Below are 391,245 nucleotides of genomic sequence, written 5' to 3'. Positions count from 1 at the left end.
CGTACAAGCAGAAACCGACGTGGATCAGAAACATGAAGACAACGGTCACCCAGTAGTAAAACTCGGTGAATATCGTCGTCAGGGCGTCAAGGTTGTTGCCCATTGCATACCCCTCCCAATTTGGAATCCCCAATATTACAGCGCTCCGCGGGCGGTGCTCTCCCAAACACATCGCCCTTTCCGCCGTACGGCCGCAGCCGTCCGGAAAGGTCCGCAGAGGCTTTCGTTAACGCCGGCATTATAGCCAAAGAGAAACCAATGACTAACAATTATTGTCCAAAACTATACCAATTATGGACCAAAATAGGTGAAAAGCGGGGGAATATTGTGAATTTTGCGCAACGGATTGAAAGGTTCGGTGAGGCCCGCCCTGCAGGTGGAACCGGATTCCACCGGGGAACGGGACAATGCACCGGCGCAGGTGTGCCCACCACGGCGTTGGCCGGTGGTCCGGCAGATCGCGCGCCGCCGGCCCGGCGGATTAGCCGTAATTGCCCTTCACCCGCTCCTTGGTCGGATCGAAATGCGGGAACGCGCAGACGGTCGCCTTCAGGCGTTTCTGCTGGCCGTCTAGCTGTCCGACCTCGACGGCGGTGCCCGGTTCCGCATGAACGGCATCGATTCGCGCCAGGGCGATGACCTTGCCGAGGATCGGCGATTTGACGGCTGAGGTGACCTCGCCGACCTGTGCCTTGCCGACCCGGATACAGTCTCCGGTCGCAGGCACGACGCCGCCTTCGATGTCGAGCCCGACGAGTTTACGCTGCGGATGCGCCTTGCGTTCCTCGATCGCCGCCCGGCCGATGAAATCGTCTTCCTGGGTTTTCAGCGGAACGGTGAAGCCGATGCCCGCCTCAAACGGATTGGTCTGATCGCAGAACTCCGTTCCGGCAAACACCAGACCGGCCTCGATCCGCAGCATGTTCAACGCGGTGAGACCGAGCGGCACCATGCCCAGCGGCTCTCCGGCTTCCCACAACGCGTCGAAAACGGTCATGGCATCCTTCGGATGGCAGAAAACCTCGTAGCCGAGTTCACCGGAATATCCCGTCCGGCTGATGACGACGGCCGCACCGTGGAAATCGCCCACCCGCGCCACGGCAAAGCGGAACCATTGCAGTTCCTGCACCGTCGGTTGCGTCGGCGCGGTCCAGAACACCTTTTCCATGATGTCGCGCGACAGCGGCCCCTGCACGGCGACATTGTGGAGCTGGTCGGTCGACGACCGCACCCAGGCATTCAGGCCGCGCTCCTGTGCCTGCCGGCGCAGCCACAGGCCGCTGTCGTCATTGCCGCCGATCCAGCGGAAATTATTCTCGCCCAACCGGAAGACGGTGCCGTCGTCGATCATGCCGCCGTGCTCGTAGCACATGGCCGTGTAGACCACCTGGCCGACAGCGAGTTTTTTCATGTTGCGGGTGACGCAGAGCTGCATCAGCTCTTCGGCATCGGGACCCGTCACCTCGTATTTGCGCAGCGGCGAAAGGTCCATGATGGCGGCCTTTTCGCGGCAGGCCCAGTATTCGGCGACAGCGCCGTGACTGGTCATCTGGTTGGCGAGCCAGTAGCCGTTATATTCCGCAAAGTCGCGCGTGTGCCTGGCGAAGCCTTCGTGAAAAGCGGTCTCTTTCGTGTCTTCCAAATCCGCCTCCGCAGTTTTGCGCCAGCCAATCGAGCGCTGGAAGTCCTCTTTCTCGCCGTAGACGCGCACCTGGATGTCCGTCGGGTTCCAGCCGTTGGCCGGGTCGACATCGCAAGGGCACGCACTGGAGACACAGACGAGGTCCGTCAGCGCGCGAAGCAGCACGAAGTCACCCGGCCGCGACCACGGATCATCCATGCCGATGGCATTCGTATCGTCCAGCAGCGTGTTAAAAAAGAAATTGATCGCCGGCCATCCGCCGCGCGGTCGGATATCGAAGCGCGACAGTTCCACGTTCATGTTGTCCGAACAGTTTATATGGCCGGGGTAGCCGAGGTCCTCGTAGTACCGCGCCGTGCAGGCCAGGCCGAACGTGTCGTGGCGGCCGCAGGTGTCCTGGACGATCTCGACCAGAGGCTCGTGATCGACACTGAAATATTTTGAGTAGATGCCCGGCGCCGGATAGAGCGATCCGCCGAGCGAGCGGGTCGTGGTCGGGTCGATGTCGCGCTCGAGCCCCTGGTCGAGCGCGCGGGCGGAAAAGGCCTGGAAATCGGAACACTCGCGTCCCTGGATATCGACGATCTGGATGAACTGGCCCTTGCGGACCTCGTAGGCCGTGGCGTTTCCGGGCTGGATATTGCTGTCGAGCAGGGCATCGGCCAGCGGGTCGGGCGGTTTGCGGCCGCCCTTACCCTCCGCCGGCCTGGACCGGCGTATGTAGAGCACCAGTTCGGTGGCGGTGTTCTGATCCTCCGGCTGCATCGGCTGCGCCGGGGCGCAGACGATCAGCAGTCCGTCGCACGAGGCATTGAGCGTGTGCATGTCACCGGCGCGCGAGCCGTCCTCAAACAGGCGCACGGCATCCGCTTTCCCGAGATCGAAACCTGCTGCGTCGAGCGCGGCTGCCACCTTCGTTCCCGAAGGATCGGAAAGCAGGGCCGCCTTGATCCCGGTCGCGTCTCCGACGCCGCGTGCACCGATCATGCCGGCGTCCGAAGTCCCGTCGGGCGCAAAAAACACCAGCTCAGCCGGTTGCAGGCCTTCCCGGTCAAGAACGGAAAACTCATCCCCCTTGTCGAGGCGCACCGCCCGCGAGCCGCCGGGCGGAATGGGATGCCGTTCAACGCCGTGCGGCAGCACGGGAAGTCCCGGCGCAATGACGCCTGATCGCTCATAGGGGGTTTCAAGCAGTGGTTTGACGCCCATTAGTCCAATCCCAATGCGGCCTTGCGACCGGCGACCCAACGCATGATCACATGGTCGAATGCCAGTGCCATGACCGACACGCAGATGCCGAGGACAAAATTCTTGCCCAGCTCGTTGCCGGCCAGTGTCCTTTGCAGTTCCTGACCGAGATCCTGTGTTCCGATGAACGCGGCGATAATCACCATGAAGAAGGCGAACATGATCGCCTGGTTGAAACCGACAGCCATGGTGGGCAGCGCCAGCGGCAGCTGCACATGCCAGAGTTTTTGTTTTCGCGTCGATCCGGCCATATCGGCCGCCTCGGTCAGTTCGACCGGCACCCCCCGAAGTCCCTCGATCGTGTAGCGGGTCAGCGGGACCATGGCGAATATCAAAATGGAGAAGATGACTGCGACGTCGTTGACGCCGAACAGCATGATCGCCGGAATGAGATAGATGAAACTCGGGAAGGTCTGCGCGGTATCGCAGGCAAGCAATATCCTGCCCGACCACTTCTCGCTCCGGCTGGCGAAAATGGCGAGGGGAATGCCGAGAAGCGTTGCCAGGACGACGGCGGAAATGACCGTATAGAGCGTGATCATGGAGCGGTCCCACCAGCCGCTCAGCGCCACGATGCCGAAAAAGGCGGCAATCACCAGCGCCGACCGCAGGCCGCCGACATAGTAGGCGACGGCGGCGAACAGGACGATCACCGATGGGGTCGGCAGCCAGAGCATCGAGTCGCGGAACGGAATCAGGACCTTGGTGTTGAGAAACCAGCGAAGCCATTCCGTTGTGGCCTGGATCCAGTCGACATCGAGCACCCACTTGATCACGTCGTCGATTTCCCGGCCCATCGACAGGTCCTGCCTGCGGCCGACCTCGTGGAAATAGGGCACGATCCAGGCAAGCAGGGCAAGCAGCAAGAAGACGGCGATGCCGGCCAGCAGGAAAAAGTGCCTCTGCCACCAAGGCGTGCCTTTTTCGAAATGCACCGGCTGCTTGACGATCCACGCCTTCGACAACCGGTCGAGCATCACGGCGATCAGCACGATGGTGACGCCTATTTCGAAAGACCGGCCCAGCTTGAACGATCCCATCATCGCCAGGAGCTTGGCGCCGAGCCCCGGCATGCCGATAAAGGCCGTCAGCACCACCATTGCCAGGCACAGCATGATCACCTGGTTGACCCCGACCAGGATTTCGGTTCTTGCGGCCGGCAAATAGACATGGCGCAGCATCTGCCAGCGGGTCGAGCCGCTCATCTGACCGGCTTCCACGACGTCGGGCGGAACCTTCTTCAGCCCGAGCGTTGTCATAAGGATCATCGGCGGGATGGCGAAGATGATTGTCGCAACGGCGGCGGCCGTCGGCCCGACCTTGAAGAAAATCACCGCCGGAAGAAGGTAGGTGAAAAAGGGCAGGGTCTGCAGCACGGCAAGAACCGGCCGCAGCGCCTTTTCGATCGTCCTGTTCCGCCATGCAAGGATGCCAAGCCCGACACCGATGGCCACCGCGATGGGCGCAGCCACGACGATGACGGACATGGTTTGCATGGCCAGGTCCCACTGTCCGATCACGGCCGTCCAGACCCAGGTGCCGCCGGCGAGCAGCGCCAGCCGCCGTCCGCCCAGCCAGTAGCCGAGTATAGCCGAAACGCCGGCGACGCAGGCCCAGGAAATCGGACCGAGATAGGGCCAGCGGTGTTTGCCGTACATGATATTGGCCGTCGCATCGAGAACGAACTCCAGGCCGGCCGTAATGGTGCGCGTGACGTAGATCAGCCCGAGATCCTCGCGCACGAAATCGAACAGCGCCTGCAGCCACTGCGCCCAGGGCAGGATCATCCAGTCGGGCAGGCGGACCAGCCATTCGGGCAGGACAGGCTTCAAAAACGCAAGGGCAATCGCGACGCAGAAAAGCACGGTCGCCGTTCGCACATTCGACAGGCCGTCGATGCGCGCGGGCAATTGTGTCGCGATCGCTGTCATCGGTTATCTCAGCAGGATGTCGAGCGCCTGGACTCGGTCCAGATTGCCGACAACCTTCCCGTTGTCCGATGTCACCGGAATGAGGTCCCGGTCGTCATCGACCAGGAGACGCGCCAGTTCCTGGATCGTCTTTTTCGAAGATATGGGTTCACCCGACACGGCCGTGCCGTTGACCGGCTTTGCGATGGCGCCGGCATGGACAACGCGTGCCTTGTCGATGTCCTCGGTGAACTTGGCGACGTAATCGGTCGCGGGGTTCAGAACGATCTGGTCCGGCGTGGCGCACTGTTCCACCGCCCCGTCCTTCATGATCGCAATGCGGTCGGCAAGCCTGAGCGCTTCGTCGAAATCATGCGTAATGAACACGATGGTCTTGCCGAGCATTTCCTGCAGGCGCAGAAACTCGTCCTGCATTTCGCGGCGGATCAGCGGATCGAGAGCCGAAAACGGCTCGTCGAGGAACCAGATATCCGGTTCGATGGCGAGCGAACGGGCGATGCCGACCCGCTGCTGCTGGCCGCCGGACAGCTCGCGCGGAAAATAGTCTTCCCTGCCGGACAGGCCGACAAGTTCGATCACCTCCAGCGCACGCTTTCGCCGCTCGTGCTTGTCCTGGCCGCGCATTTCCAGCGGAAAGGCGACGTTCTCCAGGACAGTGCGGTGCGGAAGCAGGCCGAAACTCTGGAACACCATCCCCATCTTGCTGCGCCGAAGTTCAATCAGTTCCCGTTCGCTGAGCGAACCCAGGTCCTGGCCGTCGACCGTGATGGTTCCGGCGGTGATGTCGTGCAGCCGCGAAAGACAGCGGACGAGCGTGGATTTTCCGGATCCGGACAGACCCATGATGACAAGCATCTCGCCCTTCGCCACATCGACGGAAACGTCACGTACGCCGGCGATGTATCCCTTCTGCCGCATGTCCTCGAAGGACATATCCGCGGTTATGTTCTTGTAAAATAGCTCCGGGTCATCGCCGAATATCTTCCAGGCATTGCGGCAGGAAATCACCGGTTGGTTATCTGTCATGTGCGGTTCCCGCTTTTGGGCACCCCGAACCGGTCGGGATGCCCGTCCTCAACAAAACAGAGTATGCCGCCAATCTGTCAGCAAAGACAAATCAGCTTGCGCAGGCCTCCACCCAGGGCTTCCAGACAGCTTCGTTGTCGGCAAGCCAGTTTTCCGCGGCCTCATCCGGCTCCTGCTCGTCGACATCGACCAGCTTGGCCATTTCGGCGATCTGCGGGTTGGTGAAGCTGATCTTGGTCAGCACGCAGTATGCCTGCGGCCACTTGTCCTCCATGCCGTCCCAAGCGGCCTTCTTCAGGTAGCCCTTTGCGGGGTTTCCGCAGTCGTAGAGCGCATCCTTGTTGGGGCCTTTCGCGGGGTCCTTGTCGCAACCGTCCTCCCATTCGGGAAACTCGACGAATTCACCCGGCCAGACGGCTTCGGCGAAATTCGGTGTCCAGTTGAAGACCAGGACGGGTTTCTTGTCCTTTTCCGCAGCACCGATCTCAGCCCACAGTGCCGCGGCCGAACCGGCATTGATCACGGTGAAGTTCAGTCCCAGTGCCTCAGCGCGCTCCTTGCCGTGCTTGAGCCAGTCCACCGGCCCGTCGAGATAGCGGCCCTTGTCGCCGGTTTCCGGCGTTGCGAACAGTTCGGCGCAATCGTTGAGCGCTTCCCAGGACGGCAGGCCCGGGCAGGATTCCTTCGTCCACATGGGATACCACCAGTCCTCGCGGGTCACGGCATCATGGTCGCCCGCATCGTGCAGGCCGCCCTTTTCAAGCGCCTCGCGGAAGGACTTACCGAAGGCGCCCTCCCACACTTCGAGCTCCAGGTGGACGTCTCCGAGGCGCACCGATTCGTAGACGGCCTGGCTGTCGGTCGTCACGTATTCAACATTCCGTCCGAGCGATTCGAAAATCTGCCCCACGGCGTTGCTCATGACGATCTGGCTCGACCAGTTGTGGATCGGAATGATGATCGGATCACCGCTGTCTTCGGCTTGTGCCGATCCCACGGTCGTCATGCCGATCACGGCTGTCACCGCGGCTGCCGTTGCAAATCTGGTAAGCGTGGTCTTCATTGTTTTCCTCCCTTTGAATACCAATGGGCCACTTATTGATTGCCGGTGTGTAATCAGCCTCCGGCTGGCTGTGGATCTGCCGAACACCTGTCCCACTGGGGTGCGAATGCCAGGATCGTGGTGTCCGGGTTCAGATTCGGATTGAACAAAAGGTTGTGCCAGTAGGTCGCCTGATAGAGCGGCTCGCCGCGCCCGAGTTCACGGGTCCGGCAGTCCAGCGTGAACCGCTGGCCGAAGGCGTCGAAGACGAGATCGCATCGCGATGCTGCGACCAGTTGCCGGGCGCCTGGCGAAGCAGGCATAAACGTCGCGGTCAGAATGTCCGAGAATTCGCGGTGCTTTTGAAAATAGGTTTCGGAAAAAAATTGCAGGGCCTTGTCCCGGCGCTGCGCGGGATCGTGCGTTTTGAGGAACATGTGCTTGAATTCCGGTGTCCGGGAATAGGCCGGAATCCGGTTGAAAACGGTGATGATATCGCCGAGGGGGCGGTCGGCTCCGTCGGGCGTTGCCTGGGCGATGATGCCGGCGTCGGGACGCCCCTGCATTTCACGCATGGAGATTTGACGAACCCGGCATTGCCATCTCAGGAACATGTCCCTCAGGGGATTGTCGTCCTGCCGCAGGCCCAGGACCTCCTCGATCCGGTTCATGCGATGTCCCTCCGTCGACCGGGCACGGCGACACTGTAGTCGCGGCCGTTGTACAGGCTCGGTATGCGCTGTCTCGTCTGGGATATCTCGTCGAGGTCGATCGTCGCGTGGACGATGCCGCGGAGCGTGCCGCCATCGGCGCGAACGTCGCCCCAGGGGCCGACAATCAGCGAATGGCCGTAACTTTCGCCACCGCCGTGGATCGTGCCGATGGCACAGGGCGCCACCACGAACGATCCGTTTTCGATCGCCCGTGCGCGGTTGAGGACATGCCAGTGTGCTTCCCCGGTCTTCTTGGTGAAGGCGGCAGGCACCAGAAGGATTTCGGCGCCGTTCAACGCAAGGTCGCGATAAAGGTGCGGGAACCGCAGATCGTAGCAGATGGTGTGCCCCAGCACGCCGAACGGCGTTTCGACCAGCACCGCCTGCGACCCGGGCGTGATCGTGTCGCTCTCCCGGTAGGACACCGTCTCGGAAAGGTCGATGTCGAACATGTGGATCTTGTCGTACCGGCTGACGATCTCGCCGGCATCGTTCAAAACGAAGCCCCGGTTGAACACATTGCCGTCGCTGTCCCGGACCGCCAGGGATCCGACCAGCATCCATACCCTGTGCTTGCGGGCGAAGGCGACGAGGCCGTCGAGCACCTTGTGCCCGTCCTCGGGTGCCGATGGCGGCCGGAGCATCGGACCCTCGCTGGTCAGTCCGCCACAATATTCCGGCAGCATCACGAAGTCCGCCCCGACCTGCACCGCGCGCTCGCCGAGCTCGACCGCCTCATCCAGCGCGGAATCGAAATCCGGCTTCGGGCAGGTTTGCAGGCAGGCGATGTTTACCGGGCGGGCCATGCTTTCCTCAGAACTTCATGTAGGCTTTTCTCAACGCCACCAGTGGATGCCGGTCGGACATCTGGAACTTGATAAGCAACTCCCGGGCGATCATGTCGCGGTCCTGCTGGTTGTCGGGCAATTCGATCGTGTCGGGAATGCGCACCCAGCCGTTGATATTCCGGTCGAAGACCGCCGGGTTGCCTTCCTCGTAGCCCATGTGGATGTCTTCGAGCCAGTTGAGGTCGTCCCAACCCATTGTTTCCATGTATTTTTTAAGGAAGGGCGTCAGCCGTTCGTAGTCCGGAACCAGGTTGACGTCGTAACGGTAGCCGATGTGCTGCCCGATTTCCTTTTCACGTTCGCTATCCAGTCCCTCCGCATCGTTGAGGAACTGATCGACATCCTTGATCTCGGAGCCTCTGTATTGCGTTCCGGCCATGTCATTCTCCTCAAAAATGGTGGTAGTCTTCGACACCGACCGTGTGGTTGGTCCCTGCAAGCGGCACACCGGCCATTGCGGAAGCTTCCATGGTCAGTGCGGCCAGGTCTTCGGGCTCCAGGCTGTGCAGGTGGGTCTTGCCGCAGGCGCGGGCAAAAAGCTGTGCCTCGATCGTCAGGGTGTGGAGGAAGTTGTAGACCCGTTCCGCGGCCTCGTCGGGATTGAGCCGCTCGCGCAGGGCCGGATCCTGCGTCGCCACGCCGACCGGACAGCGGCCCGTGTGACAATGATAGCAATAACCGGGCTCGACACCCATTTCCTCTTCGTAGTTGGCTTCCGGGATGTCCTTGTTGCAATTGAGCGCCATCATCACCGAGTGGCCGAGGGCAATGGCGTCGGCCCCGAGCGCGATCGCCTTGGCGACGTCCGCTCCATTGCGGATGCCGCCGGCGTAGACGAGGCTGATTTCGCCGCGCTTGCCGAGGTCGTCGATGGCCTTGCGCGCCTGGCGGATAGCCGCCATGCCCGGAACCCCGGTGTCCTCGGTGGCCAGGTGCGGCCCTGCGCCGGTGCCGCCCTCCATGCCGTCGATATAGATGGAATCCGGATCGCACTTGACCGCCATGCGCACGTCGTCATAGACGCGTGCGGCGCCGAGCTTGAGCTGGATCGGGATCTGCCAGTCCGTCGCTTCACGGATTTCCTGTATCTTCAGGGCCAGGTCGTCCGGTCCGAGCCAGTCCGGATGCCGCGCCGGAGACCGCTGGTCGATTCCGGCCGGCAGCGACCGCATTTCGGCGACCTGGTCGGTCACTTTCTGGCCCATCAGGTGGCCGCCCAGGCCGACCTTGCAGCCCTGGCCGATGAAGAACTCGCAGCCGTCCGCGAGAACCAGGTGGTGCGGGTTGAAACCGTAGCGCGACTGGATGCACTGGTAGAACCATTTGGAAGAATAGCGCCGCTCGTCCGGGATCATGCCGCCTTCGCCGGAGCAGGTCGCCGTGCCGGCCATGGTGGCGCCGCGGGCGAGGGCGGTCTTTGCCTCGTAGGACAATGCGCCGAAGCTCATGCCCGTCACATAGACCGGGATGTCCATTTCCAGCGGCCGTTTGGCGCGCGGACCTATCACGGTCTTGGTCTCGCACTTCTCGCGGTACCCTTCGATAACGAAGCGCGTCAGAGTTCCCGGCAGGAATGTCAGGTCGTCCCAGTGGGGGATTTTCTTGAACAGCGAGAAGCCGCGCATGCGGTAGCGGCCGAGCTCCGACTTGATGTGGATGTCATCGATCACATGCGGCGGAAAAACGAAGGAATTTCCGAGCCGGTTGACGTCGCGGTCAAGTGGTTTTTTGCGCATCTGGTCCATTGTTTTTTCCCTTTCGCCGCGTCACAGGATGAGCTTCTTCTCATTCGGCTCGAGATTGTCGTAATTCCACAGCTGCTTGCCGGCGACGATCTTGGTGAAATGATCGACGCCTCTGCCGGGCATGAGGTCGTACTGGGTCAGTTTTCGCGTCAGCCACGCCCGGTCCAGGTCCGTCAGCTCGGCTTCCACCGCATCCACGCCCAGGGACTGGATGTCGCCGCCGACGAAAATGGTGCCGTCATACATTGAATCGCCGAGGTTCTTTCCGGCGTTGCCGCACACGACGATGCGCCCGCGCTGCATCATGAAGCCGGAAAGGGCGCCGGTATCGCCGCCGACGATGATCGTGCCGCCCTTCTGGTCGATTCCGGTGCGCGAGCCGACCGATCCCCGGCACACGAGATCGCCGCCGCGCAGCGCAGCGCCGAATGTCGAGCCGGCGTTCTTTTCGATCATGATCGTGCCCGACATCATGTTTTCGCCGCACGACCAGCCGACGCGTCCGTTGATGCGCACATTGGGCCCGTCCAGAAGTCCGACGGCGAAGTAGCCGCACGATCCTTCGATGATCAGGTTCAGCTTGCTGAGGATACCGACGCCGATGGAGTGCTTTCCGCGCGGGTTCTTCAGCACGATGGTGCCGAATCCCTCGGCCATCAGTTCGCTTATGCGGGTATTGACCTGCGTGGTCGACATTTCGTCGGTGTCGATTTCCGTGCGCTTGTTGAAATCGACATCGGGCGCCCACGGATAGATGAACCGCTCTTCGGCGTCCGGATCGAATTCAATGTAGAGCGACTTTCCGGTCAGTTGCTCGGTGGTCATGCCGAGCGCCTTGACGCGCTCTTCCTGACTCATTTCCTTAAGCTGAGCGTCCGTTACGCCTGCCATACCCGGATCTCCTCGTCATAGGGGTCGTAGGTGTCGATTTCCTGCGGTAGAATCGCGCGAATGGCGACTTCTTCCGACGCCATGGCGATGAGGTCATCGCTTTCGTAGAGAACCAGCGGCTTTGCCGCCATCGTATCCTTGGCCATGCCGAGCTGGTCTTTCGTTGCGACCAGGTAGGTGAACACGCCGTCGATTTCCTCGATGGACCGGCGCAGGCTTTCCTCCAGCGTCATCCCGTTGGCCAGGTTGTGAGCCGTATAGACCGCCAGCAACTCGGAATCGCAATTGGACATGAATCGGTGTCCCTTGCGCTCCATTTCGCGGCGCATCAGCCAGTAGTTGGTGATCTGTCCGTTGTGTACGACGGACACGTCATTATAGGGGAAGGCCCAGTAGGGATGCGCCGACTTGATATCGACATCCGATTCCGTCGCCATCCGTGTGTGACCGATGCCGTGCGTGCCGCTGAAATCGTTGAGGCTGTAGAGACCTGCAACGTCGGAGGCATCGCCGAGATCCTTGATCAGTTCCAGGCCGTTGCCGAGCGACAGAATCTCGACCCCGTCGATCTCCTCGATATGCTCGGCCATCTTGCCGGTGTCGCCGTCGTGGGAAAGCACATACCTCAGCGCGTAGTCGGTCACCCGGTCCTTGAGTTTCACGTCGGCGCCGTGTTCCGCGAGGATTGCGTCAACCGCCGCGATACGCTCATCGAGGATCTGGTAGATGCCGCGTCCGCGATGCATGTCCTCGGCTTCGGCCGCCTTGAGGCGCATGACGTAGTTGCCGTCGCTGCCTTCGCCATAGACCGCATAACCGGTGCTGTCCGGTCCGCGATGCTTGAGGGCCTGCAGCATGGCGGTCATCTCCGCGCCGACATTTGCGCTCTTTCCCTTGTAGATTAGTCCCGCAATTCCACACATTGCGATCTGCTCCCTAAACTGGGTGGTCCAACGGACGGCGGCCCGGAGCGCCGCCGCGATTCACGGAAAGTCCTACGGCAGACACTCCATGTAGGTTTCCTTGTCCCAATCGGTGACGCTCGACATGAACCGCGCCCATTCGTCCGATTTGTATTCGTGATAAAGGCGGTACATTTCGCCGGGCAGGCCGCGCCGCACGACTTCGCTGTTTTCAAGGTGCGCCAGCGCTTCTCCGAGAGACATCGGCAGCTTCCTGACTTCCTTGCCGGCTTCCATCGCCTCGTAGATATTGCGCTCTTCCGGCTGGCCCGGATCGAGATCGTTGTCGAGCCCGTCATCCATGGCGGCCAGCAGGCACGATCCCATCAGGTACGGATTGACCATGGAATCCACCGAGCGGTATTCGAAACGCCCCGGCGCGGAAACGCGCAGGCCGGTCGTGCGGTTCTGGAAGCCCCAGTCGGCGAAGACGGGCGCCCAGAAGCCGGTGTCCCACAGGCGGCGATAGGAGTTCACCGTCGATGCGCCGATCGCGGTCAGCGCCTGCAGGTGATGCACCACGCCGCCGATGGCCTTCAGGCCGGTCGTACCGGGCATCTGCGGATCGGACGTGTCCGGCATGAAGGTGTTGTCGCCGCCGGTCACGTAAAGGTAGTTGTCCTGCATGCCCGGCAGATTCTCCCGGTCATTGCCGGTCGGCTTGAATACATCCTCGCCGGCGGTCCACAGTGACATGTTGTGGTGGCAGCCGGAGGCCGAAACGCCCATGAACGGTTTTGTCATGAAGCAGGCGAAGATGCCGTTTTCGCGGGCCACCTGTGCGCATATCTGCCGGTAGGTCGTCAGCCGGTCGGCATTGCGCAGGACATCGTCGAACGTCCAGTTGAGCTCGAGCTGGCCCGGCGCGTCCTCGTGGTCGCCCTGGATCATGTCGAGGCCCATCTTCCGGGCATAGCGGATGACCTGCATCGACACCGGCCTGAGGCTTTCGAATTGGTCGATATGATAGCAATAGGGCTTGGAGTAGCCGTCCCTCGGCTTGCCGTCCTCGTCGAATTTCAGCCACATCATCTCGGGCTCGGTGCCGATGCGAAGCTGCAGATTGTGCTTCTTCTGGAAGTCCTCATGCATGCGGCGCAGATTGCCGCGGCAATCCGAGGTCAGGTAGGCGCCGGGGTCGACCTTTTCCTCGCGGTTGCGGAACAGCGTGCAGTAAAGACGACCGATTTCGGGCGCCCAGGGAAGCTGCATGAAGGTCTCCGGCTCCGGAATTCCGACCAGTTCGGCGGCCTCGGGACCGTAACCCAGATACTCGCCCGCGCGGTTGAGAAACAGGTTGACCGTCGCGCCGTAGACGAGCTGGAAACCCTTTTTTGCAACGTTCTCCCAGTGATCGGCAGGAATGCCCTTGCCCATGATCTTGCCGGTGACGGAAACGAATTGCAGATAGAGATATTCAATGCCGAGTTCGTCGATCTTTTCGCGCACCGCCTTGATCTTTTCATCGCGGCCTGCCGCGTCGACGAATTTCTCAATATCCATCTCAGGCACAGCATTCTCCCTTCGCTATCATTTATTCGGCACGTGCCGTCCGATTGCTAATTTCCCGCATCAACTCCAGGGGTACGGGCTGTTCGATACCGGATGCAGCTCGCCCTTTTCGAAGCGGTCAAAACGGAACGGCTCAAGCAGTTCCTGACGTTCGCCAAGCACTTCGTCGGCAATCAGGTGACCGACACCGATCATTTTCCAACCGTGATTGGAATCGGCAATTACAGTTGCATTTTCATGGAAGCTGTCGAACACCGGAAAGCTGTCCGCGGTGAAGCAGCCGATGCCTCCCGACGCCTCCTTATGGTATTTCGGCATGAGTCCCTCGTAGCGCTTCTGGCAGTGCGCCAGCGCCGATACCCACATGTGGGCAAATTCGTGCGAGGAAACGAATTCCGGACTGGACGGTCCGTAAGGATCGATCGCGACATCGTCGACCGGCGTATTGACCTTGTAGGGCGATGCGCCGCCCTGAATGCCGCCGAAGTGCCAGTCGGGCTTGTAATAGATGCCCCACATCTCGTCCGTGATCAGCGAGCCGTCCACCGTGGAGTGCAAGGGTGCGTCCGTGTCGACGTGGATGACCGGTGGCATCTTGCCGTCATTGGCAAGGCCCAGTTCCGGATCGACCACGAGCACCCCTTCTTCCAGTTGCCAGTAGCGCCACATGTCGACGTTCTCATGGACGTTTCCGTCCAGGTCCTTGACCGTGATCTGCTTCGGCAGGTCCAGCATCTGCCAGAAATCGCGCACCCAGGGACCGGCGCCGATAACCACGTGCTCGCAGCCGATGTCGCCTCTGCTCGTCTCGACCGAGGCGATGGCGCCGGAGCCGTTTTCGGTTTTGAAGCCCTTGACCTCGACACCGCTGATAATGCGCACACCCAGCGCTTCGACCTTGTCGGCCAGCGCATACATGGTCTTGGTCTGGTTGGAGTATCCGCCGCGCTTTTCATGCAGCACCGATGTGATGCCCTTTGCCTGCCAGTCGTCGAAGATGCCGCGCATGTAGTGGGTGCACTGCTGCTCACCCTCGACGAACACGCTCTCATATCCGATGGACTGCTGCTGTTCGTAAATGGAGCGGACATCCTCGTGCATGCTCTCCGACGAGATCTGCATATAGCCGACCGGGTGATAGGAAAGCCCTTCCGGATCGGATTCCCACACATCGACCGAGTGGGCCATCAGCCGGCGCATGGCCGGCTGGAAATAGTTGTTGCGGACCACGCCACAGGCGATGCCCGAAGCGCCGGACGCAATCCCCGTCTTTTCAAGTACGACAATTTGTCCATCGACATCCTGGCCGGACGCGGCTAGGCGTTCCGCAAGGCGCCAGGCGGTCGAAAGGCCGTGGATACCGGCGCCAATAACAATGAACCGGGCGTGTTCCGGAAACGCCATCAATGTCCTCCCAGAAGGCTTGCCGGTTTCCTTCCGGCTTGGTTTTAATTATGCTTGTCCAATTCACACCAAAAGGCAACCTTTTTTGATCCAAAATAATTAAAAACTAGCAATTTTGGTCTTATTGGTACAATATTGGTGCGAAATTGTGGGGTAAATCGACCAAAAATGAAAAAGCTCAGCGCAAACGACATCGCAGGCGAGCTCAGGCGCGAAATATCCAGCGGCGTTCTGGCCGTGCAGGACCGGCTGCGGCCGGAACGCGAGCTGGCTGAAAGATTCAATGCCGGCCGGGGTACCATTCGCCGGGCAATCAGGCAGTTGGAAGAAAGCGGATATGTCCAGACCCGGGCGGGCAGCGGCACCTATGTGATCGCCGGCCAGGACGACAAGGTGAATGACGTCATCGCCAACGCCAGTCCGCTGGAGCTCATAGATGCGCGATTTGCCATCGAGCCGCATATGTGCCGCCTGGCTGTTCTGAATGCCCGCCAGCAGGATTTCGAGGAACTGGAAAGACTGCTTTTGCAGATGGAACGGAGCGTCGGCGATCCCACGCGCTTTGCCGAACTCGATACGCGGTTTCACGCCTTTATCGCCGAGACAACCGGCAACAAGCTCCTGATCTGGGTGCTGTCGCAGATCAACTCGGTCAGGAATCAGGAGCAATGGTCGCTGATGCGCCACCTGACGCTGAATGAATCGATGATCAACCAGTACAACTCCCAGCACCGGCAGATCGTCAACGCCATTCACAGCCGCGAACCCGAACGCGCGGCTATGCTCATGAAGGATCACCTGGAAGCTGCGCGGCTTTCACTGACGCGGTCAGCGGCGACCTGAGGGAAGGGGGTTCCGGTCAGATGTTGGCCGTTGCCTGCAGCCAGTTGATGTAGAGGCGCTCGGCAATGGATTCGAATTGTCCGAGATGGGCCTGGCATTCCCTTTCCATGTCCCGGGCGCCGTCTTTGCCGAGATTGCGGACAAGGGCATCTTCATATTGAGGAATGGCCTTCCAGTTCTGAAAGGTGTCTTGCTCGACCTCCACATGGAACTGCAACGAATAGGCGCGCGTTTGCCACACCATCGCCTGCACGGCGCAGTCCTTTGACGTTGCCAGGCAGCGGGCGCCTTCAGGCATCTGCAGCACTTCGGCCGAATGCCATTGCAAGGTCGGAAACCGTTCAGCCAGCCCGTCAAACAGCACGCCGGTGGCGCCGGTCTCCGTCAGGTCCACGGGCAGGACACCGATTTCCGGGGTCTTCGCAGGGCCCACCTTGCCGCCTAGCGCGTCCGCCAGCAACTGATGGCCCAGGCAAAGTCCGAGGAACGGCATCCCGCGGTCCTCCACGGCTTCTCTTATGAAAGCCTTCTCGGCCGCCAGCCAGGGATATTCGTCCTCCTGCCACACATCCATGGGGCCGCCCATGACCCAAAGCGCGTCGAAGCCGTCGGCGGCCGGAAGGTCTTCGCCCTGATCGAGGTGGACAGGCGTCCACGAGTGCCCGTCGTCAGCCAGCATCTGACGCAGCGATCCGGGATGCTCGACATCCGCATGTTGCAGCACAAGAATTCGCATTTCGCATCTCCTCAGCAAATGACGGTACGCACCGGCCGTGCAGCAAAACCGGAAAAGTCACGCCGACACAAGCGCAGAATGCAAAAGCCTGTGTGGTACCAATTTGGTCTAACCATCGCTATTTGCTGGCAAACCAATGGTTTCATGCGTTTGAACCGCGAAATTCAACGCGCGGATTTTTTGTCTCGCCGTGTACAACGGGACATCGCGTCCGCCGTTCGTCATGCACGATGATGGATCCGGCGCGGGTTATTTTGCCGCCGGCCGCGGTTTCTTTTTGGGTTGCTCGGTCGCGCCGTTCTTGCACCGTTGCTGAAGCCGCAGGCTGGACACGCGGGCCCAGTCGCTGGCGCGTTCCGCCTCCCGCAGCGTGCGCGCAACCGATTCGATATGCTGTTCCGCGCGTTTCTTCGCCGTGTCCGCATCGCCGGCAAGGATGGCTTCGAAAATCGCGATATGTTGTTCCAGCAGCTTGTCCCCGGTGCCGGAGAACTGGAAGATGAGAGCGCGGTTGAAGAAGACGCCGTCGCTGAGCAGCCGGTAACAGGACCGCAGCGTGTGCAGCAGGATGATGTTGTGCGCCGCCTCGCCGACCGCGTTGTGGAATTCGACATCGAGCGCGGCCTCACGCTCGAAATCCGCATCCGCGTGGGCGACGCGCATCTGCTCGACGATTTCCGTGAGCAGGTCCGTATCCGCCGCCGTCGCGCGCTGCGCCGCGAAGGCGGCGGTAAAGCCTTCGACCTCGCGGCGGTACTCCAGGTAGTCATAGGTCGCCCGCCGGTGCCGGCCGATCAGGTCCATCACCGGCTGACTGAAGATCTCGCCGATCACGTCGGCTATGAACGTGCCGCCGCCGTGGCGGCTGATAAGCAGTCCCCTTTGTTCGAGCGTCTTGATCGCCTCGCGCAGGATCGGCCGCGACACGTCGAGCCGGCGCGACAGGTCGCGCTCGCCCGGCAGCCGGTCGCCGACCCGCAGGACCCCGTCGAGGATGAGGGATTCCACCTGCTGCACGACCTCGTCGGAGGTGCGGCCGTGATCGATGCGTGAGAATATGTCGTCGGCCATGGCGTTTGGAACCGTTCCTTCCGGTTTGTGTCGGCGGGCACGGCGGCCCGCCCCAACTTTTCGGATGCTAGCAAGGCCGTACGAAATTGGTCAATAAATATGTCCAGTTAGGCGGCAGCTGCCGACAACCGGCACCGCGGCGCCCCGGCAAACGAGGAAATTCGCCGGCCGTGTCGCCATTTCTGCGCATTAAACATCCTGCCGGTGTTGCCGTCGGTCACGATGCGGCATAAAAAGCCGGGGATTTTCTTGAGGGACGGACATGGCCAGCGGCAGTTTTGGATTTCCGGTCGCCAGGGACCGGCCCCTGGCGCTGGGCGAGGTGCACGCCAGGCCCTATCCGTTGATCGAATCCCCGCGGGTCGTCCTGCAGCTTGCCTTCATGACCGATGGCGGTGCGTCCGTCGACAATGCCGTGCTTGCCGAACTGGCGCGGGCGCGCGGGGTCGCCGCGCCGCAGGCCGACGCCCGGCACTATGTCATGCGCTGGGGCAACGGCTCGCTGCGCTGGGAGCGGCACACGGAATTCTCGACCTATTTCTACGAGGGACCGGTTCCGGCGCAGTTCGGCGGCGAGATCGTCGACCATCCGTTCGGGGACGGTTTCAGCCCGCCCGGCAGCCTCATATCGGGCGTGCGCCTGGAGGTGCGGGCGTGGACGGACGAAGCCGAGAAGATGGTCTCCACCTTCGACCCGGCGAGCCTGTGTTTTTCCGAACTGGAGAACGGCGCGGCCGCGGCCGTGAGCGATTTTCGCCAGGACAAGGACGGCCTGACACGGATCCTGCTGCTCGACAACGGACTGACGCCGGCCCGCGTCGGCGTGCTCGCCCAGCGTCTGATCGAGATCGAGACCTACCGGACGCTCGCCATGCTCGGCCTGCCGCTTGCCAATTCGCTGTCGCCGCAGATCAGGCGTATCGAGGACGGGCTGACCCTGGTGACCCAGCGCATGCGGCAGGAAGCCAAATCGGACAACGACACGATGCTGGGCGAGATCACCGCACTGGCCGCCGAACTCGAGGCCGGCGCCGCCGCCAGCCTCTACCGCTTCGGCGCGAGCCGTGCCTATGACGGGATTGTCCAGGAGCGCATCGCGTCCCTTAACGAAAAGGCCGTCGCCGGCTACGGCACCTGGGGCGGGTTCCTGCAGCGCCGCCTGGCGCCGGCCATGCGCACCTGCCGGTCGATCGAGGAGCGGCAGGCCAACCTGTCGCGCAAGCTCGCCCGCGCGACGGCGCTGCTGAGGAGCTGGGTGGATTTACAGCTGGAGCAGCAGAACAGCGAACTGCTCCAGTCGATGGACCGCCGCGCCAAGCTGCAGCTTCGCCTGCAGCAGACCGTCGAGGGCCTGTCCGTCGCGGCCGTCTCCTACTATGTCGTCGGCCTCGTCGGCTATGTTGCCAAGGCCGCCAAGGATTCGGGGCTTCCGGTCAATCCCAGCCTCGCGACCGGCGCCTCCGTGCCGATGGTGGTGCTTGTCATCTGGCTGCTCGTGCGCCGCATCCGCAGGCATCACAAGGACACGGAGACGGGTTGAAACCGCATCAACCGGGCGACCGCCCGAGTCGATGCGAAGTGCCTCAGCTCGTTGCCTCCCGCCCGATCACCGATTGTGGATTCTTCGCGAGATACCACGACAGCAGCGCCAGCAGGGCAAAGCCGGAGTGGATTGCAATGCCGGCTGGGCGGGTGTCCTGCGGGATTCCCATGCCGAAGGCGGCGATCAGGATGGCTTCAGGCACGTGCCAGACAAGCAGCAGCAGCGTCAGCACCCGGCGAATTTGCACCGGGAAGGTCAGCGACGTGAAGATGACGGCGGCGTGAAACAGATAACCAAGTGCGCCCATCATCCCCAGGGTGCTCGTAAGCTGCGTCGTGTCGGCCAGCGCGATCGATGCCGCCCAGCCGCCGAAGAGCAGGGACAGCAGGCCGAGGAACACCAGAATCAGTTTCGAGATCATGTCGGATGCCTTTCATTTCCCGTGAATTTGTTGGCGGTTGTCCGATGGTGCTTGGTTCGGGAACGGAAGTTCGCTGCCGATCTCATAGACCTTCGCTTCCATGGAAGCCGTCGGAAACTGGCTCAGGGCACGTTGAAAATCGGCCATCTGGGGGGTCTCGAAATGCGGCTTCAACGATTCCATTGAATTCCACATCTCGTAGATCCGCACGATTTTGGGATCGTTGACGTCAACCGACGAGACATATTTCAGGCAGCCGGGTTCCTTTGCCGTCTCCTCGTCCATGATCCTGAACGCCTCCCTGGCGCCCTCTATGATGTCTTCGGCGAACACCACTTCGACCGTCACGATGAGCATTGAATGGGCCTTTCCTGTCTGCGCCTTCGACGGCATTCGCACCGGAAACCGCCGATCAGATCCTGTTGAGTTATTTGGTTCAAGGCGACAAATATTGTCCCTTTGTCCCCATCATTGACATGGAGACGTCAAATGTCAATATGACGCCATGAAAATTCGCGATGAAAATATCTGCAAGGCAGCGATCAAGGTGTTCATGCGCTATGGCATTCGGCGTACGACGATGAACGATATCGCCGCGGAGGCAGGCCTGGTGCGGCAAACGCTTTACAAGATCTATCCAAACAAGGACGCGGTGCTGTGCGCGGCGATCCGGTTTTATTCGGATCAATCGCTGGATGCGGTCAAAGAGGGCTGGAAGCGAGCGCACAGTCTCGCCGACAAGCTGGATGTCTATTTCGAACACGCGATCTGCGCATCATTCGCCATTGTCAGGGCTTCGCCCGAAGCAGCCGATATGATTGGCGGCTACACTCCTGCGGGAAAGGCTGAAATCCGAAGAGTTCAGGCGCAAAAGGCGGAGGCGATTGCCGAGATCCTTGCTCCATACGGGGACAGGATCAGGCTGGCCGGCCTTGGCGTCGACGACTATGCCGATTTTATCCAGCATGCGTCGATCGGCCTGCGCGACACCGCGAACGATGAAGCGCACCTGCGCGTGCTGCTTGCGTCCCTGAAGGCGAATATTCTGTCGCTCACCGGTTGCGGAAGATTGGACTGACCATTTTTTGGGGTTTTGGCGGTTAACGAAAAACCGAAATCGGCGCAAACATGCCACGGTTTGCAGGAACGGAGACCGCGGAAATGAGCCAGCGCATCAATGAACACGGACAGCCGATCGGCGAAGACGTGCCGGACTGGACGCCGCGGGCGCTTCCGGGTCGCGAGACGATGGAGGGCCGGTTCTGCCGCGTCGAGGCGCTGGACGCGGACCGGCACGCCGAAACGCTCTTCAAGGCCTATCGGCATGACGCCGAGGGCGTGCTTTGGACTTATGTTCCCATGGGGCCGTTTGACGATTTCGCGCGCTTCCGCGGCTGGATCGAAGAAGCGGCCCGGGACGAGAACCAGCCTTATTTCGCCATTGTCGACCGCACGACCGGCGAGGCGCGGGGAATCGCCTGTTATCTGCGCCTGCAGCCCGCGCACGGGGTCATCGAGGTCGGCGGTATCGTCTATTCGCCGCTGCTGCAGCGCACGCCCGCGGCGACCGAGGCGATGTTCCTGATGATGCGGCACGTGATGGGCGACCTCGGCTATCGCCGCTACGAATGGAAATGCGACGCACTGAACGCACCGTCGCGGCGCGCCGCGGCGCGGCTTGGTTTCCGCTATGACGGGCTCTTTCCGCAGGCGATCGTCTACAAGGGCCGCAACCGCGACACGGCCTGGTTCTCGATCCTCGACCGCGACTGGCCGGCGCTTGAAAAGGCTTACACGGCCTGGCTTGAGCCTGGGAACTTCGATGGGGAAGGTCGGCAGCGCCGCAGCCTCGGTGCGTTGATCGAAGCGCACCGCACACCATAAGAACGAAATCAGTGCGCTCTTATGAATGCGATGGCGGCAGCGATTGGCTGCTGGTCTTTCCTGAAGAACCCGTGCGCTCCGACGGCGCCACAGGGCGGAGCCCGACTGCTGCCGGTGCTTTTGATCCAGACGATCTTCTCAACCCTGCCATTGGACCATTGCCTGAAGGGCTCCACATTCGCCGGCGTTGTTCCGGGGCACTTGTCGTTCCGGTGGTGCACCAGCAGGGTCGGTGGAAGGTTCGCAGGTGATTTGAGCAGGGAACGCGCCCGCTGGTAGTTGCCGGAGAAGAAGACGGCTCCGTCGGCCGGAGCGCCGTTTCCCAGTGCGGCAGACGACTTGATCACCCCTATGCTCATTCCGACGAAGAACACCTTCTGCCCGCTATTGCTGGCGGATCTGGCCGCTTTCGCGGCTGCCTTCGCGGTGCTGCTGACCAAGGTATTGAAGCCTGCGCGGTCGAATGCGCCCTTGTTCCGCATCAGAAATCCAGCCTTTTGCGGCGCGCCTTTCCCGCCCGGCACAAGAATGACAAGCGGTGCGTCTGCCGCCCGGGTGGGCATCGACCATAGGAGAGCGGCGGACAACAAGAACAGCAACGGATATCGCATGTTGGATGCTCCCGTTTAGTTAACCCCGAGGCTGCATTATGCCAGATCGGCGAAGGTTCCTCCAACAAGCGCATATCAGCCTGTTTGGAATTTCGCCGCGCAGGTTGTGTGCATCCGTTGCAGACTGCACCTGTCAAAACGACTATAGTAGACGGTTGAAGTGGTTCCCGGGAACGGATTGCATAAAGCCGCGCCCGCGGAAAATGCGTGCAAGGAGCACCCGACCGGTGCCGGGCTGTGAACGCGACAAGCATCCACGTCTGGACAATCGTCGTGGCAACCAACAGGTGGCACCTGTGAACAACCGGAAACTGACGACCATACTTGCCGCTGACGTGGTCGGATACAGCCGCCTCATGGCGTCCGATGAGGAGCGGACCCTCCGAAATCTGCGCACCTACCGGGGCGTGTTCGAAGAGATGATCTCCAAGCATGGTGGACGGATATTCAACACTGCTGGCGATGCCGTGCTCGCGGAATTCACCAGCGCTGTGGAGGCGGTTCGATGCGCGATCTCGGTCCAGGAAGACCTGGCGGTTCGCAACGCCGAGCAGGAGGAAAACGACCAGATGTGGTTCCGCATAGGGATCAATGTCGGGGATGTCATGATCGAGGGCGAGGATCTGTTCGGGGACGGCGTCAATATTGCCGCTCGCCTCGAAGGTCTCGCCGATCGCGGCGGAATTTGCATATCCGGCAGCACGTTCGAACAGGTCAAGAACAAACTGTCCGTTGAATTTTCCGACCTTGGACCCCAATCGGTCAAGAACATTCCCGAGCCGGTGTCCGCGTACCGTATCGGCCGCGGACAGGTCACCGTCAAAAGCGGCGCGGACCGGGAAAGCGCCAAGGCTCGGCCCGTCGGCAATTTGCGGACGTTCGCCGGCCTTGCGGTTGCTGCTCTCTTGGCTTTAGCCGCGCTCTGGATCTGGTGGCCGTGGGCGGAGACCGCATCGCAGGCCGGCGGATTTGACGGGCGCTGGGACGTATCCGTGCACTCCAGAACCGGCTGCCGCACGAATGAGGACATCAGCTATTCGGTAAATGTCGCCAACGGCGTGATAGACGAGCCGGCACATCGTCGGCCAAAAAGGGGAACGGTTGATGCTGACGGGGCCTTTTCAATTGAAGTATTTACCAAGGAAGGCCAGTCGCTGAACACCCAATCAGGTGTTTTGTCGGGAAGCGCAGGGAACGGGCGCTTCGTCGGAACGAAACCGGACTGCACCGGCCAGGTGGAACTGACGAAGCGCGTGAATTGATTCCGCCCGACCATCGCAACCGGGCCGCTGGTTGCAACGGAGACCTGCCCTACTTTTCCCAGTAGGGCCGGGGTCCGAACAGCTCCGACATGTAGTCGACGAACACCCGCACCTTGGTCGGCAGGAAGCGCCGGCTCGCATAGACCGCATAGACCGCGACGTTGCGCGAGCCGCGATAGGCGGGCAGCACCCGCACCAGCCGGCCGTCCTTCAACTCCTTCGCGATGTCCCAGGTCGAGCGCAGCGCGATGCCGAGGCCGGCGATGGTGCATTCGCGGATCACCTCGCTGGAATTGGTCAGCAGCGGGCCGCTCGGGCGGTAGATCAACGATCCGTCCGGTCCCTCGAGTTTCCACGGCTCGTTGTTGTGGGGCGCGAGGCAGATGTGCCGGTCGAGGTCCTCGATGCTTTCCGGCATGCCGTGGGCGGCGACGTATCCGGGCGTCGCGCACAGGATGCGCCGAACCGGCGCCAGCCGCCGCGCTACCAGGCTTGAATCGGACAGTTCGGCGATGCGGATCGCGACATCGAAACCGTCGGCGACAATATCGACGAACCGGTCGGTCAGCGCCAGGTTGACCGAAAGGTCCGGATTGGCGCGCATGAAGGCCTTGAGATGCGGTGCGATATGCATGCGCCCGAAGGAGGTCGGCGCCGAGACCTTGAGTATGCCGCGGGCCTGCTGCGAGCGGCGGGAAACGAAGGCCTCCGCCTCCTCGATGCCGGCAAGCACCGCGACAATGCGCTCGTAGTAGCCCTGGCCGGCCTCGGTCAGCGAGATCTGCCGTGTGGTGCGCTGGATCAGCCGTGTGCCGATCCGTTCTTCAAGACGCCGCAGGCGTTTCGATACCACTGCCGGTGACAGGCCGAGTTCGCGTCCGGCGGCCGACAGGCTGCCGGCGGATACGACTTGCGCGAAGATTTCCAGATCGTCGAATTTGGTCATGGCCTCGGGTATCATTTTGTTGTTTCGGCGCCGATTTATGGACCCGATGCGCGATTTGCCGCAACGGAAATCGGCAATAAAACTTGACTGGTAAAAAAAATTGACCATTAGTAGGCGAAATCCCGGGAGGACGTCATGACATCCCCGAAAATGCCCGATCCGGACGGCAAGGTTCTGAAGCGTCGAGCCGCGATCGTCGCCGATCTGCGCGACATTGTCGCCGGCGAAGGCGTCGTGGATACGACAAATGAAATGCGCGCCTTCGAGACGGACGGGCTGACGGCCTATCGCCAACTCCCGCTGGTGGTGGTGCTGCCGCAGACCGTCAGGGAAGTTTCGCGTGTCCTACGATATTGTCACAAGAACGGCATCCGCGTCGTGCCGCGCGGCTCCGGAACGTCGCTGTCCGGCGGCGCGCTGCCGTTGGAAGACGCCGTGCTCCTCGTCATGTCCCGCTTCAACAGGGTGCTTGACATCGACTACGAAAATCGCGTCGCCGTCGTGCAGCCGGGCGTGACCAATCTCGGCATCACCGATGCGGTGTCCGGGCGCGGTTTCTACTACGCCCCCGATCCGTCTTCGCAGATCGCCTGTTCGATCGGCGGCAATGTCGCCGAGAATGCCGGCGGCGTGCATTGCCTGAAATACGGGCTGACGACCAACAACGTGCTCGGCATCGAGATGGTCCTCATCGACGGCGAGATCATCCGACTAGGCGGGCGTCACCTGGACAGTCCGGGCTATGACATCCTCGGCCTGATGACCGGATCGGAGGGCCTGCTCGGCGTCGTCACCGAAGTGACCGTGCGCATCCTGCAGAAACCCGAGACCGCCCGTGCCATGCTGGTCGGCTTCCCGACCAGCGAGGCGGCCGGCCAGTGCGTCGCCGACATCATCGGCGCCGGCATCATCCCCGGCGGCATCGAGATGATGGACCGGCTGTCGATAAAGGCGGCCGAGGATTTCGTCCATGCCGGTTATCCGCTCGACGTCGAGGCGCTGCTGATCGTCGAACTGGACGGCCCGGAGGCCGAGGTCGATCACCTGATCAGGGAGGTCCAGCGCATCGCCGGCGACAACGGCGCCACCATGTCGCGTGTCTCGAACAGCGAGGAGGAGCGGCAGACCTTCTGGGCCGGGCGCAAGGCGGCCTTTCCGGCGGTCGGGCGCATTTCGCCGGACTACTACTGCATGGACGGCACGATCCCGCGCAAGAAGCTGCCCGAGGTGCTCGCCGGCATGCGGACCCTGTCCGAGAAGCACGGGCTCGCGGTGGCCAATGTCTTCCACGCCGGCGACGGCAACCTGCATCCGCTCATCCTCTACGACGCCAACCGGCCGGGCGAGCTCGAGCGCGCCGAGGAATTCGGCAACGACATTCTGCGCCTTTGCGTCGAGGTCGGCGGCGTGCTGACCGGCGAACACGGCGTCGGGGTGGAGAAGCGCGACCTGATGCCGGCCATGTTCAACAAGCAGGACCTCGACCAGCAGATCCGCGTCAAATGCGCCTTCGACAGCCAGCACCTGCTCAATCCCGGCAAGATGTTCCCCGAGCTGCACCGCTGCGCCGAAATGGGGCGCATGCATATCTCGCGCGGGCAGATGCCCTTTCCCGATATTCCGCGGTTTTGACGGCGATGACCGACACCAGCCAGACATTCCGGCCGGAAAACGAGGACCAACTGCGCGATGCGGTGGCATGGGCGGTATCCGAAGAGGCGCCGGTGGAAATCCTTGGCCACGGATCCAAGCGGACGATCGGCAATCCGTGCAAAGCGGCCCACCGGATAGACATGTCAGCCCTCTCCGGCGTCACGCTCTACGAGCCGGAGGAACTCGTTCTGACGGCACGGGCCGGCACCGCCCTCGACGAAATCGAGGCCTTGCTGGCCGAGAACGGCCAGGAACTGCAGTTCGAGCCCCTGGATTACCGCGCGCTGCTCGGCAGCAACGAGCGCGAGCGCGGCACGCTCGGTGCGGTGCTTTCCGCAAACCTGTCGGGCCCCCGCCGCCTGAAATCAGGCGCGGCGCGCGACCACGTGCTCGGCATCCGCGCCGTCACCGGCCGGGGCGATGTCATCAAGTCGGGCGGAAGGGTCGTCAAGAACGTCACCGGATATGACCTGTCGCGCGGCCTTTCCGGGTCGTGGGGCACGCTCGCCGTGTTCTCGGAGGTAACCTTCAAGGTGCTGCCGCGCGCCGGAACCGAGACGACGCTCGTCGTCAGCGGGCTCAACGATGCCGACGCCGCACATGTGATGGCCGAGGCGATGGGCTCGAACGCGGAGGCCTCCTCGGCGGCGCACTTGCCGGAAAGCGTGCGCGGCAGGTTTGTCGACGGCGCGCTTGCCGGCGGGCCAGCGACGGTACTGCGTCTCGAGGGCGTTCCGCAATCGGTGGAGTACCGGGCCGCCAACCTTACGCGCATGCTCGACGCTTACGGCGACATTGTCCCGCTCGATCAGGATATGTCGCGGGCGCTCTGGCGCGAGATCCGCGACGTCAAGCCGTTCTGCGACGGAACCGAACGGGCCGTGTGGCGCGTCTCCGTTGCGCCGGACGCCGGTCACCAGCTTGTCGCGGGCCTGCGCCTCAGGGCCGGCGTCGATGCCTATTACGACTGGCAGGGCGGACTGCTGTGGTTGCGCATGGAAGCCGATCCCGAGGCCGATCTGATCCGCAAAGGCATCAAGGCGCTCGGCGGCGGACACGCGACCCTGGTGCGCGCCGGCGATGCGGTGCGGGCCGAGGTCCCAGTCTTCGAACCCGCCGATCCGGCCCTCGCGGCGCTCAACCGCCGGCTCAAGGAACAGTTCGATCCACAGTTCATTCTCAACCCCGGTCGTCTGGCCGCGGACCTGTGATAGGGTGTTTTTGCAACGCACAACCGCAGGAGGTGTATCCATGAGCGACCAACAGCCGAACGACTTGCAGACCGAGGCGCAGAGCTGGATCGAGCCGGGCCAGAAGAACGTGCAGCTTGTCTATATCCTCTATCTCGTCAGCCTGATCACCGCCTTCCTGCCGCTGATCGTCGGCATGGTCATGGCCTATATGAACCGGGGCAATTCGGAAGACTGGATCGACAACCACTACACCTACGCGATCCGTACCTTCTGGATGGGATTGCTCTATTCGTTCATCTGCTTCGTGACCGCCTTCGTTTTCATCGGTTTCCTGCTGGCGATCGCGGTACTGGTCTGGTTCGTGATCCGCTGTCTCAAGGGGCTGCAGGCGGCCGGACGCAAGGAGCCGGTCCAGAACGTGGAAACCTGGCTCATCTGACCGAAGAGGGACGCATTGCATGCAGACGAATTTCTCGGCCGAACAGCTTGCCGACAGCAGCGTTGCCGAAGCCGAAAAGATCTTGCGCAAATGCGTCCATTGCGGCTTTTGCACCGCGACGTGCCCGACCTATGTGACGCTCGGCAACGAGCTCGACAGCCCGCGCGGGCGCATCTATCTCATCAAGGACATGCTGGAGAACGGCCGGCCGGCGGATGCCGAAATCGTCAAGCACATCGACCGCTGCCTGTCGTGCCTGGCCTGCATGACCACATGCCCCTCGGGCGTCCACTACATGCATCTTGTCGATCACGCCCGCGCCCATATCGAAAAGACCTATAAAAGGCCCTTTTTCAACCGGCTGAACCGGTTCGTTCTCGCCCTGGTTCTGCCTTTTCCCGGGCGCTTCCGGGCGGCCGTCTTCATGGCACGGATCGCAAGGCCGCTGGCGCCGCTCTTCAAGGCGCTGCCCGGTCTGAAGCCGGTCGGCGCCATGCTCGACCTTGCGCCCCGAAAACTGGCGCCGGCCTCCAGCCGGATCGCCTTCGGCAGCCACCCGCCGGAAGGAGAAAGGGCCGGGCGGGTCGCCATTCTCGGCGGCTGCGCGCAGCCGGTGCTGGAGCCCGAGACCAACCGGGCGGCGGTGCGCCTTCTAAACCGGCTCGGCATCGAGGTGGTGGTGCCGCGGGGCGAGGGCTGCTGCGGATCGCTCGTCCACCATATGGGCCGCGAGGAGGAGGCGCTCGATGCCGCCCGCCGCAACATCGACGTGTGGATGCGCGAGTTCGGCGACGGCGGGCTCGACGCTATCATCATCACCGCCTCCGGCTGCGGCACGACGATCAAGGACTACGGCTACATGCTGCGCGACGATCCCGCCTACGCACAAAAGGCGGCAACCGTGTCTGCGCTTGCCAAGGATGTTACGGAATATCTGGCGACGCTCGACTTGCCGGAACCGGTCCTCACACCCGGCCTCAAGGTCGCCTACCATTCGGCCTGCTCCATGCAGCACGGCCAGAAGATCACCTGCCAGCCGAAGGACCTTCTGCGTGCCGCCGGGTTCGAGGTGGCGGAGCCCGCCGAGGGACATCTTTGCTGTGGCTCGGCCGGCACCTACAACATCATGCAGTCCGACATCGCGGGGGAGTTGCGCAACCGCAAGGTCCGCAACATCGAGGCGACCGGCGCCGATCTTGTGGCCACCGGCAATGTCGGCTGCATCACCCAGATCGGCCAGGGCACCGGCCTGCCGGTGGTTCACACGGTGAAGCTGCTGGACTGGGCCCATGGCGGCCCGAAACCGGAAGAGCTGTCAGCCTAACGCGCCGCGCACACTGTCGACGATTCTTGCGAGCGCCGCTTCGTCTTCCGGGCTTCGGCCCCCGGATCTCGCCCGCACCAGGCAGGCTTCCGAATTCAGGATAACCCCGTCGGAGAGGACCTTCAGGTGGTTGGCCTTGAGGGTCGAACCGGTCGAGGTGATGTCGACGATGATGTCCGCCTGGCCGGATGCCGGCGCGCCCTCCGTCGCGCCGAGGCTTTCGACGATGCGGTAGACCTGGATGCCGTGCTGGGCGGAGAAGAACTGCTGGGTGAGGCGCCAGTACTTGGTGGCGATCCTGAGACGCCGGCCGTGGCGGGAGCGGAAATGCGAGGCGACATCGCCGAGATCGGCCATTGTGTCGACGTCGAGCCAGACTTCCGGCACGGCAACCACCACGTCGGCATTGCCGAAACCGAGGCGGGCGCAGATCTCGACCTGCTCCTCGGCGGCGCCGAGATCCTCGCGCACCAGGTCCTCGCCGGTGATGCCGAGATCGACACCGCCATTGCCGAGCTCGCGGGCGATCTCGGAGGCTGACAGATAGGCCACTTCGACGTCGGGCATGTCCTTGAGGACGCCGCGATAGGAGCGGTCATTGCCGATCGATGCGATCTTCAGCCCGGCGCGCTCGAAAACGGCGGTGGCGTCGTCCTTCATGCGGCCCTTGGAGGGAACGGCGATGGTCACGCTCATCGGCCCGCGCCCCCGTTCGCCTGTGCCCGCATGTTCGCGATCCGGTCGAGCCACAGCGAAAAGCCGACGGCGGGGATCGCGGTTCGCGCGCCAAGCAGCGTCAGCAGCCGGTCGAAGCGTCCGCCGCCGGCGAGCACCGAACCTTGCGCCGTTACCTCGAACACCAGCCCGGTATAATAATCGAGCGGCCGGCCGAAAGCGGCGCGGTAGCGGGCCGTCGAGGCATCGAAGCCGATGTCCTTAAGGGCCGCCACGCGTTCGTCGAAACCGGCGAGCGCCGCGCTGATGTCGATTCCGGCAATGCGGGCAAAGGCTGCGAGCGCCCCCGGCGCATCGGCAAGCGGCGCATTCAGCGCGAGAAAGGTCTTCAGGACGTCCAGCGCCTTGGCGTCGAGATGGGCGCTGGAAAGGCGCGCCTTCTCGATCAGTCGGCCGGCAATCTCCGCCGGCGTGCGGCTTGCATTGGAAAGGTATCCGGTGGCGGTCATGCGTGTGTCGATCAGCGCCGCCAGACCGGCTTCGTCTCCCGTGGCGAGCAGGGCGGCGGCTTCATCGTCCAGTCCCGGCACATCGATAGGCGGCTGAGACAGCCCGGCAAGCAGCGCGTCGAGCTGGTCCTGATCGCCGAAGGCGCGGATCAGGCGAGTCTGCCAGCCGTCCGGCAGACCGAGCGCCGCGACCACGGCCTCGAAGACCGTCTGGTCGCCGATCGTTGTCGCCAGTGCGGTGCCCGGCAGGAGCACCGACAGCGTGTCGCCGGCGTCCATGATTGCCGCGGCGTCGGCGGCGGCCGTGTCGGCGTTGCCGAGATCCTCGATTCCGGCCTGGAAGAACTCGTTGCCGCCGTCGCGGCGCTGGCGGAAAACCTGGCCGAGGTAGGCATAGCGCTGGGGCGTTCCGGATGCGAGCTCGATATGGCGCAGGCACACGGGGATGGTGAATTCCGGCCTCAGGCAAAGACTCTGGCCGGTCTCGCTCTCGGTGAGGAAAATCCGCCGCCTGAGATCCTCGCCCGCCATGTCCAGGAACGGATCGGCGGGCTGGATGACCGGAATGTCGACCGTCTGTGTGCTGCGCTGGGAAAACAACGACAGGATGTCATCGGCGAACTCCGGCTGCTTCAGCGTCATTGGCCCTGCTCGCGGTCCTGCGCCTGCGCGTCGAGGATTTTTTGCACTTCCGCGACGAGTTCGTCTTCCGGCACCTGGACCTGCGCCGGCCTTGCGGCGCGCCAGGCTGCATTGTCCTCGATCTCGCCCGAGAGCCGCTTGCCCTCGATCAGGTCCTTGATCTGCACCGTGCCTTCCGATCGCTCCTGCGAGCCCTGGATGATGGCGACGGGACTGCCGCGCCGGTCGGCATATTGCAGCTGCTTGCCGAAGTTCTTCGGATTGCCCTGGAACATCTCGGCGCGGATGCCGGCGTCCCGCAACCGGCTGACGAAGCGCTGGTAATGGCCCATGCTGTCGATATCGCGGTCCATGACGCACACGACAACGGGCGCCGGCGCTTCCTCGTCCCCGAGCTTGCCGAGGTTCTTGAGCGCCGTCATCAGCCGCGACACGCCGATCGAGAAGCCGGTGGCCGGCACGGGCTGACCCATGAAGCGGGAAACGAGCCCGTCATAGCGGCCGCCGCCGCCGACGGAGCCGAACTGGACGGTCTGCCCCTTCTCATTGGTGACGTCGAACAGGAGCTCCGCCTCGTAGACGGGGCCGGTGTAATATTCGAGGCCGCGCACGACGGACGGATCGATCTTGACCCTTCCGTCGTCATAGCCAGCGGCGGCGACAAGACTGGCGATCTGCCCGAGCTCGGCGATGCCCTCGCCGCCGCGGCCGCCGTCTTCGCCTACTACCCTCTGGAGATTTTCGATCGTCTGTGCGCCGTCGGCGCCTGCGGCTTCGACGAAGGCGATAACACGCTCGATTGCCGGTTCATCAAGTCCGGCGCCCTTGGTGAAATCGCCGCTTTCGTCCTTGCGGCCTTCGCCGAGCAAGAGCCGCACGCCGTCCGACCCGAACTTGTCCAGCTTGTCGATGGCGCGCAGCACCGTCAGGCGCGTTTCAGCGTGTGCGTCGCCGCCGATGCCGATCGCCTCCATCACGCCGTCGAGCACCTTGCGGTTGTTGACGCGGATTACATAGTCGCCGCGCGGTATCCCCAGCGCCTCCATGGTGTCGGCCATCATCATGCACATCTCGGCATCGGCCTGTACGCCGGCCGCGCCGACCGTATCGGCATCGAACTGCATGAACTGGCGGAACCGTCCCGGGCCCGGCTTCTCGTTGCGGAACACCCAGCCTGCGCGGTAACTGCGGAAGGGAAGCTGGATGTCGTTGAAATTCTCGGCGACGTGGCGCGCCAGCGGCGCGGTAAGATCGTAGCGCAGGCTCATCCACTGATCGTCGTCGTCGGTCAGCGAAAAGACGCCCTCGTTCGGCCGGTTGGCATCGGGAAGGAACTTGCCCAGCGCGTCGGTGTATTCGAACATCGGCGTCTCCACCGGGTCGAACCCGTAAAGTTCGAACACCCGGCGGATGCTGGCCATCATGGTCTCGCTCGCGCGGATATCGGCGGCCGAACGGTCGACGAAGCCGCGCGGCAGGCGCGCCTTCAGTTTTTGCGGTTTTTTCTTCTTTTCGCCCATGTCGAAGGGTCCGGCGGTAATGTGCTTTGAATTAGCGGTAAAGCGTTTGCAACGAGCGCGGCTTTCCTAGCCGATTGCATGCACCGCAGCAAGTTCGATTGTCACCGCGCACCCGCCTTCGGCTGAGGGCGCTGGAATGCCCGGCGCTCGGCTTCGACCTCATCGCGCACGAAACAGCCCCCGATGTGATCGTTGACGAGACCCATGGCCTGCATGAAGGCGTAGACGGTTGTCGGGCCGACGAAGCTCCAGCCGCGTTTCTTCAGGTCCTTCGAAATCGCCGTGGAAATCTCAGTCTTGCCGAGCGTCATCAGCGTGGCATGGTCGAGCCGGGCAGGGCGGTCCTCAGGGCCCGGCTCGTGGGACCAGAAATAGGCGGCGAGCGAGCCGAACTCGTCGCGCAGTTCCAGTGCCCGCTTCGCATTGTTGATGGTCGAGGTGATCTTGCCGCGGTGGCGGATGATGCCGGCATCGGTGACGAGCCTTTCCACGTCGGCATCGCCGAAGCCGGCGACTTTCTCGAAGTCGAAACCGGCGAAGGCGGCTCGGAAATTCTCCCGCTTGCGCAGGATCGTCAGCCATGAAAGCCCAGACTGGAAGCCCTCGAGGCAGATCTTCTCGAACAATCTCGTGTCGTCGTCGACGGGCCGGCCCCACTCCCTGTCGTGATAGTGCAGATAGTCGTCCTTGTTGCCATACCAGAAGCAGCGAAGCTGGCTGTCCTCGCCTTCGATCAGTCCGGAATTCGACATGATTATTCCTCAGGATTTCTGTCGTTAATGCCTCATCGACATCCGTTTAGTTCGTGTTAACCGGCTTTATCAACCCGCCGATAACCTTGCCGGGAGCTTTCCCGTGCGAATCGCATTTTATCGGTTTCGATTCACTTTTGAGTCTCCAAAAGCCGCCAGTGTCGTCGCCAGAACATTGAGCATGCCCGCGCGTTCCAAGGCTGGAACGCGTGCGGTGGAACTTTGTCTGACGAAAGGTAGAGGTATCGTCCGATGAACATCAAAACCATAATCTTTTCGGCGCTTTGTATCGCCGCCCTGACCCTCGGTGCGAGCGCGCAGGACCGGTACGGCCAGCGCCCGCCGGTGGTCCTGAGCCCGGATCTGACGGCGCCGTGGGTCACCCAGTTGCGGCAGAACGGAACGGCGCACGGCGCCGGGACCGTCGTTCGCCAGCGCCGCACGATCAGCCGGCAAACGGTGAACCGGCGACAGAACGCCCGCGTCGCCTCGGTGCGCACGTCGCGCACGCGGCAGGCGCCGAAGATGAACCCGGTCTACCTGCCGCAGATCGTCGATTATCCGACCGGCCAGAAACCGGGGACGATTGTCATCGATACGCCCAACCGCTTCCTCTACCTCGTCCTTGGCAACGGCAAGGCCCGCCGATACGGCGTCGGCGTCGGCAAGCCTGGTTTCGAATGGGCCGGCACGCACCGTGTCACCCGCAAGGCGGAATGGCCGGATTGGCGCCCGCCGGCGCAGATGATTGCGCGCGAGAAGAAGAAGGGCCGCATCCTTCCGACCTACATGCCGGGCGGACCGGCGAATCCGATGGGCGCCCGGGCGCTCTATCTCGGCTCGACGCTCTACCGCATCCACGGCACCAACCAGCCCTGGACCATCGGTGCTGCCGTCTCGTCGGGATGCATCCGCATGCGCAACGAGGACGTCGTCGATCTCTACGAGCGCGTCGGCAACGGCACGAAGGTCATCGTTATATAGTCTCGGGGACGGATCAAACGGGGGACCGGAAGTAAAATTCCGGTCCCCTAAATATTGAGTGGTAGATTTTCGCCACAGCGACTGCCCGATCGAAATCACTTTCGCTTTATTTTCGCTGTCAATTCTTGAAAGCCGGCGTACTGATGATACGCTGCCTCCGATAAAAGAGAGGGGAGAATGACAGTGAGGAATTTCGTAGCTCCGTTGCTCGTTGTCACGCTGGTTGCCGTGTCGGTGGCCGCGACGGGTGTCGCCAATGCCTTCATGCGCGACGACGTGCTGGCCCGCCAGCATGTCGGCACCGACGTCATCAAGGTCTCGACCAAGCGGCCCAAGCAGCAATATCTTCGCAAGAAAGTCCGCATCGAGACAAAAGAGCGTCCCGGCACGATCATCATCGATACCAGCCGGAAATTCCTCTATTTCATCGAGGGCAATGGCCGCGCCACGCGCTACGGCGTCGGGGTCGGCCGCGAAGGTTTCGGCTGGGCAGGGACCGTCAAGGTCGGCCGCAAGGCCGAATGGCCGGACTGGCGCCCACCCGCCCGGATGATCGCCCGCGAACGCAAGAAGGGCCGCATCATTCCAACCTACATGAAGGGCGGCATTAACAACCCGCTCGGCGCCCGTGCGCTTTATCTGCACCGGGGCGGGCGCGACACGATCTACCGGATCCACGGAACCAATCAGCCCTGGACGATCGGGCAGAATATGTCCTCGGGCTGCATCCGCATGATGAACAGCGACGTCAAGCACCTCTACAGGCGCACGCCGATCGGCGCGAAGGTGATTGTCATCGGCCCGAGCGGGCGCAACGCCTCGCGCTATTACCGCGAACGCGGCGTGGACGTACTGGCGACGATATTCCGCAACTGAATTGCCGGAAACGGAAAATCAAAGGCCGCGGACGATATTGTCGTCCGCGGCCTTTGTTGTTGCATGGTTAACTTCGAGTGCGGTCAGCCCGCGCGGCGCGCATCGACCGAGATGCTGCCCGGGCCGTTCGCCGCAAGCACCAGGAAGCCGCCGGCCATGGCCAGGTTCTTCATGAACATGATCATCTCCACCTGGTCGCCGAAATCGAAATGCGCCACCACCGCCGAGGCGATGCAGAACAGCGCCAGCAGATAGGCCGCAGGCGCCGTCATGAAGCCGATCAGAATGGCAATTCCGGCCAGCACTTCCAGTGCGATCACCAGCCATACCAGCAGGCTGGCCATCGGCAGGCCGACACTGGCGAAATAGGCCGCATTTCCGGTCGGATCGCCCAGTTTGCCCAGCCCCGCCATGATGAAGATGATGGACAACAGGATCCGCCCGATGAGAACGATTGCCGCTTGAGACATGATTCTCTCCCCTTTCTGTGGTCGCAAATATATGTCCGTCTGCCGACATTGATAGCTGAACAATCGGCAACAGATTGTTCAATAATTGATGACTATGCAGATGTGGGGAACCTGTCGTTAAACTCCGCATACGGAGCACCTTTTTGCAAAAGGTGACATCAACACACGGAATTCCGCTAATGACTGCACTGAAATCCTTCCCGATTGCCGGGCGCTGGAAGCCGAGCGACGACAGCAAGATCCAGCTCTATTCCTTTCCGACACCGAACGGCGTCAAGATATCCATCGCGCTCGAGGAACTGGGTTTGCCCTACGAGGCGCATCTCGCGCATATCGGCGAAGATGATCAGAAAACGCCGGAGTTCCTTTCGTTGAGCCCCAACGGCAAGATCCCGGCCATCATCGATCCCGACGGTCCGGGCGGTCTGCCGATCGGTATCTTCGAATCCGGTGCGATCCTGCTCTATCTCGCGGAAAAGACGGGCAAGCTCATCCCCGCCGATCCGGCGGCCCGCCTCGAGTGCATCCAGTGGCTGTTCTTCCAGATGGCGAGTGTCGGCCCGATGTTCGGTCAATACGGGCACTTCTACAAATTCGCCGCCGACAAGATCTCCGATCCCTATCCGACGGAGCGCTACCAGAACGAGACGAACCGCCTGCTCGGCGTGCTCGATCAGCGCCTCGAAGGCCGCACGTGGATCATGGGCGATGACTACACCATCGCCGATATCGCAACCTTTCCGTGGGTGCGCACCGTGCGCGATTTCTACGAGGCCGGCGATGCGGTCGGGCTTGACGGGTTCACCAACGTCACCGGCTGGCTCGAGCGGTGCCTTGAACGTCCGGCGACCGTGAAGGGGCTGACCATCCCCGAGCGTCCTTAGCCGACGGGAAAACCCTGCAATAAAAAAGGCGGCCCGGGGGCCGCCTTTTCGTGTCTGGATGAGCGGACCTTAGAAGTCCATGCCGCCCATGCCGCCCATGCCGCCGCCGGGCATGGCCGGTGCCGCAGCTTCTTTCTGCGGAACTTCGGCAACCATGGCTTCGGTGGTGACCAGCAGGCCGGCAACCGAGGCTGCGTCCTGAAGGGCGGTGCGAACAACCTTGACCGGATCGACGATACCCATGGAGATCATGTCGCCATATTCGCCGGTCTGGGCGTTGTAGCCGAAGTTGTCGCTCTTGTCCTCGAGGATCTTGCCGGCAACCACAGATGCTTCGTCGCCGGCATTGGCAACGATCTGGCGGGCAGGAGCCTGCAGGGCGCGGCGAACGATGTTGATGCCTGCTTCCTGGTCTTCGTTGGCACCCTTGGTGGTCAGGTGCCCGGAAGCCTTCAGCAGAGCAACGCCGCCACCTGCAACGATGCCTTCCTGAACGGCGGCACGGGTTGCGTTGAGGGCGTCATCGACGCGGTCTTTCTTTTCCTTCACCTCGACCTCGGTCGCACCGCCGACGCGGATCACGGCGACACCGCCGGCGAGCTTGGCAAGACGCTCCTGCAGCTTTTCGCGGTCGTAATCGGAAGTGGTTTCCTCGATCTGCATCTTGATCTGGCCGACGCGGCCTTCGATCTCGGCCTTCTGGCCGGCGCCATCAACAATGGTGGTGTTTTCCTTGGTGATGGAAACGCGCTTGGCGTTGCCGAGCATGTCGAGGGTAACATTCTCGAGCTTGATGCCGACGTCTTCGGAGATGACCTGGCCACCGGTCAGGATGGCGATGTCTTCGAGCATGGCCTTGCGGCGGTCGCCGAAGCCCGGTGCCTTGACGGCTGCGATTTTCAGGCCGCCGCGCAGCTTGTTGACGACGAGGGTTGCCAGGGCTTCGCCTTCGACATCCTCGGCGATGATCAGCAGCGGCTTGGACGACTGGACGATCGATTCCAGGACCGGCAGCATGGCCTGCAGGTTGGAGAGCTTCTTCTCGTGCAGCAGGATGTAGCAGTCTTCCAGCTCGGCGACCATCTTTTCCGGATTGGTCACGAAGTAGGGCGACAGGTAGCCGCGGTCGAACTGCATGCCTTCAACGACTTCCAGTTCCGATTCGGCGGTCTTGGCTTCTTCAACCGTGATGACGCCCTCGTTGCCGACCTTCTGCATGGCTTCTGCAATGTCGTCGCCGATGACGGTTTCGCCGTTGGCGGAAATCGTGCCGACCTGGGCGACTTCCTCGGAGGTCTTGATCGGCTTGGCGTTCTTCAGGAGCTCAGCGACGACGTCATTGACAGCAAGGTCGATACCGCGCTTCAGGTCCATCGGGTTCATGCCGGCCGCAACGGCCTTGGCGCCTTCGCGGACGATCGACTGGGCCAGGACGGTTGCCGTCGTGGTGCCGTCGCCGGCTTCGTCATTGGTCTTGGATGCGACCTCGCGCACCATCTGTGCGCCCATGTTCTCGAACTTGTCTTCCAGTTCGATTTCCTTGGCGACGGTCACGCCGTCCTTGGTGATGCGCGGTGCGCCGAACGACTTGTCGATGACGACGTTGCGGCCCTTGGGGCCGAGTGTCACCTTCACGGCGTCGGCCAGTACATCGACGCCACGGAGCATCTTCTCACGTGCGTCGCGGCTGAATTTTACTTCTTTAGCGGACATGTTTCCTCATTTCTGGGCGATAAGCCCGTACGCTTTAATGGGGATTCTGGATTGGAACGGTTCGGATTATCCGATGATGCCCATGATGTCGGATTCCTTCATGATAAGAAGGTCTTCGCCATTGAGCTTGACTTCGGTGCCGGACCATTTTCCAAACAGGATGCGGTCGCCGGCCTTGACGTCCATGGCAACTACGTTGCCGCTGTCGTCACGTGCGCCGGTGCCGACGGCGACGACTTCGCCCTCGGACGGCTTTTCCTTGGCGGTGTCGGGAATGATGATGCCGCCGGCCGTTTTTTCTTCAGAATCGACGCGGCGCACAACAACGCGGTCATGCAGTGGACGGAAATTGACATTTGCCATTGTCTATACCCTCGATCAAATGACAGGACCGGACGGGCGTCCGGTCAATTGACTACTAGCACTCACAGAGGGCGAGTGCTAATCGAGGCACGACTTAGTGATCAACGGTCATGGAGTCAAGAAATATTGCCGAAATTTAAGACAGCATGTCCGGCTTCGTTAACGGATGTGGGAACAGACCCGTCAGCCGGCACCTAATATGCGGCGGACGGGAAATCAAGATGTGCGGCCACCATCAATGGGGCTTGTAATCTTGCCGCCAATGGTCAATGTCTCGCTCAGAGCCACCCCGGAAACGTCCTGGACCACAATGCCCGACAGACTTGAGCGCCTTGCCGACCTGAACGCCGACTACGACGCGATATTTTGCGACGTGTGGGGGGTGTTGCACAACGGCGTGGAGGCGCGGCCCTTTGCCGGCGAGGCGTTGAGCACATTTCGGCGCGGAGGCGGCGCGGTCGTGCTGCTGACCAATTCGCCGCGCCGCAGGACGGGCGTCAAGGAGCAGCTCGACCATATCGGTGTCGACCCGCAGGCCTATGACCGCATTGTCACCTCCGGCGATGTCACGCGGGACCTGATCTCGGCGGGTTCCGACAACATCTATTTCATCGGCCCGGACCGCGACTTTCCGCTGCTTGATGGTCTGGATGTCAACGTGACCGGCCTGGACGATGCCGGCGCGGTTGTCTGCACCGGCCTTTACGACGACGAGAGCGAGACGCCGGACCAGTACGCATCGATCCTGCGCGACTTCAAGGCGCGGGACCTGCCGTTCATATGCGCCAACCCCGATCTCGTGGTTGAAAGGGGCGAGCGGCTGATTCCCTGCGCCGGCTCGCTGGCCGCACTCTACCGGGACATGGGCGGGCAGACGAAGATTTCCGGCAAGCCGCACGCGCCGATTTACGAAGCCGCGTTGGCGGCCGCGCGCGAATTGCGGCCGGGTGTCGACAAGTCCCGTATCCTCGCCATCGGCGACGGAATGCCGACCGACGTGAAGGGCGCGCAGGACTTCGGTCTCGATCTGCTTTACATTTCGGACGGCATCCACGCGCGCGACTATACGGACGGCGCGGTGGTTGACGAGCAAAAGCTCCTGGCGTTCCTTGAAGATCACGGTGCCCGGCCGATCCGCTGGATGCAGCGTTTGAGGTAGACCGATGTCCGCGAATACCGCACCGATCTTGCGCATCGAAGCGCTGGCCGAGATTCCGGCGAACCTGCGCGGCTGTGTTGTGGCGATCGGCAATTTCGACGGCGTGCACCGGGGTCACCAGGCGGTGCTCCAGGAGGCGCTCGACGAGGCGGCCAATCATTCGGTGCCGGCTGTCCTGCTGACCTTCGAGCCGCACCCGCGCACGGTGTTCAAGCCGGAGGCGCCCGTCTTCAGGCTGACGCCCGCGCCCCTCAAGGCGCGGCTTGCCGCCGCCATGGGCTTCTCCGCCGTCATCGAGCTGCCCTTCACCCGCGAATTTGCCCAGAAGACCGCCGAGACCTTTGTCGACGAGGTGCTCGTCGAGGGGCTGGCTATCCGCCACGTCGTCACCGGTTTCAATTTCCACTTCGGCCGCCAGAGACAGGGCAGCCCCGAATTCCTGAGCGCCGCTGGAGAACGGCGCGGTTTCGGCGTGACGGTCGTCGAACCCTATCGGGATGAGAACGCCGAACTGGTCTCCTCCAGCCGCATACGCGCCTGCCTGCGCGAGGGCGACGTGGTGCAGGCGGCGGGGCTGCTGGGCTACCACTACACGGTCGAGGCCACGGTGCTTAAGGGCAAGCAGCTTGGCCGCACGCTTGGATTTCCCACCGCCAACATGGCGCTGCCGGCGGAGGCCGGACTGCGCACCGGCATCTACGCCGTGCGGTTCGGCCGCGAACACGGATCGCATCGCGACGGGGTGGCGAGCTTCGGTTACCGGCCGACCGTCGACAATGAGGGTGGGCCGCTTCTCGAAACCTACATCTTCGATTTCGAGGGCGATCTTTACGACGAGCCCTGTTCGGTCGCGTTCATTTCGCACCTGCGCGACGAGGTCAAATTCGACGGTCTCGATCCGCTGGCCGAGCAGATGAAGCGCGATGCGGGCGAGGCACGGGCCGCCCTGCAGGCGATACGGCCGCTATCGACGCTCGATCAGGTCGTGGCATTCGGCTGATTTGCAATGAGTGGCCTGCCGACAGCACTGATCACCGGCGGAACGTCCGGCATCGGGCTGGCCCTGGCGCATCGTCTTGCCGGCACGCACGATCTTTTTCTGACCGGGCGCGGCGAGCGAACCGGTTTGCCCAAGGACGCCGGTTTCATCAAGGCAGACCTGTCGATGCCGGGCGAGGCGGCGGACAGGATTGAAGCGGCGCTGCGCCAGGCGGACGTCGGCGCGCTGTCGAAACTTGTCCTCAATGCCGGCACCGGGACCTATGCAGCGGTGGGCGCAGAAGACGCGGCGATGATCCGCCGCACCCTGGATGTCAATCTGGCCGCCTCGGTGCTGTTGGCGCACCGCCTGGCGCCTTTTCTGGAGGCCGGCGGCGGCAGGCTCGTATTGATCGGTTCCGTCGCATACAAAGGATCGGGCAACATGCCGGCCTACGCCGCCTCCAAGGCGGGTCTGGCGGGCCTTGCCCGGTCCCTGCGCGCGGAATGGAGCGGGCGGATCGGCGTGCAGATCATCCATCCGGGTCCGACACGCACGCCGATGCATGAAAAGGCGGGCTACGTCCCCGGCAGGCTGGAGCGGCTGTTTTTCCCCGCCGACGCCATGGCCGACGAGATCGCCCGGCTGATGGAAACGGACAGGCCGCGGGCCACGGTCATGATCGGCGCCCGACTGCGCCGGCTGCTGTCGGGGAAAGCATCATGAAGGCGCTGGTCACAGGGGCGGCCGCCGGCCTCGGATCGGCGCTGACAAATTCGCTTGTGTCCGACGGCGGTTCCGTCGTCGCGATCGACCGCGATGCGCTGTCGGGCGGCGAAAAGATCGCTCCGCTTGTCGCGGACCTCTCCGACCGTGCCAGTGTCGACGCGCTGTTGCCGCGGATAGTCGCGGCCGGTCCCTACGATTTCGTCGTTCACAACGCCGGTATCAGCGCGACGGGGCCGTTCGAACAGATCCCGGAGGAAGCCTACCGGCGGCTTTTGACGCTCAACGCCGAAACACCGATGGTGATGACCGCGGCGCTGCTACGCGCGGGTTCATTGGCGAGGGGCGCGCACCTCGTTTTCATTTCTTCCCTGTCCCACGCGACCGGATATCCCGGCGGCGCGGTCTATGCCGCCTCCAAGGATGCGCTGGCCGTCTACGCAAAGAGCATCCGGGCGGAGATGAGGCGACGCGGCATTCACGTCATGACCGTCTTTCCGGGGCCGCTGCGCACCGGCCACGCGGAGCGTCACGCGCCGCCCGGCGCGCGTGCCGAGCGCCGCATGGAGCCGCCGGAGCTTGCACGCAGGATCATCCGCGCGGCGCACCGCCGGCGGCGGGTGCTTTACCCCGGACCGCAGGCCCGTATCGGCCGCGTGGCGGGTTTTCTCGCCCCCGGCCTCACGACCCGGTTCATGCGCCGCAACATCTTCGAAAAGCTCGACCGGACGGTTTATTGAGAAAACCCTTTATTCCGGCCGCCGGCATTGATAGAAGCAAGCCGTTATGCTGGCCAGATACGGTTTCGGAACTGCAGTACGAATTATTGGCCCGGCTTCCTGACTAATGCCGTCGCCGGCACGTGGGAAGTCCGGGGCAGTATGCGGCCGCGCCGGTTGCGCGGAACTCCCAGTGGAATTTACGACACGCGAAAGCGCCCGATGGGCCCGGTGAACGGGGCGGGGCGCAAGCCGAAGACACGATTGAACAATGACCGAAACAACCGAGAAATTCGACTATTCGAAAACACTTAACCTGCCCAGCACGGAATTCCCGATGCGCGCCGGCCTGCCGAAGAAGGAGCCGGAGATCGTTGCCCGCTGGCAGAACATGAACCTCTACAAGCGGTTGCGCGAAGCGGCCAGCGGCCGCCCGAAATTCGTGCTGCACGACGGCCCGCCCTATGCCAACGGCAACATCCACATCGGCCACGCCCTCAACAAGATCCTCAAGGACGTCATCACGCGCTCGTTCCAGATGCGCGGCTATGACAGCAATTACGTTCCCGGCTGGGACTGCCACGGCCTTCCCATCGAGTGGAAGATCGAGGAGCAGTATCGCGCCAAGGGCAAGGACAAGGACGAGGTCCCTGTCAATGAGTTCCGCAGGGAATGCCGTGAATTCGCCGCCCACTGGATCGACGTTCAGACCGAGGAATTCAAGCGCCTCGGCGTCGAGGGCGACTTCGACCGGCCCTATACGACGATGAATTACCACGCGGAGGCGCGGATCGCCGGCGAACTGATGAAGATCGCCAGGCTCGGTCAGCTCTATCGCGGCTCGAAACCGGTCATGTGGTCGGTCGTCGAACGCACGGCGCTGGCCGAGGCCGAGGTTGAGTATCACGACTACGAAAGCGACACGATCTGGGTGAAGTTTCCGGTGCTTGCGGGCCCGGACGCGCTGATCGGCGCCTCCGTGGTGATCTGGACCACGACGCCCTGGACCATTCCCGGCAACCGCGCCATCTCCTTTTCCTCGCGCATCGCATACGGGCTCTACGAAGTCACGGCGGCCGAAAACGACTTTGGCCCGCAGGCCGGCGAGAAGGTGATCTTCGCCGACAGTCTCGCGCAGGAATCCGCCGACAAGGCCAAGGTGACCATGCAGCGCCTGGCCGATGTCTCCGCGGAGGACTTCCGCGATATGCACTGCGGCCATCCCCTGGTGGCGATCGGCTACGATTTCGATGTGCCGATGATCGACGGTGATCACGTCACCGACGACGCCGGCACGGGATTTGTGCACACCGCGCCCGGCCATGGCCGCGAGGACTTCGAGGCCTGGATGGACCACGCCCGCGCGCTGGAAGGCCGCGGCATCGACCCGTCGATCCCCTTCACGGTCGGCGATGACGGGTTCTTCACCGACCATGCGCCGGGTTTCGGCCCGTCGAGTTCGGAGGGCGCCGCCCGCGTCCTCGACGACAAGGGCAAGAAGGGCGATGCCAACAAGCGCGTGATCGCCGCCCTCATCGAGGCCGACCGCCTATTCGCCCGCGGCAGGCTGAAGCACACCTATCCGCACTCCTGGCGCTCGAAAAAGCCGATCATCTTCCGCAACACCCCGCAGTGGTTCGTCTATATGGACAAGCCCTTCGAGGACGGCACCACGCTGCGTTCGCGGGCGCTGGCCGCCATCGACGAGACCCGCTTCGTACCGTTTGCCGGGCAGAAGCGCCTGCGTTCGATGATCGAGACGCGGCCGGACTGGGTTCTGTCGCGCCAGCGTGCCTGGGGCGTGCCGATCAGCGTTTTCGTCGATGCCGACGGCGAGGTCCTGGTTGACGAAACGGTCAATGCGCGCATCGTCGAGGCCTTCGAAAAGGAAGGCGCCGATGCCTGGTTCGCCGAGGGAGCGAAGGAACGTTTCCTGGAGGGCCGCAACGATCTCGATCGCTGGAGCCAGGTGACCGACATCCTCGATGTCTGGTTCGATTCCGGCAGCACGCACACATTCACGCTGGAGGATCGCGACGACCTCAAATGGCCGGCGGATGTCTATCTCGAAGGCTCCGACCAGCACCGCGGCTGGTTCCACTCCTCGCTTCTGGAAAGCTGCGCGACGCGCGGCAGGGCACCCTATGACACGGTCATCACCCATGGCTTCACCATGGATGAAAAGGGCGAGAAGATGTCGAAGTCCAAGGGCAACACCGTCACGCCCCAGGAGGTGATGGCGCAGTCCGGTGCGGACATCCTGCGCCTGTGGGCAATGACGACGGACTACTGGGAGGACCAGCGACTCGGCCGCACCAACATCCAGACCAATATCGACGCCTACCGCAAGCTGCGCAACACCATCCGCTGGATGCTCGGAACGCTGTCCCACGACGAGGGCGAATCCGTCGACCATGCGGCGATGCCCGAGCTCGAGCGGCTGATGCTTCACCGGCTGGTCGAACTCGACGAGCTTGTGCGTAAAGGATACGACGATTTCGACTTTAAGCGGATCACCCGCGCGCTGATCGATTTTTCGAACGTCGAATTGTCGGCCTTCTATTTCGACATCCGCAAGGATGCGCTCTACTGCGACGCGCCGTCCAGCCAGCGGCGCAAGGCGGCCCTCGAGGTCGTGCGGACGATTTTCGATTGCCTGTCCTGCTGGCTGGCGCCGATGCTGCCCTTTACCATGGAGGAGGCCTGGCTGCAGCGCTACCCGCAGGCAACGTCCGTGCATCTTGAGCAGTTTCCGGAGATCCCGCAATCCCGGCGCAACGATGCCCTGAATGCGAAATGGAAAAAAATCCGCACCGTCAGGCGGGTGGTCACCGGCGCGCTGGAGATCGAGCGCCGCGAGAAGCGAATCGGCTCTTCGCTTGAGGCAGCGCCGATCGTCCACATCACCGACGAGGATCTGCTTGTTGCGCTCGATGGCCAGGATTTCGCCGAAATATGCATCACTTCGGGCATCGAGCTATCGGGCACCGACGGACCCGCGGACGCGTTCCGACTGGACGATGTTTCCGGTGTCGGTGTTGTGCCGGCGCTCGCGAAAGGCCGCAAATGCGCCCGTTCCTGGCGGATAACCGATGATATCGGCGCCGATCCGGCGTTTCCCGACGTCTCGGCCCGCGATGCCGAAGCGCTCCACGAATTGAAGCAGTTAGGCAGGTTGTGACACACCTTGAATTGCCGGAATTGAGCTTTTGCGCTAAAAGGGCTGTCAAGAAATGGCCGGATTTGTTCCGCATGGAAGATCCGGCTTCGAATGGGACATACCGAATGAACAGAGCAACCGGGATTCGCACTGGGTGCACCGTGGCGGGCGCCATCGCGGCATCGTTCCTGCTGTCGGGCTGCATCAGCAGCCCGACATATGGCACGGACAAGACGGCGAACGCGCAGTTGATCGACGATTTGTCGAACATCGTCTCGATCAAGCCGCCCAAACGGAACAGCGAGGTCGCCTATGCTCCGCGACCGGCAATCGTCAAACCGCCCGAAGAGGGCGGAACAGCGTTGCCGGCGCCGCAGACGAGCCTGGCATCAAAGGACAATCCGCAATGGCCGGAGTCGCCTGAAGAAACCCGCCAGCGCTTGCGTCAGGAAGCGGAAGATGCGCGCGGCAGCTACCGCTCGCCGCTGGCCACCGGCAGTGGCGCTGTAACGGCAGAGCAGCGCGAACAGTTCCGCCAGGCAAAGGCATTGCAGAAGGGAACTTATTCCGGCCGCCGGTTCCTCAGCGATCCGCCGGTCGAGTACCGCCAGCCCGCGGAGACTGCGCCTGTCGATGATCTCGGCGAGCCCGAATACAAGAAGGAGCGCGCGCGCAAGCGGGCCGCTCAAAAGGAAAAAGGCTGGAAAATCGGAAATCTCTGGCCGTTCTGACCGGACGGCTCTTCCGAACCGCTGAATCGCCCGGCTCCGCCGGGCGAAACCGTTTCTGACCTACAATCGTTTTTGCTGGAAGAATTGCACCAGCAATTTCGACGCCTCGCTTTCGCCAATGCCGGAGTAGACTTCGGGCGCATGATGGCAGGTCGGCTGATCAAAAAACCGCGGGCCGTTGACCACCGCGCCGCCCTTGATGTCCTCGGCGCCGAAATACAGCCTGCGAATGCGCGCGAAGGAGATCGCCGCCGCGCACATGGCGCACGGCTCGAGCGTCACGTAAAGATCGCATTCGGTCAGCCTTTCGCTTTCAAACGCGGTTGCCGCTTCCCGGATGACGACGATCTCCGCATGGGCGGTGACATCGTGAAGCGCACGGGTCCGGTTGCCGTTCCTGGCCAGGATCTTGCCGTCGCAGACGATGACGGCGCCCACCGGCACCTCGCCGCGCGCGCCGGCGGAGCTGGCCTCCTCGAGGGCGACATCCATGAAGCGTCGTTTCATTGGCCTGGCCGGCTCCTTTGCTATTAACCCGGCGAGCGCAAACTGGTAAGGCTGGCCGCAACTGATGCGCCGCAGGGCCAAGGGCTCCGCGGATTTGGAAAGGCAAACACCATATGAACACGCGTGGCAAGTCCCGGCGGGCGGACACAGGAAGCCGCGACCGCAGGCGCGCAGCCGACAATCGCGGAACAGGCGCCGCCGCCGGCGATGCGGGCGCGGTCGAGCCGGCGCCCGAGCGCATCGCCAAACTGATGGCGCGTGCCGGTGTGGCATCGCGGCGCGAAGCCGAGCGCATGATTGTCGAGGGGCGGGTGCGGCTGAACGGCAAGCCGCTCCAGTCTCCCGCCATCAACGTGACGATGTCGGACCGGATCGAGATCGACGGCGAACCGATGCGGGCCATCGAGCGCACCCGCCTGTGGCTCTACCACAAGCCGGCAGGCCTGGTGACCACTCACAAGGATCCGGAAGACCGGCCGACCGTCTTCGACAACCTGCCGATCGATCAGCCGCATGTGGTGTCGGTCGGCCGACTCGACATCAATACCGAAGGGTTGCTGCTCCTTACCAATGACGGCGGCCTGGCGCGTGAACTGGAGCTTCCGTCCACCGGCTGGCTGCGCCGCTACCGGGTGCGCGCCCACGGCAAGACCGACCAGGCCGCGCTCGACCGGCTGCAGGACGGCATCGCCGTGGATGGCGTTCTTTACGGCGCCATCGAGGCCACGCTCGACCGGACGCAGGGCTCGAATGTCTGGCTGACCATGGGATTCCGCGAGGGCAAGAACCGGGAAATCAAGAACGTGCTCGGGGCGCTCGGGCTCGAGGTCAACCGCCTGATCCGTATTTCCTATGGCCCGTTTCAGCTCGCCAGCCTGAAGGAAGGCGCGGTTCAGGAGGTCAGGAGCCGCACGCTGCGCGAACAGCTGGGGCCGCGGCTGATTGAAAAGGCCGGCGCCAATTTCGAGGCACCGCTTCTCAATGACGCGTCCGCGGACGACAAGAAGAAGGCCGCTGCAAAAAAGGCGGCAAAGGCGGGCAAGCCGGCGGCGTCCGGCAAGAAGCTCAGCCGCGAGGAGAAGCGCGACCGCGATCTCGGCCGGCTCGACACATCGAGGCCTCAGGCGGCGCCCGCCAAGAAGAAACCGGTGAACAGGAACCGGTCCTCGAATGTGTGGATGGCGCCTGGTGCACGTCCGGTCTCGTCGAAGAAATCGACTCAAAAACCTGCGGCACAGGGCGCGAAAGCCAGGGATGGCGCGAAACGCGCAGGCAAAGCCGGCACCGGCCGGTCCCGAAATGCGGATCGTCGGCGGTAGCTTCAAGGGGCGCTCGCTCGCCGGGCCGCGTTCGCAGTCGATCCGGCCGACGACCGACCGCACGCGCGAAGCGCTCTTCAATATCCTCGCACACGCCCACGCGAAGGCAATCGAGGACAAACGCGTTCTCGATCTCTTTGCCGGCACCGGCGCCCTGGGACTTGAAGCGCTCTCGCGTGGCGCCCGGTTCAGCCTGTTTGTCGAAAAATCCGCGGAAGGAAGGGGGCTCCTGCGCGCCAACATCGAAAAGCTCGGGGTTCAGGGCCGCTCGAAAGTGTATCGGCGCGATGCCGCGATGCTCGGCGAGATCGGAACGCTCGAGCCGTTTGACCTTGTCTTCGCCGATCCGCCCTACGGCAGGGGCCTCGGCGAACGGGCACTCGCCGCCGCTGCCGTCGGCGGCTGGCTGCGGCCGGGTGCGCTTGTGCTGCTCGAGGAACGCGCCGGCACCGAGCCGCGGCCGGGTGACGAATTCAATCTGCTCGAAACCCGTTCATTCGGCGACACCGCAGTCCGTTTCTTCCGCTACAATCCGGCCGTTAAGCACGATTGACCTTATGCCGCCCGACGGGCCTTGAAGTTCGCCGGAAGGCGCGTCACATTGGGCAAGTCGGCCGCCGGACTGGGCTTCCGCCGCAACGGTGGCAGTTAGGATCGTCATGCGTAACGATGTGCTGATAGGCAGCGAACATCACGGGCACAGCAATTCATCGGGTGATCCGACCGTCGCGGTCGCATTCGGCGGCGGCGGCGCGCGCGGCGTTGCGCATATCCACATCATCGAGGTGCTCGACGAACTGGGCATTCGCCCGGTCGCCATCACCGGCGCCTCGATCGGCGCGATCATGGGCACGGCGATGGCCGCCGGCATGAGCGGCCGCGAGGTTCGCGCGCACGCGCTGCACGCGCTGGGCAGGCGCAGCGAGGTGGTCAGCCGCATCTGGCGGGCGCGCCCCTACAGCATGGGCGAGGTCATGTCGGGCGGGTTTCGCCTCGGCCAGTTCAACATCGAACGCATCCTGGCCGCCTTCCTGCCGCGGAACTTCCCGACGACCTTCGATCAGCTGCAGATTCCGACGCAGATCGTGGTGACGGATTTCTATGCACAGCAGGAAGCGGTCCGCACCAGCGGCGACCTGATCAATGCGGTGGCTGCCTCGGCGGCGATCCCGGCGCTCTTCCGCCCCGTGCTTTGCGACGGCCGGTACATGATCGACGGCGGCATCTGCAATCCGGTGCCCTTCGATTATCTCACCGGCCTTGCGGACATCGTCATCGGCATCGATGTGGTGGGCGGTCCGAGCGGCGACGACGGCGAGCGGCCCTCGACGATGGACCTGATGTTCGGCGCCAGCCAGCTGATGATGCAGTCGATCATCAGCATGAAGCTGAAATCCGGCCGGCCCGACATCTTCCTGCGTCCCGACGTGAACCGGTTCCGGGTGCTCGATTTCTTCAAAGCCGACGAGATCCTGGCGGCCTCGGCCGGCGTGCGCGAGGAACTCAAGCACGCCATCGACGCCGTCTTCACCTACCACGTCAAGGGAGGCGGTTGAGCGCGCCGATGAGGGGATCGCCGTGACGGGCCGGGAACGGATCAATGATATCTGCGGGCGCTTCCCGGGGGCCGAGGTCTCCGATCCCTGGGGCGGCGGCCACGACGCCTGGAAGGTCGGCGGCAAGATGTTCGCCTGCATCGGCGCCGTCACGCCCGGCGTGTCGGTCAAGACCGACAGTATCGAGACCGCGCAGATGCTGATCGACGCGGGGGTCGGCGTGAAGGCGCCGTACTTCCACCGCTCCTGGGTCAATCTGCCGTGGGAGACCGACGAGGACGAGCTGCAATACCGGCTTGAAAATTCCTACAGGATTGTCCGCGGCAGCCTCACCAGGAAGGCGCAGTCCGAACTCGATCCCTTTGACTGACGGCGCCAGGCTGCGCGCCGGGCAATCGGGCACAAACCGAATCGGATCCGTTACGATTCCTCGTCGTCAGGGACCGTATCGGGTCTGAAACCGTCCCAGTCGCCGATCCGCTTTTTGGTCGCGTCCCAGTCCTGTTCGGCGACATGCGCGATCATGGCCTCGACCACGGCGACGGCGCCGCAGTAGGAGTCCCAGGCGGTTCCGCTCTCGATCGGCATGGGCAGGACCTCAGCTGCGAATTTCGAGATCGGCGAGAGCCATTTGTCCGTGACCAGCAGGATCTGCGATCCGCGCTGCCGTGTCGCCATCTCGGCAAGGCTGGTCATGCGCTGCTCGTAGCGGCGAAAGTCGACCATGAACAGCACGTCCTGGGAGCGCATGCGCAAGAGGTATTCGGGCCACACCTCCGGATCCGGCGGCACGTGATAGACGTCGCGCCGGATCTGCCTGAGGTGACGGGCCAGGAGCTGGGCGATCGGATCGGATATCCGGCCGCCGATGAGATAGACGGCACGCCGGTTGTCGGCCAGCAATGCGCAGATGCGGTTGAACTGCTCTTCCGTCACGATTTCGGCGACCTGCTCGATAATGTTCGAGGTGCGCTTGAGGAAACTGTCGAGGAAACCGCTGCCGATCGGTTCGGTCCTCCGGCGCAGTTCGATCGGAGACTGCTGTCCTTCCTTCAACTCGCCGATCAGCAGCCTTTGAAACTCCTGGTAACCGCCGTAGCCCAGTTTCTGCACGAACCGGGTGATCGTCGGCGCGGAAGTATAGGTCTTCTCGGCGAAGGACTGGATGGATTCGAGACCGGCGAACGGATAGTCGGCAAGAAGGGCGGCCGCCAGCTTGCGCTCATTGGCCGTGAATTCCTGGGATTTCGTTTCGATACGTGTGCGCAGGTCCATTGTCCCATCCAATACAGGGGCGGGCACGGTGTCACAATGAAAATTATCCGTCAATATCATAAAATTTATTGACTTTAAAAATTTTCTTTCATCTACTAGGGCGTCTTTGGGAGTGATGGGATGCCGCCGACTGCCGCCGGGCGATCGAACACATTGTTATGCGAGGCCGATGATGTGCCGGTGGAAGTCGTGAACGCGGACAGCCCGGCTCCGGTGGTGCTCGTGTGCGAGCATGCCGGCCGGTCCGTTCCCGCGGCGCTGGAGAATCTCGGTCTTCCGGGTTCCTCCATGGACCTGCATATCGCCTACGACATCGGCGCCGCGGATGTCGCGAGAAGGATGGCCGAGCGGCTCGATGCACCCTTGCTGCTTCAGCCCTACAGCCGTCTGGTCATCGACTGCAACCGCCCGGTGAGCGCGGATGACGCCGTCCCGGCCGTCAGCGATGGTGTCGAGGTGCCCGCCAACCGGAACCTTGGGCCGGCGGCGCGGCGGCAGAGGATCGACGAGATATTCACGCCGTTTCACGAGGCGGTGTCAGGCCTCATTGACCGGTTCGAGCGGCGCGCGTTTTTCGCCATCCACAGTTTCACGCGGGTTCTCGCCGGCCGCGACAGGGCGTGGGACATCGGCTTTGTCGCGCGCAGGGACCGTTCGACGCCGACCGCGCTTGCGGACCGGCTTCTGCGGCTCGGTCCCGGGCTCAATATCGGCATGAACGAGCCCTATGCGATCGACGACGAGTCCGATTGGACCATCCCGTTCCACGGTGAAAGACGGGGTCTGTCGCACAGCCTGATCGAGATCAGGAACGACCATCTGGGCAATGAACGCGATTGCGACCGCTGGGCCGGTTACCTGAGCCGGGCGATCGGCGAACTGGTTGCCGGAAATGCCGCGTGATCGGGCGAGCCGGCAGGCACTTTGCGCCGGAAACGAAAAGCGAGCGAATGGAGGAAACAGAATGAGCGATGCAGTCAACGCCGTCTGGGAGGCGATCGACCGCGATCCGGATTTCGTGGTCGAACTGACGCGGGACATGGTCCGCATTCCGTCCGTCAATCCGAAATTCCAGACCGATCCGGAGCTGAACCGGGAACCGGAGGTGCAGGATCTGGTTCAAAAGCAGCTTGAGAGCAGCGGGTTTGAAACCGAGCGCTGGGATGTTTTTCCGGATCGCCCGAATGTCATCGGCGAATGGCCGGGATCGGAAGAAAAAAGCCTGATCCTGTGCGGCCATATTGACGTGGTTCCGGTCGGGGATACGGCGACCTGGACACGCGAGCCCTTCGACGGCGAAATCGACGACGGCAAGGTATGGGGTCGCGGTGCCGTGGACATGAAGGGGGGCGTTGCCTCCTGCCTGGCGGCGGCGCGGGCGATCCGCGAGGCCGGTGTCGAACTGGACGGCCGCCTGTCGATCCACAGCGTGGTGGACGAGGAGGCCGGCGGATTCGGCGCCATCGACGCGGTCAAGCGCGGCAAGCTGGCGCGCCGCGCCATCATCGCCGAACCCACCTGGGGCAATGTGGTCGCCGCCGAGGGCGGATTGACCTGGGTGCGGGTGACGATCTTCGGCAAGCAGGCGCATGCCGGGTGGCGTTTCAATTCGCTGTGGCCGCAGCCCCATGTCGAAAACCGCATCGAGCCCGGCGTCAACGCTATCGAACTTGCCAACCGGTTCCTCAACGCACTGCGCGATTTCGAGGCCTCGCGGTGCCGCGACCACTGGCACCCGCTGGTACCGGCCGGTCTTGCCACCATCAATCCCGGGGTCATTCGCGGCGGCGCCGGCATGGGAGAGGACGGCAATCCCGCCATCATGACCAATGCCGCCATCATATCCGACGTCGTGACCATCGACCTCGACTACAAGTTCATGCCCGACGAGAAATTCGAGGACGTCAAGGCCGAGTTCGAGGCCTTCGTCTCCAACTTCGCGGCGATGGATCCGTGGATGCGGGAAAATCCGCCGAAGATCCTGTGGGATCTCTTCGACCTGAATTTTCCGCCGATGAACACGCCCATTGACCATCCGCTAACGGATTCGCTGCTCAGGCGTGCCGGCGAGGTGCAGAAGAAGCAGCCCGTCGCCAAGGGTTTCGAGGCGGTCACCGACGCCGCGCACTATGCCGGCGCGGGCGTCGATGCGGTCATTTACGGGGCGTCCGGAGACGGCTTCCACGGCGATGACGAGTGCGTCCATATCGACAGTCTGATCGAGTCGACAAAGGTCATAGCGGCGGCGGTCATCGATAATTGCGGCACCAAGTAAGCAAGCAAAACCAACAGTTTGACAGGAGGACGGAATGTTGAACAGACGAACACTTCTCGGCGCGGCTTCGGCCATGATCTTGGCCGTCACCGCTGGGTTTGCACAGGCCGACGTCATCAAGATCGGTGTCCTGGCGCCGGTCACCGGCAAGGCCGCCGCCGACGGCCAGGAAATGGTCAACGGGGCGCAACTGGCGGTCGACGAACTGAACGCCGCCGGCGGCGTTGCGGGCCACACCTTCGAACTCGTGGTCGGCGACGTCGGCGAGGCGAGCGCCGATGCGGTCGCAACGGCCGCCGAGCGGCTCCTCGGCGACCGCGACATGGGCGCCATCATGACCGGCTACGCGTCCGGCTCGAATTTCGAGATCGAGATGATGGCCGAACAGGACATGGTCTACCTGGTCTCGGCGAACTCCGCCCAGACGGAAGGGATCATCAGCCCCAGCCCGGACGATTTCGGCACGGTCTGGTCGATGACACCGTCCTATGCCGGCTACAACACGGAAATCGTGCCCGTCATCGAGGAACTGGCGGCGGCAGGAAAACTATCGCTGCCGAACAAGAAGGTCGCCATCATCGCTTCCGACAATCCCTATTCCAAGGGTATCGCGGAAGGCATGGTCGATTCCTTCGGCAAGGCCGGCTGGGAGGTGACGGAAAACGATCTGCTGCCCTTCGGCGAGATCAACGACTGGCGCGCGTTCCTGGCCAAGATCCGGCAAAACCCGCCGGCCGTGCTGATCAACACCGATTATGTCTCGGCCAACGCGGCCACCTTCATGACTCAGTTCATGGAGGATCCGACCAACAGCCTGGTCTTCATCCAGTATGCCCCGTCGGTGCCGGAATTCCTCGAGCTGACGAAGGAAAACTCGTCCGGCGTTGTCTACAACCTGTTGGGCGGCGTGCTCAACACGCCGACGAACCCGCGCGCCGCCGAGGTGCTCAGCAAATACAAGACGGTCTTCGGCAACGAGCCGGGCTCTTACGGTCCGGCGCTCTACGAGCAGGTCATGATCTACGCCGATGCGTTGGGCAAGGTCGGTGATCCGAAGAAGCGCGCGGAGATCGGCACCGAGATCGGCAAGACCAATAAGCAGACCGCCATGGGCAGGATCCAGTTCGATCCGGCGACCCATCTGTCGGTGCAGAGCAATGAGGGCGTGCCGATCCAGTTCTACCAGATCCGCGACGGTGAGCGTTATCTGTTCTATCCTGACGTCTACGCGACGGGCGAGTTCGAACAGCCGGCGTGGATGAAGTAGGAACGGGGGCGGGCCGCCATGCCGGCGGCCCGTCGCGCACACGATGAGCGATCCGATTATCGAGGTTTCCAACGCGACCAAGACCTTCGGCGGGCTGACGGCCGTCAACCGCGTTTCCTTTTCCGTCAGCCGCGGGGAAATCTTCGGTATCGCCGGTCCCAACGGTTCGGGAAAGAGCACGCTTTTCAACCTGATGACCGGCATTCCCTACGGGCCCACGGACGGCGAGGTGCGATTCAACGGTGAACGGATCGACGGCCGCCCGCCCCATGCGATTGCCCGGTCCGGCCTGTGCAGGACGTTCCAGAAGGACGCGGAATTCCCTGATCTTTCGGCTATCGAGACCCTGCAGATCAGCGCCGTCTACAATGGTGGCCGGCACGGCGGGCAGGCGCTTGAAAAGGCTCATCGGGTGATTGAACTCGTCCAGTTCGACCAGTCACGGGCCCGTATGCCGTCCAGCGAGCTCTCCGTTTACGAGAAGAAGCAGCTCATGATCGCTTCGGCACTGATATCCGAGCCCTCCGTCATCATGCTCGACGAACCGGCGTCGGGGCTGACGAAACCGGAGATCGAGCGGCTCGACGCGCTGCTCATTGACGTTAACAAATCCGGGATAACGATCCTTCTGATCGAGCATGTCCTCAGCCTGCTCCTGTCGGTATCCCAGCGCCTGCTTGTCCTCAATCAGGGCGAGATCCTGGCCGAGGGACTGCCGGCCGACGTCGTCCGCAACCCGGCTGTCGCCGAGGCCTATCTGGGAGGAAGGGACTGATGGGCCGCCTGCTCGACATTTCGCAGGTCACGGCCGGATACGGAAGCATCACAGTGCTGCGGAACATCAGCATCGGCGTCGATGCCGGCGAATGCATCGGCCTCTTCGGCCCCAACGGGCACGGCAAGACAACGCTTCTGCAGACCATATCGGGCCTGCTCAGGCCCGCCGGCGGCAGGATATCCTTCGAAGGCACGGATATCACCGGCGCAAGGCCGCGCGATATCGTCAATGCCGGGCTGATCCAGTCGCCGCAGGGCAACACCCTGTTCGGCGACATGCACGTCCTGGAAACGCTGGAACTCGCGTCGATTTCGAGGCGAGCAAGGCGTGGCAGGGACGAGAACCTGCGGCGTGTTTTCGACCTCTTTCCCCAACTCGGCGAGCGCCGGAGCCAGAAGGCCAAGACCCTTTCGGGCGGGGAAAGGCAGATGCTGTCGATCGGTTGCGCGCTCATGTGTTCGCCCCGCCTGCTGATGCTGGACGAGCCGACCCTCGGCCTGTCGCCGCGCCTGAAGAAGGAACTGGCCGGCGCCGTCGGCAACATCGCCAGGAGCGGCGTACCCCTGGTCATTGTGGAACAGGATGTCGAGTTCCTGCTGTCGCTGACCCAACGTCTCTACATGATCGAGCACGGCGAGGTCATACGCGAGATCGACCGGGCCAATGCGCCGGACCATGACAGCATCATGAAACTGTATTTTGGAGAGGCGGTGCATTGATCGACACGCTGATTGCCACCCTGGTTTCCGGCCTCGTGCTCGGCTCGCTCTACGCCATGATGGCGAGCGGCCTGAGCGTGATCTGGACGACGCTCGGCGTCTTCAATTTCGCCCACGGCGCACTGATGATGATCGGCGCCTTCGTGGCCTGGACGGTCAGCGAAGCGGCCGGCCTCGGCCTGCTGGTCGGCATCGCCAGCGGAACCCTGGCCGCCGCGCTGCTCGGCGTGCTGATCGAGCGGCTGCTCGTGCGCCCCTATTACGGCAACCGCAACATGCTGCTGATCACTGTGATGACCACGCTGGCGGCGATGATCATCCTGGAAAAGGGCGCCCAGATGATCTGGGGCGCACGGCTCAAGCAGCTGCCGCGCCTCGTCGACGGCGAGATATCGATCTTCGGCGCCACGATCTCTGCCCATGAGGCGATCCTCGTCGTCCTGGCGCCGCTCATTCTCTTGTCCATCTGGCGCTTTACCGTGCGCACCAATGTCGGACGCTCGCTGCGCGCCGTCGGCCAGAACCAGCGCTCGGCGGCGTTGATCGGCATTGATGTGCCGGTCGCCTTTGCCATTGCTTTCGGGCTTTCTGCGGCACTTGCCGGGCTCACCGGCGCCCTCCTGGGCTCCATCCGCTTCATAACGCCCTCGATGGGCGCCGAGCCGCTGGTCAAGGCCATGATCGTGGTGATCTTCGGCGGCCTCGGCAGCCTGGGGGCGACGGCGGGGGCCGCCTATATCATCGGCATCATAGAGGCGCTGCTGATCCTGTGGCTGGGGCTCTACTGGACTCCCTTCGTGCTGTTCCTGATGATGATCGTGGTGCTGGTCTTCCGGCCGACCGGGATTTTCGGGAGCAGCCAATGAGACCCGCGGCAACCAGCATCATCCTGCCGCTGGCGTCGCTCGTGCTGCTGCTGCTCGTCCCGCTCTTTGCCACCGACAGCTACACGCGGCATCTTTTCATCATCGCTTTCCTCTATGCCGTCATTGCGTCGAACTGGAATCTCAGCCTCGGCCATTGCGGGGTGTTCAATTTCGGTCATCTCACCTTCTTCGGCGTCGGGGTCTACACGGCGGCGATCCTTTCGAAGACGATTGGCATCAATCCCTGGATCGCCATCGTGGCCGGCGGCGCCACCGCGGCGCTGGCCGCCTTCGTGATCGCCGCGCCGGTTGCGCGGCTGAAGGGGATCTACGTTGTCCTCGTCACCTTCGCGTTCGGCCAGCTCGTCATGCAGCTGGTGCTCAGCCAGGCGCAGATCACCGGCGGCGCGGAGGGCATGGTGCGCATCCCCTATCTGCGGCTCGGCGACTATTCGTTCATCAAGGACTACAAGCTCGGCTACTACTATGCCGCCCTTTTCCTGCTCGTCGCGTCGACCCTTTTCCTGCTTGCCGTGGTGCGATCGCCTTTCGGCAAGTCCCTGAAGGCCGTCCGCGACGCCGAGGACTATGCGGCGGCCCGCGGCATTTCGATTTCCCGCCAGCGCATCACGGTCCTGGTGCTCAGCGCGATCTTTACCGGCATTGCCGGCGGTTTCTACGCGATTTATCTGCGCGTTGCCTCACCGGACGTTTTCGGCTTCGGAACGCTTTCGCTGGCCTTGTCCATGGTCCTGATCGGCGGCACCGGCACCGTCTACGGACCGATCGTGGCGGCGCTGGCGCTCACCTTCGCGACGGAGGCTCTGGCCGGTATCCGCGGTCTCGAAGAGGCGCGCTTCATCGTCATAGCGCTGGCGATGATCGTGGTGCTGCGCATCGCGCCCGGCGGATTGCTGGGGATCATCGAAAAGCTCAATATTGGCGAACGCAAGACCGCCGAACCGGCGGATGCGCGGAACTGACCGCGGAGCGCGGCGGGCGTTGCAAAACCCCGGAAGGAGGCGACCTTGACCCATCGGACAATCGAGACTTCACATGCTGGAATCGCCATTGCCCAGTCGCCCGGCGAGGGGCCTACCGTGCTGATGATCCACGGCAATTCCTCCTGCAAGGAGGTTTTCCGCAACCAGCTTGACGGCGACATCGGGGCGACCTACCGGTGCATTGCCATGGACCTGCCCGGTCACGGAAGGTCCGACGACGCGACCGATCCCGAGCGGACCTATTCCATGCCGGGCTACGCCGATGCGGCCATCGAATTGATGCGCGAACTCGGCCATGAGCGCTACGCCATGCTGGGCTGGTCCCTGGGCGGTCATATCGGGCTCGAGATGCTCACCCGGACCGACGCGATCAGAGGACTGATGATCACCGGGACGCCGCCGGTCGGGCGTGGCGAGGAGCAGCTCGCGGCCGGCTTTCTGCCGTCGGAACACATGGGACTGGCCGGCCAGCGGGACCTTTCAGAGGAGGAAATCGATGCCTATGCGCGTGCGACCTGCGGCATCAATGCGCCGTTCGAGCCGTTTCTGCGCGAGGCGGTGGCCCGCACGCATGGCCACGCCCGGGAACTGATGCTTGGAAGCTTCGCGCGGGGTGTCGGGGCGAACCAGCGTGAGGCCGCGGTGAACGCCCCGGTTCCGCTCGCCGTCGTCAACGGCGCCGAGGAGCCGTTCGTGAACAACGAATTCGTCGCGGCCTTGCCCTACCGCAATCTGTGGGAGGACCGGGTGCACCTGATGGACGGCATCGGCCACGCACCCTTCTGGGAGGCGCCCGAGGCGTTCGATGTCTACCTGGAGCGCTTCCTGGAAAGCATCTGAGCGGCGTGGCTAGGTCGCACCCTTGCCCGAGGTGAAGGGCGAGTTGGCTGCCGGCGAGACCTGGACTTCGGCCGGCGGCGGCGGCTCGCTCGGCGGTTTTTCGGCGATGCGCCGGATGATGCGCAGGCAGGTGATCGCCGCGGCAATGCCAAAAAAGACAGCGCCGAGACCGTAGCCGGCCAGCGCCCCGAGCGCCCCGTAGTAATGCGATCCGATCCACACGAACGGAATGACGCCGAGCGTCGAGCGGCCCCAGTTGAAAATTGTCGACATGAGCGGGTAGCCGAGATTGTTGAAAGCGGCGTTGGCGACAAAGAGCATGCCGGTGAACAGGAACGTCAGGCTGACGAATTCGCAGAAGAAGATGACCATGTCGCCCGCCTCGCCGTCCACGCCGAACAGTGCGGCGATATAGTCGGCTCCGACGAACAGCAGCAGCCAGACGGCCAGCGTGTAGATGATGATGACGACGAACGCGTTGCGCATCGTGCTGTAGAGCCGGTCGAAGCGCAGTGCGCCGTAATTCTGACCGAGGATGGGCCCGACGGCGCCCGAAAGGGCGAAAAGCGCGCCGAAGGCCACCGGGATGAGCCGCCCGACCACCGCCCAGCCCGCGACGGCAGCATCGCCGTATCCGGCAATTTCGATGGTCATATAGGCGTTGCCGACCGGGGTCGCGAGCTGCGTCATGATGGCCGGCAGGCCGATGTACAGATAAGGCCTGATCGTGCCGGTCAGTACCGGCAGCGACGGCAGGGCCAACATATTGTGAATTCTCTGCAAGCCGTAAAAGCCGACGAAAATCAGGACGAAGCGCGTAATAACGGTCGAGATGGCGGCACCGTGAATGCCGAGATCGAAGCCGAAGATCAGTATCGGGTCCAGTACGGCGGTTGCTGCGCCGGCGAACAGTGTCACGTACATCGCCCGTTTGGCATCGCCGGCCGCACGCAAGAGACCTGACATGCACATGCCTATGCCCAGCAACGGCATCGAGGGAAAGACGATCAGCAGAAACTCGACGGTCAGCCGCGCTGTCTCGTCCCGGGCCCCGAGAAAGTGGACGATGGCATCCAGGTAGGGCAGGCAGGCTACGGCGGCGAGTGCCATGATCGCCGCGGTATAGATGAGCGAGGTGGTGGCCAGTTCGCGTGCCCTTTCACGCTGGCCCGCGCCGATCGCCCGCGAGGTGATGGCCGTCGAAGCAATCGCCAGGCCAATGCTGATCGAGGTCGTGAAGAAGATCAGCGTACCGGCATAGCCGATGGCTGCCGCAAGCTCCTGCTGGCCGAGCAGCGAGATGTAGAAGAGGTTGAGCGCATCGACGAGGAACACGGCAACCAGTCCGACCGAGCCGGTCGCTGCCATGACGATGACATGCCGCATGGTCGAGCCGGTGACGAATTTCGCCGTCTCGCTCAAACCGGAATGCCCTGCGGTTCGGCGGGCAGTACGCCTTCTATGGATGGTGGCAAGTCGAAACGCTCCCCGAAAGTGAAACCGCCGGACAGTCCGAGGGCCGGGCGATTCATCGCAGGCGCGAGCCTATCCAATTGAAGCAGCGAAGCAAAGGCGGCACTGGCTATTCGGCGGCGGGGGGATTCTCCAGATCGAGGCGTTCAGCCTCCTTCTTGGGCTTGATCAGCGGTTCCGGCGTCACCGGCCGCGTGTGCAGCATGTCGCTGCCCGCCGAAAGCCCCTCGACCGCCTGGATTTGCAGACGCTCTTCGTCCCGCCGCCGCGTCTCGTCGATGATCGCATCGACCCGTTCCTGGTCGAGCCCCAGCGCCTCCAGGGTCTTGCGGCTGAAGATGAAGCTCGATTCGACCGTTTCCCTGAGCTCGTATTCGACCTCGCGCTCGCGCAGCGACAAAGTGTGTGCCCGGTCATAGGCGCGCGCGAAGATGCGCGAACCGGGAAATTCCGCCTGGATCAGGTCGACGATCTTGTCCGTGGTCGCCTTTCCGTGGGTGCACACGGCGACCAGCTTTGCGCCGCGGATACCCGCCGCCTCGAGGACATTCTTGCGCGTTCCGTCGCCGAAATAGATCTTGAAGCCGAATTTGGTGGCGCTGCGGATCCGCTCCGCCGAATGGTCGATGATGGTCACGTCCAGTCCGCCGGCGAGCAGCGTTTGCGAGACGATTTGCCCGAAACGCGAAAACCCGATCATCAAGATGTCCGATCCCGCGCCCTCGAAATTCTCTTCCAGTTCCTCGCCGCCGCCGTCGCGCAGGAGACGGTTCGCCAGCGCCGAGGCAAGCGGTGTCAGCACCATGGAAACGGTGACGATCGCGATGAGGATCGACGCGACCGAATGCGGGAAGATCCCGGCCGCCGCGGCCGCTGTGAAGATGACGAAGCCGAATTCGCCGCTCTGCGGCAACAGCCCGGCGATGCGGATGGCTTCGTTGTGGCCGGAGCCGAAAATACGGCACAGCCCGTAGATCAGCAGGCTTTTGACGAGCATGAGCACCGGCACCGCGACGATGATCAGAATATAGTTTTCGGTAACGACATCGATTTCCAGCGACAGGCCGACGGCCATGAAGAACAGGGCCAGCAGGATTCCGCGGAACGGCTCGATATCGGCTTCCAGCTCGTGGCGGTAGGAGGACTCGGCGAGCAGCACGCCGGCCAGGAACGAACCCATGGCCATCGACATGCCCGCCGCCTGCATGAGCATCGCGGAACCGATCACCACCAGCAGCGCCGCGGCGATCATGGCCTCGCGCGCGCCGGTGCTGGCAATGAGCTGCAGCATTGGATTCAAAAGGTATCGCCCGGCGACGACGATGAACGCGATGGCAGCAAGCGCGATCGCGAAATCCTGCAGCGGCGTGGATGTGGCCTCGGCGCCGTAGGGCGCCAGCAGCGGCACCAGCGCCAGTATGGGTACAATGGCCAGGTCCTGGAAGAGCAGTATCGAAAACGCCCTCTGCCCGTAGGCCGTGCTGCGCTCGCCGCGCTCCTCGAGGATCTGCAGCGCGAAGGCGGTGGACGACAGGGCCAGCCCGAAACCGATAATGGCCGCTGCCGAGAGGGCACTTTTCGACCAGGCGGTCGCCGCCACGATGCCCAGAAGCACGATACCCGTGATCACCACCTGGGCCAGACCCAGGCCGAAAATCTCGCGCCGCATCGACCACAGGCGCGACGGTTTGAGCTCAAGCCCGATCAGGAACAGTAGCAGCACCACGCCGAGTTCGGAAAATTCCAGTATGCGTTCGCCGCCGCCGACAAGACGCGCAACGGGCCCGATGATCACACCGGCCGCGAGATATCCAAGAACCGTGCCCAGGCCGATGCGCTTGGCCAGTGGTGCGGCGATGACCGCACCGCCGAGCAGTACAAGGGCGTGGCTGTAGAATGATATGCTTTCGGCAGCCATACATTGCATCCTTCTGGGGACCGAATTTCGCCAGCCCCCGGCACTATCCGATGCCGGAACATTGCTCTATTAGCCTTGATGACACTCCGGCGCCACAATAAATGGAGCGGAAAGGAAAGGCCAAATATATGTTTCAGGCGGAAAAATCGGAAGAACTCGCCGACAAGGCGGCGGAACTGGTCGCGCAGGCCATGCGCTCCGGCGCCGATCGCTGCGATGCCGTTGTGGCGCGCGGTCAGACGGCATCCGTCTCGGTCCGGCTCGGCAAGGTGGAAGGCACCGAAGCGTCGGAGAGCGACGGTTTTTCCCTGCGCGTATTCGTAGGCAAGCGCGTCGCCAGCGTGTCGGCGAATGCCGGCATCGATGCCGCCGATCTGGCCGACCGCGCCGTCGCGATGGCGCGCGTTTCGCCGGAAGATCCCTACGCGACGCTGGCGGATCCGGCCGACATCGCGAAGCGCTTCGACGACCTCGACCTTTTCGATCCGACACAGGTTGGCAGCGAGCAGCTCACTGATGCGGCACTGGCCATGGAGGCCGCCGCGCTGGACGTCAACGGCGTCACCAATTCGAGCGGAGCGGGCGCTTCGGCCGGCATGGGCGGCATGGTTCTGGTCACGTCGGACGGATTTTCCGGATCCTATGTGGGCAGCCGCTTCGGCCGCTCCGTCAGCGTCATCGCCGGCGAGGGCACCGGGATGGAACGTGATTACGAGTTCGATTCGCGCCTGTACTACGCCGATCTCGATGATGTCGAGGCAATCGGGCGCGCGGCCGGCACCCGCGCGGTCAGGCGGTTGAACCCGCGGAAGGCGGACACCGGCACCGATGTGACCGTCGTGTTCGATCCGCGCGTCGCGCGCGGTTTTGTCGGTCACCTGGCCGGAGCCATCAACGGAGCTGCCGTGGCGCGCAAGACCAGCTTCCTGCGCGACATGATGGGAAAGCCCGTCATGAAGCCGGGAATGCTGGTCACGGACGATCCCCAGATCGTCCGCGGTCCCGCGTCGCGGCCGTTCGACGGCGAGGGGGTTCGCGGCACGCGCCTTAATATGGTCGAAAACGGCGTGCTTCAGTCCTGGTTCCTGTCGACTAGCACCGCGCACGAACTGGGCCTCAAGACAAATGGACGCGGCGTGCGCAGCGGCTCGAATGTCACCCCTGGATCGACAAACCTGGCACTCGAACCCGGATCCCTTTCGGCCGAGGCGCTTATCGGCTCTGTTGCATCGGGGTTTTATGTAACGGAAGTTATCGGCCAGGGCGTCAACATGATCACCGGCGAGTACAGTCGCGGCGCCTCCGGCTTCTGGATTGAGAACGGTGAACTGACCTTCCCGGTATCCGAGGTGACCATTGCCTCCAACTTGAAGGACATGTTCATGAACACCACGCCCGCCAGCGACATCGATCGCAAATACGGCACGGCATCGCCGACCGTTGCAATAGAAGGCATGACCCTTGCAGGAAAATGACGATGTACTGGCGGATCTGGCCCTGATCCGCGAAGCCGCGCAAGAGGGCGGACGGATCGCAATGGGCTATTTCCGAAACCATCCGGATGTCTGGTACAAGGGCGGCCGCTCGCCGGTGACCGAGGCCGATATCGCGGTCGACCGCTTCCTCAGCAAGACCCTGAGTGCGGCACGGCCGGACTATGGCTGGCTGTCGGAAGAGACCGAGGACAACAAGTCGCGCCGTCACCACGACAGGATATTCGTCGTCGATCCTATCGACGGAACCCGCGCCTATGTCAACGGCGAGGATGTCTGGTGCGTGAGCATTGCGGTCGTTGAATCCGGCGTTCCTGTGGCCGGTGTTCTGGCCTGCCCGGCCCGCGACGAACTGTTCGAGGCGGCCCGCGGCGGCGAAGCGACGAAAAACGGCAGGCCGATCGCAGTCAGCAGCGTCGGAGCGGACCGCGTCATGTCGATGCCGCAAACCGTTTACAGGAATTTGCCGGAAGGGTTCGCCGACAGCATACAAAGGGCTCCGCATATTCCCTCGCTCGCCTATCGCATTGCGATGGTCGCCGACGGGCGGCTGGATGCGACGCTCGTCAAGCCGGGTTCCCACGACTGGGACCTCGCCGCAGCCGACCTGATTTTGGGCAATGCCGGCGGTGCGCTGCTCAACCGGAAGGGTGAGCCGGTCCGCTACAACAAAAAGTCGGTCAGCCACGGCCTGCTGATTGCCGGCCCGGAGCGGATGCTGCCCGAACTGAAGAACGTCGCCGGCGCCATTGACCTTTGAGTCAATTTACAGCAAACCGCTGCGGAAGGCGGGTTTCGATAGGGTGCTGGCGCGGTCCCTACCTTCCCGATTGCAAGCGGCCGTGCGGCCGGCGCCATGGAGTATTGGATGGAGACCGAAAACAAACAGCTTCTGCATTTGGTGTTCGGCGGCGAGCTAGATGCGCTCAGCGAAGTCCGGTTTCGCGATCTGGATGGACTCGATATCGTCGGCATTTACCCGGATTACAAATCCGCATACGCAGCCTGGAAGTCGAAGGCCCAGCAGACGGTCGACAACGCCCATATGCGCTATTTCATCGTCCATCTGCACCGGCTCCTCAATCCCGACGAGGAGGCCGGTGGCTGACAATGACCACCGTCGGCTGGGCGGCGAGACGATTGGGCATTTACACTGTTCCGGTACCGGTGCGCGTGCTGCGCATCGGGGCGGCGTCGGAACCGGGGAGAACTGATTTGGCGACGGCATTCAGGCGTTTTGGAAAGCGGTTGCTGGTTTCCGGCACCTTTCAGAACATTGCCGCCGCCGTGGTCCACCGCGCGCTCCGTTTCATCTACTGGAGCAATCGAAAATCGGCCGATTCCGATGATCTGGTGAAGGCGGTCGAAGGCAAACTGCCGGTCATCATCGCGCTTTGGCACGGACAGCAATTGCTCACGCAGTTCGTCTATCCCGACAACAATTCGGTTGCGGCGCTTGTCTCGAGGAGCCGCGACGCCGAAATCAACGCCCGCGTTCTCAAACTGTCGGGCGTCACGGTGATCAGGGGCTCTGGCGGGCGCGAGCGCGCGCAGACAGCGCGCAAGGGCGGGGTCGGCGCCCTGAAGGGTATGGCGGACGCGCTGGCGGACGGAAAGAACATCGTGATGATCGCCGATATATCGAAAGGGGCGCCGCGGCAGTCCGGCGAGGGGATCGTTGCGCTGGCCAAACTGTCGGGCCGGCCGATCATACCGATGGCGCTTGCGACCAGCCGCTATCACATTGTCGAGAAATCGTGGGACAAGACGACGATTAATTTACCGTTCGGCGAGGTGTGTCTTAAACTCGGGCCGCCCATCAGCGTGCCGCGCGACACATCGGACGCGGAACTGGAAGAGTATCGTCAAAGGGTGACAGACGAGTTGAACAGCGTGACCGAAAAAGCCTATCGGGCAGTCAGGAACGGCGCATGAGTCTGGTATGGGCGCGCCTGACACTGACCGCCTACCGCTGGCTGGGTGCGGCGATTTACCCTTTTTTGGGGTCCTATCTCGCCTTTAGGGCGACGAAGGGCAAGGAAGAGCATGCACGGCGCCGCGAACGGTACGGTTATGCCAGTTCGCATCGCCCGGAAGGGCCTGTCATCTGGGCGCATGCGGCCAGCGTCGGCGAAACCAATGCTGTCGTTCCGCTGATCGAGGAGGTGCTCAAGCGCGGCATTTCCGTCGTGCTGACAACGGGTACCGTGACATCGGCCACGCTGGCGGCGGAGCGCCTGGGCGACCGGGTGATCCACCAGTATGTCCCGCTCGACCTGAAACCAGCGGTCAGCCGTTTTCTCGACTACTGGAAGCCGGATCTGGCACTGATTGCAGAATCCGAGATCTGGCCGATGACGATCCTGGAACTCGGCGCGCGTCGCATGCCGCAGGTGCTGGTGAACGGGCGATTGTCGGACCGCTCCTTCAGCAACTGGCGCAAACGGCCGCACCTTGCCGAAGCGCTGTTCGAAAATCTGTCGCTCGTGGTCGCGCAGTCCGAGGAGGACGCCGAGCGGTTCAGTGCGTTGGGCGCGCGTCCGGTCGCCGTCTCAGGAAATCTCAAGGTCGACACCGAGCCGCCGCCCTGCGACGACCTGGAACTGCGCCGGCTGCAGAACCGGATCGGCGATCGCGGCGTGTGGGCCGCGGTCTCGACCCACGCTGGCGAGGAGGCGATCGCCGCCGATGTCCACCAGGCGCTGAAAACCAGGCACAGGGCGCTCACTGTGATCGTTCCGCGCCATCCGGAGCGTGCCGACGAGATCGAGGAAATGCTGATCGGCCGCGGTCTTGTCGTCGCAAGGCGCTCGCGCGGCCAGGCCATCACCTCGGAAACGCAGATTTACCTGGGCGACACGATCGGCGAGATGGGTCTATATCTCAGTCTTGCCTCGGTCGCCTTTGTCGGCGGCTCCTTGACCGTTAGCGGCGGTCACAATCCGCTGGAGCCGGCGATGCTGGATTGCGCCATCCTGTCGGGCCGCAACGTCCAGAACTTTCGCGACAGCTACCGCAGCTTGTTGAAGAATGGCGGAGCGCGGCTGGTCAATGACGGCGAGACGCTGGCGAAATCGGTCGAATTTCTTCTCAGCAACCGCCGGGCCAGCGACAAGATGCGGGCGGCCGCCAGGACGACCGTGGAGGAACTCAGCGGCGCGCTGCCGCGCACGGTCCGGGCGCTTGAACCCTATATCAAGCCTCTTACGGTCAAGGCGGAACTATACCAGGAGGGCAGCCGAATAGCGCGATGGTGAGTGAGGCGCCCCCCTTCTGGTGGTCGAAGGCCGACTGGCGGGCCTGGACGCTCTATCCGGCGTCCTGGATCTACGGGTCCGTGGCCCGTTCGCGCATGGAAAACGCGCCGCGCCGCGAGGTTACGGCGCCGGTGCTGTGTGTGGGGAATTTCACCGTTGGCGGCGCCGGAAAAACGCCGACTGCACTTGCGCTCTGCGCCGAAGCGGCAAAGGCGGGGTTCAATCCCGGGTTCCTGTCGCGCGGCTACGGCGGCAGCCTGCGCTCCGTTGCGATGGTCGACAGGAAGCGCCACTACGCCGCCGATGTCGGTGACGAGCCGCTGCTGCTCGCCGAGAAGGCTCCGACCGTCGTTTCGCCCGACAGATATGCCGGCGCCCAGAAGCTTCTGGCCGAAGGCATCGACTTCATCCTCATGGATGACGGGTTTCAGAGCGCAGCAATCCACTTCGATTTTTCCCTGCTGGTGGTCGACGCCATGCGTGGCATCGGCAACGGCCATATCATTCCGGGCGGCCCGGTCCGGGCTCCGATGCTCGACCAGATGCGCAATGCCTCGGCTCTTCTCGTGATCGGCGACGGAACGGCAGCCGATCCGGTGATCCGCATCGCCGGCCGCGCCGCAAAGCCGATCTATGCCGCAAGGCTTGCCGTCAGGAAACCGCGCAGCTTCCGCGGCAAGCGGGTGCTGGCTTACGCGGCCATCGGGAATCCGCAGAAGTTCTTCGGCAGCCTGCGGGGCACCGGTGCGCACGTCGTCGCCGAGCGGAGCTTCGGCGATCACCACAGGTTCGGCGAGGACGAGGCGGCCGACCTCATCGAATCCGCCGCCAAGCACAAGCTTGAGCTGATCACAACGAGCAAGGACATGGCGCGCCTGAGAGACGCGCGCGGCAAGGTTGCGGAGCTGGCCGAAAAATCGCGTGTGCTGGAGGTTCAGTTGCGGTTCGAGCAGACCGACCTGGCGCGGACTTTCATCGATCGCACGATCGAGTCCTTCAAGAAAAGGCAACTGGCCTCGGCGCAGAAACTCAACAGGATAAAGGGGGTTTGACCGCCTCGCGGTGGTCCGGATTTATTGCTGTGTCGGCAGGATGCCGGCGCGCTCGTCGGCGGTGACCGAGGCGTTAACGTCCACATAGGCCTCCTGCCGCGCGACGCTCCAGTATTTCAGCTCGTCCAGCGGGATGATCTCTCCGGTCACCGCGCAGCGCACGTGCGAGCCCGGCGATATCACCTGGAAATCGGCGTCGAGATAGCGGATCTTCGCTTCGCCGGAGCCATGGCCTTCAAATCTGTTCATATCGTTTCCCGTTGGTTCCGCGCTTGCCGGGAGGTCTCATCGTCTTCCGAACAGCTTCTCGATATCCGACAGTTTCAACTCAATATAGGTCGGCCGTCCGTGATTGCACTGTCCGGAGCCCGGGGTCGTCTCCATCTGCCTCAGCAGCCCGTTCATTTCCTCGGCTGACAGACGCCGTCCCGACCGGACCGAACCGTGACATGCCATAGTGGCCGCGACGTAGTCAATCCTGGCCTTCAGACCGCCCGCATCGTTCCATTCGGCGACCTCGTCGGCCAGTTGCCGGACAAGGCCCGCGGCGTCGATTTCTCCGAGGATGGCAGGTGTCTCGCGCACCGCCACCGCGCCGGGGCCGAACCGTTCGATGGCAAGGCCGAGCGTGCCCAGCGCTTCGGCATGGATCATCAGCCGGTCGCAATCCTCTTCCGGCAGGTCGACGATTTCCGGTATCAACAGGACCTGCGACGCGACCTCGCGTTGGTACAGCGATTTCTTGAGGCTTTCATAGACCAGTCGCTCATGGGCGGCATGCTGGTCGACAATCACCAACCCGTCGCCGGTCTGCGCGACAATATAATTCTCGTGCAGCTGAGCCCGCGCCGCGCCGAGCGGGTGAACTGCCTCTTCCTCCTGTCCTTCGGTGCGGGCGGAGGGCTCCGAAACGGCACCGAGCGCGGATTGCGCGCTCTCTGAAAATCCGGTGGGTGCCGCGTCCTGAAGCGGCCTGAAGGGCGACATTGCCGGTTCATAGCCGCTTTCGCCGCGTGCCGACCCGAACGAAGAACGGCCCGCGACGCCAGCCCGCGGCCGGAACGCGGCTGTCATGTCGCGCGCCGCGACGCTGGACGAGCGATCGCCCTGGCGGGTCAGCGCCTCGCGGATCGCGCCGACGATGAGGCCGCGCACCAGGCCCGGATCGCGGAAACGCACATCGGCCTTGGCCGGGTGCACATTGACATCGACGAACCGCGGATCGAGCGCGATGGACAGGACGGCGACGGGATAGCGTCCGCGCGGGATGGTGTCGGCATAGGCGCCCCGCAGCGCCGAGAAGACCAGCTTGTCCTGGACCGGGCGACCGTTGACGAAGGCATATTGCTGCAGCGAGTTGGCGCGGTTGTAGGTCGGAACGCAGGCGAATCCCGTCAGCCGGACATCTTCGCGCACCGCATCGATGGCGATCGCGTTGTCGGCGAATTCGTTGCCGAGGACCTGGCGAATACGCGCCAGCGCGTCGTTCCCGGTGGACGGATAGTCCAGCGTCGAGCGGTCGGTGCCGGACAGCGTCATGCGCACGTTCGGAAAAGCGATGGCAACGCGCTTGAAGACCTCGGTGATCGCGCCCGTCTCGGCGCGGTCGCTTTTGAGAAACTTCAGGCGCGCCGGCGTTGCGTAGAAAATGTCGCGCACCTCGACGATCGTGCCCGGATTGGCGGCGCTCGGCCGGACCGTATCGACATCGCCGCCCGACACGCGCACCTCGCAGGCGGTATCCGAATCGGCCGTGCGGCTCTGGATCCGCAGTTTGGACACCGAGCCGATCGAGGGCAGCGCTTCGCCGCGAAAGCCGAGCGTTGCGATGTTGCTGAGATCGTCGGTGATCTTGGAGGTGCAGTGCCTCTTGACCGCGAGCTGCAGGTCTTGCGGCGTCATCCCGCGTCCATTGTCGGTGACCCGCACGAGCGCCTTTCCGCCGCCCGCCGTGGCAACTTCAACGCGCGTTGCGCCTGCGTCAATGGAGTTTTCCAGCAGCTCCCTGACGACACTGGCCGGGCGTTCGATCACCTCGCCGGCCGCGATCTGGTTGATGAGCGTTTCTGGAAGGGGTCTGACGGTCATTGCGGGATAATCCCGGATTCGGCGCGTCAAGAAAAGCCGCGGCGCAGAAATTCGGGGAAGTTTTTCTTGCTATTGCGAATGATTTGCAATACAAGTTAGCCAACATCCGACACGGCGTGCCGACGCATGCCCAGAATACTTGGAGTTTTGCATGATATTGCGCCGTACATTGGCCCTTGCGGGAATCCTGGTTGCACTGACCGCATTTGCCCTTCCGGCAACCGCGGCGCGGGCCGCCGACAAGCTGAATATCGTTGCGACCGTATCGATGATCGGCGACGCGCTGACCGCGATTTCGGGCGACCGCGCCGAAGTAGTCACGCTCATGGGTGAGGGCGTCGACCCGCATCTTTACCGCCAGACACAGTCCGACATCGCCGCGATGGTCCGTGCCGACGCGGTGTTCTGGAACGGCCTTTATCTCGAGGCGCAACTCGAGGAATTCCTCGAGAAGCTCGGCGAGCGCAAGCCGGTCTACGCCATCGGCGAGGCGGTCCCCGTCGACCAGCGCCTGTCCAACGCAACCTATTCGGACCGTTACGACCCGCATATCTGGATGACGCCGGATCTATGGCGCCATGCGGTCGAAGCGGCCCGCGACGCGTTGATCGAGCTCGATCCGCAGGGCGCCGATGTCTATACGCAGAACACGGATGCCTATCTGGCGGACATGGACCGGCTTGCCGCATTCGCCCGCGAGAGCCTTGAAACGGTACCGCAGGAAAGCCGTGTACTGATCACCGCCCATGACGCGTTCGGCTATTTCGGCCGCAGTTACGATTTCGAGGTTGTCGGTATCCAGGGCCTTTCCACCGAGAGCGAGGCCGGCCTGCAGCGTGTCGATGAGATCGTGAACATGATCGTAGACCGCGATATCGAGGCGATATTCGTCGAGACATCGGTTTCCGAGCGCAATGTGCGGGCACTGATCGAGGGCGCCGCCGCGCGCGGCCACAAGGTGGTCGTCGGCGGACAGCTCTTCTCCGATGCCATGGGTTCGGCCGGCACGTACACGGGAACCTATATCGGCATGATCGATTCGAACGTCACCGTCATCACCAACGCGCTGGGCGGCAAGGCTCCGGCCGCCGGTCTCAACGGAAAACTGGTCGGCAGCTGACATGAACGTTCACGTTGCAGACGGCGGCGCCGCCTTCAAGGTTCGCGGATTGTCGGTCGCCTATGGCGACAAGCCGGCCCTATCCTCGGTGGACGCGGTCTTTCAGCAGGGGCGCATGAGCGCGATCGTCGGTCCGAACGGGGCCGGCAAGTCGACCATGCTCAAGGCGGCCATGGGAATCATACCGTCGATCAGCGGCGACGCGTTGTTCTTCGGCCGGCCGCTGGACGAGGTCCGCAGCCGCATTGCCTATGTTCCGCAGCGTGCGAGCGTCGACTGGGATTTCCCTGCGACCGTTATCGATGTCGTTCTGATGGGGCTTTACCGCAGCCTCGGCCCGTTCACGCTGATCGGCCGCCGGCAGCGGGAATTCGCGCTGGGCTGCCTTGAGGAAGTGGACATGGTATCCCTGGCCGATCGTCAGATCGGCCAGCTTTCCGGCGGCCAGCAGCAGCGCGTGTTCATCGCGCGTGCGCTCGCCCAGAAAGCCGATCTTCTGTTGCTCGACGAGCCTTTCGCCGGGGTCGACGCGGCCACCGAGAAGACCATCGTCACGTTGTTGAAGAAACTCGTCCGCGAGGGCGGCACCGCCGTCGCCGTCCACCACGATCTTTCCACCGTCACCGCCTATTTCGATGACGTGCTGATCCTGAATGTGCGCCGTATCGCCAACGGTCCGGTGAAAAAGGCGTTCACCGAGGCCCATCTGGCCGAAGCCTACGGCGGCCGCCTGGTACAGGCGGAGCCGGAGCTCATCTGAGCGGACCGGAAGCAATGATCGATATCGCCGCATTCATCAACGCGCTGACCTTCAGCGCCGGCTACAACACTGCCATTGTTGCCGTCGGCGCCATCCTTCTGGGCTGGGCGGGCGGCACTGTCGGCACCTATCTCCTGCTGCGCCAGCGCTCGCTTGTCTCCGATGCCCTCAGCCACGCGACGTTGCCGGGTGTCGGCATCGCCTTCCTGCTGATGGCCTGGTTCGGCGGATCGGGACGCTTCCTGCCCGGCCTTCTGCTCGGAGCCGCGATCAGTGCCATGATCGGACTTGCCGGCGTGGAGTGGCTGACGCGCCGCACGCGGCTGAATTCGGACGCCGCCATCGGCGCCGTGCTTTCGTCCTTCTTCGGCCTCGGGGTGGTCCTTTTGACAATCATCCAGTCGCTGGGCATCGGGCGACAGGCCGGCATCGGCAGTTTTCTGCTCGGATCGACATCCGGCATGCTGCGCAACGAGGCCTATACGCTCGCCGCCCTGGCGCTCTTCGTCGCGTTTCTCGTCTTTGTCTTCCGCCGGCCACTGACCCTTGTTTGTTTCGACGAGACCTTTGCACGTACCTCCGGGATCGATATCCGCCGCACCGATCTGCTGCTGATGTTTCTCGTCATGGCCGTCACGGTCACCGGCCTTCGGATCGTCGGCCTCATCCTGGTGGTGGCGCTGTTGATCATTCCGCCGGTCGCGGCCCGGTTCTGGACGGAAAAAACCAACACCATGATCGTCGTCAGCGGGCTTGTAGGGGCGGCTTCGGGGTTTATCGGCACGGCGCTGTCCGCCTCGGTCCCCAATTTCCCCGCCGGCCCGGTCATAGTCCTCGTTGCGGCGGTCCTGTTCGTGCTGTCGTTGCTCCTTGCGCCGGCGCGCGGCGTCTTTTACGGCCTCTACCGGGCGCGGGCCTTCTCGCGCAAGGTGCATCGGCGGCAGGGCCTTCTGGCGATACTGCGCGGCGAGGCGATCTACGATAAGGACACGATCAGGGTTCTGAAGTCCGAAAAGCTTATCCGTGGCGACGGAACGCCGACCCGCGCCGGCCTCGATGCGGCCGAAACCGCGGCCCGGGAGGAAGCCCTTTGGACGATCTACCTGCGCAACAACCCGGACGCGGCCTACCGCGCCGCCCGCATGCGGCTCGATCCAATAGCCGACCGGCTGACCGCCAGCGAGATCGCCGAGCTCGAAAGGCAGTTTGCCGGCCCCTCCGGCGTGCTGCCGGCACAGTAGGAGCTGATCATGGGCGATCTTTATATCGGTCTTGTGCTCGTCCCCATGACGATCGGGGCACTCGCGGCGGTTTCCTGCGCGCTCCTGGGCAATTTCCTCGTGCTGCGCAAGCAGAGCCTGATGGGCGATGCGGTCAGCCATGTCGTGCTTCCGGGCATCGTCGTCGCCTTCATCCTCACCGGCTCCATTTCCGTCGGGCCGATGCTGCTCGGCGCCGCCGCCGCGGCGCTGATCTCGGCGCTGCTGATCGAGCTCGTCCGCAACCTCGGAAAGGTCGAGCCCGGCGCGGCGATGGGCGTCGTCTTCACCGCGCTCTTTGCGCTGGGCGTCGTGCTGCTCGAACAGAGCAACACGAGAGAGGTGCATTTCGACGTCGAGCATGCGCTCTATGGAAATCTGGAGAGCCTGGTTTGGCTGTCCGGCATGGATGCCGGGTCCCTCTTCAACCGGGCGGCGCTCGCCGATCTTCCGCCGCAGCTCGGGCGTCTTGTGCTCGCCCTCGCGGCTGTCTTGATCTTTTTGGTCGTTTTCTGGCGGCCGTTGGTCGTCTCCACCTTCGATCCGGTCTTCGCGCAGGCGGCGGGCGTTCCCGTCCGGTTCATCGGCGCGGCGCTGATCTCGCTCGTCGCCATCGTCGCTGTGACCGCGTTCGAGGCGGTTGGCGCCATCATCACGATCGCCATGCTGATCTGCCCGGCCGCGGCCGCGCGCCTGATGACCAATCGCCTGATCCCGCAATTGCTTTGGAGCGTTCTCTTCGCACTGCTGTCCGCCGTGGTGGGCTTTTGGGCGGCCGGCAGCGGCATGGCACTGATCGGCAGCGGTTTCAGCGTCAGCGCCGCCGGTATGATCGCGGCGGTAAGCGGCGCTATTCTCGCCGTTTGCGCGTTCGCTGCGCCGCAAAGGCGCGGGGCCGTGAACTAGGGTAAGATTGCTTAGATATCCGGCTAAGAAAGACGGCGCGATAGCCCGCACTTTTGCTTGAGGCAAACAGGGATTATCTTCCGCAGGGTTCGATCTCAATAGAATTTCAATGGTTTGCGGTAGTTCATCCCGAGATTGTACGGCTCGCCGATAGGTGTTTCTTAACGAAACCGCGCGATCCTTGCGGATGAATATGGTGTTCCTCCACCATTTGGGCGCAAGGAAGATGTAATGTCAGTTGAACTGGCCACCGGTCGCAGAAGGACCACGGGCGGGGCAGAGACTGTATCCTACACCGACCCGCTGACCGGTTTAGGCAACCGGGCAAGGCTGCGGGACAAGATCACCAAGCTGGTGCGCGAGCGCTCGCTCGATCCGGCGCCGTTCACGGTCGGGCTGGTCAATCTCGACGGTTTCAGGCCGATCAACGACCTGTTCGGCCACACCGCCGGCGACGACATCCTGTGCCAGGTAGCGCACCGGTTGCGCGCCTGCATGCCACCCGGCGCGGTGGCGGTGCGCCTTGAGAACGACGCCTTCGCGTTCGTTCTGCCCCTGGTCTTTGATCAGCGGGGCGCGGAAAAGGTCAGCGACGTCTTCAAGGATGTGCTGTCGGCGCCGTACGATCTGGGCAAGCGCACGGTGCGCCTGTCCTCATCCTTCGGATTTGCCATCTATCCCTACGCCGGAGAGGACTACGGCACGCTCATGGAGAGCGTCGACACGGCGCTTTACCGGTCGAAGCGGCGCGGCCGCGGTCAGGTGACGGTCTATTCGGTCGATATCGCCGAGGAGATGAAGCGCGCGACACAGCTGGAGCAGGCGCTGCGGCGCGCCATCATCGCCGACGAGGTGGACGTGCACTTCCAGCCCATCGTCGACTTGCGCAACGGCATCCCGGTCGGTTTCGAGGCGCTGGCGCGCTGGCACGACACCGAACTCGGCTTCGTGTCTCCGGCCACGTTCATACCCCTGGCCGAGGAGCGCGGCATCATCGAACCGCTCACCGAGACGATGCTGCGGAAGGCCACGAGAACGGCGTTGAGCTGGCCGGCAGAGATGTTCCTGTCCTTCAACCTGTCCTCGGCCCAGCTTCTGGATCCTTCGACCCACGACAAGATCATGGCGATCCTCAACACGGTCGGTTTTGATCCGCTCCGGCTCGGCCTTGAGATCACCGAGACCGCAATGATGGCCGATCCGGAAATTGCCAACAGCATCATCGACAGCCTGCGAGCGGAAGGCGTTTCGATTTCCCTGGACGATTTCGGCACCGGCCAGTCGAGTCTCGGCCGGCTGCGCGAAATCGCGCTCGACAAGGTCAAGATCGACCGCGCCTTTGTTTCCGAGATCACCCGTGACCGCCCGTCCGAACACATCATCAAGGCGATCATCGCGCTGTGCGAGGGCCTCGATCTGGAGGTCGTCGCCGAGGGCATCGAAACGGCGGAACAGGCCGGCAAGCTGCTGGAACTGGGCTGCTCGATCGGCCAGGGCTATTTTTATGGGCGTCCGATGGCCGCCGACCAGGTCGAGCTGTTCATCAGCGCGGCGGCGCCCGAACAGGCCGCCCAATAGCCCTTCCGCCTGCTCTTGTCTGACGCCGGTGCCTGCAAAATTGCCGTTTTGGGTATGAAGCAGGCGCATCTTGCCGTATTTAATGCGCCCGAAACGCCAAATCGACCGGGCCGCACTGAACCATGCAGGACTTCGCCGCATCATTTTTCGAGGCCTTCCGGCTTGTCGCGGGACTTGATTCCGGGCTGATCGAGATCGTCTGGCTGTCACTGAAAGTCAGCATCACGGCTGTTTTCATTGCCACGGTCATCGGCTTGCCGCTGGGCGCGTTCCTGGCGGTCACGCGATTCCCGGGGCGCAGCATTGTCATTGTCACCGTGACCGCCCTGATGGGGCTGCCTCCGGTGGTCGTCGGCCTCGTCGTCTACCTCCTGCTGTCGAATGCCGGCGCGCTCGGTCCGTTGCAGTTGCTCTATACGCCGACCGCCATGATCATCGCTCAGACGATCCTGGTCGTGCCGATCATCGCCGCGCTCGCCCGGCAGACGCTGGAGGACCTCAACGGCGAATACCGCGATCAGCTCATGCTCTTCGGCCTCGGTTCGCTGGCGCGTCTTCGCACACTGCTGTGGGAGGGGCGCTACAGCCTGATGACCGCACTGCTGGCCGGTTTCGGGCGGGCGGTCGCCGAGGTCGGCGCGGTGATCATCGTCGGCGGCAATATCAACCACGTCACCCGCGTCATGACGACGGCGATTGCGCTGGAAACATCAAAGGGCAACCTGGCGCTGGCGCTCGGCCTCGGCCTGATCCTTTTGATCATAGCCTTTGCCGTCAACGCCCTCGTCTTCCTGCTGCGGGCCGCGGCCGAAAGGTCTGCCTATGCATGAGCCGGTCCGCTTCGGTCAGCAGACGGCGACGAAGCCGATCCTTCCCGTCACCGCGGAACGCCTTTTCGTGCGCCGCAAGGGCAGGGTGCTGCTCGATGTCGAGGCGCTGACGATCGGCGGCCGCGGCACGACGGTGCTCGTCGGTCCGAACGGCGCCGGAAAGTCGCTGCTGCTGAACGTGATGGCGGGTTTGCGGGCGCCGGATTCCGGGCGCGTCCTGTGGAACGCGGAGCCGCCGAACCGTCAGCGCTACGGTCGTTTCGGCATGGTCCTGCAGCGGCCGGTTCTGCTCCGGCGGTCGGTTCGCGCAAATGTCGAATACGCGCTGCGTGCGGTCGGTACCTCGGCCGGGCAGGCGCGTGCCGAAGCCGATCGGGCGCTGGAAGGCGCCGGCCTGCTGGCGCTTGCCAACGCATCGGCGCGGGTGTTGTCGGGCGGCGAAATGCAGCGCCTGGCGCTCACCCGGGCGCTCGCGACCGGGCCGGATCTGCTGTTTCTCGACGAACCGACCTCCAGCCTCGACCCGGCATCGATGCAGACCATCGAGGCCATGGTCAAAAGCGCCAGCGAGGATGGCATGCGCATCGTTCTGATCGCCCATGACCTCGCGCAGGCGCGGCGCCTCGGCGACGAGATCATATTCATGCACCGCGGAAAGATCGTCGAGCACGCCCCGACCGACCGGTTCTTCGGAGCGCCCGCTTCGCCGGAGGCGAAAGACTTCATCGCCGGAAAGATACTGATATAGGCATGTCGGGAGGTTCTATGCTTAAGACTGCGCGGAATTGGTTTTGTGTGCCATTGGCTTGCCTGTTCGCGGCCGGCACCGCCATGGCGGGCGACTTCATACTCCTGCAGTCGACGACATCGACCCAGAATTCCGGCCTCTATGAACATCTGCTGCCCGCGTTCGAGGAAAAGACCGGCATCCAGGTGCGGGTCGTGGCCGTCGGTACCGGCCAGGCGATCAAGAACGCCGGCAATTGCGATGGCGACCTGCTTCTGGTTCACGCAAGGGCTGCGGAGGAGGCCTTTGTGGCCGAAGGCGGCGGCAAGGAACGGCGCGACGTCATGTACAACGATTTCGTGCTTGTTGGACCATCCGCCGATCCGGCAGGGATTGGCGGTGGGGCGGATGCCGGAACGGCGCTCGAAAAGATCGCGGCCTCGCGAAGCGCCTTTGTATCGCGTGGCGATGATTCAGGAACCCATAAGAAGGAACTCTCGCTGTGGAGCGGGATCGGGATCGATCCGGTTCAGTACAGCGGCGGCTGGTACCGCGAAACGGGTTCCGGAATGGGCGCGACGCTGAATGCCGCTGTCGGCATGGACGCCTATGTGCTGACCGACCGGGCGACCTGGATCAGTTTCGGCAATCGTGCCGGCCATGAAATCCTGTTCGAGGGCGACCCCTCGCTGTTCAACCAGTACGGTGTCGTCACCATCGATCCGGACCATTGCCCGAATGTCAGGCAGGCCGAGGCGAAGCGCTTTGTCGACTGGCTCTTGGGACCCGAGGGCCAGGCGGCCATTGCCGGCTTCCGCCTGGGCGGTCAGCAGCTTTTTTATCCCAATGCCGGGGACGGTGACAGCTAGCGCATTCTATGCGGCTTCGATGAGCGCCGTTATTTCCTTGACCCTGGAGGCGACGAGACCGGCATCGCCGCGCGCTTCGACATTGAGCCGCAACAGGGGCTCCGTGTTCGATGCGCGCACATTGAAGCGCCAGTCGTCGAACGCCATGCTGAGTCCGTCGATGGTCTCGACGGCCGGATTGGCCCTGTCGAAGTGGTCGGCGATCTTCTTGAGCACCGCGTTCGCGTCGGACACGGTAAAATTGATCTCCCCGGAGCAGGGGAAGGCCTTGATCCGCGCCGCGACCATTTCGCTGAGCTTCGCGCCGTTCGACGACATTTCGGCGACCACCGCGAGCCAGGGCAGCATGCCGGTGTCGCAATAGCTGAAGTCGCGGAAATAGTGGTGGGCGCTCATCTCGCCGCCATAGACGGCGTCCTCGTCGCGCAGCATCTGCTTGAAAAACGCGTGGCCGGTGCGGCAGATCATGGCCACCCCGCCCGCTTTCTCGACCGTGTCGATGGTGTTCCAGGTAAGGCGCGGATCGTAGAGGATGGTGCCTCCCGGATGGGTGCGCAGCATGGTCTGCGCGATCAGCCCGACAAGATAGTAGCCTTCGACGAAATCGCCGTGCTCGTCGTAGAAGAAGCAGCGGTCGAAGTCTCCGTCCCAGGCCAGGCCGAGATCGGCGCCGTGTTCGATGACGGCGCGGCTGGCGCGTTCGCGTCTTTCCGGCAAAAGCGGGTTCGGGATGCCGTTGGGCAGCGACGGGTCGGGCGCGTGGTCGACCTTGATGAATTCGAACGGCAGGTGTTCCTCGAGCAGGTCGATGACCGGCCCGGCGCAGCCGTTGCCGGCGTGGCAGACGATCTTGAGCGGCTTCAGGTCCAGCCCCTCGACCTGTTTCAGGAGCCGCTCCACATAGGCGTCCTTGCCGAGCAGCGGCGCCAGCGTCCCGCGCTTGGCGTAGTCGCCGACGACCGGGAACTTGCGCTCGGAATAGACAAGGTCCTCGAGCGGTTTGAGCGCATTGTCGCGCGTGGCGGCGCGCGCGCCGTCCAGCACCATCTTGATGCCATTGTAGTCCCGTGGATTGTGGCTGGCCGTCACCATGAGCCCGGCATCGGCGCCGCTGTGGTCGGTGTGGAAATAGACCTCCTCCGTCCCGCATTGGCCGAGCGGCAGGACATCGACACCGCTGTCGAGCAGCCCCTGCGCGATGGCGGATGCGAGCGCCGGGCTGTCCTGCCGCATGTCGTGGCCGACAACCACGCTGCGGCGCGGCTGCTGGGCGGCGACGGCCTGCCCGAATCGGTAGGCGAACGGCACGTTGACCTGTCCAGGAATTTCGCCGCGGACATCGTAGGCTTTGAAGGCTGAGCTCATGGTCGGGAGTTTCCAGTGCAGTCGGTGATCGGCATGGCTTGCGATACCACCGCGCCGGGGCGGAAACAACAGCCGCGGTGCGGCGAATGGGATGCAATCAGTTGCGCACCGCAGATACGCCCGAGGGCGGAAGCGCGTTGCCGCCGATCACGACAGGCCCGGCGATGCCGAGTGCGCCGAGATCCGCGTCCGTTTCGCCATAGTTGAACACGAAGGTCAGGTCGCCGTGGCGTCGCAGCCGGACGCCTTCCGGCAGGTCCACGGTCGAAAGCCCCGCAGCGGAGGCCAGCCGTGCCACCACCGCATCGAGCAACGGATCGTCCGGCCAGCCGCCCAGATAATGGAGCGTTCCCTGCCGCACCAGAACGGGCCACCCGTCCTCGCTGAACATCTCGGTCTGGCACGATCCGCTTGTCACCAGGAACTCACGCCAGAACTTGATGGTTCCGTTTTCCCCGGCAATTTCGACCGGGCAGTCCGGCCGCAGGCTCTCGACGCGGCTGACCACGACATCCGCAAGGTCCTTGGGCAGATCCGGCGGCAGGGTGTCCGGAATGCAGAAATCGGCCGTTTTCGAACCGGTTCGCGGCCCGATCAGCGCAACGCCCTTGAAAGTGCGCAGCGCCGAGACGAGCGCGGCGTTCCAGGTAAACAGCCCCGGGATCATCACCAGCCCGTACGCGGACAGATCGCCGGTGTCCGCGGGAATGATATCGACGGACAGGCCCTTGCGCCGCAGCGCCCGGTAGTGATCGAAGACCAGCCGGAAGTATTCGAACTCCCGGCCTTGCGGCTGCACCTCCCAGGCCCAGGCCGAAGGGTAGTCGAAGACGATCGCGGCGTCTGCCGCCGCGACTTTTGCGCTGCCGATCTTCGACAGGTCCTCGACCGCGCTTTCAGCCTCGAAATATCCCTCTGCCTCCACACCGTCCGGGCGCAACAGTCCCGAATGCATCTGCTCCTGCGCAAAGGGTGCCTGCTTCCAGCGGAAATAGCTGACGACCTCCGCGCCATGGGCGACGGCCTCTAGGGTCCACAGCCGCACCATGCCGTCACGCGGGGCAGGGTTGTGGTCGGCCCAGTTCACCGGGCCTGGCTGCTGCTCCATCACCCACCAGCGTCCCGCCGACGTTGCTCGGTAAAGATCGTGATGAAAGGCCTGGAAGTCCGGGTCGCCGGCGCGGGCAAAGCGCCGCCGCCAGTCATCACCGGCATCCGAGCGGTCCTCGAGGAAGCCGAGCGGGTAGGAATCCCAGCTCGAGACATCCAGGTCCGCTCCGAGCGCGAAATGGTCGAATGTGAGTGTCCGTCCCATGAAATTGTGGATGATGTCACGGCCCGGTGAGAGTTGGCGCAGCAGGTCGGCCTGCAGGCGGTTGAATTCGACGACCTGGTCGGACGAGAAGCGGTAGAAATCCATCCGGTGCGCCGGATTGATTTCCGCCGGTGCCAGCCCCGGCAGGTCGATTGAGAAAAAGCCCGAATATTCCTTTGACCAGAAGACATTGCCCCACGCAGCGTTGAGCCGCTCGATGGAGCCGTATTTGTCCTTCAGCCACTGGCGGAAGGCCGTCAGGGACGCCTCGGACCAGGACCGCGCGGTGTCGTGGCAGCCATATTCGTTGTCCACCTGCCAGCCGGCGACGGCGGGATGCTCGCCGAAACGCTCGCCGAGCGCCTTGACGATGCGCAGGCATTCGTTCCGGTAGCCTGGATGGGAGAAGCAGTAATGGCGGCGGGAACCGAAGCCCAGTATCTTGCCCTCCCGGTCGACCGGCAGCAGGTCGGGCATTTCGTCGACAAGCCATTTCGGCGGTGTCGCCGACGGCGTTCCCAGGATCACCTTGAGACCGGCATCGTGTAGCACCTCGATGGCGCGTTCCAGCCACTCCAGGCGCAGGTCGCCGCGCTCGGGCTCAAGGCGCGACCAGGCAAATTCTCCGATGCGGACATAGGCGATGCCGAGGGCCGCCATGCGTCGCGCGTCTTCGCGCCAGTGCGTTTCCGGCCAGTGCTCCGGATAGTAACACACGCCGATTTCAGGTTTGTTTTTCATGGTGGTGTTAAACTGCGACTCTTGGCTCCAACCTGCCGTTTACGCGGCGGTCGAGCAAAAAACTCATACCCGCATGGGGTTGTTCGATAAGGCGTTTCTCGCTGATGCCCTCAGCGGCCGATGTTAGGATCATACGCGATGCGTCCTTGCCGACAAAGGCCGGGCATGTGATCTGGGTCGCCGGCAGGCCGATGGTCTCCACGACCGATCCGGATGCGTCATAGGCCTGAACGCATGACCCGTCCCACCGCGCGATCCACATTAGCCCGTCCGCGTCGATGACTGCGCCGTCGGCCCAGCCCGGGTGATCGGGGGTGCGGACGATGAATTCTTCCGGGGTCCCGGTTGGCAGGCCGTTTTGCGGATCGAGCGCCACCCGCATGACCTTTCCGGTGGGCGTGTCGGTAAAATATCCGACCGAACCGTCGGCCGAGAAGCACATGGCGTTCGTGACGGTGATGTCGGTATAGAGGCGTTTCAGCTCGCCGCGAAAATAGTGATAGATCGATCCGGCTTTCTCGGCGCCGGTCTTGCTCATCGTGCCGATCCAGAACGCGCCGCAGGGATGCACACGGCTGTCGTTCGAACGGGTTGTCGGATTGTCGGATTCGATACCGATGACCTCGGTCAGCGAACCGTCCGCAAGCGCCCGTTCGTAGAGCCCGTGTTCCGTGGCCACAAGCTGCCGCCCGGGTTCGATCACCGCGAGGGCGCTGCACAGGAACGGCAGGTCGTGGACCGTCGAGCGATCGTCGTCGAGCCGGCGCTCCAGGAGCTTCCTGCCGGTGATGTCGAACCACCACAGCGTGTCGGTCTCGGGGTCGTAGGTCGGCCCCTCGCCGAGCAGGCAATTCGTGCTGTCCAGTATGGTGCAGTCGAATCCGTTCAGATCCACTTCAGCCTCCGAAAACGGCGTCATAGGCCGCAACCGATATGCGGGCGCGTTCCGCGACTTCATCCACATTCATGCCCGGTTTGTAAAGGCTCGACCCGAGGCCGAACGTGCGCACGCCGACCTTCTTGTAGGCTTCGAAGGAGTCATGCGAAACGCCGCCGACGGCGCCGATCTCAATATCGTTCGGCAGCACGGCACGGATCGCCGATATGCCGGAGGGTCCAAGAACGTTTGCCGGAAAGAACTTCAGCCCCGAGGCGCCGGCGGCGACGGCGCTGAGTGCCTCGGTCGGCGTGAAAACGCCCGGCATGGTCACCATCTCGCAGTCGGCCGCGGCGGCGATGATCTCGGGATCGACATTGGGGCTGACCATGAGGCGCCCGCCGGCTTCGGCAAGGCGCTCGACATCGGCGAGCGTCAGCACCGTTCCGGCGCCGATCAGGCAATCCGGCGGCGCATTGTCGACCGCGACGCGAATCGACTCGAACGGGTCAGGCGAGTTCAGGGGGATTTCGATGGCCTCGAAACCGGCTTCGACCAGCGCGCCGATGGTGGCGGCTGTCTCGTGCGTTTGCAGGCCGCGCAGGATGGCGACCAGCGAGCGCCGCATCGATGGCCAGGGGATATGCTCTCTCATGCCTTTATCTGTCCGTAATCCGCTTGCGTGTTCATGGTCGGCCAAAAGTGCCGCGCACCGGTGTAGAGTCCTTTTAGCACGGCTTCGTCCGCGTCAATGTCTTCAATCTCCAGACCGAGCGACGCGAAAGCGGCTCCGTAGAGGCCGGCGAGCTTTCCCGACGCTATGAGATGGACCGGTCCGTCGGCATCGCCATTCGCGAGCGCGGCGCCGATCTCGGAACCGATAAGCAGCCCCGACAGTCGTTCATAGCTGCTTGTCACCTCGCGCCCGTGCAGCAACTGGCCGCCGCGAATGGAAAACAACAGGCGCGACAGGTCGGCGGGGTTGGCATGGGCATCGGCGACCGCTTCCAGGAAATCGCTGCTTCCCGGATCGCAGTGATCCGCGTCGCCGACGGCATGGCGCAAAATGGACCGGCGCGCCACAAGGCCGAAAAGTTCTCCGGTCATGTAGGTGGAAAAATCGGTCACCGACCGTTTGCCGACCGTTACCCATTTCGAGTGTGTTCCGGGCATGCAGGCAAGCCCCGACGTGCGTGTTCCGGAGAAGGCGCCCAGGAGCTGCGTCTCTTCCCCGCGCATGACGTCCGGCCGCTTTGTGTCGCGCCGTGCCAGTCCCGGCAGGATACGGATGTCGCGGCTTGGTCCGTCCACGTGGACGGCCCGGGCAACCACCTCCGACAGAAGCGCCGGGACAGTCAGGTAGCGGGCCTCCTGCCAGCCCTGGCGCGATCCGGCCATGCCGCAGATCACCACCGGCAGGGAAGCCGGCGCTTTCAGCACCTGCAGATGCGATTCCAGAACCGTTTCGAATCCGGTTTCCGCTGCCACCGTCATGCCCTCATGGCTGCGCCGTTCCGCCAGGACGCTGCCGCCTTCCGACAGTAGCCAGATGCGAAAACTCGTGGTGCCCCAATCAATGGCTGCGCAAAAAAGCTGCAATTTCCTATCCCGTGAATACGACGCCGCCGTCGACGACCAGAGCCTGGCTGGTGATCATTCTCGATGCCGATGAAGCGAGGAAAAGTGTCGGCTCGACGATGTCGAGCGGTGCAATCTCCTCTTTCAGGCACTGTCGGTCAATATGCGCCGCCAGGGTCTCGTCGGTTACCCACAGGTCCTTCTGGCGGTCCGTCAGAACCCAGCCGGGCATCACCGCATTGACGCGGATATTGTCCTTGCCGAGTTCGCGCGCTAGTCCCCGGGTCAGGCCGGTGATCGCCGATTTCGAGGCGACATAGGCCGGATAGCCCTCATTGCCCATCATGTATGATATCGACGAGAAATTGATGATCGAGCCGTGTCCGGCTGCGCGCATGTCCTTGGCGGTTTCCTGGGCGGTGAAGAAATGCGGCCGCAGGTTGATGTTGATCGCCCTGTCCCAGTCCTCGACCGAGAACTCGTGAAGGCTGTGGCGGTTGTCCGAGGCGGCATTGTTGACCAGCACCGTAATCGGGCCGTTGGCGGCGCGCGCCTCGCCGATCGTCGCCATCAGGGCTTCGATATCGGTGATGTCGCAGGCCATGAATTTCGGCCTGTTGCCGTATTCGGCGTCAAGCCGATCGCACAGTTCCGTCGCGTCGGATCGCTGCACGAATGCAACCTTCGCCCCCTGGGCGACGAAGCCCTCCGTCAGCCACGCGCCGATGCCCGATCCGCCGCCGGTAATGAACACGGACTGGTCCTTCAGATCGTTGAATTGCGCATTCAGTTTCATTTCCAACTTACTCCAATATGATTCCGGCGCCGGCCGAAACGATACGCACTCACCGCCGCAGCCCCTCGATGACCCACATCGTCTCGGGGAAGCTCCACGGCAGCGTCAATCCGTGGTTCATCAGGTAGGTGCCGCTCAGGTCTACGGATTCCGATTTCAGTGTCTGTGTTCCGCGCGACAGGCTGCCGGCGCTGTCGCGGTTGATCAGGGTGACGCGGTAGCGCGCCTGCGGGTCCAGCCGGGTCAGGCGCAGCGGTCTGGGCGCGATCTGGCTGCTGGTCGCGGCCTTGCCGGCAAACACCACGAACCGGGCGTGGTCCGCCGCCAGCTGCTGTTCTGCGACCACGGCCGGGTCGGGGCTTTCGAGCCGCAATATGTCGGCATCCATCATCCAGCCGCGGTTTTCCTTCCACCAGCCGATGACGGTTTCGAGCGTGCCCGCCTCATCATCGGTCAGCTCGCGCGGGTCCATCTCGATGCCCATGTGCCGCTGCGCGGCGACCCATGCGCGGAAGGACATGTCCAGGATGCGGCCCGACGTGTGGCACTTTCGCGGACCGACATGACTGCCGGTCACCGCGGCGGGCAGGAACAGCGCCGCATTGTGCTGCATCTTCAGCCGCTCGAGGGCATCGTTGCTGTCGCTGAGCCAGATCCGGTGGGTGCGCTTCAAAATGCCGAAATCGATGCGGCCGCCGCCCGAGGCGCAGCTTTCGATTTCCACATGCGGAAACTCGGCCCGCAACCGGTCCATCAGGGCGTAGGAACCGCGCGTCTGGTCTGCATCGGGCATCGGCAGGACACGGTTGTGATCCCATTTGATGTATTCGATGGCGTGGTCGCGCAGCACCGACGCTATGCGGTCGAACAGGAAATCCTGGACTTCGGCAAGCGCCATGTTGAGCGCCTTCTGATTGCGGCCGAGGATCTGGTCCTCGCCGCCGAGCGCCCAGTCGGGATGCGCCCGGTGTATGTCGGAATCCGGGTTGATCATTTCCGGCTCGAACCACAGGCCGAAAGTCATGCCGAGGCCGTGGACGTGGTCGATCAGCGGGTTCAGCCCGTCCGGGTATTTGCGCGGGTCCACCTCCCAGTCGGAGAGCGCCCGGGTGTCGTCGTCGCGTCGCCCGAACCATCCGTCGTCGAGCACGAAGCGTTCAGCGCCCAGTGCCGCGGCGCGGCTCGCGATCTCCTTGAGCGTCGGCAGGTTGTGGTCGAAATAGACCGCTTCCCAGCAATTGAAATGCACCGGCCGCGGCCGCGCGACATCCGGCATGTGCACGATTTCGTCGCGCAGGTGCCGCTGGAAGGCCACGGCGCAGCCGTTCAGCCCGTCATCGGAGAATGTGATGTAGAGCGGCGCCGTCTGGAACCGGGTCTGCGGGGCGACCTCCATGCGTTCGGCGTGACCGAACTGGATCTGCCGCCGGCCGTCCGGCAACTCCTCGGCGATCATCTTGTGCCCGCCCGACCAGCCGTAGTGGAAGGCATAGGCGTGGCCCTGGGTGTTCGTCGCACCCCGGCAGGGAATGATCAGTCCCGGAAAATGCTCGTGACCGGTTCGCCCCGTCCGGTTCTCGCGAAACCGCATGCCCGGCGACCAGGCGGTCCGGTTGAGCTGGAATTCGCCGCACCAGCGCCCGGCGAAGTCGATCATCTCGTCGGACAGTTGCGGCGCGGGGATCACCGGCGCCGACATCCAGTGCAGGTGGACGGGCTGGTCGGCCTCGAGTGACGCCTGCGCCTCGATCACATGGGTGCGCGTGTTGATCGCGAAACGGGCGGTATAGGTGAGGCCGTTGTTTTCATCGGTGTAGACGAGGCTGAGCTTCCCGCGTTCCTCGTTGGCTTTGACAAGGCAGAACTTCGTCAGGAGCTGGGTGCCATCGCGGGCGCGCACGATCAGTCCGGGCTGGCCCGGAAAAGTGCGCGTCGCTTCGGGAGATACGGAAAGCTCGGGGTTGAGATCGAGCATGCCACCGGTGACGTCGATGGCATGGACTGTAAAAAGGGTATTCAGATCTTCATCGTCCGGAAGTCTCGGCCCCCAGTAGATCACCTCGGCGAGGTGATCCCTGTGGGAGCCGAGAACCAGAGTCTGACGCCTGTCATCCAGCCGCCAGCATTGGATCATGGCCGCCTTCCTGTGCTCAGGCATGGCATCATTTGACTGCTCCGAGTGTAAGACCGGCGATAAAGTGTTTCTGCATCAGGAAGAACATCGCAACCGGCGGCAGCGCTGCCACGATGGCACCGGCGCTCATCAGGTGATAGGCGGCACGGAATTGCGCGTTGAAGGATGTGATGCCCGCCGTGACCGGCTGCGATTCAACGCCCTGCGTCAGAACGATCGCCCAGAAATAGTCGTTCCAGATGAAGGTGAAGATCAGCACGCTCAGCGCGGCGATCGCCGGCTTCATCAGGGGCAGCACGATATAGACGAAGATCCGCCATTCGGCGATTCCCTCGACCCGCGCCGCTTCGATGAGCGCATAGGGCAGTCCCTTGATGAAATTGCGCATGAACAGCGTGCAGAAGCCGGTCTGGAACGCGATGTGGAAGAGCACCAGGCCGGTCTTCGTGTTGTACAGCCCCATATCGACGGTCAGGTCGCGCACCGGAACCATCAGGATCTGGAAGGGCACGAAATTGCCGGCGACAAACAGGAAAAAGATCCACAGGTTCAGCTTGAACTTGTAGATGCCGAGCGCAAACCCGGCCATGCAGGCGAGCGCCACGGCCCCGATCGCCGTCGGCACCGTGATCAACAGCGAGTTGAGCAGGTAGCGCGGCATGTCAGACTGGAAGAACACCTTGCCGTAGTTCTCGAACCCACCGAAGGTCGAGGGCAGGGACCAGTACTGGCCCGCCGAAAAGTCGCCTTCCGGCTTGACCGAGAATATGCCGACAGCAATCAGCGGCAGCAGCCACATGATGAGCGCGAGCGGCAGGAAGGACTGGTAGGTGATCTGCCAGCGGCGCGGCGTCTTTTGAATGGGAGTCGGAAACATCTCAGCGCCCCCTTTCGTCTTTGTACATCGAGTAGAGGAAGTACGAGATGAAGAACAGCATGATGATGAACAGCACCACCGCGATGGCGGCGCCATAACCCATGCGGAACCCGTATTCGGAAAGGGCGACCTCGAACATGTAGAAGCTCAGGACCCGGCTTTCGCCGAACGGTCCGCCATTGGTCATCACCGAAATCAGGTCGAAGGACCGCAACGCGCCGATGATGGTCACGACGAACGCGATGAAGGTCGCCGGCTTGAGCTGCGGGACAACGACATACCAGAGCATCTTCCAGCCCTTGGCGCCGTCGAGCCGCGCCGCTTCGATCTGTTCGGGATCAACGGCATTGAGACCGGTCAGGTACAGGATCATGCAGTAGGCGGTCTGCGGCCACAGGCCCGCGGCAATGATGCCGTAGGTCACGTAGGTCGGATCGCCGAGAACGTTGATGGGTCCCAGTCCCACCCAGCCGATGATCGTGTTGAACAGGCCGAAGGTCGGGTCGTAGAACCAGGTGAACACCAGGCCGACGACGACCTGGCTGATGACGAACGGGAAGAAAAACAGCGACTTGTAGAGCCTGATGCCGAAAACGGTCTGGTTCAGGAACAGCGCGATGAACAACCCGGCCGGGATCGCCAGAAGGTAGAGGATCAGCCAGATCACATTGTTCTTCAGCGACGTGTAGAATGCCGGGTCGTCCCACAGTTCCACATAGTTCTCGGTGCCGATATATTCGCGCGGACCGAGCCCGTCCCAGCTGAACAGCGAGATCTCGAAGCTCTGGAAGATGGGAATGATGACGTAGACGAGAAAAAACAGGATGGCCGGGGCCATGAACAGCCACGGCGTGACGCTGATCTCGTTGCGTTTGTACCAGGATCTGTTTTCCGGTGCGTATTCGGATCTGGCTAGGCTGGCAGTCGACATCGCGAACCTCGTTTCTTAAATCCGCTCGCGGCTCTCTGGTGGCCGGCTGATGAAAAGGTCAGCTTGCGGGCGGTCGGACGGTCCGAAAGAAGGTCGGGGCGAGCCGTCAGGCCCGCCCCGAATTCACTCAGTTTTTGTAGATACGCTCGCGCGCTTTCTCCAGGCGCTGCAGGATCTGGTCCACATTGTCCGGACGGACCATGAATTCCTGGAAGCCCTCCATGCCGACCTTGGCCATTTCAGCCGGTGCGTCACGGTCGAAGAACTGGGCAAGGGCATGCGCCTTGTTCAGCATTTCGAAGCCGGCCTTTGCGAACTTGTCGTCCGTGTTGACGCTGGACTTGTTGTTGACCGGCAGCTGTCCGAGGCTCGCATTCATCGACGTCTGCACTTCCGGGGAAGCGACGAACTTCAGGAATGCACGGGCGGCTTCCTTGTTCGCTGCGCCCGACGGGATGTGCAGCGTATCGGTCGGCGCTTCTTCCGACATCGGAATGCCCTCGGTGATCAGCGGGAATTGGTAGAAGTCCAACTGGTCGTCGGTGAGACCCGCATCCTTGATCGGATCGACGGCGAAGTTGCCCATGAGGTAGGCCGTTGCCTGGCCGTCGACGAGGAACGGAATGGCTTCCTGCCAGCTGTAGGCCGTGTGGTCGTCGATGAAGGCGCCCATGTCGATCAGCTCGCGCCAGTTGGCCATGGTCTTTTTCACGCGGTCGTCGGTCCAGCTTTCCTGGCCGGCCGTCAGGGCAATGTGGAACTCATAGCCGTTGGTGCGCAAGTTCAGATAGTCGAACCAGCCGGCCGCGGTCCAAAGGAACTTGGTGCCGATCGTGTAGCACTTGCGTCCGGAATCGACGATCTTCTGGCAATTGGCCTTTTCTTCCTCCCAGTTGGTCGGAACGCTCAGGCCGAGCTCGTCGAAGATGTCTTTGCGGTAGTAAACGCCCCACTGATAGTAGGAGTAGGGGACGCCCCATTGCTTGCCGTCAATGGTCATCGCCGCCTTGGTCGATGCCAGTTCTTCGGCCAATTCGCCGGTCCACAGGTCCGAAACGTCGTCGAACAGGCCTGTCGATACGTATGGCAGCATACGGTTGCCGGCGTACCAGGTGGCCACATCCGGCGGATTGGCGGTGAGGAAGTTCCTGATCTGCGTCTTGTAGGCTTCACGGTCGATGATCGTCGTCTCGATCTTCAGGTTAGGATGCATTTCATCAAACTGGGCGATGACGCCTTCGAAGGTCGCGCGAGGTGCCGGGTTGGACGTATCGAGGAAAATTTTCATCTCCCCGCTGAGTTGGTGGCCATCGGCAAATGCCCCGGTTGCCAGCGCGGCACTGGTCACGAGCGCCATGGCCGACGCCTTCAAAATGGAACGCATGGTATCCTCCCTTTGAGTTCCGAATAATGAAACTATAATTTACATATTGAAATTGGAACACGATTGACCTACGCTTGTCAAGAATATCCTCGCCGGTAAATTGCGTCGGCGGAGGACGGGGAGGAACCAAATTGGACACCGTACGCAAGTCGAGCGGGACTGTGGGCAAGGCACTGAGCGTGCTTGACCTCGTAGCGTCTTTTGAGCGCCCGGTGCGGTTCAACGACGTGCTCGAAGTTTCCCCGTATCCCAAGGCGACGCTTTACCGAATCCTGCAGAACCTGGTGACGGAGGGCGTTCTGGCTTTCGACCGGGAATGGCAGACCTATGCGCTCGGCGTCCGCCTGGTTCGCCTGGCGCATTCGGCCTGGACGCAATCGTCCCTGGCGCCGGTCGCAAGGCCGCATCTGACGGCGCTGAGCCAGGCCACCGGCGAGACCATTCATCTTGCCCAGCTCGACGGGCCGCATGTCCTTTACCTCGACAAGCGGGACGCCAAACGCCGCGTCAACATGTTCTCCGAGGCCGGCAAGGTCGGCCCCGCCTATTGCACCGGTGTCGGAAAGGCGATGCTGGCGCACTTGTCGGCGGATGAACTGGACCGCATTCTGCCGCAGCAGTCCTATCATCGGTATACGCCGTCGACGATCTGCTCCCAGCAGGAACTGACCGTAGAGCTGCAGCAGATCAGGCAGGACGGGTTTGCCCTCGACCGCGAGGACCACGAGCCCGGCATCATTTGCGTGGCGGTTCCTGTCCTGTCCAGGTCCAGCCAGTTGATGGGCGCAATATCCATTACGAGCACGTCTGCAAGGACGTCTCTCAACAAGCTGAAAAAGTTCGTCCCGGATTTGCAGCACGCGGCTTCGCAGGTCGCCGCGGCTGCCGAATACTGGCGCTTCCCCGACAACCAGGGAACGCCCGAAAAGATGGAGATCTAAGGTAATGTCAGGTGTAGCACTTCAGGAAGTTGTCAAGCGGTACAGTGATGTTCAGGTGATCCACGGTGTGAACCTTCACATTGACGATGGCGAGTTCTGCGTCTTTGTCGGTCCGTCCGGCTGCGGAAAATCGACACTGCTGCGCATGGTGGCCGGGTTGGAGGAAACCACCGAAGGCAAGATCTCCATCGGCACCCGCGATGTCACCAGGATGGACCCGGCGCAGCGCGGTGTCGCGATGGTCTTTCAGACCTATGCGCTCTATCCGCACATGACGGTCAAGGAGAACATGGGTTTCGGGTTGAAGATGAACGGCCACCCGAAGGCCGAGATCGAGGAGAAGGTTGCCGAGGCGACCCGGATCCTCAAGCTGGACCAGTATCTCAACCGCAAGCCCTCGGCGCTCTCCGGCGGACAGCGCCAGCGTGTTTCCATCGGCCGCGCCATCGTTCGCGGGCCGGAGGTCTTCCTGTTTGACGAGCCGCTCTCGAACCTCGACGCAGAGCTGCGCGTTGAAATGCGCGTCGAGATCGCCCGCCTTCACAAGGAAATCGGCGCCACCATGATATACGTGACGCACGATCAGGTCGAGGCCATGACGCTGGCGGACAAGATCGTTGTCCTGCGCGGCGGCCACATCGAGCAGGTCGGCGCGCCGCTGGACCTTTATCGCGATCCGGACAACAAATTCGTGGCCGGGTTCATCGGCTCGCCCGCCATGAACTTCCTCGAAGGAACCAGTAAAGGCGATTCGATCGAGGTTCCGGCCCTGAAAAGCAACGTCACGCTGCCGGTGACCATGCCGGCGGCCGGCACGCCCGTCATTTTGGGCGTGAGGCCCGAACACATCGAGATCGACCGGGCGGGCGACACCCTGTCTGTCGACCTGACCGAAGCGCTTGGCGGCACGTCATACGACTATCTCATTGCGGACAGCGGCGAAAAGATCATCGTCGAGGAGCGTGGCGACGAGCGCTCGACGGAGGGCTCCCGGGTCTCGATCAAGTTCGAGCCCGGCCGGGCCATGCTGTTCGACAGGGAAACCGAAGCCCGCATTCGGTAGTCCGCCCCGCAGCAGCCACTGCGGCGCCGGTTGCTGCTTTACCCGCCGACACCCGGATTTCCGTCCGTGTTCGCACGCCGCCGTGATTTGCGGCGGCAGGAAATGCCTTCAAAAGGACAGTGTCGACAAGCTCTGTTCAAGAATAAACCTGTGACTCGGGAAATATTTCGGGGTACTGTATTTGTACTCCCGTCTTGACGTCTGACAAAACAGGTTTTGTTCTCATGGCCTTCAAGTTTAAATGGGATCCGGGACCGCATGCCGTCCATTACCAGCGCTTCGATCCCGGCAACGCGCGTGCTTCGCGCATCGTCCAGCACAGCGCCGCTCCGTTTGTTGTCGAAGTCGATGACATCCGAAGCCTGGATGAAAACGGGTTCCGGGAGATCGGCTACCAGTATCTGAAACGGCTCGAGGACTTTCTCGCCATTGGGCGCAGAAATCTGGGTCTGCCGCCCGGTTGGATGGAGGCACTCGATCCGAAAGCCGGCAACGGCAGGCCCCCGCCGTTGCGCTGGCTCGACATCTGGCCCCCGTTTGGGGCGCCGGCGGACGACGACCGCACGCCGCGCCTTGCCTCCTGGCACCTCGTTCGCCATGTCAGGCCGAAGGGAGGCGAAGAGGTCAAGGACATCACCATTGTTCTTGTCGCCGCCGAGATTCTGCCCGTCAATGGCGATGAACCGGTCGGGCTTGATTTCGGCCTGCGTATTCCGATGGCGATCAGGGGGCATCCGGACGGGCCGTACTCGGTGGCCATACGCTCGATGTCGGCCGAACTGCCCTACGGGCGCTATATCAGCTTCACCGAGCTGGCGTCGCGCGTCCGCGCGGCGGGCAACCAGCTTGACGATTACGACATCGGCAGCCTGATCGGCCAGATGGTCGGATTGGTGGACGACGGCATCATCTCGGCGGCCATTGCAGCCGGCCAGCAGCTCTCTCCCGACAGCCTGCAATACGACGATTTGCGCCTGCGCATGGACAGTGAAAAACCGGAGGCCGAAGTCGGGGCGCTCGAACTGCACGGCAAGGGGCTGAGCGCCTTCGAGAGAGGGCCGGAGAGGCTTCCCCATTCCTTTGTCATGGACCTGCTCCTGCAGGATGGGCAACTGGTTCCCGGCGGCTCCAGCAAGCACCTTCTCGTCACCCATATGACGGCGCAGGGCGAAGCCGAACTGTTTCGCCAGGACCCGCCTTCCTGGCGCGACCTCGCGGCGCTGGGCAACGCCCCGGGGGACTATCAATGGTCAATGCGCCGGCCGACGCGCAGCGAAGAAGAGTTCGAGCGCTTCCGCACGACCGTTGCAATCAGCCAGAACGATCCGGCGGTCCTGGAAACGCCGGATTTCAAGGTCCGCAACTGCCCGGCCTATGTGCCCGGCGATCCGGATACGCCGAATGCCAAGACGGTGCCGCTTCCGGCCGATGCGTTCCTGCCGGTCCGTTACAACGATTATTCGGCGCTGAGCGCCTACTACAACTGTTTCGAGTTCTATGCGTTGCTGGACGGGTTCGGCTTCGACCTGCCGAATTTTTCGGTCGCCACGAAGCGCGAGCTGCAGGTCCACTACCGTTCGGGCATCATTCCCGGCCCCGGAAAGGACGGACAGACCGTCAATGCCCGCGTCACCATCAAGCCGCCGCCGGAAGAAGACTGCCCGGGGGACGGCCTTGCGATATTCGCCAAAAAGACGCCGACCGTCGAGATGCATCTGGCGCTCGGCAACCTATCCCACCGCGGCCGCTGGGACGGCACGATCTACGATCCGGCCTGGGCGCAGCCGCTCGGAATTGCCACAAGCGGGCGCTGGATGCTGCACGAATTCGGCCATGTTGTCCTGGCGGCGCGTCTCGGCAAGCTGGAATTCGATTTCGCCCACAGCGCCGGCGATGCGATGGCCGCCATCTGGTCCGATCCCTATTCGCGCCTGGCCGACCCGCGCGGTGGTGTCGCCGAGAGTTTCCGCGGCATCACTTTCCCCTGGGTGTTTACCACCCGCCGTCACGACCGCAATGTCTGCCTCGGCTGGGCCTGGGGCGGTTCGCTGAACCGTTCGCTGATCAACGCCCCGGCGTCGCTGCGCGACAATTTGAAGGGCTATGTCTCCGAACAGATCCTGTCGACGACCCTGTTCCGGCTCTACCGGGTCATTGGCGGGGACACGGTGAGCGCCGACGGTGGGCCGGATTTCTCCATGCGCGAGCGGGCGTCCTATGTCACGCTCTATCTGCTGCTGGAGGCAATCCGGACCATGGCGCAGTCGCCCTCCACCGCCGATTCGCTGCAGTCGGACATGGAGGCGGCCGACGCGAACCTCGTCAATCCGCTCTACATCAATTCGATATTCGGCGTTCCGCAGACCGGCGCCGCTCTCGACCGCTGGCTCGGCGGTCAGGGCACCAAGGTCGCCCGCTGGGCTTTCGAGGCGCAGGGCATGTTCTCGCCCTCGATAGATATCAACCACAACGCGCCCGGACTGCCCCTGGATGTCGATATCTTCATCGGCGACAACAGGCCGCTTGAGGAAAAGGTCGAAGGCGGTCTGGTTTCCTACGCTCCGGGCGCCTATGTGCCGGTGTCGCTGGACTGGGACGGCGAGCGCCTCTGGCAGGCGGCGGCGGGATTCCTGGACGTCGATGAGGCCGCAGCGTCGGTGTCGTTGCGGATCGGCAATCGCGGCTCCGATCCGGCGACCGGTGTCGAGGTCAGGGGCTGGGTCGGCATTGCCAGCGGCAATCCGGCCGATGAAGGCTGGGACCTGGACGATTCGATCAACTGGGTATTCGCGATGCAGGCGGTCGTGGCGAACCAGATTGACGCCGACGGAACGGCAGAGGCGGTTTTGGAATACGACACGGATCAGGTGTCCCTGTGCGCCGGTGAGTTCCTCGTCGTCATGGTCGAGTCCTCGTGCCCGGACGATCCGGCGGTTTCGCACCCGTCCCCCGGCCTTGCCTGTGCGATCACCGGCATGCCGCCGCAGGCGCCGCGTTTCGTCGCCGACATCGTGGCGAACGACAACAACATCGCGCTTTGGATGAGCCGTCCGGTCTAGGCGACTGATCTGTCCGCAAGCCTGGCATCACCAGGGCGTCGGCCACTCCGTCTTCGCGTGATCGATGACGCGCATCAGTGTCGGCGCATCGATCGGCTGCGGCTGCGCACCGCCGCGGCCCGGAACATTCTGCAGGCCGCGGTTGATCAGCGCGTCCCAGATGCCGGCGGCGAGGTGCCGGCTGCCGGTCGAATCCGACGGATAATGCACACCGATGCGTTCGCGGTTGACGGCGATGCGATGCGCGATGTTCAGCAGCGGCGAGGGGATCGGATTGGTCCCGTTCAGGTCACGCCATTCGGGCTTTCGCAGGATACCCCCGTTGTCGGCCGGCTGGCCGTCCGGCAGCACGCCGAAGCGCTGGTAGATGCCGGGAATTTCCAGCAGCAGCAGAGCGATGAAATGCGCCAGGAACGAATGGCCGCTGGGGTAGGCCGGGTGCGCCGGCGGACCGAACGGAACCGTCAGCCCCGGCCGCAGCACCGAGGGGCGCACGCGTTTGTAGTGCTCCTTGTAGACCATGTAGGCGACGTTTCCGATCGACAGGCCGCAATTGATCAGTTCCAGGGTCCAGGGATGGCTGATGGAATCGGCACCGAGGAAATGGATCAGGTAATCCGGCAAGCCGTCCGCCTGCACGTCGCTCTCGAACAGGTAGCGGGCGCGGTCGTCCTCCATGTAGATCTTCAACTGTTCGAGCTCGGCCTTGATAAAGGCGAACCCGACGGGCTCCGCTCCGACTGCGGGCCTGCCTTCCATCCAGTCCAGATCGGTTTTTTCCAGCCACCGGAACGCTTCCGGGTCGATCAGGTCCGGATGCCACTTGTCCGGCTGGCCGCCGAATTCGAGCGCCGCGAGGGTGGCCGGCTCCGTCCGGTCGGCGGCGCGCAGCCATTCCGTCAGGTGCGGATCGTAGGGCAGCGACCAGAATCGCAGCGCCGGATCCCAGTCCTCCGTTGTCCATAAAAGCGGGTCGCCGGCGAGCTGGTAGGGGTTGATCAGGTAAGCGAGCGGAAACGGCGTGGCGCCGCTATTGTCGGGCGTGAAGTCCAGCGTCCAGGGAATCTGCCGCAATTCGTAAGGAGTCGCGTAATAGCTGCGGATGGTGCCGATACCGCCGCCGGCGCCGGCATCCTTTCCGGGATCGAAGGTGCTGCCGAGGCCCAGTCCCAGTCCGAGCCCCAATCCGGAACCGAGCCCCAGGCCGAGGCCGCTGCCGAGCCCCAGGCCGGTCCCAAGCCCGAGGCCGCCCGACGAATCGGCTTCGGTGCGGCGCGAATTGCCGAGGCCGAGACCAAGGCCCAGCCCGAGCCCCAATCCCCGTGAACTGTTACGGTCCGATCCACTGTCTTCGGGCGGGGCATTCATGGTGCAATCCTCCTGGAAAATTGAAGGGGCGCTTTATTGCATTTATGATTTCGCCGTTTGGAGCTTTGAATATTGGCTTTTTATTATGATCGGATTGCAACGCGGAACTATTCCGGCAGTTTTGCCCTGCGAAGACCTTCCGTCAACTTGTCCCGATCCTCCTGTTTCTGCAGCGGATACCATGCCATAAAGTCCGATATTTTGAAACCGGGCTCCGCAGCAAGTAATTCGGCAGCAATGCTTTGCGCTTCTTCGATGTCGCCCTTCAGGCCGAGCGTGGCGGCCAGCAGGCGCAGGGTCGCGACCAGTTGCGGCTTGACCCGGTAGGATTTCCGCAGCCACGCGATGGCGTCCTCGTAGCGACCGGCGACGAACTCGCCGATACCGGCGGCCGTCCAGAAGAAGAAATTGTGCGGGTCGTACGGCGCCAGCCGCCAGACGTTGCGCAACCGTTCGCGCGCCTCGTCGCCGTTGCCCAGATAGGCGTGGCAGGTGGCGCTCAGGCCCCATGCAAGCGGCGAATTCTCGTCGTGTTCCAGTGCTTGCTGGAAGAGTTCGAGGGCGCTTTCGGGCTTGCCCTCGATAAAAGCCATGACGTGGCCGCCGACCGAGAGGCAAACCGCATCGTCGGGATCCAGAGCCACGGCGCGCCGCGCGGCCGCGACGGCTTCCTTCCGGTCGTCCTCGATGTTGCGGGAATGGCCTTCACCGATCCAGAAATTCAGAAACCACGCGAGATAGGCGTGGGCGCGCGCATAGCTGGGGTCAAGCTTTACCGCCCGCTGCAGGAGCGTGCGGGATTCGCCGTAACTTTCGGAGGTGAACTGGTAAAGGTCCGACAGCGCCCGCAGGACGCAGTCATAGGCGTCCAGGCTGTCTGTCGGGCGGTTGCCGATCCGCGCGGTCTCGACCGCACGCACCTGCGGCTCAAGGGCAGCCACGATGTTCGAGACGATCCGGTCCTGAAATTCGAACAGGTCTTCGGCTTCGCCGTCATAGCGTTCGGCCCAGATGGTGCGTGATTGCCCGGTCTCGACGAGCTCCGCATTGATGCGCAGGCGCTTGTCCTGGCGCCGCACGCTGCCCGTCAGCAGGTATTTGACGCCGAGCGCGCTCGCGATCTCCTGCGGGTTCTTGGTCGCCTCGCCGAACTGCAGTGTCGAGCTGCGGGCGATGACGAAGAACGTGCGGCTCCGCGATACGCCGGCGATGATGTCTTCGGTTATGCCCTCGCCGAAATAGCGGTTTTCCTCCGATGCGTCCATGTTGCGGAACGGCAGGACGGCGAGCGTCGGCCGGGACGACCAGTTCAGATAGGGGCTTACGATCTGGCTTTTCTCGACGGCACCAGCCTGCGGCTCCACGGCGTAGATGTGGATCGGGCGATCGATGTTCTTGAGCGGCGGCGCGCCGACATAGCGATAGGAATTCGGAAGCCGGTTGCCGATCAGCTCGCGCACCGTTCCTGTCAGGACGATTTCGCCGGGTTCCGCGAGTTGATGGATGCGCGAGGCAATGTTCACGCCGTCGGAATAGAGCGAGCCGTTCTCGTCGATGACATCGTCCACATTGATGCCGATCCGCAGCTGCATCGCATCGCTGTCGAGGGATTTTCCCTGGTTTTCCAGTATCGATTGCTGAACGTCCACCGCCCAGCTCACCGCGCTGACCGCGCCCGGGAATTCGACCAGGACCGCATCGCCGGGACTTTCGACCATGCGTCCGTCATGGCGTTCCATGTGCGGATAGAGGATTTCTTTTCTTATCCTGTTCCACAGGGCAACAGTGCCGGCGCTGTCATTGGCCATCAGGCGTGAATAACCGGCGACATCGGCAAATGCCAATGCACTCAATCGCCAGTCTATATTCATACGCGGCAGTGACAGTTGTGCGCCCAAGTACTTTCACCTGCTCTTGAACAGTTGCCGTCACTCTAGCAGTAAATAAGGACCGTACAGTGAAATAAACTACATTCGCGAACTATTTGAATACGCAATATTCTTTCGTAAGTTGATTGCAATTCGGGCAGCGCCTGATGGTTGCAATCCCTTACGCCGGATCGGGGTGTTTGTGTTCCGTCAGGAAGCAAAAAAGGGCGCGCAGTCTGGATTGCGCGCCCAGAGCGCGTCCGGAGATGGGGACGCGCGGTTATCGACGGTCAGTTGGAGGGGAGTACGACAGTGTCGATAACGTGGATGACGCCGTTATCGGCGATAATGTCGGCGGAAACGACATTGGCGTTGTCCACCGTCACGCCGGCGGAGGATTTTTCGACCGAAAGCGTCTTGTCACCGGCAGTTTTCAGCGTCTTGACGTGAATGCGCCGGCCCGGAAGGTCGGTGGACATCAGCTTGCGCGGCAGCACATGGTAGCTGAGGATGGCAATCAGCTGGTCCTTGTTCTCCGGCTTCAACAGGTTCTCGACGGTGCCGGCCGGAAGCGCCGCGAAGGCCTCGTCCGTGGGTGCGAAGACGGTCAGGTTCTCGCCGGTTGCCAATGCGTCTGCAAGCCCCGCGGCCTGTGCCGCGGCAAGAAGCGTGTTGAAGGTGCCGGCGCCCTGCGCGGTTTCAACGATGTTCGCGGCATGCGCGGGTGCGGCTGCTGCGATTCCCATTGCGACGGATGCCGCGATAATCATTTTCTGCATGTTCAACTCCTGTGAAGGTGGACAGACAGTCGACCGCCGGATGGTCCGGGTTGCTAGCTGGCAAGGGTTACGCCGTCACGCCCTCAACGGATCACCGGTGATGGAGAAAATTGCCCTTCACGCAGAAAATGCTGATAAATTTTCAACGGCCGTGATCCGATGACGTGCGGCCGACGTAATGGTTCCGGTTAAAACAAAAGGCCGGACGATGCTGAAAGTCTTGCGGATGGAAGAACCGACCGAGGATCCGGGACAAAAAACGGATCAGGCGCAATTCGAGGCGCTGATATCGGCCGTCGCCGTCCAACGCGACAAATCGGCTTTCGAAACCCTGTTCGTCCGGTTCGGCCCAAGGATCAAGGGAATGATGCTCGGCTCAGGGGCGAGCCAAGACCTTGCGGAGGACCTGATGCAGGAAGTCATGTTGACGGTTTGGCGCAAGGCCGCGCTCTATGCGCCTGAGCGCGGCACAGTTTCGACCTGGATATTCACCATAGCGCGCAACGCGCGTATCGACCGGCTGCGGCGGCAGCCCGTCCAGCCCTATGTGGATGTCGAGACCGTTTCGATCGCCAGTGACGCGCCGAGCGCAGAAGCGGAAATGATAACCGGCCAGCGCGGCGAACTGGTCCGCGAGGCGCTGCAGCGTTTGCCGAAGGAACAGCGGGATGTGATCGAATTGGCGTTCAACCAGTATATGCCGCAGAGCGAGATTGCCAGGAAGCTGGACCTGCCCATCGGCACGGTGAAGTCCCGCACCCGGCTGGCCTACAAGAAACTGAAGGAAAACCTCGAGGATTTGAGATGAGCATTCATCACCATCTGGATGCTGCATCGCTGATGCGCTATGCGGCCGGCGATCTCGACCCCGCCTTCGCGGTGGTCGTCGCCTCGCATCTTGCGATGTGCGACGAGTGCCGGCAGGCGGTGCGCGTAGCCGAGGCCGTTGGCGGTGCGTGCCTTTCCGATATGCCGGAGGCGGCGCTGTCCGACGGCTCCTTTACCCGCCTGTCCCGGATGATCGATGCCGATACCGGATCGAACGACGAGCATCCGGCCGCGCCGCCGCCGCCGGCAAACGACCCCGCCGCCGATGTGCCGCTGCCATTGAGCAGCCTGGTCGGCAAGTCGCTCGACGAATTGCAGTGGCGCCTCGTGGTGCCGGGCGTCTACAGGCACCGCATCGAACTCGCCGATACCCGCTCGTCGCTGTTCATGCTGAAGATCGGTCCGGGCAGGAAAATGCCGGAACACGGCCATGGCGGCACCGAGATGACCCTGATCCTGCGCGGCTCCTACCGCGACGCGATCGGCCGCTTCGCCCGTGGCGACATCGCCGATCTCGATGAGCATGTGGAACACCAGCCCGTCGTCGATTCGGACGATCCCTGCATTTGCCTGGTCGCGACCGAGGAGCCGACCCGCTTCAAGGGCATCGTCAGCCGGCTGATGCAGCCGCTGGTCGGCATCTGAACCGGATCCGCACCCCGCAATGACCTATTCCAACAAGCCCGGACTGGGCAATGTCTGGATCGTCGGTGCGAGTTCGGGCATCGGAGCGAGCCTGGCCCGGCTGATCGAGGACCGGGCTGACAAGGTCGCGATAACGGCGCGCTCGGCGGAAAAACTCCAGGAGATGCGGCTCGGCAGCGAAAGGCTCTTTGATTTTCCTGCCGACATTTCCGATGAGGCGACGACCGCTGCGGTCGTCAAGGACATCGAAGCGCAGTTTTCCGGCATCGATCTTGCCGTTCTTTGCGCCGGTATCTGGCTGCCGATGGCCGCGGACGCGATGGACACATCGAGGATGCGCCAGGCGATGGACATCAACTATTTCGGTGTCGTCAACGCGGTCAACGCGCTGCTGCCCGGCATGAAGGCGCGCGGCGGCGGCCGCATTGTCGTCGTGGCCTCCGTTGCCGGCTACCGCGGCCTGCCGACATCCGTTGCCTACGGGCCCACAAAGGCGGCGCTGATCAACCTGGTCGAAACGCTGGCGCTCGAGTTGCACGAATGGGGCATCGAGGTAACCATCGTCAATCCGGGATTTGTCGACACGCCCATGGCGCGGGTCAACCGGTTCAGGATGCCGGGGCTCATCAGCGCCGACATGGCGGCGCAAAAGCTCCTCGACGGCATCGTCCGGCGCAAGTCGGCGATCTTCTTTCCGTTCGGTTTTACGACGATCATCCGGTTGACGAATTTCCTGCCGACGGCGCTTTATTATTGGCTGATCAGACGCCTGACCGGAGCCGGAAAGCAGAAAGACTAGGCCGCGATCCGCCGGTTCTTGTGCGCGACCGGAACGGTAACGGCAGCGGTCGGCGGCGCCGGTTTCTTAAAGAAACGAAGCCGCTTGCTCCAGAGCTTCAGGGCCTCGTAGTGGATCCCGAGCCAGACCTTCGCCGTCATGAAACCGTGGGTGACGGCGAGGCGTGCCAGCCAAGCATCGGAAAGCGGAACGCGCTCGCCGCTGAACTGCGCCGCGAGCAGCGGGCCGTCCTCATCCTTGAGCAGGATCGCGACATTCGCCCTTTGGCCCGGCAGGCGGGTCCTGAAGGCGTAGCGGCCGCGCACCGCGTTGAAGGGCGATACGTGCAGCACCTTTTCGCAACTCTGCCGGATGCATCCTTTGTCGGCGGGATCGACCGGGATCGCATAGCTGTGCCGCTCGCCGAAGGTGTTGGTTACCTCGTAGATCACGACGGTCGTGCGATCCTGCGCGTCGAGGCCGTAATAAACAGTCAGCGGGTTGAACACGTAACCGAGGACGCGCGGATAGCACTGCATCAGAAATCGCCGCGTGCGGTTTGCGCCGAGCGCCTGTGCCGCCATCCCTTCAAGATGGGGTTTCAGGGCGCCGCCGTTCCCGAGGTCGCTTTCATGCACCGCGTACAGGTTGAACCGGTTGTGGGAAAACAGGCGCAGCTTCCGGCCGAGGCCGGGAAGGTGGTCGACGTCGACCAGCAACGAGAACACGGAATAGCGAAAGCCGTGCGGCTTCGGCCGCAGGCGCCGGTGCATGACCGTGCCGACATAGATCGCGTCGCTGGGTTTTGTCATTCCGCCACCTGCAGGTACTCCTCGAAACCGCTGCGGCGCAGGTCGAACGCCGGATCGCTCGCCCACGGCCTCGCCAGGCCGCCGAGCTTTTCCGCGACCGCGAGGCCGCTGGCCAGGCCGTCCTCGTGGAAACCGTAGCCCAGATAGCTGCCGCAATACCAGGTGCGCCGGTATCCCTGCAGCGTCGGCATGTTCTCCTGGGCCCGGAAGGCCTCCGCGGTGAAGACCGGATGTTCGTAACGCATTTCCCGGATGATCGTCTCGGACGCGATCTCGCGGATCGGGTTGAGCGTGACGAAGATGTTGTCGCGCGTCGGCAGCGACTGCAGCCGGTTCATCCAGTAGCTGACGCACAGTTCGTCGGCCGATTTTCGGCCCGCCTTGATGTAGTTCCAGCTCGACCACAGCCTGTTGCGCTTCGGCATCCACCGTTCGTCGCAGTGCAGAAACGCGGTGTTTTCCTGGTAGGGAAAGGCGCTCAGGAGGGCCGCTTCGGCGGCATCCCGGTCGCCGAGCAGCGCCAGCGCCTGGTCGGCATGCGTCGCCATGACCACGTGGTCGAAGAGCTGGGTGACCCCGTCCCGCATTGTGATCAGCACCCGGTCCGGCCGGCGGGCGACGGTCTTGATGTCCGCGCCGAGCACGGTGTGGAACCGGCCATCGGCGACAAGCTTGTTCACATAGGTACGGCTGCCGCCCGCGACCGTGTTCCAGTCGGGCCGGTTCTTGAACTGCAGCATGCCGTGATTGGCGTAGAAGTCGACAAAGGCGCGCGCCGGAAACTCGAGCATCCGGTCCATGGATGTCGACCAGATGGCGGCGCCCATGGGGATGATGTGGTCGTCGATGAAGTCGCGCGAATAGTGTTCGCGCTCGAGAAATTCACCGAGTGTCGTGTCGGTGTGATAAAGGGCGATCCGGCGCCGCGCATTGCGGAAAAAACGGTTGATTTCCTTCAAAAGCATCCAGTGCTGGACATTGGCGATGTTGCGCCTTTGCCCGAAATATCCGGAGCCGTGACCGGCATATTCGTACCGGCCGAAATCGTGGGTGAGCGAAAAGCTCATCTCCGTCGTCGCGCATTCGACATCGAGGTGGCGAAACAGGGCGCACAGATTGGGGTAGTTCGCCTTGTTGAAGACGATGAATCCCGTGTCGACGGGCACCGTTCCGTCCGCGGTTTCGACATCCACCGTGTGGGCGTGGCCGCCGAGGCTGTTGCCGCGCTCGAAAAGCGTGACATTGTGCCCCTTGCTCAACAACCAGGCGGCCGAGAGCCCCGATACCCCGCCGCCGATGACCGCTATGTTCTGTTTACGCAACGGTGTCTCCCGTTTTTGCCGCTCTGTTCTACGGACTTCATACGGGCGCCCGGCACGCTCGGATCACTTGCGATGCGGAATTTCAGCGCTGCTCTCGGCCATGTGATCCGAACCCGCCGGCAACCCGTAAAAAAGGGAAATAAACGGTGAACTGGAACGCCATGCAGCTTTTCATCAAAGCCTATCTCGTGACGGCGCTTGTCTTTTTCGTGATCGACTATCTGTGGCTGGCCTATATTGCCGGCGGTTTTTACCGCAGCCAGCTCGGCGCCTACATGCTCGACCAGCCGCGGCTTGGTGTGGCCGCGGTCTTTTACGTTCTTTACGTGGCGGGCATCGTTGTCTTCGCGGTGTTGCCGGCGCTGAAGGAGCAGTCCTTGCTGACCGCGCTGATGCTCGGCGCACTGCTCGGCCTTGTTGCCTACGGCACCTACGACGTCACCAATTATGCGACGCTGCGCAACTGGCCGCTTACCGTGCTCGTGGTGGATATCGTCTGGGGCATGGCGCTCACCGCGGCAGCCTCCGCGAGCGGCTATGCATTGACCCGCACCTATTGGGCCGGCTGACCGGGTCGCGCGACCGACCGCCGGCCCGGCCGGCTCAGGCGTCGGGAAAGCGGTAGTCCTTGAACTGGTCGCGCAGCACCGTCTTCTGGATTTTGCCGGTCGCCGTGTGCGGTATCTCGTCGACAAACGCAACGTCGTCCGGCATCCACCACTTCGCGACATTGCCGCGCATGAAATCCAGGATGTCGTCCTTGCTCGGGTCGCGGCCGTCCTTGCGGACGATGACGAGCAGCGGTCTTTCATCCCATTTCGGGTGCGCGATTCCGATGACCGCGGCCTCCGCGACATCGTCGTGGCCGACCGCCAGGTTCTCAAGCTCGATGGACGAGATCCACTCGCCGCCGGATTTGATCACATCCTTTGCGCGGTCGGTGATCTCCATGTAGCCGTGCGGGTCGATGTGGGCGACATCGCCGGTGTCGAACCAGTTCTCGTCGTCGAACTGCTCGGCGCCGCGCCCCTTGTAGTAGGAGGCGGAGATTGCCGGTCCGCGCACCTTGAGCCTTCCGAACGTCTCGCCGTCCCACGGCAGGGCATTGTTGTCGTCGTCGGTGACCTTCATCTCGACGGTAAAGGGCGGGTGGCCCTGTTTGGCCTGCAGGTCCAGCTTGCCGTCGCCTTCGAGATGCGCGTATTCCGGCTTGATCGAACACAGCGTGCCCAGCGGGCTCATTTCCGTCATGCCCCAGGCATGGATGACGTTGACGCCGTATTTGTCCTGGAACGCCTGGGTGATCGCCCGCGGGCAGGCCGAGCCGCCGATGACGACATTTTCAAGGTCCGGCAGTGAACCGCCCACCGCCTCGAGGTGCTGCAGGAGCATCAGCCACACGGTCGGCACCGCCGCCGTCATCGTCACCCGTTCCTCGGTCAGGATCTGGTAGATCGATTCACCGTCCATGCCGGCGCCCGGAAGCACCATGCTCGAGCCGACCATCGGGCAAACGAATGCCGTGGACCAGCCGTTGGCATGGAACAGCGGCACGACCGGCATCATGCGGTCGCGGGAGGACAGGTTGAGCATGTCCGGCTGCGAGGCTGCCATGGCGTGAAGCACATTCGAGCGGTGCGAATAGACGACGCCTTTCGGATCGCCGGTCGTGCCAGAGGTGTAGCACATGCCGGCAGCCGTCGTTTCGTCGAATTCGCGCCAGGCGAAGTCATCGTCGGCCTCGGACACCCAGTCCTCATAGGCCACCGCATTCCTGATCTTCGTTTCGGGCATGTGGGCCGCGTCGGTCAGCACCACCACCTTCTCAAGGCTCGGCACCTTGTCGGCGACGGCCTCGACCACCGGAAGGAACGTCAGGTCGACGAACAGGAACCGGTCTTCGGCGTCGTTCATGATCCACGCGATCTGGTCCGGGAACAGTCGCGGATTGAGCGTGTGATAAACCGCGCCGAGACCCAGGATGCCGTACCAGACCTCCATATGCCGCCACGTGTTCCAGGCCATCGTCGCAACCCGGTCGCCGAATGCGATGCCGTCTTTCTCGAGGCGTTTGGCGACCTGGCGCGCCCGGTTGCCGATGGCGCGGTAGTTGGTGCGATGCATCGGTCCCTCGACCGATCGCGAAACGATCTCCCGTTCCCCGTGGTAGGTGGCTGCGTGGTCGATGATCTTGTGACACAACAGCGGCCAGTCCTGCATCAGTCCCTTCATGTTGATTTTCCTCCCGAATTCCGACGGCTGGTTTTTACCGGTCAGAGTATGGCGTTCTTCGCTCCGCAGTAAAGGGATCACCGGTCGTTTAATTGCCCTTCGCACCGGATGCGGTCCGGGACAAAGAACTTGCTTCGCCAGCGCCGCCTTGCTAAGGCGTCCGCGCGCAAACGGTTGAAAATCGGCAGGTGCCGGGCATTCCGGCGGTTTCCCTGCAAATATCTGTTTCGGCTCTCACTTCGGCTCGAATACGGAGCACCGCTCCAAGGCACGTCCATGATATCCATCGTCATTCCCTGCAAGAACGAAGCGCAGAATATTCCGCCGCTCTTGGACGAGATTGCCGAGCATCTCGGCGACCGCGAAATCGAGGTGATCGTCGTCAATGACGGCTCGACCGACAATACGCCCGAGGTGCTGGCCGCAGAGGCCGCCCGGCACAAATTTCCGGTCCGCCATCTTCGCCACACATCGTCCGTCGGCCAGAGCCTGTCGCTGCGCAGCGGCGTGCTGGCGGCTGCCGGCACGGTCATTGCGACGATTGACGGCGACGGCCAGAACGATCCGAAATATATCGGCCCGCTGGTCGACACGCTGGTCGAGGCAGGCCCGCTGACCGGCATCGCCTGCGGCCAGCGCATCAAGCGCAAGGACACCAGGATCAAGCAGCTCTCGTCGCGCTTCGCCAATTGGCTGCGCGGGTCAATATTGAATGACCGGACCCGCGATTCCGGTTGCGGGCTGAAAGCCGTGCACGCGGATATATTTCGGCGCCTGCCGTTTTTCAACGGCACCCACCGGTTCCTGCCGGCCCTTGTGATCCAGGAAGGTTTCGACGTCGTCGCCATCGACGTCCTGGACCGGCCGCGCCGGTTCGGCAAGTCCAATTACGGCATCCTGGACCGTGGTCTGCGCGGCGCGCTGGACCTGTTCGGCGTTTGGTGGCTGAAGCGCCGCCGCAAATTGATGCCAGATGTTGAGGAAATACGTTATGACTGAGGTGTTTGCACCGCTGATCGACTGGTTCCGGGTCGTCTTCATCGAACAGTTCGACGCCTGGGTGCTGCTCGGTTTCCTGGCGCAGGCCTGTTTTACCATGCGTTTCGTCGTACAGTGGATCGCGTCGGAGCGCGCAAAACGGTCGGTTGTACCGATTGCCTTCTGGTTTTTTTCCCTGTTTGGCGGAGGCATGCTATTCATTTATGCGATTCAGCGGCAGGATCCGGTGTTTATCGCCGGGCAGGGCATGGGTTTGATCATCTATATTCGCAATCTCTGGCTGATAGCCAACGAACGAAAGGCCGCAATGGCCCAGACTGACTGACAAAAGATCGGATCGAGTTGAAGCATTTGACGGAGCAGAATCGGTTCATTCGGCTGGGCGCGGCAGACGGAAGGGCGGGCGTGCTTCGTTATGTATTGCTCTTTTTGCTGGGCCTTGCGGTGCTGGTGCCCGGAATCGGCCAGTTGCCGCCGATCGACCGTGACGAGGCCCGTTATGTCCAGTCGACCAAGCAGATGGTCGAGAGCGGCGATTACGTCGACATCAGGTTCCAGAACCATCCGCGCTACAAGAAACCGATCGGTGTCTACTGGCTGCAGTCGCTGACCGTCGGCCTGACGGGCGAGGGGGCCGAAGCGCCGATCGCGGCCTATCGCGTGGTCTCGGTCGTCGCGGTCGCCGCCTCGGTTGCGGTGCTTTACTGGGTCGGACAGGCCCTGTTCGGCCACACGGCCGGGCTGATTGCCGCCCTGATGCTGGCCGGCATGTTCGGTGCCGGCTTCGAGGGCCGGCTGGCGAAGACCGATTCCGTCCTGCTGTTGCTCACCATCTTGGCGCAGGGCTGCCTGGCACGCATCTATGTGGCGAACCGCGAGGAAAAGCCCGTTCCCGGCGCCATCGTGTGGATATTCTGGATCGCGCAGGGCGCGTCGATCCTCGTCAAGGGGCCGATCACGCCGCTCGTCAGCGCCCTGACGGTGCTGTTCATCGTCATTTTCGACCGCAACCGGCCCCGCGCATGGCTGGCCGATCTCAAGCCGCTGCGCGGCATTGCACTCATGGTGCTGATCGCGCTGCCCTGGCTGATGCTGATCACCTGGAAAAGCGGCGCCGCCTTCTGGCAGGAGGCGGTCGGCCGCGACATGCTGTCGAAGATCGCCTCGGGTCAGGAATCGCACGGGGCACCGCCGGGATACTATGTCATTACCTATTCCCTGCTGATGTGGCCGTTCGGGCTGATCGCCGTCATCGGCGGCACCCATGCGCTCAGGCGCATGTTCGTCGATCCGCGCATGATGTTCTGCGTCGCCTGGTATCTGCCGCTGTGGCTGTTATTCGAACTGATACCCACCAAGCTGCCGCACTATATCCTGCCGTCCTATCCGGCGATCCTGCTGCTCGGCGGCTGGTTCCTGAGCCTTGCCGCCAGCGATGCCCCCAAACCGCTGCTGTGGCAGCGGATCCTGCACGGTTTCACCGGCTTCGGCGTCATCGTCGTGACCATCGCCTTTGCGTCGCTGGCGATCATCGTGCCGGTTTACATCGCCGGCAGCTTCTCGTTCTGGAGCATTCCGGTGGTGCTGCTGCTCGTCATGGCCTGCTGGTTCAGCCTCGGCTACGGGCTGGAGCTTGCCCCGGTGCGCCGGGTGCTGGTGGCGACGCTGACGGCAACGACGGCCTACGGGCTTGCCTACGCCGCCATCCTTCCGCAGGTGGACGAGATGTGGGTAAGCCGGCAGATCGTCGATCGGTTCGAGGCCGAAAAGGCCTGCACCGACTCCGTGCTTGCCTCGGTGACCTATCACGAGCCGAGCCTTGTCTTCCTGGCCGGAACGAAGACGCTTCTGACTGGTCCCGGCAGCGCCGCGGAGCATCTTTTGAGGGATCCCGAATGCGCCATTGCTGCCGTTCCGGAGGAGGATGCGCCCGCCTTCCTGACCGCACTCAGCGCCAGCGGCGCACGGGCCGAAGGCGGCGAGCCGATTTCCGGCTTCAACTACTCGAAGGGCCGGCGCCTTTCGATCACCCTCTACCGCATCACCGGACAATAACAAGCAGCCAACAGGCTCTTTACCGGGACCCTGTTTGCACGTCCTCGTGCGGCCGGTGTCACAATCGCGTTGCCGACATGTGTTATGGCTGGAAGACAAACCTACTCAGTAGTATGGTTGACGTCCGTTCCCGTAACGGCAATTGGAAACGCGAAGACAGGGATACGCTATGAAACATGCAATAGGGGTGGCAGCCATTACCGGACTGCTGTGCACGGCGGCGCTCGCCGAGGACAATCGCGTCGATTTGATCCGGCCGGACGCGCCGGCGCTGGCCGCCCACGGGGACAGCCCCATCGGCGTGCGCACGGTTCAGATAACCAACCCCGGACAGATCGATATCCTCAAGGTGGAGGACGGCAAGGACCTGCCGCGCTACGACCGGCCCCTGACGCTGGAGGTGTGGTATCCGGCCGCGATCGGCACCGGTTACGAGGGCGTCTACAAGGACGTGCTTCTTCGTGATGGCGTGACCAAGGTCGATCTGAAGGGCCGGGCGGTGCGTGACGCCGAGCCGGCCAAGCCGGAATCCGCTTATCCGCTGATCGTTGTCTCGCACGGCTATCCGGGCAACCGGTTCCTGATGAGCCATCTCGGAGAGAATCTGGCCACCAAGGGCTATGTGGTCGTTTCCATCGACCACACCGAAAGCACCTATGACAACAGGGCCGCATTCGGCTCGACCCTCGTCAACCGGTCCATCGACCAGACCTTCGTCGTCGACGCGGTCGACAGGATGTCGAAGGAGGACGGCAATTTCTTCAACGGGCTCATCAATGCCGATGACACCGGTCTGATCGGCTATTCCATGGGCGGCTACGGTGCGGTGATCACCGCCGGCGGCGGCGTTACCCAGGCGAGCACCGAATATGAATGGGGCGCGCCCGCCGGCACGCTGCAGGTGCACTTGGCCGGCAGCGATACCCACGAGGCGCTGATCGACCCGCGCATCAAGGCCGCCGTCGCCGTTGCGCCCTGGGGCATGAATACCGGTTTCTGGGATGCCGCGGGCCTCTCCGGCGTGCGCATTCCGATGTTCTTCATCGCCGGCAGCGACGACGACGTGTCGGGCTATGAGAACGGCACCAAGGCGATCTTCGATCTCAGCACCGGCACCGACCGTTATCTGCTGACCTTCGAATACGCCAACCACAATGCCGGCGCGCCGATCCCGGCGCCGACGGAGGCCTGGCAACCGTCCGAGCACCTGGATTTCATCCCCTTCGACCATTATGCCGACGCCGTGTGGGACAACACCCGCATGAACAACATCACCCAGCATTTCGTCTCCGCGTTCTTCGGCCAGTACCTGAAGGGCGATGGCGAGATGAGCGCCTATCTCGACGTTGTCGAGAAATCCGGCGACGGCGTCTATGCGGTGGAAGAAGACGGGACCCTGAAGCCCGAACACACTTACTGGACCGGTTTTCCGAACCGGACGGCCAAGGGTCTCAGCCTCATGCGCAAGGCAAAGGGCGAGTAGTCAAAGAAAAGGGCCGCCTGATTTCAGGCGGCCCTCCTTTATTTCACCAGCAGGATCCAGGCCTCTCCGGGCCCATTCCAGTCTCCCTTGATCTTCGGCCGGCTTGCATGTCTGCGGTAGCCGAGCCGCTCGTAGAGCCGGCGTGCGTCGCGGTTCGCATTCGAGACGATCAGGCTCATCGTGGCGCCCTCGACCAGGCCCTCGGCCTGCGTCAGGAGCCTGCTGCCGATGCCTTTCCCGCGGTGTTCGGGGTAAACGGCGAGGACGTTCACGTGGTGCGAGCCGACGACCATGTCCTCCAGCTCCAGCAGCGGCCGGAACACCGGCGGCACGCCGGCATGGTCTTCCGGCGCCGTCGGCGCCTCGATCATGTAGCTCGATACGCACCCGGTGACCTTGCCGTCCATCTCGGCGACCAGCGATTTGGTGTACGAGAAGCCGGCTGTGTCGCTGGCGGCACGGCGGATGCCGATGGCCCAGGGGTCGATGTCGTCACCGTAACCCGCGGCCAGGGTCTGCCAGTGGTAGTAGGCAAGACCGTCGCCGGCAAGGTTGACCAGCCTCGCAAGATGACGCGCATCTTCGTAGGTTGCCGGTCTCGATGTGAATGCTGCGTTCAACATTTCGATCTCCATTCAAGCATGTGTCATGCAGCGGCCTGGTGCCTGCAGGAATAGCCGATGGCGCACACATGTCTGTGGTCTGTGCCACAACAACCGCCTAAAACCGAAAGATTCGGCATCAGCTCCAGAAGGGCGCGATACTGGTTGCCGAGTTCCACCGGATCGCCGTCGTCGAGCGTCTCGCAATTGTCCAGTTCCGCATGGCTCATGCGCGAGGCATTGGCGCGCAGGCCGCGAATGCGCCGCGTCCAGTTGCCGCCGCGGGCGATCACGTCCTGGAAGTGCTCCGGATGCACGCAGTTGAGCATGAAATAGGCGGGCCGGGTGTCGCCGCTGCCGTCAAGCTGCAAAATGGCGTCTTCCAGGCTCTGCCCGGATGGCAGCCGCCCGTCGGTCTCCAGCGTGAATGATATCGCCGCCGGAACCCCGTGCGTATGCGCTGCCCGCACGATGCCTTCTGCCTCCTCCGCGTAATTGATGGTCAGCGCCGAGATCATGTCGACGCCGGCGGCCGCAAGGGCCGCGATCTGGGCGCCGTGATAGGCCTCGGCCTCCGCGGCGCTCATTTTGGACGACACGCAATAGCCGTCGCCGCGCGGTCCGAGATTGCCGCTGACGACGAACGGCATGCCGGGCCTCTCGTGCTTCGCGCGCAGGTCGAACAGCATTTCGGCAGCGTCATGATAGACCGCGCGGAGCGCATCCGGACTGTAGCCCATCAGTTCGGCCCAGTCGGGATTGGCCCGCCAGGTCGGCGTCTCGAGCACGAAACCGTAACCCTGTTCGACCGCAAGCGCGGCGTGCCGGCTGTAATAGGCCTTCAGCCAGTCGGTGCCCTTGCGGCTGCGCAACAGGTCGAATGCGGCAAAATACGGCAAGTCGTACCCGTCGTGAAACACCAGGGTTGTTTCCATACCGCTGTCGGTCAGCAGTATATGTCCATTGAGTTGCGGCAGTTTCAGTCTATATTTTGCTTCGGTCATGGATCGGTCCTCTTTTTTGAGGACGGAAACATGAAATGATTTGGTCAATGCCGATAGAAAGTTTGCGGTACGGTCGTTGCGAAAAATTTTAAGCAGCAATATCAATTGGTTGGAATGAAGGCATCTGTCACGGCGTTTAGATCGGACCAGAAACTGTACTGACGGTACTGTACCGGCGGTAAAGCAAAACGGGACTGAATATGGGCAAGGGGCAGGAAACGCGCGAGCGCTTGATGGACATCGCCGAGGCGTCGGTGCTGACCAAGGGTTTCGGCGCCACCTCGATCGACGAGATCATCGCCGAGGCGGAGATCACCAAGAGCGGCTTTTTCTATCATTTCAGGGACAAGAACCAGCTGGCGCTGGCGCTTCTGCAGCGCTATGTCGACCGCGAGGACGAACTGCTCGACGATCTCTTCGCCCGGGCACGGGAGCTGCACGACGATCCGTTGCACGCTTTTCTGATCGGCCTCAAGCTGTTTGCCGAGATGATGGCGGATCTGCCCAAGGGGCATCCCGGCTGCCTGGTGGCGACCTGCTGCTACAATGAGCGCCTGTTTGATTCCGACGTGCGCGAGCTGAACAAGCACGCGCTGCTCAAATGGCGCCGGCGCTTTCTGGCAGAGCTGGAAAAGATCGCTGCCATCTATCCGCCGAAGGACGATGTGGACCTGGAGGCGGTGGCCGACATGGTGACCGGCATCGTCGAGGGCGGCATCGTCCTGTCGCGGGCACTGGAGGCGCCGCAGGAACTGTCCAAGCAGATCCTGCTCTTCCGCTCCTATCTGAAACTATTGTTCATGCCGGCCTACAACTGAGCCCGCCCCGCGGCGGCGTTGAAGGATCCGATGGAATTTGTTTTACCGGCGCAAAGATGCACCAGCCGGACCAATCTGAGTTTCCCGGCCGCACGGTAATTTCCATTGCAGTGGCGGCTGACATCGGTTATCCAGCTTGTCGTGTTCGCGCTTCGGCGCCTGGCACCCGTAGCTCAGCTGGATAGAGCGCTGCCCTCCGAAGGCAGAGGTCACACGTTCGAATCGTGTCGGGTGCGCCAATTTTTTCAATGAGTTAGAGATATTTCTGCCAAATTGGCGAGGAAATCATCCTCAATTTGGCGGCGTGGGTTCGGGATATCGCCTACAGGCCTAATGCTCCTATCGGCCGAAGGAATTGTTATACTTGGTCAGGAACAAATCCTTGCCCTTGAACAACCGTGTTAGAAAGTTGCCCACTGTCGCAACTGCAAGGAATGAATTGCCGATATTGGGTCCGAGAGGGATGAGGATCATGGATTTGTTCGCAGCCGTGTAGGGTCTTTGGTTCTCCACTTTCGCTCCTTTGGCCAATGCCAGCAGGGTTTTCGAAAGCCAGGGTTCCTGCCGGTTAATCGCCACAACCGTCATCGGATCACCATTGTCCGCGACATCCCCTACTGCAAAGACATTGGGCAAATCGGACGGACGCATCCACTGATCAACCTTTATCCGGTTGGAGCTGCTCTTTTTTGCGCCTGGAAGTGATTCCAGCAGCTCGGGCCGCGCGCGTGATCCGACAACCGGAAAGATGAGATCCGCGTCAACGTGTTGCCCGTTGTCCAGTGTCAGCGATCCGGCATAAGGCTCCGTCAAGCTTTTCAGGTTCTCTGCCATCGCTCCCAAGATTACATCTACGCCAGCGGCCCTGAGCTTGCTCCCTAATTGATTTCCGAGCTTGTCCGGAAATCCAGGAAAGAGTGTTTTATCCGCCGAGATCAAAGTCACTTTCTTGTCGGGCATGGCGTGCTTTATCTCACCAGCCAATTCGGTCCCCACGGCACCGGCGCCAACAATCGCAATCGTTTTTGCGTTGCGTAGTTTGCGGTTGATCTGAGCGTTGGCAGCTCGCAGCCCATCGATTTCACCATCCTTCGCCTTGAAAGGAGCGGCATAGGCCGAACCTGTTGCGATAACGGTGTAGTCGGCCTCGATCTGCTCACCGTCGTCCATTGTGACCCCGGTTGCATCCACGCTTTGGGCCCGTCCGTGCACAATCCGTCCTTTTTTCAGCAGTTTTTCGTACGGGATGAGTGCCCGGTCCAGCAACGATGGATCAACGGTCGCTCTCACCATGGCGGGCGTATGAACAAAATGAGTATTCTGCTCGATGAGCGTCACATCCGCTTTTTCTTCCAATGACTTGGCCAGTTCCGCACCTGCAAAACCACCGCCAACAATTGCGATTCTCTTTTTCATAGTCTTCGTCCTAAGTTGGGCATCAGTGCCAAGCCGCACGACTGCCTCCGGATGTACGCCATCAGCGCGCGCATCTAGTGAATGTCGACTGGAATAGGCCAGGCAGACACTTCGTCACACAGTTCAGAAACCGGGGATTTGCCACCAAAGCTCAGCGTCGCTGTGATTTGACCATTGCTATTGATGGTGACTTCGTACTCCGCCGTATTGATGTTGTGCGCGGCCAAATGATCGGACAAGGCCTGCTCTACAGCCTTCACCCGGAGAGTAGGTTTGAAAGTCTTGCCGACCGTCGTGAGCGGCATCGCATCCAAAATGTCTATTCTGACCGGTCGCGCAGCCTTTTCGGATATCTGATCACGCAACCAGGTCCCGAGTGTTTCCCTATCGGCATCCGCGCCCTGGCGAAGCTGGACAAATGCGACCGGCAGTTCTCCCGCATAGCTGTCCGGTCGGCCAACGGCTGCGGCCAGCGCTACGTCTGGGTGTGCGGAGAGCGGATCCTCAATTGAGGCCGGATCGATGTTATGGCCGCCGCGTATGATCAGATCCTTCGCGCGCCCGGTCAGCCAAAGAAATCCATCCTCATCGATTTTCCCCAGATCGCCTGTTATCAGCCATCCGTCCCCAGTGAGAACGCCCCGGTTACGACGTTCCTCTGTGTATCCCGGGAAAACGTTTGGGCCCCTTACAACGACAGAACCAACCTCATTCGTTCCGTGAAAGTCGGCAATTTCACCGTCAGCGGACAGCTCCGCAACGGCAACTTCCTGAAACGGCAGAGCGATCCCTACAGACCCAATCTTCGCCTCGCCAAAAACTGGATTCGCCGTGGACACACATCCGCCCTCAGTCAGGCCGTAAGCCTCGACAATGCGCAATCCCAAGGCGTCTTCAACCTTGCGAAAGAGCTCAGGTGAAATGGGCGCCGCGCCGCAGAATCCTGTTTTTAAAGACGAAATATCAGCGCTTCCCCGCGGAATATCCAACAGGGCTGCATAGAGAGTCGGCACACCGGAAATCGCCGTGACATTGTGCCGCTCGATTATCTTCCAGATGTTGGCCATAAACGTCCGGTTTCGGTAACCTTCGGGCGTGGTCAAAAGCACATGGCTGCCGGAGACGAACGCGGCGAGACCCGTCACAATGCTCGCATTGACATGGAAAAGAGGCAGACCGCACAATATCGTGTCTTGGCGTTTGTATCCTGCAAAATTGGAAACGACCCAACCCTGATAGGCCTCGTTCAGGTGGCTGCGCTTCGCAAGTTTCGGCAAGCCTGTCGTGCCCCCCGTGTGGAACAAGCTTGCTATCGTGTCGGGTCCAGTTTCCCGCTCAAAGTTGGGAACCGACGGAGAGTAGTTTCCCGAAACGTGTTCGTACGAAATAACCTCCAGGCCTGAAGGCAGAACCTTGGTCGAGGCTCCCTCCGATACGGCTGCTCCCAAGTAACGAGCCAGATCTACGGTCACCAAACGTTTCACGCATCCGCTCGCCTCTGCAGCGCCACGGACTTTCGCAAAGAGATCGCGCGAGACATGTTCCGCGACGGTTACAGCGGTCTCCGACCCTGCTTCGCGCATAATGTTGGCAATGTAATTCTCTTCCAGAAACGGGTTGATAGGGTTCGCCGCTCCAACGGCTTCCGCACCCCAAATCAGAAAATGCGTCTCGGGCAGGTTCGGCAACACGAGGGACACCGCGGCTGCGGGAGCCGTACTCAGATCGCTAATCAGATTGGCGGCGCGGCGAACCTCTCCGACAAACTCTGAATAGGTCCAGGTGCGCGGTTCTTCATCCACCTCACCGGTCAACAGAAAACTCAGTGCAGGAAGATCCGCAAACTCTCGTTCACAGCGCAGCAAAAGATCCCAGGTTGTTTGGTATTCAAGCTCAGCTTCCAACGGCCGGTTTTCTACGCGTAACACATCCGCTTTGGATGCGATCCTCCAGCCGTTCTGCTGCGTGTCGTCTCCGGTCCAATTCATCTGTGGGCCCTCCTAGGCGCACAATTGGCCAATGCTCATGCGGCTTGGCTACATAAATTGGACTATTTGTTCAATTTGAACAGAATGTCAATACTCAGACGTAAAATTTGCCATCGCAGCCTGACAGCGCTTGTGGATGGACTCACTGACTATTTCCGCGCGACGCTGCTGGGCGCCAAGGGCGACGAGTATCTGGGATACCAATTGCCGTCTTTGCTCCACGCCATACTGTTGATCGAGAACCGCGCGCATTCCAAACATCATGGATCCGAAAATAATGCTTGCGGAAACCGTGTCGTCCATCACCGAAAACAAGCCCTGGTCGCGGCCCAGGTTCAGATCCGCTAGTAGATAACCCATGGTCGTTTCGCCCACGATGTTCGGTGCATTTCGCCACACGGCAACCAGGAGTGCATTCGCCCAGGTCGGGTCTCTATCTGCCCGTTCCAACACTCTGTGCAGGATCCAGGCCAATCTTTCATCAGCGTTTTCAATATCTTGCGATTCTTCAATGATCTGGGCGTTCAAACTGTCCATGAGGTCGTCAGCAATTGCCGATAGCACGCTCGTTTTCGCATCGAAGTAATTGTAGAAAGTTCCGCGGGAGACACCGGCCCTGTCCATGAAGTCTTGTGTGGTGACGGATTCCTCTCCCTTTTCGGCAATCACTTCAATGGCGGCCTGAATGATCGCAGACCTCGTGCGAGCTCGGCGCTCTCGTCCAATTTCCGCTCGTCTGACCAAGTCCACTTCGCGCTGCATCGCCGTATGCCTCCAAGATTCGCCACCACTGTAGCGGTTGTGTTGGAAAAATAAAGTGGGGTTGACAAATAATTCAAATTGAACAATATGTCTAACTCGAGTTCGATATTCGGAGGAGATCCCAATGATGGATCGGAGCGCTGCACGCAAAAAAACTCTGTGCGTGACGTTTGATAATCTCGGTGAGGCAGCGGAGATTGAGTTTGGCTTGCTGCCTCCCGACACACCAGCCGGAGATCATGTTTCCGCAAATGTCATGCCGCGCATCCTCGATATTCTGAGTAGCAACGGCGTTCAGGCGACTTTCTTCTTTGAGGGTTGGAATGCAGGCACCTATCCGAAGGTTCTGGAGAGCGTTGTCGAGGGCGGGCACGAGCTGGCGCTGCATGGTTGGCGCCATGAGAACTGGGCGGACGTTGCGGCCGAAAGAGAAAAGGAACTCCTGGATCGCTCCTTCAAGGCCTTCCGTGATCTGGGATTGAATCCGGTGGGGTTCAGGCCTCCGGGAGGGGGCATCACGCAACAGACCGTGGAATTGCTCGCCGAACAGGGCGCCACCCATATTTCCCCAGCTGCCCACATCGAACTGCCAACCAACACGCTCGCCAACATCCCCTTTGCGTGGAGCGACGTTGACGCATTTTGGTTTGAGCCTTTGATGGCTCCGTTGCGTGAGGCTGTTCTCGGAGGAGGTAAAGGTGCGGTCGGCCCACTGTCGGTTTGGGCCGATAATCTTGCCAAGCATTTAAACCCCGCTGCTCAGCAGGATGAAGTGAAGACGCTCATCTTCCATCCCTACATGTTGGCGTTGGACGAAGATCGGATGCAGCTTTTCGAGCAGTTCATCGCTGACCTCGCCCGTCAGGGCGATGTTGCCACTGCGCGCTGTGCGGATATCGCCGCCTTGCAGCATGCCTGACACGGGCAATCGGTAAATCCGAGCAACAACAATCCATCGATCATCGAAAAGGAAAAAAGCCATGCAACTGGCAAGCTTTCATACAGCGGAAACCTCAAGCTACGGCGTGGTCAAGGCCGATAAAATACTGGACATCGGCGCGGCCAGCAGTGTTCCGACACTTCGTGAAGCACTGGAAAACGGTCTCGATTGGATCGCCGAACAAGCTGAATCTGCCGAAGCGGTGCCTATCAGTGCTGTCGTTTTCGACCCGGTCATTCCCAATCCGTCCAAAGTTATTTGCGTCGGCATCAACACCAAGTCACACTTCGAGGAATCCCGCGATTACACAGGCCTAAAGGAACATCCCGCCAAACCCTGGCTGTTCGTGCGGACGACCGATTCTCTTGTCGGGCATGATCAACCAATCCTGTTACCAAGTGTTTCGGAAGCGCTTGACTACGAGGCGGAGCTTGCCGTGGTCATCGGAAAGCATGCTCGAAACGTCTCCGCAGAAGACGCCATGTCCTATGTCGCCGGCTTCGCGCCATTCAACGATGCGAGCATACGCGACTACCAAATCCACACACCGCAAATCACCGCAGGCAAGATTTTCCCGGCAACCGGCGGGTTCGGTCCCTGGATGACGACGCTTGATGAAGCGCCGGCAATGGAAGACATCAAGCTGGAGCTCGTACTGAACGGGAGCGTGCTCCAGACACTGACCCTTGATGATCTGATCATCCCGATCCCGGACATCATCGCCTATTGCTCCGAGGTGACTGACCTGCGCCCGGGCGACGTGATTGTGACCGGCTCGCCCGAAGGCGTCGGCGCGTTCCACGACCCCTACCTTTGGATGAAGGAAGGCGACCAGGTCGTCGTGCGCGGCGGCCCTCTCGGCAATCTGGAAAACCCGGTGATGCGCGACAGCGGCGCAGCCGGAGGTTCTTGAGGAGGCTATCATGACAGGCAAAGCGCTCAACCTGATAACCGGTATCCACCACCCCAATGTCGGCACAACCGACTATCCAACCGCGCTCAACTTCTTTCACGAAGTCTTCGGCATGCGCATGGTGGCCTGGTACCTCATGCACGGGTCCAAGGACTCCGACCACGCCTTGATCGCCTACGGCGATGAGCGCAATTCGGGGTTTTTCAGCCTCTGCAACAGGCCTGAAATGAACAAGCTGACGCCGGTTCCGGGTCTGACTTCACCCACGGGCCAGTCGGACACGGTTGCGCCAGGCGCGATGCAATCCATCAGCTTTCACGTCGCCTCAGAAGAAGACTTGAACGCGGCACGGGCTCATATCGAGGCTAAAGGATACTCGGTCAGCGATATCGAGGATCGCGGCTATGAGAAGTCGTTCTCGCTGAAGGGCCCGCACGAAATGCTGTTCCGCATTGCTGTCGATGGGGGCGTCAGAACAGGGCAGCGGGACCTGATCGACATGGAGGCGGCGAATGAGCTGGGTCTTTCAGAGGCGGAGGTGCTGGCGGCCATGTCACCCTCGCCGGAGCCGGATGAGTACATCGCAACACCGAACCCCGATTTCTACGACAGCAAATATCGGTTCGGCCTGACGAAGGACACGGCCTTTATCCCGCACTTGCCAATCAATCTTCTCAACTGGTTGATGACGGAGACGATACCGGCCGACCAATCCCGATCGCTCAAGGCAATAGTTTCGAATCTCAAAAAGATGGCGGTCGCCCTGCCGCGCATTCTTCTCCTGAAACTCCAAGGCAAGCTGAGGGTGACGCAATGATCAACATAAACAAAGCACAGAGCGTCTCCCTCGCAACGGGCAACCCGCGCGAAACCATCCGCTTTTACAGCGAGGTCCTTGGGTTTTCGCTCATCGCTATCCAGCGTGAGAAATCCGGCATACGTGTGGTCATGCGGATCGGTGAGGAAAGTGATGAGTCCACCTTCAGCCTGTACTTTGACGAGGCCATCGCCGCGTCAGCGCCGGTTGTAGACGTGTCGGAACCAAGAGACCCGATTGGCGTCATCGCGCCGGGGGCGCTGCAGCATCTTGCATTTACCTGTCCTGATCGCGATGCCCTGGACCGTCTGGTCGCGCGAATAAGGCGCAACGGAATCTGGGTCATAGGCCCACTCGATCACGGCTTCTGCTATTCCGCCTATTGCAAAGGGCCGGAAGGCATAGTTTTCGAGTTTGCCACCGACCACGATCCGACGGTCGATACCTCACCCTGGCTCGACCCGAAAACGGCCCAAAAGCATGGGGTTTCTGTGTCAGAGATGCAACGGCTTAGCAGTTATTCTTGAACGCACACAACATGGGAAATCCAGAATGACCAATTCTTCCCAAGTCACAAATTTTGCGGAAGCCATGAAAGAACTTTCTGGCCTTGAATTTCTTGAACACGCCATGGAGCGCGGGTTTCCGCAGCCCAACATGGCGCGGAACATGAACTTCAAGCTGGCGACGGTTGAGGATGGCAGGGTTGTCTTGGATTGTGTGCCGGATGACTGTCACTTGAACCATCTAGGTGTTGTGCATGGTGGTTGGGCGATGACCGTAGTCGACTCTGCATTGGGTGCGGCCGTTCAGACAAAGTTGCCGGCCGGAAAGGTGTTCACCACGCTTGAAACCAAAGTTAACATGGTGCGCGCCATTCACCCTGGCGCAGATACCTTTCACTGCGAAGCACACGCCGTGCATGTCGGTGGACGGACCGGCACTGCCGAAGCACGCCTGCTGGACAAGCATGGAACAATCTATGCGCACGCAAGCACGACTTGTTTGGTCCTGGACGCTTGAGCGGTCAGGGCTTTTGCTGTTTGGCTATTGCAGGGGCCGGAGGGCATCGCGACATCCGACAGTCGATACCTCGCTGGGCTTTATCCGAACACGGCCCAAAGACATGGGGTCTTTTCACAGGTAATGGGGCGTCATTGCAGGTTCTCCCCGAAGGACACTTGAACAATGGACAATGAAGATTATCGGCCAGAACCGGTCCTGGACCTTTGGTTTCCAAATGAACCCTTCTGGGAGAGCGCGGAGCGATTTTCCGAGTGGATCAAAGTTCGCATGTATGGCGGAATGGACCAGATTATCGCACGCGATTTTGCCGATTTGACGCTTGCCGCCGCACGGAGTGAATTGGACCACTGGACGGAGACGGCGGAGGGAAGGGTGGCGCTTCTCATTGCACTGGACCAGTTTCCGCGATCCCTGTGGCGGGATACGCCGGCGGCCTATGCCCAGGACATCAAGGCGAATCTGCTTATTCTGGAGGGGATCGAAATGGGGCATTTCGCGGCTGTCAAACCCTGGAAAAAGATGTTCTACCTCATCGCGCTCAGTCACTGCGAGGGGCCCGATCATTTGGATCGAATCGCCCTTATGGAAAAACTGACGGAGGTCGTGATTGCGGAGATTCCACCGCAGCTCTCAGAAATCGCTGAACGGTTGCGCGGGCAAAATGCACACGTCCGGTCTGTGATCGAACGCTTTGGGCGGCACCCTCACAGGAATGCGCATCTTGGCAGAGTTTCGAGTGCCGAGGAGGAGATCTACATCGAGAAGGGAGACTTTCCGCATCTCCCGAAGGCAGAGGCCTGATTGTGCGAAGCATTACCTGTTGTCCGGCAGCGGCCAGCGATCTCCCGATGATCATGGCCGTGAAGCTCTTGGAAACCACCTCATGACCGGTGTTGACCTTCCTAAATTTCCTACCCGCCATGGCTACATGAGCGAGAAGATTCAGCAGGCCTATATCACTGCGGCAATCGAGAAGGGGTTGCTGCCGTCAGATGCGCATCGGCTGCCCGAAATCGTCTCGCTGACTGCCCCCAGCGACGTCTCGAAGCCTATTCAGTTTTGGCAGCTCTACTCTGTCCTCGGGCAAGACCCGATTGTCGGCATCGTGCTTCGGTTCTACGAACGGGTCTTTGCGGATGAGCCCTGGTTTACTTCAGTTTTCGAGCGCGTTGGCGGACTTGGCCATCATGTAAGCACCCAGGCGTCGATGTGGATCGATGTGATGGGCGGCGGGCCCTACTATCACGGCGCGGAGTTCCGACTGAGCTTTCATCACATGCACAATGCGATGGCGCTGATGAACGACAATGGGGCGGAGCGGTGGGTTACTCTGATGCGCAATACGCTTGATGCCTCATCTGATTTAATGTCGGCTGATCCCCGCGTCCGAACCAGCATCAACACATTTCTCGCTTACTTCATGACCAAATACGCGGATGAGTTCGCGTTTGAGGATCGGCATATTTTCGGTGAGACAAACGGCCCGCTCAAACGCCGCATCAACTTCATGAAAATGACGACTGAGGCGATAGAAGCCTTGAGCGAACAAGAACTCAGTGATGCGCTGGCGGACCATGGCGTCGACGTTTCACAATATCCGAACAAGCAAGCGATGGTGAGCAAGGCATTGATGATTTGACGATTGCGGCCCCTTTACGGTCGCAGTGAATGTCAATTTGCTCCGTTGCCGTGCGTTGCTGCAAGAGGCGCCACGCGTTCCGTTTGTTTTTCGACGGATCGGACAGATAAAGCGTGGCTCCGTCGCTCTACCACGCGTATGCCTCACCGGAAGCTCCGCCGGTCTTCAGCAATTCCAGGCGGTCGAATGCATCCTTGAAGCTCGGCCGCGCCGTTTCTTCCACCTCCCAGATAACCAGGCGCGGTTCATCGATATCCTCAAACCATTCCGCCCGCCTCTCGAAGAACGAGCCGTGGTCCGGGCCGAATGTGTAATCACGAAGATCTTCGACAGACCGCCAGACCGATACCGTCGCGGAAAAGCGATCGTCATAGCCCAATGCGGCGAGCTGACTGGCGGCTTCCTCATCCGGCATGCGCCAGATAAACCCGGGATGCGCTTCCGCCTTCCGGTAGACGGATTCAAGACTGTCCATGAACTCGGCCAATCGCGGATCGTCCGGTGCATATCTCATCCGGCCCCAGTTCATCTGCGCAATTGTCATCGATGCCTCCCACTGATTTCCAGATTCTCTCACGTCCGCAAAAACACTTGAATGTCGGCGACGTTGGTACCGGTCGAGCCGGTCAGCAAAAGATCATTCGCCGCGGCCAGCGCCGCGTTGCTGTCATTTTTTGCAAGCATCGCTGCCGGATCCCAGCCCGATCCGATAATGCGCGCGCAGGTTTGCGCATCGACAAAACCACCGGCGGCCTCGGTCGGTCCGTCCCGCCCGTCGGTTCCGCCGCTCAGGAAAACCCAGTCCCTGTCTTCGCCGAGTGTGTCGGCCAGCATTGCGATGCGCAGCGCCAGCTCCTGATTTCGCCCGCCGGTTCCGTTGCCGGTGACCTGCACCGTGGTCTCGCCGCCAAAAAGGAGGGCGAGGGGCGTTCCGGTTGGCGCGGTGCGAACCGCCTGCATGATCGTATCGGCGGCAATCGACACGTCACCTGTCAGGCGGTCGGACACGATCCTTGCCTCGAAGTCCTTCCCGGCTTCGCTCCGGGCGGCCATCAGGCTGAGGCGGTTGGACCCGATCAGATGGTTGCCGGCCTCGGGAAAGGAGTTCATTTTCTCTTCGTCTCGCTCCAGGTGAGCGCGCACGGATGCGGGCAGGCCGTTCCAGATACCCGCCTCTTTGCAGGCTTGCCGCGCCTCGGCCCGTGTGCCGATCGGCGAAACGGTCGGGCCGCTGGCGACTGCGCGCAGGTCATCGCCGATCACATCGGAAAGGATATAGGCCGTCACCGCAGCGGGTGCCGCAAGCCTTGGCAGGCCGCCGCCCTTCAGCCTGCTCAGTTGCTGACGGACGAGGTTCATGGCCACAATATCCATCCCGCAGGACAGCAGCAGCCGGTTAACCTCCGCCTTGTCTTCAAGGCTGACGCCGTCCACAGGCGCCGGAACCAGCGCGGAGCCCCCGCCGGAGATGAGTGCAATCACGTGATCCTTGGACGTCGCGGAAGAAAGCAGGCCGATTATGTGCCGGCCCGCCGACAGTCCGTTTTGGTCCGGCACGGGATGTCCGGCCCGGATGACGGTGGCGCCCGGCACCTGCACGTCGTTCTCGTAATTGGTAACGGCAATCGCCTCGCGCTCGCCGGCCACGTGGTCGAGGGCCTCCGAAAGCATGGCGGGCGCGGCCTTGCCGATGGCGATCAATATGGTACGCCCACCGCTTGCCGGCACCGGAAACGGTTGCGATGCCAATCGGTTTCGCAAGGCAAGTGACGGGTTCGCGGCCTCGACCGCCCGGTCGAAGATCGCCCGGGCCCTGCCGCGAAGATCGACCATCTTCCGCACCGCGACGCGCGGATCAGCCGGCGGCGATCTGGCGGGATTTCTCGACCATCACCTCGGCCTGCCGGATGGATGCGTAGTCGATCAGGCGACCGTCCAGCGACACCGCGCCCCTGCCGGCCGCTTCGGCCTCCGCCATGGCTTCCAGGATGCGGTGGGCCTTGGTGACCTCGGCGTCAGACGGGCTCATCACCCCGTTGGCAAGCGCGATCTGGCTGGGGTGGATGGCCCACTTGCCTTCACAGCCCAATACGGCGGCACGCCGGGCGGCCGCACGATAACCGTCGGGGTCCTGGAAATCGCCGAACGGTCCGTCGATCGGGCGCAGACCGTTGGCGCGCGCCGCAACGACCATTCGAGCCAGCGCATAATGCCACATGTCGCCCCAGTGCACGTCGCGGCTGCCGTCGTTGGCGGGATCGGTCAGCACTGAATAGTCGGGATTGACGCCGCCGATGATCGTGGTGCGGGCACGCGTGCTGGCGGCATAATCGGCGACGCCGAAATGCAGGCTTTCGTTGCGCTTCGACGCCGAGGCGATCTCATTCACATTCTGCATGCCGAGCGCGGTCTCGATGATGTGCTCGAAACCGATCCGCTTCTTGTAGCCCTTGGCGTCTTCGATCTGGGTGACCATCATGTCGACTGCATAGACATCGGCCGCGGTTCCCACCTTGGGGATCATGATGAGGTCCAGGCGCTCGCCGGCCTGTTCGACGATATCCACCACGTCCCGGTACATGTAGTGCGTATCGAGGCCGTTGATGCGGATCGACATGGTCTTGCTGCCCCAGTCGACTTCGTTCAGGGCCTGAATGATGTTCCTGCGCGCCTGTTCCTTTTCATCGGGCGCCACCGCATCCTCGAGATCGAGAAAAATGACATCGGCATCGGATTGTGCCGCCTTTTCAAACATTTGCGGTTGGCTGCCCGGAACGGCCAGTTCACTGCGATTAAGGCGCGCGGGCGCCTGCTCGACGGCAAAAAAACTCATGTTTCAGGCTCCTCGGAATTGCGCTTGCTCATAGATCGGGAAGCGCGCGCACAGGTCAGCCACCTTGGCGCGCACACGTGCCTCGACGTCCGCGTTGCCGTCTTCGCCGTTGACGGCCAGGCCGTCGAGCACTTCGACGATCAGATCGGCAATCTCGCGAAATTCCGCCTGGCCGAAGCCGCGGGTCGTGCCCGCGGGGGTGCCCAGGCGGATGCCCGAGGTCACTGTCGGCTTTTCCGGGTCAAACGGGATTCCGTTCTTGTTGGTGGTGATATTGGCGCGGCCGAGAGCCTTGTCCGCGATGTTGCCGGTCACGCCCTTGGGCCGCAGGTCAACCAGCATTACGTGCGTGTCCGTGCCGCCGGTGACGATGTCCAGACCGCCCTTGATCAGCTGGTCGGCCAGTGCGTCGGCATTTGCGCGCACCTGGCGCATGTAATCCTTGAACTCGGGGCGCAGCGCCTCGCCGAAGGCCGCCGCCTTGGCCGCGATCACATGCATCAGCGGGCCGCCCTGGATGCCCGGAAAGATCGCCGAATTGACCTTTTTGGCGATGGTCTCGTCATTGGTCAGGATCATCCCGCCGCGCGGACCGCGCAGGGTTTTGTGGGTGGTGGTGGTCGCCACATGGGCGTGGGGGAATGGCGAAGGGTGCTCGCCGGCGGCGACCAGCCCGGCAAAGTGGGCCATGTCGACGAGCAGGTAGGCGCCGACCATGTCGGCGATCTCGCGCATGCGGGCAAAGTCGATGACGCGCGGAATAGCCGAGCCGCCGGCGATGATTAGCTTCGGGAAGTGCCCCCTCGCCAGCGCTTCGATCTCGTCATAGTCGATCAGGTTGTCTTCGCGGCGCACGCCGTATTGCACGGAATTGAACCACTTGCCCGACTGGTTCGGCGCGGCACCGTGGGTCAGGTGGCCGCCGGAAGCGAGATTCATGCCGAGGATGGTGTCGCCCGGCTGCAGCAGGGCCAGGAACACGCCCTGGTTGGCTTGCGAGCCGGAATTGGGCTGCACATTGGCGAACTCGCAGCCGAACAGCTGCTTGGCGCGGTCGATGGCCAGGTTCTCGGCCACGTCGACATATTTGCAGCCGCCATAGTAGCGCCGGCCGGGATAGCCTTCGGCATATTTGTTGGTCAGAACCGAGCCCTGGGCTTCCATGACGGCTGCGGAAACGATGTTCTCCGATGCGATCAGCTCGATCTCGTCGCGTTGCCGGCCAAGCTCGCCCATGATCGCGGCCTGAAGCTCGGGGTCGCGGCTAGCGAGGGATTCGGTGAAAAAGCCATCGAAACGGTGGTGTGTATTCACGGTACAGGCCTCCTGCATTTGTTAGCCGGTCCAGCCAAGGCCGGCCGATACGGCGTTCATGGATTGCAGGAGCGGCACCGGCACAGCGGTGCCTTGGGCGCCGCCGCGCGATTCGCGCAGCAGCGCCACCTGCAGGGCGTTAATCCGGTCAAGATCGGCGCGTTTGCGGTCAAAGCTTTCGCAAAACCGGGGGAAACGGCGCCCGATCGCCCGCGACTTGGTCAGGAAACGCACGCTGTCGCAGGCCCGTTCGTATTCGGCCTTGATCGCACCGAATATGGTCTCGCGTGTTTTGGGGTCGGCAACCAGTGAGGCGTACTCGCCGGCAATCGCCATGTCCGTCTGGTAAAGCGCCTTTTCGATCTCGTCGACGATGAGTCTGAACAGTCTCGATTCCCGCAGCAGATCTTGCAGGACCTGGTCGCCGCGCGCGCCGCGGAAACGCCGAAAATTGTGGACCGCCGCACCAAAGCCGTACCAGCCGGTGATCAGGTGGCGATTTTGCGACCAGGCGAACACCCACGGGATGGCGCGCAGATCGTCAAGGCTCTGGGCACCGAAGCGGCGGGCAGGGCGTGAACCTATCTTCAGCCGCGCCATTTCCTCGACCGGGCTCGCCTCCTGGAAATAGCTCAGGAAACCCGGCATCTGGAGAAGCGAGACATAGGTCGTCTGAGACAGGCCCGACAGCGCATCCAGCGCATCTTCGAATTCGGGACGGGCAGGCGTATCGCAGGGCTCGGCCGAGTGCCGAAGCGTATGGGCGAGCAAAAGCTCCAGATGCGCCGCGGCCGTACCGCGGTTGGCATATTGCGCCGAGACGACCTCGCCCTGTTCGGTAACACGCAGCCGGCCCGATATCGTTCCTGCGGGCTGCGCCGCTATGGCCCGACCGGCGGGGGCGCCGCCACGACTGACAGACCCGCCGCGGCCGTGGAAAAAGGCTGCGTGAAACCCTTGCGTTTTCAGGGCCGAGGCGATTTTCCGCTGCGCCCGGTCCAGCTCCCAGGTCGAGCAGAAGAAACCGCCATCCTTGCCGCTGTCGGAATAGCCGAGCATGACCTCGATTGTCTGCCCCCTGGTTTTGAGGCTGCGCCGGGCAAGCGGAACGTCAAGCAGGGTCAGAAGGATGGACGGAGCGTTGCGCAGATCGTCGATCGTTTCGAACAGCGGCACGACCGCAAGATCCAGCGTTTCGGCCCCAAAGCCGGCATAACGCGCGAGCAGGTAGACACCGAGAATATCATCGGCGGACCGTGTCATGGACAGGATGAAAGGACCGACGGCCTTCGGATCCGGCTCTGTGCAGATGGAATTCATCAGCGCCAGAAGCTGAAGCAGTTCCCGCCCCTGATCCGTCAGCCCGGCCGGGTCGAGGCGTTGCAAATCAGGGTCAGCGAGTTCCCGGCGCAGGCGCGCCGACCACGCGCTCGTCCCGTAGATCGGTGCCGCGCCCGGCTGTTTTTCCCAGATCTCCGAGAGGACGGCGGTCGTGACCGTCGAATTCTGGCGGATATCCAGCGTCGCGGTCCGGAAACCGAATACCGACGCGGACCTGCGCAGCCGGCGGATATAACGCCGTGCCAGGGGTTCGGCATCCACGGCACACAGCGCCGCGTCCAGCGTGTCGAGGTCGGAGAGGAACTGACCGATATGCACATAGGACCCGTTTTGCAAACGGTCCCCGATCGCCGACGCGGCCTGCCGGAAGAGCTCGTTGGGATTGCGGCCGGTCTGGGGGCCGCCTTCTATCAAGGCCTGCACCTGCGACCGGTGGGGCTCCGGAAGCGACAGAATCTGATCGCTTATGCTGAGCCGGCCGGCGGCCTTGGCAAGCGAATTTTGATAAAGCTCGAGCGCAAGTTCACGGCCACGCCGTATCGCCTGGGCGGTAATTTCCGTCGTGACATTCGGATTGCCGTCACGATCTCCGCCGATCCAGCTGTGAAGGCGGATTTCCGGTGTGGTATCGGCGGCTTCGCCAAAGGCCTGTTTTGTCGCCTGGTCGAAGCGTTCCAAAACCTGCGGCACCGCTTCGAAAATGCTGTCGCGGAAAAACTGGAAGCCCCACTCGATCTCGTCGTTCAAACTGGGACGCGTCAAGCGAAGCTCGCCGGTAAGCCAAAGCAGGTCGATTTCCGCTTCGATGTCGTGCAGCAGCTCGGCTCTTTCGGTCGGGGTCCATCGTTGGGACTCGAGGCTGACGAGACAACGGTAAATCCGGCGGTGAATCTCCAGCACGGTTACACGCTTGGCTTCCGTCGGGTGCGCGGTCAGGGTCGGGCCGACAGAAAGGGCACCGGCGACGTCCCGAAAACGTTCGGCGGTGATCGCGTTGGAGGACAGGGCTTCGGCGAAGCCGCCCTCGACGGCTTCCGGTCCCCGAATGGTTTCGGTCATGCGCCTGTCGCGAACGGCCGCGTTTTCTTCGATGATACGCTGCAGTTGAAACCAGATGGACAGTGCCTGAAGGTAGGGCGTGGCCTCTTTTCCCAAGGGGATGGCGGTCGGGGAGGGGGCATCGGCCCAGGATGCAACATGCGGGGCGCGCTTGAGCAGGATATTGCGCCACAGAATGCGCAGTTCCGCCCACAGGCCGTCGGCATAGGCTGTCCGGTCTTCTGCTATCGAACGCAGATCATCCTGAACCGCAACGTGCATCAGATCACACGATCCCGCGGATCGCGCCCCTCGAAGAAGTCACCCAGGTTGTCGAGAACACGGAATCCCATGGCCTCTCTTGCCTCCCGGGTTGCGCTGCCCAGGTGCGGCAGCATCACCACGTTGTCGCATTGCATGAGGTCGGGGTTGATGCGCGGCTCGCCGTCAAAGACATCCAGTGCCGCGCCGCCAATTGTTTCGAACATCAGCGCCTGGATCAGTGCGCGTTCGTCGACAACCTCTCCGCGCGCCGTGTTAATCAGGAAGGCGCCGGGCTTCATCAGATCCAGCCGGGCCGCGTTGATGAGGTGCCGGTTCCCGTCGCCGCCGGGACAGTGCAGGGAAACGAAATCGCATTGCGGCAAAAGCTCTTCGACACTGTCGACCTGAGTCGCGTTGCAATGCGCCAGGATGGACGGATCGACGCGGCTGCGGTTTTGCACGATGATTGTCATGCCGAAACCGTGATGCGCGCGGCGGGCCATTTCCTGACCGATGCGGCCGTAACCGATGATGCCGAGGGTCTTGCCGCTGACCTTGGTTCCTACCAGATGCGTCGGACGCCAGCCGGTCCAGCCGCCGGCGCGAAGCTCGCGCTCGCCTTCGCCGGCGCGGCGGGCGGCCATCAGAAGCAGCGTCATGGCCAGATCCGCGGTGCATTCGGACAGGACGTCAGGGGTGTTGGTCACGGTCAGTCCCAGGCTGCGCGCGGTCTGCTCGCAGATGTGGCTGTAGCCGACACCGTAGTTGGCAAGGATCCTCGTCCTGGTGGCGGGCACGTCCAGGGCCTCGGCGTTCAACCGGTCGGTCACGGTGGGCAACACCGCATCGTAGGTCTTGAGTGCCTGCCGGAACTCCGCCGGCGAAAGCGGCTTGTCGCCCGTATTGAGCACCGCATCGTAATTTTCCGCCAGTCGGGCCTCGACGGCCGCCGGCCAGCGGCGCGTTACCATTACCGAAGGCCTGGCCATCACGCAGCCTCTTTCATGACCTGGGCGATCGTGTCGCCGATAACGGCAGGGTTCTCGGCCACCGTCACACCGACCGCGGAGAGGATTTCGACCTTTTCCGACGCGCTCTCGCCGAAGGCGGAGATAATCGCGCCGGCATGACCCATCGTGCGGCCCTTCGGGGCGGTCATTCCGGCCACATAGGCCACCACGGGCTTGGTGACATGGTCGCGGATATACTCGGCGGCCTCGGCTTCCTGAGGGCCGCCGATCTCGCCGATCATGGCGATCGTGTGGGTCTCATCGTCCTGCTCGAAGCGCTCGAGAATGTCCTTGAAGGACGACCCGTTGATGGGGTCGCCGCCTATGCCGACGCTTGTGGAAACGCCGATGCCGTGCTCCTTGAGCTGTGCCGCAGCTTCGTAGCCAAGCGTGCCGGAGCGGCCGATGATGCCCACATGGCCCGGCAGATAGATATGACCGGGCATGATTCCCAAAAGTGCCTTTCCGGGGCTGATCGTGCCGGCGCAGTTCGGCCCCGTCAGGACCATGCGCCTGTCGCGCGGATAGCGGTACATGTATCGCTTCACGCGGATCATGTCCTGAGCGGGGATGCCGTCGGTAATGCACACGCAGTAGCGAATGCCGCCGTCTGCCGCCTCCATGATCGAATCCGCGGCAAAGGGCGGCGGCACGAAAACCAGGCTTGCGTCCGCGCCGGTTGCCTCGACGGCCTGTTTCACCGTGTCGAAAACCGGCACGCCTTCAACGGATTCGCCGCCCTTGCCGGGCACCACGCCACCGACGACGTTGGTGCCGTATTGCAGCATGTCCTTGGTGTGGAAACGGGCCATGCGCCCGGTGATCCCCTGAACGATGACACGGGAGTCACGATCTAGAAGAATGCTCATTACACTGCCCTTATTTTGGTGCCCTGGGTAAGATCGTTCTGCCAGGCGGCAACGGCGCGCTCGGCGGCCTCCATCAGCGTCGTCGCGCGGATGATGGGCAATCCGGATTTGGCGAGGATTTTCTGTCCTTCCTCGACATTGGTGCCGGCCAGCCGGACCACGACGGGAATGTCGATCTGAAGCTCCTTCAGCGCATGCACGACCCCTTCGGCCACCCAGTCGCAGCGGTTGATGCCGGCAAAAATGTTGACCAGAACCGCCTGCACGTTGCTGTCCGAAAGAACCAGACGGAACGCCTTGGCCACCCGTTCCGGGGACGCGCCTCCACCGATGTCGAGGAAGTTCGCGGGCTCGCCTCCGGCGAGCTTGATCGTGTCCATCGTTGCCATTGCCAGACCGGCGCCGTTGACGATGCAGCCGATATTTCCATCCAGCCCGACATAGGACAGGCCACGGTCGGCGGCGCGGCTTTCACGCGGATCTTCCTGCGACTTGTCGCGCAGCTCGCTGATCTGCGGATGGCGAAACAGCGCGTTGTCGTCGAAGCTCATCTTGGCGTCCAGGGCCAGCACCCTGTTGTCGCCGGTAATGACGAGCGGGTTGATCTCGACCATGGTCGCATCGAAATCGCGGAAGGCGCGATAACAGCCATGCAACGTGCGCGCCATGTTCGGAATCAGCGCCGGATCAATCCCCAGGCTGAAGGCGATCTCACGCGCCTGAAACTCCTGCAGGCCGACCGCCGGTTCAACGGTCGAGCGGACGATGCTGTCCGGTCGTTCGGCCGAGATCTCCTCGATCTCCATGCCGCCCTCGGAGGAAGCGACGATCATCACACGCTGGCTGGACCGGTCCAGAACGAAACCCAGATAGATTTCACGATCGATCTGCACCGTGGATTCGACGTAAACACGGTAGATGCCCTTGCCTTCCGGGCCTGTCTGATGGGTGACCAGCTTGCGCCCGAACATGGCGTCGCAAGCCTCGTAGATCGCGTCCTGGGAGTGGCACAGCTTGACGCCGCCCGCCTTGCCGCGGCCACCGGCATGGACCTGGGCCTTGACGATCCAGCTGTCGCCCCCCAGTTCCCGGGCGCGATAGGCCGCCTGTTCGGGGCTGTACGCCAATGCGCCCGTCGGCACCTCGACGCCGAAATTCGAGAGGATTTCCTTGGCTTGGTATTCGTGGATATCCATGGGTCCCTCCTATTGCGCCGCGACAGCCGGCGCATAGTGCTGGTCGAGGATCGCGTCGACCGCGGCCTGGTCCACATCCGCACCCAGTGCCCGCATCGCATCGGCGAAGCGCCCGACGATTTCCCAGATGGCCGAGGGGCGCAGCTGGTTCAGTATGCCGATGCGGATCTGTACGGGTGCCGACAGGGTGGGCCAGATGCCGAAGCCTTCGGCGCGGCAGTTCTGCACCAGTTCCATCTCGCGACCGGCCAGGTCGTCCGGCAGGTTCAGAACGACGAGGCTGGTCATGTTCGACGTCACCTTGCAGCCCATCGCCGTGACCGCGTCACGCAAGGCAGCTTCGTGCATCCGGTAGGATTCGGCGCGGTTGGCACGCCCTTCCTGAAGGGTCAGGCGCAGCGATTCATGGAACGCGGCAACCGCATAGCCGGAATGGGTTCGGTGATAGGAGCCCTTTTCGACGTCGGCCCCGTCGACGATGCCCCAGTGGCGCGCCTCGAAAATCGGATTGTGCACGTAGGTGTAGGCCCCGGTCGCCTTGAGGGAGTGGACGTACTCCTCGCGAAAGCTGACGGGGGCGTAGGTCAGGGGAAGGCAGCACAGTCCCTTTTGCGGGCAGGACGCCCATCCGGCGATGCCCGGATAATCGTCGATCGAGAAATCCGCGACGCCGAGGGACGAGACGGCATCGACCAGCCCCATGACGCCGTGGCGTTCGCAGGCATCCGAGAAGCCGCGGATATCGTTGACACGGCCCGACCCTGTCTCCCAGTGTGCCATGAAGGCCCATTTCGGCTTGTGCTCGGCCAATGCGGCGTCGACCGTTTCGGCGGACACCGACTGGCCGTGCGGCACCTCGATCACGGTAACGCTCGCTGCCTGCGGGTTCAGGGAATCGGCAGCCAGTTCGGCCTGGGTCGCGGCCTTGATCCTGAGCGTGAGTGAATCGATGCCGGAGAAGGTGCCGTTCGAGAAGGCGACAACCTTGTCACCCGGCATAACCGCGGAGAACATTGCGTCCAGACCGCTCCAGCCGGTGCCTGCGACGGCAAAGGTGTAGGTGTTCTGGGTGCCCCAGATGTCGCGCAGCATGTGCTTGCATTCGATCATCCCCCTCAGGACGTCAGCCTGCATGTGATCGGCCACGCCTGCACCGGCGAAGGCTTGAAGGACGCGCGCATCGGTGTTGCCGGGGCCGGGGCCCGCAGCAAGCGTCTCAGGGATCTCGAGCCGGGGAAAGATCTGAATTGTCATCAGTCGATGTCCTCCACTTAGGGACCGTTCGGCCCCGTTTGTCATCGTGACATCCAGAAAAACCCAGGCTTGCCCGGTGACACAACGTAAGTTACTACTGCCTTTGGGTATCTAATTGGGGAGTGAATTACCTACCAATTTAGGTAGTATATTCACATTATAGCTTTTAAAGACCCGCACATATGGGTAGGTTTTTGGAAAATACTGGCGTGAAAACAAATGGTTGAGAATCCCGGGACACCGATCAACATCATGCTCGCAGACAGCAATCCGCTGGTCCTTTCGGCCATGTCCGAGATATTCGAGCGGGATCCGCGCTTCTCTCTGGTGGCCACGTCCGCAACCGCCGAGGGCTTTCTCGGCATCGTGATGCGGGTGCCTGTACAGGTTGGTGTGATTGACTGGAACCTGCCGGTCCTGGGCGCGGCAAAGCTGATCGAGGTGCTGCGCGAACACGAAAACGCGCCTCGTTTTGTGGTCTATGGCGAAGCCACGGGAGACTTTCCGAGACTCGCGATGCAGGCCGGAGCGGCTGGTTTCGCCCCACGGTCCGGCGAGGTCGAGGGATTGCTGGAAACCTGCGCCGACGTGGCTGCCGGAAAGATGGTGTTTCCGTTTGTCGACGTTCGCCAGATGCAGCAGGACCCGATTTACAGCCTGTCGCGCAAGGAACGCGCCATATTGGAGGCCTTGTCCAACGGCCTGTCCAACCGCGAACTGTCGAAATCGCTGCAGATCTCGACCAACACGGTGAAGTTCCACCTTTCGAACATCTACGAAAAGCTGTCCGTCAAAAACCGGGCGCAGGCAATTGTCTACTACTATTCCTCACAGCTCTCGGGCGAGAAGGGCGCAGACCGGTGAGGCAGGTGGTTGGTGCCGCCGACTTAGCCTGTAGGTTTGTATGCGATCACGTCGATCTCGACCTTGGCGTCCACCATCAACTGTGAACGCACGGTGGATCGCGCCGGACCGCCGTTGGGAAAAAACTCGGCGTAGACTTTGTTGAAGGTCCAAAAGTCGCGAGGATCGTCCAGCCAGCAATTGGCTTTTACCACTTCATCAAGGGTGCAGCCTGCTGTCTTCAGGACATTTCGCACATTTTCCAACGTGCGACGTGTTTGCGCCTCAATTCCGCCGGGTTCGACTTCACCGCGTTCATTCATGGCAATCTGTCCCGAGACATAGACAAAGTCGCCCGCCCGGACGGCCGGGGAAAACGGCAGCGGTTGGCCTCCGGCGCCAGTGCGATCGTTGCCAATGCGTTCAATGGTCATCCTGGTATCCCTTTCCTCAAGGCAAGCGACACGCTCACCAGACCTGCCCGCGCGCTTGCACCGGCATTCGTTCCTGATGTCTGGTTCCGCGGATCAATTCGACACAATCGAGCATATTGGACACGACGCAGGCATGGTTGGGGACAATCCTGATGCGGTCGCCGACTTTCAATCCAATCTCCGGTGCGGTCAGCACACCGTGCTCTTCCGACAAGTTCGCGACCAGGATGTCTGGCCGTTCGACGACATGGCCATGGCCTTCAAGCCCCAGTAGGTCGGAGGTCAGGACTTTCGAACCTGCATCGATGACCGCGCGGTCCGTCGCCGGCACAGAAACCACCGTTGCCAGCACCGTCAGTGCGCAATCGCCCCACTGGCACACGCCCTGCTCGACGAGCGACCGGTCCATGTATACGTATGTGCCGATCCGATACTCGGTTGCGATTGATACGGCTTCGGCTTTCCACATTCCGGGTGATCCGCCGTTCGAAACCACCTCGACATTTTGCCCCTGCGCCTCGATCAGCGCCTTCGCGCGGGCCAGCCAGTCCTGAACTGCCTCCTCGCGTCCCACCGGAGGATATGTCATCAGCCCGGCGAAATGCAGGCCCGGAGCGGTGGAGATGCAGTCTGCCAGTTCCGCGGCCGCTTCGGGTGTCGGCACGCCGCATCGCGCGGCGCCCGTATCGCATTCGACAAGCACCCGCAAAGGGTCTGCACTTTCGGTGAATGCCTCGGAAAGACCCGCAACGATGACGGGATTATCCGCTACCACGGTAAGCCTGACACGATCTGCCAGTCCACGAAGCCGTGCGAGCTTGGATTTCCCGATCACATTGTAGGTCAGAAGCACATCGTCGATACCGCCCCCGGCGATCATCGCCTCGGCCTCACTGATTTTCTGGCAGGTGATGCCAGTGGCTCCGGCTGCGATCTGCCGGGCAGCCAGATAAGGCAGTTTGTGCGTCTTTATGTGAGGGCGCACGGCCAGCCCGTGTGCATCGCAATGTGCCTGGAACCGGCTGATGTTTGCTTCCGCGATATCGAGGTCGACCAAGACCGCTGGAGTGTCAATTTCTTCGAACATTACGCTGCTTTCGTCCCATGCGGGTTTTTGACGATGGGCCATATTTCTCTGGTCAGATTTGTGTAGGCGTTGTGGCGGGGATCGTTGGGGTAGGGGCCATCCACCGCAGCATACAGGATTTCCGACGCGATGGATGCGAACGCACCGTGGAAATGGTTGGTGGACTTCACCACCAACACCTGCCGCGAGGAGGGATCGATCCCGAGGTTGGAGAACAGGTCGGGTGAGAACACCTGTGCGCGATTGGAGTTCAGGACGATTTCGATTCCCGCCACCCGAATGACCGCACAGTCGCCCAATGGAACAACCGACTCGCCAAAACTTTGCGCCGCGTTTCGTTTAAGCTTCAGCACCTCGACTTCCGCGTCGATCGGATCACCGGCATCAGCGGATGTCTTGCCGCCGAAACGCAACGGAATAGACGCGCCTTCACCGGCGGCATGACAAAGCCGGACGGCCATCGGGTCCCAAATCGTGCCGAACGCTGCATCGGTCAGTCCGATCCGGATGGCCTCTCGCAACATGATTGTACTGTCGCCCGCCACACCGCCGCCGGGATTGTCCCAGACGTCGGCGACAACGACCGGCTTGCATGGTGCTTGTGCGGCCCGTTCCAGTGCCGTCCGCGCCGGCAGGAAATCGGGCGCCGCGCGGCCGCGAAAGGAAAACAGCTCCATTCCCAAATCGCGGGCCAGGCGCCGCGCTGTATCAGAATTGCCGTTCGTGATCGCAATCATCTTTGTGCCCAGATCGGGTGAGTCGCCTGCAATGAAGCCATGGATGACGGACAACGACAGTGCACGGCCATCAGCTTCGTAAGCAAGCATACGATCGACAAAGCTGCGCATCGGTTCGCGGCTGGTCGGCAGCATGTCGATCATGCGGACGTCGAAAACCTCCATGGCGGGTGCAATTTCCCCCCTTGCAGCCCGCAGTGTCAGGTCGATGCAATTTTCAGCCGTTTCGACGAAGTCCGTGTGCGGGAACTCCTTGAATACCGTGATGATATCCGCATTCCTGACCCGCTTGTCGCTCAGATGGCTGTGTGGATCGAAAGTGACGCCTATCTTGGCACGGGGTCCGACGATTTTTCGTGCGGCCTCGATCAATGCGCCTTCGCAGTCGTTGCAGCCATTGGCGATCATCGCACCGTGGAGGCCCAGAATGACGGCATCAACCGGCATGGCGGCCTCGAGTTGATCCAGTACTTCGGCCTTCAGTCGGTCCCACGTGCGGGCATTTATGAGACCGCCGGGTTCGGCCCAGGTGGCTGTGCCCTCGATCAGTTCAATCTCACCCTGCGTGGCACGGGCGCGCAAAACCGGAAAGACCGCGCTGCACAAGGTCGGGGTCTTCGGGTGCTCACCGGGAGGCGCGTAAAAACTCTGCAGGAAATCGGTGAAATCCGTACGCAGAGGCGAAAATGTGTTGGTTTCCGTCGCGATGGAAGCACAGAAAACACGCATTATGTCGGGTCCAGCTCGGTTTGAATGCTGGCAGGCCGGTCCATGGCCCGCCAGCATTTACTCGACGAGCCTGTCGGCCCGCCGGGAGGATTAGTCGAGATAGGTCGCGGCGTTGGCGGCTGCGACCGCAGACTTGAAAGTGGCCAGCAACGAAACCGCTTTTTCGTCCAGGTTTTCGCGAACGTGTGCCTCGAATGCCGGCTGAGCAGCACTGGCCATGGCCTTGCGCTGATCGTCGGAAAGCGCCGTGACTTCCATCTTGTCCATCAACCCGGCCAGGCCACGATCGGAGGCTTCGATAATCCGGCTCAGTCCACGGCTTGCCGCAACACAGTTCTCGGCTGCGGTGTGGATCGTCGCACGCTCATCATCCGAAAGCCCATCGTAGAAAGCCTTGTTCATCATGAACGTGTAGGGTGAAAACAGGTGGTTCGTCAGCGTCATGTATTTCTGCACTTCCGAGAAGTTCGCGAACGAAATGATCGGTACCGGGTTCATTTGACCGTCGATCACTCCGGTCTGAAGACCGGAATAGACCTCGCCCCACGCCAGCGGATAAGCTTCCGCGCCGAGCGATTGCACGATTTTCTGGTGCGAGGGCAGGGTCATGGTCCGGATGCGGATGCCATCGAAATCAGCAAGATCCGCGATCGGGCGCTGTGAGTTGGTGACGGCAAAGAAACCGCCGGTGTCGGGGAACCCCAGGACGACAACGTCTCCGAGGGTGGCCTCGATGTCCGCTGCAAGTTCTGTCCCGAATTCACCGTCGAAGACCTCGTAGGTCGAGGCGTTGCCCGAGAACGCAAACGGCAGGTTCAGGACGTCGATTCGCGGATAGTAGCTGGCCAGGGCCCCGGTTGACGTCAACGTTGCCTGAATGATCCCGTCGCGCATCTGCTGGACATGCTCGGCAGCCGAACCAAGCTGGTTTGAGCCGAATACCTCAACGGTAACACTTCCATTGGTCCCTGATGTCACAAGGTTCGAGAACACGGCCGTGCAGGCGTGTGCCGGGTTTTCAAATGGATCGGTCTTGTTGTCGTGTCCGAACTTGATGACGCCGCCCTCAGCGTACGCCGCGCCCGCGGTTATTGTCATTGCCAGGGCAACAATTGCTAGTGTCCGTTTCATTTCAGTCTCCCTTTGGTTCAGTTTCGGATCAATCGGCAAAGCCCAGGTAACGCGGCAGCAGCAGTGCGGCGTCTTCCCAGAAAGCGAAGATGAAGAGGATGGCGATCTCGGCGATCAAGAACGGAAAGAGCTTGATCGAGATACGCTCGAGCTTTTCACCGGTGACGGAACTCAGCACAAACAGACACGCGCCGACAGGCGGGGTCATCAGCGAGATGTTCAGTGCCAGAACAAAGATGATCCCGGCGTGAATCGGCTCCAATCCGACCTGTTCGGTCAATGGAACCAATACCGGTGCAAGAATGATGAGGATCGCGGTGATGTCCATCACCATGCCGACGACAAGCAGCAGGCCGATGATGATCGCTATGACGGCAAAGCGGTTGTCGGATAGCCCGAGCACGGTTTCGGCGATCGCCTGGGGAATGCGCTCGAAACTCATCCACCAACCGAGTATGCCGGCGAAGGCGATGATGACGAAAATCACACCGGTTATCCGCGCGGTGCGGACCAGCATGCTGTAGAAACCTCTAATTGTGAGGGTTCGATAGACGAACACGCCGATGAATACAGCATAGGCAACGGCAATGGAGGCCGCCTCGGTTGGCGTTACGATGCCGCCGAGTATGCCTCCCAGGATTATCACCGGCATCGCGAGCGCCGTCAGCGAGCTGACAAAGGTCCGCCATACCTCGCCCAGCGTTGCGCCGCGGACCGCCTTGGGCAGGTTTTCCCGATTGCCGCCGATCGCGATAACGGCCATGCAAACAAGACATATCGCAAGTCCCGGCAGCATTCCGGCGGCAAACAGCCCGGCGATCGACACGCCCATGAGGGAACCGTAGACAACCATCAGTCCTGACGGCGGAATGGTCGGCCCGATGATCGACCCCGCCGCGGTGACCGCGCATGCATAGTCACGCTTGTAACCTTCCTCAACCATCGCCGGGACCAATGTGCGCCCAAACGCAGCGGCGTCGGCCGTGGCGGATCCGGTCAGCCCTGCGAAGAACACCGACGCGAGCATATTCGTATGGGCCAACCCGCCTCGAAACCGTCCGACAAGCACCTGCGCGAGCTTCACGAGCCGTTGGGTGATGCCGATGTCGTTCATGATCTCGCCCGCCAGAATGAAGAACGGCATGGCGAGGAACGGAAAGATGTTCAATCCGTTGAAGATCTTCGAGGGCCCTATGGCCAGGAACTGGGTGCCGCCCATGTCGATGAGCCCGACGACGCCTGCAAGCCCGATCGCAAATCCGATGGGCATGCCGCACAGGATCAACAATACGAATGCCAGACCCGCCCACATCAAGCCAGTTCCTCATCCGGTGCGTTTTCGAGATGGGTTCCGAGGTCGCGGATCAGCACCAGTACGAGTTGCACGGATGCGACTGCTGCAGCGGCAGGAATGGCGGCATAGAACGGTGCAAGGCTCATTCCGAATATCATGGCCTGCCTGGATGCACCGCTTTGGGCAAACGGAATGCCGTAGAACAGAACGTATAGGAACAGGGCCAACGACAATACGTCCACCAGAACCAGCAGTACGCGCCGCATGCCGAGCGGAATGGCGTGGATCGCCGCCGTCAATCCGATGTGCTCGCGTCTCGATATCCCGGAAGACACCGCCAGCATGGCTGCCCAGATCATCAGATAGCGTGCGATGACTTCGGGCCACGGCAATTGCCAGTGAAAATAGTAGCGGTCTACAACGCCCAGCCAGACGTCCAGAACAAGGAGCAGCATCAGGAGCGCAACAATGGCCTCAACAACCTTGTTGATGCGATCGCTCGCCATTGCAGCCCACTTGCGCATTTGACCTCCCTGCCACGCAATATGTAACTCGGTTACAAAATACCGAAGAAATATGAGAAAAATCAAGAGAAAAATGTTATTTAGTTTCAAAAAGCGTGGAAGTTTGAACGAAATCTCTGGAATCTCAGCCAAATTTTTGCTCAATATGAAACCGAGTTACAGAATCGGGACAGCCAATGTCGTTTGAAAAAGCCGAAGCCAGCATTGAAACGAGGGGGAAGATCCGGGTCTCCGACGTGATCTCCGCGCTCCAGCGCATGGATGGCAGCTTTGCCACTCAGGAGCAGAAGGTGGCAGATTTCGTGATGAGCCAGATGGAAAACATCTCGACCATGACCATTGCGGAACTGGCGACTGCATCGGGTGTCAGCAAGCCGACCGTTGTTCGGTTCTGTCGCACGCTCGGTTGCGAGGGATATCGTGAATTCAAGTTGCGGCTTGCACAGAATCTGGCAGTCAGTCTCCAGTACCTGGAGGCCGGCACCTCCCGCGACGACCGACACGGCGACGACGCCATGGATCAGGTGCTCTCGGCATTGTCGGCAGCATCGAACTATATGCGCGCGCAACTTGATCGCGAAGCGCTGGACCGCGCTCAAAGCGCAATTGCCCGGTGCAGAAACCTGGTGGTCGTGGGCATAGGTGGTGGCTCGTCAATGCTTGCGGAAGAGGCCGCGAACCGGTTTTTTCGCCTTGGGCTTTCGGCCATCGCGCTAAGCGACAGTTACCTGATGCAGATGCGGTCTGCCACGCTTGGGCGCGAGGACGTCCTGCTGGCGATCTCCGCCAGCGGAGAGGCGGATGCGATCGTTGCGGCGGCGCGAATAGCATCGGGTTACGGGGCGACGACCATCTGCCTGACGAAGACCGGAACCAGCCTGGCAGACACCACGGACATTTCGATCAATTTCGACCTGCCGGAGGACCCGGACATATTCAAGCCGACAGCCTCCCGCTATGCCTTTCTCGTGTTGTTGGACACGCTGGCAATGAGCGTGGCACAGGCGAACGCGGACACAACCCGGGAAAACCTGCGCAGGATTCGCGCTTCGCTTACCGCCTACCACGGGCGCACGGGTTCCCAGCCTTTGGGCGACTAGTTTGTCAGGCAAAGCGAAATCCGACGTCCTGCCACGCCGGGGGTCATCGGATCGGCGAGGTCTTGCCGGTCGGCACCTGCGAGACCGCACCGCCGACCGCGTCTATTCCTTCAGCGGCTGCAGGGCCTGGCCTGATTTGGCGAGTTCCACCAGGGTGATGAATTCGCCGCGGTAGCCGTAGGGATCGTCGCCCTTGCCCGAACGCGCCAGCGCGATGATGTCGTCATAGTCGAACGATCCCGTGTGCCGGCCGCCGCGCAGCACCTGGCCGAATGCGGCAACGGCGGCGGCGAAGCGTGTGTCGTTTGATGCCGCTTCGACCGTAGCGACTTCACTGTCTGCGGTTATCGGCACCCCGATCAGTTCGCTGGTGTCGCTGTCCGGCTGTTTGTAGCGGATCTTCAGGTAGCCGTATTCGTCGGACAATTCTGCAGCGGCTGGCGTTTCGGTTTGCCGGTAGCGCAGATCGTCGATCAGGCCGCCGGCCGATCCGGCGGGCGTCAGCTCGTAAAGGGCCGTCACCGAGTGACCCGCGCCGATATCGCCCGCATCGACCCGGTCGTTGTTGAAATCCTCGCGCCGCAATTGCCGGGTCTCGTAGCCGATCAGCCGGTATTCGCGGATGGCCGCCGGGTTGAACTCGACCTGGATCTTGACGTCCCTGGCAATGGTGAAGAGCGTCGATCCGGCTTCCGCGACCAGGGTCTTGCGGGCCTCGTTCAGCGTGTCGATATAGGCGGCGTTGCCGTTGCCGTTTTGCGCCAGCGCCTGCATCAGCTCGTCATTGTAGTTGCCGTGACCGAAGCCGAGAACCGAAAGGCCGATCCCTGTCTCGCGCTTGCGCTCGATAAAGCTCTTGAGCTCTTCGGTATCGGTAATGCCGACATTGAAATCGCCGTCGGTCGCCAGGATCACCCGGTTGACGCCGTCCCCGTCAAAGCCGCTTTCGGCAAGCTGGTAGGCCTGCCGGATGCCCTCGGCACCGGCGGTCGATCCGCCGGAACCGAGGCCGTCGAGCGCCGACAGGATCTTCGCCTTGTCCGATGCCGCGGTCGGCTCCAGGACCGTTCCGGCGCTGCCCGCATAGGCGACGATCGCCACCGTGTCGTCCGGTTTCAGCGACGAGACGAGCAGCTTCAGCGCGTTCCTGAGCAGCGGCAGCTTGTCCGGCGCGTTCATCGATCCGGACGTATCGACCAGGAACACCAGATTGGCCCGCGGCGCCTCGGCCTTTTGAAGATCGTAGCCTTTGATGCCGATCCGCAGCAGCTTGGTCTCGGCGTTCCACGGGGTCGGCATGACCGAAATGTCGGCGTTGAACGGCACGCTGCGGTCATCCGGAACCGGATAGCCGTAGTCGAAGTAGTTGATCATCTCCTCGACCCGCACCGCGTCCTTCTGCGGCAGGACGCCCCGGTTCAGGGCCGCCCGAACGAAGGCGTAGGATGCCGTGTCGACATCGATCGAGAAGGTGGAAACGGGCGCTTCGCTGACCAGTTTCTGCTGATTCGGCGTTATATCGGCAAACCTGTCCCGGCCCTGGTCCTGGTAGCCGTGCTGCGTCCTGTAGTCACCCGGAGAGGCCGAGGCCACGGCGTCCGCCTCGCGGCCGCGCTGCGCGGCCCCGCTCTGCAGCAGCGCCCTGGTGACGGTGCTTTTCGGCTTTGCGGCCATGGATTGCGGCGGAGCAGCGGACTGAATTTCGTGTTCGGCGGGAACGGCCTCCGAAAGGGAGATATCCGCGATTTCCCTCCGTGATTCCGTCACGCGTTCGCCGGCGGCGTCGAGCGACACCGGTGCGTTCGCTGCCTGATCCGCGCGCGAGTCCACCTTGAGCTGCGGACCGCCGGAGGAGCGCAGGATGTCATTGAGCAGCCCGGAATTGAAGGCGAATACGGAAAGGGCGGCAAGGCTCACGCCGCCTGCCAGCAGGCCCATGCGGGCAGGAAATGCGATATTCATGATGCGTCTCCATCTGAAGCCGGTGGTCCACGCGCCACCGTCCTTCATGAGACGTTCGCGATCCTCACTTCCTTGGGCCGCGTCCGCATTTTCCTCTTCAAACCGAGCCATGGCCTCGGCGATGGCATTGCGGCGCACCGCGTCCGGCGGCTGGATCGGCTCCTGCGCCCTGAAGGCGCGCCTTGCCCTTTCCAGTTCCTTGTTCATGCCTGCGCCTCTTCGGTTGCAAGGGCTTTCAGTTGCTTTTTCATCTCGTGCATGCGCCAGGACACCGTCGATTCCTTTACGTCGAGGATGTCGGCCGCCTCCCTGTGGCTCATGCCCTCGGCAAGCACGAGTATGGCCGTTTCCCTGAGCGGCTCGCCGATCCGGTCGAGGCACTGATAGAGCCAGGCCTGCTCGCCTGCCGCCTGCTCCGCGTCCCCGCGGGCAAGGTCCGACAGCTCCGCATAGGCCCGGTTCAGCTTGCCGGCGGAGACTTTTTTGCGGTGATGATCCCGCGCCGCGTTGACGGTGATCCGGTAGAGCCAGGTCCTGAATTTCGACTGCGCCCGGTAGGTCGGCAGTTTCCGCACCAGCGCGACACACACCTCCTGGGCGATGTCCTCGGCATCCTCACGCGCTCCGCAATAGCGGTACGCGATCGTGTAGATGGAATCGTAATGGCGCTCCAACAACGCCTGGAATGAGGCTGAATCCCCTTCAGCGGCAGATTTCGCGAGGTCCTGGTCGCCGGTTTCCATATACATGTCGGTTCTTTAGACGCGTGCCGGCGGCATTTCCTTGGAAATTGCTGGAATTTTTTAAACACACTGACGCGGCCTTGCGGCAAAAATCGGTCCGGCCGCTCTGGAGTGGCGAGTCGGACGCGCCTCGAATGAATCGCCAGGAAAGCGCCATAGCATCCTGATCAGGATGCTTTGACCTGATTGCGCGACCTGTTGTGGATGACAAAAAGGATCACAACCACAGCGACTGCGCCGATCCAGGCATACTCGACCGACATCATCACCAGAACGGCCAGCAGCAGTCTGATGGCTATTTCCCAGGGTGCCAGCGGATGGCGGTCAAAGCCCGAAAGAGCCGACGATATCAAGTAAAGCGCAAGCGCCAGGCGCCCGAGCAGAAGCGCAAGCGCGCCGACCGTTACACCACCGTCGTAGCCGGGAAGATACCCACTTCCACCGGACGCCTGCGGGTCGAGGATCGCCTCATCAATCAGCAGCAATTCCGGGTAGAACGCAAAGATAAAAGGCACGATGAATATCACAATCCCGGATTTGACCGACGAAAAGCCCGTTGCCATGGGTTCCGCTTTGGTGATCGTCGCTGCGGCGAAGGCAGCGAGCGCCACGGGCGGTGTGATGGCGCTGGCGACGGCGAAGTAGAATATGAACATATGCGCCGTGAAAAGGGACAGGCCCAGGCCAGCCAGCACCGGCCCCATGAGCAGCGCCGCGTTGATGTAGGCCGGCACCGCCGGCATACCCATTCCGAGGAGCACGGCGAGCAGCATTGTCATCAAAAGGGCCACGAACTGGAAAAATGCAGATCCGCCGCCGCCAAGATCCAGGCTGTTGAGCCAGGCCAGCACGTCGAGTGCCAGAAACACCGGCAGGCCCGTGAACTGCAGGCAGAAATCGATGATCGAGACCGCCAGGAACATCAGGTACAGCGTCGAGATCAGGATGCCGGCCTGGGACATCGCATCGATGATCTTGCGGGGGCGGGCGCGCACTTCCGGGTCGACGAAGAGCAGCACCAGGAGCAGCATCACCGCCCACCATCCGGCCGCACCGGCGGATCCGGCAGAGTTTTGCACGGCGCGCAGGAACCAGCTGAGACTTTCAACCTGGCAGCCGGCATCGGTGAACTGGCGTTCTGCCCCCAGCAAGCCGCCCAGCAATCCGCATCCGACAGCGTCCTTGGGCGTCAGGAGCAGGACCAGGATCAACAGGATCGGGCCGAAAATCATCACCAGGTTGAGAAAATCCTGACGCTCCAGAATCATGTCCTCCGTGATCTCGCCGATCGCCGTGATGTTCTGTTTTCGCGACTGGAAGGCGACCGACAGGAACAGGCAGAAGAAATAGGCGATCGCCGGAATAAGGGCGGCGATAATCACGCTCGAATAGGGCACGGCCGTCAGCGACGCGAGAATGAACGCGGCGACCCCCATGACCGGCGGCATGATGGATCCGCCCGACGACGCGGCGGCCTCGACGCCGCCGGCAAAGACTTTCGAAAAACCGCGTTTGAGCATCATCGGGATCGTCAGCACGCCGGTCGAGAGTACGTTGACAATCGGACCGCCCGATATCGTTCCGAACAGGGCCGAGGAGACGACCGCCGCGTGCGCCGGCCCGCCGCGGACATGCCGCGTCCAGCGGAACGCCAGCTTGATCAGCGATTTGCCGCCGGCCGAACTGCCGAACAGCGATCCGAGCACCAGATAGGGAAAGATCGTGTTCAGGACGATGTCCATGAAACGCCCGAGCAGTCCGGACGAGTTGTTGACGAGGACATCGTGCACCCGCGGGCGCCCGTCGGCCAGAAAACGCGGCTCGCCGGCAAGCTTGGTGACAAAGTACTTGTTGATGTCCTCGACGCCGTAGAAGTACCAGACCAGGACGGTTCCGATGGTGTAGAGCGAAACGACGATCGCCACGAAGACCAGCGGCAGACCCCAGACCTTGATGTTGTAGGACAGAAAAACCACGATCGCCAGGCCGACGATCAGCACCAGCCAGCCGCCCGTCGTATTGACGCATTGCGGGTCTTCGACGGTTGTCGGCGCCGGCAGGCCGAGGCTTTCGTTGAAGGCGGCGGCGGCGGCAAGGCTTTCCTCGATAAGCCGGGCGCGATCGCCGGTGACCTGGTCGATCAGGCAAATCGCTTCGATCTCGACAAGATAGGTCAGCGCGATCGTGAAGGCCGTGATCACCAGCGCGATGTCGAGGAACAGGCCGAGTTTCCGGCGGATGGGCGTTCTGTCTTGCCAGTCGCGCCACATCGAGTGCTTGAGCGCCACGATCAGCATCATCAGGGCGAAGAAGACCGGATAAAACCACTCGAAGGAAAACTTGCGCAGCGTCGCGTCGTCACTGCCGAGCAGGGATACGGCAAGGGCATCGTAGCCCGGTATTCCCGGGGTGGAATTGGCGAGCCCGACAAGAACCATCGCCACTGAAAGCCAGTAGAGAAATTTTAAGGAAAAGCTTGGCCGTTCCGCGCTCTTGTCCGACTCACCGCTCATTTGCGTCCCCGAGACACCCCATCAGCCGGGCAGGGTGCCTGCCCGGCCGGACCGTGCCAAGGCTACTTGGCGCAGTCAGGAATAGAGTATCCCGCTTCCTCCCAGGCCGCCACAGCGCCGGGATGGTATTTCAACGGATTGTTGCCGCACATGTCGGTAATGGCGATATCCGTTTCACCGTGCCAGGTGCTCGCCATGAAAGGCGCCTTGGCATGGTAGATGGACTCGATGTTTTCGATGAACGCGGCGGTCAGCGCCTTCGCCAGGTCGAAGTCCAAATCGACATTGACGATGTCTGCGCCCACCGTGGCGGGTCCGCGGAACATATCGTCTTCCGAGGCAATGGTGACGCCGTCCCCATAGCCCATATCGGCGACCGCCATTTCGAACATCACGGTGCCGGGCAGGTTCCCGACATTCTGGAACGCTTCGCTTTCATAGACATCCTTCGATACCGAGAAAATCGTCATGTTGCCCGAGGCAAGGGCTGCCGTCACGCGGGGATCCGGGAACGACATCGGTAGCACCATGGCGTCCGCCGAACCGTCCTGGATGGTCTTGACCGCCTGGCCCCAATTGACCTGGATGCCGTCGTAACCGCTGCCTTCCTCCATGCCGGTGTTCACCTTGATCAGCAGCCGGGCATTGGTCAGCGCCGCGCCGCGCGGCGGGCCGTTGTAGATGGTCTTGCCCTCAAGCCCGTCCCAACCGCTTATATTGGCGCTGTCATAGGCAAAGAGCCCCTGAACGGAGATCCGGTAGGTATAAAGAACGGCGAGATTTGCGGCGAGCTTCGCGCCTTCCTCAGCTCCAAGTCCGGCATAGGGCCCGACGCCCCGCGACAGCATGAAGGGAAGGATGAACGGTGCCGCTGCGATATCCGTTTTGCCTTCGGCGACGTTTTGAACCGAGTTGGTCAGGGTCTGGCCGGCCGAAACCTGGATATCGGCAACGCCCGCCTTTGCGGATGCTTCCGACAGCGATATGATGGAAATGCCCGGAGTGGTGTTCGGCGCCGCCGTCTCGGCAGTGAGAATGCTCTGTGCGTTGGCGCCTGCCGCCAGCCACAGGGAAGCGGCAACCGCCACGAAGAATTGTCTTTTCATGTTTGCTCCTCCTTTATCGATCTTAACACGTATTTATCGGTTTTATCGATTTTTTTTGACAATTTTGCGCAATCTGGTTTCAATAGCAAGCACTTTGATGCAACTGTCACCGCGTGTCGAATAGACAACGGGTCGGACTGCTACGATGGAGGCCGCACATATGCCGCAACTGAAGCTCTTTGTTGCCCCCGGAACCTGCGCCAGGGCTGCGACAATTGCTCTGGAAGAAACCGGTGTCCCTTTTGAAACGGAGCTCGTGCGCATTGCCGCCAATCAGCAGAAATCGCCGGAATTTCTGCAACTGAATCCGAAGGGAAAAGTCCCGACTCTTCTTATCGACGGCGTGCCGCTGACAGAAAATGTCGCTATTTTGAGCTGGCTGCACAGACTGTTCCCGGATGCGGCACTTTTGCCGCAGACATCGGATCCGTTCGAATCCATCAATCATACGGGCGACCTGGCGTTCTTTGCGGGAACGGTTCATCCCACCGCGACGCGCATCACAATGCCCATGAAATTCATGTCGGACGTTGAAAAGTCCTTCGAACTTGTGCGTCCCAATGGCATGGAAGCAATGATGCCGATCATGCAGATGATCGAAGAGAGACTGGAAGACGGCCCCTGGTGGTACGGGGCCGAATGGTCGGTTGTCGACGCCTATCTGTTCTGGGTCTGGGGGCGCATCACCAGTGTCGGTTTTCCCGATGAGAATTTCCCGAACCTGCGCCGCCACTTCGAGCTCAGCAACCAGCGCCCCGCCGTGCAAAGGGCCATGAAACGTGAAGCCGAAAATGTCGAGATCCTTAAATCGGAAGGGCTGTTCCGACCGCCGCGCTAGCAAAAGGCGCCGCGGCACTACACATTGTTTTTGAGTCTCAAATCAGGAAGTGGCTGGGTTTTTCGATGAATGTGCTTTGGATCATGGCAGACCAGCTGCGTTGGGATTATCTGAGCTGCTACGGCGTCACCCATATCGAGACGCCGAACCTCGACCGGTTGGCCGAAAAGGGCGTGCGGTTTGATCGGGCCTATGTCCAGTCGCCGATATGCGGACCGAGCCGGATGAGCTTCTATACCGGCCGTTATGTGCGCAGCCATGGCGCAACGTGGAACGGATTTCCCCTGCGTGTGGGCGAACCGACTCTTGGCGACCATCTGCGTGAACTGGGTATCCAAAGCACCCTCGTCGGCAAAACCCATATGAGGGCCGATCTGGAGGGTATGGAGAGACTGGGGATCGAACCCGAAAGCACCATCGGGGCGCTTGTCAGCGAATGCGGTTTCGAGGTGTTCGTCCGCGATGACGGAACCAACGCCGCCACCGACATAAATCGCCATGCGGAAGATTATGAGCAGTATCTGCGCGACCACAATATGGGCGGCGACACGCCGTGGGAGGAATGGGCCAACACCGCGATCGGCCCGGACGGAGAACTGAAATCGGGATGGCTTCTCGAAACCGCCCCTCTACCCGCGCGGGTGCCCAAGGAGCACTCGGAAACGGCCTGGCTGACCACCCGGGGCATTGAATTCATGGAGGCACAGGGCGACAAGCCGTGGCTGTGCCATCTCAGCTATATCAAGCCGCACTGGCCTTATCTGGCGCCGGCGCCCTACAATGACATGTACGCGGCTGTGGATGTCCCGCCGGTCAACCGGCGCGACAACGAACACGACCACCCGCTCATGCAGGCATGGGCCAACACAAGGATATGCAAGAGCTTTTCGCGCAACAATGTGCGTGACATCGTGGCGCCCGTCTATATGGGTCTCATCAAGGAACTTGACGACAATATGGGCCGCCTGTTCCAGTATCTGGAAGAAAGCGGACGCATGGACGACACGATGATCGTCTTCTGCTCCGATCACGGCGACAACATGGGCGATCACTGGCTCGGCGAAAAGGATCTCTTCTACGACTGCTCGGCGCGGATCCCGTTGATTGTCTACGACCCGCGCCCGCAGGCAGATGCGACCCGGGGTACTTCAACGGACGCGCTTGTTGAGGGCATCGATCTGGCGCCGACATTTCTGGAGTACTTCGGCGGCGGCCCCAAGCCGCATATCCTGGAAGGCCGGTCGCTGCAGCCGCTGCTGCATGACCGGCAAACCGAATGGCGCGACCATTGTATTTCGGAATACGACTACGCGACGCGTGACGCGCGGCGGGCGGTCAACGTGGATCAAAGCGATGCGCGCCTCGTCATGGTTTTCGACGGGCGCTGGAAGTACATCCATGTCGAAAAGATGCGCCCGATGCTCTTTGATCTTGAGTCCGATCCGGCGGAACTGTTCGACCTTGGCGCCAGCCCGAAACATGAGGACCAGCTCCGGCGTCTTGAGGCCCTGCACTTTGAGTGGGCCCGCCGGCACCACACGCGCATAACGCGCACGCCGGAAATCGTCGAAAAAATGACCGATACCAGGGAGCCCGAAGGAATCTACATTGCCTATTGGGACCCGGAGGAACTCGAGGCCGACGGTTTGCGTATGCCGCCGCACCTGGCGAAGGAAGGCGGCCAGGAAGACGACGACTCCTGAAAACAACCGTGGCAACTGGTGTGCCGCGGCCGGACCAAAAGCTAAAAATTACGGGCTTTATCAGCAGATCAGGCCGGCAATCTGGTGTCCTGAGCTGCGTCCGGCGCGGGCTGACGATCATCAACTTCGGCCGCTCGGATACGGGTACGCAGGTCAGCTTTCATTTGCTTGAGCAGTGACAGCCGGACGTCGTCGGCCTGCAACCGGGCATTCTCCTGCTGAATCCGCGCTTCGACAATGCTCAGGCGCCTCCACAGATTTTGAAGTGCTTGTCCCATGGCGATTTCCTTCGCTGGTTAGCGGTCCGTCAAACGGCGGCGAATTCGAAAGGAACCGGTGGTCACGGTCCAGGTCCTTTCAACAAATCATGTAGGAACTGAATTGTGTCTTTGTAGGCTGTTTGCCGCGCAATGCTGATCGAAAATTCCGATCGCCAGGCCCGCTTTAGTTTCGACGCACCGCCGGGGAGGCGTCGCTAATGTAGCGACGATGCGGTTCCTGACCCTGGAAGAGCCGAGGCGAGCGCTGCCGTTGCGGCGATTGTCACGGCGGAAAGCACGAACACCCAGGGACCCACCCATGTGTAGATCAGCCCGCCGGCGATCAGTCCGGCGATGCTGGCTGCCGCGCCCATGCTGCTCGCCAGGCCCTGCACGGCGCCCTGCAGCCGCTCGCCGGAAAGCCGCGACAGCATGGCCATGAAGGTCGGCCACATCAAGCCGTTGCCGAGGGCGATCAGCGCGCCGGCCGTGTAGACGACGACCCCGGCGCCGCTCAAAAGAAGGGCGAAACCGCCGGCGAGGATCAGGCTCCCGCCCACCACGAGCGCCTTCTCGGGCACCGTTTTCGACAACCGCGCCAGCACCGGACCCTGCACCGCCACCAATAAAAGGCTCAGAACCGCGAAGAACGTGCCGGCATCGGTCACCGACCAGTCGAGGCCCAGGGCCGCGTGGGTGGGGAAGGCGACGTAGAAGAAGCTGAAGCCGAGCATGACGAGGAAATTGACCGCCAGCAGCGCCGGCATGTGCGGCAGTTTCAGGATGCTTGCCGTCGACGTCTCGTCGCAGCCCTTGAGCTGATAGCATTCCTTTGTTTCCTGGCCGAAGACCTTGCAGGCGTTTTTTATGCCGGGCTTGGCGTTGAGCGGGAGCGGCCGGTTCTCGCGCAGGCCGAACTGGATCATCAGCGCCGCAAGCGCCGAGATCAGCAGCGCCGCGATCACCGGCAAAACCGGACCGTACACGGTCGCACCCAGGATGCCGGCGAGCGCTGGACCGAGGATGAAGCCGGCATTGGTGGAAACCGCCATGCGGCCGAAATTCTCCGTCCGGTGGCTTTCGTCGGTGATGTCGGCGAGATAGGCGTTGGCGACGGAGACGTTGCCGCCGGTCAGCCCGTCGGCGGCGCGCGCGATGAACAGGACCAGCAGCGGCAGGGTCAGCGTGAACTGGCCGAGCAGGGCCGAATCGACCGATAGCAGCGTATTCGCGGGCAGCAGGAAGGCGGCAAGGAAGATGATCCACGACAACAGCGTGCCGAGCTGGCTCAGGAGCAGCACCTTGCGCCGGCCGAACCGGTCGGACCAGCGGCCGAGGATCGGAGCGCCGATCAGTTGAAAGGCTGAATAGGTCGAGGCGAGGGCGCCGAAAATGATGGCATTGCCGCCCCAGTCGGCGACGAGGAAGACGAGGAAGGGCAGGACGATGCTGAAACCCAGCGTGCCGACGAAATTGATCGACAGGATCGGCAGGAGCGGCATCAGGCCGGTGACCGGCACCGGTGTTTGTGCCTGTGGCATCTGCTCTTGCGCTCCCGTCGGTGGTTGTCGCCAGTAAACCTAGCGTCCGGGCACGGGGTTCTCAACGGTCTCCATGGAAAGCGGCTTGCCGGCGGTCCCTGGCATGCCGCTGAGCGCCGCGAGCATGAACAGGGCGGATTTGTCGGGCTTTCCGGCGAATACGACACCGGCGGCGCATGGGTTCTGACCGCCGGCACCGAGGGTCTGGTCGAGACTTCCGGCTCGTTCCAGTTCTCCGGGCAGATCGGTGTGAAGGGCCGGTTTTAGCCGCCCCTTCGATTTTCCTCGATCAGAGCCGCGAGCGCACGATCCGCCCGCCCTTCATGACAAGGGCCACGGTTTCGCTCGAATGGATGAAGATCGAAAGATCGGCGAGCGGATCGCCGTCGACGACGATGAGGTCGGCATACGCGTCCGGCGCGACGACGCCGAGCCGGCCCTCGGCCTGGACGATCTCCGCATTGACCGAGGTTGCCGACCGCAAGACGTCGATCGCCGGCTGGACCTTGCCGCGCAGGAACAGTTCGCGCCCCTGCGTCTTGACGAATTCATGGCCGTGCAGGTCGCAGCCGAGGCCGAGCTTGACCCCGGCTGCGGCGCAATTGGCCACCGCTTCAAGCGACCGCCGGTTGACCTCGCGGACCTTCTCGGCGGCGGATGCCGGCAATCCGAGGGCTTCGGCGTTTTCGGCGATCAGTTCGCCGGCCGAGAGCGTCGGCACGACGAAGGCGCCGCTTGCCGCGATCATGCCGGCGGTCTCCGCCTCGATGAGGCTGCCGTGCTCGATGGTGCGCACGCCGAGCCGCAGGCAGCGCCGTGCCGCGTCGTCCGTGTGGCAATGGGCCATGACATAGCTGCCACGCCGCTCGGCTTCTTCGACGGCGACGGCGATTTCGGCATCGGAGAAATGCGGCATGTCCAGCGGCGCGAGGTCGGTCGACACGCCGCCGGAAACGAATATCTTGATGTGCGTCGCGCCCTTGCGGAACTCCTCGCGCGCCGCCTTGCGCACCTCGTCGGGCCCGTCAACCGCTTGTGTGACGATGCCCGAATAGGCACAGCCGCACGGCTCGACATAGTTGCGCCGGCGCATATCGCCATGACCGCCGGTCTGGGTGAGTGCCCGTCCGGGAAAATAGAATCGCGGCCCGTCGATGAGGCCCTCGTCGATGGCAAGTTTCAGGCCGAGATCGCCGCCGCCGGCGTCGCGCAGAGTCGTATAGCCGCGATCGAGCGCGCCGGACAAAAGCCGCGCCGCGTGGGCGCCCAGCAATGCCGCCGGCATGCGGTCGGTACCATAGAAATCATAGCTCGGCGTGTTGGCGTGGTAATGCGCGTCGATGAGGCCGGGCATGAGAAAGCGCCGGCCGATATCGATGCGGTCTGCATCCGGAAAGGCAAGCCCTACGCCGACCTCGCGGATGTAACCGTCGGCGACGAGAACATCGGCGGGCTCCATTATCGTCTCCGACACACCGTCGAAAAGCCGCGCATTTGCCAGGATACAAGCCGTCATGTTGAAGATCCTCCCCGTCTTAACATTAGGGCGGGTCGGCACGGTTCTCAATCGGCTCAACGGCAAGCGGCTTGCCGGCGGTCTCCCTCATGCCGCGCAGCGCCAACAGCATGATCACCGCCAGCGCCATCATGTAATAGGCCGGGGTGGAATCGTCGCCGGTCCGTTCAACCAGATAGGTGGCGACGAAAGGCGCGGTGCCGCCGAACAGGCCGAGACTGATATTGTAGCCGATCGAGGCGCCGCTGCAGCGAATATGCGCCGGCATCATTTCCGAGATCGTCGCCGGTATCACCGCGAATGTCGCGGCGGAGATCAGGGCAAGCCCGATCTGGCCGCTGAGGATGACGGCAAAGGACTGGTGGTGAAGCAATTGCCAGAGCGGCCAGCCGAGCACCAGCGTTGCGATCGCCACGCCGTAGAGCACCGGCTTGCGTCCGACCCTGTCGGACAGCATCGCGAACGGGATGGACGTCAGCAGAATGACCAGCAGGCTGATCGTGTTGATCTCCAGCGCCCGCGCCGTTGTGAAGTGCATGAACTCCCGCAGATAGGCAGCGACATAGACGAAGAGCAGATAGAAGCCGACGCCGCCCATCATCAGCATGCAGATCATCCGGAACAGAATGCGCCAGTGATCGCGAAACACCACGAGAACGGGCAGGTGGTCTTGCCGCAGGACACCCGGCGGTTCGGAGACAAAACGGCGGATCACCAGGCCGCCGACGGCAATGACGGCGCCGAAGATGAACGGGATACGCCAGCCCCAGGCGGCCATCTCGGTTTCGCCGAGCTGCCAGCTGATGAAGGCGCACAGGCCGGATCCGATGAGGAAACCGGCAATGCTGCTTGTCTGCGAGATTGCCGTCATGGCGCCGCGCCGGGCAATCGGCGCGTGTTCGGCGAGAAACACCATGGAGCCGGTATATTCACCGCCAAGCGAGAGGCCCTGGGCGATGCGGCAGATGACCAGCAACAGGGCGGCTGTTGTTCCGAGTTGTGCGTGGGTCGGCAACACTGCAAGGCACAGCGTCGCGATCCCCATCAGGGAAATGGATGCCGCCATGGAGATTTTGCGTCCGTAACGGTCGCCGATATGGCCGAAGAGGGCGGCGCCGAGGGGGCGGGCGAGATAGCCGACCGCAAAGACGGCGAAGGCCGAAAGCAGCGATGCCAGGTGATCGTCGGAGGGAAAAAACAGCGGGCCGAGGATCGGCGCGAGGAAACCGTAGACGGCGAAATCGTACATTTCCAGAGCCGTTCCGATGCTGCCGGCGGCTATGTTCCTGCGGTTGTTTCCAGCCAAGGCCGATCCCCCTCCGTGATGTCGCCGGCAGAATCTCTGACCAACCATAACGCAGTTCGGGTGCTTCAGTCTTGGCGGGAATTTTCGTTGCCGGAGAGGTAGGTCGAGACAGCCATCGCGCATAAAGCGGTTTCCGGTGCGACCCGCACCGGTGCTTCAGGTCCGTATTGTCCGGGCCGATCGGTCAGGTTGAGGATGGCTATGGTCCGGTCGGCCGCGACGATCGGACAGTTGAGCAGCGAACCCAGGTCGGTGCCCTCGAAGCCGTCATAGTCGGGCAGCCAGAGGGCTATTTCCCGTCGGTTGTTGGCGACAATCGGTTCCCTGCGGGTAAAGAGCTGCTCGAACCAGGCCGATGGTTCGACCTTGTCGGCCAGTCCCAAAGGGTAGGCGGTCTCGTCCGTTGAAAAGATCCGTCTCAACTGCCGTTCCGATGGATCGGCGACCAGCACGGTTAAGAGTTCAAATCCGACGCTGGCCTTAAGCCGTTCGGCAAGCAGAGCAAAGAGTGCATCATGCGCACCCGCGGCTGCGAAGCCGAGAACGGCTGGGTACTCAAGACGCTCCATCGCTCAACCGCCGATGATGGTGAGTTCACGTTCGAAGCTGCTGAGCGAGACGCTGCCGTCTTCTGTAACCAGAACGTCGTCCTCGATGCGTACGCCGATATCGCCGGATCGGTAGAGGCCCGGTTCAACGGTAAAGACCATGCCCGGCAGAAGCGCCTGGCCGTTGCCCTCCATGATCTGCGGTGCCTCGTGCACGTCCAGTCCGAGGCCGTGTCCGGTCTTGTGCACGATGAGCTCCGCATGGGGCGAAGCGCGCAGCACGCCGGTCGTCGCCATGTCGAGGTCGTGGGCGCTGATGCCCGGCCTTGCTTGCGCACGGCCTTCGGCATTGGCCTTTTTGACGGTCTCGTAGATGGACCGGTGTTCGTCGCTTGCATGCCCGCAGAAGAAGGTGCGCGTCAGGTCGGCGCTGTAGCCGCCATAGAGCGCGCCGAAATCGATGAGCAGCGGATCGCCGTCGCGCAGCCGCCGTTCGCCGCTCGGCTCCCCATGCGGGTCCGCCGACATCGCGCCGGTCAGCACGATCGGCTCGAATGCGAAGCCCTCGGCGCCGGATTCCAGCATGGCGATCTGCAGTCGCTGCTGTATTTCCCGCTCGCTCATGCCGGCGCGCGCCTGCTCAATGGTCGTGCGCAGCGCCGTTTCGCTGATGGCGATCGCCCGTTTCTGGCATTCGACCTCCCGGGCGTCCTTCAAAAGGCGGATACCGGCGATCGTGTCCTGCGCGTCGCCCACGGCGTCAGCGCCGAAATGGCTGCGCAGAAGATCGCACTCGAAGACGCGCATTCGCTGGCCCTCGACACCCAGCCGCCGCGCATTCATGCGCGCCGCGATGCGGGAGAACGCTGCATCGGGGCCCTCGCTGTCCTGCCAGTATTCCGTGTCCGCATTCGGCATTCCGGCCTGCCAGCGGGCCCCTTCGAGCGACGGGATCACCGCGTGCAGGCGTCCGTCGGCACCGACGAAAAGCACCGTCGGCCGCTCCATGAGGTGCAGGTGGATGCCGGTGAGATAATAAAAGCTCGGACCGGGCACCAGCGCCGCCGCATCGATGTCATTTTCGCTCAGGGCGGCAGCCAGCCGCGCCCTGCGGTCGGCCAACACGTTCGGGTCGGTCATCGGCGCTTGCCTCCGCCCTTCGCCGGTGCGCCGATGTCCATCTCGTAGCCCACCTTGGGATCGAGCGAGTTCTTGATCACTTCGAGTTCGGTCCGAACATGCTGCGCAATGGCCGCGTCCGCACCCTCCATGTCCCGTTCCTCGATGGCCGTGACCAGCTTCTCGTGCTCGGCGAGGCTGACCTCCGCCTCCTTTTTGCCGAAGGCGGGATAGTAATGCAGGACGTAGGCGCGGCGGCCGCAATCGATGCTGAGATCGTGGAACTTGCGGGTGAAATAGCTGTGGCAGGCCTGGGAAATCTCGCGGTGCAGGGCAAGGTCAGTGCCATAGATCTGGTAGACGTCGTTGCTCGGAAGGGCCTCTTCATAGGCCTGCGCCGCGGCCCTGATCCGCTCCAGGTTCTCATCCGTCCGGCGGATGGCCGCATGTCGCGCCACCGCGCGCGCCAGCAGCAAGTGGCTGTCCAGGTATTCGCTCATATTGTCGAGCATATGCGGAGCGACGATGCTGGTCCGGTTTGGAAGGAAGGAGACGAGGTCTTCGCTGGCAAGCATGACGAGCGCTTCGCGGATCGGCGTGCGCGACATGTCGAAACGCGCGGCCAGCGCGACCTCGTCGAGCACCGAGCCGGGATCGATGCGGATCCACAGGATGTCCTCGCGCAGCTCCTCATAAACCCGCGCCGAACCGCGCTTGCGCTTCGGCTTGTCCCCGGTGGCAAGATCGAGCTTGATCGGGGGGAAGTCCTTGCGTTCGCCGGTTTTGAGTTTCTTCTTTTTCGTCGATGGGTTCATGAGACCTATTGCGACCATTTTCCTCCTCCTCGGAACCCCGTGCCGGGGGTGCCGGCAACAAGATTCGCACTGCGCATCATAAGCAAGGCCGCGCAATACGCCATGGGTTGCAACCGATGCAAGGGTGGAAATCCGATCGGCGGTCCAAGTCTTGCATAATGTTTGCATAATTATCTTGCATAAAGTTTGTATAATGAATATGCTTCCTTGTCCAATGAATTTGGACGGGCAAAGGGAGGAAGCAGTGATCAGCAGATTCAAAATGACGGTTTTTGCCGCCGGCTTGGCGGCTGCGGGCCTTTATTCGGGCGCCGGCCAGGCCGAGGACTTCAACATCGCGTTCTTCGCGGCGTCTTCGCAGAACGGCTTCAACCAGGCGATCTATGAGGGCATCGAGGAAAAGGCCAAGCAGCTCGGCAACGTGACAACCGAGATCTATGACGGCCAGTTTAACGCCTCGCACCAGTACAGCCAGATCGAGGACGTGCTTGCCAGCGGCAAGTTCGACGGGTTCGTCGTCATGGCCAATGACACGGTCGGTATCGCGGGCGCCGTGGAGCAGCTCGTCGCCGCCGGCAAGCCGGTGGTTTCGACCCTGTTCCCCATCGGGCCGGACCTGACAACGCTCGATCCGCAGGTCGATGGCCTGACATCGACGGTGGCATCGCCCCCGGCCGACGGCGCGAAAGCGCAGGCCCAGGCCGTCGTCGACTATTGCAAGGATCGTGATCCCTGCAACGTCGTCATCATCATCGGCCAGCTGATTTTCCCCTTCGACAACCTGCGCTACGAGGCCTTCCGCGAAGTGCTCGACGCGCATGACAACATCAAGGTGGTCGCAACGGGCGAGGGCAGCTACAGTCCCGATGTGTCGCTGACCGCGATGACGGACATCCTGCAGTCGAACCCGGAGGTCCACGTCGTACTTTCCAATGCCGACCAGCATCTCGTTGGTGCGGAGATCGCGCTGGAGGCGGCGGGCTACAAGGTGCCTGACCTCTATCTGTCCGGCGGTGGTGCCGCCAACATCGCGATCACCGCGATCCGCGAGGGCAGGTGGGACGCGACGCTCGCCTATTTCCCGAAGACCATGGGCTCGATGGCGCTCGACATCGTCGTCAAGAAGCTCAACGGCGAGGACGTGCCCGCATCCGTCAACATGGATGAGGTCGGCCCCATGCCGTTCATCATCACCAAGAAAGAACTGGACGCCAGTCCCGACTTCGTCGGCGAGTGGGAACAGTAGGATCGCACAGCGAACCCCGGCGGAGGGCACGTGCCCTCCGCCCCGATAACCCGAAATAGACGGAACACGTCCCGTGACCAGCACCAGTTACCGCATTTCCGCCGACATCGGCGGAACGTTCACCGATATTGTCTATCAGGACCGCAAAAGTGGCGTCTGCGGCGCCGCGAAAGTCCTGTCGACGCCTGAAAATCCGGCGCTTGCCGTCATCGAGGGCATCAACAGCGCCGTTCCGGCAGATGCTGCGATCGACTTCTTCGTGCACGGCACGACCGTCGGCCTCAACGCCCTCCTGACCCGCCGCGGCGCAAGGGTCGCGCTGCTGACGACGGAGAATTTCCGCGACATCTACACCATCCAGGGCAATGACCGCGGCGAGATCTTCTCCATCCGCTGGAACAAGCCGGAGCCGCTGGCGACGCTTGAACACACCTACACGGCGCGTGAGCGGATCGCCGCCGACGGCGAGATCGTCACGCCGTTGGATACCGCCGATCTGGACCGGCTCGTCAAGGCGGCCAGGGAAAACCACTACGAGGCGATCGCCATCTGTTTCCTGTTCGCCTTCCGCAACTCCAAGCACGAGCTCGAAGCCGAGGCCTATCTGAGCGAACGCCTTCCGGGCGTCTCGATCGCCGTCTCGCACCGGGTCTCGCCAGAGTGGCGTGAATTCGACCGCACATCGACCACCGTGATGGACGGCTATCTGGCGCCGGTGGTGCGCCGCTATCTTGATACGCTCATCAGCGAACTCCAGCACCGGCTCCCGCCGGAGCAGGGTCTGCATGTCATGGAATCGAACGGTGGTGTGATGTCGGCGGCCTCGGCCAGCCGCACGCCGCTGCAGACCCTGCTCTCGGGCCCTGTCGGCGGCGCCATCGGCGGCCGCGCACTGGCCGAAACGACGGGGCGCAAGAACCTCATCTGCGTCGACATGGGCGGCACGTCCTTTGATGCCAGCCTCGTCATCGACGGTCTGCCGTCGGCATCGACCGAGACGCGGCTCGAGGGCCTGCCGGTGCAGATTTCGGTGGTCGACATCCACGTGATCGGTGCCGGCGGCGGCTCGATCGCCTGGACCGAGGCCGACGCGGTGCGGGTCGGCCCGCAGTCCGCCGGCTCGAAGCCCGGACCCGCCTGCTACGGCCTCGGCGGCACCGAGCCGACCGTGAGCGACGCCAACCTGGTGCTCGGCAGGCTCGACAGCGCCAATTTTTCCGGCGGGGACATGATCCTCGACCGGACACTGGCAGAAAAAGCCGTCGGCGCTCTGGGCGCGCAATTCGGCATGAACCCGCAGGAGATGGCGCAGGGCGTCATCGACATCATCAACGCCAAGATGGCCGACGCGATCCGCACGATCACCATCCGCCGCGGCATCGATCCGCGCGATTTCTCGCTGCTCGCCTTCGGTGGCGCCGGCCCCGCCCAGGCGGCGGCGCTGGCCGAGGAACTGGAGATCGGCGAGGTGATCATACCGGTGCATCCGGGCGCGTTTTCCGCCTGGGGCATGCTGCAGACCGATGTCCGGCACGATTTCAAGGAAACCTTCTACGACTTCTGGGACCGGGTCGAACCGGACGATCTGGAGGCCCGTTTCGCAAGGCTCGAAGCCGAGGGACGCGCCTATCTGATCGACGAGGGCGTCGGCGAGGCGGCGATCGAATTCGAACGCAGCGCCGACTTTCGCTACCACGGGCAGGAATACGTGCTGACGATTCCCGTCCCGCCGGGCGCCATCGACATGGAAGCGACCCGCCGGGCCTTCGACGGGGCCTATGACCGGCAATACGGCCATTCGAGCCCCGACGGCCGTGTCGAAATCGCCAATATACGGGTCGCCGCCATCGGCCGGCTCGATAAGCCGGACAGCGCCGATCCCGAGCCGTCGGAAGCCGGCCCGGCCCGCGCGCGCATGGTCTATTTCAGCGGCCGCGAGCAGGAAACGGCGATCATTGACCGTGCCGGCCTCGTTGCCGGATCGGTCACGTCCGGCCCCGCCATTATCGAGGAAGGCACGGCAACCACCCTCGTGCCGCCAGGCTGGCAGGCACAAGTCATAGCCGGCGGGCACCTGTCGGTTACCAGGAGGGAGAAAGCACAATGAGCGCCAAGGCCGATCCGATTACCACGGAAGTGGTGCGAAACTTCGTCATATCCTGCGCGGAGGACATGAACGCATCCCTGTGGCGTTCCGCCTTTTCCGCGATCATCTACGAGGGACGCGACAGCGCCGTTGCGCTTCTCGACGCCGACGGCAACATGCTCGGCCAATCGACGGGCGTGCCGCTTTTCATCGGCGCGATCGATGCCTGCGTCCATCTCGTCAAGGAACGCTACGGCGACGACATGGCGCGGGGCGACATCTTCCTCATCAACGACAGCTACCTGCAGGGAACCCACCTGCACGACATCACGGCCGTCGGGCCGATCTTCCACGACGGCGCGCTTGTCGGCTGCGGTGCGGCGCGTGCCCACTGGAACGACATCGGCGCCATCGATCCGGGTTCGACCATGGGCTCGACCTCGATCTACCACGAGGGCATCCGGCTCGGGCCGACCCGCATCATGCGCAAGTTCGAGCCCATCGAGGAATGGTACGATCTTCTGAGGCGCAACACGCGCATGCCGGACATGTCGATCGGGGACCTCAATGCCCAGATCGCCTCCATCCGCACCGGCGAGCGCCGCCTCGGCCAGCTTCTCGACCGGATCGGCGTCGAGACATACAAGAGCGCCTGCGAGAATATCTTCGAACAGGCGCGCCGCCTCGACCGCGAGGCGATCGCGGCCCTGAAGGACGGCACCTATGCGCGCGAAGGCTATCTCGACGACGATGGCGTCGGCGACGAACCGGTCAAGATCGCCATGTCGATGACCATCGACGGCGAGCGCATGATCATCGACCTTTCCGGGACGTCCGGACCGGTTCTCGGGTCCATCAATTGCGGCGCGGTGCAGACAAAATCCCTGCTGCGCCTCGCCTACAAGACGATGATCAATGCCGACCGGGCGATCACCGGCGGCTCGTTCGAGACGATGACCGTCAAGATTCCCGACGAATGCCTCTTCAACGCCCGCGAGCCGGCGGCCTGCGAATGGTACTTCACCGGCCTCGGCCTGCTAGCCGACCTGATGATATCGTGCATGAGCGAGGCGATGCCGGAAAAGGCCAAGGCGGCCCATTACGGCGATTCCATGGTCGCGGCGTTCTTTTCGATGGACGAAAAGCGCGGCCAGTGGATTTCGGTTGAACCGACCGCCGGCGGCTGGGGCGGCGGCGTCGGCAGCGACGGCCAGACGGCGCTCGTCAACCTGGTCAATGGCGGCTTCCGCAACATCCCGGCGGAAGTCTACGAGACCAAGTTTCCGGTGCGCATAGAGGAGTTTTCCATCCGCCGCGATTCCGGCGGACCCGGCCGCTGGCGTGGCGGTTGCGGCGTGGTGCGGACCTACAAGCTGCTAGAGGATTGCTTCAGCGCGCTCTGGTTCGAACGTTCCAAGACCCCGGCATGGGGGCTTGAGGGCGGGGCCGACGGCGCCGGTCCTGAAAACACGATCACGCATCCGGATGGAACCGTCGAGCACGCCTTGAAAATGCGCGCGCGCGAGTTCCCGGCCGGAACCGTCGTCGAGACCAGGACCGGCGGTGGCGGCGGCTTCGGCGAGCCCAAGGCAAGGCCGTTCGACGAAGTGCTCGCGGATGTGTGTCAGGGGTATGTCTCTGTTCAGGCGGCGTGGAATGACTATGGTGTTCGCATAGCCGGAGACATGAGCGTTGACGAATCCGCATCACAACCGCGCCAATCCGATTGAACACTGGCAGAACGATGGCGGCTGACCGGGACCCGGACCGGGGCGAACCCTGCATCCGCCTGCGCGGCATCGGCAAGTCGTTCGGCGGTGTGTCGGTGCTCGCCGATATCGATCTCGATATCGGGACGGGCGAGATTCACGGCCTCGTCGGCGAGAACGGCGCCGGCAAGTCGACGCTCGGAAAGATCATCGGCGGGTATTATTCGGCCGGCGCTGGCAGCATCGAGGTGTTTGCGGAGCAGGTCGGGACCTGGACGCCGCCGCTGGCCCTCGAGCGCGGCATCGCCATGATGCACCAGGAGCTGCAGCTCGTCCCGGCCCTTTCCGTCGCGCAGAACGTCTTTCTCGGCATCGAGGAAGAGCGTTACGGCGTCCTCAAGCAAACGGAGAATGCCAGGCTCGCCGATGTCATGGCGGCTTCGGGTTTCGAGCTCGATCCGGCAGCGATCACCTCCGATCTTTCCATCGCCGATCAGCAGAAGATCGAGATCATGCGGGCACTGGCGCGCGAGGCCCGGGTGATCGTCATGGACGAGCCGACCTCGTCGCTGACCGCCGACGAGGCGGAACGGCTGCACGAGACCATGCTGCGCCTTAAGCAGAAGGGCACGACCATCATCTATGTGTCGCATTTCCTCGACGACATTCTTCGTGTCTGCGACCGCGTGACGGTTTTGCGCGACGGCGTTCTCGTGCGCACCGCCGACGCCGCCGACGAGACCAAGGGATCGCTGGTCTCCGCCATGCTTGGCGGCACCCGCTCCGAGACTCCCTATCCGCAGAAGGCGCCCTCCGAATTTGCCGGCAAGCAGCCGGCGCTGTGGGTCAGCGGCCTCAGCGCGCCGTCCGGCGTTTCCGATGTTTCCCTGGAGGTGCGGCCCGGCGAGATCGTCGGCCTGATCGGGCTGGTGGGCAGCGGCCGGACCGAAATCGTCAGGGCGATCTTCGGGGCCGATGGCGCGAGTGGCGGCGAGGTGCGCCTCAACGGCATCCCCTATAGCCGCCGCACGCCGGCGGGCTCCGCGGAACGCGGCATGGTGATGGTTCCCGAGGACCGCCGCAAGCAGGGCCTGGTCATGACCCTGCCGGTCCGCGCCAATATGACGTTGCCACATCTGCGGCACTACACCATGGCGGGCGGAATCATCCGGGCGGCACTGGAACGGACCCGCGTCAAATCCCTGATCGACTACTTCCGGATTGTGCCGGACCGGATCGACGGCGATGTCACTCATTATTCCGGCGGCAATCAGCAGAAGGTCCTGCTCGGCAAATGGCTGTTGCGCGATCCGGGCGTGGTCATCCTCGACGAGCCCAGCCGTGGCGTCGATGTCGGCGCCCGCCAGCGCATCCACGAGGCCATCGCCGATCTCGCGGCGAAGGGCGCCGGCGTATTGTTGATTTCGTCGGAAATCGAGGAGGTGCTGGGGTTGGCCCACCGCGCCTATCTGGTTCACGAGGGCGGGCTGGTCGGCGAGGTCGACCCCGACAACGCAACGACTCAGGACGTGCTCTGGACGCTGTTCCACCAGGACGATCCGAACACCGAGACAGCAAGGGGTAGCGCGCCGTGACATCCGTGCTTTCTTCCGCCCGCATAGCCCGGTTTTTCCAAACCTACGCGGTCCTGATCATGATCGCGCTCCTGATCTTTGCGCTCAGCCTGATGAGCGACAGCTTCCTGACCTTCCGCAATCTGCAGAATATTCTTAACCAGAACGCGCCGCTGGCCATCATGGCGAGTGCCATGACCTTGGTCATCATCGGCGGCGGTTTCGACCTGTCGGTGGGTTCGATTTTCGCCGTCGCCGGTGTCTCCGCCGCCTGGATCGCGCTCAATGTCGACCCGGTCCTCGGGCTCGCCATCGCTCCCTTCATCGGCCTGGCGCTCGGCACCATGAACGGCGTCGTCATAACGACGCTCAACATTCACTCCTTCCTCGCGACCATCGCCACAAGCATGGTCTTCAAGGGCGTCGCCATCCTGATCACCGACGGGCGGCTGATCCCGGTTCGCATCGCCGAATTCACCTGGCTTGGCCGCGACAAGATCGGCGGCATCTTCATCGCCGTCATCGTCATGATCGCCTTTGCCCTGATTCTGACCTTCGCCCTCAACCGCACGGCCTTCGGCCGCAAGGTCTTTTCCGTCGGCGGCAACGAGGAAGCGGCGGTTCTTTCGGGCGTGCGCACGGACCGGATCAAGATCGCCACCTTCGCCATCGCCGGCATGGCGGCGGGGCTTGCGGCGGCGATCTCGGTATCGCGGATATCCATGGGCCAGCCCGGCGCGGGCATCGGCATGGAATTGCAGGCCATCGCCGCCGTTATCCTCGGCGGAACAAGCATTTACGGCGGTTCCGGCGCGGTTTGGCGCAGCATTGCCGGCGTTTTGTTGCTGGCTTTGATCAACAACGGCTTTAATATCCTCAACGCCGATCCGTTCTACCGCGATCTGACCACCGGACTGATCATTCTCGCGGCGGTCGGCATCAGCGCTTCCGGTCAGCGGCGCTAGTATTTGGGCTTTGGGTCAGGCAATGGCGAACCACACGTTTCAATGCATAGACGGCCATACCTGCGGCAATCCCGTGCGCGTGGTCAGCGGCGGCGCACCACCGCTGCAGGGCGAAACCATGCTGGAACGCCGCGCGCATTTTCTCGCCGAATACGACTGGATCCGCACCGGGCTGATGTTCGAGCCGCGCGGCCACGATCAGATGTCCGGCTCGATCCTGTATCCGCCGACGCGCGACGATTGCGATGTCGGCATATTGTTCATCGAGACCTCGGGCTGCCTGCCCATGTGCGGGCACGGCACCATCGGCACCGTCACCACGGCGATCGAGCATGGTCTTGTCTCGCCGGCAACGCCGGGCGAATTGCGCCTCGACACGCCCGCCGGACTGGTCGTCGCCGAATACCGGCAGGAGGGCCGGTTCGTCGAGGAGGTCCGCATTACCAACGTTCCCTCCTTCCTTCATGAGACCGGCCTCACGGCCGAGGTCGACGGACTGGGAACGCTGACGGTGGATGTCGCCTATGGCGGCAATTTCTACGCGGTGGTCGAGCCGCAGGAGGCATTCGCGGATATGGCCAACCACAGCGCGGCCGAGCTCGTCGGCTGGAGCCCGAAACTGCGGGCGGCACTGAACGCCAATTACGACTTCATCCATCCGGAAAAACCGGAAATCAGCGGCCTGTCGCACATCATGTGGACCGGCAAACCGAATGCGTCCGGTGCCCATGCCCGCAATGCCGTCTTTTACGGCGACAAGGCGCTGGACCGTTCGCCTTGCGGGACCGGCACGTCCGCCCGCATGGCGCTCGAACACGCGCGCGGAAACCTATCGGTCGGCGACGATTTTGTGCATGAGAGCATCATCGGCTCGCTGTTCAACGGCCGTGTCGAACGGCAGGTCGAGGTCGGCGGCCGCAGCGCCATCGTGCCGTCCATCGGCGGCTGGGCCCGCGTGACGGGTTTCAGCACGATATTCATCGACGATCGCGATCCTTACGCGCACGGTTTTGTCGTGACATGAGGCTGGCGGCATGAGGTCGAAAAGCACAATTCACGTTGTCAGTTGCCACGCCGAAGGCGAGGTGGGCGACGTCATCGTCGGCGGTGTCGCCCCGCCGCCCGGCGATACGCTCTGGCAGCAGCGCGATTTCATCGCTTCCGATCAGAGCCTGCGCAATTTCGTCCTGAACGAGCCGCGCGGCGGCGTTTTCCGCCATGTCAATCTGCTGGTTCCGCCCAAACATCCCGACGCGGTCATGGGATTCATCATCATGGAGCCGGAGGACACGCCGCCCATGTCCGGATCGAATTCGATCTGCGTTGCGACTGTGCTTCTCGATACCGGCATTGTGCCGATGCGCGAACCGGTCACGGAAATGATGCTCGAAGCCCCGGGCGGCCTCGTGCATGTGAAGGCCGCGTGCCGGGACGGCAAGGCGCAAAGCATCACCGTTCAGAACCTGCCCTCTTTCGCGGACCGGCTGGATGCCGCTCTCGAGGTTGCCGGGCACGGTGCGCTGGTCGTCGATACCGCGTTTGGCGGCGACAGTTTCGTCATTGTCGATGCCGCAGCGCTGGGGTTCGATCTCGTGGAATCGGAAGCGCGCGACCTGGCGCAGGTCGGCGTCCGCATTACCGATGCCGCCAACGAGCAGCTTGGATTTGCCCATCCCGGGCTTCCCGGCTGGGACCACATCTCGTTTTGCCTCTTTGCCGGTCCGCTCCAGGAGACGGGGGACGGACTGGCGGCGCGATCCGCCGTCGCCATCAGGCCCGGCAAGATCGACCGTTCGCCGACGGGAACCGCCGTTTCGGCCCGCATGGCCGTGCTGCATGCCCGCGGGCTCATGAAGACCGGCGACACATTGGACGCGCAGTCCATTATCGGCTCCGCTTTTCGCGGCAGGATCGCCGGTGAACTGCAGGTGGCGGACAAGCCGGCCATTCTTCCCGAGATCACCGGCCGCGCCTGGGTGACCGGGATCCACCAGCACATGGTCGATCCGGACGATCCTTGGCCGGAAGGCTACAGGATCAGCGACACCTGGGGTGTTACGGACAACACTTGATCCCGGTGGAACCGGCGCCCGTTTCAGGCGATTGACGATCCCGAATCGCCAGTGAATTCAGGACGCTGTTGCTTTTGCGGCCCGCGCGGGCCAACATTGCCGCTTGTGGCGTGCCTTCCGCGTTGGCGTCAATTGCCGGAGATGATTGGTGGGCTCATGGATGACGGTGAACAGGTCGGGAAACTGCCGCGCGGTTTCTGCATCCTGCCCTGGATCAATCAGCATTTAGCGACGACCGGCGCGATCTCGCCGTGCTGCGAGTTCGAAGGCGAGGTGGCGAACCTGTCCGGTTCCACGCTGCAAGAGGCGTGGAACAGCGACGCACTGGCGGACATCCGCAAAGCGTTCCTCGAAGGCCGGCCGTTGAAGGCCTGTCGCAAGTGCTTCGATCGGGAGGCCCATGAGGGCGCCAGCCTGCGGCTTGAATCCAACCGGCATTTTTCCGGGTGGATCGAACGCTACGGTGCAACCGAAACCGCACCCAAGCCGCCGCGTCATCCCGCCGCCTACGATCTTCGCTTCTCCAACCTCTGCAATTTCAAATGCCGAAGTTGCTGGCACGGGTCCAGTTCCAAATGGTTTTCCGACGGCAAGGCCATCGGCGTCACCATGGCCGACAAGGCCGAAATCAACAGCTTCGAAGACGTTGACGATTTCATCGAACAGGTCGGAGAAGGCCTTGGCGATGTCGAGCACATCTACTTTGCTGGCGGCGAGCCGCTGATGATGTCGGAGCATTATGCCCTGCTTGAACGGTTGATCGGCCTCGGCCGCACCGATGTGACGCTGTCCTACAACAGCAACATGTCGGTGAACGCCTTTCGCGGCCAATCGATATTCGACCTCTGGAAACAGTTCGCGAACGTCCATGTCATCGCAAGTGTCGATGCGACCGGGGCGCTCGGTGCCATGGTGCGCAAGGGGTTCGACTGGGACACATTTGCCGCCAACATTCTTTCGCTCCAGCAAAACTGCCCTCATGCGAAGCTCCAGTTCGGGGTCACGGTTTCGGCCCTGAATATTGTGAATCTGCGCGAGTTGATGGAGGCGATCAGGCGGGAATTCCGCGTGTCTCCGGGGGCGATCCACCTGCATTCGCTTCAGGACCCCGAATTCTACAGGACACAGATACTGCCCGGTACGGTGAAGCGGCAGGTGTCGAAAGAGCTTGCGGCGTATCTGGCGGCGTTGGCGGAAGGGCCTGGCCCAATGGAGGAGGGCAGTGGGGAGCACGCACGGATGGTTCGCGGCATCATCGACTACATGAACGGCCGCGACCTCTCGGGGCAATTCGAGAAATTCGTCAGGATGACGCAGAGGCTAGACGCGCTGCGCGACGAAGACAGCCGGGCCCTTCTGCCGGAACTGGCGCCATATCTCGGGTGGTCCCAGAAGAGGTTTCCCCGGCTGTTGCGCAAGGCACGGAGACTGTTGCCCGGTCAGGTGTGAGGGCTTGCCGCTTGCGTGCCTTTGCCCTATCGCATGGCCGCGTGTGGAAGAGTTCAGCGGGAAGAAACGGACATCGTGAACGAATTCGACGAGACGGCTGTTGCCGAGGCTTACAATCGCGGCCTGGCGCTTGAAAAGGCAGGCGACCGGGAAGGCGCGGCCAAGGCCTATCGGCGCGCCCTGGCACTCGACCCCGACGATCATGGCGGGGTTTCGGTCCGCCTGGCCGCCATGGGCCTCGGCGCGACACCGGAAAAAATGCCGGACGCCTATGTCGCCACGCTCTTCGATCAGCATGCCGATGACTTCGACGATATTCTGGTCGAGCGGCTGCGCTATTGCGTACCCATGCAGTTGCGTGAACTGCTGTGCGGGAAGGGCGAGCGTCGCCTCGGGCGCGTGCTGGACCTCGGATGCGGGACCGGGCTGACCGGTGTCGCGCTTCGTGACCGCGCCGACCACATCACCGGCGTTGACCTTTCCGAACGCATCGTCGAACTGGCCTTCGATCGCGAGGTCTATGACGATCTGTATGTCGGTGAAGCCGTCGAGTTCCTGGAGGACTTCGAGGATGACGACGGCGGCAGGCCGCGCTGGGACCTGATCGTCGCGACGGATGTCTTTCCCTATCTCGGTGCGATTGAGCCGATCATTTCGGCAGCGGCCGATCGGCTGGAGCCGGGAGGCAGGTTCGGGTTTTCGACGGAAACGCTTCCCGAACCGGCTTTTGCCGGTCAGCGCTACGTGGTCGGACCGAGGCAGCGCTTTGCGCATTCGGAACCTTATCTGCGGTCCGTGCTGGAGGCGTACGGCTTCGCGCTCACGGCGGTGCAGCAGATCACGGTGCGGCTGGAAGACGGCGATCCGGTCCCCGGTCATCTGGTTCTGGCTTACAGGGCGGGTTGAGCTCTTCGCAGCGCGACAGGCGCCGATAGTCAGCTCGATTCGTCGCCGATGCCGGCGGTGTTCATCGCCCGTTCGAACTTCTGCCAGTCTTCTTCGTGGCGGAAGGGCTGCGCTCTGCGCAGCGTTTCGATGGACATGTCCGGCCATGCCTGCAGTGCTTCGGCACCGGCAGCCTTTGCCTCGTCGGTCATGCCGGCCTCCGCATAGGCAAAGGCCTGGTTGACCAGCGCCCAAGCGCGCCGATGGTCGTTTTCTGCACGATTGACGCCTGTTTTAGACCACGCGATGGCGTTGTCATATTCTCCCAAGAACGTGTAGTCGCGGGATATGAAATTGGCATACCAGCTCGGATAGACGGGATTCAGCGATATCGCGTTTTTCAACAGGCTGATGGAGCGGTCGTAGTCCCTGTCGAAGGAGGCGACCCAGCCCGCGGTCGCCAGAAGGTCCGAGTTGTTGGGACTGTTCCGGGCCGAGGAAATCGCGAGCGAAAGCGCGCTCTCGTATTTGCCGGCGATCTGGTCGATATAGGCCTGCGTGATGTTGAGTTCCGCGTTCTCCGCATCGGTGAGGTTGCCGTCAATCAGCGAGGCTTCCTTCAGCAGCTCGCTCGCCGCCTCCAGGGAGGCGAGCCTGTCATCCGAAAATCCCCATTGGGCGTCGAAGGTGTGGGTCCGGGCTTCCAGGATCAGGGCATGGTAGTAGTTGGGATCGAGCGCGCGGACCTCCTTGAGCAGGCGGCGCGCCTCGATCATCGAATCTTTCGTGTAGTTCTGGAACTCCTTTTGCGCCTTCATGAGGCCGAGATAGGCATTCACGTTGGTTGTGCCGGCGCCGCGGCTCGCAAGCTCGCGCCTGTCCGACAGGGTGACTTCGAGGGCTACCAGCACTTTCAGCGTGATTTCGTCCTGAACGGCGAACACATCGTCTTCGCTGCGATCAAATCGTTCGCTCCACAGCGATTCGCCCGTCTTGACGTCCGACAGTTCGGCAATCACGCGGACCTTGCTGTTTCTGAGCTGCACGGAACCCGTCAATACATACTCCACGCCCAGTTCGGTGCCGGTGGTTCGCGGCGCCTCGGAATTTTGTGCCATCTCGAATGAGGCGCTAGCCGAGATCACCGCGATCTGCGGAACCTCCGACAATGCCGATATGATCGACAATGTGATGCCGTGCGCGAACATCGCGCCTTCCGAGTTGGTTGTCACGCTTTCGAACGGGAGGACGGCGATGGACGGTCTGTCGAATGCCAGCACTTGCGAGACGGAGGTGACGCCCTCCGAGCGGGTGCCGTTCCAGATCCAGAGGCCGGCGGCGCCGATGATCACCAGGAGCACCAATGCCGCGAGTCCGGATACGAAAACCCTGCGCGTTTTCTTGGGATATCTTTGATGCCCCTCGACGACGGCGTTCCGGGCCTTTTCATTGAGCTCGATCTCAAAGACGGATGTCGATTCCGGAACCGACTTCAATGCTGCCGAGGCCACCGGCTCAATCGACAGGTCAATGACGGACAGGGCTTCGTTCCTGACGTCGTCCGAGATGCATATCCCGCCGGGTTCGGCAAGTTCCATGAGGCCGTGGGCTATTTGCTCGGCGCTATCCAACGCCCGCGCCTCTCCGCCTTGCGACGTTCTTTCGATACCGATGCGGAACTGGATTTTCCTGTCGTCGCGAATGTTCTTGTTTTTTGCCAGCAAGGCGAGTTGAACGGTGACCGCGAAAAGCACAGCGCGCTGTACGTCCGGAAACCCAAGGACGGCGCGGCCCTCCATCTCTCTGAGCTGGCGGCCGCCGTGAGCGGAGATATTCGCCCGCAAAAGATCGCGGTCGATCGCATCGATGGCTTTTCTCGTGCGGGCCGCGTCGACCCGCATCAATCGTGAATAACCAACGATAACCGCTGATAATATGGCTCTGTCGCGGTTCATATAAGTGCGCGTGCGATTGCGAAAATCGCGTTCAGACGGTTGATCTCAAATCCATGGGCAAACAAATGCATAATCTGTTTCGCAGTGCAATCGAATGATGGGATTTGCGCGCGTGTTGCGCACTGCAACGATACCCGTGGACTTGGCCAATCCATGTGTCATGTCGAGATCCCGAGTTGTTTGGGCGTTGCTCTATAACTGGTTCGTTCCGGGAAAATGTCGAGCACCCTAGTTACTTCGTATAACACGATCGCGCATGGTCCTTGTTTCGGTCCTGCCGCACACCTACCATAAGGCTGAAAAAGGCATTTTCAGGCGCAACCGGATGGTCCGTAACAACATACGGGCAGGACCTGACATGTTGAAAGGAATTGCTCGGCTAAATGCAGTCAAATCCCAGTTCCAGGATACCATGGCCCGACGACTACGCAGCGATCGAGGGTCTGCTGCTTGCCGAGTTGGGCGGAGACAGCCGGATCGTTCTCCATCGCGTGATCAGCGAGGGTAAATCCGGTGCCCATGTAATGGTCGCCGATGTGACCAGCAAGAAATTCACAGGCCAGGCGATCTTGAAACTGGATCGGGCACAGGGCGCCCGCCGCGCGGAAGCGCTGGAATATGAGCGCCATCAGAAGGCCTTCGAGGTGGCGCCCGACTACGCAGCGAACTACCTGCCGAAGCTGGTTTGTGCCGTGCGGAAGGACGACAGGGTTGCCGCCCTGACCACGATCGCCGGCCGCGGGCTGGAATACGCCTTGCCGTGGAGCGCATGCTCCTATGGGCCGCAGCTCGAAACGGCGGTCCGTCTGTCAGAAGACCTGCTGGAGCGCTGGAACGCGAATTACAGCCTCGAGCCGGAATTGCTGCTGCCGCAGGACCTGCTCAGCCTGTGGCTGGACTACCGGATCCATCGTGAACGCGGCAGCCGTATCCATGAATTTATAGAAACGAAGTGTTCCCTTCCGGCCAATTCGCCGACAATGCTGTTTGACGGAGACTGGTTCCCCAATCCGCTTGCATTTGCGGGCGGGCTGATACCGCTGCCCGATACGGCACGGCTGAGGGCGATAAAGGGTAACCAGCATGGCGACCTGCACGGCAAGAACGTCTTGGTCACGAAACAGGCCGAGATCGACCCGCATTACTATCTGATCGATCTCGATTTCTACCGCGATGACGGTTTCCTCTTTTACGACCACGCGATGTTCGAGTTGGATTACCTCCTGACGTCGCGCGAGACGATAAGGCCACGCCACTGGAAGACGATCATGCTGAGCCTGCGGCGCGGTCCGCAGGGGCAAAAGGATGCCGGCCTTGTCGGCGAGGATATCGGGATCCTCCAGCTCGTTCGCGAATTTCGGGAGAAGCCGCGGCAATGGATCGACCGGCACGAGCCGAACAGGCTGTCTTTCCTGGACAGTCAATACATGCTTGCAAGGCTTGCCGCCGGCCTGGCGGTCTCCCACCAGCGCCGTGACTTCGTATCGCGCGCTCTTGGGTTCCTGTACGCGGCCTACAATCTGAAGGACTACCTTGCGCTGCATGAATTCGACTGGCCGAGGCACGGGCCGGAATTCGCCATAGAAAATCTGTACGATAGCGGCCAGTCGTCGGCGGCAAACGGCACAAGCCCGCTGCAACCCGCGGTGGCCCCGGACCAGACGCTGAGCCGTCCGCCGAAAAGGGTCGTCGCGGTGCTTCCGCTTGTCTGCTCGAACGATCAGCAGGCCCTGGAGCAGATCGCCGACGGCGTGACCGACGGGATCATATCCGATCTTTCGCGGATCGACTGGTTCACGACCGTCGCACGTTCGGCGACGAGACCCTACGGGAGCGGAGACAGCGATCCGCTAACGGCGGGCCGCGACCTCAAGGCACACTACGTCGCCTACGGTTCCGTCAGGAAGGTCGAGGACGACATCCAGATATCGTTGCGTCTCGTAGAGACGGAATCCGGCAATGAGGTCTGGTCCGAGAAATATCGCTTCGATCCCGAAATCGACGACCTTCTGACGAATGAGGACATCGTCGCAAACACCATTGCCAACAGCATCGATACGGAACTCGACCGCAATGAGCAGGACAGCGCGATGCGCAACAATTCGGAGGATCCGGATTGTTGGGAACTGGTCATGCGCGCGCGCTGGCACATGTCGCAGGTTACCTGGGAAGACAATGAAATAGCCAAGGAACTTGCGCTCAGGGCGGCTGAGAAGATGCCGGGCTACGCAACGCCGCATGCCTTGCTCACGCAGATCAAAATTCGCTCCTTTTTCTTCGGCTGGAACGAATGGAGCGAGGGAGAAATGGAAAAAGCGGTCAATCTGGCGCGCCACGCGGTGTCGCTGGATCCGGGCAGCAGCTACGCGCACGAGTCCCTGGCACGGGCCTATCTGTTTGCGCATCGCGTTACCCCGGCAACGAGAGAGGCCGAAACCGCCGTTTCACTCAATCCCAGTTCGTCGTCGGCGCATCTTTGGCTGGCGATTGCCCTGCTATGGGCCGGCAAGCCGGCGGAGGTCCTGCCGGTCATCGAACTCTCGCTCAAACTGGGCAAATACAATCAGGGGCTTGTCTTCAAACTGTGCGTCAAGGCAGCGGCATACTTCATTCTCGGACGGATGCAGAAGGCCGAGGAACTTACGCGGCAGGCCGTGGAGGTCGGCAGTGGCCAGATGATCGGCCATCTTTTTCTGGCCATCATACTGAGCCGGCAGGGCCGCCTGGAGGAGGCGCACAAGTCTGCCAAAACAGCGCTGGAAAAAGGTCCCGAAATCAACTGCAGGAAATTGCGCGTCATGTTTGCCGGAATGGAGCCTGGGTTGAGGGAGCCGCTAATCGAACGTGTTGCGGCGCTGGGAATTCCGGAATAGGGCTCAGCCCCGTCACTCCGCAGGCTCCCCCAACGCCTTTTCAAGCCGCAGGCAATAGGTTTCAAGCACCCTGATCCGGGCAAAGCGCTTGTCATTGCCCTCCACGAGGGTCCACGGCGCCGCCGAGGTGCTCGTGTACTGGACCATGTCGTTCACGGCCTCCTCGTAGTCGTCCCAGCGGTCCCGGTTGCGCCAATCCTCATCCGTCAGCTTCCAGCGCTTGTAGGGCGTCTTTTCCCTCAGCTTGAACCGCGCGAGCTGCTCGTCCTCGGTAATGTGTATCCAGTATTTGACGAGTACCGTGTTGTTTTCGTTGAGCTGTTCCTCGAAATCGTTGATTTCGGCATAGGCGCGCCGCCATTCGTCCTCGCTGGCGAAGCCCTCGACGCGCTCGACCAGCACGCGTCCGTACCAGGAGCGGTCGAAGATCGTGACATGGCCCGCCCTGGGAATGCGGCGCCAGAACCGCCACAGATAGTGCCGCGCCCGTTCTTCCTCCGTCGGCGCGGAAAAGCCGTGAACCTGGTAGTTGCGTGCGTCGAGCGCCTCGTTGATGCGCCGGATCGCGCCGCCTTTTCCAGCGGCATCCGGTCCCTCGAACAGCAACACGCTGGCGACATTCCGCGACTTGGCTGCCAGGTGAAGGCGGTGCAGCCGCGCCTGCAGGTCGATCAGCCGCTCCTTGTAGCGCTCCTTCTCAAGTCGTTGGGACATGTCAAGTCCGCTCAGGACCGTGATCGACCTGGCGGCCTCGTAGGCGGTCGCCTTGCTCGCGGCGGCCGAGGCCGCCGCCTGTCGATGCTTGTTCTTTGTGCCCTTGGACTTCTTCTTGGCAGCCGGAGCGCCCTGGTTGTTTCCGCTCGGCTCCTCCTCAAGTCTCCGCGCGACCGCGTCGCGCAACAGGGTCGAAACCGTGACCGCGCGATAGTTCGGATCGGTTCCCTCGACCACTGTCCAGGGCGCGATGCCGCGATTCGTCCGCGAGACCAGTTGCTCGGCCGCTTCGATGAACCTGTCGTAGATGCGCCAGTGCTCCCAGTCGCGCTTCGTCACCCTGGCTGCGGTCAGCGGGTCGTTCTCAAGGTTTGTAAGCCGGTGTTCCTGGGCGTCGCGGCTCAGATGCATCCAGAACTTGAGGATCAATGCGCCGTCTCGGGCGAGGGCCCTTTCGAAGCCGACGATCCGCTCCAGCTGATTGGCGAAGGTCGCGTCGTCGGTTTTTTCGTAGACCCGGTCCAGCATCGGACGTGAGTACCAGGCGCTCAGGAACATCCCGATGCGTCCGCGCGGCGGCAGGTCGCGCCAGTATTTCCAGAACTCCGGCCGGTTCCAGTCGCCGTCGCCGTCATCGTCATAGGCACGCGTGATAAGCCAGCGCGGGTCCATCCAGGCATTGAGCAGGCTGACAGTCTCGCCTTTTCCGCCGCCGTCCACGCCGGCAAAAACGAGGATGACGGGAAACCGCTTGTTCTTGTGCAGCGTGTCCTGAAGTTCGAGAAGTTCCTGCCGCAGGATGGGGGCCAGCCGCTTGAATTCGGCTTTGCGAATCGTTCGGCCCAATTCCGCGGTCTCGAACATGTCAAATCCCTGGTATCACGCCATTTTTGCTGTACCCGGCCACAAGGGTAACCCATCCGCCTAGTCGAGGCCAACCCGATCCTGCTGCGGCCAAACGGCGTCCAGACTCCCGTTGATCTAGCGCAACCTGGACAACGCCCGACCATCGTAGAATGCGGAAAAGGGCAATCGAAATCCGAACCCAAGTTATCGAGGAGAGACCAATGTCGATCACCACGCTGCTCGCAATACACTCGACGGACGATCAGACGGACAATCTGAAACCGGTCATGGCTCTGGCTGAGAAGTTGGGCGCCCATCTCAACCTTGTCGTGTTCGGAGTACTCGACACGATACCGACTGCGACCTATCCCGGCATCCCGGCCGCCTATCTGTCGGACGAGCACAATCGCGTCATGGAAAAGGCACAGCAACGCGCCAACACGGTTCAGGCGCTGATCGAGGATGCCAACCTGTCGGCGTCCGTTCTGGTCGAATCCGTCGACCGCGGCATTGTCGGCCGCACCATGTCCCGGCATGCGCTGTGCGCCGATCTGACCGTGTTTCCCCATGGGAGCATCCCGCGGCAGGCGCTTTTGACGGACGCGTTCAACGGTGTGCTGTTCGAGGCCGACCGGCCGGTTCTGGTGCTGGGCGAGGGCGACGAGCCCCTGGCAGGGCCGAGCCGCGCCCTGATGGCTTGGAACGGCGAGCCGGAAGCCGCCGCTGCCATACACCAAAGCCTGATGTTGCTTGAAGGCACGAACAACGTGCACCTTGTGACCGTCGGGGAGGTCGAAGCTGCCTCGCAAGGTGGCCTGGAGGACGAAATGTCCCTGTTCCTCGCGCGACACGACAAGGAGGTCAGCGTCGACCGCGTGGAAGGTTCGGCATCGGAGGTCGCGGACTTGCTTCTTGCCCATGCCAGCGACAAGGACGCCGACATCATCGTCATGGGCGCCTACGGTCACTCGCGGCTGCGCGAGTGGCTGCTCGGCGGCACCACCAGGGATCTGCTGGCCAGGACAAGGCACGCCGTTCTCATGGCGCACTGATCCAGGCATTCGGGCGGTGCGGCGGTCATAGCCGGCTTAGCAGACCGCCACGCCGCACGGCCGGATCGTGAATTTTTCCTCCGGTTCGGTGCGCGACGCATCGAACAGGCGCCCGTCGACGCATTGCACCCGCGCCTCGTAATACCGGCTGGTGCCGATCTGGCCCTCGCGCATGTTGAGGAAATAGTTCACGGCGCATTCCTTCTCCGACTGGAGTTGCAACCCGAGATCGTCCAGCCAGGCGGGATCGGAGGATTGCGAAAGTGCTGTTGAGGTCGAAAATGCACACATCGCAAGAACTGCTGAACAAAGAGCCGTCTTCGCAACAACGGACATGGGAACCTCCTCTGTATCGTTGTTCCGATTTTAGGCTTTGCTGATCGCCGGGAGCATTGCGGCAGATCAATTCGGAGGCCTTGGAACTGAAATTTAATGCACCGGCGATCCTGTTTTTGAGGAGGAAAGCCAATGTCCGAGATCCATCCCACTGGCATCGACGCCTATAAACCTTCGGAGATCGCCAATCTCGTTCGGGTGGCGGGCGTCGCCAAGGTCCATCTGCCGCTGGTCAACATGTTCACGCTCGCCGTGCTCGCCGGCGCCTTCATCGCGCTCGGAGCGGTGGCGTATTCCATGGTCATGACCGGAACCGACCCCGGTTTCGGCCCGTCGCGGTTTCTGGGCGGCGTGGTCTTCTCCCTCGGATTGATCCTCGTTGTCGTCGGCGGCGCGGAATTGTTCACCGGCAACGCGCTCATCGTCATGGCCGCCGTTGACCGGTTGGTGGCGCCGGCGGAACTTCTTCAGAACTGGATGGTTGTCTATGCCGGCAACTTCATCGGCGCAGTCGGTGTTGCCGCCGCCGTGGCGTTGAGCGGCATCCTGGACGGACCCCTCGGCACCACGGCATCCAACATTGCCGAGGCGAAGGCGGCGCTCGGACCGGTCGAGGCGTTGATGCGCGGGATTCTCTGCAACGTGCTCGTCTGCCTTGCGGTCTGGCTGTCGCTGGCCGCAAGGACCGTGACCGGCAAGATCCTGGCGATCATCTGGCCGATCGCAACATTCGTCCTGCTCGGATTCGAACATTCGATCGCCAACATGTACCTGATTCCGCAAGGTATTTTTTCAGGTGCGACCGTTTCCGCCGCCGATTTCGCGCACAATCTCGCCTTTGTCACGATCGGCAATATCATCGGCGGCGCCGGCGGTGTGGCCCTTGCCTATCGCCTTGCATACGGTCCAAGGGCGTCGCGCTAGCGACCGGTCAACGCGTATTCGGCCGTGCTTCCACCAGGCTGCCGTGTTCCAGCAGGTCGCTCGGATAGAGGATCACGATGTCGTCGGCCTGAAGACCGTCGAGCACTTGCGCATGGGCGCTGTTCATCTGGCCGATATCGATTTCCCTTAGGCTTGCCTTGCCGCCCGCGACGATGAAGACGGACCAGCGTCCGCCGGTCCTGAAGAGAGCGGCGATGGGGACCTGCAGCACATCGTCCTCATGCCATATGCCGAGCCGCGCCAGCACCCGGTAGCCGTGGCCGAGATTGTCCGGGACCATGGCCGGATCGATCACCACGTTGACCCGCTGTTCCTCGATGCCCAGCGACGAGACCTTGGTGAAGGCGGCGGGCTCGACCGTGCGCACGGTTCCGGTGATATCGGCGTCGCCGCCCCAGTCCGTGATTACCACCGACGCGCCCGGCCGGATCCGGGCCGCGTCGCTGGACAGCAGGTCGACCACGATCTCGAGGTTGCGCGGATCGCCGATTTCAGCGATGCGCGTGCCGGGTGACACCGCCTGTTCGCTGCGCGCCAGCACCTTGAGCACGACCCCGTCGATGGGCGCGGTAATGCTGACGCAGCAATCGCTGGCCGGGTTCGCCGTGCGCTGGCCGCCCGGCTGCTGCAGGCGTGCCTCGGCGCTTGCCAGCTCCGCCTTGCGCAGCTTGATCGTTGCCTCGGCGCTGGAAATCTGTGCCTTCTTCAGCTCCAGCTCGCTGTAGGACTGCTCGAGCTGGCTGATCGAGATGGTTCGCGACTGGGCCAGTTTCTCGGCCCGCTCGTAGTTCGACTGCGCGAGGTCCAGTGCCGTCTGCGCTCGCCGAAGCTCCACCTCGGCGAGCGACACGGCGGAGCGTGCTGCCTCCGCGGCTGCCCGCAGTTCCGCCCGGGCGCGCTCGTCGAGGAACGGCGGATCGAGCGGGTGGATGGAGGCGATCACCGTCTCGTTGGCGTTCACGGCTTCGCCCTCGTCGAGCGTGGTGCGGGCGAGATATCCGGCAATCGGCGAGGAAACGGCGTAGACGTCCTTGACGCGCGTGACCCCTTCCTCGTCGATGGTCACCTGCAGTTCGCCCATGGAGACAATGGCCGTGTCGACGGCGATTGGCCGCTCGCGCAGGGCAAGGTAGAAGCCGCCGCCGATGACCGCCGCGACGGCGATGAGTCCGATCCGTTTTATCCAGACGCGCATGGGTTCACTCTCTTGTTTTGAGCACACGGATGAGGTCGAGCCGGTCGATACGCCGCCGCACGATCAGGGCCGAAACAATTGCCGCCGCGAGCACCACCAAGCTGGAGACGGCGAAGGTCTGCGGGCTGACGACCAGAGGAATGCGGAAGAGGTCGTTCTCGAACCCGCGTATGACCGACCACGACAGGCCGTAGCCCAGAAGCCAGCCAAGCGGCTGCGCCAGCAGGACGATCACGGCGAGTTCGGTCATCAGCACACTGGAGACCTCGGCCTTGGTGAAGCCGAAGACCCGCAGGCTGGCGAGCTCGCGTGCCCGCTCCGACAACTGGATGCGCGCCGAATTGTAGATCACGCCAAAGGTGATGATGACGGCAAGCGCGACGTAGACCGTCGTGCTGGTCGTTATGTTCCGTTCGACCGTTTCGCGGAAGCGCAGCCGCGACACGCCCTGCAGCGCGATGGAGGCGATGGCCGGCGTGGCCTTGATGTCCCCGTAAAGTGCCGGCAGTTCCGCCTCGTCGACCTGGATGCGCGCGCCCGATATGCGCCGTCCGTCGCGCATCAGCCGGTCGAGCGCCTCGGCGCGCATATAGGCGGTAAGCCCGACATAGCTTTGCGCAAGGCCGCTTACGGCGATAGCGCCGGGAACCGCGGGACCGCCCGTGTCGGGGCTGCCGACCGGCCCCTGAGCCAGCGCGCCGACTTCAAGCTCGACGATCCGGTTGTCGCGCTCCAGGAGTTCGACCTCGACGAAATCGCCCGGCTTGAGATGCAGCTTGTCCGCGACACGCTCGGAAAGCACCAGACCCGCCGCTGGCGCCGGCATGGGGCTGAGGTCGAGGTCGAGGATGCGCGACAGATCGGCTTCTTCTGGAACGCCGATGACCGACATGCGCAGCTCGCGGTGGCCGTTGCGCAACTTGACCGCGGTCTGCCGGAACGGCTCGGCCTTTAGGACGCCCGGAAGCGCCGACACGGCGTAAATGGCCTCCGGACCGAGATCCTCTGAGAAGGTCAGCGTCGCATCCTGGCGATCGGCCTGGAAGAAGATCGCATCGATCATGAAGTCGATGGAATCGAAGGCAAAGAGCGAGGTAACGAGCAGCGCCACGGACATCGAGGTGCCGAGCGTCGTCAGGGCCGAGCGCACCGGCCAGCGGATGAGATGGCGGAACGCCATGACCGAGAGCTGCGAGAACAGGCCGAGCCGTTCAAGACTGCCGAAGAACAGACTGCGGTAGGCGGTCGGCGCCGGCGGGCTCATCGCCACGGCCGGCGCCAGCGATACGGTCGACCAGATGGCCCTGGCCGCGCCGGCGAGGGCCGCTGCGACGGTGACGGCGCCGGCCAGGACATAAAGGTCGACGCTCTGGCGGAAGATCAGGAACGGAAAGGAGAAGAAATCCGCGTAGAGCCGCGTCAGGCCGCGGCCGAGCCAAAGCCCGGCGACCGATCCGATCACGAGGCCGACAAGCGCGATGGTGACGACGAGCTTGGCATAGTGGCTGCCGATGGCGAGGTTTCCGTATCCGAGCGCCTTTAGAAGCCCGATCTGCTCGCGTTCGAGGGCGATCAGCCGCGACAGGATCATGTTGACGAGGAAGGCGGCGATGACGAGGAAGATCGGCGGGATGATCGACGACATCGCCTGCAGCTGTTGCAGCTCGGAATCCAGAAAGGCGTGCGAGAACTGGTCGTCGCGGTCATAGGCGCCGGTGCCGCCATAGGGATTGAGGATCTCGTCCAGCGTGTCGATCACAGCAAGCGTCTCGGCGTTCCTGACCGTCGCCAGGCTGACATCGTTGAACGCGCCCTCCATGTCGAAGAGGCCCTCGAGCGCCTTCTGCGCCATGAAGAACACGCCGTAGCGGCGCGGGTCCGGCACCATGTCGCCGGGGCCGATGGCATAGACATATTCCGGCGACAGAACCGTGCCGACGATTTTCAGGTCGCGCTTGCGGCCGTTCATGATGGCTTCGAACGTGTCGCCGGGCCGGAATCCGTGCGCATCCGCAAAGGTCTCGATCACCGCCACCTCGTTGTTGCGGCCGGGTTCCGGCAGCCGCCCGTGGCGCAGGTAAAGCCGGTTCACCGATGGTTCGCGGAATTCGGGGATGGAGACGACCTTGCCCGAGGCCGGTTCCGCCATGCCGACGACGTCGATCAGCACCGGCCGGACGATGCGCAGCTCCGCAGAGGCGACGCCGGAAATGTTCTCGATCCGCGATTGAAGATGCCGCGGCGCGCGCACCGCCGAGGCGAAGACGGTGCCGAAACGGTAGCGGTCGTAGAAGGCGGCGCGGGTTTCCTCCAGCGACCGGTAGGCGCCGACCGACAGGATCAGAGTCGCGACGCCGCAGGCCATCACCAGCGCGATGGCCAGCGCCTGTGCCCACAGGCGGCCGAGATCGCGATAGAGTTTCCGGTCGAGAACGGCCATCGCTACCACACCACTTCCGCCGGGCGGATCCGCGCCGCGTTGGTCTTGATCTGCGAGATCCGGCCATCGATGAAGAAGATGACCCGGTGGGCGATTTCCTGGATCGCCGCGTTGTGGGTGATGATGGCCGTCGTGGTGCCCAGTTCATCGTTGATCCGGGCGAGCGCCTCCAGCACCAGGATACCGGTCTTGGAATCGAGCGCGCCCGTCGGCTCGTCGCAAAGGAGCACTTCCGGCCGCTTGGCGATCGCCCGGGCGATGGCGACCCGCTGCTGCTCGCCGCCGGACATCTGCGCCGGGAAATGCGTCATCCTGTCGCCGAGATCGACCATCGCCAGCGCCTCGTCCGGCGACATCGGATCGCGTGCCACCTCGGTGACCAGCGCCACGTTCTCCCATGCCGTCAGGCTGGGGATCAGGTTGTAGAACTGGAAGACGAAGCCGACATGGTCGCGCCGGTAGCGCGTCAGCTGCCGCTCCTTGTAGGCGGTGAGTTCCCGGTCCCGGAAATGCACCGTGCCGCTGGTCGGTGTGTCGAGCCCGCCGACTATGTTGAGAAAAGTCGACTTGCCGCTGCCGGATGGGCCGAGCAGCACGACCATCTCGCCCTCGTAAAGCGTGACGTCGACGCCGTTCAGCGCCCGCACCTCGACGTCGCCGCTGCCGTAGATCTTCGTCAGGTTTTCGGTCCGGAAGACGGGGTTTCCCATTACGCAACACCTTTCGCCGCGCAATCCATGCACTTATTTATATGTATCCGCATTGATCTTCATCAAAGAGGCATCGTCAGCCGATTAGTCTGAAAATACCGTTCCAATGGCTTTATTTCTGGAACGGATGGTCCATACTTCCCGGCGATTCCCTAATGGAGATGCGCGTGACGACGGCCCGGGAAATGCCTGCCGAAATCCCGCCGGTGGAAACCGGCGCCGATCCGCATTCCGTGCTGCGCCACGTCTTCGGCTACCATGAATTCCGGCCGGGACAGGAACGCATCATCGGGCACCTGATAGCCGGCGAACACGTGCTCGCCGTCATGCCGACCGGCGGCGGCAAATCGCTGTGCTACCAGATCCCGGCGATCCTTGCCGGCGGACTGACCGTCGTCGTCTCGCCGCTGGTGGCGCTGATGGACGACCAGGTGGCGGCGCTCAATGCCAACGGCGTCGAGGCCGTGTCGATCCATTCGGGGATGGACCGCGAGGCGCAGCGCGCCGCCTGGGATGAGGTGCAGGCGAAAAGGGCCAGGCTGCTTTACCTGTCTCCCGAGCGGCTGATGGGCGAGCGCATGCTTGCCGCGCTTTCCGGGCTGGACCTTTCCATGTTCGTCATTGACGAGGCCCATTGCATCTCCAAGTGGGGCGTCAGCTTCCGGCCCGAATACGAGATGCTCTCCGGTTTGAAAGACCGTTTTCCGGGCGCCGCCTTCGGGGCTTTCACGGCGACGGCGGACGCGGCGACGCGCCGCGACATCGCCGAAAAGCTGTTTCCGGGAGAGGGGACGACCATCGTCCAGGGCTTCGACCGGCCCAACCTGCGCCTTGCGGTGACACCCAAGGACAACTGGCGCCGCCAGCTCCTCGCCTTCCTGGAGGACAAGAAGGGCCAGAGCGGCATCGTCTACTGCCTGTCGCGCAAATACACGGAAGAAGTGGCGGGTTTCCTGTCGCAGGAAGGCTGGAACGCCATTGCTTATCACGCCGGCCAGGATGCACAAACGCGCAAGACCGGCCAGGACCGCTTCATGAGTGAGGACGCGGTGGTCATGGTCGCCACCATTGCTTTCGGCATGGGCATCGACAAGCCGGACATCCGTTTCGTGTGCCACCTCAACCTGCCGGGCAGCGTCGAGGCCTATTACCAGGAGATCGGCCGTGCCGGGCGCGACGGCGCGCCGGCCGAGACCCTGCTGCTCTACGGCCTCGACGACATCCGCATGCGCCGCATGTTCATCGACCAGGACGGCGAGGACGACGCCCACAGGCTGCGCGAGCACAAGCGGCTGGATTCACTGCTCGCCTACTGCGAGGCGGCAACCTGCCGGCGCAAGGTTTTGCTTGCCTATTTCGACGAGGAGATCGCCCCTTGCGGCAATTGCGACACCTGTCTCGACCCGCCGAAGCGCGTCGACGGTACCCGCCACGCGCAGATGCTGCTGTCGGCCGTCTACCGCACCGGCCAGGTCTTCGGCGCCGCCCATGTCATCGACGTGGTGCGCGGCGCCGAGACGGCGAAGATCATGGAGCGCGGCCATGACAGGCTGCCCACGTTCGGGGTCGGAATCGAGCAGTCGAAACCCTACTGGCAGGCCTTCGTGCGCCAGCTCGTCGCCGGCGGCGCGCTGCGCATCAATATCCAGAAATACGGCTGCCTGGAGATCACCGACGAGGGCAGGGGCATCCTGCGCGGCGAGCGGACATTCGAATTCCACGACGCGCCGGTCGTTTCGAAGCGCGAACGGAAGAGAAAGAAGTCGGCGGCTGCCGCGTCGCTCTCGACCGCCGACGACGAACTGCTGGCAAAGCTCAAGGCCCTGCGCTTGGAACTTGCCCGCGAGAAGAACGTTCCGGCCTATGTGGTCTTTCCCGATGCGACGCTGATCGAGATGGCGTCGGAGCGCCCGACCGACCTCGGCGCGCTCGCCGAAATCAACGGCGTCGGGCCGAAGAAGCTCGCCGAGTACGGGGACATGTTCCTGGAGGCGATCGAGGAGGGCGCGCGGTAGTTCGCCCGGCCTTTGATTATTCGACCGTCCAGACGACGGAGATGCCCTTGCCTTCGTTGTGGGTGAAGGCGACGCTGTTGCCGTTGACGGTCACCACCTGGCAGTCATGCGGCAGCGTCTCGTTGTCGATGATGATGTCTCGGCAGTAGTAGCGGCCCTTCCATTTCCATTCGCCGACGATGTCGCCGTTCTTCGGGCCGCGCCCGTGCACTGTGCCGTTGCGTGCAATGACCACCCAGGCGTTCTTTTCGACCAGCTTCTTGCCGGCGATCATTTCCAGGAACTGTTCCTTGTTGGTGATTTCCTCGGCCAGGGCCGGCGCCGCTGCGAGGGTAAGGCCGGCGATCACGCAGGCGCAAAGACGGATGTTCATCGGGGCAAGTTCCTTTCCGCGTTGGTTTTACCCAATTGTCGGAAAGGATTCGGGCCGGTTTTTGGCCGAATTACGAAGCGGTGATGAAGCTCTTGGTCTTTTCGAGCCCCTGGCGCCTGTGGTCGTCGAGATGGTTCAGCGCGGCACCCAGATCCTCGCCGCAGGCCAGCGCCACAGATCCCCGACTTTGAAAAAAACTTCACCCTCTACGAGGCCTACGGCGCCGACGAGGCGTTTCTGACCGGCACCTTCGGCGCCCAGACCCGGTGGCGGAGATCGACGGCAGGGTCATCGGGACGGGGGAGAGGCCCGTGATGGGGCGGATGAGGGGGTTGTATCGGGAGTTGATCAAGCGGGTGACGGAATAGGAGTGATCGGTCCTGCTGCGGCACACCCGCGCCTGGAGCCGGACTTCCAGAAGGTGAATTAGCCCGTTGTTTGCGTTCACAAAACGCAGGGCATGACGCTACCTGATCGGTAATTTGAAGCGGTGGACGTAGGCCGCGAGGCCGGCCTGATTGCTAACGCCTGTCTTGGCATAGATGTTGGCGAGGTGTGTCCTCAGCGTGCTGATGGTGATGTTCCTCGATTGCGCCGCTTCTCTGGTGCTCCTTCCGTTCGCAATCAGCAGTGCAATCCGGGCTTCGCTGGTCGTGAGACCGCTGAATGCAGAAAGGATTTCGATTTCCAGGGGATTGTCTGAACGATCGGTGGTGGCAAACACCGCAGCATTACCCGGTCCAAGAGCCCGGCGTCTTTCCGATCGACCCAGAGGCAGCACATAAATATTAGCAAAATCACCTTCTTTGCCCGGCAAGGTCATGCCGTTTCCGCGATATCCGATTTCTTCGTCCTGCGGCGAACAAGCCCGCCTGATCGTCGCCGCGAACTCTTCCGCCAGGTTCTCGGATACCGGTCTGAGCTGTCCCGACCGGGAAGTGATGCACGATGCCGCGGACAAGAGTTCCTCGGCCAGTTCATTGTGGTAGAAAATCCTTGAATTGTTTCCGACGAGGAACACCGCCGCGTCAAGATTGTCGAGCACATCGCTGAACAGCTTGATCCAGGAACGCTGCTCCTCGACGACGTCTGAAATCAGCATTGATCGCCTGAGGTGCGGACTCAGATGCTTGAGCAGTTCGTAGTCCCGTTTGCTGAATAGATCACGCTCGGCGTAGGTGGTCGCCGACACCATGCCTATCTGCAGTTTCCGGTCGATGACCTTGAGATTGAAGGTGTCGCGCAACCCTTGTGGTTCGACCCACGTTTTGCAGAACTCGCTTTGCCTGAACGTGGCCTCGTCCATCAGCGACAGTTGCGAAACCGGTTCATCCATCTCTGCGTTCCGCATTTCCTCCCATTTGGGTATCTGCGGAACAAGGGAGGGCAGAGAGTCGAGCCAATCTTGATCCCACTCGGTATTGAATATTTCCATATCTGGAACCGCGTCCGTCGAGGCGGTCGGGAATGCCATGTAGTTCATCGATACAAATGCGAGGTCCATCTCGTCGCGGATCGCGGTCAGGGTGTCCACCCATTGATCCGGGTCGACGGCGCAATCGTAGATTTTCCCGACGAGTTTATTGAACACCGTGTGGTACATGCGCCCTCCACGCAAATATTTGCGGCCGCTGATCGGTTCTGCGGCGCCGTCCCTCGCCAACAGCACCGGAATTTATCTCGGCGCGACTTAGCCTCTACTTGACAACTTAAAGTTATCGGCGGCCGTTCGCATACATAATTTGACGGATTGTTCTCCACATTCGCGTGATGTTCATTGCGGGAGGAAAATCGACTGGCCAACCACCTTGCGAATTCGGCCGTCGGGGACGGGGGAGTCTGATGTCAGGAACAGCCAATCGATTGCTGAAATCCGGTTGACGTCAGGAAATTGCATTTCAATGGCGCGGCCGAGATTTATTGCTGGAACAATTGCTGAACGGTTGGCGATCGCCGTCGCAATGGCGTGGGCAGTCTTGCCGGTGCCTTCTGTGGCGCAGACCACGAATGCCGATCTGTCGGTCACGCTTGTCGACGATGTCGATCCGATCGTCGCCGGCAACACGCTGACCTACACGGCGACCGTTTCCAATGCCGGGCCCCAAACGGCAACCGGCGTCTTTTCAGCGATGACCCTGCCGTCGGAAGTCACCTTCGTGTCGACGGCAGGATGCGCCGAGGACCCCTTGGGCGTGACGATCTGCAGCCTCGGCGATATCGCGTCGGGTGCCTCGGCGCAATACACAGTCACGGTTTTAACCACCGACACGGGCATGAGCGGCACGATCACTAACGCGGTGCAGGTGGGTTCGGGCGTCCCGGATTCCAACTTCGCAAACAACACCGCGACCGAGGACACATTTGTCAACCGGCCGAATGCCGACCTGTCGGTCACGCTTGTCGACGACGTCGATCCGATCGTCGCAGGCAACACGCTGACCTACACGGCGACCGTATCAAACGCCGGGCCCCAGACGGCAACCGGCGTCTTTTCAGCAATGACCCTGCCGTCGGAAGTCACCTTCGTCTCGACGGCAGGATGCGCCGAGGACCCCTTGGGCGTGACGATCTGCAGCCTCGGCGACATCGCGCCGGGTGCCTCGGCGCAGTACACGGTCACGGTATCGACCACCGACACGGGCATGAGCGGAACCATCACCAACGCGGTACAGGTGGGTTCGGGTGTCCCGGACTCCAACTTCGCAAACAACACCACGACCGAGGACACTCTGGTCAACCGGCCAATGGCTGACCTGTCGGTCACGCTAGTCGACGATGTCGATCCGATCGTCGCCGGCAACACGCTGACCTACACGGCGACCGTATCAAACGCCGGGCCCCAGACGGCAACCGGCGTCTTTTCAGCAATGACCCTGCCGTCGGAAGTCACCTTCGTGTCGACGGCAGGATGCGCCGAGGACCCCTTGGGCGTGACGATCTGCAGCCTCGGCGACATCGCGCCGGGTGCCTCGGCGCAGTACACGGTCACGGTATCGACCACCGACACGGGCATGAGCGGAACCATCACCAACTCGGTACAGGTGGGTTCGGGTGTCCCGGACTCCAACTTCGCAAACAACACCACGACCGAGGACACTCTGGTCAACCGGCCAATGGCTGACCTGTCGGTCACGCTAGTCGACGATGTCGATCCGATCGTCGCCGGCAACACGCTGACCTACACGGCGACCGTATCAAACGCCGGGCCCCAGACGGCAACCGGCGTCTTTTCAGCAATGACCCTGCCGTCGGAAGTCACCTTCGTGTCGACGGCAGGATGCAACGAAGACCCCTTGGGCGTGACGATCTGCAGCCTCGGCGACATCGCCTCGGGTGCCTCGGCGCAATATACGGTCACCGTCAGTGTCGATGCTGGCGCCAGCGGCACGATCACCAACGCGGTACAGGTGGGTTCGGGCGTTCCCGACAGTGCTTTCGCCAATAACAGCACCACCGAAGAGACGACGGTCGAAGTTCCGGTGACCGGAACGATCGTCGTGATCATGGACGCGGTGCCCGACGGCCCGCAGGATTTTTCATTCACGACGACTGGCGGGCTGACGCCGGCGGCATTCGATCTCGACGACGATGCTGACGGCACGCTGTCCAACACGCGGACCTTCAGCAATGTCATCGCTGGTTCCTACACGATCTCGCATGCGGCAACGCCGGGCTACGCGATCTCGCTCGCCTGTGTCGACCCCGATGGCGGGACAGCAACCGCGGCCAGCATTGCGACTGTCGATCTTGACGCGGGCGAGACGGTCACCTGCACATATTCCGCCTTGGCGAGCAGCGAAACGACAGAACGGATCATCGAGGACTTTATCGGAACGCGCCTGACGATGCTCAATTCGCATCAGCCGGAGCGCGAGCGGCGTTTGAACCGGGTAAGAGGCGGCTCCGGCGGGTCTTCCAGCGGATCGGTTTCCGCCTTTGGCGTCCCGGTGACCAATCCGCTGCCGGTCGACGCGACGATCAATCAGAACACGGCTTATTTCTCGACCGGCTTGGGTCGCTTCATTGATCCCGCCCTTGCGATCGACGGCGCGGCCTGGGACATCTGGGCCGAGGGCCACATATCGGGCTTTTCCGACAGCGCCGGCGGCGATGGTGACTTTGGCATCGTCTATGTCGGCGTCGATTATCTGGCAGCGCCGGGCATTCTGATCGGCGTCGTTGCGGAGATTGACTGGTTGGAGGCCAACGCCACCGAGACGCCGGGGAAGACACGCGGGGTCGGCTGGATGGCCGGTCCCTATCTCACCGCCAGGGTGATCGACGACGTCTATTTTGACGGTCGTGTGATGTGGGGACAATCACGCAACAAGATCAGTCCGTTCGGAACCTATACCGACCGGTTTGATACCGATCGTTGGCTTGCGGCGGGGTCGCTGACCGGCGACCTGAACTTCAATCGCTGGATCATCTCGCCGACCCTGGCATTCCAGTTCATCGAGGAACAGCAAAAGGCGTACACGGACAGCCTGGGCGTATCCATCCCCGGCCGCACGATGAGCCAGGGCGATGTCCGCCTCGGGCCGAGGGTTTCCTACCAGCATCAGTACGAGAGCGGTATCGTCACCCCTTTCGTTTCGTTCGACGGAATTTATGCGTTCGGGGAGGGCGGTGCATTTTCGACCGGTTCGCTGGCCGCGAGCGCAGAGGGCTTGCGCGGGCAGGTCAAGGCCGGGTTTGACTTGCGCCACAAGGCGGGCGCATCCGTTTCCCTGCAGGTAAACTATGACGGCATCGGCAGCAGTTTCGATGCTTACGGCGGTGCCTTGACGGTGACCGTTCCGTTGAACTGATCGACCCTGCCTGCGGCGCCGACGGTGTCAGACCTTCGACGGCTTGCGCAGAAGCCATCCGCACAGCACGGCACCGGCCGCCGAAATCAGCGCCAGCATGATCATCGCGCCTTCGAAACCGTTCTCCAGTGCATCGTTGAATGCTCTCTTGATCTTGGCGGAGTCATCGTCACTGAAGGCCATGAGCGCCTTCGCGACCGCCGAATTCGACCCGTGAACGAGATCATGGATGAGCGATGTCCGCTCGGCCGGCCCGGATGACAGCCCGGCAACCGTGGCCTTGATGGCGCTGTGCCGAATGGCGGTGACCGCAACGCCGCACATGGCGATGCCGAACGTGAACCCGACATAAAGACAGACATTGATCACGCCTGAACCCTGCCCGGCCTCGCTGTCGGGAAGATCGCGCATCCCGACGCGGGGCAGAAGACCGAAGGTAAGGCCCAATCCCGCCCCGATCAGAATGAGTTTCCACCAGATATCGTTGTAGGAAACACCCGGGGAAAGGTCGCGCAGCAGCCAGAAGCCGGCAGTCATCAGCACCAGGCCGAGGGTTGTCGGCCAGCGCAGGTCCGCTTGCGAAAGCAGGCGCGGCAGTCCGATCGAACCGGCAAAAAAGAGCATTGTGCACGGCAGCAGCGCAGCACCCGTGGCCAGGGCGGAATAGTCCAGGCCGCCCGGCGCCTGCACGAAAACATTGAAATAGTAGATCAGGCCCATCATGCCGAAGCCGGAAATGAAGGTGCCGGCCGCGGCCGCGACAAAGCTCGGACGGCCGAAGAAGCGCAGCGAGAACATGGGTTCCCTGGCCTGTCGCTCGCGCCACAGGAAAGCCGCGCCCGCGACCACACTGGCGATCAGCAGCGTGATTGTTTCGGCCGATCCCCAGCCGTTTTCCGGCCCTCGGCTGAGCGCAAATGTCAGGGCGCCGAGCGAGATCATCATCAACGCCGCGCCCGTGTAATCCACATTGGTCGGCCGTGAATCTTCCTCCGGGACGAGGCGTGCCCTTGCAACCCGAATGCAGGCGGCCAGTCCGGCGAGCAGGAGCAGGATGTCGAAGCCGAAGATCGCCCTCCAGTCGATGGCATCCGTCAGGGCTCCGCCGATCAGCGGGCCCACCCCGAGGCCGAGCGCCACCGCCGCCGACCACAATCCGAGGGCGAGCGCTCTCTGCGATTGCGGTGTTGCAACGGTCAGCACCGCGACGCCGGTTCCGAAGATGCCGGCGCCGCCCACCGCCTGCACGGATCGACCGGCGATCAGCACCGCGCCGCTGTCGGCCAGAATGCAGACAAAAGAGCCGGCAATGAACATGACCGCACCCGCCATGAGCAGGCGCAACCGTCCGAAAATATCGGCAAACCCGCCCATGACGCCGACAAGGACGGTGGCGACCAGCATGTAGGACACCATCACCCATTGCAGCGTGTTGCTGTCAAGATCGAGATCGACCTTCATGAAGGGCGATGCCGCCATGACGGCACCGCTGTTATAGGCCACCGCCAGACCGCACAGCAGCGCCGCGCTCCATACCAGAACGGGCACGGCGTCCCGTTCCGCGTCGCCGGACGATAAAGTCACCGCCCGTGCGCCCCGCTACCAGGCGGTCTTGCCGTCGCGTGAGCGCGCAGTGCAAACATCCTCTTCGCCCCCGAACCGTTTTGCACAAGGCCATCAATGTGCGCCCCATGGCGAATCGACAGCATCGGATCATGTTTGCAAGTATTTCGCGAAATGCCAACCCGGCTTCAGGTCCACCGCTTTCCGGCCCGCCGGCCTGGTTGCCGCGCGGAACGGCGCTGACGCCCGACCGGCACAGCATCCGCAACATGCCTGCAATTCCTTCATCGTGAAAAAGGGCGAGGTGCGGACCTCGACCGGCGACGCCTGCATGAACGACGTTACCCGCTGGAAGGTCAATGATCTGTGCCGCGACAACCAGATCCCCGTTTCGCCGACCGAATTAGGTAGTCATATGCAATTGATGGTTGCGAACATGCGTACCAAGTCTATCATGAGACCGAATTTATCGGATTCGGAGAATTTTCTTGCCCAACGAAATTCCCGAGCATTCGGCGAAGAACTTTACCGAACTGCTTAGTCAACTAGAAAAATTTCAAAAAAAGACCAAGGTATCTTGGTCACGCGGGATGCGAGCGGCCAAGTACCACCTCGAGCCAAGTTTGTACCGTCATCCAAAATTAAAAAAAATCGAAGATCTGCTCAGCACGGAGCGGCAGATTACGACAAGGTTTGTCCAGAGGTCCCTACCATACCTTTCAAGACGGCTCGTTGGTGATTGGGACAAGCTATTCCTCATGCAGCATTACGGCGTTCCTACGCGATTGTTGGACTGGACGGAGAACCCAATGGTCTCGGCCTACTTCGCACTGCAGAATGATGTTAAGCACAAAGACGATGATGCTGTTATTTGGCTGTGTGATCCTGAAAAATGGAACCAGTCCGCCTTCCGCCACATCTCATACAAGGGCGGTGTGTTTGATGAAGACGATGATAATATCGCAAAGCACAAACCAGGGACTCCATTGGCAGAAATGCCGGATACGCCAATTATGATGTTCGGCTCATACAACAGTCCCAGAATTGTCGCGCAAAGGGGTGTCTTTGCTCTGTTTGGAAAGTCTATGAGCCCAATGGACGAGTTTTTCAAGGCCAGCGATTATGAAGCTGGTTGCCTTGAAAAGATCATAGTGCCAGCAGCGAAGGTTGACCTAGTTAGAGAATCCCTTTTCCGTAAGGGCTTTACCGAATCCGTGGTGTTTCCCGAAATTGAGGGTCTTGCAAAGGAGCTTAGAAGGGAAAACGGTTATGAATAACTCAAAGGGTTATTTTAGTATCACGAACCATCCTTCAAAAACCCTTCGTTGGTGGTACTCACACCGGACAGAGATTGACATGGACCCTCCTTATCAAAGAAAGGGAAAACTTTGGTCTGTGTCTGACAAGGCGTATTTGGTAGACTCGATAATCAACGGTTTTGATATTCCGAAATTGTATCTTGCAGATTTCAAACATCGTGACTCAAAGCTGAATTCAAAGAAGCTTCCATATGCAATTGTTGATGGGAAACAGCGGTTTGAGGCTGTTGTAGACTTTTTCGAAGGCCGTGTAGTGCTCAACTCAGACTTTGTTTGGCGACAAAACCCGAAGCTCAAGCTTGGCGGGTTGTCATTCAAAGATTTGGAAAGGGGATATCCCGAAATTGCGGAGATTTTCGAAAACGAAAACTGGGATGTGATGAGTGTTGTGTCTGACAATGAGGAAGACATCAACGAGTTGTTTGTAAGACTAAATAGAAGCAAAGCGCTAACGGGGTCAGAAATTCGGAATGCCATGGTTGGTCCGGTTTCAGACGTCACCAGGACCATTGCAGATCATTCATTCTTCAAAGAAACCATTAAGTTCAGCACAAAAAGAGCAGGCGACCTGAACGCCGCTGCAAAACTGCTTTTGTTTGAGTATCGCGGGACCCCGACGAGCACCAAGAAAGTTGATTTGGACAAATTCACTCAATCCAAAAGTATTGACGGTGAAAAACTGGAGTTATCTGGCCGCAGAGCAGTAAACTCCCTTGATGATATGAATGAGGTTTTTCTGCCTCGCGATACGCTATTGTCTTCTTCGGGTCTTGTACCGGTATATTATTGGATGGTTCGTAAACTCTCGGATAAGAAACTGGTCCGATTGCGTGAGTTTTTGGTTGATTTTGAAGATCGAAGGAAGGCAAATCGAGATCTTCAGCGCACCAATCCAAATGCGCTCTCTGAGTCCATATTCTCCAGGTTTGACGCCCTGAACCGCAGTACAAACGATCAAGGAAGCCATACTGGTAGACTTGATATTTTGATGGAAGAATTTGAGGCGTGGCTGAAAGAAAACTAAGGAACGCCGCTGGGTGAAATTCCGCTCCGCCTCTCCCCCCAAAAAAAGTTTGCGCTTGCAGCAGTTACCTGCTCTCCGCCAATATGCAAATTCACTGTGTCTACAATGAATGTCGGCCTTTGCAATACAATTTCTGATCGTTGAAGTCTGAAAAGAGGGCGTAAAGCAGGGTAATCAACTGTGACTAGTCAAAGTCCGCTTTGAATCGGAAGCGAGTGAGATTTCTCAGGCAGATCACGCAGCGCGCCAAATGACCACTTTCAACCCACCCATCAACCCAAACCCCCACACCAAGCCCCGATCACCGTCCCCATCCGCGCCATCTGCTCCGCCATCGTCATTCCCGTGACCTTCTTGCGCGGCCGCAGGTCGTGGTCGCCGTCCTCGAACCATTCTTTCGTCGCCTTACGGTGCTCGGAAGCTTCAAGCTGCCGAATGCAGTTTGGAAGAATTCCTATTGCCTGATTTTGAAGCGAACATGGTTCTGTCCAACCATATCACTCCCACGGAAACGGATGGCGTGGAGCAGGCGCGCGTTTGGGCAGATCTATTAATTTGGACAACACAATGAGGGCTGTCCCAAAGAAAAAGAATACTTTTCGAATCGTGCGCCACCGGGGTTCTGGGTCAAAGAAGAGCGTTGGCCTAAACACGGGCGCCTCAGCCATCACGAAATCATACTCGTAGCCTCCACACGAACTATCCGACGAACACGCGAATAGCTCTGAGGTTTTTTGCCTGGCAAACTCGATCTCCGCATCGAGCCAGTCGAAACGGTACTCAACATAGCTTCGTCTGAGTCCCTCCGCTTCGAACTGAAAATACGCTGCGAGAAGCACAATAAGTATCCCGACCGCCTCGAATTGTCTGGGATAGCGCATAAGATATTTCAACATTTTTTCCTCAAGATTCGATTGTGCGAAAAACAACAGGCATCGACCCCCGACATTGAAAGGTCCCGTGCCGGGAAATGCAAAGATCTATGGAGGTTCAGATGCAAAGGGAACTAGCCGTGACCCAAATCCCCAAACCAGCTCCCAATCACCGACCCCATCCGCGCCATCTGCTCCGCCATCGCCATTCCCGTGACCTTCTTCCGCGGCCGCAGGTCGTGGTCGCCGTCCTCGAACCATTCGATGCGGATGTTTTCGGAGAGGTCGTAGTGCGGCACTTCCTCCTTCGTGCCGAAGGGATCGCGCGTTCCCTGGCAGATCAGGGTCGGCGTCTGCAGGTCCTTGAGGTGTTTGGTGCGCAGGGTCTCGGGCTTGTTCGGCGGGTGGAACGGGTATCCTACACACAGCAGGCCGGCGATCTGGGCTGATGCGAAACAATCGTCCGCGATCATGCTGGCGACGCGTCCGCCCATTGACTTGCCGCCGATGACGAGCGGGCCGGTTGCGGCGAGTTCCGCGATCGCTGCGTGATACTCGCCGACCAGCTTTTCGGCGCGCGGCGGCGGCTTGCGCCCTTCATCGGCGCGCCGCGCGGCCATGTAGGCAAATTCGAACCGGGCAATCCGCAGACTATGCGCGACCAGCGCCTCGGTGATCTGGTTCATGGCGGGCGAATCCATCGGCGCGCCGGCGCCGTGCGCGAAGAGGATCGTCACCCCGGCATCGGCCGGCCCGTCGACGAGGAGGTCCATCATCCGGCCTTCTGGCGCTGTTGCTTGATGAACTGCAGGCCGCGCTCGGCGTTGCGCGCCCATTCGCTGTCCCGGTCGAGCACGAGATAGCGTTCCCACTGCGCCTGGGCGGTGTCGAGATCGCCCTGGTCGAAGGCGAGGGCGGCAAGGTTGTAGATGGCGTCGCGGTAGCCGCGGTCGAGGGCGATGGCCTTTTCGAAATGCTGCTTCGCGGCCTCGTAGTTCTCGCGGTCCTTGAAGAGGCACGCCAGGTTAAACCACGCATCGACAAAGCGGGGGTCGATTTGAATGGCGCGCCAGTAGTCCTTCTGCGCCTCTTTCAGTTCGCCGAGCGCCCGCAGGCAATTGGCGCGGTTGAAGGCGGCGACCGCGTCGCCGGGATCCACCGTCAGGCAGCGCGCATAGGCCCGCGCCGCCTCCTCGAACCGCCCCTCCGCCTCGGCGTCCTCGGCCAGCGCGAAGAGCGCTTCGTCCTCGGCATTCGCGGTTTCGCCGACGGGCAGCAGGAACTGGCCGTCCAGCTCTCCAAGGCGGTCCTCGAACAGCGCATAGATCCGGTCGCGCCCGCGGGTCTCCAGCGGCAGCGCGGTCAGGTCCCCGGCGCTGCGGCCGCGATGCACGGCGCGGGCAATGCCGTACCAGTCGGCGCCGTCGGCAATCAGCGCCGCGTATTTTTTTGCAAGGATCAGGTCGCGCAGCGCGAACGGCGCCTTGTCGGCGACGAACGTGTCGAACAGCAGAAGCAGATCGAGATCGGACCCGGCGAGCTTCGACTGCTCGATCAGGGTGGACCGGTCGATGGTGCCGGGTTCTACAGTCTTAACCTCGTCCACCAGGATGCGCAGGAAGGCGTTCTCGCTCATCAGGTGCAAGGAGGGACGCCGCGCCTCGGTGATGCGGCGCTCGATCTCGGCGCGGTCATAGCGCGCCAGCATCTGGCGGCCGACGACGGCGCGTTTCGTGTCCCGGCCGACGCCGCGGCGCAGGCGCCCGCCGATCCTTTCGACCTGGCGGGCGGCAAGGCGCCTTGGCAGCGAGGCCAGCGCGCCAATCATTCCCACTGTCTGATCAGTGAATTGTGTCAACTATCCTGTTTTCTTCTTGGCGGACCGCGTCTTGGCCGCCGGCTTGCTCTTGCTCTTCGCGGGCGGCTTGGTTTCCGAAAGGCTGGCTTTCAGCGCATCCATCAGGTTCACGACATTGCCGCGTTCGGGCGCGGCGGCGATCACCGGCTTGTGCCCCTTCAGCTTTTCCTTGATCATCGTCATGAGCGCTTTTTCGTACCGGTCCTCGTAGTCGGCCGGATCGAATTCCGTCGTCTTCTGCGCGATCAGCGCTTCGGCCATCTTCAGCATCTCGGCGTCGGGTTTCTCATCCGGGATATCGCCGAAATATTCGCCCGTCCCGCGCACCTCGTTCGGGTTGCGCAGCGTGCACACGAACATGCCGTCCTCATGGGCGCCGATGGTGATCACGCGTTCGCGGCTCGAAAGCACCAGGCGCGCGATTGCCACCTTGCCGGCCTCGCGCATCGCCTCGCGCAAAACGATGAACGTCTCTTCCGCCATGGCGCCGTCCGGCGCGAGGTAATAGGGGGCGTCCAGGTAGATCGAATCCACCGAGCCCTCGTCGACGAAGGCCTCGATGTTCATCGTGTGATTGGATTCGATCTTGACGCTGTCGATGTCTTCCTTGTCGAGGATCACGTATTTCTTGTCCTCGTACTGGTAGCCCTTCACCAGGTCCGACCGTTCGACCAGCCCGAGTTCCGGATCGACCGGCTTCATGTTGATCCGGTTGTGCGTGTCCTTGTGCAGCTGGTTGAAGGTGATGCGATCCTTGCTGCTGGTCGCGGGATAAAGCCTGACCGGGCAACTCACCAGGCTCAGTTTCAGATATCCCTTCCAGGATGCTCGCGGCGCCATGATCAGTCTCCTTGTAAACGCGATACCGGCAAGCCGTCAGCCGGGCAACGGCTTTGAAAATGCATGCATGTCCGCCCATGGGTCCCCCGAATTGTCGAGCAATCCCGGGATCGTAGAATAGTTCAAATCGTGCGGACCGTCGACCGATTCGAGGTCCTGCCAGGTCAAAGGCGTTGAAACTGGTAAATGCGGGCGGGCCCTCAATGAATAGGCCGCGACCGCTGTGGCGCTGCGCGCATTGCGGTGAATATCGATGAAAATCCGGCCCTTGCGCTGGCTTTTCGCCATACTGGTGATGAAGACGTCTGGCGCCGTGTCGGCAATCGATTGCGCCAGTGCGGCGCAGCGTTCGTGCACCGCCTTCCAGTTCAGGGACGCATCGATCGGGACGGTAACATGGATACCCTTGCCGCCGGATGTCTTCACAAAGGCGGCGAGCTTGCGCTTTTCGAGTTCGCCGCGGACATGCACCGCGGCGTCGACCACTTCCCGCCAGGGCAGGTCCTCGTCCGGGTCGAGGTCGAAGACCACCAGGTCCGGCTTTTCCAGTTTCTTGCGGTGGCAGCCCCAGATATGCAGTTCGACGACGCCGAACTGCGCCAGCGAAAGATATCCCTTGGCGTTCGAGATGAAGATGTAGTGCGCCGAGCCGTCCTCGGACTTTGTGGTGAACCTGGTGATGCCCTCCGGCATGCCGGTGAAGGGATGGCGCTGGTAGAAGCAGTCGCCCGCCTTGCCGCTCGGGCAGCGGAAGAGCGATACCGGCCGCTCCAGAAGGTGCGGAAGCATGAAATCGCCCACCGCCGCGTAATAGGTCGCGATTTCCAGTTTCGTCGGACCCGATTTGCTGAACAGGCGCCGCGTCGGGTTGGTGACCCAGATGTTCGCCAGGTCCGCGTCGGTGATGATGCGCTTGCGCTCGCCGGAATATTCGGAACGCAGCTGCAGTTCGCGAAGGCCCTTGAAAACGGTGTGCCGCAACGCGCCGCCCGGGGTCATATTGGCATATTGGACCTGCGCGGTGAGCACCGGCTGGACACCGGTCACCGCCTTCGGCGCGCCGTCCGGCGGGGTGACCGCATCGAGGCTTTCCAGGCGATCGAGCAGTTGCTGCGCCACCGCCCGGTCGAAACCGGTCCCCACCTTTCCGCGGTAGACGAGCTCGCCTTCGACCCATTCGCCGAGCGCCAGCGCCGCAAGGCCCCCCGCGGCCTTGGACGTGGTGTAGCCGACAATCGGAAAAGCGCCTATTTTCAGGGCCTTGGCCTTGGTCCAGTCATGGCTTCGGCCGGAACGGTAGACGCTGTCAGCGCGTTTGGAGACAACGCCCTCGACGTCGAGTTCGGAGGCCCGTTCGAAAAAGGCGGTGCCGTTGCCGCGGACGCCGTCCGAATACTGGATCGCGGACTGGCCGTCGACGAGCGGGCCGATCAGGCGCCACAGGAGGTCCTTGCGCTTGACGAGCGGAACGCGGGAAAGGTCCCATCCGTTGAGGTAAAGCAGGTCGAAGACGAAATAGACGAAAGCGCCCTTTGCGCCGTCGCGGATGGCGTCCTGCAGGAGTGCGAAGCGGCTGACGCCCTTGCCGTCGAGAACCACGATCTCACCGTCGAGGATGGCCGACTTGCAAGGGATCTTTGCCACCGCCTCGCCGAGATCGCCGTAGCGGTGTGTCCAATCGAGGCCGCCGCGGGTCTGAAGCTTCGCCGCGCCCTTGTCCAGGACCGCGATGGTCCGGTAGCCGTCGAACTTGATCTCGTGCAGCCATTTGTCGCCCTGGGGCGGCTCGTCGACGTTGCTTGCAAGTTGCGGTTCGATGATACGCGGCAGTTTCGAGCGGACCGAACCCTTGAGCGCGCCGGGCCGGATGGGTCCCGTCGAAACCGGCGGCGGCGCGGACACCAGATCCTCGATGACCCGGCCCGAGCGCGCGCTTTCGGGCCGGTCCTTCAGGATGTCTCCGGACGCCGATGCGGCGGTATCGCGCTCCTTGAACAGCAGCCAGTTGGGCTGCCGCTCGCCCTTGCGGGGCTTGAGGCGGGCCAGCATCCAGCCGCCCTGCAGCTTGCTGCCGACCAGGCGGAACTTGAACTGGCCCTTCTTCAGGCTCGCCTCGGCATCCTCCATCGGCGCCCAGGTGCCTTCGTCCCAGATGATCATCGGTCCGGCCCCGTACTGACCTTGCGGGATCACCCCCTCGAAATCGGCGTATTCCACCGGGTGGTCCTCGGTCTCGACCGCAAGACGCTTGTCGTCCGGGTTGAGCGACGGTCCCTTCGGCACTGCCCAGCATTTGAGGACATCGCCCAGTTGAAGGCGCAGGTCGTAGTGGTCCGCCGTCGCCGAGTGCTTGTGCATGACGAACCGGTTGCCCTCGGCGGCAAACTGGCCGCCCTTCGGTTCCGTCGTCTGCTTGAAGTCGCGCTTGCGGCGATATTCGTCCAGCGATGAATTCATGGACAGACGCTAGAATGCGGCCGGCAAGAATACAACTTCGATGACTGCCCCACCGGGTCCGCAATTGCGCCGTAAACCCGTCCCGTCCCGCCGCGTTTCCTTTCCGGAACGCCGCATTATATTGAGTGGGCCATGCTTCAGACCCTCAGGCGATTCAAGGAGAAGATCACGCCCGGTGCTGCCGTCTCGGCTGCATTGCACGCGGCCCTTCTGGCGCTGCTGGTCTTCGGCCTGCCGGACCTGACCATGGAAGCCGAACCGCCGGACGTGATCCAGGTTCAGCTGGTGCTTTCCGGCGAAGACGCGCCAGACGAGGAACAGCAGACCGCCGCGCCGGAGGCGGATGAGGAATCTGAGGAGCAGCAAACGGCCGCGGCCGGTGAGCCGATCGAGGAGCCCTTGCGGATCCTTCGCCCCGTCTACCAGTTCGGCGAGGAAGATACGCGCGCGGAAGAAGAAACCGAAGACGGCGATGCGCTTAAGGACCGGCAGGCGGCAGAGGCTTTGCAGTCCGATCTGCCTTTACCGGAGCCGGTTGAACCGGAGCAGCCCGGCGAGGCGCTTGCGGCGTCGGACGTCGAACCGGCCGCGGCCCCGGACACGGAGGATGAACCGCTGGAACCGGAGGAGGCAGCCGAAACGGCGGTCTCGTCGCCTGGCGGCGAGAGCGAGGTTGCGACAACCGCGATCGCGGGCCGCCCGCGCGGGATCCGCGCCGGCGAGCTTTGCGCCACGGAGCTGCGCCGCCGGCTCCACGGCACCGTCCCACCCCACCGCCCGGACCTCATTCCGGCCTACCGGCTGAACCAGGGAACCGTCTTGCAGGTGCGAAGGGGGGCGTTTCGCACCATCACAGGCTGGCACAATCTGAGATTCCGCTGCGAGATCGACGAGGACGCAACGCGGATCGTCTCTTTCGAGTTCGAGGTCGGAGCGCCCATTCCGCCCGCCGAGTGGGCCGGCCGGGGCCTGCCCGCGACATAGGTTGGCTCAATCGTCGCGGCGGCCGAAGTCCATCCGCTGAAGCACATCGTGGCCGTCGAGCCACTTGTGCTTGATAACGGCGGCGACATGGACAAGCGCCAGGACAAGCATGGCGTAGGCGCCCCACTCGTGCAGGAAGGCGGTGATTTCTTCCAGGTTCAGCCCCCAGAGCGTTTCCATGGTCGGAAACAGTTTCGGCATGGAAAGGCCGAACCATCTGACCCCGTGACCGCCGAAATCGGTCTCCGCCCAGCCGACCATGATGACCGCCGCCGGCAGCAGGTAGAGCCCGAAATGGCCGAGGTGCGAGCCGGTCTTTTCCCACCCGGCCATATGCTCGGGCAGCGGCGGGGGCGTGTTGCGCAGGCGCACGATGATCCGCAGGACCAGCAGCATCAGCAGCGTCACACCGACGGATATGTGAAGCCCGAACAGGAACTCCTCAAGGGGTGAATCGTCGGCAACGAGTGATGTCATCGCGTAGCCGCAAATCCACATGAAGATGAAGCCGGCGGCCATGAGCCAGTGCAAGACCCGCGCCGAAAAGACATAGCGTTCCATGGTAAGACCTGTCCGATTGAATGATTGGCGCTCCCACTGGCACGGGCGCGATGCGTCATCTACGGAAAGTGTGCGAACGGTGGCTTTCCTGCGTCGGCGGTCGCTGAATTTCGCGACCGGTCGTTTCTCGACCGTCTGCGGCGGAATTGCTAGGTTCTTGCCATGGCGATGAATGAGATGTCACCGACCGGCCTTCACCGGCGCGTCCTTTGGAAGAAGGTGCTGATCGCGACCCTTTTGGGCAGCGGCTTCGCGCTGGCGCTCGAACCGGATCACACCGCAGGTCTCCCGGTCCTCGTGGCCTTCGCATTGTGGTCGACGCACATCCTGTTTGCCGCGGCGCTGTTTCTGGCGATCCTCGAGACCCTGCGGTTTTTCGGCGCCGGCAACACCGTGGCAACGGTGCTGTCGGTCCTGCTTGTGCCGTTTCTGTTCGCGCCGCTTTCCCTTCTTCTCGATTACGGGTTCGGAAAGCCCGACGAAGAGCTTCAGTCGGCAATGAACCCCGTCGCGGTCTATCTGAGCGAGGTGGTCGCCGTTGCGCCCGTCGCGCTGGCCGTGGCGGTTGCCGCGGCGCTGATTTTCTATCGCGAAACGCCGGATCGAGAGCCTGAAACGGTCGCGGCCGCCCCTTCGCTCAAGAGCCTGATCGCCAGCGTTCCCGCAGCGCTCGGAAACGACATCGTCCGCATGCACGCACAGGACCACTATGTCGAGATCGTGACCGCGAAGGGCAGCGCGCTGCTCACCGAGCAGTTCGGTGATTGCGTGGATAAGCTCGGGCAGCTGGACGGGCTCCAGTGTCACAGGTCGCACTGGGTCAGCCTTGCCCATGTGACGGATGTGGTACGCAGCGGAAGCGCCTACAAATGCACCATGAGCAACGGCGACGCGGTCCCGGTCAGCCGCAGGCGCTATTCCGAATTGAGGGAGAGAATGGCGAGGGCAACCGCCAGTTCAACGGAATGATGAACGCCCGTTCGCTCCCGCTAGCTGCGGGAGCCGATTAGGGAAAGGAGGGCGCCATTCGGGTCACGCAGCAAGGCAAGCGATGCCGGGCTCGAATTGTCTTCCGCGCCGCTGACAACGACACCGCCGGATGCCTTTGCCTTGCCGACCGAGGCTTCAAGCGAACCGGTCCTGATGCAGGGCAGCCAGGTGCTGTTGGAACCGGGCGCAGCGCCTCCACCGAGAATCAGCGCAACCCTGTCGCCCGACGGTCCTCGGACAGCGCCGGCGTAGCCATCGTCGCGCGGCAATTCCTCCCAGCCGAACAGTCTGTCGTAGAACCTGCCGGGAAAGGACGCCCCCGCTGACAGGTAGATCTCTTGGCCGAACTGCTTTTCCGGCACCGGAAATCCGTGGCGTGACATCGAGATGCCGACAGGCGCCCCGAGCGGATCGCGCAACAGGCAATTGCGGCCCACTCCCGGAACGTCGAACGGCGGCCGCACGATCGCCCCTCCCAGTTCCCCGGCCAGTGCCGCGGTGGCATCCACATCGGCCACTTCGACATAGGCGATCCAACCGTCCCGTAGGCCTTTCGGCGTTTCGGTGATCCCGGCACCCGCCTCGTCTTCGAAGAGGGCAAGGACAAAGTCCCTCTCTCCGCCGCCCCAGGCAAAGTCTTTCGCGTGTTCCGTCACGTAGTTCCAGCCGGCGACGCGCCCGTAAAAGGACATCGAGAGCGGACCGCTCGGGGAAAAGAGGTCGTGCCATACGACCCGGCCTGTCCTGTCAGTGTTCATGGGCATAGAGCTCCTCGGCATGAACGATCAGATAACGGAAAACGCGCATTGTTTCGTTGACCGGGATCAAACCGGATGCACCGCCCCTGGGCACTGAATGGGAAGCAATAGCTGTTAGCCAAAAACAAAACGCCGGCCGCCCCTTGCAAGAGGCAGCCGGCGCAAGCCTGGTCGACGGATCAGGAAATGGCGCGCTCGACGTGGTCGCGATAGGTCTTGACGGCGGACTTCAGCGCGTCCCAGTGCCGCTCGGCCTTGGCCTTGGCGTCATTGACGGCGTCCTCGCCCTCGGATTCGATGCGCTTGGCAATCGTGTCCATTTCCTCGCGGGCCTTGTTCCAGTCTGCCTTCAGCTTCTCGGCCTGTTCGGCGGTCCAGTTGTCGGCGTTGTCGCTGGCTGTGGCGAGTTTCTTTTCCACTTCGGAAAGTTCGTCGCCGACACGGTCGAGGTGCATCTTGGCCTGTTCGATAAAGTTGGGTGCGGTTGCCATAACGGGCTCCTTTTGGTTGGATTTCATCGATTGACTGCGATGGGCCGAACCTCGCACAACCCGGCCGGCGAGATCAGTGAGTCACGGTGAAGGGCACCCGGATATGACAGCTACGGCGCCGATCGAGCGCGGCATTGTCGAAAAGCAGCTTGAACGGATACTGACGAGCAGTCAGTTCAGTGAGACGACACGGCTTGCCCGCTTCCTCGACTATGTCGTGCGCCAGGCGCTTGACGGCAACAAGGACGGTCTCAAGGGCTATGCCATCGGGCTCGACGTCTTCGACAAGCCGGAGGATTTCGACCCGTCCATCGACACGATCGTGCGCGTGCAGGCCGGCAAGCTGCGCACCCGGCTCGATCTGTTCTATGCCGGCGAGGGCAGGGACGATCCGCTGCGTATCGTTATTCCCAAGGGCTCCTACGTGCCCGTCTTCGAGCTGGCGCTCGATCCGCAGACCGGCGGCGAGGCGTCGGCACCCGGCGATGATCCCGACCGGAGCCGCCGCACCTCGGTCGCCGTCATGCCCTTCAATAACCTCTCCGGCGATCCCGGACAGGAGTTTCTCGCCGACGGCTTCACCGAGGAGATCATCGACGCGCTGTCGCGCTTCCGCGAGATCCGGGTCGTCTCCCGCCACGCGACCTTCCGCTACAAGAACCGGCCGGTCGACCCGCGCGAACTCGCAGACGATCTCGGCGTCGGCTTTCTACTCGAAGGCAGCGTGCGGCGCTGGAACGATCAGTTGCGCATCACCGCCCGGCTGGTCGAGGCGGCAAGCGGCGCGCAACTGGCAAGCGATGCCTATGACCGCGAGATGAGCGCCGAGAGCCTGTTCGACATCCAGCAGGAGATCGCCGCGCAGATCGCTGCCGAGATCGGCGAGCCTTTCGGCGTCATCCACCGCGTCGGCGCGCGGCGCCGGGCCGGGACCCGGGCACTCGATGCCTATGAATGCCGGTTGCTGGCATCGGAATACTGGCGCGCGCCCACCGCCGAAGACCACAAGCGTGTGGTCGGGCTGCTGGAGCGGGCCGTCGCCATCGATCCGGACTACGCCGGCGCCTGGGCAATGCTCGGCATCGTCTATGGCGACGAGGCGCGTGCGGGCTTCAACCTGAAGCCGGGCCGCCCCGCGCTGGAGCGGGCGCTTGACGCCGCGCAGAAGGCGGCGGACCTCGATCCGGCCAACGCCACCGGTCACTACGCACTGTTCCTGACGCGGTTTCACCGCGGCGAGTTCGATCTCTTCGAGGCGGCGGCCGAAAAGGCGCTGCGGCTCAATCCCAACTACCCCGACATGCTCGCCGATCTCGGCACCTGCAAGGCCCTTTCGGGCGACTGGGAAAAAGGCCTCGCACTGCTAGAAAGGGCCATCGACCTCAGTCCCAGCCCGCCCGGCTGGTACCGCGCCGCACTGGTGCTTGATCACTATCGTCGCGACAATTACGAAGCCGCCCTGACCGAGACAAGGCTGATGGGCGACAGCCTGTGGGACCGCCAGGGCCTGTTCGAGCTGATGATCCTCGGCCAATTGGGCCGGGATGCCGAAACAATATTGCTGTCAGAGAAAATCCTGGAAGACATGCCCCACTATGCCGGGTTCATTCAGTGGAACTTCGCCCTGTGGCACCTGCCGGATGACCTGCAGAAAAAAATGCTGGAGGGCTGGCGCAAGGCTGGCCTTATCCTTGTGTTTGATCCGCCCGATTCACCGTGATTAACTCCCGATAACGCCGCCCGGCCGGCATTGTGATTCCCGACAAAGCGCAACGCGCAAAAAAGGGGTCATGAAATGGAAGCAGTAATCGGATCACAGGCCAAAGTCAGGCCGGAAGAGGCACGCGCCTTCGTCCTTTCGGCCATCGTCCTTTCGACCGGCGTCTTCGGCATCGCCTTCTGGTACGGCGTCTTCGGCACAGTGTTCTTCGAACACCTGTTTTATGTCTGGGTCGCCTCCACCGTGGCGCTCGTTGCCAGCCTTTTCGTGCCGCCGATCGACGCCTTGCCCAAGTTCATGTCCTGGCGCGGCCGCTTCGTGCTCATCCTGCCGAGCGTCCTGATGGTGATGACCGCCCTTCAGGGAACGGATCTCGCCACCTCCGAGCAGGGCGACTGGCTCGTATGGGGCCTCAACATGGCGATTATCGCGGTCACCTTGCCCTATCTTCTCTATGTTCTCATCCTGGTCGCCGTGCCCGACATCGACCGGCTGACACATCCGCGTTTGCGCATCGGCGTCTTCGCGATCACCGGCCTCATCGCGCTTGCCGGCTACGAGATCGGCGCCCACCATCCGCGTTTCCTGACCTGCTACGACTTCAAGGTCTCGGGCAGCAACGTGCCGGAAAACTGCCGCCCGGCGGCGGCCGTCGAGGGCTAAACGATGAACCGGACCTGGCAAGAGCGCCTCAAGCGCGGTGCCGCGGCGGCGTGGACCGTCCTGCGGCCACTCCTCAACGCGACGCTGCTACTGGCGGTTATCGCCACGGTCGCCGGACTGACCCTGGTGAACTCCACCCGCGCACTGGTCGACGACACCATGGCGGAGGTCAAAACCGGCGTGCTGCACGAGATCGACGAGGACGCGAAACGCCTGTTCGCCCAGATCGACGGCGCCTATGCCGAGTTCGAGCGCCTGGAGCAGCAGGTCGCTGGCGTGCTCCACGATCCGCAATCGCTGCTCGACAAAGAGACGAAGGACGAAATCCGCTCGGTGCGCGACGATCTCGCGCGCATCGCCGACGATCTCGACAAGATCACGCAGGGCCAGCTCGACATCTCGCAACAGACGCTCGAAAGACTCGCCGTATCGCTGGTGCGCACCTATGGCGAATTCCGCAGGTGCAGGGCGGACGCGACGGCTGTACCGGAGGCTGATTGAGAGTGCGGCGGCGACTGCGCCTTTCAGCCGCGCATGCGGCTGCCCTCGGGATCGAACAGAGGCTTGTGCAAGAGACGCGCAGGGCGCCAGTCGCCCAAAATCTCCACCTCGAACATTTCGGCTGCAGCGGCCTCGGCTTCGATGTAACCCATTGCGACGGATGTTTGCGAATAGTGGGCATAGCCACCGGACGTGACCGCGCCGACAATTTTCCCATTGCTCCTGATCGGTTCATCCCCCGCCGCGTCGGCATCTGCCGTATCGACCGCAAACGTTGCGAGTCTGCGCGGTTCATTGCCGCGTTGTTCCCTTTCAGCGGCCGCACGTCCGATGAAATCGCCTTTTTCAAAACAAACAAAGCGTCCGAGCCCGGCCTCAATCGGACCATGGACAGGCCGGTATTCGGTCGCCCAGGACCCAAAGCTCTTTTCAAGGCGCAGAGCGTTGAGCGCCCGTGTGCCGACCAGCCGCATTCCATGCTCCGCACCGGCTTTCATCAGCAGATCGAACAATGCCCTTTGATATTCCGGTTTGACCCAGATCTCGAACCCGAGGTCTCCGGTAAAACTGATGCGCCCGACGAGTGCGGGAATCATGCCGATATCGCAGCGGCGAAGGTCGAGAAACCGGAATTTTGAGGGCGAGATATCCTCGTCAACAACATGTTCCAGGATCCGCCGCGCATTTGGACCCGCGACAGAAACGCCAACCAAATCCAGGCCAAGCGCGCGGAGTTCGACTCCCTTCTCGGGCAGGTGTTCCCGGAACCAGCGCATGTGATAGTTTTCTGCGACACCGGCTCCAAAGACACAATAGCGGTTTTCGTCAAGCGCACCGACAGTGAAGTCGCCGATGAGTTTGCCATGATGGTTGAGCATCGGCGACAGCGTCAACCGCCCGACCGCCGGCAGCCGGTTTGCCAGCATATACGATAGCCACGTTTCCGCATCGCGTCCGGCAATCTCGTATTTCGCAAACGCGGATATTTCGATCAGGCCGGCTGTGTTTCGTACCGCTGCGCATTCATCCGCAATTCTGTCGTGGGCGTTCGAACGTCCAAATGTCAGGTCTTCCACCGGCGGCTTGCCCGGCTGCTGGAACCACTGGGCCGTTTCCAGCCCGTAGGCCGCGCCCCAAACCGCGTTGTGCGCATCGAGCCGGTCGTAGATCGGTGTCGTTCGCAGGGGTCGCGCAGCGGGGCGTTGCTCATTCGGGTATGCAATGGAGAATCGTTTGGAATAGTTTTCCCTGACTTTTTCATTCGTAAACGCGAGCGTCGCGAAATCCCCGTAGCGGGCAACATCCATGGCCCAGATGTCAAAGCCCGGGTCGTTTTCAACCATCCAGTTGGAAAGCGCGAGACCCACGCCTCCACCTTGCGAAAAACCGGCCATGACACCGCAGGCGCACCAGAAATTAGACAAATCTTGAACCGGCCCAACGAGTGGATTGCCGTCCGGTGCGAATGTGAATGGCCCGTTGATGATTTCCCGAATGCCCGCCTTGTTGAAGGCCGGGAAATGCGAAAACCCGATTTCGAGCGACGGCAGCAGACGGTCGATATCCGGCGGAAGCAGTTCTGCGGCAAAGTCCCAGGGCGTCTGCTTCGGCGCCCACGGAACCGCAGCCTTCTCGTAAGTGCCCATGAGCATGCCGCCGCGCTCCTGGCGCATATAGATTTCGCCGCCGAAATCGATCACATGGAGGACTTCCTTTCCCGTTTCGGCGTTGATCTCCCTGACCTCCGGCATGTCCTCTGTGATCAGGTAGTGGTGTTCCATGGCCAGGACCGGCAGTTCGAGGCCGACCATCCGGCCCACCTCGCGCGCCCACAAACCGCCGGCATTGACGACATGTTCGGCATGGACCGTTCCATTGTCGGTGACGACGTCCCAAGTGCCGTCTGTACGTTGCACAAGGTCCTTCACCATTGTCTTTTCCTGGACGATCGCGCCGTTGATACGCGCAGCCTTGGCATAGGCGCGGGTGACGCCGGACGGGTCGACATGCCCCTCGAGAGGACTGAACAGTGCGCCAACGAAATGCGCCGGATCCATCATCGGAAACAGACCGGCCGCTTCCTCGGCGGACAGGATTTGAGTGTTCAGTTCGAGGCCGCGCCCTCGTGCATGGGCCGTTTTGAGCCAGTCAAGGCGCTCGGCGTTGTCTGCAAGCATCAGGCCGCCGGTCAGATGAATGCCGCAGTCCTCGCCGGAAAACTGCTCGATCTCCCTGTAAAGATCGATCGTGTAGCTCTGAAGCCGAGCGATATTCGGATCGAGGTTGAGCGTGTGCATACCGCCTGCCGCGTGCCAGGTGGAACCGCAAGTCAGGACATCGCGTTCAAGCAGCATGACGTCACGCCACCCCGCCTTTGTCAGATGATAAAGGACGCTGCATCCGACAACGCCGCCGCCGATAACCACGACGCGACTGTGGCTTTCCATTTTTGTCTGCCTCCTGCTCAGGTAGGGCCTTGAACCGGCCTCACAGAATCTGGCTGAGGAACTCCCTCGTCCTTGGATCCTCGGCTTCGGTAAAGAAGGTTTTCGGCGGGCCGTGTTCGACGATAACGCCGCGATCCGTGAAATAGACGTGATTGGCGACTTCGCGGGCAAAGCCCATTTCATGGGTGACCAGGATGCAGGTCATGCCTTCTTCGGCGAGTTCGCGGATCGTCAACAAAACTTCCTTGACGGTTTCGGGATCGAGCGCGGCGGTGACCTCGTCGAACAGCATGACATCCGGGCGCATGGCCAGCGACCGGGCTATCGCTACGCGCTGCTGCTGTCCGCCCGAAAGCTCGCCGGGATAGCTGTCTTCCTTGCCGTCAAGCCGTACCTTCTTGACGAGGTGCCGGGCGCGCTGCTCCACCTCGTCCCGGTCCTCTTTCAGCACCTTGATCGGCGCCATCATGATGTTCTGAAGCGCGGTCTTGTGCGGAAACAGGTTGTATTGCTGGAAGACCATGCCAACCTTCTTGCGCAGTTCCAGCTTGTCCAACTGCGGGTCGTTCACCTCCTGGCCTTCGACAAGAATGGAGCCCGAATTGATCGGGTTGAGCGCGTTGATGCAGCGAATGAAGGTGGACTTGCCGGAGCCGGACGGCCCGATGATGCAGATGCACTCACCTTTCATGACGTCCAGCGAGATGCCCTTGAGCACCTCCAGGGCACCGAAGGATTTGTGAACGTCTTTCGCGCTGACCATGGGCTGATCCGGAGTCCAGTCGCTCTCAGCCATAATCGGATCTCCCCTAGATCTTGACGGCAAACTTGCGCTCCAGGCTGATGGTCCAGCGCGCAATCGGGTAGCAGTAGATAAAAAACAGGCACAACAGATACATATAAAACGGGATGAGAAGATCGCTGCGGTTCTCGGCGGCCAGGATTTCTCCGGTGGTTGTCATCCCTTCCCCTACGCCAACGATGGACACAAGCGGGGTTGCCATGGTGAGAACGGCATAAAGATTCATCCAGGGCGGCAGCATCCGCTTGATACATTGCGGCAAAACAATCAGCCACAGCGTCTGACGGCGCGTATAGGCAAGGCTTTCAGCCGCCTCCCACTGGCCGTCCGGAATGGACTGGACCGCGCCGCGCACGATTTCAGAGAAATTCGCCATGACCGGCAGCGACAGACCGATAACCGCCTTGATCCAGGCGGGGAACGGAATGGTCACGCCGAAAAGCTCGAACTCGAAGGGGATCAGGAAGATGCAATAAAAGAGCAGCACCAGCCACGGGGCGTTGCGGAAAAACTGCGTTACCGTCCACGAGACCGCGCGTATCGGTCGGGAAACTGAAATCTGCCCGAGTCCCAGCGCCGCACCGGCCATGGTGCCGATGATGATCGATACGAAACTGATCAGGATGTTGAAGGCAAACCCCTGAAGAAGAAAAGGGGTCCACTTCCACATGGTGGCGATGATCGATGGCCTTGCCGGTGCCGCCTGAACCTCTCCGACCAGCACAAACAGGACCAGAGCTGCAAAGAGCATATAGCCGTGCCCCGGCTGCAGCCGCCATGCGGACGGCGCCGCATTGTGCAGGCTGAAGGGTTTCAGGACAGCAAGATTGCCCGTGCCGCCGACAGACCGGTGTTTCCGCGCGCCGCTCATCGGCCGTAACCCGGGATTTTCAGCGTTTTTTCCCAGCGGTGCATCATGAACACGAGCACCGCCACAAGGCCGACATAGGTGAACAACAGCACATTCATCATTTCGCGGACATTGAACTGATCCGACCATATCTGGCTGGAAACGTACAGCAGTTCCGGAACCGCGATGACATAGGCAAGCGTCGTGGTCTTCACGAGATTTACAAGGTTGTTGTTGAGGGAGGGAAGGCACACGCGGAAGGCCAGCGGCAGGATGATATAGATGTAAGACTGGAGGCGCGTATAGCCGAGCGCTTCGGCCGCCTCACTGGTCGATTTCGGAACCGCCTCGATGCCGGCGCGGAAAATCTCGACATTGAAGGCACCGGCGAAGAACGACAGCGATATGGCAGCCCAGGTGAAATTGCCAATGGGCGGCACCATGTGGCCAGAGGCATCGGGCACCTTGGGCAACACGCCACCAATCGCGAAGAAGAAGAAATACAGTTGCACGAGCGGCGGCGTGTTGCGGAAGAACTGGATGTATCCCTGAACGAGCCTGGAGGTCCACTTGAAACGCGAGGTCTGCAGCCACGCGCCGACAACTCCGATCACGACACTGGCGACAATACAGATCAGCGAAAGCCTGATCGTGGTCAGCAGCCCGAAGAAGAACCGATCGCGATCGAGGGAATCGTAGAAGATCGAGAGATTGACGCCGTGGGCCTCATACAGCCACTCGAACCAAGACCAGATCGCCTCCATGATCACTCCCAAAACGACGGCCCGGAATTGTCATCATGCGGATCCGGACAGATTTGTCGTGGCTGCTCCCGGATCTAATCGGAAATTAAGGACAACGGGTCGATGGGAGACCCGCTGTCCACAGAACCGGGCGGTTGGCCGGGGGCGAAATTTTTTGACCGCCCACCCGATCTGTTTAACCTGCAAACGCCTGCAAACTACGCACCGCTGCTACTTTGCGCGGGTTTTCAGCGCTTCGTTCATTTCCACGAGAAACGGGCTCCGCTTGATGCCCCATTTCTGTTCGTGTTCGAGCAGCCAGCCGGTGCGATGCCAGTCGGCCACCTTGCCCTTCACCATGAGCCCAAAGGGCGAATCGGCATCCTCATGACGCACACCGATGGCCCAGACCGAGGGATCTTCGGTTTCAAAGGGCATCTCGTATGCTTCCCATTCGCCGCCTTCCGCAAGGGTTTTTTCGATCCAGGTGTTGTCATAGACGAAACCGACACAGGAGCCCTGTTGCAGCGCATTGACCGCCTCGGGCACACCCTTGAAGGCCACGAGATCTATTTTGTAGAGCTGCAGCACGCGGCGATTGTAATAAGCACCCTGGATGCCGCAGATCTTCTGGTTCTTCAGGTCGGTCCAGTTCTCAAATCCGGCCGCTTTCGAGGCGATGATGTTTGTGCCGCCGGCATAATAATTGGGCTCGATCATGGTGACGACTTTGCGCCGTTTCATGTTGTCGCCCATTGTGGCGATGATGATGTCGATTTTCTCTTGGTTGAGGAACTCCATGCGATTGGAACCGACCACCGGGACCAGTTCCAGATCCACAGCCAGCGTGTCCGCCAGATCCTTGGCCATATCGATCTCAAGACCCACCAGTTCCCCTGATGGATCACGGTATCCCCAAGGGCGGTAATCCGCCTTCACACCAACAACGATCTTTCCCCGTTTCTTGATGGCCTCGTAGGTGTCTGCCAAAGATGCACCCGCACCCGCTACGAGGCAAAGAAACACCGTACAGATTGTTGCAAACCATTTCGACATACCGTTCTCCCTGTTGCCAGCCGAAACACTCGCGCCCACAGGCCGGTCTGGTGTCCAGGCCCAGTGTTCCGACTGACAACCGCTTAAACCCAAAACGCAGAGAGTATAGCGACCGTCGAGAAATCTGGTCTTTATGAAAGTATAAGATGTACTTATAGTGTGTAATTGCAGCACACGAGGCATCGGTGCCGAACCGACAACGCCGAAACCGGGATTGCTTCATTGAGACACCCGATCACTTTACGCTTTATGGAGATCTTCATCGCGGCCTCCGAAACCGGCAGCATGTCCAGGGCGGCCGCCAAGCTCGGAATCTCGCAGGCCGCAATCTCGCAGCAGATCAAGCAGGTCGAAAACATGCTGGACACGGCCCTGTTCGATCGCAGCGTGCGGCCGTTCAGGCTGACCGCGGCGGGATTGGTCCTGCAGGCAAGGGCCAACCACCTCCTCAGTATTGCAAACGAAACCTGGGGGACGGTCCGCGCGCTCGGCAGCAGCCGTATTCCGGACCTGCGCATTGCGGTTATCAACTCGCTCGCCGGCACATTGCTTCCCGAACTGTTCGAACGGTCGCACGTCGGAATGTGGCAAGACCGGTTCTCGCTGCGGACCGGGTTGAGCTTCGACCAGAACGAGGCCCTTTTGAACCAGGAGGTCGACGTGGTCATGACCGCGGACGCGCTGGAGGGCGTGTCCGGTCTCGAGCGGCACCCGTTGGCAACCGAAACCCATCTGATCGTTGCTCCGCCGACGATGGAAAAGGGGCCGGATGACCTGGAGAAGCTGTCTGAGGAGCTGCCGCTACTGCGCTACAACACCCATACCGTCATGGGCCCGAAGATCGACCAGCATCTTCGCCGCCTGCGCATCGACATTCCACGCCGGGCGGAGTTCGACAGCTCCTGGTCGATCGGCGAACTGGTCCGCGCCGGCCGGGGCTGGGCCATCATGACACCGCTGTGCCTGTTCGAGTCCCAGCTCCAGCCGCAGGACCTGAGTATCCATCGGTTCCCCCACGTATCGCTGTCCAGAACGATCTGGCTTGTTACCCGCCAGGGAGAACTTGGCCAGATTCCCGCTGAATTGGCGACACTGTGCCGAAGAATCCTGACGATGCGCCGCGAGAACCACATCGCCGCCTATGGCGAGATTGCTGCGGCCGCGTTGGACGTCGCCGATAACTCGATCCCCGCTGTGCGATAGGTCAATTACCTTGAAGGCAGCGGCAAAGTCGCGCTGTGTGCCCGGCGAACCACCGCTAGGCCATGGAGCTGATGCCGAACATGTTGCCCTCGGTGTCCTGGCACAGCGTCACCCAGCCGAATTTGCCGATCGAGAATTTCGGCCGGACCACGTTTCCCCCGGCCGCCGCGACGCGCGATTCCTCGAGCGCGCAGTCGTCCGACGAGAAATAGACGACGGTCCCGCCGGTTCCGGGAGAGGCATGGTCCGATTTCGTCAATGCGCCGCCTGCGCCGTAGGCGCTCATGTCTGCGGGAAAGCTCATCATCCGGCTTTCGCCCGTCGGATCGCCGATTGGCTCAAGTGTGCAGCCGAGCACGGCCTGATAGAAGGAAACCGCCCGATCAAGGTCGTTTACGTAGATATCAAACCATCCAACGGCGTTCATTTTGGACATAACCAACTCCTGTTCGTTGTCGCATATGCCCATCGGCTACCAAGCCGCTACCGGTCTGTATTGTAGATATCAGACATCGAACTTCCTGGCGTACTTTCCGGGCGTATAGCCCGTCGCCTTGCGGAACGAATGGATAAAGTGGGACTGGTCGGCGTAGGCGAGGGAAGGCTCGCCGTTCAACGACTGCTGCAGGCGAAGCACCTTGAGGAAGTCATGCGGGGAAAAGCCCGTCGTTTTCTTCAGGACCCGTTGCAGTTGGCGCGGCGACAAATCGGACACTGCCGCCATGTCGGCGACCGAGTGAATGTCGTCGAGGTGCTGAAAAATCCTTTCCGTGACCCTGTTGGCGACAACCCGCCCGCTTTCGACCAGGCTTTCGATGAATTCGGACAATGCCGACTGCTTTGCCGCAAAATCCTTCCCCGCCAGCGACCGGTTGAGGGCGATCAGCGGCAGGCTGCCGGTGTAGGCGTCATGTATGAGGCCATAAGACGTCTCGTCACGGCCGCCCTGCCACACACCCGGCAAAAGCCGGATGTTGAGAAAGTGGAAGGACGTGCCCAGATTGAGCTCCTCGGAGGAAGCCCGCAGCCTGGTAACCCCTGTGACGCCCGGATCGCGTTGATCGAATACGACATAGGTGCACGCGTCCGGCAGGGCGTGGAAGCGATAGTCGTCCGACAATGGAGAAAGCGTGCGCAGCTCCAGAAACCGATGGACAATGCCGCGCAGATGTTCAGGCGGTTCGGCTTCGAGAAACTGAACGTTTTCAACCGATCTGTCTTTGCCGTTTCCCTTTGGGTCGTACATGGCCCGCGCGCTCAATCCGGAATTTCACGTTGCCGGCACATCTTAGCGATTGATGTTGAACAATAAAATCCGTCTGTTCTCGGACGGCAGTCTGTATCGAGACCTCAATGCGCCGGCGGCGGTCACTTCACCGCTTCATCTACAAACCGCCCGTCGACGGCCTTGCTCATGTCCACCGGCCCGTCGAGCAGCCCGGCGCCGACCGCGGCGTCCTCGATATCGGGGATGATCTCGGTGAGGAACGTGCCGGTGAGAACCTTGCGGTTCTGTTCAAGCGAATAGTAGACGACGCCGTCGAAGGCGGTCTTGAGAACCTGCGGATCGGCGCCGACGGCGCCGGCGATGATCGCCCGCCCGCGCGGCACGTCGGCCTCGTAGAAATCGAGCGCCGCCTGCCAGGATTTCAAAAGCGCGACGATCGCGCCCGGGCGCGAGGCGGCGAAATCCGCGCGCACCACGAGCACGTCCGAGATCAGGCCCGGCTCCGCGCCGGCGGTGAAGACCGTCTCCAATTGGTTGTCCTCGCTACGGGCGACGGAAAGGTAGGGCTCGTAGGTGACGGCCGCCTGAACCTTCGCCTCCACGAGCGCCTTGCCCGCCTCCGCAGCCTCCAGCGGCACAGGCGTGATGTAGCCGATGGAAAGCCCGTTTTGTGCGAGCGCGTATTGCAGGAGTATCTCGCTCGTCGAACCGGGCTCATAGGCGACGCGCTTGCCGTCGAGATCCGTGACGAGGGCGATCGGCGGCTGTGCGATGATGGCGTCGGCCATGGTCGACACATCCAGAAGCGCGACGATATGCACGTCCAGTCCGGCGGCGACGAACTCCATCGCCGTATGGGTCGCGACATTGGCCGCGTCCAGTTCGCCGGCGGCGAGTGCCCCGTTGATTTCGGCATCGGTGGTGAAATTCACCAGCACGACATCGTCAAGCCCGACCTTGCCGAAGAGACCCTGCTTTTCGGCGATATGCCACTGGCCGTAGCCGAGCCAGGGCTCCAGGCCCATGCGGATGGGACCCGGTTCCGGCGTATCGGGAATGTCGGAGGCAACAGCCGCGCCGACCGTCATGCCTACGGCAAGCACCGCCGCGGTGATCCCGGCCATCGCCCTTGATGTCAGTCGCTCGATCATGTTTGCTCCGTTGTTCCGGGCCAGCCTTTCGGATTGTTCAGGTGCATTCTGAATCACCGTGCCGGATTATGTAAGCCCTTATTCAGGCCAATTCCGGGCGCAACATCCGCGATGACCGCCGCATCGAACTATCCCCTGGATCGGCGCACCGCGAGCGCCAGGGCACCGGCGACGATCAGCGCCGCGCCGATTACGGCCGCATAGGACGGCAGGACACCGTAAAGGACAAAGTCATAAAACGCGGCGAAGACAAGCACCGTATAGAAGGCGGGCATGACGACACTGGCCTCGCCGCGCTTCATGGATTGGATGAAAAGCGATTGGGCGCACACCATGACGACGCCGAGCGCGACGAGCAGCACCCATTGTTCGGCCGAAGGCACGCTCCAAACGAAACTGGCTGCGATGACCGACACGCAAGCGCCCAGGCTATTGTTGATCAATAGTACCCTTAATGCCGGCTCGGTATCGCTCAGGCGCTTGATGAAGATCGCTTCGAACCCCATGAACAGGGCCGCGGCCAGTGCCAGGATGCCGGCCATCTGGAAAGCGTCGGTGCCGGGCCTCAGGATCAGCAGGGCGCCGGCAATCGCCAGGCCGGCGGCCACGTATTTGCGAACCGTGATGCGCTCGCCCAGGATCAAGACGGCAAGGCCCATGGTGACGAGCGGGTTGAGGAAGCTGATCGCGGTCGCCTCGGCCACCGGCATGCGGGCGACGGCCGCGAACATGCAGGTCACCCCCAGCCAGCCGCAAAGCGAGCGCATCAGGTGCCACGACCAGCGGGCGCCCTTGAGCGAGGGGCGGGATGCCGGCGCGGCAGAGAGGAATGCGCCGAGCGCGAGCAGCGCGAAGACAAATCGCCCGGCGCTGACCTGGAACGGATTGAGACCCGCGCCGGCGCCGGATTCAATGCCGAGCCGCTTGGCGATCAGCGACGTCGCCGCGACCAGCAGGCTGGCGCCCACCATCAGCGCAACGGCCTTTGTCGTCGCCGGCGTTCTCGTGTCCACGGTTTTGTCCATTGCGAGGTCGGCCTTAGCGCAATTCGTGTTCGCGATACAGGCACCTCACGCAATTTCGCCGGCTAAATTTACTGGAATATTGTCCGTTGCCGCCGCAATGCACACGCTGCGCTGGTAGCGGCTCCGTTGCGCGCGCCTTGGCCGGCGTTCCTCAATTCATCGCCTTTTTCATTGCGCCATCCGCGTGAGGCCCTATCTTCGAGGGCAAATCCCCGAGGGAGAGGTCCGAATGGAAAGCCTTGCCGACGATCTTGCCGCGCTGGCGCGCCAGAAGCTCTCGCCCCGGCAGGTCCGGGCCATCGAAAAGATCGGCGAGGAGGTCGCATACGGGGCCGGTGAGAAGATCTTCGAGGTCGGCGGCCCGCAGGACTATTTCCACTATATCAAGGCGGGAACGATCGATGTGATCAACCCGGTCACCAATCGCCCGTTTCCCTTCGGCACGATGGGGCCGGGCGAGTTCATCGGCGAGATTGATTTCCTCTCCGGCGGCGGCGCGCAGGTCGACATCATCGCCGCCACCGATGCCCGCCTCATCAGCGTGCCACGCCTGAAGATGCTCGACCTGATGTCCAGGGACCCGGAACTCGGCGACCTTGTCATCACGGTCTTTGCGGCTCGCCGCCGCTACATGATCGAGAACAACCTGCTCGGCATGACGCTGCTCGGCGGCGAGGCCGACCGTGACATTCGCAGGATCGCCGATTTCGCCAACCGCAACCGCATTCCCGCCCGCCAGGTGGCGCTCGGATCGCCCGAGGCGGCCGATATCGCTGCAAAGTGCGATCTGGATCCGGCGCACCCGGCGGTCATCCTCGGGCCGTCCACCGCGCTCGCCAACCCGACGCCCCGTGCGGTTGCCGCCTATTTCGGGCTCGATGCCACACTGTCGGCGGAGCGCATCTATGACGTGCTGATCGTCGGCGGCGGCCCCGCCGGCATTGCCGCCGGCGTCTATGCCGGCGCTGAGGGCATGAAGGCGCTGGTGATCGAGGATCTCGCCATCGGCGGCCAGGCCGGCTCCTCAAGCCGGATCGAGAACTACATGGGCTTTCCCACCGGCATCTCCGGCGCCGATCTGTGCTGGCGCGGCGAGGTGCAGGCGGTCAAGTTCGGAACGCGCTTTGCTGTTCCGCGCCGCGCCATGAGCCTTGCGGAGGACAAGGGCGAATTTCGCGTAACCCTGGAAGACGGCGAGGCGGTCCGTGCCCGCTCGATCGTCGTCGCAACCGGCGTGCAGTACCGCAAGCTTGCCATCGATGGCTACGAGGATTTCGAGGGCGCAGGGATCTACTACGCCGCGACCGATCTGGAGGCGCGCTACTGCAAGGACTGCGATGTCGTGGTGATCGGCGGCGGCAACTCCGCCGGCCAGGCGGCGATGTTCCTCAGCCGATCGGCACACCATGTCCATGTGCTCATTCGCGGCACGTCGCTGGCAAGCTCGATGTCCGACTATCTGCGTAACCGGCTCGAGAACGATCCCGCCATCACGCTGCACACGCAATCGCAGCTCGCGGCCTGCCAGGGGGACGGCACCCTGGAATGCGTGACAATCCACGACAGGGGCAGCGGCAAGGACTGGCGGCTCGAAACGCCGGCCGTCTTCGTCATGGTCGGCGCGGCGCCCAATACCGCCTGGCTGTCGGGCTGCGTCGAACTCGACGACAAGGGTTTCGTGAAGACGGGCCCCGATGTCGGCGCCGCTTCAGCCTACGGAACCTCCCATCCCGGGATCTTTGCCGTCGGCGACGTCCGCGCCGGCTCGGTCAAGCGCGTCGCCTCGGCGGTCGGCGACGGCTCCGTGGTGATCAGCCGCGTCTGGTCTTACCTGCAGGAAGCCGGCAAGGAGAGTTAAGCTCGCGAGGCGACACGTCAGTGTTTCGGCAGGGTCGCACTGTCCATCCGTTGCATTGCCCAGCGGACAACGCCGCCGGTCCACAGAAAGCCCAGTGCGCCGCCGAGATAGACATTCATGGTGCCGCCCGGCGCAATGAAGCCGCTCTCGCCGAATACGGTGACCGTCTCGATCGCCTGTTCGGCAAAAAAGATCACGCTGAGCCACATCAGCCAGCGCGGGACAAGCGGGCTCGCGCCGAGCCCCAACGCAGCGAAGGGCAGGGCCATCGTCATTGTCGAGCCATTGACCAGCGGCCCCCAGAAGGCGGCTACGTCAAAGATGGTGCGGGCTGTAGCCGGGTCGAGGCCCTGCGGATGAAATGCCAGACCCGCCCAGATCCATGCCTGGACCTGCGCCGTGATGGCAAAGCCGAGAACTCCGGAGAAAAAGATGTAGCGGTGCGGCTTCGGCAGCACCGCCGCCACCTGTCCGGCGAAAATGGCGAGACCCATTGAAAAGAACGCCGCTGTCCAGGCGTAGGTCTTTGCCTTGCCGCCATTGTTCGAGAACCAGTCGACAACTTCCTGGCCGGTCGATTCGATGGTCGGGAACCCACTGCCCAGTGCAATGAAGCTGTAGGTATAAAATGCCGCTGTCACCAAAATGGTAATCAGCAGAACGCGCGACGGTTTCATGTGGTTCCCCCTGGCAATGGGCTGCAGCCGCTCACCTGTATTTCGCCGCCGTGATGAACTCGCCGAAAGTCTCGCACCACACCAGCACGGTGTTGTATTCATTGATGTCGATGTCCTCTGGCACATCGACGAGGAAGCCCTCGAACGTCTTGATGTCACCGATGCGCGGCGAGGCGTCCTTGAGCGGCAAGAAGTCGTCCTCGTGCTCGACGAATTCCTTGACGAGGTAGAGCTTATAGTCGGGGCCGGGCGCGAGGCGCCCCTCGTGGACGATTTTTTGAGGCGTCAGGCTGACGGTGCCTTCGCCCCAGTGCAGGAAATCGCTGCCGCGCAGCTCGCGGTTGAATTCGGCCGAATATTGTGCGGCTTGTGCCGTTTCCTCCAGAACCGCAGCGTCGGGCGCCGGCGGCGCGGTCAGGATGGGCAGGAAGTAAATCCCGAGCGCGAAGCCGACCGCCAGCGCGGCCCCGTGCGAGACAAGCAGAAAGATCAGGCGGCGCATCGGACACTCCGAGTCAGGACAGGTTGGCGAAATCTAGCGCAGCGCCGCGCGAATTGACACGAAAAAGGGCGCCGAAAGCATTCAGCACCCCGATTCAATTCGTATAGCGACGATCCTTATTCGCCGAGCTTGCGGCTGACATAGTCGTCGATCTGGTTGCGGCTCGCACCGATATCGGCCAGCGCGCGGTCGGAAAGCGTCCGCAGCGTGTTGGCTGCACGGTTGTGCTTGCGCCATGAATTATATCTATCGAGCACAGACATTGTCTTTCTCCTTTCTCGATTTGTTCCAAACTGAAATGGGGATCAATTGTGGCGGCAACAGCCCGCAATCGCGGTGTCTGCCATGCGAAAATGATGGGGCTGGGTTGAGGTGGCGCCGTGAGAAATCACGGAGATATTGTGGCATTTCGTACGCGGAATATTATATTCAGGTTGAATGAGTCGATTGAGGTGGGCGAATTTTGAAAACAAAATTAGCGTTATATATTGATAATCTCCCGTTTTGGGCAAAAATAAGCATTGGAGTAGTTTGTGTTATTATTGCATATATTTACGAATTTTCATTCGTAGTATTTTTGTCTACAATTTATATAAGTTATGTTTTGATATGCGAATTCTATATTAGATATGTCAAGCCGGCACGTGCGCGCCTACCAAAGCGGAACGACAAGCGTAGCAACTAGAACGGTTTTCGGCTGAACTCCTATTCGCCGGTCCCGTCAAAGCTTGAATTCCAGCTCTCCGGCCAGAAGCCGGCCTGCTGAAGGAAAACGGCGATCAGGATCAGGACGACGAAAAGGACGGCGATCGCGAGCCCGTGCCGGGCGGTCGGCAGCTTGCGAAAATGGTGATAACCGATGATCCTCGTTTTTCCGTCGTCTTTCATCCAGCGCTCTCCCGGTGTGCTGCTGCCGTCGTAAAAATTCTGCCCCGTTGCCGTGGCACCATTGGAGCGGCAGCACAGAAATGGACAATACATGCATCCGACCGAAATTCCGAAGCAATATGTGGACCGGATCATTGCCCGCCGCGGCCGCTTGCATCTCTTCGAGGAGATCGACCCGGCGCGCACCGCGCTCCTGGTCCTCGACATGCAGAACGTGTTTCTCGTGCCCGGCTATGCGCCGACGGAAATTCCGGGCCTTGAAGGGATCGTGCCGAACATCAACCGCCTGGCGCGTCTTTGCCGCGACGCCGGGGCCATGGTTGTCTGGACCCAGCACACCGCGAGCGATGCGTGGCGCTCCTGGAGCCGTAACCTCGCCGCACCGGCGACGCGCAAGCGAATTATCGAACTGACTGCCGAGGGCACGTTCGGGTTTGAAATTCATGAATCCCTCGAGGTCGATGCGTCCGATCTGCGCCTGACGAAAACCCGCCACAGCGCGTTTGCGAATTCGTCGGGCCTGCACGAGAAGCTACAGGCAGCCGGGCGCGACACGCTGATCGTCACCGGCACGCTTTCCAACGTCTGCTGCGAGGCGACGACGCGCGATGCGATGCAACGCAACTACAACAGCATCTTCGTGTCCGACGCCAACGGCACCCGCAGCGACGAGGAGCACATGGCGACCCTGATCAACCTGGCGCTCTATTTCGCCGACGTCATGACCACCGACGAGGTTGCGCGGCTCCTTGAAGCCCGGGATCCGGGCCGCTCTACCTGAGATAGCGCACAAAGACGTGGCATGGCCCGTAGGTCGGATCGTCGAAATCCGTCAGCCTTTCGCAACCCGCCTTGCGAAATGCGCTGTGGGCGCGGGTGTTTTCCACGGAGGTGCAAAGGCCGGCAAGGGGCGCGTCGGTGGTCTCAACCAGGCGGGCGAAAAGCAGCTCGAGGGCCTCCGGCCCGGCGCCGCGTCCGGCCGCGTCCGTCGCGCCGATGAAGATGTCGATGTCGATCGATCGCGGCGGGATCTCATTCAGCCCGACCGAAGCCAGCGCATCCGGATCGACCATTTCCCAGCGCACATATCCGATGGGCGTGCCTCCGCGGGCGATCAGCGCGTGATTGTCCGGTCCTGTCTCGTCGAACTGCTCCAGCCGCCCCGACGGATCGCCCCACCATTTCGACACACGGGTATCGTGCAGCCAGCCGGCAATCGTCTCGCGGTGGGAAATGTCGATGGGTAAAAGCGCGATCATGACGGTCCTCCTTGGGGTGAGGGTCCCTATACAGGACCTTTGCCGATAAATCTCCCGGGAGTTCGCCTTCGAATTACTTAGTTTTTTACCTAAGTGATATTGACGACCGGCGAAGGCGTCCTTATAGTTAGGTTTATGCCTAACAATCAAACCCGGATCGATACGTTTTTCCATGCGCTCGCCGATCCGACCCGGCGTGCCGTGGTCGAGCGCCTTGCAGGCGGGCCGGCAACGGTGGGCGAGCTGGCGAAACCGTTCAAGATGGCGCTGCCGTCATTCATGCAGCACCTGCGCGTGCTGGAGGACGGCGCAATCATCACCACAGAAAAGACCGGCCGCGTGCGCACCTGCCACTTGCGCGCAAACGCGCTGGAGGCGGCCGAAGCGTGGCTGCGCGACCGCCGTTCCGTCTGGGAGGCGCGGCTCGATGCCCTGGAAAACTATCTCGACAACGAACAGCAGAATTAAAGCAACACTTGAGGGAGAAAAGCATGACGGGAAAACCGGAAATCGTCCATGAAACCATCAGGATAGAGCGGGTTTTCAAGGCCGCGCCCGAGCGCGTTTTCGCCGCCTGGGAAGACAGCGATGCGCGCCGGCGCTGGGAGCCGACACCCGACGGAATGGAGATGGATTACGAGGGTTTCGATTTTCGCACCGGCGGTTACGAGAAAAGCCACCTGATGAAGGACGGCGCGGTGATCGTGAGCTTCGACACCAGATACATCGACATCGTTCCGGCCGGCAGTATTGTCACATCGGTGCGCGTCATTTCGAACGGCGCCGCGTTTTCCTGCATGCAGTCGACCATCGAGTTCCACCCGGAAGGAACAGGAACGCGGCTCGTTTGCTGCGAGCAGGCGGCATTCATGACGGGCGAGAGCATGCGCTCCGCCCATGAGAACGGCTGGGGCGTCATGCTCGACCGGCTGGAGAAGGAAGTGGACGGATGATGCGGTCGGTCCATGAAACGATTGCAATCGAGCGGTCCTTCGCGGCCGCGCCGGACAGGCTGTTTGCGGCCTTTGCCGACCCGCGCGCCCGCGAACGCTGGTCGGCGCCCAATGCGGATGTGGAGATCAGGATCCTTCAAAGCGACCTGCGCACCGGCGGCAGCGAGACCGCGCGTTGCGGCCCCGCGGGCGGTCCGCTGAACTGGGAAATGCGTGTTGCCTATCACCTGGTCGAACCGCCCTCGGTGATCTCGTTTTCGGAGGAGCTGTGGGACGGTGAGCAGCTTCTCACCGTGGCGCTGATCACATTCGATATAGCCGGTGCGGAAAACGGCGGCTCGCTGCTGCGCCTCACCGATCAAGTAACGTCCTTTGCCGGTGAGGACGCACTGCAAGGGCACCGCGATGGCTACGCGGCAGCATTGCAGAACCTTGCCGCATCGCTTGCTTAACCAACGGACAAACGTTGTCGCGCCTGCAGCGGTTGCATACAAGTTGGTGAGAAAACCTACAGTCGAGACGCCTCAGCCGAATAGACTGACCCTGTTTCAGATATTTTGGGGGAGAGGCATGGCCGGTTCGAAGTCAAAGCACTATGAAACTGAAGTTCTGAAAGACGATCCGACCCGGCCGATTGTTCGCTCTAATCTGCGCGGCACGTATGATCGCCCGATCGTCATCACATGCAAGTCCAAGATCAGCGTGAATACGTTCGGGACACGCCCTGACGAAGGCGCCAATAGGATCGCGTATCTGAGGCAGGAAAACGGTTTCTATCCGAGTGTCGGCCAGATCTCGGACCAGGCCGCTCTTACCCTGTCGGGCTGCCAGTTCGTCGTTCTGAAAGGTCTGAAATTCAAGGACTGCTGGCCGGCTGCCCTCAACCTCGACAATTGCCAGAACATCGTCGTGCTGGATTGCGATTTCGGTCCCTGTACGGTCGCGATCGGAGCCAACGGTGTCGACACACGCGATATCTGGATTGAGCGCTGCAGTTTCAAACAGACGGGATGGCGCGATCTTTGGGACAGGATCGAATGGCGCCAGGTCCACGGCTCTTACGAGAACTCCACTGTCGGTGGCGTGGTCGAAGGCGATCAAAGACAGTTTGACGGCGACTTTTTTCGCGCATGGAACATTGCCGGCAACGTGACGATCCGCGATTGCGACATCGAAGACGCGTTCAATGGCATCCATTTCTTCAACAGTGTGGACGACCTGCCGGATGATGAGGACCGCTCGGCGGCGCGCTTCAACAACGGCCGCCGTTCGGCCTCCAACGTTCTGATCGAAAACAACCGTTTCGCGCGCATACGCGACAATTGCATCGAGCCGGAGGATCACGCCTGGAACTGGGTGGTGCGCAGCAACACCTTTGACGACTGCTACGCCCCGTACTCCTTCGAGCTTCAAAGGGCCGGCTGGTTCTACATCTACGACAACCACCACTGGCTGGAAAAGCCCGCAACCGCCGGCGGACGCACAGGCGGATCTGGATTTAAACTCGGGGGCAGGCAGGCAAACGAAGGCGATTTCTACGTCTTCAACAATTCCTGGTTTTTCAAACACGGCGAGCGCCTCTTCCGGAAGAGGGCGCTGGGGCGCCTGAAACATTTCAACAACGCAGTCAAACTCAAAAAAGGGACCAGGCGGTTGTTCGGGAAGAACTGGATGAGACGTAACGAATGCGAAGAGGATCCGCGCGAGGGCGAAGACAATCGCTTCACGCGTTGCTGGAAGAGCCTGGATATCGTAATGAACGGCGACTGGATACATGAAAAGGGCGGGCTGGATTGGCGCGACTATGTCAAGGCCGGCTACAATCTGGGAGACGGCACCACAAACAATGATCCCGGATACTCCGGTCCGACAAAACGCCCGAAAGGCGTGGATGGCGAACGCTGGCTGAAGCCTTCCGCGGAGATGAAAGAGGCCGGTGTCGCCTGGACCATGCGGTTGCCCGGGTTCGACGAAGCGGGCAAGGGCGGAATTTCCTATCAAGACAGATACGAAGTGTCGATAGCCGCGAAAAATGGAGTCGGCGCTGGCATGAGCGACGCAAGACTCAAGTTCTTCAAAGATCAGTTACGGTTTGTGCCTGATTTTCCTGTATCGCGCGTCAGCATGAACGCTGCGAACTCGGCCTAAGGGCTGTGGTCACCTTCAGGGACAGTGAAGAGAGCGACGCGAGTCCGGCTATGCCGCACCGACGCATGCTTCCATCCACCCGGCGGCGACCGCCGCCACATCCTCCCAGCCGGGCTCCATGAACAGGAAATGCGCGTGGTTCTCGGCGAGATGGTAAGTGCCCTTTGAGCCGTATCGTTCGGCGATCTGCCTGCCGACGGCCGGGCGCACCGCCCGGTCCTCCGCGCCGCAGAGGACCAGGACAGGGCAGGTGACACGGTCGAAGTCGACCGCGACGGCCCGGTGGTCGTCGAACATCCAGAAGAACATCTCGAACATCACCCGGCCGGATTCGGGCCCGAGCTTCTCGAAGGTCTCGTGCTGGGTCTTTTCGTCCAGCCGGTTCCAGGCAAACGGGGCGATGAGGTCGAAATCGACGCGCACCGGCGCCTTCCAGAACGGGCCCTGTTCCATGAAGGCGCGCGCCACCGCCCGTTCGTCGTCGGTCTCGGGCAGCATGCCCCAGGTGGCGTTGGGGTTGATCAGCACCAGCCCGCTGGCAAGGCCTTGCGCGGCCACCTGCTGGGCGACGATGGCGCTGACCGCGTGGGCGATGATGACCGGCGGGCTGTCGAGCGTCTTGACGAACGCCGCGATGTCCTTCGCGTAGTCAAGGATGCTGGTATCCGCGAAGGCGGGATCGGGCTCCGCCTTCGGATCGCCGTCATGGAAGCGCAGCGCCGGCGCGTGGCAGGTCCAGCCGCGTTCTTCAAGGAACCGGCGGTAATTTTCCATGCACCAGGGGCCGGCAAAGGCCCCGTGGATCAGGACGACGTCTTTTGCCATGGCGCTGCCTCCGCTGATGATTACAGTGTCTTGCCATCACAATGGAGGATTTTTCGGCATCGGTCACCGGTTATTGAACCGGAATCCAGATTTCAACGGTGCCGCGCCCGGTCGCCGCATCAAAGCGCTGGTCATAAAGCTCGAAATCCGGCGTTTCCGCAGGCTCAAGCCCCTCATCGGGCAACGCCTTGTTCCAGATCGTGTAGATCGTTTTCGGGATGTCCGAGATATGGCCGTCATGGGTGAAGACGGCATAGCGGGCCTTGGGGATCAGCATTTCCTCCATGCCGTCAGGCACGGCAATGTCAGGTCCTGCCTCATGCCCGGCCATATATTTGAAATTTCCATGTTCATCGCCGTTCCAGCTCACACCGTAGGATGGATTGTGAATCGCGTCGCCCAGTTCCGTGTGGCGTGCAGCAAAGGCCTGCCACAGTGGCGGTATGGTGCTGGTGGTTTCGACGCTGGCTTGCTTGCTCATGCCGATGACCCGGAAGCCGTCGCGCTCCCTGATCTCCGGTTTGGCGACGTCCACAATCAGGTCTTTTTTCATTTTCAAAGGCTCCATCAGTTCAAGGTCCGCGGTTGACCGGGCCCTTCGGACGCTGCGCGGCAGCACGCCGAAATAGGCGGCGAAGGCCCGGGTGAACGCCTCGTGGGAGCTGAACTGCGCATCAAGTGCGACAGTCAGGATGTCGTCCTTTCCGTTTGCCAGCCGCTTTGCCGCTTCCGTAAGCCGCCGCGCCCGTACGTAGGTCATCGGCGAAAGACCGGTGACCGACCGGAACACGCGGGCCATATGATAAGGGCTCGCGGCGCAGCGTTCGGACAAGAGGCCGATCGACAGCGGATCGTGGAGCTGCCTTTCGATCTGCCAGGCGAGGCGCTCGGCGAGGCTCAACAAAGTCTCCCTTCGACGTTCACGCGCCGAATATCGCCGCTTTCGCCCAATTCCGCTTGATCGATATTGCTAAGATCTGGCGCCGGTTTCAGCGCTTTGCCTGCGCCGCTGCGCCGCTCGCTTCCAACGCCGCGATTTCGTCGCCCGTAAAACCGTGCTCGGCAAGCACCTCGCGGGTCTGGCCGCCCAGCACCGGCGCGCCCATGCGGTGCGCCGCCGGCGTTCCTGAAAAGCGCGCCGGGTTGCGGGTTTGGCGCAGCCGGCCCGCTTGCGGATGGTCGAGCTCCTCGACGATGTCGTTGGCGCGGATCTGCGGGTGGCGGATCACCTCCTCGCGGGTCAGCACCGGTGCGCAGGGCACGTCCTCGGCCTCCAGCCGCTCCAGCCATTCGGCCGTGCCGCGGTCCTTCAGGATCGACTGGATGAGTTCGAGCCGCTCGTTCTTGAAGCGCTCGCGGCCCTCGGCGGTCCGGAAGCGCTCGTCCTCCAGGATATCAGGCCGCTCGGCAGCGCGCGCGAAGGCCTGCCACTCCTTGTCCTGCATCACCGCGACGCTGATATAGCCGTCCGTCGTCTCGTAGATGAGATCGATGAAGGACTGCGCGTTTTCCTTGTCGCCTTCCTCGCCGACGAAGGTATGGCGCCCCATGTCCGAGCTCCACAGGAACGAGACGACGGTGTCGAGCATGGAAAGCCGTACATGCTGGCCCTTACCGGTGCGCTCGCGGGCAAGCAGCGCGGCGGTGATCGCCTGGCTCGCCTGGATGCCGGTCACCTTGTCGGGCAGGATGGTGCGCACCAGCCGCGGCCGCGCCTCGTCCGAGCCCGCCTGAACCGTCGTCAGCCCGGAGACCGCTTGGATCAGCGGATCGAACACCGGTTTTGCGGCGTATGGGCCGTCGAAGCCGAAGCCGGCGATCGACACGTAGACGATTTCGGGACTGGCGGCGCGGATCGCCGCCTCGCCGACACCGATGCGCTCGGCGACGCCCGGCCGGAAATTCTGGATGATCACGTCCGCATCGGCGGCCAGCCGCTTGAGCGCGGAAAGGCCCTCCGGGTGCTTGAGGTTGAGGACGACGGAACGCTTGTTGCGGTTGTTGTTGAGGAACGAGGCGGAAAAGCCGCCGCGCCGCGTCGCCACGTGGCGGGCATGATCGCCTGAGGGTGCCTCGACCTTGATGACATCGGCCCCCTGGTCGGCCAGGGTGCGTGTCGCCAGCGGCCCCGATATCATCGAGGTCAGGTCTATGATCTTGAAGCCGTCTAGCGGTCCGGGCATCGTTTCCACTCCGTTTTGCCAACCCAACGATATAGGGCGCCGGTCGGCAAGACCACAATTCCTTCCTTTTCCGGCTTCATTTCCACTCCAGATTGTCCATACTCAAGTGGGTGGGGCAACTCGGGGTATGCGTATGAACGAGAGTGGCAAGCCGGCAGTGAGCGAGCAGGACAGCAAAGACCTGGAATCGATGCCCGTCGACGGCGTCCTCAAACAGCTCCAGGTTGATCCCGAAAAGGGTCTCACGGAAGCCGATGCTCAAAAGCGCCTCCACCGGTACGGGCCCAACGCGCTGCCGGAAAAACATATCAGCCTGGCGCACAAGATCCTCAAATACTTCACCGGCCCCATCGCCTTCATGATCGAGGCGGCGGCGCTGGTCTCCGCCTTCCTCGGCCGCTGGGACGATTTCATCATCATATTCGGCTTGCTCGTCTTCAATGCGAGCCTCGAACTGTGGCAGGACATGAAGGCGTCCAACGCGCTGGCGGCGCTGAAGAAGAGCCTCGCCCCGCATGCGACGGCCCTGCGCGACGGCGCGCTGAAGACCATCGACGCTGCGACGCTGGTGCCCGGCGACATCGTCCGGATCCGCCTCGGCGAGATCGTGCCGGCGGATCTCAGGCTGGTCTCCGGCGACTACGCCTCCATCGACCAGGCGGCGCTGACGGGCGAATCGCTGCCGGTCGCCAAGAAGCCGGGCGACGAGGCCTATTCCGGCTCCGTCGTCAAGCAGGGCGAGATGGACGCGGTGGTGATCGCCACCGGCGCCAACACCTTCTTCGGCCGCACCGCCAAGCTCGTCGCCGGCGCCGGCGCCGTCAGCCATGCCCAGCGGGCGATGTTCCAGATCGGCAATTTCCTGATCGCCGTCGCCGTCGTCCTGGCGCTGATCATGGTCGCCGTGCAGGTCTGGCGCGACATCGTCGTTGCCGAGAACTGGGGCCTTGCCGACGCGCTCGACATCCTGCAGTTCGTGCTGATCCTGCTTGTCGCCTCGATCCCGGTGGCGATGCCCGCCGTCTTTTCGATCACTATGGCGCTCGGCGCGCTGGCGTTGTCGAAGGAAAAGGCCATCGTCTCGCGGCTCGCCTCGATCGAGGAAATGGCCGGCGTCGACATCCTGTGCTCCGACAAGACCGGAACGCTCACGAAGAACCAGCTCTCGCTCGGCGATCCGATCCTCCTGGAGGCGACCGATCCGCAGGACGTGGTGCTCGCCGCCGCGATCGCCTCGGAACGTCAGAATGCCGACGTCATCGACACCGCCGTGCTGGAGGCGCTGAAGAACCCGGTGGCGCGCGATGCCTATCACGTCACGAAGTTCACGCCCTTCGACCCGGTCTCGAAGCGCACCATGGCCGAGGCGACCGACGAGAAGGGCGCGGCGCTGAGCGTCGCCAAGGGCGCGCCACAGGCGATCGTCGACCTGGCAAAGCCGCCGAAGGACATCACAGACAAGGTCGAGCAATCCGTCGCCGATCTCGGCAAGCGCGGCTACCGGGCGCTCGGCGTTGCCCGCTCTGAGGACGGCGGCAAGAGCTGGAAGCTGCTCGGCATCCTGCCTATGTTCGATCCGCCGCGCGACGATTCGGAAGCCACGATCGAAAAGGTCCGTGCCAAGGGTGTCTCGGTGAAGATGGTGACCGGCGACGACACGGCGATCGCCCGCGAGACGGCCCGCCAGCTCGGCCTCGGCACCAACATCATTCCGGCCGCCGATGCCTTTCCGAAAGACATGGACCCGGACCATGTGCCCGGCAAGATCGCCGATTCCATCGAGAAGGCCGACGGTTTCGCCCGCGTCTTCCCGGAGCACAAATACGCCATCGTCAAGGCGCTGCAGCAGCGCGGCCACCTGGTGGCGATGACGGGAGACGGGGTCAACGACGCGCCGGCCCTCAAACAGGCCGATTGCGGCACTGCCGTCTCCGGCGCCACCGATGCTGCGCGCGGCGCGGCGGCGCTGATCCTGACGGCGCCGGGCCTTTCGGTGATCGACAATGCCATCGACGAGGCGCGGCGCATCTTCGGGCGCATCACCTCCTACACGATCTACCGCGTGGCGCTGACCATGGACATCATGTTCCTTGTGGTGCTGTCGACCATCTTTTTGGGCTTCCAGCCGCTGACGGCGATCATGATCGTCATCATGTCGCTGCTCGACGACGTGCCGATCATGACCATCGCCTATGACAACACGGCAGTGTCGCAGAACCCGATAAGGTGGCGTATGCCGCGGCTTCTGTCCGTCTCGGCGGTGCTCGGCTTCGGCTCCATCGTCCAGTCCTTCGGCCTGCTTTTGATCGGCTTTGCCGTGCTCGACCATGCCGGGGCCTCCGCGTGGTTTGGCATTTCGAGCAAGGAGCACCTGCAGACGGTGATGTTCCTGCAGCTCGTCGCCGGCGGTCATCTGCTGCTGCTCGTCACCCGCACACACCGCTGGTTTTTCGAACCGCCGTTCCCGTCGCGCCAGCTCGCCATTGCTATCATCTGCACCCAGGCGCTTGCGGTGCTGATGTGCGGCTTCGGATGGATCGTGCCGCAGATCTCATGGACGGTGATTTTCTGGGTCTGGGTCTATCTCATCGCCTGGCTCATCGTGCTCGGCGTGGTGCGCGTCGGCATGGAGCGGCTGATCGACAACCGGCTCGACCGCCGGGCGCGGCTCGCCGAGATCGTCAACACGCCGCTGCACCAGCACGGCCATCTGCACGGTCGGTAGTCCGCGAGATCCGAAAAGTGGGAACCGGTTTTCGGATAAATCGAGCGGCAAAGGAAAAGAGCGAGATCCGAAAAGTGGAAACCGGTTTTCGGACAAATCGAGCGGCAAAAGGAAATGAGCGATGGACTATCGTGAAGAACTGATGATCAAGCCCGGCAGCAAAGTGAAACTCGCCGATATCGATCCCGGTTTCCACGGTCGTCACGAGAGCCACGAAAAGGCAATGCCCGAGCTCGGCGAGACGCTCGCCGAGATCACCGGGCTTCAGGAGCTCTTGTACGCTGAGAAGAAACACGCGCTGCTTATCGTGCTGCAGGGCATCGACGCCGCCGGCAAGGACGGTGTGTGCTGGCATGTCATCCGGGCGATGAACCCGCAGGGCACCGCCGTCACCGGCTTCAAGCAGCCCTCGCACGAGGAGCTTGCCCATGATTTCTTATGGCGCATCCACAAGAAGGTGCCCGGCCTCGGCCAGGTCGGCGTCTTCAACCGCTCGCACTACGAGGATGTGCTCGTCGTGCGCGTCCACAAGCTGGTGCCGAAACACGTCTGGGAGATGCGCTACGCCGCGATCAACGCGTTTGAAGAGGGCCTGACGAAGGCCGGCGTCACGATCGTCAAGTTCTTCCTTTACATCTCGAAGGAGGAACAGCTCGCGCGCTTCAAGAAGCGCCTCGATGATCCGGCCCGCCGCTGGAAGATCTCCGAATCCGACTATTCGGAGCGGGAGCTCTGGGACGATTATGTCGCGGCCTACGAGGCGATGCTGTCGAACTGCTCGACCAAGCAAGCACGCTGGTACGTGCTGCCGTCGAACCACAAATGGTTCCGCAACCTCGCCGCCTCGAAGATCATCCTGGAAACCATGCGCGCGATGGACCTGAAGGCGCCGGCGCCGAGCGTCGATATCGACGCGATCCGCGAGAAATACCACAAGGCCGAGGAGGAGGGGTAATGTTCCACAATTTCGGACTGGCTGTTCTGGCGCTCTGTTTCTGGGCGGCGATCTTCGCCGGCGGTGTCTACCTTATGTCCACGGCCTCCGGCCACCGGGTGGTCGACACGGCGCTGCGCCAGGCAGGCAAGGAGGCGCTCAACATGCGCCTTGCCCCCTATGGCGCCGATGAGGCGAAGGCCGTGTGGCAGGTGATTGCGGGCACCCAAGGCGGCTTGCAAGCCGAGCGCGCGTCGCTCAGGCTCGACCTTGTCTTTCCGCTGCTTTACGGCGGCGCGCTGGCGTTTTTGATGCTGGTGATGCTCTTTACCGTCGGCGCCGGTTCCTACAGCGCCGCTTTCCTGGCGCCGGTGCTCTTCGCCGTGATCGCCGACTGGACGGAAAACACCATTCACCTGCGCCAGCTCGCCCGCTTCGAGACCGCGCCGGACGAGGTCAGCGCCTTCATGATCCGTGTCGCCAGCACCGCCACCAGCGCCAAGCTCATCCTCGTGTGGCTGTCGCTGGCGCTGATCCTTCTCCTGCCCTTCATCTTCCGCGCCGGCAAGGGCGGGTAGGGCAATTCCGAGCTAGATTGTGTAGGCTTGCGTCACTGTCAGGGAAAAACCGAGGCTCACATGGACATTTTCAAGGCGGGCAGCCGCCCGAGCGGCAGCGGCAGCGCAGACTATTTCACCGGCGACGTGACGACGGACCCGATCGTCTCGGCGGCCGCGCCGGCGCGGGTGGCGGCGCTGCGGGTGCGTTTCGCGCCGGGGGCACGCACCGCCTGGCACACCCATCCGCTCGGCCAGACGCTCTATGTCGTCTCCGGCGCGGGCCTTGTCCAGAAGGAGGGCGAGGCGGCGGTCAGGATCCTGCCGGGCGACACCGTCTGGATCCCGCCCGGCGAGAAGCACTGGCACGGCGCCACCGCCGGCAACGCCATGGCCCATATCGCCATCCACGAGGCGCTGGACGGCTCCAACGTCACCTGGCTGGAACAGGTATCGGACGAAGACTACGCGGCAGCGCAGGAATAGGCCCGCTCTAGACCTTCTCGTGGTCGTCCGGAATGTTCGGCTGGTCGTAGTCGCTCGGCTTGCCGCGCCGCTTGAAGACCGAGCTGTGGATCGAAGCGCCATCGGGGATGATCCGCCGTTCCGATTGCGGCAGGTACCAGCCCATGAAATCGGGCCGCTTGGTCGGCTTGAACGGCGAGACCCGCCGCGGCACATATTCCAGCAGCTTCCAGACCGCGTTCATGGACTGGTTCGGCTTGGCCAGCGGGTCGGGCTTCACGTAGTCCTTCTGCGTGTTCTTGCCGAGCACGATATCCTTCACCGTCTCGGGCCTGTATTTCAGCCCCAGCGCCCTGGTCTCGTTGATCATCCAGTCGAGCGGGATTTTGGCGAGCTTTGACGCGGCTTCCGGATAGCCGCCGCCGACATCGCCATGGACGCCCGAGAACCACACTTCCTTGACGTCCTGCTTCTTGACCTTCGACGTCTTGAACGGCCCGCCCCAGTATTCGCCGCCCGCCGGCCAGAGCTGCGGCCGGAACATGGTGCGCACCTCGTCGATGGCGACGGCATGGCGCACCGCCTCGACGCTTCTGTTGGTCTTGGTGAAGGCGTGGGTCTTCAGCCGCGGCAGCCCGCGCCCGCGCTCGATCACCGAGCCGACCGTGTCGAAGAGCCCGAGGCAGCGGATCGCCGGGCGCCGCGGCTGCAGGATGCGCGCGAAGAGCCGCACCTCGGCGAAGGGGTTGAGCGTCGGGTCGCGCTCGTCGCGGTCGTCGTTCTCGGTCCTGTCGCTCACCGATTTGTAGGCCGCATAGGCATAGTCGAGGAGGTTGAGGTTGATCGGCCTAATCAGCCCGACCGCGTGGATGAAGCCGGCGAGCACCCGCGCCGTATAGGCGCCGCGCGAGAAGCCGAAGATGAAGATCTCGTCCGCCGGCCGGGCCGGCGTCTTCTTGCCCCCGCGCGTCGAGGCCTTGGCGCCTTCGTCATACGTCTCGGCGAGGAACCGGTAGGCCTCCTTGACATTGTGGTCGAGCCCCCAGCCGGTGGCGAGCCCGAAGACCTCGTGCGCCTTGCGCCAGGTGTAGGACCACGCATTCGCCGCCCCGAAGGTGCCGACGCCGGGATCGTAGAAGACCAGCTGCGCGTCGTCCTTCTCCAGCGCCCCGTAGAGCCTGAGCACATTCGTCCTGTCCGACTCGATCTCGTTGGACGTTCCGTCGCACAGGATCACGATGCGTCTGCCGGCCATGGGCGCCTCCGGGGGTTAGCGTGGAGAGGGGAGGGTAGCACGGGGTTTGCAGAGGAAACCGTGAATTATTCCACACCTGGATCGTTTATCGCGCTGCGCAGGCCTAGAAAATTCCGCTTGCCCGTTGTTCCGGCCAGCTTTGATCATGGCGTTAACGGGGCACGCATGCCTACAGCCTACATCTCGAAACACGCTTCCAAGCGCTCAAAAATGCACCAATTAGAAACCTTGTCCACCATGAATTACGGACCTGCCTCTGCCTTAAAAAATTATGAGCGCTGTACGTTCCTGATCTGACAAAGACGGCAGGTCGGACAGGTCAACGTCAAAGCGAATTTTTTCTATCGGGTCGCCAGAATATACCGTCGGGACAGGAATGTCTGCAGCCCGAAACACGGTAGGCCGCGCGTTATTGGGGTAGGTTTGAAGGGCTAGATCGCTTTGGTAGAGATCGCGTCCACCCTTTGAGAGACATTGAGTGAGAAAGCCGCTGCGCAATTCTTGATCAGTGATTCGAGTTGCAATGTTGTCCATGAGACTGCCAACAGTCTGCCCACCCTGAACTTCAATAACGCAGAGGGACGCGATGTAGATATCGAACGCCCCTGTTGGCCGCAGTTGTTCGATGGAAAAACGGTGCTGCGGCACAGGCTTTGTTGTGGTCTTCACATCGAGAACAAATTTGCCAGAGATGAAATCAAACTTGGCGCTCTTCCTCGTGCTCCAACACCGAACTGCAGCGGTGATATCGGCACTGCTAGCGATCACATGAAGTTCGCCCCAAAGACCGACCAGGTCACGTGTATTGTCATCGAGACGACTGAAAAGCGCCGCAACTCGCTGAATACGTGCTGCAATCTCAGCATTGGATTCTGGCGAGGTAGATGTGCAATATTGTTCTTCAAGAATTTTGAGAAACAATCGCACGATCGCTGGATCATTCTCTTTCAATCGAATGAGCGAATAGCATCCACTATGCCGCGAGTCCGAGTTTGTTTCGATTGCGCACTGCCGTGAGAACAAAGCTTCCACGGACCGGAGTGCAATGTCAGGGCGGAAATCGTCGTCTTGGGAAGGCAGCAAAAGCGCCGGATATCTCTTGTTATCTATGGCTAGCCAATAGGACGGCTGCAACGGTAAAGATGCACCAAAGAGCGCCGAGTCATCGCTGGGTATAGTTTCCGAGAGATTGGCGTAGAGATCAAACAACATGCGCTGCTACCGTTCGATCCATACACGCTCCATCAAAGGATCGGGGATATGAACGGCAAGGATCGGCACGTCCTTCATAGTACGTTTCTTATCCGCCGTCTGGATATCGTAGCGATGGAGTTGGAAAGTAACAGTCTCTTCCGAGATCAGTGCCCGCGCCCCGGGGTAATTGGTTTTGGCGTTCGAGCCTTGAAAGAGTTGCCGGACTTTTGGCGGCACCTTGTCCGTCAAGGATCGTTTGTAATTGACGCCTGACCACGGTCCAGAAAGAGCGTAGTAGCTGCACAACATGGACGGATCATCGGCGATCATGCGCTCGAGACTGAGCATCAGCGCGCCATGTTGCAGATTGTCGTCCGGCCAGCGATACCGGAATTGTCCGATCAGCGGTATGATTTCAGCCAGAGACAGCCTGTTGCTAAATTTTGGGACGATTTGTTCTTCGCTCCACCCCTCTTCGCCGTAGGGCGCTAGATCAAAATCCTGGAGGATGCGCTGCGCTGTCGCGCGATTGTCAGCGACCGTTTCACTGTCATCGAAGGGGTGGTCGGGAGTGATCCAGCCGCCAATCCCCTTGGATTGGTACATCTCAAGCAGGATGACTGATGATCGCGTTGGTTTTAAACTCTGATCGAGCGGATATGATCTGCGCCATTCTTTGAGCGTCTTACCTTGATCCAGATGGTGGCGGATCGACCCGCGAATGGATTCCTCATGCGTTACATAGCCAGTAAAAGCGTCGATATTAGCGCTGGTAAGATAAATACGGCAGAGGCCGAGATAGCGTTTCTTGTATCCGAAGAATCGTGCCCTTTGCTGAATGTTATCTGCGTTGCCGACCCCTGTGGTCCGCGGCATGTAGCTGACCGTGAGACCTTCAACCGTGAATCCACGATCAAGGCCAATGCCGCCTACCAATATCCAGCTATACTCGCCTGCCCAATCAACAGGCGTGATCCGGTTTTTCTCGCGGGTGTTTAGCTCTTCTACGGCCGTTTCCTCCATGGCCTCAAACAAAATGGGGGAGATATCATCAAAGCTGAGGTCGGTTTCGTAGGTTGCGAGCAGCCCGTCCGCCGAAGCGCGGAACTGATCGAGCAGTTCCGCATGATTGGGATGGGTGGTGTTTTGCAGGATGCTTGCCCAGTGTTTCTTGATCTGTTCCGCCCAGCGCTTGAACATGAGATGTTCGTCCTTTGCGACAGCGGGATGTATCATCATGGAGCGGTTGCGCCCTTTCTGGAACTCGTCCTCCAGCAAACCAATGGCAACGCCGATGAAGAAATCCCGTAGCGCAGCTCGCAAACTTTCCGGCGGTTCGACCGGTGGTTCTTCCTTATCCGGCACATCACTGATTGGGATCAGTTTGACGTATTTGTCCGGCCCCTCCACGAAGAATTCTTGCCCGCCGACATAATGCGTTCCCGGTGTGAGCACGCGCCCGAAGTCCGGCGAGAGCGCGTCGATACGGCTGATTAAGAGAGGCGCTTGCGGCGTGGCCGTGTAGAGGATGTAGCTATGCTGCGGGAAAAGCGAGCGGAGAGCATTGATCCGCGTATAGGTCGTGCTTTCGTCGTTCTGCTTGGCCTTGGTGTTAATGCCTGCCTGATCACCCTCATCGTCGATGATCAAGGTCGGTACGTCGGAAAAGTCGGATTCTGCGAGGAGCCTTGCCAAATGATCAAGATGCTGGTGCTGCTTCATGGAGACGATCAGGATTGTGCGTGCACGTGGGCTGCCGCGTCTCCAGCGGGCAAGCTCAGTGTTGACCCGCTCGACTTCGCTTTGCAGGAACCCCTTTCGCTGGGTTGTAAACAGATTCCATTCTCGGGCGCTAGCAACCCTGAGATCGCCCTTGAGTCTATCAAAGCTCTGCTCGACAAGGTTATTAGTTGTTCCTGCCAGCAAGATGACGAGGCGGTACTGATTGTCACGTGCGAGCGCAGACAAGCTTGTAAAGGACAGCGTCTTACCGCTTTGCACATAGCCGATTACGAGGCCTGTATTAGTTGTGTCCATCCGATTCGGGGCGACGCATTCGCTCATGATCAACATGGTTTCCTGAACGAGCCTCTCCTTTTCTTCATCGGACAAAGCTTCGTTCGCATTCAGGAGGTCGGTGAACGCAGTTCCCTGAAGCGGAGACCAAGAGCCGCTTTCGCGGGAATTTTCCGCAGAGACCGTGATGGAGGTCGGATCATTAGGCATCAGAAATTCGCTTTGACATTTGATTTTTTAGAATTTCGTTCGTGAAACGGCGGATTGTGGAGGGGTGATGATCACCCAGTTCACTGGCTGCGACTTCTGCGAGCGCCACGGCAGCGGCGATGTTCAGCACTGCCGCAAAGCTTTCCGAGTCCAGCGTTGGAAACTGCGCCATGTAAGGATGGAGCATAGCAATGCGGATTGTAATCTGGCGCGGCTCAGGATCAGTGAAGGCAGGACGATTGCTGATGTCTAGCCATTCGGCTCCGTTATCCGTGTAGGATAACTCGATGTCGACGATCCAGTCTTCGCCACGAAAGCGCATTCGAAACTGAGCATGTTCTTGCTCGCTTTCGGGGAGATCGGGTAGCTGCGGAGACGCCGCAGGCGATAAATCTGGTGTTGGCGGCTCTGGCGGTTGATTATCCGTACATTGCGTCGGAGAGGACAAGGTTTGATCATTCAGTTGTTCAGCCATAGACCGCAGGGCGGCGGCAGCACTTGGACGCGTCGATTTAACATCTCTTTTGCTGCGATACTCCCGTACTTGTTGAAGAAGCGGAAAGTCCTCGCCTGACAATTCTGCACGGAGTTTTTCTAGGAAGGTTTCTTCGGCCTCCTCCCATTTGATACCATCTTTGGTGTGGCTGACGTGAAATCCCTTCAGATGGATTTCGCCAAAAAGGCGCTGAGAAGCAAAGCTATTTGTCCGTCCGAAAATATCTTCTGGACGGTAGGTCTCATCGAAGCTGCCCATGATGAGGCGCTTGCGCCGAAACAGTGCCAAGCCCGCAAGACGTGTATTGGCCGGATCGCGGATCGCCACAAAACCGCTCGCAGCTTTGCCATCCCCCAAGTCAATCTCAATGTCTTTCTTCCAGTTGATCGCCGGGCCATCGGGATCGCGATAGCTGGGCGCGTTCAGAATATTCGGTTCCAAATAACGTAGCGGCTCACCATCAACACTTAACACCATGGTGTTTTCGCGGATAAAGGCCCGATAAATGCTAGATAGATGATCCCTGATCTTCTGAACTGTTTTGCCACGTGGAAAGCGCCGGATATTGTCGAGGCGGATTTCTGTGTAGTGCTTGTAGGCGGAAACCTGAGTTGAGATGACGTGCAATTCCTCGATGCTGTCTTCGACGATAGCATCGATATTGAAAATCACAGTCCGTTCAATGTTCTCACCGAGCGATGTGGTGCGCACCGCCCAATTCGGCGCAAACCAGCATGCGGCGCTTTTCATCCCCATGCCAAACTCGGATAAGCCCGAAGCGTCGGGCGGGATTTCAGCGGGGCGGAACGCGCGCTGATAGTCGGACTCGGCGATGCCAGCCGCATTGTCGCGGATCGTTATGCAGTTCTCCTGCTGCAAGAAACGGATATCGACATGAAGTTGATAGTGGCCTCCTGAAGCGGCTGTGAGTTCGCGCTGCCTGTCAAGGCTGCTCTGGATAGCGTTATCGACGAACTCAGCCAGTGCATACCACGCTTTGTAGTTCAGATGAGGCAGAACGGAGAGGACATTGACCCCAGGGCGAATGTTCACGGAGTTGAGTTGTGCCATTATTCTGCAGCCACGGTTGCTCCTGCCGCGTGCTCCACAGCGTTGGCTCCAACCAGAGCATCGTAGATCGTGCGCACGACATCCACATTCACAGCATTTCCAAAGGCCTTATACGCTCCGTTCTTGGTATTGGGGAGATTTTGGAGTGTGCCCATGCTTTGCAGACGACTGCATTCGCGTGGCGTCATATAACGCTTTTTCCATGCGATGATCGGCACCTGACTTGTGGTCATGGCGATTAGAGAAGGGGCTGTGTCTTCCTTCTTAATCCGGATACCGCTCGCCCGGAACTGGATGATATGTTTCCAAACGTTGCGCTCGGCACCTTTGCAGTTCCATTCAAGCTTCTGGAAACTTGGTGGAAAGTCTTTGATCCTGCCGATCCATGGGTCGATCAGTCCGCGATGCTCCGCATAAAAGGCTCGGTTTTTCTCGATGAAGTCGATCTTCCAGTCGGGAAACTCTTTGAGCTTGGTGCGTGCATAGTTAGGGAGTGCGGCTTCGACTTGATCCGGCGACAAACCCGCCAGCGGCACGCCGAAGGCTCCCATATGTTCTTCCAGCCCCCTGTAACCGCGTGCATGGGGTGTTTTGCCGTCTAGTGGGTAATCCGCGCCAAACTCCATCGCCCAAATAGGAAATGACGGCAGATGCTGGTTGGCGGGAAACGCTGCGACAAACTCCTGCCAAGTCTCCAGATAGCGGAGATGATCGCCATTTAGAATGTGTGCGTTCGGTGGACTATCGTCGAGGACGGATCGGATAGAGGTTTTTGGCACGCTGTCCGGAAGCGGCCAAATGAAGTCATTCAACCCCTCGCGGTCACCAATGATAAAGGCCCGTTCTCGTTTCTGGGGGATACCAAACATATGCGGCGATAAGCGTTCGAAGCTAATGTCGTATCCGGCCTCTCGGAGCTGTTCGCAGATGAAAGACCATGTTTCGCCACCGCTATGACGGATCAAGTTGGGGACATTTTCTATGATGAAATAGCGCGGCTGCTTCAGTCTAAGGATCGCAACGACATAGTCGAACAGGTTGCCCCATTGCGGGCATTCAAGCCCCTTTTGATCACCTGCCTTAGAGAAGGGCTGACACGGAAAGCCAGCGCAAAGTATGTCGTGATTCGGAATAGCCGCAGGGTCAACGTCGCGGATATCGCCAGCGGGACGAAGACCGAAATTCTCTTCGTATAAATTAGCAAGTGTCGAATTGACTTCGGAGGCAAAAACGCACTCAGCGCCTCTACTAGACAGCGCCTGATGAAAACCACCCAATCCCGCGAATAGATCAATGAACTTCATGTCCGCGTCTCGATGCACGAAATTCTTTTGTCTGGGTGCAATGGAGGCTCCTGAGCGCGAACACGTGGATGAACCGCGTCATACAAAAGGACGTCAAGCAAAACTTATAGTTGAAAGTGATACCAAATTCTTACTCGTCATAACACCCCCTTATCGCTAGTTAGTAACGAATATCCGCAATGCAACTTACTTGAACTTTGCTCACCTCCCCCCTCACTCCACCAGCGCCACCACCCGCGCCGGCGCCGCGCTCGCCCCCACCAATTTCAACGGAAAAACGCAAACCTTAAACCCGTTCGCGGGCAGCGCGCCGAGGTTCACGAGCTGCTCCATGTGCCAGTAGGGGCGCTGCTGGCCCACTCTATGCCCTTCCCAGAAGAGGTCGTCGCGGTTCTCTTTCCTGGAGGTGGCGATCTGGTAATGGAAGGGAAGGTCCCAGCCCCACTGGTCGATGCCGCAGACCGTCACGCCCTTGTCCAGGAGCCAGTTGGTCGCCTCGGCGCCCATGCCGGTGCCGCGCTTCCAGTACTCTTTCGTTCCGATGAATTCGTCGCGGCCGGTGCGGATGAGGACGATCGTGCCGGGGCCGATTTCGCCGCCGTTCTTATCCAGCGCCGCGTCAAGGTCGGCGGGCAGGATCATCTCGCCGTCCTTCTTGTGGGTCATGTCGAGGACGATGCCGGGGCCGATGCATTGATCCAGCGGGATCGCCTCGATGGTCTGCGCGGGCTTGCCGGCGCTCGTTGCGCCATAGTGCCAGGGCGCGTCGATATGCGTGGTGCTGTGCACGCCCATCCTGGTGATCGTATCGTCCGCCCAGCCGACGAAATCCTTCGGCATCAGCTTGAACGGCAGGCCGAGGATGCGCACCAGCAGCCGGCCGACGCGATGCGGCTTGTGCTTGATTTTCACGCGCATGAAGGACGGGTCCGCCGGGTTGAACTTGATCGGCTTCGAAAGGTCGACAACCTTCATGCGGGCGCTCCTGCGATGGTGTTGGTGAGGGTTCCGATGCGGTCGATCGTCAGCGTCAGCGCATCGCCCGGCTGCAGCCAGTGGCCGTTTTCCATGCCGCTGCCGCCCGGCAGCGTGCCCGAGCCGATAAACTCGCCGGGGTGGAGCTGTTCGCCCTTCGCGGCGATGGCGAAGCACTCACTGAGCGAATAGCGCGCCCCGGCCGAGCTGCAGCTGGCGACGGGCCTCTCGTTGATCGCGACCGTGCCGGAGAGCTGATCGATATGCGGCAGCACCTCGTCGGCGGTGACGACGGTCGTCGCGATGGCGTTGATGAAATGCTTGGCCTTTTGCGGCCCGAAGCCGGAGCCCATCTCGGCCCCCTGCACGTCGCGGGCGCTGACATCGTTGAGGACGACGAAGCCGCCGATCGCCGCTTCCGCCTCCTTGGGGCTCGCGTCCTTCAGCGGCTGGGCGAGCACCGCGCCGATCTCCAGCTCGTAGTCCAGCGCCTTGGTATAGGCGGGCCAGGCGATCTCGTCGCCGTCGGTGAGGAAGTTCATGTGGTTGCCGAAATAGTAGATCGGCTGCTTGTACCAGAGCGGCTTGGGGCGGAACTTCCTGAACGGCTTGCCGGTGATCTTTTCAACAAGGCTCGCCGTGCGGTAGGCGCCGGGCATGAAGCGCTTCACATAGCCGCGCGTCGCGTTGATGACGTGTTCCTCGTAGAGCATGAAATCGCGGAACGAGGCCGGCTGGAAGGGCAGGGTCACGTGGCCGTCCTCGCGCGCCGGGCGGCCGTGGCTCTCGATCTCGGCGGCGAGCGCCGCCCAGCCCTTTTCGCCGAGCTGCAGCGCGGCGATCATGTCGGACGCCGGATCGCCCGTCACCTCCGAGGCCTCGGCGATGGTGGCGAGCCGCATGATGTCGGCAAGGCGCACCCAGTGCCCGTTGTTCTCGGCCTCGATCCTCGGCCCGTCGGCCGTGCGGACCCGTCTCAGTTTCATGGCGATGCGCCTCCCGGTCTTTTCGCCAAGATGCTTACCAGCGATCGTGTCGAACGCAAGGCCGGGTTGTGAATTGCGCCCGGGTGATCGGGCCCGTCGCCTCTTTCATCGCGCCGGCGGGCGTGCCATGGTGCGGCCCGTCCGGCGCGCCCGGGCCGCTTCATTCAAAACGGGATAGACCATGACCGACGGCCGCAACCGCAAACCCTCCGTTCAGACCCGCACGGCGCAGGCGCTGCACTATGTGGAGGAGGAGACCGGCGCCGTGATCCCGGCCATCCAGCCGACGGCGACCTATGCGCGCGACCACAATTATTCGACCCGCAAGCCCTACTGGTACCGGCGCGACGGCAGCCAGACGACGCAGCAGGCTGAAAGCATCCTCGCCGAGCTGGAGGGCGCCGGCGACACGCTCTTGTTTTCCTCCGGCATGTCGGCCTGCACGGCGGTCATCGAAAGCCTGGCTCCGGGCGCCCATGTGGTGGCGCCCGAGGTCATGTATCACGGCGTGCGCCAGCAGCTCCTCGGCTACGAGGCAAAGGGCCGGTTGACGCTCAGTCCCTATACGGCCGGCAATCTCGAGGAGCTTGCCGCCGCCGTGCGGCCGGGCGAGACGGCGCTCGTCTGGGTGGAAACGCCGAACAATCCCAACTGGGAGGTCACCGACATCGCCGCCGCGGCAAAGATCGCCCGCGATGCCGGCGCGCGGCTGATCACCGACTGCACGGCGACCCCGCCCTCGATGACTCGCGCGCTGGATTTCGGCGCCGACATCTCCTTCCATTCGGCCACCAAGTTCCTGAACGGCCATTCGGACGTCACCGCCGGCGCCTTGTCGGTGCGCGAGGCCGATGCGGGTTTCGAACAGATCGCCGAGATCCGCAAGCTGCAGGGCACGGTGCTGCAGTCCTTCGATGCCTGGCTTTTGATCCGCGGCATGCGCACGCTCTTCCTGCGGGTTGAAAGGGCATCAAAAAACGCAGCTGCCATTGCCCGGCATTTCGACGGCCACGAACATCTGGACGCGGTGCTTTATCCGGGCCTTCCCTCCCATCCCGGGCACGAGGTCGCCAGCCGCCAGACGGGCGGCCAGATCGGCGCCATGCTGTCGCTCATCGTCAAGGGCAGCGAGCAGACGGCGATCGACGTCGCCCGGTTCTGCGAGGTGTTTTATCCGGCAACGTCGCTCGGCGGTGTCGAAAGTCTGATCGAACACCGCAAGACGGTCTCGGGCGAGGGCTTTCCGGTGCATGAAAGGCTGCTGCGGCTTTCCATCGGCATCGAGGATGCGGACGACCTGATCCACGATCTCGAACAGGCGCTCGCCCGCGCCGCGCGCTGAATGCGGGGCTGCCCGCGTTCCCCGCTGCTGAACCGATTCTCAGCTATCAGAAGAAGCGTTCGGCGCCGCCCGACGCCTCGACCGTGCAGCCGGTGACGAATCCATTGCGGTCGGAGGCAAGAAAGGCGGCGATAGCCGCGATTTCCTCCGGCCTGCCAAAGCGCCCGACAGGTGTGTCCTCAGCGCCGAGCCGGGCGATCAGTTCTTCATCGGAAAGACCGGCAAGGTCGGGCCGTGTCTGGCGCGCTTTCGGTATCATGTTGTCCTCCCAGTTCTCGGTCCGCACGGCTCCGATTGCGACCGCATTGACCAGGATATTGCGGTTGGCAACTTCCCGCGCCAGGCCGCGTGTCAGATTGTTGATGGCGGCGCTGAGAACATGCGAGATCAGAAGCTTCGGGTTTGGAAATATGCCGCCGATTGACGACATGTTGACGATGCGCCCCCAGCCGCGTTCCGTCATGACCGGAATGGCGGCACGGTTCAGGCGGATCATGGCATGGAGCTTGATATCCTCCATCTTGCGCCATTCCTCGTCGCCATTGTCCAAGAGGCCACCCGGATGTGCCCGGCCGGCATTGTTGACCACAATATCGGCTCCGCCGAATTTCTCCGAAGCCGCACGCACCAATTGATCGCCGGCATCCGCCTGTGTCACATCGAGCGGCACGCCTATCACACGGCCGCCTTGCTGCTGGATCGAACCAACTGCCTGAGAAAGGCGTTCCTCACCGCGCGCTGTCAGCACAAGCTTGACGCCCGCCGCGGCCAGTTCACGGGCGACAGCCAGGCCGATGCCGGCGCTGGCGCCGGTGACAATGGCAACCTTGTCATTGATCAAGAGGTCCATGGGCAAATTCCTTTTGTCGCGAAGTCAGGCCTCGGTGCCCGGTGTGGAACGCCAACGCTGCGATACCCGGATCGCCAGATCCTCGGCGTCGCGCGGCAGGGTGATTTCGAACTGGAAGCGGTCGGTGCTGTAGTAATATCGGATCAGCTCAAGGACGTTGCCGCTGTCGGAGTAGGTGGTGCGGTCGAGAACCAGACAGGTCGAGCCGTCTTCCATTTCCAGGATATCCGCCGTCGGCTGGTCGAGAACCGCGGCGTGGATGACGTGCCGGGCCTCCTTGATCCGGATGTTCATTTCGTTTTCGAAAACCGAATAGGTCGTCTCGGTCAGGTGGTCGCGCCGCGGCAGTACCTCACCGACACCGGTCATCGCCAGGGGAAGGTAAAGTTCGACCAGGGCAATCGGCATCCCCTCGTGGAGATAGACGCGGCGCAACAGCGTGACCGGCTGGGGACCGGTCCCGAGCGCATCGGCGACGAAGGCCGGAGCATCGACCTGCTCCAGCCCCAAGACCTGCACTTCCGGTTCCAGCCCGTGTGCGCGCATCGCCTCGACGATGGTCCTGGCGCCCCGGTTGAGCTGTTGGCTTATCTGCGGTCCCTTGACGAAAGTTCCCAGCCCTTGACGCCGGTATACCAAACCGCGCTCTTCGAGATTCGACAGCGCCTGGCGAACCGTGACGCGGCTGACATCGTACTCCCGCACCAGGGCATTCTCGCTCGGAAACTTTCCCTCGCCCAGCTCGCCCGACTCTATGCGGGACATGAGTATTTCCGTCAGTTGTGCATGCAGGGGCACGCTTGAATTGCGGCTAAACCGGGCCGACCCGTTGGACATGTAGAATTCTTCTCCTTGGTCTGCGCAACACATACAAACGTTCTGAACGGCCATCAACGGCGAAGAAGGTTCGGATCCCTCTCCGCCGACGACGATTTGCCTATTCTGCTGCATCCAGTTTTGCGGCCGCTCTTGCGAGACTGCCGCGGCCGACGGCCGAAACTTTTTCCTCCTCCTCGCTGGGGCCACGGTTCCAGCGTTCGGGGATAGCATCCCAGTCACTGTAGACAGTGAACGGATTGTCCGTCAGGCCATGGGGCGGAACACCGGTATATCCGCGATGTTTGAGCTGGTAGAGATAGTTGTTTGACGCACGGTCATCGCGCGCCGCTTCGGCAAGCATTGGATAAAGATCGACTTTTGTCATGCCTTCAGTGTCGCCCATTTCACATATGATGTTGCCGTCGAAATCGACGGCCATGGAGCGACCGAAATAGGAATAGGAATTGTCCTGTCCCGTGTGGTTGACCGCGACGACATAAGCCTGGTTCTCAAATGCTCTCGCCTGGTTGGTGATGTTCCAGATATGGTCCCATGGATACATATATTTTGACGGCCGCAAGATGACGTTCGCGCCTTTCCAGGCTGCTTCCCTCGAGACTTCCGGATAATCGAAATCCGAACACAGGGTGATCGCGATCACCGATCCTTTCGGTCCTTCGCAAACCTCCATCGTTTCACCAGGTGTCCAGGGTTCTTTCGGGCACCAGGGCATCATCTTGCGATATTTCAACGCTACTCGGCCTTCGGAATCGATGATGACCATGGCGTTGTACGCCTTCTTGTTTGGGTCCTCCGCCCTTTCAACGATGGAAACGCAAAGCCAGACGCCCTTTTCGCGGGCGATCTTGCCGAAGGCCTCGGTTTCAGGGCCCGGGATGGTGGTGGCCAGCTGCAGATGCGTCCCGTAAGGGTCGAAACCGAAACCATGTGTCGAGTATTCTGGAAAAACGATCAGATCGACACCCGGGAATCCCGAACAGGCTCGGTCGACGTAGTCGGAGATGGTTTGAATGTTGCGCTTCACCCCTTCTGCGTCATTGGCCGAATCCGGTGAAAACTGCACCATGACAACACTCATGGCATGCGGGGTTGGATTAATGGCTGGCATCGTGATTCCCTCTTGCAAACTTGTCACATATTGACAGATACAAGTTAAGACATGTAACAATGCTTGTCTAGACCCAAACTGATTGGAGGAAGTCAAAGTGTCAGAACCCGTCATGGTTTTTGCCTCGTTCAGGCCCAAAAAAGGTACGGAAAAAACCGTCGAACAGATACTGAGGGGCATGGTCCGGCCAACACGCGACGAGCCGGGCAACCTGGTTTATGATCTCTACGAACAGACAAATGTGGGTCACGTCGCGTTCCACCTATTTGAGAAATACGTTGACGGCCCGGCATTGGAAGCGCATCGGGAATCCGATCACTACAAGCAATATCGGGCAACGATACTCAAGCACCTGGACGAGCCGATCAGCGTGTGCGTCCTGAGCGCCGTCGACGTGGTTTAGGAGCGCAAAAACAAGACGCCGACCTCTCAATCAAGAAAGAGGCGCGCGGCACATGTGGTTCAACAATGCCTGGGAGGAAATGGCATGAAATCATTCAACAGCACACTCGCCGCCGGTCTGGTGGCGACCATTGTAACAGCTCAGCCCGCGCTGGCTGAAGATACGATCAAATTCGGCGTCCTTGCCCCGCTGACCGGGCTCTATGCAATCGTCGGTGAACGCACCTCGCAGGGCGTAAACCTCGCCGTCGATCAGATCAATGAGCAGGGCGGCATTCTGGGGCACAAGCTGGAAGCGGTCATCCGCGATGATGAAACCAATCCGGACACGGCTGTGCGAGTGGCGCGCCGGCTGGTGCTGCAGGACGATGTATTCGCCCTATTCGGCCCGTTGCACGGTGGTGCGGCGATCGCCGTTCTGAATGAGGCGCAACGGCTCAAGACGCCGCATATCCCTTGGGCGGCAACAGAAGAAATCAACACGGTCAACTGCAGCCGCTACACATGGCGCGTCGGATCAAGCGCGCAACAAACGTCGCGTTCCGGCGCCGTTGTCGCGCAACGGGAAGGTTTGAAGAAATGGGCGACCATATCGTCCGATTTTTCCTACGGGCGCTCGGTGGTCAATCAGTTCACCGACAATCTGAAAAGGCTGATGCCGGATGCAGAGGTTGCCGAGCAGGCATGGCCGAAACTTGGTGAGGAAGACTATTCGCCTTACATCAGCAACATCGCCCGCGCCGACCCGGACGCGCTCTACATCGGCCTGTTCGGTGCCGATGTCGTCAAGTTTCTGAAACAGGCCAAGGCCTTCGGGCTCAATGAGCAGGTTACGATTTTCACCGATTTCGGCGGCAACCATGTGGTCCTGAAAGCGCTTGGTGACGATGCCCCGTTCGGCCATTGGGCCAGTTCGCGCTATCTGCATAACTACCCGGACACACAAATGAACCGTGATTTCGTCCAGGCTTTTAAGGCTACCTACGACGTCTATCCCGACATGGCGGCCGGCGAAGCCTATGCGGCTGTGCATGTGATGGCTGAGGCGATCCGGCGCGCCGGCGAGCCGGATAAGGACCTCGCCATCAATGCGCTCGGCGGACTTGCCTATAACGCCCCGGAAGGCTGGATTATCATGCGCCCCAGCGACCACCAGGGATTGCAGTCCGCTTTTTGGGGAAAGGTGAGTCACGACGATGCCTATCCGTTCCCGGTATTGAGCGACATTCAGGTGATTTCGCCGATCCAGGCGGCGCACCCGGATGAGGATTCCGGCCAGGGTTGCCGCAACTGATCAGTTAGCGTGGAGCACACTGCAATGGATATTGCCTTTGTCGCAGCCCAGTTCCTGAACGGCCTGGCAATCGCCATGATCCTGATACTGATTGCATCGGGGCTGACTCTGTTGCTCGGTGTTCTCGGCATCCTCAACTTCGCCCATGGCGGCTTCTACATGCTTGGAGCCTTCATGATGTTCTCCCTCGGCCAGTGGGGGCTGGGCGGGATGTGGTTTTGGGTCGGCCTGATCACAATTCCCCTTGCGCTCGCGCTGGTTGCCGCGGTGGTGGAGATATGCCTGTTGCGGCCCCTCTACCACCGCGAACGTCTTTACACGCTGCTTTTGACCTTCGGCCTGGCGATGGTCTTTGATGATCTCGCACTGTTGATATGGGGTCGGGATTTCAAGACCGTACCGGTGCCGGAACTGTTGAGCGGGGCCGTGTCCATCGGCAATTACGGCTTTCCGCTGCATTTCATTTTCATCATCGTCGTCGGGCCGGTCGTCTGCGCGCTGCTGTGGTATCTTCTCTACCGCACTCCCTTCGGCAAATTGATCCGTGCCGCCTCGACCGACACCGAAATGCTCGGCGCGCTCGGCGTCAATGTCAATCTGGTCTTCACCGGCGTCTTTGCCTTGAGCGCAGCGCTTGCAGGGCTTGCCGGCCTTCTCGTCGCGCCAATTCGCAGCATCGTGCCGGGTATGGGGCTGGAGATTTTCATCGAGTCTTTCATCGTCGTCGTCATCGGCGGCATGGGCAGCCTGGGCGGCGCCATAATCGGCGCGCTGCTGATCGGCCAGATAAAGGCATTCGGCATTCTGGCACTGCCCAACTTCGCGATGATCTTTATCTATCTCGTCCTTCTCGCGGTTCTGATCGTCAAACCAAGGGGGCTATTCGGTGAAAAAACTGTCTGACGCTGCCGTGTCGTACGGGTCGCGCCCGATCGCCACCAGCCTGGTCAACGGCAAGACACTGACCCTGGCGGGCTTCGCGGCGGCAATCGCATATCCGCTGCTTGACGGCAATCTCTACAATCTGCAGCTATTTACGGAAATCATCATCATTTCGCTGCTAGCGCTCAGCCTCAACATACTGATCGGCTATACCGGCCTCGTGTCGCTCGGCCATGCCGCCTTTCTGGGAATTGGCGCCTATGCGAGCACACTTGCAATGCAGCATGTTTACCCCTCGATCTGGGCTGGTCTGACTGCCAGCGTGCTATCGGCAGGCATCGTCGCACTGGCGATCGGCGTATTCTGCATTCGCCTTTCGGGTCTTTACTTCGCCATGATTACGCTGGCCTTTTCCCAAGCGTTCTACACCATCGCGTTCTATTGGGACAGCGTGACAGGCGGCGACGATGGACTGATCGGCATTCCGCGCCCCGACATCAGCCTGTTCGGTCTTACCGAGATCAGCATAGACGGTTTCGTCGGCTACTACTATTTCACGCTTGTGATCGTGGCACTCGCCGCCTACCTGATGTGGCGCATCCTCAATTCGCCATTCGGCGCGATTTTGAAGGCGATCCGCGAAAATCCAGAGCGCGTGGAATTTCTCGGCCTGCCGGTCTACCGCTACAAGCTCGCCGCCTTCATCATTTCCGCCGCCTTTGGCGGCCTCGCCGGTGGCTTGTTTGCACCGTTCCAGGGCTTCATTTCGCCGGAACTCCTTTACTGGACGAAGTCGGGCGAAACGGTGTTGATGACGATCCTCGGCGGCATCCATTCCTTCTTGGGACCGGCGGTCGGGGCCACCGTTCTGATTTTCCTGCGCGACACGGTGCTGAACTACACGGAGTATTGGAAAATCATTGTCGGTAGCATCCTGATCCTGTGCGTCCTGTTCGCACCCGGCGGCATTGTCGGGTTCATTACCGCCCGCCTCAGCGAAATCTTCAAGGGGGCGAGTAAATGACCATCCTGGAAACACGCAAGCTCAGCCGACGGTTCGGCGCACTCAACGCCGTCAGCGATGTGAGTCTGTCGCTTGAAGCCGGCGAGGTACGCGCCATTATTGGGCCCAACGGCGCCGGCAAGACGACACTGTTCAATCTTATCACCGGCAAACTGGCGCCGACTGGCGGCAAGGTCATATTTGAAGGCGCGGACGTAACGGGTGTGCCCGCCCATGCCCTCGTGAGACGGGGTATCGGGCGGTCGTTCCAGATCACCAATATATTCCCGCGCCTTTCGGTGTTCGAAAACATCTTGGTCGGCGTGCTTGCCGGCAGAGGCAAAACCACGAATTTGTTTGCGTCACTGCTCTCCTTTGAAACGGAGGCCGCCGAGGCGCGTGAAATTCTCGACCGTGTCGAACTTGGCGCCAAAGCAGGTCTGCCGGTGAGCGCGCTGAGCCATGGTGAGCGCCGAAACCTGGAGTTGGGGCTGACCCTGGCGCTCAATCCGCGTCTGATCCTTCTCGACGAACCGACGGCCGGAATGTCGGTCGAGGAAACCGCAAGCACCGTGGCGTTGATCCGCCGCGTGGCGCAGAGCGCGACCGTGCTGTTCACCGAACACGACATGGGCATTGTCTTTTCAATTGCCGATAATATCAGCGTCCTGCACCAGGGCAGCATCATCGCCGAGGGAACCCCTGAGGAAATCAAGGGAAATAGAACCGTGCAGGTTGCCTATCTGGGCGAGGAAGCGTGATGCTGAACGTCGAAAAACTTAATACCTATTATGGTCAAAGCCATATCCTGTTTGATGTTGCGCTGACAGTCGGCCAAGGCGAGGTTGTCAGCCTCCTTGGCCGCAACGGCGCTGGCAAGACGACCAGTCTGCGCTCCATAATGGGCCTGACGCCGCCGCGCAGCGGCACCGTCTCATTCGAGGGCAAGCCGCTCCAGGGAGAAAAGCCAAACAACATTTGCCGCAAGGGCATCGCATTCGTGCCGGAGGATCGTCGGATATTCTCGCGCCTCACGGTTCACGAGAACCTGGAGATCGGCGCCATCCGGGAGCGCCGCAACGGTCCCTGGTCAATCAAGCGCGTTTATGAACTGTTTCCCCGCCTCAACGAGCGGCGTCACAATCTCGGTCATCAACTGAGCGGCGGTGAACAGCAGATGCTGACCATCGGCCGGGCGCTTATGGGCAATCCTTCGCTGATCCTTTTGGACGAGCCATCCGAAGGGCTGGCCCCGGTGATTGTCACGACCGTCGGCGATGTAATCCGGACCGTCCGCGACGAGGGGATATCCATTCTTCTGGTGGAGCAGAATTCGAGCTTTGCCTGCAGGCTTTCCGATCGGGCCTATCTGATCGACGACGGCCGGATCAGATTCCATGGCACGATCGACGAATTGGAACAGAACTCCGAATTGAAACAGAAATATCTCGCAGTTTAGACGGCCGCGGCGACCGCATTTCAGTATTACTCTCATTTGTATTGGACAAGTACAGTGGTCTTAAAGAGCATTAATCCAACCGACGGCACGGAGCTTGCCGCATTTGAGGAACTTACGCCCGATGCCATCGAGAAGGCGCTTTGTTCCGCTGAAATTGCCTCCATGGGCTGGAAGCGGTCCACCTTCGAAGAACGGCGGGCGGTGTTACACATGATAGCCGGCATTCTGGACAGGGATCAAAAGGCTCTTGCGAACCTGATGACCCTGGAGATGGGGAAACCCATCAATCAGGCCGTCGCGGAGGTTCAAAAATGCGCGCTGGCGTGCCGCTACTTTGCCGACGCCGGAGAAGCGCTGCTGTCGGATGACATTGTCGCGTCGCCTCCGGCTGCCCGCATCCGGTACCTGCCGCTTGGCACTATTTTGGCTATCATGCCCTGGAACTTCCCGCTGTGGCAGGTGTTCAGGTGCCTTGCGCCGGCGATAATGGCGGGAAATACCATGCTGTTGAAACATGCCTCCAATGTGCCGCAATGCGCGCGGGCGATTGAGGCAGTCACGCAGCAGGCCGGCCTTCAGCCTGGCGTGTTTCAGAATCTTGCAATCGGATCCGCCAGGATCGCAAACATTATACGCGACAAACGAATTGCCGCCGTCACGCTGACCGGCAGCGAAGCGGCAGGGGCGGCGGTTGCCCGGACTGCCGGAGGCGCATTGAAAAAATGCGTTCTTGAACTCGGCGGCAACGATCCGTTCATCGTGCTGCCAAGCGCCGATCTCGAAAAGGCTATCGCAACCGGCGTTGCGGCCCGGATCACCAACAATGGCCAGTCCTGTGTATGCGCGAAGCGCTTCATCGTGCATCGGGATGTTTATGACAAGTTTGAAGCCGGGTTTGTGGCCGCAATGGAAGCACTCACCGTGGGCGATCCAATGCAAGGTTCGACCGAACTTGGCCCGCTGGCCACCGCCCAAGGTCTTGAAACACTACGCCTCCAGATTGAACAATCCAAAAGCGCCGGCGCGCGGCTACTGACGGGTGGCCGTCCGAGCGGTGGTGACGGGTATTTCTATTCGGCAACGGTTCTTTCAGACATTCCACGAGACGCTGCTTCAAACGACGTGGAGATGTTCGGTCCGGCAGCCGCGCTGTTCAGAGCAGACAGTTTCGAACACGCGATGAAGCTCGCCAATGACACACCCTACGGGCTGGGCAGCAGTGTTTGGACGAACGATCCGGTGGAGCAACAACGCTGTGCCGATGAAATCGAATCCGGCCAGACATTTATAAACGCAATGGTCGCATCGGACCCGCGTCTGCCTTTTGGCGGAATAAAACTATCCGGTTACGGTCGGGAGCTGGGCGTACACGGCGCGCGCGAATTCACCAATATCAAAACAATCGTGACTGCCGCCGGATCCTAACCCGGTTCGATGACCGCGATCGTTTCCGACTGATCCTGCGGCACCGGCAGTCAAACGAGTTCGAGGTTGCCGCCACCGTAACCCCATCCGCTAAAGGGCGCTTGCCCGCGCCGTGCGCTGACGGCTGGTCACGGAAGAAGGATCTTCGCGTCCGGCCACGGGTCGAAATCGCCGTCGCGCACCTTGCCGCCCATGAAGTCGGAAAATTCGCCGCCGCTGATGCGGTTGCCGGTCACCTGGGCAAGCTCGGAGAATTCCCGCGCATAGGAAGCCGCGTCCCCGCCGGTGCCGGCGGCGATCTCGCCGGCAATGCGCGGCATGAACTCGCGGGTCACATAGCCTTCGACCTGCGTCCAGTCAGCAAGGCCCCCGATCGTGCGCGGCAGCAGCCCCTCCAGATAAGCGAGCCTCTGCGTGAGCTTGCGGTGCAGATATTGGTTGCGCTGGGCGATCAGCGCCTCGGCCGTTTCCGGCGCATGCTTGAGCATCAGCTCGAAGTCTTTCGCCTTCATGATGTCTCCGCCGCTGGGCACAGGCGCATCCGCCCCCTTCGTCACCAGGCCGAAATTGGCGGCTTCCGGCGCGTCTATACCGCTGTCGAACAGGTGGAAGCTTTCCTCGTCGTTGAGGATCCGCGCGATACCGTCCAGCTCCCAGGCGATCTGGCGCAAATAAAGCGCCGCATTGCGCGTCGCGCGGATCTGGTTGGTGTAGAAGGTCTCGGCATTGAGGGCCGGCGCCTTCAGCCAGCTCTCATGCGCCGCGTCGGCGGCGATCTCGCGAAAGCCCTCCAGCCGCTCCTCCATGCAGGCCGCCTGCCTGTCGAGCGTGTCGGCGATATAGCTGTGATAGGGCCCGAAGGCGGCGCGCAGCTTTTCGATATAGTCCGGCGTGATGCCGTCGGGTGTCTCCGGCAGGCTCTCCTCGATATCGAGCGTGCGCAGACCTGTGTCGAGCATCAGCCCGCAGGGACCGGCCCCCACCGGGTCGAGGTTCTCCATGACGATCGAGACTTCGATCGGCCCGGTCATGCCGTGGAATTCGAGCGTGCCGTCCGTCAGCACCATGCGCGCCCGCGCCTGCTTGCCGGAGAAATGCAGCGCGCCGGGCAGGGAAACCTCCCGCATGCGCACCGTGTCGCCGTGGAAGGAAAGCGGCGACGGCATCGCGACCGCGCGGCTCACCGGGCGCGGGCCGGAAAAGGCGAGGCGTTCGCCGAGGGAAATCGGCCGCGTGCCGTCCCGGTCGGCGTGGAAGGTAAGCCGGCGCGACAGCGTCACGCGCCGTCCGGCGGGCATCAGCCCGTGCAGTTCGAGAGCCTCGTTAAAATCGATGCGCCGCGTGACGGGCGGCGTGCCGCTGAAGCTGAGGGCGCCGAGGTCCAGCCCGCGCGGCGCGCGCGCTTCGCCCTGGAACGCCAGGGCGTCCGTGAGCGTCAGGCGCCGCACCGCATGCGGCTTGCCGGAAAAGGCGAGGGCCTCTTCGAGTGCGATCGTGCGGGTGCGCAGGGGCTGCCCGGGAAAGGCCAGCGTCTCGGCAAGTTCGATGCGGCGCACGGCGTACGGCTTGCCGCTGAAGGAGAGGCTTTCTGCAAGCGCCACAACGCGTTGCGCGCTTTCCTTGCCGGAAAAGGCGAGCGCGTCCGCAAGGTCCAGCGTGCGCGTTCCGGTGGGCTTGCCGTGGTGTTCCAGCGTCGCGGTGAGTTCCACCGTGCGCGTGCCGTCGCCCAGGCCATGGAAGGCGAGCGTTTCGCCCCACTCGATCGTACGGCTTTGCGGCTGGTGCCCGGTGAAGGCGAGTCTTTCGCCGAGTTCAACGGTGCCGGTCGCGGGCCGTTCGCCGCCGAAGGAGAGTTGAGCTGCCACGGTGACATCCCGCGTCGTTACCGTCGTGCCGTTGAAGGCGAGCCGCTGCTGCAGGGTGACCGGCACGGGTTCCCCGTTTCCGTCGATCTGGTAGTTTAGGCCGAGCCAGCCGACCGGCTGGTCCGCGTCGTCCTCGGCGCTGACGATGGTGATCGCGCCGGGCGCCACCGAGGCGGTGAAGGCGCCGCTCATCATCCGGCCGGTGCCGGAGGGCGCGAAGAGCGCCCGCCAGGTGCCGCTGATCGAGCGGCAGCCCTCGCCCATACGTCCGAAGAGCAGGTAGTGCGGGCCGGGCCCCAGCCGCTCGACGCCCGGAAGATAGGTGTGCTCGGCCTGGAACGGATCGCCCGCCTGCGGCGTCTCGCCGGAGCTCAGGAAGGTCCAGTCGGCCTCGACGCTGCCGTCGGAGGTCGTGTAGAGACCGGAAAGGTCGCCAAGGCCCGCGCAGGTGTCTTCCTCCTGCGCCGCCGCGGGTGCGGCGAATGTCAGCGCAAGGACAAGAACGGCAAGCGCGTGCCGGCGTTTCATTCCGATGTTGCGGCGGTCGTATCAGTGGCCTCGCCCGCCGCCGGCTCGTTCAACTTGTGGCGGATGAGGCCGAGCGCCTCGCTGTCCTTTTCCGTGCAGGCGGCGCGCAGCCATTCGACCTCGTGGCGGCAGGCGCTGCGGTCTCGGCCGAAGGCCGTCGTCGGCCCGTAAAGCTCGGAATCGATACGCTCGACACCGCGGTCCGTCTGCACGTTAAAGGACATCTCGCAGACGATTTCCGTCGTATCGTCCGGGTCCCAGTAGTCGCGCACGGAAAGCGCCATCTCGACAATGCCGTCGAAATCGTCGGTGCCGAGATCGCCCGAAGAAGCGCGCGCCGGCGTCGCCTGGTCGCCGCCATAGGTGTAATCGGGCGAAAAGGCCTCGCAATGCACGTAGGAACCGGTGATGTCCTTGTGCAGATTGTCAAATTTCACCGGCACCTTGATGATGAAATCGGGCTGCTCGTCCGAGGAGGCGTCCTGCGCCAGCGCGCCGGTGCCGAACGCGCCCAGGCAGACGACAGACAATACAGTCAGGAAACGAAATCGCATTAAAGCACTCCTCGGTCTTCGCAAAATGGGCCGGGTTATCGACCGCGATCCGTCTGACTTTTGCCGCCCGTTCGACATGAAACTCAACGCGCTCGCCCCGGGTGGACAATCCTGCCCGCAAAAACTGTAGCGGGCCGCCAAATGCGCTGTCAATTGAAGCGGCGGCCGGCGTGACGTTTCAGTTAATTCCTGAACGGGCCCTAACAATTGTTCGACAAACATACCGGACTGCACCAGACTGCGCCCTGCCGTTTGTCACAGTGCAGGAGCATCATGCCGTCTATTCCCATCAAACCAGACCGCCTGCTGGGCGATCTTCAGCATTTGCGTTCCTTCGGCGCCAGGGAAACCGGCGTCGTGCGGCCGGCCTATTCAAAAGCCGATATCGCCGCCAGGCAATGGCTTGCCGGGCGCATGGCGGAAGCCGGGCTGGAGCCGGTCTTCGATCCCGTCGGTAATCTTTTCGGCCTGCCGGCTGCGGACACGCCCTGCATGCTCTCGGGCTCCCACAGCGACAGCCAGCCGGAAGGCGGCTGGCTTGACGGCGCCTACGGGGTGATCGCCGCGCTTGAGGTATCGCGGGCTTCCGCCGAGGCCGGCGGGCCGCCGGTTGCCGTCGTTTCCTTCCAGGACGAGGAGGGCCGCTTCGGCGCGCTGACCGGCAGCCGCGTCTGGAGCGGGGCGCTGCCGCTCGACGAGGCCGACCGGCTGACCGACCTTGAGGGCCGGACCTTCGCCGAGGCCAGGGCGGCGATGGCCGGTCTTTGCGCGGCCGATTTCGTGCGGCCCGACCGGTTCACCGGCTTCATCGAAACGCATATCGAACAGGGGCCGGTGCTGGACGAAGCCGGGGAATCGATCGGCGTCGTCGACGTCATTGTCGGCATCCGCAGCCTGCAGATCCGCTTCACCGGCCACCAGAACCACGCCGGAACGACGCCCATGGCGGCGCGCCGCGACGCCTTCCAGGGCCTCGTCGCCTTTGCCGACGCGATCAACCGGGCTTTCGCGGAGATCGTCACGCCCGCGACCGTCTGGACCATCGGCCACGTCGCGCTGCAGCCCAACGCGTCCTCCATCGTGCCCGGGCAGGCCGACTTCACGGTCCAGTGGCGCGATGGCGACAAGGATCGGCTCGACCGCATGGAGGAAATCGTCCGCGGAACCGCCGAGCGGGTCTGCGCCGAACGTACCCTGCACCTCGATCTGTCGAACCATGTCGCCGTGCCGCCGACCGGGATGGACGACGGCCTGCGCGCCCGACTGGAGAGCGCTGCGGCGGAAACGGCGCCGGACAACTGGCGGGTCATGCCCTCCGGCGCACTGCACGATGCCGCCAATGTCGCCCGGCTGATGCCCGCGGCGATGCTGTTCGTGCCGTCGATCGGCGGCATCAGCCACAATTTTTCGGAGGACACGGACACCGACGATCTGATCCGCGGCGCCGAGGTGCTGGCACTGGCGATCGCCGTGTGAATCGAACGCCTTAGTACCGTGTCGCCCGGGCCCGTGTGCGCCGCCCGGCCGGCGTCCGATCGGCCAGTGCCGAAAAATTTTTGCCCGCCCGCAGGAATAATCCCGGCGGCACGCACGTCCTTTACCCAATGCGACATTCGATCGCAGAGGAGGAGATACGCATGACCGATCGTACGGACGGGCCGAGGGGCCTTTATGATTTCTTTGAACAGGATCCCGAGGGGGCCGACGCCGCATTTTTCGGCAGGAAGACGAACTCAGACAGGCGCGGTTTCCTGAAAGGTGCGGGCCTTGCGACCATGGGCGCGATGATCGGGACGGCAATCCCGTTCCACCGCAACATGCCGGCCGGCTTCATCCCGGCGGCCTTCGCGAACGAGGACGTGCTGACCGGCAAGGACGGGCTGACGCTTCTTAACGACCGGCCGATCAATGCCGAGACGCCGCCGCACCTGCTTGACGATCCGATCACGCCGACGGCGCGCCACTTCATCCGCAACAACGGCCATCCGCCGGAGGACGTCGATGCGGACACCTGGACACTGACCGTCGACGGGCTGGTCGACAACCCGATGACCCTGACGATTGCTGAACTTGGCGAGAAGTTCGAGAACCACACCATGGCGCTGACCATCGAATGCGGCGGCAACGGCCGTGCCGCTTTCGATCCGCCCGCCAAGGGCAACCAGTGGACGCTGGGCGCAGTCGGCTGCTCCGACTGGACGGGCGTGCGGCTGAAGGACGTCTTGAACGCCGCCGGCGTCAAGGACAATGTCGTCTACACCGCCCATGTGGGCGCCGACAGCCACCTGTCCGGCAACCCGGACAAGCTGCCGATTTCGCGCGGCATGACGATCGAAAAGGCGATGACCGACAATGTGCTTATCGCCTGGGCGCAGAACGGCGCCCCGATCCATCCGAACAACGGCGCGCCGCTGCGGCTGGTGGTGCCCGGCTGGCCGGGCTCCGTCTCGCACAAGTGGCTGAAGCGCATTTACCTGCGCGACATCGTCCATGACGGTCCGAAAATGACCGGCACCTCCTACCGCGTCCCCAACCGGCCGGTGGCCCCCGGCGAGAAGGTCGAGAAGGAAGACTTCGAGATCATCGAACGCATGCCGGTGAAATCGCTCATTACCGCACCGCAGACCGGCACGGCCTCCGGGATGAAGGCCGAGATACGCGGCCATGCCTGGTCGGGCGACCGCAAGGTCACGCGGCTCGACGTCTCCATTGATTTCGGCGCGAGCTGGCAGCAGGCCGATCTCGACGATCCGGTCAATGAAGGCGCCTGGCAGAACTGGCGCACGACGGTGGCCTTCCCGCAGGCCGGCTACTACGAGGTCTGGGCGCGCGCGACGGACGATTCCGGCGAGCAGCAGCCCTTCGCGCTGGCCTGGAACCCGAAGGGTTATCTCAACAACACGATGCACCGCATTGCGCTGACCGTGAGCTGACCGATTTTTCACCGACATTGACCGCGCGTGCGTGGCGGATTTATCTGCCACGCACGGGTGAATTCCTTGGAGAACACCATGATCCGTGTCTTCAGACACTTGCTCTGCGCCGCATTCCTTGCCGCATCGGCCGGCGTTTCCCCGGCGGGATCGGCGGGCGATGACGACTATGAGTACGGCATCCTCGTGGACGATGCCGGCGTCGAGGAGACCTTCATCTACTGCACCGCCTGCCACTCAGAACGCATTGTCGCCCAACAGGGAATCACGCGAGACGGATGGGTCGAAATGCTCGAATGGATGGTGGATGAGCAGGAAATGGAGGAGATCGAGGAGCCGGACTACACGCTCGTCGTCGACTACCTTGCAAAGAACTACGGTGTCGACCGGCCCAATTTTCCCACAAATTGAACGCAGCCGTTAAGCCTGTGCGCAGGGCGGCGCGTTCAGGTAGCCGCTGGCCTCGGCCATCTGCATCTTCCCGCTCGGGTCGGCCGCGGCCCTGGTCAGCAGTTCGACATATTCGGCAATCGACTGGAAACGGCCCGCGTCCATCCCGCTGGCGATGATGCTGATGTCGGAACTCCCGGCGAGCCAGTGGCGGAAGTTGCTGCCCTCGGGGGGCGCCGGGTCGGCGGCGACCGGCTGCACCGACGCACCGTAACGGATGGTCAGCCGGCAGCCGCGCAGGCCACGATAGTGGAGAACCGCCTGAGCGGACTGCGTTCCGGGATCCAGGACCTGATGGTCGACCAGATAAAGCCGCCAGGCGGTCAAATCGGGTATCGGTATATCCGCGATCTGGCCGAATGAAACGAAAAGCGGCTGATCGCCCTGGTCGACGACATATTCCTGTCCGGAAAACCGGTCGTGCCAGGCGGCGATCGATTGCGGCTGGCCGGTGGTCTCGCTTGCCGGCCAGAAGACCACGGCCCCGGCAAGCAGAACGGCGGCGATCGAGGCCGCTATGGCCCAGCGGCCCGCGCCGGAATCGCCCTGGCTTCCAAGGGCGGGAAGCTGCGGGTTATCCGCGCCAAGTCCCCCCAGTTTCCGCTTGATCGAGACGATGTCGTCGTAAGCGGCGCGCAGCTTTGGCTGGCTGTCGATGCGCGCCTGCCATTCACGTGCCGTGTCCTCGTCAAGCTCGCCGTCGGCGAGCGCGTTGAGGATCTCGAAGTCTTTTTCCGACAATCTGCTCAATGCTCGTTCTTTCCGCGCCGTTTCAGCGGGCGCACGGGGGATTCGTGCAGTTTCCTGATCATTTCCGCCCTTGCCCGGCTGACCCTGCTCATGACCGTTCCATTTGCTATGCCGAGCGTTTCCGCCGCCTCGGCGTATTTGAAGCCCATCACATCGATCAAAAACAGGATTTCGCGATGCTCCGGCGATAGAAGTTCGAAAGCGTTGCGCACGATCAGCCGATCGACGGCGTCGAAATCGGCTCCGTCCGCTTCGCTGGATATACGTTCCTGGACCGCGGAATATTCCCGCCTGACTTTCTGTTTGCGCAAATTATCGATGTACAGATTGTGCAGCGTCCTGAACGCGTAGCGCTTTGCCATGACAGCGTCTTCCAGCAGTTTCGGCCGCTCCAGCATGCGCGCGAGGGTTTCCTGCACCAGGTCATCGGCGGCGTCGGGATCGCGTGTCACGGCCAGCGCATAGGCCTTCAACTCGCCGGCTAGCCGTGCGGTCGGGTCGCGCCGTCTGAAAAACCGCGAAATCACCTGCAACTCCCTCCCTGCCGGACGCACAAGCGTCCGTCGGGCCAGCATAGGCGAAACGGACGCTGAGGTTCAATGTCGCGATCGCATCGGATGACGGTTATCCGCGGGTGTGTTCATAAGGTCACCGCGGGATATTAATTTGCGGGGCGGAATTCGATACTCTGAGTGACAAATCGCGCGGGATGGACGCAAACATGGCAAAGCCGAAGGGAGTTCTGGTCGATCTGGGCGGTGTTGTCTATCAGGGCGGCGCCGTCCTTCCGGGTTCGGGCGAAGCGATATTGCGTTTGAAACGGGCGGGGATACCGACACGGTTTCTGACCAACACCACGAGCCAGCCGCTGGGTGCCATCCGCGCCAAGCTGGAAGGGCTGGGCATTCCCGTCGAACCCCATGAAATATTCACGCCTTCCCAGGCGGCCCGCTCGCATATCGTTCGCGAGGGGCTCGATCCACACTTTCTGGTCCGGCCATCGCTGATGCAGGATTTCAGCGACTTGCCGGCCGGAAGCCGGCCGGCAGTTATCGTGGCCGATGCCCGCGAGGGGTTTTCCTATGACAGCCTCAACGAGGCTTTCCGCCGCATCATGGCCGGTGCCGCGTTCATCGCGCTCGCCGGCAACCGTTATTTCCGCGACGATGACGGAAATCTCAGCCTCGATGTCGGCGCCTTCGTCGCCGCGCTGGAATTTGCATCGGGACGGGAGGCGACGGTGCTGGGAAAGCCGTCCCCGGATTTCTTTCACCTTGCCGTTGACGACATGAAACTGGAACCGAAGGATGTCGTCATGATCGGCGACGACGCGGAGTTCGATGTGGCGGCGGCAATCAAGTCCGGCCTTTCGGGCTACCTGGTCCGCACGGGAAAGTGGCAACCGGGCTGCTCCGAGGGACTTGATGTCCAGCCGACGGCGGAATTCGATGATCTTCTGCAAGCCGCAGAGTCGTTGACCGGTTCCTAGCGCGGACTTTGGCTGAACAACGTCATGTTTCTGTCAGCGCCTTCTTGAGGAACCAGCGCCGGTGGGTTTCCGGGTGCTGGCCGTGCGCGTTGGCCAAAGAGCCGAATTCGGTGTAGCCCAGCTTCTCGTAAAACGTCCTGGCATCCGGGTTGGACGTGTCCAGCCAGGCGCCGTGGCAGCCGAGGTCCAGCGCCTTTTCCTCGGCTTTGCGCATCAGCGCGTGTGCAATTCCGCGGCGGCGGAATTCATCCGCGACCCAAAGGGTCTTGACGGCGGCCCAGCCATAGGATGTTTCAACGGTCGCGCCGGCGACAAGCCGGCCGTCGCCCGTCCGGGCGCAAAGCACGAAGCGCGCATTGGCGGATTGCGGCTGCGCTCCCCGCAAGGCGGCAAGCAGCGCGGTTTCGATCTGCCTTGCGTCTTCCTCGTCTCCGATTTGAATTTCGATGTTTTCGGCCATGGTCGACACCGTGGTGTTTCGGGACAATCGGCGGCGGCCGGTTGCCGGACGCCGCCAAGCGGCCGTACGGGCTAGTAACCCGCGCGCAGCTCGTAGCCGGCCGTTCTCAGTCTCTCATAGGCCGCTTTTTCTTCGCCGCTGAGCCCGCCGTTCAGGAGATTGTCCTGTTCGAACGGATCGCTTGCCAGGTCGTAGAACGCATCGCCCTGTTCATCGAGATGGAGGTATTTCCAGCGGTCGTCGCGGATCGCCCATCCGTTGCGGCTCGGCCTTTTGTTCCGCCTGGCGCCGGGCATCTCGCCGAACAATTCCGTGTAAACGTACCGCCGCCCGCCGGCGCCGCTTTCGGTCAGAAGCGGCGCGAAGCTGATGCTGTCCTCGGGGCTGTCGGGCGCGGCAGGCACATCGATGCCGGCGAGCTGCGCGATGGTCGCGAAAAGATCGGTCGAGTTGACCAGCGCCGCCTCCCGTTTGCCCTGTCGCGTCACGCCCTTGCCGGCGACGATCAGCGGCACGTGCGTCCCGCCTTCGTAGAGGCTGGCCTTGGCGCGCCGGCGTTCGAAAGGGGGCTGGACGGTGCGGTTCGGCGTGCCGTTATCGCCGATAAAGAAGACGACCGTGTCGTCGCGCACAGCATTTGGCAGGCTATCGAGCAGCCGGCCCATTTCCGAATCCATCGCTTCCAGCGCCGCGAAATAGTAGTCCAGCGCGCGGGCCTGGATATCCTGTTCCTGGCCCGTCAGCCCGGCCACCGTGTGCAGTTCCTGCGGCGGGACGTGAAGCGGCAGATGCGGCGCCACATAGGCAAGCCACAGGAACCACGGACGTCCCTCCTGGGCGGCGATCCAGGTGATGGCATCGTCCGTCATGGCCGTGGTGACATAGCTGTTGACCTGCTCGGTGCTGCCGTTCTCCGTGCGCGGCCAGTCGTAGTAGTCGTCCAGCGTTCCCTCGATCACCCCGGCATAGTAGCCGACACCGGCGCGCCTTGGATGGTCGCTTCCGCCGTTGGTATCGTTGGACAAGTGCCACTTGCCGACGACGCCGTGTGCATATGGATCGTCCGCATAGGCGTCGAGGAACTGGAACAGGGTGGTCTCGGACGGGCTGAGTGCATTGTCCGAGCGCCGCCCGACGGCCGAACCGACACCGGTGCGAAACCCGTATCGCCCGGTCATGATCGTCGCCCGCGTGGGCGAGCACATGGGCGCCGCGTAGAAATTGTCGAAAACCAGGCCCTCGCGGCACAGCCGCTCGAGATTGGGCATCGCCGGCTTCCAGGCGCCGACGTCATAGCAGGGGCTTGCATCCAGCCCCATGTCATCGGCAATGATCAGCAATATATTCGGTGCGCTGAGCGCCGGTCCGCGCAGGCCCGGCAGCACAATCATTGAAGCAAGCGCCATAAGCGCGAGCAGGGGCAGTCTTAGAACCATGCTATTCCTCCGCTGCAAAAGGCAGTTGGCGCTACCCCATTGAAACGGTTGTGGAAATTTCTCCCTATTTCACGTCCCACATGTGGATGTTGACCGCATTGACCCTTGTCCACTCGACCGCGAGGTCATCCGCCTGCAGATCGGTCACATGGCCGAGCATGCTGCGGTCATCGGCCAGGAAATGGATGTGGTAGGGAACCTCGAGCACCGTGTTGAGATAGCCGGGCGCTCGCAGGCCCACGATCGTCGCGGGTACATCGTTCGCGGTGTATTTTTGCGTTCCGATCGTTGCCGCCTTCTGGCTGTCCCCGGCATCGATCTGTGCAAGGATCTCGCCGTTGGGTACCGGGCCGGAAAGCTGGTACTCGACGAAATCCAGCGTTGCGGAAATGCGGAACAGATAGGCATAGGCTTCCGTGTCGACGAACTGCTCGTCCAGGATGGTCTGTAGCGCTTCCAGGTCGACGGTCGTTGAAACGGTGTATTTTTGATCCGGAACGAAAGTCGCGACTACTCCCGAAGGGGTGATTTCTTCCGTCAGCTTCCTCGGTGTCGGATCGGTCGGGTCCGCGACCCAGTACTCGCGGTTGATCCCGATGACCTCGCCGGCACCGTTTTCGAGCGTGCCGATGGCCGTGTTGCCGTAGGTTACCAGGTCCGCCCAGCGAAAATCGAGCCGTTCGCCCACAATGTCGAACATGAAAGGAAGCTCGGGGCCGAACACAAACAATGTCGTTCGCGGGCCGATGGACGAAACTTCCTGATCGTGGGCGGCCGCGTTGCCGAGCGCTGCCAGCATCAGGGCAGCACAGGTCGCTGCCCGGACCCGCATACGGATCGGACAAGACTGGCTGATCGGGATGATCATGGGACGCGGTTCTCCTGTTCTTCTCCATCATGCGCGCTTGCGTTGAGTCGGGCAAGCGCTGATTGGGCGGAGCGCCGCCCGTATCGCCGCACGCCCTTGAAAAGTCGCCGGGACGCTCGATATTGACAAGCTCCGCCGGGACCGGAAAAGTCGGTCGGAGGACGAACCGAGGGGAGGGCGCGTGGCGCAGCAGAGCCGGAAAATACTTGTCTTGTTTGCACATCCGGGCCAGCGCTACTCCCGGGCGAATATCGAACTGGCGAAGATCGCGCGGCAGACAAGGGGCGTGACGCTTGTCGATCTTTATGCCGAGTATCCGCGCTTCAAAATAGACGTGGAGACCGAACAGCAGCGTCTCCTCGATCACGATGTCATCGTGTTCCAGTTCCCGCTGTTCTGGTATTCGACGCCGGCCCTTCTCAAGGAGTGGCAGGACCTGGTGCTCGAATACGGCTTCGCCTATGGCGAGGGCGGCGTCATGATCGCCGGCAAGCTTTTCGTGCCGGTGGTCACCACCGGCGGCCCGGAAGAGTTCTATCAGGTCGGCGGGCGCAACAACTATCCGCTGCGGGACCTGCTGACGCCGATCGAGCAGACGGCCAATCTGTGCGGGCTGCGTTTCGTGCCGCCCTATACGCTCTACGCCGCGCTGAAGGCGGCGGGCGACGATGGGCTTGCCGAGCATATCGAGGGCTATGGCCGGTTTCTCAAAGCGCTGCGCGACGACCGCCTCGATCTCGATGCGGCGGCGGAACTGTCGGTGCTGACCGCGCACACACTGCCGATCGCCGAGGAGGCGCAGCCGTGACCGGTCTGCTTTTCCAGGCCTTCATCTATCTGTGCGCCGCCGTAATTGCGGTCCCGGTTGCGAAACGCATGGGGCTGGGCTCCGTGCTCGGCTACCTCATCGCCGGCATCGTCATCGGGCCGGTGCTCGGGCTCGTCGGGGATACCGAGAGCATCCAGCACATCGCCGAGTTCGGCGTCGTGATGATGTTGTTCCTCGTCGGGCTGGAGCTGGAGCCGCGAACGCTGTGGACCATGCGCAACCGTCTGCTCGGTCTCGGCGGCCTGCAGGTCGGCGTGACCACCGTCCTGGTGATGGCGGCGGGCATGGCGCTGGGTCTCGGCTGGAGCGTCGCCCTGGCGATCGGACTGGTGTTCTCGCTGTCGTCGACGGCGATCGTGTTGCAGACGCTCAACGAGAAGGGCCTGATGAAGAGCGACGGCGGCCAGTCGAGTTTTTCCGTGCTGCTGTTTCAGGATATCGCCGTCATTCCGATGCTGGCGCTGATTCCGCTTCTTGCCCTGCCTGAACTCGTCCACCACGGGGCCGAGGCCCACGCGGAAGGCGGGCACGGCGCCGAACTCAGCCTGATCGAGGGCCTTTCCGGCTGGCAGGTCGCCATCGTCAATATCGCCGCGATTGCCGCCGTCGTGGCAGGCGGCCACTACCTGTCGCGGCCGTTGTTCCGGTTCATCGCATCGGCAAAGCTGCGCGAGATATTCACCGCGGCGGCGCTGCTTCTCGTCGTTGCCATTGCCTTCCTTATGACGCTCGTCGGGCTGTCGCCGGCGCTCGGCACGTTCCTGGCGGGTGTGGTGCTCGCCAACAGCGAATTCCGGCACGAGCTGGAAAGCGATATCGAGCCGTTCAAGGGACTGCTGCTCGGCCTGTTCTTCATCACCGTCGGCGCCGGCATCAACTTCGTGCTGTTGTTCGACAACGCGCTGCTCGTCATCGGCCTCACCATCGGCCTGATGGCGCTGAAGGCCGCTGTCCTTCTGGCGCTGTCCTTCATCTTCCGGCTGCGCGGCGCCGATCAGTGGCTCTTCACCCTGTCGCTCGCCCAGGCCGGCGAATTCGGTTTCGTGCTGCTCTCGTTTTCGGTGCAGAACGCGGTGATACCGACGGACCTCGCCGACCTGCTGCTGCTGGTCGTTGCGCTGTCGATGCTTCTGACACCGGCCCTTTTCATCGTCTTCGACCGGGTGGTTCTGCCGCGCCTCGACGAGGAGCAGGGCAGGGCGGCGGACGAGATCGACGAGAAGGGTGCCGCGATCATCTGCGGCATCGGCCGTTTCGGCCAGGTGATCAACCGGGTGCTCAAGGGCAACGGCTACAAGACGGTGGTGCTCGATCTCAGCGCCGACATGGTCGACGGGTTCAACCGCTACGGCATACGCACCTTCTACGGTGATGCCTCCCGCCCGGACCTGCTGCACGCGGCGGGTCTTGAAGAGGCGGGCCTGCTGGTCGTCGCCATCGACGACATGGACCGGGCCGTCGAGATCGTCAAACATGCGCGGCGCGAAAAGCCGGATCTGCACATCGTCGCGCGCGCCCGCAACCGCCACTATGTCTACGAGCTCTACAAGGCCGGCGCCGACGACATTGTGCGCGAGACCTTCGACAGCGCGGTTCGGGCCGCGCGATACGCGCTGGAGGCCTTCGGCGTGCACCCGCACGAGGTCGAGAAGCTGATTACCGTCTTCGTGGAGCGCGACCGGGACGGGATCCGGCGCCTGGCGCAGCTCTACGACCCGGAGATTCCGCCCTTCGAGAACGAGCCCTACATGAAGATGGCGCGCGAGATCGAGAAAGAGACGGAGGAGGCGCTTTCCGACAACCCTTCCGTCCACGACCGGGTCAAGCGCGCCTGGTTGCCGCCGGGAAGCAAGGCGGAATAGCAAAAGTCTTTGTAAACCATCGGCTTTGCGAAATTGTCGCAAGCCATTGAATTTGCCACATCCTCATCATATTTGCGCGTTCTAAGCGCAATTCTCATCGGCACGTCCGGCATGGCGCCGGGCGCGGACCGAATTCCAGGAGCATCAAAAATGAAAAAACTGACTTTGGCTCTGCTGTTCGCCGCAGCAGTCGGCGCCACACCGGCAACGGCATCGGACCTGATCAAGATTGGACAGCTCGGCTGTTCCGTCGCCGATGTCGGCAATCACATCCTCGTCTCATATAAGACGCTGGGCTGCGAATACACCTCGATCGACGGCTCGACCGAACGCTATGACGGATCCGTCGAGAAGTTCGGCCTTGACCTCGGCAAGGCGGATCGCACCGACCTCATCTGGTGGGTCTTCGCACCGACCAGGAGCGTGCCCAATGGCGCCCTCAACGGCACCTATGTCGGCGCGTCCGCAGAGGCGACCGTCGGCGTCGGCGCCGGTGCAAATGTGCTGGTTGGCGGCTTCGAGAACTCGATCTCCCTGCAGCCGGTCAACATTCAGCTCCAGACCGGCCTGAACATCGCCGCTGGCGTATCGCGTTTCACGCTCCAGGCGGCGAACTAGCCGCCGCCTTCCGTCGGAGAACCGCGATCAGTTCTGCGGTTTTCCGGCGACGATCCGGTCAAGGATCAAAGCGCAGAACAGGATGGCGAGGCCTGCGAGTATGCCCTGTCCCTCAGAGGCAAACTGCAGCGCTTCGAGAACATCCTCGCCAAGGCCCTTCGCGCCGATCAGCGATGCCACCACGACCATTGCCAGCGACATTAGGATCGTCTGGTTGACGCCCGCCATGATCGTCCTGGCGGCAAGCGGCAGATCGACCTTGAAAAGCAGATAGGCGGGCGTTGCCCCGAAAGCCAGCGCCGCCTCGCGGACGGTGCCCGGCACCTGCTGCAGGCCGAGCACGGTCAGGCGGATAACGGGTGGCGATCCGAAGATCAGGGTCGCGACGATCGCCGCCGGCTTGCCGGCGCCGAAGAAGGCGATCACCGGTATGAGGTAGACGAAGGACGGCATGGATTGCATGAAGTCCAGGATCGGCCGGATGATGGCGAACAGCCTCGGACGGCGGGCGCACAATATGCCGAGCGGTATGCCCAGCGTGATCGACACCATGGCGGCCGCGCCGAGCAGCGAGATGGTCGTCATCGCCTTTTCCCAGAAGCCGAGGATGCCGAGATAGGCCAGCGCCGCGATGGTGAATATGGCGACGCGGCTGCCGCCGGTCAGCCATGCGAGCATGCCGACGAAGATGATGATGACCGGCCAGGGCGTGCCGACGAAGACGATCTCCAGCCCGTCGAGCAGGGAACGCACGCCGAGCGTGATCGCATTGAAGAATTCGGCGCCGCTGCTCTTGGCCCACTCGAAGCCGTCCTTGATCCAGTCGGCGGTCGCGATCCTGAAATTCTTATCGGTGGGAAAATCGAGCAGCATCGGCACGATGTCGGGGCGCGCGAAGCGCAGGGACGAAAGCCCGGCGGCGCAGACAAAGACCACGGTCGCCGCAATGACGCGCCCGGTTGAAAGTCCGCTCGCCAGCGACTGGTCGGACCGCCAACGCGTGAAACGCGTCTCCAGCGCCCAGTTGGCAATCACCGCTGCGCTCAGCTTGGCCGCGGCCAGGATGGCGAGGCCGAACAGGACGAGGGCCAGGGCGTCACCCGATGCCGCCTGCGCGGCGGAAAGGGAATCATCGAGCGCCCGCTGAAGCGACTGAGCTGCGCGTTCCAGTGCCTCAAGGCTGCTGTCGCCCGATTGCCTGGCTGCCTCGATCTGCTCCAGCCTTGTCGCCAGTGTCCGGCGTATGGCCTCGGCGCGCTCGAGCTGATCCTGGCCGAGATTGCCCAGCCAGCCCCGGAAGATCTGGATATAGGCGAAGGTCTCGGCGAGCAGGAACACCAGGAACCAGGACCAAAGGCCCCGGGCGCCGAACCACACCGGGCTTGCGAGCCCCGCCATGGGATTGAAACTCGCCCGGAATCCCGGCGCCTCGCTGAGATAGGCAAACTGGCGGCTGTAATAGCCCGAATTGCTGCCGGCGAATGTGGCGACGAGGTTCTCAAGGCTGCTGTCGCTGCTGTCACGCGGGCTCATGGGATGCTGCCTCCTGTTTGCGATTGCCCTGGATGGCGCGCATCAGCCGGGTACGGTCGACGACACCGACTGCATTGCCGTCGTCGTCGTCGATCAGGATGGGGCCGTCCGTCTCGACCGCGACGTTGATCAACGTGTTCAGATCGCTGTTGTGATGCGCCCTGGCGGCATTCGCGGCGATGGTGCCGTTCTCGCTGCTGTAACGCTCCACGGGTTCCATGATGGAGTGGGCGTAGACGAGATCGAGCTTGGAGATCCCGGCCACGAAATCCGACACGTAATCGTCGGCCGGGTTCATCACGATCTCTTCGGGCGTTCCGGTCTGCACGATCCGGCCATCCTTCATGATCGCAATGCGGTTTCCGATGCGAATGGCCTCGTCGAGATCGTGGGTGATGAATATGGTGGTCTTTTTGAGCCGGTCGGAAAGATCCATGAACTGATCCTGCAACTGTCGGCGGATAAGCGGATCGAGCGCCGAGAACGGCTCGTCCATCAAGAGGATGGCGGGGTTGGAGGCGAGGGCCCTGGCAAGCCCCACCCTTTGCTGCATGCCGCCCGACAGTTCGTGCGCGTACTTGTCCTCCCAGCCGGTCAGGTTCACCATGTCGAGAACGCGGTCCGCCTCGGTCCAGCGCTGGCGCTTCGACGAGCCGCGGATTTCCAGCGGCATCGCCACATTGTCGCGCACGGTCCGGTGCGGCATCAGTCCGAAATTCTGAAACACCATGGCAACCTTGTGATTGCGAAGCTCCCGCAACTGCGCTTCGTTGAGCTTCATGACATCGTTGCCCTCGATGAGGATCTCGCCGGCGGTCGGCTCCAGCAGCCGGTTGATGTGCCGCACCAGCGTCGATTTTCCGGAACCGGACAATCCCATGATGCAGAAGATCTCGCCTTCCGCGATCGAGAAACTGGCATCCGCGACGCCGACGACGCAGCCGAACTGTTCCAGCACTTCGGCCTTCGAAAGTCCGTCGGCAAGGATTGCCGCGTGGGCTTCCGCGGCTCTGTCGCCGAAGATTTTCCAGACGTTTCGCGCGATGATCGGATGGTCTTCCGGGGTGGTCTCCATGGGATCGGTTCCGTTCATTGGTCTGCCCGCCGCCGGGGGCGGCGGGCCGGATTCGGCCGGCTATTTGATGCCAAGCCAGGTATCGACGGTCTTGCCGTTTTCAGCTACCCAGGCCTTCACGACGTCCTCCGGTTCCTTGCCGTTGACAACGACCTCAAAGGTCCAGGCGGACACATCGTCGGAGTTGAGCGCCATGTTTGCAAGCAGCTTGGCGGCATCGGGCGCGCGTTCCTCGAGCGACTTGGAGTGGGCGATCCGCACGGATTTTACGGAATCGCCCGTCGTGATCTTCGACTTGTCGTACCAGTCGGCATCGGCATCAGGCTGCACGATCGTGTAGTTTTCCGGATCGTGCGGCGGCTCGTCCAGCATGGTCACGTCATAGAGCGCGTGCACATAGTGGGGCTTGTAGCAATAAAATACCGCGCCCTTTTTCTGCGAGACGATGGCCTTCAGCTTCGCGTAGAAAACGGTTTCGTCTTCGGTTCCCGGCTCCAGGAAGGTCTCGATGCCATAGTCGCGCGCCTTGACCTTGTGCACGTTGGTCGATGCCCAGCCGGATGCGCCGACCCAGATTTCGCCCTTGCCGTCGCCGTCGGAATCGAACAGCGCCTGCGCCTCGGGCGTCGCCAGGTCATAGACCGACTTCACATTGTGCTCGTCGGCGACGTAGCTCGGAACGCAGAAGCCGGAACGGCCTTCATAGGCCCCAGAGGACAGGCCGACGGTACCCTTGTCGTCGACATATTCGTCCGTCAGGCTCTTCTGGTTCGGAAGCCAGACATCGGGATGAACGTCGATGTCCCCGCGGCCGCCGTCCATTGCCGCGAAGATGACCGGGTTGGTTCCCGGCACGAGTTCGGCCTCGCCGCCGAGTTTTTCCTCGATCACCACCTTGATCAGGTTGGCGATGATCTTGGCGCCCGGCCAGCTCGGCTCGCCGATCATCACGGTATCGGCGGCCTGCGCGCTCAGGCTTGTCGAGGCGGCGAACAATGCCGCAAGCATCAGTTTCTTCATTTCCGTGTTCCCTTCTTTTTCATCACACGTTTCTGGTTGATTTTCTCAGGCTCTGGCCCTTTCCCGTTTGGGGTCGATGAACGGAATACTGGTGATCGTGGCCTGCAAGCGTTTGCTGTGCCTGTCCAGTTGTCCGATTTCGATCGTGCTGCCCTCCTGTGCGTGCTCGACGGCGACACGCGCCATGGCGATCGGCCGGCCAAGCATCGGCGAACGCGTGGCGCTGGTCACCGTGCCGACTTCCCGTCTGCCGACGATGACCGGATCGCCATGGTTCGGCACCTCGTTGCCCTCAAAAAGAAGCCCGACCAGCGCGCGGCGCGGCGCCGCCCTGTTGCGCAGCAGAGCATCGCGACCGATGAATGCGTCCTTCTTGAGGTCGACCGCGAAACCCAGTCCGGCTTCGAACGCGTCCGTTCCCGGTGAGAATTCCGCTCCCGCCACCATCAGACCCGCCTCGATGCGAATGGTTTCGAGCGCGTCCAGACCCATGGGCGTGATGCCGATGTCCGAACCGGCCTCCATCAGCGCGTCCCAGATGCCGACGGCCGCGTCCTGCGCGCAGAAGATCTCGTATCCGAGTTCCCCGGTAAAACCTGTTCGCGACAGCATGAAAGCCGGGCCGTTTCTGTCGTGCAGCCTGGCGACCGTGACGCCGAACCATTTGATGGCCTCGAGCGCCGGCTGGTGGGGTTGGATGAAAACCAGGCGCTCCAGCAATTTGCGGCTGTTCGGGCCCTGCAGCGCCAGGCTTGGCATCGCCGGGCCATAGGCCTTGATCCAGACCTTCATGCCGTCCTCTTGCGCGGCCTCGCGGAAATGGCGGGCGCTCTCCTCCGATCCGCAGCACCAGCGGAAGAGATCCGGCCCGAGCCGGAAGAGCGTTCCGTCGTCGAGCACGCTGCCGTCCTCCGCGGCCGCGAGCGCGTAAACGCCTCTGTTGACCGAGAGCCGCGAGACGTCCCGGGTCAAGCATTTCTGCAAGAGCCTCTCGGCGTCCGGGCCGAGAACGTCGAACTTCAGCAGCGATGACGTGTCCTGGATGGTGACGGCCTTGCGACAGGCCCAGTACTCGTCGATGGCGCGGGTCGCCTCGTAACTGCTCGGCAGCCACAGGTCCCTGGCGACCTGGAACGATCGCGTCAGCGCACTCGTGCGAGTGTTGAATGCGCTCTCTTGGGTCATGGAAACCTCGCTGTCATTGAAGGGCCGATACGCAACGGCCCGCTGGATCGGTGTATCCGGCTTGTAAATGCGCACGTGGATGTCCGTCGGGTTCCATCCGTTGATCGGATCTATGTCGTCCGGGCATGCCGTCGACACGCACACCAGGTCGGTCAGGGCGCGCATGATAACGTGATCGCCCGGGCGGGAGCAGGCCTCGTCGACCCGCAGACGGTTGTCGGTCGGCTGGATGCTGGAATTGAAGAAGAAATTGATCGCCGGCCAGGCGCTGCGCATTGCAATGCCGAACGGCTCATACGCTGCGGAGATGTTGTCCGAACAATTGAGGTGCCCGGGAAACCCGCGCTCCTCGTAGCCGCGCGCCGTGCAGGCCAGTGCAAACGTGTCGTGACGTCCGACACTGTCCTGGGTCACGTTAAGGAGCGGCTGCATGTCCTGGTCGAAGAATTTGTCGAACAGGCCCGGTGCCGGATAGGCGCCGCCCGCGAAGGTGCGGGTGACCGTCGAGTCGATGTGGCGCTCGATGCCCCGGTGGAGCGCGTCGGCGCGCATGGCCATGAAATCGGAACATTGACGACCCTCGATATCGATGATCTGGACGAAATCGCCCTTGCGCAGTTCATAGGCGCGCGCGGTGCCGCTATCGACGGTGAATTCGTCGCGCACGTCTCCCACCGGATCGGGAAGAAAGCTGTTTGACGCGGCGCGCGCGACTTCGATGGAAAACGTTCCGCCGCCGCCCGTTGATATCATTGCGCCGTCGGCCGGCAAGGCCAGCCAGAGCGTGCAATCTGTCCGCGATCTGAAAGTAAAGCGCTCGGCGGCTGGCGTTCCCGCGCCGAACAAGCGGGCGAAGCACACCGTCGAAAAGTCCGCACCACGTGCTCCGAGCCAGCCGTCGAGCGCCGTCCGGTCAAGCGTACCGAAGTCCTCAACCGGGGTTTCGTGTTGTTTCAAATTCAGTTGCTGCAGAGCATCCGAGCCGGATTCATCGAACGCGGCCAACAGGATCGAAACGCCGCCGTCGACGCAGGTGATGGTAACCAGGTCGCCGTCGCAAAGTGCCACTCTGCCGGTTTCGCCGTAGCGTATTTCACGGCTTTCAGTCTGGCTCCGGTCCGCAAAGCCGACATAACGAATGCCTGGGCTGATCAGTCCGCCGGATTCGGGAGCAAATAGTTGCAACGCCCTGTCCTCGGTGTTATCCAGTTCAATGTAACCGGTTACATCAATAAAACTGTAAACGGTTACATAAGTCAATGACTTTGCCGGTGGATATGCTAATTTTTGACGTATCGACTTGTTTGGAAAACCGATTCTCTTTGCGAAAACCGGCCCGGAGGATGCCCTGACAGCATGAAAAAAACCGGAGTGAGGGGTCTGGCGAAAGCGACCGGCCTGTCCGTCGCCACGATATCGCGGGTTCTGAACAACGCCGACAACGTCAACAAGCAGACCCGTGAGCGCGTCCTGAACGCCATGCGCGAGGTCGGCTATGCGCCCAACCCGGCCGCGCGGGCGCTTGCCACCAGTCGGACCAAGACCATCGGTGCCGTCGTGCCGACGCTGGCACACTCGATCTTCGCCCGGTTCCTCAACGCCGTCGAAAGGGAACTGGCGCAACACGGCTATGCACTCGTCATCGCGACGACGGAAGGCAGGCCGGAAGCCGAGGAGCGGCGTGTCGGCGAACTGATGAACCTTGGCGCGGAAGCGTTGATCCTGTCCGGTGCGGAGCACAGCAAGGCGCTGCTTGACGGGCTGGTGGGACGCGGCATACCCGCCGTCTGCACGAGTGTGTGCGAGACGAACAACGGCCTGCCGGCCATCGGCTACGACAATGCGGTGATCGGTGAGGCGGCGATCCGGCACCTGGCCGAGGTCGGCCATCGCTCCGTTGCTGTCGTCCATGGTCCGGTCTCCGACAATGACCGGACGCGCCTGAGAATATCCGGTGTCGAAAGGGGCGCCCGGGCGACCGGTGTATCGGTTTCCCTCCGCGAATCGACGCTCGACGTCGAGGGCGGGGTTGCCGCCGCGCAGCAGTTGTTCGGGGACATCGCAGACGTCACCGCGGTCCTAAGTCTTTCCGACGTCATTGCCCTGGGGGTGCTTTTCGAGGCCGATCGCCGCCGGATCGCCGTGCCGGATGAACTGAGCCTCATGGGTTGCGATGACCTCGACTGGTCCGCCCACAGTGCGCCCCCGCTGACAACGGTGCGTCTTCCGACGGCCCGGATGGGCATTTGCGTTGCCCAGTCGCTGGTCAGGCACCTCGACCACGGTGATTCGATTGAATCCGTTCGCCTTGAGGCTTCGATTGTCGAACGCAACTCCGTCCGCCGGCCGAGGCGCCACGCTCTATCGGCCGCACGTCCGGCATAGGGGTGCGCCGGCGTGACCTGTGAGCTTCCGGCCACTGCTTGCTCGCGGATCCGGGCCCGCCCGTGCGTGCTCTGGTTCCGTGTCTTTGGATACTCTGGTCCTCCCCGCGTCCGGATGCGTTTTCTATGTGAAAAGCCTGTGCGGTCGCGACGCGCTATGGAAGTACAAAAAGATATAATATAGAAGACCCGGAAAAGGCGCGGTCTTCAATGATAACAGGGGAGTACATCGATGGGCGGAGACAGGCACGATGTGGAGCGCTCGCCCCATGTGTCCGATGAAATCCGCAAGACCACCTGTTACATGTGCGCCTGCCGCTGCGGCATCAACGTACATCTGAGAAACGGCCCCGACGGCCGGCCCAAGGTCCGCTATATCGAGGGCAACCGCGATCATCCGATCAATCGCGGGGTCCTGTGCGCCAAGGGCTCGGCCGGCATCATGCAGCATTATTCGCCGGCGCGGCTCAACAAGCCCCTTTTGCGCACCGGCGAGCGCGGCAGCGGCGAATTCAGGGAAATTGAGTGGGCCGAGGCACTGGCGCTGGCCACCGAATGGCTGGGCGAGGTGCGCGAGCGCGATCCCAAGAAGCTGGCCTTCTTCACCGGTCGCGACCAGAGCCAGTCGCTGACCGGCTGGTGGGCGCAGCAGTTCGGAACCCCCAATTTCGCCGCCCATGGCGGTTTCTGCTCGGTGAACATGGCCGCCGGCGGCATCTACACCTTCGGCGGCGCCTTCTGGGAATTCGGCTCCCCCGACTGGGAGAAGACCGAACTCTTCATGATCTTCGGTGTTGCCGAGGACCACGATTCCAACCCGATAAAGATGGGTCTCGGCCGCCTCAAGGAACGCGGCATCAAGGTCATCGGCGTCAATCCGGTGCGCACCGGTTACAACGCGGTCGCCGACGAATGGGTCGGCATCACGCCCGGCACCGACGGTCTCTTCATTTTGGCGCTGGTCCACGAACTGCTGAAGGCGGGCAGGATCGATCTCGACTACCTTATCCGTTACACCAATGCGCCCTGGCTGGTCATCGAAGACGAAGACAGCGCCGATCACGGGCTGTTTGCCCGCAACGAAGCGGGCGAGCCGCTGGTTTTCGACCGGCACAAACAAGAATGCCTGTCATCCAAATCGAGTGGCCTCAAACCTGCATTGAAAGGCGCGGTGACCCTGCCGGACGGACGCACGGCCCGCCCGGTGTTCGAATTGCTGGCGAAGAAATATCTCGGCGAGGATTATGCGCCGGAGGCGGTCGCCCGGGAAACCGGTGTCTCCGCTGCCCAGACACGCCGGCTTGCGGCGGAGATCGCGGACGCCGCCTTCGAGCGCGAGGTCGTCGTCGAGCAGCCCTGGACGGACATGAAGGGCGAACGCCACGAACGGATGGTCGGGCGGCCCGTCTCCTTTCACGCCATGCGCGGCATCTCCGCCCATTCAAACGGTTTCCAGACCTGCCGCGCGCTGCACCTGTTGCAGATTCTCCTGGGCTCCATCGACTGCCCCGGGGGTTTCCGCTTCAAGCCGCCCTATCCGAGGCCGATCGACGGCCAGCCCAGGCCGCATGGCGGCTGCAAGCCGGGCGAGCCGCTGCCGGGGCCGCATCTGGGCTTCCTGCGCGGGCCGGAGGAGCTGCTGCTGCAGGAGGACGGCGTCACGCCGCAGCGCATCGACCATGCCTTCAGCTGGGACGCGCCGATGTCCTCGCACGGCCTGATGCACATGGTCATATCCAATGCCCATGCCGGCGATCCGTACCCGATCGACGTCCTGTTCATGTACATGGCCAACATGTCGTGGAATTCGTCGATGAATTCCGGCGGCGTCATGGAAATGCTCTCCGACAAGGATGCGGACGGCAACTACCGCATCCCCAGGATCATTTATTCGGATGCCTATAATTCCGAAATGGTCGCCTATGCCGATCTGGTGCTGCCCGATACGACCTATCTCGAGCGGCACGACTGCATCTCGCTTCTCGACCGGCCGATATCGGAACCGGAGGCGCTGGCCGATTCCATCCGCTGGCCCGTCGTCGATCCGGCGACGCAAGGGGAGGGCCGCGACGTGCGCGGCTTCCAGTCGGTGCTGCTCGATCTCGGCGCCCGGCTCGGACTTCCCGGCATGATCGATGGCAATGGCGATCCGCTCTACGCCGACTATGCCGACTACATGGTCAACCATCAGCGGCGTCCGGGCGTCGGCCCGCTGGCCGGATGGCGCGGCAAGAACGGCGGAACCCATGGCCGTGGCGATCCCAATCCCGGACAGATCAACCGCTATATCGAGAACGGCGGATTCTTCGAGGCGCACGTGCCGGAGGAAGCGCAGTACTTCAAGCACGCCAACCGGGCCTGGTCCGACTGGGCCATCGAAATGGGATTACAGGACGGCGCGGTGGAAAACGTCTTCCAGCTCTATCTGGAGCCGTTGCGCAAGTTCCAGCTCGCCGCCGAGGGCCACGGCGACCGCCAGCCGCCGGACAGCCACCGCGAACGCATAAAGGCGACCTTCGATCCGCTGCCGGTCTGGTATGCGCCATTCGAGGGCGAGGGGTTATCGAAGGACGAATTTCCATACCACGCCATCACCCAGCGCCCGGCCGCCATGTACCATTCCTGGGGCTCGCAAAACGCCTGGCTGCGACAGATCCACGGCAGCAATCCGCTCTATGTGCCCGGCCCGATCTGCGACGAGGCCGGCCTGAAGGACGGCGACTGGGCATGGGTCATTTCCCATCACGGACGAATCAAGGTCCCGGTGCGCCGCATGGAGGCGGTCAACGGCAAGACGATGTGGACCTGGAACGCCATCGGCAAGCGTCCGGGCGCCTGGGCGCTGGACGAGAATGCACCCGAGGCCAAACGGGGATTCCTGCTTAACCATCTGATTCATGAATTGCTGCCGCCGAAGGCCGACGGGCTGCGCTGGTCGAATTCCGATCCGATCACCGGCCAGGCGGCCTGGTTCGACTTGAGGGTCCGCATCGAAAAGGCCGAGGCAGAGGAACATCCGGTCTCGCTGCCGCAGTTTCCGCCGCAGAAGGACGGCCTTGCCGAACCGCCTTCCGTGATTGCCTACGGCGAGGAATGGGAGGCAAAACAATGACCAGCCTCCCACCGGCAACCGAAAAGGCGCTCGGCCTGGTTATCGATCTCGACACCTGCGTCGGGTGTCACGCCTGCGTGGTCAATTGCAAGGAGTGGAACACCGGCGGCTATGGCGCGCCGCTTGGCGATCTCGATCCCTATGGCGACGAACCGGTGGGCTCGTTCCTCAACCGCATTCATACATTCGAGGTCAGTCCCGACGACGCGCCCGCCTCGATCGTTCATTTCCCGAAATCCTGCCTCCATTGCGCCGACGCGCCGTGTGTGACCGTCTGTCCCACCGGGGCAAGCTACAAGCGCTCGGAGGACGGCATCGTCCTGGTCGATGAATCCATGTGCATCGGCTGCGGACTGTGTGCCTGGGCATGCCCCTACGGCGCCCGCGAGATGGATCCGGTCGAGAACGTCATGAAGAAATGCACGCTCTGCGTCGACCGGATCTACAACGAGAACATCCCGAAGGAGGACCGCGAGCCGGCCTGTGTGCGCACCTGCCCGGCGGGCGCCCGGCATTTCGGCGACTTTTCCGATCCCGCTTCCAATGTCTCGAGGCTGGTTGCCGAGCGCGGCGGGATGGATCTGATGCCGGAAATGGGAACGGCGCCGGTCAACAAGTACCTGCCGCCGAGACCGAAGACACGGCCCGATACGGCAGCAGCGTCCACTTCCGCGAACGAACCGGCGCCGGAGGGCTTCCTTGGTTGGCTCGACCGGGCCTTGGAAAGGCTGGGTTAGACCATGCATCCGGCTGTTTCCGTCATCTTCTTCACCGTCATGTCGGGCGCCGGCTTTGGCCTGATCGCGCTGATCGGCCTCGGCGCGCCTTTGCCCGGCGGCCTTGCGGCGGCGTTTCTCATCCCGGCGCTGGCCGGCGGCCTCGCCATTGCCGGCCTGGTGTCGTCGACCTTCCATCTTGGCCATCCCGAGCGTGCCTGGCGCGCCCTATCCCAGTGGCGCTCTTCGTGGCTCTCGCGGGAGGGCGTTTCGGCGATCGTCACCCTTGTCCTGTTCGGGTTCTACACACTCCTTTGGATGGTCAGCGGTGAACGCAGCCTGCTGCTCGGCGTCCCGGTTGCCGCCTGTGCGGTCCTGACCGTCTACACGACGGCGATGATCTATGCGCAGCTCAGGACGGTGCCGCGCTGGCACACCGGGCTGACGCCCGCCTGTTACCTCGTTTTCTCCCTGACCTGCGGATTTTTGCTGGCAGCGGGCCTGAACGGGCTGACCGGCGGAGAACCGGGTGCAGCCGGATTCGCATTCTTCGCCATCCTGATCGCCTGGGCCGTCAAGGTCGCCTGGTGGACGCGGGCGGCAAGGGCCGGCCTCGCCTCGACCGGCTCGACCATGGAAACGGCAACCGGCCTTGGCGCCATCGGCAAGGTCCGGCTGCTGGAGCGCCCGCACACCGGCGAGAATTACCTGACCCGCGAGATGGTCCACGTGATCGGCCGAAAACACGCTGCGAAACTGAGGTCCATCGCCCTTCTCCTGGGCGCCGTATTGCCGCTGGTCATAACGCTGGCCATATGGTTCTTCGCCGCCTCGACGATTTGGCTGATCCCGGCCTTCGTCGCCCTGATGGCGGGTCTCTTCGTCGAGCGCTGGCTGTTCTTCGCCGAGGCCGAGCATGCGGTTTCGCTTTACTATGGCGGGCCGGGCGCCTAATTATCCGGTTCCTGCCTCAACCGGACTCAGCCTTCATGACCATCGACCGCCTGGCACCAGCGCTGTTTGTCCTGTTGTGGTCGACCGGGTGGATTGTGGCCCGCTATGCCGCGCCGCACACGGAGCCGCTGGCATTTCTGTCCGTGCGCTATGCGTGCGCCGCAGCGGTGCTTCTCATCCTGTGTTTTGCGGTCAGGGCAGCCTGGCCGAAACGGCGCGCCGAATGGTGGCACGCGGTCTTTTCCGGTGTCTTGTTGCACGGCGTCTATCTCGGTGGTGTCTGGTGGGCTATCGATGTCGGCGTGCCGACGGCGCTTTCCGGGTTGATCGCGGCCCTGCAGCCCCTGCTCACCGCGATGTCGGCGCCGTTCATCGTCGGGGAACGGCTGACGCGCGGACAGTGGCTCGGCATCGTCTTCGGTCTCCTCGGCCTGCTGATCGCCATCGTGCCGCGGCTGACGGCGCTGCACTGGTCCGAGGTCGCCACGGCCGTCATCCCGCTCGCCGTCAATGTCGTTGCCATGATCGCCGTCACGGCCGGAACCATCTATCAGAAGCGTTTCCTCCAGACCGGCGATCTGCGTTCGACGGCCATGCTGCAATATATCGGCGCGCTGGCGTTCACGCTGCCGCTGGCATGGTTGTTCGAGGATTTCGCCATGACCTGGAACATCCATCTGTCGATCGCGCTTTTCTGGTCGGTGTTCGGCCTTTCCATCGGCGCGATTGTGCTGCTTCTCTACCTGATCCGGCGCGGTCAGGTCTCGCGGGCCGCGTCGCTCATCTATCTCGTGCCGCCGGCCGTGGCAATTGAGGCATTGCTGCTTTTCGGCGAGCGGCTATCGCTGCCGATGATCGTCGGAACGGCGATCGTCGTGATCGGCGTTTACCTCACCAACCGTCCTCAATCCGCAGTCGGTTGATCCACGCATCGCCGGCAAAGAAAACCGCTGAACCGGCGAATAAACCCGCGGGCCGAAGGGCGGCGCCGGACGTATACCAAAATTGCATTTTCGGCTTTGCAGTCACGATTGTTTCGCTATGATTGCGCTCAACTTTCCGTAACATAGCGGAAAGGAACCGTTTAAACGGACGAGGGCCGGAAGAACCGGCCCGTATCTATGGGAGTAATCTTTAATGTTGCCAAAAATCAAAGTGGCACTTGCCGCAAGCATTGCACTGGCCGGCCTTTCGGGCGCTGCGACGGCTGCCGACGTCAAGTTCGGCTTCCTCGGCGGTGTTACCGGGCCGATCGAAAGCCTTGTGCCGCCGATCATCGACGGCGCCAATCTTGCGCTGACGCATGTCAACGAACAGGGCGGTCTGATGGACGGCAAGACCGTGGAGCTGATCGTCGGCGACACGACCTGCGCCGACGCGACCAAGGCCGCGGACGCGGCTGACCGCATCGTCAATGTCGACAATGTCTCGGCCATCGTCGGCGCCCTGTGTTCGGGCGCAACGATCTCGGCCGCCAACAATGCCGGCATTCCGGGCGGCGTTGCCATGATCTCGCCGGCATCCACCTCGCCGGCACTGACGACGCTTGACGACAAGGGCCTGGTTTTCCGCACGGCCACGTCCGATGCCTTTCAGGGCGGCGTGCTCGCCCGCGTGGTGCGCGCGGCCGGCAAGGGCAATGTCGCCGTGACCTATGTCAACAACGACTACGGCAAGGGTTTTGCCGACGCGTTCGCGGCCGCCTTCACGGCAGCCGGCGGCACGGTCGCCGCATCCGAGGCCCACGAGGACGGCAAGGCCGACTATCGTGCGGAAGTCGGCTCGCTCTCGGCGACGGGCGCCGAGGCGCTGGTCATTCTAGCCTATGGTGACGGCTCCGGTCAGACCATTCTGCGCCAGGCGCTGGAAGGCGGCGACTTCGACGTCTTCTACGGCGGTGACGGCATGGTCTCCCAGGCCATGGCGGACAACGTTCCGGCCGCTAACGGCAAGATCATCATGACGCGTCCGTCGACGCCGGATCTGCCGGGCGCGGATGCCTTCAACGTAGCGGCTTCCGCTGCCGGCGTTGACGGCAACGGCACGTTCGTCTCGAACAGCTATGATGCTGCGTTCATCCTCGCGCTCGCCGCTGAAAAAGCCGGCAGCACGGATCGGGCAGCGATTGCCGGCGCGATCAGGGATGTCGCCAACCAGCCGGGCGAGACCATTCTTCCGACCGAGTGGAAGAAGGCCAAGGAACTGATCGCCGCCGGCAAGGACATCAACTACGAAGGCGCCGCAGGGCCTCAGTCCTTCGATGAGAACGGCGATGTTCCGGGCACCTACGAGACGATCGCCATCGAGGACGGCAAAATCATGAGCACCGGCGCAGCCGAATAGGCTGGTGCGCGTCTAATAAAAGGAAGGCCCGGAGCGATCCGGGCCTTTTTTGTGTTCAAAAGCCGCTTCGGCTCCACGCCTCTTCGAGTTTTGCCGGGATCGTGCCGCCCCGCGTCTTGGTGCTGGCCCGGCCCGCGACGATCAGTTCGCGTTTGACAAGCTCTGTCAGCTCCGGCGACACCCGCGATGTCGGGCAGGCCACGGCGACCGTTCCGATGGCGCACGCGTGTTCGTCGAAGAAGGGTACGGCAATGCCGTACACCTCCTCCTCGTAGCCCTGGTCGGAGATTCCGAAGCCGCTTTGCGCCGCTTTGGCGACCGCGTCCCGGAGCGCTGCTTCATCGGCATGCGTGAACACTGTGTAGCGTTCCGGCGTTCCCTTGATCACCTGCTCCAGCAGCTTGTCATCGGATGTGGCAAGGATCGCAAGGCCCGAGGCGGTCGCGTGCAGCGGAATAATCTGCGACTGGCTGAACGACACGCGGGCCGCGTGTTTCGGGCTTTCCCGTTTTGCCAGTGTCGACAGCGTGAGGCCCTGCATGAGCGAGGCATGGGCCGTTTCGCTGGTCGCCTCCGACAGCCGGTCGATGATGGCCTGGATGGCGTTGCGCAGGGGAAACACGCTCTCGCGCACATTGGCGAGCCGCAGCACCGCCGGTCCCAACCGGTAGTGGCGGGAGACCGGATCCTGCTCCAGCAGCCCGAAATCCACCAGTTCGGTCAGGTAGCGGTATGTGGTCGCCTTGTCCCGACCCGACAACTGCTTGAATTCGGCGAGGCCGATCTCGGCCCGCGTTTCCGAATAGTGGTTGAGAAGGCTCAGGGCGTTGCTGATTGTTCCCACGGATTGGGGCTCCCGGTGCACTGGGTTCGATTCTTGACAATTCGAGACTATTGGATCATTTTAATTATTGCAACACTATTTCAAATAATAAACCGATAGAAAGATCGATCGTGAGCGCCCAGCCGTCCACCGCAGAGCTTCTGGAACGCCGTGCACGCCTCATGGGGCCGAACGTGTCGACCTTCTACGACGAGCCAGTCCATCTGGTGAAGGGCGAGGGCGTCTGGGTGTGGGATGCCGGCGGCAACCGCTATCTCGACTGCTACAACAATGTCCCGCATGTCGGGCACTGCCACCCGACGGTGGTCGAAGCGATCTGCCGGCAGGCCGCGACCCTGAACACCCACACCCGCTACCTGCACGAGGGCATACTCGACTATATCGAACGGCTCACCGGCACCTTCGCCGAGCCGCTGTCCACCGGCATCCTGACCTGCACCGGCTCTGAGGCCAACGACATTGCCCTGCGCATGGCAGAGGCAGTGACCGGCAAGCGCGGCGTCATCGCCACCGATCACACCTATCACGGCAACACCACCGCCGTTTCCCAGCTCAGCCGCACCAATCCGCCGACGGGCGGTTACGGAAGCCATGTCCGCCACGTACCGGCGCCGGACAGCTATCGCCCGCTCGGCGGCGAGCCGGGCGAGGCCCACGCGAGCGCGTTTGCGACGAAGATCGAGGAGGCCATCGCCTCCCTCGAGAAAGCCGGGCACGGCTTCTCTGCCATCATAATATGTCCGTACTTCGCCAATGAGGGTTTCCCGGACCTGCCGGCCGGCTGGCTCGATCCGGCCTCGGAAGTCGTTCGCTGGGCGGGCGGGATCATCATCGCCGACGAGGTGCAGCCGGGTTTCGGCCGCATCGGAACCCATATGTGGGGGCACCAGCGCATCGGTCTGACCCCGGATATCGTTACGCTCGGCAAGCCGATGGCCAACGGTCACCCGGTCGGCGGTGTCGTCACCGCGCCGGATGTGATGGCGGCCTTCCGCAAGTCGTTCCGCTATTTCAACACGTTCGGCGGCAACCCGGTCTCCTGCGCCGCGGCGAGCGCGGTTCTCGATGTGCTCGAGGACGAAAATCTGATGCGGAACGCCGATGCCGTCGGGGCCTATGCGCGAGACGGTCTGAAGCGCCTTGCCGAAAGACATGCCGTCATCGGCGACGTGCGCGGTTCCGGGCTTTTCTTCGGCGCCGAAATGGTCCTCGACCGCGCGACGAAGGAGCCGGCGACCCAATATACAGCGCGGGTGGCCAACGAGATGCGCAGGCGCGGCATCCTCCTGAACAGGCTCGGCATCCATTACAACACCCTGAAGATCCGCCCGCCAATGCCGTTCACGCGGGACAATGCCGATCTCCTCCTGTCCACACTGGATGCGGTCCTGACCGATTTGCCGGTGGACGCATGAGTGACCGTCTTGTCGACCAGGCGCTTGGGCTTTGGGGCCTGAGCGGCACTGGCGCGAAACTCGTCGCCCGACGGGAGAACAGGGTCTATCGTGTCGACGCGCCGGACGGCAGACGCTTTGCCCTGCGACTCCACCGTCCGGACTATCGCAGCGATGCGGAACTCCAGTCGGAGCTCGATTGGCTGACGGCGCTCAGCTGCGGCGGTCTGCGGGTGCCGCTGCCGGTCGCATCGAAAGAACAACGGCTCCTGCAACAAATCGACGGCACAAGGATCAGCCTGCTGACCTGGCTGGACGGCGCCGCCATGGGCAGGACGGGCGAGCCGCTCGACATCAATGACCGCACGGCCGTTTTCGCCTCGGTCGGCGAAACCATGGCCCGGATGCACGCCTTATCGGATGCCTGGACACCGCCAGCCGGTTTCGTGCGCTGCGCCTGGGATGCGGAAGGTCTCATCGGCGATGAGCCGCTGTGGGGCCGGTTCCGGGAAAACCCGCAATTGACCGCGCGTCAGGCAGCGGTCATCGCCGAAGCCAGTGAGCGGGCGCGCGCCGATCTGCAAATCCGGCAGTCCGCGCTGGATTACGGGCTGATCCACGCCGACCTCGTGCGCGAGAACGTGCTGATTTCGAACGGTGCGCCGCAACTGATCGATTTCGACGATGGCGGCTACGGCTTTCGCCTTTTCGACATTGCCACCACGCTGCTGAAGAACCGCGGGGAACCCGATTATCCGGAGCTGCAAGCCGCCTTGCTGGAGGGTTACCGGCGGGTCCGACCGATTGACACGAGGGCGCTGCCGCTTTTCGTGCTGCTGCGCGCCTTCACCTATCTCGGCTGGATCGTGCCGCGCATGCATGAACCGGGTGCAACGGAGCGCTGCGGCCGGTTCATCGAGAACGCGACGGTGCTGTCACGCGAATACTTGGGCGCCTAGGCCGATCTAGTGCCGTGCCTGGCGTTCCGGCAGCACGCCCTGCGGCGCGAAACGCAGGACCAGCGTGATCGTCAGCCCGATCACGAAGACCCGCATCTGCAGTGCCCGGCTGGCAAGATCCGAAGGCGGCTCCCAGCCCAGCCATGCCTGTCCGTAGGTGCCGATCAGGTTGAACAGCATCAGGGCGACCGGCTCGGACATGACCCAGACGATGTAGACGAAGATCGCGCCGAAGATGGCGCCGCGATTGTTGCCCGAACCGCCGAGGATGACCATCACCCAGATCAGGAAGGTGTGGTTGAGATCGAGGAAGCCTGAAGGGTCGTAGATCGAGGCGAAGTGGATCAGGACCGCGCCGCCGAAACCCATCAGGATGCAGCCCAGGACAAAGATCTCCAGGCGTCGCCGGTTGACGTCCTTACCCATCGACGCCGCGGCGTTCTCGTTGTCACGGATGGCCCGCATCATCCGGCCCCAGGGCGAATGGTAGGCGCGCTGCAGGAGCAGGTAGATGATGACGATGGCGATCGCGACCACCGTCAGGTAGGAGGCGCGCGCCATGATGAACTCGCCGTCGGCGGGTGTCTGCACCGGCCAGGGAAGCGGCGAGACGGTGAGCGTGCCGCGCGTCAGCCAGTCGGCGTTTTTCAGGAAGTGCTTGATGATCTGCGCGATGCCCAGCGTCGCGATGGCCAGGTAGTCGGCCCGCAGGCCGAGGCAGATTTTTCCGACCAGCCAGGCGATGACGCCTGCGACAATGCCGGCGACGATCCAGCCGACGAACACCGGCATGCCGAGACCGCCCATCCAGCCGCTGGCCTGTTCGATCTCGTCGGACATTTCCGCCATGTGCTCGGACAAAACGAGATAGGCGACCGCGATCGCGATGGCGGTCAGCAGCGCCCGTAGCTTCGGGCCGATGCCCCAGCGTTCCGAGCGGTAGATCGCCCACAGCGCGGCGCCGCTCACCGCCAGTTTGACGATGAACATGGCAACCAGACCCGGTCCGCCGGAGTTCCAGAAATCGGCGTTCTGCGGGAAGGAGACGATCATCGAGGTCGCCGCGCCGGCGGCGATAAAGCCCATGATGCCGACATTGAAAAGGCCGGCATAGCCCCACTGGATGGTCAGGCCCAGCGCGATGATGGCATAGCAGCCCGCCTCGACCATCATGCGCAGCGAGTAGACCGGGCCCTGGCTGACGAAAATGAACAGGATCAGCAGGCCGAGAGCGGCGAAAAGCACCACATCGCGCATCACGGAATACTGCCGTTCTTCGCTCATGCCAGCACCCTCCCTCTGAAGATGCCGGTGGGCCGGAAAATCAGAACAATGATGAGGATCAGGAACGGAACCATCAGTTTGTACTGCGTCGGCACCAGCGCCATGCTGTTCGGCAGCTCGAACCACAGTTCGTCACGGAACGGACGGAGCAGGATGGACCAGTTGAACACGGCGAGCGTCTCGCAGAAACCGACGAGGAAGCCGCCGGCGATGGCGCCGTAGGGCTGGCCGATGCCGCCGACGATCGTCGCCGCGAAGATCGGCAGCAGGATGTTGAAGGAAAGATCCGGTTTCAGCGTCACGTCCATCGACAGCAGGGTGCCGGCGGCGCAGGCGAGCGCGCCGCCGATGATCCAGGTGGCCCATACAACGTGGTTCGTGTTGATGCCGGTGATGCGCGCCAGTTCCGGATTGTCGGAGACGGCCCGCATCGCCTTGCCGAGGCGCGAGCGTGTCAGGAACCAGTGCAGGGCAATGACCGCGACGACGACAAAGCCGATCAGCAGGACCTGGGGCTCGGTGACGATCACCGGGCGGGTGGCGCCGGGGAAGGGGATGCGGAAGATCTCCTTCGGCGCCTCGATGAACATGTCGCGGGCCCTGACGCCGGCAAACAGCCGGATCAGACCCTGCAGCATCAGCGTCACGCCGACGGAGGCCATGACCAGTACGACCGGCCGCGCGCCGGCCTGCCGCAGCGGCTTGTAGAAGGTCCGGTCCAGCCCGATGGCGATAAACGCGGTGATGACCATGGCCGGGAACATGGCGATGAAGGCGAGGGGAACGGGCAGCGTTATGCCGAGCGCGGCAAGCGCCGCCGTCAGGATCAGTGTGACGAACGCGCCAAGGGTCATCATGTCGCCATGGGCGAAATGCGCGAAGCGCAGGATCCCGAAAATGAGCGTCACGCCGATGGCGCCGAGAGCGTAGATCGAACCGATGATGAGGCCCGAAACCAGTCCCTTGTTGATGAAAAATACGAGTTCGTTCACGTGTGTCTCTCCCGCTACCCGCCCAGGAAACTTGCGGCGACTTCGGGGTTGTTCAGAAGGTTCTGACCGGTGTCGGTGTAGGAGTTGCGCCCGCCCGCCAGGACGAAGCCCTTATGGGCGATGGCCAGCGCCTGCTTGGCGTTCTGCTCCACCATGGCGACGGTCACGCCGGTCCGGTTGATGGCGATCACCCGGTCGAAGATCTGCGACATGAACATCGGCGAAAGGCCGGCCGTCGGCTCGTCGAGCAGGATCAGTTTCGGTTCGATCATCAGCGCGCGGCCGAAGGCGACCATCTGCCGTTGGCCGCCGGAAAGCTCGCCCGCCGCCTGTCCGCGCTTGTCCTTCAGGGGCGGGAAGATGTCGTAGACATGGTCCATCACCGACGAGAAATCGTCGCGGCGCACATAGGCGCCCATTTCCAGGTTCTCGTGCACCGATAGTGTCGGAAACACGTTTTGCTCCTGCGGGACGAACGCGATGCGGTGATCGGCCAGCTGTTCGGAGCGGATGCCGGTGATGTCCTTGCCGTCGAATCGGATCGATCCCTCGGTGATGTTGAGCATGCCGAAGATCGCCTTGAGCGTTGTCGACTTGCCGGCGCCGTTGGGGCCGACAATGACGCCGATCTCGCCTTGCTCAAGGGTGAGATTGACTCCCTTGAGAATGCTCATCTGGCCGTAGCCGGCGTGCAGGTCAGATATTTCCAGGAGGCTCATTGCGGCGCCTCCGGGCTGTTCTCGATCGTCGCCTCGCCGGTGGGCGAGCCGCCGAAATAGGCCTCGATAACCGCTTCGTTCTTCTGGATTTCCTCGATATGGCCCTCGGTCATCACCGATCCGGCCGCCATGACGATCACCGGATCGCAAAGCCGGGCGATCATGTCCATGTCGTGCTCGATGACGAAAAACGTATAGCCGAGTTCCTGGTTGAGCCGCTCGATATTGGAAACCAGATCGTTGAGCAGCGTCCGGTTGACACCGGCGGCGATCTCGTCGAGCAGGACCACCTTGGCGTCGACCATCATCGTGCGGCCGAGTTCCAGAAGCTTTTTCTGGCCGCCGGAAAGGTTGCCCGCCAGTTCGTTCTTCACATGGGTGATCTTGAGGAAGTCCATGACTTCCTCGGCCTTGCGCCGCACTTCCGCCTCCTCGCGGGAGACGCGCGCCGGACGGAACCAGGCGGAGCCCAGGTTCTCGCCGCGCTGTCCGGCCGGAACCATCATCAGGTTCTCCGTTACCGTCATGTGCGAGAACTCGTGGGCGATCTGGAAGGTGCGCAGCAGTCCACGATTGAACAATTCGTGCGCGGGCAGTCCCGTCACCTCCTCGCCGTCCAGGAATATCTGTCCTGACGTCGGCGCAAAAGTACCCGCTACCATGTTGAAAAGTGTGGTTTTTCCGGCCCCATTGGGGCCGATCAGTCCGGTGATCGAGCCTTTCTGGATCGACAATGTGCACGCGTCCACGGCAAAAAAGCCGCCGAAACGCTTCGTCACATCCCGCACATCGATGATTGCGCTCATGCTTCCCCGATTTTGTTGTTTTCGATTGCTTGCGGTCCGGGGCCGTCTTCATGGGAAGATTGCAGCGCTCGCCGGCAAACAACCGGGCTTTTGAGGCTTCCCTTAACATCCGCGTGTCGGGATGGGAAGGAAAACCGCGTTTTGCCGCTCAATACGGCGTGGATATGACCGAAAGCCGTTGTCTTCGAGGAATTTGCGCAGCGACTGCCGCCTCGATTGCGCCCGCGGCGACCAGCGATTATGGGGTATAAATAGGGGTTGATCTCAAAACAAATTTGGCCATTCTAGCGACTTGAACAAAAAGCGTCGCCAAGGCGCAGATCGGGGAAGTATGCTGCCGGCAGGAGTTTGGCAAGCGGATTGGGTAGCGGTCGGCCGGTTCTTTGGAACAATCCGGCCGGCGCGGTGCGCTGCCCCGAATGTCTGTTTCTTTGACAATCCATCGACATGGCAGGACGTGAGCGCTTCGCCGGCGCCCGCGTTCACCTCAATTCACGATCGAGACGTCTAGGGAGCCCGTCGCTACGGCTGCGGTGCCGCATCATCGCGCGGAATTCGGAATGCAGGAGTATTGGGGAAGCTTGTGGAATATTTCGTACAACAACTGATAAACGGCGTGACCCTGGGATCGATCTACGGACTGATCGCCATCGGATACACCATGGTCTACGGCATTATCGGCATGATCAATTTCGCCCACGGCGACATTTTCATGGTCGGCGCCTTTATTTCCCTGATCGTGATAACCGCGGTGGGGCTGGCCGCTTCCTCCAGCCTGTTCGTCATTATCCTGGCGCTGATCCTGGTGCTGGCCTGCGCGATGGTCATATCCTCGGTATTCGGATGGACGCTTGAGAGGCTTGCCTACCGGCCGCTGCGCGGATCTTTCCGGCTGGCGCCGCTGATCACGGCGATCGGCGTATCCATCGTGCTGCAGAACTACATCCAGATCTCGCAGGGCGCACGGGTCAAGCCGCTTCAGCCGATCATCTCCGGCGGCCACACGATCATGCGGCGGGTCGACGAGAACGGCGAGTTCGTCGTCCAGATCTCCAACATGCAGATCCTGATCATCACGGTTACCGTTGTCCTCATGACGGTGTTTTCACTGATCATCGCAAAGACGTCCCTCGGGCGTGCCCAGCGTGCTTGCGAGCAGGACCGCAAGATGGCGTCGCTGCTGGGCATCAATGTCGACCGGACCATCTCGACCACATTCGTCATGGGCGCGGCGCTGGCCGCTGTCGCCGGGCTGATGTATCTGCTCTATTACGGCGTGATCGATTTCTACATCGGCTTTGTTGCCGGCGTTAAGGCCTTCACCGCGGCGGTCCTCGGCGGTATCGGATCGCTTCCGGGCGCCATGCTCGGCGGCCTGGTCATCGGGCTGATCGAGACCCTGTGGTCGGCCTATTTCTCGGTGGAATACAAGGACGTCGCGGCGTTCTCAATGCTGGCAATTGTGCTCATATTCCTGCCGCAGGGACTGCTTGGAAAGCCGGAGGTTGAGAAGGTCTGATGGCTGAAGCGACGCAAACGGGCGCCGCGGCCGGCGGTGGTCTCGACCTTTCCGAGATCGGCAAGGACCTGGCAATCACCGCGCTGCTCGGTGCCGCGCTCTTCGGCTCCACCATCGCCTTCAAGACGGAAACCGCGACCGGCGGGCTGTCTCTCGTCCTGCGGTTTGAATCGGCATTCTTCGTCATCGCGGCCGTCGTCGTCGGCCGGCTGATCCTGCTGCTCACCGTTTGGCGGCGGCCCACTGGCGGCGACCGCACCTTCGTGCCCCAGGCGCTCCAGTTACGTTATGCCGACTTTCTGGCCAAAACGGGCAAGGCGTTCGTACCCATCGTCCTGCTGTTTGCCGTCGTGTTTCCGTTCCTGCCGTTCACCGACCGTTACCTGCTCGATCTCGGCATCCTCATCCTGACCTATGTCATGCTCGGATGGGGCCTGAACATCGTTGTCGGACTCGCCGGCCTGCTCGATCTCGGTTACGTGGCGTTTTACGCGGTCGGTGCCTATTCCTACGCGCTGCTGGCCCAGTATTTCGGCCTGTCCTTCTGGATTTGCCTGCCGCTTGCCGGCATCCTCGCGGCGTTCTGGGGCATCATCCTCGGCTTCCCGGTCCTGCGCCTGCGCGGCGACTATCTCGCCATCGTGACGCTCGCGTTCGGTGAGATCATCCGCATCGTGCTTTTGAACTGGTACAATTTCACCGGCGGTCCGGACGGCATATCCGGCATTCCAAGGCCCAGCTTCTTCGGCATACCCTTCAAGCGCGGCGAGGGCGGTTTTGCCGATTTCTTCGGTCTCGACTATTCCTCGATCCACCGCATCATCTTCCTCTATTTTCTGATCCTTATACTGGCGTTGATCACCAATTTCGTTACCATCCGGCTGCGGCGCCTGCCTATCGGGCGCGCCTGGGAGGCGTTGCGGGAGGACGAGATCGCCTGCCGGTCGCTCGGTCTCAACACGACGTCGATCAAGCTGACGGCTTTTGCCACCGGCGCCATGTTCGCCGGCTTTGCCGGGTCGTTCTTCGCAACGCGGCAGGGGTTCATCTCGCCCGAGAGTTTCACCTTCATCGAATCGGCGCTGATCCTCGCCATCGTCGTGCTCGGCGGCATGGGGTCTCAGATCGGGGTGGTGATCGCCTCGGTCGCCATGATCGGCGGTTTCGAAATATTCCGCGAAGCAGAGCAATACCGCATGCTGATCTTCGGTCTTGCCATGGTGATGATCATGATCTGGCGGCCGCGCGGCCTGATCGCGACACGCGAGCCGTCCATCTTCCTGAAGGAGAAGAAGGCCGTTTCGGCGGACATGGTCGCACAGGGCGAGGGGCACTGAGATGGCGGACAAGAAAGCCCCGCTCCTGACGGTAGAGCACCTGACCATGCGTTTCGGCGGCCTCCTGGCCGTCAACGATCTGTCCATGACCGCGTACCGTGGAGACATCACCGCGCTGATCGGGCCCAATGGCGCCGGCAAGACGACGGTTTTCAACTGCCTGACCGGGTTCTACAAGCCGACCGAGGGCAGGATCACCATGCATCGCAACGACGGCGAGGACTTCCTGCTGGAGCGCATGGATGATTTCCGCATCACCAAGAATGCCCGCTTCGCGCGCACCTTCCAGAACATCCGCCTGTTCGGCGGCATGACGGTTTTGGAGAACCTGATGATCGCCCAGCACAATCCACTGATGCGGGCATCGAAACAGACCATCGGGGGCATTTTCGGCATTGCGAGTTTCAAGCGCGCGGAGAAGGAGGCGATCGAGCGGGCCGAATACTGGCTCGAGCACATCAACCTGACCCAGCGTGCCGACGACGCGGCGGCCGACCTTCCCTATGGCGACCAGCGCAAGCTGGAAATCGCCCGTGCCATGTGCACCGGTCCCGAGCTTCTGTGCTTGGACGAGCCGGCGGCCGGACTCAATCCGGCCGAATCGGAGGAACTCAACAAGCTCCTGCTTTTTGTGCGCGCCGAATGCGACACAGGCATCCTGCTCATCGAGCACGACATGAATGTCGTGATGGGCATTTCGGACCACATCATCGTGCTCGATTACGGCGTCAAGATCGCCGACGGCACCGCCGAGGAGGTCCGCAGCGATCCGAAGGTGATCGCCGCCTATCTCGGGGTCGAGGACGAGGAGGTGGACGCCGTCGGCCACGAGATCGAGGAAACCGCGGCGGAGGTACGCCAATGAGCACGGCCCCGCTGCTTCAGATCCGCGACATCGAGACGTTCTACGGCAAGATCCAGGCGTTGCGCGGCATTACCCTCGATGTGCACGAGGGCGAGATCGTAACCCTGATCGGCGCCAACGGCGCCGGCAAATCGACCCTGATGATGACCATCTGCGGCGATCCGCGCGCCCGTTCGGGGCAGATCCTCTACGAAGGCCGGGACATCACCCGCATGCCCACGCACGAGATCATGCGCCTTCGGATTTCGCAGTCGCCGGAGGGACGCCGCATCTTCCCGCGCATGACTGTGGTGGAGAACCTCCTGATGGGCGCGGCCGTGGCCGATCCGGAGCACTTCGACGAGGATGCCGAGCGGGCCTTCGAGCTTTTCCCGCGCCTCAGGGACCGCAAGGACCAGCGCGGCGGCACCCTGTCCGGCGGCGAACAGCAGATGCTGGCGATCGCCCGGGCGCTGATGGCGCGCCCGAAACTGCTGTTGCTGGACGAGCCGTCGCTCGGCCTCGCGCCGCTGGTCGTCAAGCAGATTTTCGAGGTGATCAAGGAGCTCAACGAGAAGCAGGGCCTGACTGTTTTTCTGGTCGAGCAGAACGCCTACCATGCGCTGAAGCTGGCCCACCAGGGCCATGTGATTGTCAACGGCAAGATCACCATGAGCGGCACCGGCGCCGAACTCCTGGCCCGCGAAGAGGTGCGGGCCGCCTATCTCGAGGGAGGGGCGCACTGATGGGCATATTGTGGGATACCAGTTTTCCGACGTTCCTGATGCTGACCGTCGTGATCGGCGGCGCGGCGGCCTACATGACCGGGCGTGCCCTTGCCGCCCACTGGCGGCCGATCATTCAGCCCGTGCTCTACACACTGCTTTTGGCGGCGGTGGTGCGGTTTTTCCATTACGCGCTCTTCGGCGGCGCGCTCCTGTCATTGCATTACTACGTGGTTGACGCGGCGGTTCTCATTTCCGCCGCGCTTCTCGGTTACCGGATAACGCGCGTGCGTCAGATGGTAACCCAATACAGCTGGCTGTACGAACGTTCAGGGCCGTTCAGCTGGCGAGAAAAGAAAGCTGAGGGGTGACAAAAAGACGATCTACGCAATTGTAATTGCAATTCTATTCGGATTGCGGAAGAGTAGCGTGGAAAGCGGACCTTAGCCTGATAACCAACCTCAATGGGAGTATAAAGCATGAGGAAATATCTACTCGCAACCACCGCCCTTGCGTTTAGCATCGGTTTGAGCGCGGGCACCGCCTGGGCCGATATCGAGATTGCCACCGCCGGTCCGATGACCGGTCAGTACGCAAGTTTCGGCGCGCAGATGAAGGCCGGTGCCGAACAGGCGGTCGAAGACATCAACGCCGCCGGCGGCGTCAATGGCGAAAAGCTGATCCTCAACGTCGGCGACGATGCCTGCGATCCGAAACAGGCCGTGGCCGTTGCCAACCAGATGGTGTCCAAGGGCGTCGTCTTCATGGCCGGGCACTTCTGCTCCGGTTCGTCCATTCCGGCCTCGAAGGTCTACGAGGAAGAGGGAATCGTGCAGATTTCTCCGGCCTCGACCAATCCGAAGCTGACCGACGAAGGCGGACCGAACGTCTATCGCGTCTGCGGTCGCGACGACCAGCAGGGCCTGGTGGCCGGCGGTCTTCTTTTCGAGGAGTACAACGAAAAGAACATCGCCATCCTGCACGACAAGACAGCCTACGGAAAAGGCCTTGCCGATGCCACGAAAACGGTCCTGGAAGACCTTGGCGGCTCGGCAAAGATGTACGAAGCCTACACCGCCGGTGAAAAGGACTACACGGCGCTTGTCTCCAAGATGAAGCAGGAGGCCATCGATGTCGCCTATGTCGGCGGCTATCACACGGAGGCCGGCCTGATCGTGCGTCAGATGCGCGACCAGGGCATGAACACGCAGCTCGTTTCGGGCGACGCGCTTGTGACCGACGAATACTGGTCGATCACCGGCGATGCCGGTCAGGGTACGCTGATGACCTTCTCGCCGGATCCGCGCAAGAACGACGCGGCCGCCGACGTCGTCAAGAAGTTCCGCGACAAGGGCATCGAGCCGGAAGGCTACGTCCTTTACACCTACGCCGCCATCCAGGCGTGGGCCGAAGCCGCGAAGGCTGCCGGCTCGTCCGATCCGGAAAAGGTCATTCCCGCGTTGAATTCCGGCTCGTTCTCGACCGTTCTCGGCGATCTGAGCTTCAACGACAAGGGCGACGTGACGCTGCCCGGCTATGTCTGGTACGAGTGGAAGAACGGCACCTACGACTATCGCTAGGCGTCCGATCCGATTGACCAACCGCGGGCGGCAACGTCCGCGGTTTTTTTGTTTTCAGTCGCTCGCGACAGGGGTTGCCGGCCCGCCCTGCATGACAGGCCCTTTGGCCAAGCCCCGGAATATCAAGTAATTTTCCGACCCCCTTGCATTTGTATACGACGTGTATTGACAGGTTAATGTCCGGTTAACCGCATACTGCGATTCCTCATAGATGCAATTTGCTGAAACTTTGTCACAATTGCCGCTGACATACCCATTGGGCTCTTGTTTCGAGGATGACTGGTGAGGGGCGGATTGACTGGTCTGACGGGACGCGATTTCGAGACGGTCCGTAACGAGATCGCGTCCCTGAATCAGCCGGCATATATCAAGGACGGCGATCTGCGCTATGTCGCGGTGAACGACGCCTATTGCGCTTTGGCGCAGCTCGGCGCGGAGCGGCTGGTCGGATACGAAACGCGGCGCGCGGCAGCGCAGCTTGTCGGCTACGACCGTGACGAAAAGGAGCGTCGGGCGCTGGTTTTCGGAAAGCAGCAGACGGCGGTCATCCAGCACAGGGACGAAGGGCGGCAATTCCGGGCAAGGCTCCACCAGATTTGCGACCGCGACGGTTTCCGCTACATCATTGGCGTGCTCGAGTCGAAGGACACGATCCGGTTCGAGGGCTGGCAGGACACTCCTGTGGTTTCCGCCGCTGATGCCGGCCGCGGGGAACGGAACGAGACGGCCGGCGCCAGCGTGATCCCGCTTCGGCCGGCCGGCGACGGCGCCCGGTCCGGACCTGCCACGGACATGCAAACGGTGCTCGATGCGCTCGAGAGCGCATTTGTCGTCTGGGACCGGAACAACCGTCTTGTTGCCTGCAACCGCGCGTTCACGGACCGTTTTCCGCTGGTAAAGGACTGGACCCAGGGACGCAGCATCGAGGACATGGTCGCCGAGGCCGCTGACAACGGCTTGATCCGGAATGCCGCCGCGAACCGGGAGGCATGGATCGATCGGGCCCTGGCCCGGCTGACCACGGAAATGGGCAAGGACGTCGCACTGCGTACCGCCACGGGCAAAACCGTCCTGTGGCGCGGTCATACGACGGCCGGCGGCGACCGGGTCCTCATTGCCACCGACGTGACGAGCATCATCGACACGGAACGGCAAGACGCTGCCGGGGGAGCTGTAAATCCGGCCTTCTTCGCCAATGTCAGCCACGATATCCGCACGCCCATGAACGGAATCCTCGGCATGGCCGAACTGCTGCGAACCTCGGGGCTGGACCAGAAACAGCAAATGTTCGCGGATGTGATCACCAAATCGGCGCAGGCGCTGCTCGATATCTTCAATGACGTTGTCGACTACTCGCGCAGCGAGGTCGGGGTCCTCAGTATCGAGGAAGAGCCATTCAATCTCGACGATGTGATCAACGACGTTGCCTCCGTCTATTCCGCCCGTTTTGCTGAAAAGGACCTGTCCCTGCGGATAGACATGGATGCCGAATTGCCGGGGCCGCTTGTCGGCGACGCCTTCCGCATCCGCCAGATCGTCAACAACCTGCTCGGCAATGCGATCGCGCACAGCGACATCGGCCAGATAACGCTCAGCGCCCATCGCATCGCCGGCAACCGGGACGAAGCGGTTATCAGGATTGCTGTCCGGGACTGCGGTCCGGGTATGACTGCGGAACAGCAGCGGTCGATGTTCGATATGTTCGCAAGGGCGGAGCACGCAGCGTCGCAGGGCGGGGACGGCGTCGGGCTGGGCCTTGCCCTGTGTGCCCGTCTCGTCAGACTGATGGGAGGAAAGATCGGCATCGAAAGCGGTGGCGACACAGGATCGGAATTCTGGTTCGAATTGACGTTGCCCGTCGCGCAGGCCGATGTTGACGATCCCAAAGCCATTGAGGCGTATTCCGGCTCCCGCATCCTCATTGTCTGTGCCGACGACATGGAGTGCGAACAGCCATCCGATGCCCTGTCCGGCCTTCCGCTGGACTGCTGTGTCGCGGAAAGTGCCGGGGAGGGGGCGAGGGTGTTGCAGGCGGCGCGGCAACTGGATTTGCCGATCGATCTCGTGGTGGTGTGCAGCGCACATGACATCAACGGTGCCATGGCGGTAGCCGCACAGATGCACGGCGATTGTGCGGGCTCCGCTCCGCCGGTCATATTGGCCGGTCCCGGAAACCTGGATCGCGACGCCGTTCAAATGACGGGGCTCGGCATTGCCGCGCAGATTCCGTCCGCGACCGATGCCGCTGCGCTGCGGCGGGCGGTCCTGTCGGCGCTGAAATACCGCGACCCCGCCGAGGGCGCTCCGGTCGGCGAGGCCGATCGGGAACACGGACCGGAGGATCTGGCGGCGGCCCCCCAACCGGAGCGCGCGCCGGGTGCGACGATGGTGCTGGTGGCCGAGGACAATGAGGTCAACCAGATCGTCTTCGCCGAGACGTTGCAGCAACTGGGCTACGCCTACCAGATTGTCTCCGACGGTGCGCAGGCGGTTGCCGCATGGCGCAAGTTGCGGCCCGATATCGTGCTGATGGATGTGGCGATGCCGGTCAGGAACGGGCTTCAGGCGACGTCGGATATCCGCGCTGCCGAAACCGTGCTGGGCAACCGCGTACCGATCATCGGCGTCACCGCCTTTGCCGTGGCGAGCGACCAGCAGAGATGCCTGGAAGCCGGAATGGACGATTGCCTGGCAAAACCCATAAGCGCGGAGAAGCTGCGCGACAGGCTCCAAACGTGGCTTCCCGGTGTGGCTGACGAGCGAACCGCATAAACTCAGCTATTCCGTCTTCCGACCGGCACTCATCTCGCGTTTGCCGCCAAAGCCCCGCCGTTTTTCGACGGCAAATCCGGCGGCCTCGAGATTGCGGCGGACCCATCCGGCCGCCGAGTAGGTGGCGAAGCTGCCGCCGGGCGCCGTGTGCGCGAAAACCTGTTCCATGAGCGCCTTCGACCACATGTCGGGATTGCGGTCCGGCGCGAACCCGTCGAGGAACCAGGCATCTGCCTGATCCTCCCAATGCGATAGCCGCTCCAGCGCATCGCCGACATGCAGTTCGAGCGCCACGCTGTCGTCGAAATCGATGCGGACGGAACCGGGCGGGCTTTCTGGCCAGTGTTCGGTGAGTCTTCGACTGAATTCGGCGAGTTCCGGCCAGGCGGAAAGCGCCCTTGCGATCTCGTCGCCATGCAGCGGGAATTTTTCAAAACTGACGAACAGCAGATGACCGTCCGCACCCTGGACTTCCCGCCAGAGCCGCCAGGTTTCACAGAAATTCAGGCCGGTCCCGAACCCGAGCTCCGCGACCGTGAAATTCGGGCTGTCCCGCCATCGGTCAGGAAGATCGTTGCCGCCCAGGAAGACATGTCCGCATTCCGCGCGGCCGTCGCTGCGCGAATAAAAATGGTCGCCAAATACCGGTGAATAGGGCATATCACCCGCATGCCACTCAATTTCGCGCCCCGTCGGGCCGCCCGTATCGTTCTGCCGGCTCATGGTTCGTCCTCATGACGCTTGCAAGTCACACCCCCTATACAACCGCAAAGGGGCAATTGTCTTGCGATCTTGTGGTCGTCGGTGCCGGTGTCGTGGGTCTGTGGATCGCCCGGCTGGCAAGACAGGCGGGACTGGAGACCCTGGTTCTGGAAAAACGCAGTCCGGGCGCCGGCGCCAGCGGCGGTCTGCTCGGCGCCCTGATGCCGCATATGCCGGAGCGCTGGAACCCGAAGAAGCAGTTCCAGTTCGAAGCCCTGGCGTGCCTCGGGGATGAGGTGCGAAAACTGGAGGACGAAACCGGCATGACCTGCGGCTATCGGCGCTGCGGGCGTCTCCTGCCACTTGTGAAACCGCATCACCGAGGGCTTTCGGAAGAACGGTCGGCGCAGGTGCAGACTGTCTGGCACACCGCTGAATCCGGGTTCATGTGGCGGCTTGTCGACGCCCCATTCACGGATGGCTGGCCCGATGCGGCGTCGATGCCGCACGGGCTGGTCCACGAAACGCTGGCCGCCCGCATCAGCCCGCGCAGATATCTTGAGGCATTGCGCGCCTCGGCCGCGGATACGCTGATCGAGCGCGAGGGATTTCAAAGGCTGGACGCGGCGACCGGCGCGGTTGTCACCGGCGCCGGCAGGACCATTGCCGCCGGTCACACGATAATCGCGGCGGGCGTCGAGAGTTTTACGCTGCTCGGCGCCATGCTCTCACGGCCTTCATCGCAACTGGGATCGGCCGTCAAGGGGCAGGCCGCGCTGCTGCAGGCCGATATCGGCGACGACCTGCCGCTGATATTCACGGACGGCCTTTATGTCGTGCCCCATGAGGACGGGAAAGTCGCGGTCGGCAGCACCAGCGAGACGCGGTTCGCTGACGAAAGCAATACCGATGCGCAACTCGAGGCGCTGATCGACAGCGCCGGAACCATGTGCCCGCGGCTCAGGGACGCGCCCGTCCTGGAACGCTGGGCCGGTGTCCGGCCGAAGGCGGTCGGTCGCGATCCGATGATCGGGGCGGTCCCGGGTCATCGGAACGCGACGGTCGCCACCGGCGGTTTCAAGATCACCTTCGGCATCGCCCACAAGATGGCTGCCTGCGCCCTCGAAGTTGCGTTGGACGGGCGTTGCGATGCGCTGCCCGAGAGCTTCCGCATCGAAACCCATCTGCAAAAGGCCGGCCTACATCCCGGCTGAGGCCGTGCCGTGATCGATGTCGAGCTCGATCCGGTCGGCTGCAAAATACGTGTTCGAGTATTCGACCCGCCGCCCGTCGACCTCGGCGTTGATCGCCTCGGTCCGCAGCACGATCGCCCCGGGCGAGAGCCTGAGATCCTCGAGGGTTTGCGGGTCCGCGTGGTGGGCCGAGATGCGTGTCGAGATGCGGACATAGTCGTCGACGCCGAAAGACTTCAGGACCGCCGTTATGGAGCGCTGCTTCTCGAGGCGCTCGGCGAAATCCGGGAAGCGCGCCGCGTCGAACCAGCTGATCGCACGCGACAGCGGCACCCCGTCGGCCATCGACACGCGAACCAGCCGCAAGACGGGCGCGCCGGCGTCAAGCGCCAGGGCGTCGGCGACGTTGACGGGTGCTTCCTCAATGCGGCTTTCCCTTACGGTTCCCGACAGGGTGCGGGTCTGTCCCGCGAGGCCGGCGGAAAACCGCGTGCGCCGGCCGATCGGATATTGCAGCCGCGTGTGCCGGGCGATGAATGTGCCGCGTCCCTGTTCGACCTGCACCACGCCCTCGCGCGCCAGCGACGCGATGGCGCTGCGCACGGTGTGTCGGTTGACCTCGAACCGCTTGGCGAGCGCCAGCTCGCCCGGCAGCATGTTGGTTTCCTTGAATTCCCCGTTGCTGATCGCAATGCGGATCTGGTCGGCGATCTGTCGCCACAGCGAAATCCCGCTGCGGCGTTCCACAAATTCCATATTTATTTTCCGTCCCCTGTCACACAGCGGTCATCTTTGCGCTATAACCCATAAAGCCAAGATGTCTAATTGTCTAGATAAATAGACAAGTAAGGGAAAATGGAACATGAAAGAGGCAACGGACCAGTTGCGCAATCAGGAACCGTCAGACCCGGATCAGGCGGCGCGCCAGCAGGCGATGGCCGTCCTGGCGCGCGCTTCAGGTGACGAACTGTCTGAGGCCTGGGACGCCTGGCCGGACCGGCCCGAGGTCAGCCCAGTGCGCGGCCCGGAGACCGGGCTGGTCATGGTGCGCGGGCGCATCGGCGGCGGCGGCGCACCCTTCAATTTCGGCGAGGCCACCGTGACGCGGGCGACCGTCAAGCTGTCCACCGGCCGGATCGGACACGCCTATGCGCTGGGCGCCGACAAGGACAAGGTCCGTCATGCGGCGATATTCGACGCCCTTTGGCAGGACGAAGCGACGCGGCCCACAGTCGAGGAACGCCTCGTCGCGCCCGTCCGCCGCAGGCTGGGCGACGACGACGCAAGGCGCCGCGATGAATCCGCCGCGACCCGGGTCGATTTCTTCACCATGGTACGGGGGGAAGACTGATGACCGCCCGGGCCGCGCACGCATCCGCGTTCCAGGGCGGCTTTGCCGATCCCGTATTGAACGCGCAGGCGGTTTTCCGCCAGGTCATGAACGCACTGGCACGCCCCGGAACGCGGACGGCGTTCGAGGGGCTGACAAAGCCGCCGGAATCGCTGTTTGCCTCCGTCGGCAGCATCGCCGCGACCCTGTTCGATCATGATACGAAGATCTGGCTGGATCCGCTGCTTTCGCAGAACGAAGCGGTCACCGGCTGGCTGACCTTCAACACCTCGGCGCCGCTGACCCCCCAGATGCTTGATGCCGATTTTGCCGTCATCGCCGACAGCGCCGCATTGCCGTCGCTCGAGAGCTTCGCCCAGGGCACGCAGGAATATCCGGATCGTTCGACCACGCTCATCATCCAGATCGGCGCGCTCGAGGGCGGGCCGGAACTGCGTCTCACGGGCCCGGGGATCAAGGATGCCGCATCGATTGCGCCGGCGGGCCTGCCGGACCACTTCATCGAACAGTGGGCAGGCAACCGGACGCGCTTTCCCCGCGGCGTTGACGTCATCCTCGCTGCGCCGGAGGGCATTGTCGGCCTGCCGCGCACAGTCAAGATTGAGACCGGGAGCTAGCGGATGTATGTAGCCGTCAAGGGCGGGGAAGCCGCCATCAGCAATGCGCATCAGCTGCTCGCCGACCGCCGCCGCGGAGACCGTTCGGTTCCGGCCATGACGATCGAGCAGATCGTCGAGCAGCTCGGCCTCGCCGTCGACCGGGTCATGAGCGAAGGATCGCTCTACGACAAGGAACTGGCCGCGCTGGCCTTCAAGCAGGCGCGCGGCGACATGATCGAGGCGATTTTCCTGCTGCGGGCCTACCGCACGACGCTGCCGCGCTTCGGCTACTCCAATCCGATCGATACCGGCAACATGCTGATCGAGCGGCGCATATCGGCAACCTACAAGGACCTGCCGGGCGGACAGCTCCTGGGGCCGACCTTCGACTATACGCACCGCCTGCTCGATCCCGAGCTGATGGGCGACGGGGCGGTGGACGAGCCGCAGAGCCGCGAGGCCGAGACCGGCCACACGCCGCGCGTATCGGAAATCCTCGACCAGGAAGGGCTCATCGAAGGCGACGGCGAGTTGCCGGACGACCACCGGACGGGCGATCTGACGCGCGAGCCGATGGAGTTTCCGATGACCCGCGACGTGCGCCTCCAGGCGCTGTCGCGGGGCGATGAGGGCTTCCTGCTGGCGCTCGGCTATTCGACGCAGCGCGGCTATGCCCGCAGCCACCCCTTCGCCGGCGAGATACGCATTGGCGAGGTCGAGGTGGAGATCGACGTTCCCGAGCTCGGCTTCGCCGTCATCCTGGGGCGCATTCGCGTCACGGAGTGCCAGATGATCAACCAGTTCCAGGGATCGGCCAAGCAGCCGCCGCAATTCACCCGCGGCTACGGCCTCGTCTTCGGCCAGAGCGAGCGCAAGGCGATGGCCATGTCGCTGGTCGACCGGACGCTGCGGGCGACCGAACTGGGCGAGGACCTGACGGCGCCGGCACAGGACGAGGAATTCGTCATCTCCCATTCGGACAATGTCCAGGCGACCGGCTTCGTCGAACACCTCAAACTGCCGCATTACGTGGATTTCCAGGCCGAGCTCGACCTCGTGCGCCGCATGCGCGGCGAGTTCGAGGCACGCCAGAATGCCACCGGGCAACAGGGCGACAATCTGGAGGCCGCCGAATGAACACGCACACGCAACTGGCGACCTACAATTTCGCCTATCTCGACGAGCAGACCAAGCGCATGATCCGCCGGGCGATCCTGAAAGCCATCGCCATTCCCGGCTACCAGGTGCCGTTTGCAAGCCGCGAAATGCCGATGCCCTATGGCTGGGGCACCGGCGGTGTTCAGGTCACCGCGTCGGTGCTGGGGCCCGACGATACGCTGAAGGTGATCGACCAGGGCGCCGACGACACCACCAACGCGGTCTCGATCCGCGCCTTCTTCCAGAAGGTGGCGAATGTCGCCGTGACCACCAGGACGGCCGAGGCGACGATCATCCAGACGCGTCACCGCATTCCCGAGGAAAAGCTGACCGAGGGCCAGATCCTCGTCTACCAGGTGCCGATCCCCGAACCGCTGCGCTTTCTCGAGCCGCGCGAGACAGAGACCCGCAAGATGCACGCGCTCGAGGAATACGGTCTCATGCACGTCAAGCTTTACGAGGACATCGCCAAGAACGGCCATATCGCCACCACCTACGCCTATCCGGTGAAGGTCGAGGGACGCTACGTGATGGACCCGTCGCCGACACCGAAATTCGACAATCCGAAAATGCACCGTTCCGAGGCGCTGCAGCTCTTCGGGGCGGGTCGCGAGAAGCGCATCTATGCCGTTCCGCCCTACACGGATGTCGTCAGCCTCGATTTCGAGGATCACCCGTTCGAGGTGCAGAAATTCGAGGAACCGTGCGCGCTTTGCGGCGCCCGGGGTGTCTATCTGGACGAGGTCGTCCTCGACGACAAGGGCGGCCGCATGTTCGTCTGCTCCGATACCGACAATTGCGAAAAACGCCGCGAGGAGGGCCATGTCGGGCACCTCGCGGCCGAGACTTCGGAGACCGCGCAATGAGTGATCATCCTCTCCTGCGGGTGAACGCCGTGACGAAGTTCTACGGCGCCCGCGTCGGATGCCGCGACGTGTCCTTCGAGCTTTGGCCCGGCGAGGTTCTGGCCGTTGTCGGCGAATCCGGATCCGGCAAGACGACACTGCTGAACGCGATTTCGACGCGTCTGTTGCCCACCTCGGGCACGGTCGAGTACCGCATGCGCGACGGCCGGTTCCGCGATCTCTACCGCATGGGCGAGGCGGAGCGCCGCTTCCTGATGCGAACCGACTGGGGCTTCGTACACCAGAACCCGGCCGACGGGCTGCGCATGACGGTGTCGGCCGGGGCCAATGTCGGCGAACGGCTGATGGCGATCGGCGACCGTCACTACGGCAACATCCGTGATACCGCCTCGCAATGGCTGGGCCGCGTCGAGATCGATACGGACCGCATCGACGACCAGCCGCGCAATTTCTCCGGCGGCATGCGCCAGCGCCTGCAGATCGCCCGCAACCTGGTGACCGGCCCACGCCTTGTCTTCATGGACGAGCCGACCGGCGGCCTCGACGTGTCGGTCCAGGCCCGTCTCCTCGACCTTGTGCGCGGTCTCGTCAACGATCTCGGCCTTGCCGCGATCGTCGTCACCCATGATCTGGCCGTCGCCCGGCTGCTGTCGCACCGCATGATGGTCATGAAGGACGGCAATGTCATCGAGCACGGCCTGACCGACCGGGTGCTCGACGATCCGCGCGAGCCCTACACGCAATTGCTCGTGTCTTCGATTTTGCAGGTTTAGGAGATCTCCAAAATGGCCACACCGCTTGTTGTTTCCGAAGTCTGCAAGAGCTTCACCATGCATCTGCGCGACGGCGTCCGCCTGCCGGTTGTCGAAAATGTCAATTTCTCGGTGGCCGCCGGCGAATGCGCAGTCCTTGGCGGGCCGTCCGGAATCGGAAAAAGCTCAATCCTCAAAATACTTTACGGCAATTATTCCGTCGATTCAGGGCAGGTGCTGATCACCTGTGACGATGTGACGGTCGACATCGCCGGCGCCGATCCGAGGGCCATTTTGACGATCCGCCGCGATGTTGTCGGCTATGTCAGCCAGTTCCTTCGGACCGTGCCGCGTGTCGCCGCCGTGGATGTCGTTGCCGAGCCGCTCCTCGCAAAAGGCGTTGCGCACGACGAGGCGCGCGACAGGGCCGGCGCCCTCTTGGCGCGCCTGAACCTGCCGGAGCGTCTGTGGTCGCTGCCGCCGGCGACGTTTTCCGGCGGCGAACAGCAGCGCGTGAACATCGCGCGCGGCTTCATCACCGATCATCCGCTGTTGCTGCTCGACGAGCCGACCGCCTCGCTGGACGCGGCGAACCGGGCCGTCGTCGTCGACCTTATCCGGGCCAAGAAGGAAGCCGGCACCGCGCTTCTCGGGATATTCCACGATCAGGATGTGCGCGAGGCGGTTGCCGACCGGATCATCGACGTGTCCCTGTTCAGCGCTCCGAAGGAAGCCGCGTGATGGAAAAGAAACTCTCGGAACAGCCATGGATCCATGAATCGGCCGTGGTCCGCGACTGCACGCTCGGACGTTACACCGAGATCGACGAAGGCTGCCGCATCGTTGAATGCGAGGTGGGCGATTATTCCTACGCCATCCAAGAGACCGAGGCCTGGGCCGCGAAGATCGGCAAATTCGTCAACATCGCCAGCCATGTCCGCATTAATGCGCCGAACCATCCGACCTGGCGCGCCACGCAGCATCACTTTACCTACCGTGCAGGCGACTATTTTGAGGGCGAGGCCCATGAGGAGGGCTTCTTCGAATGGCGCCGCGACAATCGGGTCACGATCGGTCACGACGTTTGGATCGGGCACGGCGCGATCCTGCTGCCGGGTGTCAGCGTCGGTAACGGGGCGGTGGTCGGCGCCGGCGCCGTGGTTTCGAAAGACGTCGCCCCATATACCGTCGTCGCCGGCGTGCCGGCAAAGCCGATCCGCAGACGTTTTTCCGAGGAAACGGCGGCCCGGATGGACGCGCTCGCCTGGTGGGATTGGGAACACGATCGGCTGCATACCGCGTTGTCGGATTTCCGTTCGCTGACCGCTGAGCAGTTTTTGGACGCATACGCCTGGTAGCCACCGGGTCCGGTTTTTGAGCAGCTCTGTTCCTGCCGATCAGTTCGGCGGGATTATTGTGCTTTTTCAAAGAACTAGTCCAATTGTAGACAAGAAAAAGCAAGTTGCGGATTTTGTAATACCCGTGACACAAAAGTGTAATTGTGCGGTCACGGACAGGCTCTACCGGTAACCCCTGAGAACAATCAAGAACGCGACCGGGGGTTGGCGATGCTGAAGCTTGAGAATGTCACGAGAAGGTTCGGAGACTTCGTGGCGGTCGACAATGTCACCGTTACGATCCCGCAGGGCCAGATGGTTGGTGTCATCGGCCGCTCCGGCGCCGGCAAGTCAACGCTTTTGCGCATGCTCAACCGGCTCATCGATCCGAGCGGCGGTGTGATTCGCTTCAATGAGGTGCAGGTCTCTTCGCTCAGGGGCGCCGAGCTGCGCTGCTGGCAGCGCGACTGCGCCATGATCTTCCAGCAGTTCAATCTGGTACCGCGCCTCAACGTCCTGACCAATGTGCTTCTGGGGCGGCTCAACCACCGTTCGACGGTTCTCAACCTTGTCGGTTCCTGGTCGCGCGAGGAAAGGGCCATGGGCATCATGGCGCTGGAGCGTCTCGGCATCGCCCGGACGGCGCTGCAGCGTGCCGGCACGCTCTCGGGCGGACAGCAGCAGCGCGTCGCCATCGCTCGGGCCCTCATGCAGCGGCCGAAAATGCTGCTGGCCGACGAGCCGATCGCTTCGCTCGACCCGCTCAACGCACAGATCGTCATGGATTCGCTGAAGAGCATCAACCGCGAAGAGGGCATCACGGTCGTCACCAACCTGCACACGCTCGACACCGCGCGCACCTATTGCGAACGCATCATCGGGATGGCCGCGGGCAAGGTCGTGTTCGACGGGCCGGCCAATGAGCTGACCAGGGACGCGGTGCGGATGATCTACGGCGCCGACGGCGACGAACTATCGGAAGAAATCACATCGACCAGCCTCGGCCAGCCGCATGGCGGTCGCGAAGAATCGCTGGATTCCCTTGAACCGGCAGCCTGAGAACCGGACGGGGACCATGATCGTTTTGCCCGCGTGAAGGGCCAACCACACAGACTGTTTTGAGTTTGACTGGGATTAAGACAGGAGAGACCCATGTTCAAGAAAACGCTTCTTGGCGCAGTTGCACTGACCGCCATGCTCGCCGGCATGGCCCATGCAGAAGATCTGAAGGAATTCCGCATCGGTATCCTCGGCGGTGAAAACGAAGCCGACCGCCTGCGCAACTTCCAGTGCATGGTCGAGCAGCTTCCGGCCGCCATCGGCGTCGAGAAGGTATCGCTCTTCCCGGCAGCCGACTATGACGGCGTTGTCCAGGGCCTGCTCGGCGGAACGCTCGACTATGCCGAGCTCGGCGCATCCGGCTATGCCAAGGTCTACCTGGCGGACCCGAAGGCCGTTGAGCCGATCCTCACCACCATCCAGACGGACGGTTCGACCGGCTACTACGCCGTCATGGTGGCCCGCAAGGACTCAGGCATCAAGAACCTTGAGGACATGAAGGGCAAGAAACTCGGCTTCGCCGACCCGGACTCCACCTCCGGCTTCCTGGTCCCGAGCGTCTCGCTTCCCAACGACGTCGGCACCAGCATCGATGAGTATTTTGGCGAGACCGGCTTCGGCGGCGGTCACGAGAACCTCGTTCTCGAAGTGGTCAAGGGCAATTTCGATGCTGGCACGACCTGGTCCTCCGGCGTCGGCAAGTTCGAGGACGGCTACACCTCCGGCAACCTGCGCAAAATGGTCGACAAGGGCATTCTCGACATGGGCGACCTCGTCCAGGTCTGGCAGTCGCCGCAGATCCCGAACGGCCCGATCGTCGTTCGTTCCTCGATGGACGCGGACATGAAGGGCAAGTTCAAGGCGTTCATGATGGCGCTTCCCGAGAAGGATCCCGAGTGCTTCGGCGCCATCCAGGGCGGCGAATACAGCGGCTTCACGGAAGTCGACGAAAACTTCTACAAGACCATCATCGCCGCGCGTAAGGCGAAGATCGGCAGCTAGCCGGCCGAAACAAGCCGCACCGCGACCCGGCGAGGATCGTGGTGCGGCGTCTAATCCAACTTCGCTGGATCATCGAGACATGAGCACTGCCATTCCATCCGTTCAGCGTTCCGCTGAAGGCCGGCTTGTCGAACGACACTGGCAGGAAATGCTGTTCAAGCGGCGCCTCTACACTTGGGGCGGGATTTTCGGACTGGCCGTGATTCTGGCGGCCTCGCTGTGGTTCGCCAACGAGACCAATGCCGGCAAGTTCTTCGACCGGCTGCCGCATTTCTTCGATTTCATCGGTGACCTGATCCCGCGCTCCGGCGCCGAGATCTGGCGCGCCATGTTCGATCTTCCGTCGCCCTATGCGGACGGGAGCTTGAAATACAACTACCCCGACGGTCGCTTCTATCTGACCGAGAACATCTATGTGCCCGAATATGTGTACAAGATGATCGAGACCATCAACATCGCCCTGGTCGCGACGCTGATCGGTTTCACCTTCGGCTTCCTGCTGTGCTTCCTGGCCGCCAGGAACCTGACGACCCGCCGCTGGCTGCGGTTCTTCGTGCGCCGTTTCATGGAACTGCTTCGCGCGTTTCCGGAAATCGTCATCGCCGGTTTCTTCCTCGCCATCCTGTCGCTCGGTCCGATCCCGGCGGTCATCGCAGTGGCCATCCACACCATCGGCGCGCTCGGCAAGATGTTCTTCGAGGTGGTGGAGAACGCCGACATGCGCCCGGAGGAGGGGCTGCGGGCGTCCGGCGGCAACTGGGTGGAGCGCGTCTGGTTCGGCATCGTCCCGCAGGTCATGCCGAACTTCCTTTCCTATGCGCTGCTGCGCTTCAAGATCAACGTGCGCGCCTCGACCATCATAGGCGCGGTCGGCGGCGGTGGCATCGGTGAAACGCTACGCCTTTCGATCAGCCGCGGCCACGAGGCGAAGACGCTGGCGATCATCATCCTCCTGTTTGCCACCATTGTCGCGGTCGATCAGATATCGGCGCACCTGCGCAAGCGGCTCGTCGGCAATCAGGCATTCGAGTTCGGGCGTGGAGGTTAGGTCATGAACAATTTGTCCGCCTCCGCCGTCGAGGAAATCGCATCGCGCCATCAGGCGGTCTTCAAGCGGCCCTTTGTGGAGCGCTGGCGCGCGCCCTTTATCGGCCTCGTCATCATCGCCTACCTGTTCTTCGCCTGGTCGCTGTTCGGCATCGGCGAAGCCTTCCGCAATGGCAACTGGAACATCGCGGGCAACTATCTCGCCGACTGGGTCAGCTACGAGGCACGGCCGGACATCGAATATGACGGCGACTATCTCGATGTCGAGTTCCCGCGGTTCTCGCCGCTCGGCAAGAACCCCGATCCCGCCTGGCTGAAGAAGACCACCGAAATCGTCGAACGCGAGGTCGTCGTCGATGCCGGGGCCGGCATCGGCACGGAGACCAGCACCCGCTCGAAGGTCAATAGCTTCATGGTCCCAGGCGCCCCCGGCACCCAGGAAGGTGGCACGGATTCGGCCGCGAGCAGCTTCATGGCGCCGGGTACAGAAAAGCCGGTGGAAGACGACAATACCGCTCCCGAAACGAGGACGGTCTCGGAATCCGTGGTCACCCGCGTCGAAATCGCGGTCGGCTCGGCGAAGGTCGAGATCGTGCCGCGGCAGGTCAGTGTCGACTATCGCGGCGAGACGCTGCTTATCGATGTCGTTCCGGAACAATCGGTCACGGCGCGCGCAGAACTGCCGGAATGGGCGAGCCAACGTGAAGCGGGCGGCGATATCCTGATGAGATTCGGCTTTTCTGGCACGGTCGAGGTCGAAAGCGACGAGGTCAAGGTCCGCCACCGGTTCTTCGGCTGGGAGAACTTCTGGTTCGACACCCGTTCGCCGTTCTGGGGCAAGAGCTTCTCCGAGGTCGTCGGCCTGGTGTTTTCGGGCGACCGCATCGATCCCGCCAAGTCCAATGCGGCCCTTGCCTGGAACAACATCCTCTACAACGCCGAATGGCAGCATGCCGATGTCTGGATCAAGCTGCTGCAGACCATCGTCATGGCCTTTGTCGGCACGCTGTTTGCGACAATTCTCGCGTTCCCGCTGTCGTTCATCGCGGCGCGCAACATCACGCCGAACCGCTTGGTGAACCAGTTATTCAAGCGGGCGTTCGACTTCCTGCGCTGTGTCGACATGCTGATCTGGGCATTGTTCTTCACCCGCGCCTTCGGCCCGGGGCCGCTAGCCGGCATCTCGGCGATCTTCTTCACCGACACCGGAACGCTCGGCAAGCTCTATTCGGAGGCGCTGGAAAACATCGACGACCGCCAGCGCGAGGGCATCCGTTCGGTCGGCGCCGCGCCGGTGCTTGTGCAGCGCTACGGTGTCGTTCCGCAGGTGCTGCCTGTATTTGCCAGCCAGTCGCTCTATTTCTGGGAATCGAATACCCGGTCGGCAACCATTATCGGCGCCGTCGGTGCGGGCGGCATCGGCCTGAAGCTCTGGGAAGCCATGCGCACGAATGCCGACTGGGAGAATGTCGCCTACATGGTCGTGCTGATCCTGGCGACGGTGTTTATATTCGACAATATATCCAATGCGATCCGGAGCAGGCTGATGGGCCGTGACCGGTCGGAAAGCTGAAGCCTTGCCTCTGACTATATTATCGCACAGGTGTGCTATTTATTCGGACAACCGAAAAAAGGGCGATTTAGGAAGTCGGCGAAACTAGGAGATGATGGGATGCGGTACGCCATATTTTTTGTTCCGCCTTCGAACGACCCGCTGACCCGGGTGGCGACGAACTGGCTGGGACGCAACGCGTTTACCGACGAGACCGTCGAGGCGCCGGCGATCACCGGGTTGAACGATGCCGAAATCGCCTTTCATACGGCGGCCCCGCGCCGCTACGGGTTCCACGGCACACTGAAAGCGCCGTTCCGGCTTGCCGGCGAGACCAGCGAACCAGAGCTTGTGGCGGCCATGACGGCCTTTGCAGCCACCGTGCGCGCCTTCGAGATACCGCAGCTGACGATCGCGCGCATCGGCTCGTTTTTCGCGCTGGTTCCGAGCGAGCCGGTGGCCGATCTCAATGATCTCGCCGGACGCGCAGTGCGCGATTTCGACTGTTTCCGGGCGCCTTTGAGCGATGCCGAGGTCGAACGCCGGGCACCGCAAAAATTAACGCCTCCGCAACTGGCGAATCTGCAGCGCTGGGGGTATCCTTACGTCTTCGACGAGTTTCGCTTCCACATGACGCTGACCGGTCCGGTCGGAGCCGGTGACGCGGCGCGGGTCGAACAGGCGCTTCATGCGTTTTTCGATCCGGTGCTGAGCGAGCCCGTCGAGGTCCGCAATATCGCATTGTTCACCGAGGCCGAACGCGGCGCGCCGTTTCAGGTCCATTCTCTGTTTCCGCTGATGCTCGGCGAGCAACGCCGGTCGGCTTAAGAAACAACGCAAAGAACGCAGGATAAGATGTCCGAGTTGATACTCAAGAATGCCAGGATCGTTTTGACGGATGAAATCGTCGAGGGCACGATCGTCGTGCGCGGCGGCCTTATCGCCGACATTGGCGGTTCGACCGCGGTGCCGTCCGCCGAGGACATGGAAGCCGACTATGTCATTCCGGGCCTTGTCGAACTGCACACCGATCATCTCGAGGGCCATTACGCGCCGCGCCCGAAGGTCCGGTGGAACCCCTTTGCGGCGGTCCTCGCGCATGACGCGCAGATCTGCTCGTCGGGCATCACGACCGTGTTCGACGCGCTGCGCATCGGCATGGACGAGGATGCCGAACTTTCGGCAAAGGACATGCGCAAGCTCGCCGATGCGATCGACGACGGTTGCCGGAACGACCGCCTGCGGGCGGATCATTTCCTGCACCTGCGCTGCGAGGTCTCGGCCGCCGATTGCTTCGACGGTTTCCGCGAGTTCGATGGCGACCGCCGCGTGCGGCTGGCGTCGCTGATGGATCATGCGCCCGGCCAGCGCCAGTTTCGCAACATGGACGCCTACAGCACCTACTACCAGGGGAAGCTGAAAATGTCCGATGAGGTCTTCCGGGCCTTTTGCGCCAAGCGGATCGCCGATTCGCAAGCCAATTCGGACCGCAACCGCAAGGCGATTTCCGAGGCCTGCAAGGATCGCGGCATCGTGCTCGCAAGCCACGACGATGCGACGCTCGAACATGTCGACGAAGCCGTTGCGCAAGGCATCGAGGTGGCCGAGTTCCCGACCACCTTCGAGGCGGCCAAGGCCTCCAAGGAAGCCGGTCTCGCCGTGTTGATGGGGGCGCCCAACGTCGTGCGCGGCGGCTCCCACTCCGGCAATATCGCCGCGCAGGAACTCGCGGAGAACGGCCTGCTGGACATTCTGTCGTCCGACTACATCCCGTTCAGCCTGATCCAGTCTGCGTTCGGGCTTGGTGAGCGTGTCGACAGCATCAGCCTGCCGCAAGCCATCTGCATGGTCTCGAAGAACCCGGCCGAGTCCTGCGGTCTTCACGACCGCGGCGAGATCGCCATCGGCAAGCGCGGCGACCTGGTGCGCGTCAGCGTCGATCATCATGTGCCGATCGTCCGAACGGTCTGGCGCGAAGGCCGCCGTGTCGCATAGTGGCGTCCATGGCTGAATCGCTGGAAGGCGGGGCGGAGGGCTTGCCCGTCGGGGGTGGCGCGTTCGTCGCCGTGATCGGGCCGAGCGGTGCCGGCAAGGACACGCTCATGAATTTCGCTCGCGACGCGCTGGCGGGTCGCGACGAGGTGTTCTTCGTCCGCCGGGTGATCACCCGCCCGGCCGACGGCGCGACGGAAGACCATATCCCGGCGACGCCGGAGGTCTTCGATGAAGAGCTGAAGCAGGGCAAATTCGCCTTCCACTGGCCCGCGCACGGTTTGCGTTACGGGCTGCCAATCGAGATCGACACGCGCATTCGTGCCGGCCATTGTGCCGTCTGCAACGGCTCGCGTGCCGTCCTGCAGGGCCTCAGCGAGCGCTACGCGAATTTCGTCGTCATCAACATCACCGCATCGCCCGACGTGCTGGCCCGGCGGCTGGCCTTGCGGGGCCGCGAGAGCGAGGACGAGATCCTCGGACGCCTGGCGCGCAGCGCCAATCTCAAGGTCAACTGGCCGGGCGCTGTCATCGTCGACAACAGCGGCGACATCGAAACCGCGGGCCGGGCGCTGGTCGATGCCATACTGAAGGCGGCCGGCGGTTCTTCGGACGCCTGATCCTGCGGTTCGAACGTGTTGACCTTTTTGCGCTATTGCCGTTCTCTCGGCGAGACGAAGCGGCTTGCTCGGACCACGGCGCGCGCCCGGCCGGCCCCTTGAGAGCGGATCGAACGCATTGAAACTCAATATGTCCACACTTCGGGCGGTGCTCTGGACGCTTCTCGCGGCCTTTGTCTTCACACTGATCTTCGCCTCCGCCGAATTTGTCGGCACCGAGGTCGACGCCGTCCAGATCGTTTTCATGCGCTATCTCGGTGCGGCGGTGGTGATCTGCGCGGTGGCGCTGTGGATCCACCGGGGGCTCGCGCCGTTGAAAAGCGATATGCCCGGCCTCCACGTGGCGCGCGCCGCGAGCGGGGTCACCGGCGAGATCTGCATCATATCGGCGCCCCTGTTCATGGCCTATGAGGATGCCACGTCGATCACGCTGACCAACGGCGTCGTCGCCATGCTGCTTGCCATCGTTTTGCTGAAGGAGCGCGCCGGCCCGATGCACTGGTTCGCCGCGCTGACCTGCCTGATCGGCGCCATGCTGATCGTGCGTTCGCAAGAACATACCGGCGCCTCCGGCTCCAACCTGCTCGGCATCGGCATTGCCGTCATGGGCTCCGTGCTCTCAGGGGCCGAGCTTTTCTTCATCAAACTTCTGACCGGGCGCGAACGCCCGATGGTGATCATGCTCTATGTCAATATCCTGGCGGTCATCATGCTCGCCGTTCCCACGTTTCTTGTGTGGCGGCCTATGCACGGCGGCGACCTGGTCTGGCTCTTGTCCATCGGTCCGCTGGCGCTCTTCGGACAGTTCTGCTGGATCAAGGCTTTCCGGAACGCCGATGCCGTCATTGTCGTCCCGGTCGGCTATGCCGCCATTCCGTTCTCTGCGATCCTCGGCATTGCCGCCTTCAACCAGAAGCTGGGTGCGGTTCAGATCGCGGGCGCCTTGCTGGTGCTCGCCGGCGGCGTGGTGCTGGCCCGCTTGCCGGCGACACGGACCGTGCGTGAACCGGCCGAAGGCTGACGGCCTGGCCTTGGTTTCTCACCCGTTGCGAAATTAAACGCATATATTTCAATAGGTTGAAAATATCGGACCTGCCGGTTCAGGTTCGGTTGAGTGGAATTGCCGGCCTTCGACGCTGAAACAGTTTCAACAAAAGCGGGGGGTGTAGAGCGTCGAGTTTTCGCCCCGGTGGTGCTACCGTTGCGGCAAATATGGGAGCAGCAGCGGTGACGGATTATCCGCGCGACATGATCGGCTATGGCCGCAACACACCGGACCCGAAATGGCCCGGCGGCGCCAATGTGGCGGTGCAGTTCGTGATCAATTACGAGGAAGGCGGCGAGAACAATATCCTGCACGGCGACGCCGGCTCGGAAGCGTTCCTGTCGGAAATCGTCGGCGCAGCCTCCTGGCCCGGCCAGCGCCACATGAACATGGAATCCATCTACGAATACGGCTCCCGCGCCGGCTTCTGGCGCCTGTGGCGCATGTTCAACAGCCGCAATATTCCGGTCACCGTCTACGGGGTCGCCACCGCGCTGGAACGCAACCCGGAAGCAGTCGCCGGCATGAAGGAAGCCGGCTGGGAAATTGCCTCGCACGGCCTCAAATGGATCGAATACCGCGATTTCACCCGCGAGGAGGAGGCCGAGCACATGCGCGAGGCCATCCGCATCCACACCGAGGTGACGGGCGAACGCCCGCTCGGCTGGTACACCGGCCGCAGTTCCGAAAACACGGTGGAACTGTCGATGGAGGAGGGCGGTTTTCTCTACACGTCCGACGCCTATGCCGACGATCTGCCCTACTGGGTGGAAGGTCCCCGCGGCCCGCACCTGATCATCCCCTATACGCTCGATGCCAACGACATGCGGTTTGCCACGGCGCAGGGCTTCAACAGCGGCCACCAGTTCTATGCCTATCTCAAGGACAGCTTCGACGTCCTCTATGCCGAGGGGGAGGCCGGTGCGCCGAAAATGATGTCCGTCGGACTTCACTGCCGACTGATCGGGCGGCCAGGCAGGGCGGCTGCGCTGGCGCGCTTCCTCGACTATGTGGCCGGCCATGAGAAGGTCTGGGTGCCGCGCCGCATCGACATCGCCCGCCACTGGCACGAACACCACAAGCCTGCGGGAGATTCGCAATGACGGCGCGCAGCTCTTTCCTGTCGCAATGCGGCGGTGTCTTCGAGCATTCCCCGTGGGTTGCCGAGCGGGCCTATGATTCCGGCGCCGTTTACGATCCCTTGCGGGCCGGCGCCGTTCACGCGGCGCTCTGCGCCATCTTCCGCCAGGCGAGCCGCGACGAGCGCCGCGATGTTCTGCTCGCCCACCCGGATCTCGCCGGCAAGCTGGCGGTCGCCGGTGAACTCACGGAAGATTCAAAGGCCGAACAGGCCGGCGCCGGGCTCGACCGTTTGAGCGCCGGCGAACATGCCGAGTTCACCAGTCTCAATACCGACTATATGAGCCGTTTCGGCTTTCCCTTCATCATCGCGGTCAAGGGATTGAACAAGGATGACATCCTCGCTGCCTTCCGCGAGCGCATTTCCAACAGCGAGGAAGAAGAATTTCAGACGGCCTGTGCGCAGGTCGAGAAGATCGCCAGGCTCAGGCTTGATGCGATTCTGCCGGAGTAGGATATGAACGAAATCGTAAAATCGTCAGATCTGGGCACCGAGATGCCCGAATTCACCAATGGCGCCATCAACCTCGCCTCGGCGCGGCTCGGCGCGAAGGCGCTCTATTCAACGGACGAGTTCTTCGCACCGCTGGAACGCATGCTGTCGGACGAGCCGGCGGTGTTCATCCCCGACAAATACGACGACAACGGCAAGTGGATGGACGGCTGGGAATCGCGCCGCAAGCGCGTTTCCGGTCACGACTGGGGCGTCATCAAGCTGGCGATGCCCGGCCGCATCTTCGGCTTCGACATCGATACCAGCCACTTCACCGGCAACTATCCGCCGCAGGCGAGCATCGAGGCCATCTTCCTGGAGGAGGGCGATCCGGACGACCAGTCCGAATGGGTTGAAATCCTCGGCAAGACGGATCTCGGTCCCGGTCAGCACCACTTCCGCCGGATCGACGACGAGGCGATGCGCGGCCGCGTATGGACGCATCTGCGCCTGCATATCTATCCGGACGGCGGCGTGGCGCGGCTGCGTGTTTTCGGCGCCGCCCATTTCGACTGGGACAAGGTCGAGGCCGACCAGGAGGTCGATCTCGCCTATGTCTTCCACGGCGGACGTGCCCTGGCCTGGTCCGACGCCCATTTCGGGGCGCCCGAGCGGCTGCTCGGCCCCGGACGCGGAGTCAATATGGGCGACGGCTGGGAAACCGCGCGCCGCCGCGGGCCCGGCTATGACTGGACCGTTCTCAAGCTCGGCCATGCCGGCGGCATCAGCCGGATCGTCGTCGACACCGCGCATTTCAAGGGCAACTATCCCGACAGCTGCGATCTGCTCGGCGCCTACCTGCCGGATCATTCCGGCGGCTTCGACGAGAGCGAGATCGCCGCGTCCGAGAACTGGACGCCGATCCTGTCCGGCGAGAAGCTGCAGATGGATCACATCCACGAATTCGACGCCGATGCGATCGAAAACAACGGCCCCTTCACCCATGTCCGGTTCAACATCCGTCCGGACGGCGGCGTGAGCCGGTTGCGCATCTACGGAAACAAGGCCTGATATGGGCGAGGCCCTTACCGTTCAGCCGCTCAGCCGGGAGGCGTTCGCGCCGTTCGGCGAGGTGCTGGAGACCGATGGCGCCGAGCTGCGCATGATCAACCAGGGCACGACCGAACGGTTCCATGCGCTTGCCCGCGCCGAACTCGACCCGAGCGGCACGGCGATCGTCAGCCTGTTCCGCGGCCAGCCGCGCAGTTTCCCTTATCAAGTGACGATGATGGAACGCCATCCGCTCGGCAGCCAGGCCTTCTTTCCCCTCGACAACCGGCCGTGGCTGGTGATCGCGGCTGGCGACGAAGACGGGCGGCCCGGACGGCCGCAGGCCTTCCTGGCGCACGGCCGCCAGGGCGTGAACTACCGCGCCAATGTCTGGCATCACCCGCTGATGGCGCTGAATGAGACGAGCACGTTCCTCGTCGTCGACCGCGACGGTGAGGGTACGAATCTGGAAGAAATTGACTATCCGGCCGCCTTCGTGATCGAAAGCGGTGATTGGGCGAAAGCGTGAAGGAAGTTACCGATGGCTGAAACTGGACGCCTCACCACGCATGTTCTCGACACGGCCTCCGGCAATCCGGCGGCGGGCCTTTCCATCGATCTTTACGCGATCGAGGGCGAGACGCGTACGCATATCAAGTCTGTCGCGACCAATGACGACGGCCGTTGCGACGCGCCGCTGCTCTCGGGCGACACGCTGACGGTCGGGCAGTACGAGCTCGTCTTTCATGCCGGCGACTATCTGAGGCGGAGCGGCGTTGCGCTTCCCGAACCGGCCTTCCTGGACGTTATCCCGATCCGTTTCGGCATCGCCGATGCCGGTGCGCATTATCACGTCCCGCTGCTGATCTCGCCTTACGGCTATTCGACCTACCGGGGCAGTTAACCGGCAAAACGTCAAATGCGGAAACCCGCCATGGTTCAACACCTTGGCGGGTTTTTCTATGAATGGGGATCGGCTGCTTAAAGCGTGCTCTTGGCCGGCTCGCCGGCCACATAGGTCTCGACGATAGCCCGGTCGTCGCCGAGCGTCTGCAGCAGGAAAAGCTCCTCGGTGAGCTTTGTGACGGCTTCCATCTTCAGGGCCATGGCGGGTGTCGCCGCCGCGTCGAGCACGACGATGTCGGCTTCCCGTCCGGGCTCCAGCGATCCGATCTTGTCTTCAAGCGACAGCGCCCGGGCGTTGCCGAGGGTGATGCGGTAGAAGCTCTCCAGCGGCGTCATGCGCTGGCCCTGGAGCTGCAGCACCTTGTAGCCCTCGTCGATGGTACGCAGCATCGAATAGTTGGTGCCGCCGCCGACATCGGTGGCAACAGCGATGCGCACGGGGTTGGACCGCTCGTCCAGCGTCTTCAGGTCGAACAGGCCGCTGCCGAGGAAGAGGTTCGACGTCGGGCAGAACACGGCGACGGATCCGGTTTCCGACATCACGTCGGCCTCGCGCTCGCTCAAATGGATCGAATGGCCGAACAGGCTCGCCGGCCCCAGCATTCCGTAGCGCTCGTAGATGTCCGTGTAGTCCTTCGCCCAGGGATAGAGTTCCTTGGCGAATTCGATTTCCGCCTTGTTTTCCGACAGGTGGGTCTGCATGTGCAAGTCCGGGTGCTCGCGCATCAGCGTGCCCGCCATCTCCATCTGCTCGGGCGTGGACGTGATGGCGAAGCGCGGCGTGATGGCGACGAGCTGGCGTCCCTTGCCGTGCCAGTCGTTGATCACCGCCTTGGTGTCGTCGTAGCCGGTCTGCGGCGTGTCCAGCAGTTCCGGCGGCGCGTTGCGGTCCATCATCACCTTGCCGGCGACCATGCGCATGTTGCGCCGGTGGCTTTCGGTAAAGAATGCGTCGGCGGAGGTCTTGTGCACCGAGCAATAGGTGACGGCCGTCGTCGTGCCGTGGCGCACGAGCTCGTCGAAATAGGCAGTCGCGATGCGGGCCGCGTGCGCGGCGTCGGCGAAACGCTGTTCCTCGACGAACGTGTATGTGTTGAGCCATTCCAGCAGGGCGGCGGCGTAGGAGCCGATCACCTGCATCTGCGGGAAATGGATATGGGCGTCGATAAAACCCGGCATGATCAGATGCGGCCGGTGATCGGTTTCGATCGCATCCGCCGGTGCCTTTTCCTTCACGGTTGAATAATCGCCGGCCGCGACGATAAGGCCGTCCTGCATCAGCAGGGCGCCGTCTTCCTCGTAGGTGTAGGAAGCGGTGTCGTCTATGGCCTTCGGTGCGTCCTTGAACGACAGCAGCCGTCCTCTGATCAATCTTGCGGTCACTTATTCCTGCTCCGGTTTGGCGGCGATCGCACTCTCGAACCAGGCGACCAGCATGGCGCGTTCGGATGGTTCGATATGGGTTATGTTGGCGGGCGGCATGGCGTGGCTGCGGCCGGCCTGCAGATAGATGTCGCGCGCCTGTGCCGCGATTTCCGCGTCGTTCTCCAGAAGAACGCCCTTAGGCGGCACGATTATACCCTCCCAGACCGGTTCCTGTGCATGGCACATGGAACAGCGCGACAGGACGATTTCCCTTGCGTCGTCGAAATGCACGTTGGTCGCGAAGCGTTCGAAGGCGGGCATGATCGCGGCACTTTCTTCCTCGCCTTCGCCGGTGAGCACCTTCGGCACGGTCGAGAGCCACATGATGGCGATAAAAAGCAGCACGGTCGCCAGCCAGGTCCAGGTTGGATTGCCCTTGCGCGCGTGGCGCGTGTTGAACCAGTGGCGGATGGTGACGCCCATCAGGAAGACCAGCGATGCGATCACCCAGTTGAACTCCGTCGCGAAGGCGAGCGGATAGTGGTTCGACAGCATCAGGAAGATCACCGGCAGGGTGAGGTAGTTGTTGTGCGTCGAGCGTTGCTTGGCGATCTGGCCGTATTTCGGATCGGGCTTCCGGCCGGCGATCAGGTCGTCGACAACGATCTTCTGGTTGGGAATGATGACCATGAAGACGTTGGCCGACATGACCGTCGCGGTGAAGGCGCCGAGATGCAGGAACGCCGCCCTGCCGGTGAAGAGGTGCGTATAACCCCACGCCATGGCGACGAGCACGACATAAAGGAAGATCATCAGCCCCGTGTCGCTCTTGCCGAGGAACATCTTGCAGGCAAAATCGTAGACGAGCCAGCCGAAAGCCAGTGAGGCGACGGAGATGAGGATCGCTACGGGAGCCGAAATGTCGAGCACCGCCGGATCGACGAGGTAAAGGTCGGCGCCGGCGTAGTAGACGATGGCCATCAGCGCAAAGCCGGAAATCCATGTCATGTAGGATTCCCACTTGAACCAGGTCAGGTGCTCCGGCATCTCCGCCGGCGCCACGAGGTACTTCTGGATGTGGTAGAAGCCGCCGCCGTGCACCTGCCATTCCTCGCCGTAGGCACCCTCGGGCAGGCCTTTGCGCTGCCGCAGTCCGAGATCCAGGGCGATGAAATAAAAGGACGAACCGATCCACGCGATCGCCGTGATCACGTGCAGCCAGCGCGCGGCAAAGGACAGCCAGTCCCAGGCAATGGCAAAATCGTACATGAGAATTCCCCTGTCGTTTGCCGCATTCTGACGCCGGCGGGCCTTAAAAAAAAGGCGCAAGACGCCGGATGACTTTCAAAATTTTCTAAATAATCTTAGGATCGACCCATGTCGTATTTTGAAAATATCAAGGTGTTTTTGCGGGTCGTCGAACTCGGCAACCTGTCGGCCGCCGGCCGCGATCTGCGCATATCCCCGGCCGTGGCGAGCAACCGCGTCAAGGAGCTGGAAAAATATCTCGGCGTGCGGCTTTTCAACCGCACGACAAGGCAGTTGACGCCGACCGAGCACGGCAAGATCTTCTATCGCGGCGCCGGGCGCATCATCCAGGCGGTCGAGGATGCCGAGGCGTCGATCGCCTCGGTTTCGGGCCAGCCCAAGGGCGTTATCCGGGTCACCGCGCCGCTTGGCTTCGGCCGCCGTTTCATTGCATCCGGCATCCCCGATTTTCACGAGCAGTATCCCGACATCGAGGTGCGCCTGCGCCTGTCGGACCACAATGTCGACATCCTCAAGGAAAGCATCGACCTTGCCTTCCGCCTCGGCGTCATCGAGGATTCGTCGCTGCGCATGCGCGGCATCATGGATTGCGATCGCGTGTTGTGCGCCTCGCCGGACTACATCAAGAAGGTGGGCATGCCCGGCGGCATCGACGATCTATTGAGGGACGATCACAATTGCCTTCTGCTGCGTTTCCCCGGCTCCAGCGAATATGTCTGGTCGCTGCAAACGCCCGAGGGCGTGCGCAAGGTGGAGGTCAGCGGCGTTTTCGATTCCGACGACGGCGACGTGCTGATGGAATGGGCGCTCGCCGGCCACGGCGTTGTCAACAAGCCGCGCTTCGAGGTTCAGCGTTTCATCAATTCCGGCCAGCTCGTGGAAATCCTGCCGGACAATCCGCCGGTTCCCGCCAAGCTCGCGGTGATCTTTCCGCACAAGGATTTCCAGGATCCGAAGCTGCGGCTCTTCATCGATTTCATGGCCGCGCGCTGCCAGAAGATGATCCGCGCCGCGCTGCAGTAGTGCATTGATTTCCGTTTCGCGCCGCCGCGAAAATTTCGGTTGCGCGGGACACCGTCTTGCTGCCAAGACGGTCGGGGGCGATTCCATAACCCGGACTACGGATTTTCAGGCATGGACCTTTCGCATGACCACAGCGCCCGCCTGGGCGATATCCTGAAATGGCGGCGGGATGTGCGCCACTTCAGCACGCAGCCGGTTGCGGCGGATGTGCTCGCCAGGATCGAGGCCTCCGTCGACTTCGCGCCCTCCGTCGGCAATAGCCGCCCCTGGCGCATTGTTCGAGTGATGGATGAAGATAAACGCCGCGCCGTATGCGATTCATTCGAAAGGGAAAACCTCGCCGCCAGCCACGGCTATGAAGACGCTGTCCGCCAGAATTACCTGGCCCTGAAGCTGGCCGGTTTGCGCGAAGCGCCGGTGCATTACGCGTTCTTCTGCGATCCGGATCCGGCGGAAGGATGCGGCCTCGGCCGCAGGACGATGCCCGAGACACTGGCCTATTCGACAGTGATGGCGATCCACACGCTGTGGCTGACGGCCCGCGCGCACAATGTCGGTGTCGGCTGGGTCTCGATCCTCGATCCGCAAATCATGAACGACGTGCTGGCGGTACCTCGCGAATGGACATTCATTGCCTATCTTTGCGTCGGCCATCCGCTGGAATGCAGCGATGCGCCGGAACTTCACAGGCGCGGCTGGCAGGCAAACTGTGCAACGGTCTGGATCGACCGGTAGAAGGGGAATTAAACATGGCGTTTTCCGCCATCATATTCGACTGCGACGGCGTGCTGGTGGATTCGGAAGTAATCTATCATGAAGTCGAGATGGAGCACCTGACACGCATCGGTCTCGAATACGAGCCGGTGGAATATCAGCGCCGCTTCATGGGCCTCAATGCCGACGATTTCCTGGCCGAACTCGACCGCGACCACCGGGCCAGGAAGGACGCACCGCTGCCGGCGGATTTCGGAACGGCCCTGCGCGAGGATTCGATCGCGCGCCTGCGCACCGAGTTGCGGATCGTCGACGGCATCGAGGCTGTGATTGCCGGCTTTGTCGGGCCGAAGGCCGTTGCAACGTCCAGCGCCCCCGACACGCTGGAGATCAAGCTCGAGGTCACCGGCCTCAAGCGCCATTTCGAACCGCATATCTATCACGCGGCACAGGTGGCACGCGGCAAGCCGGCGCCCGATCTCTTCCTGATGGCCGCGCAAAAGCTCGGCGCCGAGCCGTCCGGCTGCCTCGTCATCGAGGACAGTGTCAACGGTGTGAAGGGCGGCCTTGCCGCCGGCATGACCGTGTGGGGCTTTGCCGGCGGCGGGCACGCCGATGCCGGCCTGGCGCAGAGATTGCGCGAGGCCGGTGCGCATGATGTTTTCTTCAGCCATGCCGACCTGCGAGCGTCACTGTAGCGTTTTCGCGAACGAACCGTTTCGTAGCCTGTCATTGAAGTCGCTCGGCGATATATGCTCAAGTCGGGTGCGGGTCTTCTGCTTTCGCGGAATGACCGGCGCCGCAATTCGGTCATCACACCCAGCTGATACGGGAGGCAAGGCAGTGAGCGACGACAAGGTCACCATCGAACAGCGCGAAAACGGACCGCTCGTGGTCAAGAACCTCGGCGATCTGCGCCTCGCGGACGGTGCGGAAGCCGAGACAAGGCCGGTGATGGCGCTGTGCCGTTGCGGCGGCTCGTCGAACAAGCCCTTCTGTGACGGATCGCACAAGGAAAACGGCTTCGACAGCGGCGCGTCCGATGTCGCCGACAAGGACAAGGTCCGGGCCTACCAGGGTGCCGAGGTGACCATCTATTACAGCCCGCTCCTGTGCTCCCACGCCGGCGAGTGCGGACGCCGGGCGGCCGCCATATTCAATACGAAGCAAAAGCCCTGGATACAGCCCGACAATGGGAGCATCGACGAGATTCGCGAGGTCATGCAGGCCTGTCCCTCAGGCGCGCTGCGTTACAGCGAAACCGGCGGCGACGGCGAGATGCTGGCCGACGGTGCGGTCAGCATTACGGTCGAAAAGAACGGCCCCTACCGGGTGTGCAATATCCCGGTCGAGGCCGGCTACTGGGCCGAGGGCCAGTCGGAGAAGAAATATGTGCTGTGCCGCTGCGGAAAATCGGGCAACAAGCCCTTCTGCGACGGCACCCACTCCGACGAGGGCTGGAGCGACGGAAGCTGAAGGCGGCGGTCAGATTACCGGCAAAATGTCAGTTTCGGGGAGTTTGTCTACCGTTCCCGATGGAATAGGGCCGGTCGGCATGGTGTCAACGGCGGTCATTCACGGCCGTTGGACCGCACGTATGTGTAAACCCCGTTTTTCTTGCCCAGTTCCTGGAATAAACCGGATTTCACAATGGTGGTCGGCACACCGGCCGTGGTTGGGAACAACCAAACCGCCAACGTTCCGTTCCTCTTCAGAATTTTGTGCATTTCAGGCAATAGCTTACCAAGTGGCAATGTAGGAAAGGGAACAACGCCAAACAGCAGAACCACATCGACACTCGCCGCCTCCAATCCTGAATTCAAGGCATCTCGCCTTACAACCTCTACGTTCTTCAGGCCCGCGGTCTGCGATTTCTCCTTCACCGCGTCGACAAAACTCGAGACTGGGTCCATGGCAATCAGGCGTCCGGATTCTCCTATCATCTGAGCAGCTGGTATCGTGAAGAACCCGGAGCCGCATCCGACTTCGAGAACGGTCTGACCCGCTCTGAGGTTTGCGCCTTGCAGTGTTTTATTCGGGTTAAAAAGCCAGCGCCTCAGGCGGCTGTCCCAGGCCATGATCGGAATTTTGGAGAGAATATTTATTATGCGTGAGTTGCCGAGTTTCTCTATGTTCACTCCAGTTCAATCCCTCTCACATTTGCTATCACCAAGACCCACAGGAGCGGAGTTCCACGTGTTCTGGCAATCCGGCGCAACGGCACATGCGAATACCAATTTACTGGTAGGAAGGTCGCATTTTTGATCTGGAACTTCAATTTTACAGAATCGGTTCAGCGGCTCGAGAGCATTCGATTTGCTTCTGAATCGGCTTCCGAATGTCGGTTGCGAGCACAAAGCCGTCACATGCATGCCGTCTGTTTTCGGTCTCACAGGTTGAGAAATCGTTCCGGCATAAAGGGAACATCCGTGTCGTCCGGCCTTGCACCCGCTGCCGTCAGCATCGCGTGAACTTGCCCTCGATGATGTGTCTGATGGTTGAATAGCTGAACGATCAGTATCTTTTTGGGCCTGGTCAGTTCCCGGCCGATCGCACCAGAATACCAGGAGAGGTCACCCTCAAACCATTGCGGATCAACGTCGTGCGCCCATTCCAGTATCGTCTGGTCGAACGCTGCCCTGTCAACGAGATACTGCTCCCAGGTCCTTATAAAATCGGTGGAGTCGGTAATACTTCCATCCGGAGCCGGTGTTCCGGCAAACCTGTGCATCCAGATCATGTCACCCCAAAAAATGTGTGACAGTGTTTTCTGGATCGAGCCGAAGAATGCTCCCCGGTCCCTCTTGCGCTCAACAGCTGGAAGTCCGTCAGCCGCTGCAAGCAAACTTTCGTTCTGCCACATGTTGTATCTGGCCATTGTAAGCACGTATTCCTTGTCGGGCATTTCGGTTCCTCTGGATGATGGTTGGAAAGTGAAACCCCAAGAGGGGCGTAAAAGGCGATCGCCGCTTTGTCCGCAGACCGGTCGTTCGGAGAACCGGACAGGCCTATAGTTGACGAATGACCGCGGTTGCGAGGATCAGTAGCGGTGCAGACCGTCAAAATCCGCCTTGCCTATATTCATGCCCCCGTGGCGCAGGCCGGCATAGGCCAAACTCAGATGAAAGATCATATTGGGAAAAGCAAACCGGGCAAGATACTCTGCCGGGTCCTGTTCCAGTTGAGCCGACCCGGCTTGATGCGAAACGGGCTCGCAAAGGTCGCGTGCCGAGATCGGTTTTATCACACTTTCGACTTCATTCTTGAACGCCAACAGGCTCTTTGTCGTGAATTCACCGGGGATTTCCGGGACTTCCATGTTTGCCGGCGGGCAGAGGGCCCGTGCCGCAAACTGCAATGCAATGGCAAGATTGAGTCCCGTGTCGAACATATCCGGTGCCAGCCGGATGTCCAGAAGTTGTTGCGGACGGTCCTGATCCGAAACCCGCAGAAGAAGTTGTTCGATGCGGTCCAAGTAGTATTTCACGGAATCCGTTGTGGCATCGGCAAACAGGTCTGGCATGGGCTGTAGAATCGCTCCGGCTCCGGATTCCTTTCCAGTTAGACCAAAAAATTGGCCCGGTCATGGTTCGAGTTCCAGTTTGTCCCGGGTCTATAGTCCGAGCACAGTTTTCACCGAACCCTCCGGACTGAACGACCAGTCGGCTGGATTGTTCTCAAGAAGGAACATTATTGAATTGTCGGCATCGAAACCGATCTTGTCCAGGCGTTTGCGGACATCCTTGAACAGGTCTTCCTTTTGTCCGTCAGTCCTGCCGCCAAGAAGCGCAATCTCGATCACGATTGTCGCCTGCGGATCCCGCTGCCCAAGAAAAGTTGGATGAAGGAGCATGTCGCCCGGTTGGTATCGCGCAACCAGGCAAAAATGATCGTCGGGGTTCACGCCGCACGTTTCAACGAGGCTTTCGTGAAGCTCCTCGTTGATCGCTTGGCAGGTTTCTGATGATAGGTTCGCTGGGACGTGTAATTTGTTGAACGGCAAGTCGCATCTCCTGATGTCTGGTTGCCGCAGGCCTAACACAGTGATTGAGGCAATACCACGTGACGGCTTTGAGCCAATTTCATAGGACGCTGCGGCGCAGCTAGAACATTGCTACGAAGGAAATCAGCTTGCGCAGCGGACGTATCCTGATCACGGGCTGTTCATCTGGCGGAAAGTCTTCACTGCTCGAGGCCCTTGCAGACCGCGGCTACGCGGTTGTGCCCGAGCCGGGCCGCAGGATCGTCGCAGACGAACTGTCCCGAAACGGAGAGGCCTTGCCCTGGGTTAATCTGAAAACGTTTGCCGGCCGTGCTGTGGAAATGGCGAGGTCGGACCTCGAAAGCATGCAAAATTTTGATGGCATTGTGTTCTTCGATAGGGGGATAGTCGATGCTGCCGTAGCTTTGGAGTTTGCTGGAGGCGCATCCTACCGTTCCGTACTGGGCGCGACCCGCCAATATTCGAAGACCGTCTTCCTGGCGCCGCCCTGGCCCGGGATCTTCAAGAATGACGCTGCGCGCAAGCATGGCTTTCGAGAGGCCAAGGAAGAATACCTTCGCCTCGAAACGGCTCTTGCCGACATGGGGTACGATACTTGCGAATTGCCAAAAGTCTCGGTACCCGACCGCGTCGCGTTTATCTTGAATAAGATCCGTGCCGGTTAGAGACCAGGTCGGCTTGGTCGGCATTCGTTGAATTGAGTGCCGAACTCAACGTCAATTCCCGCACCTGACATGACGCAACGGCGCATGTTGCGTCTGTATTGAAGAACCTGGTTGATCCCGCAATCAGCACTTCCCTTCGATGAGTGCTAACAAACTGTTTTCAAACGCAAAAATCTTCGACCGAGTTGCCTTGTCGGGCAAACCGGTGGACAATTGTGATTCGTTGGAACCGGAGGGAATGGATGAGCGCAACGGAAATGGAACTGATGCTGTCAGGCCACGGCCTGACCACGGCTCAGATCTTCTACCGCATGCCTGATTTCAGGACCATGCTTCAGTCCTATCTCTGGCAGGAATACGACACGGCCCCGGACTTTCCGAAGCTGCACGGTTTCCTCGATTTCTGGCAGGAGAACCTGGACGGTCCGATCCATTCTGTGCAGTTCACGCACCGGCATCTGATCCGGCCGGGCGAGTGGCGGCGAGTCGACCACGAGATTATTCTGCACTAGGGAGCGGGTGCGGGCCTGTACGGGCCCGGAGAGCGTGTGACCTGACGGTCTTCAGCGGGCACGCGGACCGGAATGCCCGGTTCGCTAGGCGCGCCCGCCCGGTTGTTTCAGGCGTCTGCGATGCGCTTCCAGAAGCTGTGCGCCCGGTCAAGCCGCTGCAGCCGGTTCCACTGGCTGTTGGTCAGCGTATCCTGATGTTTGACCAGCGAGCGGATATCCGCATCGATCGCGTTCATTCTACGTTGTGCATAGGTGTTAAGCATAACATCCTCCTTCAACGGTTCGGGTCCGACGCACGATTGCGCGAACCTCTCACACCTTGAATGTGGATACGCTCTTGAGCCGGGCAAATTAATTCGCGGTAATGTTCTGCGGTCAGTTAAGTGTTTGAATATAAGCTATAAAAAGGGCAGGCGATCCCGCACGCCTATCATGTTCATGTCATTTTTGAGGCCGCGGTAAAAAGCCCCGAAAACTAGGCCAGAACGGCTGTCATGATCTCGGCCGCGACAAGGGCCGCGATCACCTGCGGGCGTTTGTCCTTTACCGCGCTTCCGCCGATCGGGCAGACCAGCCGGTCGCAGTCGGCGCGCGTGCCGCCTTCCTTTTCATGCCACGACAGATAGGTGGCCCGCTTGGTCTTCGAGCCGATCATGCCGACATAGGCGGCATCGGACCGGGCGAGCGCCTGCTGCACGATCATGAAGTCGAGTGCGTGGTCGTGGGTCAGCACCACGAAGGCGGAGCCGGATGCGGCCTCGCCGATCAGGCTTTCGGGCATTGCGGCGAGCCGCTTTTCGACATCCGCCGCGGCGGAATCGAGCTCGTCCTGCCGGGTCTCGACCAGGATTGCGCGGACCGGAAGCAGGCTCAAAGCCTCGGCCAGCGCCTTGCCGACATGGCCTGCGCCAAAGATATAGACCTGCGGCAGTGCTGCCTCTTCCTCGCGCGTCTCGGCGGCGAGATCGCCGATTGCGCGTTCGTCGAGCCGGTCGATGCCGAGCTTCACCCGGCCGCCGCAGCACTGTCCGATCTCGGGACCGAGCGGAATGTCCATGACGGTGGTTTCTTCGCCGCTTTCAAGCAGCGCGCGGGCCTCGTTGATGGCCATCATTTCGAGCTGTCCGCCGCCGATTGTTCCGAACAGGCCGCCCTCCGCGACAAGCATCCAGGTGCCGGCCTCGCGCGGCGTCGATCCGAGCGCCTCGGTGACGGCGATGCGCGCGACGGGGCTGTTCGCGTCGAGGAACTGCGACAGCCGTGTTGCGCGCGACGCCATGTTCAGCCCTGTTTCAGCCGCTCGACCGCCATCAGGATACGCTCCGGCGTTGCCGGTGCGTCGAGGCGCGGGCATTCGCGGTAGTCGGCGACGCTGGCCACCGCCATGGACAGCGCCTCGAGCACGGAATTGGCAAGCATGAAGGGCGGCTCTCCCACCGCCTTGGACCGGCGAATGGTGCGCTCCTTGTTGGTCGACCAGTTGGCGAGTTCGACGTTGAATTCCTTCGGCTTGTCCGAGGCGAGGGGGATCTTGTAGGTCGACGGCGCGTGGGTGCGCAGCCGGCCGTTGCCGTCCCACCACAACTCTTCCGTGGTCAGCCAGCCCATGCCCTGGACGAAGGCGCCCTGGACCTGGCCGAGGTCGATCGCCGGATTAAGCGACTTGCCGACATCCTGCAGGATGTCGACCCGGTCGACATGGTATTCGCCGGTCAGCGTGTCGATGGTGACTTCGGAAACCGAAGCGCCATAAGCGTAGTAGAAGAACGGCCGGCCCTGGCCCGTCTCGCGGTTCCAGTGGATTTTCGGCGTCTTGTAGAACCCGGCCGCCGAAAGCTGCACGCGGTGCGTATAGGCCTGCCGGACGAGTTCGTGGAACGGGATGAGCTGGTTGCCGACCTGCACGTGGTTGGGCACGAAGGTCACCTGTTCCTGCGGCACACCGAAATGTTCCGACGCGTAGGCGACCAGCCGGGTCTTGATCTGCTCGCAGGCATTGGCCGCGGCCATGCCGTTGAGGTCGGAGCCGGAGGAGGCGGCCGTCGCCGAGGTGTTCGGCACCTTGCCCGTGTTCGTGGCGGTGATGCGGATCGTCTCGATGTCCACCTGGAACTCGTCGGCAACGACCTGCGCCACCTTGGTGTTGAGGCCCTGGCCCATCTCGGTGCCACCGTGGTTGAGGTGGATCGAGCCGTCCTGGTAGATATGCACCAGCGCGCCGGCCTGGTTGAACCAGGTGGCGGTGAACGAAATGCCGAACTTCACCGGAGTGAGCGAGATGCCCTTGCGCAAAACGCCGCCCTTGGCATTGTGGTCGAGCACCGACTGCCGCCGCGCCTGGTAATCTGACGACTCCTCCAGTTCCTCGACGATGCGGTGGATGATGTTGTCCTCGACCACCTGGTGGTAGGGCGTCACGTTGCGCTCGCCAATGCCGTAGAAATTGGCCTTGCGCACCTCCAGCGGGTCCTTGCCGAGGGCATAGGCGATCTCCTCGATGACGCGCTCGCCGCCGATCTTGCCCTGCGGACCGCCGAAGCCGCGGAAGGCGGTGTTCGACACGGTGTCGGTCTTCATCGGCCGCGACCGCAGCCGCACATTCGGCAGGAAATAACAATTGTCGCAGTGAAACAGCGCCCGGTCGGTGACCGGGCCCGAAAGGTCGGACGAGAAACCGCAGCGCGCCGCGAAGACGGCGTCCAGCGCCTCGATGCGGCCGTCATCGTCATAGGCGACGTCGTAGGCGACATGGAAATCGTGCCGCTTGCCCGTGGCGATCATGTCGTCGTCGCGGTCCGGGCGGATCTTGACGGCACGGTTCCAGCGTTTCGCCGCAATGGCTGCGACGGCCGCGAACTGGTTGCCTTGTGTCTCCTTGCCGCCGAAGCCGCCGCCCATGCGCCGCGTGTGCACGGTCACCGCGTTCGACACCGTGCCAAGCGCCTGCGCCACCATGTGCTGGATTTCGCTCGGATGCTGGGTCGAGGAGAAGACGGTGACCTCGTCGTCCTCGCCCGGAATGGCCATGGCGATATGGCCCTCGAGATAGAAATGGTCCTGGCCGCCGATGCGCATCTCGCCGCTGAGCCTGTTGGTCGCCGAAGAAAGAGCGGATTCGGCATCGCCGTTGCTAAGTTGCAGCGGGTCGGTGACGTGCGGATAGCCGGCCTCCATGGCGCTGACCACATCGGTGTGGTGGGGCCTGTCCTCATAGTCGACCCGGGCGAGCGTCGCCGCCCGGCGCGCCTGCTCGCGGGTCTCCGCGATCACCGCGAAAATCGGCTGGCCGTAGAATGCGCTTTGGCCGTCGGCAAGCACCGGCTCGTCATGCCGGTGGGTGGGGCTGAGATCGTTTTCGCCCGGCACGTCCGCGGCTGTCAGCACGCCGACAACGCCCGGCGCGTTGCGCACCGCTTCCAGGTCCATCGACTTGACCACCGCATTGGCCCGCTCGGAGAGCCCGAGATAGGCATGCAGCGTGCCGGCCGGTTCGACCATGTCGTCGATATATTCGGCCGCACCTGTGACGTGTTTGTGGGCGGAATCATGCTGTCGCGGCGTGTGGACGCCGCCGGTGATTTCCTTGGAACTGCGGGTAACGGTTTCGCCCATGATTACACCTCCGCCAGGGATTTTTCGTGCCGTACGACCTGTACCGCCTGGCCCTGTGTTTCCAGATAGAACCGCTTCAGAAGATTCTTGGTCGACAGCATCCGGTACTCCGCCGAGGCCCGCCAGTCGGTGAGCGGCGTGAAATCCTGTTCGAACGCGGCCATGGCCTGGTCGACCGTGGCCTCGTTCCAGGCGTTTCCGACCAGCGCTTGTTCCACTGCCTTCGCCCGTTTCGGCGTCGCCGCCATGCCGCCGAAGGCAATGCGCGCGTCTTCGACGGTTCCGTCGTCGGCCAGTCGGGCGCGGAAGGCGCCGCACACCGCCGAGATGTCCTCGTCGCGGCGCTTGGAGATCTTGTAGACGGCGAATGTGTCGCCGGCCGGCAGTTTCGGAATGAAGACGGAGCGCACGAACTCGCCCGGCGCCCGGTCCTGCTTTCCGTAGTCGATAAAGAAATCTTCCAGCGCGATGGTGCGAGTCGTCGCGCCCTTTTGCAGCGTCAGTTCGGCGCCAAGCGCGATCAGCGGCGGCGGCGTGTCGCCGATGGGCGAGCCGTTGGCGATATTGCCGCCGACGGTGCCCATGTTGCGCACCTGTTCGCCGCCGATGCGGTCCCACAGATCGCCCATGGTGGGGATGCCGCGGGATATCGCATCGAACGCGTCGGTATAGGTGACGCCCGCGCCCAGCGTGATGCCGGATTCGTCTTCCGAGATGGTCTGCAGTTCGACGAGGTTGCCGATAAAGACGGCCGGCGCGATGTCGTGCATGTGCTTGGTCACCCACAGGCCCACATCGGTGGAGCCGGCGACGACCGTCGCTTTGGGATACGCCTCGAGGATTTCGGCGAGGTCATCGACGGAGCCGGGAACAATCGTCTTGCCGGAGGGCGTGTCGATCTCGACGCGGCTTCCGTCGCGCAGTTCGGAAAGTTTCTGGGTGATCGCCTCGTGGGTGACGACGAGCTTGTCGCCGCTGTTGTCGCTGCCGGCCATGGCCTCTGCGGCATTGAGGATCGCATCGTAGCCCGTGCAGCGGCACAGATTGCCCTGCAGGGTCTTTTCGACGCGCGCCGCATCCGCATTCGGCGTCTCCAGCCACAGGCCGTAGAGCGACATGACGATGCCCGGCGTGCAGAAGCCGCATTGCGATCCGTGGAAGTCCACCATTGCCTGCTGGATCGGATGCAGATTGCCGTTGAGGTCGGCGAGGTGCTCGACGGTGACGACGTGGCAGGCGTCGAGCGAGCCGACGAAGCGGATACAGGCATTGACGGTCTCGTAGACCAGGCCCTTCGGCCCCAGCCGGCCGACAAGCACCGTGCAGGCGCCGCAATCGCCTTCCGCGCAGCCTTCCTTGGTGCCGGTCAGGCGTTTTTGCAGGCGCAGATAGTCGAGCAAGGTCAGGGTCGGCGCAACGTCGTTCAGATGCACCACTTCACTGTTCAGTATGAAGCGAAGCTCGTGGCGGACCGCGTCAGGCATGCCGTCGTCTCCCTCGTTATAATTGTTCTGAACTATCCTATCGTGCCGCGCGGAAAAAAAACCTGCACGGGTGCGAAAAGACTTTCAACAAAAACTGGGGAATTGGCCGAACCCGTCAAGGTTTGATTGAAAATGTCTGGCCGGCTGACGCATGCCGGTTCGGATGGCCGGATATTCCCGCGGTGTGTGGACTTCCCTTACTTCGGGTCTTCCCCGGCCAGCACCAGAACCATGGTCTTGAGCGAGCCGAGCAGGTTCACGAGGTGACGCTTGTCCCTGGCGCTGCCCTTCGCGCCCTTGGCCGCGGTTTGAACCATGTCGGTGACGGCGCCAAGGCTCAGCCCCGCCCGTTCGATCGGCGCGGCATAGGGCGCCAGGATCTTTCGCAGTTCGGTGCGATGAAGTTCGTAGGATTTCGCCAGCTCGTCGCGGGCGGCATCGTTGAACCCGTCGATGATGTCCTTGGCGTCCGGCGACGATTGCAGCCATTCGTACGGTTTGACGACGAGATGAAGAAAGAAGATATCCAGTTTCTCGGCGAGGCTGTCCGCGTCCTTTGCCTCGGTCCGTATTGAAGCGACCGACTGCTCGCCTATATGCCGAATCATCGCGCGCAGCAGGTCCTCCTTGCTGGCATACTGATTGTAGAGCGTCTGGCGCACGATATTCGCCTCGGCCGCCACGTCGCTCATGGTCGTGCGCTTGACGCCATAGCGTGAAATGACCCCGATCGCCGCCTCGATAATCTGCTCGCGATTCTTCATAGCCGGATATTGACAAAAAGTCTTATATTGTCAATTTTTGACAAATCGACTATTGTTGTCAGATCGTAAAAGTGTCAAGGCAGCCATGTGTGAGCCTTGCGTACGAGGGAGGATTTCGGCGCGCGCGAAATCAAAAATTCCGCATTTCATCCCCACCCCAAAACCTGAACACCGCTAAGGAGAATCGTCTTGCAATACGAACTGCAATTGAACGGAAAAACCCACAGCGTCGAAGCCGAACCCGGCACACCGCTTTTGTGGGTCATCCGGGATGAGTTGAAACTGACAGGAACGAAATTCGGTTGCGGCGTCGCTTCCTGCGGCTCTTGCACCATCCACCTCGACGGCGAGCCGGTGCGCTCCTGCCAGACCTTCATCGAGGATGTCGGCGGCTCCGAGGTCACCACCATCGAGGGCCTGGAATCCAGGGAAGCAAAAGCCGTTCAGCAGGCCTGGGTCGAGCTGGATGTCGTCCAGTGCGGCTATTGCCAGTCCGGCCAGGTCATGTCCGCCGTCGGGCTGTTGAAGGAAAATCCGCGGCCGAGCGCCGCCGAGATCGACGACTACATGTGGGGCAATGCCTGCCGCTGCGCCACCTATCAGCGAATCCGCGCCGGTATCCAGCGCGCATCCGAGATCATGGAGGCCTGATATGACAGTTCACACATCCCGACGCGGCTTCCTCAAGGGCGCCGCAGCCGCCACGGCCGTTCTCATGGTCGGCGTTCGCCCGGGTGGCGTTCTCGCCTCCGCGACCGCCGAGAGCAAGATGTTCAACCCGTTCGTCAAGATTGGATCGGACGGAACCGTAACGGCGATCGTCAAGCATTTCGAGAAAGGGCAGGGGCCGGCAACCGGCCTTCCCACCCTCATCGCCGAGGAACTCGGATTGCGGATGGACCAGATCGACTACGAGTTCGCGCCCTCCAACCCGCAGCACTACGCCAATCTCCTGTTCGGCCAGTTCCAGGGCACCGGCGGCTCGACCGCCATGGCGAACTCCTTCATGCAATATCGCCAGGCCGGCGCCGCCGCCCGAGAGATGCTGATCTCCGCCGCCGCCGGTGAATGGGGCGTCGACGTAGCCGAACTCGCGATCGAGGAGGGCATGGTCGTCGGTGCCGGCAAGTCCGCGCCGATCGGCGAATTCGTGGCCGCCGCCGCCGCGATGGAGCCGCCCGCCGAGCCGACGCTGAAGCATCCGGCCGAATTCAGGCTGATCGGCGATCCGGATGTGCGCCGCCTCGATACGGCGATCAAGTCCAATGGCACCGCCAAATTCGCCATGGACGTCCACCTGCCGAACCAGATGGTGGCCGTGATCAAGCGGCCGCCGCGCAAGGACGGGCTGGCCGTCGGCATGGACGACAGCGGCGCCAGGGAGGTCAAGGGCTTCATCAATGCCGCGATCCTGCCGAACAAGGCCGGCGTGGCCGTTTACGCCGAGAACACCTGGGCGGCGCTCCAGGCCCGCGAGGCGCTTCAGGTCGAATGGGACATGAGCCAGGCCGAGAGCCGCAGCTCCGACGAGATCAAGGCGGAGATCCTGGCGGCGCTCGATGCCGAACCGGAGTTCAACGTCCTCAAGAACGACCACGGCCCGGTTCAAACGGCGCTCGACGGTGCCGCCATGGTGGTGGAGGAGACGTTCTACTTCCCGCTGCTCGCCCATGCGCCGATGGAGCCGCTCAACTGCACCATAGAGGCGACCGCCGACGGCGGCATCCTCCTGCATGACGGCTGCCAGTTCCCGACCGGGCCGCACATGGCCCTGGCCCAGATCTTCCAGTTGCCGATGGAGAAGATCCAGATCAACACCATGCTCGCCGGCGGCTCCTTCGGCCGGCGCGCAACGCCCGACGCCGACTATCAGGTCGAGGCCGCGCTGGCCTTCGTCATGACCGACCGCTCACGCCCGGTGAAACTCGTATGGTCGCGCGAGGACGACATCACCGGCGGGCGTTACCGGCCGGCCTTCGGCCACAAGGTGCGTATCGGGCTCGATGCAGGGGGCAACATCGTCGGCTGGGACCACCGCATCGCCGGCCAGTCGATCATGAAGGGAACGCCGTTCGAGGCGTTTTCCGTCCACGACGGCGTCGACCACAGCTCGGTGGAAGGCGTTTCGGACACGCCCTACCGGATTCCGGGTCAGTTCGTCGGCCTGACCGACACGCAAAAGGCAACCAGCCTATTGTGGTGGCGGTCGGTGGGCCACACCCACACGGCCTATGTCATGGAGGTGATGATGGACCTGGCGGCAAAGGCGGCCGGCCGGGACCCGGTCGCGTTCCGGCTGGCGCACCTCGACGGCGACAAGGACCAGGCCCGTATGGCCGGCGTGCTCAAGCTCGCCGCCGAGAAGGGCAACTGGGGCAGGCCGCCGGAAGGCCGCGCGCAAGGGGTCGCGGTGCACAAGTCGTTCGGCAGTTACGTGGCCGAGGTCGTCGAGATCTCGGGCAATGCCGAAGACGGCATCAGGATCGAGAAGGTCACCTGCGCCGTCGACTGCGGCATCGCCGTCAATCCCGACATCGTCAAGGCGCAGATGGAAGGCGGTATCGGATACGGCATCGGTCACGTGATGCGCGACCAGATCACGCTGACCGGCGGCGAGGTTGACCAGTTCAACTTCCCTGACTACGAGCCGCTGCGCATCAGCGATATCGCAGCGATCGACGTGCACATCGTCGCCTCGCAGGAAATGCCGACCGGTGTTGGCGAGCCGGGCACGCCGCCGGCCGCACCGGCACTCGCCAACGCGATCGCGACGGCCAGCAACGATCTGCGGGTCTCGAGCCTGCCGATGACCGAGAACGGCGTTTCCTTCGCCTGATCCTCCCAGCCCGAGGGCGGTCCCGGCCGCCCTCGGGTACGTCTGATTGCGACGCAATTGTCGCGCCTGAGCGCGCATGATTCTCCGACATCGGCTAGCTTGAAACCGGTAGCGGGCGAGGGCCCGCTTTTGTCTGGTGGGTCGCTATGTCGGAAGTCGCGCGGCATGCTTACGGGCTCCACCCTCGCGCCGCCGAGGGGATCACCTGCATTATCCTCGGCATGATGCTGTTCGTCGGCCAGGACGGGCTGATGAAATCCCTGATCGGCACCTTCCCCATCTGGATCCTGATGGGCGTGCGCGGCCTGATCGCGCTGATCATCCTCGCTCCCCTTATTGTCGCTCTGGGCGCGCCGCACCGGCTGTTCACGCCGCTGTGGCCGCTGCATCTGCTGCGCGCCTTCATGTTCGCGCTCGGATTTTCGCTTTTCTACACGGCCTTTCCCTTCATGACCCTCGCCGAGGTGTCGACGATTTTCTTTTCCGCGCCGCTGATGATCGCCGTGCTGGCCGCGCTTTTTCTCGGCGAGCAGGTGGGCATGCACCGGATCGCCGCGCTGATCGTCGGCTTCATCGGCGTCGTCATTGCCATGAACCCGCAGGTCGGCGGTTTCCGCTGGGTGACGCTGCTGCCGCTCCTATGCGCGTTCTCCTACGCCGTGTCGCAGATCCTTGCCCGGCAGATCGGCGACCGCGACAGCACGCTGACCACCGGCCTCTATACGGTCGTTCTGTCCAGCATCATGCTGCTGACCTTCGGCTGGGCGGTGAACCGGTTTGTCGATTTCGGGCCGGAGCTCAACCACTTGCGATGGCAGCTTCCGGAACTCTCGGCCGACAACACGCTGATGTTCGTCCTCCTGGGAGCGGTCGGCATGGTCGGCTACCTGTTCATTTCCAGGGCCTATCAGGTCACCAGCGCCAGCCTCGTTGCGCCCTTCGACTACTCGTACCTGCCCTTCGCCGCGCTGATGGCCTATGTCGTTTGGAACGAGGTGCCGGGCGAGACGACGCTCATCGGCATGGGCCTGATCGTCGCCAGCGGCCTTTATCTCGGCTACCGGGAACTGCGCAGCAACCGCAGGCACATCGATCCGCTGCCGGTCGCCGAGGCAACGGTCGCGCCGGGCAATCCGACCGCGCCCATTTCGTTGCATGCGGATATCGATGCCGACTAGTCCAAAGAGGGGCGCTTGGCACGACCGATCGCCGCGAGGAAGGAAATTTTACGCACAGACCTTGATTTTGACAGGATTTGCCTCGATATAGACTCAATCGATATTTCGGCCGACTGACATGGCCCGCGCAATTTGCGCTCGCTAACGTTCCTTCTTCCCAAATTTCGAGTTCGTCGTTCCACTGCGCATCAGCGCTATGGGGGCAAATAAAGCACTTGCAAGGATAGAATAACGCAATGGCTACAGGCACTGTCAAATGGTTCAATGCCACCAAGGGCTACGGTTTCATCCAGCCCGATGAAGGCGGCAATGACGTCTTCGTTCACATTTCGGCCGTCGAGCGTGCCGGCATGGGTTCACTGGCCGAAGGCCAGAAGATCAACTACGAGGTTGTTCAGGACAGCCGTTCCGGCAAATCGTCGGCAGACAATCTGAGCGCTGCCTGACGCATTCACCGTCGCGCCTGCCAAGTCACGGATGTACTGGCGGGCAGGCTGCGAGAAAAACGAATGCGCGCGGCGCAAAGGGAGAGGCGGGGCTTGGCTCCGCCTTTTTTGATTCCGTTCCGGGTTCACGCGTTGGCGTATTTGTCGCCGACTGCCATGCGCAGGGGATGGGTGTCGTAGTAGATCTTCATCGACTTGAACTTCAGATCGTCATCGAAGGTGAAATAGTCGATCCCCTCGAACACCAGGTCGCTGCCGTCGGCCAGCGTCCAGTAGTAGCGGAAATGGCCGGCGCCGGTATTTCCGTCCTCGCCGATCAGCACGTCATAGACCGTCAGGACGCTGTTGCTTGAGGCATTGCCCAGCTTCTCGAAGAACGGCCGTGCCGGAACGGTCCCCAGAAAGGGCGAGACAACATAGCCGTCATAGGCGAACATGTCGATAATGGCCTCGATATCGCCTTCGGTCATGCGTTCGAAATAGCGGCGTATGACATCCGCCTTTTCATTTTTCATCGTCGTTTCCCGTGTTGTCGGCAGTCCCGCCGCCAACTTTGCCCCGCACTCCGACCAGGAAACTCGTCGCGACCACGCCCTTGCCCTTGATGTCGATCTCGCCGCGCGGTTCGAATTCGAACCGGTCCTCTAGGGCGGATCGGAATTCGTCCGTCACCTGAATGCGCCCCGGCTCGCTCGTCGCCTCCATGCGGGCAGCGACATTGACGGCGTCCCCCCAAAGGTCATAAGCGAATTTGCGGTTGCCGATCACCCCGGCAACGACCTTGCCGGCGTTGAGGCCGATCCGTACGGCCAGTTGCTGATCCGTTCCCGGCCATTTGAAATTCGAGGCGACATCCTGGATGTCGAGCGCCAGCCTCGCCAGTTTCTCCTCGGGATCGTCCACGGGATCGGGCAGGCCGGCGACGACCATATAGGCATCGCCGATGGTCTTGATCTTCTCGACGCCGTAATCGGCCACCAATTTGTCTATGGCGTTGAAGACCTGGTTCAGCAACGTTACCAGCTCAGCCGGCTGCAGGCGGCTCGACATGTTGGTGAAGCCGACAATGTCGGCAAACAGGATCGCCACCTTGTCCCGGTCGTCGGCGATCATGCCGGCGGTGGTCTTGAGCCGCCGCGCGATGGATTCGGGCAGGATATTGAGCAGCAGGCGCTCGCTTTCGGCGAATGCGGCGGCCAGTTCCTTCTCGGCCCTGGCGGACGCACGGATGAAGGGCAGCACCATGATCAGCACGAAGAGCGGCCAGGTAACGACCTGCGACAGGGTCGTGGACGTCAGGAATTGCGCCGGAATTCGGTACACAGGCTCATGGTTCATCGCGTAGTAGGTGACGAGAACGGCGCTTGCCAGGGCAGCCGCCGCGATCAGCGCCGACTTGCGCCACGAGTAGAAGGGCTGAATGAAGGCCAGGATCACGACCAGGAACGTGTAGTTGCTGAAGCCGAACTGGGTTCCGACACAGACCGTCGCGGCAACGCCGTGCAGCGTCAGCTCGGTGATCGCACCCCAGTAGGCCAGCCGGTAATGGCCAGCCTTCAAGAGAAGATAGGCGGCGGCAAACAGCGAAACGCTGAAGATGTTGAAGACCGCCATGAACGTCACGCCGTTCAGCACGAACATGATCAGTGCGAAACCGTGACCCACCCCGGCGAGCACATAGAAGATCTTCCAGTAGATGTAGTAGCGCGCATTTGGTCCGGCACGCTGTCCGGCACAGCCGTGATCCGCGACCAGATGGTGGATTCGCCGGGATTGTCGCTCACGTTGGGAGGGGTCCCCTGTGCATTGGATGTTCAGCGGTTTCACCCGCGGTTCGACATGCTTAGCACAGCCTGCAAAGCCACGAAATTCCGCAAGATGTCAATGTGAAAACGGCGGCGACCCTTTTGGCCGCCGCCGCTTGTGGCTGTCTGTGGCGAATTGTTCAGGCCGCGAGCTGCGTATAGGCGCCCACCAGCACGGCGATCATGACGAGTTCGACGGCGAGCGGCGGGACGACCGCCTTGTCGAAACCGTCCGTCACGATGCCGACGATGCGGCCGAAGGCGACGACGCCCAGCACGATTGCAACGGCAAGGAAGCCGAGGGTCTGGCCGGTAACGAGGCCGATCGCCAGCAAGGCCACGCTTGCCAGGAAGAGCCCGCCGATGACGGACCGGATCGTACTGAGCCCGGCGGTGCCGACGGGCTCGATGGCGAAGTTGCCGACCATGCGCTTCGGCGCGAACATGGACATGGTGCCGAGACCGGCGAGCATCAGCGTTGCGACGCCGACGAGGATTTGAAATGTCAGTTCCATTTGGTTTCTCCTTGCGTTGAGGTTCGGGAGCTTGCGTTCACGCAAACTGGTGGACGGCGCGGTTGGCGTTGTCCTGGAAGGTCGTATCGGCAAGTTCGGCGACGATTGTCGCCTGGTCGACGACAGGCCCTGTCGGCGAGCCGCCGGCGCTGGCATAGAAGTGGCCGGTCTCGAATTTCGGATTCAGCAGCCCTTCGACATAGCGTTTCGCGCCGGTTTCGACGCCGTGCATCATGCCGAGGATCGGCATCAGGATGCCGCCGATATGCTTGAAGAACAGCTTCTTCAGGAACGGCAGGTCATCCATCCCGTTCGTTCCCGTGGTGCCGCCGGGGCTCATGGTGACGAAGCGGATATGCGGATGCTGCCGCGCCATGGACCCCATCCAGAGCGCCGCTGTCAGTTTGACGTTGGCGTAGATGTCCAGCGGATCGCCATCGGGTCCGAACTTGCTGCCGTTGGCGATCGAGGCAAATTCCTCGACGGACGATGTATCGAGTTCGGGACGCGCAATGCCCATTTTCGGGATTCCGCGTGCCGCCTCGGAGCCTGCGTAGAGCACGCTCGAGGTTACCAGCTGGCGCTCCAGCAATTCGTCGACCAGGATCACGTGGCCGAGGACATTGGCGGCAAAGATGTTGGTGACACCGCTGGCGGTCAGGTCGTTGGGGGAGCGCCCGCCGGTTCCGCCGGCGTTCAATATGACGGCGTCGACGGGTGCGCCGAGGCGAGCCACCGCGGCGCGGACGGATGCCGGATCCGAAACGTCGATCAGGACGATCTCGAAGATGTCGCGGCCGGTCTCGGCCTTGAGGGCCGTCCTGGCGGCCTGCGCCTTCGCCTCGTTCCGGGAGCCGAGATAGATCTTCTCGATGCCTTTGTGGAGGGCGAGCTGGCGGGCCGCCTCGCGGCCCAGTCCAGCATTCGCGCCGGTGATCAGGACAGATTGTATCGGGTTCATGATTTGACTTTCCGTGTGGTTTGCATCTTGTGCATCCAAGCTAGTGCGGTTTAAAATTGAACTGTAGATAGGTAATAATGGACACGGTGCTTCATATTTGAACCACGAAGGAGGCCCGGATGACCCTGCAGGAAGGCCATTCGCTCAACTGGGACGACCTCAAGTATTTTCTGGCCGTTGCCAGGACCGGGACGCTGCGCGGCGGGGCGGACAGCATCCGTGCCAACCACACGACACTGGCAAGGCGCCTCACGATCATGGAGGAGCGGCTCGGCAGCCGGCTGTTCGACCGCTCGAAAGCCGGCCTGGTCCTGACCCAGCTCGGCGAGGACCTGATGCCCCACGCGGAACGGGTCGAAGACGAGATGACCGCCGCGTCCCGCGTGATCGTCGGTCGCGACGCGCGCCCCAAGGGCACGGTGTATGTGACCATGCCGCACGGATTGGCGATGACGTCGATCATGGATGACCTGGCGGCCTTTGCCGAGCTCTATCCGGACATCACGCTCAACATGACCTTCACCAATGACGTGGCGGACCTGACGCGCCGCGAGGCGGATGTTTCCCTGCGGGTCGCCCACGAGGTGACCGACGATGTCGTCGGGCGCAGGCTCGTCCAGATGTCGCAGGCCGCCTATTGCACCGGGGACTATGCGCGAAGGATCACGGACAATGGCGGCGAGGGACTGCACCTGATCGGCTGGCACGAGCCCGAGGGCGATACGACAGCGAAATGGGTGCGTGAGAGCTATTATCCGAATGCACGGCTGCGCCACCGCGTGTCGGAACTTGTGCCGCTGATCACGCTGGCCGCGTCGGGTCTCGGCATGGCCTATCTTGCCTGCAATCTGGGCGACCGCCACCCGGGCCTGGTGCGCGCGCCCTTCCAGAAACCGCTGGCCTATCGCAGCCTCTGGCTGCTGCTGCACAGGGACCTGCGCAACACCGCCCGGGTGCGGTTGTTCGTCGATTTCCTGGCCGCCCGGATCAAGTCACGGCGCAACGAATTCTGGGTGGCGGGAACGGTGCCGGCGGCTGTGTTCGAGGGCGCAAGGGAAGGGGATCTTCAAACGGTGCACAGCCGGAATTGAAACGACCCTATTTCGCACGGGTCGAATGGATCGGCCTGAAGCAGCCCATGATGAGGCGCTTCTGGTCGAACGGCAGATCGGCCGGAGGGTCGAAGCGCGGATCTTCCGCCATCGCTTTTTCCACCCGCTGGACGCTCTGCCCGTCGGGCCAGACCTGCCAGCTGAACACGATCTTCTCGCCGGGCCTTGCCGCGACGGCTTTGCGGAAATCGGTCTGATCGCCGTCGGGAACATTGTCTTCCCAGGATTCCACGACCTCAAGGCAGCCATACTCCATGAGAAGCGCGGAGGCTGCTTGAGACCATTTGCGAAAGGTCTCGCGCCTTTCCTCCGGAACCGGAATAACGAAGCCCGCGATGTACATGACCTGCCTCCTGAATGCCGTTTGGATCATTGCCGGTCCTGTTTACCGTAGATGTGGGTGGTGGACGACGTTGAATCCCTCTTCGGCGGTGGGTGCGGCGAAGTGCTGCGTAATGCGCAAAAACTGCGCCTCCGTCACAGCGAATGCATGTTCTCCGCCCCTGTTTCGCTCATGAAGCCGCGCCTTGCAGACGTCATCGGGAACATCCAGGTAATGCAGTTGGTGCGGCACGTCGGCGGTTTCAAAGATGCCGCGCATCCATGCGCGGTTGGCCACCGTGTTCGCCGGGAAATCAAGCACAACGGACGTTCCGGCTTTCAGCACAGAAACGACATGCGGCCCGATGGCATCCCGCAATTTGGCCGAGCAGCGCACATAGTCCGAGACCGAAGTCATCTCGTCGGAAAACAGCGCGGCCAGCCACACGTCTTCGCTGATGACGACCGTTCGCGGCGCATCGCCGAGCTTTCTCGTCAAAGTGGATTTTCCGGAAGCGATTTTACCGCACAAAAGATGCAGCACCGGGGTTGTCTGTGGCATGAATTTAGACCTTTGTTCGGCGCCGCCGGCGCCATTGACGCTCAGATGCGATTTGCCCGGCCCGGCTGATCAGGCCGGGACGCTAATTCGACAAGGGCGCATTGCGCACGATCTCTGAACGAAGGTCTCCATGCTGCGACACCTACATGAAAGGGCGGCCCGGGTCCAATTCCTCCAACGGCCGGGCACCGGAGCAGCCGAAAATCACGGGGACGGCAGAGGCATTCCCGCCACATACACAGGTCACGTCTATTTTGAACCGTAGTCCCGCAGGTCGTCCGGCGCCTGAAGCAGCGTGCCTTCAAATTTCGGCAGATCGTCGTTCATTTGCAGCCAGGAAAGCTTGCTTTGGTAGTTGACGTGGAACGTCGGCTCGAAATTTTCGGGATCGTCCAGCGAAGCGGCGTAAAGGTGCATCCCGCCCGGATAGTGATCCGCTTCGAACCCCATCGGGGAGCCGCAGGTCTCGCAGAAATGCCGCCTGACCCCCTTGGAGCTTTCCAGCGTTTTCGGCGCATCTCCCAGCCAGCGGAAGTTTTTGACGGGCACGCCGAGCCAGGCGACCACCGGCGCCGCGCAATTGCGCCGGCAATCGTCGCAGTGACAGTAGCAGGCCCATGTCACCTCGCCCTTAAATTCCCAGCGTGTTTTCCCGCACAGGCAATGGCCGCGCTTGGTCATGCGATCTCCTGGTCATCTTTTGGAGCGGGCAACGTGCCGGTCCGAGACCTCCGCTGCCGAGTCCATGCAATTGATCATGTGCCTTCGTAGCGCACTTCTTCGGCGCCGGCGTGTCCGATTAGCGACATCGTCTGGAAAACACGCGTGGCAAGCAAGCCTGAAGGGCGTGCGCTGCCGCCTTCATTCAGGCATGCGTCCTTCAATGCTGTCTGAGCGTCTGCCCGCCGCAAACCTGATCGATGGCCTCGCAAACCAGGGTCACCATCAATTGGGAACCGCGCGAAATTGCCTTGTCGTCACGCACGGCAACGGAGAGCAGCTCGAACATCCTGGCTCTCTCGATCTGAACGAATTTCAGTTGCCGCTCCCTGACCTCCTGGTAGACATCGGCGGAGGTGAGTATGGAAACGCCGTCTCCGCGTTTTGCGAAGGATTTCAGTGCCGACAGCGAGTTTGTGGTTACGGCCCGTTTGACCGGTATGCGCAGGCGCTCCAGCAAAGCGCTGACGACGGGGCCGATCGTCAGACTGTTGTCCGCAAGTGCAAGCGGATGGTCGCACAAGTCTTCCAGATGGAGTTCGCCATTCGACGCCAACGCATGGTCGGGTGACATGGCGGCGCCCAGCGGCACCTGCACCTCGTGCACAACTTTGAGACCGTGGTCGGGCGGCAGGTTGAACAGGATGGCGAGGTCGATGCTTCCGGCCATGAGAAGCCGGGCGATATCCGCGGTTCCTCCGACCGAGGCATTCAGGGTCGCTCCGGGATACTGATCGCGAAACGCCGCAAACACGTCCGGGAGAAACTCGGCGGCGAAGCACTCCATAATGCCGACCCTGATTTGCACACCGCTGCTTCCGGCAAGCCGCTCCACGGTCGAGCGAAGGTGCTGATCGTTGCGCTGCCAGTCCCGAATTTGTTCAAGAACGGTCTGTCCGGCCTGCGTAAGACGCATGCCCCGGGCGTGGCGCTCGAACAACGGGACGCCAAATTCCCGCTCCAGATTCAGGATTTGCCGGTTCACGGCGGACGGTGATGCGTTGACCCTGTCGGCGGCCTTGCGGATGGACCCGTACCGGGCGACCATCTCGAAAACCTTCGCTGCCTGCGTAATCAAGGGCATATCCGTACCTTTTGAGTGTGCGGTTTTTTCGCACAACATACGCGAATCTATGCGCTTGTCATCAACACAAGTTGAATTCTACCCTCTTCGTGGTTTTACGGGAGCGTTTAATGGACAGCCAGATTCTAACGGCCGATCACCTGGTGACGATGGACGGCGACAATCGCGTCATCCGCAATGGGGCGGTTCTCGTTCGCGGCAACAGAATTGCCGCGGTCGGTCCGCTGGCGGAACTCAAAACGGCACACGACGCAAGGATCCGCGACTTCGGAAATTGCGTCTTGATGCCGGGACTGATCAATGCCCACTGCCATTCCGGCGTCTTGCGGGGCACCGCCGAAGGGCTCCCCGTCTGGGACTGGCTGCGATTGTACATTGATCCGATGCACCGGGTGCTGCAGCCGAATGATGCCGAGGTCGCTTCGTGGATTTGCTACGCCGAATCGGCGCTCTCCGGAACCACGACGACGGTCGACATGTGGCGTTACATGCATGGCAGCGCCAAAGCCGCCGAAACGATCGGAACACGGGCGGTGCTCGTGCCCTATGTCGGCGAGCATCCCGACTACGACTATTTCGAGACCCTGGAAAGCAATGAGCGGTTGCTTGACGAATGGCACGGCCGGGCAGCCGGCAGGATCAATGTATGGGTTGGCCTGGAACACCTTTTCTACGCAAGCGAGGACAAGCACCGGTCATTCATAGATCTGGCCCTGAAGTACAAGACCGGATTTCACACCCACAGCAATGAAGCCGAAATCGAGCTGAAGGAAATGGATCGGCGCTACGGCAAGCGCTCGATCCACGTCCTGAGGGATCTTGGGTTTTTCGAGCCTGCCAACACATTGCTTGCCCACTGTGTGTGGCTCGACGATTCGGAAATCGGGGTTCTGGCGGACCATGGGGTCGGCGTTGCCCACAATCCGGTCAGCAACATGAAGCTTGCGAGCGGCATAGCCCCGGTTGAAAAGCTGCTGAACGCGGGTGTTGCGGTCGGCATCGGCACGGACGGAGAGAAAGAAAACAACAATCTCGACATGTTCGACGACATGAAGTGCACATCGCTTCTGGGCAAGCTCAACAACCTCGACGCATCGGCGCTTGATGCATGGCAGGTCCTGCGCATGGCGACGATCGACGGCGCGCGCAGCATCGGGCTCGATCACGAGATCGGATCGATCGAAGTCGGAAAGAAGGCGGACATTGTTGCCGTGCGGACCGACACGCCGCGCATGACGCCGCTACTCGGCGAGGGCGAGTTTTTCAATCTTCACTACAACCTTGTGCATTCCGCGCGCGGTTCGGATGTGGCGATGACGATGGTGGACGGCGACATCATTGTCGATGACGGCAAGCTGCTGACCGCAAGCATGCCGGAGCTCATCGAACAGGTTCATACGGTGGTCCCCGACCTTTTTGCCCGCCGCGCGCAATTTCTCACAGCGAACCGGGATGGTGCAGTCAGCCCTGTCTGACGGTCACCGGGAACGAAACAGGAGGAAATCTGATGGCGATCAACCTGGAAAGAAGAACGCTTCTGAAATCGACATTGGCGGCAGGGGCGCTTGCATTGGGTCCGCGATATGCCTTCGGGGCGAAAACGCTGAAGGTCGGCTTCGTCTACCCCAGTCCGATCGGTGATTTCGGATGGTCCTACCGCCACGAGATCGGCCGGCAGCAGGTGGTCGAGGAATTCGGCGACGCGGTGGAAACGACATTCATCCAGAACGTTGCCGAAGGCCCGGACGCGGAGCGGACCATCGAACGATTGGCGCGGTCAGGCCATGATCTGATTTTCACCGGATCGTTCGGCTATATGAACCCGACGATTTCGGTCGCCAGGAAATTTCCGGACGTGAAATTCGAAAACAACACGGGATACAAGACCGCGGAAAATGTCAGTGCGTACAACGCCCGGTTCCACGAAGGAAGAAGTGTTTTCGGGACAATTGCCGGTCATATGACCGAATCCGGCGTCGTCGGCTATATCGGATCGTTTCCCATTCCCGAAGTGATCATGGGGATCAATGCCTTCACGCTGTCCGCCCAGAAGATCCGCCCCGATATTCAGGTCAAGGTCGTCTGGGTCAACAAATGGTTCGACCCGGGACTGGAGGCCGATGCCGCCAAGGCGCTCATCGACGGCGGCGCTGACATTATAACCCAGCACACAAACAGCACATCGCCCTGTCAGGTGGCCGAGGAACGCGGTGCCTACTGCTTCGGGCAGGACTCAGACATGAGCCAGTTCGCGCCGGAGCGGCATCTTACCGGCATCGTCAACAACTGGGGTCCGTACTATGTCCGGCGTGTTCGCGACGTCATCGAAAACCGCTGGACCAGCCAGTCTTCCTGGGATGGCCTGGCGGAAGGCGTGGTTCAGCTGGCCCCGTTGAACTCGAACCTGCCGGATGACGTGCGGGCGGCCGCGGAGGCGACCAAGGCGGCGATCATCGACGGCTCGCTTCACCCGTTCGAGGGCCCGATTACCAGCCGCGAAGGCGTCGAGATCCTGCCTGCGGGACAAACCCTCTCCGACGAGGAGATCCACAAGATGAACTACTTTGTGAAAGGAATAACCGGAGAGCTGCCGAGTTAAATCCGGCGTTGCCATCCTCCCCGCCGGAGCGGCCGTGACCGGGCGGCTGCTCCGGCAACACCATTGACGTCGTCAATGGAACCGGCAACGACTGAGGCAACGGCCGCCCGAAAATGCTATGTTGTGCGATGTCCGTGACCATCGGAGATTATTTTGCAGACCGACATTTACTATCTTCGCAAGGCGATCGAGATCTCGCATGAAAGCCGCAAACAGGGCAATCATCCCTTTGGTGCCTGCCTGGTAAACGCGGACGGCGACATCGTCATTACCTCAGGCAACACCTATTCGACCGATTTGGGGATCGGCCACGCCGAACTGAATGTTGCGCGCCAGGCGGCAGTCCTGCTGCCGGCGGATCAGCTTCTGGCGTGCACGCTGGTAACGTCCGTAGAACCGTGCTGCATGTGCGCGGGAGGAACCTACTGGGCGGGAATAGGGTCCCTCGTGTTCGGCTTGACGGAAAAGCGGCTGGCCGAACTGACCGGGAACAATCCGGAAAACCTGACGATGGATTTGCCCTGCCACACCGTTTTCGATGCCGGCCAGCGCAAGGTGAACGTGCGCGGGCCCTATCCCGAGCTGGAACAGGACATCATCGCCGCCCACAAGGACTTCTGGTAACCGGGCTGTCCACACCGGCAACGCGGTCCGTGGGCGCAGGCTGGTACGCACATCGGGCCGGGTCCGAATTTGTGCGGCATCAAATGGCTGGAGCTGATCTTTCGCCTGGTGAATTTCGTTCCTTGATCAGGATGTGCGCCAGGCAAAATACGTTCACCGCAGCCAGTATTGCTTCATGGGTCAACGGCATGAAGAGGCTTTCATCCGGCACACCATCGACGACCCAGCTGACTGATCTTCCAAGGACAACGCCGACGAACACAACACTGAGGACGACAAAGGCCGTAACCCTGAAGCGCGGCATGAAGATGCCAAGAAAAGCGACGATACCCGCCAGGACCATTTCTGCACCTATCCCCCTGATTTCACTCATCATCTCAATGGTCAATGCGTTCCCAACATCTGCAAGGTAGGTTTTCAGAAATGAGGCCGCTGACGGGTCTATCAACCTCATGGTAGAGACATAGAACAGCGCCAAACCGGACAGCGCCAGGACGATATTATAGAATGATTTCATACTGCTATTCCTTTTGTAACGTTGGGCTGAGGGCGCAAATTTCTGCCACGCGCGGGGGACCCGCGGGAGCGTGGTTTGAAACTGGCGCTTTATCTTAAATCTCAATCTGATCATCGTTCAGATATTAATATGATCACCGATCAGATTGTGTCAATATCCGATATGTGCTTGGGTGAATGACATGAGAAGCGAAACCTACTCACGTGACAGATATCACCACGGCAATCTTCCAGAGGTCTTGATCGACGAGGGTTCGAAGGTCCTCGCCGAAAAGGGAATCGACGGGTTCAGCATGCGTGAGGTTGCACGACGCGCTGGGGTGGCCGTGGCAGCGCCCTCCCACCATTTCGGCAATGCCAAAGGCCTTCTCACGGCAATCGCGGCTCAAGGATTCGGCAAACTCGCGAAAAACATGGAGTTGGCAGCAACAGCCTCGCGTGATTCCGAAGACCGGGTGGTCGCAATGTGTCAGGCCTATCGCGCAATGGGTATGAGCGATCCAGGCTATGCTGCAATCATGTTCCGTGTGGAGCTGGTGGATGAGAGCGATCAACGTTTTCAGGAACAGGCTGCGCGTGCATTTGGTTTATTCGAAGAGGCGCTGGAGAGGGCAGCTTCGCGAAGTGTCGATGCTGCTCAAATCAGCTACGCCGCAAGGACGCTCTGGGCAACGATGCACGGACTTGTCGATCTGAAGATGATAAAGGATCAGGAGGCCGAGGAGCTTATCCGTTTCGCGGTGCGCACTCTATTGGCCGGGATACGGTGAGACGTTTTTCAAGACAAGGATTCCTATCGGCCCGTTGAGGAGTGCTCACCGACATGGCGAGTTAAACTTCAAAACAAGCGCGGCCTTTCATGAGCCCCTTGGAAATGTAAAGTCTGGGCTCAAAGCGGACGTGACATCACGGCGGATTGCCAGATTTCTGGTTCTCCGTCAGTCCCCCAGTATCCCCGGCAGTCTGAGACCGTTCTCCTTCGCGCAGTCGATGGCGATGTCGTAGCCTGCGTCGGCGTGGCGCATGACGCCGGTGGCCGGATCGTTCCACAGCACGCGGGCGATGCGTTCCGAAGCCGCGTCCGTCCCGTCGCAGCAGATCACCATGCCGGCGTGCTGGGAAAAGCCCATGCCGACGCCGCCGCCGTGATGCAGGCTGACCCAGGTGGCGCCGGAGGCGGTGTTCAGGAGCGCGTTGAGCAGAGGCCAGTCGGAGACCGCGTCCGAGCCGTCCTTCATGGCCTCCGTTTCCCGGTTGGGCGAGGCGACGGAGCCGGAATCGAGATGGTCGCGGCCGATAACGACCGGCGCTTTCAATTCGCCGTTTTTCACCATCTCGTTGAAGGCGAGGCCCAGCCGGTCGCGCTGGCCGAGACCGACCCAGCAGATGCGCGCCGGCAGGCCCTGGAAGGCGATGCGCTCGCGCGCCATGTCGAGCCAGTTGTGGAGATGCGGATCGTCCGGGATCAGCTCCTTCACCTTTTCATCGGTCCGGTAGATGTCTTCCGGATCGCCCGATAGCGCCGCCCAGCGGAACGGCCCGACGCCGCGGCAAAAGAGCGGCCGGATATAGGCCGGCACGAAACCGGGGAAGGCGAAGGCGTCCTTGAAGCCCTCGTCGAAGGCGACCTGGCGGATATTGTTGCCGTAGTCGAGTGTCGGGATGTCCCGGTTCCAGAATTCGACCATCGCCTCGACATGGGTCTTCATTGAGGCGCGCGCCGCCTTCTCGACGGCCTTCGGATCGCTCTTCTGCTTCTCGCGCCACTCGGCAAGGCTCCAGCCCTGCGGCAGGTAGCCGTTGACCGGATCGTGCGCCGAGGTCTGGTCGGTGACCATGTCCGGCCGCACGCCGCGGCGCACGAGTTCCGGAACGATATCGGCGGTGTTGCCGAGGAGGCCGACCGATTTCGCCTCGCCGGCGGCCGTCCAGCGCTCGATCATCGCCAAAGCCTCGTCGAGGGAATCCGTCTTCTCGTCGACATAGCGGGTGCGCAAGCGGAAATCGATGCGGTCGGGATCGCACTCGACGGCGAGCAGGCAGGCGCCGGCCATCGTCGCCGCCAGCGGCTGGGCGCCGCCCATGCCGCCGAGTCCGCCCGTCAGGATCCACTTGCCCTTCAGGTCGCCGCCATAATGCTGGCGGCCGGCCTCGACGAAGGTCTCGTAGGTGCCCTGGACGATGCCCTGGCTACCGATATAGATCCACGAGCCGGCCGTCATCTGGCCGTACATCATCAGGCCCTTCTTATCGAGTTCGTTGAAGTGGTCCCAGTTGGCCCAGTGCGGCACGAGATTGGAGTTGGCGATCAAGACGCGCGGCGCATCCGCATGGGTGCGGAAGATGCCGACCGGCTTGCCGGACTGGACGAGCAGCGTCTCGTTGTCTTCAAGGTTCTTCAGGCTCTCGACGATCTTGTCGAACGCGTCCCAGTTGCGTGCCGCCCGGCCGATGCCGCCGTACACGGTCAGTTCATGCGGGTTTTCCGCGACGCCCGGATGCAGGTTGTTCATCAGCATCCGCATCGGCGCTTCCGTCAGCCAGGATTTGGCATTGAGGTCCCTTCCTGTGGGCGGGTAGATATCGCGGATATTGTGCCGGGGGTCGGTCATGTTCTGTACCTTTAAATTACTGTGCCTTCGGCAGGATGAAGTTGACGGTCTCTTCGCGGTTCTCCGTGTCGACCCAGATGATGCGGTCCGGCGCGTCGCCGACGCTCTTCTCGAAGCGGACCTCGTAACAGCGCCAGGCATCCGACGGCGGCCAAGTCGAGCAGTAGAGGTTGTCGCGCACGCGCCAGCGCCCGCTGCTGACCCGGCTGCCCTGTGTGAAGACCGTGTCGCCGTTGCTTTCGAAGGTCTGGTGCACCGTACCGATCGACGCCGTGATCGCGGGCAGGAGATTGGCGATCTCGTCGCCCGACAGACGGCGCTCCTCTGCAAAGGCTGTGGCGGAGAGGAAAATGGTGAACAGGATTGCGGCAACGCGCATGTCAGCCTCCCTTTGACCCGTGGTCCAGTGCCCTTTGTTCGAGCGACGACAGGATCGTCGAAAGCACGTCCCGCAGCCTCGCGCTTTTCAGCGGATCGAGTTCAAAGGGGGAGCTTTCCGTCATCAGATGCGTCTTCTGCGCCAGCTCCATCTGGATGGAGTGCACACCCGTTTCCGGCCGGCCGTAGTGGCGCGTGGTCCAGCCGCCCTTGAATCGTCCGTTGAGCGTGCTCGTGTAACCCTCTGCAAGGGCACAGATTTCGGCGGTCATCCGTTCGATCTCCGGATCGCACGTGACCCCGTCATTGGTGCCGATGTTGAAGTCGGGCAGAACGCCTTCGAAAAGGAAAGGACAGACCGAGCGGATCGAATGGCAGTCGTAGAGGACCGCGACGCCGTGCATTTCGCGGATACGCGCGATCTCCTTTCGGAGCGCCGCGTGATAGGGCGCATGAAAGGTCTGAAGCCGCCGCTCGATCTCCTCGGCGTCCGGTTCCTTGCCCGGCAGGTAGAGCGGATCGTCGTTGAAATCGGTGAGCGGGCAGAGCGTCGTCGTGTTCTGTCCCGGATAAAGGCTCTTGCCGCTCGGATCTCTGTTGGCGTCGATGACATAGCGGTGGAAGGTCGCGCGCACCGTCGTCGCCCCGGGCAGGACACCGTCATAGAGGAGATGAATGTTCCAGTCCGTGTCGGCGAGCGCCTGTCCGGTCTCGTTAAAGCCGGCGAGCACCGCGTCCGGAACATCAAGGCCGGTATGGGGAAGGCCGAGGATGACGGGGCTGTCGCCGCGGACGATTTCGACGGGTTCCATCAGGCGGCCTCCGAACCAAGGGGCGCCATGAGGTCCATCCCGCAGCGGCCGACCAGCGACCGGTCGCGCACCAGCGCCGCGGCCCTTTCCAGGTCGCCGGCCAGGAAGCGGTCGTCCTGAAGCGTCGCCACATGCTCGCGAAGGCCGGCAATGGCGGCCTGCAGCGGCGCGCTGGTCTTCAGCGGCGCGCGGAATTCTATGCCCTGCGCCGCGCACAGCAGCTCGATGCCGAGGATGCGCCCGAGATTGTCGTTCATGTCGGCAAGGCGGCGCGCGCCGTGCGCGGCCATGGAGACATGGTCCTCCTGGTTGGCGCTTGTCGGCGTGCTGTCGGTGGAGCAGGGATTGGCGCGCTGCTTGTTCTCGCTCATCAGCGCGGCGCTCGTCACCTCGGCGATCATCAGGCCGGAATTGATGCCCGGTTCCGGTGTCAGGAACGGCGGCAGGTCGAAACTGAGCGTCGGATCGACCATCAGCGCGATGCGGCGCTGGGAGATGGCGCCGATCTCGGCAATGGCAAGGGCGATCTGATCGGCGGCAAAGGCCGTCGGCTCAGCGTGGAAATTGCCGCCGGAGATCACATCGCCGGTTTCGGTCACGACCAGCGGATTGTCGGTCACCGCGTTGGCCTCGATTTCCAGCGTCGTTCCCACCTGGCGCAGGAGGTCGAGGCACGCGCCGGTGACCTGCGGCTGGCAGCGGATGCAGTAGGGGTCCTGCACGCGGCTGTCATCCTCGCGGTGGCTTTCGCGGATTTCCGATCCGACCATGAGCATGCGGATGGCGGCGGCCGCCTCGATCTGGCCGCGATGGCCGCGCAACGCATGGATCTCCGGCCGCGTCGGTGCGGTGGAGCCCATGATGGCATCGGTCGAAAGGGCACTGATCAAAAGCGCGTTCTCTGCGCAGCGCCAGGTCTCGAACAGCTCGGCGAGGGCGAATGCGGTGGAGAACTGGGTGCCGTTGATGAAGGCGAGCCCTTCCTTCGGCCCCAAGGGCACCGGTTCGAGACCGGCCGCCTTGAGCGCCGCTCCGCCGGCCATCACCTTGCCATCGTATTCCGCCTCGCCTTCGCCGATCAGGACGGCCGTCATGTGGGCGAGGGGCGCAAGATCACCCGAGGCGCCGACCGACCCTTGCGCCGGGATAACCGGGGTCACCTTGCGTTCCAGCATCTGTTCCAGGAGCACGATCAGTTCCCAGCGCACGCCCGACGCGCCGCGGCACAGCGACAGCAGCTTGAGGATCATCATCACGCGCGTAATGCGGCGCGGGATCGGCGGCCCGACGCCGCAGCAATGCGACAGGATGAGGTTGCGCTGCAGGGTGGCGGTGTGGCGCGGCGCGATCTTTATGCTGGCAAGCTTGCCGAAACCGGTATTGACGCCGTAGACCGGGTCGTCGCCGCGTGCCGTGTTGCCGATCAGCTCGGCGGCGGCATCGACCGCCGCGCGGCAGGAATGGTCGACCGCCACTTCGGCTTCGCGCCAGTAGATGTCTTCAAGCTGTGCCAGCGACATTTTGCCGGGCTGCAGGACGACGGCACTCATGACAGGTCTCCCACAATGCGCCTACAGAGCGGATTATAGCCGATGCGGTAGGAAAGTTCCGCCGGATGTTCGATATCCCAGACTGCGAGTTCCGCCTTCTTGCCGGGCGCGATGGTGCCGGTGTCTTCCAGCCCCAGCGCCCGCGCCGCCTCGCGCGTTGCGCCGGCCAGCGCCTCCTCCGGTGTCATCCGGAACAGCGTGCAGGCCATGTTCATCGCCAGAAGCAGCGAGGTGAGGGGCGAGGAGCCGGGATTGCAGTCGGTCGCGACCGCCATGCCGACGCCCTGCGCGCGGAAGAGGTCGATCGGCGGGATTTGCGTCTCGCGCAGCGTGTAGAAGGCGCCCGGAAGCATCACCGCGACGCTGCCCGCCGCCTTCATCGCCGCAACCCCGTCCGCGTCCAGATATTCCAGGTGATCGGCGGAAAGGGCGCCGTAGCGTGCCGCCAGTTTCGCGCCGCCGAGATTGGAGAGCTGTTCGGCATGCAGCTTGACGGGGAGGCCGAGTTCCTGTGCCCGCCTGAGGACCCGCTCGATCTGTTCGGGCAGGAAGGCAATCCCCTCGCAGAACCCGTCGACCGCATCGGCGAGACCTTGCGCCCGCGCGGCCTCGAGGGCCGGGATGCAGACGTCGTCGATATAGGCATCCGGCCGGTCCTTGTATTCCGGCGGCACGGCATGGGCGCCGAGGAAGCTCGTGCGCACCCGGACATCGCGCATGTCGGCGATCGCTCTCGCGGTCCTGAGCATCGCCAGTTCCGTTTCGATATCGAGCCCGTAACCGGATTTGATCTCGATCGTTGCGACACCCTCCGCGATCAGATGGTCGACCCGCGCAAGCGCCGATTCGAGCAGCTGGGCGTCGCTTGCCCCGCGCGTCGCGCTGACCGTGGAGACGATGCCGCCGCCGGCCCTGGCGACCTCCTCGTAGGAGGCGCCCTCGAGCCGCATCTCGAATTCGCGCGCCCGGTCGCCGCCGTGGACGATGTGGGTGTGGCAGTCGATCAGGGCCGGGGTGATCAATCTGCCGTCAAGATTTTCGGAAGGGTATTGGACAAATTTCTCAAGGAGTTCATCGGATTTTCCAATCCATGAGATAATGCCGTCTTCGACGACCAGGGCAGCGCTCTCGATCAGGCCGTAGCCGTCGGTCATGGTCGCAACGGTGGCGTTTTCGAGGACATATCCGGCCATGAATGGAACACTTTCGCTATTGGCATGTGGTCATTATTATGTATATTCATAATAAAATTATGTCAACGAAAATGGAGCGCCCATGACTGCGCTTTTTGCCCAACGCGCTTTGCTTCCGGAAGGCTGGGCAAGCAATGTCCGCATTACCGTCGCCGCGGATGGCCGCATTGAAAATGTTCTCAAGGACGCGGCGCGCGATCCGCGGGACCACAATCTCGTCAACCGGATACTGCTGCCGGCGCCGGCCAATCTCCACAGCCACGCCTTCCAGCGCGCCATGGCCGGAATGACGGAGTACCGCTCCGCGGCCGACGACGATTTCTGGAGCTGGCGGGAACTGATGTATCGCTTTCTCGACGTTCTCACGCCCGGGCAGATCGAGGCGATCGCCGCGCTCGTCTATGTCGAGATGCTGGAGGCCGGCTACGCCGCGGTTGGCGAGTTCCACTACGTCCACCACCGGCCGGGCGGCGGGTCTTACGACAACATCGCCGAGACCTCGGAGCGGATCTTCGCCGCCGTTGCCGAGACCGGGATCGGCCTGACCCATCTTCCGGTCCTCTACACTTTTGGCGGCGCTGGGAAGCAGCCGCTCGCCGGCGGTCAGCTTCGGTTCGGATGCGACGACGCGCGCTTTCAGGAACTGCACGCCGCCGCGCGATCCGGTTTGGGCCATCTGCCCGCCGACTGTGCCATCGGCATCGCACCGCATTCGCTGCGGGCGACCGGTCCGCAGCAGATGAAAGCGCTGGCCGATGCATATCCCGGCGGCCCGATCCATATCCATGCGGCCGAACAGGACAGGGAAGTGGCCGAGATCGAAGCCTGGCTCGGCGCCCGCCCCGTCGAATGGCTGCTCGGCGAAGCCGGCGCCGATGCGCGCTGGTGCCTGATCCACGCGACGCAGATGAACGATACCGAGATCGCCGGGCTGGCCCGTTCCGGCGCGGTTGCCGGCCTGTGCCCGATCACCGAGGCCAATCTCGGCGACGGCACGTTCAATGCCCGTGATTTTGTCGCGGAAAACGGCGGCTTCGGGGTCGGCTCGGATTCAAACGTTCGCATTTCGCTGTCGGGAGAACTGAGCCAGCTCGAATACAGCCAGCGCCTGAGGCACAAGGCGCGCAACGTGCTCTCGGGAAAGGGCGTGTCGACGGGACGGAACCTTTTTCTGCGCGCGGCGGAAGGCGGCGCCCGGGCTATCGGACGCGACAGCGGCGCTCTGGAAGCCGGGCGCCTTGCCGACATCGTCGCACTCGATGCCGGTCACCTTTCCCTTTGCGGGTTGCGCGACGATCAGATCCTCGACGGCTGGATCTTTGCCGCCGACGACCGTGTGGTCAGCGACGTCTGGTCGGCGGGCCGCCACTGTGTCATCAACGGACGGCATGTCCGCCGCGATGCGGTGGAGCGCCGCTATCGCTCCGCAATGGCCGAACTCCTGGGCTTGCTCTAGATGCGCTCCTACAAGGACATCCACAACATCCTCCTCGACCGCATCAAGGGCGGTGAATGGGAGCCCGGCGCGCTGGTGCCGTCTGAGGCCGATCTCGCCCGCGAGTTCGGCTGCACCCGCGTCACCGTCAACCGCGCCATGCAGGCCCTGGCCGATTCAGGGCTGATCGAGCGCCGCCGCAAGGCCGGCACCCGTGTCGTACAGCGCATGACGCGCAATGCCGTTTTCGAAATCCAGCTTGTCCGCCACGAAATCGAGCAGCGTGGCGGTACCTACAAATACCTGCTGATCAGCCGGTCCGAGGAAAAGCCGCCGCAGAAGGTCCGCGCCGAGATGGGGCTGTCGGGCGACAACGCGCTCCTCCATGTCATCAGCCTGCATTTCGCTGACGGTGCTCCCTACCAGCTTGAGGACCGGTGGATCAGCCTTGATACGGTGACGCAGGCGCGAAGAGAGCCGTTCGATGCGATCAGCCCCAATGAATGGCTGCTGCGCGAGATACCCTATACCAACGCCGAGCATGTCTTCCGCGCGTCGCGTGCGGAGCCGATGGACGCCGAATTCCTCAATCTCGGCGAGGGCGAGCCCGTCTTCGTCATCGAACGCACCACCTGGCTGTCCGATGCCGCCGTCACCCATGTCAGGCTCGTCCATCCCGCCGACAGCTTCCGACTGGTGACGCGGGACCAGCACGGCACGGCACTGTAAGCGGCGCGGTCAGCACGAGAAATCTTCTGACGCGAAACGACGCGAGCCGAGGCTGTATGCTTCAGATCAAGATCCGGGCCTTGAATTTAAAGCCAACGGCTCATCTTCCGGAATTGTTCTTGGATGGCTGCGATTTTCGCGCTCGTCCCGGAATCAGTCCCTCGCGTTGAGCCATTTTGCGCGCGGCTTTCCGTGACCGGCGTACGGCCTCAGCCTTTTCGCGCGCTCTTTTTTCGGAAGGTTTCTCATATGCGCGCCTGGCTTTCATTTCGCGAAAAACACCCTCGCGTTGCAACTTCTTCTTCAGGACCCGGAGAGCCTGGTCGACGTTGTTGTCTCGTACAAGTATGCGCACAGATGTTTCCCTTTGAACTGATGTTGTGAATTTCCGATCAGGTTTTTCCGTTGGTCGGCCTGTCGCGTGGTGAACCGTTCATTCGAACAGCCAGATCGCCTTCACGATGCGCGCGCCTCCATCTTAAGGCGGGCGGCACGCAATCTGGCGGTCTTCGCGCGGCGCTTGGCCTCCTCGTTGTCAAGGATTGCACGGGCCGTCTGGTCGGTAATGTCTGCCTTGGTTTGCGCCTTCGAACGCTTTGGCTTGAACAATGTGTCTTTTGTAATTCTATTCCTCATCCGCTTCTCCATTATTGCCGTCGGCAAATCGCCACATGTGCATCGGCCATTTCACGACTACGCCGAGGGTCTCGTCTGGTTGGCAGTTTCAGGCAACGCGGCAATCCCCGCACTGACAGCAGTGCGGCTCATGGACCAGCGACGCCGGACATGTGCCCTGTTCCTATTTATTTGGCGGACTTCGTCCCCGAAGCTGCCAGTGCTGCCAGTACATCCGTGGTCAGCATTTTGTCAGAGCAGCTCTGGGAACGTGAGAATGCCGGCCTGTGCCGGCACCGTCTCATCAGGATACAATAGACAGATTGTCGGCGGCTTGCTTGCCGGACCTGCTGTCGGTCACAAGTTCATACTCGACTTTCTGACCTTCACTAAGCGAACTGATCCCGGCGCGTTCGAGTGCCGTGATATGGACGAATGCGTCCTTCGAACCGTCGTCGGGCTGAATGAAGCCGAAGCCTTTGGACATGTTGAAGAACTTCACCGTACCTATTGTCATTGCTGTCTCCCTTTCAATGGAGTTGACCCGCACGGAACACCATGTGCCGGCATGGTCGACATATCGCTCACATTGTCAGGAGGTTAGCTGGCTAAACGGCGAACCGGATATCAAGGTCGCGCCCAAACGAATGCATAACGTACTTGCATTACATAGTGGACATCGAGCGGTTTTACAATGTGCTTCACCCAACTTGCTTTATAGCGTGATCTTATCCAGGCACGCGATTCCAGGCGCGGTGCGGATCTTTCATTAGGGATTGGAGTAGCTTGAGCCTCACCCTACGCGCCTAGCGCCGGTAATCGCCGCAACTTTTTTCACGTGGGCGACCGCGGCGCGACCGCCCTGCGTTTTGTTGAAAAGATCAAGCGACTCATCTTCATTGTCGGCGACCGGCGTGAGAGCCTGATCGGTGTATGTGCGAGCGGAATTTCCGCGCGCTACAAAAAAAGCTGTCGTTGCCAGACGCGCGATCACGCCGCCGAGAATAACGTGCTTGGCAATCGTTTCCCAAACGAAGCCAGGCCAGAACTTCCAGGGATTTTCAGGCGGCAGGTCCGGCCGGCGTTCGCTGGGATGCTTGAGACGCAGAACACCGCTTTGCAACGGGTGCACGTTCTCGAGGCGAACGGTGGTGGCGAACGTGACCAGGATCTTGACGAGACTGACAATCGGCACATCGGTTGCCGCTGCGCGGCGCAGGAGTGTTTTCATGTGTTTTGGTGTGTAGTAGAGCGACCAAGCCTCGCGGTAGATGTCTTCCCACTCCCGTTTGCTCATCTTGGAATGAGCTGTGCACACATGCTCGACGTCGTAAATGTTGAGGTCGGGCTCCATTGCGACATCATTGTTCCATAGAACCTGGTGATCTTCGGAGCCAGGCAGCGGCGTCAGGCAAAAAAATTCAATGATATCAAGCGGTAATTCTTCCTTTATGATTGCGATATCGCGTCGGATCGACTCAGGTGTGTCCGCTGGAAAACCGAGGATATATCCCGCAAGCGTGATAATGCCCTGTGCTTTCCAGGCAAGCAGCATCGCGCGGTATTCGGTGATCTTGTTCTGGTGTTTTTTGGCGGCGACGAGATTATCGGGATTTACGTTTTCAAGTCCGATGAAAACACGCGTTACGCCCGCCCGTTTGGCTTTCTCAACGAAATTATCGATCTTGTGGCACAGCGTATCGACCTGAATCATCAAGCCAAGCGGGATTCCCTCTCTCTCCCGCAGCAGGATCAGGCGGTCAAAAATCGCCTCCCATTCCCTGTTGCGTGCGAAATTGTCGTCGGTGATGAAAAATTTGTGGATGCCCTGTGCCCGGTTGAGGCGCACCAGGCGCTCGACGTCATCGGCAGACCGAAAACGCGATTTGCGTCCTTGCACGTTGATAATGGTGCAAAAGGAGCACTGATAAGGACAGCCGCGGCCGGCGTCGAAACTCGCGGAAAGACCGAGCGTACGTTCGACATAGTGCCTGGGCAGGAATGGCACGGGAATGCCCTCCATGCCCGGTAGGTCTTTCATTGTGTCGTAGAGCGGCGCCAACTGGTCGGCGGCCGCGTCGCGCAACACCGATTCGAGCCGGTTTTCTGCCTCGCCTGCGAACATGGAGATACCCATCTCGCGACAGGCATCGAGTTCGACCGCATCTCCGTCCAGCATCGACAGACAACCCGATATGTGAAACCCGCCCATAGCGACTGGGATATCGGCCTCGCGAAAGGGTCGGGCGATATCGAGCGCGCGCGGATACTGGTTTGACTGGACGCCGACGAGAGCGACCAATCCGTATTTGCCGTGTTGCCGAAGTCTGGCGAACAGCGCGGGTACATCGACGCGGGTGTTCGTCTCGTCAATGGCGACGATGTCGATGATAACGTCCGGGCCCAATACCTGGCGTTCAGCGCAATCTGCGGCAATACCATAAATGGCGGCAAGTGAATTCGATGGAATCATCGCGCGCCACCAACGGATCACATATCCGTCGTCGTCGTAATGCGACGGCTTGATAAGGATGAGTTGGAATCGGCGCTTTTTGGCTTCGGGTGACGTCGGCAGAGCCTGTCTCTCACAAATGGTAAAGACGACAATAGCATGTAAAGGGCAGATGGCTGTCATCAAGAGATCGTTACGTCACACTCACATTGGTCTTGGCGACCCTTTCCCAAGCGTTACGAGCTGATTCACAGGACTGGCCAAACGCGACAGGTCACCTCTTGCGCAACACGACGGTCAGGTACCAGGTCTCTCCGGCATGCTTGCCGGGGTTTTGCGTATAGCGTTCGCCCAGCCGGCGGTAGAACGCCTGCGCGATGTCGTCCGCGCTCCGGCCGTTTGCCGCGCCGGGTTCGAACAGCTGCCGTTGCAAGGTCGAGTGGCCGAAGCCGCGCACATACCCGACATAGAGCCGTGCATATTCGGCAGGATCGCCGATGACGTCGGCATAGATGTCCGAAGGGTTTGACGGCGCCGGCACCACCTTTATGTCCTCGATTTCGAACGCTTCGGCCAATTCGGGCTCTGTTTCCAACGGGCTGCGGGCTTCGTGCGCTGTCATGAACCAGACCCCGAAGACGAACCGGTCGAGCACCGCCTGATCGATCAGTCCTTCATCCGCCATTTCCTGCGCCACGCTGTCTATGGCCCGGTAGACCTTGCGGCCGGACGCCGCAATGCCGTTGATCTCGCCGTCGTCGGGAACAGCACCGAGGCAGGAAACCAGCAGGTAGCCGCCGCTTCGAAGTTCACTTGCACGGCAATCCAGGAACCGGATCCAGTCATTGCGCGCAAGCGCTGCCATGTCAGCCCTTGCCTTGCCCTTGAGATCGGCAAACCAGACGGAGCCGGGCGCATCGAGGCGGACGGCATGGCTCAGCCAGTGACTGGCCATGAAGCAGGTGCCGAGATCCACCGAGCCGTCTGCCGCCATCCGGTCGTAGAAGCTTCCCACGGCCGCGCCTGAACGGATGAACGGCGCAAGATATCCCGACGGACCTGACACGAGTTCGAACAGGCTGTTCCAGTCATTGCCCGGCTGGTCGGCATGACAGACGGAAATCGGCGTCACCGGATCAAGCGCGCGATAGGCCTCTATGGCGGGCGCAACCGCGTCGACGGCACTTTGACCGGGGCCGCAGCCATAGTCGACAACCCGAAATTCCCGCTGAACCGAACCAATGCGCCGAACCAGGTCGCGAATGCACCCGGCATGATGATTGACCAGTTGCTGCTGCATGGCCGAATTCCTGTTGTAATCGACCATACCCTCCGTGGATCGTTGTTCGTCAGGCATGCGATCTCCGCGTCTGGTTGATTCCTGCCCTGATTGATCGGCCAGAATGATCCCAAGAGCAAGCATGCGTGCCAGGCAATGTTCCGCGCCGCCCAAAATGGTTGACGCGGCAATCCGAATTAAACACCCTGTTGCCGCGCATGGAGGCGCGGACAGGCACGCGGGGTGAAAGTTGAGCAAACGCTATTACGGTCTGCCGTCCCTGACGACGCTTGCCGCGTTCGAGGCCTGCGCCCGGCATCTGAGCTTCAAGCAGGCGGCGGCCGAGCTCAATGTCACCCCCGGCGCCGTCAGCCACCAGATCAAGGCGCTTGAAAGGGAAATCGGCGTGGCGCTTTTCGAGCGCCTTCACCGCGGCGTTGAACTGACGCCCGCCGGCGGCGAACTGTTCGCGGTACTGGCATCGTCCTTCTCCCAGACCGCTTCGGTGCTCGAGAAGATCAGCGCCGGACCGAGCGACGCGACGATTACCATCGGCACCTCGGCGGCCGTTGCCAGCCTGTGGCTGATGCCGCGCATCGGGCGGCTTTGGCAGGCGCACCCGGAGCTGCGCATCAATCATCGCGTCTCGGACCGGCTGCACGATCTCGACCGGTCCGATATCGACCTGGTCGTGCGCTACGGAAACGGCCGCTGGGACGGCGAGACGGCGGTGCAGCTCTTCACCGATTCCGTCGGTCCCGTCTGCAGTCCCGAATTCGCCCGGACCCATTCGGCGAAGACGATAGGGGAACTGCCCGCGTTGCAGCTGCTGCAGCTCGAGGCCATCGACACCGGCTGGCTGACATGGACGGAATGGTTTGCGCTCAACGGCGTCAGCGTCGCGCGTGTCAGCGGCCCCAAGTTCAACAATTACAGTATCGCCCTGCAGGCGGCGGAGGAGGGGGCCGGCGTCGTCCTCGGCTGGAGCAGGCTGATCGCATCCTATCTGTCGTCCGGCAGGCTGGTGCCCCTGGGCGATTTCTTCGTGCCGGTGCCGGGCGCCTTTTACCTGACATGGAACAGCCGCAAGCAGCTCGATCCGTCCGTCGCGCTGGTCCGCGACTGGCTGGTCAACGCGGCCTGACCCGATTTCGGTTGAATTCATCTAAATCGAAGGCGAAACTAATCCGGATTGAACGGCAAGGCCGCTTTGCGTCATGAATCTGCAGATTATGGTGGCGCGGCCGGGAGGATGCGATGCGCTCTTCGGAACAGGCACATCTGGACAAGGTCATGCAGCCGGTGGAACGGGCGCAGGGCCTGCCCAATGAATTCTATGTCGACCGGGATCTGTTCGAACGCGAGAAGTCGGCCGTCTTCTTCAGCGGCTGGACCGCGATCGGCTTTGCAAAGGACGTTCGCGAACCGGGCGATGCGTTGCCGGTCGACCTGCTGGGCCAGCCGCTGCTGATCGTGCACGGCCGCGACGGCGGGATCCGCGTCTTCCAGAACACCTGCCGGCACCGGGGTATGATCCTGGTCGCGGAAAAGACCAGACTGCGCGGCGCCATCCGCTGCCCGTACCATTCCTGGTGTTACGATCACGACGGCGCCCTCAAGACGACGCCGCATGTGGGCGGCCCCGGCAACAATATCCACGATGCGATCGACCGCTCGACGCTCGGTCTCATCGAGATCCGCTCGCATATCTGGCGCGATATCATCTTCGTCAACATGTCGGGCGATGCTCCGGCGTTCGAGGATCATGCGGCGGCGCTGATCGGCCGCTGGGCGGAGTTCGAGAAACCGCTTCATCATGCCGGCGCCGACAGTTCCATCCGCTTCGAACTGGACACCAACTGGAAGCTTGCGGTCGAGAATTTCTGCGAAAGCTATCACCTGCCCTGGGTCCATCCGGGCCTCAACAGTTATTCGCGCCTGGAGGATCACTACAATATCGAGGAACCCGGCCACTTTTCCGGCCAGGGAACGCTCGTCTACCGTCCGATGATCAACGAGAACGGCGACCGGTTCCCGGATTTTCCGGACCTTGGCGACAAATGGGAGGCCGGCGCCGAATACATCGCCCTGTTTCCCAACGTGCTTCTGGGTGTCCACCGCGATCACGCATTCGCCATCATCCTCCAGCCGCTCTCCAACGAGAGGACCGTCGAACAGGTCGAGATCTACTACGCCGACGAGGCGATCACGGGCTCCGAATGGTCGCAGATGCGCGCCGCCAACACGGAACTCTGGAAGACTGTTTTCGAGGAAGACATTTTCGTTGTCGAGGGCATGCAGAAGGGCCGGCACGGCGCAAAATTCGACGGCGGCCGCTTCTCGCCGGTCATGGACAGCCCGACGCATCTTTTCCACCACTGGGTCGCCGGCCGGTTCGCCGCTTCGAAGAGCGGCTGAGGCCGGTTCCGATGGCCGCGCAATGGTCAGACCTTGAACCGGCGCTTCTGGCCGCGCACCGCGCCGGTGACACGCGGCGGCTTGCGGAACTGTATCTGAAGGCAGGGGAACGCGCCGAGGCCGAAGGTGATGCGGACAAGGCCGGCTTCTTCCTCGTCCACGCCTATGTCTACGCCCTCGAGGAGGGCATGGCGCTCGCAAGCGACATTCACGCCCGGCTGAAGCGCCTCGGCCGCGAGCAGTAACGATTTACGGGGATATGCAATGAAATCACATGCGAAAGTCGTGGTCATCGGCGGCGGCGTTGTCGGCTGTTCGGTGCTTTACCACCTGACCCGCTTCGGCTGGACCGATGTTGTCCTGTTGGAGCGCTCCGAACTGACATCGGGTTCCACCTGGCACGCCGCCGGCGGTATGCACACGATCAACGGCGATCCGAACGTCGCCAGGCTGCAGAAATACACGGTCGATCTTTACCGCGAGATCGAGGAACTGTCCGGCCAGGACATCAGCCTTCACATGACCGGCGGCGTCATGCTGGCCGCGACGCCGGAGCGTTTCGACTGGCTTAAATCGATCTCCGCGAAGGGCAGCTACATGGGGCTCGAGAGTGAGATCATCACCCCGGCCGAGGCGCACGAACTGATGCCGCTGCTCGACCCGGACCAGTTTGTCGGCGCGCTTTTCGACGCGGTGGAGGGCCATGTCGATCCCTATGGCGTCACCCACGCCTATGCCCGTGCGGCAAAGAAGAACGGGGCGCAGGTGCACACCGGAACAAAGGTCGAGGATCTGGTCCAGCGCGAGGACGGCCACTGGCGCGTCATAACGAACCACGGCGAGATCGTTGCCGAGCATATCGTCAATGCCGGCGGGCTGTGGGCGCGCGAGGTCGGCCGCATGGTCGGGCTGGAACTGCCGGTCCTGGCCATGGAGCACATGTACCTGATCACGGAGGACATGCCGGAGGTCACGGCCTTCAACGAGGCGGCCGGCAAGGAAATGCTGCATGTCGTCGATTTCGACGGCGAGCTTTACCTGCGCCAGGAGCGCCGCGGCATGCTGATGGGCACCTATGAAAAGGACGGACGCCCGTGGTCGGAAACCGAGACACCGTGGGATTTCGGCCACGAGTTGCTGGAGCCGGACCTCGACCGGATCGCGCCGTCCCTGGAGGTGGGTTTCCGGCATTTCCCGGCCTTCAACAATGCCGGCATCAAGCAGATCATCAACGGGCCGTTCACATTCTCGCCGGACGGCAATCCGCTCGTAGGGCCGGTGCGCGGCCTGCGCGGCTGCTGGTCGGCCTGCGCCGTCATGGCCGGTTTCTCGCAGGGCGGCGGCGTTGGTCTGGCGCTGGCCAACTGGATGATCGAGGGCGATCCCGGCTTCGACGTGTTTGCCATGGATATCGCCCGCTACGGCGATTTTGCCACCATGGCCTATACCAACGCCAAGGTGCGCGAGAACTACTCGCGGCGCTTCTCCATCCGCTTTCCGAACGAGGAACTGCCGGCCGCGCGCCCGCTGCGCACGACCCCGATCTATGCGGAGCTGAAGCAGGCCGGCGCACAGTTCGGTGCCGCGTTCGGCCTGGAGGTTCCGCTGTGGTTCGCGCCGGAGGGAGGGGAAGAACGCTTCTCCTGGCGCCGCTCCAGCGATTTCGATCATGTCGGCGAAGAGGCGCGCGCCGTGCGCGAAAGCGTCGGGCTGATGGAGATTTCCGGCTTCGCCAATTACCGGGTCGAGGGACCGGCAAGCGGCGAATGGCTCGACCGCCTGCTCGCCTGCCGGATTCCGCGAAAGGGGCGCATGACACTTGCGCCCATGCTCAATGCAGCCGGCAAGCTGATCGGTGATTTCACGCTTGCCAATCTCGGCGAAAACAACTGGTTCATCGCCGGATCCGGCATTGCCGAGAATTTCCATCTGCGCTGGTTTGAAGATCATTTGCCGGAAGACGGCTCCGTCACGGTGTCGGCCTATGGCAACAGCCTGGTCGGACTTTCCATCGCCGGGCCGAAGGCGCGCGATGTGCTTGCCGCCGTCACCCGCTCGGATGTCTCCGCCGATGCGTTCCGCTTCATGGATATCTGCGGCATGGACATCGGCCTTGCCGAGGCGTTGGTCGGCCGCGTCTCCTTCACCGGCGATCTCGGCTACGAGATCTGGATGACACCGGATGCGCAGCGTCACGTGTTCGAGCAGTTGATGGCGGCCGGCCGGCCGCACGGCATCCGCCTGTTCGGCAGCCGCGCGCTCAACGCGCTGCGCCTGGAAAAGGGATACGGCGGATGGGCGCGCGAATACCGGCCGCTCTACGGTCCCGTGGAGGCGGGGCTCGACCGTTTTGTCGCCTACGGCAAGGATGCCGATTTTATCGGCAAGCAGGCAGCCCTTGCCGAGCGGACGGAAGGCGGCTCCCTGCGTCTCGTGACATTTGTCGTCGACGCGCACGACGCCGACGTCATCGGCGACGAGCCGATCAGCATCGACGGCGCGGTGTGCGGTTGGGTGACCTCCGGCGGTTTCGCCCACACATCGGGCGTCTCCGTCGCGCTCGGCTATGTGCCGCGGGAACTGGCCGGCCGGACCGATGGCTGGCGGATCGAAATACTCGGCCAGAGCCTTTCGGCGCGTTTGCAGCCGCACCCGCTGTTCGACGCGAATGCGGAGCGCATGCGGTCCTGAGGTGATGTGGACTAAAGCCCGATCGTCAGGCTCGCCGGCGTGATCTTCGGTTCAATGAATTCCCGCGACAGGCCCCAGTGCTCGTAGACCAGTTCCTCCGAGCGCTCCTCGTCGCGGTCGCGAATGGCTTCGACCATGTCCCAGTGCTGCTCGCTTGCACGCGTCAGCCTGTCGGTCTGCGACGGATCGTCCGCCTGGTAGAACGTCATCGAGATGCGCGCATGATCGATGAGAAGACGGTTGTGGCTCGGCAACAGGAACTCGTTGTCGGCCATCAGACCGACGAGCTGATGAAAGCGGTTGTTGAAGAGCGCGACGCCGCCCGTCGATTTGTCGGCCAGCGCCTGGTCGAACAGGCGTGCGCTTTCCTCGAGTTCCGCGATCTGGCCGGCCGTCGCGTTGCGTGCCGCGAGCCGCCCTGTCGCCGCATAGATCATCGGCGCGGTCAGGAAGAAGTCCCGCAGCGTCTTGTGCGACAGCGGCGATACGCGCGCGCCGCGATTGCTTTCGATCGAAAGATAGCCTTCACCCGCCAGGTGCCGGAACACGTCGCGCAGGGGCGTTCGCGATATCCCGTATTCCTGGCTGAGCTGTGTTTCGTCCAGGTCCGTGCCCGGTGCCAGCTCCAGCGTCAATATGCGCTGCTGGAGATCGCGAAAAAGCTCTAACTTCCCGTTTTTCAATTCAATTTCCGAATTTGCGCCCACCGGATCAACGCCGTTTCGGCGCGATCCGTCTCCTTTCAACAAATAAAAGTCCATCGGAGCCGATAAGGCAAGCACTATCGGTTTATCATTTGAACCGCCGGTAGAGGATCAATTCGGGAGCGAAGGCTGCGCGGACTGCGGCAGCACGAAAGCGCCGCCGGCGGCGGGCACGGCGCCGACACGCAGGCCGCATTCGAAGACGCTTTGCAGCAGCGTGTCCGCGATGACGTCCTGCGGCGGGCCGAAACCCCGGCAGCGGCCATCCTGCATGACGAGCACCCTGTCCGAATACATGGACGTGAGGTTGAGATCGTGGAGGACCGCGATGACGCCGCCGCCGCTGCGCGCATAGTCACGCGCGATATCCATGATGATCAGCTGGTGGCGGATATCGAGGCTGGAGATCGGCTCGTCGAGGAACAGGAAACGCGGCGTCTTGTCGACAACCGGCTCCCAGACCTGGCAAAGCACCCGTGCGAGCTGGACGCGCTGCTGCTCGCCGCCGGAAAGCTCCTGGTAGAACCGGCCGGAAAACCCGGCAAGGTCGACCCTATCCAGAGCCCTTGCGACAAGGTCCTGCGACTGCAGCCCGGCGACCCCCGCGCGTCCGGTCGTCAGACCGAAGCGAACGACCTCGCGCACTGTAAACGGAAATGCCAGGCTCGAGCTCTGCGGCAGCACCGCCCGCATCATGGCCATTTCCCAGGGTTGAAGCGGCGCGATCTCGCGGCCGTGCATGCGGATGGATCCCGAATAGGCAAGGTCCCCGGATATCGCTTTCAACAACGTGGTCTTGCCGCTGCCGTTCGGCCCGATAATGGTGGTTATTTCGCCGGAGGCCGCACGGAGCTGCGCATCGGTGACGATCGCCTTCTTTCCGATCCGGACGGTGGCGTTTTCGACTTCGATCATGGCATGTCAACTCTACAGCATGTCCAGCACGCCGCGCCGGCGCAGCAGGATCCACAGGAAGAACGGCGCACCGACAACCGCCGTGATGATGCCGATGGGCAGCTCGGCCGGCGCGACAATGGTGCGTGCAACGGCATCGGCCGAAAGAAGGAGGCTCGCGCCGAGCAGCGCCGAGGCAGGCAGCAGGTAACGATGATCCGGGCCGATCATGAGGCGCAGCAGATGCGGCACGACGATGCCGACGAATCCGATGCCGCCGCTGACAGCGACCGCCGCGCCCGTCGCCGCGGCGACGACGATGATGGCCGTCGTCTTGAACCGCTGCACGGCCAGCCCCATGTGCCGGGCCGTCGCTTCGCCGAGCGTCATGGCGTTGAGCCCGCCGGAAAGAAGCGGCGTACAGATGAGGACCATAGCGATGATCGGGCCCGCCGCGAGTGCCTTGGACCAGGTCGCGCCGGCGAGCGAGCCCATGTTCCAGAACGTCAGATCGCGCAATTGCTGGTCGTCCGCCAGGTAAATCAGGATGCCGGTAAGCGCCATAGCCAGGGCACCGAGGGCAATTCCGGCGAGCAGCATGGTCGCGACCGATGTCCGGCCCCGGCGGGTCGAGACGCGATAGAGCAGAAACGTGGAAACGAGACCGCCAAGGAATGCGGCAGCGGGCAGTGCGTAGATCCCGGCGAGCGCGGTGACCGGCGCGAGGACGGTGCCACCGAGCACGATCACCGAAACGGCGCCGAGGCTGGCGCCGGCCGAAACGCCGACGATGCCCGGATCGGCGAGCGGGTTGCGGAACAGGCCCTGCATCACGGCGCCGGACACCGCCAGGCTCGCGCCCACCAGCACGCCGACCACCATTCGTGGAAAGCGGATGTCGTAGATGATGATCCGGTCACGGGCGCTGAGTTGCGCGTCGCCGCCCGACAATTGCGCGGCCCATGCGCGAATGACGGAAGCAACGGACGCATCCGATGCTCCGGTCGCAAGGCTCAGGACCGAAGCCGCGCCGAGCAGCAGAACGAGCACCGCGATCGCAAGCCTTGCCCTACGCGAGCGGTCCCCGTCCGCCGGCTGCACGGCATGAGCGGTCGAACCGATTGCCTCCGTTCGCTGAAGCACCTTTATCGGCCTTCATCGTTGATCGCATCGGAAAGGTCGCGGATGGCCTCGGCCGTTCGCGGCCCGAAGCCGAGAAGGTAGAGCCCGCTCATGCGCACGATCCGGTCGTTCTGCGCCGCCGGGGTCGCGGCGAGGGCAGGGTGTTGCCTGACGGTTTCGGCGCTGATCCCGTGATCGCCGGTGCGGGTCATCACCAGGATGACGTCGGGCGCCGCCTCGATCGCCGCTTCGCCGGTGATCTGCTTGAAACCCGTAATACCGGACAGGGCGTTCCTGCCGCCGGCCATTTCGATGATGCTGGCGGCGCTCGTGTCGCTCCCGGCGGCCATGATCTTGCCGCCGCTCAGGCTGAGCAGGAAGAGCACGCGCTTCGGCTCGGATCGGCCGGCCGCGCGCGTTTCAGCGTCCAGGATGTCCGCATTGACCCTCTCGGCGAGCGCATCGGCCTTGTCGTCGACGCCCAGCGCCGAGCCGATCGCCTTGATCTTGGCGACGATCCCCTCCCGGTCGAAATGCGCCGGGATCGTCACCACCGGCACGCTTGCCTTTTTGAGAACCTCGAATGCCTCGGGCGGGCCGGAACCCTCCAGCGCCAGGATGAGATCCGGATCGATCGACAGAACGCCCTCCGGCGAAAGTGCGCGGATGTAACCGACATCCGGCAGGCCGGTCGCCTCTTGTGGAAACGTGCTTGTCGTGTCGCGCGCCACAAGCCGGTTCTGTTCACCCAGTGCGTACACGACTTCGGTGACCGAGCCGCCGATGGCGACGATCTTGCTCGCCTTCGTATCGGCAAAAGCGGTCGGTGCGACGAGAATTGAAAGCGCCGCGGCGATGCCCAGCGCGGATCGGATCGTGGTTTTGAGCATGATGGCCTCTTTTGAGAAATGAACGGGAGCCTCAGGCGGCTGCGTGTCCCGGCAGTCTGGGCAGGTTTTCCATCAGCATGCGCCAGTCGCCGCGTTCGTCGGAACCCTCGCGGCGGTCACCGAAGAACTGGATGATCAGCTTCTTGTCCCGGTTGTAGGCCTCCAGCGATGTCACGTGACCGTCGCGGTTGGGCTTGCGCACCGCCCACAGTTCGGAAATGTGATCGAGCCGCAGATGCATGTGGAAGCCAGGGTCGAGGATGTTGATCCACGGACCCATCGACCTGATCTCCTTGACGGGTCCCCGGTGGATCTGGATGACGCCGGGGCTGCCGACGAAGCACATGATGGGAATGTCCTCCATGGACACCAGGTTGAGCATTGCGACCAGCGCGCTGTCGTCGAGCCGCCAGGCGAATTCCTCGTCCATCGCGCTGACCGCCTGGTGGCGCGAGACGCGGAATTTGCGCAGGATTCCGACGAATTGGTGCACGTCGTTCATGGCCGCCCATTTGTCGCGCATATCGGCGATGTCGACATCGCTGAGGGAGGCGGGCAGTTCCTGTTCCCGCGACGGTTCCTCCACGTCCAGCGTCTGGCCCTGGATGTCCGCCTTGAATGTGGAAACCAGCCGTTCATAGGCCTCGATATTCGAGTCCGGCCTCAGATGGATCTTGTGAACCGCGGTGCCGTGCTTGTCGAAGAATTGCAGGCTGCGACCGATCCGCTCGCCATCGCGCTTTTCGACGGCGAAGCCGTGTGCCCAGTTGTTGTGGAAGATGCGCAGATCGATGTCCTCGCCAAGGACAATCGCGCCGCGCTGGCTGGTTCGGACCCCGTCATAGACGCCGACCTTCTCGTGCACGGCGCTTTCGTTTCGGGTCAGCGCCATGACTTCGCCCAGCGCCTCCAGGCCGGTCAGCACGTCGTTGACACGCACATTCAGCCGGGTATTGCCGAGGCCGCACCAGGCGGCGACGAATTCGGCCTCCGAGATGCCGAGCTGCGCGGCGAGCTCGCGCTCGCGCATTTTCGGTTTGTCCGCCCGCGCCCGGCGAATGGCCTCGGGCTGGACGGCCGATCGTGTACGCGCGGACGCGGTGCTGTTGATTTCTTTAGTGGTCATGCGACGGCCTATTTGTTGAGGATGAGCTTGCCCTGGCGGGTGATCTTGAGGCGGTAGAGGGCGCCGTGGTGCTCGATCCCAAGCTCCCGCGCGCCTTGAAAGAGGTCCTGGCTTTTCAGGGTCTTGACGGCTGCCTTTCCGGCTTCACTCCGGCCATCCCTGTCGGATTTCGATTCTCGTGTTTGCTCAGGCAACGCAACAACCTTCCTACTGACTATTTCCGCCTTTTGACTCATCGCCTTAGAGGCATTCTCAACATCGGTTCAATTAACTTGACATTGGCAATCATGTTAACTACGGAAGTGCAATACCGGAGAGAAATTGTCAAGTTTTAGCGAGACAAAATGTTCCGGAACGATCCACGCATGAGCAAGCAAGCCAGAACGCGAGCCAGCCCGATGAATAAAACGGAGAGAAATAAAGATGGGTTTGGTTGGGCGCAGGGCAGCGCTACTGCTCGGAGGTGTTGCGTTAATCCTGTCTGGCGGCGCGCACGGCTCCCTGGCACAGGACGCCGGGACAGAAGGGACCGCCGTCAATGAGGAAGACAAGAAAGGTCGCGTGACGCGGCTCGACCGGTTGGTGGTCGGCGCGGGCGTCGAGAAAGTGGCGATCGACACGCCGCAGGCCGTCACCGTCGTCGACCAGGCGGATATCGATAGTCTTCAGGCGACCGTCATCACCGACGTCGTGGAAAACGTCCCCGGCGTGAATGCGACCGGCGGAACGGGGGCTTTCGGTCAGAACTTCAACATACGCGGTATCGGCGCGTCGGAATCCGGCGGGGAGGAAGGGCGCATCATTTTCAATGTCGATGGCGTCAACAAGTTCTTCGAGCAGTACCGCATGGGCGGTTTCTTTTCCGACCCCGAACTCTACAAGCAGGTGGAGATACTCCGCGGGCCCGCATCGTCGACGCTGTACGGATCCGGCGCGCTCGGCGGCGTGATCAACTTCACCACCAAGGACGCGTCCGATTTCCTCGGGGACGAGTACAACACGGCTCTCCGGCTGAAAAGCGCCTATGAAACCAATGCGGAGGCCTATTTCGGGTCGGCCGTGCTTGCGCATCGCTTCAACGAAAATGCGGAATTCCTGCTTGTCGGCGATTATCGGACCAGCGATGACTACACGAGCGGCAACGGCACGGAGATAACCGGCACCGGCGCCGATCAGCCCAACGGGCTGGCCAAGGGCACCTTCACGTTCGGCGAGAAAATGGAGCAGGAGCTGCGCATCTCCTACCAGCAATATGTCGCGCATGCCGAGCCGGCCCGGTACGATCAGCTGAACGGCGGGGCGTCGTTCTTTCCGACCCTTGACGAGCGGACCCTGACCGACAAGACGGCCATCATTGCCTATTCAAATGAAGCCTCGGACAACCCCTGGCTGGATCTCAATATCCAGGCCTCCTATTCGGACACGCTGAACGAGCAGGTCTGCGTCACCGACCCGGCCTGCGCCCCTTATGCCAATTCCGATTACGGCTACGAGACATACCAGTTCAACATCGACAACACGTTCGAGCACATGGGGGAGAACTTTGAGAACTACCTGACGTTCGGAAACCAGACGGCCCATCAGGAGCGCACGCGCGACGGGTCCGACTCCAGCTCGCATGCCGAGGGAACCGATGTCCAAACCGGCTTCTTCGTGCAGAACGAGTTCATCTGGAACGAGCGTCTGACGGTGATCACCGGATCGCGCTTCGATTTTCAGAAACTGTCGGCTGCGGACAATTCCATTACATCGGGCGCGGAAGACAAGGACAATTTCGGCTTCTCGCCCAAGATCGCGGCCCTGTTCAAGGTGACGGACGACCTCTCCATTTTCGGATCGGTCGCACACACGGAAAGACTGCCGACGCTGGATGAGGTCTACCAGACCGCCGGCACCGGATTTCATCTCGATCTGGACCCGGAGAAATCCAACAATTACGAGGCCGGCTTCGCGGTCTCCGGATATGACCTCCTGAGCGAGGGCGATTCCCTGCAGTTCAAGACAACCGGCTATTACAACGACATACGCGATTACATCGAAGATCTGGGTCGCTTTGCCGTACCGCGCTACCGCAACATCGGTCATGTGGTGATCTATGGTGCGGAGGTGGAGGCGGCCTATCAGTCCGATCTGTTCTATTCCAATGCCGGATATGCCTATAACCGGGGCCTGGACAAGACCAATGGCGGGTATCTGAACACGGTCGCGCCGCATGAATTCTTCATAACGGTCGGCAAGACGCTGCCGGAACAGGGCATCGACCTCGGCTGGACGAGCCGGTTCGTGGCGGCCCAGAACGAGACCGTGTCCCGCGACACCACGCCGGCCTTCGACGTTCACGACGTCTACATCAACTGGATCCCGGTCGAGGGACCGCTCGTCGGATGGGAAGGCCGTTTCCGCGTCGACAACATCTTCAACGAGCAATACCGGGAATATCTGCAGGGTTACGACGCCGAGGGCCGGACCTTCAAGTTCACCCTTGTCAAGCAGTTCGGGTGGTCGTGACAGCCATGAGGAAGATTGTCGCCGGGTATTTCGCCGCAGCCAGCGTCATTGCAGGGGCGCCCGTCGCCGGGGTTGCCCAGGGCAATGCGCCGGGCCTGTCGCTGGAGCTGAACAATCTCGCCCGGAGCGAGGCCGGGTGCCTGGCGACATTCATGGTCAAGAACGGCTTCGACGAGAAGCTCGAGAAGGTCGCGTTCGAGATCGTTCTCTTTAATTCGCAGGGCCTTGTCGAGCGCCTGATGGTGCTGGATTTCAGCCCGCTGACAACCGGCAAGACACGGGTCCGACAGTTCGACCTCGCCGGTGCGGACTGCGCCGACATATCCCGCGTGCTCATCAACGACGCGGCCGCCTGCGAGGCCCGCGCGCTTCCGGCCACCGCATGCCTCGAACACCTGCAGACGACCGCGCGGCCAAAGGTCGAATTCGGCAGTTAGAACAACCGGGGAAGGCAGATGATATCAGAGATCTTTACCACCGGCGCGTCGCTGGTCGGGCTCGGGGGGCCGGTCGTCGCCATCCTGCTATGCGTGTCGGTCGTGGCGCTTGCGCTTGTCCTCTTGAAGTTCGCGCAGTTCGCCTACTTGCGTGTCGGCCGGCGCCGGCGCGCCGAAAAGGCCTACTTCCTGTGGGCGCACGGCAGCCCAGCGGAGGCGCTGTCCCTGCTCGACAGCGACCGCTCCTCGGTTGCCGAGGTGATGGCGGTCGCCATGCGCCTCGGCTCCGACCCGTCGGTCCCCAAGGATGTCATCGAGGAGGAGACGGGCCGCGTGGCGTTGGAAAGGCTCTACACCCTGCAGCGCGGGTTCCGTGCCCTCGACGCCATCGTCCAGGTGGCGCCGCTGCTCGGGCTTTTCGGCACGGTGCTCGGCATGATCGAGGCCTTCCGGACGCTTCAGGGTGCCGGCAGCGCCGTCGATCCGTCCATCCTTGCCGGCGGCATCTGGGTGGCGCTGCTAACGACCGCGGCCGGCCTTGCCGTCGCCATGCCGGTTTCGCTGATCCTCACATGGTTCGAAAGCCGCGTCGAAAACGAACGCGTCGCCATCGAGACGATGACGACGAAGCTGATGTCGCAACAGCAGATCCTGTCGATCGGCGGCGAACCGGCGCAGCGCATCGTCAGTCTCGTGGAGCGCGCGGGCCATGCGCATTAAGCCGGTCGGGAAGAAGCGCCGCAGGCTGTCCCTGACGTCGCTGATCGACGTCATATTCCTGCTGCTGCTCTTTTTCATGCTGTCCTCCACATTCACGCGCTTCGCGGAGGTCGACATCGCGGCAGGGCGCGCCGGCAATCCGGTGGAAACGACGAAGGCTCCGGACATCTTCATCAGGCTCGGGGAGGGCGGTTCCTGGAAGGTCAACGGCGCCGCGCTGGCCGCCGACGATGCCATCGCCGAGCTCGCCCGGCTTGAGGAAATGGGCGCGAAAACCGCGGTCCTGGTCGTCCGCAACGACGTGACGTCGCAGGAACTGGTCGACGCGCTCGAGCGCATCTCCAGGGCCTGCAAGCTCCAGGTGGCGGTTGCGGGGTAGAACCATGAGAAGGCTCCCGAGACCGGCCCCGAAACCGCGCGGCGAGAACACCATCGCCCTCATCAACATCGTGTTCCTGATGCTGATCTTCTTTTTGATCGCCGGAACGCTGGCACCGCCGATGGATGGTGACGTGGAACTGATCCGCGCCGCGGACGCCCGATCCGTCGAGCCGCCGCGGGCGCTGTTCGTCACCGAAAAGGGTGTTCTGAAATATGAGGGCGTGGAGACGACCCCGCAGGCTTATCTGGAAAGAAAGAGAGCCGAAGGCACCGGCACGGAACAACCCGCCTCGGAAACCAGTGCCGGAGCGCTGGGCGGTCCGGTCGTCAAGCTGGCGGCGGATGGCCGGCTTCCGGCGACCGGGCTGATCGAGGTCATCGATGCGCTCAAGGCGGCCGGCGCCGGCAAGATCGCGGTGATCACCGAGAGGAAGGCGAAGTGACCCTGCGTTGGTGGCAATTCTGCATTGCGCTCGCAGTTTCCGTGGCAATCCACGGCGCCGTCGATTTCTGGCTGCGCGATAAGGACGATCCGGTCCAGGTCGCCGGAGTGGCCCACGCGCAGATTGCCATACTGGGCGCAACGGCGGATACGCTGGCCGAAGGCGGCGCATTCGAGGTCGCGCAGCCGGCCCCGGTTTCGGCATCTCATGCAAATCCCGTCGTTCAGAAGATCGTCCGGCCGGTTGCGGCCGAGAAGCCCGTCCGCCCGGTCGAGGCCACGGTCCATTCGCCGGGGACCGCGGCGGTTTCCATGGCGGCAGCCCTGCCGGTATCCGAGCGTTCCGCCGCGATCATTGCAGCCGCACCCATCGATGTGACGGAAGCGGAGCAGATGACGAGTGCACAAGCAGCACCGGTTGTGGAACCATCGACGATGGAGGCTTCCGATACGTCAACCAGCGATGCTGACAAACCGGTCGCGCAACAGGCCGAACCGCAGCAACCCCCGGAGTCACAGGCGGTCGAGACACGTGCTCAGCAGGCACGTCCGCCTGAGCAGCAGAAAAAAACGGACCCGGCCGGTCAGGATGCCTCGCCGCCCGAACCGGCGGTTGTTGAAGATTCGACTGCCCCCTCGGCTCCGGCAATAAATCCGGTCGAAACTGCCACCCAGGTGGCGCCCGCAAGAGCGCAACCGGTCGAGGCGGCGCCGGAAGTGAAAGTGGAAGCGGTGAAACCCGTCGAGACCGCCGCCCTGGTCAGGCCGGTTGAACCGGTCGCCAGGCCCGTTGAGAAGCCCGCGAAGAAACGTGTCAAAAAACAACCGAAGAAAAAGTCGGCCAGCAAGGGCGACAAGGGCAGCAACGAAAAGAGCGCCAGGAAGGGCCGTGCCGACGGGAAAAAATCCGGCGCCGGCAACTCGGCCGGCGACGCCGGCAATAAGAAAGGCACGGCCGGCAACGCCGCTGTCTCGAATTATCCGGGCAAGGTGCGCCGCAAGCTGCGCCGGGCATTGCGCTATCCCAAGAAGGCGCGCGCCGGGAAACTGCGCGGTACGGCGCATGTTGTCTTTGTGGTCGGCGCCGGGGGCAGCGTGACAAAGGTGCGCATCGCGCGCAGTTCCGGCTCCCCGGTTCTCGATGCGGCGGCGCTCGCTGTGGTCAGGCGGGCTGCGCCTTTCCCGAAAATCCCCGCCGCGGCAAACCGCGGAAGCTGGAGCTTCACGTTTCCGCTCGAATTCGATCCACGACGATAAGGACAAGACCATGTTTGTAGTAATAACCGCTTCAAGATCAAAAAAGGCTCCGAGACGGCGTTTGAGGAGGTCTGGCAGAACCGCGAGTCGCATCTTCTGGGCATGAAGGGCTTCATCGAGTTCAAGCTGCTGCGCGGGCCGTTCGACGAGGAGGGCGGCTACACCCTGTTTGCCTCGCACACCACGTGGAATGCCCGCGAGGATTTCGAGGCCTGGACGAAGTCCGACCAGTTCCGCAAGGCGCACGGCAATGCCGGAAAGAGCAAGGTGGACTATCTCGGCCATCCGCATCTCGAGACGTTCGAGGCCGTCGAGGGCACGCACATTACGGCCGCGGCCCGGCCGGCTGCGTGACGGCCCCGACTGGCGCGGGTGCGCGTCCTTATCGGAAAGGCACCCGCATCATCTTCTGGCCGGTCGCCAGCATGACGAAAAACCGGGCAAGGCGCTCGAAGGGGCGCACCAGTTCCCGCTGGATTTTCCGGCCGATGCTTCGTTTCGGCCGGTCCGGTTCAGGGATGTGAACGCCCGTGAGGATATTGTCGTCCATGCGCACGCTCCCTAGACCGCGCGAAAGGTCCGGGCGGTTGACGAGTTCGTCCTGCACGCAGATGGCCGGCACAAGCTGGTAGATCCGGAGCCGGTCGAAGATTCCAAGTTCCTCGTCGAAAAGGATGACATCGGCGAGTTCGCAATAGTCTTCCGTCCAGCCGACAAGCCTTTGCGCGCACTCGGCGCTGAGGAAATAGCCGGCGGCGCCGAGATGCCGGCAGTGGAGCAGTGAAATCGACCTGTCGAACACCTTCGGGTTGCTCCACCTGGAAATGCGGGTCGGCACCGCGAAGGTCTCGGCCTTGACGATGTCGGCGTCGTCGGGGATCCATCCGGCATCCGCGAAAAAGGGCGCGGCGCGCTCCGAAAAGTGGATGTCGTCCTCCGCCACGAACGCCCAGGGCTCACCGCTTTCTGCCACACGCTGCCACACCAGCCGGTGCGACAGGTAACTGGCGATATCGGAACGCCCGAGTTCGTAGCCGCGGTTTTTCATGCGCTGGTAGGCGTCGATCTCCGCGGGAGAAAGATACGCTCCGTCCACGGCCGGAACGCGCACCACATCCAGGTCAAGCCGGCCGGCGTCCTTCATGAACCAGGAGAGACGGTCCTCGGACCGGTCGAGATTGATCAGATAGGTTTTCAACGGACGAACATGTACGGCGCGGCGGTGCCCTTGATTGCAACTGCGGGATTTTCACGTGTCGAACGGCGCCTCGCGGCGCAGACGATAGAGTTATCCGCGCCGCCGCGGCCGGTCAACATGGCAATCGTGCGGGTGCGCCGTATGAAACTCGGTTCGCCTAGAACCGCCTCGTGGCGGTCGCCGCTGCCCTGATCTCCGCGTAGGCGTCGGTGCCGTAGCGGCCCTCCAGCGAGGCATTGAGCGACCAGTTGCCGCCCGTCGGCCTGTGATTGACGCCGATACCGGCAAAGCCGATGGCCGATGCGTCGGCGAAGGAGGCGGCGAAGTTGAGCGGCGTTCCGGCCAGCACCACGTCCACACCGTCGCCGCCGAGATTGAAGACGCCGTCGACCCCCGCCCAGGTCTCCAGCGAGACAAGCCCGCTGTCCGTCTGACGCTGACGGGCCAGGTAGGCCGCCTTGACCCGCACCGCCGCCGCATGCACGTCGCGGCTTGCAACCGTGAGGTTCGCCGCCGAGCCGGTTTCCGTATAGCCGTCGAGGAAGAGGCCCGCATACTGGCCGCCGACGCTGATCTCGGTGCGCTCCCCGACAGAACGTCCGACCGTCACCGAGGGCGATATGAAATAGCCGTCGTAGTCCGCCGAGGCCGTTTGAAGCCCGCCCGCCACCATGTTGTTGGCGACCGAGCGGTCGGAGCTGAAGTCGCTGTAGCCGGCCATCAGCGACCCGTCGATCCAGTAGGCCCCCGAGCGCGCGCCGCCATAGATGCCGCCATAGGCGGAGGCCGCATCGATGGTCTGCGTATCGTGATCGGTTTCCTGTCGCGTGAAAGAGCCGCCGGCAAAGACGCCGTACATACGGTCCTCGGACGCAAAGCCGCCGCCGGCCACGACGCCGCCATAGGCCTGGTTGCCGCCGGTGATTGCGCCGCTTCCGTCCTGGCTCTGATAGCCGCCGAAGCCGCTGACCCAGCCGCGCGGACCGGTTTGATCGAAGCCGGGCGCGCCGTCGCCATAGGCGAAAGTGCCGGTGCCGGAAAAGCCGCCGCCGAACCGGTTGCCTGCGCCCACGCCCTCGCGCACCGCGTCATGCACCGCATCGGCCGTCGTCTGCACGAAGGATTGCGAAAGCGCAAAGCCGGTCGGATCGACCGTGTAGATGATGCCGTTGACCTCGTCGTGGACGATCGGGATTGCGGAATTCACCTGCGCCAAATTGCCGAAGGTACGTTCGGTGTAATCAAGGTAAAGGTTCAATCCGCTGCCGATATTCAACGTCGAACCGGCGCCGAATAAAACGTCGCCATCGAGCACCGAGCCGGCGAGCAAAGTCAGCGTAACGTTGTCACCGATAATGTCGATCGTACTGGCGGTGGCGATGATCGTGCCGCTGTTCACCACGTGTGAGTCGCTGTCTAGGACCTCAATACCCGTTGAAAAGTCGGGATCACCAAATGCTGTGATCGTACCGTTGTTGATGATCAAAGCGCCCGGCGAGTTGGTTTCAATCCCGTCATTAGCAAATACACTGATTATTCCGTTGTTGATGACCACACTGTTGTCGGCAACCCGATCCAGCACAATGCCATCGCTGTCCAGCGCGTTGATTACACCGTTATTGATGACCGTTCCATTGACGCTGAACTCGAGTTCGATAGCCCGCCGACCGGTGGTGATTGTTCCGTTGTTGATGATCAGGGCGTTTTCGATCGGGGTTCCGACGGTGCCGAGCGAAAAGATACCGCGGGCAGAAAACGACAATCCGCTCGATGTAATTGTGCCATCATTGATCACGGTCTGGTCGCTCGCCGTCGCCAGGATGCCGGGGATATCCAGCACATTGATCGCGCCGCCCGCCTCGACCGTCGCGGTGTCGCCCACGTCATCGATGGTCTGCGTCGTCGTCACGGTCGTGCCGGAGGGAATGGTGATGTCGTCCGCGACCGCCACCGGCGCCGGCAACAGCCACAGGGCGGAAGAGCAGAAAAGTGCGCCGCGCAAAACCGTCCTGGATGCAGGAAAATACCGCAATGTCGCCCCTAGAATAAACATAACTAAATGTTTGATTCGTAATGCATGCGATTACTCGCCAACTCCCGATTGCATGTCAACAGATGAAACGTCTGAATGGCAGCGGCGCAATCCAGGAGAATTGGGTTTTCGGCACTCAAGCGGTCATGCAAGTTCAAGGGCGACGCGACCGCAAGCGGGTATAAGGAAATTCGACCGCGTACGGTGCGGAACGCCAACGATCTGGAATCACTGCATTAACAGTTTAGAATTATTCTAAATATATGTTTTTATTGCGAAAAATCGAATTTTCCTGTTGACATTCTGCGCCGCGGAAATCATTTATCGCGATTATGGGAAGACCGCCCGGGCGCAGTATCCGGGTGAAGCAGAGTAGAAGCGGATGATCGCCTGTCATTGCAACATCATAACCGAAGCGGATATCGAGCAGACCATCATGGCCATGCTCGACGAGGACCGCTGGCAGCTGATCGTTCCGGTAAAGGTCTACCACGCGATGGAAAAGCGCGGAATATGCTGCCGCTGCTTCCCGAACGTGGTGGATATCATCATCCGCACCACCGATGCCTACCACGCGCGCTTCGACACCTCGGAAGAGGACATGGTCTCCTATCGGGCGAAACTTCTCGAGCTGCGCAATCACTATTCCGGCGACGACAGGCAGCAGGCCGGTGTCAGGGCGGCCTGACGGTAAGCACTTCCCTGACCGTTCATCCCCGATCGGCTTTCACGCCAGCACACCGTTTGCGGCACAAAAAAATGCCGGCAGCGGACTGCCGGCATCAAATCCGATGACATGATGTCACCAGGTCAGAAAAGCTTGAACTTCGCGCCTGCGCGCACCGTGTGTGTTGACGGCTTGATCGACAGGACGCCGCCGGAATTGAACTCCGTGTCCTCGTAGAGGGAATAGCGGTATTCCGCGTAACCCGTGATCCGCTCGGTGATCGCGAATTCGGCGCCCGTACCGATTGTGAAGCCGCCAAGTTCCCAGTCGCCGGTGATGAATGCGGGCGATGAACTCAGGTCGAAGCTCTGCCACGTGTAGCCGCCGATCGCATAGGCGAGCGTCCGGCCGCCGAAGATCTTGCCGATCCGCAGCAGGGCGTCGAAACCGTAATCGGCCTGGATCGTCGCCGTTCCGCCGAAGATGGAAAGTTCGGTCTCGATATTCGAGACGCGCGCCGCCAGGACGACACCGCCGAGATAGCCGTTGCCGAACTCGCGGTCGTAGCCGACATTGATTTCGCCGAGCACGCCTTCGCCGCCGATACCGTTGAATTCGAGGAAGGTGCCGAACAGGTCGACATCGTGAACAACGGCGCCTGCGCCGCCGGCCACGCCGACCTTGAAGCCGGTCCAGTCATAGGCGAGCGGAGCCATGGTGCGCGCCGAGTCGCCGCCGTTGAACCGGTAGTTCACCGTGGTGTGGAACGTATGGGTGGACGGGTCGACATTGAGGAACCCGCCGCCGAGCACGTCGTGGCTGCTGTACTTGGAATAACGGTATTCCGATTTCACCGTCCACTTGTCCCGGACGGCATGTTCGATACCGATGCCGACGACATAGCCGCTTTCGCTGAAGTCATAGGCACCGCCGGCGCTGTCGGAGTAATCGAAATGCTGCCATGTGTATCCGCCGAGCACGTAGGCCAGTGTCCTTGGGGCGACCGAGTATCCGAGCCGGCCGATGACGTCGAAGCCGTACTCGGCCGTCAGGTCGGCGTTGAAGCCGGGGAAGCCGAAGAACGGGACAGGTGCGATATCCAGCGTCGATTCGATGTTGCCGTAGCGGCCGGACACCGCGACACCGGCGACAAGCCCGTTGTTGAACACGTGATCGTATCCGCCGGTGATCTCGCCGAAGATGCCTTCACCGCCAATGCCGTTGAAGCTGGCGCCGCCGATAAACGGCGTGCTCAGTTCGTGCACGACCGCGCCTCTGCCGCCGCCGGCGCCGACCCAGAAGCCGCTCCAGTCGTAAACGGATGTCCCCGAGACGATTGTCGGCTGTTCGTCGACGACAAAATCGGCCGCGAATGCGGGTGTAGAAAGCGCAAATACCAGAATCGCGCCCGAAATGCCGTATCTCATTTTTGATGCCCCCACAGCGAAAACTCGTATGTGGAACCTAGCCTAAAACATGTGCGGGGAGAAGATGTTTTTGTGGCAATTGCGCAACAGAATCAGAAATAAGATTTGCGGAAAATCTGCAACTCCAAGTAGCCGCCAAGTATATTTTGGTGTTGATTCTTAAGGGTTTTTTGAAAGAAGCGATTTAACCCGCGAATACGGTTGATCTGAATCTCAGGCTTGTGGAAATACTGATGGAAAAATGTATGGGGGCGGCGCGTGCAATGCCGGCTCGCTTTGATCGCAGGAATCAAACAGCCGGGATTTGAAGGGCTGATAGGCGCTGAAACAATGACCGCGTGCGCTCCGACCGGCTGCCAACACAGCGCCTGGAAGCGGCCACGCACAGTATTCGTTTAATCACTGCGGTGCGCAGGGATTTCAAAATTTTTCAGAATAGCCAAGGATTTATGGCTGCGAGATATTTGCGAGGGCACCCGAATAATCACAGGCCGGCCTCCGTGGCCGGCTCCGTCAGTTGTCGAGCAGCGGTTTCAGTTCCTCGGGAATGTGGCCCTCATTGATAAGCCAGCGCCGCATCGTGTAGCTGCGCCCGCCCTCGGCATGCATCGGATCCGCATCGGCGAGTGCCCGCGCGTCGGCTTCCGAGTCGGCGCGGTAGATCATCATGCCTTCGCCCATCATGTTTTCTCCGCTCTCGTCCGAGACGGGCCCCGCGAAGACGAGTTTATGCTGGTCCTGAAGGCTGACCTGGTAGGCGAGGTGCCGCGGCAGGATCTCCTTGACCCGTTCGGGCGGCGCGATCGGCGTGCTGCGCACCATGAAGAACTCGGCTGCGAGCGAGCCGCGCTGGCGCGCTTCTTTCACATAGTCTGTCCATTTGGGCATGGCGTTGTCCTGCGTTGCGGTCACGGGTGTGAATAGAGTCAAAAAATATCGATATAATTTGACAAAGCAAGAAATTATTGATTATTTCGGTGTGAGCAAGGAGGAATGAGATGCGCTTCATGGTCGCCCGCGATGGGCAGGATACGGCACTTTACGTTATTGAGGGCGAAGATGCCTATCGCGTAACCGGTCAGAGCGGCATTGACGGAACGGACCTGTCCGGCGTCATCGATGCCGGTTCGGCGGCGGCCGGCGCCGCGGTCGAGGCAGCAAAGGGCGGCGCGCCGGTACCGGTCGCCTCGCTCACCCCGGCCTTGCCGTTCAACCGGTTCAACAAGATCCTGTGCCTTGGGCTGAACTATGTCGACCACGTCAAGGAGGGCGGCTACGAGATCCCGAGCTACCCCGCCATGTTCATTCGTGTGCCGAGTTCCATGATGGCGGCCGGGGCTCCGATGGTGAAGCCGGACTGCTCGGAACGCCTGGACTATGAAGTCGAGCTGATGGTCGTCATCGGCCGGGGCGGTCGTCACATAAAGGAAGAGGACGCGCTGGGCCACGTGTTCGGCTACACGGTCTTCAACGACGGTTCCGTGCGCGACTATCAGCGCAAGACCCATCAGTGGACGCCGGGCAAGAACTTCGACGCCACGGGCGCCCTCGGTCCGCTCGTCGTCACCGCCGACGAGCTGCCGGCCGGCGCCGACGGCCTCAAGATCCAGTCGCGGCTGAACGGGCAGGTCATGCAGGACTCGAACACGTCCGACATGATGTGGCCGGTCGCCAAGACGATCGCGACCGTGTCGGAATTCACCACGCTGGAGGCAGGCGATTTGATCGCCATGGGAACGCCGCCCGGCGTCGGACATGCCCGCACGCCGCCGGTCTTCATGTTCCCGGGGGACGTCGTCGAGGTTGAAGTGGAGAATATCTGCGTCTGCAGCAGCCCGATCATCAGCGAGGCCGACGCCGCCAAGAGCGAGGCCGCCGCATGATCAAGCCGCCGCAGGAAGCGCCGACGGGCGACAAGCTGCAGGCCCTGCGCCAGGAAGCCCAGGACCATGTCCGGCAATTGCGCCAACGCATCCGGCAGCTCGGCGAGGACGAAATCAGGCTGGTGCTGTCGGGCGCGCGGTCGCATTATGCCTGGACCGATCGGCCGGTTGCGGAAGAGACGCTGCGCCAGATCTACGACATCGTCAAAATGGGTGCCACCAGCATGAACAGCTCGCCGGCGCGCTTCGTCTTTGTGCGCACGCCGGAAGGACGCGAGAAGCTCACCAAGGCACTGAAGCCCGCCAACGTACCGAAAGTGGCGAACGCCCCGGTGACGGTGATTGTCGCCCACGACCTGGAGTTCTGGCGCGAATTGCCCTTCCTCTTCCCGCATGAGGACCGGCGGCCGCATTTCGAGGGCAAGCCGGAGCATTCCGAGGACACCGCATTCCGCAACGGCACCCTGCAGGGCGCCTATCTGATGATCGCCGCCCGCGCGCTCGGCCTCGATGTCGGCGCCATGTCCGGCTTTTCCAACGAGATTGTCGACCGGGAGTTCTTTGCCGGAACGACGCTGCGGTCCAATTTTCTGTGCAATCTGGGCTATGCTGACGAAGGTGCCCTGTTCCAGAAGCTGCCGCGTTTCGAATTCGAGGACGTCTGCAGCTTCGCCTGAGGATCGGATTATGGCAATTCGAATGAAAACCGAAGTGATGTTGAGGGCGGAGGCGCAGTGTCCCAGCCACTCGCGCTCGGACATCGCCATCCGCGATCTGGAGTTTTCCATCGACGAGCCACTGGAGCGCGGCGGCACGAATGCTGGTCCGACGCCCACCGACACGGCACTGGCGGCTCTGATCGGATGCACCAATGTCATCGGCCACAAATGCGCCGACAGTCTCGGCATCGATATCGGTCACCTTGAGATCTCGGCCAAATGCACGTTCGACCGGCGCGGTGTGACGCTGGAAGAGGAAATCGACATCCCGTTCCGCAAAATCGAGCTCTCGGTCACAAGCCACGGGGGCGCGACCCAGGAGGACCTCGAGCGGGTCGCCGCCGAGGTCAAGAAATTCTGTCCGCTTTCGAAGCTGTTCACGGCGGCCGGAACGGAGATTGAAGAAATTTGGCAGCCGGCGCGCTAGCGCCGATGTCGGAAACCGGTCAGCGGGAGGTTGACCGTCGCAAAGGAGGAAGGAAATGAACACATTGCTACGCAGGTCATTCTTGGCCGCGGCTGCTGCGATCGGCGTGACCGTCACGACGGCCATTGTCCCGGCATCGGCAACCGAGACGATCAAGATGATCGCCATCGACGGCTATCCCGAGCGGTCCATGTGGGTAAAGGAGTTCTCCGGCTTCTTTATTCCGCGGGTCGATGAGGAACTTGCCCGTACCGGGAACTACAAGATCGACTGGCAGCAGGCCTATGGCGGCCAGATCGTCAAGCCGCGCGGTGTTCTTGAGGGCATCAAGCTCGGTCTCGGCGACATCGGCATCGTCACCACGATCTTCCACAACTCGGCCCTGCCGAGCCAGGCGATATCGGCGGCGACCCCGATGGTCTCCACCGACGCGCGCGTCGTGGCGAAGGCGGTCGACGAGATCGCCAAGGAATACCCGCAAATGCAGGCCGAGTTCGCCGCCGAGAACCAGGTCTACCTGGCGACCGGGGTTGTCCTCGACAGCTATCAGATCTTCTCCAAGACGCCGGTCAATTCGCTTGACGACCTGACCGGCCTGAAGCTGGCCGGTGCCGGCTACAACCTGCGCTACCTTGAAGGACTGAAGGATGTCGCGGGCGTGCGCGGCGGCCTGCCGAACTTTTACAACATGCTGCAGACCGGCGTTGTCGATGCCGCGATGCTGTGGCCGGAAGCCGCCATGACCTTCAAGATCAACGAGGTCGCGCCGCACATGCTCAAGGTCGATCTCGGTGCGGTGAACTCCAAGACCGTGACGGTCAACAAGGACGTCTGGGACAAGCTTCCGGATGAAGTCAAGCGGGTGCTTGAATCGGTTGCGATCGAATATCGCGACCGTGTTGCCAGCGTCGCCATGGACCGAGCCGCTTCATCGCTCGACGCCTTCAAGGAAGCCGGCGGGACGGTCGTCACCCTGACCGAGGACCAGCGCGCCGCGTGGGCCGACAACATGCCCAACATCGCCGAAGAGTGGGCCGGCGCGCTCGACGTCAAGGGTGCACCGGGAACGGCAATGCTCGGCTCCTACGTGCAGAAGCTGAAGGACGCGGGCGCCGTGCCCGTTCGCGACTGGGCGGCAACCAACTAACATTGCGGGCGGCCTGCTATGCAAAGTCAAAATGGGATGCGGGTCGCCCGTAAACTGATCGCACTGGCTAGGGCGTTGGCGATTGGCGCCAACGCCGTCGGCACCCTGACGGTGCTGGTGCTGGTCATCGTCATGAATATCGACGTCGTTGCCCGCGGCGTGTTCCACGCGCCGTTCCTGGGTGTCGTCGAGATCGTCATATTTTCAATGATATTCATCGTGTTCCTGCAATTGCCCGACGTCGTGCGCGTCAACCGGCTGACCCGCTCGGACGGGTTTCTCGTGCTCATTCGCGACAGCCATCCGCGCGTTGCGGATGCCTTCTACCGGGTGATCGACGGGATTTCGTTCGTGCTCATGACGCTGATTGCCTATGCGACCGTTCCGACATTGGTCGAGGCCTTCGAGACCTGTCACTATTTCACCCCGCCGGAGTTCGGACCGAAGCCGACGGGCGACTTCTGGACCGATTTCGCCGCCGCGACAGGGCGGTGCCACTATTTCGGAACGCTTGGTGTCTTCACCGTTCCCTGGTGGCCGGCCAATGCCGTCATAACCGGCAGTGCCTGCCTCTGCTCGGTGCTGTTTCTGCTGAAGGTCATTTTCGGCCACGAATTGCGGGATCCGGGCGAGCCGCCGCACACGGCCGATGAAGAGTTGCGCGACAGCGCCGGGGAGACAAGCTGATGAGCCCGGTTGAAATCGGCATTATTTCGGTCGTCGCCATAGTCGTGATGATCTATCTCGGGGTTTACATCCCCGTGGCGCTGGCAAGCGTGTCCTTCGTGACGCTGTGGATCGTCAGCGACCGCCCGATCCTGGCCATAAACTTCCTGCGCCAGACCATCGGCGACAGCGTTACCGAATACGAGTTCGCGACAATCCCGCTGTTCACGTTCATGGGGCTCGTGGTCTCCAAAGCGGGGCTCGGCAAGGATGTCTACGACGTCATGAACCAGGGGTTCCGCCGCATTCGCGGCGGCATCGGCATGGCGACGGTCGGCGCCAATGCGGTGTTTGCAGCGGTAACCGGCTCGTCGATCGCATCGGCGTCCGTTTTCACGAAAGTGTCGGTGCCGGAGATGTTGCGGCTCGACTACAACAGGCGCTTCGCCGTCGGCGTCGTCGCCGGTTCATCCGTGCTCGGTATGATCATCCCGCCGAGCGCCATGCTGATCATCTACTCCTTCGTGGCCGAAGTATCGGTCGGCGAGATGTTCATTGCCGGCATCATTCCCGGCGTGCTGCTGGCGCTCGCCTATATTGTGGCGATCTTCTTTGCCGGAAAGATAAGGCCGCAGGCGATTGGCGGGCGCATCGAGCCGATCCCCGACGAGGAGCTTCTGGGCTGGGGGCAGCTTTTCAACAAGACCGCACCGATCGTCGGCCTTATCGTCATCGTGCTCGGCGGCATCTACACCGGCTGGCTGACGCCGGTGGAAGCAGGTGCGGCCGGATCGTTGGCCGGCCTGATCATCGCCGTGGTGCGCCGGCGCATGACCGCCGGTTCCTTCTGGGAAGCGCTGCTTGAAACCGGGCATATCACCGCCAGCATCCTCTTCCTGATCACCGCCGCGTCGTTCTACAGCCGCATGCTCGGTTTCGTCGATCTTCCGAACGAGCTTCGCGATTTTCTCGACAGCCAGAACCTCTCGTTCTTCTGGATCATGGTCGCCTATGTCGTGCTGATGCTGTTTCTCGGCACCTTGCTCGACACCGCCTCGATCATCCTGATTGTCGTTCCGCTCTTCATCGACGTGATCGAACCCATGGGACTGAGCCTCATCTGGTTCGGGCTCGTCACGGTGATCGGTGCAGAAATCGGCCTGTTGACGCCGCCGCTCGGCATTTCCTGCTTTGTCATCAAGGCAACGCTGAACGACGATCGAATATCATTGAAGGACGTCTTCCTGGGCGCCCTGCCGTTTGCCGTGGTCATGCTGCTGATCCTCATCGTGATCATCCGCTTCCCGATACTGACCACCTATTTGCTGAATTGATTGGAGACTGCCATGCGCCACGTCACCGCCGAAAACCTGACGAAGACCTTCCTGGACTATTGCGGCCCGGAGACGTCGCCGAGGCTGCGTTTTCTCCTGGAACACCTGGCGACGCATCTGCACACCTTCGTCCGGGAGACGGGCCTAACCCATGCCGAGTGGCGCAAGGCGATCGAGCTCCTGACCCGCGCCGGAGAGATGACCGACGACGAGCGCAACGAGTTCGTTCTGTTCTCGGACGTCCTGGGCCTTTCGTCGCTTGTCGATATGGTCAATTCGAAGCCGGACTCGACGTCATCGAGCGTGCTCGGGCCGTTTCACATCCTCGGCGCGCCTGCGCTTGCCCATGGCGGCGATCTGAAGCACGACAATGACGGGGCGACCGTTGTGGTCAGGGGTGCTGTCCGCGATCCGGCCGGCAACCCGATCGGCGGCGCCGAAATCGAGATCTGGCAGACCGCCGACAACGGGCTCTATTCGAACCAGGATCCGCATCAGCCGGAATACAATCTGCGTGCCCGGCTGACGGCACGGGACAATGGTGACTACGCTTTTACAACGGTCAGGCCGGCGCCCTACACGGTTCCGGATGACGGCCCGGTTGGCGAACTGCTGCATGCGACCGGACGCCATCCGTGGCGGCCGTCGCACCTGCATTTCATCGTCATGGCGCCCGGCTACCGCACACTCGTCACGGAAGTTTTTCCGAGCGACGATCCCTATCTCGACGAGGATGCGGTGTTCGGGGTTCGCTCCGATCTGATCATGAACTATGTGAAGCACAACGATCATGATCTGGTGCCGGACGAATTCGAGGCCAAGCCCAGGCTGACCTCTCCGTTTTACACGGTCGATTTTGATTTCGTCCTGGCCGTCGAGACATCGGAGTAGAACGCATGCGTGCCGGTCGGTCAACGGGGGCTGTATAACTGGGTAAAAGAATTTACCAATTCCGGAGCCGCGTATTATATAGATGGGCTTTGTAAGGCGTGGATCTGGGATGCGGTACTCAACAATGGGGTGAAGGGACATGTCTGCTGAAAGGGGTCTTGAAATCGCCGGAACGGGCGGGGCGTCGATAACGGCGCAGCTGTTCGACCGCCTTCGCGACGACATTCTGAACGGCGCGTTGCAGCCCGGGCAGAAACTGAAGATCGAGACGCTGCGCGAGCACTACGAGGTCGGCGCAAGCCCCGTGCGCGAAGCGCTCAGCATGCTGACATCCGAGGGTCTCGTCCAACGCCTGGACCAGCGCGGGTTCCGGGTCTCGGAAATATCGGTCACCGCCTTCGAGGAGTTGCTGCGCACCCGCTGCTGGCTCGAGGAGCGGGCGTTGCGGGAGTCGATTGCCTCCGGTTCGACCGCCTGGGAGGAGGGCGTTCTGCTCGCCCATCACCGGCTGACCAAGACGCCGCGTTCCATACCGGGCTCCGATACGGCAAGTCCGGTCTGGGAGAAGGCCCACAAACTGTTTCACATGTCGCTGCTGTCGGCCTGCGGGTCCGGTTTCCTGGTCGGCTTTTGCGAACAGCTCTACGACCTCAATATCCGCTACCGTAACCTGGCCGGCGCGGTCGCCTACCCGTCGCGCAACGTCGCCTCCGAACATCTTGCGATCTGCGATGCCGCGATCGCCCACGAGGCCGATCGCGCCGTCGAACTGCTGGTCCATCATTACACGGCGACCGGCGAGTTCCTGCGCATGCGCCTGAATTCCATGTCGGACTGACTGCCCGCAGCGGACATTTCCCAAAAAAGGCCCGCCGGAACGTTCCGGCGGGCCTTTCGCATGCAGGCAGTTGCGGCCGCCTAGCTCCCCTCAGGCAGGGTAATCGTGACCAGATCGGTTCCGACGACGGTGTTGCCTTCAAAGCCGCTTGCGGAGACCGCATCCTTGTAGGCGGCTTCGTCGAGCGCTCCGCCCGGGATCGGGTAGGGACCCTGCTTGGCGGCGCCCATCGGCGGGATCAGGTGCGTCAGCACGAGGTTCTTAACACCCGCCCGTTTGGACAGCGCGCCGAGGTCGGCGGCGTTGCTCTGACGGAAATAGATCGGCGGCGGAAACCCGCTGTCCTTGTCGGGGCCCATCACCGGATGGATGGTCGAATGAACGAGCACGTCGGCGCCCGCGGCCAGTTTCTCGACCTGTTCCGATGTCGAGGAGGAGCGTGGCGGCGCGGGCTTGTCGTTGCCCGCGTCGCCGCCCACGACGACGCTTCCTGCCGGCGTGTCGACACGGTAGGACGCATGGCCTGGAATGTGCCGCGAGCCGATGGCCGAGACCTTGACGTCACCCTTTTGCCAGACCTCCACCGGCTCGCCGCCCGGTGCGAATGTCATCACATTGACGAGGTCGGCCGGGCCGCCCGCGAGGCGTTTCTTGTTTTCCGCCAGACGCTGGGCGATCTCCCCCGATTCAATCAGCGAATCGCCGATATGCGTGACATAGCGGCTGCAGCTCAACGTATGGCCCAGTGGCGATTTCGCGTCGTCGCTGCACACGACATCGACCTTGGGTCCGCCGGAGTTGAAATGCCAGCGCAGCTGCAGGATGTCGTGCAGGCCTTCCGTGTGGTCCGAATGCATGTGGGTGAAGAAGATGGCGTCGATCTTGCCGACGGGGACCTTCATCTGCGACAGGCGCATATTGGTGCCGCGACCGGTGTCGAATTGCAGCTTCACGGCACTGCAGCCGTTGGTCTCGTCGCCATACTGCACAAGCGTGCCGGCGCCGGCCTGTCCGTTGAAAAGCGGCGGGCCGCCCTGCGTGCCCGTCAGCGTCACCTTCATGCACGGCTCGGCTGCCGCTGCTGAAACGGAAAGCGCCAGGCCGATACCGGCTATGGCGCACAAATTTAACATCGATAATTTCATACTGTTACCTCCCAAAATGGATAATAAATGATATTGAGAGAATAATCGATATTATTGTGCGGATTAATTGACGGTATTCGATCAACGATTCCGCGGGTTCCGGCAAACCGCTTTCCCGCAGGGACGCCGGTCAATGTGCTGACGCGGCACTGTCATAAGTTGACGATGGCGGTCCGCAATACTACGGCTCAGGCGGGCAACAACAACAGGTGGAGATCATGGCTGACAAGGATGGTGCGAAACGGATTGAATCCGATTCCTTCGGCGAGCTGGAGGTTCCGGCCGAAAAGTATTACGGCGCCCAGACGGCGCGTTCCCTCATCAACTTCCCGATCGGCGGCGAGACGCTGCCGCGGCCGCTGATCTCGGCGCTCGGTGTCATCAAGCAGGCGGCGGCCAGGGTCAATCTGGGAATGGGCAAGCTCGACCAGGCGCGGGCAGACGCGATCGTGCAGGCGGCCCGCGAAGTTACCGAGGGCCGTTTTAACGACAATTTCCCGCTGGTCGTCTGGCAGACCGGCTCCGGGACCCAATCCAACATGAATGCCAACGAGGTGATCTCCAACCGTGCCATTGAACTGATGGGCGGCCAGATCGGCTCCAAGGACCCGGTCCACCCGAACGACCATGTCAATATGGGGCAATCATCCAACGATACGTTTCCCACGGCCATGCACATCGCCGCCGCGCGCGAGATCAACGGCACGCTGATCCCGGCGCTGCAGCACATCCACGCGGCCGTCGATGCCAAGTCGAAAGAATTCGCCGACATCGTCAAGATCGGGCGGACCCACACGCAGGACGCCACGCCGCTGACCCTGGGCCAGGAATTTTCCGGCTACGCGGCCCAGATTGCCAACGGCATCGAGCGGCTGGCCCCCGCCCTCGACGGCCTTTACCAACTTGCCCAGGGCGGCACCGCGGTCGGCACCGGCCTCA

At 62.1% G+C, this 391,245-nt stretch carries 367 protein-coding genes, 1 tRNA gene and 4 pseudogenes (1 of these 372 running past the window's edge); 190 read left to right on the top strand and 182 right to left on the bottom strand.

Annotated elements, in window-relative coordinates; all coding sequences use genetic code 11:
- Positions 1–481 precede the first annotated feature (481 nt).
- The 12 genes from E4M07_RS17290 to E4M07_RS17235 all read right to left on the bottom strand — a co-directional run bounded on the left by E4M07_RS17290 (position 482) and on the right by E4M07_RS17235 (position 14,964).
- Positions 482–2,851: an aminomethyltransferase family protein gene (locus tag E4M07_RS17290; protein WP_136659615.1), complete on the bottom strand. Its 2,370-nt coding sequence runs from the start codon at positions 2,849–2,851 to the stop codon at positions 482–484.
- On the bottom strand, positions 2,851–4,821 hold the full coding sequence (locus E4M07_RS17285) for an ABC transporter permease subunit (protein ID WP_136659614.1): 1,971 nt from the start codon (positions 4,819–4,821) through the stop codon (positions 2,851–2,853). Before E4M07_RS17285 ends, E4M07_RS17290 begins: the two co-directional genes overlap by 1 nt.
- A 3-nt stretch (positions 4,822–4,824) precedes the next feature.
- A complete protein-coding gene (locus E4M07_RS17280) occupies positions 4,825–5,847 on the bottom strand; it encodes a betaine/proline/choline family ABC transporter ATP-binding protein (RefSeq protein WP_136659613.1) in 1,023 nt (340 codons plus the stop codon).
- A gap of 91 nt (positions 5,848–5,938) precedes the next feature.
- Entirely contained in the window at positions 5,939–6,910 is a 972-nt protein-coding gene (locus E4M07_RS17275) for an ABC transporter substrate-binding protein (protein WP_136659612.1), read from the bottom strand.
- A gap of 53 nt (positions 6,911–6,963) precedes the next feature.
- Complete coding sequence (locus E4M07_RS17270; RefSeq protein ID WP_136659611.1) at positions 6,964–7,560, bottom strand: hypothetical protein; 597 nt, start codon at positions 7,558–7,560, stop codon at positions 6,964–6,966.
- Entirely contained in the window at positions 7,557–8,408 is an 852-nt protein-coding gene (locus tag E4M07_RS17265; RefSeq protein ID WP_136659610.1) for a carbon-nitrogen hydrolase family protein, read from the bottom strand. The genes E4M07_RS17270 and E4M07_RS17265 overlap by 4 nt, the downstream gene beginning before the upstream one ends.
- 7 nt (positions 8,409–8,415) lie before the next feature.
- The gene (locus tag E4M07_RS17260; RefSeq protein ID WP_136659609.1) at positions 8,416–8,829 is read right to left on the bottom strand and encodes a hypothetical protein; all 414 of its coding nucleotides are present in this window, start codon (positions 8,827–8,829) and stop codon (positions 8,416–8,418) included.
- A 10-nt stretch (positions 8,830–8,839) separates the two neighbouring features.
- Complete coding sequence (locus tag E4M07_RS17255; protein WP_206057298.1) at positions 8,840–10,195, bottom strand: FMN-binding glutamate synthase family protein; 1,356 nt, start codon at positions 10,193–10,195, stop codon at positions 8,840–8,842.
- A gap of 21 nt (positions 10,196–10,216) precedes the next feature.
- Positions 10,217–11,086 carry a GXGXG motif-containing protein gene (locus E4M07_RS17250; protein ID WP_136659608.1) on the bottom strand — a complete coding sequence of 290 codons (870 nt, stop codon included), beginning with the start codon at positions 11,084–11,086 and terminating at the stop codon, positions 10,217–10,219.
- On the bottom strand, positions 11,074–12,009 hold the full coding sequence (locus E4M07_RS17245; protein ID WP_136659607.1) for a glutamine amidotransferase: 936 nt from the start codon (positions 12,007–12,009) through the stop codon (positions 11,074–11,076). Before E4M07_RS17245 ends, E4M07_RS17250 begins: the two co-directional genes overlap by 13 nt.
- 72 nt (positions 12,010–12,081) lie before the next feature.
- On the bottom strand, positions 12,082–13,551 hold the full coding sequence (locus tag E4M07_RS17240; RefSeq protein WP_169054264.1) for a glutamine synthetase: 1,470 nt from the start codon (positions 13,549–13,551) through the stop codon (positions 12,082–12,084).
- A 69-nt stretch (positions 13,552–13,620) separates the two neighbouring features.
- Positions 13,621–14,964: an FAD-binding oxidoreductase gene (locus E4M07_RS17235; protein WP_136659605.1), complete on the bottom strand. Its 1,344-nt coding sequence runs from the start codon at positions 14,962–14,964 to the stop codon at positions 13,621–13,623.
- Between the two features lie 168 nt (positions 14,965–15,132).
- Here E4M07_RS17235 and E4M07_RS17230 point away from each other — a divergent pair, with 168 nt between their 5' ends.
- Positions 15,133–15,807, top strand: a complete 675-nt coding sequence (locus E4M07_RS17230; protein WP_136659604.1) for an FCD domain-containing protein — start codon at positions 15,133–15,135, stop codon at positions 15,805–15,807.
- A gap of 16 nt (positions 15,808–15,823) precedes the next feature.
- Here the strand turns inward: E4M07_RS17230 and E4M07_RS17225 are convergent, their stop codons facing one another.
- Positions 15,824–16,543, bottom strand: a complete 720-nt coding sequence (locus E4M07_RS17225) for a type 1 glutamine amidotransferase (RefSeq protein WP_136659603.1) — start codon at positions 16,541–16,543, stop codon at positions 15,824–15,826.
- Positions 16,544–16,792: 249 nt separating this feature from the next.
- Positions 16,793–17,614 (bottom strand): FadR/GntR family transcriptional regulator, encoded by an 822-nt coding sequence (locus E4M07_RS17220; protein WP_136659602.1) that lies wholly within the window; start codon positions 17,612–17,614, stop codon positions 16,793–16,795.
- A 262-nt stretch (positions 17,615–17,876) separates the two neighbouring features.
- On the opposite strand from E4M07_RS17220, the gene E4M07_RS17215 reads away from it, so the two are divergent.
- Positions 17,877–19,154, top strand: a complete 1,278-nt coding sequence (locus E4M07_RS17215; RefSeq protein ID WP_136659601.1) for a DUF3422 family protein — start codon at positions 17,877–17,879, stop codon at positions 19,152–19,154.
- Positions 19,155–19,197: 43 nt separating this feature from the next.
- Here the strand turns inward: E4M07_RS17215 and E4M07_RS17210 are convergent, their stop codons facing one another.
- Both E4M07_RS17210 and E4M07_RS17205 read right to left on the bottom strand, forming a co-directional pair.
- Positions 19,198–19,578, bottom strand: a complete 381-nt coding sequence (locus tag E4M07_RS17210; RefSeq protein WP_136659600.1) for a hypothetical protein — start codon at positions 19,576–19,578, stop codon at positions 19,198–19,200.
- A 12-nt stretch (positions 19,579–19,590) separates the two neighbouring features.
- Positions 19,591–19,935: a putative quinol monooxygenase gene (locus E4M07_RS17205; RefSeq protein ID WP_169054262.1), complete on the bottom strand. Its 345-nt coding sequence runs from the start codon at positions 19,933–19,935 to the stop codon at positions 19,591–19,593.
- A gap of 148 nt (positions 19,936–20,083) precedes the next feature.
- Between E4M07_RS17205 and E4M07_RS17200 the strand changes: the two genes are divergently transcribed.
- Positions 20,084–20,656, top strand: coding sequence for a TetR/AcrR family transcriptional regulator (locus E4M07_RS17200; protein ID WP_136659598.1), 573 nt, complete (start codon positions 20,084–20,086; stop codon positions 20,654–20,656).
- Between the two features lie 83 nt (positions 20,657–20,739).
- On the top strand, positions 20,740–21,462 hold the full coding sequence (locus E4M07_RS17195; protein ID WP_136659597.1) for a GNAT family protein: 723 nt from the start codon (positions 20,740–20,742) through the stop codon (positions 21,460–21,462).
- A gap of 8 nt (positions 21,463–21,470) precedes the next feature.
- Here E4M07_RS17195 and E4M07_RS17190 read toward each other — a convergent pair whose 3' ends face one another.
- On the bottom strand, positions 21,471–21,944 hold the full coding sequence (locus E4M07_RS17190) for a hypothetical protein (RefSeq protein WP_136659596.1): 474 nt from the start codon (positions 21,942–21,944) through the stop codon (positions 21,471–21,473).
- Positions 21,945–22,369: 425 nt separating this feature from the next.
- On the opposite strand from E4M07_RS17190, the gene E4M07_RS30005 reads away from it, so the two are divergent.
- Positions 22,370–23,335, top strand: coding sequence for an adenylate/guanylate cyclase domain-containing protein (locus E4M07_RS30005; protein WP_348640525.1), 966 nt, complete (start codon positions 22,370–22,372; stop codon positions 23,333–23,335).
- 49 nt (positions 23,336–23,384) lie between these two features.
- Here E4M07_RS30005 and E4M07_RS17180 read toward each other — a convergent pair whose 3' ends face one another.
- Entirely contained in the window at positions 23,385–24,281 is an 897-nt protein-coding gene (locus E4M07_RS17180) for a LysR family transcriptional regulator (RefSeq protein WP_136659594.1), read from the bottom strand.
- Positions 24,282–24,416: 135 nt separating this feature from the next.
- On the opposite strand from E4M07_RS17180, the gene E4M07_RS17175 reads away from it, so the two are divergent.
- Genes E4M07_RS17175 through glcF form a run of 4 tightly spaced genes read left to right on the top strand, consistent with a single transcriptional unit; the run spans position 24,417 to position 28,890 of the window.
- The gene (locus tag E4M07_RS17175) at positions 24,417–25,913 is read left to right on the top strand and encodes an FAD-linked oxidase C-terminal domain-containing protein (RefSeq protein WP_136659593.1); all 1,497 of its coding nucleotides are present in this window, start codon (positions 24,417–24,419) and stop codon (positions 25,911–25,913) included.
- 5 nt (positions 25,914–25,918) lie between these two features.
- Positions 25,919–27,145 (top strand): glycolate oxidase subunit GlcE, encoded by a 1,227-nt coding sequence (glcE, locus tag E4M07_RS17170; RefSeq protein WP_136659592.1) that lies wholly within the window; start codon positions 25,919–25,921, stop codon positions 27,143–27,145.
- A gap of 40 nt (positions 27,146–27,185) precedes the next feature.
- Positions 27,186–27,566 (top strand): DUF4870 domain-containing protein, encoded by a 381-nt coding sequence (locus E4M07_RS17165; protein ID WP_136659591.1) that lies wholly within the window; start codon positions 27,186–27,188, stop codon positions 27,564–27,566.
- A 19-nt stretch (positions 27,567–27,585) separates the two neighbouring features.
- Positions 27,586–28,890, top strand: coding sequence for a glycolate oxidase subunit GlcF (gene glcF / locus E4M07_RS17160; RefSeq protein WP_136659590.1), 1,305 nt, complete (start codon positions 27,586–27,588; stop codon positions 28,888–28,890).
- On the opposite strand, the gene hisG is transcribed toward glcF, so the two are convergent.
- The 4 genes from hisG to E4M07_RS17140 form a co-directional block, all read right to left on the bottom strand.
- Positions 28,882–29,586, bottom strand: a complete 705-nt coding sequence (gene hisG, locus E4M07_RS17155; protein WP_136659589.1) for an ATP phosphoribosyltransferase — start codon at positions 29,584–29,586, stop codon at positions 28,882–28,884. The genes glcF and hisG overlap by 9 nt on opposite strands.
- Positions 29,583–30,716: an ATP phosphoribosyltransferase regulatory subunit gene (locus E4M07_RS17150; RefSeq protein WP_136659588.1), complete on the bottom strand. Its 1,134-nt coding sequence runs from the start codon at positions 30,714–30,716 to the stop codon at positions 29,583–29,585. Before E4M07_RS17150 ends, hisG begins: the two co-directional genes overlap by 4 nt.
- Positions 30,713–32,236, bottom strand: a complete 1,524-nt coding sequence (hisS, locus tag E4M07_RS17145) for a histidine--tRNA ligase (RefSeq protein WP_136659587.1) — start codon at positions 32,234–32,236, stop codon at positions 30,713–30,715. Before hisS ends, E4M07_RS17150 begins: the two co-directional genes overlap by 4 nt.
- A gap of 101 nt (positions 32,237–32,337) precedes the next feature.
- Positions 32,338–32,988: a DNA-3-methyladenine glycosylase I gene (locus E4M07_RS17140; RefSeq protein WP_136659586.1), complete on the bottom strand. Its 651-nt coding sequence runs from the start codon at positions 32,986–32,988 to the stop codon at positions 32,338–32,340.
- Positions 32,989–33,240: 252 nt separating this feature from the next.
- Between E4M07_RS17140 and E4M07_RS17135 the strand changes: the two genes are divergently transcribed.
- Together E4M07_RS17135 and E4M07_RS17130 are read left to right on the top strand one after the other, a co-directional pair.
- Positions 33,241–33,972, top strand: coding sequence for a L,D-transpeptidase (locus E4M07_RS17135; protein WP_136659585.1), 732 nt, complete (start codon positions 33,241–33,243; stop codon positions 33,970–33,972).
- A 264-nt stretch (positions 33,973–34,236) separates the two neighbouring features.
- The gene (locus E4M07_RS17130; protein WP_136659643.1) at positions 34,237–34,848 is read left to right on the top strand and encodes a L,D-transpeptidase; all 612 of its coding nucleotides are present in this window, start codon (positions 34,237–34,239) and stop codon (positions 34,846–34,848) included.
- Between the two features lie 83 nt (positions 34,849–34,931).
- Here E4M07_RS17130 and E4M07_RS17125 read toward each other — a convergent pair whose 3' ends face one another.
- Entirely contained in the window at positions 34,932–35,318 is a 387-nt protein-coding gene (locus E4M07_RS17125) for a DoxX family protein (RefSeq protein ID WP_136659584.1), read from the bottom strand.
- A 179-nt stretch (positions 35,319–35,497) separates the two neighbouring features.
- Here E4M07_RS17125 and E4M07_RS17120 point away from each other — a divergent pair, with 179 nt between their 5' ends.
- Positions 35,498–36,202, top strand: a complete 705-nt coding sequence (locus E4M07_RS17120; RefSeq protein WP_136659583.1) for a glutathione binding-like protein — start codon at positions 35,498–35,500, stop codon at positions 36,200–36,202.
- Between the two features lie 69 nt (positions 36,203–36,271).
- Here E4M07_RS17120 and groL read toward each other — a convergent pair whose 3' ends face one another.
- Both groL and groES read right to left on the bottom strand, forming a co-directional pair.
- Positions 36,272–37,915: a chaperonin GroEL gene (groL, locus tag E4M07_RS17115; protein WP_136659582.1), complete on the bottom strand. Its 1,644-nt coding sequence runs from the start codon at positions 37,913–37,915 to the stop codon at positions 36,272–36,274.
- A 66-nt stretch (positions 37,916–37,981) separates the two neighbouring features.
- On the bottom strand, positions 37,982–38,278 hold the full coding sequence (gene groES / locus E4M07_RS17110; RefSeq protein ID WP_136659581.1) for a co-chaperone GroES: 297 nt from the start codon (positions 38,276–38,278) through the stop codon (positions 37,982–37,984).
- A gap of 310 nt (positions 38,279–38,588) precedes the next feature.
- Here groES and E4M07_RS17105 point away from each other — a divergent pair, with 310 nt between their 5' ends.
- The 6 genes from E4M07_RS17105 (at position 38,589) to E4M07_RS17080 (ending at position 45,752) form a co-directional block, all read left to right on the top strand.
- A complete protein-coding gene (locus E4M07_RS17105) occupies positions 38,589–39,437 on the top strand; it encodes a TIGR01459 family HAD-type hydrolase (protein WP_136659580.1) in 849 nt (282 codons plus the stop codon).
- 4 nt (positions 39,438–39,441) lie between these two features.
- The gene (locus tag E4M07_RS17100; protein WP_136659579.1) at positions 39,442–40,437 is read left to right on the top strand and encodes a bifunctional riboflavin kinase/FAD synthetase; all 996 of its coding nucleotides are present in this window, start codon (positions 39,442–39,444) and stop codon (positions 40,435–40,437) included.
- 6 nt (positions 40,438–40,443) lie between these two features.
- The gene (locus E4M07_RS17095; protein WP_136659578.1) at positions 40,444–41,142 is read left to right on the top strand and encodes an SDR family oxidoreductase; all 699 of its coding nucleotides are present in this window, start codon (positions 40,444–40,446) and stop codon (positions 41,140–41,142) included.
- Positions 41,139–41,882: an SDR family oxidoreductase gene (locus tag E4M07_RS17090; RefSeq protein WP_136659577.1), complete on the top strand. Its 744-nt coding sequence runs from the start codon at positions 41,139–41,141 to the stop codon at positions 41,880–41,882. Before E4M07_RS17095 ends, E4M07_RS17090 begins: the two co-directional genes overlap by 4 nt.
- Before the next feature lie 250 nt (positions 41,883–42,132).
- On the top strand, positions 42,133–45,042 hold the full coding sequence (gene ileS / locus E4M07_RS17085; RefSeq protein ID WP_136659576.1) for an isoleucine--tRNA ligase: 2,910 nt from the start codon (positions 42,133–42,135) through the stop codon (positions 45,040–45,042).
- 104 nt (positions 45,043–45,146) lie between these two features.
- Positions 45,147–45,752 carry a hypothetical protein gene (locus E4M07_RS17080; RefSeq protein WP_169054261.1) on the top strand — a complete coding sequence of 202 codons (606 nt, stop codon included), beginning with the start codon at positions 45,147–45,149 and terminating at the stop codon, positions 45,750–45,752.
- 60 nt (positions 45,753–45,812) lie between these two features.
- Here the strand turns inward: E4M07_RS17080 and E4M07_RS17075 are convergent, their stop codons facing one another.
- A complete protein-coding gene (locus tag E4M07_RS17075) occupies positions 45,813–46,259 on the bottom strand; it encodes a nucleoside deaminase (RefSeq protein ID WP_136659575.1) in 447 nt (148 codons plus the stop codon).
- Between the two features lie 113 nt (positions 46,260–46,372).
- Here E4M07_RS17075 and E4M07_RS17070 point away from each other — a divergent pair.
- The 4 genes and pseudogenes from E4M07_RS17070 to E4M07_RS17055 all read left to right on the top strand — a co-directional run.
- Positions 46,373–47,458 (top strand): annotated as a pseudogene (locus E4M07_RS17070) (pseudouridine synthase); the annotation flags it as partial.
- Positions 47,459–47,558: 100 nt separating this feature from the next.
- On the top strand, positions 47,559–48,131 hold the full coding sequence (gene rsmD / locus E4M07_RS17065; protein ID WP_136659641.1) for a 16S rRNA (guanine(966)-N(2))-methyltransferase RsmD: 573 nt from the start codon (positions 47,559–47,561) through the stop codon (positions 48,129–48,131).
- Between the two features lie 106 nt (positions 48,132–48,237).
- Positions 48,238–49,134: a patatin-like phospholipase family protein gene (locus E4M07_RS17060; RefSeq protein WP_136659573.1), complete on the top strand. Its 897-nt coding sequence runs from the start codon at positions 48,238–48,240 to the stop codon at positions 49,132–49,134.
- Positions 49,135–49,156: 22 nt separating this feature from the next.
- On the top strand, positions 49,157–49,504 hold the full coding sequence (locus tag E4M07_RS17055; protein WP_136659572.1) for an MmcQ/YjbR family DNA-binding protein: 348 nt from the start codon (positions 49,157–49,159) through the stop codon (positions 49,502–49,504).
- Positions 49,505–49,554: 50 nt separating this feature from the next.
- Here E4M07_RS17055 and E4M07_RS17050 read toward each other — a convergent pair whose 3' ends face one another.
- A complete protein-coding gene (locus tag E4M07_RS17050; protein ID WP_136659571.1) occupies positions 49,555–50,409 on the bottom strand; it encodes a MurR/RpiR family transcriptional regulator in 855 nt (284 codons plus the stop codon).
- A 120-nt stretch (positions 50,410–50,529) separates the two neighbouring features.
- On the opposite strand from E4M07_RS17050, the gene E4M07_RS17045 reads away from it, so the two are divergent.
- The 8 genes from E4M07_RS17045 to E4M07_RS17010 all read left to right on the top strand — a co-directional run bounded on the left by E4M07_RS17045 (position 50,530) and on the right by E4M07_RS17010 (position 58,158).
- The gene (locus E4M07_RS17045; protein WP_136659570.1) at positions 50,530–51,312 is read left to right on the top strand and encodes an N-formylglutamate amidohydrolase; all 783 of its coding nucleotides are present in this window, start codon (positions 50,530–50,532) and stop codon (positions 51,310–51,312) included.
- A gap of 61 nt (positions 51,313–51,373) precedes the next feature.
- On the top strand, positions 51,374–52,684 hold the full coding sequence (locus tag E4M07_RS17040; RefSeq protein WP_136659569.1) for an ArgE/DapE family deacylase: 1,311 nt from the start codon (positions 51,374–51,376) through the stop codon (positions 52,682–52,684).
- A 34-nt stretch (positions 52,685–52,718) separates the two neighbouring features.
- On the top strand, positions 52,719–53,951 hold the full coding sequence (locus E4M07_RS17035) for an ABC transporter substrate-binding protein (protein WP_136659568.1): 1,233 nt from the start codon (positions 52,719–52,721) through the stop codon (positions 53,949–53,951).
- 43 nt (positions 53,952–53,994) lie between these two features.
- Positions 53,995–54,726 (top strand): ABC transporter ATP-binding protein, encoded by a 732-nt coding sequence (locus E4M07_RS17030; protein ID WP_136659567.1) that lies wholly within the window; start codon positions 53,995–53,997, stop codon positions 54,724–54,726.
- Positions 54,726–55,448 carry an ABC transporter ATP-binding protein gene (locus tag E4M07_RS17025; RefSeq protein WP_136659566.1) on the top strand — a complete coding sequence of 241 codons (723 nt, stop codon included), beginning with the start codon at positions 54,726–54,728 and terminating at the stop codon, positions 55,446–55,448. Before E4M07_RS17030 ends, E4M07_RS17025 begins: the two co-directional genes overlap by 1 nt.
- Positions 55,445–56,314, top strand: coding sequence for a branched-chain amino acid ABC transporter permease (locus E4M07_RS17020; protein WP_136659565.1), 870 nt, complete (start codon positions 55,445–55,447; stop codon positions 56,312–56,314). Before E4M07_RS17025 ends, E4M07_RS17020 begins: the two co-directional genes overlap by 4 nt.
- Complete coding sequence (locus E4M07_RS17015; protein ID WP_136659564.1) at positions 56,311–57,297, top strand: branched-chain amino acid ABC transporter permease; 987 nt, start codon at positions 56,311–56,313, stop codon at positions 57,295–57,297. Before E4M07_RS17020 ends, E4M07_RS17015 begins: the two co-directional genes overlap by 4 nt.
- Before the next feature lie 45 nt (positions 57,298–57,342).
- Positions 57,343–58,158 carry an alpha/beta hydrolase gene (locus tag E4M07_RS17010; protein ID WP_246660484.1) on the top strand — a complete coding sequence of 272 codons (816 nt, stop codon included), beginning with the start codon at positions 57,343–57,345 and terminating at the stop codon, positions 58,156–58,158.
- Positions 58,159–58,167: 9 nt separating this feature from the next.
- On the opposite strand, the gene E4M07_RS17005 is transcribed toward E4M07_RS17010, so the two are convergent.
- Together E4M07_RS17005 and E4M07_RS17000 are read right to left on the bottom strand one after the other, a co-directional pair.
- Complete coding sequence (locus tag E4M07_RS17005; RefSeq protein ID WP_246660483.1) at positions 58,168–59,580, bottom strand: MATE family efflux transporter; 1,413 nt, start codon at positions 59,578–59,580, stop codon at positions 58,168–58,170.
- 160 nt (positions 59,581–59,740) lie between these two features.
- Entirely contained in the window at positions 59,741–61,549 is a 1,809-nt protein-coding gene (locus tag E4M07_RS17000) for a monovalent cation:proton antiporter-2 (CPA2) family protein (RefSeq protein ID WP_136659563.1), read from the bottom strand.
- A 128-nt stretch (positions 61,550–61,677) separates the two neighbouring features.
- On the opposite strand from E4M07_RS17000, the gene E4M07_RS16995 reads away from it, so the two are divergent.
- From E4M07_RS16995 to lpxK, 6 genes are all read left to right on the top strand, one after another.
- The gene (locus tag E4M07_RS16995) at positions 61,678–63,024 is read left to right on the top strand and encodes a TldD/PmbA family protein (RefSeq protein ID WP_136659562.1); all 1,347 of its coding nucleotides are present in this window, start codon (positions 61,678–61,680) and stop codon (positions 63,022–63,024) included.
- Positions 63,011–63,802 carry a 3'(2'),5'-bisphosphate nucleotidase CysQ gene (locus E4M07_RS16990; RefSeq protein WP_246660482.1) on the top strand — a complete coding sequence of 264 codons (792 nt, stop codon included), beginning with the start codon at positions 63,011–63,013 and terminating at the stop codon, positions 63,800–63,802. The genes E4M07_RS16995 and E4M07_RS16990 overlap by 14 nt, the downstream gene beginning before the upstream one ends.
- 108 nt (positions 63,803–63,910) lie before the next feature.
- The gene (locus E4M07_RS16985) at positions 63,911–64,150 is read left to right on the top strand and encodes a DUF4170 domain-containing protein (RefSeq protein WP_136659561.1); all 240 of its coding nucleotides are present in this window, start codon (positions 63,911–63,913) and stop codon (positions 64,148–64,150) included.
- A gap of 107 nt (positions 64,151–64,257) precedes the next feature.
- On the top strand, positions 64,258–64,977 hold the full coding sequence (locus E4M07_RS16980; protein WP_169054260.1) for a lysophospholipid acyltransferase family protein: 720 nt from the start codon (positions 64,258–64,260) through the stop codon (positions 64,975–64,977).
- Complete coding sequence (gene waaA, locus E4M07_RS16975; protein WP_136659559.1) at positions 64,974–66,299, top strand: lipid IV(A) 3-deoxy-D-manno-octulosonic acid transferase; 1,326 nt, start codon at positions 64,974–64,976, stop codon at positions 66,297–66,299. Before E4M07_RS16980 ends, waaA begins: the two co-directional genes overlap by 4 nt.
- Positions 66,293–67,351, top strand: coding sequence for a tetraacyldisaccharide 4'-kinase (gene lpxK, locus E4M07_RS16970; RefSeq protein WP_136659558.1), 1,059 nt, complete (start codon positions 66,293–66,295; stop codon positions 67,349–67,351). The genes waaA and lpxK overlap by 7 nt, the downstream gene beginning before the upstream one ends.
- A 21-nt stretch (positions 67,352–67,372) precedes the next feature.
- On the opposite strand, the gene E4M07_RS16965 is transcribed toward lpxK, so the two are convergent.
- Together E4M07_RS16965 and mutL are read right to left on the bottom strand one after the other, a co-directional pair.
- Entirely contained in the window at positions 67,373–67,600 is a 228-nt protein-coding gene (locus tag E4M07_RS16965; protein ID WP_136659557.1) for a DUF2093 domain-containing protein, read from the bottom strand.
- A gap of 36 nt (positions 67,601–67,636) precedes the next feature.
- Entirely contained in the window at positions 67,637–69,439 is a 1,803-nt protein-coding gene (mutL, locus tag E4M07_RS16960; RefSeq protein ID WP_136659556.1) for a DNA mismatch repair endonuclease MutL, read from the bottom strand.
- A gap of 151 nt (positions 69,440–69,590) precedes the next feature.
- Here mutL and E4M07_RS16955 point away from each other — a divergent pair, with 151 nt between their 5' ends.
- The 8 genes from E4M07_RS16955 to E4M07_RS16920 all read left to right on the top strand — a co-directional run bounded on the left by E4M07_RS16955 (position 69,591) and on the right by E4M07_RS16920 (position 77,488).
- Positions 69,591–70,559: a zinc ABC transporter substrate-binding protein gene (locus E4M07_RS16955; protein WP_136659555.1), complete on the top strand. Its 969-nt coding sequence runs from the start codon at positions 69,591–69,593 to the stop codon at positions 70,557–70,559.
- 1 nt (position 70,560) lies between these two features.
- On the top strand, positions 70,561–71,319 hold the full coding sequence (locus tag E4M07_RS16950; RefSeq protein ID WP_136659554.1) for a metal ABC transporter ATP-binding protein: 759 nt from the start codon (positions 70,561–70,563) through the stop codon (positions 71,317–71,319).
- A gap of 14 nt (positions 71,320–71,333) precedes the next feature.
- Entirely contained in the window at positions 71,334–72,560 is a 1,227-nt protein-coding gene (locus E4M07_RS16945; RefSeq protein ID WP_136659553.1) for a metal ABC transporter permease, read from the top strand.
- Between the two features lie 9 nt (positions 72,561–72,569).
- On the top strand, positions 72,570–73,484 hold the full coding sequence (locus E4M07_RS16940) for a metal ABC transporter permease (protein ID WP_136659552.1): 915 nt from the start codon (positions 72,570–72,572) through the stop codon (positions 73,482–73,484).
- Between the two features lie 231 nt (positions 73,485–73,715).
- On the top strand, positions 73,716–75,062 hold the full coding sequence (locus tag E4M07_RS16935) for an EAL domain-containing protein (RefSeq protein ID WP_136659551.1): 1,347 nt from the start codon (positions 73,716–73,718) through the stop codon (positions 75,060–75,062).
- Positions 75,063–75,184: 122 nt separating this feature from the next.
- Positions 75,185–75,892 carry an ABC transporter permease gene (locus E4M07_RS16930; RefSeq protein ID WP_136659550.1) on the top strand — a complete coding sequence of 236 codons (708 nt, stop codon included), beginning with the start codon at positions 75,185–75,187 and terminating at the stop codon, positions 75,890–75,892.
- Positions 75,885–76,640, top strand: a complete 756-nt coding sequence (locus tag E4M07_RS16925) for an ATP-binding cassette domain-containing protein (RefSeq protein WP_136659549.1) — start codon at positions 75,885–75,887, stop codon at positions 76,638–76,640. Before E4M07_RS16930 ends, E4M07_RS16925 begins: the two co-directional genes overlap by 8 nt.
- An 83-nt stretch (positions 76,641–76,723) precedes the next feature.
- A complete protein-coding gene (locus tag E4M07_RS16920; protein ID WP_246660490.1) occupies positions 76,724–77,488 on the top strand; it encodes a substrate-binding domain-containing protein in 765 nt (254 codons plus the stop codon).
- Positions 77,489–77,494: 6 nt separating this feature from the next.
- On the opposite strand, the gene E4M07_RS16915 is transcribed toward E4M07_RS16920, so the two are convergent.
- From E4M07_RS16915 to E4M07_RS16870, 10 genes are all read right to left on the bottom strand, one after another.
- Positions 77,495–78,853: a phosphomannomutase gene (locus tag E4M07_RS16915; RefSeq protein ID WP_136659547.1), complete on the bottom strand. Its 1,359-nt coding sequence runs from the start codon at positions 78,851–78,853 to the stop codon at positions 77,495–77,497.
- Positions 78,854–78,950: 97 nt separating this feature from the next.
- Positions 78,951–80,909, bottom strand: coding sequence for a beta-galactosidase (locus E4M07_RS16910; protein ID WP_136659546.1), 1,959 nt, complete (start codon positions 80,907–80,909; stop codon positions 78,951–78,953).
- Positions 80,910–80,916: 7 nt separating this feature from the next.
- Positions 80,917–81,804, bottom strand: a complete 888-nt coding sequence (locus tag E4M07_RS16905; RefSeq protein WP_246660481.1) for an SMP-30/gluconolactonase/LRE family protein — start codon at positions 81,802–81,804, stop codon at positions 80,917–80,919.
- Position 81,805: 1 nt separating this feature from the next.
- The gene (locus tag E4M07_RS16900; protein WP_136659544.1) at positions 81,806–82,441 is read right to left on the bottom strand and encodes a 2-dehydro-3-deoxy-6-phosphogalactonate aldolase; all 636 of its coding nucleotides are present in this window, start codon (positions 82,439–82,441) and stop codon (positions 81,806–81,808) included.
- Complete coding sequence (locus tag E4M07_RS16895; protein ID WP_136659543.1) at positions 82,438–83,385, bottom strand: 2-dehydro-3-deoxygalactonokinase; 948 nt, start codon at positions 83,383–83,385, stop codon at positions 82,438–82,440. The genes E4M07_RS16900 and E4M07_RS16895 overlap by 4 nt, the downstream gene beginning before the upstream one ends.
- A gap of 4 nt (positions 83,386–83,389) precedes the next feature.
- A complete protein-coding gene (locus E4M07_RS16890) occupies positions 83,390–84,160 on the bottom strand; it encodes an SDR family oxidoreductase (RefSeq protein ID WP_136659542.1) in 771 nt (256 codons plus the stop codon).
- Between the two features lie 49 nt (positions 84,161–84,209).
- On the bottom strand, positions 84,210–86,294 hold the full coding sequence (locus tag E4M07_RS16885) for an alpha-galactosidase (protein WP_136659541.1): 2,085 nt from the start codon (positions 86,292–86,294) through the stop codon (positions 84,210–84,212).
- A gap of 28 nt (positions 86,295–86,322) precedes the next feature.
- On the bottom strand, positions 86,323–87,171 hold the full coding sequence (locus E4M07_RS16880) for a carbohydrate ABC transporter permease (protein WP_136659540.1): 849 nt from the start codon (positions 87,169–87,171) through the stop codon (positions 86,323–86,325).
- A gap of 1 nt (position 87,172) precedes the next feature.
- On the bottom strand, positions 87,173–88,102 hold the full coding sequence (locus tag E4M07_RS16875; protein ID WP_136659539.1) for a sugar ABC transporter permease: 930 nt from the start codon (positions 88,100–88,102) through the stop codon (positions 87,173–87,175).
- A 127-nt stretch (positions 88,103–88,229) separates the two neighbouring features.
- Positions 88,230–89,486, bottom strand: a complete 1,257-nt coding sequence (locus tag E4M07_RS16870) for an ABC transporter substrate-binding protein (protein WP_136659538.1) — start codon at positions 89,484–89,486, stop codon at positions 88,230–88,232.
- 131 nt (positions 89,487–89,617) lie between these two features.
- Between E4M07_RS16870 and E4M07_RS16865 the strand changes: the two genes are divergently transcribed.
- The 3 genes from E4M07_RS16865 to E4M07_RS16855 all read left to right on the top strand — a co-directional run bounded on the left by E4M07_RS16865 (position 89,618) and on the right by E4M07_RS16855 (position 94,549).
- Positions 89,618–90,427, top strand: a complete 810-nt coding sequence (locus tag E4M07_RS16865) for an IclR family transcriptional regulator (RefSeq protein WP_136659537.1) — start codon at positions 89,618–89,620, stop codon at positions 90,425–90,427.
- Positions 90,428–90,431: 4 nt separating this feature from the next.
- Positions 90,432–91,490: a sn-glycerol-3-phosphate ABC transporter ATP-binding protein UgpC gene (gene ugpC, locus E4M07_RS16860; protein WP_136659536.1), complete on the top strand. Its 1,059-nt coding sequence runs from the start codon at positions 90,432–90,434 to the stop codon at positions 91,488–91,490.
- Positions 91,491–91,714: 224 nt separating this feature from the next.
- Positions 91,715–94,549: a hypothetical protein gene (locus tag E4M07_RS16855; protein ID WP_136659535.1), complete on the top strand. Its 2,835-nt coding sequence runs from the start codon at positions 91,715–91,717 to the stop codon at positions 94,547–94,549.
- A gap of 27 nt (positions 94,550–94,576) precedes the next feature.
- Here E4M07_RS16855 and E4M07_RS16850 read toward each other — a convergent pair whose 3' ends face one another.
- The 3 genes from E4M07_RS16850 to E4M07_RS16840 all read right to left on the bottom strand — a co-directional run bounded on the left by E4M07_RS16850 (position 94,577) and on the right by E4M07_RS16840 (position 98,564).
- Positions 94,577–95,917: a phosphatidic acid phosphatase gene (locus tag E4M07_RS16850; RefSeq protein WP_136659534.1), complete on the bottom strand. Its 1,341-nt coding sequence runs from the start codon at positions 95,915–95,917 to the stop codon at positions 94,577–94,579.
- 107 nt (positions 95,918–96,024) lie between these two features.
- Positions 96,025–97,770 (bottom strand): tetratricopeptide repeat protein, encoded by a 1,746-nt coding sequence (locus tag E4M07_RS16845; RefSeq protein WP_206057297.1) that lies wholly within the window; start codon positions 97,768–97,770, stop codon positions 96,025–96,027.
- Positions 97,771–98,075: 305 nt separating this feature from the next.
- Positions 98,076–98,564 carry a fasciclin domain-containing protein gene (locus tag E4M07_RS16840; protein ID WP_136659533.1) on the bottom strand — a complete coding sequence of 163 codons (489 nt, stop codon included), beginning with the start codon at positions 98,562–98,564 and terminating at the stop codon, positions 98,076–98,078.
- A 226-nt stretch (positions 98,565–98,790) separates the two neighbouring features.
- Between E4M07_RS16840 and E4M07_RS16835 the strand changes: the two genes are divergently transcribed.
- The 3 genes from E4M07_RS16835 to E4M07_RS16825 are packed head-to-tail and all read left to right on the top strand — an operon-like array spanning position 98,791 to position 100,836.
- On the top strand, positions 98,791–99,372 hold the full coding sequence (locus E4M07_RS16835) for a sigma-70 family RNA polymerase sigma factor (protein WP_136659636.1): 582 nt from the start codon (positions 98,791–98,793) through the stop codon (positions 99,370–99,372).
- Complete coding sequence (locus E4M07_RS16830) at positions 99,369–100,037, top strand: ChrR family anti-sigma-E factor (protein ID WP_136659532.1); 669 nt, start codon at positions 99,369–99,371, stop codon at positions 100,035–100,037. The genes E4M07_RS16835 and E4M07_RS16830 overlap by 4 nt, the downstream gene beginning before the upstream one ends.
- A 19-nt stretch (positions 100,038–100,056) precedes the next feature.
- Complete coding sequence (locus E4M07_RS16825; RefSeq protein WP_136659531.1) at positions 100,057–100,836, top strand: SDR family NAD(P)-dependent oxidoreductase; 780 nt, start codon at positions 100,057–100,059, stop codon at positions 100,834–100,836.
- Here the strand turns inward: E4M07_RS16825 and E4M07_RS16820 are convergent.
- On the bottom strand, positions 100,833–101,627 hold the full coding sequence (locus E4M07_RS16820) for a DUF1365 domain-containing protein (RefSeq protein WP_136659530.1): 795 nt from the start codon (positions 101,625–101,627) through the stop codon (positions 100,833–100,835). The two genes, E4M07_RS16825 and E4M07_RS16820, sit on opposite strands and share 4 nt — an antisense overlap.
- Positions 101,624–102,949 carry an FAD-dependent oxidoreductase gene (locus E4M07_RS16815; protein WP_246660480.1) on the bottom strand — a complete coding sequence of 442 codons (1,326 nt, stop codon included), beginning with the start codon at positions 102,947–102,949 and terminating at the stop codon, positions 101,624–101,626. The genes E4M07_RS16820 and E4M07_RS16815 overlap by 4 nt, the downstream gene beginning before the upstream one ends.
- A gap of 146 nt (positions 102,950–103,095) precedes the next feature.
- Here E4M07_RS16815 and E4M07_RS16810 point away from each other — a divergent pair, with 146 nt between their 5' ends.
- Entirely contained in the window at positions 103,096–103,518 is a 423-nt protein-coding gene (locus E4M07_RS16810; protein WP_348640524.1) for a DUF2177 family protein, read from the top strand.
- 34 nt (positions 103,519–103,552) lie between these two features.
- Here the strand turns inward: E4M07_RS16810 and E4M07_RS16805 are convergent, their stop codons facing one another.
- A complete protein-coding gene (locus tag E4M07_RS16805) occupies positions 103,553–105,181 on the bottom strand; it encodes a long-chain-fatty-acid--CoA ligase (protein ID WP_136659529.1) in 1,629 nt (542 codons plus the stop codon).
- 276 nt (positions 105,182–105,457) lie between these two features.
- Between E4M07_RS16805 and E4M07_RS16800 the strand changes: the two genes are divergently transcribed.
- From E4M07_RS16800 to E4M07_RS16785, 4 genes are all read left to right on the top strand, one after another.
- Positions 105,458–106,180: a glycosyltransferase family 2 protein gene (locus E4M07_RS16800; protein ID WP_136659528.1), complete on the top strand. Its 723-nt coding sequence runs from the start codon at positions 105,458–105,460 to the stop codon at positions 106,178–106,180.
- On the top strand, positions 106,173–106,505 hold the full coding sequence (locus E4M07_RS16795; RefSeq protein WP_136659527.1) for a lipid-A-disaccharide synthase N-terminal domain-containing protein: 333 nt from the start codon (positions 106,173–106,175) through the stop codon (positions 106,503–106,505). Before E4M07_RS16800 ends, E4M07_RS16795 begins: the two co-directional genes overlap by 8 nt.
- Before the next feature lie 80 nt (positions 106,506–106,585).
- Positions 106,586–108,235: a glycosyltransferase family 39 protein gene (locus E4M07_RS16790; protein WP_136659526.1), complete on the top strand. Its 1,650-nt coding sequence runs from the start codon at positions 106,586–106,588 to the stop codon at positions 108,233–108,235.
- Positions 108,236–108,404: 169 nt separating this feature from the next.
- Complete coding sequence (locus tag E4M07_RS16785; protein ID WP_136659525.1) at positions 108,405–109,718, top strand: dienelactone hydrolase; 1,314 nt, start codon at positions 108,405–108,407, stop codon at positions 109,716–109,718.
- 38 nt (positions 109,719–109,756) lie between these two features.
- On the opposite strand, the gene E4M07_RS16780 is transcribed toward E4M07_RS16785, so the two are convergent.
- Together E4M07_RS16780 and E4M07_RS16775 are read right to left on the bottom strand one after the other, a co-directional pair.
- Positions 109,757–110,341, bottom strand: coding sequence for a GNAT family N-acetyltransferase (locus tag E4M07_RS16780; protein ID WP_169054259.1), 585 nt, complete (start codon positions 110,339–110,341; stop codon positions 109,757–109,759).
- Positions 110,342–110,364: 23 nt separating this feature from the next.
- The gene (locus tag E4M07_RS16775) at positions 110,365–111,324 is read right to left on the bottom strand and encodes a homocysteine S-methyltransferase family protein (RefSeq protein WP_136659523.1); all 960 of its coding nucleotides are present in this window, start codon (positions 111,322–111,324) and stop codon (positions 110,365–110,367) included.
- Positions 111,325–111,524: 200 nt separating this feature from the next.
- On the opposite strand from E4M07_RS16775, the gene E4M07_RS16770 reads away from it, so the two are divergent.
- Together E4M07_RS16770 and E4M07_RS16765 are read left to right on the top strand one after the other, a co-directional pair.
- Complete coding sequence (locus tag E4M07_RS16770; RefSeq protein WP_136659522.1) at positions 111,525–112,142, top strand: TetR/AcrR family transcriptional regulator; 618 nt, start codon at positions 111,525–111,527, stop codon at positions 112,140–112,142.
- Positions 112,143–112,304: 162 nt separating this feature from the next.
- Positions 112,305–112,381: transfer RNA gene (locus tag E4M07_RS16765), tRNA-Arg, on the top strand.
- 100 nt (positions 112,382–112,481) lie between these two features.
- On the opposite strand, the gene E4M07_RS16760 is transcribed toward E4M07_RS16765, so the two are convergent.
- The 3 genes from E4M07_RS16760 to E4M07_RS16750 all read right to left on the bottom strand — a co-directional run bounded on the left by E4M07_RS16760 (position 112,482) and on the right by E4M07_RS16750 (position 116,308).
- Positions 112,482–113,597, bottom strand: a complete 1,116-nt coding sequence (locus E4M07_RS16760; protein ID WP_348640523.1) for an FAD-dependent oxidoreductase — start codon at positions 113,595–113,597, stop codon at positions 112,482–112,484.
- A 35-nt stretch (positions 113,598–113,632) separates the two neighbouring features.
- Complete coding sequence (locus E4M07_RS16755) at positions 113,633–115,546, bottom strand: acyl-CoA synthetase (RefSeq protein ID WP_136659520.1); 1,914 nt, start codon at positions 115,544–115,546, stop codon at positions 113,633–113,635.
- An 87-nt stretch (positions 115,547–115,633) separates the two neighbouring features.
- The gene (locus E4M07_RS16750; protein WP_136659519.1) at positions 115,634–116,308 is read right to left on the bottom strand and encodes a TetR/AcrR family transcriptional regulator; all 675 of its coding nucleotides are present in this window, start codon (positions 116,306–116,308) and stop codon (positions 115,634–115,636) included.
- A gap of 124 nt (positions 116,309–116,432) precedes the next feature.
- On the opposite strand from E4M07_RS16750, the gene E4M07_RS16745 reads away from it, so the two are divergent.
- From E4M07_RS16745 to E4M07_RS16715, 7 genes are all read left to right on the top strand, one after another.
- Positions 116,433–117,227 (top strand): polysaccharide deacetylase family protein, encoded by a 795-nt coding sequence (locus E4M07_RS16745; protein ID WP_136659518.1) that lies wholly within the window; start codon positions 116,433–116,435, stop codon positions 117,225–117,227.
- A gap of 61 nt (positions 117,228–117,288) precedes the next feature.
- Positions 117,289–118,161 carry a fumarylacetoacetate hydrolase family protein gene (locus E4M07_RS16740; protein ID WP_136659517.1) on the top strand — a complete coding sequence of 291 codons (873 nt, stop codon included), beginning with the start codon at positions 117,289–117,291 and terminating at the stop codon, positions 118,159–118,161.
- Positions 118,162–118,171: 10 nt separating this feature from the next.
- Positions 118,172–118,978 (top strand): VOC family protein, encoded by an 807-nt coding sequence (locus E4M07_RS16735; protein WP_136659516.1) that lies wholly within the window; start codon positions 118,172–118,174, stop codon positions 118,976–118,978.
- Entirely contained in the window at positions 118,975–119,505 is a 531-nt protein-coding gene (locus E4M07_RS16730) for a VOC family protein (protein ID WP_136659515.1), read from the top strand. Before E4M07_RS16735 ends, E4M07_RS16730 begins: the two co-directional genes overlap by 4 nt.
- Positions 119,506–119,530: 25 nt before the next feature.
- A complete protein-coding gene (locus tag E4M07_RS16725) occupies positions 119,531–120,001 on the top strand; it encodes a PaaI family thioesterase (protein WP_169054258.1) in 471 nt (156 codons plus the stop codon).
- 165 nt (positions 120,002–120,166) lie between these two features.
- Positions 120,167–120,805, top strand: a complete 639-nt coding sequence (locus E4M07_RS16720) for a DUF924 family protein (protein WP_136659513.1) — start codon at positions 120,167–120,169, stop codon at positions 120,803–120,805.
- A gap of 82 nt (positions 120,806–120,887) precedes the next feature.
- Entirely contained in the window at positions 120,888–121,643 is a 756-nt protein-coding gene (locus tag E4M07_RS16715) for a hypothetical protein (RefSeq protein WP_136659512.1), read from the top strand.
- Positions 121,644–121,770: 127 nt separating this feature from the next.
- On the opposite strand, the gene E4M07_RS16710 is transcribed toward E4M07_RS16715, so the two are convergent.
- From E4M07_RS16710 to E4M07_RS16670, 9 genes are read right to left on the bottom strand one after another with little or no spacing between them, the layout of a single operon-like run.
- On the bottom strand, positions 121,771–122,187 hold the full coding sequence (locus E4M07_RS16710) for a DUF3291 domain-containing protein (protein ID WP_136659511.1): 417 nt from the start codon (positions 122,185–122,187) through the stop codon (positions 121,771–121,773).
- Positions 122,188–122,216: 29 nt separating this feature from the next.
- Positions 122,217–123,476 carry a DUF4147 domain-containing protein gene (locus tag E4M07_RS16705; protein ID WP_136659510.1) on the bottom strand — a complete coding sequence of 420 codons (1,260 nt, stop codon included), beginning with the start codon at positions 123,474–123,476 and terminating at the stop codon, positions 122,217–122,219.
- Between the two features lie 22 nt (positions 123,477–123,498).
- On the bottom strand, positions 123,499–124,476 hold the full coding sequence (locus E4M07_RS16700; RefSeq protein WP_136659509.1) for a CoA ester lyase: 978 nt from the start codon (positions 124,474–124,476) through the stop codon (positions 123,499–123,501).
- A 3-nt stretch (positions 124,477–124,479) separates the two neighbouring features.
- Positions 124,480–125,790, bottom strand: coding sequence for a serine hydroxymethyltransferase (gene glyA / locus E4M07_RS16695; RefSeq protein WP_281404988.1), 1,311 nt, complete (start codon positions 125,788–125,790; stop codon positions 124,480–124,482).
- A 21-nt stretch (positions 125,791–125,811) separates the two neighbouring features.
- Entirely contained in the window at positions 125,812–128,451 is a 2,640-nt protein-coding gene (locus E4M07_RS16690) for a phosphoenolpyruvate carboxylase (protein ID WP_136659507.1), read from the bottom strand.
- Positions 128,451–129,422, bottom strand: coding sequence for a D-glycerate dehydrogenase (locus E4M07_RS16685; protein ID WP_136659506.1), 972 nt, complete (start codon positions 129,420–129,422; stop codon positions 128,451–128,453). The genes E4M07_RS16690 and E4M07_RS16685 overlap by 1 nt, the downstream gene beginning before the upstream one ends.
- Positions 129,422–130,312, bottom strand: coding sequence for a succinate--CoA ligase subunit alpha (gene sucD / locus E4M07_RS16680; RefSeq protein WP_136659505.1), 891 nt, complete (start codon positions 130,310–130,312; stop codon positions 129,422–129,424). Before sucD ends, E4M07_RS16685 begins: the two co-directional genes overlap by 1 nt.
- Positions 130,312–131,508 (bottom strand): malate--CoA ligase subunit beta, encoded by a 1,197-nt coding sequence (locus E4M07_RS16675; RefSeq protein ID WP_136659504.1) that lies wholly within the window; start codon positions 131,506–131,508, stop codon positions 130,312–130,314. Before E4M07_RS16675 ends, sucD begins: the two co-directional genes overlap by 1 nt.
- 9 nt (positions 131,509–131,517) lie before the next feature.
- Complete coding sequence (locus tag E4M07_RS16670) at positions 131,518–132,762, bottom strand: aminotransferase class V-fold PLP-dependent enzyme (RefSeq protein WP_136659503.1); 1,245 nt, start codon at positions 132,760–132,762, stop codon at positions 131,518–131,520.
- 219 nt (positions 132,763–132,981) lie between these two features.
- Here E4M07_RS16670 and E4M07_RS16665 point away from each other — a divergent pair, with 219 nt between their 5' ends.
- Entirely contained in the window at positions 132,982–133,626 is a 645-nt protein-coding gene (locus E4M07_RS16665) for a response regulator transcription factor (RefSeq protein WP_206057296.1), read from the top strand.
- A gap of 23 nt (positions 133,627–133,649) precedes the next feature.
- Here E4M07_RS16665 and E4M07_RS16660 read toward each other — a convergent pair whose 3' ends face one another.
- The 6 genes from E4M07_RS16660 to E4M07_RS16635 all read right to left on the bottom strand — a co-directional run bounded on the left by E4M07_RS16660 (position 133,650) and on the right by E4M07_RS16635 (position 139,541).
- Entirely contained in the window at positions 133,650–134,039 is a 390-nt protein-coding gene (locus E4M07_RS16660; protein WP_136659502.1) for a RidA family protein, read from the bottom strand.
- Positions 134,040–134,073: 34 nt separating this feature from the next.
- Positions 134,074–135,126, bottom strand: a complete 1,053-nt coding sequence (locus E4M07_RS16655) for a D-TA family PLP-dependent enzyme (protein ID WP_136659501.1) — start codon at positions 135,124–135,126, stop codon at positions 134,074–134,076.
- Positions 135,126–136,592, bottom strand: coding sequence for a M81 family metallopeptidase (locus tag E4M07_RS16650; RefSeq protein ID WP_136659500.1), 1,467 nt, complete (start codon positions 136,590–136,592; stop codon positions 135,126–135,128). The genes E4M07_RS16655 and E4M07_RS16650 overlap by 1 nt, the downstream gene beginning before the upstream one ends.
- A 90-nt stretch (positions 136,593–136,682) precedes the next feature.
- On the bottom strand, positions 136,683–137,762 hold the full coding sequence (locus tag E4M07_RS16645) for a DctP family TRAP transporter solute-binding subunit (protein ID WP_246660479.1): 1,080 nt from the start codon (positions 137,760–137,762) through the stop codon (positions 136,683–136,685).
- The gene (locus E4M07_RS16640) at positions 137,752–139,035 is read right to left on the bottom strand and encodes a TRAP transporter large permease (RefSeq protein WP_136659499.1); all 1,284 of its coding nucleotides are present in this window, start codon (positions 139,033–139,035) and stop codon (positions 137,752–137,754) included. Before E4M07_RS16640 ends, E4M07_RS16645 begins: the two co-directional genes overlap by 11 nt.
- Positions 139,035–139,541, bottom strand: a complete 507-nt coding sequence (locus E4M07_RS16635; protein ID WP_136659498.1) for a TRAP transporter small permease subunit — start codon at positions 139,539–139,541, stop codon at positions 139,035–139,037. Before E4M07_RS16635 ends, E4M07_RS16640 begins: the two co-directional genes overlap by 1 nt.
- Before the next feature lie 176 nt (positions 139,542–139,717).
- Here E4M07_RS16635 and E4M07_RS16630 point away from each other — a divergent pair, with 176 nt between their 5' ends.
- Positions 139,718–140,641, top strand: coding sequence for a MurR/RpiR family transcriptional regulator (locus tag E4M07_RS16630; protein WP_136659497.1), 924 nt, complete (start codon positions 139,718–139,720; stop codon positions 140,639–140,641).
- Positions 140,642–140,743: 102 nt separating this feature from the next.
- On the opposite strand, the gene E4M07_RS16625 is transcribed toward E4M07_RS16630, so the two are convergent.
- The 4 genes from E4M07_RS16625 to E4M07_RS16610 form a co-directional block, all read right to left on the bottom strand.
- A complete protein-coding gene (locus tag E4M07_RS16625) occupies positions 140,744–142,810 on the bottom strand; it encodes a VWA domain-containing protein (RefSeq protein WP_136659496.1) in 2,067 nt (688 codons plus the stop codon).
- Positions 142,807–143,352, bottom strand: a complete 546-nt coding sequence (locus tag E4M07_RS16620) for an RNA polymerase sigma factor (RefSeq protein ID WP_136659495.1) — start codon at positions 143,350–143,352, stop codon at positions 142,807–142,809. Before E4M07_RS16620 ends, E4M07_RS16625 begins: the two co-directional genes overlap by 4 nt.
- Positions 143,353–143,513: 161 nt before the next feature.
- Complete coding sequence (locus E4M07_RS16615; RefSeq protein ID WP_136659494.1) at positions 143,514–145,859, bottom strand: TRAP transporter fused permease subunit; 2,346 nt, start codon at positions 145,857–145,859, stop codon at positions 143,514–143,516.
- Positions 145,860–145,921: 62 nt separating this feature from the next.
- Positions 145,922–146,965, bottom strand: coding sequence for a TAXI family TRAP transporter solute-binding subunit (locus E4M07_RS16610; RefSeq protein ID WP_136659493.1), 1,044 nt, complete (start codon positions 146,963–146,965; stop codon positions 145,922–145,924).
- Positions 146,966–147,125: 160 nt separating this feature from the next.
- Between E4M07_RS16610 and E4M07_RS16605 the strand changes: the two genes are divergently transcribed.
- Both E4M07_RS16605 and E4M07_RS16600 read left to right on the top strand, forming a co-directional pair.
- Positions 147,126–147,803, top strand: coding sequence for a glutathione S-transferase family protein (locus E4M07_RS16605; RefSeq protein WP_136659492.1), 678 nt, complete (start codon positions 147,126–147,128; stop codon positions 147,801–147,803).
- Positions 147,804–147,868: 65 nt separating this feature from the next.
- Positions 147,869–149,506, top strand: a complete 1,638-nt coding sequence (locus tag E4M07_RS16600) for an alkaline phosphatase family protein (protein ID WP_136659491.1) — start codon at positions 147,869–147,871, stop codon at positions 149,504–149,506.
- A gap of 68 nt (positions 149,507–149,574) precedes the next feature.
- Here the strand turns inward: E4M07_RS16600 and E4M07_RS16595 are convergent, their stop codons facing one another.
- Positions 149,575–149,784 (bottom strand): hypothetical protein, encoded by a 210-nt coding sequence (locus tag E4M07_RS16595; RefSeq protein ID WP_136659490.1) that lies wholly within the window; start codon positions 149,782–149,784, stop codon positions 149,575–149,577.
- Between the two features lie 197 nt (positions 149,785–149,981).
- The gene (locus E4M07_RS16590; RefSeq protein ID WP_206057295.1) at positions 149,982–151,307 is read right to left on the bottom strand and encodes an MFS transporter; all 1,326 of its coding nucleotides are present in this window, start codon (positions 151,305–151,307) and stop codon (positions 149,982–149,984) included.
- 24 nt (positions 151,308–151,331) lie between these two features.
- Here E4M07_RS16590 and E4M07_RS16585 point away from each other — a divergent pair, with 24 nt between their 5' ends.
- On the top strand, positions 151,332–151,574 hold the full coding sequence (locus E4M07_RS16585) for a hypothetical protein (protein ID WP_136659489.1): 243 nt from the start codon (positions 151,332–151,334) through the stop codon (positions 151,572–151,574).
- Between the two features lie 22 nt (positions 151,575–151,596).
- Here the strand turns inward: E4M07_RS16585 and E4M07_RS16580 are convergent, their stop codons facing one another.
- The 5 genes from E4M07_RS16580 to E4M07_RS16560 form a co-directional block, all read right to left on the bottom strand.
- The gene (locus E4M07_RS16580) at positions 151,597–152,823 is read right to left on the bottom strand and encodes an amidohydrolase family protein (protein WP_136659488.1); all 1,227 of its coding nucleotides are present in this window, start codon (positions 152,821–152,823) and stop codon (positions 151,597–151,599) included.
- A gap of 25 nt (positions 152,824–152,848) precedes the next feature.
- Entirely contained in the window at positions 152,849–154,129 is a 1,281-nt protein-coding gene (locus E4M07_RS16575; RefSeq protein WP_169054257.1) for an MFS transporter, read from the bottom strand.
- A 65-nt stretch (positions 154,130–154,194) separates the two neighbouring features.
- The gene (locus E4M07_RS16570) at positions 154,195–154,698 is read right to left on the bottom strand and encodes a GAF domain-containing protein (protein WP_136659486.1); all 504 of its coding nucleotides are present in this window, start codon (positions 154,696–154,698) and stop codon (positions 154,195–154,197) included.
- Between the two features lie 3 nt (positions 154,699–154,701).
- Positions 154,702–155,817, bottom strand: coding sequence for a Xaa-Pro peptidase family protein (locus E4M07_RS16565; RefSeq protein ID WP_136659485.1), 1,116 nt, complete (start codon positions 155,815–155,817; stop codon positions 154,702–154,704).
- A complete protein-coding gene (locus E4M07_RS16560; protein ID WP_169054256.1) occupies positions 155,814–156,629 on the bottom strand; it encodes a GntR family transcriptional regulator in 816 nt (271 codons plus the stop codon). Before E4M07_RS16560 ends, E4M07_RS16565 begins: the two co-directional genes overlap by 4 nt.
- Before the next feature lie 226 nt (positions 156,630–156,855).
- On the opposite strand from E4M07_RS16560, the gene E4M07_RS16555 reads away from it, so the two are divergent.
- From E4M07_RS16555 to E4M07_RS16515, 9 genes are all read left to right on the top strand, one after another.
- Positions 156,856–157,857 carry a sugar ABC transporter substrate-binding protein gene (locus tag E4M07_RS16555; RefSeq protein WP_169054255.1) on the top strand — a complete coding sequence of 334 codons (1,002 nt, stop codon included), beginning with the start codon at positions 156,856–156,858 and terminating at the stop codon, positions 157,855–157,857.
- Between the two features lie 73 nt (positions 157,858–157,930).
- Positions 157,931–159,964 carry a hydantoinase/oxoprolinase family protein gene (locus E4M07_RS16550; protein WP_136659482.1) on the top strand — a complete coding sequence of 678 codons (2,034 nt, stop codon included), beginning with the start codon at positions 157,931–157,933 and terminating at the stop codon, positions 159,962–159,964.
- The gene (locus E4M07_RS16545) at positions 159,961–161,673 is read left to right on the top strand and encodes a hydantoinase B/oxoprolinase family protein (protein ID WP_136659481.1); all 1,713 of its coding nucleotides are present in this window, start codon (positions 159,961–159,963) and stop codon (positions 161,671–161,673) included. The genes E4M07_RS16550 and E4M07_RS16545 overlap by 4 nt, the downstream gene beginning before the upstream one ends.
- Positions 161,674–161,687: 14 nt before the next feature.
- Entirely contained in the window at positions 161,688–163,247 is a 1,560-nt protein-coding gene (locus E4M07_RS16540) for a sugar ABC transporter ATP-binding protein (RefSeq protein WP_136659480.1), read from the top strand.
- On the top strand, positions 163,244–164,191 hold the full coding sequence (locus tag E4M07_RS16535; protein WP_246660477.1) for an ABC transporter permease: 948 nt from the start codon (positions 163,244–163,246) through the stop codon (positions 164,189–164,191). The genes E4M07_RS16540 and E4M07_RS16535 overlap by 4 nt, the downstream gene beginning before the upstream one ends.
- Positions 164,192–164,213: 22 nt before the next feature.
- Positions 164,214–165,215 (top strand): 4-hydroxyproline epimerase, encoded by a 1,002-nt coding sequence (locus E4M07_RS16530; protein WP_136659479.1) that lies wholly within the window; start codon positions 164,214–164,216, stop codon positions 165,213–165,215.
- A 10-nt stretch (positions 165,216–165,225) separates the two neighbouring features.
- Positions 165,226–166,263: a proline racemase family protein gene (locus E4M07_RS16525; protein ID WP_136659478.1), complete on the top strand. Its 1,038-nt coding sequence runs from the start codon at positions 165,226–165,228 to the stop codon at positions 166,261–166,263.
- Positions 166,264–166,419: 156 nt separating this feature from the next.
- Positions 166,420–167,712, top strand: a complete 1,293-nt coding sequence (locus E4M07_RS16520; RefSeq protein WP_169054254.1) for a twitch domain-containing radical SAM protein — start codon at positions 166,420–166,422, stop codon at positions 167,710–167,712.
- A 75-nt stretch (positions 167,713–167,787) separates the two neighbouring features.
- Positions 167,788–168,618 (top strand): methyltransferase domain-containing protein, encoded by an 831-nt coding sequence (locus tag E4M07_RS16515; protein ID WP_246660476.1) that lies wholly within the window; start codon positions 167,788–167,790, stop codon positions 168,616–168,618.
- Positions 168,619–168,647: 29 nt separating this feature from the next.
- On the opposite strand, the gene E4M07_RS16510 is transcribed toward E4M07_RS16515, so the two are convergent.
- Entirely contained in the window at positions 168,648–170,552 is a 1,905-nt protein-coding gene (locus E4M07_RS16510) for a hypothetical protein (RefSeq protein WP_136659476.1), read from the bottom strand.
- A gap of 383 nt (positions 170,553–170,935) precedes the next feature.
- Between E4M07_RS16510 and E4M07_RS16505 the strand changes: the two genes are divergently transcribed.
- Complete coding sequence (locus E4M07_RS16505; protein ID WP_136659475.1) at positions 170,936–173,425, top strand: hypothetical protein; 2,490 nt, start codon at positions 170,936–170,938, stop codon at positions 173,423–173,425.
- Positions 173,426–173,437: 12 nt separating this feature from the next.
- Here E4M07_RS16505 and pap read toward each other — a convergent pair whose 3' ends face one another.
- Entirely contained in the window at positions 173,438–175,003 is a 1,566-nt protein-coding gene (pap, locus tag E4M07_RS16500; RefSeq protein WP_136659474.1) for a polyphosphate:AMP phosphotransferase, read from the bottom strand.
- Positions 175,004–175,206: 203 nt separating this feature from the next.
- On the opposite strand from pap, the gene E4M07_RS16495 reads away from it, so the two are divergent.
- Positions 175,207–176,037: a universal stress protein gene (locus E4M07_RS16495; protein WP_169054253.1), complete on the top strand. Its 831-nt coding sequence runs from the start codon at positions 175,207–175,209 to the stop codon at positions 176,035–176,037.
- A 36-nt stretch (positions 176,038–176,073) separates the two neighbouring features.
- On the opposite strand, the gene E4M07_RS16490 is transcribed toward E4M07_RS16495, so the two are convergent.
- Positions 176,074–176,373, bottom strand: coding sequence for a hypothetical protein (locus E4M07_RS16490; protein WP_206057294.1), 300 nt, complete (start codon positions 176,371–176,373; stop codon positions 176,074–176,076).
- 132 nt (positions 176,374–176,505) lie between these two features.
- Between E4M07_RS16490 and E4M07_RS16485 the strand changes: the two genes are divergently transcribed.
- Positions 176,506–177,297 carry a formate/nitrite transporter family protein gene (locus E4M07_RS16485; protein ID WP_136659471.1) on the top strand — a complete coding sequence of 264 codons (792 nt, stop codon included), beginning with the start codon at positions 176,506–176,508 and terminating at the stop codon, positions 177,295–177,297.
- Between the two features lie 7 nt (positions 177,298–177,304).
- On the opposite strand, the gene E4M07_RS16480 is transcribed toward E4M07_RS16485, so the two are convergent.
- The 3 genes from E4M07_RS16480 to E4M07_RS16470 are packed head-to-tail and all read right to left on the bottom strand — an operon-like array spanning position 177,305 to position 181,663.
- A complete protein-coding gene (locus E4M07_RS16480) occupies positions 177,305–178,513 on the bottom strand; it encodes an HlyD family efflux transporter periplasmic adaptor subunit (RefSeq protein WP_136659470.1) in 1,209 nt (402 codons plus the stop codon).
- Between the two features lie 4 nt (positions 178,514–178,517).
- Positions 178,518–180,953: an ABC transporter permease gene (locus tag E4M07_RS16475; protein WP_206057293.1), complete on the bottom strand. Its 2,436-nt coding sequence runs from the start codon at positions 180,951–180,953 to the stop codon at positions 178,518–178,520.
- 2 nt (positions 180,954–180,955) lie between these two features.
- Complete coding sequence (locus E4M07_RS16470) at positions 180,956–181,663, bottom strand: ABC transporter ATP-binding protein (RefSeq protein ID WP_136659468.1); 708 nt, start codon at positions 181,661–181,663, stop codon at positions 180,956–180,958.
- Positions 181,664–181,824: 161 nt separating this feature from the next.
- On the opposite strand from E4M07_RS16470, the gene recQ reads away from it, so the two are divergent.
- Complete coding sequence (gene recQ / locus E4M07_RS16465) at positions 181,825–183,678, top strand: DNA helicase RecQ (protein WP_136659628.1); 1,854 nt, start codon at positions 181,825–181,827, stop codon at positions 183,676–183,678.
- A gap of 16 nt (positions 183,679–183,694) precedes the next feature.
- Here recQ and E4M07_RS16460 read toward each other — a convergent pair whose 3' ends face one another.
- The 3 genes from E4M07_RS16460 to E4M07_RS29125 all read right to left on the bottom strand — a co-directional run bounded on the left by E4M07_RS16460 (position 183,695) and on the right by E4M07_RS29125 (position 186,056).
- The gene (locus E4M07_RS16460) at positions 183,695–184,051 is read right to left on the bottom strand and encodes a hypothetical protein (protein ID WP_136659467.1); all 357 of its coding nucleotides are present in this window, start codon (positions 184,049–184,051) and stop codon (positions 183,695–183,697) included.
- 466 nt (positions 184,052–184,517) lie between these two features.
- The gene (locus E4M07_RS16450; RefSeq protein WP_136659466.1) at positions 184,518–185,654 is read right to left on the bottom strand and encodes a helix-turn-helix transcriptional regulator; all 1,137 of its coding nucleotides are present in this window, start codon (positions 185,652–185,654) and stop codon (positions 184,518–184,520) included.
- A gap of 171 nt (positions 185,655–185,825) precedes the next feature.
- Positions 185,826–186,056, bottom strand: coding sequence for a hypothetical protein (locus E4M07_RS29125; protein WP_169054252.1), 231 nt, complete (start codon positions 186,054–186,056; stop codon positions 185,826–185,828).
- On the opposite strand from E4M07_RS29125, the gene E4M07_RS16445 reads away from it, so the two are divergent.
- Positions 186,043–188,862, top strand: a complete 2,820-nt coding sequence (locus tag E4M07_RS16445) for an autotransporter domain-containing protein (protein WP_169054251.1) — start codon at positions 186,043–186,045, stop codon at positions 188,860–188,862. The genes E4M07_RS29125 and E4M07_RS16445 overlap by 14 nt on opposite strands.
- A 27-nt stretch (positions 188,863–188,889) precedes the next feature.
- On the opposite strand, the gene E4M07_RS16440 is transcribed toward E4M07_RS16445, so the two are convergent.
- On the bottom strand, positions 188,890–190,410 hold the full coding sequence (locus tag E4M07_RS16440) for an MFS transporter (RefSeq protein WP_136659464.1): 1,521 nt from the start codon (positions 190,408–190,410) through the stop codon (positions 188,890–188,892).
- Between the two features lie 503 nt (positions 190,411–190,913).
- On the opposite strand from E4M07_RS16440, the gene E4M07_RS16430 reads away from it, so the two are divergent.
- Both E4M07_RS16430 and E4M07_RS16425 read left to right on the top strand, forming a co-directional pair.
- Entirely contained in the window at positions 190,914–191,702 is a 789-nt protein-coding gene (locus E4M07_RS16430; RefSeq protein WP_136659463.1) for an FRG domain-containing protein, read from the top strand.
- Positions 191,695–192,768, top strand: a complete 1,074-nt coding sequence (locus tag E4M07_RS16425) for a DUF262 domain-containing protein (RefSeq protein WP_136659462.1) — start codon at positions 191,695–191,697, stop codon at positions 192,766–192,768. The genes E4M07_RS16430 and E4M07_RS16425 overlap by 8 nt, the downstream gene beginning before the upstream one ends.
- A gap of 497 nt (positions 192,769–193,265) precedes the next feature.
- On the opposite strand, the gene E4M07_RS16420 is transcribed toward E4M07_RS16425, so the two are convergent.
- From E4M07_RS16420 to ligD, 5 genes are all read right to left on the bottom strand, one after another.
- Positions 193,266–193,664 carry a hypothetical protein gene (locus tag E4M07_RS16420; RefSeq protein WP_136659461.1) on the bottom strand — a complete coding sequence of 133 codons (399 nt, stop codon included), beginning with the start codon at positions 193,662–193,664 and terminating at the stop codon, positions 193,266–193,268.
- Between the two features lie 110 nt (positions 193,665–193,774).
- Positions 193,775–194,416, bottom strand: a complete 642-nt coding sequence (locus E4M07_RS16415; RefSeq protein ID WP_136659460.1) for an alpha/beta family hydrolase — start codon at positions 194,414–194,416, stop codon at positions 193,775–193,777.
- Positions 194,413–195,468: a tetratricopeptide repeat protein gene (locus E4M07_RS16410; RefSeq protein WP_136659459.1), complete on the bottom strand. Its 1,056-nt coding sequence runs from the start codon at positions 195,466–195,468 to the stop codon at positions 194,413–194,415. The genes E4M07_RS16415 and E4M07_RS16410 overlap by 4 nt, the downstream gene beginning before the upstream one ends.
- Before the next feature lie 30 nt (positions 195,469–195,498).
- Positions 195,499–196,338, bottom strand: a complete 840-nt coding sequence (locus E4M07_RS16405) for a Ku protein (RefSeq protein ID WP_136659458.1) — start codon at positions 196,336–196,338, stop codon at positions 195,499–195,501.
- A 36-nt stretch (positions 196,339–196,374) separates the two neighbouring features.
- On the bottom strand, positions 196,375–198,795 hold the full coding sequence (gene ligD, locus E4M07_RS16400) for a DNA ligase D (RefSeq protein ID WP_136659457.1): 2,421 nt from the start codon (positions 198,793–198,795) through the stop codon (positions 196,375–196,377).
- Positions 198,796–198,927: 132 nt separating this feature from the next.
- Here ligD and E4M07_RS16395 point away from each other — a divergent pair, with 132 nt between their 5' ends.
- Positions 198,928–199,779: a DUF930 domain-containing protein gene (locus E4M07_RS16395; protein WP_136659456.1), complete on the top strand. Its 852-nt coding sequence runs from the start codon at positions 198,928–198,930 to the stop codon at positions 199,777–199,779.
- A gap of 6 nt (positions 199,780–199,785) precedes the next feature.
- Here the strand turns inward: E4M07_RS16395 and E4M07_RS16390 are convergent, their stop codons facing one another.
- Positions 199,786–200,340 carry a cytochrome b gene (locus tag E4M07_RS16390; RefSeq protein ID WP_136659455.1) on the bottom strand — a complete coding sequence of 185 codons (555 nt, stop codon included), beginning with the start codon at positions 200,338–200,340 and terminating at the stop codon, positions 199,786–199,788.
- Positions 200,341–200,502: 162 nt separating this feature from the next.
- Here E4M07_RS16390 and E4M07_RS16385 point away from each other — a divergent pair, with 162 nt between their 5' ends.
- Positions 200,503–201,309: a LytTR family DNA-binding domain-containing protein gene (locus E4M07_RS16385; RefSeq protein WP_136659454.1), complete on the top strand. Its 807-nt coding sequence runs from the start codon at positions 200,503–200,505 to the stop codon at positions 201,307–201,309.
- Positions 201,310–201,329: 20 nt separating this feature from the next.
- Here E4M07_RS16385 and E4M07_RS16380 read toward each other — a convergent pair whose 3' ends face one another.
- Both E4M07_RS16380 and E4M07_RS16375 read right to left on the bottom strand, forming a co-directional pair.
- Positions 201,330–202,088 carry a VOC family protein gene (locus E4M07_RS16380; protein ID WP_136659453.1) on the bottom strand — a complete coding sequence of 253 codons (759 nt, stop codon included), beginning with the start codon at positions 202,086–202,088 and terminating at the stop codon, positions 201,330–201,332.
- Positions 202,089–202,267: 179 nt separating this feature from the next.
- Entirely contained in the window at positions 202,268–202,579 is a 312-nt protein-coding gene (locus E4M07_RS16375; RefSeq protein ID WP_136659452.1) for a hypothetical protein, read from the bottom strand.
- 103 nt (positions 202,580–202,682) lie between these two features.
- On the opposite strand from E4M07_RS16375, the gene E4M07_RS16370 reads away from it, so the two are divergent.
- From E4M07_RS16370 to E4M07_RS16360, 3 genes are all read left to right on the top strand, one after another.
- On the top strand, positions 202,683–204,299 hold the full coding sequence (locus E4M07_RS16370) for a hypothetical protein (protein WP_136659451.1): 1,617 nt from the start codon (positions 202,683–202,685) through the stop codon (positions 204,297–204,299).
- Between the two features lie 75 nt (positions 204,300–204,374).
- Positions 204,375–204,962 carry a hypothetical protein gene (locus tag E4M07_RS16365; protein WP_136659450.1) on the top strand — a complete coding sequence of 196 codons (588 nt, stop codon included), beginning with the start codon at positions 204,375–204,377 and terminating at the stop codon, positions 204,960–204,962.
- 3 nt (positions 204,963–204,965) lie between these two features.
- Positions 204,966–205,463: a hypothetical protein gene (locus tag E4M07_RS16360; protein ID WP_136659449.1), complete on the top strand. Its 498-nt coding sequence runs from the start codon at positions 204,966–204,968 to the stop codon at positions 205,461–205,463.
- 23 nt (positions 205,464–205,486) lie between these two features.
- Here the strand turns inward: E4M07_RS16360 and E4M07_RS16355 are convergent, their stop codons facing one another.
- From E4M07_RS16355 to E4M07_RS16335, 5 genes are all read right to left on the bottom strand, one after another.
- Positions 205,487–207,910, bottom strand: coding sequence for an FAD-dependent oxidoreductase (locus tag E4M07_RS16355; RefSeq protein WP_136659448.1), 2,424 nt, complete (start codon positions 207,908–207,910; stop codon positions 205,487–205,489).
- Positions 207,911–207,950: 40 nt separating this feature from the next.
- Positions 207,951–208,706, bottom strand: coding sequence for an amino acid ABC transporter ATP-binding protein (locus E4M07_RS16350; RefSeq protein WP_136659447.1), 756 nt, complete (start codon positions 208,704–208,706; stop codon positions 207,951–207,953).
- Between the two features lie 13 nt (positions 208,707–208,719).
- Positions 208,720–209,583, bottom strand: coding sequence for an amino acid ABC transporter permease (locus tag E4M07_RS16345; RefSeq protein WP_136659446.1), 864 nt, complete (start codon positions 209,581–209,583; stop codon positions 208,720–208,722).
- Positions 209,580–210,326: an amino acid ABC transporter permease gene (locus tag E4M07_RS16340; protein WP_136659445.1), complete on the bottom strand. Its 747-nt coding sequence runs from the start codon at positions 210,324–210,326 to the stop codon at positions 209,580–209,582. Before E4M07_RS16340 ends, E4M07_RS16345 begins: the two co-directional genes overlap by 4 nt.
- Positions 210,327–210,536: 210 nt before the next feature.
- A complete protein-coding gene (locus E4M07_RS16335) occupies positions 210,537–211,400 on the bottom strand; it encodes a transporter substrate-binding domain-containing protein (RefSeq protein WP_206057292.1) in 864 nt (287 codons plus the stop codon).
- 183 nt (positions 211,401–211,583) lie between these two features.
- On the opposite strand from E4M07_RS16335, the gene E4M07_RS16330 reads away from it, so the two are divergent.
- Positions 211,584–212,564 (top strand): LysR family transcriptional regulator, encoded by a 981-nt coding sequence (locus tag E4M07_RS16330; RefSeq protein ID WP_136659444.1) that lies wholly within the window; start codon positions 211,584–211,586, stop codon positions 212,562–212,564.
- 55 nt (positions 212,565–212,619) lie between these two features.
- Here E4M07_RS16330 and E4M07_RS16325 read toward each other — a convergent pair whose 3' ends face one another.
- The 4 genes from E4M07_RS16325 to E4M07_RS16310 all read right to left on the bottom strand — a co-directional run bounded on the left by E4M07_RS16325 (position 212,620) and on the right by E4M07_RS16310 (position 215,956).
- Positions 212,620–213,000: a VOC family protein gene (locus E4M07_RS16325; protein WP_136659443.1), complete on the bottom strand. Its 381-nt coding sequence runs from the start codon at positions 212,998–213,000 to the stop codon at positions 212,620–212,622.
- 69 nt (positions 213,001–213,069) lie between these two features.
- Positions 213,070–213,810 carry an AraC family transcriptional regulator gene (locus E4M07_RS16320; protein ID WP_136659442.1) on the bottom strand — a complete coding sequence of 247 codons (741 nt, stop codon included), beginning with the start codon at positions 213,808–213,810 and terminating at the stop codon, positions 213,070–213,072.
- A gap of 122 nt (positions 213,811–213,932) precedes the next feature.
- Positions 213,933–214,943, bottom strand: a complete 1,011-nt coding sequence (locus tag E4M07_RS16315; protein ID WP_136659441.1) for an ABC transporter substrate-binding protein — start codon at positions 214,941–214,943, stop codon at positions 213,933–213,935.
- Between the two features lie 128 nt (positions 214,944–215,071).
- Complete coding sequence (locus tag E4M07_RS16310) at positions 215,072–215,956, bottom strand: DMT family transporter (RefSeq protein ID WP_206057291.1); 885 nt, start codon at positions 215,954–215,956, stop codon at positions 215,072–215,074.
- A gap of 241 nt (positions 215,957–216,197) precedes the next feature.
- Between E4M07_RS16310 and E4M07_RS16305 the strand changes: the two genes are divergently transcribed.
- On the top strand, positions 216,198–217,826 hold the full coding sequence (locus tag E4M07_RS16305) for a cyclic nucleotide-binding domain-containing thioredoxin-disulfide reductase (protein WP_136659439.1): 1,629 nt from the start codon (positions 216,198–216,200) through the stop codon (positions 217,824–217,826).
- Positions 217,827–217,843: 17 nt separating this feature from the next.
- Here E4M07_RS16305 and E4M07_RS16300 read toward each other — a convergent pair whose 3' ends face one another.
- The 4 genes from E4M07_RS16300 to E4M07_RS16285 form a co-directional block, all read right to left on the bottom strand.
- Positions 217,844–218,503: a hypothetical protein gene (locus E4M07_RS16300; protein WP_136659438.1), complete on the bottom strand. Its 660-nt coding sequence runs from the start codon at positions 218,501–218,503 to the stop codon at positions 217,844–217,846.
- A 31-nt stretch (positions 218,504–218,534) separates the two neighbouring features.
- Positions 218,535–219,005 (bottom strand): DM13 domain-containing protein, encoded by a 471-nt coding sequence (locus E4M07_RS16295; RefSeq protein WP_136659437.1) that lies wholly within the window; start codon positions 219,003–219,005, stop codon positions 218,535–218,537.
- A 116-nt stretch (positions 219,006–219,121) separates the two neighbouring features.
- Positions 219,122–219,268, bottom strand: a complete 147-nt coding sequence (locus E4M07_RS16290; RefSeq protein ID WP_136659436.1) for a DUF1127 domain-containing protein — start codon at positions 219,266–219,268, stop codon at positions 219,122–219,124.
- A 442-nt stretch (positions 219,269–219,710) separates the two neighbouring features.
- Positions 219,711–219,893 (bottom strand): hypothetical protein, encoded by a 183-nt coding sequence (locus E4M07_RS16285; RefSeq protein WP_136659435.1) that lies wholly within the window; start codon positions 219,891–219,893, stop codon positions 219,711–219,713.
- A 91-nt stretch (positions 219,894–219,984) separates the two neighbouring features.
- Between E4M07_RS16285 and E4M07_RS16280 the strand changes: the two genes are divergently transcribed.
- Positions 219,985–220,674: a cysteine hydrolase gene (locus E4M07_RS16280; protein WP_136659434.1), complete on the top strand. Its 690-nt coding sequence runs from the start codon at positions 219,985–219,987 to the stop codon at positions 220,672–220,674.
- Here the strand turns inward: E4M07_RS16280 and E4M07_RS16275 are convergent.
- Positions 220,667–221,152 (bottom strand): GNAT family N-acetyltransferase, encoded by a 486-nt coding sequence (locus E4M07_RS16275; protein WP_169054250.1) that lies wholly within the window; start codon positions 221,150–221,152, stop codon positions 220,667–220,669. The genes E4M07_RS16280 and E4M07_RS16275 overlap by 8 nt on opposite strands.
- Before the next feature lie 135 nt (positions 221,153–221,287).
- Here E4M07_RS16275 and E4M07_RS16270 point away from each other — a divergent pair, with 135 nt between their 5' ends.
- Genes E4M07_RS16270 through E4M07_RS16255 form a run of 4 tightly spaced genes read left to right on the top strand, consistent with a single transcriptional unit; the run spans position 221,288 to position 224,253 of the window.
- A complete protein-coding gene (locus E4M07_RS16270; protein WP_136659432.1) occupies positions 221,288–221,620 on the top strand; it encodes a metalloregulator ArsR/SmtB family transcription factor in 333 nt (110 codons plus the stop codon).
- A 23-nt stretch (positions 221,621–221,643) separates the two neighbouring features.
- The gene (locus E4M07_RS16265; RefSeq protein ID WP_136659431.1) at positions 221,644–222,105 is read left to right on the top strand and encodes an SRPBCC domain-containing protein; all 462 of its coding nucleotides are present in this window, start codon (positions 221,644–221,646) and stop codon (positions 222,103–222,105) included.
- Complete coding sequence (locus tag E4M07_RS16260; protein WP_136659430.1) at positions 222,102–222,557, top strand: SRPBCC domain-containing protein; 456 nt, start codon at positions 222,102–222,104, stop codon at positions 222,555–222,557. Before E4M07_RS16265 ends, E4M07_RS16260 begins: the two co-directional genes overlap by 4 nt.
- On the top strand, positions 222,511–224,253 hold the full coding sequence (locus E4M07_RS16255; protein ID WP_136659429.1) for a right-handed parallel beta-helix repeat-containing protein: 1,743 nt from the start codon (positions 222,511–222,513) through the stop codon (positions 224,251–224,253). The genes E4M07_RS16260 and E4M07_RS16255 overlap by 47 nt, the downstream gene beginning before the upstream one ends.
- Positions 224,254–224,301: 48 nt before the next feature.
- Here the strand turns inward: E4M07_RS16255 and E4M07_RS16250 are convergent, their stop codons facing one another.
- The 3 genes from E4M07_RS16250 to E4M07_RS16240 form a co-directional block, all read right to left on the bottom strand.
- Positions 224,302–225,078, bottom strand: coding sequence for an alpha/beta hydrolase (locus E4M07_RS16250; RefSeq protein ID WP_136659428.1), 777 nt, complete (start codon positions 225,076–225,078; stop codon positions 224,302–224,304).
- A 70-nt stretch (positions 225,079–225,148) separates the two neighbouring features.
- Positions 225,149–225,979: an AraC family transcriptional regulator gene (locus E4M07_RS16245; RefSeq protein ID WP_136659427.1), complete on the bottom strand. Its 831-nt coding sequence runs from the start codon at positions 225,977–225,979 to the stop codon at positions 225,149–225,151.
- An 88-nt stretch (positions 225,980–226,067) separates the two neighbouring features.
- Positions 226,068–227,261, bottom strand: a complete 1,194-nt coding sequence (locus tag E4M07_RS16240; RefSeq protein ID WP_136659426.1) for a CoA transferase — start codon at positions 227,259–227,261, stop codon at positions 226,068–226,070.
- A gap of 133 nt (positions 227,262–227,394) precedes the next feature.
- Between E4M07_RS16240 and E4M07_RS16235 the strand changes: the two genes are divergently transcribed.
- From E4M07_RS16235 to E4M07_RS16220, 4 genes are all read left to right on the top strand, one after another.
- Positions 227,395–229,986 (top strand): plasma-membrane proton-efflux P-type ATPase, encoded by a 2,592-nt coding sequence (locus tag E4M07_RS16235; RefSeq protein WP_136659425.1) that lies wholly within the window; start codon positions 227,395–227,397, stop codon positions 229,984–229,986.
- A 121-nt stretch (positions 229,987–230,107) separates the two neighbouring features.
- A complete protein-coding gene (locus tag E4M07_RS16230; protein ID WP_136659424.1) occupies positions 230,108–230,941 on the top strand; it encodes a polyphosphate kinase 2 family protein in 834 nt (277 codons plus the stop codon).
- Complete coding sequence (locus tag E4M07_RS16225; protein WP_136659423.1) at positions 230,941–231,498, top strand: hypothetical protein; 558 nt, start codon at positions 230,941–230,943, stop codon at positions 231,496–231,498. Before E4M07_RS16230 ends, E4M07_RS16225 begins: the two co-directional genes overlap by 1 nt.
- Before the next feature lie 60 nt (positions 231,499–231,558).
- On the top strand, positions 231,559–231,963 hold the full coding sequence (locus E4M07_RS16220) for a cupin domain-containing protein (RefSeq protein WP_136659422.1): 405 nt from the start codon (positions 231,559–231,561) through the stop codon (positions 231,961–231,963).
- Positions 231,964–231,970: 7 nt separating this feature from the next.
- On the opposite strand, the gene E4M07_RS16215 is transcribed toward E4M07_RS16220, so the two are convergent.
- The 7 genes from E4M07_RS16215 to E4M07_RS16185 form a co-directional block, all read right to left on the bottom strand.
- The gene (locus E4M07_RS16215) at positions 231,971–233,197 is read right to left on the bottom strand and encodes a DUF2235 domain-containing protein (RefSeq protein ID WP_136659421.1); all 1,227 of its coding nucleotides are present in this window, start codon (positions 233,195–233,197) and stop codon (positions 231,971–231,973) included.
- 261 nt (positions 233,198–233,458) lie between these two features.
- A complete protein-coding gene (locus tag E4M07_RS16210; protein WP_136659420.1) occupies positions 233,459–234,409 on the bottom strand; it encodes a PD-(D/E)XK motif protein in 951 nt (316 codons plus the stop codon).
- Positions 234,410–234,415: 6 nt separating this feature from the next.
- A complete protein-coding gene (locus E4M07_RS16205) occupies positions 234,416–236,617 on the bottom strand; it encodes a Z1 domain-containing protein (RefSeq protein WP_136659419.1) in 2,202 nt (733 codons plus the stop codon).
- A complete protein-coding gene (locus E4M07_RS16200; RefSeq protein WP_136659418.1) occupies positions 236,610–238,184 on the bottom strand; it encodes an ATP-binding protein in 1,575 nt (524 codons plus the stop codon). Before E4M07_RS16200 ends, E4M07_RS16205 begins: the two co-directional genes overlap by 8 nt.
- Positions 238,184–239,488, bottom strand: a complete 1,305-nt coding sequence (dcm, locus tag E4M07_RS16195) for a DNA (cytosine-5-)-methyltransferase (protein WP_136659417.1) — start codon at positions 239,486–239,488, stop codon at positions 238,184–238,186. The genes E4M07_RS16200 and dcm overlap by 1 nt, the downstream gene beginning before the upstream one ends.
- Positions 239,489–239,701: 213 nt before the next feature.
- Positions 239,702–240,463, bottom strand: coding sequence for a cyclase family protein (locus E4M07_RS16190; protein ID WP_136659416.1), 762 nt, complete (start codon positions 240,461–240,463; stop codon positions 239,702–239,704).
- Entirely contained in the window at positions 240,460–241,449 is a 990-nt protein-coding gene (locus E4M07_RS16185; RefSeq protein ID WP_136659415.1) for a fumarylacetoacetate hydrolase family protein, read from the bottom strand. Before E4M07_RS16185 ends, E4M07_RS16190 begins: the two co-directional genes overlap by 4 nt.
- Positions 241,450–241,630: 181 nt before the next feature.
- Here E4M07_RS16185 and E4M07_RS16180 point away from each other — a divergent pair, with 181 nt between their 5' ends.
- On the top strand, positions 241,631–242,791 hold the full coding sequence (locus E4M07_RS16180) for a PLP-dependent transferase (protein ID WP_136659414.1): 1,161 nt from the start codon (positions 241,631–241,633) through the stop codon (positions 242,789–242,791).
- Positions 242,792–242,837: 46 nt separating this feature from the next.
- On the opposite strand, the gene E4M07_RS16175 is transcribed toward E4M07_RS16180, so the two are convergent.
- From E4M07_RS16175 to E4M07_RS16165, 3 genes are all read right to left on the bottom strand, one after another.
- Complete coding sequence (locus E4M07_RS16175; protein WP_136659413.1) at positions 242,838–243,641, bottom strand: SDR family oxidoreductase; 804 nt, start codon at positions 243,639–243,641, stop codon at positions 242,838–242,840.
- A 24-nt stretch (positions 243,642–243,665) separates the two neighbouring features.
- Positions 243,666–244,478: a GntR family transcriptional regulator gene (locus E4M07_RS16170; protein WP_281404987.1), complete on the bottom strand. Its 813-nt coding sequence runs from the start codon at positions 244,476–244,478 to the stop codon at positions 243,666–243,668.
- Positions 244,479–244,578: 100 nt separating this feature from the next.
- On the bottom strand, positions 244,579–245,703 hold the full coding sequence (locus E4M07_RS16165) for a nitrilase-related carbon-nitrogen hydrolase (RefSeq protein ID WP_169054248.1): 1,125 nt from the start codon (positions 245,701–245,703) through the stop codon (positions 244,579–244,581).
- On the opposite strand from E4M07_RS16165, the gene E4M07_RS16160 reads away from it, so the two are divergent.
- The 7 genes from E4M07_RS16160 to E4M07_RS16130 all read left to right on the top strand — a co-directional run bounded on the left by E4M07_RS16160 (position 245,687) and on the right by E4M07_RS16130 (position 252,054).
- Complete coding sequence (locus E4M07_RS16160) at positions 245,687–245,992, top strand: putative quinol monooxygenase (protein ID WP_206057289.1); 306 nt, start codon at positions 245,687–245,689, stop codon at positions 245,990–245,992. The two genes, E4M07_RS16165 and E4M07_RS16160, sit on opposite strands and share 17 nt — an antisense overlap.
- A gap of 84 nt (positions 245,993–246,076) precedes the next feature.
- Positions 246,077–247,285: an ABC transporter substrate-binding protein gene (locus E4M07_RS16155; protein WP_136659409.1), complete on the top strand. Its 1,209-nt coding sequence runs from the start codon at positions 246,077–246,079 to the stop codon at positions 247,283–247,285.
- Between the two features lie 24 nt (positions 247,286–247,309).
- Positions 247,310–248,188, top strand: coding sequence for a branched-chain amino acid ABC transporter permease (locus E4M07_RS16150; RefSeq protein ID WP_136659408.1), 879 nt, complete (start codon positions 247,310–247,312; stop codon positions 248,186–248,188).
- Positions 248,172–249,191 (top strand): branched-chain amino acid ABC transporter permease, encoded by a 1,020-nt coding sequence (locus tag E4M07_RS16145; RefSeq protein WP_136659407.1) that lies wholly within the window; start codon positions 248,172–248,174, stop codon positions 249,189–249,191. Before E4M07_RS16150 ends, E4M07_RS16145 begins: the two co-directional genes overlap by 17 nt.
- Positions 249,188–249,931, top strand: coding sequence for an ABC transporter ATP-binding protein (locus tag E4M07_RS16140; RefSeq protein ID WP_136659406.1), 744 nt, complete (start codon positions 249,188–249,190; stop codon positions 249,929–249,931). Before E4M07_RS16145 ends, E4M07_RS16140 begins: the two co-directional genes overlap by 4 nt.
- Positions 249,928–250,629, top strand: a complete 702-nt coding sequence (locus E4M07_RS16135) for an ABC transporter ATP-binding protein (RefSeq protein WP_206057288.1) — start codon at positions 249,928–249,930, stop codon at positions 250,627–250,629. Before E4M07_RS16140 ends, E4M07_RS16135 begins: the two co-directional genes overlap by 4 nt.
- A 54-nt stretch (positions 250,630–250,683) precedes the next feature.
- Positions 250,684–252,054 carry an NAD-dependent succinate-semialdehyde dehydrogenase gene (locus E4M07_RS16130; RefSeq protein WP_136659404.1) on the top strand — a complete coding sequence of 457 codons (1,371 nt, stop codon included), beginning with the start codon at positions 250,684–250,686 and terminating at the stop codon, positions 252,052–252,054.
- Between the two features lie 128 nt (positions 252,055–252,182).
- Here E4M07_RS16130 and E4M07_RS16125 read toward each other — a convergent pair whose 3' ends face one another.
- Both E4M07_RS16125 and E4M07_RS16120 read right to left on the bottom strand, forming a co-directional pair.
- Complete coding sequence (locus E4M07_RS16125) at positions 252,183–254,447, bottom strand: hypothetical protein (protein ID WP_136659403.1); 2,265 nt, start codon at positions 254,445–254,447, stop codon at positions 252,183–252,185.
- Complete coding sequence (locus E4M07_RS16120; RefSeq protein WP_136659402.1) at positions 254,444–255,001, bottom strand: hypothetical protein; 558 nt, start codon at positions 254,999–255,001, stop codon at positions 254,444–254,446. The genes E4M07_RS16125 and E4M07_RS16120 overlap by 4 nt, the downstream gene beginning before the upstream one ends.
- Before the next feature lie 273 nt (positions 255,002–255,274).
- On the opposite strand from E4M07_RS16120, the gene E4M07_RS16115 reads away from it, so the two are divergent.
- The 3 genes from E4M07_RS16115 to E4M07_RS29340 all read left to right on the top strand — a co-directional run bounded on the left by E4M07_RS16115 (position 255,275) and on the right by E4M07_RS29340 (position 258,345).
- Positions 255,275–256,477, top strand: coding sequence for a hydantoinase/carbamoylase family amidase (locus E4M07_RS16115; RefSeq protein WP_136659401.1), 1,203 nt, complete (start codon positions 255,275–255,277; stop codon positions 256,475–256,477).
- A gap of 161 nt (positions 256,478–256,638) precedes the next feature.
- Complete coding sequence (locus E4M07_RS16110) at positions 256,639–257,934, top strand: sulfite oxidase (RefSeq protein ID WP_136659400.1); 1,296 nt, start codon at positions 256,639–256,641, stop codon at positions 257,932–257,934.
- Between the two features lie 78 nt (positions 257,935–258,012).
- Complete coding sequence (locus E4M07_RS29340) at positions 258,013–258,345, top strand: hypothetical protein (protein ID WP_206057287.1); 333 nt, start codon at positions 258,013–258,015, stop codon at positions 258,343–258,345.
- Between the two features lie 9 nt (positions 258,346–258,354).
- Here the strand turns inward: E4M07_RS29340 and E4M07_RS16100 are convergent, their stop codons facing one another.
- Together E4M07_RS16100 and E4M07_RS16095 are read right to left on the bottom strand one after the other, a co-directional pair.
- Complete coding sequence (locus E4M07_RS16100; RefSeq protein WP_136659399.1) at positions 258,355–259,134, bottom strand: hypothetical protein; 780 nt, start codon at positions 259,132–259,134, stop codon at positions 258,355–258,357.
- Positions 259,131–259,661: an RNA polymerase sigma factor gene (locus E4M07_RS16095; RefSeq protein ID WP_206057286.1), complete on the bottom strand. Its 531-nt coding sequence runs from the start codon at positions 259,659–259,661 to the stop codon at positions 259,131–259,133. Before E4M07_RS16095 ends, E4M07_RS16100 begins: the two co-directional genes overlap by 4 nt.
- Before the next feature lie 194 nt (positions 259,662–259,855).
- Between E4M07_RS16095 and E4M07_RS16090 the strand changes: the two genes are divergently transcribed.
- On the top strand, positions 259,856–260,623 hold the full coding sequence (locus E4M07_RS16090; RefSeq protein WP_136659397.1) for a TIGR01458 family HAD-type hydrolase: 768 nt from the start codon (positions 259,856–259,858) through the stop codon (positions 260,621–260,623).
- Between the two features lie 22 nt (positions 260,624–260,645).
- Here E4M07_RS16090 and E4M07_RS16085 read toward each other — a convergent pair whose 3' ends face one another.
- The 3 genes from E4M07_RS16085 to E4M07_RS16075 form a co-directional block, all read right to left on the bottom strand.
- On the bottom strand, positions 260,646–261,083 hold the full coding sequence (locus E4M07_RS16085; protein WP_136659396.1) for a GNAT family N-acetyltransferase: 438 nt from the start codon (positions 261,081–261,083) through the stop codon (positions 260,646–260,648).
- 71 nt (positions 261,084–261,154) lie between these two features.
- Positions 261,155–262,519 carry a sulfatase-like hydrolase/transferase gene (locus tag E4M07_RS16080; protein ID WP_136659395.1) on the bottom strand — a complete coding sequence of 455 codons (1,365 nt, stop codon included), beginning with the start codon at positions 262,517–262,519 and terminating at the stop codon, positions 261,155–261,157.
- A gap of 64 nt (positions 262,520–262,583) precedes the next feature.
- Positions 262,584–263,387, bottom strand: a complete 804-nt coding sequence (locus tag E4M07_RS16075) for an acetolactate decarboxylase (protein WP_136659394.1) — start codon at positions 263,385–263,387, stop codon at positions 262,584–262,586.
- Between the two features lie 211 nt (positions 263,388–263,598).
- Here E4M07_RS16075 and E4M07_RS16070 point away from each other — a divergent pair, with 211 nt between their 5' ends.
- The 3 genes from E4M07_RS16070 to E4M07_RS16060 all read left to right on the top strand — a co-directional run bounded on the left by E4M07_RS16070 (position 263,599) and on the right by E4M07_RS16060 (position 266,696).
- Complete coding sequence (locus tag E4M07_RS16070) at positions 263,599–264,195, top strand: NAD(P)H-dependent oxidoreductase (protein WP_246660475.1); 597 nt, start codon at positions 263,599–263,601, stop codon at positions 264,193–264,195.
- Positions 264,192–266,078 carry a monovalent cation:proton antiporter-2 (CPA2) family protein gene (locus E4M07_RS16065; protein ID WP_136659392.1) on the top strand — a complete coding sequence of 629 codons (1,887 nt, stop codon included), beginning with the start codon at positions 264,192–264,194 and terminating at the stop codon, positions 266,076–266,078. Before E4M07_RS16070 ends, E4M07_RS16065 begins: the two co-directional genes overlap by 4 nt.
- A gap of 150 nt (positions 266,079–266,228) precedes the next feature.
- Positions 266,229–266,696, top strand: coding sequence for a DUF992 domain-containing protein (locus tag E4M07_RS16060; RefSeq protein WP_136659391.1), 468 nt, complete (start codon positions 266,229–266,231; stop codon positions 266,694–266,696).
- Positions 266,697–266,723: 27 nt separating this feature from the next.
- Here the strand turns inward: E4M07_RS16060 and E4M07_RS16055 are convergent, their stop codons facing one another.
- From E4M07_RS16055 to E4M07_RS16040, 4 genes are read right to left on the bottom strand one after another with little or no spacing between them, the layout of a single operon-like run.
- Positions 266,724–268,229, bottom strand: coding sequence for an ABC transporter permease subunit (locus E4M07_RS16055; RefSeq protein ID WP_136659390.1), 1,506 nt, complete (start codon positions 268,227–268,229; stop codon positions 266,724–266,726).
- Positions 268,216–269,322 carry a glycine betaine/L-proline ABC transporter ATP-binding protein gene (locus E4M07_RS16050; protein ID WP_246660474.1) on the bottom strand — a complete coding sequence of 369 codons (1,107 nt, stop codon included), beginning with the start codon at positions 269,320–269,322 and terminating at the stop codon, positions 268,216–268,218. Before E4M07_RS16050 ends, E4M07_RS16055 begins: the two co-directional genes overlap by 14 nt.
- Before the next feature lie 42 nt (positions 269,323–269,364).
- Positions 269,365–270,324: a glycine betaine ABC transporter substrate-binding protein gene (locus E4M07_RS16045; RefSeq protein ID WP_136659389.1), complete on the bottom strand. Its 960-nt coding sequence runs from the start codon at positions 270,322–270,324 to the stop codon at positions 269,365–269,367.
- A 45-nt stretch (positions 270,325–270,369) separates the two neighbouring features.
- The gene (locus E4M07_RS16040; RefSeq protein WP_206057285.1) at positions 270,370–272,694 is read right to left on the bottom strand and encodes an aminomethyltransferase family protein; all 2,325 of its coding nucleotides are present in this window, start codon (positions 272,692–272,694) and stop codon (positions 270,370–270,372) included.
- 171 nt (positions 272,695–272,865) lie between these two features.
- Between E4M07_RS16040 and E4M07_RS16035 the strand changes: the two genes are divergently transcribed.
- The 6 genes from E4M07_RS16035 (at position 272,866) to E4M07_RS16010 (ending at position 281,018) form a co-directional block, all read left to right on the top strand.
- Complete coding sequence (locus tag E4M07_RS16035; RefSeq protein WP_136659388.1) at positions 272,866–273,894, top strand: LacI family DNA-binding transcriptional regulator; 1,029 nt, start codon at positions 272,866–272,868, stop codon at positions 273,892–273,894.
- A 231-nt stretch (positions 273,895–274,125) separates the two neighbouring features.
- The gene (locus tag E4M07_RS16030; protein ID WP_136659387.1) at positions 274,126–277,005 is read left to right on the top strand and encodes a molybdopterin oxidoreductase family protein; all 2,880 of its coding nucleotides are present in this window, start codon (positions 274,126–274,128) and stop codon (positions 277,003–277,005) included.
- Positions 277,002–277,742 (top strand): 4Fe-4S dicluster domain-containing protein, encoded by a 741-nt coding sequence (locus tag E4M07_RS16025; RefSeq protein WP_136659386.1) that lies wholly within the window; start codon positions 277,002–277,004, stop codon positions 277,740–277,742. The genes E4M07_RS16030 and E4M07_RS16025 overlap by 4 nt, the downstream gene beginning before the upstream one ends.
- 3 nt (positions 277,743–277,745) lie before the next feature.
- The gene (locus tag E4M07_RS16020; protein WP_136659385.1) at positions 277,746–278,675 is read left to right on the top strand and encodes a DmsC/YnfH family molybdoenzyme membrane anchor subunit; all 930 of its coding nucleotides are present in this window, start codon (positions 277,746–277,748) and stop codon (positions 278,673–278,675) included.
- A 35-nt stretch (positions 278,676–278,710) separates the two neighbouring features.
- The gene (locus E4M07_RS16015; protein ID WP_136659384.1) at positions 278,711–279,598 is read left to right on the top strand and encodes a DMT family transporter; all 888 of its coding nucleotides are present in this window, start codon (positions 278,711–278,713) and stop codon (positions 279,596–279,598) included.
- A gap of 214 nt (positions 279,599–279,812) precedes the next feature.
- On the top strand, positions 279,813–281,018 hold the full coding sequence (locus tag E4M07_RS16010) for an ABC transporter substrate-binding protein (protein ID WP_136659383.1): 1,206 nt from the start codon (positions 279,813–279,815) through the stop codon (positions 281,016–281,018).
- Between the two features lie 55 nt (positions 281,019–281,073).
- On the opposite strand, the gene E4M07_RS16005 is transcribed toward E4M07_RS16010, so the two are convergent.
- On the bottom strand, positions 281,074–281,862 hold the full coding sequence (locus E4M07_RS16005; RefSeq protein ID WP_136659382.1) for an IclR family transcriptional regulator: 789 nt from the start codon (positions 281,860–281,862) through the stop codon (positions 281,074–281,076).
- Positions 281,863–282,023: 161 nt separating this feature from the next.
- On the opposite strand from E4M07_RS16005, the gene E4M07_RS16000 reads away from it, so the two are divergent.
- Both E4M07_RS16000 and E4M07_RS15995 read left to right on the top strand, forming a co-directional pair.
- On the top strand, positions 282,024–283,277 hold the full coding sequence (locus E4M07_RS16000; protein ID WP_136659624.1) for an aminotransferase class III-fold pyridoxal phosphate-dependent enzyme: 1,254 nt from the start codon (positions 282,024–282,026) through the stop codon (positions 283,275–283,277).
- Positions 283,274–284,215: a phosphotransferase gene (locus tag E4M07_RS15995; protein ID WP_136659381.1), complete on the top strand. Its 942-nt coding sequence runs from the start codon at positions 283,274–283,276 to the stop codon at positions 284,213–284,215. The genes E4M07_RS16000 and E4M07_RS15995 overlap by 4 nt, the downstream gene beginning before the upstream one ends.
- A 6-nt stretch (positions 284,216–284,221) precedes the next feature.
- Here E4M07_RS15995 and E4M07_RS15990 read toward each other — a convergent pair whose 3' ends face one another.
- From E4M07_RS15990 to E4M07_RS15975, 4 genes are read right to left on the bottom strand one after another with little or no spacing between them, the layout of a single operon-like run.
- The gene (locus tag E4M07_RS15990; RefSeq protein WP_136659380.1) at positions 284,222–285,499 is read right to left on the bottom strand and encodes a branched-chain amino acid ABC transporter permease; all 1,278 of its coding nucleotides are present in this window, start codon (positions 285,497–285,499) and stop codon (positions 284,222–284,224) included.
- Complete coding sequence (locus E4M07_RS15985; protein ID WP_136659379.1) at positions 285,496–286,491, bottom strand: branched-chain amino acid ABC transporter permease; 996 nt, start codon at positions 286,489–286,491, stop codon at positions 285,496–285,498. Before E4M07_RS15985 ends, E4M07_RS15990 begins: the two co-directional genes overlap by 4 nt.
- A gap of 14 nt (positions 286,492–286,505) precedes the next feature.
- Positions 286,506–287,210 carry an ABC transporter ATP-binding protein gene (locus E4M07_RS15980; protein WP_136659378.1) on the bottom strand — a complete coding sequence of 235 codons (705 nt, stop codon included), beginning with the start codon at positions 287,208–287,210 and terminating at the stop codon, positions 286,506–286,508.
- Positions 287,207–288,016: an ABC transporter ATP-binding protein gene (locus E4M07_RS15975; RefSeq protein WP_136659377.1), complete on the bottom strand. Its 810-nt coding sequence runs from the start codon at positions 288,014–288,016 to the stop codon at positions 287,207–287,209. Before E4M07_RS15975 ends, E4M07_RS15980 begins: the two co-directional genes overlap by 4 nt.
- A gap of 583 nt (positions 288,017–288,599) precedes the next feature.
- Here E4M07_RS15975 and E4M07_RS15970 point away from each other — a divergent pair.
- The 7 genes and pseudogenes from E4M07_RS15970 (at position 288,600) to E4M07_RS15940 (ending at position 296,793) form a co-directional block, all read left to right on the top strand.
- Positions 288,600–289,535 (top strand): branched-chain amino acid ABC transporter permease LivH, encoded by a 936-nt coding sequence (locus tag E4M07_RS15970; protein WP_136659376.1) that lies wholly within the window; start codon positions 288,600–288,602, stop codon positions 289,533–289,535.
- Positions 289,535–290,872, top strand: coding sequence for a high-affinity branched-chain amino acid ABC transporter permease LivM (gene livM, locus E4M07_RS15965; protein ID WP_136659375.1), 1,338 nt, complete (start codon positions 289,535–289,537; stop codon positions 290,870–290,872). The genes E4M07_RS15970 and livM overlap by 1 nt, the downstream gene beginning before the upstream one ends.
- A 1-nt stretch (position 290,873) precedes the next feature.
- Positions 290,874–291,686 (top strand): annotated as a pseudogene (locus tag E4M07_RS15960) (ABC transporter ATP-binding protein); the annotation flags it as partial.
- Between the two features lie 47 nt (positions 291,687–291,733).
- Entirely contained in the window at positions 291,734–292,462 is a 729-nt protein-coding gene (locus tag E4M07_RS15955) for an ABC transporter ATP-binding protein (RefSeq protein ID WP_136659373.1), read from the top strand.
- On the top strand, positions 292,459–292,812 hold the full coding sequence (locus E4M07_RS15950) for a DUF6867 family protein (protein WP_136659372.1): 354 nt from the start codon (positions 292,459–292,461) through the stop codon (positions 292,810–292,812). Before E4M07_RS15955 ends, E4M07_RS15950 begins: the two co-directional genes overlap by 4 nt.
- A 108-nt stretch (positions 292,813–292,920) precedes the next feature.
- Complete coding sequence (locus tag E4M07_RS15945) at positions 292,921–294,021, top strand: branched-chain amino acid ABC transporter substrate-binding protein (protein WP_136659371.1); 1,101 nt, start codon at positions 292,921–292,923, stop codon at positions 294,019–294,021.
- A gap of 294 nt (positions 294,022–294,315) precedes the next feature.
- On the top strand, positions 294,316–296,793 hold the full coding sequence (locus E4M07_RS15940) for a response regulator (RefSeq protein WP_136659370.1): 2,478 nt from the start codon (positions 294,316–294,318) through the stop codon (positions 296,791–296,793).
- 6 nt (positions 296,794–296,799) lie between these two features.
- Here E4M07_RS15940 and mnmD read toward each other — a convergent pair whose 3' ends face one another.
- Positions 296,800–297,516 (bottom strand): tRNA (5-methylaminomethyl-2-thiouridine)(34)-methyltransferase MnmD, encoded by a 717-nt coding sequence (gene mnmD / locus E4M07_RS15935; RefSeq protein WP_136659369.1) that lies wholly within the window; start codon positions 297,514–297,516, stop codon positions 296,800–296,802.
- A gap of 56 nt (positions 297,517–297,572) precedes the next feature.
- Here mnmD and E4M07_RS15930 point away from each other — a divergent pair, with 56 nt between their 5' ends.
- On the top strand, positions 297,573–298,709 hold the full coding sequence (locus E4M07_RS15930; RefSeq protein WP_246660473.1) for an FAD-dependent oxidoreductase: 1,137 nt from the start codon (positions 297,573–297,575) through the stop codon (positions 298,707–298,709).
- Here the strand turns inward: E4M07_RS15930 and phnF are convergent.
- Positions 298,695–299,444 (bottom strand): phosphonate metabolism transcriptional regulator PhnF, encoded by a 750-nt coding sequence (phnF, locus tag E4M07_RS15925; RefSeq protein WP_136659367.1) that lies wholly within the window; start codon positions 299,442–299,444, stop codon positions 298,695–298,697. The genes E4M07_RS15930 and phnF overlap by 15 nt on opposite strands.
- Positions 299,445–299,550: 106 nt before the next feature.
- On the opposite strand from phnF, the gene phnG reads away from it, so the two are divergent.
- From phnG to uraH, 20 genes and pseudogenes are all read left to right on the top strand, one after another.
- Positions 299,551–300,039, top strand: a complete 489-nt coding sequence (gene phnG, locus E4M07_RS15920; RefSeq protein WP_136659366.1) for a phosphonate C-P lyase system protein PhnG — start codon at positions 299,551–299,553, stop codon at positions 300,037–300,039.
- Positions 300,039–300,656, top strand: a complete 618-nt coding sequence (gene phnH / locus E4M07_RS15915; protein ID WP_136659365.1) for a phosphonate C-P lyase system protein PhnH — start codon at positions 300,039–300,041, stop codon at positions 300,654–300,656. Before phnG ends, phnH begins: the two co-directional genes overlap by 1 nt.
- A gap of 3 nt (positions 300,657–300,659) precedes the next feature.
- On the top strand, positions 300,660–301,775 hold the full coding sequence (locus tag E4M07_RS15910) for a carbon-phosphorus lyase complex subunit PhnI (RefSeq protein ID WP_136659364.1): 1,116 nt from the start codon (positions 300,660–300,662) through the stop codon (positions 301,773–301,775).
- Positions 301,772–302,662, top strand: a complete 891-nt coding sequence (locus E4M07_RS15905) for an alpha-D-ribose 1-methylphosphonate 5-phosphate C-P-lyase PhnJ (protein WP_136659363.1) — start codon at positions 301,772–301,774, stop codon at positions 302,660–302,662. The genes E4M07_RS15910 and E4M07_RS15905 overlap by 4 nt, the downstream gene beginning before the upstream one ends.
- Complete coding sequence (phnK, locus tag E4M07_RS15900) at positions 302,659–303,435, top strand: phosphonate C-P lyase system protein PhnK (protein ID WP_136659362.1); 777 nt, start codon at positions 302,659–302,661, stop codon at positions 303,433–303,435. Before E4M07_RS15905 ends, phnK begins: the two co-directional genes overlap by 4 nt.
- 12 nt (positions 303,436–303,447) lie before the next feature.
- The gene (gene phnL, locus E4M07_RS15895) at positions 303,448–304,155 is read left to right on the top strand and encodes a phosphonate C-P lyase system protein PhnL (RefSeq protein WP_136659361.1); all 708 of its coding nucleotides are present in this window, start codon (positions 303,448–303,450) and stop codon (positions 304,153–304,155) included.
- Positions 304,155–304,772: a DapH/DapD/GlmU-related protein gene (locus E4M07_RS15890; RefSeq protein ID WP_136659360.1), complete on the top strand. Its 618-nt coding sequence runs from the start codon at positions 304,155–304,157 to the stop codon at positions 304,770–304,772. Before phnL ends, E4M07_RS15890 begins: the two co-directional genes overlap by 1 nt.
- 210 nt (positions 304,773–304,982) lie before the next feature.
- Positions 304,983–305,810, top strand: a complete 828-nt coding sequence (gene phnC / locus E4M07_RS15885) for a phosphonate ABC transporter ATP-binding protein (RefSeq protein ID WP_136659359.1) — start codon at positions 304,983–304,985, stop codon at positions 305,808–305,810.
- A 93-nt stretch (positions 305,811–305,903) separates the two neighbouring features.
- Positions 305,904–306,812 carry a phosphonate ABC transporter substrate-binding protein gene (phnD, locus tag E4M07_RS15880; RefSeq protein ID WP_136659358.1) on the top strand — a complete coding sequence of 303 codons (909 nt, stop codon included), beginning with the start codon at positions 305,904–305,906 and terminating at the stop codon, positions 306,810–306,812.
- A gap of 79 nt (positions 306,813–306,891) precedes the next feature.
- A complete protein-coding gene (phnE, locus tag E4M07_RS15875) occupies positions 306,892–307,860 on the top strand; it encodes a phosphonate ABC transporter, permease protein PhnE (RefSeq protein ID WP_136659357.1) in 969 nt (322 codons plus the stop codon).
- A 3-nt stretch (positions 307,861–307,863) separates the two neighbouring features.
- The gene (gene phnE / locus E4M07_RS15870) at positions 307,864–309,432 is read left to right on the top strand and encodes a phosphonate ABC transporter, permease protein PhnE (RefSeq protein ID WP_136659356.1); all 1,569 of its coding nucleotides are present in this window, start codon (positions 307,864–307,866) and stop codon (positions 309,430–309,432) included.
- 99 nt (positions 309,433–309,531) lie between these two features.
- Complete coding sequence (locus E4M07_RS15865; RefSeq protein ID WP_136659355.1) at positions 309,532–310,239, top strand: DUF1045 domain-containing protein; 708 nt, start codon at positions 309,532–309,534, stop codon at positions 310,237–310,239.
- A gap of 24 nt (positions 310,240–310,263) precedes the next feature.
- Positions 310,264–311,406, top strand: a pseudogene (locus E4M07_RS15860) (alpha-D-ribose 1-methylphosphonate 5-triphosphate diphosphatase); the annotation flags it as partial.
- An 8-nt stretch (positions 311,407–311,414) separates the two neighbouring features.
- The gene (phnN, locus tag E4M07_RS15855; protein WP_136659353.1) at positions 311,415–312,023 is read left to right on the top strand and encodes a phosphonate metabolism protein/1,5-bisphosphokinase (PRPP-forming) PhnN; all 609 of its coding nucleotides are present in this window, start codon (positions 311,415–311,417) and stop codon (positions 312,021–312,023) included.
- A gap of 130 nt (positions 312,024–312,153) precedes the next feature.
- A complete protein-coding gene (locus tag E4M07_RS15850; RefSeq protein ID WP_136659352.1) occupies positions 312,154–313,044 on the top strand; it encodes a DMT family transporter in 891 nt (296 codons plus the stop codon).
- A 206-nt stretch (positions 313,045–313,250) separates the two neighbouring features.
- Complete coding sequence (puuE, locus tag E4M07_RS15845) at positions 313,251–314,171, top strand: allantoinase PuuE (protein ID WP_136659351.1); 921 nt, start codon at positions 313,251–313,253, stop codon at positions 314,169–314,171.
- Positions 314,168–314,662 (top strand): 2-oxo-4-hydroxy-4-carboxy-5-ureidoimidazoline decarboxylase, encoded by a 495-nt coding sequence (gene uraD, locus E4M07_RS15840; protein WP_136659350.1) that lies wholly within the window; start codon positions 314,168–314,170, stop codon positions 314,660–314,662. Before puuE ends, uraD begins: the two co-directional genes overlap by 4 nt.
- A 3-nt stretch (positions 314,663–314,665) precedes the next feature.
- The gene (alc, locus tag E4M07_RS15835; protein WP_136659349.1) at positions 314,666–315,712 is read left to right on the top strand and encodes an allantoicase; all 1,047 of its coding nucleotides are present in this window, start codon (positions 314,666–314,668) and stop codon (positions 315,710–315,712) included.
- A 1-nt stretch (position 315,713) separates the two neighbouring features.
- Positions 315,714–316,220 carry an ureidoglycolate lyase gene (locus tag E4M07_RS15830; RefSeq protein WP_136659348.1) on the top strand — a complete coding sequence of 169 codons (507 nt, stop codon included), beginning with the start codon at positions 315,714–315,716 and terminating at the stop codon, positions 316,218–316,220.
- A gap of 12 nt (positions 316,221–316,232) precedes the next feature.
- On the top strand, positions 316,233–316,595 hold the full coding sequence (gene uraH / locus E4M07_RS15825; RefSeq protein ID WP_136659347.1) for a hydroxyisourate hydrolase: 363 nt from the start codon (positions 316,233–316,235) through the stop codon (positions 316,593–316,595).
- Between the two features lie 77 nt (positions 316,596–316,672).
- Here the strand turns inward: uraH and guaD are convergent, their stop codons facing one another.
- Together guaD and E4M07_RS15815 are read right to left on the bottom strand one after the other, a co-directional pair.
- Positions 316,673–317,980 (bottom strand): guanine deaminase, encoded by a 1,308-nt coding sequence (gene guaD / locus E4M07_RS15820; RefSeq protein WP_136659346.1) that lies wholly within the window; start codon positions 317,978–317,980, stop codon positions 316,673–316,675.
- Complete coding sequence (locus tag E4M07_RS15815; RefSeq protein WP_136659345.1) at positions 317,981–319,231, bottom strand: urate hydroxylase PuuD; 1,251 nt, start codon at positions 319,229–319,231, stop codon at positions 317,981–317,983.
- A 108-nt stretch (positions 319,232–319,339) separates the two neighbouring features.
- On the opposite strand from E4M07_RS15815, the gene E4M07_RS15810 reads away from it, so the two are divergent.
- The 4 genes from E4M07_RS15810 to E4M07_RS15795 all read left to right on the top strand — a co-directional run bounded on the left by E4M07_RS15810 (position 319,340) and on the right by E4M07_RS15795 (position 322,444).
- Entirely contained in the window at positions 319,340–320,254 is a 915-nt protein-coding gene (locus E4M07_RS15810; RefSeq protein ID WP_136659344.1) for a LysR family transcriptional regulator, read from the top strand.
- A 111-nt stretch (positions 320,255–320,365) separates the two neighbouring features.
- The gene (bluB, locus tag E4M07_RS15805; RefSeq protein ID WP_136659343.1) at positions 320,366–320,989 is read left to right on the top strand and encodes a 5,6-dimethylbenzimidazole synthase; all 624 of its coding nucleotides are present in this window, start codon (positions 320,366–320,368) and stop codon (positions 320,987–320,989) included.
- A 14-nt stretch (positions 320,990–321,003) separates the two neighbouring features.
- The gene (locus tag E4M07_RS15800; RefSeq protein ID WP_136659342.1) at positions 321,004–321,666 is read left to right on the top strand and encodes an HAD-IA family hydrolase; all 663 of its coding nucleotides are present in this window, start codon (positions 321,004–321,006) and stop codon (positions 321,664–321,666) included.
- A gap of 145 nt (positions 321,667–321,811) precedes the next feature.
- The gene (locus E4M07_RS15795) at positions 321,812–322,444 is read left to right on the top strand and encodes a CDGSH iron-sulfur domain-containing protein (RefSeq protein WP_206057284.1); all 633 of its coding nucleotides are present in this window, start codon (positions 321,812–321,814) and stop codon (positions 322,442–322,444) included.
- A gap of 95 nt (positions 322,445–322,539) precedes the next feature.
- Here E4M07_RS15795 and E4M07_RS15790 read toward each other — a convergent pair whose 3' ends face one another.
- The 4 genes from E4M07_RS15790 to E4M07_RS15775 all read right to left on the bottom strand — a co-directional run bounded on the left by E4M07_RS15790 (position 322,540) and on the right by E4M07_RS15775 (position 324,971).
- Positions 322,540–323,106: a class I SAM-dependent methyltransferase gene (locus E4M07_RS15790; RefSeq protein ID WP_136659340.1), complete on the bottom strand. Its 567-nt coding sequence runs from the start codon at positions 323,104–323,106 to the stop codon at positions 322,540–322,542.
- 251 nt (positions 323,107–323,357) lie between these two features.
- On the bottom strand, positions 323,358–323,873 hold the full coding sequence (locus E4M07_RS15785) for a DinB family protein (RefSeq protein ID WP_136659339.1): 516 nt from the start codon (positions 323,871–323,873) through the stop codon (positions 323,358–323,360).
- 135 nt (positions 323,874–324,008) lie between these two features.
- The gene (locus E4M07_RS15780) at positions 324,009–324,491 is read right to left on the bottom strand and encodes a DUF1993 family protein (protein WP_136659338.1); all 483 of its coding nucleotides are present in this window, start codon (positions 324,489–324,491) and stop codon (positions 324,009–324,011) included.
- A gap of 90 nt (positions 324,492–324,581) precedes the next feature.
- Positions 324,582–324,971: a tautomerase family protein gene (locus E4M07_RS15775; protein ID WP_136659337.1), complete on the bottom strand. Its 390-nt coding sequence runs from the start codon at positions 324,969–324,971 to the stop codon at positions 324,582–324,584.
- 128 nt (positions 324,972–325,099) lie between these two features.
- Here E4M07_RS15775 and E4M07_RS15770 point away from each other — a divergent pair, with 128 nt between their 5' ends.
- Positions 325,100–325,636 (top strand): AAA family ATPase, encoded by a 537-nt coding sequence (locus E4M07_RS15770; protein ID WP_136659336.1) that lies wholly within the window; start codon positions 325,100–325,102, stop codon positions 325,634–325,636.
- A gap of 242 nt (positions 325,637–325,878) precedes the next feature.
- Positions 325,879–326,148 (top strand): usg protein, encoded by a 270-nt coding sequence (locus E4M07_RS15765; RefSeq protein ID WP_136659335.1) that lies wholly within the window; start codon positions 325,879–325,881, stop codon positions 326,146–326,148.
- A gap of 107 nt (positions 326,149–326,255) precedes the next feature.
- On the opposite strand, the gene E4M07_RS29120 is transcribed toward E4M07_RS15765, so the two are convergent.
- From E4M07_RS29120 to E4M07_RS15745, 5 genes are all read right to left on the bottom strand, one after another.
- The gene (locus E4M07_RS29120) at positions 326,256–326,411 is read right to left on the bottom strand and encodes a hypothetical protein (RefSeq protein ID WP_169054246.1); all 156 of its coding nucleotides are present in this window, start codon (positions 326,409–326,411) and stop codon (positions 326,256–326,258) included.
- A 212-nt stretch (positions 326,412–326,623) separates the two neighbouring features.
- Positions 326,624–327,427: a xanthine dehydrogenase accessory protein XdhC gene (gene xdhC / locus E4M07_RS15760; RefSeq protein ID WP_136659334.1), complete on the bottom strand. Its 804-nt coding sequence runs from the start codon at positions 327,425–327,427 to the stop codon at positions 326,624–326,626.
- Positions 327,428–327,429: 2 nt separating this feature from the next.
- Complete coding sequence (gene xdhB / locus E4M07_RS15755; RefSeq protein WP_136659333.1) at positions 327,430–329,760, bottom strand: xanthine dehydrogenase molybdopterin binding subunit; 2,331 nt, start codon at positions 329,758–329,760, stop codon at positions 327,430–327,432.
- A 2-nt stretch (positions 329,761–329,762) separates the two neighbouring features.
- Complete coding sequence (xdhA, locus tag E4M07_RS15750; RefSeq protein WP_136659332.1) at positions 329,763–331,244, bottom strand: xanthine dehydrogenase small subunit; 1,482 nt, start codon at positions 331,242–331,244, stop codon at positions 329,763–329,765.
- Positions 331,245–331,441: 197 nt separating this feature from the next.
- Positions 331,442–332,008: a TetR/AcrR family transcriptional regulator gene (locus E4M07_RS15745; protein WP_136659331.1), complete on the bottom strand. Its 567-nt coding sequence runs from the start codon at positions 332,006–332,008 to the stop codon at positions 331,442–331,444.
- 189 nt (positions 332,009–332,197) lie between these two features.
- Here E4M07_RS15745 and E4M07_RS15740 point away from each other — a divergent pair, with 189 nt between their 5' ends.
- From E4M07_RS15740 to E4M07_RS15725, 4 genes are all read left to right on the top strand, one after another.
- Entirely contained in the window at positions 332,198–332,659 is a 462-nt protein-coding gene (locus E4M07_RS15740) for a (2Fe-2S)-binding protein (RefSeq protein WP_136659330.1), read from the top strand.
- Position 332,660: 1 nt separating this feature from the next.
- Positions 332,661–334,844, top strand: coding sequence for a molybdopterin cofactor-binding domain-containing protein (locus E4M07_RS15735; RefSeq protein WP_136659329.1), 2,184 nt, complete (start codon positions 332,661–332,663; stop codon positions 334,842–334,844).
- A 146-nt stretch (positions 334,845–334,990) separates the two neighbouring features.
- Positions 334,991–336,022, top strand: coding sequence for a DMT family transporter (locus tag E4M07_RS15730; RefSeq protein WP_136659328.1), 1,032 nt, complete (start codon positions 334,991–334,993; stop codon positions 336,020–336,022).
- A 236-nt stretch (positions 336,023–336,258) separates the two neighbouring features.
- Positions 336,259–336,468 carry a cold-shock protein gene (locus E4M07_RS15725; RefSeq protein ID WP_136659327.1) on the top strand — a complete coding sequence of 70 codons (210 nt, stop codon included), beginning with the start codon at positions 336,259–336,261 and terminating at the stop codon, positions 336,466–336,468.
- Between the two features lie 125 nt (positions 336,469–336,593).
- On the opposite strand, the gene E4M07_RS15720 is transcribed toward E4M07_RS15725, so the two are convergent.
- From E4M07_RS15720 to E4M07_RS15705, 4 genes are all read right to left on the bottom strand, one after another.
- Entirely contained in the window at positions 336,594–336,983 is a 390-nt protein-coding gene (locus tag E4M07_RS15720; RefSeq protein WP_136659326.1) for a nuclear transport factor 2 family protein, read from the bottom strand.
- Positions 336,973–338,295 carry an adenylate/guanylate cyclase domain-containing protein gene (locus tag E4M07_RS15715; RefSeq protein ID WP_136659325.1) on the bottom strand — a complete coding sequence of 441 codons (1,323 nt, stop codon included), beginning with the start codon at positions 338,293–338,295 and terminating at the stop codon, positions 336,973–336,975. The genes E4M07_RS15720 and E4M07_RS15715 overlap by 11 nt, the downstream gene beginning before the upstream one ends.
- A 118-nt stretch (positions 338,296–338,413) precedes the next feature.
- Positions 338,414–338,788 carry a DUF4345 family protein gene (locus E4M07_RS15710; RefSeq protein WP_136659324.1) on the bottom strand — a complete coding sequence of 125 codons (375 nt, stop codon included), beginning with the start codon at positions 338,786–338,788 and terminating at the stop codon, positions 338,414–338,416.
- Positions 338,789–338,825: 37 nt separating this feature from the next.
- Positions 338,826–339,749 (bottom strand): SDR family NAD(P)-dependent oxidoreductase, encoded by a 924-nt coding sequence (locus E4M07_RS15705; RefSeq protein WP_136659323.1) that lies wholly within the window; start codon positions 339,747–339,749, stop codon positions 338,826–338,828.
- A 119-nt stretch (positions 339,750–339,868) separates the two neighbouring features.
- Here E4M07_RS15705 and E4M07_RS15700 point away from each other — a divergent pair, with 119 nt between their 5' ends.
- The gene (locus E4M07_RS15700; protein ID WP_136659322.1) at positions 339,869–340,840 is read left to right on the top strand and encodes a LysR family transcriptional regulator; all 972 of its coding nucleotides are present in this window, start codon (positions 339,869–339,871) and stop codon (positions 340,838–340,840) included.
- 7 nt (positions 340,841–340,847) lie between these two features.
- On the opposite strand, the gene E4M07_RS15695 is transcribed toward E4M07_RS15700, so the two are convergent.
- The 4 genes from E4M07_RS15695 to E4M07_RS15680 form a co-directional block, all read right to left on the bottom strand.
- Positions 340,848–341,204: a DUF1428 domain-containing protein gene (locus tag E4M07_RS15695; protein WP_136659321.1), complete on the bottom strand. Its 357-nt coding sequence runs from the start codon at positions 341,202–341,204 to the stop codon at positions 340,848–340,850.
- A 42-nt stretch (positions 341,205–341,246) separates the two neighbouring features.
- Positions 341,247–341,744, bottom strand: a complete 498-nt coding sequence (locus tag E4M07_RS15690; RefSeq protein ID WP_136659320.1) for an ATP-binding protein — start codon at positions 341,742–341,744, stop codon at positions 341,247–341,249.
- 249 nt (positions 341,745–341,993) lie between these two features.
- Positions 341,994–342,425 (bottom strand): GFA family protein, encoded by a 432-nt coding sequence (locus E4M07_RS15685; protein WP_136659319.1) that lies wholly within the window; start codon positions 342,423–342,425, stop codon positions 341,994–341,996.
- A 199-nt stretch (positions 342,426–342,624) separates the two neighbouring features.
- Positions 342,625–343,542 (bottom strand): LysR family transcriptional regulator, encoded by a 918-nt coding sequence (locus E4M07_RS15680; protein WP_169054245.1) that lies wholly within the window; start codon positions 343,540–343,542, stop codon positions 342,625–342,627.
- Positions 343,543–343,658: 116 nt separating this feature from the next.
- On the opposite strand from E4M07_RS15680, the gene E4M07_RS15675 reads away from it, so the two are divergent.
- The 3 genes from E4M07_RS15675 to E4M07_RS15665 all read left to right on the top strand — a co-directional run bounded on the left by E4M07_RS15675 (position 343,659) and on the right by E4M07_RS15665 (position 346,771).
- Positions 343,659–345,023, top strand: a complete 1,365-nt coding sequence (locus E4M07_RS15675; RefSeq protein WP_136659317.1) for an amidohydrolase — start codon at positions 343,659–343,661, stop codon at positions 345,021–345,023.
- A 32-nt stretch (positions 345,024–345,055) separates the two neighbouring features.
- Positions 345,056–346,147 (top strand): BMP family ABC transporter substrate-binding protein, encoded by a 1,092-nt coding sequence (locus E4M07_RS15670; protein ID WP_169054244.1) that lies wholly within the window; start codon positions 345,056–345,058, stop codon positions 346,145–346,147.
- A 153-nt stretch (positions 346,148–346,300) separates the two neighbouring features.
- The gene (locus E4M07_RS15665) at positions 346,301–346,771 is read left to right on the top strand and encodes a nucleoside deaminase (protein ID WP_206057283.1); all 471 of its coding nucleotides are present in this window, start codon (positions 346,301–346,303) and stop codon (positions 346,769–346,771) included.
- 79 nt (positions 346,772–346,850) lie between these two features.
- On the opposite strand, the gene E4M07_RS15660 is transcribed toward E4M07_RS15665, so the two are convergent.
- Entirely contained in the window at positions 346,851–347,288 is a 438-nt protein-coding gene (locus E4M07_RS15660) for a DUF4345 family protein (protein WP_169054243.1), read from the bottom strand.
- Between the two features lie 181 nt (positions 347,289–347,469).
- Between E4M07_RS15660 and E4M07_RS15655 the strand changes: the two genes are divergently transcribed.
- Entirely contained in the window at positions 347,470–348,057 is a 588-nt protein-coding gene (locus E4M07_RS15655) for a TetR-like C-terminal domain-containing protein (RefSeq protein ID WP_136659314.1), read from the top strand.
- Between the two features lie 168 nt (positions 348,058–348,225).
- Here E4M07_RS15655 and hutU read toward each other — a convergent pair whose 3' ends face one another.
- The 5 genes from hutU to hutI are packed head-to-tail and all read right to left on the bottom strand — an operon-like array spanning position 348,226 to position 353,832.
- Positions 348,226–349,899, bottom strand: coding sequence for a urocanate hydratase (gene hutU, locus E4M07_RS15650; protein WP_136659313.1), 1,674 nt, complete (start codon positions 349,897–349,899; stop codon positions 348,226–348,228).
- 16 nt (positions 349,900–349,915) lie between these two features.
- Entirely contained in the window at positions 349,916–350,278 is a 363-nt protein-coding gene (locus tag E4M07_RS15645) for a hypothetical protein (protein ID WP_136659312.1), read from the bottom strand.
- 1 nt (position 350,279) lies between these two features.
- Positions 350,280–351,089 (bottom strand): N-formylglutamate deformylase, encoded by an 810-nt coding sequence (gene hutG / locus E4M07_RS15640; protein WP_136659311.1) that lies wholly within the window; start codon positions 351,087–351,089, stop codon positions 350,280–350,282.
- Positions 351,089–352,639: a histidine ammonia-lyase gene (gene hutH, locus E4M07_RS15635; protein WP_136659310.1), complete on the bottom strand. Its 1,551-nt coding sequence runs from the start codon at positions 352,637–352,639 to the stop codon at positions 351,089–351,091. The genes hutG and hutH overlap by 1 nt, the downstream gene beginning before the upstream one ends.
- Positions 352,636–353,832, bottom strand: coding sequence for an imidazolonepropionase (gene hutI / locus E4M07_RS15630; RefSeq protein ID WP_136659309.1), 1,197 nt, complete (start codon positions 353,830–353,832; stop codon positions 352,636–352,638). The genes hutH and hutI overlap by 4 nt, the downstream gene beginning before the upstream one ends.
- 82 nt (positions 353,833–353,914) lie before the next feature.
- Between hutI and E4M07_RS15625 the strand changes: the two genes are divergently transcribed.
- Complete coding sequence (locus E4M07_RS15625) at positions 353,915–355,288, top strand: formimidoylglutamate deiminase (RefSeq protein WP_136659308.1); 1,374 nt, start codon at positions 353,915–353,917, stop codon at positions 355,286–355,288.
- Positions 355,289–355,996, top strand: a complete 708-nt coding sequence (locus tag E4M07_RS15620) for a UTRA domain-containing protein (RefSeq protein ID WP_136659307.1) — start codon at positions 355,289–355,291, stop codon at positions 355,994–355,996.
- 100 nt (positions 355,997–356,096) lie between these two features.
- Here E4M07_RS15620 and rpsU read toward each other — a convergent pair whose 3' ends face one another.
- The 5 genes from rpsU to E4M07_RS15595 form a co-directional block, all read right to left on the bottom strand.
- On the bottom strand, positions 356,097–356,351 hold the full coding sequence (gene rpsU, locus E4M07_RS15615; protein WP_136659306.1) for a 30S ribosomal protein S21: 255 nt from the start codon (positions 356,349–356,351) through the stop codon (positions 356,097–356,099).
- A 101-nt stretch (positions 356,352–356,452) separates the two neighbouring features.
- The gene (locus E4M07_RS29565; RefSeq protein ID WP_136659305.1) at positions 356,453–356,644 is read right to left on the bottom strand and encodes a hypothetical protein; all 192 of its coding nucleotides are present in this window, start codon (positions 356,642–356,644) and stop codon (positions 356,453–356,455) included.
- A gap of 271 nt (positions 356,645–356,915) precedes the next feature.
- Entirely contained in the window at positions 356,916–357,128 is a 213-nt protein-coding gene (locus E4M07_RS15605; RefSeq protein WP_136659304.1) for a cold-shock protein, read from the bottom strand.
- A 276-nt stretch (positions 357,129–357,404) separates the two neighbouring features.
- The gene (locus tag E4M07_RS15600; RefSeq protein WP_246660488.1) at positions 357,405–359,186 is read right to left on the bottom strand and encodes a radical SAM protein; all 1,782 of its coding nucleotides are present in this window, start codon (positions 359,184–359,186) and stop codon (positions 357,405–357,407) included.
- Positions 359,187–359,337: 151 nt separating this feature from the next.
- Entirely contained in the window at positions 359,338–360,420 is a 1,083-nt protein-coding gene (locus E4M07_RS15595; RefSeq protein WP_169054242.1) for a hypothetical protein, read from the bottom strand.
- 172 nt (positions 360,421–360,592) lie between these two features.
- On the opposite strand from E4M07_RS15595, the gene E4M07_RS15590 reads away from it, so the two are divergent.
- The 4 genes from E4M07_RS15590 (at position 360,593) to E4M07_RS15575 (ending at position 365,451) form a co-directional block, all read left to right on the top strand.
- Complete coding sequence (locus tag E4M07_RS15590; RefSeq protein WP_136659301.1) at positions 360,593–361,486, top strand: LysR substrate-binding domain-containing protein; 894 nt, start codon at positions 360,593–360,595, stop codon at positions 361,484–361,486.
- A gap of 113 nt (positions 361,487–361,599) precedes the next feature.
- Entirely contained in the window at positions 361,600–362,760 is a 1,161-nt protein-coding gene (locus tag E4M07_RS15585; RefSeq protein ID WP_136659300.1) for an aromatic ring-hydroxylating dioxygenase subunit alpha, read from the top strand.
- Between the two features lie 11 nt (positions 362,761–362,771).
- Positions 362,772–363,005, top strand: coding sequence for a hypothetical protein (locus E4M07_RS15580; RefSeq protein WP_136659299.1), 234 nt, complete (start codon positions 362,772–362,774; stop codon positions 363,003–363,005).
- A 19-nt stretch (positions 363,006–363,024) separates the two neighbouring features.
- Positions 363,025–365,451 carry an FAD-dependent oxidoreductase gene (locus E4M07_RS15575; RefSeq protein WP_136659298.1) on the top strand — a complete coding sequence of 809 codons (2,427 nt, stop codon included), beginning with the start codon at positions 363,025–363,027 and terminating at the stop codon, positions 365,449–365,451.
- A gap of 11 nt (positions 365,452–365,462) precedes the next feature.
- On the opposite strand, the gene E4M07_RS15570 is transcribed toward E4M07_RS15575, so the two are convergent.
- From E4M07_RS15570 to hemP, 6 genes are all read right to left on the bottom strand, one after another.
- The gene (locus tag E4M07_RS15570) at positions 365,463–366,134 is read right to left on the bottom strand and encodes a GntR family transcriptional regulator (RefSeq protein WP_136659297.1); all 672 of its coding nucleotides are present in this window, start codon (positions 366,132–366,134) and stop codon (positions 365,463–365,465) included.
- A gap of 132 nt (positions 366,135–366,266) precedes the next feature.
- The gene (locus tag E4M07_RS15565; RefSeq protein ID WP_136659296.1) at positions 366,267–367,070 is read right to left on the bottom strand and encodes a heme ABC transporter ATP-binding protein; all 804 of its coding nucleotides are present in this window, start codon (positions 367,068–367,070) and stop codon (positions 366,267–366,269) included.
- A 12-nt stretch (positions 367,071–367,082) separates the two neighbouring features.
- Positions 367,083–368,192, bottom strand: a complete 1,110-nt coding sequence (locus E4M07_RS15560) for an iron ABC transporter permease (RefSeq protein WP_246660472.1) — start codon at positions 368,190–368,192, stop codon at positions 367,083–367,085.
- Positions 368,193–368,194: 2 nt separating this feature from the next.
- Positions 368,195–369,061, bottom strand: a complete 867-nt coding sequence (locus E4M07_RS15555; RefSeq protein ID WP_136659295.1) for an ABC transporter substrate-binding protein — start codon at positions 369,059–369,061, stop codon at positions 368,195–368,197.
- 31 nt (positions 369,062–369,092) lie between these two features.
- The gene (locus E4M07_RS15550; RefSeq protein ID WP_246660487.1) at positions 369,093–370,091 is read right to left on the bottom strand and encodes a ChuX/HutX family heme-like substrate-binding protein; all 999 of its coding nucleotides are present in this window, start codon (positions 370,089–370,091) and stop codon (positions 369,093–369,095) included.
- A gap of 104 nt (positions 370,092–370,195) precedes the next feature.
- Positions 370,196–370,381 (bottom strand): hemin uptake protein HemP, encoded by a 186-nt coding sequence (hemP, locus tag E4M07_RS15545; RefSeq protein ID WP_246660471.1) that lies wholly within the window; start codon positions 370,379–370,381, stop codon positions 370,196–370,198.
- Positions 370,382–370,610: 229 nt separating this feature from the next.
- Here hemP and E4M07_RS15540 point away from each other — a divergent pair, with 229 nt between their 5' ends.
- The 7 genes and pseudogenes from E4M07_RS15540 to E4M07_RS15510 all read left to right on the top strand — a co-directional run.
- Positions 370,611–372,695 carry a TonB-dependent receptor gene (locus E4M07_RS15540; protein ID WP_136659292.1) on the top strand — a complete coding sequence of 695 codons (2,085 nt, stop codon included), beginning with the start codon at positions 370,611–370,613 and terminating at the stop codon, positions 372,693–372,695.
- Positions 372,696–372,700: 5 nt separating this feature from the next.
- Positions 372,701–373,132, top strand: a complete 432-nt coding sequence (locus E4M07_RS15535; protein ID WP_136659291.1) for a hypothetical protein — start codon at positions 372,701–372,703, stop codon at positions 373,130–373,132.
- Between the two features lie 18 nt (positions 373,133–373,150).
- Positions 373,151–373,852 (top strand): MotA/TolQ/ExbB proton channel family protein, encoded by a 702-nt coding sequence (locus tag E4M07_RS15530; RefSeq protein WP_136659290.1) that lies wholly within the window; start codon positions 373,151–373,153, stop codon positions 373,850–373,852.
- Positions 373,842–374,231, top strand: a complete 390-nt coding sequence (locus tag E4M07_RS15525) for a biopolymer transporter ExbD (RefSeq protein ID WP_136659289.1) — start codon at positions 373,842–373,844, stop codon at positions 374,229–374,231. Before E4M07_RS15530 ends, E4M07_RS15525 begins: the two co-directional genes overlap by 11 nt.
- 4 nt (positions 374,232–374,235) lie before the next feature.
- The gene (locus E4M07_RS15520; protein WP_136659288.1) at positions 374,236–374,676 is read left to right on the top strand and encodes a biopolymer transporter ExbD; all 441 of its coding nucleotides are present in this window, start codon (positions 374,236–374,238) and stop codon (positions 374,674–374,676) included.
- Complete coding sequence (locus E4M07_RS15515) at positions 374,673–375,932, top strand: energy transducer TonB (RefSeq protein ID WP_136659287.1); 1,260 nt, start codon at positions 374,673–374,675, stop codon at positions 375,930–375,932. The genes E4M07_RS15520 and E4M07_RS15515 overlap by 4 nt, the downstream gene beginning before the upstream one ends.
- Positions 375,933–375,950: 18 nt before the next feature.
- A pseudogene (locus E4M07_RS15510) lies at positions 375,951–376,286 on the top strand (antibiotic biosynthesis monooxygenase); the annotation flags it as partial.
- Positions 376,287–376,314: 28 nt separating this feature from the next.
- Here the strand turns inward: E4M07_RS15510 and E4M07_RS15505 are convergent.
- Complete coding sequence (locus E4M07_RS15505) at positions 376,315–377,130, bottom strand: glycosyltransferase family 25 protein (protein WP_136659285.1); 816 nt, start codon at positions 377,128–377,130, stop codon at positions 376,315–376,317.
- A gap of 157 nt (positions 377,131–377,287) precedes the next feature.
- The gene (locus E4M07_RS15500) at positions 377,288–379,132 is read right to left on the bottom strand and encodes an autotransporter outer membrane beta-barrel domain-containing protein (RefSeq protein ID WP_169054241.1); all 1,845 of its coding nucleotides are present in this window, start codon (positions 379,130–379,132) and stop codon (positions 377,288–377,290) included.
- A gap of 412 nt (positions 379,133–379,544) precedes the next feature.
- On the opposite strand from E4M07_RS15500, the gene E4M07_RS15495 reads away from it, so the two are divergent.
- Positions 379,545–379,850: a (2Fe-2S)-binding protein gene (locus tag E4M07_RS15495; protein WP_136659283.1), complete on the top strand. Its 306-nt coding sequence runs from the start codon at positions 379,545–379,547 to the stop codon at positions 379,848–379,850.
- Between the two features lie 122 nt (positions 379,851–379,972).
- On the opposite strand, the gene E4M07_RS15490 is transcribed toward E4M07_RS15495, so the two are convergent.
- Together E4M07_RS15490 and E4M07_RS15485 are read right to left on the bottom strand one after the other, a co-directional pair.
- Positions 379,973–381,256, bottom strand: coding sequence for an outer membrane beta-barrel protein (locus E4M07_RS15490; RefSeq protein WP_136659282.1), 1,284 nt, complete (start codon positions 381,254–381,256; stop codon positions 379,973–379,975).
- A gap of 513 nt (positions 381,257–381,769) precedes the next feature.
- On the bottom strand, positions 381,770–382,144 hold the full coding sequence (locus tag E4M07_RS15485; RefSeq protein WP_136659281.1) for a YciI family protein: 375 nt from the start codon (positions 382,142–382,144) through the stop codon (positions 381,770–381,772).
- 110 nt (positions 382,145–382,254) lie between these two features.
- Here E4M07_RS15485 and E4M07_RS15480 point away from each other — a divergent pair, with 110 nt between their 5' ends.
- The 8 genes from E4M07_RS15480 (at position 382,255) to E4M07_RS15445 (ending at position 389,161) form a co-directional block, all read left to right on the top strand.
- On the top strand, positions 382,255–383,139 hold the full coding sequence (locus tag E4M07_RS15480; protein ID WP_136659280.1) for a fumarylacetoacetate hydrolase family protein: 885 nt from the start codon (positions 382,255–382,257) through the stop codon (positions 383,137–383,139).
- Positions 383,136–383,816, top strand: a complete 681-nt coding sequence (locus E4M07_RS15475; protein WP_136659279.1) for a malonic semialdehyde reductase — start codon at positions 383,136–383,138, stop codon at positions 383,814–383,816. The genes E4M07_RS15480 and E4M07_RS15475 overlap by 4 nt, the downstream gene beginning before the upstream one ends.
- A gap of 22 nt (positions 383,817–383,838) precedes the next feature.
- Positions 383,839–384,285 (top strand): OsmC family protein, encoded by a 447-nt coding sequence (locus E4M07_RS15470; protein ID WP_206057282.1) that lies wholly within the window; start codon positions 383,839–383,841, stop codon positions 384,283–384,285.
- Positions 384,286–384,340: 55 nt separating this feature from the next.
- Positions 384,341–385,432 carry a C4-dicarboxylate TRAP transporter substrate-binding protein gene (locus tag E4M07_RS15465; protein ID WP_136659277.1) on the top strand — a complete coding sequence of 364 codons (1,092 nt, stop codon included), beginning with the start codon at positions 384,341–384,343 and terminating at the stop codon, positions 385,430–385,432.
- A gap of 18 nt (positions 385,433–385,450) precedes the next feature.
- Positions 385,451–386,119 (top strand): TRAP transporter small permease subunit, encoded by a 669-nt coding sequence (locus E4M07_RS15460; RefSeq protein WP_206057281.1) that lies wholly within the window; start codon positions 385,451–385,453, stop codon positions 386,117–386,119.
- Entirely contained in the window at positions 386,119–387,432 is a 1,314-nt protein-coding gene (locus E4M07_RS15455) for a TRAP transporter large permease (RefSeq protein ID WP_136659276.1), read from the top strand. The genes E4M07_RS15460 and E4M07_RS15455 overlap by 1 nt, the downstream gene beginning before the upstream one ends.
- A gap of 12 nt (positions 387,433–387,444) precedes the next feature.
- Complete coding sequence (locus E4M07_RS15450) at positions 387,445–388,323, top strand: dioxygenase (RefSeq protein ID WP_136659275.1); 879 nt, start codon at positions 387,445–387,447, stop codon at positions 388,321–388,323.
- A 139-nt stretch (positions 388,324–388,462) separates the two neighbouring features.
- Complete coding sequence (locus E4M07_RS15445) at positions 388,463–389,161, top strand: GntR family transcriptional regulator (RefSeq protein WP_136659274.1); 699 nt, start codon at positions 388,463–388,465, stop codon at positions 389,159–389,161.
- Between the two features lie 80 nt (positions 389,162–389,241).
- Here the strand turns inward: E4M07_RS15445 and E4M07_RS15440 are convergent, their stop codons facing one another.
- Complete coding sequence (locus tag E4M07_RS15440) at positions 389,242–390,294, bottom strand: MBL fold metallo-hydrolase (protein WP_169054240.1); 1,053 nt, start codon at positions 390,292–390,294, stop codon at positions 389,242–389,244.
- Positions 390,295–390,524: 230 nt separating this feature from the next.
- Here E4M07_RS15440 and fumC point away from each other — a divergent pair, with 230 nt between their 5' ends.
- Positions 390,525–391,245, top strand: partial view of a class II fumarate hydratase gene (gene fumC, locus E4M07_RS15435; RefSeq protein ID WP_136659272.1) — the 5' portion only. The gene runs 683 nt beyond the window's last position; 721 of the gene's 1,404 nt are visible here — the first part of the coding sequence; its start codon is at positions 390,525–390,527; its stop codon lies off the right edge, out of view.

The organism is Nitratireductor sp. XY-223, assembly GCF_004959855.1.
In the GTDB taxonomy this organism is placed as follows: Bacteria; Pseudomonadota; Alphaproteobacteria; order Rhizobiales; family Rhizobiaceae; genus Hoeflea_A.
Note: the sequence above shows the minus strand (reverse complement) of the source record. Positions and strands in the feature narration are given on the sequence as shown.

Excerpts from the sequence above, each read along its gene's own strand:
- E4M07_RS17290 (WP_136659615.1), bottom strand. The coding sequence starts at position 2,851 with ATGGGCGTCAAACCACTGCTTGAAACCCCCTATGAGCGATCAGGCGTC.
- E4M07_RS17285 (WP_136659614.1), bottom strand. The coding sequence starts at position 4,821 with ATGACAGCGATCGCGACACAATTGCCCGCGCGCATCGACGGCCTGTCG.
- E4M07_RS17280 (WP_136659613.1), bottom strand. The coding sequence starts at position 5,847 with ATGACAGATAACCAACCGGTGATTTCCTGCCGCAATGCCTGGAAGATA.
- E4M07_RS17275 (WP_136659612.1), bottom strand. The coding sequence starts at position 6,910 with ATGAAGACCACGCTTACCAGATTTGCAACGGCAGCCGCGGTGACAGCC.
- E4M07_RS17270 (WP_136659611.1), bottom strand. The coding sequence starts at position 7,560 with ATGAACCGGATCGAGGAGGTCCTGGGCCTGCGGCAGGACGACAATCCC.
- E4M07_RS17265 (WP_136659610.1), bottom strand. The coding sequence starts at position 8,408 with ATGGCCCGCCCGGTAAACATCGCCTGCCTGCAAACCTGCCCGAAGCCG.
- E4M07_RS17260 (WP_136659609.1), bottom strand. The coding sequence starts at position 8,829 with ATGGCCGGAACGCAATACAGAGGCTCCGAGATCAAGGATGTCGATCAG.
- E4M07_RS17255 (WP_206057298.1), bottom strand. The coding sequence starts at position 10,195 with ATGGACCAGATGCGCAAAAAACCACTTGACCGCGACGTCAACCGGCTC.
- E4M07_RS17250 (WP_136659608.1), bottom strand. The coding sequence starts at position 11,086 with ATGGCAGGCGTAACGGACGCTCAGCTTAAGGAAATGAGTCAGGAAGAG.
- E4M07_RS17245 (WP_136659607.1), bottom strand. The coding sequence starts at position 12,009 with ATGTGTGGAATTGCGGGACTAATCTACAAGGGAAAGAGCGCAAATGTC.
- E4M07_RS17240 (WP_169054264.1), bottom strand. The coding sequence starts at position 13,551 with ATGGATATTGAGAAATTCGTCGACGCGGCAGGCCGCGATGAAAAGATC.
- E4M07_RS17235 (WP_136659605.1), bottom strand. The coding sequence starts at position 14,964 with ATGGCGTTTCCGGAACACGCCCGGTTCATTGTTATTGGCGCCGGTATC.
- E4M07_RS17230 (WP_136659604.1), top strand. The coding sequence starts at position 15,133 with ATGAAAAAGCTCAGCGCAAACGACATCGCAGGCGAGCTCAGGCGCGAA.
- E4M07_RS17225 (WP_136659603.1), bottom strand. The coding sequence starts at position 16,543 with ATGCGAATTCTTGTGCTGCAACATGCGGATGTCGAGCATCCCGGATCG.
- E4M07_RS17220 (WP_136659602.1), bottom strand. The coding sequence starts at position 17,614 with ATGGCCGACGACATATTCTCACGCATCGATCACGGCCGCACCTCCGAC.
- E4M07_RS17215 (WP_136659601.1), top strand. The coding sequence starts at position 17,877 with ATGGCCAGCGGCAGTTTTGGATTTCCGGTCGCCAGGGACCGGCCCCTG.
- E4M07_RS17210 (WP_136659600.1), bottom strand. The coding sequence starts at position 19,578 with ATGATCTCGAAACTGATTCTGGTGTTCCTCGGCCTGCTGTCCCTGCTC.
- E4M07_RS17205 (WP_169054262.1), bottom strand. The coding sequence starts at position 19,935 with ATGCTCATCGTGACGGTCGAAGTGGTGTTCGCCGAAGACATCATAGAG.
- E4M07_RS17200 (WP_136659598.1), top strand. The coding sequence starts at position 20,084 with ATGAAAATTCGCGATGAAAATATCTGCAAGGCAGCGATCAAGGTGTTC.
- E4M07_RS17195 (WP_136659597.1), top strand. The coding sequence starts at position 20,740 with ATGAGCCAGCGCATCAATGAACACGGACAGCCGATCGGCGAAGACGTG.
- E4M07_RS17190 (WP_136659596.1), bottom strand. The coding sequence starts at position 21,944 with ATGCGGAACAAGGGCGCATTCGACCGCGCAGGCTTCAATACCTTGGTC.
- E4M07_RS17180 (WP_136659594.1), bottom strand. The coding sequence starts at position 24,281 with ATGACCAAATTCGACGATCTGGAAATCTTCGCGCAAGTCGTATCCGCC.
- E4M07_RS17175 (WP_136659593.1), top strand. The coding sequence starts at position 24,417 with ATGACATCCCCGAAAATGCCCGATCCGGACGGCAAGGTTCTGAAGCGT.
- glcE (WP_136659592.1), top strand. The coding sequence starts at position 25,919 with ATGACCGACACCAGCCAGACATTCCGGCCGGAAAACGAGGACCAACTG.
- E4M07_RS17165 (WP_136659591.1), top strand. The coding sequence starts at position 27,186 with ATGAGCGACCAACAGCCGAACGACTTGCAGACCGAGGCGCAGAGCTGG.
- glcF (WP_136659590.1), top strand. The coding sequence starts at position 27,586 with ATGCAGACGAATTTCTCGGCCGAACAGCTTGCCGACAGCAGCGTTGCC.
- hisG (WP_136659589.1), bottom strand. The coding sequence starts at position 29,586 with ATGAGCGTGACCATCGCCGTTCCCTCCAAGGGCCGCATGAAGGACGAC.
- E4M07_RS17150 (WP_136659588.1), bottom strand. The coding sequence starts at position 30,716 with ATGACGCTGAAGCAGCCGGAGTTCGCCGATGACATCCTGTCGTTGTTT.
- hisS (WP_136659587.1), bottom strand. The coding sequence starts at position 32,236 with ATGGGCGAAAAGAAGAAAAAACCGCAAAAACTGAAGGCGCGCCTGCCG.
- E4M07_RS17140 (WP_136659586.1), bottom strand. The coding sequence starts at position 32,988 with ATGTCGAATTCCGGACTGATCGAAGGCGAGGACAGCCAGCTTCGCTGC.
- E4M07_RS17135 (WP_136659585.1), top strand. The coding sequence starts at position 33,241 with ATGAACATCAAAACCATAATCTTTTCGGCGCTTTGTATCGCCGCCCTG.
- E4M07_RS17130 (WP_136659643.1), top strand. The coding sequence starts at position 34,237 with ATGCGCGACGACGTGCTGGCCCGCCAGCATGTCGGCACCGACGTCATC.
- E4M07_RS17125 (WP_136659584.1), bottom strand. The coding sequence starts at position 35,318 with ATGTCTCAAGCGGCAATCGTTCTCATCGGGCGGATCCTGTTGTCCATC.
- E4M07_RS17120 (WP_136659583.1), top strand. The coding sequence starts at position 35,498 with ATGACTGCACTGAAATCCTTCCCGATTGCCGGGCGCTGGAAGCCGAGC.
- groL (WP_136659582.1), bottom strand. The coding sequence starts at position 37,915 with ATGTCCGCTAAAGAAGTAAAATTCAGCCGCGACGCACGTGAGAAGATG.
- groES (WP_136659581.1), bottom strand. The coding sequence starts at position 38,278 with ATGGCAAATGTCAATTTCCGTCCACTGCATGACCGCGTTGTTGTGCGC.
- E4M07_RS17105 (WP_136659580.1), top strand. The coding sequence starts at position 38,589 with ATGCCCGACAGACTTGAGCGCCTTGCCGACCTGAACGCCGACTACGAC.
- E4M07_RS17100 (WP_136659579.1), top strand. The coding sequence starts at position 39,442 with ATGTCCGCGAATACCGCACCGATCTTGCGCATCGAAGCGCTGGCCGAG.
- E4M07_RS17095 (WP_136659578.1), top strand. The coding sequence starts at position 40,444 with ATGAGTGGCCTGCCGACAGCACTGATCACCGGCGGAACGTCCGGCATC.
- E4M07_RS17090 (WP_136659577.1), top strand. The coding sequence starts at position 41,139 with ATGAAGGCGCTGGTCACAGGGGCGGCCGCCGGCCTCGGATCGGCGCTG.
- ileS (WP_136659576.1), top strand. The coding sequence starts at position 42,133 with ATGACCGAAACAACCGAGAAATTCGACTATTCGAAAACACTTAACCTG.
- E4M07_RS17080 (WP_169054261.1), top strand. The coding sequence starts at position 45,147 with ATGAACAGAGCAACCGGGATTCGCACTGGGTGCACCGTGGCGGGCGCC.
- E4M07_RS17075 (WP_136659575.1), bottom strand. The coding sequence starts at position 46,259 with ATGAAACGACGCTTCATGGATGTCGCCCTCGAGGAGGCCAGCTCCGCC.
- rsmD (WP_136659641.1), top strand. The coding sequence starts at position 47,559 with ATGCGGATCGTCGGCGGTAGCTTCAAGGGGCGCTCGCTCGCCGGGCCG.
- E4M07_RS17060 (WP_136659573.1), top strand. The coding sequence starts at position 48,238 with ATGCGTAACGATGTGCTGATAGGCAGCGAACATCACGGGCACAGCAAT.
- E4M07_RS17050 (WP_136659571.1), bottom strand. The coding sequence starts at position 50,409 with ATGGACCTGCGCACACGTATCGAAACGAAATCCCAGGAATTCACGGCC.
- E4M07_RS17045 (WP_136659570.1), top strand. The coding sequence starts at position 50,530 with ATGCCGCCGACTGCCGCCGGGCGATCGAACACATTGTTATGCGAGGCC.
- E4M07_RS17040 (WP_136659569.1), top strand. The coding sequence starts at position 51,374 with ATGAGCGATGCAGTCAACGCCGTCTGGGAGGCGATCGACCGCGATCCG.
- E4M07_RS17035 (WP_136659568.1), top strand. The coding sequence starts at position 52,719 with ATGTTGAACAGACGAACACTTCTCGGCGCGGCTTCGGCCATGATCTTG.
- E4M07_RS17030 (WP_136659567.1), top strand. The coding sequence starts at position 53,995 with ATGAGCGATCCGATTATCGAGGTTTCCAACGCGACCAAGACCTTCGGC.
- E4M07_RS17025 (WP_136659566.1), top strand. The coding sequence starts at position 54,726 with ATGGGCCGCCTGCTCGACATTTCGCAGGTCACGGCCGGATACGGAAGC.
- E4M07_RS17015 (WP_136659564.1), top strand. The coding sequence starts at position 56,311 with ATGAGACCCGCGGCAACCAGCATCATCCTGCCGCTGGCGTCGCTCGTG.
- E4M07_RS17000 (WP_136659563.1), bottom strand. The coding sequence starts at position 61,549 with ATGGCTGCCGAAAGCATATCATTCTACAGCCACGCCCTTGTACTGCTC.
- E4M07_RS16995 (WP_136659562.1), top strand. The coding sequence starts at position 61,678 with ATGTTTCAGGCGGAAAAATCGGAAGAACTCGCCGACAAGGCGGCGGAA.
- E4M07_RS16985 (WP_136659561.1), top strand. The coding sequence starts at position 63,911 with ATGGAGACCGAAAACAAACAGCTTCTGCATTTGGTGTTCGGCGGCGAG.
- waaA (WP_136659559.1), top strand. The coding sequence starts at position 64,974 with ATGAGTCTGGTATGGGCGCGCCTGACACTGACCGCCTACCGCTGGCTG.
- lpxK (WP_136659558.1), top strand. The coding sequence starts at position 66,293 with ATGGTGAGTGAGGCGCCCCCCTTCTGGTGGTCGAAGGCCGACTGGCGG.
- E4M07_RS16965 (WP_136659557.1), bottom strand. The coding sequence starts at position 67,600 with ATGAACAGATTTGAAGGCCATGGCTCCGGCGAAGCGAAGATCCGCTAT.
- mutL (WP_136659556.1), bottom strand. The coding sequence starts at position 69,439 with ATGACCGTCAGACCCCTTCCAGAAACGCTCATCAACCAGATCGCGGCC.
- E4M07_RS16955 (WP_136659555.1), top strand. The coding sequence starts at position 69,591 with ATGATATTGCGCCGTACATTGGCCCTTGCGGGAATCCTGGTTGCACTG.
- E4M07_RS16950 (WP_136659554.1), top strand. The coding sequence starts at position 70,561 with ATGAACGTTCACGTTGCAGACGGCGGCGCCGCCTTCAAGGTTCGCGGA.
- E4M07_RS16945 (WP_136659553.1), top strand. The coding sequence starts at position 71,334 with ATGATCGATATCGCCGCATTCATCAACGCGCTGACCTTCAGCGCCGGC.
- E4M07_RS16940 (WP_136659552.1), top strand. The coding sequence starts at position 72,570 with ATGGGCGATCTTTATATCGGTCTTGTGCTCGTCCCCATGACGATCGGG.
- E4M07_RS16935 (WP_136659551.1), top strand. The coding sequence starts at position 73,716 with ATGTCAGTTGAACTGGCCACCGGTCGCAGAAGGACCACGGGCGGGGCA.
- E4M07_RS16930 (WP_136659550.1), top strand. The coding sequence starts at position 75,185 with ATGCAGGACTTCGCCGCATCATTTTTCGAGGCCTTCCGGCTTGTCGCG.
- E4M07_RS16925 (WP_136659549.1), top strand. The coding sequence starts at position 75,885 with ATGCATGAGCCGGTCCGCTTCGGTCAGCAGACGGCGACGAAGCCGATC.
- E4M07_RS16920 (WP_246660490.1), top strand. The coding sequence starts at position 76,724 with ATGGCGGGCGACTTCATACTCCTGCAGTCGACGACATCGACCCAGAAT.
- E4M07_RS16915 (WP_136659547.1), bottom strand. The coding sequence starts at position 78,853 with ATGAGCTCAGCCTTCAAAGCCTACGATGTCCGCGGCGAAATTCCTGGA.
- E4M07_RS16910 (WP_136659546.1), bottom strand. The coding sequence starts at position 80,909 with ATGAAAAACAAACCTGAAATCGGCGTGTGTTACTATCCGGAGCACTGG.
- E4M07_RS16900 (WP_136659544.1), bottom strand. The coding sequence starts at position 82,441 with ATGAGAGAGCATATCCCCTGGCCATCGATGCGGCGCTCGCTGGTCGCC.
- E4M07_RS16890 (WP_136659542.1), bottom strand. The coding sequence starts at position 84,160 with ATGAAACTGAATGCGCAATTCAACGATCTGAAGGACCAGTCCGTGTTC.
- E4M07_RS16885 (WP_136659541.1), bottom strand. The coding sequence starts at position 86,294 with ATGATCCAATGCTGGCGGCTGGATGACAGGCGTCAGACTCTGGTTCTC.
- E4M07_RS16880 (WP_136659540.1), bottom strand. The coding sequence starts at position 87,171 with ATGTTTCCGACTCCCATTCAAAAGACGCCGCGCCGCTGGCAGATCACC.
- E4M07_RS16875 (WP_136659539.1), bottom strand. The coding sequence starts at position 88,102 with ATGTCGACTGCCAGCCTAGCCAGATCCGAATACGCACCGGAAAACAGA.
- E4M07_RS16870 (WP_136659538.1), bottom strand. The coding sequence starts at position 89,486 with ATGCGTTCCATTTTGAAGGCGTCGGCCATGGCGCTCGTGACCAGTGCC.
- ugpC (WP_136659536.1), top strand. The coding sequence starts at position 90,432 with ATGTCAGGTGTAGCACTTCAGGAAGTTGTCAAGCGGTACAGTGATGTT.
- E4M07_RS16855 (WP_136659535.1), top strand. The coding sequence starts at position 91,715 with ATGGCCTTCAAGTTTAAATGGGATCCGGGACCGCATGCCGTCCATTAC.
- E4M07_RS16850 (WP_136659534.1), bottom strand. The coding sequence starts at position 95,917 with ATGAATGCCCCGCCCGAAGACAGTGGATCGGACCGTAACAGTTCACGG.
- E4M07_RS16840 (WP_136659533.1), bottom strand. The coding sequence starts at position 98,564 with ATGCAGAAAATGATTATCGCGGCATCCGTCGCAATGGGAATCGCAGCA.
- E4M07_RS16835 (WP_136659636.1), top strand. The coding sequence starts at position 98,791 with ATGGAAGAACCGACCGAGGATCCGGGACAAAAAACGGATCAGGCGCAA.
- E4M07_RS16830 (WP_136659532.1), top strand. The coding sequence starts at position 99,369 with ATGAGCATTCATCACCATCTGGATGCTGCATCGCTGATGCGCTATGCG.
- E4M07_RS16825 (WP_136659531.1), top strand. The coding sequence starts at position 100,057 with ATGACCTATTCCAACAAGCCCGGACTGGGCAATGTCTGGATCGTCGGT.
- E4M07_RS16820 (WP_136659530.1), bottom strand. The coding sequence starts at position 101,627 with ATGACAAAACCCAGCGACGCGATCTATGTCGGCACGGTCATGCACCGG.
- E4M07_RS16805 (WP_136659529.1), bottom strand. The coding sequence starts at position 105,181 with ATGAAGGGACTGATGCAGGACTGGCCGCTGTTGTGTCACAAGATCATC.
- E4M07_RS16800 (WP_136659528.1), top strand. The coding sequence starts at position 105,458 with ATGATATCCATCGTCATTCCCTGCAAGAACGAAGCGCAGAATATTCCG.
- E4M07_RS16795 (WP_136659527.1), top strand. The coding sequence starts at position 106,173 with ATGACTGAGGTGTTTGCACCGCTGATCGACTGGTTCCGGGTCGTCTTC.
- E4M07_RS16785 (WP_136659525.1), top strand. The coding sequence starts at position 108,405 with ATGAAACATGCAATAGGGGTGGCAGCCATTACCGGACTGCTGTGCACG.
- E4M07_RS16780 (WP_169054259.1), bottom strand. The coding sequence starts at position 110,341 with ATGTTGAACGCAGCATTCACATCGAGACCGGCAACCTACGAAGATGCG.
- E4M07_RS16775 (WP_136659523.1), bottom strand. The coding sequence starts at position 111,324 with ATGACCGAAGCAAAATATAGACTGAAACTGCCGCAACTCAATGGACAT.
- E4M07_RS16770 (WP_136659522.1), top strand. The coding sequence starts at position 111,525 with ATGGGCAAGGGGCAGGAAACGCGCGAGCGCTTGATGGACATCGCCGAG.
- E4M07_RS16755 (WP_136659520.1), bottom strand. The coding sequence starts at position 115,546 with ATGAATTGGACCGGAGACGACACGCAGCAGAACGGCTGGAGGATCGCA.
- E4M07_RS16750 (WP_136659519.1), bottom strand. The coding sequence starts at position 116,308 with ATGCAGCGCGAAGTGGACTTGGTCAGACGAGCGGAAATTGGACGAGAG.
- E4M07_RS16745 (WP_136659518.1), top strand. The coding sequence starts at position 116,433 with ATGATGGATCGGAGCGCTGCACGCAAAAAAACTCTGTGCGTGACGTTT.
- E4M07_RS16740 (WP_136659517.1), top strand. The coding sequence starts at position 117,289 with ATGCAACTGGCAAGCTTTCATACAGCGGAAACCTCAAGCTACGGCGTG.
- E4M07_RS16735 (WP_136659516.1), top strand. The coding sequence starts at position 118,172 with ATGACAGGCAAAGCGCTCAACCTGATAACCGGTATCCACCACCCCAAT.
- E4M07_RS16730 (WP_136659515.1), top strand. The coding sequence starts at position 118,975 with ATGATCAACATAAACAAAGCACAGAGCGTCTCCCTCGCAACGGGCAAC.
- E4M07_RS16725 (WP_169054258.1), top strand. The coding sequence starts at position 119,531 with ATGACCAATTCTTCCCAAGTCACAAATTTTGCGGAAGCCATGAAAGAA.
- E4M07_RS16720 (WP_136659513.1), top strand. The coding sequence starts at position 120,167 with ATGGACAATGAAGATTATCGGCCAGAACCGGTCCTGGACCTTTGGTTT.
- E4M07_RS16715 (WP_136659512.1), top strand. The coding sequence starts at position 120,888 with ATGACCGGTGTTGACCTTCCTAAATTTCCTACCCGCCATGGCTACATG.
- E4M07_RS16710 (WP_136659511.1), bottom strand. The coding sequence starts at position 122,187 with ATGACAATTGCGCAGATGAACTGGGGCCGGATGAGATATGCACCGGAC.
- E4M07_RS16705 (WP_136659510.1), bottom strand. The coding sequence starts at position 123,476 with ATGGTCGATCTTCGCGGCAGGGCCCGGGCGATCTTCGACCGGGCGGTC.
- E4M07_RS16700 (WP_136659509.1), bottom strand. The coding sequence starts at position 124,476 with ATGAGTTTTTTTGCCGTCGAGCAGGCGCCCGCGCGCCTTAATCGCAGT.
- E4M07_RS16690 (WP_136659507.1), bottom strand. The coding sequence starts at position 128,451 with ATGCACGTTGCGGTTCAGGATGATCTGCGTTCGATAGCAGAAGACCGG.
- E4M07_RS16685 (WP_136659506.1), bottom strand. The coding sequence starts at position 129,422 with ATGGCCAGGCCTTCGGTAATGGTAACGCGCCGCTGGCCGGCGGCCGTC.
- sucD (WP_136659505.1), bottom strand. The coding sequence starts at position 130,312 with ATGAGCATTCTTCTAGATCGTGACTCCCGTGTCATCGTTCAGGGGATC.
- E4M07_RS16675 (WP_136659504.1), bottom strand. The coding sequence starts at position 131,508 with ATGGATATCCACGAATACCAAGCCAAGGAAATCCTCTCGAATTTCGGC.
- E4M07_RS16670 (WP_136659503.1), bottom strand. The coding sequence starts at position 132,762 with ATGACAATTCAGATCTTTCCCCGGCTCGAGATCCCTGAGACGCTTGCT.
- E4M07_RS16665 (WP_206057296.1), top strand. The coding sequence starts at position 132,982 with ATGGTTGAGAATCCCGGGACACCGATCAACATCATGCTCGCAGACAGC.
- E4M07_RS16660 (WP_136659502.1), bottom strand. The coding sequence starts at position 134,039 with ATGACCATTGAACGCATTGGCAACGATCGCACTGGCGCCGGAGGCCAA.
- E4M07_RS16655 (WP_136659501.1), bottom strand. The coding sequence starts at position 135,126 with ATGTTCGAAGAAATTGACACTCCAGCGGTCTTGGTCGACCTCGATATC.
- E4M07_RS16650 (WP_136659500.1), bottom strand. The coding sequence starts at position 136,592 with ATGCGTGTTTTCTGTGCTTCCATCGCGACGGAAACCAACACATTTTCG.
- E4M07_RS16640 (WP_136659499.1), bottom strand. The coding sequence starts at position 139,035 with ATGTGGGCGGGTCTGGCATTCGTATTGTTGATCCTGTGCGGCATGCCC.
- E4M07_RS16635 (WP_136659498.1), bottom strand. The coding sequence starts at position 139,541 with ATGCGCAAGTGGGCTGCAATGGCGAGCGATCGCATCAACAAGGTTGTT.
- E4M07_RS16630 (WP_136659497.1), top strand. The coding sequence starts at position 139,718 with ATGTCGTTTGAAAAAGCCGAAGCCAGCATTGAAACGAGGGGGAAGATC.
- E4M07_RS16625 (WP_136659496.1), bottom strand. The coding sequence starts at position 142,810 with ATGAACAAGGAACTGGAAAGGGCAAGGCGCGCCTTCAGGGCGCAGGAG.
- E4M07_RS16620 (WP_136659495.1), bottom strand. The coding sequence starts at position 143,352 with ATGTATATGGAAACCGGCGACCAGGACCTCGCGAAATCTGCCGCTGAA.
- E4M07_RS16615 (WP_136659494.1), bottom strand. The coding sequence starts at position 145,859 with ATGAGCGGTGAGTCGGACAAGAGCGCGGAACGGCCAAGCTTTTCCTTA.
- E4M07_RS16610 (WP_136659493.1), bottom strand. The coding sequence starts at position 146,965 with ATGAAAAGACAATTCTTCGTGGCGGTTGCCGCTTCCCTGTGGCTGGCG.
- E4M07_RS16605 (WP_136659492.1), top strand. The coding sequence starts at position 147,126 with ATGCCGCAACTGAAGCTCTTTGTTGCCCCCGGAACCTGCGCCAGGGCT.
- E4M07_RS16600 (WP_136659491.1), top strand. The coding sequence starts at position 147,869 with ATGAATGTGCTTTGGATCATGGCAGACCAGCTGCGTTGGGATTATCTG.
- E4M07_RS16595 (WP_136659490.1), bottom strand. The coding sequence starts at position 149,784 with ATGGGACAAGCACTTCAAAATCTGTGGAGGCGCCTGAGCATTGTCGAA.
- E4M07_RS16590 (WP_206057295.1), bottom strand. The coding sequence starts at position 151,307 with ATGCCACAGGCACAAACACCGGTGCCGGTCACCGGCCTGATGCCGCTC.
- E4M07_RS16580 (WP_136659488.1), bottom strand. The coding sequence starts at position 152,823 with ATGACGGCTTGTATCCTGGCAAATGCGCGGCTTTTCGACGGTGTGTCG.
- E4M07_RS16570 (WP_136659486.1), bottom strand. The coding sequence starts at position 154,698 with ATGGAGCGTCTTGAGTACCCAGCCGTTCTCGGCTTCGCAGCCGCGGGT.
- E4M07_RS16565 (WP_136659485.1), bottom strand. The coding sequence starts at position 155,817 with ATGACCGACCCGAACGTGTTGGCCGACCGCAGGGCGCGGCTGGCTGCC.
- E4M07_RS16560 (WP_169054256.1), bottom strand. The coding sequence starts at position 156,629 with ATGGTCGCAATAGGTCTCATGAACCCATCGACGAAAAAGAAGAAACTC.
- E4M07_RS16545 (WP_136659481.1), top strand. The coding sequence starts at position 159,961 with ATGAGCGCCAAGGCCGATCCGATTACCACGGAAGTGGTGCGAAACTTC.
- E4M07_RS16540 (WP_136659480.1), top strand. The coding sequence starts at position 161,688 with ATGGCGGCTGACCGGGACCCGGACCGGGGCGAACCCTGCATCCGCCTG.
- E4M07_RS16530 (WP_136659479.1), top strand. The coding sequence starts at position 164,214 with ATGGCGAACCACACGTTTCAATGCATAGACGGCCATACCTGCGGCAAT.
- E4M07_RS16525 (WP_136659478.1), top strand. The coding sequence starts at position 165,226 with ATGAGGTCGAAAAGCACAATTCACGTTGTCAGTTGCCACGCCGAAGGC.
- E4M07_RS16520 (WP_169054254.1), top strand. The coding sequence starts at position 166,420 with ATGGATGACGGTGAACAGGTCGGGAAACTGCCGCGCGGTTTCTGCATC.
- E4M07_RS16510 (WP_136659476.1), bottom strand. The coding sequence starts at position 170,552 with ATGAACCGCGACAGAGCCATATTATCAGCGGTTATCGTTGGTTATTCA.
- E4M07_RS16505 (WP_136659475.1), top strand. The coding sequence starts at position 170,936 with ATGCAGTCAAATCCCAGTTCCAGGATACCATGGCCCGACGACTACGCA.
- pap (WP_136659474.1), bottom strand. The coding sequence starts at position 175,003 with ATGTTCGAGACCGCGGAATTGGGCCGAACGATTCGCAAAGCCGAATTC.
- E4M07_RS16495 (WP_169054253.1), top strand. The coding sequence starts at position 175,207 with ATGTCGATCACCACGCTGCTCGCAATACACTCGACGGACGATCAGACG.
- E4M07_RS16490 (WP_206057294.1), bottom strand. The coding sequence starts at position 176,373 with ATGTCCGTTGTTGCGAAGACGGCTCTTTGTTCAGCAGTTCTTGCGATG.
- E4M07_RS16485 (WP_136659471.1), top strand. The coding sequence starts at position 176,506 with ATGTCCGAGATCCATCCCACTGGCATCGACGCCTATAAACCTTCGGAG.
- E4M07_RS16480 (WP_136659470.1), bottom strand. The coding sequence starts at position 178,513 with ATGCGCGTCTGGATAAAACGGATCGGACTCATCGCCGTCGCGGCGGTC.
- E4M07_RS16475 (WP_206057293.1), bottom strand. The coding sequence starts at position 180,953 with ATGGCCGTTCTCGACCGGAAACTCTATCGCGATCTCGGCCGCCTGTGG.
- E4M07_RS16470 (WP_136659468.1), bottom strand. The coding sequence starts at position 181,663 with ATGGGAAACCCCGTCTTCCGGACCGAAAACCTGACGAAGATCTACGGC.
- recQ (WP_136659628.1), top strand. The coding sequence starts at position 181,825 with ATGCGCGTGACGACGGCCCGGGAAATGCCTGCCGAAATCCCGCCGGTG.
- E4M07_RS16460 (WP_136659467.1), bottom strand. The coding sequence starts at position 184,051 with ATGAACATCCGTCTTTGCGCCTGCGTGATCGCCGGCCTTACCCTCGCA.
- E4M07_RS16450 (WP_136659466.1), bottom strand. The coding sequence starts at position 185,654 with ATGTACCACACGGTGTTCAATAAACTCGTCGGGAAAATCTACGATTGC.
- E4M07_RS16425 (WP_136659462.1), top strand. The coding sequence starts at position 191,695 with ATGAATAACTCAAAGGGTTATTTTAGTATCACGAACCATCCTTCAAAA.
- E4M07_RS16420 (WP_136659461.1), bottom strand. The coding sequence starts at position 193,664 with ATGTTGAAATATCTTATGCGCTATCCCAGACAATTCGAGGCGGTCGGG.
- E4M07_RS16415 (WP_136659460.1), bottom strand. The coding sequence starts at position 194,416 with ATGATGGACCTCCTCGTCGACGGGCCGGCCGATGCCGGGGTGACGATC.
- E4M07_RS16410 (WP_136659459.1), bottom strand. The coding sequence starts at position 195,468 with ATGATTGGCGCGCTGGCCTCGCTGCCAAGGCGCCTTGCCGCCCGCCAG.
- E4M07_RS16405 (WP_136659458.1), bottom strand. The coding sequence starts at position 196,338 with ATGGCGCCGCGAGCATCCTGGAAGGGATATCTGAAACTGAGCCTGGTG.
- ligD (WP_136659457.1), bottom strand. The coding sequence starts at position 198,795 with ATGAATTCATCGCTGGACGAATATCGCCGCAAGCGCGACTTCAAGCAG.
- E4M07_RS16395 (WP_136659456.1), top strand. The coding sequence starts at position 198,928 with ATGCTTCAGACCCTCAGGCGATTCAAGGAGAAGATCACGCCCGGTGCT.
- E4M07_RS16390 (WP_136659455.1), bottom strand. The coding sequence starts at position 200,340 with ATGGAACGCTATGTCTTTTCGGCGCGGGTCTTGCACTGGCTCATGGCC.
- E4M07_RS16385 (WP_136659454.1), top strand. The coding sequence starts at position 200,503 with ATGGCGATGAATGAGATGTCACCGACCGGCCTTCACCGGCGCGTCCTT.
- E4M07_RS16380 (WP_136659453.1), bottom strand. The coding sequence starts at position 202,088 with ATGAACACTGACAGGACAGGCCGGGTCGTATGGCACGACCTCTTTTCC.
- E4M07_RS16375 (WP_136659452.1), bottom strand. The coding sequence starts at position 202,579 with ATGGCAACCGCACCCAACTTTATCGAACAGGCCAAGATGCACCTCGAC.
- E4M07_RS16370 (WP_136659451.1), top strand. The coding sequence starts at position 202,683 with ATGACAGCTACGGCGCCGATCGAGCGCGGCATTGTCGAAAAGCAGCTT.
- E4M07_RS16365 (WP_136659450.1), top strand. The coding sequence starts at position 204,375 with ATGGAAGCAGTAATCGGATCACAGGCCAAAGTCAGGCCGGAAGAGGCA.
- E4M07_RS16360 (WP_136659449.1), top strand. The coding sequence starts at position 204,966 with ATGAACCGGACCTGGCAAGAGCGCCTCAAGCGCGGTGCCGCGGCGGCG.
- E4M07_RS16355 (WP_136659448.1), bottom strand. The coding sequence starts at position 207,910 with ATGGAAAGCCACAGTCGCGTCGTGGTTATCGGCGGCGGCGTTGTCGGA.
- E4M07_RS16350 (WP_136659447.1), bottom strand. The coding sequence starts at position 208,706 with ATGGCTGAGAGCGACTGGACTCCGGATCAGCCCATGGTCAGCGCGAAA.
- E4M07_RS16345 (WP_136659446.1), bottom strand. The coding sequence starts at position 209,583 with ATGAGCGGCGCGCGGAAACACCGGTCTGTCGGCGGCACGGGCAATCTT.
- E4M07_RS16340 (WP_136659445.1), bottom strand. The coding sequence starts at position 210,326 with ATGGAGGCGATCTGGTCTTGGTTCGAGTGGCTGTATGAGGCCCACGGC.
- E4M07_RS16325 (WP_136659443.1), bottom strand. The coding sequence starts at position 213,000 with ATGTCCAAAATGAACGCCGTTGGATGGTTTGATATCTACGTAAACGAC.
- E4M07_RS16320 (WP_136659442.1), bottom strand. The coding sequence starts at position 213,810 with ATGTACGACCCAAAGGGAAACGGCAAAGACAGATCGGTTGAAAACGTT.
- E4M07_RS16315 (WP_136659441.1), bottom strand. The coding sequence starts at position 214,943 with ATGATCGAGCGACTGACATCAAGGGCGATGGCCGGGATCACCGCGGCG.
- E4M07_RS16305 (WP_136659439.1), top strand. The coding sequence starts at position 216,198 with ATGGAAAGCCTTGCCGACGATCTTGCCGCGCTGGCGCGCCAGAAGCTC.
- E4M07_RS16300 (WP_136659438.1), bottom strand. The coding sequence starts at position 218,503 with ATGAAACCGTCGCGCGTTCTGCTGATTACCATTTTGGTGACAGCGGCA.
- E4M07_RS16295 (WP_136659437.1), bottom strand. The coding sequence starts at position 219,005 with ATGCGCCGCCTGATCTTTCTGCTTGTCTCGCACGGGGCCGCGCTGGCG.
- E4M07_RS16290 (WP_136659436.1), bottom strand. The coding sequence starts at position 219,268 with ATGTCTGTGCTCGATAGATATAATTCATGGCGCAAGCACAACCGTGCA.
- E4M07_RS16285 (WP_136659435.1), bottom strand. The coding sequence starts at position 219,893 with ATGAAAGACGACGGAAAAACGAGGATCATCGGTTATCACCATTTTCGC.
- E4M07_RS16280 (WP_136659434.1), top strand. The coding sequence starts at position 219,985 with ATGCATCCGACCGAAATTCCGAAGCAATATGTGGACCGGATCATTGCC.
- E4M07_RS16275 (WP_169054250.1), bottom strand. The coding sequence starts at position 221,152 with ATGATCGCGCTTTTACCCATCGACATTTCCCACCGCGAGACGATTGCC.
- E4M07_RS16270 (WP_136659432.1), top strand. The coding sequence starts at position 221,288 with ATGCCTAACAATCAAACCCGGATCGATACGTTTTTCCATGCGCTCGCC.
- E4M07_RS16265 (WP_136659431.1), top strand. The coding sequence starts at position 221,644 with ATGACGGGAAAACCGGAAATCGTCCATGAAACCATCAGGATAGAGCGG.
- E4M07_RS16260 (WP_136659430.1), top strand. The coding sequence starts at position 222,102 with ATGATGCGGTCGGTCCATGAAACGATTGCAATCGAGCGGTCCTTCGCG.
- E4M07_RS16255 (WP_136659429.1), top strand. The coding sequence starts at position 222,511 with ATGGCTACGCGGCAGCATTGCAGAACCTTGCCGCATCGCTTGCTTAAC.
- E4M07_RS16250 (WP_136659428.1), bottom strand. The coding sequence starts at position 225,078 with ATGGCAAAAGACGTCGTCCTGATCCACGGGGCCTTTGCCGGCCCCTGG.
- E4M07_RS16240 (WP_136659426.1), bottom strand. The coding sequence starts at position 227,261 with ATGCCCGGACCGCTAGACGGCTTCAAGATCATAGACCTGACCTCGATG.
- E4M07_RS16235 (WP_136659425.1), top strand. The coding sequence starts at position 227,395 with ATGAACGAGAGTGGCAAGCCGGCAGTGAGCGAGCAGGACAGCAAAGAC.
- E4M07_RS16230 (WP_136659424.1), top strand. The coding sequence starts at position 230,108 with ATGGACTATCGTGAAGAACTGATGATCAAGCCCGGCAGCAAAGTGAAA.
- E4M07_RS16225 (WP_136659423.1), top strand. The coding sequence starts at position 230,941 with ATGTTCCACAATTTCGGACTGGCTGTTCTGGCGCTCTGTTTCTGGGCG.
- E4M07_RS16220 (WP_136659422.1), top strand. The coding sequence starts at position 231,559 with ATGGACATTTTCAAGGCGGGCAGCCGCCCGAGCGGCAGCGGCAGCGCA.
- E4M07_RS16215 (WP_136659421.1), bottom strand. The coding sequence starts at position 233,197 with ATGGCCGGCAGACGCATCGTGATCCTGTGCGACGGAACGTCCAACGAG.
- E4M07_RS16210 (WP_136659420.1), bottom strand. The coding sequence starts at position 234,409 with ATGTTGTTTGATCTCTACGCCAATCTCTCGGAAACTATACCCAGCGAT.
- E4M07_RS16205 (WP_136659419.1), bottom strand. The coding sequence starts at position 236,617 with ATGCCTAATGATCCGACCTCCATCACGGTCTCTGCGGAAAATTCCCGC.
- E4M07_RS16200 (WP_136659418.1), bottom strand. The coding sequence starts at position 238,184 with ATGGCACAACTCAACTCCGTGAACATTCGCCCTGGGGTCAATGTCCTC.
- dcm (WP_136659417.1), bottom strand. The coding sequence starts at position 239,488 with ATGAAGTTCATTGATCTATTCGCGGGATTGGGTGGTTTTCATCAGGCG.
- E4M07_RS16190 (WP_136659416.1), bottom strand. The coding sequence starts at position 240,463 with ATGAAGGTTGTCGACCTTTCGAAGCCGATCAAGTTCAACCCGGCGGAC.
- E4M07_RS16185 (WP_136659415.1), bottom strand. The coding sequence starts at position 241,449 with ATGAAACTGAGACGGGTCCGCACGGCCGACGGGCCGAGGATCGAGGCC.
- E4M07_RS16180 (WP_136659414.1), top strand. The coding sequence starts at position 241,631 with ATGACCGACGGCCGCAACCGCAAACCCTCCGTTCAGACCCGCACGGCG.
- E4M07_RS16175 (WP_136659413.1), bottom strand. The coding sequence starts at position 243,641 with ATGGACCTCTTGATCAATGACAAGGTTGCCATTGTCACCGGCGCCAGC.
- E4M07_RS16170 (WP_281404987.1), bottom strand. The coding sequence starts at position 244,478 with ATGTCCAACGGGTCGGCCCGGTTTAGCCGCAATTCAAGCGTGCCCCTG.
- E4M07_RS16165 (WP_169054248.1), bottom strand. The coding sequence starts at position 245,703 with ATGACGGGTTCTGACACTTTGACTTCCTCCAATCAGTTTGGGTCTAGA.
- E4M07_RS16155 (WP_136659409.1), top strand. The coding sequence starts at position 246,077 with ATGAAATCATTCAACAGCACACTCGCCGCCGGTCTGGTGGCGACCATT.
- E4M07_RS16150 (WP_136659408.1), top strand. The coding sequence starts at position 247,310 with ATGGATATTGCCTTTGTCGCAGCCCAGTTCCTGAACGGCCTGGCAATC.
- E4M07_RS16140 (WP_136659406.1), top strand. The coding sequence starts at position 249,188 with ATGACCATCCTGGAAACACGCAAGCTCAGCCGACGGTTCGGCGCACTC.
- E4M07_RS16125 (WP_136659403.1), bottom strand. The coding sequence starts at position 254,447 with ATGAAACGCCGGCACGCGCTTGCCGTTCTTGTCCTTGCGCTGACATTC.
- E4M07_RS16120 (WP_136659402.1), bottom strand. The coding sequence starts at position 255,001 with ATGCGATTTCGTTTCCTGACTGTATTGTCTGTCGTCTGCCTGGGCGCG.
- E4M07_RS16115 (WP_136659401.1), top strand. The coding sequence starts at position 255,275 with ATGCCGTCTATTCCCATCAAACCAGACCGCCTGCTGGGCGATCTTCAG.
- E4M07_RS16110 (WP_136659400.1), top strand. The coding sequence starts at position 256,639 with ATGACCGATCGTACGGACGGGCCGAGGGGCCTTTATGATTTCTTTGAA.
- E4M07_RS29340 (WP_206057287.1), top strand. The coding sequence starts at position 258,013 with ATGATCCGTGTCTTCAGACACTTGCTCTGCGCCGCATTCCTTGCCGCA.
- E4M07_RS16090 (WP_136659397.1), top strand. The coding sequence starts at position 259,856 with ATGGCAAAGCCGAAGGGAGTTCTGGTCGATCTGGGCGGTGTTGTCTAT.
- E4M07_RS16085 (WP_136659396.1), bottom strand. The coding sequence starts at position 261,083 with ATGGCCGAAAACATCGAAATTCAAATCGGAGACGAGGAAGACGCAAGG.
- E4M07_RS16080 (WP_136659395.1), bottom strand. The coding sequence starts at position 262,519 with ATGGTTCTAAGACTGCCCCTGCTCGCGCTTATGGCGCTTGCTTCAATG.
- E4M07_RS16075 (WP_136659394.1), bottom strand. The coding sequence starts at position 263,387 with ATGATCATCCCGATCAGCCAGTCTTGTCCGATCCGTATGCGGGTCCGG.
- E4M07_RS16060 (WP_136659391.1), top strand. The coding sequence starts at position 266,229 with ATGAAAAAACTGACTTTGGCTCTGCTGTTCGCCGCAGCAGTCGGCGCC.
- E4M07_RS16055 (WP_136659390.1), bottom strand. The coding sequence starts at position 268,229 with ATGAGCCCGCGTGACAGCAGCGACAGCAGCCTTGAGAACCTCGTCGCC.
- E4M07_RS16050 (WP_246660474.1), bottom strand. The coding sequence starts at position 269,322 with ATGAACGGAACCGATCCCATGGAGACCACCCCGGAAGACCATCCGATC.
- E4M07_RS16045 (WP_136659389.1), bottom strand. The coding sequence starts at position 270,324 with ATGAAGAAACTGATGCTTGCGGCATTGTTCGCCGCCTCGACAAGCCTG.
- E4M07_RS16035 (WP_136659388.1), top strand. The coding sequence starts at position 272,866 with ATGAAAAAAACCGGAGTGAGGGGTCTGGCGAAAGCGACCGGCCTGTCC.
- E4M07_RS16030 (WP_136659387.1), top strand. The coding sequence starts at position 274,126 with ATGGGCGGAGACAGGCACGATGTGGAGCGCTCGCCCCATGTGTCCGAT.
- E4M07_RS16025 (WP_136659386.1), top strand. The coding sequence starts at position 277,002 with ATGACCAGCCTCCCACCGGCAACCGAAAAGGCGCTCGGCCTGGTTATC.
- E4M07_RS16020 (WP_136659385.1), top strand. The coding sequence starts at position 277,746 with ATGCATCCGGCTGTTTCCGTCATCTTCTTCACCGTCATGTCGGGCGCC.
- E4M07_RS16015 (WP_136659384.1), top strand. The coding sequence starts at position 278,711 with ATGACCATCGACCGCCTGGCACCAGCGCTGTTTGTCCTGTTGTGGTCG.
- E4M07_RS16010 (WP_136659383.1), top strand. The coding sequence starts at position 279,813 with ATGTTGCCAAAAATCAAAGTGGCACTTGCCGCAAGCATTGCACTGGCC.
- E4M07_RS16000 (WP_136659624.1), top strand. The coding sequence starts at position 282,024 with ATGGGGCCGAACGTGTCGACCTTCTACGACGAGCCAGTCCATCTGGTG.
- E4M07_RS15995 (WP_136659381.1), top strand. The coding sequence starts at position 283,274 with ATGAGTGACCGTCTTGTCGACCAGGCGCTTGGGCTTTGGGGCCTGAGC.
- E4M07_RS15990 (WP_136659380.1), bottom strand. The coding sequence starts at position 285,499 with ATGAGCGAAGAACGGCAGTATTCCGTGATGCGCGATGTGGTGCTTTTC.
- E4M07_RS15980 (WP_136659378.1), bottom strand. The coding sequence starts at position 287,210 with ATGAGCCTCCTGGAAATATCTGACCTGCACGCCGGCTACGGCCAGATG.
- E4M07_RS15975 (WP_136659377.1), bottom strand. The coding sequence starts at position 288,016 with ATGAGCGCAATCATCGATGTGCGGGATGTGACGAAGCGTTTCGGCGGC.
- livM (WP_136659375.1), top strand. The coding sequence starts at position 289,535 with ATGGCTGAAGCGACGCAAACGGGCGCCGCGGCCGGCGGTGGTCTCGAC.
- E4M07_RS15955 (WP_136659373.1), top strand. The coding sequence starts at position 291,734 with ATGAGCACGGCCCCGCTGCTTCAGATCCGCGACATCGAGACGTTCTAC.
- E4M07_RS15945 (WP_136659371.1), top strand. The coding sequence starts at position 292,921 with ATGAGGAAATATCTACTCGCAACCACCGCCCTTGCGTTTAGCATCGGT.
- mnmD (WP_136659369.1), bottom strand. The coding sequence starts at position 297,516 with ATGAGCCGGCAGAACGATACGGGCGGCCCGACGGGGCGCGAAATTGAG.
- phnF (WP_136659367.1), bottom strand. The coding sequence starts at position 299,444 with ATGGAATTTGTGGAACGCCGCAGCGGGATTTCGCTGTGGCGACAGATC.
- phnG (WP_136659366.1), top strand. The coding sequence starts at position 299,551 with ATGAAAGAGGCAACGGACCAGTTGCGCAATCAGGAACCGTCAGACCCG.
- phnH (WP_136659365.1), top strand. The coding sequence starts at position 300,039 with ATGACCGCCCGGGCCGCGCACGCATCCGCGTTCCAGGGCGGCTTTGCC.
- E4M07_RS15910 (WP_136659364.1), top strand. The coding sequence starts at position 300,660 with ATGTATGTAGCCGTCAAGGGCGGGGAAGCCGCCATCAGCAATGCGCAT.
- E4M07_RS15905 (WP_136659363.1), top strand. The coding sequence starts at position 301,772 with ATGAACACGCACACGCAACTGGCGACCTACAATTTCGCCTATCTCGAC.
- phnK (WP_136659362.1), top strand. The coding sequence starts at position 302,659 with ATGAGTGATCATCCTCTCCTGCGGGTGAACGCCGTGACGAAGTTCTAC.
- phnL (WP_136659361.1), top strand. The coding sequence starts at position 303,448 with ATGGCCACACCGCTTGTTGTTTCCGAAGTCTGCAAGAGCTTCACCATG.
- E4M07_RS15890 (WP_136659360.1), top strand. The coding sequence starts at position 304,155 with ATGGAAAAGAAACTCTCGGAACAGCCATGGATCCATGAATCGGCCGTG.
- phnC (WP_136659359.1), top strand. The coding sequence starts at position 304,983 with ATGCTGAAGCTTGAGAATGTCACGAGAAGGTTCGGAGACTTCGTGGCG.
- phnD (WP_136659358.1), top strand. The coding sequence starts at position 305,904 with ATGTTCAAGAAAACGCTTCTTGGCGCAGTTGCACTGACCGCCATGCTC.
- phnE (WP_136659357.1), top strand. The coding sequence starts at position 306,892 with ATGAGCACTGCCATTCCATCCGTTCAGCGTTCCGCTGAAGGCCGGCTT.
- phnE (WP_136659356.1), top strand. The coding sequence starts at position 307,864 with ATGAACAATTTGTCCGCCTCCGCCGTCGAGGAAATCGCATCGCGCCAT.
- E4M07_RS15865 (WP_136659355.1), top strand. The coding sequence starts at position 309,532 with ATGCGGTACGCCATATTTTTTGTTCCGCCTTCGAACGACCCGCTGACC.
- phnN (WP_136659353.1), top strand. The coding sequence starts at position 311,415 with ATGGCTGAATCGCTGGAAGGCGGGGCGGAGGGCTTGCCCGTCGGGGGT.
- E4M07_RS15850 (WP_136659352.1), top strand. The coding sequence starts at position 312,154 with ATGTCCACACTTCGGGCGGTGCTCTGGACGCTTCTCGCGGCCTTTGTC.
- uraD (WP_136659350.1), top strand. The coding sequence starts at position 314,168 with ATGACGGCGCGCAGCTCTTTCCTGTCGCAATGCGGCGGTGTCTTCGAG.
- alc (WP_136659349.1), top strand. The coding sequence starts at position 314,666 with ATGAACGAAATCGTAAAATCGTCAGATCTGGGCACCGAGATGCCCGAA.
- E4M07_RS15830 (WP_136659348.1), top strand. The coding sequence starts at position 315,714 with ATGGGCGAGGCCCTTACCGTTCAGCCGCTCAGCCGGGAGGCGTTCGCG.
- uraH (WP_136659347.1), top strand. The coding sequence starts at position 316,233 with ATGGCTGAAACTGGACGCCTCACCACGCATGTTCTCGACACGGCCTCC.
- E4M07_RS15815 (WP_136659345.1), bottom strand. The coding sequence starts at position 319,231 with ATGTACGATTTTGCCATTGCCTGGGACTGGCTGTCCTTTGCCGCGCGC.
- E4M07_RS15810 (WP_136659344.1), top strand. The coding sequence starts at position 319,340 with ATGTCGTATTTTGAAAATATCAAGGTGTTTTTGCGGGTCGTCGAACTC.
- bluB (WP_136659343.1), top strand. The coding sequence starts at position 320,366 with ATGGACCTTTCGCATGACCACAGCGCCCGCCTGGGCGATATCCTGAAA.
- E4M07_RS15800 (WP_136659342.1), top strand. The coding sequence starts at position 321,004 with ATGGCGTTTTCCGCCATCATATTCGACTGCGACGGCGTGCTGGTGGAT.
- E4M07_RS15785 (WP_136659339.1), bottom strand. The coding sequence starts at position 323,873 with ATGCCCGACAAGGAATACGTGCTTACAATGGCCAGATACAACATGTGG.
- E4M07_RS15780 (WP_136659338.1), bottom strand. The coding sequence starts at position 324,491 with ATGCCAGACCTGTTTGCCGATGCCACAACGGATTCCGTGAAATACTAC.
- E4M07_RS15765 (WP_136659335.1), top strand. The coding sequence starts at position 325,879 with ATGAGCGCAACGGAAATGGAACTGATGCTGTCAGGCCACGGCCTGACC.
- E4M07_RS29120 (WP_169054246.1), bottom strand. The coding sequence starts at position 326,411 with ATGCTTAACACCTATGCACAACGTAGAATGAACGCGATCGATGCGGAT.
- xdhC (WP_136659334.1), bottom strand. The coding sequence starts at position 327,427 with ATGGCGTCGCGCGCAACACGGCTGTCGCAGTTCCTCGACGCGAACAGC.
- xdhB (WP_136659333.1), bottom strand. The coding sequence starts at position 329,760 with ATGGGCGAAACCGTTACCCGCAGTTCCAAGGAAATCACCGGCGGCGTC.
- xdhA (WP_136659332.1), bottom strand. The coding sequence starts at position 331,244 with ATGCCTGACGCGGTCCGCCACGAGCTTCGCTTCATACTGAACAGTGAA.
- E4M07_RS15745 (WP_136659331.1), bottom strand. The coding sequence starts at position 332,008 with ATGAAGAATCGCGAGCAGATTATCGAGGCGGCGATCGGGGTCATTTCA.
- E4M07_RS15735 (WP_136659329.1), top strand. The coding sequence starts at position 332,661 with ATGACAGTTCACACATCCCGACGCGGCTTCCTCAAGGGCGCCGCAGCC.
- E4M07_RS15730 (WP_136659328.1), top strand. The coding sequence starts at position 334,991 with ATGTCGGAAGTCGCGCGGCATGCTTACGGGCTCCACCCTCGCGCCGCC.
- E4M07_RS15725 (WP_136659327.1), top strand. The coding sequence starts at position 336,259 with ATGGCTACAGGCACTGTCAAATGGTTCAATGCCACCAAGGGCTACGGT.
- E4M07_RS15720 (WP_136659326.1), bottom strand. The coding sequence starts at position 336,983 with ATGAAAAATGAAAAGGCGGATGTCATACGCCGCTATTTCGAACGCATG.
- E4M07_RS15710 (WP_136659324.1), bottom strand. The coding sequence starts at position 338,788 with ATGGAACTGACATTTCAAATCCTCGTCGGCGTCGCAACGCTGATGCTC.
- E4M07_RS15705 (WP_136659323.1), bottom strand. The coding sequence starts at position 339,749 with ATGAACCCGATACAATCTGTCCTGATCACCGGCGCGAATGCTGGACTG.
- E4M07_RS15700 (WP_136659322.1), top strand. The coding sequence starts at position 339,869 with ATGACCCTGCAGGAAGGCCATTCGCTCAACTGGGACGACCTCAAGTAT.
- E4M07_RS15695 (WP_136659321.1), bottom strand. The coding sequence starts at position 341,204 with ATGTACATCGCGGGCTTCGTTATTCCGGTTCCGGAGGAAAGGCGCGAG.
- E4M07_RS15690 (WP_136659320.1), bottom strand. The coding sequence starts at position 341,744 with ATGCCACAGACAACCCCGGTGCTGCATCTTTTGTGCGGTAAAATCGCT.
- E4M07_RS15685 (WP_136659319.1), bottom strand. The coding sequence starts at position 342,425 with ATGACCAAGCGCGGCCATTGCCTGTGCGGGAAAACACGCTGGGAATTT.
- E4M07_RS15675 (WP_136659317.1), top strand. The coding sequence starts at position 343,659 with ATGGACAGCCAGATTCTAACGGCCGATCACCTGGTGACGATGGACGGC.
- E4M07_RS15670 (WP_169054244.1), top strand. The coding sequence starts at position 345,056 with ATGGCGATCAACCTGGAAAGAAGAACGCTTCTGAAATCGACATTGGCG.
- E4M07_RS15660 (WP_169054243.1), bottom strand. The coding sequence starts at position 347,288 with ATGAAATCATTCTATAATATCGTCCTGGCGCTGTCCGGTTTGGCGCTG.
- E4M07_RS15655 (WP_136659314.1), top strand. The coding sequence starts at position 347,470 with ATGAGAAGCGAAACCTACTCACGTGACAGATATCACCACGGCAATCTT.
- hutU (WP_136659313.1), bottom strand. The coding sequence starts at position 349,899 with ATGACCGACCCCCGGCACAATATCCGCGATATCTACCCGCCCACAGGA.
- E4M07_RS15645 (WP_136659312.1), bottom strand. The coding sequence starts at position 350,278 with ATGCGCGTTGCCGCAATCCTGTTCACCATTTTCCTCTCCGCCACAGCC.
- hutG (WP_136659311.1), bottom strand. The coding sequence starts at position 351,089 with ATGGAACCCGTCGAAATCGTCCGCGGCGACAGCCCCGTCATCCTCGGC.
- hutH (WP_136659310.1), bottom strand. The coding sequence starts at position 352,639 with ATGAGTGCCGTCGTCCTGCAGCCCGGCAAAATGTCGCTGGCACAGCTT.
- hutI (WP_136659309.1), bottom strand. The coding sequence starts at position 353,832 with ATGGCCGGATATGTCCTCGAAAACGCCACCGTTGCGACCATGACCGAC.
- E4M07_RS15625 (WP_136659308.1), top strand. The coding sequence starts at position 353,915 with ATGACTGCGCTTTTTGCCCAACGCGCTTTGCTTCCGGAAGGCTGGGCA.
- E4M07_RS15620 (WP_136659307.1), top strand. The coding sequence starts at position 355,289 with ATGCGCTCCTACAAGGACATCCACAACATCCTCCTCGACCGCATCAAG.
- E4M07_RS29565 (WP_136659305.1), bottom strand. The coding sequence starts at position 356,644 with ATGGAGAAGCGGATGAGGAATAGAATTACAAAAGACACATTGTTCAAG.
- E4M07_RS15605 (WP_136659304.1), bottom strand. The coding sequence starts at position 357,128 with ATGACAATAGGTACGGTGAAGTTCTTCAACATGTCCAAAGGCTTCGGC.
- E4M07_RS15595 (WP_169054242.1), bottom strand. The coding sequence starts at position 360,420 with ATGCCTGACGAACAACGATCCACGGAGGGTATGGTCGATTACAACAGG.
- E4M07_RS15585 (WP_136659300.1), top strand. The coding sequence starts at position 361,600 with ATGCGCTCTTCGGAACAGGCACATCTGGACAAGGTCATGCAGCCGGTG.
- E4M07_RS15580 (WP_136659299.1), top strand. The coding sequence starts at position 362,772 with ATGGCCGCGCAATGGTCAGACCTTGAACCGGCGCTTCTGGCCGCGCAC.
- E4M07_RS15575 (WP_136659298.1), top strand. The coding sequence starts at position 363,025 with ATGAAATCACATGCGAAAGTCGTGGTCATCGGCGGCGGCGTTGTCGGC.
- E4M07_RS15565 (WP_136659296.1), bottom strand. The coding sequence starts at position 367,070 with ATGATCGAAGTCGAAAACGCCACCGTCCGGATCGGAAAGAAGGCGATC.
- E4M07_RS15555 (WP_136659295.1), bottom strand. The coding sequence starts at position 369,061 with ATGCTCAAAACCACGATCCGATCCGCGCTGGGCATCGCCGCGGCGCTT.
- E4M07_RS15550 (WP_246660487.1), bottom strand. The coding sequence starts at position 370,091 with ATGCGCGAGCGCGAGCTCGCCGCGCAGCTCGGCATCTCGGAGGCCGAA.
- E4M07_RS15540 (WP_136659292.1), top strand. The coding sequence starts at position 370,611 with ATGGGTTTGGTTGGGCGCAGGGCAGCGCTACTGCTCGGAGGTGTTGCG.
- E4M07_RS15535 (WP_136659291.1), top strand. The coding sequence starts at position 372,701 with ATGAGGAAGATTGTCGCCGGGTATTTCGCCGCAGCCAGCGTCATTGCA.
- E4M07_RS15530 (WP_136659290.1), top strand. The coding sequence starts at position 373,151 with ATGATATCAGAGATCTTTACCACCGGCGCGTCGCTGGTCGGGCTCGGG.
- E4M07_RS15525 (WP_136659289.1), top strand. The coding sequence starts at position 373,842 with ATGCGCATTAAGCCGGTCGGGAAGAAGCGCCGCAGGCTGTCCCTGACG.
- E4M07_RS15520 (WP_136659288.1), top strand. The coding sequence starts at position 374,236 with ATGAGAAGGCTCCCGAGACCGGCCCCGAAACCGCGCGGCGAGAACACC.
- E4M07_RS15495 (WP_136659283.1), top strand. The coding sequence starts at position 379,545 with ATGATCGCCTGTCATTGCAACATCATAACCGAAGCGGATATCGAGCAG.
- E4M07_RS15490 (WP_136659282.1), bottom strand. The coding sequence starts at position 381,256 with ATGAGATACGGCATTTCGGGCGCGATTCTGGTATTTGCGCTTTCTACA.
- E4M07_RS15485 (WP_136659281.1), bottom strand. The coding sequence starts at position 382,144 with ATGCCCAAATGGACAGACTATGTGAAAGAAGCGCGCCAGCGCGGCTCG.
- E4M07_RS15480 (WP_136659280.1), top strand. The coding sequence starts at position 382,255 with ATGCGCTTCATGGTCGCCCGCGATGGGCAGGATACGGCACTTTACGTT.
- E4M07_RS15475 (WP_136659279.1), top strand. The coding sequence starts at position 383,136 with ATGATCAAGCCGCCGCAGGAAGCGCCGACGGGCGACAAGCTGCAGGCC.
- E4M07_RS15470 (WP_206057282.1), top strand. The coding sequence starts at position 383,839 with ATGAAAACCGAAGTGATGTTGAGGGCGGAGGCGCAGTGTCCCAGCCAC.
- E4M07_RS15465 (WP_136659277.1), top strand. The coding sequence starts at position 384,341 with ATGAACACATTGCTACGCAGGTCATTCTTGGCCGCGGCTGCTGCGATC.
- E4M07_RS15460 (WP_206057281.1), top strand. The coding sequence starts at position 385,451 with ATGCAAAGTCAAAATGGGATGCGGGTCGCCCGTAAACTGATCGCACTG.
- E4M07_RS15455 (WP_136659276.1), top strand. The coding sequence starts at position 386,119 with ATGAGCCCGGTTGAAATCGGCATTATTTCGGTCGTCGCCATAGTCGTG.
- E4M07_RS15450 (WP_136659275.1), top strand. The coding sequence starts at position 387,445 with ATGCGCCACGTCACCGCCGAAAACCTGACGAAGACCTTCCTGGACTAT.
- E4M07_RS15445 (WP_136659274.1), top strand. The coding sequence starts at position 388,463 with ATGTCTGCTGAAAGGGGTCTTGAAATCGCCGGAACGGGCGGGGCGTCG.
- E4M07_RS15440 (WP_169054240.1), bottom strand. The coding sequence starts at position 390,294 with ATGTTAAATTTGTGCGCCATAGCCGGTATCGGCCTGGCGCTTTCCGTT.